We start from the raw sequence: 461,373 nt of genomic DNA, 5'->3' as shown, positions 1-461,373 counted from the left end.
GCCGTGGATCAAGAAGACCGGATTGCCCTGTTCCTCGACTACGAGAACCTCGCCCTGGGGGCCCGCGAGCACCTCGGCGGCATGGCGTTCGACCTGCGTCCCATCGCCGACGCCCTCGCCGAGCGCGGTCGGGTGGTGGTGCGGCGGGCGTACGCCGACTGGTCGTACTTCGACGAGGACCGCCGGATGCTCACCCGCTCCCACGTCGAGCTCATCGAGATGCCCCAGCGGATGGGCGCCTCCCGCAAGAACGCCGCCGACATCAAGATGGCCGTCGACGCCGTCGAGCTGGCCTTCGAACGCGCGTACGTCTCGACGTTCGTGATCTGCACCGGTGACAGCGACTTCACCCCGCTGGTGCACAAGCTGCGCGAGCTGAACAAGCGGGTCATCGGCGTGGGCGTGGAGAAGTCCACCTCGGCGCTGCTGCCGCCCGCGTGCGACGAGTTCCTCTACTACGACCGCCTCGAGGGCGTCGACGTCCCGCCGGCCCGGGCCAAGCGCAACCGCCCGGCGCGGCTGCCCAGCCCGGAGCCGCAGCCGGTGGAGCAGGAGCCCGAGCCCCAGCCGGTGGTCGAGGAGCCCGCGCGCGACGTCGACACCCTCGCCGTCCTGGTGGCCCAGACGGTGGCCGGCCTCCAGGGCAGCTCCGGCGGCGAGGTGACCGCCTCGACGCTGAAGCGCACCCTGCTGCGCAAGGACCCGACCTTCAGCGAGTCCGACTACGGGTTCCGCACCTTCGGCGAGCTGCTGCGGCACCTCGCCGCGCACACGGTGATCGAGCTGGCGGAGGGCCCGGCCAAGGGCGACCCGGAGGTGTCCCTGCCCGAGCACGGCGACCGGGAGGTGGCGTTCGCGCTGGTGCGCTCCGTGGTGCAGGACCTGGCCGGCGACGACGGCGAGGTGGCCCTGTCCGGGCTGAAGAACCAGCTCCGCCGGGTCCGGCCCGACTTCAGCGAGAAGAAGCTCGGCTACCGCGGCTTCCTCCAGTTCTGCAAGGCGGCCGCCACCAGCGGCGCGGTCCGGCTGGAGTGGAGCGCGGACGCGGACGACTACCTCCTCACCACGCCGACCACCTGACCGCGCCGCGCGGAAATGGGCCCGCATGCGGCGGAGTCGGTCGGTAGCGTGGGCGGGTGCCGCCGCAGATTCCCCACCCTGACCCTGGTGTCCCGGACACGAGAGGACCGCTGAGGTACATCTGGTGGCTGGTCCGCTGCCAGCCCTGGCGGGTGCTGCGCGGCAGCCTGTTCGGCACGGCCTGGATGATCGGGCTGTCGGTCCGGCCGTACCTGATCTCCCGGGCTGTCGACGACGGGCTGCGCGCCGGCGACGACGCCGCCCTGCTGCTCTGGGTCGCGGCGATCGTCCTCGCGGGCGTGCTCCTGGCATGGCTCGGCATCATGCGGCACCGCACGATGACCTTCGTCCGGGAGGACGCGACGGCCCGCTCGGCGGCGGTCCTGCTGCGCCAGCTCGCCCGGATCGGCGCGGTGCTGCCGCGCCGGCTCGCCGCCGGGGAGGTGGCCACCGTCGGCGGCTCCGACATCAGCCACACCTCGCAGGTGCTGACGCTGACCGGGCCGGGAGTGGGCGCGATCGTGGCGTACGCGGTCATTGCCGTCGTGCTGTGGTCGGTGTCCCCGCTGCTCGCGGTGTGCGTGTTGCTGGGCGTGCCGGCGATCGCGCTCGTCGTCGGGCCGCTGCTGCGCCGCCTCGAACGGGCCGAGTCGGTCTACCGGCAGCAGCAGGGCGAGCTCACCACCCAGGCCGGCGACATCGTGGCCGGGCTTCGGGTCCTCGCCGGGGTCGGCGGCCGGGGCCTGTTCGCCCGCCGGTACGCCACCGGGTCCCGGCGCCTGCTGGCCGAGGGCTACCGGGTCGGGGCCGTCAACAGCTGGATCGACGCGCTGACGGTCGCCATCCCGGGGCTGTTCCTCGCGGCCGTGGTGTGGCTCGCCGCCCGGATGGCGGTGACCGGCGACATCACCATCGGGCAGCTGGTCGCCGTCTACGGCTACGTGGCGACCCTCATCGTGCCGGTCTGGTTCCTGCTGGAGGGCAGCTACCAGCTGATCCGGGGCCGGGTCACCGCCGGCCGGATCGCCGCCCTGCTCAACCTGCTCCCCGACGACGCTGGCGGCCCGCGCCAGTCGGCCGAGCCACGCCGGGCTGCTGAAGCGTGGCGGCCCGCCGAGCCGGCCGCCCGTCCCGTGGGTGGCCCGCCGGCCGCCGTGCCCGCCGCCCGCCCGCCCGGGATCCCGGCCGCCCCGGCCCGGCCCGGCGACCTGCACGACCCGGCCACCGGGCTGACCGTCCCGGCCGGCCGGCTGGTTGGCGTCGCCGCCGCCGACCCCGGCGAGGCCGACGCGCTCGCCGACCGGCTCGGCCGGTACGTCCCCGGCGACGTCACCTGGGGCGGCGTGCCGCTGGCCGCCATCCCGCTCGACGACGTGCGGGCCCGGATCCTGGTCGCCGACCACGACTCCTACCTCTTCGCCGGCACACTGCGCGACATCCTGCGGTCCGGGCGGGTCGGCGACCAGGCCGGCAGGGTCGGCGACTGGGCCGCGAGGGCCGGGGAGCGGGCCGGGAAGGTCGGCGATCGGGCCCGGCGGGTCGGTGGCGACGGCCGGGGCGACGAACACCCGGCCCATGCCGACGACGACGCGCGGCTGACGGCGGGCCTGCGGGCAGCGTCGGCCGAGGAGGTCGTCGACGCGCTGCCGGACGGCCTCGACACCCCGCTCGGCACCCGCGCCCGCACGCTCTCCGGCGGCCAGCGGCAACGGGTCCGGCTGGCCCGGGCGCTGCTCGCCGAGCCGGAGGTGCTGATCCTGATCGACCCGACGTCCGCCGTGGACGCGCACACCGAGGCGCGGATCGCCGAGCGGCTGCGGGCGGCGCGGGCCGGCCGGACCACGATCCTGCTCACCACGTCGCCGCTGCTGCTCGGCCACGCGGACACCGTCGCCCACCTGCGCGCCGGCCGGATCGTCGCCACCGGCATCCACGCCGAGCTGCTCGGCCGCGACCGTGGCTACCGGGCGCTGGTGGCCCGGGACGGCGACGACGGCGACGACGCCGACCTCGACCCGTCCGCCGGGGTCGAGGGGGTGCTGCGGTGAGCGGGCTGCCGGTGGCGGACCGGGCCGCCGTACGCCGGGCCACGGTGGACCTCGTCGGCCGGGACCGGCGGGCGGTCGCCGTCGTGCTGGCGCTGCACGTCGCCGCCACGGTCGCCGGGCTCGCCGCGCCGTGGCTGCTCGGCCGCATCGTCGACCAGGTCGGCGCGGGCACCGGCGTGGCCACCGTGGACCGGCTGGCGCTGGCGATCGTCGGCTGCGTGCTGGCGCAGGCGCTGATCTCCCGGTACGCCCAGTACGCCAGCCACCGGTTCGGGGAGCGGGCCGTCGCGCGGCTGCGTGAGGAGTTCGTCCGACGGACCCTCGCCCTGCCCGTCTCCGTCGTCGAGCGGGTCGGCTCAGGGGACCTGGCGACCCGCAGCTCGGTCGACGTGTCGACCGTCGGGACCACCGTCCGCGACGTCGTGCCCACCATGGTCATCGCGTCGGCGCAGCTGGCGCTGCTGTTCGGGGCGATCCTCCTGCTGCACCCGCTGCTCGGCCTGGTTGCGCTGGCCGGGCTGCCGTCGATCTGGGCGGTGACCCGCTGGTACCTGCGCCGGGCCAGCCCCGCCTACCTCGCCGAGGGCGCCGCCACGGCCGAGCTGACCGAGACGCTGACCACCACCGCCGAGGGCGCCCGCACCGTGGAGGCGCTGCGGCTGGCCGACGAGCGGATCGGGCACGGCACCGACCGCATCGCCCGGCTCTGGGGCGCCCGGCGGGCGACCCTCGCGCTGCGGACGGTGTTCTTCACGGTGGTGGAGGCCAGCTACCCGCTGCCGGTCGCCGCGGTGCTGCTCGCCGGCGGGTACCTGCTGTCCCGGGGAGCGGTGTCGCTGGGGGAGGTGGTCGCCGCCGCGCTCTACCTGCAACAGGCCATCGACCCGCTGGACCGGATCCTGATGTGGACCGAGCAGGCGCAGCGCGGCATCGCGTCGTTCGCCCGGGTGCTCGGCGTCGGCCAGGTGCCGCCGGAGCCACCCGGCACGGTCACCGTGCCGCCGGGGCAGCGGCTCGTCGCGCGCGGGGTGCGCTTCTCGTACGCCGACGGCCGCGACGTCCTGCACGGCATCGACCTGGAGGTACGCCCCGGCGAGCGGCTGGCCGTCGTCGGCCCGTCGGGGGCGGGGAAGTCCACCCTGGCCCGGCTGTTCGCCGGCATCGACGCCCCCCGCGAGGGCGAGGTGAGCATCGGCGGCTGCCGGGTCACCGACCTGGACCCGGCCGAGCGGCGTCGCCGGATCGCCCTGGTCACCCAGGAACACCACGTCTTCATCGGCTCGGTCCGCGACAACCTCGCGTTCGCCGCGCCCGACGCCTCCGACGAGCGGATGCGCTCCGCGCTGGTCGCTGTGGGCGCCGACTGGTACGCCGACCTGCCCGACGGCCTCGACACCCCGCTCGGCGACGGCGCCCGGCAACTCGGCGCGGCCGAGGCCCAGCAGCTCGCGCTGGCCCGGCTGGTGCTCGCCGACCCGCACACGCTGATCCTCGACGAGGCGACCGCCGCGATGGACCCGACCACCGCCCGTCGGACCGAGCGGGCCCTGGCGGCGGTGCTCGCAGGGCGGACCGTCATCGCGATCGCGCACCGGCTCAACACCGCGCACGACGCGGACCGGGTCGCCGTGCTGGAGGACGGCCGGATCACGGAGCTGGGCAGCCACGACGAGCTGGTCCGCGCCGACGGGACGTACGCCGCCCTCTGGCGCTCCTGGCACCACTGACCGTCTGGCGGCGGCCCTGCCGGGGGGCGTCTTTATCGGTTTCGTCAAGCGGCGATGGGCGGGGCGGAACCGGTCGTCGGGCGCCACGCCGCCGTTCCCATCCCGACGCCCCGGGGTGGCGTCAATGCTGGTGCCGCGACGCCGCATCACCACCTCGCGCCGAACGCCGCCCCGCCCCTGTCGCGCCGTGCGGTACCGCCTCCGAATCTTGGACAGTTTCCGTCGACAGTGGACGATAACTGTCCAAGATTCGCGATTCATCGGACGCGGTTGCCCTGGGCGCGTTTGCGGTCGTCGTAGCGCGGCTGATGGAGCGGCGAACGCGGCGAGGAAGAACGCCCATTTGAGGTGTTTGCTGCCGCCGCGAGCGGGTGTTCGCCGCAGATGCTGCTGCCGGTCGGCGGGTGACCGGGGCAGCGGCTGTGAGCCTTCGAGTCGGCAGTCCGAAAGGCCGCCGAGTGGGGCGGCGCGCTGACGGAGCTGACGGCCGACTGGCTCGCCGGGCGTGCCGGGGCGCTACCAACGGCGGGCGGTCGAGGTCGTCCTACCCGATGGAATGGAGATCTTGCGGTGCGATGGCGCGGGTGGACGGGGTGTCCTGGCTAGGCTTCCCGGTCCTGAAGGTCCGGTCGGTGGTCCCTGATCTACCGCTCCACGTCCTCGGCGAGCCAGATCCGTCCGACCGACAGGTTGGCCGCCGGGTCGGGGAAGGTCTTCGAGTTGGTGATCTGGTAGGCGCGCGGCCGGGAGACGCCGAGCATCTCCTGTACTTCCTGGCTCGCCACCAGCCGAAGCTTCCCCACGCGGCCATGGTAAGAGCAAACGTCCTACGGGTTCTGCCCCGAGGTGTCGGCCACGAAGACGCCGATGCCCATGCGGCCGACCAGCTCGCCAAGCTCGATCATGGAGTCCAGGGCGCGTCGGATAGTCATGTGGCTTGTGTCGTACTCCTCGGCCAGGAGTCGCGCGGAGGGAAGTTTGCTCCCTGGCGGGTAGATGCCGGCCTTGATCTTCGCGCGCAGGTCATCTCTGATCTGTCGCCAGAGCGGCTGGGCGTACGGCATGAGGTCAGCAAAGCAGCCGCTTTGATGAACATGTAAAGCATCCCCATCCTATCTTTACAGGATTTATAGGTTTGCTAGGCTCTGTGTCGGCCAGCGAGGGAATGGCATGGATAGGTGGTGGAAGTGGGTCCTGCGGCCGGGGAGGGTCACGGTGGGCCTGATCGGGCAGGTGGTGCCGGACGGGGGGACGTGCCGGGGCGCTACCGGCGGGAGACGGTCGAAGGCGTCGTACCCGATGAGGTGGAGACCTCGCGCTGCGACCGCGCGATCGTCTACGAGTGGCCCGAGCGGCGGCGGGCGGCCCCCGGGCCGAACCAGCGCGCGGAGCGGTACCGGGCAGAGCCGTCCGACCAACGGTATTGGGGGCGCTCTGATGGCTGAGGACCTGGGGTCGACCGTGCCGCGCCGGCAGCCCGGGCGGATGTTGCGGGACCTGCGCACCGAGGCGTGCATGACGCTGGACGCCGTGGGCGAGGCGTTGCAGTGCAGCCGGCAGAAGGTGTGGCGGATCGAGAGCGGCATCGGCGCGGCGCGCGCCGTCGACGTGCGGGCCATGTGCGAGCTGTACCGCGCGAGGCCCGAGCTGACCGGCGCGCTGACCGGCCTGGCGGGGGAGACGAGAGAGAGGGCTGGTGGCACGCGTACGGCGGCGCGGTCCCCGACTGGTTCGACCTGTACGGCGGCCTGGAGTCCGCCGCGTGCCGGCTCCGCGAGCACCACGACGCGCTGGTCCCCGCGCTGTTGCAGACCCGGGCGTACGCGTCGGCCGCCGGCCCGCACCGCCCCGGGACGGCCGCCGACGAGCGGGAGCGCCTGATCGAGGTACGACTGCGGCGGCAGGCCCTGCTCCGGCGGCGGCCGCCCCGGTTCGAGGCGGTGCTCTCCGAGGCGGCGCTGCTGCGCGTGGTCGGCGGCGCGGAGACGATGGCGGAGCAGCTCGGGCACCTGGCGGAGGTGGGCCGGCTGCCACACGTCTCGATCCGGGTGGTGCCGCTCGCCGCCGGGCTGCGCGCCGGGGACGTGGCGGGGTCGTTCGTGTTGCTCGACTTCCCGCTCGGCATGCGCGCCGAACCCGAACCGTCGGTCGTCTACCGCGAGTCGTTGACCGGCGCGCTGTACCTCGACCGGCCGGGGGAGCTGGCCGCGTACGAGAAGGTCTGGGCCGGCCTTGACGCGCTCGCCCTGGACGAGGAGGAGTCCCGACGGCTGATCGCCAAGGTCATGGAGGAGGTCCACCACGGCTGAGCTGGCCGGTGGGCGGCACCAGCCCGGTTCGGTCCCCTCCTGCGGCGCTGGAGCAGATCGGCCGGGCTGGTGCGATCGCACGGGTCGGTGGTCATCGTCTCCAGAACAGGAGGTGCGTGACTCCGCTGGGGCTCGGCACCGACTCGAGGTGGAAGCGGTCGAGAAGATCGGTGTGGCTCTCCCACAGTCGCTCGCCTCGACCGTGGTCGACGGGCGCCACGACGATGTGCATCGTGTCGACCAGGTCGGCCTCGATGAACTCGCGGATCGTGGCAACCCCACCACCGAGGCGTACGTCCCGCCCACCGGCAGCCTCCTTCGCGCGCGCCAGCGCCTCGGCCGGGGACGCATCGAGGAAATGGAAGGTGGTGTCGGCCAGGGTGAACGACGGGCGTTCGTGATGGGTGAGCACAAAGACCGGCGTGTGGAACGGCGGGTTGTCCCCCCACCAGCCCTGCCATTCGTGGTTCTCCCAGGGGCCGCGCTGCGGGCCGAACTTGTTGCGGCCCATGATCTCCGCCCCGAAGTTGTGGTCGTAGGCGCGGGCCAGGTAGTCGTCCAGGCCGCGAGTGCCGCCGGGTTCGGTGCGGTACATGAAGCTGGCGGTAGGGGTACGCCAGGAGAACAGGGAACCGGGGTCGACGTGGCCGAAGGGCCGCTCCAGGCTCTGCCCCTCCCCGGTGCCGAACCCGTCACGCGACACGGTGAAGCTCTGCACCTTCAACAGCTGCGGCATGTCTTCTCCTCGGGACCTGACGAGCAACTTCCGATTGCAACTTGCAACCGGTTGCACCATACTACGCTGGTGGCATGTCGCAACCAGTAGGGGTCGGTCGCCTGCCCGTGCCCGAGGGAAAATCGGGGTGCCCCATCAACCTGACCGTCGAGCTGCTGGGCGACCGATGGAGCCTGGTTGTGCTGCGGGACGTCATGTTCGGCGGCCATCGGCACTTCCGTGAGCTGCTCACGAACTCGATCGAAGGCATCGCGTCGAACATCCTCGCCAGCCGCCTGTCGAAGCTCGTGGACGCGGGCCTGCTCAGCCGGCACGGTGACCCGAGCCACCGACAGAAGATCGACTACCGGCTCACCGAGGCGGCGATCGAACTCGTCCCGCTCATGGCCCATCTCGGCGCCTGGGGCTCCCGATGGCTCCCGACATCACCCGAGCTGTCGATCCGCGCCCAGCTTCTCGCCGACGGCGGCCCTGAGATGTGGGAGAGGTTCATGGACGAGCTCCGCGCCACGCACCTCGAAGGCCGTCCGCACCCCGCCGACGGCGTCCTCGCCGAACTCACCCTGGCCTACGAACGCGCCGCTTCCACAAACTAGAGAAGTACGGCTGCGGGACGTCCGCACGCGAAGTTCCGCCGGCGTCCTGTGCGGAAGGGCGAACTGGGTGGGCGAGCGGGTGTTCCGCGCACTCACCGCCGACGAATGGGGGCCCACCTGCTGCCGGTCGACGCGGACTCATAGCGTCTGCTCGACCTCGCGGGTCTCCTTCGCCCACCAGGTAGCCGTGTGGGTCCAGACCGAGCGTCTTGCGGCGCTTCGAGGCCCAGTAGGCGGCGTTCGCCTCTGCGTCTGAGTCCGCCATCGACCCTAGCCGAAGCAGCAGCCCGGGCTGCCACGTCAAGATGGCCTTGACGGCTCGTACGGCGGGCTGCCTTCTGCTCGGCTAGCCGGGTCGATGGCAGACAGGATGGCCGACCGCCACCACCGACGAAGCTGGCTGCTGCAGACGGGTTCCGGCCATCCTCAAGCCGGAGCGCCCCGGTCCCTTTGCTCTGCTGCCGTCACCGCAACACCGGCACCGCGCATCCGCTTCAGGTCGCGGGCCAGCACGGGCGGACGGCAGGAAGCATCGGTCACGCTCCGTGAGCGTTGCGCGGGGGGTAGCAGAGCAAAGGGGGCCGAACAGGTATCACCCGCTGGTCGGCGACGACGGTTGCTGCCTCGCCTCCCGCCCTCGCTGAAGGGGCTCACAGGTGGGGGAAGGAACGAGCGCAGCGGGAGTCGCTCGGCCTGTAGGGCACATATCGGTGTGCAGCAGCATTCGCCGCCTGTCCCACCATCCGGGCCGACCGCCTTGGCCTGGGCCTTGCCCAGTAGACCAGGTCGTCATCGGCGCGTTGTGCGCCACCGGGGTGGGCTGCCTGATCCTGGCCGGGGCTGCGGCCGGTGCGATGGCGTCCGGTGCCGGGTTCATGGTTGACGTTTCCCGGGGCGACCAGGAGTTCTCCTGGAGCGGCCTGGCCGGCACGATGATCGAAGGTGGCCTGGACGGCGCACTGTCGGCGGGACTCAGCCGCCTCGGCGGCGGCCTCCGCGCAGCGGCCGGTGGGGCGAAGGCCGCTGCCGCCGCCGGGAGCCGGCTGCCGAAACTGGGCGGGCGCGCGGCGGGCGGTGACGGGGCGAGGGCCAGCGGCGGGGGATCGAAGGCCACCGGCGGTGGCGGGTCCAGGGCCGCTTCCGCGGGTGGATCGTCCGGTGGCTCCGGCTACCAGGGGCGGAACCGCCAGGATGACGGCTCGTCGGGCTGCACGACGCCGCACAGCTTCGATCCGTCGACCCGGGTGCTGCTGGCCGATGGCAGCAGCAAGCCGATCGAGGATCTGAAGCACGGTGACGAGGTCGCCGCGACCGACCCCGAGACCGGCCGCAGCGCGGCGAAGCCCGTCACCCAGCTACACGTCAACCAGGACCGCGACCTCACCGACCTCACCGTCCGGGACGCCAAAACCGGCAAGACGACGGTGTTGAAAACGACCCAACACCACCCGTTCTGGGACGCCACCGACGGCAGGTGGGTTGACGCCGCCAAGCTCGCGGTCGGTCACCGACTGCTGGTCCACGACGACGAGCGGCTGGAGGGCGACAGCACCGGCGCCGGTATGGGTGGCGGCGGTCCCGGACACGATCTCACCGTCGTCGAGGTACGCAACTACACCGACGACAAGCGGATGCACGACCTCACCGTCGCCGACATCCACACGTACTATGTGATCGCCGGTGAGACTCCGGTCCTCGTCCACAACTGTGGCGGAAGCGGCCCCGCGCCGGGTGTAATTGAGGTAAGTGGCAACGTGAAGTCGGTTAAAGCGTTCCAGAATTACAGTCCGAGCGGCCGAGGTGGAATCGAATACGTTTTCGATCCGGTAAATAACCGACTCCTTGTCGGTGCGCCTAAGTCTTACCTGGGTATCAAGGGTAGTCCGCATGAGCAGTTGGCTCGCGCAGGTGGCTTAGATGAGGGTACGGTATTGGGCGATATATTTAGGAGAAATGCTAATGGGCGAATTGATTTCGACGAGAGCAGCGGGCATTATGGTGAGCGATGGACCAGTGAAACGAGGCAACAGTTTAAGGGCTTCCTGGATAGCTTTAACATCGATCATGCATATACACCTTGGCCTGGATGATTGATGTGTGGCAACCTCTGGTGAGGCGTAGCGAGGACAGCTGGGTGGGAGCATCGGCGCTGCCTGGAGTCTGGGTAGGTACCAAGGATGAGGTAAGAGCCAATGCCGTTAAGGTAAGGCGTTTGGGCAGGCCAGGGTGGGTGTGGGTGGGCCGTCGTGGCGGATGATGCGGTCTGTGGGTCGTTTGACGCGGTAGGAGTTGTGGCGGGCGCGTTTGATCGTTCGTGGGCAGGTGCGGTGTCGACGCGGGGGTAGCCGGTGGCGCAGGATCTCGGTGTGGGCCTCGGTGATGGCGTTGATCAGGCGCTCAGGGGGAAATGGCCGCCTGGTCGGTGACCTGGCGGCGGACGAGGCGCAGGCCGCGTATGAACGAGAGCCGGTCGGGGTCGTAGCCGGCCTCGTCGGCGGCGTCGACCAGCAGGGCCCGGATCGCGTAGTGCGCCAACAGCAGCCCCCACATCTGTTGTTCGACCAGGTCAGGGGTCTTCGAGCGGACAACCTCACCACGGCCACGCAGGTCGCTCTTGATCTCGTTGAACGCGGACTCCTGCTCCCACCGTTCGTGATAGGCGGTGGCGAGGTCCACTCCGGACACCTCGTGTGGGTCGTGGATGGTGGTGATCACGGTGATCAGTTCGCCGTCGGGATGACGGTCGGGCACGGTGTAGTCCACGACCCGCACGAGGCGGGCGGTATCGGCGGGAACCTCACCACCGTCGGTCACCGTCCGGGCCAGCCGGCGGCGCCGCTCGGCGGCGAGCCCGGGTCGGTAGATCAACGCCAGGTAGGAACCGTCGGGTAGCCACCGCACCAGTCCGAGTGACACCGACGCCCCGACCCGCCAGGCCAGGTCCGCGCCGGTGGCGGCGAACCGGTCGAACAACTCGAAGGAGTAGAAGCCGCTGTCAGCCAGGAGCAGCATCCCCGGCTCCACCACCGGCGTCAGGTCAGCGGCCTGGGTGCGTTCCCCAGTCGAACACGCCCCGATCACCGCCCCAATGACCGCCCGGCTGCCGCACTCGACGACCGCGGTGACCTGCACCTTCGGATACGCCGACGCTGCCGGCCCGGATCCCATCCGGCCGAATCGTTCCACGTTCGCCGACGTGTCGGCCACATCGAAGCTGGTCCCGTCGATGGCCATCAGGCGACGTCGGGCCAACCACGCGCCTTTGGTGCCCGAGCCCGCCACCGGCACCGCCGCCCGATCGAACAGCTCCCTCACCGGCGCCACACCGAGACGTCGCCGGGCCTGACTGATCGCCGAGCCGGTCGGGACCTCCCAGTCATCCGACCACGAACCCATCGCGCGCAGGCCACCGACCAGCCGACGCATCACCTCCTCGGCAGACTCCTGGGCGTACAGGCCCATCGCGATCACGTACCGGATCATCACGTGCGCCGGCAGTCGACGGCTACGCTTCTCCCGACACCCGGTCCGGTTGATCACTTCCTCGATCAGATCGCGGTGGAACCGCGCCGAGAGCACCCCCAACCCGATGTGGTCGGTCAACCGGCCCGAGGGCTGCACCAGTGGCATCACGACCGGCAACCGTACGGCCCCGATCAGCCTCCGTCAGCACACCACGCTGACCAGCACCACTGCCTTATCTGAACGGCATTGAGGTAAGAGCTCAAGTGGATCTTGATAATCCGATCTTTCTTTGGCCACTCCTTGAACGACCCTATGCAGACGTGAATGTGGAGCTGTCACGGTCATGGAGTCAGTTCATGGTGCCCGACATAACGGTATGCCGAGTAGTCGAATCTGTCGTTAGCTCTGCATTGCAGAGCGGCAGATCGTATTGGGTCGATCTCGGCTTAGAGTGGGTAGAAGTAATGATTGATGATCAGAATAGGGGCATGGTGGTGAGTTTGCTGACCGAGATAATGGAAGGTGACTTGCCGCAAGCAACGCGCCATCGCGCCGGGCGCCTGGTTAAGGCGATAGCGCACGGAGGGCATGGATTAGGAGCTTGATCCGGCCCTGCTCGACAGCCTAATGCGGGAGGAGTCGAGCAATTGCGCAAGGTGTTGGCGCGGTGACTTCGTGTACTGGTCGTCGTGGTTGTGGGCGTGAGTTGCTGTCACGGTTGCTGCCAGAGACCCGGAGCGCATGTACATATATGGATAGAACCCAATGTGGATGGCGTCTACGGGATGCGCATGGGTGACAAGGATGCCACGGGCAATCGGTGTGGGCTGACGGCCACTGCTCGTTGGCACGGCGCGTAGCGGAACTTGTCAACGCCGCCCCAACCCTGGCTCAGGCACACATTTTGTGAGTTGTGCTTGCGGGTAGTTCGGGTTGGGTGCCGGAGTGGAGATCATCGTGGCGTTGCTGCCGCATCTGGTTGGTCTGCGGTTGGAAGCGGTGGTGGTCCGGGCCGTCGGAGTCAGGATCGACGCGGCGACGCGGACGGTGCGGACGGTGCGGGCGGCGTGTGGAGTCTGTGGCGTCTGGTCGACCACTGTGCATGGTCGCTATACGCGGCGGTTGGCCGACGTCAGGTTGGGTGGCCATGAGGTGCTGGTCGCGTTAACGGTCCGCAGGTTCACCTGCGTCAACGTCGAGTGCCGGCGGCGGACTTTCGCCGAACAGGTGCCCGGGCTGACCCGACGGTATGCCCGTCACACGGTTCTGGCGGCGGGTGACCTGGAAGCGGTCGCCGTGGCGTTGGGCGGTCGACCGGGTAGCCGGTTGGCGCATCGGCTGGCGGTGTCGGTGTCTCGGACGACGTTGATCCGGATGATCCGGCGGATGCCCGACCCGCCAGTGGTGACGCCGACGGTGCTGGGTGTGGACGACTTCGCCCGTCGCCGTGGGCACCGATACGCCACCGTGCTGCTCGACATGCACACCCGCCGGCCGATCGACGTCCTGCCCGACCGCACCGCCGACACCCTCGCCGGATGGCTGCGGGAGCACCCCGGCGTTCAGATCGTCTGCCGGGATCGCGGGGGCAGCTACGCCGAGGGCGCCCGCAAAGGGGCACCTGACGCGATCCAGGTCGCCGACCGGTGGCACCTGCTGAAGAACCTCAGCGACGCGGTCGAGAAGGTCGTCCGTGGGCACCGCCGGTGCCTACGAGAGCACACCAATCCCACACCTGCCCTTGCCGCGCCCGTCCTGACCGAGCCGGTCAGGACGGGACGCCGCGCAGCGAACACTCGCCAACGTCACGCGGCCGTGCACGCCCTGCGGGCCGAAGGGCTGTCGATCAGCGCGACCGCCCGCCGGCTCGACGTGAACGTCAGGACCGCCCGTAAGTACGCCCGCGCCGCCACCGCCGAGACGTTGATCGGCCCGAACGCCAGCAGCCGCCCCAGCGTCCTCGCCCCGTTCCACCCCTACCTACGCCAACGCCTCGCCGACGGCATCCACCAGAGCGCCACCCTGTTCGCCGAGATCCTGGCCAGCGGCTACCAGGGCAGCCTGCGCGTGCTGCGGGACTGGCTCACCACCGCCCGTACCCGGCCGACGCGGGTGGTCGTCCAGGTGCCTTCCGCCCGGCGGATCACCGCCTGGATCATGCGGCCAGGACACAAACTCACCGACGACGACCGCGTCAACCTCGCCGACGCCCGCAGCCGCTGCCCTGACCTGGACACCGTCGCCGACCTCGCCCGCGGGTTCACCGCACTGGTGCGCCACCATGGCACCGGACAACACCTCGACGCCTGGATCGAACGCGCCCGGCACGCCGGACACCCCGAACTCCGCGGCTTCGCCACCGGCTTGATCAACGACCGCGACGCCGTCGCCGCCGGCCTCACCCAACCCTGGAGCTCAGGCCCCGTCGAAGGCCACATCAACCGCATCAAAACGATCAAACGACAGATGTACGGCCGCGCGAACCTCGACCTCCTCCACAAACGAGTCCTCGCCACCCCATGAACCACCACCAAGATCAATCACAGAATGTGTGCCAGAGCCATTTTTCAGGCGGAACCGACACCAGGGCAACGCCGGTACTCGTCCACAACTGTGGAGATGGCGCCGCACTTGGTCCAGTCACGAAGAGCAGGGATCTTCGCCCTGCGGATTCTGATCCAGAAGCGCCACTCTTTCAAGAGAGCAGCAATGCGGCTGGTGGGAGAGTTTTTACCTCACGCAAAGCCATCACGCAGGAAGACTTCGTCAGCATCGTGAACGACGGCCTTGAGCGTGGAGATGTATTCATATCCTCACTGGTACGCATGGTGGCGCGAATGGTAACATGATTGCGGAACCCCGCTTTCGTGAGGAGGACTCTGTCCGATTTGGGCGCTCTCATAATGTCGCAATTCACAATGTCCCGTCCATGTCGCCGGGGGAGATCAGCGCAGTTCTGCAAAGCCTCGGGACTATTATCGGCGCATTCTGCCATAGTGCGGTATGCCTCAATCCCTACAGGTAAAACGATGGGAGATATGATGAACCCCGAGCAAGGAGAGCCGAAGCGCGAGTACATCGGCTTTGTTCGGATCGCTGGCCAACCAGAAATTCAATTTCGGCTGATGGCTTCGTCGTTGAGCGAAGCTCAAGAAATCGTCATTGAGCAGTATGGCGTGGGCCACGAATTCTCGATATGGAACGAAGAAGACGCCAGGCGCCCTCGTTAGGCCCATCTCGACAGCAGCTGAGCCTCGATCCACCGATGAAGGTGGGATCGGTTGGATCCCGGATATGTAAGGTGCCCTCCGAACTGCAAGGATAGGAGTTGCCACACTTCTATTACTCGGTTCGAGAGGGCGCCTTGCAGGTGAGATTACGCTATGACGCGCCGGTGACGGCCGTGACGTTCGATGATCCGAATTTGGTGACGTGTGCCGGTCTCGCGCCGGTGGTGCGCCTGGCTCGCAGGTCGGCCTGTAACCATGCGGTCGAGGCTCGGGTAAGCCTGCTGACGGGCAAGGGCGCGAACTCGGCTGACAAGGTCGCCACGGTCGTGGCCGGGATGCTCGCCGGCGCGGATAGCATCGATGAACTCGGCATCGCCCAGCACGACGGCATGCGACCACTTTTCACCGGCGTGTACGCGCCCTCGACGCTCGGCTCATTCCTGTGCACCTTCACGCACGGACACGTGCGGCAGTTCCAGGCCGCAGCCCGCAGCCCGCGACACCCTGATCGGCCTGGCCGCCCGGACGCCGCTGGTGGCCGGCGCCGACACACTGTGCTTTGTAGACATTGACTCCATGCTGCGCCGGATCAACGGCAAGCAGAAGCAAGGCATCGGGTTCGGCCACGCCAAGGTCGGCGGCTACAACGTCTGGCTGCGCGGCTGCAACCCCTCGTGGCAACCCTGTCCACACCGCTGACCGTTTCCGTCGTCGCCACCACCCGGCTGCGTTCGGGCAACACCGGTTCCGCGCGCGGCGCTGGGACGATGATCTGATCACCGTAAGGCCGTACGACACCGAGGGCGACCCGTTGCAGGTCTCGGTGATGGTGAGCACGCCCTGCGAGAAGGCCATGGTCGCGCACCGCGAGCTCCAGGTCGACCCGCTGGCGTGAGCCCCATGGCCTTGATCCAAGGAATCATCCCATCAATCAGGAGACTGGCGATGATGGGAGCGCGTGGTTTGGTGGGCCCGACGAGCTGGCCGAGATCCTCGACAAGCCGTTCGCCGACTGGCGGTGTTCCTCCACCCGTCGCAGCGGCGCGTCGGCCGCCACGAGCGGAACGCCCAGCCCGTTCCTGAACTGCGCGCCCGAATCCCGCTGACGGACGAACTGGCCGCCCTCAACGAGACGCTCCGCCGGCCCGGTCCCTCCCAAGGGGAAGGTGGCTTGTGCCGTCCGGTTACCGTCGGCAGTGAGGTCGGCACCCGCGCGGAGGGCGGCGCGGGTGGTAGTTCACTCGATCGCTAAGGTAGGGACGTGTCTCTATGGATGGCCGCGATGTGGGGAATGGTCGGCAGCGCAGTGGCCGAGGCACTGAACCTCTACGGCATGATGCGCCCGACGACCGAGTCCGAGGGCCGGTGGCAGTGGCCGTGGCGGGACCCGCGGGACCGGCCGATCGTCGTCTTCGCCGTCGTGCTGCGGGCGGTGGCCGGCACCGGCCTGGCCGCCGCGGCCGGTGCCGGTGGCCTGGCGGAGACCGCGTTCGCCAGCTTCACCTTCGGGGTGGCCGCGCCGTTGGTGATCGCCAAGATGTTCGACCAGATCCGGACGGTGGAGCCGCCGGCCGACCCGCCCGCCGCCGGATCGGACGGTGAGCACGATGACGGCGCGTGACAACCTGTGGAGCCGCCTGGTCGCCGGGCTGGCCGCCCGGCCGGCCGTCACCGCCACGACCACCCCGGTGCCCCGGCGTACCAGGTTGGCCGCCGCGCTGGCGGCCCGGCCGGTGACCGCCCCGCGTCGCGCGCCGGTGGCCGGGCCGGCCGATCAACACGCCGGCGATGGCAAGCTGACGGAGCGGGTGAAGGAGATCCTGGCCGCCGTCCTCGGCGTCACCGCCGACCAGCTCCGGGTCGACGCCGACGGCGACGTGGGCATCCGCGCCGGCTCCGCCATGATCTTCGTACGCGCCCAGGACGACCCGCCCCTGGTGGACGTCTTCTCGCCGCTGCTCACCGGCGTCGAGCCGACGGAGACGCTGTACCAGCGGCTGTTCGACCTGACCAACGGGCTGGTCGTCGGCCGGATCTACTGCACCGGCGGCACGGTCTGGGCGTCGATCCCCGTCTTCGGGCAGGACTTCGTCCCCACCCACCTGCTGCTGGCCGTACGCGCCATGATCGCGCTGGCCGATGACCTGGACGACCGGCTGCGCCACGAGTTCGGCGGCAGCCGGTTCTTCGGGTCGGAGGCCGTCGGGCTGACCCCCGTGCCCGACCCCACCGGCTACCTGCGTGACCTCGCCGACTCCGGTGCCGCCGGGGCGTGGGGTGCGGGCAGCGTCCTGGTTGACCTGCTGGCCGACCGGGGGCACACCGACGAGCTGCGGCTGCGCGCCGACCACGGCGACTGGCACGCCGCGGCCCGCCTGGCGGCTCTTCTGGCCGAGCGGGGGCAGGCCGACGAGGCCGAGCGGTACTGGCGGGTCGCAGCCGACCACGGTGACATGCGGGCGTACGACGAACTGGCCGCGCTGTTGGCCGCCGCTGGTCGCCCGGACGAGGCGATCGACCTGCTCCGCAGGTCCGTCGACCAGGGCAGTCGGCGTTCCCTGCCGTTGCTGGTCACGCTGCTGACCGAGCACGGCCGGCTCGACGAGGGCATCGACCTGCTGCGCCGGTGGGCGGCCCGCAGTGCCCCCGACAGCGCCCCCGAGGACTGACGCCCCCCTTCGACGAGCCTGTCACGATCCCGACCGTGTTGGCCTCGGGCTGCCGGAGAGCCGTTAGCGAGGCAGCCCCGCTCACGGCCCGAAGTGTAGGTGAGCGGCCCACAGTGAGGGCGTGTCGGGGAAGTCGTCCCGCAGGGCGCGAACGACCTCGTGCAGGACGCGTGCGGCGTCGCCGACGGTGACGGTTGCGGTGTGCTGGTCGTGGAGGCCGCGGTAGAAGCGGCTGGCGATGACGGCGGCGAACTCGTCGTCGACCGCCCAGAGTGTGCCGATGACGTGGGGAAAGCCCGCGAGTTGGAACGCGCTCGCAAGGTGGATGGCCTCGTCGAGGAAGCGCTCGACTTTGTTCAGTGCGGTTTCGCACGCCGACAGGTAGGCCAACTGGGCGTGGTCGAGGGCGACCGGGGCCAGGTGCGCCACCGTCAACGGCGCCTCGGCGTGGTCGTACAACAGGAGCGTGCTGGCTGCGGGCTCGGTCGGGTGGTGCGTCCCGTGGCAGGCGAAGTGCGCGATCGCGCTGGACGGTAGTTCGTCGAGGACCCGGCGTGCGGTGGGGAGGGCGGATCCGGGCACGGCGTCCGCCGGGTCGGGTGGCGTGCTCAGGACGAGGGGGTCGGGGAGTAGGGAGGCGACGACGTCGACTTCTACGCGGACATGCGGGAGTTGTCCGCCACCGTGCAGGCCGGGTGTGGTGGGCATGGCGACGACGAGCGAGCGTTGGGGCGGGCGAGCTGTGGCGGGGGAACGGCGGGCGTGCCGCAGAGCGCCGACGGTGGACGTGTACGAGGACATCACGCGGTCCATGACGGCCCGGCGCGTCGGCGTCGCCGGGTCAGCGTGGTGACCGGCTGCGTGGAGGGGCAGTAGGGCGAGTTGGCCGCAGGGAATCCACCAGATGCGCGGCCACCGGAGGGCGTTCTCCGACGGGGTGCGGCGCAACCCCAAGTGGTCGAGCACTGGCCCGGTCACGCTGTCCCACAGCCATTCGAGGACGGCACGCAGATCAGCTTGGCCATCTATTTTGGATTCGAATGGCCGCAGGTCGCGGGTGCTGGGGCTTCTGGTGGCTCTCCGGAGAGCACGGTGGAAGGCGTTGACCCGTTCTGCGAGCACTTCCGTGGTCAATCCGGGCAGCTCCACGCACTCGATTCGGTCGTCGGTGACGATCAAGGCGTTACCGTGGTCGGCAGTGACGGTGAAGGCCACGAGTGGCCCGTGTGCGGCCTCCGCCAGCAACTCGCCGGCGTCCGGGGGCAGGCCGAAGCTCGCGAACCCGTCCACCTCGCGGATGCGGCGGATGGCCTCGGCCAGCTCCTCGGCCAACCGAATCCGGTCGGCTGCGTCGTTTGCGCGGGCCGAGTCGGGGCGGCCCGCAACCTCAGACATGATCACGAACCGTTCGGAGATTGACTTGGTGCGGCCCGCCACCGGGTCTGTGTGTACCCGCTGGGCGGTGTGCTGGTTGAGGCGATCCGTCAGCTCGGCGAACCGCGTCGCCAGGTCCGGTCGGATGGCGCGCAGATCGGTGAGGTCGCCGCGGGTCTCCAGGCTCTGACTGAGCAGTACTGCACGCCCGGCCTCCAGAAGGGTCATCGCTCGCACGGCACGGTGGGACGCGGGCGTAGCCGGGCTCGCCAATGCCGCTGCGGCGGCCCGGTTGGCCAAGCCTGCGACGGCGGCGAGCCGGGCTTGCTGGTCGGGGCGGGGAAGGCGGCGAGGAACCAACTCAGGAAGCGACCGGACCGCAGCCTCCAGCAGATCGGCCGCATCAGCGGGGTCGTTGTTCTGCTCGGCGACGATCGCGGCGATCCGGGCGGCTTTGATCCGCTCAATCGGTGGTGCGGAAAGCACCCGGGTAGCCTCGGCAGACGCCTTCGCGGCGTCGTCGAGGTCTTCCTGGTGACCGTAGTGGCGGTAGCGTCGCCACAACGCGAGACCCAGGTTGGCCAGCCACCTGGTGCGGTCAGGATGGTCGACTGGGGCGGTGGCCACTGCCTCCCGGAGGACTGCCGTGGCCTCGTCCAGGTCGGGTGCGGCCCCGGTGTGCTCGAACCGGCTCGCCAGTGCGCTGCCGAGCCTGTCCAGTCGTCCTACCCGCTCGGGGTGGTTGATCGGGGTCGCGGCCACGGCTTGGTGGAAGATGTCCACCACTTCGTGCAGCGCGTCGGGTCGGTTGTCCTTTTTCGCCTGGGCGTGCAACGACGTGCCAAAAATTGAGAGGCGCGATGCCCGGTCAGGATGGCCTTCCGGAGTGGCTGCCATGGCCTCGCGGTGAATCCCCACGGCCAGATCGATGTCCTCCGGGTCTTGGAGGAAGTCGAACCGCGCCGACAGGCAGGAGCCGAAGTTCCACAGCGTGTTGGCGTAACAGGGGTGGCCGAGGCCGGTGGCCGCGACGCCCTGGGCAGCGGCGGCCACGGACTCATCGAGGTCGTCCACCGAACCGGTCGAGCGAAACCGGGTGAGCAATGCTGCGCACAGGTTCAGGAAGTACACCGCCTGATCGGGGTTGTCGAGGGAGGCTGTGGCCGTGGCTCGGCGGGAAAGCTCCACCGCCGTGTCCAAGTCGGTCATCCGCCCTGCCCGGTTGAACCGCGCGAGCAAGGCTGCGCCGTGGCTCGACAGGTACGCGCCTAACTCGGTGGCCTCGCTCGCCTGGCCCACGGCCTCGCCGAGCGCCTCGACGGCCGCGTCCAGATCGCCTGCGGCCCCGGTGTGCGCATACCGGGTGCGCAAACTGATGCCCAAGTTCTGTAGATGCGCCGCCCGGTCAGGATGACCAGGGGAGACCGCGTTCAGCGCCGAGAAGCCGACGTCCACAGCCCGGTCCAGATCCGCGATGTCCCCGGTATTCTGGTAACGGTCGCGTGACATCGTGTTGAGGTTCTGGAGAGCGATCGTCCGCACAGGTCCGCCCCGCTCCGCAGCCGCGATTGCTGACTCTGTTGCGTGAATTGCTTCATCCAAGTCGGAGCCCAGCGCGGACAGACCGAACCTGGTGTGTAACGCCCGCCCCAGATTCAGCCAGCACGTTGCTCGACCGGCTTGGTCAGCACTCGTGGCACCCAAGGCGACGCGGTGCGCCTCCACCGCCACGGCCAACTCGTCCGGCACTCCAGTCCGGTCGAACCTGGCCTGCATCGCCGCGCCGAAGCTCGCCACAGCGTTCGCCCAGCCGGAGCCGCTCTGGGGCGTGGAACACAGAATCCGGTCCCAGAGGTCGATGTACGAAGGCAGGCTGTCGGCGTCAGCCCGTACTGTGCCACCAATAGCTGCCCGGATCGCACGTTGCGCCAGTTGCGGCAGGAGCGTTCCGGTGTCGTCGACGGCATCCGCAGGGAGACCCACCGACCGCAGTGCCTCAGCGTCGAGCATCGCCACGTGGCCTCGCTCCCCAGTGATCCGACGCAGCAGACTCGTCACCTCATCCAGTGATTCCTCACGACCACGCATCACACCTCCCGGTCGGCCTGCTCACCACCACCTGACGGACTGCCCGCGACCCCGCGAACCGCTCAGCTGATGACACTGGGCAACGGGGTGATCTCGCCCAGTTTTGGCTCGCTGTTGGTCGAAACGAGCGGCGGCGTTGGCCGCACCGGGCCGCTTGGAAGAACATCCGCTCTTGCCGCTGATACGTAGCCTGCCCTGGCGGCGTGCCACGTAGGCGACGAGCTCCAGCCGCGTGCAAGTTGACCAATGAACTCAGCGAGATCCACGGCGGGAAGTGGTGAGCGTGACGTTCCGTGACCGGCGGAGCGGCGTCGACTCGGGACCGCATCCGTATCTGCCGATGCCCCGATGCCCGTAAGGGGTCTGGCATGGCACCATCGCCTCGTGCGGCGATATCCGGGCGGGCCACCGATCTCCGTGCTGGCGGGCGCCAACGTGGTGCTCGTGGGCCTGTTCTCGGCGAGGGACAAAGAGTTCGGCCTGACGCTCGATCTGCTGGCGAATTCGGTGGAGGCGCATGGTGGACGGGTGGTGAGCCAGCACGTCCAGCGGCGGGGTGTCTCGGACGGCGGTGCGGCCAGGATGACTGAGCCGTTTTCGCGGCGGACACTGCTCAGCCCTGGCAAGGCGCGCGAGGTCGCACAAGCGTGCCTGGCCGCGAAGGTCGCTGTTGCCGTCTTCGTGAACCCGCTGACGAACCACCAACGGGCTGTGCTCGGCGACTTGTTCGGGTGCATCGTGATCAGCGGTGAGGACCTATTCGCACCCGTCCGGTGAGTGCCCACACATGCCGCCGAACGCACGTCACGCAAAGGTCAGAGTCGGTCGATCACGATGATGCTCGGTCTTGCCGATGGCGGTGTGGTTGTGCTCGGAGCGAGTCCCGAGGTTGGGACGGCGGCACGGACCGGCTCAGCCGGCCGTACGATGCCGAAGGCGTCGCCGCAGCGTGTGACCGGGGTTCCTCTTCGCCTTTCCTGCTGGACCGCCGGTGGCTAGTGTGGGACGGAGAGTGAGCCACGAGGAGCTGAGACATGCCCGGTCGTCCGAGCGCGCGTTGACGTCTTAGGCCGTGATCGGCCTGTCATCGCGTGCTGCCCTTGAATCGCGCGGCACAGCGAGCCTTCCCCACCTGCACCGTCAGTACGCTTGTCGTACGGCGGTCGGTGCGCCTTGTTCGCGGCAATCCAAGGGGTCTCTGTGCCGTCCGGCTACTCCGCCGTCTCCGATTCCGATTCCGCTCGATCCGTTACGCCGAGCCTGTGGCGCAACTCCGACTTCCGCAGCCTCTGGTTAGGACAGACGGCCTCACAGCTGGGCGAACATGCGAGCCTGGTGATCCTGCCGCTGATCGCCGTCCTGACGCTCAACGTCGGCGCGGACCAACTGGGCGTCCTGCGCGCGGTGGGGCAGACACCGCAGCTGCTGCTCGCGCTGTTCGTAGGCGTGTGGGTGGACAGGTGGCGGACCCGCACCGTCATGGTCCTGGCGGATCTCGGCCGAGCCCTGGCGCTGGGCGGAGCCGCCGTGGCCGCCCTCGTGGGCGGCCTCGGCCTGCCAGCGCTGCTGGCCACCGCCTTCACCATCGGGGCCCTGTCGGTGTTCTTCGACGTCGCCTACCAAGCCTCTCTCGTACGCCTGGTGAAACGCGATCAGCTGCTGCGGGGCAACAGCGCGATCGAGGGAAGCCGGTCTGCGGCCCAGATCGGCGGTCCCGCCCTCGGCGGGACGATGACGGCCCTGCTGTCGGCGCCGATCGCCGCCGCGTCCAGCGCCCTGTTCTTCGTGGTGTCGTTCCTGGGCATCTCGCGCATCCGTCACCGCGAGTCGATCCCGGAGCACCCGGGTGGACCCCAGCGGATCTGGCGGCAGATCCACGAGGGCGTCCGCTTCGTCGTCCGCGACACCTCGCTACGTACCGTGTGCCTCGCCTCGGCCGCGTTCCAGGTGTCCTTCGCGGCCACGATGACCGCCTACCTGCTCTTCTTGCCAAGGGAACTGCACCTGTCCGGCACCGCCATCGGACTGACGCTCGCCGCGACGGGGCCGGGCGCGCTCGTGGGCTCCCTGCTCGCCGCCCGCCTCCCGGGCCGCCTCGGTTACGGAACCGTACTCGTCGCGGCGGCGGCCATCGGTGACGGCGTGATGCTGTGCGTGCCCGCGCTGCACGGCACCTCCGTGGCCACCATTTCCGCACTGATCGCGATCAACCTCGTGTTCGGAGCCTTCGGCCAACTGGTCAACGTCGCTGTCATGGCCGTCCGGCAGGCGGTCACCCCGGACACGATGCAAGGCCGCGTCACCGCGACGATCACCTTCGCCGGCATGGGCCTGACGCCACTCGGCTCGCTGCTCGGCGGCCTCCTCGCGGAACACTGGGGGGTACGCCCGGCTCTGCTGGTCACGGCAGCCGGCATGATGCTGTCACCCGTGCTGATGGCTCTGTCCCCGCTCGCCCGCCTGGGTCCGGTGCTTCCATCACCAGATACTCATGATCACATGCACTGATCTGCGGCCGACCGGGCGTCACGGCGACCCGGGTGGGGAAGACCCGAGTCTGTCGGGTATGAGTGCGTAGCCGGCGCACGCGGGACAGCGCATGCGGGCTGCGGCATGCCGCGCCGTACGCCGGGATCAGCCGCCGGGGCAGCCACGGCCGCCGCTGATCGGGATGCACTGGGTGACGTGGGGTGCTGGCTCCCGGTCGGCCGGCGTCCAGCCGATCAACGGCCCCGTGGCCGCGCTTCCCACGATCGCGACAGCAAAATAGATCAGCACCATACCCGCCAGTGACCAGACGAAGTGGCGCCTCCAGTACCGATCGCGGACGAGTCGGGCGAGCAGCACCCCAGCCACCGGGAGTGCCAGGTTGAGCACCAGTGCCGCGGTCAAGATGGTGCCCGTGGTCGCGCCGAACGCCTGTGCCGCCGCGTGGGTCGCCACGTGGGGCGACGAAGTACGTCGAACCAACCCGACGATGAGCAGGAACGGCACGCCGTAGAGCCAGGCGAGGAGCAGTACGCCGAGCCCGATGCGCTTCATCGGACACCCTGCCAGACCGCACCGACCACAACCGCAACAACAACACTGCCCAGCGCCGACAGGGTGCCGGCGAGGATCGAGGAGGGGACTCGGCGCGCGAGCAGGCCGGTGACCACCAGCGTGATGAACAGCAGACCCACGAGGATCGGCGCGCCGAGGATCATCGCCAGGCCGATCTCCTCTTGCGGTGTCAGGCAGCTGAACGCCGCCGAGCAGTCCCTGTTCGGTGCAGCCGGCATCCCTGACCGTCCGACGAAAACCGCGGCGATCACGGTGGCGTACCAGCCAAGCGCGACGAGAAGGCTCAGCCCGAACGACGCTCGGTGCGGCGCATCCACATCATCCATGTCCACGAACCTGCCACGGCTTCGAGACCTGGCCCATCCGTCTTCGTACTCATTCCCGAATGGGTACCGACCGTCAAGGCAGGTCCGGCGGCGTCATCAGCCTGGTGTGGATGCGACGTCCGAGGTGGCCGTCCCTGGCCGCCGGACGGGTAGGGTCGTTGTCATGCCGGCATCGCGGTCCGGGTTTCGGCTGCGGTCTTGATGAGCTGTGCCGCTTCGCCGGGGCGAGAAACCATCGGGACGTGGCTGGCAGGGACTTCGCTGGTGGTCGCGCCCATGCGGCTGGCGAACATGCGCTGCGCGTCCGGCGGGATCGCCTGGTCCTGGGTGGCTATCAGGTACCAGGACGGTAGCGATCCCCACGCCGGGACGCCCATCGCTTCCGAGAAGGTTGAGCCGGCAATTGGCTGCTGTACGGCATGCATCACCTTGGCCCGGACCGGGTCGACGTCGGCCGCGAAGTGCTGGACGAAGTCGTCCTGCGGCTGCCACATGAAGCCATGCTTGTCGGTGAACAGGTGCTCCAGCGCCGGCGGTGTGGGTCCCTGCGACAGCAGAGCGCTGAGCGATTCCCCTTGGTCCAGCCCGAAGGCCGCGATGTACACCAGCCCGACCACGTTCGGGGCGTCGGTGCCGAGGGCGGTCATGATCTGGCCGCCGTAGGAGTGTCCGGCCACGATCGTCGGGCCGTCCTGCAAGGTCAGGACCTGACGTAGCCGGGCGACATCATCGGCCGTCGAGGTCAGGGGAACTGTGGGGCCGTCACGTGGTATCCGTCGGCCTGTAGGCGCTCGATCACGCCGCTCCAGCAGGACCCGTCGGCCCATGCGCCGTGGACGAGGACGATGCTCGGTCGGCCGTGTCCGCCGCCATGACCGGTGCAGTCACGTTGCGAGTACCAGATCGGCCTGGGTGTAAACGTCTCGGTCCGGCCGGTCGAGCACCGAAGTGCCATGCCGGATGCCCAGCCGAGCGTCGTGCTCAGCTCGGCAACGCTCAGCCGCCCAGCCAGATCGAGGCCCGCTTGATGTACGCGAGCTGTGCGGCGAAGGCGACCAGTGCGACCGCCACACCGATCGCGATCGCGAACGTGGCGGACCCGCCGGCCAATCCGGTCAGCAGGGTCGCGCCCAGGCCGATCAGCAGTGCGTTCACGGCGCCCACCATGGCCGCCGTGGTCAGCAGCAGTTGCCAGCGAGATGCGGCGCTGCCAACCGCCGCCGCGATCGTCCGAGTGTCGCCCCCGCCGGTCACCGCGTCGGCGAAGAAGTCGTGCTCGCCGGCGAACCGGCGGTGGTAGTAGGCGCGGATGTGCTGGATGCGCTTGAGATTCAGCGAGTTCTCCACCATGTTCTGCACCAACCGGGCGAAGGTGAGCAGCCCGGTGATCACCAGGGTCGGCAGCACCGCGCCGAGGTACGGCTTGATCAGTTGTTCGCTGCTGGAGACGAAGCCCAGCCCGATCAGCGCGGCGGACAGCAGTGACAGGAACACAGTCGCCCGCCCGACGGACTCGGTGATCGTGGCGCCGCGCGAGGTCTGGAGCACGAAGTGCTCGGTGGTCAGGGCGGTGAGCAGCCCCTGCTCGCGCGCGTCCTGGTCCATGCCACCGCCCCCTCCTGTGCTGGCCGCCCCTCACATCCTTGAAGACGAGAAGTCGGCATTGCGGGACATCCCGGAAATTGGGCTGCGGGCGTCGGCGCGGGAGGGTGGGACACGTCGCGGCCGTTCGTTGATCACGTCGGGGGCGTCTCTGGCGACGGCCCGGACAGCAGACCCAACTCCGTGGCTGCCGGGCCCAGATCGTGATCTGGGTGGCCGACAGGGCCGCCCCGACGACCCAGGCGGCCACCTACCACCCGGAATCCAGCAGCGGGACCGCCGCGGCGAGGCTCACGACGGGCACGGCCGGGAAGAGCAGCAGGTAGGACAGCCGGCCCCGGGCTCCGGGCGGCGGTGCCAGGTCCACACCCCCGGACGTCCTGCGGCAGCGGCAGCCGGGTGTCCGCCGCTTCCCGCAGCACCGGCCCGTAGAGCGCAGGGCCGGCGACAGCCGCCACAGCGCCGGCCCGGTCCACTCCCGCAGCAGCCCTCCGGAAGATCAGGATCGGTCGCGTCCCGGGACGGTCGCGCCGAGGGCTCGGGACGGCACGCCCACACGGGAACCGCCAGGGCGGGCCGGTCGGCAGCGCTCGGGACCGGACCGTCCCGGACGGCGGCCGTGGCGGGCGGTCGTGGACGGCAGTCGTGAGCCGGGCGGCGGCGACCGTGCCGGCCGGCGGCCACGGCGGCTGGCGGCCACGGCGGCCGGGGCGGCCGGGGCCGGCGCCCGGCGGGGATCCTGACGGGCCCCCGGCCGGTCAGCGGGGGGCGAGCGTGCGCGCGACGCGTACCCGCGCGCCGCGCCGGGGGACCAGGATGATGTTGCGCATCGCCGCCGGCTCGTCGGCCGCGCGGTCGGGGCGCAGCTCGACGTGCCGCAGCACCGTCCGGAGGATCACCTCCATCTCGGTCTGGGCGAACGTCGCCCCGAGGCAGCGGTGGGCGCCGCCGCCGAACGGGAGGTACGCGCGCACCGGCGGGTCGGGCTCCAGCCAGCGTTCGGGCCGGAACTCGGTGGCGTCGGCGCCCCAGACCCGGCGGTCGGTGTGGATCGCGGAGAGCGACGGCCACACGAACGTCCCGGCCGGGAGGCGGTACCCGCCCAGCTCGACCGGCCCGGTGGTCCGTCGGCCGAGGTTGTAGCTCACCGGCCGCAACCGCAGCGTCTCCTTGACCACCGCGGTCCGGTACGGATCGCGGGGATCGTCCAGCCCGGCCCGGACCCGGGCGAGCGCCTCCGGGTGGCGCAGCAGCCGCTCGAACATCCACGCCGACGCCACGGCCGTCGTCTCGTAGCCGCCGGTGAGCAGGGTGACCAGCTCCACCCGTACGAGTTCGTCGTCGGGGCTGCCGTCGAGCAGCATGGACAGCACGTCGGGACGCCCCTGCCGACCGGGGTCCCGGCGGCACCGGTCGATCTCGGCGTACAGCAGGTCGTCCGCGTGGTCGAGGCCCTCGACGGTCCGGCGCCACGGCCCGATCCTGGCCAGCCCCGGCCACACCCACATCAGCAGGTCACGCGTCCTGATGTCGACGACCCGGCGCAGGGCGGCGGCGAGCCGGGCCGCCCGGTCCGGCTCCTCGACGCCCATGACGAGCCGGACGATCACCCGCAGCGTCAGCTCCCGCATCCGCTCCACCAGGGGGAAGGTGGGCCCGACGGGCCAGGACGCGACCTCCTCGCGGGTCATCACCTCCATGGTGGACACCAGCGCGGCGACCCGTTCCCCGTGGAACGCCGGCGTCATCCGCCTGCGCTCGGAGCGGTGCGCCGCCCCGTCCAGGGCGAGCACGGTCCGTCTGCCGAGGAGCGGCTCGAACATGGCGTTGTTCTCGCCCACGGGGAACCCGTCGGGCCCGCCGAGGGCGACCGTGCGCACGTCCTCGGGCCCGCACGCGACCACGATCCGCCCGATGGGCGCGACGCGCAGCGTGAAGAGGTCGCCGAACCGTTCCCGCATGGCGGGGAAGTACGTGTTCCGGCCGCCCCAGACCCGCAGCGACTGGAGCGCGGCCGGCGTCCGGGGTCCCGGCGGCAGCGCCTCACCGGGGCCGGGCGTCGGGTGGCGTATCTCGGGACGCCAGGCGCGCAGCCGTTCCCGGGCGGGCGTACGCGGGTGCGTCACGGCGAAGTCGCTCATCGGGTCACTTCCAGCCGGGGAAGTAGGGGTCGACGCGGAACGCGGGGACGGGCTGCGCGTTGTCCGGGTCGAGGGCGTTGCGGACGTGCAGCCAGGCCCGCTCGTTGTAGATGATGCTGGCGTGCTCGGAGAAGTCCTCCGGGCAGCCGTCCTGGAGCAGGATGTTCGTCACGTTGTCGCCCTTGAGGAACGCCTTGGTGTACGGCGTGACGATCTGGTCGTGTTCGGTCATGATCACCGTGTACTTCGGACCGGGGCGGGTGTCACCGCGGCCGTAGATCCGTTCGATCATCTCCGAGTCGACGGCGCCCTGGTCGCACAGCGGGAACAGCTTGCGGGCCATCAGGTGGTACGAGCGGGGGGCGACGTTGCGGAACACGTACGTGAGGGTGCTGAAGGACACGCCGTGGTTCGACGGGGCGATGGACACCGCCTTGTCGACGTTCGGGTAGCCGTCGAGGACGTTCAGGTAGTACTGCATGAGCAGCCCCCCGCCCCCGGAGTGGCCCACGAGGTCGATCTTCGGCACGCCGGTGAGCTTCTTGATCCGCTCGACCTCGGCCGCCAACTGCTCGGCGCTGCGAGTGAGGTCGTCGTTGCCCTGGAACGGCACGTCGAACCGGCCCGCCCACCGCGGCTTGCCCCAGTTCATCGTGAACACGCAGTACCCGTGGTTGCGCAGGAACGGCGCGCCCGCCTGGAAGTTGAACGACTGGTTCGACATGAACGCGTGCAGCAGCAGGACCGGGCGCGGGTGCTCCTCGGTGGGCCGGACGGACGGGTCGTTGGCGCCCGGCGGCGGCCGGTTCGGCGTCCACCACGCCCGCACCCCCGCCCGCATGTCCCACGGCACGGGCAGCGGGCCGGCCTCCGTGGCCCGGGTCGACGTCACCGTCTCCTTCGTCTCCATATCGATCATGGTCTGCGCCTCCTTCTCGAACAGGTGTGTGCGGCCGGCGGTCGCCGGTCAGGTCGGGAGTTCGAACCGCATCGGGGCGATGTTCTGGCGGCGCACCACGGCCGCCGGGGCGTGCCGGACGGCCAGGTTCCGCAGGCCCGCGACGACCGGGTGGCCGATCTGCTCCACCCGGCTCAGCCGCCGCGACGCCGACACGAGCCACCGGGTGCGGTCCCGCCGCGCCTCCTCGTACCGGCGTAGCCCGGCGGCGGGGTCGTCCGCCGCCGCGAGGTGGTGGGCCAGGGCGTAGCCGTCCTCGATCGCCGAGCTGGCGCCCTGGCTCAGGCTCGTCAGCATCGGGTGGGCGGCGTCCCCGACCAGGGTGACCGGCCCGTCCCCCCACGATTCCAGGAACGGCCGGTCCTGGGCGGGCACGGCGACGACGTCCGCCGCCGGGGTCAGGGAGACCACCTGGCGCACCTCGTCCGCCCAGCCCGCGAAGTGGCGCAGGACGTCCTGCCGGGGGTCCGTCCGCAGGCGTGCGCCGTCCGGCGGGAGGTTCTTCGTCCCCCACCAGTACGCGTGCCCGCCCCCGACGTCGATCAGCCCGAACCGCTGGCCGTTGCCCCAGTAGTGGACGGCGCCGCCGGCCGGTAGCCGGGGATGGGCGAACGCCACCGTGGCGATCCAGCAGACGTAGCCGTGCTCGGTGACCGGCTCCGGGCCCGCCGCCTGCGCCCGGACGACGGACCGGATGCCGTCCGCGCCGACCAGCACGTCACCGGCGTGGGTGCGGCCGTCGGCGTCGGTGACGACGACACCGGCGCCGACGCGGTCGTACCGGGCGACCTCGACGCCGTGGTGGACCGGGGTGCCGGCCAGCGCGTCGCGCAGCAGCGCGGCCAGGTCGCTGCGGCGCACGTTGACGACCGGCGCGCCCAGCTCCTCCGTGATCGACCGGATCGGCAGCTCCCGCAGCGGCCGGCCCCGCGCGGTACGCAGCTCGAACCGCTCGCAGACCCGTCCCACTCCGGCTGCCGGCAGGTCGACGCCAAGGGCCCGCAGCACCTTCGTGGCGTTGCTGGCGATGCCCAGCCCTCCGCCCGAGGTGCGCGGGCCGGGCGCGGCCTCGAACAGCTCGACCTCGATGCCGCGCCGGCGCAGGGCGATGGCGGTCGTCAGGCCGCCCACTCCCGCGCCGACCACGAGGGCCCTCATCGCCCCGCCTCCCGGTGCCGACGTCCGCCTGGACCGCCTGGACCGCCTGAGCCGGCCGCCGCGCCCGCCAGGCCACCCGCGCCGACCGTGTCGCCCGCTTTGGCGGTGCCGCCCGCGCCGGTCGTGTCGCCCGCGTCAGCCGCGGCGGCCGACGCGAGCTGGCGCCGGATCGCCGCGTCCAGCACCCGGTCCGGCAACAGCCGCGCCGCCATCGAGGCGACCCACGCGTCCGGCCCGACCCGGTAGCGGGTGCGGGGCCGCCGCGCCGTCATCGCGTGGCCGACGGCGTGGCCGACGGCCTCGGGCCGCGTCCTGCTCTCCCGGGCCCGCCGCTCGTTCATGGCGACGAAGCCGCGGAAACCGCGCCGGTACGGGTCGGCCGCCTCGGCGGGCGCCGCGTCGAGCAGGCGGTGCGCCGACGCGGCCACCTTGGTCCAGATCGGCGTCATGATCGCGCCAGGTTCGACGATCGAGACGCTGACCGACAGCGGCGCGAGTTCCCGGCGCAGCGCGTCCGACATGCCCTCCTTGGCGAACTGCGAGGCGGCGTACGCGCCGAGGAACGGCGCGGCGACCCGCCCGATGCCCGAGCTGACGTTGACGATCCGGCCCGCCGGTGTCCCCGGCGGGGTGCCGGGCGGGCGGACCCGCAGCAGCGGGAGGAACGCCTGGGTGACCGTCACCGTGCCGATGAGGTTCACCTCCAGCTCGGCCCGCAGCTCGTCGGGCGGCACGCACTCCAGCGGCGCCGACACGCAGATCCCGGCGTTGTTCACCAGCCCGCGCAGGCCCGCGTCGCCGGTCTGCTCCCGCACCCGGGCGCAGGCCTCTCGCACGGAGTCGGCCGACGTGACGTCGAGCGGCAGCGGGCGCACCCCGGGGTGCCCCCGGGCGATCCGTGCCGCGGCTTCCGTGGACCGCACTCCGGCGTACACGGTGAATCCCGCGCGGGCCAGGACCAGGGCCGTCGCCTCGCCCAGCCCCGACGACGCCCCGGTGACGAGCACCGCGCCTGTCCTGTCCGTCATGATCGACCTCCCGTTCCGGTGGGCAGCGGCGCCCCTTCGCGTCGCAGGCTCGACAGCAGGGCGCGCACCGCTTCGTCCGCGATCCGCCCGGCCCGTTCGCCGGTGACCGCGCCGTCGATGTAGGTGAAGTTCCAGTGCAGCGCCGCGTGGCTGGTGTTCACCGTCGCGACCAGGTAGCCGCTGACCGAGACGCCGGCCACGAACTGGGCGCCGGAGAGTTCCCACGACCCGACCCGGGCGGGGAAGTCGAAGCGCCCGACGTTCGACAGGCACACGTTGCCGGGCCCGGCCCGGTCCACCAGGGCGACCGCCCGGGCGCTCGCGCCGACCGAGCGCGGCGACATCAGGCGCAGCAGGGAGACCAGCGCCAGGTGGTGGTGCAGCCGACGGCGGCGGCGCAGGTCCCGGAAGGCGGCGCGAGCCACCGTCCACAGGTCCGCCGCCGGGCCCACCCGCAGGTACGACGGCACGGTGGCGACATACGCGCCCGCGTCCCGCCGGTCGACCGGCGGGACCAGTTCGGCGCGGAAGTCCACGGGGGACCCGACGCACACCCGCCGGGGCCGCCGGTGCGGCTCCGTCCCGGCCACTGCGGTCGCCAGCGCCGCCGCCAGCGCGCCGTGCACGGTGACCCGCTCCCGGCGGCAGCGGTCCACCAGCGCGGCGAGCTGGCCGGCGTCGAGTTCGCGGCGGACCAGCCGCGTCCGGCGCGCGGTCGGCGCCACCGGGACGGCCGGCGCGAGCCGCCACGGCCGGGCCACTACGGCGGCGACCCGGTCGGCGAGCACCGCCGCGACGAGGTGCGCCGCGCGGGGCACCCCGTTGAGCCGCCCCGGCAGCAGCGCCTCGGCCGGGGGCACCGGGGCCCGGGGCGTCGCCTCCCCGGCCGGTGCGCCGGGCGTCGCCTCCCCGGCCGCCAGCTCCACGAGCCGGCGCAGCAGCTCCAGCGCGGTGGTCCCGTCGGCGACGACGTGGGACACGGTCAGGATCAGGTCGTGGCGTTCGTCGGCGGTCCCCGGGGCACCCCGCGCCACGTCGACGATCCGGGCCAGCGGCCCCACCCGCCAGTCGAGCGGGGTGGCCAGCTCGACCTCGTCGACCTCCCGCGCCCAGCGGTCGGCGTCGGGCCCGTCGGCGCGTACCGCCCGGACCGGGAGCCCGGCGGCGCGCGCCGCGACGAAGCGGGGCCGGCCCCCGTCCGGCTCGGCGGCGACGGCGACCCGCAGCAGCGGGTGCTCCCGGGCCAGCCGGGCGGCGGCCCGCCGCAGGTCCTCCGCCCGGTACGCCCCGGCGACGCGCACCCGGGCGACGACGTTGAGCGGGGAGAGCTGGTCGCAGATCCAGTACCAGCGTTCCATGGGGCTCAGCGGCCGGCGGACCTCGCCGGTCCGGCCGTGGTCGGCGGCCGTCATCAGGCCACCTCCCGCTCGTCGCCCGACCGGCTCTCGGCGCGGGCCAGGGCCGCGTCGAGTTCGGCGGCCACGGCCGCCACGTGCGGGGCGGCCATCATCGTCAGGTGGTTGCCGGGGACCGGCACGGTCTCCACGGCACGCCCGGCCCGGCGCTGCCAGCCGTCGCCGGAGCCGTCGAACACGCCGCCGAAGGCCCGGTGCGCGGCGGCCAGGCCGGCGGGCAGTTCCTCGCCCGCCCGCAGCACGACCAGTGGGTGGCGCACCCTCGGCATGCGGTGGCCGACCGTCGCGCGGTAGTTGGCCCGGAAGACCCCGTACAGCCTGCGCAGCAGCTGCGGCGCGGCGTCCTCGGGGAGGATCCCCAGCTCGACGCTGCGGCGGAAGACCGCGTCGAACAGCCGCCCGGGGTCCTCGTCGGACGGGTCGAACCCGTCCGCCAACTCGGTGCGGCCGGTCGCGTACCAGAGCAGCTCCCGGAAGAACGCGACGATCAGCTCCCGGTCGTCGGCCAGCGGCCGGGGCCCGTCACCGAGCGCCACGGTGTCGAGCAGGGTGACCGAGGCGACCTGCGCCTCGTCGAGCCGCCGGGCGATCTCCACCGCGACGTAGCCGCCGAAGGACCAGCCGGCGATGTGGAACGGCCCCTCCGGGTGGACCCGGCGGATCGCCTCGACGTACGACGCGGCCAGCGCCTCCATCGACGCCAGGGGCTCGGTGCCGGGCTCCGCGCCGGCGGCCTGGAGGCCGTACACCGGCCGGTCCCCGGCGAGGTGCCCGACCAGCTCCCGGTAGCACAGGACGTTGCCGCCGATCGGGTGCGCCAGGAACAGCGGGGTGCGGTCACCCGACTCCCGCAGGGGCACCACCGGGTCGAACGCGCGGTGGGTGGCGCCGGACCGGACGACCGCCGCGAGCTCCCGCGCCGTGGGCGCCGCGAGGAACGTCCGCAGCGGCAGGTCCACCCCCCACCGCCGGGCGACGGTCAGGGCGGCCCGGGTGGCGCCGATCGATGTGCCGCCGGCGTCGAAGAAGCTCGCGTCGACCGCCAGGTCGTCGGTCCCGGCGAACTCCGCCAGGAGGTCGGCGAGCGCCCGCTCCAACTCGTCGCCGGCCCGGGCGCGGGTGGCGGGCCCGCGCGCCCCCAGGGCGCGCAGCGCGGCGTCGTCGCGCTTCCCGCTCGGGGTCAGCGGCAACGCGTCGATCCACCGGTACCGCCCCGGCACCAGGTGCGGCGGAAGCACCCGGCTCAGCCCGGCGCGTACCGTGTCGATGTCGATCCGGTCCGGGTCGCCGACCAGGAACGCCTCCAGCACCGCGTCCGACCCGCCCAGGTCGCGCGGCACGACGGCCACCTGCTCGACCCCCGGCTGCTCGGCGGCGAGCCGGAGCACGGCCAGCTCGACCTCCGCGCACTCGACCCGGTGGCCGCGCACCTTGACCTGCCCGTCGGCCCGGCCGAGGCAGACGACCTCGCCGGTGGGCAGGGCGACGCCGAAGTCGCCGGTGCGGTAGCGGACCGCGCCGTGCGGCGCGGCGACGAACCGCTCGGCGGTGAGCGCCGGCCGGTTCTCGTACCCCAGCGCGACGCAGGGACCCTCGACGTGGATCTCGCCCCGCACGCCCGGCGGCACCGGCCGCAGCCGCTCGTCGAGCAACGACACCCGGGCCCCCGGGACCGGGGTGCCGACCGGGGGCAGCGGCGGGTGGTCGGCGGCGTCGGCCGGCAACTGGTACGCCAGCACGACGTGCGTCTCGGTCGGGCCGTACTGGTTCTCCAGCACCAGGCCGGGAAGCGCGGCGCACAGGGCGCGGATCTCCGGGGTGATGCGCAGCTGCTCGCCGGAGGAGACGATCGCCCGCAGCGACGCCGGGTACGTCCCCGTCGCGGCGGCCACCTCGGCGAGGGCCTGGAGCGCGACGTACGGCAGGAACATCCGGTGCACCCCGCCGTCGGCGGCGGCCCGCAGCACGGCGGCCATGTCCCGGTGCGTGTCCTCGTCGATCAGGTGCAGGGTGCCGCCGCCGCACAGCGTGGAGAAGATCTCCTGGAAGGACACGTCGAAGCTGAGCGGCGCGAACTGCAGGGTGGTCCGGTCCGCCCCGCCGGTGGCGCGGTCGTTCTGCCACCCGACGAGGTTCGTCAGCGCGCGGTGCGGCATCGCCACGCCCTTGGGCTCGCCCGTCGACCCGGAGGTGAACAGCACGTAGGCCACGTCCTCGGGGTGCAGCCGGGGCAGCGGGGCCGGCCCGTCGCCTTCCGGCCCGTCGCCGTCGTGTCCGGCGGCGCCTTCCGGCCCGTCGCCGTCGTGTCCGGCGAGGAGGGTGTCCGGCTCGACCACGTCGGTCACCTCGGCGAGCGCCGCGCCGAGGTCCGCGTCCGCGACGGTGGCCCAGGGCGTGGCGATCCCGATCATCGCCTGGACGTGCGCCTCCGGGTAGCTCGGGTCGAGCGGGACCACGGCCGCCCCGGCGCGCATCGCCCCCAGCACCACGGCCACGAGGCCGGCCGAGCGCCGCATCCGGACCGCCACCCGGGCCCCGTGGGGCATCCCGGCGGCGAGGAGCCGCTGCGCCACCGTGTCCGCGGCGTCGGACAGCCGCCGGTAGCCCCACCGCTGCCCGCTGTCGACGACGGCCGTGGCCGTGGGACGCCGCGCGGCCACCCGGGCGACCTGGTCGGTGACGTCGTCGCGGCGGGCCGCCCACGGGTCGACTCCGCCCTCGGGGTCCCGGACGATCTCGCCGAGCGCCCCGATCACGAGCCGCCCGAACTCCGCGCGCTGGTCGCCGGTGAGTCCGTCGGCGCCCGTGCCGATCCGCAGCGAGACGGTGCCGTCGCGGGGGTCGACCAGCGCGGTGGTCAGCAGCGCGAAGTCGGTCTCCTCGCGCACCGCCACGTCCACCAGCTCGACCCCGCCGCCGCCCAGCACGTCGCCGAGCTGGTGGTAGTCGACGAAGTTGAAGGCGGTCTCGAAGGCGGGGCCGTCCCGGTCGGCGGCGAGCGCGCTGACCGGGAAGCGCCGGTGCGGGAAGCTCTCCCGTTCCCAGCGGACCACCCGGTCGACGGCGTCGCCCCAGGTCCGCTGCCGCCCGTCCAGGCGCACCGGGACCGTGTTGAGGAACAACCCCGCGCACCGCTCGGCGCCGGCGCGGTCCGGCCGGGCGTGAGTCACGCAGCCCGTGACCACGTCGTCCGACCCGGACATCGCCCGCAGCGCCAGGCAGTGCGCGGCCAGCAGGACGGACTTGAGCGGCACACCGCGGCGGCGGGCGAACCGCTTCAGGCAGCGGTTCAGCCACTTGGGCAGCGCCACGGTCAGCGTCCGGTCCCCGTCCTGCTCGGGCGCGACGTGCGGGCGTACCGACGGGATCGTGGTGGGCCGGGAGCCCGCCAGCGCCCGCGCCCAGAACTCCCCGGTCGTCCCGTCGTGCCGCGACCGGCGTTCGGCGCGGACGTGCTCGGCGAGCAGGAGCGTCGCGTCCGGCTGCGGCGCGACCGGCGGCCGGTCGCCCCCGACCCGCGCCAGATAGTCCCGCAGCAGCTCGCCGACCAGGGTGGCCACGCTCCACCCGTCGAGAATCGCGTGGTGGAAGTGGAACACCAGGTCGACGCCGTCGGGCCGGACGAACACCCGCGCCCCGTGCAGGGCCGCCGGCCGTCCCGGCCCGCCGTCGAGCAGGGGGTACGCGACGCGGTGCATCCGCTCGACGTACGCGTCGACGGCTGCGGCACCGGCGTCGCCCGCGTCATCTGCGTCGCCCGCGTCGACGATCTCCAGCGGGTCCGGCACGTCCCGGAGGACGACCTGCAGCGGCACGGACCGGCCGGTGAGGTCGAAGTTCGCGCGCAGCGCGGGCTGCCGGCGCACCAGCTCCCGGTACGCGTGGCGGAACTCGTCGGCGTGCCACGGCATCCGCAGCCGGTACCGGAACACGTCCTTGTACAACGGCGAGTCCGCGCGGTGCAGGCTGTGGAACAGCATCCCCAGCTGCAACTGGGTCGCCGGGAACGCGTCCTCGACGCCCGCCTCCTCGACGCCCGGCCGGTCGATCAGCGGCACGAGCGCGAACGGGGCGCCGACGGCGTCCTCCGCAGCCGGGGCCGGCCCGTGGGCCACCTGCGCGGCGAGGCCCGCGACGGTCGGGTCGGCGTGGAACCGTTCCACGTCGAAGGCCAGGCCGCGCCGTTCGGCCTCGGTGCGCATCCGCAGCACCAGGATCGAGTCGCCGCCCACGGTGAAGAAGTCGTCGTGGATGCCGAAGGCGTCCGACCCGAGCACGTCGCGCCAGACCTCGGCGAGCTCGCGCTCGACGGCGTCGCGGGGCCGGTCCGAGCCGTGCTCCCGGTGCCCGGACGCGGCCAGCGTGCGCCGGTCCACCTTGCCGCTGCGGGTCAGCGGGAGCCGGTCCAGCAGGACGAGGTCCGCGGGGACCAGGTATCCGGGGACCCGTTCGGCGAGCTGTCCGACGATCGACCGGACCAGCGACGGCCGGTCGCCCGCAGCCCGGTCCTCCCCGCCCGCCACGACGTACGCCACGAGGCGCTTCCCGGCGTCGGTGTCCTCGTCGAGGACGACCGCCTCGGCCACGTCCGGGCACCGGGTCAGCGCGTTCTCGGCCTCGCCGAGGGTCACCCGGTTGCCGCGGATCTTCACCTGGTCGTCCAGCCGGCCGAGGTATTCGACGGTGCCGTCGGCCAGCCAGCGCGCGAGGTCGCCGGTGCGGTACCGGCGTCCCTCCGGGATCGACTCGTCGACCACGAACACCTCGCCGGTGCGGGCCGGCTGCCCGAGGTAGCCGCGGCCGACGCCGACCCCGGCGACGTTCAGCTCGCCCGGCACGCCGATCGGGCAGCGCCGGCCCGCGCCGTCGAGCACCATGAGCGCGACGTTGTCGATCGGCCTGCCGATGGGCACCCGCGCCAGCGGGCCCGACGGCGGCACGTCGAAGGACGAGACGTCGACCGTGGCCTCGGTCGGCCCGTACAGGTTGACCAGCCGCACGTCGCCGTGGCCCGCCTCGGCGAACGCCGCGCGGAAGCGTTCCGCGAGGGCGGGCGTCAGTGCCTCCCCGCTGCAGAAGACCCGCCGCAGCGTGCGGACCTGCCCGGCCGCGCCCGGGTCGTGCGTCAGGTGGTCGAGGAACGGGCCGAGCATCGACGGGACGAAGTGCACGACGGTGACGCCGTGGCGGGCGATCAGGGCGGCGAGTTCGCGGGGATCCCGCTCCGCGCCCGCCGGGGCCACCGCGACCCGGGCCCCGGCCCGCGCCCACCACAGCAGCTCCCAGACCGACACGTCGAACGTGGTGGGGGTCTTGTGCAGGACGACGTCGTCGTGCCGCAGCGGGTACCGGCGTTGCATCCAGGCCAGCCGGTTGACGACCGAACGGTGCTCGATCATCACGCCCTTGGGCGCGCCGGTCGACCCCGACGTGTAGACGACGTACGCCAGGTCGGTGGGCCGCACGGCGCCGCCGGCCGGCGGCGCGACGTCCGCGATCCCGTCGCCGTCGCCGTCGCCGTCGCCGTGACCGTCGCCGTGACCGTCGCCGTCGCCGTGACCGCCGCCGTCGCCGCCATCGCCGCCGGTTCCGGCGGGGGTCGGCACGGGCGCCGGGCGGATGCCGAGCTCGTCCAGCAGGTCGGCGTACCGGCCGTCGGTGACGGCGGTCCGGGCCCCGCAGTCGGACAGCACGGCCCGCAACCGCTCCCGGGGATGCTCCGGGTCGACCGGCACGTACGCGCCACCGGCGGCGTGCACGGCGTGCACGGCGACCAGGAACTCGACGGAACGCGGCAGGAGCACCGGCACGCACTCCTGCGGGCGCAGGCCGCCGTCGCGCAGGCGCGCGGCGAGCCGGGCGACCTGCCCACGGAACTGACCCCAGGTCAGCGCGACCGCCCGGCCCCCGGCGTCGGCGCCGACTACGACGGGCTGGTCCGGCCGCGGGTCGGTCCGCGCCGCCACCAGCCGGTCCACGGTGGCCGACTCGTCCAGGTCGGCCCGGTGCGGGCGCTCGAAGCCGGCGATGCGCGCGGTCTCCTCGGGGTCGAGCAGCGCCAGCGTCCCCAGTGGCGCGTCGGGCGACCGCAGGCCCTCGTCGAGCAGGCGGACGAGGTGTCCCGTCGCGGCCCCGACGGAGAAGTCGTCGTCGAACACGTCGTCGGCGTAGAACACGTCCACGTCCAGGGAGCCGTCGCTCTCGTGCTCGCGGACCACGACGTTCACGGCGTCGAGGGAGTACCCGGACGCGAGCACCGTCGACTCGACGTCCGCGTCGCCGTCGCCGTCGCCGTCCGTGGCCGGGACGGTGATGTAGGAGTACGTGACGTCGAACAGGTCCCGGACCTGCCGGCCCTCCCCGCGTACGGCGGCGCGCAGGTCGCCCAGCGCGAACCGCTGGCACGCGGTGAGGTCCCAGACGCCGGAACGCACCTCGTCGGCCAGGTCGAGCAGCGTGCGCCCCTCGTCGACGTCGACGTGCAGCGGCAGGATGTTCGTGACGTCGGACATGGTCGCCAGCTCGGCCGGGGTCCGCCGGTTCAGCAGCGGAACCCCCAGGACGATGTCGCCGTCGCGGTGCACCCGACGCAGGTACGCGGCGAGCGCGGCGGCGGTCACCGAGAAGACGGACCGGCCCGTCGCCCGGACCCGGTCGGCGACCCGCGCGTCGACGTGCACGGAGCGCTGCCTCCGGCGGTGGGTGCGCACGGTCGCGGCTCGGGCGAACAGGGCCGGATCCAGGTCGCCGACCGCCGCGACGAGCGCGTCCCGGTCCGCCCGCCACTGCGGGGAGTCCCGGTACTCCCGGTCCGCGTCGGCCACGTCGAGACAGCTGGGGGCCGGGTCGGGGGCATCCGCGTCCCCGGTGGACCGGTGGTGCGCGACGATCTCCCTGATCGCCAGGTTGATGCCCCACGCGTCGGCGACGACGTGGTGGAACCGGCAGTACACGATCAGCGAGTCGGCGTCGTCGATCAGGATCGTCGTCCGCACGAGCGGGCCGTCCAGCGCGACGACGCTGTCGGTGGCCCGGCGGATCCACCGCTGGCACGCCCCGCGCGGGTCGGCTTCGGCGCGGAACGACACGACCTCGACGTCCGGGTAGTCCGGCAGCACCCGCTGCGTCCACTCCTCGCCGTCGCGCTCCAGCCGCAGCCGCATCGCGTCGTGCCGCAGCGCGGTGCGCCGGATGGCCTCCCGCAGCCGGTCGACGTCGGTTGCGCCGCGCAGCCGCAGGTAGCCGCTGGGCTGGGACAGCGGCAGGTCGGGATAGGTCAGCGCGGTGGTGACCACGTCCTGCTGGTAGCGGCTCAGCGGCGCGCTCCGACCGGCCGGGTTCGGGTCGGTGGCGGTGGCGTCCGGCGTCGGAGCCGGGACCGGGGGCGCGGTCGGCTCCGCAGCCGGGGGCACAGGGTCCCCGGCGGCGGGCGTCACCAGGGCGGACAAGTGCTCCGCCAGCGCCGCCGGGGTCCGGTGCTCGAAGACGGCCGTGGTGGAGATCGACAGGCCGGTGGCCCTCTTGAGGCGGTTGCGGAAGTCCACGGCGCCGAGGGAGTCGAAGCCGATGGTCTTGAACCCCGCGTCGGGGTCGACGGCCTCCGGCGTGTCGTGCCCCAGCACCGTCGCGGCCACGCTCCGGACGAGCCCGAGCAGGGCCCCCCGGCGTTCGTCGGCCCCCATCCGGCCCAGGTCGACGCCCGCCGGTGCCTCCGCCGCCGGGCGTGCGGCGTTCGCGGCCCGCAGGCCGGGCCGGGCGAAGCCGCTGAGGATCGCGGGCAGCTCACCCGCGCCCCGCGCCCGCCCGGTCGGCAGGTCGAGTCGGGCCGGGACCAGCACCGTCCGGCCGCTGCGCAGCGCGGCGTCGAACAGCGCCAGGCCCTCCCGGGTGGACAGTGCCGAGAAGCCGGTACGCCGCAGCCGGGCGTGGTCCCGGTCGTCGAGGTGGCCGGTCATCCCGCTCTCCTTCTCCCACAGCCCCCAGGCCAGGGAGGTCGCCGGCAGGCCCCGCTGGCGGCGGTGCTCGGCCAGCGCGTCGAGGAAGGTGTTTGCTGCGGCGTAGTTCGCCTGGCCGGCCGTGCCCAGGATCCCGGCGGCGGACGAGAACAGCACGAACGCGGACAGCTCCAGGCGCTCGGTGGCGCGGTGCAGGTTCCAGGCCGCGTCGAGTTTCGGCCGTAGGACGCGGTCGACCTGGTCGGTCGACATCGTGCTGAACAGCGCGTCGTCGAGCACGCCGGCGGCGTGCACGACCGCGGTCAGTGGATGCCGGTGCGGCACTTGCGCCAGCACGTCGTCGAGGGCGTCCCGGTCGGCGACGTCGCACGCGACGGTCCGCACGTCGGCGCCCAGCGCCCGCAGCTCCTCGCCCAGTTCCCGGGCGTCGGCGGTGTCGGGGCCGCTGCGGCTGAGCAGGAGCAGCCGGGTCACGCCGTGCGCGGTGACCAGGTGCCGGGCGAGCAGCCCGCCGAGCACCCCCGTGCCGCCGGTGACGAGCACCGTGCCCGCCGGGTCCAGCGGCCTCGGCAGGGTGAGCGCGAGCTTGCCGATGTGCCGGGCCTGGCCGAGGACCGCCAGCGCGTCGGGCGCCTGCCGGACGTCGCGCACCGAGACGGGAAGCGGGCGCAGCTCGTCCCGGTCGAACATCGCGCCGAGTTCCGACAGCATGGCCCCGGTCTCCTCCGGCCCCACCCGGGTGAGGTCGAAGTGCTGGTACCGCACCCCGGGGTGCGCCCGCGCGACCTGCTCCGGGTCGCGGACGTCGGTCTTGCCCAGCTCGATGAAGTGCCCTCCGCGAGGCAGCAGGTCGAGGGCGGCGTCGACGAACTCGCCGGCGAGGGAGTCGAGGACGACGTCGACTCCCTCGCCGGCCGTCGCGGCGCGGAACTTGTCGGCGAAGTCGCAGGTGCGGGAGCTGGCCAGGTGCGCCTCGTCGAAGCCCAGGTCGCGCAGCGTGCCCCACTTGGTGGGGCTGGCGGTGGCGAAGACCTCCGCGCCCGCGTGTCGGGCGAGCTGGACGGCCGCCAGGCCCACCCCGCCGGTCGCGGCGTGCACCAGCACCCGCTGTCCGGGGGCCACCCCGGCCAGCCGGCGCAGCGCGCAGTGCGCGGTGAGGAAGACGGCCGGGGTGGACGCGGCCCGCGCGAAGGACCACCCGGCGGGGAAGCGGGTGAGGAAACCGTGGTGCCGGACGACCCGGGGGCCGATCCCCATGAAGGTGCCCATCACCCGGTCGCCCGGGCGCAGCGCCCCGACGTCGTCGGCGACCTCCAGCACGACGCCGGCCCCCTCGTTGCCGAGGTCGACGTCCGGGTCCGGGTACATCCCGTACGCGATCATCACGTCGCGGAAGTTCAGCCCCACCGCGCGGACGCCGATCCGGACCTCGCCGGGGCCCAGCGGCCGGTCGGCGTCGGGCCAGGGCACCAGCGACATGTTGCCCGCGTCGAGGGTCCCCTCGCCCAGGGTGCGCAGCTGCCAGCTTGGCTCCGGCAGCCGGTCGAGGCCGCCGACGGCCGACCCGGCCGCCCGGGCCAGGCGTGGCACCCGGGCCTCGCCCCGGCGGAACGCGAGCTGCGGCTCGCCGCTGGCCAGGGCCGTGGAGACCAGGTCGGGCCAGCCCGACCACTCGTCCACGTCGACCAGGACGATCCGCCCGGGGTGTTCGGTCTGCGCGCTGCGCAGCAGGCCCCAGACCGGCGCGTGCGCCAGGTCCGCGACGTCCTCTCCGGCGCCGGTGGAGACGGCCCGCCGGGTGAGGACCACCAAGGGGGAGCCGTCGGACCGGGGTTCGGCCAGCCACCGCTGCGCGGCGTGCAGGACCTCGCCGAGGGCCTGCCGGGCCCGCGCCGGCAGGTCGGCCCTCGCCGGGCCGCCGTCGTCCTGCGGGGCGTCGGGGCAGCGCAGCACCGCCGCGCCGAGCGGTCCCGACGCGGGTACGGCGGGCCACCGCACCCAATCCCGGTGCCCGCCCGTCGGGGTCGGCACGGCGACCGGGGTCCAGTCGAGGCCGAACAGCGTGTCGTGGGTGCCGGTGTCGGCGGCGGCGAGCCGCTCCCGGCTGATCGGCCGCAGCGCCAGCGACCCGACCTCGCACACCGGCTGCCCGGCCGGGTCGGTCAGCGCCAGCGCGTACGTGTCGGTGCCGGTCGTCGTCACGCGGACCCGCAGGGTGGTGGCGCCGACCGCGTGCAGCCGGACGTTCGCCCAGGCGAAGGGCAGCCGCACCTGGTCGGGGGTGACCTCCCGGCCGGGGTCGACGTACTCCAGCGCGTGCAGGGCGGCGTCGAGCAGGGCCGGGTGCAGGGCGAACCCGTCCGAGGCGACGCCGTCGGGCAGGGCCACCTCGGCGTACAGCTCGCTGCCGCGACGCCAGACGGCCCGCAGCCCCCGGAAGGCGGGCCCGTACCGGTAGCCGCGCCGGGCCAGCCGGTCGTAGCCGTCGGACACGTCGACCGGCTCGGCCCCCGGCGGCGGCCAGGCCCCCGCGTCGGCGTCGGCCCCGGCGGGAGCGGGGGACGTCCCGAGGGTGCCCTCGGCGTGCCTCGTCCACGCCGGTCGGGGGTCGGCCAGCGGCGCGGACGACTCGGCGCGGGAGTAGACCCGCACCTCGCGCTCGTCGGCGGACCCGTCGGAGACGACCACCTGGAGGCGGACGGCGCCCCGCTCGGGGACGACCAGCGGCTCGCACAGCACGAGGTCCGTGACGACGGGGTGGCCGACCTGCTGGCCGACGAACGCGGCCAGCTCGGCCATCGCGGCACCGGGCAGCAGGACGATCCCGTCGACGGCGTGGTCGGCCAGCCAGGGGTGGGTGGCCAGGGAGAGTCGGCCGGTGAACTGCGCCCCCTCGCGCTCGGGGTGGTCGTGGGCCGCCGTGAGCAGCGGATGGGTCATCCCGTCCGGGCCGTGCCCGCCGGCCCCGGCCGCGCCGCCCGCGCCCGGCGGCATCCAGAACCGCCGGCGCTGGAAGGCGTACGTGGGCAGGTCGACCGGGCGCGGCCGGTGCGCGTCGAGGTGGGCGGTCAGGTCCATCGCCCGGCCCGCGACGTGCACCTCGGCGACCGAGGTGAGCAGGCGGCGCAGGCCGCCCTCGTCGCGGCGCAGGCTCCCGACGACCACCGTCGGGTCGTCCGGGGCGGCGTCGTGCAGCGACTCCTCGACGCCGACCGTCAGCACCGGGTGCGGGCTGACCTCGACGAAGACCCGGTGTCCCCGGTCGTGGGCCGCGCGCACCGCGGGCGCGAAGCTCACCGTGCGGCGCAGGTTGCGGTACCAGTACCCCGCGTCCAGCCCGGTGCCGTCGACGGGACCGCCGGTGACGGTGGAGACGAACTCGACCTCGGCCGCGGTGGGCTCGACCCCGGCGAGCGTGGCCAGCAGCTCCTCCTCCAGCGGCTCGACGTGGGCGGAGTGCGACGCGTAGTCGACGGCGACCCGGCGCGCCCGGACGTCGTCGGCGGCGCAGCCGCGCAGGAACTCGTCGATCGCGGCGGCGTCGCCGGACACGACGGTCGACAGGGGACCGTTGATCGCGGCGATCTCCAGGCGACCGGCCCACCGGTCCAGCCGGCGGGCGACCGCCTCGGCACCGAGCGCCACGGACGCCATCCCGCCGGTGCCGGCGAGGGCCACGATCGCCCTGCTGCGCAGGGTGACGATCCGCGCCGCGTCCCGCAGCGAGAGGGCGCCCGCGACGTGGGCCGCCGCGATCTCGCCCTGGGAGTGGCCGATCACCGCGGCGGGCCGGACGCCGAACGCCTGCCAGCAGCGGGCGAGGGAGACCATGACGGCGAACAGGGCGGGCTGCACGACGTCGACCCGGTCCAGGCCCGGCGCGTCGGGCCCGCCGCGCAGCACGTCGCGCAGCGACCAGTCGACGAACTCGGCGAAGGCGCGGTCGCAGTCGTCGATCCCGGCGGCGAAGACGGGGCTGGTGTCGAGCAGGTCGGCGGCCATGCCCACCCACTGCGAACCCTGCCCGGGGAAGACGAAGACCACCCCGCCGGTCACGCCGGCCCGCCCGGTGACGGCGTCGGTGGTGGGGCGGTCCTCGGCGAGCGCGGCCAGCCCCTCGACGGCCTCGGCGTGGTCGCCCGCCAGCAGCACCGCGCGGTGGTCCAGGTGGGCGCGGCCGGCGGTCAGGGTGTGGGCGACGTCGGCGAGGCGGAGCGTTGGCCGCCCGGCGAGGTGCGCGCGCAGCCGGTCGGCCTGCGCCCGCAGCGCCGGCTCCGTCCGGGCCGACAGCACCAGCGGCACCACGTCCGGCCCGGACCCGGCCCCCGCGTCGGCGGCGTCCCCGCCGGCCGGGTCCCCCGGCGGGGCCTGTTCCACGATGACGTGGGCGTTGGTGCCGCTGATCCCGAACGACGACACGGCCGCGCGGCGCGGCCGGTCGGCCTCCCGGCGGGCCGGCCACGGGACGGTTCCGGACACCACCCGGACGGTTCCGGGGGACCAGTCGACGGCGTCGGTCACCCGCGACAGGTGCAGGGTCCCCGGCACCTCGGCCCGGCGGATCGCCTCGATCATCTTGATGACGCCGGCGACGCCGGCCGCCGCCTGCGGGTGGCCGATGTTCGACTTGATCGAGCCGACCAGCAGCGGGTCGTCGGCGGACCGGGCGGCGCCGTACGTCGCCAGGAGCGCCCGTGCCTCCACCGGGTCGCCGACCTTCGTGCCCGTGCCGTGGGCCTCGACGAGGTCCACGTCGGCCGGTGACAGGCCGGCGTCGGCCAGCGCGTCGCGGATCACCCGCCGCTGCCCGGCCTCGCTCGGCGCCGACAGGCCGTCGGACGCGCCGTCCTGGCCGATCGCGGTGCCGCGCAGCACCGCCAGCACGGGGTGACCCCGGCGGCGGGCCTCCGAGAGCCGTTCCAGGACGAGGACGCCGGCCCCCTCCGAGACGCCGAAGCCGTCGGCGTCGGCGGAGAACGGCTTGCTGACCCCGTCCGGGGCCAGGGCGCCGAGCCGCGCGAACCCGACGAAGATGCTGGGCGCGCAGACCACGTTGGCCCCGCCCGCGAGCGCCAGCCCGCACTCCCCGGCGCGCAGCGCCCGGACGGCCAGGTGCACGGCCGTGAGCGAGGACGAGCAGGCGGTGTCGACGGTGACCGCCGGTCCCTCCAGCCCGAGCGCGTACGCGACCCGCCCCGACGCCACGCTCGGGGTCGTCCCCGTCGTCAGGTGGCCGGCGTGCTCGGCGTCGCCCTCGAACACCCGGGGGCCGTACTCCTGGGCGACGACGCCGAACCAGACGCCGGCCGGGGTGCCCGCGAGGGCGGTCGGGTCGATCCCGGCGCGTTCGAGCGCCTCCCAGGACAGCTCCAGCAGGAGCCGTTGCTGGGGGTCCATGGCCAGCGCCTCGCGGGGGCTGATGCCGAAGAACGACGGGTCGAAGTCGCCGACGCCGTCGATGAACGACCCCCCGCGCACGTACGTCGACCCGGGGGTGCCCGGGTCGGGGTCGGTGAGCGCCGACAGGTCCCACCCGCGGTCGGCGGGGAACTCCGGCACGGCGGCGTTGCCGCCGCGCGCCACGAAGGCCCACAGCTCGTCGGGGGAGGAGAGGGTGCCCGGGTAGCGGCAGCCGACGCCGACGACGGCGATCGGGTCCGCCGACGGCAGCCATCCGTTCCGGTCCGGGGTGCTCGGTGACCTGGTGTCTCGACGCTGGTCGGCACGGTCCGAACGACCGTGAGCCGACGTCCCACTGGCTCGTTCCATGCCGGGGAACGTACGGACGCGGAGTAAGGGTGCGGTTATGCGGCGGGGCCGGATGCCGCCGCCCGCAGGCCCTCGCCGTGCGCGGCACCCCTCGCCCCGCCTCCTCCGCGCGCCGGTTCGCCGCCGGTGGGGCACGTAACCGCCGGCCCGTAGCCTGCGGGCCGACACGTCACAGGCGGAGGTCAGCTCAATGACTACCAGGACGGAACCGGATCGCGCCGCCAGCTCCCCGCCCGCCGAGGCGGGTGCCGCGCACTGGCTCGACGCGCTGCTCGACCGAATGCCCCGACGCCCGGGCGAACTCGCGGCGCCCCCGCCCGGGAGCGGCCTCGGGCCGGTCCACGGCGACCGGGGGCTGCCGGTGGTGGGGATGGGCGTGCACATGGTCCGGCACGGGCCCGCCTTCCAGCTCCAGCTCCTGCGCCGGCACGGGCCGGTGTCCTGGTGGCAGGTGTTCGGTCGCAGGGTCGTCGCGGTCTGCGGCCCCGAGGCCGTGCAGGAGGTCCTCGCCAACCGGGACAAGGCGTTCGTCACCGGCTGGCCGGACGTGGTGGGACCCTGGTTCGACGGCGGCCTGCTGGCCATGGACGGGCCCGGGCACCTCGCGGACCGCCGGCTGTTGCAGGCCGCGTACGGCGAGCCCGCGCTTGAGGGCTACCTGCGGCGGATGGTCGAGGACGTCACGGCCGGCCTGGCGGACTGGCCCACCGGGCGGCCGGTGCGGGTCGTCGGCGCGATCCGGGAACTGTCCGGGCAGATGACGACGCGGGCGTTGCTCGGCGTGCCGTACGACGCGGGGGGCCGGCAGGTCATGCGCGACGTCGAGGCGTGCATCCGCGCCGAGAGCGCCCTGCTGCGGCTCGCCCTGCCCGGCACCGCCTGGCACCGGGCGGGGCGGGCGCGTCGCCGGCTCGCGGCGCGTCTCGCCAGGGCGGTGCCGCAGGCCAGGGTACGCGCGGACGACGACTTCCTGTCCGTGGTCGGCCGGCTGGTCGGCCCGGACGGCGGCCGGCTCACCCTCCCGCAGGTCGTCGACCACATGATCTTCACGCTCATCGCGTCGCACGACACCACCACGGCCGCCACCGTCGCGGCGGTCTACTTCCTCGGCAAGCACCCCGGGTGGCAGCGGCGGGCGAGGGCCGAGTCGAACGCCCGTGGCGACGCGCCCCTCGACGTGGCCGGCCTGCACCGGCTCGAGACGCTGGAGCTGGTGGTCAAGGAGAGCATCCGCCTGGTGTCGCCGTCGCCGATCCTCATGCGCCGCGCGGTCCGGGACACCGACATCCTCGGACACCACGTCCCCGCCGGTCAGCTCGTCTCGGTGTGCACCGGGGTCAACCAGCTCCTGCCCGAGCTCTGGCCGGACCCGCACCGGTTCGACCCGGAACGCTTCGCCGAGGCGCGCGGCGAGGACCGCGTGCACCGCCTGGCGTGGGCACCGTTCGGCGCGGGGCAGCACAAGTGCATCGGGATGCACTTCGGCATGCTGAAGGTGAAGGCGACGCTCGACGCGCTGCTGCGCCGTTTCGAGTGGTCGTTCCCCGCCTCCTACACGGCGCGGTGGCGGTTCACGTCCCTGCCCGCGCCGGCCGACGGGCTGCCCGTCGTCCTCCGCCCGGCACCGGGCCGGCCGGGCGTCTCCTGACCGGTGGCCGCAGCCGTCCCCGGCCACGGCCTGGCGGACGGGGTGGCGGTGGGCGCCGGAGTCCTCGACGCCCACCGCTGCCGCGCGGACGGTCAGGCGACGGTGCAGGCCGCCCCGTTCAGGGTGAACGAGGTCGGCTTTCCGGTGTTGCCGGTGTGGGTCGCCTGGAAGCCGATGTCGACCGAGGCGTTCGGCGCGATGGCGCCGTTGTAGGAGACGTTACGGGCGGTCACCGCCCCGCTGCTGGGGGAGTAGGACGCGTTCCAGCCGTTGGTGATGGCCTGCCCGCCCGGCAGGGTGAACGCCAGGGCCCAGCCGTTGACCGCGGTGCTGCCGGTGTTGGTGATGGTGACGGCGGCGGTCAGGCCGCTGTTCCAGGCGTTGACCGCGTACCCGATCCGGCAGGCGCCGCCGGGCGGCGGGGTGGTGGGCGGCGGCGTGGTGGGTGGCGGCGTGGTGGGTGGGGCGGTGGTCGGCGGCGGCGTGGTGGGCGGGATGGTGCTGTCGAGGCCGAAGAAGCGGATGGCCTGGGCGGCGTCCACGGGCAGGTTGTGCGGCACGCCGCTCATGCTGATCGCCTCGACCGGCGCGGTGGGGCCGCTGCCGCCGTACCGGGTGCGGGTGTGGCCCGACTGCGGGGTGTCGGTGTACGTCGGGGTCTGGCTCAGCCCGTGCACGTTGGTCCACTGCTTGACCTCCTCCCCGAAGTTGGGGTAGCGCAGGACCTCGTCGTTCGTGCCGTGCCAGAGCTGCATCCGGGGCCGCTTGCCGGTGTACCCGGGGTAGGCGTTGCGGACCAGGTCGCCCCACGCCTGCGGCGTCCTGGTGATCTGCCCGTTGGCGCACTCGCTGTTCCACTCCGAGCCGTTCGTGGTGGCGAAGCAGCCGAACGGAACGCCGGCGAACGCCGCGCCGGCGGCGAACACGTCGGGGTAGAGGCCGAGCAGGACGTTGGTCATCATCGCCCCGGAGGAGACGCCGGTGGCGAAGATCCGGTTCGGGTCGACGGGGTAGCGCTGCCGGACGTAGTCGATCATCGACTTGATGCCCACCGGGTCGCTGCCGCCGTCGCGGCGCAGCGCCTGCGGCGAGGCGACGTCGAAGCACTGGCTGCTCCGGGTCACCGACGGGTAGACCACGATGTAGCCGTACCGGTCGGCCAGGGCGGCGAACTGGGTGCCGGAGTACATGGCCGGGCCGGTGCCGGTGCAGTAGTGCACTGCGACCACCAGCGCCGGTCGGGGCGCGACGTTGTCCGGAACGTACAGGTACATGCGCAGGTTGCTCGGGTTGGTGCCGAAGCCGGTGACCTCGGTCAGCGCCGCGGCCGACGCGGGGGTGGGGACGGTCAGCGCCGCCAGCGCGGTCACCGCGGCGGCCGCCAGGGCGGCGCACAGCAGTCTGATCTTCGCTCTCATGGACGGGTTCCTCCGGAGGACGCGAATGGGGCGGGGTTGCCGATCGAGGCTGCCCGGCGCCCGATCATGTCCGGCTCAGGAACATCCATCAGTATGGATAGCCCACGCCTGGCTGGCAACCTGCGGAGTGGTGCCGGCGGCCAACCGACGGGCGGAACGGCCGCCTCCCTCGGCGAGTTCTCGGGCCCGGCGGGATAACGTTGCGTTCTGGTGTGCCGGGAAGTCTGGTCGGCGATGGATGACGCGACCCCTGCCGACGAGGAGACCTCACGTGACCGACGCCCCCCGGCGCCGTGCCAGCCTGTTCGCCCGACGCTCGTGGGGTGAGACCAGCCGCATCTCGGCCATCCTCCGCAAGGAGACCGTCGGCGGCGCGTTCCTGCTCGCCGGGGCCCTGCTGGCCCTGATCTGGTCGAATTCGCCCTGGTCCGACGGGTACCGGGCGCTGCGGGACCTCCGGTTCGGCCCGGCGGCGCTGCACCTGGACCTCAGCCTCGCCACCTGGGCCGCCGACGGCCTGCTGGCGATCTTCTTCTTCGTCGCCGGGCTGGAGCTCAAGCGCGAGTTCGTCGCCGGTGACCTGCGCGACCCGCGCCGAGCCGCGGTGCCGGTGGCCGCCGCCGCGGGCGGGGTGCTCGTGCCGGCGGTCCTCTACTCCCTGATCGCCGACGGCGACGCGGCGAAGGGCTGGGCGATCCCGACCGCGACCGACATCGCCTTCGCGCTGGCCGTGCTCGCCGTGGTCGGGCGGTTCCTGCCCGCGGCGCTGCGCACGTTCCTGCTCACCCTCGCAGTGGTCGACGACCTGCTGGCCATCGTCATCATCGCCGTGTTCTACACCTCCGACCTGGCCGTCGGGCCACTGCTGGGCGCGCTGGTCCCTCTGGCGGTCTTCGCCCTGTTGGTGCGACGCCGGGTGCGCTCCTGGTGGCTGCTGCTGCCGTTGGCGGCGGCGACCTGGGTGCTGGTGCACGAGTCCGGGGTGCACGCCACCGTCGCCGGTGTGCTGCTGGCCTTCACCGTGCCGGTGCTCCGCAGCCAGGCCGCCGGCGGCCCGGACGCCGGCCCGGGGCTGGCCGAGCACTTCGAGCACCGGTTCCGTCCGCTCTCCGCCGGCGTCGCGGTGCCGGTCTTCGCGTTCCTGTCCGCCGGTGTCACGGTCGGCGGCCTCGCCGGGCTGGCCACCGCCCTGACCGACCGGGCGGCGATCGGCGTCGTGGTCGGCCTGGTGCTCGGCAAGCCGGTCGGCATCATGCTGGCCACCTGGCTGGTGTCCCGGTTCACCAGGGCCGACCTCGACGAGGGGCTGAACTGGCTCGACGTCCTCGGCCTGGCGCTGCTGGGCGGGATCGGGTTCACCGTCTCGCTGCTGATCGGGGAGTTGGCCTTCGGGTTGGGCAGCGAGCGCGACGGCCACGTCAAGGTGGCGGTGCTCACCGGTTCCCTGGTCGCCGCGATCCTGGCCACGGTGATCCTGCGGGGCCGCAGCCGGCTGTACCGGCGGGTGTACGAGGCCGAGAACGTCGACCTCGACCGCGACGGGGTGCCCGACGTCTACCAGCCGGAACCCGGGCGGCCCGACGGCCGCTGAACCGGCCCGGATCCACGCCCACCCGGCCCGGGATCCGTACCCGCCCAGCCCGGATCCGCGCCCCACCGCCCAGGGGCGGCGGCCCGGGTTCACCGCCCGGTGGTGCGGGCGGGCCGGGGGCGGTCCAGCAGGGCCTCGCGCTGGGTGTCGAAGACCGGGAAGACGCCGTCCAGCCGCATCGTGTGCAGCACGGTGCGGACGAACCGGGACGGGGCGGCGAGGCACAGCACGACGCCCCGGTTCCTGGCCTGCTGGTGCGCCCGCACCAGCAGGCCGAGCCCGGTCGGGTCGATCTGCTCCACGCCGTGCAGGTCCACCACGGCCCGTCCGTCGAACTCGACCGTGTCGTCGAGCGCGGCCCGCAGGGCACCCTCGTCCCGGCCCGTGACCTGGTCGCAGTCGTCGACGTGGTCCAGACCGAGGGCCGGGCCGCTCTCCGGGCCGGCGATGCTGCACGGCGGGCAGTGGTGCGGGCCGACGGCGAAGGGTGAGCCGCTCCAGCCGTGCTCGGACACCAGCGTCCAGACGACCTCGGCGTCGGGCAGCACGCAGGCACGACCGGTGGTGGTGTCGCCGCAGTCGTCGCAGATCAGCGTCATCAGGTGATCGTCCGGTACGACGGTCATCCCGGATTCCTCTCGTTGTCCGCTGCCGCGGTCGGGCCCCGGAGGACGCCGGCCGGGCATCGGGGTGACACCGACCGACCGGCCTGGACCCGTCGGTCACCGCCCGGCGTGGGCACGGGGCCGCCGTGGCCTCCGGGTAACCGCAACCCTGCTACGTGGTTTTGGAGGGGAACTCCCAGTCGTATGACAGTTGTGTGACAAACCGCAGGCTGCCGGGATCGGCGGGGTCGCGGCGGTGGGACGCCGTCGCCCCCTGGTTTCGTCGCCTCAGGTTTCGCATCCGGGCCGGGGCGGGCATGGTGGTGGGAAGCCGTCGAAAGTGGACGGGACGGACCGCGGCGCTCCGACGGCCGCGGGGCCCGCCCCGCCCACCAGGGGAGGGGGACCGGTCCATGACCAGATCCAGGCTGGCCGGCGCGGTGCTCGCGCTCGCGCTCACCGCGGCAGCCGGGTGCAGCTCCGGCGAGAGCGTCGACGTCGGCGGTGCCGGTGACACGGGCGGCGGGGGCGCCGGGGGGACGCTCGCCGCGGCCATCGGCGGGGAACCGGACCAGCTCGACCCGCACCGGACCTCGGCCTACTACAGCTTCCAGGTGCTGGAGAACGTGTACGACACCCTGGTCGAGCCGGGCGCGGACCTGCGCATGGGCCCGTCGCTGGCGACGAGGTGGACCACCAGCGGCGACCAGCTCACCTGGACCTTCACCCTCCGCGAGGGGGTCAGGTTCTCCGACGGATCGCCGCTGACCTCGGAGGACGTCGCCTACTCGTACAACCGGATCATCTCCGAGAAGCTGAACCAGGCGTACAAGTTCGAGACCGTGAAGTCGGTGACCGCGCCGGCCCCGACCACCGTGGTCGTCACGCTCACCAAGCCCACCCCGAACCTGCTGGCCAACCTCGGCGGGTTCAAGGGCGTCGCGATCGTCGAGAAGTCCAACGTCGAGTCCGGGGCGGTCAAGACCAGGCCGGTCGGCAGCGGGCCGTTCGCGGTGGCCGGCTACACCTCCGGCGACAACATCAAGCTGGTCCGCAACGACGCCTACTGGGGCGGCCGGCCCAAGCTCGACGGGGTCACCTTCACCTTCGTCAAGGACCCCACCGTGGCCCTGCAGAACCTGCGCGGCGGCGAGGTCCAGTGGACCGACAACCTCCCGCCCCAGCAGGTCGCCGCGCTGAAGGGGAACGGCGGCGGCGTCACCGTCGAGTCGAGGCCCTCCACCGACTACTGGTACCTGGCGCTCAACCAGGGCCGCAAGCCGTACGACGACGTGAACGTGCGCCGGGCGATCGCCTTCGCCCTGGACCGCGAGGCGATCACCAAGGCGACCAAGTTCGGTCTGGCGAAGCCGAACCAGACCGCCATCCCCGAGGGCAGTTCCTGGTACTACGAGTACGCGCCGTACCGGCACGACCCGGCCCAGGCCCGGCAGCTGCTCGGCCAGGCCGGCGTGCGTGGGCTGACCATGGACCTGATGGTGACCAGCGAGTACCCGGAGACGGTCGCCGCCGCCCAGGTGATCGCCGCCCAGCTCAAGGACGTCGGGATCACCGTCAAGATCCGCACCCTCGACTTCGCCCAGTGGCTCGACGAGCAGGGCAGGAGCAACTTCGACGCGTTCATGCTGGGCTGGCTCGGCAACATCGACCCGGACGAGTTCTACTACGCCCAGCACCGCACCGGCGCGACGTTCAACTTCCACAAGTACAGCAACCCGGCCGTCGACAAGCTCCTCGACGCCGGCCGGACCGAGACCGACCCGGCGGCCCGCAAGCGGACGTACGACCAGGCCGCGAAGCAGATCGTCGACGACGCCAGCTACCTCTACCTGTACAACCCCGAGGTGGTGCAGGGCTGGTCGAAGCAGGTGACCGGGTACCAGGTCCGCTCCGACCGGGCCGTCCGGTTCCGCGACGTCGGCCTCGACCGGTGAGCTGACGGGAGCCTCGCGTGACACGCTTCGTCCTCCGCCGGCTGCTCCAGTCGGTCGTCGTCCTGCTGGGGGTGACGCTCGTCGTCTTCCTCCTGCTCCAACTGGTGCCGGGCGACCCCGTCCGGGTCGCCCTCGGCACCCGCTTCGACCAGCAGACCTACGACGCGCTGCGGGAGCGGTCCGGCCTCGACCGGCCGCTCGTCGCGCAGTACGCCAGCTACGTCGGCCACGCGCTGACCGGCGACCTCGGGGTCAGCTTCCGCAGCGGCCAGCCCGTCACCACCATCGTGTTGGAGCGGCTGCCGGCCACGCTGTCCCTGGCGGTGACCGCCGTGCTGCTCGCCCTGCTGGTCGCCTTCCCGCTGGGCGTGCTCTCCGCCGTGCGCAGCGGCTCGGCCCTCGACCACGCCGCCCGCGTGTTCAGCCAGTTCGGGGTGTCGGTGCCCGACTTCTGGATGGGGATCATGGGCATCCTGCTCTTCGCCGGGGTGCTCGGCTGGCTGCCGCCGTCGGGGTACGTGGCGCTGACCGAGGACCCGGCGGGGTGGGCGTCCCACGTGCTCCTCCCGGCTGCGGCGGTCGGGCTGGTCACCGCCTCGATCCTCACCCGGTTCATCCGCTCCTCGGTGCTGGAGGTGCTCTCCGAGGACTACGTGCGCACCGCCGAGGCCAAGGGGCTGCGCTCCCGGATCGTGGTGGTCCGGCATGTGCTGCGCAACGCGCTGATCCCCGTGGTCACCGTGGTGGCGGTGCAGCTTGCCAGCCTGATCGGCGGGGTGATCGTGATCGAGGTGCTGTTCGCCTGGCCGGGCGTCGGCCGGCTCACCTACGACGCCGTCCAGGCCCGCGACTATCCGGTGCTCCAGGGCGCGGTGCTCTTCGTGGCCGCCCTGTTCCTGCTGATGAACCTGCTGGTGGACGTCCTCTACGCCCGCCTCGACCCGCGGATCGGCGTCCGGTGAGCGGCCACCCGGGCGGCCCGCTGCGCCGGGCGCTGTCCGCGCTGCGCCACGACCCGCCGGCCGTCGCCGGCACGGCGGTGCTGCTCCTGCTGGTTGTGGTCGGGGTGGCCGGCCGGTGGCTGGCGCCGGCCGGGGTCAACGACGTCGACGTCGACGGGATGCTGCGCCCGCCCAGCCTCGACCACCCGTTCGGCACCGACGAACTCGGCCGGGACGTGCTCAGCCGGGTGCTCGTCGCCGCCCGGGTGTCGCTGGAGGTGGGCCTGGTCAGCGTGGGCATCGCGCTGCTGGTCGGGGTCACCGTCGGGCTGCTGGCCGGCTGGTACCGGGGCTGGGTGGACAACGTCCTGATGCGCGGCATGGACGTGCTGTTCGCGTTCCCGGTGCTGCTGCTCGCCGTCGCGATCGTCGCCGTGCTGGGGCCGGGCCTGCTCACCGCGATGGTCGCGATCGGGGTGGTCTACACCCCGATCTTCGCCCGGGTCACCCGGGCGGGCGTGCTCTCGGTGCGGGAGCAGGTCTTCGTCCGGGCGGCGGTGTCGATCGGGGCGTCCGACGCCCGGATCATCCGCCGCCACGTGCTGCCCAACATCGCGGCCCCGCTGATCGTGCAGACGTCGCTGTCCCTGGCCTTCGCCATCCTGTCCGAGGCGGCCCTGTCCTTCCTGGGCCTCGGCGTGCAGCCGCCCGCCCCGGCGTGGGGCCGGATGCTCTACGACGGGCGCGGGTTCGTCACCGAGGCGTGGTGGCTCGGCGTCTTCCCCGGCGCCGCCATCTTCCTCACCGTGCTCGCCTTCAACCTGGTCGGCGACGCGCTGCGGGACGTGTTGGACCCGCGTCAGCTCACCGTCGGCGAGGCGAGGAGGAGCAGGGCATGAGGGAACGGACCGACCGACCGACCCGCCCCGGCCACGACGGCGCGACGGACCGCCACGAGCCCGCCGGCCGTGACGCCGACGAGCCGGTGCTGGCCATCGAGGACCTGACGGTGACGATCGGCACCCGCCGGGGCCCGGCCCGGGCGGTCGCCGGCGTCGACTGGTCGGTGCGGGCCGGTCAGACCCTCGCCCTGGTCGGCGAGTCCGGCAGCGGCAAGAGCCTGACCGTGCTCGCCGCGACCGGCCTCGCTCCCCGCACGGCCCGGGTCACCGGCCGGGTCCGGCTGCTCGGCGAGGAGCTGACAACGCTGCCCGAGCCGCGCCGCCGTCGGCTGCGCGGCCGGCACGTCGGCTTCGTCTTCCAGGACCCGATGACCTCGCTCAACCCGGTGCTGACCGTGGGCCGGCAGGTGGCCGAGGCGTGCGAGGAGCACCTGGGCATGACCCGCCGCCAGGCCCGGGAACGGGCGGTGGAACTGCTCGACCTGGTCGGCATCCCGTCGCCGCGGCAGCGCGTGGACGCGTACCCGCACCAGTTCTCCGGCGGGATGCGCCAGCGGGTCGTCATCGCCATGGCGCTGTCCTGCGAGCCGGACCTGCTGATCGCCGACGAGCCGACCACCGCGCTCGACGTCACCACCCAGGCGCAAATCGTCGAGCTGATCGCCGACCTGCGCCGCCGGCTCGGCACCGCCGTCGTCTGGATCACCCATGACCTGGGGGTGGTCGCCGGGGTCGCCGACACCGTCGCCGTCATGTACGGGGGGCGGATCGTCGAGCAGGGGCCGGTCGACGCCGTGTTCGACGCGCCGTCGCACCCGTACACCCGGGCGCTGCTGGCGGCCAGGCCCGGCCCTGGCCTCCGGGACGGGGACCTGCCGGCGATCCAGGGGTCGCCGCCGAGCCCGCTGGACCTGCCCGCCGGCTGCGCCTTCTGGCCCCGCTGCCCGGTGCGGGGCGACGCCCGCTGCGAACACGAGCTGCCGCCCCTGGTCCCGGTCGCCCCCGGTCACCAGGTGCGCACCTTCTACCCGCTCTCGGAGGACGCATGACCGCCGACCCCGCCGCCCCGGCCGCCGCCCTGGGGGAGACCGTCGCCGCCCCGGGGGAGATCGTCGCCGAGCTGGACAATCTGAGGGTGTGGTTTCCCGCGCCCGGCGGCGCCGCCGTCCGGGCCGTCGACGGGGTGTCGCTGGGCATCCGGCGGGGCGAGACGCTCGGGCTGGTCGGCGAGTCGGGCAGCGGCAAGTCGACCACCGGCCTGGCGCTGCTGCGTCTGGTCGACGCGACTGCCGGGATGGTCCGGGTCGGTGGCCGGGACGTGACATGGTGGTCCCGCCGCCAGTTGCGCGGCCTGCGCCGTCGGGTGGCCATGGTGTTCCAGGACCCGCAGGCGTCGCTGGATCCCCGCCGAACGATCGGCGCGAGCATCGCCGAGCCCCTGGTGGTGCACCGGCTCGTCGACTCCGCGGACGCCCGCCGTCGGCGGGTCGCGGAGCTGCTGGAGATGGTCGGCCTGCGCGCCGACCTCGCCGACCGGCACCCCCACGAGCTCTCCGGCGGCCAGCGCCAGCGGGTCGGCATCGCCCGGGCGCTGGCCGGGGAACCCGACCTGATCGTCCTCGACGAGCCGATCGCCTCGCTCGACCTGAGCATGCAGGCGCAGATCATGAACCTGCTGCGCGGGCTCCAGCGCGACCTCGGGTTGACCTACTTGTTCATCGCGCACGACCTGGCCGCCGTCGAGCACATGAGCGACCGGGTCGCCGTGATGTACCTGGGCCGGATCGTGGAGACCGGCACGCCCGAGCAGCTGTACGGCCAGCCGGCCCACCCGTACACCGCCGCGCTGCTGTCGGCCATCCCCGTGGCTGACCCGAAGGTGGAGCGGAACCGCCGGAGGATCATTCTCAGCGGTGACATCCCCAGCCCGGTCGACCCGCCGAGCGGCTGCCGGTTCCGGACCCGGTGCCCGCAGGCCCGTCCCGACTGCGCAGAGGTCGACCCCGTGCTGGTCGAGATCGCCGCCGGCCAATGGGCCGCCTGCCGGTACGCGGGGGAGGCCGTCCGCGCGATGCGGGCCGGGACGGCGGAGGGAACCGGCCGCTGACGCCTGCACGTCGGCCCTAGGCATTGATAAGTGGAACAGTATGGATGTATATCTGTTCTGCACCGTCGCCACGATCCGGCGGTCGGACCATGCAGAGGAGCCCGCGTGCACACTCCCACCCTCCGCCGCGCCGCGCTTGCGGCCGGCCTCGCGGCGGCCGTCCTGGCCGCCGCGGTGGCCACCCCCGCGTACGCCCGCCCCGAGCACCGGGGCCCCGCGCCCGCCGCCGCCCCGGCCGGCACCGTCCTCTCGGTCACCGACGGGCTGGCCCGCCGGCTCGCCGGGGCGCTCGCCGACCCGGCGGCGACCCGGGCGGTCCTCGCGGCCACCGCCGACGGCCCGGCCGACCTGCTCGCCGTCCCGCTCGCCGCGCCGGGCCTGTCCGGCGAGGCGCGGGCCGCGAACCGGCGGGTGCTCGCCGCCAAGGGGTTGCCGGCAACGGCCGGGTCGCTGCTGCGGCTGCGCTGGGCCACCCCGGACATGCGCGCCGCGGCGACCCGGGGCGCGGTTCCGCTGGTGGCGGCGACCCCCACCGATGACGCCCTGACCAGCGTCACCGCCTACGACCGGGGCGCCCGGCAGGTGCGGCTGGACGCCGCCCGGGTTCCCACCCGTCCGGTGCTGCTCGTGGAGGTCGACACCGGCCGGGCGCTGTCCGCCGGCCTGGAGCTGATGCGCGGGGAGCTGGCCCGCCGGGGCGTCACCGACACCGCCGCGGCCCGGGCGGCGACCACCGCGCGGACCACGGCGGCGTCCGGCTACTGGGCCACCAAGGTCGACGCGGTACGGCTCGACGACGACCACGAGCCCTGGCTCAAGGGCGACGCCGAGATCTACAGCCTCGTGGCCGGGTTCGGGCTCGACGGCAAGCCCACGGTCGACCTGGTCCAGATGCCCTACCTCGACCACGACGGCACGACCTACCACCCGAACCAGCTCCTGGTGCACTTCTCGGCCTACAAGTACAACCTGGCCGACGTGGTGATGATGGAGGACGACGGCGACACCAACTACAAGGCCCTGGTCCAGGCCATCGTCGGCGCGCTGCTGGTGATCGTGGACGGTGGGGTGTACCAGCCACTGGTGAGCGCCATCCTCGACGCCATCCCGACCTCCTGGTACACCGACGACCCGGACTACGTGGACTCCTGGTACACCCTGTCCACCGCCAGCAGCGGCCGGCTGAACGGCGCGGCCGGCAACGGCTGGTTCGACGTCTCCCCGTACTTCGTGCAGCCGCTCTGACCACTCACCCCGTGGGGCCGCCGAGCAGCGGTGGGCGGCCCCACCGGGTGCGGGTGGCGGGCTCAGCGGGCGCGCGTGCTGTGCCGGACGATCAGCGGGGTGGCCAGCTCGATGCGGTGGCTGCCCAGTTCCTCGCCGTCCATCAGGTTGAGCAGCATCCGGGCGGCCATCCCCGCCATCTCGGTCAGCGGCTGGCGGACGGTGGTCAGCGGCGGCACCGCCCACCGCGCGGCGTCCAGGTCGTCGAAGCCGACGACGCTCATGTCGTCGGGCACCCGCAGCCCGCGTTCGTAGAGGGCCTCGTATGCCCCCCAGGCCATCTCGTCGGAGCAGGTGAAGATCGCGGTGGGCGGCCGGGTCAGGTCGAGCAGGGCGTTCGTCTCCCGGTAGCCCGACGGGGAGGTGAAGTCCCCGGCGCGGACGTACCCGGCGGCGATCCGCCGCCCGGCGGCGTCCATGGCGGCGCGGTACCCGTCGACCCGGGCCCGGCTGCACGGCACGGCGGCCGGCCCGCCGATCACGGCGATCCGCTGGTGCCCGAGGCCGAGCAGGTGCTCGGTGGCGGCCCGTCCGCCCGCCCAGTTCGTGGCGCCGACGGAGGGGATGTCCGCCTCGGGCTGCCCGGCCGGGTCGATGATCACCACCGGGATGCCCAGCTCGTCGAGCTGCCCGCGCTGGCCGGTCGAGATGTCGGACAGCACGAGGAGCACGCCGTCGCAGCGCCGGGCGGCGAGCTGCTCGGTCCACCGACGGTCGGGGCGGCTGCGGTGCCGGCCGTGCACCGCGGAGACGACCACGCCGAACCCGGCGCGGTAGGCGAACTCCTCCACCCCGTCGATGATCTGCATCGCCCACGGGCTGCCCAGGTCCCGCAGCACCAGGTCGATCAGCCCGGCCCGGGCCGCCGGCCGGTTGGTCCCGCGCGCGGTGTAGCCACGCTCGTCGAGCAGCGTCTGCACTCGCCGGCGGGTGCCGGGCGCGACGTCGGGGCGGCCGTTGAGCACCTTCGAGACGGTGGGGATCGACACGTTGGCGGCGTGCGCGATCTCCGCCAGCGTCGCCCGCCGCTGCTCCATGTCGTCTCCTCACGAGGTCGGCCCGGCCGCAGCATATCCCGAAACTTTCGACGGCCGGCCACGCCGGACCCGCTGCCGTTTTAGTTGTCGCGGCCGTCTCCACCACGGTCCGGCGGTCGAAACATCTCCGAAACCTCTGGTGGCCCGGGTTGCCCACGGACCCGAGGGACAGCCGCTTTGACGACGATGTACGCGAGCGCCAGCACTGTCGTGAGCGGGTGAGCGGAGGATGTCATGAGCGTTTCCCCAGGGCCGGGGGACCGGTACGTCGTCGGTGTCGACTACGGCACGCTGTCGGGTCGGGCGCTGGTGGTGCGCGTCGGCGACGGCGCCGAGCTGGGTACGGCGGTGCACGAGTACCGGCACGGCGTGATGGACTCGGCGCTCGCCGTCGACGGGCGGGCGCTGCCGGCGGACTGGGCCCTGCAGGACCCGCAGGACTACCGCGACGTGCTGCGGCACGCCGTCCCGGCCGCCCTGGCCGCCGGCGGCGTCGACCCGCGTCGCGTCGTCGGCGTCGGCATCGACTTCACGGCCTGCACGGTGCTGCCCACCCTCGCCGACGGCACCCCGCTGTGCGAACTGCCCGAGCTGCGCACCCGCCCGCACGCCTGGGTGAAGCTGTGGAAGCACCACGCCGCCCAGCCCCAGGCGGACCGGATCAACGCCCTGGCCCACGCCCGTGGCGAGCCGTGGATCGGCCGCTACGGCGGCAGGGTCTCCGCCGAGTGGCAGTTCGCCAAGGGCCTGCAACTGCTGGAGGAGGACCCGGAGGTCTACCACCGGGCCGAGCGGTGGATCGAGGCCGCCGACTGGATCGTCTGGCAGCTCTGCGGCGTCGAGACCCGCAACGTGTGCGGCGCCGGCTACAAGGGCCTCCACCAGGACGGCCGGTACCCGTCCCGGGACTACCTGGCCGCCCTGCACCCCGGCTTCGCCGACTTCGTCGCCAAGATCGACGGTCCGCTCGCCCCGCTGGGCGCCCGGGCTGGCGGGCTGACCGCGCGGGCAGCGGCGTGGACCGGCCTGCCCGTGGGCGTCGCCGTGGCGGTCGGCAACGTCGACGCCCACGTCACCGCCGCTGCCGCGCGGGCCCTCGACCCGGGCCGGCTGGTCGTCATCATGGGCACCTCCACTTGCCACATCGTCAACGCCACCGCCCTGGCCGAGGTGGCCGGCATGTGCGGCGTCGTGGACGGCGGGATCAGCGCCGGCTCCTGGGGCTACGAGGCCGGCCAGAGCGCCGTCGGCGACATCTTCGGTTGGTACGTCGCGCACGCCGCCCCCGCCGGCTACGCCTCGCACGAGGCGCTGACCGCTGCCGCCGCCGCCCAGCCCGTCGGAGGCCACGGCCTGGTGGCGCTGGACTGGTGGAACGGCAACCGCTCCCCGTTGGTCAACCACGACCTCAGCGGGGTGATCGTCGGGCTCACCCTCGCCACCCGTCCGCCGGACGTCTACCGAGCCCTGCTGGAGTCCACCGCGTACGGCACCCGCATGATCATCGAGGCGTACGCCGAGGCGGGCGTGCCGGTCGACGAGCTGATCGTGGCCGGGGGGCTCACCGCCAACGCCCTGTTGATGCAGATCTACGCCGACGTCACGAAGCGACCGCTGGGCATCATCGGCTCCGCGCAGGGCCCGGCGCTGGGCTCGGCGATCCACGCGGCGGTCGCCGCGGGCGCGTACCCCGACGTGCCGGCCGCCTCGGCGGCGATGGGCCGGGTCGACCGCGACGTGTACCGGCCCGACCCGGAGCGGGCCCGCGCCTACGACGCGCTGTACGCCGAGTACCGGCGGCTGCACGACCACTTCGGCCGGGGCGGCGACGACGTGCTGTTGCGCCTGCGCGCCATCCGCAACGCCGCCCGGCGGGCGGCCGGCCACGCCCCGGCCGGGTAGGTCGCGGTCCTCTCGGGGCGATGGCATGAACGATGCCGCGCGCCGAGGCGGCGCGCCCCACCGCTCGGATCGCGCGGCCGACGCTCCCGGCCGGGGCGCTGCGACGAGTCGACCCTGCCCGAACCTGTCCGGGAAATCGCCGGACAGGAACGGCCTCCGCGATGCTGGATCGACCTGGTCACCGTCCGATTACCACAACAGGTGAGGAGCTGTAGTGATCGAAGCAAGCGGAAAGACCCAGTCGGAAAGCCTGCCCGGCAGGTCACGCGATCGCCGGGGGACCCTGCGTGTCGCGCTGGAGTCGCTGCTCGGTGTGTTCCTGGCCAGCAGCCTGCTGCTGCTCGGCGCCGGAGCAGCCCAGGCCGGTGCCGGCACGCCACAGGATCGGGGGAGTGCGACACCGGGAACCCAGGCGATCGACTACTACGAGTTCCGGGCGCAGCACAGTGACAAGTGCCTGGACGTGGCGAACGCCAGCATCGCCCACGGCACGCCGGTCGTGCAGGGCAACTGCTGGGGCGGGACGAACCAGCACTGGCGGTGGATCGCGGTCGGGAACGGCTACTACGAGATCCGGGCGCAGCACAGTGACAAGTGCCTGGACGTGGCGAACGCCAGCACCGCCCACGGCACGCCGGTCGTGCAGGGCAACTGCTGGGGCGGGACGAACCAGCACTGGCGTTTCGTCCTGCTCTCCAACGGCTTCTACGAGATCCGGGCACGGCACAGTGACAAGTGCCTGGACGTGGCGAACGCCAGCACCGCCCACGCCGCCCGGGTCGTGCAGGGCGACTGTTGGGGTGGGACCAACCAGCACTGGCGGCTGGTGTACGCCGGAACCTGGGGCTGATCCCGACGGTGCTCCTGTAGTGGGTCAGGCTCCGCGCTCGTGGCGGGCCTGACCCCGTCGGTGGCGGTCATCGTTCGACGCGGCTCGCGTACGCCCGCCCCGGCGCGCGGCGTCGCCGGTCGGTGCCCTCGGTAGGGTGGGGCCATGCTCGACGTACCCTGGCCGACGTCGACCGAGGATCGACCGGGGCGCCGGGCCGGGCCGCCAGGGCTGGCCGGGTGGTGCCTACGGGTCGTCCGGTCGAGGCTCTTCGAGGTCGCCATCGTCGTGCTCATCATGGCCAACGGGGTGGTGCTCGGCGTCGAGACGTACCGCGACCTGGGGCCGGCGCGGCCGGTGCTGCTCTGGCTGGAGTGGGCCTTCCGGGCCGCCTTCGTGGCCGAGATCGCCGTCCGGGTGCTGGCCTACGGTCGCCGGCCGCAGGACTTCTTCCGGCACGGGTGGAACGTCTTCGACTTCGTCGTGACAGCCGCGATCTTCCTGCCCGGCCTGCACGGCGACTCCGCGCTGCTGCGCGTCGTGCGGGTCGCCCGGATACTGCGGTTGGTGCGGTTCTCGCCCGGGCTGCGCACCATCGTCGCGGCGCTGTGGCGTAGCCTGCCCGGCGTCGCGGGCTTCCTCGCGCTGGCCGGGGTGACCCTCTACGTGTACGGGATGGCCGGCTGGCTCATCTTCGGCGAGGCCCAGCCGGAGCAGTACGGCGACATCGGACGGTCGCTGCTGACCCTGTTCGTGCTGCTGTCCCTGGAGACGCTGCCGGACCTCGTCGAGCAGGGCTTGGCACTGTCCCCGTGGACCCTGGTCTACTACGTCAGCTACGTCATCATCACCGTGAACCTGCTGCTCAACATCCTGATCGCGGTCATCGTCAACTCGATGGAGGAGGCCCGCCGGCTGGAGATGACCGAGCGGCTCGGGCCCGGCTACGACGAGGACGGCGACGGCGTGCCCGACGAGGTGGACCGGATCGCGCTCACCCAGCGGCTGGACGACCTGCGGGCCGTCATCGGCGAGCTGGAGCGGGAGCTGCGCATCGACCGGGACGACCGGCCACCCCGACCGCGCCGTGACCCGGGGTGACCCGGCCACCGCAATCGGGGGCCGCTGCCCGGGCGGATAGGGTGCGGGCTGGACGACGACCGACGGAGGATGACGTGGCGCGTACGACGACGGTGGACGTGCCGGTGGGTGACGGGGTCGCCGACGCGATCCTGGCCCGACCGGACGGTGACGGCCCGTTTCCGGCCGTGCTGTTCTTCATGGACGCGTTCGGCCTGCGGCCCCGGCTGGTCGAGATGGCCGAGCGGATCGCCTCCCGGGGGCATGTCGTGCTGGTGCCCAACCTGTTCCACGGGGCCGGCCGGGCCCCGCTGTTCGACCTCTCCCGCCTGGACGATCCGGAGGAGCGCGCCCGGGCCTTCGCGCGGATCATGCCGCTCGTCGCCGAGCTGACCCCGGCGGTGGTGGCCGGGGACACGGCGGCGTACCTGGACTTCCTGGCCGCTCGGGACGACGTCGCGCCCGGCCCGGTGGCCGTCACCGGGTACTGCATGGGCGGCACGAATGCCCTGCGCGCCATCGAGGCGCATCCCGACCGGATCGCCGCGATGGCCAGCTTCCACGCGAGCTGGGTCGTCACCGACACGCCGGACAGCCCTCACCTGGGCGTCGGCTCCGTGACCGGCGAGCTCTACTTCGCCCACGCCGACCAGGACCGGTCCATGACGCCCGAGCAGATCGCGACGCTGGAGGCGGCGCTCGACGCGGCCGGGGTCCGGCACCGCTCCGAGCTGTACGCCGGCGCCGCCCACGGCTTCACCATGGCCGACACCGCCGCCTACGACGAGCGGGCCGCCGAGCGGCACTGGGTCGCCCTGTTCGACCTGCTGGACCGCACCTTCCGCGGCTGAGCGGAGCCGGGGTTCACCCGGTGCGGATCACTGCTGGATGGGCTTGCCGTCGTTGCCGCAGACGTAGCCGTCGACGACGCACTGCCGCACCCGGTCGGCGAGGGCCTGCTCGTCCCAGGCATTGAAGAAGTCGCCGTGGAAGGTGTAGCCGGGGGCTGTGGTGACGTTGGCCCCGTCGCGGGTGCCGCCCAGAGTGAGCCCGGTCCCGCGCACGTCGTAGGTGATGAGGAACTCCAGCCGGGGCACGGGCACCGGGTGGCTGGTCGGGCAGGTCCCGCCGACGCCGCCCAGGCCGAACGCCATGTGGCTCTTGTGGTCGGCGCTGTCCAGGTTCCTCCCGTCCCAGCAGGTCGGGAAGTCGAGGTACGTCTCCAGCCTGGAGCCGGCCGGGCAGACCGGGAAGTCGCGGCTGGCCTGGGGGATGCCGACGCAGTTCCACCGGGCCGCCGGGTTCTGGTCGGGGCCGGCCGCGAGGGGGTTGCCCACCACGATCCGCAGGCCCTGGGGGTACGGCTGGACGTTCGCCCGGTCGGTGATCCCCTGGTAGTAGATCCGGACGCTCTGCGGCGTGACCGCCGTGCCGTTCTGGTAGAGCGTCGGCACCCAGTACGCGGACCTGTCGGCCACCGGGTCGCAGGTCGTCGCACCGGCCCTCAGTGAGGTGAGGGTGGAGAACGCGTTCGTCGTCGTGTTGCCGAAGAACTCGTGCATGTGCGAGGCGCCCGGCTGGCCCGGCCGGACGATCGGGTCGTCGTTGGCGCGTCCCTTGCTCGGGCAGTCGGCCCGGAATTCCGAGCCGCGCACCGGGGCGAGCTGGAGCTCCAGGGCTGCCCGCTCCTGCTCCGGGCTGAGCACGTACGCGTGGTTGGCGTGGCCGCCGGGCGCCGCCTGCGCGTCGACGGCGTCGTGGCCGGCCAGCACCCCGCCGGCGACCAGGGCCAGCAGGGCGACGGCCAGCGCCCCGGCCCGGCGCGGGAGCGGGTGTCCGGTCGGATCGGCGCCGCCGCGCCCTCGGGTGAACCGCATGCTTCCTCCTCGCCCGGCGCACCGAGCACCGGCCCGGGACCGCCGGGCGATCAACGGGACGAATGGGGGGTGAGAGCGCTCTCACTTTCCAGGAGAACCGAAGGGAGCGGCGATTGTCAATATGAGTGGGGGTGGGTCCGCTCCACCCTGGACGCCGTCCGGCCGACCGGTCCCGCCCCGACGGTCGGCCCCGACCGTCCCCGTCGGTCCTCAGGGGTGCCCGATGGGGGTGGTCGGGGCCGTAGCTCCGCGGGCCGGTCGCCGAGCTGGCCCAGTGACGCGCACCCCCGTCCACGGTGTCCGGCCCGAACCGGGCCGGACACCGCGGGGCGGGTCAGCGGGACTGGAGCGCCCGGACGTTGTCGCCGAACGTCCAGCCCTTCGACCCGTCCCAGTTCAGCGACCAGGTCATCAGGCCCTTGAGGCCGCCCCGGTAGGTGTTCCACGCCTGAGCCACCGCCGCCGGCGCGAGGTGACCACCGCCGGCGCCGGGCTGGGCGGGCAGGCCGGGAACCTGCTTGTCGTACGGGACCCGGATGGTGGTGCCCTGCACGACCAGGCCGGTGTTGAGGCAGTCGGTCTGGACCGTGAAGCCCTGCACGGTGCCGGCGGGGTACGAGTCGCCGTGGCAGCCGTACATGCTGCCGTTGTAGTACTGCATGTTCAGCCACCACAGCCGGCCGTTGTCGGCGTACTTCTTGACGATCGGCAGGTACGCCCCCCAGATCGAGCCGTAGGTGACGCTGCCGCCGGTGACGTACGCGGTCTCCGGCGCCATGGTGAGGCCGAACCCGGCGGGCATCTGGGCGAGCACGCCGTCGATGATGCGGATCAGGTTCGCCTGCGACGCCGAGAGTTGGTTGATGTTGCCGCTGCCGGTCAGGCCGGTCTCGATGTCGATGTCGATGCCGTCGAAGTTGTACCGCTTGAGGATCGGCACGACGGTGGCGACGAACCGGTCGGCGACGGCCGCCGAGCCGAGGTCGATGCCGGCCGCCGCGCCGCCGATGGACAGCAGGACGGTCAGGCCGGCGGCCTTGGCCCGGCACATGTCCGCCGGGGTGGGCACCTTCACGGTGACGTCCATGCCGTCCTCCCACAGCGCGGTGCCGTCGGAGCGGATCACCGGGAACGCTGCGTTGACCACGTTGTACCCGTGGGTGGTGATCCGGGAGTCGGTGATCGGGATCCAGCCCAGCGGCGGGTGGACGCCGTTGGCCGCGCCGTCCCAGTTCTCCCAGTAGCCCTGGAGCACCTTGCCGGCGGGCCTCGGCTTGACCGCGCAGGTCTCGGTGCCCGGCGGGGGTGTCGTGGTCGGCGTCGGCGTGGGCGACGCGGTCGGCGACGCGGTGGGGGAGGGCGACGAGGTCGCGGTGGGCGTGGGGGTGGGGGTGCCGTCGCAGGCCCCGAGGTCCTTCCACAGCGAGGGTGCGGCGGCGGGGTTCCAGCCCGCCCCGGCCGGCGGGGTGTGCGTCACGAGGGCCTGGTAGAGCCGGCCGGCGTAGCTGACCCGGGTGCCCGCCGGATAGCTGGTGCCCTCGGCCCACCCGGGGGCGGAGCAGGCCACGGCGGCGGCCGTCGCCGGGCCGGTGGCCCCCGCGGCGAGACCGCCCGTAGCGGTGAGGGCCCCGGTGGCGACGACCAGCGCCGTACCCGCCAGCAGGGCGGTTGCCCCGCGTCGTAGTTTCATGACATCTCCTCCCGTCGATGGCCGGGAGCGTATCAGTAAAGATTCTTAAATATAAGAAGGCATTGCTATCGATCTATATCGATGAATACGCTGACCCGGTCCCCGCTCACCCCGTCACCCAGTGGAGCGTGACCCATGCGTCTGTCCAAGGTGTCCCGGATCCTCGCCACCCTCGCCGCCGCCGCCATGGCGACGCTCGGCCTCACCGCCGTGCAGGCCGCGCCGGCATCCGCCGCCGTCAGCAACGTCTGCTACAACACCAGTCAGGCCGGCCCCTTCGCCAGCTACGCCAACCAGGCCGCCACGATCTGGAACAACTACACCAACAACATCAACATGGCCCAGTGCGGCTCGAACCTGGTGATCTCCTACACCTACGGCGGCGGCTCGTACGCCCAGCGCACGAGCCTCGGCAACGGTCGCGTGGTCATCGACTACTACCAGGCCCAGCAGTACTCTCCGCTGCGGATCATGACCCACGAGATCGGGCACATCCTCGGCCTGCCGGACAACTACAACGGCAACTGCGCCCTCCTGATGTCCGGTGGCAGCGCCGGCACCTCCTGCACCAACCCGTACCCGAGCTCCGCCGAGGCCGCCAGGGTCGACACGCTCTTCGGCTTCGCCCCCCTGAGCGCGACCGGCGCCGAGGTCTTCACCGGCAGCTGGCCGGCCCCGGCAACGACCCCCGCCCAGCACTAACCCCACCCCCCACCCCGGCCGGGGTCGGCGCTCCCGCCGACCCCGGCCGCCCCGCACCCCCACCCCCCCTTGCGCGGCGATCAACCGGCCGCCCCGCGCCCCTCACCCCCCCTTGCGCGGTGATCAAGAGGTTTGCGTCGGATTCGGGCGCAAACCTGACGCAAACCTCTTGATCACCGCTTTGGAGGGCGGGCGGAGGGCGGATGGCCTGGGTGGGGTGGGTGGTTAGCGGTCCTTGCTGTCGGTGGGGGCCATTACGCGCAGCGCGTTGGCGGCCAGGCCGATTCGGATCGGGGTGTGGCCGCACAGTTCGCCGTCGACCTCGACGCGCGCCGGCCGGTCGGTCTCCAGCCACAGCTCGCCCACGGCGAGGAACGTGGTCTCGGCCAGCGTGCGGCGGTGACCCGTCGCCGCGTTGTGGGCCGTGTCCCGCAGCAGCCCGCGCCGGGTCGGCCCGCCTACCGGGTACGCCACCAGCAGCCGGTCGTCGGCGTCGGTGTCCGACGTGATCGGCCGGCCCGCGTGGAAGCCGCCGTTGGCCACGTAGAGCTGGTGGGTGTGGAACTCGTGGGTCGTGCCCTCGGCGCGGACGGTGGCCCGCAGCGCCCGGTGCCGGGCCAGCAGCGCCAGCGCGGTGGCCGGGTACGCCAACCGCCCGGTGACCCGCTTGAGCGCTGGCGGCGTACGCAGCATGATGTCGGCCGACAGCCCCACCCCGACGTGGTTGGCGAACGGCACGTCCCCGGCCAGCCCCAGGTCGACGTCGATCACCTTGCCCTCGGCCAGGACGGCCACGGCGGCGTCAAGGTCGAGCGGTAGGCCGAGGGTGCGGGCGAAGTTGTTGGTGGTGCCCAGCGGCAGCAGGCCCAGCGCGACGTCGCGGTGGGCGAGCAGGCGGGCGGCGGCGCTCTGCGTGCCGTCGCCCCCGCCCGCGATGAGCAGGTCCGGCCCGAGGGCGAGGGCGTCGGCCAGGCTGCGCTCCAGCTCACCGGGCCGGTCGGCCGGGTAGCAGCCGAGCAGGCCGAAGCCGGCCTCCGCCAACCGGGACCGGGCGTGCTCGTAGAGCCGGCGGCCCCGCCGCGAGCGGGCGTTGACCACCAGCGCCGCCCGCCGCTCGTGCCGGATGGCCGCGCCCAGCTCCTGCTTCGTCCGCATGGGTGCCGACCCTATCTCCGCCCGGCCCCGGGACCCCGCCCGGAACGCCGCCCGGAACGCCCAGGACCCCGCCCGGAACGCCCGGGATCCTGCCGGATCGGCGGGCGGGCCGGCCGACGACCGGTGAAGGCCCGGCGAACACTCGCGGGACGGGGCAGCGGGAAAGCACTGAAGGAGGTAGATACATGAGCCATGACGAACACCATCGACCGTCGTACCCTGCTGCGGATGGCCGGCGCGTCCGCCGGCACGGCCGTGCTCGCCGGTGCCGCGCTGTCCGCCCCGGCTCCCGCCGGTGCGGCCGGCGGGGCGTTCCGGCATGGGGTGGCCTCCGGTGACCCGCTGCCCGACGGCATTCTGCTGTGGACCCGGCTGACCCCGACCGACGCGGCTCAGCCCGGCTCCGGCGTCGGCCCCGAGGCCGTGGTGACCTGGCAGGTCGCCGCCGACCCCAACTTCTCGACGGTGACGGCGCAGGGCACGCTGACCACGGGACCGGCCCGCGACCACACCGTGAAGGTGGCGGTCACCGGCCTGGCCCCCGCCACCACCTGGTGGTACCGGTTCGGGTACGCGGGCGCGTGGTCGGCGACCGGGCGGACGATGACCGCGCCGCCGGCCAACGCCGACATCGACCGGCTCCGCCTCGGGGTGGTCTCCTGCGCGAACTGGGAGGCGGGCTACTTCTCGGCCTACCGGAGGCTGGCCGACCGGGGTGACCTCAACCTCGTCGTGCACCTCGGCGACTACCTCTACGAGTACGGCACCGGCGAGTTCGACGCCGGCGGAACGGTGGTGCGCCCCGTGCTCCCGGCCCACGAGGCGCTCACCCTCGCCGACTACCGGATCCGGCACGCGCTGTACAAGACCGACCCGGACCTGCAGGCCCTGCACGCCTCGGTGCCCTGGGTGATCACCTGGGACGACCACGAGGTGGCCAACGACCAGTGGTCCGGCGGCGCGGGCAACCACACCCCGGGCACCGAGGGCGACTACGCCGACCGGGTGGCCGCCGCCCGGAAGGCGTACGCGGAGTGGATGCCGGTGCGCACCGGCGCCGACGGGGCCATCTACCGTCGGCTGCGCTTCGGGAAGCTCGTCGAGCTGTCCATGCTGGACCTGCGGTCGTACCGGTCGCAGCAGGCGTCGGGCACGGCCGTCGACGATCCGGCGAGGACGATCACCGGGGACGCCCAGATGTCCTGGCTCAAGAGCGGCCTGGCCGCCTCGACGGCCCGGTGGAAGCTCGTCGGCAACCCGGTGATGATCTCCCGGCTCGACGTCGGCACGCTCCCCGCCTGGCTGCTCGGCCCGCTCGCCAAGCTGCTCGGCATCCCCGAGAACGGCGCGGCGCTCAGCGTCGACCAGTGGGACGGCTACAACGCCGACCGTAACGAGCTGGTCGACCACCTGCGCGCCAACAGCACCCGCGACGTGGTCTTCCTGACCGGCGACATCCACACCTCCTGGGCCAACGAGGTGACCACGCGGGCCACCGGCGGGTCCGCCCCGATCGCCGCCGAGTTCGTCGTTCCGTCGGTGACCAGCGACAACGTCAACGACTTCCTCGGCCTGCCGGAGGGCAACGCGCTGAGCGGCCTCGGGGGCTCGCTGCTGCGGGCGGCCAACAAGCACGTGCGCTGGACGGACCTGGACGGCCACGGCTACGGCGTGCTGGAGGTGACCCAGCAGCGGTGACGGATGGACTGGTACCACCTGGTCGACCGGACCCGGCCGGGCAGCGCCAGCCGCTGGGCGGCCGGCTGGTCCGTCGCGGCCGGCTCGTCGAAGCTGAGCAAGGAGACCGCGCCCCAGGCGTGACCCCGTCGCGGGGCGGGCGGACGCGATCCGCCCGCCCCGCATCCCGCAGTCGATCCCCGGCACCCTGCCCCGCACGTCGGCGGGGTGCCGGGGATCGGCGCGTCAGCGCCGGCCCAAGGCGCGGCGGAGGTTGCCGCCGTGGACGTCGGCCGCCTCGGCCGCGGAGAGGCCGTCCAGCCCGACCGGGTGCAGCGTCTGCGCGAACGACACGTGGTCCAGGCTGGGGGAGAAGTCCGAGCCCCAGTAGAGCCGCGCCGGGCCGAAGCGGTCCAGCAGCAGGTCGACGAACGGCCGGGCGGCGGCGTGCGGGTACGCGTCGGCGGGGTCGCTGACGGCGTACAGGCCGGAGACCTTGACCCCGACGTGGGGCAGCCGGGCCAGGTCGGTGAGCGGGGCGAGCCGGCCCGCGACCGCCTCCGGGGTCGGGACCGCCGCGTGCCGGCCGGGCAGGCCGAGGTGGCTGAAGAGCACCGCGCACCCGTCGAGGGCGGCCAACGCCCGACCGAGCCGGCCGGCGGCCTCCGGGGTGGCGTTGAGGCTGACCACCGCCGCCGCGTCGTTGAGCGACCCGCCCGCGGTCGCGGCCCAGTCGGCGAACGCGTCGGCCGAGGCCGGGTCCGGCAGGTACGCGGCGACGCCCGCGAACCCCGCCGACCGGAGCCGGTCCAGGCCGCGCCGGTCCGTGCCGGTGGCCGGCAGGTACGCCAGGGGCGCGATCCAGTCGTGCTCGGCCGCGAGCCGCGCGAGGTGGCTGTTGTTGCCGGCGAACTCCGGTGCGCCCTCGTAGCCGACCACGAGCGCCCGGTCGATGTCGTGTTCGCGGCGCAATGTCTGGTAGACGGCGAATTCGTCGCCCCCGGCCGGGGACCGTCCGTAGCGGCCGGGGTAACCGTCGGCGAACAGGTGCAGGTGTGCGTCGGCGCGTGGCATGGCCGGACCCTAACCGATTCCGGCAGCCCCATTGACGTGGGAGGACCCCTCCTTTAGGTTCTTGTCTCAATTAGGTCCGGATTATCGGCCGCAGGCGAGGAGTGGACCGCGTGGTGCAGGCGCACGAGGACGTTGACGATCTGGTACGGCTGCGTCGGCAGCTTCACCAGCACCCGGAGCTGCGCTTCATGGAACGGCAGACCGCAGCGGTTCTTGCCGACCGGCTCGCCCCGATCGCCCGGGTCCGCTCCGGAGTCGCCGGCACCGGCCTCGTAGCCGAGATCGAAGGACGTGCGTCGGGCCCCTCGGTTCTGCTTCGGGCCGATATGGACGCCTATCCGGTCCAGGACGCCAAGGAGGTGGCCTGGGCGTCGGGCAACGCCGGGGTCTGCCACGCCTGCGGACACGACGTACACATGACCGTCGTGCACGGCGTCGCGGCCCGGCTCGCGGCCGACCCGCCCGCCCGGGGCTCGGTGACCGTGCTGTTCCAGCCGGCCGAGGAGATCCCGTTCGGCGAGGACTCCGGTGCCGCCGCGGTGCTCGCCGACGACGCCCTGCGCGGCCGGCGCTTCGACGCCGTCCTCGGCCTGCACTGCTGGCCCGACCTGCCGGTCGGGGCGGTCGGCGTGGACCGGGTGACCGCGATGGCGGCCAAGGACGCCTTCCGGGTCGAGGTGCTCGGCCGGGCCGCGCACGCCGCGACCCCGGCGCTGGGCCGCGACGCCATCCTCGGGCTGGCCGGCATCATCACCCTGCTGCACGCCGGAGTGGCCCGCTCCCGCAACCCACACGAGCTGGTCGCCTTCAACATCGGCACGATCGTCGGCGGGGCCAGCCAGAGCCAGGTCGCCGAGCGGGCGGAGGCGACCGGCACGCTGCGAACCCACGACGAGGCCACCCGCGCCCGGCTCAAGCAGGTCATCGAGCGCATCGCCCGGCAGCAGGCCGCCGCGCTCGACCTCGGCCTGCGGTTCACCTGGGCCAACGAGATGCCCCCGGTGCGCAACGCCGCCTCGCTGGTGGCGCTCGCGCACGCCGAGCTGCCCGGCCTGGTCGAGGTCGCCGACCTGACCGCGCCCCCGCTGACCACCGACGACTTCGCCCTGCTCGGCGCGCTCGGTCCCAGCCTGTACGTCAAGCTCGGGGTCACCGGCGAGCGCGGCGGCGCGCCGCTGCACTCCGGCGCGTTCGACGTGGACGAACGGTGCATCGGGGTGGGGGTGACCGCCCTGGAGCGCCTCACCCGGGCCGTCCTCGCCGGCCGGCTCGCCGAGGCCGGAGCTGACGAGCCCGGCGGAGCCGCCGGAGCTGACGAGCCCGCAGGAGCCGCCGGAGCCGGTGGGGCCGCCCGAGGCGACCGCGCCGCCGCCGAGGCGGTCCGGGCATGAGCCGCCCGTCGGTCGCCGTGGTCGGCGCGGGGGCGTTCGGCGTCCGGCACCTGGCCGCGTACCGGTCGCTCGGCGTGCCGGTGCGGGCGCTGGTCGAGCCGGACGCCGCGACCCGGCAGCGGGTCGCCGTCGAGTACGGGGTGCCGCAGACGTACGCCTCCGTGGCGGACCTGCTCGCCGCCGCCCCGCCCGACGCGGCGTCGGTGTGCGTGCCCGGCCCGGCGCACCGCCCGGTGGCCGTGGACCTGCTCACCGCCGGGGTGCCCGTGCTGGTGGAGAAGCCGCTGGCCGCTACCGTCACCGACGCCGCCGCCATCGTGGCCGCCGCCGAGCGCACCGGTGTGCTCTGCCAGCCGGGGCACATCCTGCGGTACAGCGCCCCGCACCGGGCCCTGCACGACGCGGTCCGCGCCGGCCGGCTCGGCGACGTGCTCGCCGTCTCGTCCCGCCGCGACCGGCCCCGGACGCTGAGCCGGCTCTTCCCGCGCGAACACCCCGCGCTGCTCACCGCCGTGCACGACATCGACCTGGCCCTCTGGTACGCCGGAGCGCCCGTGGTCGAGGTCCGAGCGGCGGCCCGGACCCGACCCGGATCGGCCAACCCGGTCCTGGTGTGGGCGGAGCTGCGGCACGCCAACGACGTCGTGTCGTCGATCCGCAACAGCTACCTGCTCCCCGAACACACCCCGAACCACACCTCGGACCTGGTCGAGGTGTACGGCACCGACGGGGTCGCGCACGTCGACCTCGGCCACCCCACCCTGCTCGTCCAGGGCGAGCCGACCGAGGCGCCCGACTGGCTTCTCTCCCCGGTCGACGGCGGCGGAGCACTCGCCGCCGAGCTGCGGCACTTCCTCGGCCAGGTCGACGGCACCGAACCGACGGCGGTCGTCCCGCTCGTCGACGGCCTGCACGTCGTGCGGGTCGCCGAGGCCGTGGTCGACAGCGCCACCGCCGGCGGCGCGGTCCGCCGGATCCCCCCGAGCCCCCACTTGTGACAGGAGCTACCCGATGTTTCGACGGAGATTGGCCGGCGCCCTCGCCGCCGGCATGGCCGCCGCCGCGCTGCTGACCGGATGCGGCGGCGACGACGCCGCCGGCGGCCCGGTCACCCTCAAGGTGCTGACCTGGGAGCCGGGTGGCACCGAGTACTGGAAGCAGGTCAAGACCAGCTTCGAGGCCGGCCACCCGGACATCAAGCTGGAGATGCAGTCCGTACCGTTCGACAAGTACCCCGAGGTGCAGGGCCCGTACATCACCTCGCAGTCCGGGCCGGACGTGATGGCCAACAACGCCGGGCTGGAGCTGTTCGACCGGCGCGGCGCGTACGTGCCGTTGGGTGACAAGGCCGCCGAGATCACCAAGGACCTGGTCACCTACAGCGGCGCCTGCGAGGGCTTCGACACCGCCAAGCCCTGCTACGGCGTGCCCTTCTCCTACCAGGGCAACGTCCTCTACTACAACAAGGCCGTCCTGACCGCCGCCGGGCTCGACCCGGAGAAGCCGCCGGTGACCTGGGACGAGTTCGGCGCGGCCTGCGACGCGGTGAAGAAGGCCGGCAAGACCTGCCTGGCCCTCGGGCTGTCCGGCACCTTCCCGGCGTACTGGGACTTCCCGGAGATCGCCCGCAACTACCTCAACGAGGACGACATCCGCGCCCTGCTCGCCGGCAAGCTGTCCTGGAAGGACCCCAAGCTCGTCGCCGTGCTGGAGAAGCTCGCCGAGATCACCACCAAGGGCTGGGCCAACAAGAACGCCCCGTCGATCACCATGCTCCCCGACGGCGCCGACATCTTCCAGCGCGGCGACGCCGCGTTCGCCGGCACCATCATCTCCGACGCGGTGAACTGGGAGGCGTTCGGCAAGGCCCTCGGCGACGACAAGCTCGGCGTCACCCGGTGGCCGGCGGTCGACCCGTCCGCGCCGCTGGCGCAGAAGTTCTCCGGCATCGAGGGCGCCGTCTACGGCGTGACCCAGTGGAGCGAGAAGAAGCAGGCCGGCCTGGAGTTCATCAGCTGGCTGGCCGGCAAGGAGAACGGCGAGCTGTGGGTCAAGCACGGTAAGGGCCAGCCGCTGAACAAGAACGTCGACAAGGCGCTGCTGCCCTCGTCGCCGGCCTTCCAGAAGATCCAGGAAATGGTCGCCCAGCCGACCCTGCACGCCGGGGTGATGCTCTCCGGCCCCGAGGCCGACGCCCTGGCCCGCGGCTGGCAGCAGGTCACCCTCGGCCAGCTCACCGTCGACAAGTGGGCCGACCAGATGCAGCAGGCACTGGAGCGCAGCCCCACGAAGAAGCAGACCAAGTAGCACCCCGGGCGGGGCGACGCCGTGTCGCCCCGCCCGGCCAGCCACGGGGGAGGAACCCTGATGACGATCTCCACCGCGCCGGTGTCGGAGCCGGTGGCCGCCGACACCCCGCCCGCGCCGGCCCGCCGCCCGCCACGACCCGGGCGGGCCCGGGAGTGGTGGCTGGCCGCCGCGCTGGTGCTGCCCGCACTGGTCCTGGTCGTGCTGTTCAAGCTGGTGCCCCTCGTGCGGGGCGTGCTCACCAGCCTCGAGTCGTCCAGCGGTTTCGGCGGCAGCGAGTTCGCCGGGGCGGACAACTACACCCGGATGCTCGACGACTCGATGGTCCTCACCAGCTTCCGCAACGCCCTGCTGGTGGTGGCCACCCTGCCGGTGTGGATCGTGCTTCCGCTGGTGCTGGCGCTGCTGATCCACCAGCGCTCGCCGGGCTGGAAGTTCTTCCGGGCCGTCTACTTCGTGCCGTACACCATCGCGCCCATCGTCGTCGGCATCATGTTCCGGCAGATCCTCTCCCCCGACGGGCCGCTGAACGCCCTGCTGCGCGGAGTCGGCCTGGAGCCGCTGGCGATCGAGTGGCTCAACGGTCGGTACAGCGCGCTGTTCTCGCTGGTGGCGGTCGCCCTGTGGAGCTTCTTCGGGCTCGGCGTGATGACCTACCTCGCGGGCCTGGCCACCGTCCCCGAGGAGATGCTGGAGGCGGCGTACCTCGACGGCGCCGGGTTCTTCCGGCGGCTGTGGTCGGTGGTCGTGCCGATGCTGCGCCCGACCGTGGCGTACTGGAGCGTGGTCTGCGCCTCCGGCGTGCTGATCTGGCTGTTCCCGCTGATCTACGCGCTGACCCAGGGCGGGCCGGGCGACGCCACCATGCTCCCCGAGTACCTGGTCTTCCTCACCACCTTCCAGTTCCTGGACCGCGGCTACGGCTCGGCCATCGGCATCGCCCTGTTCGTCTTCGTCGCCGTGCTGTCGATCTTCAGCGTGCGGCACATGTTCACAGAGGGGACCCGCAAGCCGCGATGAACCCGCGCCACTCCGCCCGGATCGGGCGCTACCTGTTGACCTTCGCGCTGGTCGTCGTCGCCGTCGCGGCGATCTACCCGCTGCTGTTCACCGTGGTCAGCTCCCTGAAGACGCAGTCCGGCTTCGCCCACGACCCGCTGGGCCTGCCGGCCGGGATCACCCTGGACAACTACCTCGAGGCGTTCCGCCGGATGAACATGCCCCGGCTGCTGCTCAACTCGCTGATCACCACGCTCGGCGGGTTGGTGCTGTCGGTGCTCGCCGCGCTGCTGGTCGCGTACGCGGTGACGAAGATGCGCTTCCGCGGCGGGAAGATCGTCTTCCTGCTGATCATCGTGACGCTGACCATCCCCAGCCAGGCGATCATCTACCCGCTCTACCAGACGGTGCTGGACCTGGGCATGTCCGGCCAGTACCAGGGCCTGATCCTGGCGTACGCCGCGTTCGGGCTGCCGCTGGGCACGTACCAGCTTGCCGGGTACTTCCAGCAGGTGCCCGACGAGCTGATCGAGGCGGCCCGGGTCGACGGCGCGGGACACCTGACCATCCTGTTCCGGCTGCTCGCCCCGATCGCCGCCCCGGCCCTGGCGGCGCTGGCCATCTTCAACTTCGTGTGGATGTGGAACGACCTGCTGCTGCCCCTGGTCATCATGGGCGGCTCGGACAGCAAGACGCTGATGGTCGGCGTCTCCATGCTCAGCGGCCAGTACGACGTGTCGGTGCCGCTGGTCAGCGCCGGGCTGATCGTCGCCCTGCTGCCGGTGCTGATCATCTACCTGGTCTTCCAGCGGCAGCTCGTCTCCGGCGCGCTCGCCGGCTCCGGCAAGTGACAGGGGCGGGCCGGTGACCGGGGTGGCCGGGCCGGGGGAGCAGGTGTGCCACCTGTACCGGCTGCGCCCCGGCGCGGAGGCCGAGTACGAGCGCCGGCACGCCTGGGTGTGGCCGGAGCTGACCGCGCTGCTCGACGAGGCGGGGATCTACGACTATCACATCTACCGGCGGGGCCTGCTGCTGATCTGCGTGCTGCGCACCCGGTGGGGCCACGCCCACGCCCGCGCGGTCACCGGCTCCTCCGACGTGCAGGCCCGGTGGACGGCGTCGCTGGCCGAGCTGTTCGCCGAGATCACCGACGCCGACGGCGAGCCACTGTGGGCGTACCCCGTGTTCCACCACCCGGGGCACCCGCCGCCGTGACGGGCGCGACCGCGATGCGACGGCCCGGCGGGAAGATCCCCGCCGGGCCGTCGCGGTGCCCGCCGTCAGACCGCGTACGCGACCGAACCGTCGGCGCGCAGCGGGATCCGGGTCAACGGCCGGCCGGTCAGGTCCAGCGGGGTCTCGTCGGTCAGGTCGAGCGTCACGCCCAGCCCCGGGTCCTGCGGCACCGGCAGGAACCCGCCCTCGCGGCGGACGCAGGCGCGGGCCGGCCCGTCGGCGAGCTGGTCGTCGATCGGGGAGTACTCCTGGGTGACGAAGTTCGGGATGACCGTGTCGAGCTGCACCGAGGCCATGGTCAGCAGCGGGCCGAGGCAGTTGTGGCTGACCACGGCCGCGTGGTACGCCTCGGCGAGCGCGGCGATCTTCCGGCCGTGGCTGAGCCCGCCGGCAAGCCCGACGTCGGGCCGGACGTACTGGGCGCCGCCCTGGGCGAGCAGTTCCTTGAACTCCCAGATGGTGTGCAGCCGTTCCCCGTTGGCCATCGGCACGCCGAGCGCCCGGCGGGCCACCTCGGCCTGGCTGCTCACGCTGTCGATCTGGATCGGGTCCTCGACCAGCAGCGGGTGGTGCCGGGCCAGCGCCGGCACGACGGTTGTGGCCTGCAACGGGGTGAGCTTGCGGTGCAGCTCGATGAGCAGGTCGACGTCCGGGCCGACGGTGTCGCGCACCGCCGCCGTGGTGGCCTCGGTCTCGGCGACGAGGCGGGCCAGCGACACGTCGGCGTAGTCGGCCGGCAGCGGGTCGAACTTCACGGCGGTGAAGCCGTCGGCGACGGCTGCGGCGGCCTGGCCTGCGAGGGCCTCCGAGCCCGTGCCGCCCAGCAGCAGGTGCAGCCGGATCCGGTCGCGGACCCGGCCGCCGAGCAGCTGCCACACCGGCACGCCGAGCCGCTTGCCCAGCAGGTCCCACAGGGCCAGGTCGACGGCGGAGACAGCGGCGGTGAGCACCGAGCCGCGGAACGGCCCCATCCGGTAGAGGTGGTGCCAGTGGTGCTCGATCCGGTTGGGGTCCGCCCCGAGCAGGTACGGCCGGAACGTCTCCACCACGGCGTGCACCGCCGTCGGGTATCCCCAGCAGGCGGACTGGCCGACCCCGGTCAGCCCGTCCGACGTGCGTAGCTGGACGAAGTGCGCGTCGCCGCGCACCACGGACTCCACCTCGGCGATCTCCATGCCCGCTCCCCAAATTAGAGACCAATAACGGCCACAAACTTGCTTGTGCACTCTTCCATAGCCTTGGACTGCTGGTCTAGGCTCCTCAACCAACGAGCCGGAATAAGGCTCAATTATCTCAGGGGGTGTGATGGGGCTGCCCGACGACTATCGGCTGATGGCCCGGATCCGCCGGTTCGAGGAGCGGCTGGCCGCCCTCAAGGACGCCGGCGAGATCCCGGGCTCGATCCACCTGTGCAACGGCCAGGAGGCCGTCCCGGTCGGCGCCTGCCGGGCGCTGCGCGACGGGGACCACGTCACCGCGACCTACCGGGGACACGGCTGGGCGATCGCCCGGGGCGTCGACCTCACCGGCCTGTTCGCCGAGATGATGGGCCGCGACTCCGCGCTCTGCGGCGGGCGGGCCGCGTCGCCGTACCTGTCGGACCCGGGGCGCTGGTTCGTCGGCGAGAACTCCATCGTGGGCGCCGGCGTGCCGATCGCGACCGGCGCGGCGCTCAGCGCCCAGCGCACCGGCAGCGGGGCCGTGTCGGTGGTCAGCATCGGCGACGGCGCGATGAACCAGGGCAACGTGCACGAGGCGCTCAACCTCGCCGCCGTGCTCGACCTGCCGCTGGTGCTGGTGGTGGAGAACAACGTCTACTCCGAGATGTCCCGGATCGAGGACATGGTGCGGGTCCGGCAGCTCGCCGAGCGGGCCGCCGGCTACGGCCTGCCCGGCCGGGTCGTCGACGGCAACGACCCCGACGCCGTCGCCGAGGCGATGGCCGAGGCCGTGGACCGGGCCCGGGAAGGCTCCGGGCCGTCCATCGTGGAGGCGATGACCGAGCGCCTCGTCGGCCACTACAGCGGCGACGTGCAGCACTACCGCCCGGCCGGCGAGATCGCCGCCGCCCGGGAACGCGAGCCGCTGGCCCGCATCCGCCGGGCCGCCGACGCCGACCTGGCCGCCCGGCTCGACGCCGTCGACGCCGAGGTGGCCGACGAGATCGAGGCCGCCGTCACCGCCGCCCGCGCCGTGCCGTACCCGGACCCGGCGACCGCCAAGGAGCACGTCTATGTCTGAGTCGCTGCGCTACATCCAGGCCGTCAACGCGGCACTCACCTGGGCCCTGGACAGCCGGACCGACACCGTCTACTTCGGCGAGGACGTCGCGTTGCCCGGCGGGCCGTTCGGCGCCACCAAGGGGCTGCACAAGCGGTTCGGCTCCGACCGGATCTTCGACACCCCGATCTCCGAGACCGGCTTTCTCGGCATGGCCCTCGGCGCGGCCATGACCGGGCTGCGGCCGATCGCCGAGATCATGTACGCCGACTTCTCGTTCGTGGCGATGGACCAGATCGTCAACCAGATCGCCAACATCCACTACTCCAGCGCGGGCCGGTGGAAGGCGCCGCTGGTGATCCGGATGCAGCAGGGCTACTCGCCCGGGGCGTGCGCCCAGCACTCGCACTCGCCGGAGGCGTACTTCGCGCACACCCCCGGGCTGCGGGTGGCGCTGCCGGCCACCCCGGACGACGCGTACCAGATGCTGCGCACCGCGGTCGTCAGCGACGACCCGGTGGTGGTCGCCGAGGCCCGGATGCTCTACCCGACCCGGGGCCCGGTGCGCACCGACGCCCCGGTCGAGGAGATCGGCGGGGCCCGGGTGGTCCGGCCCGGCGCCGACGTCACCGTCGTCGCCTGGTCCCGGATGGTGTCGGCGGCCCTGGACGCCGCCGGGACACTCGCCGAGGAGGGCGTCGACGTCGAGGTGGTCGACCTGCGCTGGCTCAACCCGCTGGACTTCGACACGGTCGCCGCGTCGGTGGCCCGCACCGGCCGGTTGGTCGTCGCCCACGAGGCCAACCTGACCGGCGGCTTCGGCGCGGAGATCGCCGCCCGGGCCGCCGCCGAGTGCTTCGCCGACCTGCGCGCACCGGTCGCCCGGGTGGCCGCCCCGGACGTGCCGATGCCCGCCGCGCCCACCCTCCAGGCCGTCGTGGTGCCCGAGGCGTCCACCGTGGCCGACGCGGTGCGCCGGACGGTCCGCGCGTGAGCGGCGGCGCCCCGTCAACCGGTCCGGGCGGTGGCGGCACCCCGCCGCCCGGACCGGGCGTGGGCGGCGGACCCGCGTCGGCCGGCCCGTCTGTCGGCCTGCTGGCCGGGCGGCGGGTGGTCGTCGTCGGCGGGGCGTCCGGCATCGGCCGGGCCACCGTGCTGGCCGCAGCCGCGGCCGGCGCGGCTGTCGCCGTGCTGGACGCCGACGCCGCCGGCGCGGCCGAGGCCGCCGCCGAGGCCCGGTCCGCCGGGGCGGGCGCCTGCGCCCGGGGCGTCGACGTCACCGTCGAGGCCGAGGTCGCCGGGGCGCTCGACGCCGTCGCCGCCGAACTGGGCGGCGTCGACGCCGTGCTGCACGTCGCCGGGATCATGGGTGGACAGGGCCTGGACGTGCGGGACGTGCCGGTCGAGCTGTGGGCGCGGGTCATCGCCGTCAACCTCACCGGCCCGTTCCTGGTCGCCAAGCACGCCGCCCGGCACCTGAGCCCCGGCGACGGGGTGCTCGTGCTGGTCGGCTCGAAGGCGGGCGTCCAGACCGGCTCCGGCTCGGTACCCTACGGCGCGAGTAAGGGAGGGTTGCACGGTCTGGCGCTCACGCTGGCCCGACAGCTCGGTCCACAGGGGATCCGCGTGCACGCGCTCTGCCCGGGAGACATCGACACGCCGCTGATGCGGAAGTCGCTGGACGAGGCGCGGGTCAACGGCACCGACGGCGGGCGGGTCGCCGCCATCGAGGCCGCGCTGGGCCGCCCCGAGGACGTCGCCTCGGTGCTGGTGCTGCTGGCGTCGCCGGTCAGCGCCGGCCTCGTCGGCACGGTCTGCACGGGCTGAGCACCCCACCCTCTAGGCCAGCGGGACACACGTGGAGGCAGCATCGTGATCGGGATCATCGGCCCGGAGGACTCGATCCGGCTCGTGCAGGAGGTGGCGGCCGGGGAGGGCCGCGCGGAGGCGGTGACCACACGCGTGTACACCCGCCCCGAGCAGGCCCCCGACCTGGCCCGCGAGCTGGACGAGGTGTGCCAGGTGCTGCTGTTCACCGGGCGCATCCCGTACGCGTTCGCCACGGCGGCCGGGGAACTGCGGGCGGAGATCGACTACGTCCCGCACGCCGGCATCGACCTGTACCGGACGCTGTCGCGGATGCTGCTGGCCACCGGCGGGAAGCTGCCCCGGGTCAGCGTGGACACCATAGAGGCGGAGACCGTTCGCGAGACGTACCACGACATCGAGGTCGCCCCGCCCACGGAGATCCTGCCGATCGCCGACTCCTCCGGGCTGCTCTTCTCCGGACTCGACGAGATCACCGCGTACCACCGGGAGCGGTACGCCTCCGGCGCGGTCGAGGCGTGCCTGACCTGCCTCGGCGCGGTGCACCGGGACCTCGCCGACAGCGGGGTCCCGGTGTGGCGCGTCGAGCACACCCGGGCCTCGGTGCGCGACGCGCTGCACCGGGCCTGGCTCGCCGCCGAGATACGCCAGTCCCGGGCCACCCAGATCGCCGTGATGATGGTCGACCTGGGTGTGTCGACGACCCGGGCGCAGGACCCGTATCAGGCGGAACGGCAGCGGCTGCGGGTGCGCGAGGCGCTGCTGGAGCACGCCGAGCGGATGCGCGGCCGGCTGGCCACCGTGGACGACCGGACGTTGCTGATCACCACCACCCGGGGCACCGTGGAGAGCGCCATCGCCCGGCACCGGGACGGGCACGCCTCCCTGCTCGCCCTGCGCGGGGTCGACGTCGAGCACGCCGTCGGCTTCGGCGCCGGCACCACCATCGCCGCCGCCGAGGACAACGCCCGCAAGGCCCTCGCGCTGGGCCGGCACGGCGGCGACACCCACGTGGTGTTCCCCGACGGCGAGGTCTACTCCAGCCGGGAGACCGCCGTCAGGCCCCGGCTGCGGGAGACCGCCCCGGGCGTGCTGCGGGTCTCCGAGCAGCTCGGGATCGGGCCGCTGTCCACCCGGCGGCTGCTGGAGGCCCTGCACCAGATGGACCCCGACGAGGTCACCGCCCGGGGGCTGGCCGACGCGTACGGGGTGGAGGCGCGCTCGGCCCGTCGGCTGCTCAAGGCGTTGCGCGCGGCCGGCTTCGCCGAGGAGGTCGGGGTGCACGTCAGCACCGGAGCGGGCCGCCCGCAGACCGTCTACCGGGTCGCCATGCGGCGACTGCTCGGCGCCATCGGGGCCGAGGCGTCCCCGCCGGCTCCCGGGGCGGCCGAGCCGAGCCGGCCGGGACCGTGAGGGCAGGGATCGCGTGAGGTTCGAACCGACCTACCTGGTCACCGCCACCTTCGCCGCCGACGTCGTCGTCCGGCGCGAACCCCACCGGGCCGCGCATCTGGCGCACGTGCGCGCCCTGCTCGCCGACGGCACCGCCCTGATCGCCGGGGCGCGCGCCGACCTGAGCGCCTCCGTGCTGGTGCTGCGGGCCGCCGACGCGCCCGCCGCCCGCACCCTCGTCGAACAGGATCCCTACTGGCGGCACGGCGTGTGGACCGCGATCGACGTGGTCGACTACCTCGCCGCCACCGCCCACACCATCGGGAGGACATGATGTCGTCGTACCGCCAGGTCTCCGGCGTGCGGGTGCTCGGGGCCGAGCACGCGCCCTTCGCCGCCGGGCTGCTGCGCGAGGCGTGGGGCGAGGGAGGCCCGGACGCCGTGCCGGTCCGCCTCGCCGTCGACCCGGCGCTGCCCGAGGGCGGCCACCGGACCGACGTGCCCGAGCGGGGCGAGATCCGACTCGTCGGCGACCCGTTCGCCGGCCTGGTGTACGCCGCGCGGGCCCTGGTGGCGTCGGCCACCCCGGCCGGCCTGCCCGTCGGCGCGTCCGCCGCCGCCCCCGGGCTGCCGCTGCGCAACCTGTGGACCTGGGACCACTCCACCAACTGGGACACCCGGCAGCTCGGCCAGCAGGAGATCGGCGCGCTGAACCCGTACGCGAAGTCCGCCGACGCGTTCGGTGCCGACTACCGCCGGCTGGTCGACTTCTGCAGCCGGGAACGGATCGGCGGAATCGTCGTGTACGGGCTGCTGCGCGACGCCCACGGCGGCGTCGAGGCGGCCCGCGAGCTGTGCGAGTACGCCAACGCCCGGGGCGTGCGGATCATCGCCGGGGTCGGGATCAACGCCTACGGCGGCATCTACTTCGACGGCCGGCACCGGTACAACCTGGCCACCTGGCTGCGCCGGCGCCCCGACCTCGCCGCCGAGCTGCCGAAGAAGGTCGGCTTCGACATCGACGAGTTCGGTGACCTGCACTTCCCGGCCAGCGAGTACATGATGGCCGCCTGCCCGTCCCAGCCGGACAACCTGGCCTGGCACCGCGACGCCATCGACTGGCTGCTGGACACCCTGCCCGTCGGTGGGATCAACTTCGAGACCGGCGACTACGGAAGCTGCGCCTGCGCCCGGTGCGCCGCCCGCGCCGGCGGCGAGCGGACCTCCTGGTCGTACGAGGCGATGCGGTCGGTCTACCCGACCCTGCTGGAGACCGCCCGGCGCGACGGCCCGGCCGGGGTGCCGCTGCGCCACCTCGTCGAGGTGTACTGGGACAACATCTTCGACCTGGACGCGCAGCAGCCCCTCGCCGACCTGCCCGACGACGTGGCTTACCAGTACTGCGTCAACCGTGGGTTCTGGTACGACCAGCGGGACCGGCTGACCGTCGAGCACGTCGGCCGCCTGCCGCACACCACCAACGTGCTGCGCACCCACGCCGGGTCGCAGTGGAACCGGCAGCGCCACTCCTGGGTCCCCGAGATGTACGCCGACATGGCCACCCGGTCCGGGGCCGCCGGGATGCGCGGGCTGACCATCTTCGCCGAGCCGTCCGCGTACCACCCGACCAACGAGATCAGCTACCTGGCGTACGCCAGGTTCTCCTGGGACCCGGAACTGCCATGGACGGACTTCTGGCGCGAGGAGGTGGCCCCCCGGTTCGGCGGCTCGGCCGAGGCCGAGGCGTTCCGCGACGGCGCGGCCCTGCTCGACGACCCGTCCGCCGCCGGCGCGGCCCTCACCGCCGTGCGCGGCGACGCCCTCGCCATGGTCGCCGCGACCGCCGGGGAGACGCAGCGCCGCTGGCTGTGGCTGGCCGAGCGGGCCGCCCGGTACGCCCACTGCGCCGGCTGACCCGGGACCGGCCCGGGGCGTGACGGTTGCCGCGCGGGACTATGACAGTCGTGTGAAGAATCCGCTGGCCGGGGCGTCGGCGGTTTGGCCGCCCGGCCTCCGGGGGCACCGTGGAGGACGCAGGCGACAACCCCTCGAAAGGAACGGCCCACCGTGGAAGTAACCGGGTTCATCACCGCCATCGTCATCGGCCTTGTCATCGGCGCGCTGGGCCGGCTGGTCGTACCGGGCAAGCAGACCATCCCGATCTGGCTCACCCTGCTGATCGGTGTGGTCGCCGCGATCCTCGGCACCCTCGTGGCCGGGGCGTTCGGGGTGGACGACACCGCCGGAATCGACTGGATCGAGCTGCTGATCCAGGTCATCTTCGCCGCGATCGGCGTGTCGCTCGCAGCCGGCGCCTACGGCCGCCGCCGACACTGACCCGCCGCGCTCGCCGGCCGATCCGCCGCCGGCCCTGATCCGCCGCCGGCCCTGATCCGCCTCCGGCCCTGATCCGCTCCCGCCGCCGGGACCGGTCCGCCGTCAGCGCCGGCCCGCCCTTGACGGAGATCCCCCCGGCGGCGATCCGCTATCGGCGCTCGCCCTACGGTCGCCGGCCCGCCCTGGTTCGGGCGGGCCGGCGACCGGCGTCAGGGCGTGGCCGGGTGGCCCGCCAGGGCGTCCGGTTCCCCGTCGGTACGCCGGTCCGGCCGGCGCGCGGCGCCGGGCCCACCGGCCGCCGCCCACGCCGTGGTGAGCAGCAGCAGCGCCGTGATGTAGGTGCTCATCACGAGCAGGCCGTGGCCGGGCAGGGTGGTGCCGGCCGCGTCCACGCCGATCAGCAGGTCGGAGACGAGGAAGAACGCCCCGCCGACCGCCGCGCGGGCCGACACGCCGGCCGCCGCGGCGGCCATCAGGCACAGGGCGAGGCTGTAGCCGAGCACGGGCAGCCGCAGCTCCCCGAGCGGCCCCCACAGGACGACATTCGCCGCCGCCCACAGCACGAGGTAGACGGCCACCACCGGCACGGGGGGCCGCCGGTGCCGGGTGAACGCCACGATCAGGCTGACCTGGGTGCCGAGGAAGCAGCCCATCCCGGCCAGGAACGCGGGCTCGCCGTCCAGCAGCAGCGCCACGTCGCCGGCGGTGGCGAAGACCAACCCGAGCGCGACCAGGTCGAAGCGCCGCCCGGACCGCAGCAGCCAGAGCAGCAGCAGCGGGGCGAGCAGCGGCTTGGCCAGCCACTGGAGCACGGTGCTGTCGAGCGCGACGCCGACCAGCTCGACGGCGGCGACGACGCCGAACGGCGCGAGCCGCCTCATCGGGCGGGCTGCCAGCCGGGACGGCCGAACACGTGGCCCAGCCGGTGTCGCCAGGACGCGGCGGCGCGTACGTCGGCCCAGATCGACCCGTACTCGTGGACGGCCACCCGCAGCGGGTTGTAGGTGCCGATGTTCTTGGTCAGCCCGTACCGGGCGGGGGCGCGCTCCGGCTCGAAGGTGCCGAACAGCCGGTCCCAGACGATGAGGATCCCGCCGTAGTTGCGGTCCAGGTACTCGGCGTTGACGCCGTGGTGGACCCGGTGGTGCGACGGCGTGTTGAAGAGCCACTCGATCGGCCGGGGCAGCACCCGGACCCGCTCGGTGTGCAGGAAGAACTGGTACAACAGGCTGACCGACTGCTGGAGGAAGATCATCCACGGCGGGACGCCGAGCAGGGCCAGCGGCAGCCAGAACGGCAACGAGGTCATCGGCGTCCAGCTCTGCCGCAGCGCGGTGGACAGGTTGTAGAACGTGCTGGAGTGGTGCACGACGTGACCGGCCCAGAACAGCCGTACCTCGTGGTGGGTTCGGTGGAACCAGTAGTAGGCCAGGTCGTCGGCGAAGAACAGCAGCACCCAGGTCCAGACGCTGGTGGGGGAGAGCTGGACCGGCGCGACCGTCCACAGCGTGACGTAGAGGCCGACGGTGAGCAGCTTCCACGGCAGGCCGATCACCTGGCTGCCGGCGCCCATGGTGAGGCTGGTGGTGGTGTCGCGCAGCTCGTAGCCGCGTTCGTCGTCGTCCGGCGCGAACCGGTAGGACAGCGCCTCCACGACGATGAGCAGGAGGAACGCGGGTACGGCGTAGAGCACGGCGGGGATCATGCTCGGCATTCCCTTCCGGGTGGGGTGGTGGGGGTGAGGGCGGCGGTGAGCAGGGCCCGGGCCTGATCGGCGGCGGCGGTGCCCCGCCCGGCGGCCACCGCCTCGGCGAGCCGGCGGTGCCCGGCCACGTCGAGCAGCTCGGCGGCCCGCCGCTCGGGTGGCACGCGGCCGACGGCGAGCGCGCCGGCCACCAGGCTGTTGAACCCCAGCAGGTACGCCGTGTTACCCGAGCCGCGCACCACGTGCCGCCACAGGTCGATGTTGGCCTCGGCCATCCGGGGCAGGTCGGGGGCGAGCCCGGCGTACTCCTGCGCGGCGCGGGTGACGGTCTCGCGCGTCGCCGCATCGGCCCGTTCGGCGCAGAGCCGGGCCGCGTCGATGCCGATGCAGGCCCGCATCTCCAGCATGTCCCGCACCAGCGTGTCGACGGGCAGGACGTCACCGGAGCGGACCAGGTACAGCGCGAGGTCGAGCCCGGCGTGCACCCGCCAGTCCAGCACCCGGGTCGCGCCACCCTGGCTGACCCGGACCAGGCCGAGCTGTTGCAGCCGGCGCAGCGCCTCCCGGACGGCGTGCCGGTTCACCGCGAAGGCGGCGGCCAGCTCCCGCTCGCCGGGCAGCGTGTCGCCGGGCCGGTACGCGCCGCTGACCACCGCGTCGCGCAACTGCCCGAAGACGTGATCGGACACAGACCCCCGAGGCACAGGCACAAACATCACGCCGAGCAGTGTGTCCCCCATCACCTCAACCCGTCAACTGGTTGTACCAGCCCCACCCCACCCCCCACCCCGCCCCTCCCCCGCGCGCCCCGTCCCGCCCCCCCGCCCGCGTTGATCAAGAGGTTTGTGTCACGTCAGGCCCCGGTCTTGACGCAAACTTCTTGATCAACGCGGGCGGGCGGAGCGGGCGGGGGTGGCGGGGGTGGGGGTTGGGTGGGCGGGGTTGGGGTGGGTGGGGAGAGGGCCTGGTCTACTCGGGTCAGTACCGAGGGGTCTTCTCCGTCGATGCCGCGTAGCAGGTCGATGGCGGTGGCGCGGATCTGTCCGACGATCATCACCACCGGTAGTGGGGGGTCGGAGCTGAGTAGTCGGGCGGCGTGGCGGACCGCCTCCAGCGCCGCCGCGTCCGCCTGCTCGGCGTGCCGGGCCGCCTCCTGCCGGCCGGCGAGGTCGGTGGCCAGCGCCGCCCCGGCGGCCCGTACCGCCTCGGCCAGCGCGCGGATCGCGGCGCCCACCTCGGGCGGGGTGGCCTCGTGCAGCCGGGCCAGCGTGACCCCGGCGCGGGCCAGCACCCGGATGTTGCGGGCCGCGTAGTCGAGCTGCCGGGCGGTGGCCTCGACGTCCCCGACCCGGCCCAGGTGCCGGCGGCGGCGCACGCCGAGCCGCAGCGTCTCGCCGCAGGCCTGCACGGCCGTCCGCAGCCGCTCCACGCAGCCGTCGACCTGGCGGGCCCGCTCCAGCGCCGCCCGGGCCGCCGCCTCGTCGCACCGCTCCAGCGCCTCGTCGATGCGGGTGAGCACCTCGGCGAGGTCGGCGAACGTCCGGCGCGCCTCGGCGGCCAGCGGCGCGAGCGGGTTGCGGCCCACGGTGAGCTGGCTGGCGGCGAGTGCCACCGCGCCGCCGACCAGCGCGTCGACGAAGCGGAACGGCACCAGGTCGCCCTTCGGCGCGGCCACCGCGACCAGGTACAACGCGGAGATCGCCGCCTGGACGACGAGGGTTCTGCTCGCCCCGATCGTCACCATGAGACCGATGGTCAGCACCAGGACCGCCAGCAGCGTGCCGCTGCCCGGGCCGAGGGCCTGCACCACCAGCTCGGCGACCAGCACCCCCGCCGCGACGCCGAGGACGATCTCGATCGTCTGCCGGATCCGCCGCCCGCGCGCCTCGCCGAGGACGACCAGGGCCGCGGTCGGCGCGAAGAACGGGTCCGGGTGGCCGATGAGCCGGGAGGCCACGAACCACGCCACCGTCGCCGCGAGGGCCGCCTCGACCACGTCCACCCAGTCCCGCCGTAACCGGCCCACCGCCGCCCGGGCCCAGTCCCACGCCCGGTCCCACGGCCGGGTCGCCGCAGTCCGTACCCGGTCCCGTGACCGGTCCATCACGCCTCGTGTCCAGTTCCGCACTCCGCGCCTCCCGCTGCCCGCCGCCACGGCGGACCGGGGCACGGCTCGCCGTCACCCCGGCCAGCCGGTTCCGGTAGCGCAGTACCCAGCAGAAGGACGCGCAACGCTCGAAGTGGTCACCCGCCCCGCCCCGCCCAGCCAGCGATTCATGATCGTTTGACGAAGAGTGAGACGACACGCCGGCCGTAGTCTCCGGAATCAGCAGACGATCATGCGAGCGAAGCCCGCTCGGTGAGCCGCATCCCGACCCGCCGCGCCATCTCGTCGATGTGCTCCGGCCAGCAGTACCGCATGGCGAACGGCGGTCAGGTGGTCGGCCAGGGCGGTCAGTCCGCGGCGTCGCGGCCGAGGCGTTTCATCTCGAGCTGCGACTGCGATTCCTGCGTCAGGGTGCTGTATCGGGCGTACCCGATGCGGATGTCCGCCTTACGCGGCCCGTCAGCTTGTTCTATACGCCAGTGCCGACTACTCCCTACAGCACATGATGACCGCAGACACCGGGAGCTGAGCGCTGGTCCTTGCGGTGGTTGCAGCGGTCGATACCCGTCGGTGTCGAGTTTGGCGAGTTCGCCGTCGATGTCGACGGAGTGGGTGCCGTAGAGGTTGCCGTTGGCCGTGGTGACTGGGCCAGATGTGCGCCTGACAGCCGGTCGTTGACGTGGGCCACCGTGCGGGCCGGGACCAGCGGGGCGTCGCGGCCGGTTCCCCGCCGGCCGTCGCCCCCGTCCGTGCGCTGCTCGTGGTAGTCCTGCTCGACGTTGACCGACCAGACGTCGTGGGTCGTGCCGTGGGCGATGTTCTCCGCGGTGAGCATCGCGGTCAGCATGGAGTGGTCCTGGTTGTTGTAGCGGTGCATCCCGTTGCGCCCGACCGGGTGCAGGTTCGGCGTCTCGCGGCCCAGCCAGCCCCGGATCACGTCGATGTTGTGTTGGTAGCGCTCGTCGTACACCGGGTACGCCTTGGGCATCCGGACGACGTGGCCCGACTCGACGACGCCGGGCGCGACCAGGCCGAGCTGCTCCAGTTCGGCGGTGGCCAGCCGGACCAGGTCCTCGTCGGTGCGCCGCCACATGTCGTCGCCCTCGAAGACGAAGTACTCCAGGCCCAGGCAGGTCCGGCCGTCCTTGACCAGGTACGGCGACCAGGAGCCGAAGTTCTGGATCCGCCCCACCCGCACGGTCGGGTCGTGCACGTAGATCCAGTTGTCCGGGAACGAGAACTCCTCCGGCACCACCAGCGCCACCGTCAGGAAGTCCCGGTAGCGCAGGTCGGCGGCGCAGGCGAGCACCTCCGCCGGTGCCGGCGGGTCCAGCGCCGCCACCAGCTCGGAGATCGGCATCGAGGAGATGACGTGCGCGGCCTTCTCCCGTCGTTCGCCGTCCGGCCCCGCGACGGTCACGCCGGTCACCCGCCGGGTGTTTGGATCGCGGTGTACCGCCCGTACCCAGGTGCCGGTGCTGACCGTCGCGCCGCGGGCCCGGACCTGCTCGGTGCACCGCTCCCACATCATCCCCGGCCCGAACTTCGGATACTGGAACTCCTCGATCAGGCTGGTCACGTCCTTGCGGTTGCGCCGGGGCAGCAGCGCGGCCCACACCGCGCGGGACAGCGAGAGGTTCTTGATCCGCTGCGCCGCCCAGTCGGCCTGCAACTGGTCCGCCGGCATCCCCCAGACCTTCTCCGTGTACGTCTTGAAGAAGATCGAGTACAGCCGCCAGCCGAAGCGCGCCGACACCCAGCCCTCGAAGTGCGACTGGTCCTTCGGCGGGCGCAGTCGGGCCCGGCCGTACGACCCGACGCAGCGCACCGCCTCCCGCAGGCCGAGGTTGCGCAGCGCGTTGCGCGCGTTGAGCGGGTAGTCGTAGAGCGCGCCCCGGTAGAAGATTCGGCTCATCCGGGGGCGGAGTAGGAAGTCCTCGTCGGGCAGGATCTCGTGCCAGAACGCCTCGACCCGGGACACCTTCGTGAAGAACCGGTGCCCGCCGATGTCGAAGCGCCACCCGTCGCGTTCCACCGTGCGGCTGATGCCGCCGACCACGTCGTCGGCCTCGTACACCCGCACCGGCTCGCCGTGCCGGAGCAGCTCGTACGCCGCGGTCAGCCCGGCCGGGCCCGCGCCGATGACCACCGTGCCGGGTTCCGCGCCCATGCCCGTTCCGCCCCCCGTTGTTGCCGGATGAGGCAGCGCCCTTACCCGGTCCGCCGCCGAATTCACCTGCCGGCCGGGTGTGAGCCGGCCGGGAGCGGGGATCCCCGGCCGGTCGCGGACGAGCCGGGGGACCACCAGATGAGCGAGGGGCGCGAAGACGCCGACGACCGGCCGACCGGCGTACGGGACTGGCCGGGTCGGGTCATGCGGGGGGCGGCCCGCCTCGCCGCCAGGGTCCCCGCGCCGTGGGGGTTCGTGCTGGCCGTCTTCGTCGGCTCCAAGCTCGTGCTGTCGCTGGTCGCCGTGACCGCGCTGACCGCCTGGGACGGGGTCCCCGGGGCACCCCCGGTGGACGAGGCGACGATGCGCGCCCAGCAGGACGCCATCTCGCCACACCGGTGGCTCTCCCTCTGGTTCGCCTGGGACTCCCTGCTCTACGACCACCTGGCCCGGCTGCCGCTCACCGGCGGGTGGAGCGAGTTCGGGTTCCCGCTGCTCTACCCGTTCCTGGCCCGGTCGGTCGCCGCGCTGCTGGGCGGGAACACCGCGTGGGCGCTGCTGCTGGTCGCCAACGTCGCGTTCCTGTTCCAGCTCTACTACGCCCACCGGCTCGGCGAGCGGCTCTGCGGCGACGACGCGGCGGCCCGGCGCTTCGTCCGGTACCTGCTGCTCCTGCCCGCCGCGTTCCTGTTCCAGGCGGCGCTGACCGAGTCGCTCTTCCTCTGCCTCGCCCTCGCCGCCTTCTGGTACGCCGAGCGGCGGCGGTGGCTGCTCGTCGGCGTCGTCGGCTTCTTCCTCGCGCTGAGCCGGTCGGTCGGCTTCCTCGTCGTCGTCCCGCTCGCCCTGGTCCTGCTGCGCCAGCACGCGTACCGGCTGGACCCGCGCACGCTCGGCCGGTACCTGCGGCTCGGCTGGCCGCTGCTGCTCCTGCCGGCCGGGTGGCTCGCCTTCATGGCGTTCGCCGGCTGGCAGTCGGGGGACTGGTTCGCCTACCAGCACGCCCAGGAGCGGGGCTGGGGGATCAGGGTGCAGAACCCGCTCTGGGTGGCGTACCACGGCCTGACCGGCGGCTCGGCCGCCGACGCCGCGCGGGTCTGGCTGGCCCTGGCCGTCGTGGTGGTGGTGGTCGCCGGGTTTCGCCGCGCCGAGCTGCCCTACCTGGTCTACACCCTCATCGTGGTGCTGGTGCCGCTGTCGATGGGGCCGCCGGTGTACAAGAGCCTGCTGCGCTACCTGCTCGCCGCGTTCCCGGTCGCCCTGGTCCTCGCCCGGTGGGCCCGCCGCGCCACCGTCGACACCTGGCTCACCGCCGCCCTGGCCCTGTTCCAGGGCGCCCTGTTCGTGGTCTGGCTGACCTACTGGACCCACTTCATCATCTGACGCCGCCGCGCGGGTGTGACCGACGCCCCCGCCCGGCACAGGTTTAGCGGACCCCGGGTCGGTGAACGTTCAGGGACAGCGACGACGAGAGGGGTCCCGCGTGTCCGGCACAACGCACCACCGGTCCAGTCACGACGCAACCGCACCGAGCGACGTGACGGACCCGCTGCTGTGGCGCCTGGCGTACGACGTCGCCGAGGCCCATCAACCAGACGAGACCGACCGCTGCCGCAACCTGCTCTGCGCGGGCCAGCAGGCCCCGTGCGAGGCGCTGCGCAACGCGGAGCGCGCCATGGAACTGGCCCGGGGGGCCGGGGCCGTCGAATCCCGGTGGCCCGCATCCCGCGCCCAGTCCGCCGCACCGGCCCCGCCCCAGCGGCGGTCCAGCGCCGATCGGGAGGCCGCCTGACGGCCCCGGGGACCCGAACCTGAGCCCGCCGGGGGTGCGGCGCGGGCAGCGCGGCGGGGTGCGGCCGGGTTAGCATCCGTCGGCCGCGACACCGGCGGCGTGAATCACGACGGGGGCAACGACGGATGTTCCGACGGGTGGCCGTACTGGCCGCACTCACCCTCACCGCGACGGTCGGCTGCGCCGACAAGGCGACGCCCACGGTGGCGCCCTCGTCGTCGGCCGGCCCGACCGCGTCGCCGGTCGCGGCCGGCCCGCTCTGGTACGACGATGTCACCCCGGCGGCGGCCGGCACCACGGTCGGCCCCAAGGGCAGCGCCTGCCCGCTGTCGATGACCTTCTCGGTGCCACCGGAGTGGAAGGTGAAGGCGGTCAAGGCCGGGACGGACTACCGGGCCGGCCCCGCCCTGCTGCTCTGCGAGATCGACGCGAAGCCGGCCGGGCACATCGGTTTCCTCCGGGTCTGGCAGATCGAGGGAGCCACCCCGCTGGACCCGCAGGTCACGGTGGACAAGTTCCTCGCCGAGTACAGCAGCAAGGCCGAGGGCCCGCAGTATCGCCGGACCAAGGCCGGGCCGCTGGACTCGTACGAGGCGACCTGGACCGAGGACGGCAGCCGCAAGCGGGCGATCGTGGTCTCCACCCTGTACGGCCAGCTCATGCTCAGCCTCGGAGGCATGGACGACGAGGAGTTCGAGGCGATGCTCCCGGCGTACCAGCTGGCCAAGTCGAGCACGAACCTGCCGAAGTAACCGGCTGTGCGTCCGGCCCGCCCCGTCGCGGCGCCAGCGGCTGGACGTACTGGTCAGCCACGACGAAGCGGTTCCTGGCCGACGGCGGGGTGGGTCGCTGGCTGCGGCTGGCCGATGGCCGGCTCCGGGAGGTCGCTGGCACCGGCGGCGGCTGACCGCCGCCGCGCCTCCGGCCCGTGCTGCCGCACGACTCGGGTTGGCGGGCCGGCATCGCGCTCGTCCACCAGGGACAGGTAGTCGGCGAGCCGCGCGGCGGCGGCGAGCATGGCTCGTCCCCGCTGGGCGAGCCGCTGCCGCCAGCCTTCCAGCGACCCGGCCAGCGGCTCGGGGCCGTCGGCGGCGCGGACCTGGCGCAGGACCGTGGCGATGTGGCCGAGCCGGTGACCGCCGCGCCTGAGCAGGTGGGCCAGGTCGGCGTCGCGGACGTCGTCGGCCCGGTACAGCCGGTGGCCGGTGCCGGGGTCACGGCGCGGCACGAGGACGCCGGCTTGCTCCCACTTGCGCAGGGTCGCCGACGTCACCCCGATCCGGTGGGCGAGGTCGCCGATCGCCAGCGGACGGTCGGGCCGGCTCGTGGCCGGCGGCTTCGTCAGGACGCCGACGGCCGCCTCGACGGCGTCGAGCGTCTCGCGGTCGCGGAGCAGCTGGGTGTGGCTGCGGTCGATCACCCGCAGGGCGGTGTCCACGTCGCCGGTGTTGACGGCGCGCATGATCTCGCCGCTCGTCGCGTAGCCGTGTGCCGCGACGAGGGCGAGGTAGGCGCGGAGCGCGTTGGCGTGGATGGTCGAGTAGACGCGGTAGCCGCTCGGCGTGCGTCGGGCCGGGGGCAGCATGCCGTCGCGCTCGTAGTTGCGGACCGCCTGGGTGGAGAGGCCGTGCTCGCGGGCGAGGTCTGCGGGCCGGTACGACAGCCCCTGCACTGTCGTTTGAGACTTCAACGCCGGCCCCCCGCGTCGCTTCGCGTCAAACCTTCACAGGTGCGTGCAAGGATACGGTGAAGGCCATGACTTCTGTACCCGGGTCCCTGCCCGCAGCCAGCCGGTCGTTCGACGCCGCAGGCAGCCCCGAACACGCCCGCATCCGGGAAGCCGGCTGAAGGGCATCTCACTGTTCGGTCGGCGCGAGTTCTACCCGCCGGAGCAGTTGCGCGTTGAGCGCCACGACGATCGTTGACGCCGACATCAGGACGGCGGCGATGGCGGGGTTCAGAGCGATGCCGGCCCAGGCCAGCACTCCGGCGGCGAGCGGGAGTGCGATGACGTTGTAGCCGGCGGCCCAGGCCAGGTTCTGGATCATCTTTCGGTACGAGGCGCGGGACAAGCGGATGATCCCGGTGACGCCGCGGGGGTCGGAGGAGGCGAGGACGACCCCGGCCGACTCGATGGCGACGTCGGTGCCGGCGCCGATGGCGATGCCGACGTCGGCGCGGGCCAGGGCGGGCGCGTCGTTCACCCCGTCGCCGACCATCGCCACGGTCAGCCCGCGGCGTTGCAGGTCGGTGACGGTGTCGTCCTTGTCCGCCGGCAGGACCTCGGCGAACACCTCGTCGACGCCGGGCCGGAACCCGAGGTCGGCGGCGACAGCCTCGGCGACCGGCCGGGCGTCGCCTGTGATCATCATCAGTTTCTTGACGCCCAGCCGCCGGAGCTGGTCGATCGCCTGCCGAGCCTCCGGGCGTACCTCGTCCTCAAGGGCGAGGGCGCCTACGATCTTCGCGGTCGCGTCGAGTCGGGCGAGGTAGAGCACTGCGGCTCCCCGGTCCGACCACTTACTGGACGCGTGGGTGATGTCGTCGGGGACGTCGGCGCCGAGCTCACGCAGGAGCGCGGGGCCGCCCACGGCGTACTGAGCGCCGTTGACGGTGGCGCGTACCCCTCGGCCGGTCAGCGACTCGAAGCCGGTCGCCCGTAGCGGTTGCCCGGGTCGGGCGGCGGCGGCCACGATCGCGCGGGCGAGCGGGTGCTCGCTGTCCGCCTCGACCGCCCCGGCCAGCCGGAGCACCTCGTCCTCGCTGCCGCCGGCGGTCGCGGCGACTGCGGTGACGGCATGTTCGCCCTTGGTCAGGGTGCCGGTCTTGTCGAACAGCACCGCGTCGACGGTGCGCATCCGTTCCAGCGCGAGCCGGTCCTTGATCAGGATGCCGGACTTCGCGGCCACCGCGGTGGACAGGGCGATGACGAGGGGGATGGCCAGGCCGAGGGCGTGGGGGCAGGCGATGACCAGGACCGTCACGGTACGGATCACCGCCTCGTTGACGTCGCCGAGCGCGGACCACACGACGAACGTGAGGATGGCGGCGCCGGTGGCGATGTAGACCAGCCAGGCGGCGAACCGGTCGGCGAGCAGTTGCGCCCGCCCCTGGGACTGTTGCGCCTCGGCGACGAGGCGTTGGATGCCGGCCAGGGCGGTGTTCTCGCCGATCGCGTCGACGCGTACCCGGATCGCGGAGTCGGTGGCGATCGTGCCCGCGACCGCCCGGTCGCCGGCACCTCGCGGCACCGGCCGCGACTCGCCGGTGATCATCGATTCGTCGAGTTCGGCCCTGCCGTCCACAATCTGCCCGTCGGCCGGCACTCGGGCGCCGGGGCGGACGAGCACCACGTCGCCGACGCGCAGCTGATCCACGGGAAGCGGCTGGACGCCGTCTTCGGTGACGCGTTCGGCGTCGTCGGGAAGCAGCGCGGCCAGCGCGGCGAGCGCGCCCCGGGCCTGGCCGATGGCCTTCATCTCCTGCCAGTGCCCGAGCAGCATGATGGTGACCAGCGCGGCTAGCTCCCACCAGAAGTCGAGGTCGAACGCTCCGGCGGTGGTGGCCAGCGACGCGACGTAGGCGACGGTGATCGCCATCGAGACCAGCAGCATCATCCCGGGCGCGTGGTCGCGCAGCTCGCGGACCGCGCCGACCAGGAACGGCCAGCCGCCGTAGAAGAACACGACCGTGCCGAGCACCGGCCCGACCCATGACATGCCGGGGAAGTCGAGCGAGTACCCGAACCAGTCCATCACCATGTGGCTCGTGACCACGATCGGCACCGTCAGCGCGAAAGTCAGCCAGAACTTGCGGCGAAACACCTCGGGGTCGTGCCCGGCGTGCTTGTCGTGCCCCTGATGCTCGCCGTGGCCGGAGCGCGGGTGGTGCCCATCGTGACCACTACGCCCGCTCGCCGGCTGGCCCGAACCGTCAGGCGTCCTGCCAGCCGCCGGACCGGCTGCCGGGCCGCCGACGGGCCCAGTCGTCGGACCGCTCCCACCGTTCGGAACCGGATCATCGCCCGCAACGTCGTGGCGCATCTCATCGCCTCCTTATCCTGGTGGCCAGCGTACCTCATACCCCCGGGGGGTATGAGTGCGGGGCGTGGAGCGAACTTTCCCCCTCTGGGTCTGGTTCTCCGGACTCGGAGGCGTACCCCGCTTGGTCCGGGCAATGCCATCGACCGCGAAAGGCTGGCCATCACGGGGTGGCGGCGGCACCCGTCAGTACCTGACCGTGCCCACGATGGCCCCGACGCTCCGGCACCGCATCGCCCATTGCCTCATATACCCCGGGAGGGTATCTTGCTAATGGTGTGCCTCGATCTGTCCGAGGTGTGTCTGTGACGTCAGAGGCTGTCTGCGGTGCCGCCGGAACGACCATCGCTTGCCCAGTTGTGATTCGGGCCCCGCAGCAGTCAGTTGCCGCGAAGCGGGGAGGCGGAAATGGTTCAGGTCGAAGGGTTCGCCGAGGACGGGTACGACGCGGTGCGCCAGGTCTTCCAACAGCTACTGGACGACGGTCGGGAGACCGGGGCGGGAGTGTCGGTCTGGCGCGACGGCCGGGAGGTCGTCCGGCTCAGCGGCGGCTGGGCCGACCCCGAACGGCGGCGCCCCTGGCGCGCCGACACCCTGGTGCAGCCGTACTCACTGTCCAAGACCTTCGCCACGCTCGCCGCACTGATCGCCGTCCGCGACGGCGCGCTGTCCCTGGACGAGCCGATCGCCACCTACTGGAAGGAATACGGCACCAGAGGCAAGGAACGGACCACGCTACGTCAGGTGCTCACCCACCAGGCGGGTCAACCCCGATTCCCGGCCGAGGCCGCCGCACTCGACCTGCTGGATGACACCGCGCTCCGGGCGAGCCTGGCCGAGGCGGCACCGGAGTACGTACCCGGCACATCGCTGGGAGAGCACGCGCTCACCTACGGCCACCTCATCGACGGCATCCTGCGCGCCGCCACCGACACCACACTGCAAGAGGTGTACAACGGCGTCGTGCGCCCCGCACTCGGGCTGGACGCGTGGTTCGGCGTACCGGACGGCGCCCTGGACCGCGTCGCCGACCTGGAGTACGCAAGTCCAGATTGGCCACATCAACTCCACGCAGCTCCGTGGCTGCGGATACCCGCAGGCGTGCTCGACACCGCGCAGGCAAACTCCAGGATCTGGCGTCAGTCGGTCTTCGCGGCGGTCAACCTGCACACCACCGCCACCGCCATGGCCGGTTTCTTCGCCCACCTCACCAGCGACGACGGACCCCTGCACCAGCTACTCGGCCCCCACCTGCACGCGGAGCTGCTGAGATCCCAGGTCACCGGACACGACGAGGTCTTCGGCACCAGACTCACCTGGACACTCGGATTCGTCCGCGACCGTGGCAAGATCGCGAAAGGTGGCATCGGAGGCTCCGCCGCCTGGTGGTCACTCACCCACCGCCACGCCTGCGCGTACCTCACCCGCAGACTGGACGACCACTCGCGCGCCGCAGCCATCGCCGCGGCCCTCGACGACGACCTGACCGTAGTCGGGGAGGACTGACAACGCCAAACTCTTTGAGCGTTGGAGTCGGTGCCAGCGGCTCTGTGGATCTAACGGTGGTTGGCCTGACCTGCCGGGCGTTGTGCCTGGTGAGGAGGGTGCCGTGATGACCGCGATGCTGAACGACGTGATCGCGAGGAAAGGTCAGGGCCGACCAGTCGGCTGAGGCGAGGGCCGACGCCGAACTGGTGCGGCTGGCCAAGGACCAGGGCCTGTCGCTGACCGGCCCTGATGGGCTGCTCAAGCACGGGGGTCGACGAGGCCGTGGCGGCCCCACCGGCCACCGGGGCCCGCCGGTCAGGGCGCGGACGTCCGGCGGCGGTAGAGGAACAGCACGCCCTGCCCTGAACGGGCGAAACCAGCAGGTTGACCGTTTTGCGCCGCAGTCGCTGCCGGGATGGATAATGTCAACCCGCGCTCGATTCTCCCGGCCGACCGTCTTCGGGCAGTTCGAGGTGACGGTCTACAACAAGGACGGCAGTTTCCTTTTCGCCATCACCCGGGGCGACCTTCCGGCCGACGACCTTCTGGTGCGCGTGCAGTCGCCGTGCCTGTTCGGTGAGTCGTTCGGCGTGAACTCCTGCGACTGCGGCGCCCAGTTGACCGAGGCGCTACGGATCGGCGCGCAGCAGCCCAACTTCCTCCTGGTCTACCTGTCCAACCAGGAGGGGCGCGGCCTGGGCCTGTTCCAGAAGGTCAAACTCATCGAGGTCGAGGCCAACCAAAACGTCGGCATGATGGAGGCGTTCGACATTCTCGGCCTCCCGCTGGACATCCGCGAGTACCGGTCGGCGAGCGAGATGATCCGGGATCTCAACGGCGACCGTGCGATCCGCCTGATGACCAACAACCCGAAGAAGGTCGACGGCCTCACGGCCGGCGGGATCAACATCTCCGAGCGCGTGCCGTTGCTGGTCGACCCGCCCAACGAGGCGTGCCGCGCCTATCTGAGGGCGAAGAAGGAGAACCTCGGGCACATCCTGCCGCACCTGGACTGACTGCGGTCGGTCGCGCGGAGCCGGACGGGGGTCCGGCGCGGGCGGTCCTCACGCGACCCCGACGGCCGTGGCCAGGTGCGCCACGTCGGCCGGGACCGGCCCGCCGCGTATCAGGGCGGCGATCAGCGTACGGGCCACCGGCCGTAACCGGACCTCGGCCGGCGCGGTCCGGTCGGCCTCGACCAGCGCGCGCCCGGCCGTGAGCGGGTCGCCGACCTGGAGGTACGCGCGGGCGGCGTCGAGCAGGTACGCCGCTCGGTGCTCGGCCGGCAACCCTCGCCAGTCGCCCGAGCCGACGACCTTCTCGTGCCGGGCGACCGCCTCGCCGCCGTCGCCGAGGTCGACGGCGGTCGCCACCCGGGCCAACTCCACGGCTGTGGGCCCGAAGCCCGTCCAGTGCAGGTCGGGGCCGTCGTCGCCCACCCGCTCGGCGATCCCGGCGGCCTGGTCGACCAGCTCCCGTACGCCCGGGGCGTCGCCGCACGCGGCGGCGGCCAGGGCTGCCTGGACCAGCAGCGTCCCGCACAACGCCAGGTGCTCCGGCGGGCCGTCGTGCGGCACCGAGGGGGCGATGCTGCGCGCGGCGGCGATCGTGGCCGCCATGGCCAGCCGGGCGCGGTCGACGGCGCGCAACGCCGGCCCCAGCGGCACGGTGGCCGCCGCCACCAGCAGCGCGTCGCCCGTGGCCACGGACATGGCCCGGTCGGCGGCCAGCCAGCCGAGGTCGCCCTCGCCGAGCTTCACCAGCACCGACGACGTGATCCCGTACGCCCGCACCAGCAGCTCCGCCGCGTCGTCCCCGCCGCCGCAGGCGTGGACGCGTTGGGCGTCGCCGAGTAGGTCCGGCAGCATCCGCAGCAGCTGCGGATAGTCGGCGTGCTGGTACGTCAGCCAGGCGTACCCGACCTGCCGGCCCAGCTCGCCGGCCGGCGGTGCCACCCGGCCGCCCGGCCCGGCCAGGACGGTGTCGTAACGCGCGAGGGCGGCCCGCACCCCGTCCACGCCGCCCACGCCGTCCACGGCGGTACCGGCCGCCGGTGGCCGGGTGTCCCGGCCGAGCAGCGTCACCGGGTCGACGCGGAGCGCGGCGGCGAGGTCCCGGATGACGGTGAACCTGTCGAGGGCGCGGACACCCCGCTCGACCTTGTCCACCCAGCTCTTCGACTTGCCGAGCCGGTCGGCCAGCATCTGCTGGGTCATCCGCCGCCGGACCCGCAACCGCGCGACCCGGCGGCCTATCGGCAGGTCAGCGCTGGCCACGACGCCACCGCCGATCGGGTACCGCCCTGGTGGTGTCGTCCACCGGAACCCGGTCCGCCTCGGCCTGCTCCAGCAGGCGTTGCCTCGCCGCCTCCTGCTCGGCGGCCTCGGCCTGCTCGCTCCGGCTATGCCCCGGGCCGCTATCCGTGCCGTCCATATCTCCCTGCCTTCTGGTTGGGTAGGTAGCGTTGTTGCCGGTCTTGATCTTTCGGGTCGGCCGGGTGTTCCTGGACCGCCCACATCTCCAACGGTCTGCCGCACCATCCGACGATGCGTTCGGTTATCTCGGCGGTGCTCATGCCGGTGATTTCCTTGTGGGCGTCCGGCAGGTACGCGGTCATGTAGCGGACGAGCGTCCGGATGTTGCACTGGCAGAGGTCTTTGAGTTGGCGCTTGCGGGTGAGGCAGGGCCAGGGGTCGCCGCAGACGAGGCAGTTCCAGTCCGGCCTCGACGGGCCGTGGATCGCCGGGTAGTCAGTCATCGCCCGAGTCGTCTCCCGGCTGACGGTGGCAGCCCTGCCGGCGGCTTGAGTAGGGCGGCCACATGGGCGGGCGCCTGTACTCGCCGCGTGGTCGCTGGGCCCACGGCTCGCGGGGACGCCGGCGCTCCGTTCGCAGCTCCGTCACGGCGTCCCGGTGGTAGCGCGCCTCGTCCCGAGCGGTGACGACCTCCTGGTACAGGGCGTCCAGGTCGGCCTCGACCCGACGCAGGAACCTGCCGACTGCCTCCGGGTCGAGGCCACGCCGACCGAGCTTGGTCATCGGGAAGTCTTGCCACCGGATCTCGGCCGGCGTCAGCAGGTTCCGCCGAGACTGGTAGACCGCGCCGCCCTCGCCGGCCGCCTCGTGGGTCCGGTGGTCACCGGTGGAGAGTCGTTCCCCTGTGGCCCGTTCGGGCAGTTCTGCCCCTGGTTCCATGTGCCTCCGTCCTGCACTGTCGACGCCTTGGCGCTCGTGCGGGCACTGCGGTTGCTGGTAGTGGATGTGCTGTGTCGATCCCCGCGTCAGACGCCAGCCAGGGCGGGGGTGTCTCGCCAAATCTAAGTCACTGTGTGACCTAGGTCAATCACTGGGCGGAGTCTGCCGGCGAGTCGTGATCTAATCGCCGGGCCAGCCAGGGAGAGACTGCATGCCCATACCAATGTCGTCGCGGCAGATCGCAGACGACCTGACCGTCCGCATCACTGCTCGGGAGTACAAGCCCGGCACCAAGCTGCCGTCGCTACGGGAGCTGTCCGACCTGTACTCAGTCAGCGTGTCGACCATCCAACGCGCCTTGGAGCTGACCCGTGAGCGAGGGCTCACCGTGGGTCGCGCCGGCAGCGGGGTGTACGTCGTGGATGAGCCTCCAGCGTAGGAGGCCACGCAGTCGACTCCGAAGGTTGCCAGGATCTGTGAGGCGTACGGGCATCGCGTCCAGAAGTCGGTGTTCGAGGTGGTCTGCCGCGAGACCGACAAGGTGCGCTTCGTCGCCGCGCTCCAGGAGGTCATCGACCCAACCCAGGACAGCATCAGGATCTATCGGCTGCCGGCTCACGCGCTTGACGACATCGAACATCTCGGCAAGCCGCGGCCGGTTGACCCACGGGGAGCGTTGGTGATCTAGGAACCCCAAGTGAACGCGGATACATGAGGGGGTTCCGAGCTGAAGAATGTGGACTAGATGAGCAAATTGGACTTCGGGTGGGTCGAGAAGGCATCAATAGATTGCTATTTTCGCTGCTCGGGAGCCGCTGCGCCCGGCCCTCGTGCCGGGCGAGGATCGCAACCCGGTCGGCGGCCGCGTACAGCGCCGCATCCGGCTGCTGCGCCCGGCCCTCGTGCCGGGCGAGGATCGCAACGCGGTGAGGGGTGACGGCGGGGGTCCGGTAGTGGCGCTGCGCCCGGCCCTCGTGCCGGGCGAGGATCGCAACCCTGATAGGTGCCGATCAACTCGGCGATCAGGAGGGGCTGCGCCCGGCCCTCGTGCCGGGCGAGGATCGCAACAACAGCTCGCCACGGCCATCATCACCAGCCGCGCGTCGCTGCGCCCGGCCCTCGTGCCGGGCGAGGATCGCAACTTCGGGCGGGGCGTCAGGGGCGTCTACCAGTACGAAGCTGCGCCCGGCCCTCGTGCCGGGCGAGGATCGCAACGCCACCTGACGAGGCGGCCGAACAGCTCGACCTACTCGCTGCGCCCGGCCCTCGTGCCGGGCGAGGATCGCAACCCCGCCGACCGCGTCCCGCTCGTTCGCCTCGCCCAGGCTGCGCCCGGCCCTCGTGCCGGGCGAGGATCGCAACGCCAACCAGTCCGGAGGCTCCGGCAAGACCACCACGGGCTGCGCCCGGCCCTCGTGCCGGGCGAGGATCGCAACTACCCGACGCTGCCCGGGCCGCGAGCGCAGGGTTTCAGTGCTGCGCCCGGCCCTCGTGCCGGGCGAGGATCGCAACCTGTACCGCACCATCTCTCGACTGTAGGAGCACCCGCTGCGCCCGGCCCTCGTGCCGGGCGAGGATCGCAACGTCAGCGGGGTGACGAGCACGTCGCCGACATCGTGGCTGCGCCCGGCCCTCGTGCCGGGCGAGGATCGCAACTCGGCCCGCTGCATCTGCACCCTGGCCGAGTCGAATGCTGCGCCCGGCCCTCGTGCCGGGCGAGGATCGCAACTTGTAGTAGTGGGCCTCGTCGATCTCCAGGTAGTCGAGCTGCGCCCGGCCCTCGTGCCGGGCGAGGATCGCAACCAAGAGCATGCCGCCGCGTCACCCCCCGCCGCGACGGAGCTGCGCCCGGCCCTCGTGCCGGGCGAGGATCGCAACCGCATGGTTCGAGACCTGGCGCCGCGCCCCGCAGGCTGGCTGCGCCCGGCCCTCGTGCCGGGCGAGGATCGCAACCTCTGGCTCGCCGACCAGGGCTACTCCGCCTCCTACGCTGCGCCCGGCCCTCGTGCCGGGCGAGGATCGCAACGACGAGATCGACGTTGAGGTGTTCGACGAGGCGCAGATCGCTGCGCCCGGCCCTCGTGCCGGGCGAGGATCGCAACTCGGGGGGGACGAGAAGATCACGGGGCCGGTGCCATGCTGCGCCCGGCCCTCGTGCCGGGCGAGGATCGCAACTGTCCGGCGTACGACAGTGCGACCGCCGCCCCGACCAGCTGCGCCCGGCCCTCGTGCCGGGCGAGGATCGCAACGTCGTGCCCTACGCATCGAAGTTCATCCGAGAGCAGGCCGCTGCGCCCGGCCCTCGTGCCGGGCGAGGATCGCAACGAGGAGAACGACGACCGCGCCGACCGGTACTTCCGGGGGCTGCGCCCGGCCCTCGTGCCGGGCGAGGAACGCAACCTCGCGTGCGGCGTACCATGCCTTGACGTCGGCGGGACGCTGCGCCCGGCCCTCGTGCCGGGCGAGGATCGCAACCGGGATGCCGTTGTACCGGGTGTAAAGCACGTACGGCTGCGCCCGGCCCTCGTGCCGGGCGAGGATCGCAACGGGAAGTCGGGGGCGTGGGGTGAGCTGGGACAGGTCGGCTGCGCCCGGCCCTCGTGCCGGGCGAGGATCGCAACCCATTCTTGCGATTTGTGCGAGCTGCCGTCGCCACGCTGCGCCCGGCCCTCGTGCCGGGCGAGGATCGCAACCAGGTCAGGCCGGGGCCGGCGAGGAACACGAGCCGCCAGCTGCGCCCGGCCCTCGTGCCGGGCGAGGATCGCAACACGCGTTGCGTCCACAGCCAGCAGCCGTTGGGGCTGGCTGCGCCTGGCCCTCGTGCCGGGCGAGGATCGCAACGTGCGCTGGCAGTTGGTGTCCACCACCCTGAGCCACGCTGCGCCCGGCCCTCGTGCCGGGCGAGGATCGCAACAACTAGGGGTGAGGGGGCCGCGCCGCTCCAGCAGCTCGCTGCGCCCGGCCCTCGTGCCGGGCGAGGATCGCAACCGGGCTGGCAAAGTCGGACGGTTGCATGGGTCAGTGCTGCGCCCGGCCCTCGTGCCGGGCGAGGATCGCAACCAGGCCACGAAGGACACCAGGGGGCCGGTGAAGTCGTGCTGCGCCCGGCCCTCGTGCCGGGCGAGGATCGCAACCCCACGGCGACGACGGTGTCCGTTGGATCCTCCAACAGGCTGCGCCCGGCCCTCGTGCCGGGCGAGGATCGCAACGCGTCGGGGAACCGGTTGACGCCGGCCCGGCTCAACGCTGCGCCCGGCCCTCGTGCCGGGCGAGGATCGCAACAAGGTCCCGAGGAACACCTGATGACGGCGGAGCACGCTGCGCCCGGCCCTCGTGCCGGGCGAGGATCGCAAACTTCAAGCAGTGGGGCGAGTTCGCGCCGATGGACCCGCTGCGCCCGGCCCTCGTGCCGGGCGAGGATCGCAACCAGGTCTCCTCGGTCCACTCGATCGTGGTGGTCATGCTGCGCCCGGCCCTCGTGCCGGGCGAGGATCGCAACGCTGTCGGCCAGGGCCAGGGCGAGGGTGCTCGTCCGGCTGCGCCCGGCCTTCGTGCCGGGCGAGGATCGCAACAGGCACCAGTACGTGCCGAAGATCCCGGTGCCGGCGGCGCTGCGCCCGGCCCTCGTGCCGGGCGAGGATCGCAACTCCGGGCCCCGGGCGCGGGCCCGCAAACACGCATCGCTGCGCCCGGCCCTCGTGCTGGGCGAGGATCGCAACGCGTTCCGCACGTGGGCGGAGGTCCAGGAGTACGTGCTGCGCCCGGCCCTCGTGCCGGGCGAGGATCGCAACACGTCCCACTCCCTCCCGTAGCGCCCGCGCCCGCCAACGCTGCGCCCGGCCCTCGTGCCGGGCGAGGATCGCAACCGAGGGCAGCATGCGGCGGGCCGTCGTCGAGTCGATCGCTGCGCCCGGCCCTCGTGCCGGGCGAGGATCGCAACCGCTGGAACCAGTGGGTGGCGACGCGGGTGGTCGTGCGCTGCGCCCGGCCCTCGTGCCGGGCGAGGATCGCAACTGCGGTGCGGCCGATGCTCGCACAACCCGCGCATGCTGCGCCCGGCCCTCGTGCCGGGCGAGGATCGCAACCCGATCCGCTCGTGGCAGGCGAAGCGGTGGAGCATCGACGCTGCGCCCGGCCCTCGTGCCGGGCGAGGATCGCGACAGCACCACTTGAATAGACGTCGGGTCGGTAGTGTCGGTGCTGCGCCCGGCCCACGTGCCGGGCGAGGATCGCAACACCGCCTCGTCCCGCCTGCCTCCATGGTCAGGCGTGGCCACGGCCGAGGTCGTCACGGTCATGGTGCCTCCCCGTTCTTCGTCTGGGTGTGCTGAGCCGCCGTAGCTGGCACCATCTCTCCGGTGGGCAGCACCGCTGCCGACGTACGCTCCTCTTCTCGCCGCCTTCGAGGGCGGTAGGTCGCGCCGACTGCGAAAGCCAGGCAGATCGCGGCGGCCACGACAAGCGTCGAGCGGTCACCGAGCTGAACGGCGGCGGAGCCGAGGGGAATCGCCAGCACGATAGGGCCGAACATCGCGGTGTTCGCGGTCCCGGCTACTCGGCCGAGTACCGCTGTCGGCGTGTGCGTCTGCACCGCCGTCACTGCGGCGACCAGGGCCCAGGGCAGGCCGATGCCAGCGAGCACCGAGGCAGCCACCGTGCCGGGCCACCAGGGTAGGCAGCGCACCAGGCAGTTGACGGCGAACAGCGTCGTGCCGGCGACGCCCACGGTGACCGGACCCCATCGGGCGATGAGCCGGCCCACGATGAGACCGCCGATGATGGAACCGGCGCCCTGCGCGCTGAACAGCACTCCGAGGAACGTCGTCGGTAGGCCCAGCGTCCCGGTGACCATCGCGTAGTTGGCGGCGGTCGTGAAGCCGGACATGGCGATGGACACGGCGGCGAGCGCGACAGTGACGCGTGTGGCCCGCTGCGCGAGCAGGACGGCGAGGCCCGCGCGCAGGCCGCGTTGCCGCTCGGTTGGCAGGTCGGGTGGCGTCTGCTTCAGTCGAACGGCCGCGTACAGGATGGCGACCAGGACCGGCATCGCCGCGCTGAGCAGGACGACCGCGTGACCCCCACGCCACGCGTAGAGGCCCGCGCCGGCCAAGGGCGCCACGAGCTTCATGCCCTCCTGGGCGCTGGAACGCCAGCCGTTGACGTCTCCGAGTTCCGCAGGCGACAGCGCGGAGGGCAGCAGCGCCGTCTCGCCCGCGTCGATCAGTACGTAGCTGACGCCGTACGCGCAGGAAACCAGGAAGATGAGCCACGTCTGACCTGGTCCGCGAACCGTGAGGAGACTGAGTAGAGCAGCGGCCAGAGTGAGGTTGACCGCCATGACCAGCGTTCGCCTCGACGTTCGGTCGAGCAGGCCTCCCAGCCACGGGCCGGCGAGGACCGGGGCGTACACGCAGAGCCCGGCGAGGGCGGCGAGGCCAGTGGAACCGGTGAGGTCCAGGATCCAGATCCCGGCCACCAGCGACATGGCGCTGCTGCCGAAGCCGGACAGCAGCGAGATCGCCACGAACAGGCCGGCGTTCCGGCGCATGAGCCCTCCAAGGTGAGTCGAGACGACTCAGATCCTTGATGTTGAGCGGGGTCCAGGCAATATTTTCCCGGCCTGTCAAGGTTTCGTTGACAGGAGATCGTCGAATCGTGCCGCGACGGCCTGCACCGGCCCCGGCAGCCGTTCGCGTCCTGCTTCTGTCAGGTCGAGCGCGAGAAGCGATGCCAACGCGTACAGCGAGCCCGGATCGGCGTCGAGTGCCGCCTCCGCGGTCTTCCGCACGAGAGCCGCACGCCCGAACCGCGTATCCCACCGCCGGTCCGCGTCGATCCACCGCTGGAGATCGAGGACCGCACCCCGTATCGCCGCGATCCGCGTCGAATACCCGAGATCCCGTTCCTGTCGCCGCGACCGTCGTACGGCCGCCAGGCGTTGCCGGCGTTGCTCCGCGGCCTGCCGGCTGCCGAGGCCGAGCGCGGCGGCGATCTGGGCCCATGTCGCACCCGCGTGGCGCGCGCGGTCGATCAGCTCCAGCTCGCGCTCGTCCAGCCGCGCCCGGTCGATCGCGACGCCGGCCAGCTCAGTCACCTCGGGGGTCATCTGTCAACGTTACATTGACAACGGGTCCTGCCATGTACGCCATCGACGGACGACCCCCAGGGGCAGCGCCACGGCACCCGTGGCGGCCCGGAATCCGTTACCGCTCTTCGTCCTCGTCACCCCAGGGCAGCTGTTGCCAGAGTTCGGGGTGGCGGGTGAGCGTGATGAGCCGCCGTTCCAGTTGTCGGAACTCGGGGCCGAGCCCGGCCGCGCCCCACAGCGGCGCGCTGCTCATGCCGTCGGCTGCGGCGGTCACCACGGTCAGCACGTCGATGGGGAGACCGTCGGCACGCAGCTCGGCAATGAGCTGCTCGGTGTCGGCGCTGACCAGTTCGGCGACTGCGGGGATGGTCATCAGCTGGGTGACCAGGGCAACTGTCCTGCGGGTGGTGACCTGGTCCTCGGCGGGGGCGAGCCCGGCACGGACGTACGCCCGAGTGAGTCGGCCGGGCTCGTGGTCCGCCGGGTCGAGCCGGCTTTCGATCTCGGCTCTGAACGCGGCCAGCAGGTCCCGGGCAAGCTCCAGGATCAGCTCGTCCTTGCTGGCGAAGTGGTAGATCAGGCCGCCCTTGGAGACGCCCGCGTGGCGGGCGATGTCGTCGAGGGTGGCGTTGACGCCGCGCGTGCGGATGGCCTCACCGGCGGCGTCGAGGAGCGCCCGGCGGGTGTCCCCGGGTGACCGGCCGGCGGTTCGTCCCATGTGCGGTGGCCTCCTCGGTGGTGGCGGGGGGACAGGTTATCGGGAGCCGCGCGGTGAGGGGATCAGCCACCATGCGAGGGCAGCCGCGGCGAGGGTGAGCCCGGCGGCGACCAGCGACGTGGTCTGCATGGCGGTGAGGAACGCGTCCCGTGCGGCCTGGGCGGGTGCGCTGCCCGGTTCGAGTACGGCGAGGGCGGACCCGAGGGAGTCCTCGGCGCGGGCCCGCACCGTCTCCGGGAGCGTCTCGGGCAGGACGAGCTTCGAGCGGTAGACGGCCGTGACCAGTGAGCCGAGCACGGCGATGCCGAGCACGACGCCGAGTTCGTTGGCGGTCTCGGTCACCGCTGACACGGAGCCCGCCTTGCGGGGCGGCGCGGCGGACAGGATCGCGTCGCCGGCCAGGGTCATCGACAGGCCGACGCCGAGACCGACGGGGGCGAGGCAGAGCGCGAGCCACACGTACGATGCCTGGCCCGCCGCGGGCGCGACGAGCGCCAGCCCCGCGGCGGCGACCGCGAGGGCGACGGCGATCGCGCGCCCCCGGCCGAGGCGGGTGACGGCGACGCCGACCAGGGCCACCACGACGACCGACGCGATGGTGGCGGGCAGCTCGGCGACACCCGCCTGCAGCGGGGAGAAGCCGCGGGCGAACTGCAGGTACTGGGAGAAGAAGAAGAGCAGGCCGACCAGCCCGAAGATCGAGACGACGTTGGCGGCCACCGCGCCGGAGAAGGCGGGACTGCGGAACAGGTCGACGTCGAGCATCGGATTGGGCAGGCGGCGCTGCCGGCGCACGAAGAGCGTGCCGGCGATCAGGCCGATCACGACGCCGGCCACGATGATCGGGCTGATGCCGGAGGACACCAGGTGGGTGATGGCGTAGACGATCGGTACGACGGTGAGCATCGACAGCACGGCGGAGAGGCCGTCGAAGCGGCCCGGGTTCGGGTCCTTGGACTCGGGCAGCAGCAGGACACCGGAGACCACCACGACGACCATGACCGGCAGGTTGATCAGGAAGACCGAGCCCCACCAGAAGTGTTCGAGCAGAAAGCCGCCGATCATCGGCCCGGCGGCGGAACCGGCGCCGAAGGCGGCCGACCAGACGGCGACCGCCCGGGTGCGCTCCGCGTCGTCCGGAAAGATGTTGCGGATCAGCGAGAGTGTCGACGGCATCAGCGTCGCGCCGGCGACGCCGAGCAGCAGCCGGGCCACGATCAGCGACTCCGCGCTGGTGGCGAACGCCGCGAGCAGCGATGCCAACCCGAACAGGGCCGAGCCGGCCAGCAGGATGCGCTTGCGGCCGAGCCGGTCGGCGAGGTTGCCCATCAGGGCGAGCAGGCCGGCGAGGGCGAGGGAGTAGACGTCGCCGATCCAGATGATCTGCTCGGCGGTCGGCGAGAGGCTCTCGGTCAGCGACGGCACCGCGAGGGCAAGGACCGTGCCGTCGATCGCGAGCAGCAGTACGGCGGCAGCGAGCACGCCGAGCGCGGCCCACCGACGCAACGGCGACAGGGCGGAGGCTGGCGCGGAGGTCGTGGTCACCCGGAAACTATACTGACTGGTCGGTAATGTTTCCAAGCTGCGGGGCGGCGTCGGTACCGCAGACAGAGCAGCATCTTCTGATCATGCCTTGGCCCCTGCCCACACCGGCGGCGAACCGGTCACCAGCAGGAATGATCCTTGCTGCCTTCGCCCTGGCCGGGTGTGCTGACTTCGTCGAGCGGGACGCCGAGTGCGGCCCAGGGACGTCAGCCCTCCGCTGTCGCGGCGCGTGACCGCCACTCGTGGGCCAGGATGGCGAAGACGAGCCGGTCGGCCCACTCCCCCCGGAACAGGTAGCTCTCGACGTGGCGTGCCTCCTGGCGCATGCCGAGCCGGGCCATCAGGCGGGCGGACGCCTCGTTGCGGCCGTGACATCGGGCGTAGATCCGGTGCAGCCCGAACTCGTCGAACCCCCAGTCCAGGAGCGCGGTCACGGCTTCCGTGGCCAGCCCGCGTCCCCACTGGTCGGGGTGGATGACGTACCCGATTTCGGCCGTGCGGTCGAGCCGGCTGCGCCAGACCAGCTCCACGGTCCCGATCACCCTGGCGTCGGTGGCCACGGCCAGGGTCAGGCAGTCGCCCTCCGCGCGCAGCGCGTCCTCGCCCGCCATGGCGAGCACCGACGCCCGTGACTGCTCGCGGGTGCGTGGCTCCGCGCCGAGCATCCAGCGGGCGACGTCGGGTCGGCGCTGGTAGGCGTACACGTCGTCGAGGTCGTCTAGCGTGACCGGGCGCAAGGTGAGCCGCGCAGTGCGAATCGGGTACGTCGGCCGGAACATCACGCGATCGTAGGGGAGCCGGGCCCGGATGGCAGGGTCATTGCGTTGTCGCGGGTGCGGTCCCTGGTCGGCCCGGGGACCGTGGCCGGGGCGGAGCTGTGGGCGGGGCGGTCGATGTCGTGGGGCGGTGCCTTTGGAGCTGAGTCGTTTACGTCATCACCGCCGGTCGGACCACCGCCGTCGTGTCACCCACCGCCGTCGCGTTACGCACCGCCGTCCCGTTACGCACCGCCCCGTCGGGTCGTCGCTTGCGGTCGCCGAGCGCGCCGAGCGCGGCTGATGTCGTATCCGACTCAGCTCCATAGGCGCCGAGAGGCACACCCGCCATGGAGCGGCGCCCACGCCAGGAACCCCCAGACCTCCTGACCGAAGCGCCCCCGCCCGACTGCGCAAATCGCCCTGGGCCGGATGACCTCTCGATTCCAGTGATCGCGCTGGGCGGGCGTGGGCGGTGGGCAGCCGTCCATTTCGGGGTCAGGGTTCCTCGGGGAAGCAGCAATACCCGCCGGGTCGTCGTACTAACCGCGTGAGCTGTATACGCAAGGCCAGATCTCAAGAGTCGGCCGCATGTGCCACAACCCAGCCAGGGGCGGGCCCGTGTAGACGACGAAAGACCCCGCCTCTATGGTGGACCGATGGCGTCGGTCAAGCAGATCCAAGTCACCTTCGACTGCGCAGAGCCTGAGCGCGTCGCTCGTTTCTGGTGCGAGGTGTTGGGGTACGTCGTGCCGCCGCCACCGGAGGGGTTTGCTACCTGGGACGACTTCGATCGCGCGCTGCCGCCTGAGCGACAGGGTTCAGCGTTCGTGTGCACTGATCCCTCAGGGGTGGGCCCGCGACTGTTCTTCCAGCGCGTTCCGGAAGGCAAGGTCGTCAAGAATCGGCTGCATCTTGACGTGCGGGTCGGCACCGGGCTCGTTGGTGAAGAGCGCCTGGTCGCACTTGAGGCCGAATGCGCACGACTGGTCGCGCTCGGCGCGGCACGCGTGCGACTACTGCGTGCCGATGGCTACAACGAGTCGTGCCTCGTGATGCAGGACATCGAGGGCAACGAGTTCTGTCTCGACTGAGTGGCCGCGAACGGGAACCACCCCTCGGCGTCCACGAGCACGAATCTGGCGGCGATCGGCGCGAACATCCGCTCGTGCCGCGTGGGCGCGACCCGTACCTGTCAGTTGGACAGTCGCCCGGACACGGGCTCCAGCCGGTCATGGCCCCGGCTGAGCGTGAAGCGTAGTGGCCCGCCGCCCCCATCAACCTGCCAGCCTGCGGCGAGCGCCGCCTGGATCAGTTCCGCGACCAACTGCGGCGTGACCGGGGCCAGGGCGAAGACCTCGGCCACCCGGTCCGGCGGCGCGGTGATGATCGGTCCATAGTTGAGCCACGGGTCGTCGAAGGCCACCTGGACCTCCAACTGCGTGCCTCGTCTGGTCGCGATGTGCCGGACCATGACTGCGACGTGACCGGCGTCGACGTGCCGGACCACCCATTGGTAGTCGACGCCGTCGACGCGAATCATCCGCTTGCGAACCCTGGCCATGGTGCGAGGGTAAGGCCGGCGGGCTCGTTGACGTGGGGTCGGCAGGGTTGACTACGGTTGCTTCCGAGCATCGCTCCGGCGAGACCCCCATCCGAGGCGAGAGTGGGAACAGGACGTTGACCGAGCAGCAAATCCCCGCACCGCGCACCGGTAGCCACGACGCCGTCCTCCGCATCGTCGCCGACGTGCTGAAGGTGCCGCACGTCGCGGCGGCCGACAGCTTCTACGACTTCGGCGGCACGTCCCTGCAGGCCATGCGGATCTGCGCCCGCATCGGCAAGGAACTGGGCGTACGCGTCAGCCCGGAGGTCCTGTTCGACAGCGACACCCTGGCCGACGTCATCTCGGCGACCGAGGCCTGAGCACCGAGCCCGATCTCGCGCGCCGCCCCATTCCTGCCGGACGTTCGGGAGTCAACTCCGTGCCGCACCCCCTACCCGCAGCCCCACGGCTCATCCACGAAGCGGTGACCCACCAGTCGCACCTGCGTCCCTCCGCCATCGCGCTCGCCCACCGCGACGAGCGCGTCGACTACAGGACCCTCGACGCCGCCGCCGATGCCTACGCCGGTGCCCTGTGGACGGCGGGAGTCCGGCCCGGGACCGTCGTTCCGGTGCTCCTGCCCCGGGCACCCCAACTGGTGGCCGTCCTGTTGGCCGTCCTCAAGTGCGGTGCGGCGTACGCGGCCCTGGACCGCCGCTGGCCGGGGGAGCGAATCGACCAGGTCACCAGGCTGGTAGGGGCGTCCGTCATGGTGACCGACGCCGAGGCGCGCGGGGACGTGCCCTGTTGGACCGTGCCGAGCGAGTCGCTGGCACAGGCGGCGTCGCGCCGCGACGAACCCCCGTCGGTGTACGTCGACAGCTCCGCTGCCGCCACCGTCTTCTTCACCTCGGGCAGCACCGGCGTACCCAAGGGCGTCCTCTCCCCGCACCACGCGACCACCCGGCTTTTCCCCGGGCGCGGCTTCGCGGACTTCGGGCCCGGCCGGGTGGTGCTGCAGGCCGCCCCGGTCTCCTGGGACGCCTTCAGCCTGGAGCTGTGGGGCCCGCTGACCAGCGGTGGCACCTGCGCCATCGTCGATGCGGACTATCTCCTCCCCGACGACCTCGCCGACCTGGTCGCCGCGACCGGGCTGGACACCGCCTGGCTGACCTCCTCGCTGTTCAACTTCCTCGTCGACGAGGACGACCCGGATCGCCCCTGCCTCGCCGGCCTGCGCCAGGTCATCACCGGCGGCGAGCGGCTCTCACCCACCCATGTGGAGCGATTCCTGACCCGGTACCCGGACTGCGCCCTGATCAACGGCTACGGGCCGGCGGAGAGCTGCGTCTTCGCCACCACCCACCGGGTCAGCGCGGCGGACTGCGACGACCCGGGCGGCATCCCCCTCGGCGTCCCGGTGCCGGAGACCACCGTGCACATCCTGGACGGCGACCGGGTCGCCGCCCAGGGGGCGGTGGGTGAGATCTGCCTCGCCGGTGCGGGGCTGGCCCTCGGCTACGTCGGTGATGCCGATGCCACGGCCGCCGCCTTCACCCTCGTCCCGCTCGACGGGGCGCCCGTGCGCGTGTACCGGACGGGGGACCTGGGCTTCCTGGACTCCGCCGGGGTGCTGCACTTCCGTGGCCGGACCGACCTCCAGGTCAAGATCGCCGGGCACCGGATCGAGCCGGGCGAGATCGAGAGCGTCGCACGCCGGATACCCGGGATCCGGGAGGCCGCCGTGGTCCCCGTCCCGGCTTCGGGCGGCGGGTACGACCGGCTGGCCATGTTCTACACGGCGGACGATCCCACCGCGCCGACCCCCGCTGCCGTTCGCCGCACGCTGGCGGCCACGCTGCCCGGCTACCTGGTGCCGCACAGCGTGCACCGCCGCGCCGCCCTGCCGACCACCACCACCGGCAAGCTCGACCGCAGCGCCCTGCTCGCCTCCCTGTGACCTCATCCGGTTTCCGAGCCAGAAAGCCGCCCCTCCCCATGACGCTCCCCGCCGATGCCCCCGCCCGCGGCTACCCGATGTCGTTCGAGCAGGAGTCGATCTGGCTGAACGACCAGTTCCAGGAGGGGGCCTCCCGGTACGTCGAGTCGTGGGCGTACCGGCTGCGCGGAGCCCGGGTCGACCCGGCGGCCGTCCGGCGGGCGCTCACCGGGATCGTTGCCCGGCACGAGGCGCTGCGCAGCCGCCTGGCCCTGGTCGAGGGGGAGGCGTGGCAGACGGTGCTGCCGCCGGCCCCGGTCGAGCTGGACGTCCGCCGGGTGAGCCCGGACGAGCTGCCCGCCGCCCAGCTGGCGGCGGCCACCCGGCCGGTGGCCCTGGACCGGCCGCCCCTGCTGCGGGCGACGCTGCTGCAACTGGCCGAGGACGACGCAGTCCTGGTGGTGGCGATTCACCACGCGGTGATCGACGGCTGGTGCTTCAGCCTGTTGGACGCCGAGTTCAGCGCCCTCTACCGGGCCACGCTGGACGGCACGGAACCCGGGTTGCCCGCCCTTCCCCTACAGTTCGGCCCGTACGCGCACCAGCGCCGCCGGGCGGACCCAGCCGATCGCACGGAGTCCGTGAAGTACTGGCGGGAGATGTTGCGCGGGGCCCCGCAGGAGTCTTCCTTCCCCACGGACCGGCCCCGGCCCGCGACCCTCGGCGCACGCGGTGACCGGGTCGAGTTCACCCTGGACGCCGCGCTCGGCGCCGGCATCCGCCTGCTCGCCCGCAGGGCCAGGACCACGCCGTTCGCGGTCCTCACCGCAGCGCTGACCGCGCTGATCTCCCGACTGTCCGGGTCCGACGACGTGGTGATCGGCACCCCCGTCTCCCGCCGGGACGACGAGATCCTCGAACCGATGATCGCCTGCCTGACCGACGTCATGCCGCTGCGCCAGCGGGTGCCGGCCGACGTGTCCTTCGCCGAGCTGACAGCCCGGACGAAGGCGCAGGTGTGGGGTGCGGTCGGGCACCGGGACGTGCCCTATTCGCACCTGGTCCGCGAGCTGGAGGTGGAGCGCTCGCCGAGCCGCTTTCCGCTCTTCCAGGTGGTCATCGGGCTCGACGACGCCCCGCCCCCGGCCCTGGACCTGCCGGGCGTGACCGCCGAACGGCTGTACCTCCACTCGGGCACAGCCAAGTACGACATCTTCCTGCACCTGGTGCCCGCGCGGGGCGGATTCGACGGCTTCCTGGAGTTCTCCACCGACCTCTTCGACCGCGGCACCGCCCGGCGCCTGGTGGAGCGGCTGCGAACCCTGCTGACCGAGGCCGTCGCCCATCCCGACCTGCCCCTCCGCGAACTGGACATCCTGCCGGCCGCCGAACGTCGGCTGATCCTCGAAAGCTGGGCACCGGGGCCCGCCGCCCCGGCCGGGCAGCCCCTCGCGCACGAGGCCTTCGCCGCCCAGGCCCTCCGTACGCCCGACGCCCCGGCGGTCGTACACGGGGACCGGGTCCTGTCCTACGCGGAGCTGGACCGGGCGGCGGACGCGGTGGCGGCGCACCTGGTCGCGCGGGGCGCGGCCGGGCGTCCCGTGGGCGTCTGCCTGCGGCGCTCTCCGGAGCTGGCCGTCGCGGTCCTGGGGGTGCTCAAGGCCGGCGGCGCCTGCCTGCCCATCGACCCCGGGTACCCCGCCGACCGGATCGCCTACATGGCGGTCGACAGCGGAATCCGGGTCGCCCTGGTCCATCAGGACCTGGCCGGGCTCCTCCCCGAGACCACCGAGACGATCGCCCTGGACGACCTGCCGGCCGCACCCGAAGCGGACCTGCCCGTGGCGGCACCCGCCGACCTCGCTTACCTGATCTTCACGTCCGGCTCCACCGGCCGCCCCAAGTGCGTGGCCATGCCGCACCGGGCCCTGGCCAACCTGCTGGCCTGGCAGGGAACCCGCTCCCTCGCCGGGCCCGGCATCCGGACGCTCCAGTTCGCCGCGCTCAGCTTCGACGTGGCCTTCCAGGAGTTCTTCAGCACCTGGGCCGGCGGGGGCACCCTGGTCATGGTCGACGACGAGACGAGGCGCGACCCCGCCCGCCTCCTCGACCTGCTCGCGGCCGAGCGCGTCGAGCGGTTGTTCCTGCCGTTCGTCGCACTCCAGCAGCTCGCCGAGTACGCGTGCGCCACCCACCGCTCGGCGGCCACGCTCCGGGAGGTCGTCACCGCGGGGGAGCAGCTGCATGCCACGCCCGCCCTGCGGGAGTTCTTCCGGCGGTGGGCGCCCGGCGCGGTGTTGGAGAACCAGTACGGCCCGTCCGAGACGCATGTGGTCACCGCCGAACGCCTGGCCGACGACCCCGACATCTGGCCCGACCTGCCGCCCATCGGCCGCCCCGTGGACGGCACCCGGGTGGTGCTGCTGGACCGGCGGCAACAGCTTTGCCCGATCGGCGCGGTGGGGGAGATCTGCGTCGGCGGCCGGGCCCTGGCCGTCGGCTACCTGGGGCGTCCGGAGCTGACCGCGCAGAGGTTCATCGCGGACCCCTTCCAGCCGGGCGCTCTGCTCTACCGCACCGGCGACCTGGCCCGGTACCTGCCGGACGGGCGGATCCAGTGCCTGGGTCGCCTGGACAACCAGGTCAAGATCCGTGGACACCGGGTGGAGACCGGCGAGGTCGCCGCCGCCGTTCAGGCCGTGCCCGGGGTGGCCCACGCCGCTGTGCTGGCCCAGGACGCCGTCTCCGGGGGCAAGCGCCTGGTCGCGTACTACCAGCCGGCAGCCGGGGCCGTCCTGCCACCGGACGTGCTGCGCCGTACGGTGGCAGCGCGGCTGCCGGAGTACCTGGTGCCGTCGGTCTGCGTGCCGCTGGAGACGTTCCCCCGCACGTCGAGCGGCAAGCTGGACCTGGCCGCGCTGCCGCCGCCGGACGAGCTGGACGTGGAGCCGGCGGACTCGTTCGTGGCGCCGGGAACCCCCACCGAGAAGAGCATCGCCGGGATCTGGCAGGACGTGCTGGGTACGGTCCGGATCGGTGCCCACGACGACTTCTTCGCCCTGGGCGGCCACTCGCTGCTGGCCACCCGCCTGATGCTGCGGCTCCGGCAGGAGCTGGGGGCGGAGATCCCGCTCGGGGCCCTGGCGGCGGCGCCGACCGTCGCCGGCCTCGCCGCGCTGGTCGACCGCGATCAGCGGCCCGGAAGGGAGGACGTCGGGAGGGGCGATGTCGGGCAGGGCCTCGACCTGGCCGCCGAGGTCGAGTTGCCGGTCGACATCGTCGCGGCCGGCGAGACGATCCGGGTGGCGCACGATCCCGCTCACGTGCTGCTCACCGGGGCCACCGGGTTCCTCGGCGCGTTCACCGTACGGTCCCTGCTGGAACGTACCCGTGCCGTGGTGCACTGCCTGGTGCGCGGAGCGGACCGGGACCAGGCCGCGGCGCGGTTGCGCCGGGTCATGGAGGGCTACGGCCTCTGGGACGGACACGCCGAGCGGCGGGTCGTCACCGTCCTCGGTGACCTGGCGCGGCCCCGCCTGGGGCTTCCCGACGACGCCTTCGACGAGTTGGCCCGCCGGGTGGACGCGGTGTACCACGTGGGCGCTGCCGTGAACCTCTTCGCCCCGTACGAGCAGCTCAGGGCCAGCACGGTGGACGGCACCGCCGAGATTCTGCGGCTGGCGGCCCGGCACCGCAGCGTGCCGGTGCACCACGTCTCCACCGTCGGCGTGTACGCGGGGCACGCGGACCACCCGATCGGACCGGAGCACCCCACCGGGCCGGTGGCGGCCCTGGAGCACGGCTACACCCGGAGCAAGTGGGTGGCCGAGGGGCTGATCGAAGCCGCGCGCGCCCGGTCCCTGCCTGTCACCGTCTACCGGCCCACCCGGATCGCCGGGCACAGCCGCACCGGCGCCTGCCAGCGGGGCGACTACCTGTGGCTGCTGCTCAAGGGCTGCGTCCAGGCCCAGGCCGCGCCCGCCGGGGTGGACGCCGCCTTCGATCTGGTGCCCGTGGACTACGTCAGCGACGCCATCGTCACCCTGTCCCGGCAGCCTGCGGCGGCCGGCCGCGCCTTCCACCTGGCCGCCGGGCGGCTGCTGCGGCTGGACACCGCGCTGGGCTGGCTGCGGTCCAGGGGCTATGCGCTGCCCGAGGTCGATCCGCAGGAGTGGCTGGGCCGGATCGGCGCCGACCCGGGCAACGCGGCGTTCCCGCTGCTGGGCACGCTGGCCGCCGAGCTGACCGGAGCCGGCTCGGAGGGCGGCCTGGTCTTCGACCCCAGCGCCACCGACGCCGCCCTGGCCGGCTCCGGCGTGTCCCGCCCCGAGGTGGACGAGGCGCTGTTCGGTGCCTGCGTCGGGTACTTCACCCGGACAGGGTGGCTCCCGGAGACAGTCGAGCGCTGATGCGGGCCGGGGAGCGATTGCGGATGCGCGTCTTGGTGGCTCACCCGGCGGCGTCAGCCGGATCGGAGCCCGCGACCCGGCCCCCGGTCAGGACGGTGCGACCCGATCCCTCGGTCAGGACAGCCGGCGGCGGAGCCACCAGAAGCTGACGATCGCCAGCGCGGCGGCGAGGGCCACGAAGACGGCGGTCTCGGCCAGCTGCAGCGTCCAGTACTGGCTGTCCGGGTGGTAGACGACGTCCTGGCGCAGGCCGAGCGTGCCGACCCAGTCGGCGCACGAACCGTGCGGCGCGTCGGGGCTGCACCGGGCCGGGTCGGACGGCCCGGTGAAGACCTGGCCGCTCGGGGTGATCGGGCGGTTGGTGATCGTCCAGGCGTTGGTCACGTCGTTCGGCTCGATCACCATATTGCGGCTCCGGTCGATCATCAGCTCGTCCAGGTTGTCCATGTCCAGTGGCGGCGTCTCGTGCCGGGCCGGCGCCAGGTGGGTACGCAGCCACAGCGGCATCGCGGCCACCGCGGCGGTGTAGACCGCCAGCGTGCCGGCCATCGCCGGGACTGTGCGGCGGATCAGCATCCCGACGGTGACGCCGAGGGTGAAGGCGAACAGCGCGTACCCGACCGGCACGATGCCGCGGGCGCCGAACACCAGCGGCGTGATCCGGTCCGCCGCAGCGCTGTCGACCCGGCTCGCCCAGGCGGTGACCGCCCAGCTCAGCAGGCCGGTCGTGGCGGCGGTGGCGGCACCGACCAGGCCGAGCTTGGTGGCGAGCCAGCGGGACCGGGTGATCGACTGGTTCCAGGCCAGTCGGTGGGTGCCGGCCTCGATCTCGCGGGCGACCAGCGGCGCGCCCCAGAAGATGCCGATCAGCGGTGGTGCGGCGTACATGATCGCCAGCGTGACGTAGTAGATCGTGCCGCCGGCGCTGTTGTCGAACCGGGTGAGGAAGGCCTCGATGGCGTTGCCGCAGTCGCCCTGGCAGGCGGCTACGCCCGCGTACAGGTCGGTGATGGTGTTGGCGCTGACCAGCAGCACGGCGGCGAGAACGGCCAGAGCGACCGCGGCGACAGCAGCCGGGGTGCGGAACTGGCGCCAGGTGAACCAGATCATCGGGAGATCTCCAACTCGGGCCGGTGCGCCTCGACGGAGCGCGACAGATAGGCCAGGACCACGTCTTCGAGGGTGAGCTGTTCGACGGTCAGCGAGGTGTCCTCGATCGGCACGACACTGCGCACGATGAACGTGGACTGCCGTTCGGTGAAGCTGTGCTCGATCATCTCGGCGCCGGCGGGCAGGTCCGCGGCGTTCCGGCGGGCGCCGGTCAGCCGGTAGTGGCTGCCCATCAGCTCCTCGATGTCGCCGGCGACGCGGACCCGGGACGCGGTCAGCACGATCAGGTAGTCGCAGACCCGCTCCAGGTCGGACACCAGGTGAGAGGAGAGGATCACGCTGCTGCCGTGCTCGGCGGCGTGTGCCATCAGGCCGCGCAGGAACTCTCGCCGGGCGATCGGGTCGAGGCTGGCCACCGGCTCGTCCAGGATCAGCAGCTCGGGACGCTTCGCTACGGCCATGGTCAGCGCCAACTGGGCGCGCTGGCCACCGGAGAGTCGGCCCGCCTTCTGCGCCGGGTCCAGGCCGAGCTGGGCGATTCGCTCATCCGCCAGCGCCTGGTCCCACCGCGGGTTGGTGCGGGCGCCGAAGCGCAGGTGGTCGGCGATGGAGAGGCCGGCGTAGGTGGGCGCGTCCTGCGCCACGAAGCCGACCTTCGCCAGTTGGCCCGGTCCGTCGCCGGGGCGGCCGCCCAGCACGGTGATCCGTCCGGCGGTGGGCGTGAGCATGCCCACCGTGAGTTGGAGCAGGGTGGTCTTGCCGGCGCCGTTCGGGCCGACCAGCCCGACGACCCGGCCGGGCGGCACGTCGACGGTGCAGTCGGCCAACGCCACGCGGCGCCCGTAGCGCTTGGTCAGGCCGTCGGCCTGCAACACCGGGTCGGTCATGCGGACTCCTGAAACTGGGAGCGGAAGGTGGTTGCGAACAACGCCTCGATGCTCTCCGCGTCGAGCCCGGCCGCCTGCGCCCGGCGCAGCCAGGCCCGCAGTTCCTCGCGCAGCGGCTCGACCGCGGCGGCCTCGTCGTTGAGCGTGCGGGCCACGAAGGTGCCGACACCGGGGCGGGCGGTTACCAGGCCCTCGTACTCAAGCTCCCGGTAGGCCTTGAGCACCGTATTCGGGTTGATCGCGACGGAGGCGACCACGTCCTTGATCGTCGGGAGTCGGTCACCCTCGCGCAGCAGTCCGAGGCGCAGGGCGTGGCGCACCTGCCGGATCAGCTGCATGTAGGGCGCGACGCCGGAGCGACCGTCCAGATGAAACTCGATCATGTCTCCCGCATTCCTCTAGTCTCGTAGGACTATAGAACGCGGCGGGCGGGCGGCGTCAAGGCTCGCGCTGCTGGGTTCCAGCTGGGAGTCGCGCCGGAGGGCGCAGGGTTCGGGGATCGGAGCAGCTCACGCGGGTTGAACGCCATTCAGCGCCGATTGGGAGCGCCCCGCTGCTCCCAATTTGCTCCCAATGCCCCCGCCCGGCGGCGGCCAGTCGAGAGCGCTGTCATGGCACCCCTCTGTGTCAAGAGGCGGCGAGGAATGGTGTTCTAGGCTGGGGTTCGGCGGGTCCGGGAAGTGACTGTTCCGAAGTGTCGACCTTGGGGATTGGGTCGGCCGCGCTGGATTGAAGAGTCGCCCCCAGGTGTCCTCCCGGACCCGTCCACACCGATGTGGCATCTTTGATCATCTGCTTGTAGACGACGTCGGACAGGCGTCGTTTCAGGCAGCGTATGGCTTCCATCGGGGTCTTGCCCGCGGCGAGTTTGCGCCGGTAGTACGCACGACCTTCGGTGTCGTGCCGCATCTGGACGATGGCCATGATGTGCAGGACCCGGTTGATGCGCCGGTTCCCGGCGCGGGACAGTCGGTGACGTTTCTGGTCGCCGGACGAGGCGTCCAGAGGTGCGGTGCCGTTCCAGGAGGCGAAGTGGCCACGGGTCGCGAACCGGCTGACGTCACCGACGTCGCCGATGAGTCGGGCCGCGCCGGACGGGCCGATGCCGTTGAGGTCCTGCAGACCACTGCCGGTGGCGGCGACGAGTTCGGTGAGCTCCTTGTTCGCGGCCTTGATCTTCTTGTCGACCTGGGCCAGCTCGGTGATGAGTTCCGACGTGAGCCGCCGGCGGGTGGACCCGACCAGGTCACGGGGTCGGACCGTGTTGAGTAGTGCCCGGGCTTGCGGGGCGGACAGGAACGTCTTCGCCCCGCCGGGCACCAGTTCCAAGAGCAACTTGTGAATCCGGTTGAGTAGGTCCGTGCGGGCATGACCAAGACCATCGCGACGGTCGACCAGCAGCCGCAGCGCAATCGTCACGTCGTCGACGGCCACCTCCCGCAGGCCCTTGGCCCGTAAAGCCGCGACGGCCACGCTGTGGGCGTCGACCGGGTCGGTCTTGCGACCCTGACCGGTATCGAAGACCCGAGCCCGCGCGGACAGCTTCGCCGGAACGTCGATCACAGTCTCGCCATCAGCCACGAGGCGTTGAGCGATGTGCCGGCCGATACCGTTGCAGCCCTCGACCGCCCAGACACGGTCCTTGTTCTGTCGGCCGAACTTGAGCATCGCCTGGTAGCCGTCACGGTCGGTGGCGAATCGACCTTGGGCAAGGATCTGCTCACGGTCGTTGATGATCTCGATAGTCGCGGACCGCTTGTGCGGATCCATGCCGATGATGACGCGTCCCACGCTCGTCCTCCTCGATCAAACCGGGCTGAAACCGGCGAGGAGGGCAGCGCTACTTCGAGCTGGGCAGACCCCTCTTGAGCCTCTCCGCGCCACGGTGACCGGCAGGACGCATGCCATGAGTGAGCCACACCAACTCGCGGTGGGCAGCCGATGAGAGAGCTACCCCGCCGGTCACCTCGACCAAGCCTGGCCGGGCTGCGGTCGTAGCACCAGTACATAAGTAGCCGATGAGCGGATGGTCTGACGGATGATCGTTGGTGCGTTGATTGGTGACGGCGGCCAGTCCAAGGGTGCCTACGGTTACGTGGTGCGGAACGCAGCCTAGATCGCAGGCGCGCGCTGCACCCTACCGTTGCCCGTACCCGATAACATGCATGTCTGTGGATGAACTTTCGATTGAGCAGCGGGCGGCAAAGCTCCTTGAGGGTGATGACGTTGACAAAGATGATCTACGCTTCTTCTTGTCGCGCCTCTTGCAGATTCAGGAAGACCAGGGGCGAGACGCCAGCCGAGCAGTATTACGTGGGGCCGGCCTCGGAGCTCTATTCATCGTCCTAACGCACAGCAAGCTCCTGGAAGCCGAACTGCTGGGAATGAAAATCCATGACATCTCACCCCTGAGGCTCATTATCCCAGTCGCCATGATGCTGATGGTTCTTCGCGCCGTCACCGTCCTGCGACTCTCCATCTTCTATCGCCGCATCTTCCACGAGGTGGTCGGTAAGCACCTACCGAGCTGGCAGGCCTCCGGGCTGATACCTCTGCTCAGCCCATGGAGAGGCCCGATGTCGACTCATGCCAGCCCAATACGTCTCGATGTGAATGAGCATCCTGGAGTTGACCGCTTACATCAGGCGATGAGAATGGTCGACGCTTGGGCAGGCACCGCCGCTCTCGCGGGCTTTCAAATATACATATTCGTCATCCTGTTCAAAGATCCGAGAATTTCGACCATCACGGCCGCCGCTTCTCTGGGCATATCGTTGACTCTGATGTTATTTGTCGCCGCCTACCTGTGGTTCGCCAGACTGAGCAGGCACCCTTCTGTGCCAAATGGTGGCGGGGGAGTGTAGTGCTTCAGCCTGGTTGGCTGCGGGCCCGGGAAGTGACTTGCCCGAAGCCTCCAGCATCAGGTTTCGGCCGGCCGAGCTGAAGCCAGAGTCACCCCACATGCCCTCCCGGGCTCGTCGCGAACCGTATCCAGCCGGAATCGCCCCACATTCACCGCCGGGCACGCGAACTGACGACGCGGTGGTCGGAGACATCAGCCAGCCTGACAAGGCGTTGGTATTCGCACATCTTCGCCCGGGGGCGTGGAGCGGCGCCGCGGGCGACGACCGGTGACTGCTCAGCGGCGTACCGCCGCCGGACGCCGGGCGGCGGGGACGACCAGCGGCCCGCCCGTCTCTGGGTCGTCGATGACCCGGCAGGGCAGCCCGAACACCCGCTCCACCAGCTCGGCGGTGACAATCTCCCGGGGCGCCCCGGCGGCCACCACGGCACCGTCGCGCATCGCGATGAGGTGACTGGCGTACCGGGCGGCCTGGTTGAGGTCGTGCAGCACCGCGACCAGCGTGCGCCCCTGCTCCTCGTGCAGGGTCGCGCACAGGTCGAGCACCTCGACCTGGTGGGCGATGTCGAGGAACGTGGTCGGCTCGTCGAGCAGCAGCAGCTCGGTCTGCTGGGCCAGGGCCATGGCGATCCACACCCGCTGCCGCTGCCCGCCGGACAGCTCGTCGACCAGCCGGTCGGCGAGGTCGGCCACGCCGGTGGCGGCCATCGACTCGTCGACCACCCGCTCGTCGTCGCGGGACCACTGCCGCAGCAGCCCCTGGTGCGGGTACCGGCCCCGGGCCACCAGCTCGGCGACCGTGATGCCGTCGGGGGCGGTGGACGACTGCGGCAGCAGCCCGAGGGTGCGGGCGACCTTGCGGGCCGGTTGGGCGTGGATGTCCCGTCCGTCGAGCAGCACCGTGCCGGCGGCCGGCCGGAGCATCCGGGCCAGGGCGCGCAGCAGGGTGGACTTGCCGCAGGCGTTCGGCCCGATGACGACGGTGAACGACCGGTCGGGGACGGCGACGCTGAGCCCTTCGGTGATGGTCCGCTTGTCGTACGCGAGGGTCAGGCCGTCGCCGCTGAGCCGTGGGGTGCCGGGCTGCATCAGGGGTGCTCCAGTCTCCAGGTCGCCGGTCACAGCCGGCCCGCCTTGCGTTCGGTGGCCAGCAGCCACACCAGGTAGCCGCCGCCGAGCGCGCCGGTGACCACGCCGACGGGGAGCTGGTGCCCGGTGAAGGCGCGCTGGGCGACCAGGTCGGCGGCGACCAGCATCGCCGCGCCGAGCGCCATGGCGGCGGCCAGGTTCGGCCCGGGTGCGCGGGTCAGCCGGCGGGTCAGGTGCGGCGCGGTGAGCGCGACGAAGTTGACCGGCCCGGCCGCGGAGGCGGCGACGGAGACCAGCAGCACCGCCGCGACCAGCAGCACCGTGCGCAGACCCCGCACCGGCACGCCGAGCGCGGCGGAGGTGTCGTCGCCCAGCTCGGTCATCCGCAGCGCCGGCCCGCAGCCGAACAGCACCACCGGGACCAGCACCGCCAGGGTGACGGCGAGCGGGACGGCCTGCGCCCAGCCGCGCCCGTCGAGGCTGCCGGTGAGCCAGAGCACGGCGCGGGCGGCGTCCATGAGCTGCGCGCGGGTCAGCAGCCAGCCGTTGACGCCGGTGAGGATCGCGGCGACGCCGATGCCGGCGAGGATCAGCCGGTGGCCGTGCGCGCCGCGCGCCCAGGCCACCGCCCACAGCAGCAGGCCGGTGGCCAGGCCGCCGACCACGGCCGCGCCGGCCAGGGCGAGGGTGCTGCCGCCGACCACCACCACGACGAGTGCGCCGGTGGCCGCGCCCTGGGTGACGCCGAGGATGTCGGGGCTGCCGAGCGGGTTGCGCACGAGGGCCTGCAACACCGCGCCGCCCAGCGCCAGCGCGGCCCCGACCAGCATGGCGGTGACCAGCCGGGGCAGCCGCAGCTCGCCGATGATGAAGTCCTCGGCCGGGGTGCCGCCCCCGGTGAGGGTGCGCAGCACGTCGGCGGGGCTCATCGGGTAGTCGCCGCCGCCGACCGACAGCACGCCCAGGGCCAGCGCGGCCAGCGCGCAGCCGAGGCCGACGAGCAGGGCCCGGGCCCGGAACCGCACCGACCAGTGACGTACCCGCACGACGGTCATGACCGCACCGCCCGGGTCCGGGTGACCAGGTGCAGGAAGAGCGGGCCGCCGAGCACGGCGGTCATGATGCCCACCTGGATCTCGCCGGGGCGGCCGAGCACCCGGCCGGCCACGTCGGCGCCGAGCAGCAGCACCGGGGCCAGCAGCGCGCAGGCCGGCAGCAGCCAGCGCAGGTCCGGCCCGGTCAGGGCGCGGACCAGGTGCGGCACGAGCAGCCCGACGAAGACGAGTGGCCCGCAGGCGGCCGTCGCGGCGCCGCAGAGCAGGGTCACCGCCACGACGACGGCCGCCCGGATCACGGCGGGCCGGGCGCCCAGGGCCCGCGCCTGGTCGTCGCCGAGCGCGAGGGCGTTGAGCGGCCGGGCCGTCGCGAGGGCGATCACCAGGCCGACCGCCGCGAACGGCAGCACCCGGACCACGGTCGCCAGGTCGGCGCTGGCCAGCGAGCCGACGGTCCAGAACCGCATCTTCTCCAGCGAGGCCGAGTCGAGCAGCATCACCGCGCTGACGTACGAGTAGAGGGCCGCGTTGAGCGCCGCCCCCGCGAGGGCCAGCCGGGCCGGGGTGGCGCCCCGGCCGCCGCCGACGGCGTACACGAGGGCGGTGACGGCCGCCGCGCCGGCCAGGGCGAACCAGACGTACCCGTCGACGCCGGTGACGCCGAGGAACGCGGCGGCGGTGGCCACGGCCGCCGACGCGCCGGCATTGATGCCGAGCAGCCCGGGGTCGGCGAGGGGGTTGCGGGTGACCGCCTGCATGACCGCGCCGGCCACCCCGAGCGCCGCGCCGGCGAGCAGGCCGAGCAGGGTGCGCGGCAGCCGCATCTGCCGCACCACGACGTGCGCGGGGGAGTCGGAGTCCCACAGCCCCTGCCAGGCCTCGGCGAGGGTGAGCTGCTTCGCGCCGACCGCGAGGCTGACCGCGGCCACGGCCGCCAGCAGCAGGAACGCGACCAGCAGCCCGGTCAGGCGGGCCGCCGGCCGGCCGCGGCGGGGCGGCGGGGGTGGGAGCGTCGCCGGCGGAGCGGGGGCGGTCGGCGACGAGTCGATGACGGACAGTGCAAGCTCCTGTGTGGGCGGGGATCGACCGGCGACGCTATTGACAAGCACTTAGGTTAGGGTAACTTAACCTCGCACTTGGTCATCAGGCCACCCCGGAGTGAAAGAAGCTGTCATGTCCGTACCAGTGTCCCGCCCGCGTCTGACCCGCCGCGGCCTGCTCTCCGCCGGCGGCGCCCTCGCCCTCGGCGCGCTGCTCGGCGGCTGCGGCGGCAAGGACGACGAAGCCTCCTCGCCGGCCGCCGGCAGCGGCCCCTGGTCGTTCACCGACGACCGGCCCGAGAAGGTCACCCGGGACGCCACCCCGAAGCGCGTCGTCGCCTTCACCGGCGTCGCCGCCGCCCTCGTCGACTTCGGACTCGACGCGCAGCTCGTCGGGGTCTTCGGCGAGACCACCCGCGCCGACGGGTCGAAGGAGCCGCAGGCCGGCGACCTCGACGTGGCCAAGGTGGCCGTGCTCGGCAACGTCTGGGGCGAGTTCAGCATCGAGAAGTACGCCGCGCTCAACCCCGACCTGCTGGTCACCCACATGTACGACCCGGGCGCCTTCTGGTACGTCCCCGACGAGAGCCGCGACAAGATCCTCGGCCTGGCCCCCACCGTCGCGATCAAGACCGCCCGGGTGCCGATGAACCGCCCGATCGAGCGGTACGCCGAGCTGGCCGCGTCCCTCGGCGCCGACCTGAAGGCGAAGAAGGTCACCGACGCCAAGGCCCGGTTCGAGGCCGCCGCCGAGTCCGTCCGGCAGGCGGTCAAGGCCAACCCCGGCATCAAGGTGCTCGCGGCGTCCGGCAGCCCCGACCTGTTCTACGCCTCCAACCCGAAGGTCAGCACCGACCTGATGTACTTCGCCGAGCTGGGCGTCGACATCGTGGTGCCGACCAAGCTGGAGCAGGGCGACTACTTCGAGGCCCTGAGCTGGGAGAACGCCGGAAAGTTCCCGGCCGACCTGATCCTGCTGGACAACCGCGCCACCGCCATGCAGCCGGCCGACATGGCCAAGAAGCCCACCTGGGCCCAGCTCCCGGCGGTCAAGGCCAACCAGATCACCCCGTGGGACGCCGTGCCGCGCTTCTCGTACGCCGGCGCGGCCCCGCTGCTGGAGAACCTCGCCAAGGCGATCGCCTCCGCCAAGAAGGTGAGCTGAGTTGGCCCGCGCCACCCTCGACCCGGTCGCCACCCGGTTCCGGTTCTACGAGGCACAGGTCGTGCGCGCCCACCCCCTCGGCCCGACCATGACCCGGATCACCCTCGGCGGCCCGCAGCTCACCGCCTTCGCCGGTGGCGGGCGCGACCAGAGCGTCAACCTCTTCCTGCCCCACCCCGGCCAGAGCGCCCCCGTGGTGCCGGTCGACGCCGGTGACGACTGGTACGGGCGGTGGCGGGCCCTCGACCCGGCCGTCCGTGCGGTGATGCGCTCGTACACCGTCCGCGCCCAGCGCCCCGAGGCCGGCGAGGTGGACATCGACTTCGTCGGCCATGGCGACACCGGCCCCGCCTCCCGGTGGGCCGGCCGGGCCCGCCCCGGCGACCAGGTGCTGCTGCTCGGCCCGACCGGCGCGGACAACCGCGCCGTCTGCTTCCGGCCGCCCGCCGACGCCGACTGGATACTGCTCGCCGCCGACGAGACCGCGCTGCCGGCCGTCGGCGCCATCCTGGAGTGGCTGCCCGCCGGGGCCCGCGCCCGCGCCTGGATCGAGGTCCCGCACGTCGCCGACATCCAGGACCTGCCCGCCCCGCCCGGGGTCGAGGTGACCTGGCTGGTCCGGGGCACCACCCCGCCCGGCTCCGGCCTGCTGCGCGACGCCGTCCGCGCGGCCCGGCTGCCCGGTGTCGTCCCGTACGCGTGGCTCGCCGGGGAGTCCGCCACGGTCCGTGGCCTGCGCCGCCACCTCGTGCAGGAACGCGACACCGACCGCCGCCGGGTGACCTTCTCCGGCTACTGGCGGCGCGGCGCGTCCGAGGACGCCCTGCGCGGCGAGGCCCTCGCCGCCGCGGCGGCCTGACCGTGGTGCCGAGTGCCCCGCCCGCCGGGGTCACCGGCCGCCCGACCGTGGCCCCGGGCGCCCCGCCCGCCGGGATCGCCGGCCGCCCCCGCAGCACCGCCGGCCCCGAGTCCCACCGACCGTCGAGGAACCGCATGAGCATCCCGGGTCGTCCCGCTCCGGACGCGCCGCCCGCCCCCGGCACTCCGGCGGGCCCCCGCGCCCACCTGTTGACCAACGGCACCGCCGAGCAGTACCGGCGGGTGCTGGCCGAGGGGATCGACCGGGTCAGCGCCCGGATCGCCCGCACCGATCGCCCGTTCACCGGCGTCACCCCCGCCGCGCTCGCGCCGACCGTCGCCGCCGTCGACCTGGACCGCCCGCTCGCCGACCCGGCCGCCGCCCTCGACGAGCTGGAGGACGTGTACCTGCGCGACGCGGTCTACTTTCACCACCCCCGCTACCTGGCCCACCTCAACTGCCCGGTGGTGATCCCCGCGCTGCTCGGCGAGGCCGTGCTCACCGCCGTGAACTCCTCCCTGGACACCTGGGACCAGAGCGCCGGCGGCACCCTCATCGAGCGCCGCCTGATCGACTGGACGGCCCAGCGGATCGGCCTCGGCCCCGCCGCCGACGGCGTGTTCACCAGCGGCGGCACCCAGTCCAACCTCCAGGCCCTGCTGCTGGCCCGGGAGGAGGCGTGCGCCCGCAGCGCGACACCCCGCCGTGAGCTGCTACCCCGGCTGCGGGTGATCGCCTCCGGCGCCGGCCACTTCAGCGTGCAGAAGGCGGCCACCCTGCTCGGCCTCGACGCCGACGCCGTGATCGCCCTGCCCACCGACGCCGACCGCCGGATGTGCCCCGACGCCCTGCGCGCGGAGCTGGCCCGCTGCCACGCCGACGGGCTCACCGTGATGGCGGTCGTCGCCACCGCCGGCACCACCGACTTCGGCTCCATCGACCCCCTCGACGCCATCGCCGACCGGTGCGCCGCCGCCGGGGTCCGGCTGCACGTCGACGCCGCGTACGGCTGCGGGCTGCTGGTCTCGCCCACCCGGCGGCACCTGCTCGCCGGCATCGAACGCGCCGACTCGGTGACCGTCGACTACCACAAGTCCTTCTTCCAGCCGGTCTCCTCCAGCGCCCTGCTGGTCCGCGACGGCGAGGCGCTGCGGCACGCCACCTACCACGCCGACTACCTCAACCCGGCCCCCCGGGCGACGGGGGAGCAACTGCCCAACCAGGTCGACAAGAGCCTCCAGACCACCCGCCGGTTCGACGCGCTGAAGCTCTGGCTCACCCTGCGGATGATGGGCCCCGACGCGGTCGGCTCGCTCTTCGACGAGGTGATCGACCGGGCCGACGGGGCGTGGCGGCTGCTCGCCGGCGACCCCCGCTTCGAGGTGGTCACCCGGTCCGCGTTGAGCACCGTGGTGTTCCGCTACCTGCCCACCGGGCCGGCGGACGCGCTGGCCGACGACGCCAACCGGTACGCCCGCCGGGCCCTCGCCGCCTCCGGCGCGGCCGTCGTCGCCGGCACCAAGGTCGACGGCCGGCAGTACCTGAAGTTCACCCTGCTCAACCCCGAGACCACGCTGGACGACGTGGCGCACGTCGTCGACCTCATCGCCGGATACGCCGGCCGGTACGTGCACGAGCGGGCCACCGCCGGCATCCCCTGCCCGGTCGGCTGACCGCGAACGTGCCCACCCCCCGCCCCCGCGCAGAAAGCGAACCCATGTCCACCCACGACGTCATCGCCGTCGGGCTCGGCCCGTACAACCTGGGCCTGGCCTGCCTCGCCGAGCCGCTGACCGACCTGGACTGCCTGTTCCTGGAGGCCCGGGACTCCTTCGACTGGCATCCCGGGATGCTGCTGGAGGCCGTCCGGTTGCAGACCCCGTTCCTGGCCGACCTGGTCACCCTCGCCGACCCCACCTCGCCGTACTCCTTCCTCAACTGGCTCAAGGAGTCCGGGCGGCTGTACCAGTTCTACATCCGCGAGCGGTTCCACCCGCTGCGCAGCGAGTACAACGCGTACTGCCGGTGGGCGGCGGCGAAGCTGGCCGGGGTGCGCTTCGGCCACCGGGTCACCGCCGTCACCCACGACGAGGCCGACGACCTGTTCACCGTGCACGTGACCGTCACCGCCAGCGGGGAGACCGTCACCCACCGGGCCCGGCACCTGGTGCTCGGCACCGGCACCCCGCCGCACGTCCCGGCCGCCTGCGCCGGGCTCGACGGCGACGTGGTGCACTCCTCGGTGTACCTGGAGAACCGGGCCGCCCTGCGGGAGAAGAACAGCGTCACCGTGGTCGGCTCCGGGCAGAGCGCCGCCGAGATCTACCACGACCTGCTCGGCGACATCGACACGTACGGCTACCGGCTGAACTGGGTCACCCGCTCGCCCCGGTTCTTCCCCCTGGAATACACCAAGCTCACCCTGGAGATGACCTCCCCCGATTACGTCGACTACTTCCACGCCCTGCCCGAGCCCACCCGCTACCGGCTGGAGGCCGAGCAGAAAGGGCTGTTCAAGGGCATCGACGCCGACCTGATCAACGAGATCTACGACCTGCTCTACGCCAAGAGCGTGCACGGGCCGGTGGACACCCGGCTGCTCACCAACACCGAGGTGACCCGCGCCCGACACGACCCGGCCGCCGGCGAGTACACCCTCGGGCTGCGTAACGTCGAGCAGGAGGGGGAGTTCTCCCTGGCCACCGGGGGCCTGGTGCTGGCCACCGGGTACCGCTACGCGGTGCCGGACTTCCTCGACCCGGTGCGCCACCTGCTGCGCTTCGACACCCACGGCCGGTTCGACGTGGGCCGCGACTACAGCGTCGACCACGCCGGCCGGGTGTTCCTCCAGAACGCCGGCACCCACACCCACAGCGTCACCTCGCCCGACCTGGGCATGGGCCCGTACCGCAACGCCGTGATCATCCGTGAGCTGCTCGGCCGCGAGCACTACCCGGTCGAGCGGCGGATCGCGTTCCAGGAGTTCGGCGTGCCGGCGGGGGTGGAGGCGTGACCGAGGTCGTGCACACCCGCACCGACCCCCGGTTGGGCGACTTCGCCCTGCGTACCCTCGACCCGGTCGCCGACGCCGCGCTGCTGCACTCCTGGGTGACCCACCCGAAGGCCGCGTTCTGGCTGATGGCCGACGCCGACGTGGCCGGGGTCGCCGCCGAGTACGCGCGCATCGCCGCCGAGGAGCACCACGACGCGTTCATCGGGCTGTGGCGGGGCGAGCCGGCCTTCCTCGTCGAGCGGTACGACCCGGCGCGGGTCGAGCTGGCCGGCCGCTACCCGGCCCGCCCCGGCGACGTCGGCATGCACTTCCTCTGCGCGCCCGCCGACGCCCCGGTCTCCGGCTTCACCCGGGCCGTCATCACCACCGTCATGGACTGGCTGTTCGCCGACCCGGCGCACCGCCGGGTGGTGGTCGAGCCGGACGTGCGCAACACCGCCGTGCACGCGCTGAACGCCGCCGTCGGCTTCGTCCCCGCCGGAACCCTTGCCCTGCCCGCCAAGCCGGCCCTGCTCAGCTTCTGCACCCGCGCCCAGTTCACCGCCGCCACCGGCCCCGCCCCGACCAGCAGCGAAGGACCGACCACCGTGGACCCCCAGGACTCCGTCGCCCACCTCACCCCCGACACCTGGGCGCGGGCCAACCGGCTGCTGGTCCGCAAGGCGCTCGCCGAGTTCTCCCACGAGCGGCTGCTCACCCCCGAGCCCGTCGGCCCCGCCGCCCCCGGTGAGCCGGGGGAGTACGAGGTGACCAGTGACGACGGCACGGTGACCTACCGGTTCGCCGCCCGTCGGCTCGCCCTCGACCACTGGCAGATCGACGCCGACAGCATCACCCGTCGCCGCGACGGCGCGGAGCTGCCGCTGGACGCCCTCGACCTGTGCGTGGAGCTGCGCGGTGCCCTCGGCCTCACCGACCGGGTACTGCCCGTGTACCTGGAGGAGATCACCTCCACCCTGGCCGGGTGGGCGTACAAGCTGGACCGGCCGGAGATCGGTGCCGCCGAGCTGGCCCGCGCCGACTTCCAGACCATCGAGACCCGGATGACCGAGGGCCACCCGGGCTTCGTCGCCAACAACGGCCGGATCGGCTTCGGCATCGACGAGTACCACCGGTACGCCCCCGAGGTCGGGCGGCCGGTGCGGCTGCTCTGGCTGGCCGCGCACCGCGACCACACCACCTTCACCTGCTCCACCGACACCGATGCCGACGCCCTGCTGCGCGACGAGCTGGGCGAGGACACGCTGGCCGGCTTCGCCGCCACGCTGACCGGGCTCGGCCTCGACCCGACCGACTACCTGTTCATCCCCGTGCACCCGTGGCAGTGGTGGAACCGGATCGCCGTCACGTTCGCCGCCGACGTGGCCGAGCGCCGCCTCGTCCTGGTCGGCCCCGGCCCGGACGAGTACCTTCCCCAACAGTCCGTGCGCACCTTCTTCAACGTCACCCACCCCGAACGGCACTACGTCAAGACCGCGCTGTCCGTGCTGAACATGGGCTTCATCCGGGGGCTGTCGGCGGCGTACATGGAGGCCACCCCGGCCATCAACGACTGGCTCGCCGACCTGATCGACCGCGACGAGGTGCTCCGGGCCACCGGGCTGACGATCATCCGGGAGCGGGCCGCGATCGGGTACCGCAACCGCCGGTTCGAGGCGGCCACCGACCGGTACTCCCCGTACCGGAAGATGCTGGCGGCGCTGTGGCGGGAGAGCCCCGTCCCCGGCCTGGAGCCGGGGCGGCGGCTGGCCACCATGGCGTCGCTGCTGCACGTCGACTCGGCCGGCGGGTCGTTCGCCGCCGCGCTGGTCGCCGAGTCGGGCCTGCCGGCGGGGGCCTGGCTGCGCCGGTACCTCGACGCGTACCTCGTCCCGCTGCTGCACTCCCTCTACGCGTACGACCTGGCGTTCATGCCGCACGGCGAGAACGTCATCCTGGTGCTGCGCGACGGGGCGGTGCAGCGGGCGATCTTCAAGGACATCGCCGAGGAGATCGTGGTGATGGACCCGGACGCCGACCTGCCCGAAGCGGTCCGGCGGATCAGGGCCGACATCCCCGACGACGAGAAGCTGCTGTCGATCTTCACCGACGTGTTCTCCTGCTTCCTGCGCCACCTCAACGTGGTGTTCACCGACGCGGGGCTGCTCACCGAGGAGGAGTTCTGGCGGGCGGTCGCGGACTGCGCGTGCGACTACGCCGACCGCGTCCCGCACCTGGCCGACCGGCTGCGCCGCTACGACCTGTTCGCCCCGGAGTTCACGCACTCCTGCCTCAACCGGCTCCAGCTGCGCAACAACGAGCAGATGGTGGACCTGTCCGACCCGTCGGCGGCGCTCCAGTTCGCCGGCACCCTGGCCAACCCCATGGCCCCGTACGCCCGCCGTCCCTGACCCCCCGTCCCCGCCCGTGCGCCCGCCCCCGGCGCTCGCTCTCCCGCTCTTTCACGGAAAGAGTGGCTATCCCGGCCGGAATGACCACTCTTTCCGTGAAAGAGCGCGCGGGTGCGGGGTGCGGGGTGCGGGGTGGGGGGTGGGGGCGGGTCAGGGGTGGCGGGGGTATGGGTGGCGGGTGAGGGTGGCGTGCACCATGTTCGTGAGCGTGACGATGTCGAAGACCGGCAGCCCCAGCCGGGCCTGGATCGCGTGCGCGTACGGCACCAGATCGGTGCACTCGATGACCAGCGCGCCGAGGTCCGGGTGGGCCTCGGCGAGCCGGTCGACCCGGTCGAGCACCTCCCGTTCGAGCCGGTCCGTGTCGAGGTCGTCGCGGCGGCCCTCCATCATCACCTCGCGGAACTCCGGCTGGTCGGCCATGCCGGTGACCCGCACCGGCACCGACTCGGCGCCGATCGCGGCGAGGTGGCGCGGGGTCAGCGCGGCCTCGTCGGCGACCAGCAGCCCGACCGGCCGCCCGACCATCCGGTACACCATCGGGAGCTGGACCAGGCTGGACGCCCAGATCGACACCGAGAGGGCGGCGGCCAGTTCGGCCTGGAAGAGCACCAGGAAGCCGCACGCGCCGGTGATCCCGGCGGCCCCGGCGGCCTGCAGTTCCTTCGCCGCCGCGACCACCGGCTCCAGCAGGGTCGGGTCGGCCTCCCGGACCAGCCGCTGCGGCGTCGCCCCCTCGATCACCCGGTAGATCACCGGGAAGTCGAAGGTGGTCGGGTTGCGGATGTGCCCGGGGACCTTCTCGAACGAGGTGTTCAGGCAGAGGATCCCGATCGGCGCGGCGGTCATCGCGTACTCCCAGGGGTCGGGCGGCGGCGCCGCCAGCGGTCCACGGCGAAGGGTGACAGGTCCAGCTCCGGGCGGACGCCGCCGACGAGCTGGGCGATCAGCCGCCCGCCGGCCGGCGCCAGGCCCATCCCGATGTGGCCGTGCCCGGCGGCGACACAGACGTTGCGGTACGCCCCGGCGCGGCCGAGCAGCGGCAGGCTGTCCGGGGTGCAGGGGCGCAACCCGCTCCACACCTGCACCCGCCGGTCGGTGTCCAGCCCCGGCAGGTACGACCGGACGGTGCGCACGATGCCGTCGACCCGGCGAGGTGAGACGGAGGTGTCCATCCCGGTCAGCTCCAGGGTGCCGGCGAGGCGCAGCCGGTCACCGAGCGGCATGACGGCGACCTTGCCCTCGCTGAGCAGGATCGGCAGCCGGGGCGGAGTCTCCGGGGCGGCGACGGTCACCGCGTAGCCCTTCGCCGGCTGGAGCATCAGGTCGAGGCCGAGCTTGCGGGCACAGGCCACGGACCAGATCCCGGCGGCGATGACCACCTCGGCCGGGCGCAGGTCCCCCCGGCTGGTACGCACGGCCCGGACCCGGTCGCCGGCCACCTCGAAGTCGAGGACCTCGGTGCGGGTGCGGATGTCCACGCCCATCTTCCGCAGCATCCGGGCGAACTCGACGAGGAACGCCGGGATGCGCAGCGCGGCGCCCTCGGCGTTGAGCAGCGCGCCGGCCACGTCGAACTCGACGTCCGGTTCGAGGCGGGCCAGCTCGCCGGGTTCGAGCACCCGCAGCGGCACCCCCCGGGCGACGGCCGCCGGCACCGAGCGGCGGGCCTGGTCGAAGCCCTCCGGGGTCTTGCAGGCCAGCAGCATGCCCTGGGCGGTGAGGGTGTCGGCGAGCGGGCCCGCCGCGCACACCTCGTGCAGGATGGCCAGGCTGCGCTGCTTGAGCGACAGCAGGATGTCGAAGGCGGCCCGGGCGTCGGTCTCGGTGCAGAGCCGGCGGAAGTGCCAGAGCCAGGCGAGCAGGGCCGGGTCCCAGCGGGGCCGGATGTGGAACGGGCTCTCCGGGTTCAGCAGGTAGCGCAGCCCCTTGGCCGGCACGCCGGGCTCCGCGAGCGGCGCGGAGCCCTGGGTGCCGACGAAGCCGGTGTTGCCAGAGGAGCAGGCCGCCGGGTCGCCGACCTCACCCCGGTCGACGACGGTGACCCGGTGACCGTCCCGGGCCAGGAACCAGGCGCAGAAGAGGCCGACGATGCCCGCGCCGACGACCACCACGTCGGGGTCGTCGCCGGGCGGGCGTGGCGCGGGCGTCGTCGACATCGCCGGGCCCTACACGCTCACGATGTAGAAGCAGGTGGGCAGGTTGAGCACCACCCGCTCGTAGATTTCGGCGGTCAGCGCCACCCCCGGCTCGGCGAACGTGCCGGGCGGCGGCTCGGCGAAGGAGATCATCGAGCGGCCCGCGTCGAGGAGCAGCGCCCCGTGGCCGAAGTCGCCGACGATCGCGGTGCCCGGGTCGACCAGCCGGGTCCGGACGATGAAGACCCCGTTCTCCTCGATGTCGCGCATCAGGGTGCCGGAGCCGAGCAGCCGGTAGTAGTCCGCCGGGTTGATGATCAGCCCGTCTGCGGTGCTGCCGTTCTGCTCCACCTCGTTGCAGGCGGAGAGGATGGTGGAACCGAATGGGCCCGGGTCGGTGATCCGGGAGATGTCCGGCATGGTCAGCAGCCCGCCCTCGCCGCGCAGGATGGTGACGTTCTCGGCGGTGCACAGCCGCACGACGAGGCGGTAGTTGATGAACTCCGCGAAGCTCGTCGGGTCGTCCCACAGCCCGTCCGGCACCTGCGCCCACGCCTTCGTGGTGTACAGCGGCGGGATGGGGGAGAGGTGGAAGTGGTTGGCCGCCTCCCGGCGCAGGTCGGCGCCGTCGACCGCCGGGTCGCCCGCGCGGGCCGGGCTCTCGTGCCAGTAGAAGTCCTGCGGATCCCGGGACAGGTCCACCACCTTCAGCACGTTCCGCGACGGGTAACGCGGCTTACGCCGGGAGCTGGTCAGCGAGTCGGTGATGGTGACGTCGTAGTCGACGCGGGTGTCGAAGCCCCCCTTGGCGAAGGCGTCGGCGAACACCTGCCCCGGCGACAGCTGCGTTTTGCGGTCCGCCACGACCTCGGCGATCGTCCGCTTGATGACGTCGGTTCGTTGCATGGGGGTTCACACCTTCGGGTCGGGTCGGTACCGCGCGGCGGGGGTGTCGCACGGGTCAGGTCACTGGGCGGTGGGGGGTGCCGCAGGCCGTCGGTCACCGGGCGGCGGCGGGCTTGCGAGCGACGAACATCCCCCAACCGAACTCGCCCCGGTCGATCGCCGCCTGGATCTCCTTGCAGGACACGGCGAAGCCGAGGATCCACTCCCGGGCGGCCGGGTCGTCGGTGTTGGCGGCCCGCTCCCGGGCGGTCTCGCCGAGCACCCGGTACGTCTGCCGGATGTGCTCATCGAGGTTGCGGGCGACCAGCACCTCGAAGCCGGCGTCGGTGAGCGCCTCGGCGTACCCGTCGAGGGAGTAGCCGCCGCTCCACCGCACCCGGTCGTAGACGTGCCGGCGGGCGGCCTCGCCGATCTCAGTGGTGGGCTGGAGGAAATCGGTGATCGCGAGGATCCCGCCGGGGGCGAGCACCCGGTGCATCTCGGCGTGGCTGCGCGACTTCTCCGGCACCAGGAAGAGCGCGTCCTGGCTGACCACGTGACTGAAGCTGCCCGGCTCGTACGGCAGGGCGGTGGCCGAGCCGTGCCGGAAGGTGATCCCCGGCGCCGGCCGCTCGGCGAGCTTGGCCTGGGCGAACCGGACCCGCTCGATGCTCAGGTCCAGGCCCTCACCCCGGCAGCCGGTCTGCCCGGCCAGCCGCAGCAGGAAGTTGCCGCAGCCGCAACCCACGTCCAGCACCGTCGAGCCGGCGTCGATGCCCGCCTCGGTGGCGAGCAGGTCCGAGGTCCGGTCGGCGGCGCCGTGGTAGTCCGTGTCGGCGTCGTCGGCGAAGTAGCCGGTGTGCAGGACGCCCTCGCTGTCCCAGAAGCTGAGGTACGTCTGGGTGGTCTCGTCGAAGAACTCGGAGACGTCCCGCTCGGTGAAGGTGGGGCTGGTCGTGGACATCACGCACTCCTTCGTGCTGTGCCGCCGGCCGGCGTCGCCGCCACCGGTCCGGGGAAGGGTCAGGCGTAGGTGTCCTTGCGGACGCCGGTCATGTGTGGCAGCTCCGGGCCGGTGACGCTGGCGCCGCCGTCGAGCAGGTGCACGCCCGCGGTGACGAAGGAGGCCCGCTCGCTGGCCAGGAAAGCGGCCATGGCGGCGATCTCCTCGGGGCGGCCCAGCCGGCCCAGCGCGCTGTGGTGCCCCATGGTCGCGAGCCGTTCCTCGACGTCGCCGTCGCCGGCCAGCCGCGCGGCGGCCCGTTCCATCGGTGGGGTGCGCACGCTGCCGGGGGCGAGGACGTTGACGGTGATCCCGTCGCCGGCCACCTCGACGGCGAGGCCCTGGGCGAAGCGGACCAGGGCGGCCCGGGTCACCCCGGAGAGCACCAGCGGGCTGATCGGCACGCTCGCGGTCTCCGAGGCGACGAAGAGCAGCCGCCCCCAGCCGGCGGCGCGCAGGTGCGGCAGCGCCGCGAGGGCCAGCCCGACCGCCGGGAACAGCACCTTGTCGACGGCGGCCCGGTAGTCGTCCACGTCGAACAGCGCCGCCGTGCCGATGGGCGGGCTGCCGCCGCTGACCAGCAGGACGTGCGCCCCGCCGAGGTCGGCGGCCACCCCGTCCACCCAGCGGCGGGCCGCGTCGGTGTCGGTGACGTCCACGCTGGTGGCGCTGACCCGGCCGGCGGCGACCCCGGTCAGCTCCCGCTCGGCGGCGGCGAGCCGGTCTGGGTCGCGGCCGCAGATCGCCACGTGCGCGCCTTCGGCGGCGAACTCCTTCGCGCAGGCCAGCCCGATCCCGCTGGACCCGCCCGCGACGAGGACCACTCGTCCCTTCAGCCCCAGATCCACGCTTCCTACCTCTCTGATCCGTTGGTTGGTGACAGCCGGTTCGCCCCGGCCGGCTCCGACCGGTAGCCGTACCGGGCGAACAGCGGCTGGGCCAGGGCCGTCGCGGCCAGCCGGTCCGCCCGGGACAGGGTGCTCCGCCAGGAGTCGTCGCGGTCCCGGATGACGGTGACCCCGGTGCGGAACCGGTCCGGGTTGCCGGTCACCGTGTGGTTCGTGTGCAGCTCGACGGTCCGTCCGCGCACCGGGTTGCCGGCCGGGTCGGCCCCGCAGAGCCGCAGCAGCGCGTCGACGGTGCCGGCCGGGTCGGCGGTGAACGACTCGTAGCGCAGCAGCGTCGACCGCTCGGGAAAGCGCCGGGTGATCGCCGCCGAGGCCAGGTTGAACCCGTGCCAGTACGCGGTGCTGCGCGCCGCCGACATCGCGTAGACGTACTGCTTCGGCTCCCGCCAGGAGTGCGCCACCGCGCGCGGGTCGCGGACCAGGTGCACGTAGTACGGGGTGATCCCCGCGACGTACGGCAGCAGCGCGGCCTCGCCGGGGATCTTCGTGGTGTCCACGATGGTGTGCGCTCCGGTGCGCTCGGCGGCGGCCCGGTAGACCTCGCCCATCAGGTCGGCGTGCGCGCGGATCTCGTCGTCGTACAGGCCCCGGCGCAGCACCCGCCAGGTGTGCCGGGTGCGTACCCGGGACCGCTGGCGGCCGATCACCGCGGCGGCGTGCGCGTCCGGCGACATCCCCGCCGGGCGGCCGACCGGCAGCACCCGCGACCAGATGTCGCAGGCGGTCAGCGGGACGCCGCAGCCGCACAGGTCGTTGACGCCCCGGCCGGTGGAGTTCCCCCACAGGAAGTGCAGCTCGCCGACGTGGAAGAAGCCGGGCACCTCGTTGAGCACGTTGCCGATGATGGTGCTGCCGTTGCGGCACCAGCCGGTGACGCACAGGACGGTGAGGTCGCTCATGCCGCGCGGGCCTCCGTCTCTCGTCCTGCGGGTCGGGTGGCGCCGGGACCGGCCGCCGGGCGGCCGATCCACGCCGCCAGCACCGCCGCCGCGACGGCGCAGGCCGCGCCGACGCCGAACACGGCGGGGTAGTCGAGGGTCGCCGCGACCAGGCCGGTCACCGGCCCCCACACGGCCAGCCCCAGGTCCCAGAACGAGGTGTACGCCCCGATCGCCGCCCCCTGCCGGGCCGGTTCGGCCCGGTTCATCACCATCAGCGCCAGCGACGGGTGCAGCAGGGAGAACCCGACGCCGGTGACCACGCCGCCGGCCACGGCGACGGGCAGGTTCGGGGCCATCGCGATGATCACCAGGCCGACCGCCTCGCCGGCCGCCGACCAGGCCGCCACCCGGCGCGGGCCGAGCTTGTCCGGCAGGTGGCCGATGACCAGGCGGGTGAGCGCGTACACGGCGCTGAAGCAGCTCAGCACCACCACGCCGGAGCCGATCCCGCGCGCGTCCAGGTGCAGCACGATGAACGCGGCCAGGCCGGCGTACCCGGCGGCGCCGAGGGCGAGCGCGGTGCCGGGCAACAGCGCCGGGCGCAGCAGCAGCCCGCCGCCGCCCTTCGCCGGTGCGGCGGCGGGGTCCCGGGGCTGGACCGGGACCATGGCCACCAGCGCGGCGGCCAGCAGGGGAGCGGCGGCGGCGAGCGCCCAGACCGCCGTGAAGGAGATTTGTTGCAGGGTGGCGCCGAGGAAGGTGCCGGCGGAGATGCCGCCCCACATGCTCATCCCGTACAGGCCGATGAGTTGGCCGCGGCGGTGGTGCGGGGCCAGCGCCACCGTCCACACCGCCCCGGCGGTGAACAGGGCGGCCTCGCCGGCGCCGAGCAGCAGCCGCACCGCCACCAGCACCGGCACGGTGAGCGGCAGGAAGTAGAGCAACCCGCCGCCGGCCACCACGAGGGCGCCGGTGAGCATCACGGTGCGGTGGCCGTACCGGTCGGCCAGCGCACCGGCGACCGGCCGGACCAGCAGCGCGGTCACCGCGGTCACCGTGACGACCAGCCCGACCACCAGGTCCCCGGCGTCGTGCCGGTCGCGCAGGAACCCGGGCAGCACCGGGAGCACCGCGGTGAGGCCGAGGTAGCCGGCGAAGAGCCCGCCGAAGATGCCCACCAGGGCCGGGCGCGGCACGGCGCGGGTCGGGGCGGCCGTCATCGGCGCACCGGCTCCGCCGGCCCGGCCGACGCGGGTCCGGCGGCCACGGGGTGCTCGGCGGGCGCGGGGTGCTCGGCGGGCACGGCGGCGGCCACCTTGCGGACCGCCCGCACCAGGTCGTCGCAGTCGTCGAGGGTCAGGCTGGACGACAGTGGCACGTCCACCGCCTCCCGCAGGTACCCGGCGGTGTGCGGGAGCATCGCCCGGATCTCGTCGAGGTCGTCGGTGTCGTACACGAACCGCCAGTTCCAGAACGCGCGGACGTTGAGGTCGTCGTCGGCGCCGATGTTGCGCGCGTCGACGCCCTCCCGGCACAGCGCGCGGGCGAACCAGCCGGCGTCGCCGCCGGGCACCCGGAACACGAACGCCTCACCGAGGTACGCCCCGGGGGCGACCGGCCGGCGGATCGCGATGCCCGGCAGGTCGGCCAGCGCGGCGGCGACGTACCCGTAGTTGCGGTGGAACAGCCGCAGCCGCTCCGGCAGCCGGGCCATCTCGGCGCGCAGCAGCGCGGCCCGGATCTCGTCCATCCGTAGGCTCAGCAGGGGCAGGTCCAGGCCGGTCAACGGCGCCTCGCCGTCGGGAAAGTGCCGCCGCAACCGCCCCTCGTACGCCCCGGACAGCGCCACCGCGCGGGCGTACAGTTCCCGGTCGTCGGTGACCAGGAAACCGCCCTCGCCGCTGTTGAGCGCCTTGTCGGACTGGGTGCTGAACGCCCCGGCGGCCCCGAACGTGCCGAGCTTGCGGCCGTTGAGCTCGGCGCCCAGCGCCGGCACCGCGTCCTCGATCAGCGGCACCCCCATCTCGGTGGCGAACCGGGCCAGCGCCTCGGCGTCGGCGGCGAAGCCGCGCATGTGCACCACGAGGATCGCGCCGATCCGGGGGTCCCAGCGGCGCCGCAGGTCGTCGATGTCCATCCGCAGATCCTGGTCCACCTCGACCAGGAAAGGCCGGCACCCGGCCATGACGATGGCGCTCGGCGTGGCGACGAAGGTGAACCCGGGGCAGGCGACCAGCGAGCCCGGGGGCACCCGCGCGGCCATGAGGGCCAGGGCCAGGGCGGCGGTGCCGCTGGACACCGCGAGGGCGTGCCGGGTGCCGAAGAAGCGGCACAGTTCGTCCTCGAACCGGCCGCACTCCGTCTCGTGCTGCGGCCGGTGGTCGTAGCGGAAGTAGAGGTGGCTGCGGACGGCCCGGCAGGCCGCCTCCTCGTCCTCGGGATGGACGAAGACGGCGCCCTTGTCGTACGTGGGCCAGGGGGTGTGGCGGACCGGCGCGCCGCCGTGCAGGGCGAGGCGGTCCTCCGGTCGGTCGTGGCGCGTCGCCGGCAGTGGCCGGGGCTGCGCGGGAGCTTCGTCGTTCCCCTTCACCGGCGGACTCCTCGCTCGTTGCTGGGGGTGTTCCGATGGTGGATTTCCTGGCTGGACGCCGACGGCGGCCGGCGCTTCTGCGGATGCCACGAATAAACCCACTGACGTGGGAAAACGTCGCCTATCCGGAATCGCGATAATCGCCGTCCAGTGACAGCAATGATTGTCGTGGGGGTGGGGCGCGTCAACCCGTGCATTCTGCAATCTGCTTGCCCGGTGCGGCGGTGGGCGACCCGTCGTGACCGCCGGTTGCCGCCCTGCGGGGATCTGCTGACCTGGACGGCACCCCTGGGCTGGGTCGATGCGCATCGGGTCGCCTGCGGCTGCGGGGCGGATTGTCACCCTCCGTGCGTCCCTCCCGGCGAGGTCGGATTGCCGATTCCCTCGGGCCCCGATAACTACGAATTCCCTATCGGAAAAGCAGGCTTTTGGTCGCCGTCGACTTGCGAGCGCGCGCAAATCGGTCAACAGCCGTCAATTGCATTTTGTCCGAGCGGAACCGGAGATATGCGCTGCCGCCGCGGAATGGATTGCGCCTGGCCTCGCCGTATGCGGCCCGACCCGAGTCGGCCTCCGCGGCCCGGGGCGGCGACGGGATCCTCCGTGGCCCGGCGTCCCGCCCCGCGCGGGGGCGGCAACGGGGCGCGGCACCGGTCGCCCGGGTTGTTTTTCGGCCGAGGTATTTACTGTTAAGAATGTTTACTTTATGTTCACAGCATCCCCCAGGCGGGCGCGTTCCCCCAGCTCGGCGGTGTGCCGACGCCCGCCTCGATCCGAAGGAGCATCCACATGCGTCGAACAGTCATCCTTCCGCTCGCGTCGGCGGGCGCCGTCGTCGCCTCGCTGGCCGTCGCGGTGCCCGCCCAGGCACACGGGTACATCTCCGGCCCGCCGAGCCGGCAGGCGCTCTGCGCCCAGAACCGGGTGCCCGACTGCGGTCAGATCAAGTACGAGCCGCAGAGCGTCGAGGGCCCGAAAGGGCTGCGCAGTTGCCACGCCGGGATCAGCCAGTTCGCCGTCCTCAACGACGACGCCCGGGGCTGGCCGGCCACCTCGGTCGGCAGCTCGGTGACCTTCACCTGGACCAACACCGCCCGGCACGCCACCAGCAACTGGGAGTACTGGATCGGCGGCACCCGGGTCGGCCTGGTCAACGGGGGCGGGCAGCAGCCGGGCGCCACCGTCTCGCACACCGTCAACCTGGGCGGGTTCTCGGGGCGGCAGAAGCTGCTCGCCATCTGGAACATCTCCGACACCGCCAACGCCTTCTACTCGTGCGTGGACCTCCAGATCGGCGGGGGCGGCGGCAACCCGACGCCCACCCCCACCCCCAGCACGACCCCGTCGCCGACGCGGACCCCCACGCCGGCCCCGACCACCCCGGCCCCTTCCGGCACCTGGGCCGCCGGGCAGGCGTACCAGGTGGGTGACCAGGTCACCTACGGCGGCTCGACGTACCGGTGCCTGCAGCCGCACACCGCCCTGCCCGGCTGGGAGCCGCCGAACGTGCCGGCGCTCTGGGCCCGGCTCTGACCCGCCCCGGGTGTGGCCCGGTCCCGGGCCACACCCGCCCAGCACGGAAGGCCACGGCACATGAGACCCGACGCAGTCCACGGCGTGCGCCGCCGCCTCGCGGCACTCCCGCTCGCCGCACTCCTCGCGGTCACCGGCTGCGCGTCCCCCGCACCTGCCCCGCCCTCCGGCGGGACCGGCGCGCCGCCGTCCGCCGGGTCGGTCCGGCCCGACCCGGCGGACGTGCCGTTCCTGACGGCGATGGTGGCCCACCACGACCGGACCCGGGTGATCGCCGCCGCGGCGGCGGGCCGGGTGACCGACGCCGAGCTGCGCACCCTGGTCGCCGCCGTCGACGCGACCGAGGCCGACGAACTGGCCACCATGCGGCGGTGGCTGGCCGCCGCGACCCCGCCCGGCGACGACGACGGGCACGCCGGCCACCACGCGCACCCCGGCGGGTCGCCGACCGCCGACGCGGATCTCGCCCGGTTGCGCTCCGCGCCCGCCGACCGGTTCGACGTTGTGCTCGTCGACGTGCTCACCGCCCACCAGCGCCGGGCCGCCGCGCTGGCCCGCGCGCACCGGCCGGTGGCGGTCGGCGCCGAGGTACGCGACCTCGCCGACCGCATCGAACGATCCCGCACCGCCCAGATCCAGCTGATGTCCCGGCTGCCCGCGACCCGGGCCGGCTGAGCGGGCGCCGGCCGGAAGATCCACCACGGGAGTCCCGGGCGGGTGCGGGCCGTGTACGGTCCGGCCATGATCAGCGGTGGGGGTGACGGTGGTGGCTCGGGAGCCGGCGCGTCCCGTGCGGGTACCGGGGTGACGCTGTTGGCGGAGACGATCGCCGCCGGGCAGGTGACGGCGCTGCGTCACGCCGTCGTCGCCGCGGCCGGCGCGGCCGGACTGGCCGGCGCGGCCCTGGAGGACTTCGTGCTGGCGGTGCACGAGCTGGTCGCCAACGTCATCCGGCACGGCGGGGGCAGCGGCGAACTGCGGCTGCGCCGCGACGGCGACCTGTTGACGTGCGAGATCACCGACGACGGCCCCGGCCTCGGCGACGTACGGGTCGCGCTCCCCGCACCGGACCAGGTCGGCCAGCGCGGCCTGTGGCTCGCCCAGCAGCTCACCGACGGCCTGGAGATCCGCGTCGACGGCCGGGGCACGACCGCTCGGGTCAGCGCCCGGCTGGTCACCCTGCGGGCGGTGACCCCACCCCCGCCCCGGGCCTGCCCGGGCTGACCCGGGGGAGGGCCACTCCTCGCCGATCGCGCGCGGTCACGTGCATACTGGCCCGGTTTGCTGTCGTCGTCGCCGGGCCGTCCACCCGGCGGTCGGTTCCGGGGGGTTGCGATGGTCGAGCGGTCGGCGGTGCGGCGTAGTGGTACGGCTCCCGGTCCGGCCGGATCGGTGACCGACCCGGGCCTGCGGCAGTTGCTGGCGGGCCTGACCGCGGTGCGCGACGGCGACTTCGGCACCCGGCTGCCGGAGGACGGCGACGGCCTGCTCGGCGAGATCGCCACCGTGTTCAACGGCATGGTCGACCAGCTCTCGCTGTTCACCTCCGAGGTGACCCGGGTGGCCCGCGAGGTGGGCACCGAGGGCCAGCTCGGCGGCCAGGCCGAGGTGCCCGGGGTGTCGGGCACCTGGAAGGACCTCACCGACTCGGTGAACGCCATGGCTGGGAACCTGACCGACCAGGTGCGCGACATCGCCGAGGTGGCCACGGCGGTGGCCCGGGGGGACCTGTCGCAGAAGATCACCGTGGATGTCCGGGGCGAGATCCTGGAGCTGAAGGTCACCATCAACACGATGGTGGACCAGCTCTCGTCGTTCGCCGACGAGGTGACCCGGGTGGCCCGGGAGGTCGGCAGCGAGGGCCGGCTCGGCGGCCAGGCCGAGGTGCCGGGGGTGGCCGGCACCTGGCGCGACCTGACCGACTCGGTGAACTTCATGGCCGGCAACCTGACCAGCCAGGTGCGAAACATCGCCCAGGTCACCACGGCGGTGGCCCGGGGCGACCTGTCCCAGAAGATCACCGTGGACGCCCGGGGCGAGATCCTCGAACTCAAGAGCACCATCAACACGATGGTGGACCAGCTCTCGTCGTTCGCCGACGAGGTGACCCGGGTGGCCCGGGAGGTCGGCACCGACGGCCGGCTCGGCGGCCAGGCCCAGGTCAGCGGCGTCGCCGGGACGTGGCGGGACCTGACGGACTCGGTGAACTCGATGGCGGTCAACCTCACCGACCAGGTGCGCAGCATCGCCCAGGTGGCCACGGCGGTGGCCCGGGGGGACCTGTCGCAGAAGATCACCGTCACCGCGCACGGCGAGATCCTGGAGCTGAAGAACACCATCAACACGATGGTGGACCAGCTCTCGTCGTTCGCCGACGAGGTGACCCGGGTGGCCCGGGAGGTCGGCACGGAGGGGCGGCTCGGCGGTCAGGCCGACGTCAAGGGCGTCTCGGGCACCTGGAAGGACCTCACCGAGTCGGTGAACGTCATGGCCGACAACCTCACCGCCCAGGTCCGCAGCATCGCCGAGGTCACCACGGCCGTGGCCAAGGGCGACCTGACCCAGAAGATCCGGGTCGACGCCCGGGGCGAGATCCTGGCCCTCAAGGAGACCATCAACACGATGGTCGACCAGCTCTCCGCGTTCGCCGACGAGGTGACCCGGGTGGCCCGGGAGGTGGGGACGGAGGGGCGGCTCGGCGGTCAGGCCCGGGTGTCCAACGTCGGCGGCACCTGGAAGGACCTCACCGACAACGTCAACGAGATGGCGAACAACCTCACCAACCAGGTGCGCTCGATCGCGCTGGTCGCCACGGCGGTGGCCCAGGGCGACCTGAGCCGCAAGATCACGGTGGAGGCGAAGGGCGAGGTCGCCGTGCTCGCCCAGACCATCAACACCATGGTCGACACCCTCGGCGCGTTCGCCGACGAGGTGACCCGGGTGGCCCGGGAGGTCGGCACGGAGGGGCGGCTCGGCGGTCAGGCCCGGGTGCCCAACGTGGCCGGCACCTGGAAGGACCTCACCGACAACGTCAACTCGATGGCGAACAACCTCACCGGCCAGGTCCGCAACATCGCCCAGGTGACCACCGCCGTAGCCCAGGGCGACCTGACCCGGAAGATCGACGTCGACGCCCGCGGTGAGATCCTGGAGCTGAAGACGACCATCAACACGATGGTGGACCAGCTCTCGTCGTTCGCCGCCGAGGTGACCCGGGTGGCCCGGGAGGTGGGCAGCGAGGGGCGGCTCGGCGGGCAGGCCGAGGTGGAGGGCGTCTCCGGCACCTGGAAGCGGCTCACCGAGAACGTCAACGAGCTGGCCGGCAACCTCACCCGGCAGGTCCGGGCCATCGCCGAGGTGACCAGCGCGGTGGCCACCGGCGACCTGACCCGCTCGATCACCGTGGACGCCTCCGGCGAGGTGGCCGAGCTGAAGGACAACATCAACTCCATGGTGGAGTCGCTGCGCGAGACCACCCGGATGAACCAGGAGCAGGACTGGCTGAAGACCAACCTCGCCCGGATCTCCGGCCTGATGCAGGGCCACCGGGACCTGGAGGTGGTCGCCGGGCTGGTGATGGACGAGCTGGCCCCGCTGGTCTCCGCGCAGCTCGGCACCTTCCTTCTGGTGGAGGAGACCGGGGACGCCCGCACCCTGCGGGTGGTCGGCGGCTACGGCCACCGGGCCTCCGGCCGCCGGTACACCCTCGGCGAGTCCCTCGTCGGGCAGGCCGCGGTGAGCAAGCGGGCGATCGTGGTGGACGCCGTCCCCGCCGGCTACGTCACCGTCTCCTCCAGCCTCGGCGCCGCCGTACCGCTGCACCTGGTGGTGCTCCCGATCCTGTTCGAGGACCAGGTGCTCGGCGTCATCGAGCTGGCCAGTATGAGCCGGTTCACCGAGGCGCACCGGGACTTCCTCGACCAGCTCATGGAGACCATCGGCGTCAACGTCAACACCATCGTCGCCAACGCCCGCACCGACGTGCTGCTCACCGAGTCGCAACGCCTCGCCGCCGAGCTTCGGGCCCGCTCGGAGGAACTCCAGGCCCGCTCGGAGGAACTCCAGCGCTCCAACGCCGACCTGGAGGACAAGGCGGCGCTGCTGGCCCGGCAGAACCACGACATCGAGACCAAGAACTCCGAGATCGAGCAGGCCCGCCAGGAGCTGGAGGCCCGCGCCCAGCAGCTCGCGCTGGCCTCGAAGTACAAGTCGGAGTTCCTCGCCAACATGAGCCACGAGCTGCGTACCCCGCTGAACTCGCTGCTCATCCTGGCCCAACTGCTGGCCCAGAACCCGAACCGCAACCTGACCGCCAAGCAGGTCGAGTACGCCACCGTCATCCACTCCGCCGGCACCGACCTGCTCCAACTGATCAACGACATCCTCGACCTGTCCAAGGTGGAGGCCGGCAAGATGGACATCAACCCGGAGACGTTCGAGCTGGGCGTGCTGCGCGACTACGTCGACGCCACGTTCCGCCCGCTGACCACGCCGCGCGGCCTGGCACTGGAGATCAGCACCGCGCCGGACGTGCCGCAGCGGCTGCACACCGACGAGCAGCGGCTGCGGCAGGTGCTGCGCAACCTCGTCTCCAACGCCGTCAAGTTCACCGAGCAGGGCCGGGTGGAACTGCGCATCGAGCGGGCCCGCCCGGAAGAGCTGCCCGAGCGGTTCGCGCCGGGGGAGACGGTGCTGGCGTTCCGGGTCGTCGACACCGGCATCGGCATCGCCGAGCAGCACCTCACCGCGATCTTCGACGCGTTCCAGCAGGCCGACGGCACCACCAGCCGCCGGTACGGCGGAACCGGGCTGGGCCTGTCGATCAGCCGGGAGATCGCCCACCTGCTGGGCGGCCGGATCACCGCGAGCAGTGTTCTCGGGCGGGGCAGCACGTTCACCCTCTACCTGCCGGCCACCGTGCCCGGTTCGGCCGTACCCGCCGGCCTCCCGACGTCCCTCGCCGCCCTCGCCGGCCAGGTCGCGCGTGACCTCGCCGCCGTGCCCGGCCCGTTCTGGCCGCCGACCGGGCTGCCCCCGGCGGACGAGCGGCGCGTCCTCGTCCTCGAACACCACGACAAAGGGCTGCTGACCATGCTGGTCCACGGCGTCGCGGCCGGGCTGACCGACGGCCTCCCGCCGGTCGAGGTGGCCACCGTCCTGGACGCCCCCGCGGCGCTTCAGGCCGTGGCCCGTCGCCGGCACCGCTGCCTCGTGGTCCACCTGGACCTGCCGGACGACAGCGGCACCGTACTGCTCAGGGCGCTGCACGACGACGCCGTGAACGGCGGCGTGCCGGTGCTGGCGTACCACGCGCGGCCGCTGGCACCCGGGCAGGAGGCCCTGATCCGGGCGACTGCCGGGGACCGTCCCCTGGAGATCGTCGCCAGCCTGGACGACCTGCGCGAGCGGATCGCCCTGCACCTGTCGGTGGACGTGCCCGAGCGGGTGGTGCCGCTGGGCCGGCCGGCCCAGGAGGCCGACGCGCCCTGGGGCGGCGTCGCCGGGCTGGCCGGGCGCAAGGTCCTGGTGGTCGACGACGACGCCCGCAACGTCTTCGCCCTGACCAACATCCTGGAGCTGCACGGGCTCGACGTGGTGTACGCCGAGAACGGCCGAAAGGGCATCGAGACCCTGATGCGCCACGACGACATCGACCTGGTGCTGATGGACGTGATGATGCCGGAGATGGACGGGTACGCCGCCACCGCCGCCATCCGGGCGATGCCGCGCTACGCCGACCTGCCGATCATCGCCGTGACCGCCAAGGCGATGCACGGTGACCGGGAGAAGAGCATCACCTCCGGGGCCAGCGACTACGTCACCAAGCCGGTGGACGCCGAGGACCTGCTGCACTGCATCCACCGCTGGCTCGACACCTGATCCGCAGATCCGACCTCTGACCGCCGACCCGACCCCGTCCGCACGTCGACCCGCGGCCCGGCCGGGTCGGCGGCGTTCCGCCGGCCGCAGGGGCCCAACCGGCGTACCTCAAGGTGGCCCGGTTCGCCGCGCCGCGCGCTCACCTTCCGGCCGGGTGAGCGTCCGGTTCGCCCGGCAGGACCGAGCCGGCAGGGGGATGCGTGGGGGTGACGGCGTCGTTACGATGTGTCGACGTCTTCGAGGAGGGGGGCTGTCCGCGTGCGCTGTCCCGCTGTCCGCGCCGCGCCGGCCGTGGTGACCGCGTCGGCGCGCCGTGCCGGCGCCTCCTCGGTCGCGGGGGCGGCCCGGCTCGTACGGCGGATCGCGCTGCTGCTGGCCGCGACGGGTGCCGGGATCGTCGCGGCCGTGCTGCTCGCCGGCCCCGCCGCCGCGCACGACAGCAGCCGGCCTCCGGCAGCCGTGGGCCCCGGCGGATCGCCCCGCTCGGCCGGCCCGCTGGCCGGTGTCCTCGACGGCATCCTGCCCACCGGCGCCGACCACGCCCGGCCCGCCGGTCCCCACCATGGCAACCCCGCCCGGGGCCACCCTGGTCGGAGCGACCCCGACCGGTCCCACCCCGACGGTGGTCGGCCCGGCGCCTCCCGTCCGGGCTTCCGCCCGGCCGACCGACCAACTGCCCCCGACGCGCCGTCGGCCGCTGCCGGCGCGCGGGGCCCGTCGGCCGGGAACGGGCGACCGCTTCCGGTGGCGCCCGGTGACCCGGCGCCACCCGGTCCGGTCGGCGGCGTGGCGGCGCTCGTCGGTAGCCTCACGACCGCCCTGGCCGACACGGTCACCGACACGGTTCCCGGGGCGGCGCAGCAGGTCCTGCCCCCGGTCCTGGGGCTGGTCGACGAGCTGCTCCCGCCGGTGCTGCCGCTGGTCGACGAGCTGCTCACCCCGGTGCTGCCGCTGCTGCCGGGCCTGCCGGCCGACCCGGCGGGGCCGCCCGGTCCCGCGACCCCGCCGGCCGGCCCCGCGCCGTCCCCCGGCGGGCCGTTCGAGCCCCAGGCTCCGGCGTCCGCAGTCCCCGCTGCCGTTCCGCCCGCGCCGGCCCCGCCGTCGCCCGACCGGGTCGGCGGCATGTCCTCCGGGCCGGCCGTGGCGTCCCCGACCGGGTGGACGGTCGGTCCCGCCGTCCCCGGCCCGGCCCGGGCCACCTCGGGGCACGTCGGGACGGTGGCCGAGGCGCCGCCGCCGGGCGGGCCCGGCCGGTCGGCGCCGCCCGGCGAGCGCGCCGACGACGCCCGTGCCACCTCCGGGCCCGTGCCCGCCTCGACCGACGACGCCCGCTGGCCGTCGTACGCCGGTGGCCGGGAGCGCACCACGCGCTTGTCGGTTCCGGTCGACGACCGCGCCCCGGCAGTGACCGTCCGCCCCGGCTGAGCCCGCGGCCCGGCCCGTCCCGCGGTCGCCGGCCCCGTGCCGTGCCGACCGCCCGACGTGGCCCGCCGTGGCCCGCGAGCACCCGTCTTGGCACCGCTCCGGGCCGACGTTGTCCGTTCCCGCGCGCACCGCACCCGTCCCGGCGTCGAGCCGGTGGTCCGGGCGGCGCGACGCGTACCCGAGATCGGAGATACGTGGTGATCCACGTCGTCGTGGCCGAGGACATGGGACTGCTGCGCAGCGCGCTGTGCGCCGCGCTGTCGAACGAGGAGGACATCGAGGTCGTCGCCGATGCCGCCGGCATCGGTGAATTGTGGGGGGTGCTGCGCCGGGAGCACCCCGAGGTGTTGGTGCTGGAGCTGAAGCCGGAGGTGCCCGAGTCGGCGTCGGTGGTGGCGAAGGTGGTCGCCGAGTCCCCGGGGACGGCCGTGCTGGCGATGAGCCACCGATGGAGCCCGCCGCTGGTCGAGGCGGCGCTGGCGGCCGGCGCGCGCGGCCTGGTCAGCAAGGACGCCGGGCTGTCGGAGCTGGTGCGCGCGGTCCGGACGACCGCCGCCGGTGAGCGGGTCATCGACCCGGCCGCCGCGGCGGCCGTGCTGAGCCCGCCGGCCAACCCGCTGACCCGCCGGGAGCTGGAGGTGCTGCGGGTGGCGGCCGAGGGCCTGCCGCTGAAGGAGATCGCCCGTCGGCTCTTCCTGGCCCACGGAACGGTGCGCAACCACCTGTCGGTCATCCTGCGCAAAACCGGTGCCCGCAACCGGATGGAGGCCGTCCGACTGGCACAGCGGGACGGCTGGCTGTAACCGGCGCGGGCGGGCCCGGCGCGGTGCGTGCGCGGGTCCGCCCGCTCACCGAGCGGATCCGGCAGTTACGTGTTTGAATGTTGACTGTCCGTGATCAATGGAGCTGCTCGGGAGAGGTCCACCGTGATCCGTACCCTGCTCGCCCTGGACGGTGCCCTGGTCCGGGGCGCGTTGTCGCTCGTCCTCGCCGCCGAGGAGGACATCCACGTGGTGGCGGAGGTGGGCCGCGGTGACGCGGTCGGCCAGGCGGTCCGCGTCGGCCGGCCGGACGTCGCGGTGGTGGACTTCGAGCTGATCGCCGGCGACGCGGCGGCGCACCGGTGCCCCCTGCTGGTGCTCGCCGACCCCCGCCGCGCCCGGGGCCTGTACAGCGTGTTCTTCCCGGGCCGGACGGTCGGCATCCTCGCCAGCGACGTGGCCCCGCACCGGGTGGTGGACGGGATCCGGCGGCTCGCCCGGCGCGAGTCGGTGGTGGACGCCGAGCTGGTGCTGGCGGCGCTCGGCGCGGACAGCCCGCTGACCGAAAGGGAGACCGAGGTGCTGCGGCTGACCGCAGCCGGCGCCCCGGTCGCCGAGGTGGCCGGTTCGCTGCGGCTCTCGCACGGGACCGTCCGCAACCACCTCGGGCGGATCGCCCGCAAGACCGGGGCCCGGACCCGGGTCGAGGCGGTCCGGGTGGCCCGTGATTCCGGCTGGATCTGACGCGAGACCGCCCCGGGGGCCGCCGTGCAGGCGCGGCGGCTCACGAGTCGGCGGCGGGGCGGGTGCGGCGGCGGGCGGGTCAGCCCCGCTGGGCCGGTGCCGGTGCCGGTGCGGGCGTGGGCCGGTCGTCCCAGTGCCCGACGAGCTCCCGGTAGGTCGCCGACCGGGCGAGCAGTTCCTCGTGCGTGCCGGCCACCGGCCGCTCGCCGTCGACCACGAGCACCCGGCGGGCCCGGACGGCGGAGCTGATCCGGTGCGCGATCACCACCAGGGTGCCGGGCCGGCGGGCGAACGCGTCCTCCACCGTCGCCTCGGCCGCCGGGTCCAGGTGACAGGTCGCCTCGTCGAGGATCACCAGAGGGGCGGGGGACAGGTACGCCCGCACCGCGGCGACGAGTTGCCGTTCGCCGGCGGAGAGCGCGCTTGGCGTCACTGCCCCGTCCAGCCCTCCGAGTCGGGCGGCCAGCGCCCCCGCCCCGAGGGCGTCGACGGCGTCCGTCATGGTGCCGTCGTCGGCCTCCGGGCGCAGGTAGCGCAGGTTGTCGGCGAGCGAGCCGGTGAAGACGTACGCCTCCTGTGGCACCAGCACCCGCAGCCGGGCCAGCGCGGCCGGCGGGGCGCCGGCCACCGGGACCCCGCCCAGGAGCACCGTGCCGGCCTGCGGGGCGAGCAGCCCGGACAGCAGCGCGGCCAGGGTGGACTTGCCCGCCCCGCTCGCCCCGACCACGGCGAGGTGCTCCCCGGCGGGCAGGCTCAGGGTGACGTCCGCCAGCACCGGCCGCGCCGCCGCCCCGTAGCGGAGCGTCAGCCCGTGCACCCGGACGGCCGGTTCGGTGTCGCCCGGCCCGGCCGGCGGGCCCGGTGCGCGGTCGTCCGGCCAGCCGGCCGGCGCGGCCCCCGGCGACGGGGTGTCGTGCTGGGGGGCGGGCTCGTCCGTGGGGTCCGGGCAGGTCCGCAGGATGCGGTCCAGGGTGACCACGTAGCGCAGGCCGCCCCCACCGAGGCCCTGCACCAGGGCGTGCAAAGCGGGCTGGAGGCCGGTGGAGACGTAGATCAGCGCACCGAGCACCGCACCGGCGGTCAGGCCCCGGTCCACCAGCCGGGGCGCGGCCAGCAGCAGCACCGCCAGCGGCAGCCAGCCGCCCACGCCGAGGCTGAGGCTGCGCACGGCGGACATCCGGCTCAGGACGCGCTCGGCGGCGGCCTGGTCCGCCACCCGCCGGCCCACGTCGGCGACGACCCGCCCGGCAGCCCCGCACGCCTGCACGTCCCGGTGCCCGGACAGCGCGGATGCGCCGGCCCGGCCCAGCTCCTCGCCGGCGCGGACGTACCGGCGCTGCTGCCCGGCCATCGCCGGCAGCGCACCGAGGAACACGGCCAGCCCGGCGACCAGGGGCGCGGCCACCAGCGCCGCGACCACCGGATCCAGGGCGACCAGCCCCAGCAGGGCCGCCCCGGCGGCGAACAGGAAGCCCCGGGTCACCATCAGCAGGCCGGCGAAGGTGTCCCGGACCAGCTCCACCTGGTGGGTCAGCCGGGCCGCCGCGGCGCTGTCCGCGCGTCCGCCGGCCCGGGTGGCGTCCCGCAGGGCCGCCCGGACCACCCGGGCGGCGAGGTCGTCCCGGAACGGCTCGACCACCGCGCCGAGGCTCCGGTACGTCCGTCCGGTCGCCACCGCGCCGACGAGCACCGCCCCGGCGAGCAGCCCCAGCCAGCCCAGGCCCACGCCCGGCTGGCCGGCCAGGAAGCCCTCGTCGACCGCCCGGGCGACCAGCGCGCCGGAGAGCAGCGCCGGCAGCGCCTCGACGACCGACCAGCCGGCGAGCCGTGCCACGACCGGCCGGCGGGCCCGCAGCGCGGCCCAGGTCACCTGCCGCACCCCGGTCCGGGTCGCGCCCGGGTCGCCCCGGCGGCCGATCCGGCGTCCCCGGCGGCTGATGCCGAGTCCCCAGCAGCTCGTGTCGAGTCCCCGGCGGCTCGTGCCGAGTCCCCAGCGATTCATGCCGAGTCTCCGGCGGCTCATCCGCCGTGCCCGTCGGCGCGGAAGACCGCCCGGTAGGCCGGGTCCGCCCAGAGCCGCCGGTGCGGGGCGAGGGCGCGCAGCCGGCCGCCGTCGAGCCAGGCGACCAGGTCGGCCGCCGCCGCCGTGGCGACCCGGTGGGTGACCACCAGCCGGGTCCGCTCGCCCGGCTGGCCCGCCACCGCCCGGGCGATCCGGTGCTCGGTGACGGTGTCCAGGCTGGACGTGGCGTCGTCGAGGATCAGCAGCCGGTCGGCCACGGCGAAGGCCCGGGCCAGCCCGAGCCGCTGGGCCTCGCCGCCGGACAGCGGCGTATCGGCCAGCGGGGTGCGGAAGCCCGCCGGCAGCCGGTCGACGACGTCGGCGACCGCCGCGGCCTCGGCGGCCCGCCGTACGGCGGGGGTGGCCGGGGAGCCGTCGGCCGGTGGCGCGGCCCCGTCCGGGGGCAGGGCCAGCCCGATCGCGTCGTGCACGGTCGCGCCGACCAGCGCCGGCCGGTCGAAGGCGTACCCGACGGCCCGGCGCAGGGCGTCCGGGCGCAGCCGGGGCAGCGGCACCCCGTCCAGGCGCACCTCGCCGGCGTCCGGGTCGTGCAGCCGTCCGGCGACGGCGGCGAGGGTGGACTTGCCGGCACCGGACGGTCCGACCACGGCCACCGTGGCCCCGGCGGGGACGGTCAGGTCGACGCCGTCGAGGACGGGCCGGCCGTCGTCGGCGTACACGCTCACCGAACTCAGCCGCAGCGCCCCACGGCCCGGCGGCAGCGGCCGGTCGCCGTCGGCGGGCACCGGGTACGCCAGCAGTTCGGCGACCCGGGCGGCTCCGGAGCGGCTGCGCACCAGGCGGTTCAGGGTGGCCAGCACCGCGCCCAGCCCGGCGCCGGTGGCCGCGTAGCGGACCGCCGAGACGAGCTGGCCGGGGGTGAGCCAGCCGGCGGCCAGCGCGTACCCGCCGACGGCGACCACGCTCAGTTGCAGCAGCGGCGCCACGGCGGCGGTGCGGGCGCTGGCCCGGGCCAGCAGCTCCCAGCCGCGCCGGCCGTACCCGCGAAGCTCCGGCAGCGCGGCGAGAATCCGCTCCTCCTCCCGGCTGCAGGTCGCGGCGGCGGCGATGGTCCGGGCGCCGGCCAGGGACTCCAGGAGCCGGCCGGCGATCGAGTTCAGAGCCTTCTGGTAGCCGGCCGTGGCCGCCGAGGCGTCGGTGACGAACGCGCGCATCAGGCCGGCCAGCAGCACGAGCCCGGCGAGCAGGGTGGCCCCGAGCACCGGCTCGATCAGGGTGAGCGCGACAACGCTGCCGAGCGGGGGCAGCATCGCGATCGCGCCGAGCACGACAGCGGTGCCGGCCTGGCCGGCGTCGGCGGCCTGCCCGACCAGCCGGCCGACCAGGTCCCCGACCGGGTGCCGGTGGGCGGTGCGCACGTCGAGGGCGAACAGGTGCCGCAGCAGGCGCTCCCGGATCCGGGCGGTGGCGCGGGCGGCGCCGTACCCGCTGGCCAGGTCGCCGAGGGTGTCGGTGGCGACCAGGACGACGACCAGGGCGCAGGCGGCGGCCGGCCACCACCGGGTGCCGCCGGTCAGCGCCGCGTCGACGGCGAGGCCGAGCACCGCCGGCAGCAGCAGCTCGGCGACGGCGCCGGTCAGCGTGACCGCGGCCAGTGCGGCCGTCCACCCCCCGGCGTCGCGGACCACCCGGCGCAACAGCCCGTCGCCCGTACGCATCGGTTCCCCCTCGAACGGCGGGCGGCCCCGGGTGGACTCGTTAGGTCCACCCGGGGCGCCGCGGATCGACCCGGTCAGTTGCAGGTGGTGATGGAGAGCGAGCTGTCGCCGCAGAGCAGCAGGCTCGCGCTGGAGCCGCCGCCGGTGCGGTCGGCCGGGGCCATCTCGAGGCCCTGGAGGTCCAGGAGCGCCATGTCGATTCACCTCCTTCCGTGGTGCGGTCGGTGTGGTCAGTTGCAGGTGGTGATGGAGAGCGAGCTGTCGCCGCAGAGCAGCAGGCTCGCGCTGGAGCCGCCGCCGGTGCGGTCGGCCGGGGCCATCTCGAGGCCCTGGAGGTCCAGGAGCGCCATGTCGAATCACCTCCTTCCGTGGTGCGTGCGGTCAGGGTCGCCCTCGCCGGTGCGAGGGAGTCTCGGCGCGCCGGCCAGCGGCGCGAGGAAGGGCAGGGTCACCGGCTCGTCGTGCCGCGCGGCGGCCAGCGCGAGCAGCACCCCGGCGGAGCCGGTGCCCAGGTCCATGGACAGCCGCAGGAGCTGCTCGCCGGGGAAGGCGGTGCCGCCGCCGTACGGCAGGGCGTGCCAGGCGAGCCGGCGCAACTGCGCGTCCAGTTCGCGGCGCTGCCGTGGGTCGTCGGTCAGGGTGGCCAGGTACGCGATGATCCCGGCCCGCCCGGCGAAGAGGCCGGACTGGGCGTAGAACGGGGACCGGGCTGCCCGGCGTACTCCGGCGCTCGCCTCGGCGAACCGCTCGTCGGCGCGGTGGCGCAGGTACTGGTCCAGCACCAGCCCGATGCCGACGCTGCCCTGCCCCAGGTACGGCATGGTCCGCCAGCCCTCGTTGACCTCCAGCGCGCCGTTCGGGCGCACCGCACACCGGCGCAGGTCCTGGCGCAGCGCGGTGGCCGCGTGGTCCAGCAGGGCTGGGTCGCCGGTCAGCTCGTGCAGCCGTAGCAGCAGCAGCGCCGGCCCGGTACGACCGCGCAGCAGGCCCGCGTACGGGTTGCGCCCGCCGCTGATGTCCGGGCCGGGGTCGTCGGCGAGCCGTTCGACGACGACCGCCGTCACCTTGTCGGCGGCGTCGCGCAGCCCGGTCTCCCCGGTGCGCCCGGCCAGCTCGGCGAGGTTCAGGGCGATCCCGGACAGGCCGCTGGCCAGGCTCAGGTCCAGCTCGGCCCAGGGTTGGCGCAGGCAGATGTCGAGCACGTCGAGGGCGTCGGACCGGCGGTCCAGGTGCTCCAGCGCGTACGCCACCCCGTGCAGGCCGTCGTAGAAGCCCAGCCGGGTGCCGGACGCGGGGGCGGTGGCCCGCCGCACCAGCCAGTCCTCGTGCTCGGGTCGGCGGCCCGCGCCGCTGACGGCCAGGGCGTGCAGCACCCCGGCGGCGCCGTGGGCGAGGTTGAGCCCGCCGGTGTGGAACTGCGCGATGTCGCCGGGGAAGAGCCGGTCGTCGCGGTCGGGGGTGGCGCTGGCGAGGATGGCGGTGGCGATCCGCCGTCGTACGTCGGGCCAGTCGCCGTCGAGGTCGTACCGGTGCGGGTCGGCGGCGGGCGAGCCGGCGGCTTCGGCTTTGATCCCGGCGGCCCCGGCTTCGGTCCCGGAGGCCTCTGGGCCGGGCGCGGCGGTCCCGGTGATCTCGGCGACCGCCTCGGCCAGCCACGGTCGGGGGACCGGGAAGCTCTCGGCGATCACCTCGGCCAGGTGCGCGGCCTTGTCCGGGGCGATCCGGACGAGCTGGGTCAGCGGGAGGAACAGCGCCAGGCGCAGGCAGGCCAGGGCGTACCGGTCGACCGCCGGGCCGGTCCGGTCGCCGGGGGCGGCGAACCCCTGGTTGCGCAGCCCTGGCCGGCGGTGCCCCTCGATCGGGGCGGCGACCTCGAAGTCGACCAGCGCCACCCGGTCGTCGGGGCGGACCATGATGTTGAACAGGTGCAGGTCGCCGTAGACCAGGCCGCGCTCGTGGATCGCGGCGACGATCGCCTCGACCTGCGTCAGGACGTCCCGCGCCCAGTCGGCGTACGCCGCCCGGTCGGCCTCGGTGGCGTCGGCGTCGATCAGCGGGTACCGGTCGACGACGACCTTGTTCAGCGCCCGGCCCTCGATGAACTCCAGGGCCAGGAAGCGGTGCTCGCCGAGGGTGAACTCGTCGTGCACGGCGGGCACCTGGGGCAGGTCGGCGAGCCGGCGCAGGGCAGCGGCCTCCCGTTCCAGCCGGGCCACCGCGTCGACGCCGTCGGCGTCCAGGCCGGCGTGCGGGCGGGCCTCCTTGAGCACCACCTCGGTGTCGGTGCGCAGGTCCCGGCCCACGTACAGGCCCCCGCCGTTGGAGAAGTGGATGACCTTCTCGATCCGGTACGGCACCTCGGTGGTGCTGGTGGCGCCTCGGGCGGCCAGGTGCGGGGCGAGGAAGTCCGGCAGGGTGACCCAGTCCGGCAGGTGGAACACCGGGTCGCGGCGGTCGGGCACCAGCGTGCCGGCGCCGTCGGCGATCGCGGGGACCACCTGCCCGTCCGGGGAGAGACAGTAGCGGCGGGCGAAGCCGCCGTAGCGCACGTGCACCGGGCCGGCGCCGTAGCGCAGGTCGCTGAGGATGTACGGCCCGGCCTCCCCGGTGAGCAGCGCGTCGAGCTCCTTGCAGGCCAGCTCCAGCTCGGCGGTGTCCCGGGGGTAGATGGTGACGAACTTGCCGCTGGCCGAGCGGGACGCGTACTTGGAGTTGCGCAGCAGCAGGGTGCGCGGGCCGCGCAGGAACTTGAACGACAGGCCGCGCGGCACGCAGTACGCCCACACGGCGTCGAGCACCCGCTCGGCGTTGGCCAGGGTGGCCGACACGTGGATCTTCCAGCCCTGCTGCGGCAGCGAGCCGCCCTCCGGGGCGTGGATCAGCCAGTCGTCGAGCGGCTCGCGGCGCCAGCCCGCCGGCACGTCCCGCTCGGCGGCGGCGAAGGCCGGCTGCGCGACCGCGCTGCCGAGCGAGTCGTAGAAGAGCCGGTCAGCGGCGCAGTAGTTGTCGTAGCGCTCGTCCACCGTGGCCCCCTCCGCGATCCCGGCCGGTTCCGTTCTCCGGCGATGCACCGAGTCTCGTGGGAGGGACCCACCCGACCCCAGTGCACTAAGTCACGAAGTCGAATGCGTGTTACACGGGTCGGGGTGACAAAAGTCAGCGCGGAGCCGTGTTACCTGCGCGAACGGGCCGGGAACGGGACGAGCCGGCCGACGCCACGGGGGCGTCGGCCGGCTCGGCGCGGTCGGTACGGGTCAGCCGGCGGCGTGCCGCTGCGCCCGGTACCGGGCGATCAGGGCGCGGGTGGACGAGTCCAGCCCGGACAGGTCGGCCTCGTCCCCGGTGAGCAGCGGCGCGAGCTGGTTGGCCATCACCTTGCCCAGCTCCACGCCCCACTGGTCGAACGGGTTGATGTCCCAGATCGCGCCCTCGGTGAACACGATGTGCTCGTACAGCGCGATGAGCTGGCCGAGCACCGCCGGGGTCAGCTCGGCGGCGGTGATCGAGGTGGTCGGGTGGTTGCCCGGCATCACCTTGTGCGGCACCAGCTCGGCCGGGGTGCCCTCCGCCTCGACCTGCTCCCGGGTCCGGCCGAAGGCCAGCGCGGCGGTCTGCGCGAAGAAGTTCGACATGAACAGGTCGTGCATGTCGTCCAGGTCGTGCCGGGGGCGGCTGAACCCGATGAAGTCCGCCGGCACCAGCCGGGTGCCCTGGTGGATGAGCTGGTAGAAGGCGTGCTGGCCGTTGGTGCCCGGCTCGCCCCAGAAGATCTCCCCGGTGTCGTACGACACCGCGGTGCCGTCCAGGGTCACCGACTTGCCGTTGCTCTCCATGGTGAGCTGCTGCAGGTACGCCGGGAACCGGTTCAGGTACTGCGAGTACGGCAGCACCGCGTGGGTCTGCGCGCCGAGGAAGTTCGTGTACCACACGTTGAGCAGCCCGAGCAGCGCCGGCACGTTGCGTTCCACCGGCGTCGTCCGGAAGTGCTCGTCGACGGCGTGGTACCCGCCCAGCAGCTCGCGGAAGCGCTCCGGCCCGACCGCCAGCATCACCGACAGCCCGACGGCCGAGGGCAGCGAGTACCGGCCGCCCACCCAGTCCCAGAAGCCGAACATGTTCTCCGGGTCGATGCCGAAGTCCCGCACCCGGTCGGCGTTGGTGCTCACCGCGACGAAGTGCCGGGCCACGGCCGAGTCGTCGCCGCCGAGGCCGGCCAGCAGCCAGTCGCGCGCCTGCCGGGCGTTGGCCAGGGTCTCCTGGGTGGAGAACGTCTTCGACACCACCACGAACAGGGTGCTCGCCGGGTCCAGGTCGGCGGTGGCCTCGGCGATGTCGGTGGGGTCGATGTTGGAGACGAACCGGCAGGAGATCCCGGCGTCCCGGTACCCCTTCAGCGCCTCGTACGCCATGACCGGCCCGAGGTCGGAGCCGCCGATGCCGATGTTGACCACCGTGCGGATCCGCCCGCCGGTGTGCCCGACCCACTGCCCGGAGCGGACCCGGTCGGCGAACGCGGCCATCCGGTCCAGCACCTCGTGCACGTCGGCCACCACGTCCCGGCCGTCCACGCTCAGCGAGGCGTCCCGGGGCCGGCGCAGCGCGGTGTGCAGGACCGCCCGGTCCTCCGTGGCGTTGATGCGCGCGCCGGAGAACATCGCGGCGATCCGGTCGGTCAGCCTGGCCCGCCGCGCCAGGGCGGCGAGCAGGGTGAGCGTCTCGTCGGTGACGAGGTTCTTGCTCCAGTCGACGTGCAGGTCCGCCACCTCACCGGCGAGGCGTTCACCCCGGTCCGGGTCGGCGGCGAACAGGTCGCGCAGGTGCGCGTCCCGGGCCTTCTCCGCGTGCGCCGCCAGCGCCCGCCACTCGTCGGTGGTGGTGATCTCCTCGGCCATTTCCCGGCTCTCCTCCCGCACCCGCTCAACCGTTGTGCGGCCGTCACCGTACTGTGCGTGCCGGCCCGCCCGGGCCAGATTGCCACCAGCCGGGACGTGTCGCACCCCGGGCCGGCTCAGGCCACCCGGGCGATGCCCCCGGCGGGCGGGGTCGGCACCGCGCCTGGGTGCAGGGTGTGCAGGTCCGCGCCGGCACGCCGATCCTGCCCCGGGGGGGCGGCGTTTCCTGTCGTACCCCTGAGGCAAGATCTTTCTCAGGACGGGCGCCCCGGTGGCCCCGGTTCCGGCGGGTCGTCGCGCCCGTCCCCCCTTTTGTCGTGCGCCGGCCCGTCGTCGGCGCGGAGTCGGTGTGCCTGCGGGCGTACCGGGTGCGGAGGTCGCAGGTGCTGGAGACGGAGCACGTCCCGTGGGAGCGGCGCGGCCTCGCGCCGGTGCTGCCCGCGGTGCGTCCCCGCAAGCTGGCGAAGGTTCCCTTCGTCGAGCTGGCGGACGGCCGGTTGCAGGGGGTGGTGTCCAGCGGTTCCGACATCGAGCGGGTCTACGTCTCCTCGATCTCGGCCGGCAGCCACGGGTTCAACTGCTCCACCAACAACAACCGGCCCTGCGGCGGCCTGCGCGGCGCGCCCTGCAAGCACCTGTACGCGCTCCTTGACGAGGCCGTCCTCCAGTACGGCGTCGAGCGCGTCGGCCGGTACCTGCGCATCGACGTCACCGGCGGGGTGCAGACCGGAGCCGACCTGGCCCGCCGGCTCGACGGCCACCACGAGCCGACCCCGGCGGCGGTGGTGTTCAGCCGGTTCCTGCGCCACCTGGCCTACCTGGAACTCCCCGCGGCCGACGGCCCGCTGCCCGAGCTGCAGTGGTTCCCGGCGACCGGGGCGGGTCGCTGATGCGCGGGGCCCAGCTCGCCGCGCTGCGTGACGCCGCGCCGGCCGGTCTCGCCCCGGCCCTGGACCTGGTCGCCGGCCTCGACGACGCGCTCGTCGCCGGCCTGGCCCGGGTGGGCGAGGCACAGGCCGCCGCGCTCGGTGACCTCGCCGCCGCCCTGTCCGCCACCCCGCTCGGCGACCGGGTCGCCGAGGCGGTCGCCAAGCTCACCGCCGGGTCGCTGGCCGACGAGCACCTGGCCGCCCTGGCCGGGGCGCGCACCGCCCTGCTCGGCGCGGCGCACGACGCCCTGCTCGCCGGGGCCGACGCCGCCCTCGGCCGGGACCGCGCCGCGCAGCCGACCCCGCCCGCCGGCCCGCTGCCCGCCGAGGCGGTGGCCCCGCTGTCCGCCGCCCGGTCCTGGCTGACCGAGCTGGCCATCACCGGCTGGCGCGGCGTCGACCATGACCTGGTCGCGGCCGGCAGCCGGCCGGTCGAGGCGACCCTCGCCGTCCCGGCGCTGCGTCGGCTGGGCGTCCTCCTCGACGGCCTGGCCGCCGAGCTGCGCGCGTCCTGCCCGGTCGCCACGATGCCCGCGGTGCCGGCCCGCCGCTGGGCCGACCTGTGGGCCCGCGCCGTGCTGCTCGCCCAGGAGGCCGCCGGCGTCCCCGACCCGTCCGCCGCCGGCGTCGAGACCGTCTCCGGGCGGCTGCTGGTGCTCGGCGTCGACGTGCACGAGCACGCCACCGCCGTCCAGGTGCAGGCACACGCCGTCCTCGAACCGGCCGACGGCGGCCCGGCCCGCCTCGTGCGCACCGGCGTCGCCGCCGCCAAGGTCGACACCATCGTCGGGCCGGCGCTGTGGCGGCTGCTCACCGACCACCCGGTCCTGCTGGGCGCGCTCGCCGAGCACCGCAGTCTGGAGGTGACCGACCTTCCGCTGTCCGGCGGCGACCTGTGGTGGCGCGACGGGCAGGCCCGCCCCGGCGAGCCGGCCGACCCGTTCGCCACCGCCCGGGTGCTGCTGCCCACCGCGGTCGCCGCGCCGGTCCCGCCGCTTCGCCGGCACCCGGTCGCCGTCGCCGAGCCGGTGCTGCTGGAGGGGTACGCCGTCGACACCGGCGAGGACGGCGGCCTCCGGTTCACCGTCGACGGGGAACGCGTCGCGGTGGACGTCGACCGGCTGCCGGCCTGCGGCCCGCTCACCCCGGCCCTGGTCGCCGCCTCGACGGCCTGCCTGGGGCTGCTGCGCTGGGACGGCCGGTGGACGGTTCAGCCGCTCGCCGTGCAGGCCACGGTCAAGCGGGCCACCGTCGCCGTGCACACCGGCGACTGGGCGCAGGGCCCCACCGACCCGAAAGTCGCCAAGGCCGAGGCGAAGGCCGGCGACTCCGTCGCCGTGCTGCGGGAACGCGCCGGACGGCTGCTGCGCCGATGAGCGCGATCCCCGAGGCGCCCGGAGGAGGCGCGCAGGTGAACCCCGACGCCAACCGTCGGCAGGTGCTCTACTGGCGGCTGCTGGCCCAGCTCTTCGATCCCGCCGAGGAGCAGCCGTCCCTGGAGGCGGCGAGCGTGGCCGTAGTCGACGACCTCGGCCTGCCGGCCGCGCTGCTGGACCCGTCGGTGTCCGTCGACACCGTGGTCCAGCGCTTCCCCGACCTCGCCGCCGAGCTGGACGGCCTGCTCACCCCCGCCACCGCGACCCAACCGCCGACGGGCGGGCCGGGCACGGTGCCGTCGTCGGCGGGTTCGACTCCCGCGTCCCCGGCGGCCGGGGACGCGGGGCAGGCCGAGGTGCGGCGGGCGGCGCTGGTGTCCAAGCTGCTGCTCAACGTCTTCGCCACCGGCGGGAGCAGCGTCAGCGCCAGCCAGCTCGCCCGGTGGCAGTCCGACGCCGGCTGGTTCGAGCGGGCGCTCGGCTGCGAGCCGGGTGAGCTGCGCCGGCAGGCCGGGGCCGGCGGCGGGCTGGGCGGCGTGCTGGCCGGCCTGGAGGGCGACCTGGTGCGCCGGATGCACCTGCGCGAGGTGCTCGCCGACCCGAAGCTGGCCGCGAAGCTCACCCCGAGCATGTCGCTGATCGAGCAGCTGCTGCGGGACAAGTCCAACCTGTCCGGGGTGGCGCTGGCCAACGCCAAGGCGCTGATCCGCCGGTACGTCGACGAGGTCGCCGAGGTGCTGCGCACCCAGGTCGAGCAGACCAGCGTCGGCACGATCGACCGGTCGGTGCCGCCGAAGCGGGTGTTCCGCAACCTGGACCTGGACCGCACGATCTGGAAGAACCTCACCAACTGGAGCCCGGAGGACCAGCGCCTCTACGTCGACAAGCTCTACTACCGGCAGACCGCCCGGCGCACCACCCCGGCCCGGCTGATCGTGGTGGTCGACCAGTCCGGCTCGATGGTCGACTCGATGGTCAACTGCACCATCCTGGCGTCCATCTTCGCCGGGCTGCCCAAGGTGGACGTGCACCTCATCGCGTACGACACCCGGGCGCTGGACCTGACCCCGTGGGTGCACGACCCGTTCGAGGTGCTGCTGCGCACCAAGCTCGGCGGCGGCAACGACGGGCCGGTGGCGATGGCCATGGCCCGTCCCAAGATCGTAGAGCCCCGCAACACCGTGCTGGTCTGGATCTCGGACTTCTACGAGTTCGACCGCTCGCAGCCGCTGTTCGACGGCATCGAGGCGGTGCACCGCTCCGGGGTCAAGTTCATCCCGGTCGGCTCGGTCAACAGCTCCGGCAGCCAGATCGTCAACCCCTGGTTCCGCCAGCGCCTCAAGGACCTGGGCACCCCGGTCATCTCCGGGCACATCCGCAAACTCGTCTTCGAGCTCAAGAACTTCCTCACCTAGGAGACCCCTGACATGTCCGAGATGTTGCGCGCCCCCGTCGAGGTCAAGTTCGCCGAGGAGCTGGCCTGGCTGGAGTCGGTCGACACCGACCCGAAGCCGTTCTCCTGGCGGCTGAGCCCCCGCATGGTGCGGCTGTTCGTGCTCGGCTCCGAGCGGGCCGACGGGCTCGACCGGGAGGTCGCCCAGAAGTGGTTCGGCGACCGCAGCTTCGTCGAGCGGGCCATCGTCACCCTCGCCTCCGACCGGGGCCTGCTGCTGATCGGCGACCCGGGCACCGGCAAGAGCTGGCTGGCCGAGCTGCTCGCCGCCGCGATCTGCGGCAACTCCACCCTCGTCGTGCAGGGCACCGCCGGCACCACCGAGGACCACATCAAGTACTCGTGGAACGTCTCCATGGTGATCGCCAAGGGGCAGTCCCGGGATTCGATGATCCCCTCGCCGATCATGACCGCGATGGAACAGGGGGTGATCGGCCGGTTCGAGGAGCTGACCCGCTCCACCAGCGACGTGCAGGACGCGCTGATCTCCATCCTGTCCGAGAAGTACGTCTCCATCCCCGAGCTGGACGACGACAACATCGTCTTCGCCAAGCCCGGCTTCTCCATCATCGCGACCGCCAACAGCCGGGACCGGGGCGTCAACGACCTGTCCTCGGCGCTGAAGCGGCGGTTCAACTTCGTCCGCATCCCCGTGGTGACCAACAAGCGCAGCGAGGCGGAGATCGTCCGGTTCCGCACCGAGGAGCTGCTGCGCCGGCACAACATCGAGTTGGACGTCCCGCCCACCCTGCTGGACATCCTGCTGCAGAGCTTCGCCGACCTGCGGGCCGCCGCCGCCTCGGCCACCAGCGACGACGAGAAGCTGGAGTCGGCGCTGTCCACCGCCGAGCAGATCGGCGTGCTGGAGGACGCGATCCTGCACAGCCAGTTCTTCGGCGACCGCACCCTGAGCGCCGAGACCCTCGCCAGCTCGCTGGTCGGCTCGCTGGCCCGACGCAGCCCGGAGGACCTGGCCATCTTCAACAAGTACCTGCACGGCGTCGTGGAGCCCCGGGCCAAGAAGGACGGCGGCTCCTGGGAGGGCTTCCTCGACGGTGGCCGCCAGGCGATCGCCAACCTGTCGTGACCGGCCCGACGACCGCGCCGCCCGGCGCGACCCCAGCACCGCCCCCCGGCGCGATCGCACCGGCCGGATCGTCGGCCGACGCCACCGGGCCCGCCGGGGGCCGGTCCCCGGTCGCCGCCGCCGCAGCGTCCGGCGCGTTCCGGGGGCTGCGCGGCCAGCTCACCGACGCCGCCGAGGCGTTCGCCGACAGCCCGGGGGCGTTCGCCGACATCCTCACCGGGATGATCGACGACGTCGACCGGGCGCTCGGCGAGCGGCTGGAGATCTTCCCGGTCTGCCACCACTCGCCGGCCTCCGCGCTGGCCATGGTGCGCCGGCTGCGCGCGAAGCGGCCGAAGGTCATCTACCTGGAGCTGTGCGAGGACCTGCAACCCCTGCTGGGGGAGCTGCGCAACTGCCGGCTGCCGGTGGCGGTGCAGGCGTTCGCCTCGAAGCTCGACGGGTTCCCCGTCGACTGGGCACCGCTGAGCGTCGTCGCCCCGATCACCGAGGCGTCGGCGGAGTACCAGGCCATCGCGTACGCGCTGGAGACCCCCGGCGTGGAGCTGGTGCTGGTGGACCGCTCGGTCGACCACGTGTTCCAGTGGTCGCCGCGGCACCCTGTCGAGGGTGAGGGCGAGGCGGGCGGCCCCGCCGACGGGACGCCGCCGGAGGCGACGGCGACCCACGAGGAGGAGGCGGCGCTGCACGGCGACGCCGTCGGCGTGGAGATCGGCGACCTGCGGCCCCGCTTCGCCGAGCTGGAGGCGTACCTGCTGCACCACGGCAAGGTGCGGCACTGGTCGGAGTGGTGGGACCAGTACGTCGAGCAGCCCCTGGTCGGCGCGGACCACGAGACGTACCGCCAGGTGATGGTGCTGATCGGCAGCCTGTTCCGGCGGCTGCGCCCGGCCGACGCCGAGCGGCTCGACCGCGACGAGGAGCGCGAGCGCTACATGTGGACCCGGATGCGGGAGCACCTCGCCGCCTCCGGTGCCGACCCGGCCGACTGCCTGTACGTCTGCGGCGCGTTCCACGCCGCCAGCCCCGTCGCGCAGTTCGGCACCGGCCCCGACGCGGCCCCGTACGAGATCAGCCCGCGCACCGCCACCCGCTGGCTGTACGGGCTGATCCCGTCCAGCCACTCGGCGATCGAGGCGCAGTTCGGGCTGGCACCCGGCTCGGTGTCCATCGCCGCCGCCACCTGGGCAAAGGCGGTGTCCCGCTCGGGCGCGGCGCCGTTCCGGCTCGCCGGCCAGCTGGGCGGAAAACCGGCGAAGGGACGCTCCCGCAAGGCAGCCACCCCGGTCGCGGTGGCCGACGAGCCGGTGACCGACCGGCTGTCGGGCTTCCTGGCCCGCCCGCCGGCCCTCGACGACCTCGACGAGGCGGAGCTGCGCGGCTGGTGCGTGGACATCGTCCGGCTGGCCCGGCGCAACGGGTACCTGGCCAGCACCGCCGACGCGATCGCCGTGTTCGAGACGTCGATCCTGCTCGCCGGGCTGCGCAACCGGGCCCGCCCCACCCCGTACGACTTCGCCGACGCGGCGGTGACCTGCATCGAGAAGGACGTGGTGCCGGGCCGGCGGGACGTCCGCCGGCTCTGCGAGATCCTGCTCGGCGGCGACCGGATCGGCCAGGTCGGCTACGACGCGTTGCCGCCGTTGGCCCGCGACGTGCTCGACCGGCTTGCCCCGCTCGGGCTCGACCTGGACAAGCGCACCATCCAGCGGGCCCTGCTGGACCTCGCCGGCCAGCCGGCCGTGGTGCCCTGCTCCGACCTGCTGTGGCGGCTGCGCCACCTGCTGCCCCGCGACGCGGTCCGCCCCATCATGGGCGAGCGGCGGCTGGGGGAGCGCTCGGTGCAGGAGAGCTGGGATCTGGCGCTCGGCCGGCACCAGCGCGGGCTGATCGAGCTGGGCTACGAGGGCGTCACCGTCGAGCAGGTCCTCGAGCAGCGGCTGCGCCGCCGGGCGTGGGGGCCGCAGGCCACCGCGGCGGTCGCGCTGGAGGCGGTCGAGGACGCGATCATGCTGCTCGATGGCCGCCGGCTCGTCAACGAGCTGGGCGCCCGCGCGGTGGAGCTGCTCGCCGCCGAGCGGACCGTCGACGAGGCCCCGGAGGTGCTGCGCCGCATCCGCCGGCTGCTGGCCCACTACCGGGCCACCGAGCCGGACCTGCCGGCCTGGTGCGCGGCCTTCGTCACCACCGGGTACGCCCACTACTGCACCCTGCTGCCCACCGCGTTCGTCGACGCGGAGGCGGGGGTCCGACAGGTGGCCGCCATGCTGGGCTTCCTGTTCAGCATGGAGAGCCTCGCGCTGGCGCTCGGCTGCGACCGGGCCCAGCTCGAACTGGCCGTGCGGCAGTCCCGGCCGGAGGCGCCGGCCCGGGTGGCGCTGCACTGGGCAGCCCAGCACCAGCTCGGCCTGCTGCCGCTGGCCGAGCTGCGGGCCCGCGCCGTGGAGCTGCTGGCCAACCCGCTGGTGGTGCCGGCGTTCCCGCAGTACCTCAGCGGGTTCGTGCAGGCCCTGGAGCCGGTGCCCGGCCTTGCGCCGTTCGTGGTCGAGCTGATGTCCACGGCGTTCGCCCGGCTGCCCGACCCGGTGCTGCTGCCCTGGCTGCCGACCCTGATCACCACCCTGCGCGACCAGGCGGGCGAGCTGGTGCCGACGTTGGTCCGCGAGGCCGGCCGGACGTTCCCCGCCGCGCTGCCCGCCCTGGACGCCTGGATGCCGCCGTGGGCGGCCCGACCGGTGGCATCGCCCGCCGCCGCGCCGGCGTCCGCCCCGGCCGGGCCGGTGGTCGACCTGCTCATCGGCCACCCGGCGGCCTGCGACGCCGTGGCCGACCTGCTCGGCTGCCAAGGCGAGTGGCGGGTCGGCGATCCGGCGGCCGGGCCCGGGACGGCGGTCGATCCGGAGGTGGTGGCTCTGCTCGCCGCGCATCCGGCCACCACGGCCGAGGTCGAGGCACTGCTCGCCCCGGCCCGCTGACCCGGCCCGGCAGGCCATGCGGCGAGGCCATGCCCGGCAGATCGCGGCCGGGCTGGGCCTCGCCGGCTGCCCGGTCGGGTTGGCCGACCTTCCAAGGCCACCCCGGTCGGGCAGCCGACCTTCCCCAAGGCCACCCCCGGCCGGGCGCGGGTCCGGGTGATCGACCCCGGGTCACAGACATGGGTGGTCAGGGGCGGCGGCCCAGGTGGTGACGCAGCGCGAGGTGCAGGGCGAGCCGGGCGTCCGGGTCGTCGAGCTGCGCGCCGTACCGCTCGCGCAGCCGGCGCAGCCGGTACCGGACGGTCTGCGGGTGGGTGTGCAGGAGCCGGGCGGTCTCGACCACCTGGCCCTGGGTGTCCAGCCAGGCGGCGAGCGTGTCGGCGAGGGCCCGCCGGGCGGCCGGCCCGAGCGGGGCCAGCGGCGCCAGCGCCCGCGCGACGAGCCGGTCGGTCAGCCCCGGCTCCCAGGCGGTGAGCAGGGTGAGCAGGTGCGCGTCGCAGTCCAGCACGCCGTCGGCGGGCAGCACGCCGTCCCGTTGCAGGCGCAGCGCCCGCCGGGACAGCCGGTACGACGTGCGGGCCTGCCGCAGCGGAACGGTCGGGCCGAGGGCCGCCCGCCGGCCGGTCAGCGCCCGGCGCAGGTGGGCGAGGCGGCCCGGGGCGCCCGGGTCGGGCAGCACGATCCGGACCACGTCATCGATGACCGTGGCCACCGCGCCGCCGCCGAGCGCGCGGGCGAGGTGCTCGTCGTCGGTGCCGTCGACGCTGACCACGGCGACGGTGCCGGGCAGCGGCCACCGGGCGGCCTCGGCGGCGGCGTGCAGCGCGGCGTCGCCGGGCGGGTCCGGCTGGACGAGCAGGGTGATCAGCCGGCGGCGGACCACGATCCAGTCGTGGGCGGCGTCCCGCTGCTCGTCGAGGTAGCCCTCGGCGGCGGCCCCGGCGAGGGTGTCGGTGTAGCCGAACAGGGCGGCGGCGATGAGGTACAGCTCGTCGGCGGCGAGCCGGTCCGGCCGCTCGGGCGCGACCAGGAACGCCCAGAGGGCCCGGGCGCCGACGGTGAGCACCGAGCGCAGCGCGTCGACGCGGTGCCCCTCCTGGTACTCGGTGCGGCCGAGGTCGTGGAAGACCCGCCGGGTGTCGGCGAGGGGCCGGCCGGGGTCGGCGACGGCCGCCACGAACGCGTCGACGGCGGTCTCCACGCCCAGGGCGAGGCCCCGGCCCTGCCCGCCGGTCAGCGAGCGGCCCTGGGCCCGCATGGTGGCCCGGACGCTGTCGAGGGTCTCCTCGTGCAGCAGCGGCCGGACCGCCCGCAGGTGCTCGCCGACGTGCCGGGGGAGCCCGGCGAGGCGGGGCTCCAGCTCTTCCAGGGTGTCCGCCACGGTTGCCTGCCTTCCCGATCCGCGGCGCGCACAGCCGCAATCCTTGTCACCAGGATGACAAATGCCGGGGCCGATCCTGCGCCGGCGTACCACCGATTTTGGCACCATGGTTCGTAGGGTTCCGGCATGGACGCGGATGTGATCGTTGTCGGGGCCGGACTGGCGGGCCTGGTCGCCGCCACCGAGGCGGCCGACGCCGGCCGGACGGTGCTGCTGCTGGACCAGGAGCCGGAGCAGAACCTCGGCGGGCAGGCGTGGTGGTCGTTCGGCGGGCTGTTCCTGGTCGACTCGCCCGAGCAGCGGCGGATGGGCGTCCGCGACTGCGTGGAGCTGGCCTGGCAGGACTGGCTGGGCAGCGCCGCGTTCGACCGGGCGGAGGACCACTGGCCGCGCCGGTGGGCCGAGGCGTACGTGCACTTCGCGGCGGGGGAGAAGCGGGCCTGGCTGCGGTCGATGGGCCACCGGATCTTCCCGGTCGTCGGCTGGGCCGAGCGGGGCGGCGGCGCAGCCGACGGGCATGGCAACTCGGTGCCCCGGTTCCACGTCACCTGGGGCACCGGCCCCGGGGTGGTCGAGCCGTTCGCCCGCCGGCTGCGCGCCGCGGTGGACGCCGGCCGGGTGTGGCTGTGCTTCCGGCACCGCGTCGACGGACTGGTCACCACCGGCGGCGCGGTCACCGGGGTGCGCGGGGCGGTGCTGGAGCCCAGCGACGCCCCGCGCGGCGCGCCCAGCTCCCGGGTCGAGGCCGGCGAGTTCGAGTACGCGGCGCAGGCCGTCGTCGTCACCTCGGGCGGCATCGGCGGCGACCACGACCTGGTCCGGGCGGCCTGGCCGGCCCGGCTCGGCAGTCCGCCGAAGCGGATGGTCTCCGGCGTCCCGGCGTACGTCGACGGGCGGATGATCGGCATCACCGAGGCCGCCGGCGGGCAGGTGATCAATCCCGACCGGATGTGGCACTACGTCGAGGGGCTGCGCAACTGGGACCCGATCTGGCCGCAGCACGGGATCCGGATCCTGCCGGGGCCGTCCTCGCTGTGGCTGGACGCCACCGGCCGGCGCCTGCCGGCGCCGCTGTTCCCCGGCTTCGACACCCTCGCCACGCTGCGCCACCTGCGCGCCACCGGCCACGACCACAGCTGGTTCCTGCTCACCAAGAAGATCATCGCCAAGGAGTTCGCGCTCTCCGGCTCGGAGCAGAACCCGGACCTGACCAACCGCAGCATCCGGCAGGTGGTCGACCGGGCCCGCGCGGGCACCCCCGCGCCGGTGGCGGCGTTCCTGGAGCACGGCGAGGACTTCGTCGTCGCCGACACCCTGGAGGCCCTGGTCGCCGGCATGAACGACCTCGTCGCCCCGGACGGCGGCCCCGCCCTGGACGTCGCGCAGGTGCGCCGGACCGTCGAGGCCCGGGACCGGGCGATCGCCAACCCGTTCGGCAAGGACGCCCAGATCACCGCGGTCCGGGGCGCGCGGGCGTACCGGGGCGACCGGCTGATCCGGGTGGCCCCGCCGCACCGGCTGCTGGACCCGGCGGCCGGCCCGCTGATCGCCGTCCGGCTCAACATCCTCACCCGCAAGACCCTCGGCGGCCTGCACACCGACCTGGACGGCCGGGTGCTGCGGGCCGACGGGCAGCCGCTGCCAGGCGTGTACGCGGCCGGCGAGGCGGCCGGCTTCGGCGGCGGGGGCATGCACGGCTACAACTCTCTGGAGGGCACCTTCCTCGGCGGCTGCCTCTTCTCCGGCCGGGCCGCCGGACGCGCCGCCGCCGCCGCGACCGCCTGACCGCCCCGAGCCGCGCGACCCGCCGTCGGCGGGCAGCTCCGACGCCGCGCCGCGATCGGGGAATCGGTGCGGAGTATGACCGTAATGGATATTGACCAGGGGATAGACACATGTCAGTGTTTGCTTCCCTGGAACGAACGTCGCGGCGCCCCTCCGGACGCCGCCGGACCCCGCCGCCACCCCCGCGCGCGGGGTCCGGTCACGCCCAGGTGCACGAACCCCCGACCTGCACCGAGGAGCATCATGAGACGCACCACGTTGACCGCGGGCATCGCGCTCGCCGCCGCCGTCGCGCTGACGGCGTCGACGGCGACGCTGCCAGCCGCCGCCGCCCCCGCCGCCCCCGCCCCGGCGCTCGCCGCGCTGGCCGCCCCGGACATCTCCGTGACCAACGTCCAGGCCCACCTGACCCAGCTCCAGAGCATCGCCACCAGCAACAGCGGCCACCGCCGGGCCGGCTCGGCCGGCTACACCGCCTCGGTCAGCTACGTCAAGAGCAAGCTCCAGGCCGCCGGCTACACCGTCACCGAGCAGAACTGCACGAGCTGCACGTACCCGGGCAACAACGTCATCGCCGAGTGGCCCGGCACCGCGCCGGCCGACCAGGTGGTCATGTTCGGCTCCCACCTCGACGGCGTCTCCGCCGGCCCCGGCATGAACGACAACGGCTCCGGCTCCTCGATCCTGCTGGAGAACGCCCTCGTGCTGGCCCAGCAGAACCCGACCATGACCAAGCGGGTCCGGTTCGCCTGGTGGAACGGCGAGGAGCAGGGCCTGCAGGGCTCGAAGTTCTACGTCAACTCGCTCAGCGCCACCCAGAAGGGCTACATCAAGGGGTACTACAACTTCGACATGGTCGCCTCCACCAACGGCGGCTACTTCATCAACCGGGTGACCTCCACCACCGCCGCGCCGCTCAAGGCGTACTGGGACTCGCTGGGCTTGGCGCCGGAGGAGAACGTCGAGGGCCAGGGCCGCTCCGACGACTACTCGTTCCAACAGGCCGGCATCCCCACCTCCGGTTACGCGATGGGGGCCAGCGCCCGAAAGACCAGCGCGCAGGCCACCAAGTGGGGCGGCACGGCCAACGCCTCGTACGACCCCTGCTACCACGCGTCCTGCGACACCACCAGCAACGTCAACGCCACCGGGCTCAACCGCAGCGCCGACGGCATCGCGTACGCGATCTGGGACCAGGCGGTCGGCGGCGGCACCCCGACCAACGACTTCTCCGTCGCGGTCAGCCCGACCTCCGGCAGCGTCGCCCAGGGCGCCTCCACCACCGCCACGGTCTCCACCGCCACCACCTCCGGCAGCGCCCAGACCGTCGCCCTGTCCGCCTCCGGCGCGCCCAGCGGGGTGACCGTGTCGTTCAGCCCGTCGTCGGTCACCTCCGGCGGCTCGTCCACGATGACCGTCGCGGCCTCCTCGACGGCGGCCACCGGCACGTACACCATCACGGTCACCGGCACCGGGTCGGCGACCCGCACCGCCACCTACAGCATCACGGTGACCGGCACCGGCGGCTGCGCCGGCGGCCAGGTGGTCGGCAACTCCAGCTTCGAGAGCGGGGCCACCGTCTGGACCGCGTCCTCCGGCGTGATCACCAACTCCACCAGCCAGGCCGCCCGCACCGGCTCCTACAAGGCGTGGCTCAACGGGAGCGGCACCACCAACACGGAGACGCTGTCCCAGTCGCTGACCGTCCCGGCCGGCTGCGCCACGTACACGCTGTCGTTCTGGCTGCACATCGACACCGCCGAGACCACCACCTCCACGGCGTACGACAAGCTCACCGTCCAGGTCGGCAGCACCACGCTGGCGACGTACTCGAACCTCAACAAGGCCACCGGCTACGTACAGCGCACCTTCAACGCCGCCGCGTACGCCGGGCAGACCGTCACCCTGAAGTTCACCGGCGTCGAGGACTTCTCGCTGCAGACCAGCTTCGTCGTCGACGACGTCACCCTGACCGCCAGCTGACCGGAGCGGACGGGGCCCCGCCAGCGCTCGCGCCACGGCTGGGTTCCCGTCCCACCGGCTGACCTAGCCCTTCGCCGGCCGTCGCGGCGGCCCCGCCGCGACGGCCGGCCGTCGTTTCCGCAGGGAGGGCCGGACCCTACCCCTGGCGGCCCGCCGGGGTGGGGCCCGGCGGCCGACGTGGCACGCCCCCGGGTGGTCCGCCGCCCGCTCAGGATGCCTCGGCGGCCCGTTCAGGCGTCGGCGGTGCCGGATTCGACTGCGCCGGAACGGCCTGCGCCGGGCTGGTCCCGCCCGGGGTGGCCTCGCCCGGGAGCAGCCGCTCGGCGAGCGCGATCGCCAGCGACACGAAGGTCAGCACCGCGCCGACCAGGAACGTGCCCCGGGTGTCCACCGCGGACAGCGCGACGCCGCCGATCAGCGCGCCGCCCGCGATGCCCACGTTGAACGCCGCCGAGTTCGCCGCGAAGCCCAGCTCGGTCCGCCCCGGAGCGACCTGGAGGATGCGCGCCTGGGTGGCCATGAACACCGGAGCCGCGGAGGCGCCGAGCAGGGCTAGCAGGCCGATCACGGCGGCCTTGACGTCGGCGAACAGGTACAGCCCGGTCAGCGCGACCGCCTGCAACCCCACCGTCAGCACGAGTGAACCGTGCGGGAACCGGTCGAGAAGCTGGCCGATCCCGCTCACCCCGGCGATGCCGGCCAGACCGAAGACGAACAGCATCACGCTCACCCTCTCCGAGGCGACGCCGGTCACGGTGGTGAGGAACCGCTCCACATAGGTGAACCCGGCGAACATGCCGGTCACCGAGACGGCGGTGGTGGCCAGGACGATGACGAAGCGGCCGGTGTGCGGGGCGGAGCCGTACGCGCCGTGGCTGTCCTCCGGCCGGGTCGTCGGCAGCAGCACCGCGATCACCACCAGCGCGACCACCCCCAGGGCGGTCAGCGTCAGGAACGGCGCACGCCAACCGCCCTGCTGACCCAACCAGGTGCCGGCCGGCACGCCGAGCACGGTGGCCAGCGAGCCGCCCACCGACATCACCGCGATCACCCGACCCCGCACGGCGGGGGAGAACAGCCCCACCGCAACCGGGGCCAGCACCGCCCAGAACAGCGCCTGGGCCAGCGCCGTGGCCACCCGGGCGGTGAGCAGGACCCAGTACGCGTCGGCCAGCACCGACACCAGGGTCGCCACCACCATGACGGCCAGCACGCCGCTGAGCACGTACCGCCGGGGCCACCCGCGGCTCACGTGCGCGAACGGCAGCGAGATCACGGCCACGGTGAGGCCGTACCAGGTGACGAGGTAGCCGACCGAGGACAGCGACACGTCGAGGTCGTCGGAGATCAGCGAGAGCAGGCCGATCGGCAGGTTTTCGGTGGTGTTGAAGGTGAACGCGGACAGCGCTAGGGCCAGCAGCACGATCACGCGCCGCCAGGTGCTGGAGGACATTCGTCAGCCGTTCCTTCCAGGGCGCCCGGGCGCCCTGAGCCGGGGGTCGGTCATTGGTCGGGGTGCGGTTCGTCCGGGTCGGACGCCGCGTCGGGACGCCGGATGCCGTGCAGGATCCGGCGTGCCACGGTGCTCAGCGCGGCCAGGCCACCTCCTCGCCAGAATGCGCGTCCGACGCGGCGAACGGGAGGCGATTACGGTCCGGCGTCGGAGAAATGCGGTGCGACACGTGTACGACACGCCGATGACGGGGGGACACCGTAGCATCGCGGACCGTAGGCTCCCCGTGGCTGTCGACCGTAGCGGGCGGTCGGCGCCAGCTCTCCGGGAGGGGCCGTGGAGAAAGCCGTCCGCCAACGCCGAGCGCCCGACCAGACCCCGCCCATCGACCCCGTCGCCCCGGTTGATCCAGTCGCCCCGGCCGAGGGCTCGTCGGCCGACGGCGTCGAGGCGTCGGCCCTGCCCGAGCTGGAGGACCGGGCGTGGATGCACCACGCGAACGATTTCGCCCACACCAGCTTCTGGGCGGTGGCCCGTCGGTTGCCCCGGCTGGTCCGCGAGGCGATCGCCCTGGCCTGGGCGACCAGTCGCCGGGACACCGCCGCGTCCATCGGGCTGAACGTCGCCGCCGGGGCGATGACCACCCTCGGCCTGCTGGCCACGACCGGCGTGCTGCGCGAACTGTTCGCGGCCGGCCCCACGCCGGACCGGATCCGGGGGGCCCTGCCGGCCCTGGCGCTGACCGCCGCCGCCGTGCTGGCCAAGGGCGGGCTCACCATCGCCGCCGGTTGGGCGCAGGCCCGGCTCACCCCGCAGATCAACTATCAGGTCGAGCTGCGACTGTTCGAGGCCACCACGGCCGTCGACCTGGCCGCGTTCGACGACGCCGGGTTCGCCGAGGAGATGGACCGGGCCCGGGAGCGCGGGGTGACCGAGGCGGCCTGGATCGTCGACCACACCGTCAACCTGATCACCGGCGTGGTCGGGGTGCTGGCCACCGCGGCGGCGGTCACCGTGATCCAGCCGCTGCTGCTGCCCTGCCTGCTGCTCGCCGCGGTGCCCGAGGCGGCGACCGCGGTGAAGATCGCCCGGAGGCAGTACCTGGAGATGCTGGCCAGGATCAACCGGCGCCGTCGAATGTCGATGCTGGCCAACCTGATGGCCAACCGGCACACCGCCGCCGAGGTCCGGGCGTACCAGATGCGGGACTTCCTGCTCGGCGAGTACCGGCGGATGATGGCCACCGAGACGCGCGCCCACCTGCGCCTGGTCCGCACCCAGACCCGGACCCGGGTGCTCGGCACGTCCGCCGCCGGCCTGGCCACCTTCGGCGTGTACGCCGTCCTCGCCGGCCTGCTCCTGACCGGCATGGTGGCGCTCGCCGCCGCCGCGACCGCGCTGATCGCTCTCCAGTCCGCGCGCTCCAACCTCGGAATCGCGGTTTTCGCCACCAACGCGCTCTACGAGGACGCCCTCTACTACCAGGACTACCGGGACTTCCTGGACCGGGCCCTCAGCCGGATCGGCCCCAGCGGCGACCAGCCGATCGACGGCTTCGACGCCATCGAGCTGGACGGGGTCAGCCTGCGCTACCCGGATACCGACAGCCCGGCCGTCGACGAGGTGAGCCTGACCGTCCACCGGGGACAGGTGGTCGCCCTGGTAGGCGAGAACGGCTCGGGAAAGTCCACCCTGGCCAAGCTCATCGCCGGCCTGTACCGGCCCACCGGCGGGGTGATCCGCTGGGACAACGTGGACACCGCCGAGCTCGACCCCCGCCAGACCGGCGCGCACGTCGCGGTACTCACCCAGGACTGGTGGAAGTTCCCGTTCACCGCCGGCCAGAACATCCGCGTCGGCCGGCACAACCGGGCCGCCGGGGGGCCGAGTGTGCAGGACGCCGCCCGGGCCGCCGCCGCCCACGACATGATCACGGACCTGCCGTTCGGGTACGACACCCTGCTGGACCGCGAGTTCAAGGACGGCCACGACCTCTCCGGCGGCCAGTGGCAGCGCCTCGTCGCCGCCCGTGGCCTGTACCGGGACGCCCCGCTGCTGATCTGTGACGAGCCGTCGGCGGCGCTGGACGCCCGGGCCGAGCACTCCCTCTTCCAGCACCTGCGCCGCCGTCCCGACCGGGCGGTCGTGCTGATCACCCACCGGCTGGCCAACGTCCGGCACGCCGACCAGATCTTCGTGATGGAGCGCGGCAGGCTGGTCCAGCGCGGCACGCACGACGAGCTGATCGCCGCCGACGGGCTCTACCGTGAGCTGTTCGACCTCCAGGCCAGCGGCTACCTCGGCACCGCCGCCGAGGACGCGCCGACGCCCCGCTGACCGGCGCTGCCGGCGCGTCGAGGGCGCCACTGTGTTCAACCTCCTGCTCGCGCTCGGGCTCGCCGTGTTGCTGTTCCGGGGCGTGTCGGTGTGACGTGTCGTCGGCGGGGACCGGCTGCCGGTCCCCGCCGACGACAGGATCAGCAGACCGTGACCGGGTGCCGGACGACGCCGTCGAAGAGGTACCCGAGGTCGTTGTGCCGGGCCCGTTCCGGCTGGCCGGCCCCGGTGGCGTCGGTGGCCCGCGCCCGCAGTGTCGCCGGCCCCGGCTTCGCTGGCAGCCAGCGCACCGTCCACCGCTGCCACGGCCCGCCCGCGTCCTCGGCGACCAGGTCGGCCGGTCGCCAGCCGTCGTCGCCGGTGTGCACCTGCACCGATCGGATCGGGCCCCCGCCCGACCAGGACCGGCCGCGCAGCAGTACCTCCGCGCCGGCCGGGACCCGGGCGTCCCAGGGCAGCTCGAAGGCGCTCTTCACCGACTGGGGGCCCAGTTCCCCGCCGCCGTCCGGGTGGCCGGGGCCGAACATGCGGTAGAGCTGGGTGTTCCACGGCGAGAACAGCGGGGTGGCCGACACCTCCACCGGGCCGACCCACTTGACCGAGGAGATGCCGATCCAGCCCGGCACCACCACCCGCACCGGGAAGCCGTGGTCCGGCGTCAGCGGCTCGCCGTTCATCTCGTACGCCAGCAGCACGTCGTCGAGGGCCTTGCCGATCGGCAGCGGCCGGCGGACCCGGCCCAGGTTCACCCCGCCGGTGACGTACTCCGGGTCCAGCCCTTCCGGCATCACGTCGACCGCCGCGCCCGTCAGCCCGGCCCGACGCAGGACGGTGGACAGCCGCACGCCCCGCCAGTGCGCCACCCCGACACCGCCCAGGCCCCACGCGACCCCGGGGGAGGGCCCGTCCTGCTGCCCGGCGAAGAACCGGCGGCCGTTGCCGGCGCACTCGACCAGCGCGGTGACCCGCTCGGCGGGCAGCCGGCGCAGGTCGTCGTAGCCGAACTCGACCGGCCGGTCCCGGGTCGGTGTGCCGCGCAGGCCGTCGCCGAACAGGCTCAGCCGCCACGTGTCGGGGTCGATCAGCGGGGTGGCCGTGTGGTTGCGGACGAAGAACCGGTCGGTGGGCACGACGTACCCCTGCCCGGCCATCGCCTCCCAGCGCATCTCGGCGTTGGTGTCGTGCCGGGTGAACAGCCGGTCCGGCAGCGGCTTGACCATGCCCGGCCCGGTGGCGTCCCGCCCGGTGGCGTCCCGCCCGGGGTCGGCGCCGACCGGGTCGGCCGTCACCGCGACCGGCTCGCGTTCGCCCGCGGCGGCGGCCAGGGCGGTCATCGCCGTGCCCAGCTCCAGCAGGCGGGGGCGGGGCACGCCCGCGCCCCGGGCCCGCCCGGCCAGCCACTGCCGGGCCCGTCGGGCGTCGTGGTCGGCTTCGTCGTACGACAGGGGGTGCGGCATCGGGGGTCCCTCCGGCTCGGCGGCACGAACTCCGATTCAATCAGTAGGAGTTTTCGCCGGGGCAGCGCCGCGCGGCGGGAGCCGCCGGCCCTTCGGCCGAGCCGACCGGCGCCGCTCAGGTCGCCGCGGCCACGACGGTGATCACCCCCGCGACCACCAGCACCCAGGCCCAGAGCCGGTCCACGTTGAACCAGGCCCGCCGCAGCACCCCGACGCCGAGCACCTCGTACACCGCCACGGCGGCGGCCAGCGCCACGCCGAACATCGCCACCGTGTGCACCCCGGCGGCGGCCAGCCCGGGCAGCGCGCCGGACGGGGTCGCCGACAACTGCCCGGCGTGCCCGGCATGCCCGCCGTGCCCGCCGGCCGCGACCGGCTCGGCGAGCAGCACCGGCAGCAGCATCAGCCCGGCGCCGTGCGCCGACGACATCAGGAACGACCACCCGGCGAGCTGCGCGTTGGACGGCCGCATCCCGGCCCAGCGGAAGTGCCGCCGCGACAGCAGCTGCCACAGCCCGAACCCGACCAGCAGCACCCCGCCGACGACCGCCACGGTGGTGCTCGCCACGACCGACCTGGTGGCGCTGACCAGCGCGGCCACCAGACCCACCGAGGCGAGGTGGCCCAGCGCGATGGGCAGCAGCGACGTCACCAGCATCCGCCGGCTGCGCTCCTGGAGGCCCCGGCCCACCGCGAACAGCCAGCCCATGGCCGGGTTCAGGCCGTGGAACGCGCCGAGCCCGGCCAGCGCCAGCCAGGTCGTCCCGGTCACGGGAAGCAGTACGAGTCGGAGGACGCGTCGCCGCCCTGCAACCGGGTCTGGTGCACCCGCAGCCCCCGGAACTCCTCCCCGCGCGGGAAGAACCGCGGGTCCGGGGTGAGCCCGCCGGCGTCGGGGTCGACGTCGAGCTTGGCCAGCCAGGCGCCCACCCCGTCCGGGTAGAACTGGTCGTCCCACGAGCCGTAGAGGGAGTTGGACACGTACACCCGGCGGCCGTCGCGGCTGATCTCCACCATCTGCGGGCCGCCGGCGAGGGGCTCGTCGGGGAAACCCGGGTGGGGGGTGCGCCGCACGATGCCGCCGAGGCGCACCGACCCGGTCTGCACGGGGTGGAACGGGTCGCTGACGTCGTACTGGCGCAGCTCCCCGGTGCCCCAGCAGGAGACGTAGAGGTGCCTGTCGTCCACCGACAGGTCGATGTCGGTGACCAGCGGGGGGACCGCTCCGAACGGCTTGAGCAGGCCCGGCAGGTCGGCCGGGTCGGCCGGCTCGGCCGGGATGTCGATCACCTTGGTCACCGCCCAGGCGTCGCCGTCGCGGTGCCACAGCCAGACCGAGGCGGACAGGTCCTCGACGCTGATCACCACGCCGACGAACCCGTACGTCTTCGTCGGGTCGTGCGCGGGGCGCAGCTCCAGCGGCATCTGGTACGCGTCGCCGAGGTCGACCCGCTGCACGTGCCGGCGCTTCGCCAGGTCCCAGAAGTGGATGGCGTGCCCGTACTTCCGGCCGAGCAGCAGCTCGCCGACGATGCCGTCCTCGATCATCGACGGGGTGCCCCACTCGCTGGTCACCAGCACGTCGTGGTTGAGGTGCCACCAGAAGTCGTACGCGAGGAACTGCGGCCCCCGGTCGGCCTCCCACGCCCGGCGGACGTCGAGGCTGGTGTGGTCGAGGATCGCGATGCCGCCGGGGCCCTCGGCGCCGTCGGCGCCGCCGAGGGCGGACAGGTAGATCCCGTCGGGGCCGCAGTGCACGGTGTGCGGCCGGGAGTAGCCGGCCCGCTCCGCCAGCTCCTCCGGGCCGATCACCTTCACCAGCTTCGGGGCGCGCGGGTCGGGCCGGGTGTCGTAGACGTGCACCCGCGACGAGCGCAGCCCGGGCACGATCAGGTAGCGCCGCTCGACGTGCGGGTGCGGCGCGGTCGGGCAGAGCGCGCTGCTGCACGCGTTCCACCCGAAGTGGTGCACCTCGTCGCCGGTGTGCGGCAGGTCGGTCCAGCCCACCACCCGCCCGTACGTGGGGGAGGCGGGGTCGGTGTCGAGGACCGCGATGGCGTCGGGACGGGTCGCCGAGCGGTCGAAGGCGGCCACGTAGGCCAGCTTCTCGGCGGGGGCCTGGGCGGCGTCGCGGGGTGAGGGATAGAAGGACGGGTCGGGTGTCCAGCGGCTCATGGCTGCTCCTCCGGGGTCGGCGTGCCGGACCGGTCGCATCGACTCATGTCAGCGAGCGGGAACAGCCTACTGATCCGAAGGAGTGCTGTGGTTGGCTCTTTGTGCCGACTTCAGTGCCCAGGGTTGCCGGCGGGCGGCGGGTCAGGCGCCCCGGTGGGCGGCGAGGAAGTCGGCGAGCACCCGGGTGTGGGTGGAGAAGGCCAGCTCGGCCGGCTCGGTGAGCACCAGCCACTCGGTCGCCTCTTCGGTCGGCGCGGACGGCGGGAGCTGCCCGGCGGCCTGCTCGGGCAGCGTCCCGAAGACCATCATGGTGCCGCCCGCCGGGGCGCTGTGCACCGCGAACAGCTCCGCGTCCCCGGCCGCCGCGACCAGCCCGGTCTCCTCCCGCAGCTCCCGGACCAGGGCGTCGCGCCACTCCTCGCCGTACTCGATGAAGCCGCCGGGGAGGGCGAGCAGGCCACGCGCGGGCTCGATGTCCCGGCGCACCACGACCACGCCCAGGCCGGCGTCGGTGCGGACCGGCAGCACCGCGACCGCGACCGGCAGCGGGTTACGCCAGACGGTGTGCCCGCAGGCCGCGCAGTCCCGGGGCCAGCCGTCCCCCGCCGGGTAGGCGACGCCGCAGTAGGAGCAGTGGGAGTACGGTGCGCCGGTCATGCCGCTGCACGTTACCGCCCCGGCCGCCGGCAGGCGATGCGGGACCGTGCCGTCGGCGGCACCAGGACGGCAACCCTCCTGGTGCCGCCGATGTCGACGCCGACGTCGGTGTGGGCCGGGGAGGCCATCCCTTCAGACCGGTGTGCGCCAGGCCCTCGACGAACTGCTTCTGCGCGATCACGAACACCGCCAGCACCGGCAGGGCGGTCATCGACGCCGCCGCGAGCTGGACGTTCCACATCGGCCCGCCGTACGCGTCGACGAACTGGGTCAGCGCCTGCGGCAGGGTGAACTTCTCCGGCGAGGAGAGGAACACGATCGGTTCGAGGTAGAGGTTCCAGCTGTGCAGGAAGGTGAAGATGGCCACCGCGCCCAGCGCGGGGCGGGACAGCGGCAGGGCGGCCACTCGACCGGGTGCAGCCGGTAGCTGCCGTTGGTGACGTGCGTGGTGCCGATGTTCTTGCCGGCCGGCAGCAGGTTCTCCACCCGCTGCGGGATCAGTGCGCCGAGCGGGATCTCGAACGGGCAGGACCCGACATCGATGTAGTTGTCGCCGCCGGTCGACGGGTGCAGGTCGATCCGGTACATGCCCACGCCGATCGAGTCGGGGTAGCTGACCGCGCCGTGCGCGCCGCGCACCGCCAGCGACAGGTCCTGCTCGACGACCGTGTACTCGGCCCGGATGCGCCGCGACTCCCAGATGTACGGGGCCTGGGCCAGGCCGTCGGCGCTGCCGGTGACGTCGCCGCGCAGCCGCAGCCCGGGGAAGCCGGTGCCCCCGTCGGGCCGGGGCGCCTCGGTCTGCATCCAGTACAACACCGAGTACGACAGCTCCCGCGCCTGCGACAGGTGCCACGACGCGTTCGGCACGTCGATGACCGGGCTCTCGAAGTAGTCGATCATCGGCCAGTTGACGAGCGTGATGTCGCTGGCGTACGCCCCGTCGACGAAGTTGCGCCGGGCGGCGATGCGCCGGAACGTCCACAGGTTGCCGTCGCCGGGGTTGAGCCGCTGGTCGGCATTGACCGCCAGGGGGTCGTCGTCCGGGTTCGGGGTGAAGCTGCGCTCGACGATCTCCAGCGTCCGGGGGTGCGGGGAGCGCCAGGACAGCAGCCGGTCGCCCCAGAAGTCCGGCTTGTAGTCCCGCCAGAAGTCGTACCTGGCCGGGCGGTCGATGGTGTGGTCGCCGTCGAGGTGGTCCAGGGCGAAGCAGACCGACACGGCCTGCATGTTCATCGGCTGGGCCTCGGTCGGCGCGCTGGGCTCGCCGGTGGACTCCCGCGACTCGAACCCGGTGACGTACTCGACGCCGGCCAGCGGCAGCAGCTCGCCGGTCTCGGTGGCGTCCAGCACGTACGGGGCGGTCAGCTCGACCAGCTCGTCGGGGCGGTCGCGGTGCCCGACGGTCACCCCGGTCACCCGGTCGCCGTCGGAGGCCGCCGAGACCGGCCGGTACGGCTGGAGCACGGTCAGCCGCCCGGACCCCCGGTACGGCGCCAGCATCTCCTCCAGCACCGCCACCGCGACCCGGGGCTCGTGGCACAGCCGGCTGACCCAGCCGGCCCCCGGGTTGAGGTCGGTCCAGCCCCGGGACCGCTCGGTGAGCGGGTAGTGCCGCCGGTAGTAGTCCCGGATCCCGGTGCGCAGCGCCCGGTAGCTGGCGGTGACGCCGAACTGCTCGACCCAGGAGTGCTCGTCCGGGGGGACCGCCTGGCTGGTGAGCCTTTAGCGCCCGGAGGCGCTCCAGTTGGCGTCGGGCTGTTGGATCGGGCCCGCTACCGGCTCGTGCCTGTCTTTCATGGGCACCCGAGCCGATAGCGGGCCGCACGCTTACGCAGGGATGGAAGTGCCGAACTCCGCTTCGATGACCTTGAAGAGGAGGTCCCAGGTCTTCCATTCGGTGTTGGTGTGGAAGGCGATGGTGTGCTCGCCGTCGGGGGTGCCTACCGTGCAGATGAAGAATCCCCAGAGGCTGCCACCCACGCCGCGCAGCGTCCGGCCGCCCGTGGCCTCCTTGTCGAACTCGAACAGGCCGAGGCCGTATCGGGCGTGCGGCATCCAGTAACTCCCCTCGGTGGAGACCGTGGTCCACATCTCGCGGTGCTGGGCCGGCGGCAGCAGGCTGCCGCTCGCCATCGCGTTGATGAACCGGATCATGTCGCCGATGGTGGAGACGACGTTACCGGCTGACCAGGCCGATGAGGTGTTGAACTCGGTGACGTCGAGGGGCTCGAGACCGGGTTCCTCGATCATCGATTCCCAGTTCTCCGGGGTGACCGTCGCCGGGTCGGTGCCGTCTTTGTAGAACAGGTTGGAGTACGCGCGCGGGTGCGGATCGGGGTATCCGATGTCCTGGGTGGGGCGCACGTAGGTGTTGGTCAGGCCGAGTGGCTGGATGACCCTGCGGTCGACCTCCTCGGCATAGCTGTTGCCGGTGACCTTCTCGATGATCGCCCCGGCGAGGTAGAAGCCGCCGTTGGCGTACTCGAAGCGATCGCCGGGCTCGCCGACCGGCGGCTGGGAGACCGCCAGCCTGAGCAGGTCTTCGGTGGTGAATTCGTCGAAGCGATGCTTGACGAACCCGGAACGGGTGGCGTAGCGGTGGCCCAGCTCCGGTGCCAGGCCGGTGGAGAACAGGCCACTGGTGTTGCTGAGCAGGTGCCTGATGGTGATCTTGTTGCCGTCGTAGCCGTTGACGTTCAACACGCCCGGTAGCCACTTCTCCACCGTGTCGTCGAGGCTGAGCCTGCCCTCGGCCTCGAGGGTCAGCATCACGGCGGCGGTGAAGGCCTTGCCACTGCTGCCGGTGTGCACGTGCTCCCCCGGCTGACGCCGGGTACCGGTCTGGATGTTGGCTACTCCGGCGGTTGCGAACCAGCTTCCGTTCGCATCCCGGACCTCGGCCACGATGCCGGGTACGCCCGCCTCGGCCACGGCCCAGTCGAGCACCCGCTGCAGCTTCTCGCGCCCCGCGTTGTCTGCATTGCCTGTCATATCCATGCCTTTCGGAGGGAACCGTCGCGTGTCCGTTGACGGAAGGTCACGCGTTTCCGTACGCCCACAACGATGTCCACGGGCGCTGACAGGCCTCTTATAACGCTCTTACAGACGGCACGGAGCCACTATCAGGGACTGTCACGTGCTGGCCGCGCAGTGGCCCGTGTCCCATCGGCGCCCGGCCCTCATAGCCTTGTGGGCATGCGGATTGAAATGCTGGGGCCGGTCCGGGTCTACGCCGACGACGGCGCGCCGATCGACGTCGGCGGCGCCAGGGTTCGCGCGCTGCTGGCCCGGCTGGCACTGGCCACGGGGGAGGTGGTATCGCTCGAATCGCTCGTTGACGGTCTGTGGGGGGAACACCCGCCCGGGGGCACCATCAACGCGTTGCATGCGCTGGTGCATCGACTGCGCAGGGCTCTGGGCGGGGCCGGGGTCGTGGAGACGGCGGCCGGCGGGTACCGCCTGCACGTACACGCCGAGGACGTCGACGCCCACCGGTTCGAGGAGCTGGCGAAGCGGGGCGACCACGAACTCGCCGCAGGCGCCACGCAGCGGGCGGCCTCGCTGCTGGGCGAGGCGCTGGCGCTGTGGCGGGGAGAAGCGCTGGCCGACGTGCTCGATGCCCCCTTCGCCGGTACGGCTGGCGCGCGCCTGGAGGAGCTGCGCGTCGCGGCCACCGAAGACCGGTTCGAGGCGGAGCTGCAACTGGGCCGCCACGACGAGATCCTGGCCGATATGGCGGCGCTGGCCGCTGGCCACCCGTTGCGCGAACGGCTGGCCGGATTGCGGATGCGAGCCCTGTCCGCGGCCGGCCGCCAGTCCGACGCGCTGGTCCTGTTCGAGGAGGTCCGCGGCACGCTCGCCGAGGAGCTGGGCATCGATCCCTCAGCGGAACTGCGAAAGACGCACCTCGCTGTGTTGCGGGGGAAGCTCGACATCCCCGAGCCCCGGCAGGCATCGCCGGAAGCGGCGCCCGGACGTCTGCCGGCCCAGCTGACCAACTTCGTCGGTCGGGCGGACGAGCTGAGGTTGCTGGCTGGGTTGCTGGAGAGCTCTCGGCTGGTCACCGTCGTGGGGCCCGGGGGTGTGGGGAAGACCCGGCTGGCCGTGAAGGCGGTGAGCCGGCACCGCGCCCATCGCCGCGGCCGGGTCTGGCTCGTTCCCCTGGCCGGGGTGAGCACACCGGACGGGCTGCCCGAGGCGGTTCTGGGCACGCTCAACACCGCCGACGGCCGGCCTTCCAGTACACCCCTGGAGCGAGTGGTCAATCTGCTCGCCGGCGGCGAAGGCGTACTGGTGCTGGACAACTGCGAACAGATCTCCGGACCGGCGGCGGAGTTCGCCCTGCACCTGCTCGAGCGCCGGCCGGACCTGACCATCCTGGCCACGAGCCGGGAGCCGCTTGAGGTCATGGGTGAGGCGCTGTGCCGGCTGGGTCCGCTCGACCTCCCCCCGGCACACGCGGATCCCGTCCGCGCCTCCGGATCGGCCGCGGTACGGCTGTTCCTCGATCGGGCGGCAGCCGTACGGCCCGGCTTCGTACTGGACGTGACGACGACAGCCCCAGTCGTGGATATCGTGCGTCGGCTCGACGGACTGCCGCTCGCCCTGGAGCTGGCCGCGGCGCGGCTGCGGACCATGAGCGCTGACCAGGTCGCCCGGCGATTAGATGACCGTTTCCGGCTGCTCAGCACCGGCAACCGGGCCGCCCAGCCCCGGCAGCAGACGCTGCATGCGGTCATCGAGTGGAGCTGGGATCTCCTCACCGATCAAGAACGGACGCTGGCCCGCCGGATGTCGATATTTCCCGCGAGAACGGGTATCGCCGCGGTCGAGGCCGTCTGTTCGGATGAGACGCTCCCTACAGGCGAGGTCCTTTACGTGCTCGAGTCCCTGGTCGACAAGTCCATGATAGAGCCGGTCGGCGACGGGTACCGAATGCTGGAAACAATCCGAACCCACACGGCGGACAAACTCCGACTCGCGGGGGAAGACAAAACCGTTCTGCACAGGCTCATCCGGCACTTCGCCGACCTGGCCGAGGAACACGAGCCGCTGCTGCGCTCGGACAAGCAGGTGGAGTCGCTGCGGCTGTTCGAGGCCGAGTACGACAACCTGATGTTCGCTCTGCAAACGGCCATCGACGGCGGTGACGCCGAGGCGGCGGCCCGGACCCTCGGCCCGCTGTACTGGTACTGGGTCATGCTTCGCTACGACAGTCGGGCCGACGCCTACGTGGCCAGAGTTCTCGAGTTCGGCGATGCGCTACCCGCGGACGCCCGGGCCGCGTTCACCGCGATCCACCTGGTGGCCAGCGAGAGAGGGCCGATCACAGACCCCGAGCGGCTGCGCGCGCTCATCGAAGACTGCGCGCGCACGGGCGCGCGGCGACGTTATCCGATGCTGCTGACGATGTCACTGTTGATGGCGGCGATACTCGGGCTCGATGAGCTGGTCGATCGAGAGATCGCCCAGGTGCGGAGCAGCTCGGACCACTGGGCGATCGCCTGCACCTTCGTGGTCGAAGCCATGCGATATCGCGAACGGGTCGACCGGGAGGGCTACGCGACCGCGATGGCAGCGGCGTTGCACACGTTCGAGGAGGTGGGCGACCGATGGTGGACAGCGAAGATGCTGATCGGCAAGGCGCAGATCCACGCCACCGGCGGTGACCATGACGAGGCGATCGCCGCCTACGAGCGCAGCATCGCGATCGCCACCGACCTCGGCTCGCAGGACGAGGTCTCCACCCGGCTCGGCCTCGCCACCGAACGCATGCGCGGCGGCGACCTGACCGGCGCCCGGCACGACATCGACACCGCCGAACGAGCGGCCTGGGACCGCGGTCACCCCATGCTAGAGATCGAGGTCCTCGGCAACCTGGCCGAGCTGTACCGCCGCTCCGGCGACGTCGAACGGGCCGATCATGAACTCGACCGGATGGAGACGCTCGCCTGCGAGCTGCTCGTTCCGGCCGAGACGGTGCAGAACGTGCTGGTCCCCGCCAGGATGGCGAACCTCCTCACCGCCGGGGACGCCGCACGCGCACGCGAGCTGCTGCTCCGCACCGTCCAAGCGGCGCAGGCGCGCATGGACACCTCATCAGCCGCCCAGCTCCTGGCCTGGCTGCTCCTTCTGGAAGGCGATCCGGCCGGCGCGGCCGGCGCGCTCGGCCTGAGCCAGGCCATCCGGGGCACCTTCGACCACGGCGACGTCGAACTACGCTCGCTCGTGGAGGCTCTCGTGGACCGGCTCGGCCGTACCGAATACGACAGGGCCTACCGCCGAGGCGCCGACATGACACGGCAAGAGGCCATCGACCGGCTGACGAATTCGCGTTCATGAGGCCGCAATTAAGATCACTAACAGTGGCGGCCGCACATTTGTCGTGACGGTGCAGAAGACCGGCATCCCCAGAACGATCGCCGAGGTCTACGAGGTCAGGCGGTAAAAGGTTGGCAAGGCCGAGGTTCCCGACCTCATGTTGTCCGGGGACATCTGCAGGGTGGCCGGCCTGCACGCCGAGCGTGCGCGGCACCCGGCGGACGGCCCATGACGGCATCACCCCTACACCCAGCAAGCCGCCGGCACACCCTCGTCGAACTGGCTGAGGCGATCGATGTCGCGTTTGGGCGGTGGGATCTGGCACATTCGCGGATGTTCGTGCTGCCCGGCGGCGTCGAGGTCAGTTGGGTGGCGTCGCCGGCCGGCGCGGCGTTGCCCGGCACGAGCGACGGACCGACCGCCCAGTTGGACACCATGACGCTCGACACGTCGTTCGCGTACGTGCTCGGCCTCGGCGAGGGCTGGACCCACACGTGCACGGGGAGCCTCGCCCCGCCGGGGACCACCCGTCTGGGGCCGTCGCAGCCGCCTCGACCGTATCGAGGTTGGGGGAGCCCGCCTGACCAATACGGCCGGCACCACCTCGACGACGACGTCGACATCCCGGTGCCGCGTAACTCGTCCGCCCTGCTAACGGATCTAGCCGCGATCCGCGCGCATCCCTCCGTCATGCGGTCACCGAACGTAGTTAGATCAGGCCGCCGTCCTGGTGGACGACGGCAATCCTCGATGCGGCCGACGTCGAGCCGTTAGCCTGTGGATCGCTGCCGGGAGTTTGGCGGGCAGGTGCGCGTGGTGGGCGCGGCCGTGTCCGACGATCGTCAGGGGAAACCGGGGTTGGCCTCGGAGCCAGCGAGGTAGCTGAATCATGGGCTACTGCTCGGCCAGGTCTGGGCGCCATTGGAGGATGTCGCCGTCGAGGTCCCCGCCCCGGATGTCGTTGAGCGCGGCCATGTAGCCGATCTCGGTTGCGTTGACGAGCATTCGCAGTACCTCGATGGGGGCGTCCTGGTAGCCATATGCCGACCACACGTGAGCCAGCTCTCCTACAACCCGATCAACGAGTTCATCTTCCCCAGCGTCATCCGGGCCGCCGACTACTTCGCCGACCCGCTGGGCGAGTACTACCTGTACTACGCCCCGCACGAGCGGCCCGGCGGCATCTCCCTGGCCTACTCCGACTCGATCGACGGCCCGTGGACCGAGTACGCGGCCAATCCGCTGATCGGCAACACCTGGCTGCCGCACTACCCGACGGTCAGCCACATCGCGTTGCCCGGTCCGACCGGCCCGGTGTCCCGGCGCATCCGCTGGGCGGTGTCGAACGACGCCCGCACCTGGACCGTCCAACCGGAGCCCATGGTGACCCCGCAGGGCATCGAGGGGCCGAACGCCTCCGGGCCGTTCTTCCTGCGCTGGCAGGGCCCCAACCTGGTCATCTTCCACGCCGCCGACGGCAACATGCACGCCGTCGACGTCGGCGAGAACCTCGACCGGGAGGCGCACCTCGGGGTCGTGCACGACTCCCTGGCCGAGGCCCCCGACCTCGGCCGCTCGGCCGCGCCGACGTTCTACTTCGACGGGCGCACCGCGCACATGTACCACGAGGCCGGCGGCCGGGTCACCGCGACGATCGGGCACGCCGTGGCCGCCCTGCCCGCGCCGGTGCCCACCCGGGAGCTGGACTGCGCGGTGGACCGGCCCGTGCTCTGGCCGCCGAACCACAAGCTGGTCGATGTCGCCGTGACCGTCGACCTCCCCGACGGGGTGCTCGGCCCGCGCGCCTTCGCCCTGACCGAGGTGACCGGCGGCGACGCCACCGACGTCGCCGGGTTCGTCACGGGCACCCCGGACACCGCCGGCCGGCTGCGCGCTGAGCGCGCCGGCAACGGCGGGGACCGGGTCTACACCCTGCGGTACGCCGGCCACGACGAGATCGGCCGCCCGGTGGGCTGCACCGTCACCGTCACCGTCCCGCACGACCAGCGCCGGGCCTGACCGCCGGCGCTCCTGCGGTGCGACCGGCCCGACCCGGTGCGACCGGTGAGATCGGGGCGACCGGTCGATCCGAGGGCTCGCCGGCCCGGCCCTCGTGCGGGGCTGGGCCGGCCGATCGGGATCGGGCACCGGCCGCCCCGGGTCCGGCGTTGGCTGCCTGGGATCAGGCGCTGGCCGTCCGGGAACAGGTGCTGGCCGTCCCGGATCAGGTGCGCAGGGCCGCCCGGGCGTCCATCAGGGCGAAGCCGAGCAGGTTGTCGCCCCGCCAGCGGGCCGGGTTCTCGACGGCGGGGTCGTCCGCAGCCAGGCCGATGCCCCACACCCGGTCCATCGGGCTCGCCTCGACCAGCACCCGGTTGCCGGTGGCCAGCAGGAACGCGTGCAGGTCGGCGTGCTGGGTGAACTTGGCGACGCTGCCGGCGACCACGACGTCATACCGATGGGCCGCCCAGACGGCCTCGTCGAAGCCGCGGACCTGGCGGCCGAGGGCCTTGGCCCGCTGCGGGTGCCCGGCAGCGAGGACCTGCTCCGCCACCGCCTCGTCGCCGAAGAGGACGGCCTTGCGCCACATCATCCAGTGTTCGGCGGTGTGGAAGACCCGACCGTCCACGGTGAACGGCGCGGGCCACCACTGGCTCAGGCAGCCCGGCCCGACGGAGCCGTCTTGCCGGGGCCGGTGGCCCCAGAAGTGCAGGTACTTCACCGGCTTACCGGCGCGGTGCAGGGCCACCAGGTCGGCGACGGATCGAGGCGACATGGCCGACAGTCTGCCCTCCGCCCCCGACACCGCGCCGCCGAATTCCCGCGTGGACTCTCAGCCAACCGGGTCCGCTCCCGGCCGGCGTCGTCGTCGCCCCCGGCGCGCAGGTACGTGACCAGCCCGAGCAGCCCCATGTCACAGCCGATCCCGACCGCGCCCGGCCCGAACCGGGCCCAGATCACGTCGTCGACGTGCGCGACATGCTCCAGCGTGAACCGGGTCCGGTCGTCGGGCTCCGGCGTCAGTCGCACCTCGATCCAGCTGACCTGCCCGCCGAACTCCCAGGTGGCGGAGAAGCTCTTCGGCGGGTCGCAACGTTGTACCTCGCCGCCCGCGTTGCCCTCGAACTGGTGCCGGCCGTGCAGCCGCAGCTCACCGCTGACCGGCAGAAACCAGCGGACGATCCGGGCGGGGTCGGTGCTTCTGCGTGACGCCGTCAAAGTCGACGTGGCCGTCCACCCGGCCGCGCTGTTCGCGGCGCCGGAACTGTAGGCGCCGCCGCCTGTCGCAGGGCGATTGCGAAGTCGAGCGGGGGCGCTTTGACCAGGGGGTCTGGGGTTCCTGGCGTGGGTGTCGCTCCACGGCGGGTGTGCCTCCCGGTGCCTATGGAGCTGAGTCGGATACGACATCAGCCATGCTCGGCGCGCTCAGCGACCGTGAGCGACGACCCGGCGGGGCGGTGGGTGACGCGACGGCGGTGGCCCGACCGGCGGTGATGACGTAAGCGACTCAGCTCTATAGGCACCGCCCCACGGCATCGACCGCCTCGCCCCCAGCTCCGCCCCGGCCACGGTCCCCGAGCCGGCCAGGGACCGCACCCGCGACAACGCAATGACCCTGCCGCCTGTCGCGTCGGACCACTTGACGGTCGTGCTCGACGTCTGGCAGCCCAGAGTGGCGTAGGCGTGAGCAGGGGTCTGAGGGGCGGCTGCAACAGCGACCGCCACACTGCCGCCGCAGACATAACCAATAGCCACCAGTCGATGTCTACGCCGTCGAGGTTGTACTGGTTGACAAGTTGACCACGTTGTTGACGAACGCGGTGCGGCCGGTGCCGTTCGCGGCGAGCGCCTTGACGGCGGAGTCGTTGCCGCCGCTTCAGCCGCCGACGGCGATCAGAACCTTGACGTTGTCGGCGTGCCCGAGTGACGCCAGTGACTGCAACTTCGCGGTGTTCTCCACCGGTTGCAGGCTGCCGTCGGGATTGGGCAGCGCGAACCCGTAGTTGACGTGGGCAGCTCGCCGTACTGGACGCTGCCGGCCACGGGGGCAGACAGTCGACGCTCTTGCAGCCCGTTGGGCAGCACCACCGCCGACGAAGTCAATGGATGCCTGCGGCGGGTGGTCGCCGCGCCCGATCCACCGCGCCGGCCCGGCGGCATCCGGATCGTCGCCGGGGGAGCGGCGACCGGTGGGATCCCGTCGCCGCCCCGCCGGTGCCGGGCGCGGCTACGGGGTGACGGCGATGTTGGTCAGGCCGCCGACCGCGTTCGTGACCGTGTTCGAGGCGTGCACGACGTTCGGGTTCGCCGGGCACTTCGACGTCGAGGAGACGTATACGGCGTACCGGCCGACGCCGCCGAGGTCGGAGGTGTTGCCGCGCCAGACGTTGCCGCAGCCGTACCCGGTGAGGAGGTTGTGGGTCTCGTAGCCGTTGGCGAACGTGCCCGGCGCGCGGAATGTGCCGGTGTTGCCCTCGACGAGGTAGCCGTTGCCCTTGGCGTCGATCCACGAGTCGCCGGAGTTGGTGCCGGAGATGCCCTGGCCGTCGAAGGTGTTGCCACGGATCACGCCGCCCTCGGTGCCCTCCTTGATGTCCACGTGTTCGGCCGTCACGCGGGGGCCGATCCGGTTGTTCAGCACCTGCACCCGGTCGGAGCGGTCCATCCCGCCGGAGTTGCCGTGGCAGCCGAAGTTGGACTGGGCCGAGCCGAGGTAGACCCCCTCGCCGTAGCCGGGCTGCGCCAGGCCCGTGTCGGTGATCACCGAGTTGCGGATGATCCCGTCCGCGGAGGAGCGGCGGAAGTGCACCGCCTCGTCCTCGGTGTGGTGCACGTACACCCCGTCGATGGTCACGTGGTGGGAGTTGTCCAGCACGATGCCCTTCTTCGACTCGGCAACGGTGAAGCCGGTCAGGTTCCAGTGCGGGGCGTCGAAGAGCCAGAGCCCGTACCCGGAGTCCCAGCCGGCGGTCGGGGCCGGGCAGCCCGGCGCCGTGCCGGTGGGCCCGTCGTTGACCAACACCGCCCCGCGCGGGCCGGTGAGGGTGATCCGGGACGCGGCGGTCCCGGCCCTCGTGGTCACGAAGGAGCCCCGGTACGTGCCGGCGGCGAGCTGGATCGTCTGTCCCGGCGCCGCCGCGGCGAGGGCGGCCTGGAGTTGGGCGGCGGTGGAGACGTTCACCGTCGTGCCGGGCGGCGCGGTCGTGGGCGGCGGCGTGGTGGGTGGCGGAGTGGTGGGCACCGGCGTCGTCGGTGCCGCCGTCGTGGTCGGCGCGGGGCCGCCACCGGCGCACGGGTCGCCGTTGACCGTGCAGTTGGTGGGGTTGCCCGCGCCGCTGACGTTGAAGCCGAAGCTCTCGCTGCCGCCGGGGGCGATGGTGCCGTTGTAGCCGGCGTTGGTGAACCGGTAGTGCTGGCCGTTCTGGGTGCGCACGGAACTCCAGGAGTTGCTGACGCTGGTCCCGGTGGGCAGGTCGAACTCGACGGTCCAGGTGGTCACGGCGGTGGCGCCGCCATTGGTGAGGACGTAGTCGGCGCCGTAGCCGCCGGGCCAGGTCGAGGTCTTGACGAGGCTGGCCGTCAGGCCCCCGGCGGCCCAGGCGAACGGGGCGACGCTGACCGCGAGGGCGGCGGCGAGGCCGGCGGCGCCGGCGGCCAACCATCGATGAGAGGTCTTCACTGGCATGGCCCTTCGTTGATGCGTGCGGTTGGCGGGCTGCCCGGAGGCTGACGCCGAGCCGGCCCATAATATCGATACACGTGGTTATACTCGGTCATGCGTCGAGTCCTCGCCTGCCTGGTCGCCATACTCGTGGCCAGCCCCGTCGTCATCACCGCGCAGGCGGCCTCCGCGGCGACCACGCCCGCGGCGCTCGTCATCGGCGCAGACTTCCCCGACCCGGACGTGATCAAGGTCGGCGGCACCTATCACGCCTACTCGACCAACAACGGCTTCGGCAACGTCCCGGTCGCCACGGCCGCCTCGCTGGCCGGGCCGTGGACGCGGCGGCCGGACGCGCTGCCCACCCTCGGCGCCTGGGCCGACGGCGGCCTCACCTGGGCCCCCGACGTGTCCCCGCGCGCCGACGGTCGGTACCTGCTCTACTACACCGCCCGCAGCCGGGCGGTCGGCCGGCAGTGCATCGGCGCGGCCCTGGCCAGCTCGCCGCTGGGCCCGTTCGCCCCCGTCGGCACCGGGCCGCTGGTGTGCAACGGCGGCGAGGGCGGCGACATCGACGCTTCCAGCTTCGTCGACGGCACGGGACTGCGGTACCTGCTCTACAAGGACGACGGCAACGCCGTCGGCCAGCCGACGAGCCTCTGGCTCCAGCGGGTCGCCGCCGACGGCGTGACGCTCCAGGGCACCCGGGTGGAGCTGCTGCGCAACGACCGCTCGGAGGAGGCCGGCGTCATCGAGGCGCCGGTGCTGACCAGGGTCGGGGCGCGTTACGTGCTGTTCTACTCCCTCGGCGGGTACGGCGGGGACGGCTACCAGACCAGCTACGCGACCTCTACCTCGCTGACCGGGCCGTACACCAAGGCGTACCGGTCGCTGCTGACGACGGCCAGCGTGGACGGCGCCGTGCGGGGCCCCGGCGGCGCGGACGTCGTCCGCGAGGCCGGCGGCGACCACCTCGTCCTCCACGGCTGGATCAACAACTACACCGCCCGGGGGATGTACGTGGCCGCGCTCGGCTGGGCGGGGGAGTACCCCGTGGTCCGGGGCAGCCGGGTGCGGTACGAGGCGGAGCGCGGGACGCTCAACCACTGCGCCGTGCGGAACACCGCGAGCGCCTCGCAGGGCCAGGTGGTGGCCTACCTCGACTACGCCGACAGCTGGGTCGACATCACCGTCTTCGCCCCCCGGGCCGGCAACTACACGGCCCACCTCGCCTACGCCGCCGGGTACGGCGACGCCTCCCACACGCTGACCGTGAACGGCGGCGCCGCGCAGGTCGTCAGCTACCCCAACTCGGGGTGGGAGAACTGGCGGCAGGTGCGGGCCGACGTCACCCTGAACGCCGGCTTCAACACCCTGCGGCTCACCCACCGCGACGGCTGGGCGGAGCTGGACTTCGTCGAGGTCGCGTAGGCCCGACGAGCGATCCCGCGCGAGGGCATCGCGCCGGCACGCTGCCCGGCACGCCGCCCGGCACTTCGGTCGGCGGCAGAGGCCCGTGGGCGGGCGTGCGGCGGCGAGGCTCGGGCGGGGCGTGCCCCTCGCCTGCGTCATCAGGCCCGGCCACGCCCGTGACCGCCGTCACGGCGCGGCCGGGCCGCGTGAAAACGGCGTCAAGAAACGGCCCGTCGCCGTCATGGTCGCGTGAAGGACCCTGTCCGGACGGCACCGGAGGCGTTGTGATTGCCCGGCGCGACCGGAAGTCGGTCGCGGCAACCGAGTCGGGTAAGAGGAGTCAGCCGTGTCTGACGTGGTGTTCGTGCTGGTGACGGTGGCGCTGTTCGTGGCGCTCACCCTCGTGGTGAGGGGCGTGGAGAAGCTGTGAGCGCCGTCAACGCCGTCGGCCTGGTGCTGGCGATCGGCCTGGGTGTGTTCCTGGTGGTCGCCCTGCTGTTCCCGGAGCGCTTCTGATGACCACGACAACAGCCGGTGTGCTGTTCATTCTCTCGCTCGTGGTGGCGCTGGTCGCCGTCCACAAGCCGTTCGGCGACTACCTGTACCGGGTGGTCGCGGGCACCCGGCAGTCCCGCGTCGAGCGGGGCGTCTACCGACTGGTCGGGGTCGACCCGTCCGCCGGGCAGACCTGGGGCGTGTACGCCCGCGCGGTGCTGGCGTTCTCCGCCGTATCGATCCTGTTCCTGTACGCGTTCCAGCGCCTGCAGAACCACCTGTGGCTGTCCCTCGGCTTCGACCCGGTCGTGCCACACGGGGCGTGGAACACGGCGGTGTCGTTCGTGACCAACACGAACTGGCAGTGGTATTCCGGCGAGTCGACCATGGGCCACCTGGTGCAGATGGCCGGGCTCGCGGTGCAGAACTTCGTCTCCGCCGCCGTCGGGATCGCCGTCGCGGTCGCCCTGGTCCGCGGGTTCGCCCGCAGCCGTACGGGCGAGCTGGGCAACTTCTGGGTCGACCTGACCCGGATCACGCTGCGGGTTCTGCTGCCGGTTGCGGTGCTCGGGGCGTTCGCCCTGATGCTCGGGGGCGTGGTGCAGAACCTGTCCGGCGGCACCGACGTGACAACCCTCACCGGTGGGGTCCAGACGATCACGGGAGGGCCGGTCGCCGGTCAGGAGGTGATCAAGGAACTGGGTACGAACGGCGGGGGCTTCTACAACGCCAACAGCGCCCACCCGTTCGAGAACCCGACCGCGTGGACGAATTGGCTGGAGATCTTCCTGATCCTGCTGATCCCGTTCAGCCTGCCCCGGCTGTTCGGCCGGATGGTCGGCCAGAACCGGCAGGGGTACGCCGTGGCCGCCGTGATGGCGATCCTGGCCGTGGCGAGCGTCGCCCTGACCAACGTCTTCGAGCTGACCGGGCACGGCACGGTGCCGCAGGCGGTCGGCGCGGCGTTGGAGGGCAAGGAGGTGCGGTTCGACGTGTCGAACTCGGCGACCTTCGCCGCCGCGACGACGCTGACCTCCACCGGGGCGGTGAACTCGTTCCACGACTCGTACACCGCGTTCGGCGGGATGATGCCGCTGGTCAACATGATGCTCGGCGAGGTGGCGCCGGGCGGCGTGGGTGCCGGTCTCTACGGTCTGTTGATCCTCGCGGTGATCACGGTGTTCGTGGCCGGTCTGATGGTCGGTCGTACCCCGGAGTACGTGGGTAAGAAGATCGGCTCACGGGAGATCAAGTTCGCGTCGCTGTACTTCCTGGTCACGCCGGCGCTGGTGCTGACCGGCACGGCGGCGGCCTTCGCCACCGGCAACGCCGCGACCGCGCTGAACAGCGGCCCGCACGGCCTGTCCGAGGTGATCTACGCGTTCACCTCGGCGAGCAACAACAACGGATCCGCGTTCGCCGGCATCACGGTGAACACCCAGTGGTGGAACACCGCCCTGGGGCTGTGCATGCTGCTCGGCCGGTTCCTACCGATCATCTTCGTCCTCGCCCTGGCCGGCTCGTTGGCCCGCCAGGCGCCCACCCCGGCCTCCGAGGGCACCCTGCCGACCCACCGACCCCTGTTCGTCGGGATGGTCGTGGGCGTCACGGTGATCCTCGTGGCCCTGACCTTCCTGCCCGCGCTCGCGCTCGGCCCCTTGGCCGAAGGGCTGTGACCATCATGAGGAACGACGACATGACCCTTTCCCCGCAGGCGCCGCACGGTGGGGCCGACCCGGCCACCCCCGGCACGCCCGCCACCCGGGGCGACCGGGTCGGCGGTGGCCTGCTCGACCCGAGGCAGTTGTTGACGTCCCTGCCGGACGCGCTGCGCAAGCTCGACCCGCGCACCCTGTGGCACAACCCGGTGATGCTGATCGTCGAGATCGGCGCGGCCTTCACCACGGTCCTGGCCGTGGTCGACCCGTCGGTCTTCGCCTGGGCGATCACCGTCTGGCTCTGGCTGACGGTGCTGTTCGCCAACCTGGCTGAGGCGGTCGCCGAGGGCCGGGGCAAGGCTCAGGCCGCCACGCTGCGCCGGGCCAAGCAGGACACCGTCGCCACCCGACTGGTCGGCTGGACCCCGGGCGCCCGCGCCAACGCCTACCACGACGAGGCGGTGCCCGCGCCCGAGCTGCGCCAGGGCGACGTCGTGCTGGTCCACGCGGGCGGGATCATCCCCGGCGACGGCGACGTCGTCGAGGGCATCGCCAGCGTCGACGAGTCGGCCATCACCGGCGAGTCAGCCCCCGTCATCCGGGAGTCCGGCGGTGACCGCAGTGCGGTCACCGGCGGCACCCGGGTGCTCTCCGACCGGATCGTCGTGCGGATCACCCAGAAGCCGGGGCAGAGCTTCATCGACCGGATGATCGCCCTGGTCGAGGGGGCGAATCGGCAGAAGACGCCGAACGAGATCGCGCTGAACATCCTGCTCGCCGCGCTCACGATCATCTTCCTGCTGGCCGTGGTCACCCTCCAACCCCTCGCGATCTTTTCCAAGGCGTACCAGGCGGCCGCGCCGGACACCGGCGCGATCACCGACGCGGGGGTCAGCGGCGTGGTGCTGGTGTCCCTGCTGGTCTGCCTCATCCCCACCACCATCGGGGCGTTGCTGTCGGCGATCGGCATCGCGGGCATGGACCGCCTCGTCCAGCGCAACGTCCTGGCGATGAGCGGCCGGGCGGTCGAGGCCGCCGGTGACGTGAACACCCTGCTGCTGGACAAGACCGGCACCATCACCCTGGGCAACCGGCAGGCCGCCGAGTTCCTGCCGGTCGAGGGGGTCACCGCCGCCGAACTGGCCGACGCGGCGCAGTTGGCCAGCCTCGCCGACGAGACCCCCGAGGGCCGGTCCGTGGTGGTCCTGGCCAAGAACGGGTTCGGGCTGCGCGAACGGGAGCCGGGCCTGATCCCGCACGCCACGTTCGTGCCGTTCACCGCCCAGACCCGGATGAGCGGCGTCGACCTCGGTGCCGAGGTTGTGGACGACGGCGTCCGCCGCATCCGTAAGGGGGCCGCTACCGCCGTGATGAAGTGGGTGCGTGAGAACGGCGGCCACCCGACCGAGGAGGTGGGCCAGGTCGTCGACGGGATCAGCGGCACCGGCGGTACCCCGCTGGTGGTGGCCGAGCACGTCGACGGTGAGCCGGCGCGGGCTCTCGGCGTGATCCACCTCAAGGACGTCGTGAAGGCCGGCATGCGGGAACGGTTCGACGAGATGCGCCGGATGGGCATCCGCACCGTGATGATCACCGGCGACAACCCGCGGACCGCGAAGGCGATCGCCGACGAGGCCGGGGTGGACGACTTCCTCGCCGAGGCCACCCCGGAGGACAAGCTCGCCCTGATCAAGCGCGAGCAGGAGGGCGGCCGGCTGGTCGCGATGACCGGGGACGGCACCAACGACGCCCCGGCACTCGCCCAGGCCGACGTCGGGGTGGCCATGAACACCGGCACCTCGGCGGCGAAGGAGGCCGGCAACATGGTCGACCTCGACTCCGACCCGACCAAGCTCATCGAGATCGTCGAGATCGGCAAGCAACTGCTCATCACCCGGGGTGCCCTGACGACCTTCTCGATCGCCAACGACATCGCGAAGTACTTCGCGATCATCCCGGCCATGTTCGCCGGCATCTACCCCAGCCTGGACACGCTGAACGTCATGCGGCTGGCCAGCCCGGAGTCGGCGATCCTCTCGGCGGTCATCTTCAACGCCCTGGTGATCATCGCGCTGATCCCGCTGGCCCTGCGCGGCGTCCGGTACCGACCGGCGGCGGCGGCCAAGCTGCTCAGCCGCAACCTGCTGGTCTACGGCCTCGGCGGCATCATCGTGCCGTTCGTCGGCATCAAACTCATCGACCTGCTCATCCAGTTCATCCCGGGGATCTCGTGATGCGTCTACCCACCTGGCTCGCCCAACACCTCGCCGCCCTACGCGCCCTGCTCGTCTTCACCGTCCTGCTCGGCCTGGCGTACCCGTTGGCCCTGGTCGCCGCCGGACACCTGCCCGGCCTCGACGCCAAGGCGGACGGCTCGCTCGTCGCCGTCGGCGGCCGGACGGTCGGCAGCGCGCTGATCGGCCAGTCCTTCACCGACGCCGACGGCAACCCCGTCCCGCGCTACTTCCAGTCCCGCCCCTCGGCGGCCGGCGACGGCTACGACCCCACCTCCACCGCCGCCTCCAACCTCGGCCCGGAAAGCGTCGTCGACACCCTCGCCACCGACCCGGCCGAGTCGACCGAAAGCCTGCTCACCCAGGTCTGCGCCCGCAGCCTGACGGTCGGCCGACTCGACGGCGTCGACGGGCGGCGGCCGTACTGCACCACCGACGGCGTCGGCGCCGTCCTGGGCGTGTTCCACCGCGACGGGCTGACCGGACCGGTCACCCGGGTGGTGAGCGTCAACCAGGCCGCCCCCGCCACCCCGTTCGTCGCCACCTACCAGGGAGTGCCGGTCGAGCTGGCCCAGCCCGGCACGGACTACGTCGCCGAGGGCGCAGTGGTCACCCCGGTCCGCGGCGACGCCCCCGCCGAACCGGCCGTGCCCGCCGACGCGGTCACCGCCAGCGGCAGCGGCCTCGACCCACACATCAGCCCCGCGTACGCCGAGATCCAGGTCGCCCGCGTAGCGCGGGAGCGCGGCGCGGACCCGGCCGCGGTCCGGCGGCTGGTGGCCGAGCACACCAACGGCCGGGCGCTCGGCTTCCTGGGCGCCCCCGGCGTTAACGTGCTGGAACTGAACCTCGCCCTCGACCAGCGGTTCGCCGCTCGTTGAACCCCTCGCCGGGCGGGCCACGACAGGCCCGCCCGGCGGTCACCGCCACGAACACGGCCGCGCCGCCGGACGGCCCGCCCACCGGAAGGACCTGCCCGTGCCCAGAGGGGAACTGCGCATCTACCTCGGGGCCGCGCCCGGCGTCGGCAAGACGTACGCGATGCTCCAGGAGGCCCGGCGGCGGACCGAACGCGGCACCGACGTGGTGATCGGGCTGGTCGAGACCCACGGCCGCCCGCACACCGCCGCCATGGTCGACGACCTGGAACAGGTGCCCAGACGCACCCTCGCGCACCGGGGCGTCGAGTTCACCGAGCTGGACCTCGACGCGCTCCTGGCCCGCCGGCCCGAGATCGCGGTCGTCGACGAGCTGGCCCACACCAACGTGCCCGGCTCCCGCAACGACAAGCGCTGGCAGGACGTGCAGGAGCTGCTGGACGCCGGCATCTCCGTGCTGTCCACGGTCAACGTCCAGCACCTCGAATCGATCAACGACGTCGTCGCCCAGATCACCGGCACCACCCAGCGCGAGACCGTCCCCGACGAGATCGTCCGCGCCGCCGAGCAGGTCGAACTGGTCGACATGACCCCGGAGGCGCTGCGCCGCCGGATGGCCCACGGCAACATCTACCGCCCCGACAAGATCGACGCCGCGCTCGGCAACTACTTCCGGGTCGGCAACCTCACCGCGCTGCGCGAGCTGGCCCTGCTCTGGCTGGCCGACAAGGTCGACGACCAGCTCGACGCCTACCGCGCCCAGCAGGGCATCTCCGACACCTGGGAGGCCCGCGAACGCGTCGTCGTCGCGTTGACCGGCGGGCCGGAGGGCGACACGCTGATCCGCCGGGCGGCCCGGGTGGCCGCCCGGGGCCGGGGCGCCGACCTGCTCGCCGTGCACGTCACCCGCAGCGACGGCCTGGCCGGCGCTGACCCCGCCCGGCTGGCCCGCCAGCGGGTGCTGGTGGAGAGCCTCGGCGGCACGTACCACCAGGTGCTCGGCGCGGACGTGCCGGCCGCGCTGCTCGACTTCGCCCGCGGCGTCAACGCCACCCAGCTCGTCCTCGGCGCCAGCCGCCGGGGCCGGTTCGCGCAGCTGTTCAGCCGGGGAGTCGGGGTCACCACCACGGCCCTGTCCGGGCCGATCGACGTACACCTGGTCACCCACCCGCAGGCGGGACGGGGCCGGCGGAGCGCCGGGTTGCCGGCCGCGCTGTCCCGGCGGCGCCGGCTGCTCGGCTTCGCCCTCGCCGGGTTCGGCATGCCGGCGCTCACCGTGGCGCTGCGCACGCTGCCCGACCTCACCCTGACCAACGACATCCTGCTGTTCCTCGCCGGTGTCGTCGGGGTGGCGCTGGTCGGCGGCCTGTGGCCGGCGCTGGTCGCCGCCCTCGGCGGGTCGCTGCTGCTGAACTGGTTCTTCACCCCGCCGTTCCGCACGCTGACCATCGCCGAGGCGGACAACCTGCTCGCGTTGGGCGTCTTCGTCGGCGTCGCCCTCGCGGTGAGCTGGGTCGTCGACGTGGCCGCCCGGCGTACCCGGGAGGCGGCGCGGGCCTCCGCCGACGCGCAGACCCTCGCCACCGTCGCGGGCGGCGTGCTGCGCGGCGAGCGCCCACTGCAGGCGCTGCTGGACCGGCTGCGGGAGACGTTCGCGCTGCGCGCCGTCAGCGTCCTGGAACTGGCCCCGGACGCGCGGGGACGCCCCGGCCGGGCCCACGAGCAGGACGCCTGGCGGCTGGTGGCCGCCGTCGGGGAGTCCCCGGCGACCAGCCCCGACGCCGGGGAGACGGCGGTACCGGTGGACGACCGGCTCACCGTCGTGCTGTCCGGCCGGCGGCTGGAGGCCGCCGACCGGCGGGTCGTCGAGGCGTTCGCCGCCCAGGCCGCCGTGGCGCTGCGCCAGGAACGCCTCGCCGAGGAGGCGGCGACCGCCCGGCCGCTGGCCGAGGCCGACCGGATGCGCACCGCGCTGCTCGCCGCCGTCAGCCACGACCTGCGTACGCCGCTCGCCTCGGCGAAGGCCGCGGTGAGCAGCCTGCGCAGCCACGATGTCGAGTTTGACGCCGACGATCGGGAGGAGCTGCTGGCCACCGCCGACGAGTCCCTGGACCGGCTGGGCCGCCTGGTGGCGAACCTGCTGGACATGAGCCGGTTGCAGGCCGGCGCGCTCGGGGTGACCGCCGTCGCGATCGGGTTGGAGGACGTGGTGCCGAGGGCCCTGGACGAGCTGGGTCCGGACGCCGCCGACGTCGCCACCGACATCCCCGCCGACCTGCCCGCCGCGCTGGCGGACCCGGGCCTGCTGGAACGCGTGCTGGTCAACATCGTCGCCAACGCCCTGCGGCACAGCCCGCCCGGCCGACCGCCCACCGTCACCGCCAGCGCCCACGCCGGGCAGGTGGAGCTGCGGGTCATCGACACCGGCCCGGGCATCCCCGAGGACCAGTGGGAACACGTCTTCCTGCCCTTCCAGCGGCTCGGCGACCGGGACAACCAGACCGGCGTCGGCCTCGGCCTCGCCCTGTCCCGCGGCCTCGCCGAGGCGATGGGTGGCAGCATCACCCCCGAGACCACCCCCGGCGGAGGGCTGACCATGGTGCTCCGCCTGCCCGCCGCCGCCCCGACCGGCACCGAAGGGCCGCAGGAATGAGCCGTATCCTCGTCGTCGACGACGAACCGCAGATCCTGCGGGCCCTGCGCATCAACCTGCGTGCCCGCGGCTACGACGTGGAGGTCGCCGACACCGGCACCGGCGCGCTGCGGGCCGCCGCCGCCCACCCGCCGGACCTGGTGGTCCTCGACCTGGGCCTACCCGACCTCGACGGCGTCGAGGTGATCCGGGGCCTGCGCGGCTGGACGACGGTGCCGATCATCGTGCTGTCCGGCCGGGCGGGCAGCGAGGACAAGGTCGCCGCCCTTGACGCCGGTGCCGACGACTACGTCACCAAGCCGTTCGGCATCGACGAGCTGCTCGCCCGCATCCGCGCGGTCACCCGACGCCTCGCCGCCCCGGCGGCCGACGGCGCGACGGCGGCCCCCCGGGTGGGCCGGCACACCGTCGACCTCGTCGACCACACGGTGACCAGCGACGACGGCGCGGAGGTCCGGCTCACCCCCACCCAGTGGGCCGTGCTCGACAGGCTGCTGCGCCATCCCGGCAAGCTCATCAGCCAGCGCCAACTGCTGCACGAGGTGTGGGGGCCGGAGTACCAGAACGAGACCAACTACCTGCGCCAGTACATGGCCCAACTGCGGCGCAAGCTGGAGGACGACCCGGCCCGCCCGCGACACCTCATCACCGAGCCGGGGATGGGCTACCGCTACCGCCCCTGACCGGTCCGTCCGGTGTCGCCCCTGACCGGTCCGTCCGGTGTCGTCGCGACTCAGCCGCCGCAGTAGAGCAGCCGGTTGGGCGATCCGGCCCCCGGGGCGCCGACGACGCCGGTGGTGGCGGTGCCGGTGAGGTGGGCGGCCACCTGGGCGGGGGTCCAGGTGGGGTGGTCCTGGAGGACCATGGCCGCGCACCCGGCGGTGTGCGCGGCGGCCATCGGCCCGCCGCTGATCGTGTTGGTGGCGGTGTCGCTGGTGTGCCAGGTCGAGGTGATGCCCTGGCCGGGGGCGAACAGGTCCAGGCAGGAGCCGTAGTTGGCGGAGCTCATCCGGGCGTCGGTCGGGGTGGTGCCCGCGACGGTGAGCGCCGCAGGCACCCGCGACGGGGAGTAGTTGCAGGCGCTGGTGGCGGAGCTGCCCGAGGTGACGGTGTAGGTGACGCCGGAGTTGATGGAGGCGGTGACCGCGCTGTCGAGCGCGGTGCTGGCGTTGCCGCCCAGGCCCATGGTGGCCACGGCGGGTTTCACCGCGTTCGCGGTGACCCAGTCGACCCCCGCGATGACCTGTGCGTAGGTGCCGCTGCCGGCGCAGTTGAGCACCCGTACCGGGACCAGGTGGACGTCCTTGGCGACCCCGTGCTGCTGGCCCCCGATTGTGCCGGCGAGGTGGGTGCCGTGGCCGTTGCAGTCGTCGGCGGGCAGGGCGCCGTCGACGGCGTCGTACCCGCCGCCGGCGGAGCCGGTGAAGTCGACGTGGGTGGCGCGGATGCCGGTGTCGAGGACGTACGCGTGCACGCCGGGCGCGGTGTTCGGGTAGGCGTACCGCTGGTCCAGCGGCAGCAGGCGCTGGTCGATGCGGTCGAGGCCCCACGACGGCGGGTTGAGCTGGACGCCGGCGGCCACTGACACCACGTGGTTCTGCTCGACGTACGCCACGGCCGGGTCGGCGGCCAACCGCCGGGCGGCCCGCTCCGACAGCCGGGCCTCGAACCCGCGCAGCGCGGCGCGGTAGACCTGGCCGACGGAGCCGCCGTACCGGGCAGCGAGCCTCGTGGCCGAGTCGGCGTCGGCGGCCCGCCCGCCGGCGTCGGCGAGCACCACCACGTAGCTGCCCTCGACGGCGGTGGCACCGCCCGCGCGCAGGATCTCACCGCCGGCCGGGGCCGCGCCGGCCGGCACGCTGGTCATGGCGGCGGCCAGCACCGGGGCGGCCAGGACAGCGAGGGCGGCCGACCTGCGGCGGCGGTTGCGTGGCGACGTCATCTCCGGCCCTCCCGTGACCTGGGTGTCTCCGTGGGCCAGGTGCTGCCGGGGAGACGGCGCGAACGGACTGGGCCGAGCCTACCTGCCATTCAGGAGGATGAATGTATATCGGCTGCCTCATACCGTGGCCTTATGCCTCGCCGCCGGGCGGCCGGCGCCCGCAGGGCCCTTGGACCGCCCGGCCCCGCGTCAGGGCACCCCCGCCCCGGCCCGCGCCGGGTCGCTGCGCTCCCACGGAACCGGTCGCTGGAACCCGGACCCGAGCAGCCGGCTGTGGTTCCACCAGTCGTCGTCCGCCGCGTCGAGTTGGTCGAGCACCAGCCGGGCCGGCGGGAACGGCCGTCCCGGGCGCAACTGCGCCAGGTCGATCAGGCGCTCCCGGTCCACCACGGGGTCGCCGGGGACGTCGAGGCTGGCCAGGCCGGCGTGCAGGTGCCCGTAGTAGTCCCGCTCGTCGATGAGGACCGCGATCTCGTACGGGTCGATGGTGACGAACCGGCCCGGCATGCCCGCCACGCCCTCACGCAGCAGCGCGGCGTGCTCGTGCAGCGGCCCCTCGTCGGCGAAGAGCCGGGCCAGCGTGGGCAGCGCGGCGTCGAGTTGGTCGAGGGCCCGCCGCGTGGGCGCGATCGGCGCGGTGACCCGCACCTCGTCATCGTCATCGTCGGGCGGGAACGTCGCGGTCGCCAGGTCGTCGGGCCGGAACATGGCCAGCCACAGCAGCGGCACGGCGTACACGTCCTCGGCGAGCACCTGGTTCGCGATGTCTGGCACGTCGGCCCAGGCGGGGCAGATGCCGTCGTGGTCGGTGACGAAGAGGTACGAACGGTTGGCCACGCCGGGAACATAGCCGCCCCCACTGACACTCCACCCCCGACCTGGGAGCGGACGGCGGCGAACTCCGCGCGGTCCGGCCCCGGTGTCGCAGGCCGCGTTCCCCTGCGGGGTCCGCCTCGCCGATGCCCAGTCGCAGCACGCGGCCACCCGGGCCACGTCGAGCACCCCCGGGCCGTCTCGACCAGCGCCACCACCTGGAACGTCCGCCCGGCCAGGCCGAGCAGCCGCTCCGTGGCGTGCGATGTGCCGGTGGCCGCCACGTCAGTGCCTGGTGCGGGACATGCGGCGCGGGGGTCTGCCGAGCAGCACGTCGAGGCGCGCGCCCAACTGGTCCGGGTCGTGCAGGGGCCGGGTGAAGGCCAGCCGGACGTCACGAGGGCCGTCGGTGACCGTGGCCCCCTCCGTCGGAGCGGGGGCCTGCACCCGCATGACGACGCCGGTGCGGTCGATCCGCAGCAGGTGGACGCGCCCGGCCCCCTGTCGCAGGGAAGCGGGGACGAGCAGCGTGAGCTGCGCCAGGGTGCGGGCGTCGGTTCCGAGGCGGCGCACCAGCTCCGCCTCGGCGGAGGCGAGCGGGTCGGGCCGGGCGCTCGCGAACGCCTGCGGGTCGACCAGGGTGGTCCCGCCGGCGTCGACGAGTTCGGCGGTGGCGAGGTGGAGTGCCGCGACGACATCGGGCCGCCGGCCCCGCAGACCCTCGACGGTCAGCCAGCCGGTGAGCGTCGCCCGGCCACGCACCCGGTCGGGCATCGGGATCGGGGCGACGTCCACCACGTCGACGACGGCGGGAATGTCCTCCTCGCATGCCAGCTGACGGGCCGCGCCGGATTCGGTCGGCAGCTCGATGCGTACCTGCCCGTCCGGGCCCACGCTGTGCCGGCCCGTGAGGTCGGCCCGGTGCGTCGAGGTCAGCAGCGTCACGGAGCCGGTGGCCACGAGCAGGGTACGCAGCCGTTCGGCCGGTGTGCCGACGGCCACCGCGACGCCGGTCGGGGGGGTCTTGCCCGGCATGTGTACCTCCTATTAGGTTAGCCTAACCTTACCTGAGAGGCAGATGATGAATCAGTCCCGCCCCAAGGCCAAGCGGTCCCGCCGTCTCGGCATCGCACTGACGCCCAAGTGCGTGCGATACCTCGAGCGCCGCCCGTTCCCGCCCGGTGATCACGGCAGGGCCCGGACCAAGGACACCGACTACAAGGTCCGCCTGGTGGAGAAGCAGCGCCTCAAGGCGCAGTACGACCTGCGGGAGCGCCAACTGCGGACGGCGTTCGACCGCGCTGTCCGCAGGCCGGGCAAGACCGGTGAGGAACTCGTGGCCGACCTGGAGACCCGGCTCGACGCACTCGTCCTGCGCGCGGGGTTCGCCCGCACCATCTACCAGGCGCGACAGGTCGTCACCCATCAGCACGTGATCGTCAACGGCCGCCGGGTGGACCGCCCGTCGGCGCGGCTGCGCCCCGGTGACGAGATCGCGGTGGCCGCACGCAGCCGCGCCAAGACGCCGTTCGTCGTCGCCGCCCAGGGGGCGCACGCACCACAGCGGCCCGCGCCGTATCTGGACGTCGACCTGGCCGGCCTCACCGCGCGGCTCACCCGGCTGCCCGCGCGGGCCGAAGTGCCGGTGATCTGCGACGAACAGCTCGTCGTCGAGTACTACTCCCGCTGACGGGCCGACGCCCTCAGTGACGGCGCGGCCACGGGCGCGACGGCGGACGGTGGGGGCCGTCGCGCCGACGGGGCCGCCCCTTCCGCCACTGTCCCTGTCCCTGAGCCGGGACCCGGCCCGGTGCCGACCGGCCCGACGTGGCGCGGTCCGGCGGAACTGTCGGAGCGATCTTGTACCGTCCCGGCCCGTGAGCACCCAACAGACGTACCGGTACCTGGGATCCTCGACGCTGCGCCGCGACGGTCTCGCGTTGCAGACCAGCGGCGGCCCGGCGCCGAACCCCCGGTTCTTCACCGGGTTCCTCACCACGCCCCAGCAGGCAGCCGTCGGGCTGCTCGCCGTCGCCGAGGTGGCCCGCACCCGCTACTACCGGCCGGTCAGCCCGGCGAGCCTCGACCCGGTCGTCACCGGCAGCCGGGACCGGCTCCGGTTCGAGTCGTTCTCCGGCTGCTGCGGGGTCTACGCCCGTCTCGACGCCCTGCCGGCCGGGCTCGACGGCGACGTGGTGGAGCACGGCACCACCAACGTCGACGTCAACAACCCGCTGCGCGAGGCGCTCGCCCGGGTCGGCGGCCTCGACCCGCTGCACCTGTCGGTCGGCCCCGACGACCTGACCGTGTCCACCATGGACGGCGCCGTCGTCGAGAAGAAGGTGCCGCTGCCGGTGCGCTGGCTGCGCGGCTTCGCGGAGGTGCAGGTGCTGGCCGCGGCGTTCGAGCCGCGGGCGGAGATCCCGGCCACCGAGGCTGCGGCCTTCCTGCGCCGGCTGCCGACGTCGACCGACCGGTCGGTGCTCTGGGCGGTGCCTGCGGGGCGGTCGCTGCGGCTGACGTCCCGGCCGGTCCCCGGCGCGGTCTGCCTCGCCGGCGCGGGTCGGCTGGCCGCCCTGCGCGGCATGCTTCGCTTCGCCCGCACCCTGCGCGTCTACGGGCCGACCGTCGCGCCCGGCTCGGCGGCGCTGCCCAGCACCTGGGAGCTCGACACCGGGGCCCTGCGCCTGTCGCTGACCCTCTCGCCCGAGCCCTACCGCGGGTTCTCCGGCGAGGGCGCCGCGCTGACCGCGCTGGCCGGCGACGACGTCGTCGACGACGCCGAGCTGGTCTCGGCACTGCTGTCCTGGGACCCGACTGTCGACGTCGACGCCCTGGCCACCTCCGCCGGCATCGACGCGGCCCGGGTGCGGGGCGCCCTCGCCCAGCTCGGCACCGCCGGGCGGGTCGGCTACGACGTCTCCGAGGCGGCCTACTTCCACCGCGTCATGCCCTACGACGCGGGCCGGGCCGAGCGGGACAACCCGCGCCTGGTGGGCGCGCGGGCGCTGCTCGACGCCGGCGCCGTCGCCTCGGACGGGGCGGGCGCCACCGTACGCAGCGGCGACGAGGTCTACCGGGTCCGCCGGCTGCCCGACGGCGACTTCACCTGTACCTGCCCCTGGTGGGCCAAGCACCGCGGCCAGCGCGGGCCGTGCAAACACGCGCTGGCCACCCGGATGGCCACGGCCACCGTGCGGGAGCGGGTGTGAAGACCACGGTCCGGCGCCGGTGGGAACTGGCGGCCGGCGGCACCAGCGACCTGTTCGACCTCGTCAACGCCGGGTCGGCCGACCTGATCGTCGACGCCCTGGCCGGGCTGCCCGAGGACCGCCGCCGCGCCGTCGGCGCCGCCCTGACCGACTGGTTCAAGGGGCAGCGGTCCACCTTCTGGGGCGCGCGCAAGGGCACCGCCCTGGCCGTCGTCGCGGTCGGCTGCCTGCCCACCGCCGCCCAGGCCGGCGCGATCCTCGTCCGCCGTTCCGTCGCCGCCGACGGCGAGCGGGCGGCGACGCTCGTCCGCGCGGTCGCCGCCGACCGCGGCGTCACCTGGCTGCCCGACCTCGCCCGGCGGATGGCCGACAAGCTGCACCGCGACACCTGGGTCGAGCACTGGCGGTTCGTCGCCGCGCTGCTGCCCACCGACGCCGAGCCGCCGGCTGGGGACCGGTTCGTCGAGCTGTGGGTGCAGTCCCTGTCGAGCCCCGACCGGCGGCGGCGCGGCGACCCGGCGCCGCTGATCGACCGGCTCCGCGTAGACCCGCTCCTGCCGGCGCTGCTGCCCCGGCTGTTCGAGGTCGACGGACTCGGCACGCCGATGATGTTCGACGAGATCGTCACCGACTGGCAGGACCGCCGCCCGCACGCGCTCCTGACCGCGCTGGCGCAGCTCGCCGCCGAGGGCCTCGTCGACCGCGCCACCCTGCTCGACGGCGCGGTCGGCCGGCTGCTGCGCGGCGACCGACCGGCCGCGCTGCGCGCCTTCACCACCCTGGTCGGCCAGCTCCAACCCACCACAAACGAGGTCGCCGCCCGCCGCACCGACTACCTGCGACTGCTCGCCGACGCCCCGGCCCCCGCCGCGACCATGGCCCAGAAGGCGCTGCGCGAGGTGCCCGACCTGGAACTGGAGGCGGTCCTCGACACGTCCCGTGAGGTGCTGACCCGACCGGACAAGGCGCTGGTCCGTGGCCAGCTCACCTGGCTCGACCGGCTCGCCCGCCGGCACCGGGACCGGGCCGTGGAGATCGCCGAGGTGATCGCCGGCGCGGCCGAGCACCCCGCCGTCGACCTGCGCGAGCGCGCCACCGCGCTGGCCACCCGGCACGGCCTCGCCCCGAGCGCCGGCGGGGGCCCGGCGGTCACCGGGCCGCGCGGCGACGACCTGCCGCCCCCGGGGCCGTCCGCACCCGCCCCGGCCCCGATCACCGACGTCGACGAGCTCGCCGAGGAGGTCGCCGCGCTGCTCGGCGCCGCGCAGCACGGCGAGCCGCTCGACCGGATCCTCGACGGGCTGGTCCGCCTCACCGTGACCGACGGCGCGCGGGTGCGCGCCGCGCTCGACCCGGTACTCGCCCGTCGGCACTGGTCCTGGGCCAGCGAGCACAGCTGGGACCCGTGCTGCCTGTGCGGCCTCGTCGGCGACGTGCTGGAATCCGCCGGCGAGCCCCGCCCGACGGCCCCGCAGCGCGGCAGATGGGGCGCGCTGCTCGCCGCCGTGCGGCGCACCGACCGGTCGCCCGCGCAACCGGAACTGGTCGCCACCGACCCCCGGGTCCCGGCGCCGCACGCCCTGCTGCGGGCCCGGCTCGCCGAGATCGGCCACCACCTCGGCGAGCCGGGCCACCCCGGCCTGCTCGCGACCCCCACCTCGGCCAACGGCGCGCTCGACCCGCTGGCGCTGCTGGAACGGCTCACGGCGCTCGGAGACCGGGAGCCGTGGCACTGGGACCTCACCCAGGCACTGCTGCGCCTGCCGACCGGCGCCGACGAGGCGCTGGCCGACAAGGCCGGGGCGCTGCGTACCCCGGCCGGCGACCGGCTCGCCGACTGGCTGCGCTCCGGTGGGCTGCCGGCCCCGGTCATGCGGGTCGTCACTCTTGCCCGCCGGGCTCGAAGAATGAGCCACGACTACGGGTACGAACAGCTGCCGGCCTGCCGCGTCGCGGTCGAGCTGCGCCCACCGGACGGCTACGACGACCGGTACGGCCTGCTGACCGCCGACCCGCAGCCGGTGGAGACGGCGTACCTCGGCTGGACGCGGCTCTGGCCGTCGGTCCTGCCCCACCACCTGGGCGTGGTCGCGGCGTACGTCCTGCCGGAGGTCGCCGGCGCCGCCGACCTGGACCGGCCCGACGGCGCAATGGCGCTGCCGTCGCTCGTCGAGTGCGGCGGCCCTGGCGGTGCCGCCGTCGACCTCGCGCTCGCCTACGGCCTCGGCGCCCGCCAGGGCACCGACCGGATCGCCACGCTGGACGCCCTGCTCGGCCTGGCCGGCGCCGGTCGCCTCGACGCCGCCGGGGTCGGCGGGCAGCTCGGCGCGCTGGTCGCCGCGCGGGTGGTGAAGCCGACCCGCGCGGTCGAGCCGCTGCGCGACGCGGCTGCGGCCGGGGCGCCGCTGAGCGTGTGGCGGCTGCTGGCTGCCGCGCTGCCGCCGCTGCTCACCGCCCGCACGCAGCCCCGGGGCCTGCCCGACCTGCTGACCCTGGCGGCGGAGACGGCCGCGAGCACCGGGGTCCGGATCGAGGTGGCGGGGCTGGCCGAGGTGGCCGGCCGGGGCGGGACGTCCCGGGTGGTGACCGAGGCACGCCGCCTGCACCGGGTGGTCACCGCCGCCTGACGAGGCGGTCGGTACCGTCGAAGCGGGCGGGCTCGGGCGGCCGGGCAGCGGCGGCCGGTGGGCCGGTGAGGCCAGGGCGAGGAGGAACGGTGGACGATCCGGTGCCCGTCGTCATCGTGGGCGCCGGGCCGACCGGGGTGGTGGCGGCCCGGCTGCTCGCCGTCCACGGTGTCCGGTCCGTCGTGCTGGACCGGTGGCCGGCCGCCTACCCCCGGCCGCGCGCGGTCCACCTCGACGACGAGGTGTGCCGGATCCTGCACCGGGCGGGGGTGCACGAGCAGTTCGCCGCGGTCTCCCGGCCGGCCGAGGGGCTGCGGCTGCTGGGTCCCGACCACCGCGTCCTGGCGCAGTTCAGCCGGGGGACGGCGGACGGGGTCCACGGCCATCCCCAGGCGAACATGTTCGACCAGCCGACGCTGGAGGCCATCCTGCGCCGCGCCGTCGACCAGGACCCCCTGGTCACCCTGCGCGGCGGCGTCGAGGTCACCGCCGTGTCCGCCGACGGCGACGGGATGGCGACCGTCGCAGTCACCGACCGGGGATCGGGGGAGCGGCAGACGCTGCGCGCACGGTACGTGCTCGGCTGCGACGGCGCCAACAGCGCAGTCCGAGCCCAGATCGGGTCGAGGATGCGCGACCTCGGCTTCGCGCAGCGCTGGCTCGTGGTCGACGTCGACACCGACGCCGCGATCGACGCGTGGGAGGGCGTGCACCAGGTGTGCGACCCCCGCCGGGCCGCGACCTACATGCGCGTCGGGGCGCGACGCTACCGCTGGGAGTTCCGCCTCCTGCCCGGCGAGACGGCAGCGGCCATGTCCGCTCCGCAGGCACTGCACGAGCTGGTCCGGCCCTGGACGAGGGACCTGCCGTTCGAGGCGCTCGTGGTGGTCCGCTGCGCGGAGTACACCTTCCGCGCCCAGATCGCCGACCGGTGGCGCGCCGGGCCCGTGTTCCTCCTCGGCGACGCCGCACACCTCACCCCGCCGTTCATCGGCCAGGGGCTGGGCGCCGGCCTCCGGGACGCCGGCAACCTCACCTGGAAGCTTGCCGCCGTGCTGGCCGGCGGCCTGCCCGCCGCCGCGCTGGACAGCTACGAGACCGAGCGGCGGCCCCACGTCACCGCGCTGATCCGGCTCGCCGTGGGCGTCGGCCGGGCCATGACCCAGGGTGGTGAGGTCGGCGACCTGCTGCGCCGGCTCGTCGCGCCCCGGCTGGTCCACGTCCCGGGCCTGCGGGCCAGGGTTCTCGACAGCACGACCCCGCCCCTGCGACGCTCGGCCCTGCTCCGGAGGCGTTGGTCGCCGTGGAGCCGCAACGGCCGGCTCTGCCCGAACCTGGTCCTGTGCGACGGCCGCCGCCTCGACGACGTGCTCGGGTCCTCCTTCGCGGTGCTCACCGTCGGGCCGTTGCGACCGCAGGTGGCCGCCGAGGCGCGACGGCGGCGGGTGGTGCTCGTGCCCGTGGAGCCGGCCTCGGACCTCGGGCGGTGGCTGCGCCGAGGTGGGGCCCGCGCGGCGCTCGTACGGCCCGACCGGACGGTGATGCGGACGGGCGGCGACGTGGCGGCCCTGCTCAGGGTCGCACCGGCCCTGTCGTCGGTCGCGCCCCCGACAGCGCCGCCCCCTCGTCCCGACCCGGACGGGAGCCGACGCGGCACCCCTGGGTGACGGACTCCGCGCATCGGGTGGGCCAGTACCGGGCGGTCAACTGGTAACAGTCTTGACAGAAATCGTTCACATCGACAAACTCCGTTGAGAGCGCTCTCTCGGCCGCTCGCAGCCCTCGCGTCGCCCCACCGCGACCGCCCGCCGTACGTCCTCGGGAGGACCTCCATGACGCGACAGTTCCGCGCGTTCGGCACCGTCACCGCAGCTCTCCTGCTCGTCGTCGCGTCCCCGCTGGCGGCCCGCGCCGGCGACGTCCCGGATACCGTCCCGGATGCCCCTGCCCCGGCGGCCACCACGACGGCCGCTGGCGGCCTCGCGCCGGAGTTGGTCACGGCGATGCGCCGCGACCTCGGGCTGACCGCCGAGCAGATCGGTGCCCGGCTGCGCGTCGAGGCCGCCGCGCCGCCGGTCGAGAAGCGGCTGCGCGCCCGGCTCGGCGCGGCGTTCGCCGGAGCCTGGATCCCGGCGGGCGGGCAGCGGCTGACCGTGGCGGTCACCGATCCGGCGCTCACCGCCGCCGTCCGCGCCGAGGGCGCGGACGCCACCGTCGTCGCCCGCAGCGAGCGCGACCTCGGCACCGTCAAGCGGGCCCTCGACCGGCGCGCCGACCGGGCGGATCCGCGGCGGATCCGCGCCTGGCGCGTCGACGTCGCCGGAAACACCGTCGTGCTGACGGCGGCGCCGGGCGCCGCTGCCGAGGCGACCGCGTTCGCGCGGGCCAGCGGCGTCGCCGCCGACTCCGTCCGGGTCGTCGAGTCCGCCGACACGCCCCGCCCGCTGTACGACATCCGCGGTGGCGACCAGTACGTCATCAACGGCAACACGCTGTGCTCGGTCGGCTTCGCGGTCGCCGGCGGCTTCGTCACGGCCGGCCACTGCGGCGGGACCGGCAGCCCGACGCTCGGCTTCAACAACGTCGCGCAGGGCACGTTCGCCGGCTCGTCCTTCCCCGGCAATGACTACGGCTGGGTGCGCACCAACGGCAACTGGACCCCGCAGCCATGGGTGAACAACTACTCCGGCGGCAACGTCACGGTGGCCGGCTCGCAGGACGCGGCGATCGGCAGCTCCGTCTGCCGTTCGGGACGCACCACCGGCTGGCGCTGCGGCACCATCCTCGGCCGCAACGAGACCGTGAACTACGCCCAGGGCGCGGTGTCCGGCCTGACCCGCAGCAACGCCTGCGCCGAGGGCGGCGACTCCGGCGGGGCGTGGATCAGCGGCAACCAGGCGCAGGGGGTCACCTCCGGCGGCTCCGGCAACTGCTCCACCGGTGGCACCACCTTCTTCCAGCCGGTCAACGAGATCCTCGGCGCGTACGGGTTGTCACTGGTCACGGCCGGCGGCGGGGGCGGGGACCGGCTGATCAGCAACTGGAACAACAAGTGCATCGACGTGCCGAACTCGAACTTCTCCGACGGGGTGCCCCTGCAGATGTGGAACTGCAACGGCACCGGAGCCCAGGCGTGGACCCTCACCGGCGGTTCCCTGCGCACCCAGAACAACAAGTGCATGGACGTGGCCTGGGGGTCCACCGCCAACGGCGCGGTGATCCAGATCGCCAACTGCAGCGGCAATCCCGCCCAGCAGTTCGTCCTGTCCGCCGCCGGTGACCTGGTCAACCCGCAGGCCAACAAGTGCGTCGACATCACCGGATGGAACGGTGGCGACGGCGCCCGGCTCCAGCTGTGGGACTGCGCCGGCACCGCCAACCAGAAGTGGCGGCGGGGCTGACCGTGCTCCCTCGCCGGCCGTACGACCGCCCGGACCGTCCCCCAAGGAGGCTCCCGTGACCAGATCCCGCTCCGCGCCCCGCGCGCTCGCCCGCGCCGCCGTCGCCCTCGCCGTCGCCGCGGCGTCGCTCGTCCTGCCAGGCCCCACCGCGCCCGCCCAGGCGGCGATCGGCGGCATGACCTGGCAGGACGAGTTCAACGCCCCCGCCGGCGCGGCCGTCGACCAGAGCAAGTGGCGGTTCGACATCGGCGGCGGCGGCTGGGGCAACAACGAGAGGCAGTACTACACGAACAGCACCAGCAACGCGGTGCACGACGGCCAGGGCAACCTGGTCATCACCGCCCGCCGGGAGAACCCGGCCAACTACCAGTGCCACTACGGCCGGTGCGAGTACACCTCGGCCCGGCTGCTGACCGCCGCGACGTTCACCCAGGCGTACGGTCGGTTCGAGGCCCGGATCAAGATCCCCCGGGGTCAGGGCATCTGGCCGGCGTTCTGGATGCTCGGCAACGACATGGGCAGCGTGGGCTGGCCGAACGCCGGCGAGATCGACATCATGGAGAACATCGGCCGGGAGCCGAACACCGTGTACGGCACCATCCACGGGCCCGGCTACTCCGGCGGCGGGGGCATCACCGGCAGCCGCACCGTCGGCGCGCCGCTGGCCGACGGCTTCCACACCTACCGGGTGGACTGGGAGCCCAACTCGATCGTCTGGTATCTCGACGGCGTCGAGTTCCACCGCGTCGACCCGAGCCGGCTGGGCGGCAACCGGTGGGTCTTCGACCACCCGTTCTTCATGATCCTGAACGTGGCCGTCGGCGGCAACTGGCCGGGCTACCCGGACGGCACCACCCAGTTCCCGCAGCAGATGCTGGTCGACTACGTCCGGGTCAACGGCTACACCGACGGCGGCAACCCGCCCGGCACCACGCGGCTGCGGGGCGCACAGAGCGGGCGGTGCATCGACATCCCGAGCGCCAACCCGGTCGACGGCGCCAAGCTGCAGATCTGGGACTGCAACACCACCGCCGCGCAGGCGTGGACCTTCGCCGGCGACGGCACGGTGCGGGCGATGGGCAAGTGCATGGACCCCGCCTGGGCCGGCACCGCCAACGGCACCGAGGTCAACCTCGTCACCTGCAACGGCAACCCGGCCCAGCGGTTCACCCTGAACGCCTCCGGTGACCTGGTGAACCTCAGCGCCAACCGGTGCGTCGACGTGCGCGACCAGAATCCGGCCAACGGGGGCAAGCTCCAGCTCTGGGACTGCGCCGGCAGCGCCAACCAGAGGTGGTCGCGGTACTGACCAGCGAACGGGGGCGCCGACGAACCATCCCGTCGGCGCGCGACGAAGGGGGCCCGGCCCAGGGCGGAAGCCGCTGCGCCGGGTCCGGCCAGAGCGCTGGTAGCTGATCTACCCGAACCTCGCGTGCTGCGGCAGCCCCGCGATCGTGGTGACCAGGTGTCCCCAGATCCGGACGCCCGCTCAGCCGGCGCTGAGTCGGGCCTGCTCCGGCCGTCGCGCCGTGGGCCCACCGACGGCCGGGCGCACCCGGGACAGCAGGCCCGGCGGGGCGGCCCCGGCCGGGCGGGCCGGGTCGGCCAGAGTACGCAGTCGCGGCGGCCGGCCCCGCTCCGCAGCGGCCCCCGGACCCCACGCCGGTTCGGCGGCCGTCAGGTCCGGGGCGGCCGGCACGAGCGTGCCGCGGGCTGCCGCCCGCTCGGCGGCGACGCGCAGGGCCAGCGGGCGAGCCCCGCAGCGACGGACAAGGTCGTACGCGGCATCGGGCTCCGCGTCGACCCGGTCGCCGAGCAGTCCGCGCAACAGTTCGACGGCCGCCTCGGTGCTCAGCGGCCCCAGCTCCAGCCGCCGGGCGCCGTGCCGGACGACCAGCTCGGCCAGGTTCTCCCGGCTGGTCACCAGGACCAGGCAGCCCGGTGACCCGGGAAGCAGGGGACGGACCTGCTCGACGGAGGACGCGTTGTCGAGCAGCACCAGCGTCCGGCGGCCGGACATCCGGGTCCGGTAGCAGGCGGCCAGCGCGGCCGGCGTGCCGGGCAGCTCGGCGCCGGCGACGCCGAGGGCGTTGAGGAAGGCGGCGAGCACCTCCATCGACGACGGCGGCTGACCCGAGCCGTCGCCCCGCAGGTCCACGTAGAGCTGGCCGTCGGGGAAAGACCCGGCCACCCGGTGCGCCCAGTGCACGGCCAGCGCGGTCTTGCCGATCCCGGCCGCCCCGGTGAGCAGCACGGTCATCATCGCTGTCTGGTTCGTCGCCTCGGCGAGCAGCGCGTCCAGCGTGCCGCGGAGCAGGCCGCGCCCGGTGAACGGCAGGACATCGGGGGGCAACTCCCGGGGCACGGGGACGGTCGCCGTCGGTGCCCACGCCCGGTCGTACGGCGTCGGGTCCACCGGCCCGACATCGTCGAGGGCCTGGCAGCGGTGGGCCCGGCACCACAGGTCGGCGAACTCGTCGACGTCGCCGCCGAGCACCCGGACGATCTCGCGCACCACCTCCCATCTGGCGAGGCGCGGGCGGACGAAGGCGGCGTGAACGGAGGTGGGGTTGATCCCCGCGGGCCATCCCTCGGCGCGGGTGAGCCGCTGCAACCGGCGCATGCTCGGTTGGCCGGCCGCGACGTGCAGGTCGTGCAGCCGTTCGTAGAAATCGGCCACGGGACCCGCTGGTACGAACGGACGGGTGAGCCGACCCATCGGTGTTCTCCCCACGTGTTCGACGCTGTTTCGGAAGCGGATACCAGTTTCTATCACTCTCGGCGTCGACGCCATTGCCCTGAGTCATGACGCTGACACACTGTCAGCGACAGAATTAACGCCTCGATCCGCTTCCGTTCACGCTTCTCGGCTGGCCATGCTGTCGCCAGCGCTTAGACAAGCGCCAATGCCCTCACTAGAAGGAGAACGAATGCACTTTCCGGACATCCGGCGCGCGACCCGGGTCGCCGCGACCGTGACGCTCGCCGCGGGAATGGCCCTGGTCGGCGCCGGCACCGCGCAGGCGGCCCCGGCCCCCGACGCCACCGCCGGAGCGTCGGTCAGCACGGCGCTGGCGACCACCTCCGCCAACGCCCGTAGTGGACTGACGACCGCCGAGCAGGCCAGCAACTACTGGACCCCCGAGCGGATGCGCACCGCGATCTCGGCGGACACGCTGGTCAAGAAGGCTCCTGCCAGCTCCGGTGAGAGCCTGCGCCCGACCGGCGCGGCCCAGTCCACGCCGCCCGCCGCCCCGACCGTGAAGGCCGCCGCCAGCCGCGTCCCCGCCGGCGGCTCCATGGCCGCCAACGTCGCCGCCTCCGCCACGGTCGGCAAGGTCTTCTTCTACAACCCGGCCAACGGATTGAACTACGTCTGCTCGGCGGGCACCGTGAACAGCGGCTCCAAGCTGCTCGTCATGAGCGCCGGGCACTGCGTGCACGGCGGTAGCGGCGGCCAGTGGATGCAGAACTGGGTATTCGTCCCGCTGTACAACTACGGTGCCGAGCCGTATGGCCGCTGGTCGGCTAAGTATCTGACGACCTTCAATGTGTGGATCAACGACAGCAACCTCGACCGTGACGTCTCCTACATCACGGTGTGGCCGAACGGCTCCGGCCAGCGGCCCGTCGACGTGCTCGGCGGAAACGGCCTCTCGGTCAATTACAGCTACGACCAGGCCGTGACCATTCTCGCCTACCCGGCGGCGCCCCCGTACGACGGCGGCTGGCAGCAGTACTGCCAGGGCACGACCTACCGGCCCGGCATCTGGCCGTTCCAGGAGAACAAGATCGCCCTCGGCTGCGGCTTCACAGGTGGCTCCAGCGGCTCGGTCTGGCTACGGCTGTACAACGACGCGTACGGCTACGTCAACGGCATCATGAGCACGTTGGACGGCAACGGGGTGAACCGGAGCTCGTACTTCGACACCGCGATCATGGACGTCTACAACTCGGTGGCGAACCGCACCTGAGTCACCCGGCAGGGTGAAACGCCGACCCCGACCGTGATCCGTGGGATCCGGTCGGGGTCCGCGCGCGTCCCACCGAGGTGGTGCTCCGGTCGCCGCCCGGCGACCGGAACGGTCGAAGCGCCGGAGCCGGCGGAGGGGAGCGGACCATGAGGAACGGGTGGGTGGTGGCCGTGGGGGCGGCGGTCGCGGTCGTGCTGGTCGCCGTCGTGGTGGCCGGGGTGGTGACTGCCCGCCGGCCCGGGCCGGCCGGCCAGCCCCAGGCGCCCACGTCCACCGGCGACGTCGGAACGGCCAGCACGCGCCTGCCGACCCCGGACGACTCCTACTGGGACCAGGACCGGATGGGCAGCGCCCTGCCGGCGCCGATGCCGACCGACTGAGACCACCCCGCCCCCACCGTGCTCCGGCTAGCCGATCCGGTACTGGTCGCCGTAGACGGCGAAGACCAGCGGCGTGTTCAGGTCGAAGTTGCCGTTGTTGAGGAACACCCGCTGGGCGGTGTCGACCCGGGACGTGTCGGAGTGGGCCGCCTCCTTCTTCATCTCGACGACCCGCTCGTCGAGGAAGGCGTTGAGCCAGGTCCGCTCGTCGCCGCCCTGGGCCGGCGGCTTCGCCCGGGCGAGGGCGCGGCTGTGGATCGCCCGCATGCCCTCGTAGCCGTGCATCACCGCCGCGTCGTAGTAGGCGAACTGGCCGAGCGCCCGGACCCCGTCGGCCTTGCCGTCGCGTACCGACGGGTTGAAGTAGACCCGGTCCCGCTCGGCCTCCTGGGCGGCCTGGAACACGCCGTCGGCGGCGGCGGTGCGCCAGTCGCGGGGGAAGTTCGGGTCGAGGCCCGCGTGCGAGTCGGTGCCGTTGACGCTGCGCAGGGCCGGCAGGTACGGGGCCAGCACGTTGCCCGGCTTGGTGACCGTGTACGCCTCGACCAGCTCCAGCATGTCGCCCGTGCCGGAGCAGAAGCCGATGATGCCGGCGGTGTAGCCCCGCCCGTCGTCGATGTCCTCGATGTAGGAGAACTGGGCCCGCCAGTTCAGCGACGAGTTCTCCGCGGCGGAGACGAGCTGCATGGCCACGTCCTTCTTCGCCGGGTTGTCGAGGTTGACGCCGCCGGGCGCGGACGGGCTGGGGGTGGCGCCCCCGCCGGGCAGGGTCCACCGCTGGTTCGCGCTGCCGGCGCAGGTCCAGATCTGCAACCGGGTGCCGTCGGCCGTGTTCCGGTCCGTGACGTCCAGGCACTTGCCCGAGCCGGCGTTGACCAGGGCGCCGTTGGACGCGCTCCACCGCTGGGCGCCGGTGCCGTTGCAGTCGTACAGCTGGATCTTGGCGCCGTCGGCGGTCGACGCGGCGGTGACGTCCAGGCACTTGCCGAGCGCGCGGATCGAGCCGTCGGCGTTGCCGACGGTCCAGGCCTGGGCGGCGGTGTTGTTGCAGGCGTAGAGCTGGACGGCGGTGCCGTTGGCGGAGCTGGCGGCGGCGACGTCGACGCACTTGCCGCCCAGGCCGGTGATCGGCCCGGCGGTCGCGGCGCTGGCCGACGGCAGGCCGTAGCCGACCGCCGCGGCGGGGACCAGCAGGGCCGCGGCGAGGTAGGCGGCTGTCCTCTTGGCAGGCATGGCACTCCTAGGTTGGGGGTGCCGCCGGCGGCCGGCGGCATGGTCGGGGCCAGCCCCCGTGGGCCCCGATTGTCGGGTGTGGTCGTGGGCGGCCCGGGCCTTTTCGCCGCAGGTGTCGTCGTTCGGGTACGCGCCGGGGCGCGGCCGGTCCCGGTTCAGGGACCCGGCGGCGGGGCCTGCGGCGAGAGGGTGGGAATGCGGCACGGGACCGGGCCTCCTTCGGGGATTGTCGAGGGCCCGTGACAATTAGGAAACTCTATTAACAAATAGCAGTGCGTCGATGCGCTGTCAATCGTCGTGCCCGCCCCGGCGCCGCTGCGCTCTCTGCGACGGCGGGACCCGCGCGACGCTCGTGCACCCCCACCGCCGGTCATGCCCACGGCCGCCGGCCAACGGCCCACCGTTGCCGGCCAACGGCCCACGGTTGCCGGTACGATCCGCTGTCGGCACGAAGGAAGCGGGGGACATGACCGGGAGCCGGACGGCGCTGGCGGGTGCGCGGGCGCGGAAGACGCGGGTGGGCGCGTTGGTCGCCGGCCTGCTGCTGGCGGGTGGCTGTTCGCAGGCGGCCGGCGAGGTCACGCCGAAGGCGTCGCCGTCCACGGTGGTCGCGATGCGGCTGGACGCGCCGGAGCGGCTGCTGGACACCTGGCCCGAGTCGACGAGCCGGATCTCGCACGACCAGGCCCAGCAGGTGATGGCCCACTTCAAGACCCTCCTCGACGGCGAACCGACCAGCGCCGTCGGCAGTGCCTACGCCCCGCTGGACGAGCGGCACACGATCCTGGTCGGCGGGGTGTCCGGGGTGGTGCCGGACCCCGTGCGGACCGTGGACGGCGTCTTCGCGGGGTTGCCCCGGCTCACCGACGTCAAGCCCGTGCCGCCGGGCCAGCTGGGCGGTGAGACCCGCTGCGGCCGGGCTCGCAGCGACGGCGTCGACGTCGTCGTGTGCGTCTGGGTGGACCGGCACACCATCGGGATGGTCAGCTTCCTCGGGCTGCCTCCGAAGGAGGACACCACCGACCTGTTCCTGCGTGTACGCGCCCAACTGGAGCACCCCGCCGCCTGACCGGGGGCCGCGCCCCGGGGCCCGCTCCGATCCGTCGGCACTCCGGGCCGGCCGTCCGGACGCGGTCCGTCACGCCGTCCGGGCGCCGTTCGTCACGCCGTCCGGTAGTGGCCGGTGAGCCGGCCGAGCTTCATCGCCAGGTGCAGGCACAGCCGCTCGTTGCCGTCCTTCAGGTCGGTTCCGGCGAGCTGTTCGACCCGTTGCAGCCGGTAGTAGAGGGTGGTCCGGTGCAGCCGGAGCTTCTCGGCGGTCGCGTGCGCGTTGCCCGCCAGGTCGAGGTAGGCCTCCAGGGTCTCCAGCAGCACCTGGTGGGCGTCGTCGCGTAGCAGCCGCTCGAGCCCGGGATGCACGCCTGCGACGTCGAGGTGCTGGCTGTCCAGCTGGGACAGGACCCGGTAGATTCCCAGGCTGGACCAGGAGACCACCCGGCCCAGCGCGGGCAGCTGCGTCCCGACCCGGGCCGCCTGCGCGGCCTCCTGATAGGACTCGACCGCGTTGGCCAGCCCGGTGCGGGGCTCGCCGATCCCGGTCACGGTCCGGTCCACCGAGGCCAGGCCCCGGGTCGCGGTGCCCAGCGCCTCGTCCAGGTGGCCGGCGGAGACCTCCGGCGAGGGGCGGCCGGCGATCCGGTCGCCGCAGACCAGCAGCACCCCGTGGTCGTGCCAGACCAGGTGCAGCGTCTCCCGCACCCCGATCCACCGGCGGGTGGTCACCAGGGCCTGTTCCAGGGCGATCCGGGCCACCTCGTCGGGCTGCCGCCCGCCGGCCGGCACGAGCTGGGCGACGAGCGCGACGGTCGTCCCGTCGCCGGCCACCGTGCCCTCCTCCAGCAGCGCCCGCGCCGCGTGCTCGCGTGCCTCCCGGCTCTCCACCAGCAGCGTGCGGGTGGCCTCGGTCTCCCGCTGTGAGGCCAGCTCACCGAGCAGGTTTTCCCGGTACAGGGCCAGCGACAGGTCGGTGAAGGCGCCGGTCGCGGTGGCGATGTCGGCGTCGGTCATCGAGCCGTCCGCGTCGATGAACCAGACGAATCCGAGCAGCAGGTCGTCGTGCCGGATCGGCACGCAGACCCTCGGCAGCAGGTCCAGCTCGGCGCATGCGGGGGTGCGAACCGGCTCACGCGCAGTGAGCACGCCCATGCCCCGGAACCAGGCGATCACCTCCGGCGTCGTCTGCCGGCGCAGGATCGACATCCGGCGGACGTTGTCCATCGGGCCGTCGTGCTCGCTGTAGGCGACCACCCGCTGCCGCCGGTCCTCGATGAGGGCGGGCCGCCCCACCCGGGCGGCGACGGCGTCGACGATTCGCTGGAGCTCTCCGTGCATGGATCTCCCCTGGTTGCGCCACGCGACAGGGGTCGCGCGACCGCCAGTCCTTACCCTCCGGTGCGGGCGGGTCCCCGCGCAAGGTCCACTGTCGAAGTCGCGACAAAAGGACGGGCGGCAACGCGGCTGTTCCGGCATCTGTCCGAAGACCGGCGGCGAGGGACGTTTCTAAGGTTCCGGTACGGACCGCGCCGGCGCCGGCACGCGCAGCGCGGGTGGGGTGACGGGCGGTGCCGGCGCGGAGAAGGGATGCCCGAGTGATAGCTGGTATGCCCTGGCGGGGCGTGCTGGTGGACATCACCACGCCGTTCCGCGACGACCTGTCGGTCGACTTGGACCAACTCCAGGAGCACGTCCGCTGGCTCGCCGCCCAGGGGTGCCACGGGGTCGCGCCGTGCGCGTCGGTGGGGGAGTACCGGTCCCTCTCCGACGACGAGCGGGCCGCCGTGGTGCGGGCGACGGTGCAGGCCGCGCCGCCCGGCTGCGCGGTGGTGCCCGGGGTCGGCGGCTACGGCAGCCGGCAGGCCCGGCGCTGGGCGGAGCAGGCCGCCGAGGCCGGTGCCCACGGTGTGCTGGCGCCGCCACCCGACGGGCCCGCCGCCCGCGACGCCGACGTGGTCGCCCACTACCGGGAGGTGGCGGCGGTCGGCCTGCCGGTGGTCGCCCACAACGAACCGTACGACACCCGGGTGGACCTCACGCCGGACCTGCTGGCGACCGTCGCCGAGATCGACGGGATCGTCGCGGTCAAGGAGGTCACCGGCGATGTGCGCAGGCTGCACCGCCTGCGGGACCTGTGCCCACACGTCGACGTGCTGGTCGGCGCCGACGACGTGTTGTTGGAACTGGTGCTGTGCGGCGCCACGGGATGGGTCGCCACCCTGTCCAACGCGCTGCCCCGCGAGGCCGTGCGGCTGTACGAGCTGTGCGTCGCCCGCGACCTGGGCCGGGCGCTGCCGCTCTACGCCGAGCTGCACCCGCTCCTCGGCTGGGCCTCCCGGCCCGAGTCCGTGCAGGCCGTGAAGCTCGCCATGGAGTGCGCCGGGCGGTTCGGGGGGCGGTGCCGCCCACCGCGCGGGCCCCTGCCCGGGCCCGCCACCGAGCGGGTACGCCGGGACGTGCTGCGGGCCCTCGCGGCGACCGCCGAACCGGCTTCCTGGGGCCCCGTTGGCTGATCCGCCGGTGGGCCCCGGTCCTTCAGGTGTCGGAAGCCACCGCCCCACCTGCCGACATCTGCACGGTGACCGGCCCCGGCCCGCCCTCCTAGATTCGCTGCGCGGCCTGCTGACAGGTGTTCCGCGATCCCCCCACCGGGATGCCCGGCGCCGCGTTTCCTCCCGACGAGAGGTGGTTCCGTGCACCGTGCTACCCCCAACCGAACGCGGCTGAGGCGTTCCCTGCTGGCCGCGGCCGTGGTGACCACGCTCGTGGCGACCGGGGCGGCGCAGGCCGCCGCGGCCCCGGCCAACCCGGCCGGCGGCACCGCGCCGTTCCAGGTCCTCGACCCGCAGGCCTGGCAGAACCCGGACACGATGACCTGGAACGACTACAAGGCCGTGCCCGGCAAGAACTGGGCCGACCCGAGCGTGTCGGGCTCGGTCCGCAACTTCAAGATCGCCCTGGTGGCGCTCGACTATCCCGACCAGACGTTCGCGGTCTCCCAGCGGGCCCGCTCGACGGTCTTCGGCAACCCCCAGTCCGTCGCGACCAACATCCCCCGGGCGGACGTGCCGAAGTTCTACCAGGACTTCCTGAACACCCCGAACACCCTGAACAAGGGCCACACCCTGCACGAGTACTGGATGCAGGACTCCAACGGCCGCTACGGCGTCGACCTCGCCGGGTTCGGGCCGTACCAGATGCCGGCGAAGTCCCACCAGTACGGGCTGGACAACAGCTTCAACCCGGGCGCCTGCCCGAGCGGGGACGTGTGCGGCAAGAACATCCGCACCGACGGCCTGGGCGCCTGGCGGGCGGCCGTCGGCGAGGAGGTCGCCAACCAGTACGAGCTGGTGTTCATCCTCAGCGCCGGCCAGGACGAGTCGTCGACCTGGCAGGAGTTCGGGCAGATGATCTTCCAGAACAAGGAGGACGTGCCGGACGCCTGGGGCCCGCCGGACCCCGACCTGCCGAACTGGGCGAAGACCCGCTACGTGGACTGGACCTCGTGGAAGGCTGCGGCGACGCTGTGGCCGAACGCCGGCGGCGGCTCCTCGACGCAGGGGGAGAGCTCCGGCATGGGCGTCTACGCCCACGAGCTGACCCACCTGCTGGGTATCGGCGACAACTACAACAACCCGTACGGAGAGCCGCTGCGCAGGGCGTACACCGGCATCTGGAGCATGATGTCGCGCGGGTCGTTCAACGGCCCGGGCGGCCCGCACACCCGCTGGCAGATCCCGCCGACCAACGGCGGCTCGATGGGTTCGCTGCACACCGTGCGGGACAAGATCAAGATCGGCCTGCTCGGCGAGGAGCACGTGCTGCGGCTGTCCCGGGAGTCGCTCGCCTCCTCGGGCCTGGTGGTCGCGCAGGTCACCGCCCGCGCGGTCGACGCCGGCCCGAAGGGCCTGACCGGCGTGAACATCGCGCTGAACAAGGACCTGTCGCCGACGTGCGGCGTCAGCACCGACCCGCTGTGCGACGGCGGCAACTTCAACAACTACACCGTCGAGGTCGTCGACCGGATGGGCGCGGACTCCTTCACCCCGGACAGCGGCGTGCTGCTGAGCAAGACGAAGAACGCCGACAGCGCGCCGTTCCAGTGGGTGGTGGACGCCAACCCGCAGGACATCGACATGATCGACTTCTACCGGCCGGACGGCACCCCGCAGAAGATCACCATGGGTGACTACCGGCAGCTCTCCGACGCGCTGTTCCACGCCGGCGCGGACACCGGCAGCCAGTACGAGTACGTCGACGAGGCCAACCGGCTGCACTTCTACATCATCGACCTCAAGCGGGACTCGGCCGGCTCGCTGTCCTACACCGTGGCGGTGCGCTCGCTGGACGGCACCGGCGGGCCGAGCAGCCACGGCGTGACGCTGGGCAAGGGCGAGATGACCAGCGGCGGCAAGCCGACCAACCGGGGGGTGACCTGCTCCTTCGAGCTGACCAACACCGGTGTGTACTCGGCCGGCGGGCAGCAGCACCCGGAGAACGTCAGCGCGTACCTGAAGTCGGACGTCTACCGCCTGTCGGCGGAGGTGGCCGGCAAGGGCTGGCGGACCTGGCTGCCCACCCAGCTCGCCACCGCGCAGTTCGGCAAGTCCACCACGGTCAGGGTGTCGGTGGGCGCCACCGCCGCCGCCGCGGACACCGGCTTCGTGAAGCTCACCGCGACCTCGGAGAGCGACCCGACGAAGACGGTGACCAAGCAGTGCCGGGTCGAGAAGTCCTGACCGGCACCCGAGGCTGACCCCGTTGTTCCGGGGCCGCGGCGACGGCCAGCCGCCGCCGCGGCCCCGGAAGGCGGGCGAGAGGAGGACGACGTGCGGAGAGGCACCATGACGCTACTGCCCCTGCTGCTGGCCGGCGCGACCGGCTGCGGCACCGCCGGCGCCACGCAGGAGGCGGTCTCCCCGACGACGGTCCGGGTCCTGGTCCGCGACATCAACATCCGGGCCGAGGGCGTGGACTGCGCCGGCACCGGCCCGTACCTGCACTTCCACAACCGGGCACCGTTCCGCGTGCTCGACCCGGACGGTACGGCGCTGGCCACCGGGCGACTGCCCGCAGGCACCGCGGTGGCCGCCTTCACCGAGGACCTGGGGGTCGAGCGCGTACCCACCTACTGCGAGTTCGCCGTCCCCGTGCGGGTGCCGCAGCGGGCCTCCTACCGGCTGGAGGTGGACGGCCGGGCGGCGCTCGACCTGACGCCGGACAGCAGCGAGGGCCCGGCGCTGGTGGCGGTGGTCCCGTCATGAGGCGGGCGCTCCTGCCGCTCCTGCTGGCGGTGGCGCTGCTGGGCGGGTGCAGCACGCCCCCGCCCGAGCCCTCCGCGCCGGCACCCGCCGGCGGAGCGGCGACGCTGCCCGGGCCGGTCCCCGCCGACCTGGTGCTGCGCCCGGCGCCCGGGTCCGCCCCGGCCGCCCCGGCGTTCACCGGCGCGCTGACCGACGGCACCCCGCTCGCCGCCGCCGACCTGTGGGCGCAGCGTCCCGTCGTGCTCACCTTCTTCAGCTCCTGGTGCACCACCTGCGCCGGCCGCCAGGCCGCCCTCAGCGAGCTCGCCCGCAGCTACCGGGACCGGGTGGTCTTCGTCGGGGTGGCCGGCGCGGACCAGGCCGACGAGGTCCAGGACTACCTGCGCGCCCACCGGGTGGAGTATCCGGTCGTCCTGGACGACCAGCAGACGATCTGGCGCTCGTACGCGGTGCGGGAGCCACCGGCCGTCGTGGTGGTGGCCAAGGGCGGCGCGCTGCTGCGCGGCTGGCCGGGGGGCCTGGACGCACCGGCGCTCGATCAGCGGCTCCGGGAGCTGGTGCTGGCCGGCCAGCCGTAGTCAGCCCGTCGGCGAACCCGACTTCCACCATGCCAACCGGAGCAGGACACCGGCCCGGGGCCGCCGCCCCGGGTCGGTCGCTCGCCCTCGCCCCGCTCAGCTACCGGAACACGTCCGAGCTGACCATCGACCGGGTGCAGTTCGGCGGTTCCACCGCCTGACCTGCACCGCAGTCGTCAGGGGACGGACACGCTCCGTCCCCCCGGCGGCGCACCGGGTACGCGGATGGCCGGACGTGCTGCTCGGGCTGGCTGTCCGGCCCCTGTCCGCCGGTCCACCGATGATCTAGCGTCCCGTGCGTCTGGTGCCTGTTCACCACCTCGGGCGCAGCGAACCTAGGGGGGACAGTGCCGTTTCGTGAGGACGCCGTCGAGGCGACCAACCAGTTCCGCCTCGACCGGTCGGGGCCGGCCGCGACCCGGCCGCCGGGCTGGCGCCCCCTGCGGGTGGCGATGATCGGGCAGAAGGGCGTGCCCGCCACCTACGGGGGGATCGAGCGGCACGTGGAGGAGATGGCCAGTCGGCTCGCCGCGTTCGGCCACGAGGTGACCGTCTACTGTCGGGACAGCTACGGCGACGTGTCCGCCGAGCAGTACCGCGGCATCCGGCTGCGTCGGGCCCGCACCGTCGCCAGCAAGCACCTCGACGCGATCGTGCACTCGACCACCTCGACCTTGGCGGCTCTGGCCGAACGGCCCGACATCGTGCACTACCACGGGCTCGGCCCGATCCTGACCGCCCCGCTGGCCCGCTACGCCTCCCGGTCGAAGGTGGTGCTCACCGTGCACGGGCTGGACAACCAGCGGGACAAGTGGGGCCGGGCGGCGCGCGCCGTGCTCGGCACCGCGTACCGGCTCAGCGCGTACGTCCCGGACGCCAGGGTGACGGTGTCGCGCGGCCTGTCGACGCACTACGCGACCCGGTTCGGGCGGCCCGCCCGGTACATCCCCAACGGGGTGACAGCCCCGCGGCACCTGCCGCCCCGCCAACTCGACGGCTTCGGCCTGCGCCCCGGCGGGTACCTGCTGCTGGTCGGCCGGCTCGTGCCGGAGAAGGCGGCGGACCTGCTCGTCCGGGCGTTCCGGCGGCTGCCCACCGACCTGCGGCTGGTCGTCGTCGGCGGCTCCTCCTTCACCGACGACTTCGTCGCCCGGATCCGCCGCGAGGCCGGCGACGACCCGCGCATCGTGTTCACCGGCTTCGTCTACGGCGAGCAGCTCGCCGAGCTGTACTCGCACGCGGCGGCCTTCGTCCAACCCTCCCGGCTGGAGGGGCTGCCGCTGACGCTGCTGGAGGCCGCCTCGTACGGGCTGCCGGTGGTGGCCAGCGACATCGAACCGCACGTCGAGGTGCTGGAACGCGACGCCCCCGGCCGGCGGCTGTTCCGCGACGGCGACGGCGACGACCTGCTGCGGGCGTTGGCCACCGTGACCGCCGACGTGCCCGCGGAGCGGGCCGGCGCCACGCTGCTGCGCGACCGGGTGCTCGCCGAGTACAACTGGGACACGGCGGCCCGCGACCTGGAGCGGCTGTACTTCGAGTTGGCCGTCCGGTCGTCCCGCCCGCGCCGCCGCCCCGAGCCCCGGCGCCGCTGAACCGCCGGCCCGCCTCGGAGCAGCATGATGAGCGGGTCGGCGGCCGTCGCGCAGCCAGGAGGCCAGCCACCCGGCCCCGGGGCAGCGCGTCGCGGCCGGCGCGTCGGTAAGTGCGTCGCGGCCGGCGCTGTCTTCCAGAACGCGCTGTGGTCAGCACGCTTTGGTCAGCGCCCTGTGGCCGGCGCGGCGACGCCGCTCAGCGTCAGGGTGCCCGGTGGCTGACTGTCGGAGCTGGGCGATACGGTCCCACCATGGCAGCCAGGATCGATCTGACGCTCGACTGCGCGGACGCCCAGCTCCTCGCCGCGTTCTGGAAGACGGCGCTGGGCTACGTCGACGAGCCACCGCCCGCCCCCTTCGCGACCCGCGCGGAGTGGCTCGCGCAGTTCGACCTGCCGGAGGACGACTCCGCGGACGACGGCGCGTGGCTCTGCGACCCCGACGGCGTCGGCCCCCGCCTCTCGATCCTGCGGGTCCCCGAGCCCAGGGCGGCGAAGAACCGGCTCCACATCGACGTCCGGGTGCCGGGACACGGCGGTCCCGACGAGCGGTGGGCACGGATCAGGGCGGAGTCCGAGCGCCTGGCGAGGGCGGGCGGGAGCGTGCTGGCGGAGTTCGACGGCCACCACGTGGTGATGGCCGACCCGGAGGGCAACGAGTTCTGCGTCGCCGCAGCCGCAGCCGCGGCCTGATCGGCCACGCAGCTCCACCACCGCGCGGGGGACCGCGCGTCCCAGGTCGTATCTTCCTTACGCCGCGCACCGGCGGCGGATCGATCGGAGAATCCGATGGGCGTTCTGTACGACTACTTCCGGGCGGCCGACGACGAGGCGGTCGCCGCGTTGATGGCCGCCACGAACGGCGGCCCGCTGGTGGGGCCGGCAGCCCCTCCCGGGGTGGACGTCGTGGAGGCCAAGGGCGTCGACCCCTCGGTGGTGCTCGGCCAGGCCGTGTCGCTCGCCCTCGGCGTCGCATGGGACGCCGACCTCGTCGACGACCGGCTCATCTGGCCCGACGCCGGCGCTGCGGGGGCGGAGCACGACGGGCCCTGGGTGGTCAGGCTCGGCGACCGCGTCCGTGACGTGCTCGCCGCGGTTGCGGAGGACCGGCTGCCGGCCCTCGCCGACCGCTGGTCGCGGATCGAGGAGCTGTCCTGGGGCGAGCCGGCCGGGATGCTGCCCGTGCTCCGGCAACTCGTCGGGCTGGCCCGCCGGGCGCAGGCAGGTGGGCAGCGCCTCTACTGCTGGATGTCGCTGTGACCGCGCGAAGCTCGGTGCTCTGACCACGGACGTCGGCTGGTGGGAGTCGGCCACCTGCGCTCCCGTCGGGGCTCCTTCGTCCGTGGCCAGAGCAATCAGAGCAATCGGCGGTCGCCCTCCGCGAGCCCCTTGATGTTCTGCAGCCCCGCGTCCATATTGGTCCGTAGCTGGCCGAGCCGGAAGGCCACCAGGTCCTCCTCGCTCTCGGGCACCATGTCGATGAACAGGTTGATCCCGGAACGACCGGGGCCGATCCGGGCCGTCTGCCGCAACCGGGTGCCGGTCGTCTCGGGCTCGATCTCGAAGCACCAGGTGGCAGCCGGCTCGGAGTGGTCGCCATCGGGCCCGGCGAATCTGCCGTCCACGTCCAGGACGATCCACCCGAACCGGCGCTGCTCCTCCAGCTCCACCACCCGGCAGACGGTGCGCCACTCGCCGATCTGCTCGTGGCGGTTGTAGCCGACGAAGCTCGCCCCCAGCTTCGGGCTGTCCGCGCCGTCCATCCACTCCACCCGCTGCAGCTCGGGACTCAGCCGAGCCGGCAGGTGGATGTCGGTCACGAGCTCCCAGACCCGCGGCGGGGCCGCCTCGACGTAGAGGTCACATGCCACGCTCGGGCCGTCGGTGTATCGCACGTTGCCGCCTTCGGTGTCGGGTTGGGTCGCCCCGGTCGACCCGTCGTGGACGGACAGGGAGCCGGGTGCCGCCACAGGGGTGCCGACCGCGTGGCTCGCGGGGTCGGGGCGCCGGGCGGACGCCGAACTCATCGACGTACGTGACCAGCTTTCCCAGGTTTATAGAGGGTTCCAGGGTGTCCCGTCAATCCTCGTCGCCCCGATCCGGCGACGGGCCGGGGCACCCCAATGGCGGGCGGGGACGTCGGCCCAGCACACGTGGACGAAGATCGGGTCCGACGGTCGATCCGCCGGGCGGCGTGGGCGCGTGTCGTCGGTCGCCGACACACGCCCACCCGGTGGATCACGAGGCCGCCACTCCCCGTGAGGGGATCATGGGCCGTGTCGCCGCCGGGGGCCGGACGTTACGCCGTCGCGGCTGACGCAACGGCCCATGTTCCCGGGGTGGCTGGCACCGTTAGATTAGGCCGTTCTCCCGGTCCCTCGGCTGTGACCGGCAATGACACCCCTGGAAACGAGTGGTCGGCGAGCGAGTGGACGGACAGCGACACGGCACGGTGCGTGACGCCGGCCCGCCCGACGGGGCCCGGCGTCGGCCGGCCGGCGACCCGACCGGGCGCCTGTTGACCGGTGGCGCCGCGCTGCTGTGCGCCGTGGTGGCGGTCGTCGCCGGCCTGGCGATGACCCATGGAGACCGGGTGGGCGTGGTGCTGCCCCTCGCGGTGGTCGTCGGGCTGGCGGTCGGGGTGCTCGCGCTGACCCGCTTCGCGGCGTACGTGCTGCTGATGCTCGCCGTGCGCTCCTGCGTCGACCTGTTCAAGCTCAGCGGCCCGACCGCCGGCCGCGCCGACGCAGGCGCGGCCACCCGGGCGCTGGACCCGTCGACGATCCTGGCCGTGTTGTTCCTGCTCGCCGCCGGTCTGTGGCTGGCCGCGCAACTACGCGAGAGGGGCCGGCTGCGCGGCTCCCTGCTCGGCGTGGCGCTGCTGCTGGTCGGCGCGACCTCGCTGGTCAGCGCGCTGGGCGCCGCGCAGCCCGTGCCCAGCGCACTGGAGGCGCTGCGCATCGGCACCGTGGTGGTGATGTTCGTCGTCCTGGAGCAGTTGATGCCGGACCTGCCGGCGATCCGGCGGTTCCTGCTCGCGGCGTACGCCTCCCTGGCGCTGGCGCTCGGCTACACCGCCGTGCTGGCCCTGCTCGGGGACCCGCCGGCCGAGGTCAAGGGCGACTTCACCCGGATCAGCGGGCCGTTCAGCCAGTCGACCACGTTCGGCCGGTACCTGATGTTCATGGTGATCTTCGGGTTCGGCGTCCACCGGTACCTGGCCCGCCGGCTGCGGGTCGCCCTCGGCGTGCTGCTCGCGGCGTCGCTGGTGTTCCTGCTGCTCACCAACACCCGCAGTGCCATCCTCGGCGCGGCCCTGGGCCTGGTCGTGGTCGCGCTGCTGCATCGCAGCCGGCGCCTGCTGGTGGCGCTGTGCCTGGTCGCGGTGGCCGGTGCGGCCCTGTTGCCGACGGTCGCGCAGCGCTTCGGGCAGCTCGCCGACAGCACCGCCGTCGGCGGTGGCCCGACCGGCAACACCCTCGCCTGGCGGGTCGACTACTGGTCGGAGATCGTCTCCCTGGCCAACCGCAACCCGGTGACCGGCATCGGGCCCAACATGACCAAGTTCGAGGCCGACGAGGCGAAGAAGCCGCACAACGACTTCCTGCGCGCGTACGTCGAGACCGGTCTGCTCGGCCTGCTCGCCTACCTGGCGATGATGGTCCTCTGCCTGCACGCCGGGTGGGCGGCGCTGCGTCGGGCCCCGCCGGGCACGCTGGGCCGGGGGATCGCGGTCGGTTTCCTCGGCTGCGCGGTCGCCTTCGTCGCGGTCAGCGCGGCCTCCAACGTGATCTCGAACGTGGTCACGCTGTGGTACTTCGCGGCGTTCGCCGCCGCGGCCAACGCGATCGCCCGGGGCGTGCCCGCGGGCACGGACCGGGTCGTGGCACCCGCCGCGCCGACGGCGGTCAGGCGGGGCATCGGATGAGCTACCGGACAGTGGGGAGCGCAAGGGTGGAGATCGTCGACTATCTGCGGGTCGCGCGGCGTCGGCTCTGGGTCCTGGTCGGAGTCCCGGTGGTCGCCACGGCGGTGGCCGCGCTGGTCGTCCTGCTCGGCCCCCAGCGCTACACGGCCACCTCGTACGTCGCGGCGCCGGCCCTGGTCGGCGGCAGCGCGGCCCAGCAGTACACCGGCACGCAGGCGGCCAACCAGTTCGCGGCGGCCTTCGCCGCTGCCGTGACCTCCCCGCAGGTGGTCGACCAGGTGTCGGCCGACACCGGCGTCGCGGCGGGGGACCTGCGCGACGGGCTGACGGTCGAGCAGGTCGGGGCGAGCAGCCAGCTCACCCTGGCCTACACGGCGACCCGCCGGTCCACGGTGGTCCCGGTGCTCACGGCGACCGGGAAGCGCGCCCTGTCCTTCCTGTTCACCAGCCAGGTCAACATCGCCACCGGCGAGGTGGGGGCGGCCACCGACGAGCTGACCGCCGCCACCCGGGCGATCAACGACTGGGAGAAGACGAACAAGGTCAGCCAGCCGGACAAGCTCTACCAGGCGACCCTGCAGGAGATCGCCAGCATGCGGCAGCAGCAGTTGCAGATGCAGGCCGTCGGCAACGGCCGGGGCGCCGACGCCGCCGCCGGGGCGATCGCCGCCGGGCAGAAGCGGCTGGACGGGCTCGGCCCGAAGCTGCCCGACTACCAGGCGCTGCTCGCGCAGCGGGACGGTGCCAGCACCGCGTTGTCCTCCGCCCGGCAGGGCCTCCAGCAGGCCCGGGCCCAGGCCCAGGCCGCCGACCCCGCCCAGGTCACCAGCCTCGGCGAGGTCCAGCCGGTCTCCCGGGGTCGGGCGCTGGCCGGTCTCGTGCTGCCGGTGGCCGGTGCCGGCCTGCTGCTGGCCGTGCTGCTGGTGGCAGCCCTGGAGCAGGTCACCCGCAGCCGCGCGGCCGCGGCCGGCCGGGCCACGACGGCGCAACGGGCCGCGGGGACGGGACCGGCCGCGGTGAACGGGCGGGCGGACGCGGTCGGGCCGGCTGACGCGAACGGGCGGGCCGGCGCGGTGAACGGGCGGGCGGACGCGAACGGGCGGGCCGCCGTGCCCGCGCCGTGGGACGTCAGCCCCGAACCCGAGCCGCGGCACCGGTAGGCGGGCGGCGTGGCGGCCGAACCGGACCGGCACAGGGAGCCGGCCTCCCCACGGGGCGGCCGGCGGCCGGCGACGTCCGCCCCACAGCCCGGTCCCGCCCCACAGCCCGGTCCCGCCCCACAGCCCGGTCCCGCCCCACAGCCCGGTCCCGCCCCACAGCCCGGTCCCGCCCCGCGCGGCGAGGCGGAGCCGCAGGGCGACCGGCACGTCCGGGGGATGGCCCGGGGCGGCGGCCTCAACCTGCTCGGTGCCCTGCTCAGCCAGGCCGCGGTCTTCCTGATCATGCTGCTGCTGGCCCGGGTGCTGGGCATCCGCGAGGTCGGCCGGTACGCCCAGTGCTACGCCGTGCTGTCCCTGGCCGGGCTGCTCTCGCTGTCCGGCTTCCGGGCCGGGCTGACCCGGTTCGTGGCGGTCCACCTGGCGGACTCCGACGCGCCCGCGCTGCGCGGCACGGTCCGGCTGGGGCTGGCCATCTCCGCCGCCTCGTCGGTCGTCCTCGCCGCCGCGCTGGCGCTCGCCGCCCCGTGGCTCGCCGCCCGGCTGCACGATCCCGGGCTGGTCACCGGCCTGCGGCTGGTGGCGCTGACCCTGCCCGCCTCGACGATCTGCGAGGCCGCCCTCGCGGCGACCCGGGGCTGGCGGACCCAGCGCCCGTTCACCTTCATCGGCCAGCTCTACGAGCCGGGCACCCGGCTGCTGCTGACCGGGCTCGCCCTGGCCACCGGCGCGGGCCTGACCGGGGCGTACTGGGCGCTGGTCGGCGCCGGCTGGTCCGCCGCGTTGCTCGCCCTGGTCGCGCTGGTCCGGCTGGTCCGCCGGGTGCCGCCGGCCCGCCCGGTGTACCGCCCCCGGCAGCTCTTCGGCTTCTCCACCGTGAGCTGGGTGTCCTCGTTGTCCTCGACCGGGCTGATCTGGGTCGACACCCTGCTGCTCGGCTTCTTCGCCAACCCGGAGATCGGCGTCTACAACGTGGCCACCCGGCTGGTCACCGTCGCGATCTTCGTGCTCGCGCCGATCAACGCCGCGTTCGGTCCGTACATCGCGCACCTGCACCACCGGGGGGAGCTGGCCGACGTCCGCCGGGTGTACGCGGTGGCCACGGGCTGGGTGGTCCGGCTGTCCATGCCCGCCTTCGTCGCGTTGCTGGTCCTCCCCGGCGACCTGCTGCGGGTCTTCGGCGGAGAGGTCGCCGCCGGTGCGGCGGTGACCGTGGTCCTGGCCCTGGGGCAGCTCGTCAACGCGGCGACCGGCCCGTGCGGCACGGTGCTGAACATGTCCGGCCGGGTGGCGGTCAACATGGCCGACAACCTGGCCGCCCTGGTGCTCAACATGCTGCTCAACCTCTGGCTCATCCCGGCGTACGGCATCGTCGGCGCGGCGCTGGCGTGGAGCGTGTCGCTGATCGTGGTCAACGTCGCGCGGGTGCTCCAGGTCCGCGCGCTGGTGGGCGCACTGCCGTTCACCGTGGGCATGGTCAAGGGGATCTCCGCCGGCGCGGCGGCGCTGCTCGCCGGGCTGCTGGTGCGTTGGCTGGTGCCGGGCTGGCCGTGGCGGCTCGGTGTCGGCCTGCCGGCGATCGTGGCGGTCTACCTGGGGGTCGTGCTGGCGTTGGGGCTCGGCCGGGAGGACCTCATGGTGCTGCGGGCCCTGGTGCGCCGGCGCGGTCGCGGCGCCCCCACCCCGCCCCCGCCCGGCGCACGAGACGACGGCGGCGCACAAACCGACGGCGGCGCACCAGCTGACGGCGGCGCACCGACCGCCGCCGGCACCGTGGTGGCCCGGTGAGCGCCGGGCCCCGCCGGGCCGCGGTGGACCGGCTGCGCCGGGCGGTACGCGGCACGCGGGCCTGGGCCCGTGCGGCCCGGCCCGGCCCGGTCGGCGCGCTGCCCGACTTCCTCGTCATCGGCGGGCAGCGCTGCGGCACCACGTCGCTGCACCACTACCTCGCCGGGCATCCCGACGTGCGGGCTGCCACCGGCAAGGAGCTGCAGTTCTTCAGCCTGCACGCCGGGCGCGGGCAGCGCTGGTACCGGGCCCACTTCCCGCCGGCCGCCCCCGGCCGGCAGAGCTTCGAGGCCAGCCCCTACTACCTGTTCCACCCCGCCGTGCCGGCGCGGGTGGCCGCGCTGCTGCCCGAGGCCCGGTTCGTGGCGCTGCTGCGCGACCCCGTCGAGCGGGCCTACTCGCACTACCTGCACACCCGCTCGCTCGGCGGCGAGCCGCTGGCCTTCGCCGACGCGCTCGCCGCCGAGCCGGCACGACTGGCGGCGGCGCTGCGCCGGGGGCCGGACACCCCGGCGGCCCACCGGGCCCTGCGCAACCACTCGTACGCCGCCCGGGGCCGCTACGCCGAGCAGCTCGACCGCTGGTTCGCCCACGTGCCCCGGGAACGGCTGCACGTGGTGCGCAGCGAGGACCTGTACGCCGACCCGGCGGCGACGTACGCCGGCATCCTGCGGTTCCTCGGGCTGGCGCCGTTCACGCCGGACGCCTTCGCCCGGCACACCCGGCGGGCCGAGCGGGGCCCCTCCCAGCTCACCGACGAGCTGAGGGCCAACCTGACGGCCCAGTTCGCCCCGCACAACGCCCGCCTCGCCGACCTGCTCGGCTGGCCGCGCACCTGGTGACGCCGGCCCGCCGCCCCGGGGTGGGACGGGCCGGCCGGCGGGGGCTGGTCAGCGGAGCGGGCAAGGGCTGTCAGCGGGCGGGGGCGAGGATCGCGGCGGGGTCGCCGGTGGACCGGATCAGCACCGGCTCCGCCCCGATGGTGACCGGCCCGGCCGCCCGTCGCGGCTCGGCGCCGACCGGGCCGCTGTCCAGGCCCGGCCCGGCCGGCAACGACACGCTCCCGCCCGAGGCCGACCAGACCACCAGCGTGGTCTGCTCGCCGCGCCGGAACGCCACCCCGGCCAGCCCTTTCGCGGTCACCGGCTCGGCCGTCGCGTCCTCGGCCGCGAGCGCCAGCCCGGCCAGCTTCACCCCGGCCGGCCGCACGGTGCCGTCCGGGTCGAGCAGGCCGTAGCGCACCTCGCTGCCCTGCCGGTTGTCCGGGTTGTACGCCAGCGGCAGCCAGAGCACCTGCTCGACGCCGCCGGCCACGAGCTGGACGACCGCCTTGACCATCTCGTCGGCCCGGCTGGCCGCGTCGCCGTCGCTGTCGCGCCAGAACTGGCCGACCTCCCACGCCTGGACCGGCACCCCGGCCGGGGTCTGCTCCCGCAGGTAGTCCAGCAGCGCCGGCACCCCGGCGAAGTGTTCGTAGAAGTGCAACTGCCGCACGTCGACGATCCGCTCGTCGAGCAGTTCCTCGGTGACCGCGAGGAAGGCCAGGTTCCGGGTGTTCTGCTCGGTGGCCAGGGCGGTCCGCAGCTGCTCCGGCCCGTCCACGGCCGGGATCTGCCGGCCCCGGGTGCCGACCCGGCGCGGGAAGTACGCCCGGTACGCGGCGACCGCCTCGTCCGGCCGTCCGGCCCGCACCAGCCGGTCGGCGACGCCTATCCCGTACGCCACGCTGCTGATCCCGGAGTCGACCACCCTCGCCTTCGGGTCGGCCGACCGGACCGCCTCCGTGGCGGAGGTGACCAGCCTGCGGTAGTCCGCCGGGCTGCCGGCCCAGTACTGCGGCGCGTTGACCTCGTTCTCGATCGCGTACTCCCGCACCCCGTAGGGCGCGTAGCGGCGCACCACGTCCCGGACGAAGCCCTGGTAGGCGGCCAGGTCCCGGGGCATCGCCGACTCGGTCTTGTTCGCCTGCCCCCGGGTGTGCCGGGCGGTGCCGCCGGTGGCCCAGCAGACCCCGGTGCGGATCTTCAGGTGCAGGGTGATGCCGAGGCCCTGGCTCTCGCGGGCGATCCGGTCCACCGCCGAGAAGTCCGGGATGCCCTGGGTCTTCTCGATGTCGCACCAGCTCAGCTCGTGGTACGTCGCCGAGCCGGAGAGCTGCTTCAGGTACGGGACGAACGACTCGTGGCGCGACCAGTCCCAGTGCGCGCCGAACGGGGTCCGCACCCCGGGGGCCGCCGACGGCGCCGGCCCGGCCGACGGCCCGGTCGCCGACGTCGACGGGGTCGGCCGGGGCGTGGGGGAGGCGGGGCCGTCCGAGCAGGCCGCCCCGGCGGCCAGGGCGAGCGCCAGCGCGCCGGCCAGCAGCGGGACCCGCCGTGCGGGGCGGCGCGTCACCGGTATCCCAGCTCGCGCAGCGTCGCGCCGGAGAAGACGCGGACCAGCACCCGCAGGAACGGGTCCAGCTCCCGCCGGTACGTGCCGACCCGCGAGCCGTAGATGGCGGCGTCGGTGCGTGCGGCGGCCCGCCGGTGGTCCGCCTCGGCGGTGTACTTGCCCGCCACGTCGTGCTGCTTGCCGCTGTAGTCGAGCACTCCGGCCTCCCAGGGTTCGCCGAGGAACTCGAACAGCGTCCGCATGGCCTTCTCCGGGTCGCCGACGGTGTCCTCGTAGCGCAGTTCGTGGTACCGGCCGGCGGGCAGCCGGCTGCCCGCCGCGCGGGCGACGCGGATGTAGCGGGGCCACTTGACCACGCACTTGACCGCCGACCAGTAGCCGAACCGCTTGCGGTGGGAGACGACCACGTCCCGGCCGTCCCGGATGACGTGCACGAACTGCGCGTCCGGGAAGACCTCGGCGAGGAAGCCGATCGACAGCGCGTACAAGGGCGTCTTGTCCGCCCAGCGGGTCTTGCCGCGGGACCGGGCGTAGTCGGCGTGGATGCCGCCGAAGAAGTCGGCGATGCGGCCCAGCCAGTACTCCCGGGGGAACCCGAAGCGGGCCAGCCGTTCCCAGTCCCGGCCGACGATGCGCTGCATGTCGGCCAGGAAGCGGGTCTCCGGGCCGCAGGACACCCGGGAGTGCGAGTCGAGCACCAGGCGCAGCATCGTCGTCCCGGACCGCTGGCAGCCGACCAGGAAGATCGGCCCCCGGGGCCCGGCCGCCGCCTCTGCTGCCTCTGCTGCCTCTGCCGCCTCCGGGTCGGGCCGGCGCGCGTCGGCGGCCGGCGGCGTCGAGGTGCCGGCCAAGGGGGCGACCGAGGGCGCCGGCTGCTCGGCGGCCGGCGGGACCGGCGGGGCGTCCGGGTCAGCCACGGCCCACCGCCGGGTCCAGGCCGGCCCGTGCGTCCAGCCGCCCGGCCAGCTCGGAGCACAGCGCGCGCACCCGGCCGTCGAGTTCCAGCCGGGGCTGACGGGGGGCGCGCGGTCCGATGTGGCCGTGCAGCGCCGGGTCGTACGGCAGGTCGAGGAACGCGCACAGCCGCCGCGTGTACGCGGCCGGGGCGGCCACCAGCGCGTCGTACGAGCAGAGCAGCGTGTCGTCGCGGTCGGCCAGGCCGAGGGTGAAGAACAGCGAGTTGCGCACGTACCAGAACAGGGCGGCGGCGGTGTGCGGGGTCATCCGGTCGTAGTCGAAGCCGGCGATCAGCTCGCGGGCCGGCCCGTCCAGGCGTTGCCCCTGCCACCGGTCGCCGATCGTGCCGTCGGCGATCGCCCGCAGCGCCCGCAGGTTGGCGTCGCCGAACTTCGCCACCTCGGAGCGGGCCCGGTCGTCGACGTCCCGGTACGCCCACAGCGCCCGGCCGGGCCGCAGGCCGGCCAGGCCGAGCAGCTCGTCCACCCGGTGCGTGTCGCACAGCGGCTTGACCAGCACGTGCCGGTGCCGGCTGCGCCGCACGACGTCGGCGAGCACCGCGTCGGAGCGCAGCCGGAAGCGGTGGAACACCCGCCGGTCGTTCTCGTTGCGTACCTCGAACGACGGCGCAACGTCCAGCCCTCGGGCCAGCATGTTGGTGCCGGAGCGTTGCAGGCCGACCAGGTACACCGGCACCGCCCGGCCGGGCGGCTGCGGGTGGGCCCGTCGCCAGCGCCACTTCGCCAGCGCGGTGCCGGCCCGCTGGACCGGGTCGAGCCGGTCCTCCTCGACGAGCCGCCGCACCCCCTCGGTGCGCGCCCAGCGCAGGTGCCGCACCACCCGCCGGGCGGTGTACGCCCACGCCGAGGGTTCGTCCTGCTGGGCCACCGGGTGTCCTCCTCGGGCCTGACGGTCTGGGCGGGGGACACGCTACCGGCAGATCATCGTGGCTGGCCACGTGGCCGTGCGGCCAGCGCCTCATGGGCCGTGTGGTCAGTTGGGGATCATGATCTGGACTCATCCGCCCGGTTTGCATACCGTGGGCCCCCTGGTCACCGCTGCTGCCCGGTGCCCGTCCTTCCTTACCCCTGAGCGGCCACTCAGCAGGCCACCCCTGGAGCAGGCCGATGCGTGTCCTCCACGTCAACAAGTTCCTCTACCGCCGCGGCGGCGCCGAGGGCTACCTCCTCGACGTCGCCACACTGCAGCGGGGCGCGGGCGACGAGGTCGCGTACTTCGGCATGGCGCACCCCGACAACGACGCCCCGCTGCCGTACTCGCGGCACTTCCCGCCGCTGGTGGAGCTCGACCCGGCACCCTCGGGGATCGGCCCGCGCGCGACGGCGGCGGCCCGGATGATCTGGTCCCCGGCCAGCCGGCGCGGCCTGGCCCGGGTGATCGACGACTTCCGGCCCGACGTGGTCCACCTGCACAACATCTACCACCAGCTCTCGCCGTCGGTGCTGGCCGCGGCGCGGGCCGCGCGGGTGCCCTGCGTGATGACGCTGCACGACTACAAGCTGGCCTGTCCCAGCTACCAGATGCTGGACCGGGGCGCGGTGTGTGACGCCTGCGTCACCGGCGGCCCGCTGCGGGCCGCCCGGCGCCGGTGCAAGGACGGCTCGCTGCCGGCCAGCGGCCTGCTGGCCGTGGAGTCCTGGCTGCACCGCTCCACCCAGGCGTACGGGCCGGTGCAGGCGTTCGTCAGTCCCAGCCGGTTCCTGGCGGGGGTGATGCGCCGGGCCGGTGTCTTCCCGGACCGGATGCACGTGGTGCCGCACTTCGTCGACGTCGCCGCTACGCCCGTGAAGCCGGCCCCGGGCGGGCCGGTGGTCTTCGCCGGCCGGCTGTCTGCCGAGAAGGGCGTCGACGTGCTGGTCGAGGCGCTCGCCCTGCTGCCGCCCGAGGTGTCGCTCGACGTGGCCGGCGACGGGCCGGCCCGCGCCGGGCTGGCCGAGCTGGCGCGGCGGCGGGCGCCCGGCCGGGTCCGGTTCCACGGGCGGCTGGACAAGGCCCGGCTGCACGCGCTGGTCCGGTCCGCGGCGGTGGCGGCCGTGCCGTCGCGGTGGAACGAGAACCAGCCGATGGCCGTGCTGGAGGCGTTCGCCTGCGGCGTGCCCGTGGTCGCCACCGACCTGGGCGGGCTGCCTGAGCTGGTCACCCCCGGCGTGGACGGCGAGGTGGTCGCCGCTGACGATCCCGCCGCGCTGGCCGCCGCGCTGGGCGGCGTCCTCGCCGACCCGGCGCGGGCGCACCGGATGGGCCTGGCCGGGCGGGCCCGGGTGGAGCGGGACTTCTCGCCGCAGGCGCACCTGGCCCGGCTGGGCGAGGTCTACGCGACGGCAGCGCGGGCGCTGCGGGAGCCGGCGTGACCCGCCCGGTGCGGGTGCTCTACCTGGCCGGCAGCGGGCGCAGCGGCAGCACCCTGGTCACCACCGTCCTCGGCCAGTACGCCGGGTTCTTCGCGGCCGGCGAGCTGCGCTACCTGTGGCAGCGCGGTGAGGTGGAGAACCGGCCCTGCGGCTGCGGCCTGCCGTTCCGGGACTGTCCGGTGTGGCGCGCGGTGCGCCGGGACGTGCCGGTCGACCGGGCCGGCGGGATCGCCGCCCGGCTGCGCGGTCGGCTGCGCCTGCGCGGGGTGCCCGCGCTGCTGCGCCGCCACCGGCGCGGCCGGCGTGCGGTGCCAGCCCACCCCGACGACGCGGCGCTGGCCGGCCTGTACGCCGCCGTGGCCCGGCACGCCGGGGCGCGGGTGGTGGTCGACTCGTCGAAGCTGCCGCCGTACGGGGCCCTGGTCGGCGCGCTGCCCGGCGTCGAGCTGCGGGTGCTGCACCTGGTCCGCGACCCGAGGGCCACGGCCTTCTCCTGGCGGCGCCGCCGGGGCCTCGACGGCGAGGCCGACCAGCGGCTGATGAGCCGGCCTCCGGTGTGGAAGGCGGCCCTGCTGTGGCTGGTCTGGAACACGCTGACGGCCCGGCTGTGGGCCGGCGACCCGGGCCGCTACCTGCGGGTGCGGTACGAGGACCTGACGGCCGACCCGGAGGCGACGCTGGGCCGGATCGCCGCGTTCGCCGACGCCGGCCCGTCCACCGGGACCGACGCCGGCCCGTCCGCCAGGGCCCACGCCGGCCCGTCCGCCGCAGCCGACGCCGGCCCGTTCACCGGTCCCGCGACGGTGCGGCTGGCGCCCACCCACTCGGTGGCCGGCAACCCGTCGCGGCACCGAACCGGCCCGGTGCCGATCGCCGCCGACGTCGAGTGGCGGCGCGGGCTGTCCCGGTGGTCGTACGCCGTGGTGACCGCGCTGACCGCGCCGGGGCTGCGCCGCTTCGGCTACCCGTGGCGCCGGGGCGGCCCGGTGGCACCCCGGCACGAGGAGGACTGAGGGATGTTGGCTGTGGTGGTGGGCACCGGTCGGTGCGGTTCGACCCTCGTGCAGGAGTTGCTGTCCCGGCATCCCGGCGTGGGGTTCGTCTCCGGCGTCGACGACAAGCTGTCCCGGCTCAACCTCACCGGCCGGTTCAACGGGCCGCTGTACCGGCGGTCGGCGCCCCGCCCGACCGGCATGACGTCGCTGCGGCACAGCCGCCGGCTGCTGGAACGCGGCCGGCTGCGGGTCGCCCCGTCGGAGGCGTACCAGCTGCTGGACCGGCACGTGCTGGCCGGCTTCTCCCGCCCGTGCCGGGACCTGACCGCCGACGACCTCACCCCGCACGTGGCGCGGCGGCTGCGCGCCTTCTTCGACGCCCGGATCGGCCGGCAGCGCTGCCCGCTGCTGGTGCACCACGTCACCGGCTGGCCGCGCACCGGGTTCCTCCGGGCGGCCTACCCCGAGCTGCGGGTGGTCAACGTGGTCCGCGACGGCCGGGCCGTCACCAACTCCTGGCTCCAGATGGGCTGGTGGGACGGCTGGCGTGGCCCCGACAACTGGTACCTCGGGCCGCTGCCGGACGACCTGCGCCGGGAGTGGGAGGAGTCCGCCCGGTCCTTCCCGGTGCTCGCCGCGCTCGGCTGGAAGATGCTGATGGCGGCGTTCGTCGACGCCCGGGCCGCGCACCCGCCCGGGCAGTGGCTGGACGTCCGCTACGAGGACCTGCTCGCCGACCCCCGCGCCGAGGTGGCCCGGATGCTCGACTTCCTCGGGCTGGACTGGACGCCGGCGTTCGAGCGGGGCTTCGGGCGGTACGAGTTCCCCGCCGGACGCCGGGTGGCGTACCACGACGAGCTGGGCCCCGAACAGCTCGCGGCCGTCGAGCGGGCCCTGGCCGAGCCGCTGCGGCAGTGGGGCTACCGGGACTGACCGCCTCCCCCGGCGAGGGGCCCACCCGTCGGACCACGCCCGGCGAAGTTCCTACACGTGCAGGTGGTGGCGCCGGTCGCCGGCTCGTAGCGTACGCAGCCTCGGACCTCAAGGAGACTGCATGGCTACAGTGGGAACGCGCTTGCGCACAGGCGTGGCCGTACTGTCTGCGGCGGTGCTCGCCGCCCTCGGCGCGGCGCCGCAGGCGCTGGCGGCGGACGGCCCGCCGTCGATCGTCGTCCAGGACGGCGTCACCCAGCCGGTGTTCGGCTACGCCGACGCCATCCGGGAACGCCTCTTCATCGACTCCACCTTCGACAGCGACAACGACGGCCTGCGCGACATCATCGCGTTCGACCTGATGCGGCCGGCGGCCACCGCGAACGGCCTCAAGGCGCCCGTGGTGATGGACGCCAGCCCCTACTACTCGACGGTCTGCCGGGGCAACGAGTCCGAGTGCAAGGCCGACCTCGACGGCGACGGGCTGCTGGACAAGTGGCCGCTGTTCTACGACAACTACTTCGTGCCGCGCGGCTACGCGGTCATCCTGCTGGACATGGTCGGCACCAACAACTCCACCGGCTGCCCGACCACCAACGCCAACCAGGACAACCTGAGCGCCAAGCAGGCCATCAACTGGCTCAACGGCCGGGCCACCGCCCGCAACGCCGCCGGTGAGATCGTCAAGGCGGACTGGCACAACGGCAGGACGGGGATGATCGGCAAGTCGTACGACGGCTCGCTGGCCATGTCCACGGCGGTGACCGGCGTGAAGGGCCTGACCACGGTCGTGCCCATCAGCGGCCCGACCGAGTACTACGACTACGTGCGCAGCAACGGCGTCGTCACCCGGGGCAACAGCTACGTGGCGTCGCTGGCCAACACGGTCACCAACCCGGAGCGCCGGGAGTACTGCAAGCCGGTGCGCGACGCGATGGCCGCCGTCGACGGCGACGAGCACGGCGACTACACCGCCTTCTGGAACGAGCGCAGCTACGTCAAGAAGGTCCCCAACGTCACCGCCAGCGTGCTGCTCTACCACGGCCTCAACGACGACAACGTCCGGCCGGACCACTTCAGCAAGTTCTGGTACGCCCTGGCGGAGAACAACGTGCCGCGCAAGCTGTGGCTGTCCCAGGAGGGTCACGTCGACCCGTTCGACTCGCGCCGCGCGGTGTGGGTGTCGACGCTGCACCGGTGGTTCGACTTCTGGCTCCAGGGCGTCGCCAACGGCATCATGGACGAGCCGCGGGTGGACCTGGAGCGGTCCGCCGACGTGTGGGAGACCCACGCCGACTGGCCGATCCCCGGCAAGGCCGACACCGAGGTGTTCCTCCAGCCCGGCACCACCGGCGCGGGCGGTCTCGGGCTGGTGCCGACCGCGAAGCCGGCGACCGGGGCGTTCCAGGACAGCCGCACGCAGAGCCAGAACACCATGATCCTCAACCCGGACGTGGTGCAGCCCAACCGGCTGGCCTTCCTCTCCGAGCCGCTCACCGCGCCGCTGCACATCTCCGGCACCCCGACCGTGCAGCTGCGGGCCTCCGCCGACCAGACCGACACCAACCTCGGGGCGATCCTGGTCGACTACGGCACCGACGAGCGGGTCGCGCACCGGGCCTCCGGCGAGGGAATCATCACCCTGACCACGGAGGACTGCTGGGGCGAGAGCAGCCCGACGGACGACGGCTGCTACAAGCAGACGACGAAGCGGGTGGCCACGGCCGACTACGAGCTGGTGACCAAGGGCGTCATGGACGCCCAGAACCGGCAGTCGATCCGCGTCGCCGTGCCGCTGGTGCAGGGGGAGTCGTACAACTTCAGCTTCCCGCTGCTGCCGGAGGACTACGTCTTCAAGCCCGGCCACCGGATCGGCGTGATCATCGTGGCCAGCTACCCGCAGTACTCCAGCCAGGCGGACACCACCGCCGCGAACCTGCGGGTCGCGCTGAAGAGCAGCAAGGTCGTCCTGCCCGTGGTCGGCGGCACCGCCGCCGCGCACGCCGCCGGCCTCTGACCGGCTAACCGGTGGGCCGCCCGGCCCGCCACCGGGGCGGCCCGGCGATCGACCCTCCGCGGAGGACCGTCGATCGCCGGGCCGCCCCGCTTCGTCGGCGCAGATGGTTACGCTTGCCGAAGAAGCCGCCGAGGGGAGGGCACACGTCGCCGACCGCCACCGTGCTCGTGGTCTTCGGCCGCGGCGTGCTGCGTGCCGGGGACACCTGGGCGCTGACCCCGGCCAGCATCGCCCGCGTGCAGGCCGCGGTGGACTACGTCGCCGCGAACGAGGCGTCCTTCGCCCGCGCCGTCGGGCAGGGCCGGACGCCCCGGATCGTGTTCAGCGGAGGCTGGGCGGAGGCCGCCGAGGGGGCGCAGCGCCCGCCGCAGGGGTGGCGGGAGGGCGACCTGATGCTGCGCCGGGCACTCGCCGCCGGCCTCGACCGGCACGCGGAGCTGCGCGCCGAGACGCGGTCGCGCAGCACGCTGGAGAACCTCCTGCGCACCGTCGAGGACGGGCTGCTCGACGGCCATGCCTTCGGCCCGGGGCAGCCGCTGGGCATCGTCTCGCACACCTGGCACCTGCCCCGGATCAGGTATCTGGCCCGCCGGGCCCTCGGGCTGCGCGGCGGGGCGCTGCTCGACGTCCACGCCTCCGGCGGGGAGGCGCTGCCGAGGTGGTGGCGCGAGCCGGCCGCCCGGATCGCGTCCCGGCTGTGGTTCCTCGGGGCCCGCGACGCGGCGGGCCTGTTACGCCGGGAACGCCGGCTGGTGGCGTCGATGCGCGGCGTCGACCGGCTGGCGCGCCGCCGCCGGGACGGGACGGGCGGAGACCGCGCCGTGGTCCCGCCACACCCCGGTCCGGGTTCTTCCGGCGCGGGCACGGCCGGCCCCGGCCCCGGTCCGGCCGCCGGGCCGGCGAGACCGCTGCGGCGGAGCATGTGACGGACGGCCGCTGACGGGGTACAGGCTCCCGAGCCACCGGATCGACCTCGATGAGGACGACGGTCGCGGCGAGGTCGAGGAGGTCACGTGGACAGGATGGACGGTCCTTCGGGCGGACGAGCCGGGTGCGGCGCCGCCGCGGGCGTACCCGGGCGTGGCGTGGGCGGGCGGCGGTGATCGTCCTCGCCCCGGTGTACGAGCCGGGTCCCCGCCTGCCCGAGTTCGTCGCCGAGCTGCGCGACGCCGCTCCCGACGTCCACGTCGTCGTGGTGGACGACGGCAGCGGACCGGCGTCCGCCCGGGTCCTCGACGCGGCGCGTGACCTCGGCTGCACCGTTCTGCGGCACGGGACGAACCGGGGCAAGGGCGTGGCCCTGAGGACGGGGTTCCGGCACGTCGCGCGCGCGTGTCCGGGCCACGACGTGGTGTGCGCCGACGCCGACGGCCAGCACGGCGTCGCCGACGTCCTGCGCGTGGCCGGGCGCGTCGAGGAGACCGGCGTGATGGTGCTGGGCGTACGGCGGTTCGACGGCGAGGTGCCGGTGCGCAGCAGGGCCGGCAACGGCCTCACCCGGCTGCTGTTCCGCGCCGCGACCGGACGCCCCGTGCGGGACACCCAGACCGGGCTGCGGGCGTACCCGCACGGCCTGCTCGACTGGTTGCTCACGGTCCCCGGCGAGCGATTCGAGTACGAGATGAACGTCCTGCTGTATGCCGTCCGGGCCGGCAAGCCCATCGAGCAGACCACGATCGCCACCAGGTACGTGGCCGACAACGCCTCGTCGCACTTCGGGTCGTTCACCGACTCCGTGCGGATCTACCTGCCCCTGCTGCGGTTCGCCGCCTCGGCCCTGCTGGCCCCGACCGGGCTCTCCCGCCGGCCCCGCCGCTGACGGTCCGAGGCGGTCGTGGACGCGCCGCTGGCCGGGCCCCCCGTGGTCGGGGCCCGGCCAGTTGGCTGTTCGGGTGGGTCAGCTGGCGCGGTTAGGCGTCGGGCACGTCGAGCTGACTCAGCCGGGCGGCGGGGTGGGAGGTCACCTGTTCGAGTAGGCGTCCCAGGCCGCCCACGAGGCGTTCGACGGTTTCCCGGTGGAACAGGTCGACGCGGTACTCCACGGAGCCGGGCACCCCCTGCGGTTGGCCGTCCGCGTCGCGCCGTTCCGCGAACCGGTACGACAGATCGAACGCCGCGGTGTGGTTGCCGATCGGCTCCGCCTCCACGCCGAGCCCGGGTAGGGCGACGCCGGCTGGGATCGTGGGCTGGGTTCCCGTCCTGACCTGGGCCATCGGGTGCCGGCCGGGCGGGTGCACCGGGTCGAGCTGCTCGACCAGCCGTTCGAAGGGCAGATCCTGGTGCTGGTATGCGGCCAGGTCCGTGGTCCGTACCCGGACCAGCAGTTCCGCGAAGGTCGGGTCCCCGGCGGTGTCGACCCGAGTGACCAGCGTGTTGACGAAGCGTCCGACGAGCCGTTCCAGGTCGGCCTCGGCCCGACCGGGCACCGTGACCGCGAACGGCAGATCGGTGCCCGCCCCGAACCGGGTCAGCAGTGCGGCCACCGCTGCCTTGAGCACCATGCTGACGGTCGTGCCGCTGGCCCCGGCCAGTCCGGCGAGCCGGACATGCAGGTCGGCGTCGATGTCGACCGGGACCAGGTCGACGGGTGACCGAGAGTCGGCCGGCCGGGCCCGGTCGAACGGCAGCTCCAGTGCGTGCGGTATGCCGTCCAGGTATCCCTTCCAGAAGGTCAACTGCCGCGCCGCGACGCTGCCCGGGTTGTCGGCGTCGCCCAGCAGATCCCGCTGCCACAGGACGTGGTCGGCGTACTCCACGGGCAACGGCTGCCAGTGCGGCGCGCGGCCGGCGAGCCGGGCACCGTACGCCTCGGTCAGGTCGCGCAGCAGCGGATGCCATGACCACTCGTCGGCGGCGATGTGGTGCAGGACGAGCACGAGCGCCGAGCGGTCCTCGTCCACGAGGAACAGCCTGGCCCGTACGGCGGGGTCCCGCTGGAGGTCGAAGGGCTCCTGGGCGACGGTCGTGACGGAGTCGGCCAGCTTCTCCGCGCTCACGTGTTCGACGACCAGGGGCGGCTGGACCGAGGTGGCGTCGACGATCCGCGCGACAGGCGCCCCCTGGTGCTGCGGGAACAGGGTACGGAGTACGGCGTGCCGGCGTACGACATCGGTGAGCGCGGCGTCGAGCGCCGCCACGTCGACCCGACCGCTCAGGTGGAGAACGTACGCCCCGTGATCGGCTGGGGAGGTGCCGGGCGTCCGATGGCGGAACCAGAGATGTCGCTGCGCGTGCGACAGGGGCACCACGTCGCCGTCGGTACGTCGGGTCAGTGGCGGACGACCGGTCGCGGCGGTGATCTTCGCGGTGATCGCGGCGACGGTGGGCGACTCGAACAGCTCCTGGATGCTCACCTTCAGCCCGAGGACCGCTCTGATCCGCGTGACCAGGCGGACAGCGGTGAGCGAGTGTCCCCCCAGTACGAAGAAGTTGTCGTCCGGGTCCACCACGGGACGGCCGAGCACCTGGGCAAAGAGCTGACAGAGCAGTTCCTCCACCAACGACCGTGGCGCGCGACCGGTGGCGGCGGCGAGGGTCGGCTCCGGCAGGGCCGCCCGGTCGAGCTTTCCGTTGCCGGTGTGGGGCAGCGCGTCCAGCAGTACGAATGCCGCCGGCACCATGTAGCCGGGCAGGACCAGCGAGAGATCGTCGCGGAGCCGGCGCTGGTCCGGCGCGGTCCCGTCGTTGGGCACGACGTATCCGACCAGGCCCTCGTCCCCGGTCGGCAGGGTACGGACGGCCACCGCGCCGGCGCGTACCGCCGGATGCCGGACCAGCGCCGCCTCGACCTCGCCGAGCTCGATCCGGAACCCGCGGATCTTGACCTGGTCGTCGGCCCGGCCCAGGTACTCGATGTCGCCGTCCGGGCGGAGCCGGGCGAGGTCACCTGAACGGTAGCCGCGGGTTGCCCGCCCGTCGGCGTCGGTCAGCTCGACGAACCGTTGCCGGGTCAGCTCGGGCTGCGCGTGGTACCCGAGTCCGACACCCGGACCGATGACGACGATCTCGCCCACCTCGCCTGGTGGCACCGGACGGAGCTGGTCGTCGGCCAGCAGGAACGAGGAGTTGGGCAGCGGTACCCCGATGAGGCTCGCCCCCTGGTGCAGGTCGGTCTCGCGGACCCGGCGGTAGGAGGCGTGGACGGTCGTCTCGGTGATGCCGTACATGTTGATCAGCTCGACCGCCTCGTCGCCGTACTTGGCGACCCACGGCGCCAGGCCGGAGAAGCGCAGCGCCTCGCCGCCGAACACGACCCGACGCACCGACAACCTGTCGTCGTGCCGTTGCTCCTCGGCGACCAACTGGTTGAAGGCGGTCGGCGTCTGGCTGAGCACCGTCACTCCCCGGTCCCGCAGCAGCCGCCGGAACGCGGCCGGGTCCTGGACGGCGGGCTCCGGTACGACGACCACGGAACCGCCGTAGAGCAGCGCCCCCCACATCTCCCAGACAGCGAAGTCGAACGCGAAGGAGTGGAACATCGACCACACGTCGTGAGCGTCGAACGCGAAGAGGGAGTCCGTCGAGTCGAACAGGTGGAGGACGTTGCCGTGGGATATCCGTACGCCCTTGGGCTGGCCGGTCGTGCCCGAAGTGAAGATCATGTACGCGCAGGCGGAGGAGTCCACCGACGGCGGTGAGTAGCGCAGGTCCCCTGGCCGGTCGTGGTCCAGCCGGATCACCGCGATGTCCGGCGGCAGGTTGCCCACCAGGTCGCTCGTCGTGATGACCAGGGAGGGCTCGGCCACGGCGAGGATGCGTTCCAGCCGGGCCCGGGGGTTCGCCGGATCGAGCGGAATGTACGAGCAGCCCGCCTTGATCACCGCGATCGCCGCCAGGACCAGGTCGGCGGTACGGGGCAGGAAGACGCCGACGTGGGCTCCAGGGTCGACGGCCCGGGCCTGAAGTTGCGCGGCCACCGCCTCGGCGGCCTGGTCCAGCTCGGCGTACGTGAGCACTCGCCCGTCCGCGATGACGGCTGTCCGGTCGGGATGACGACGCACGGAGTGGGCGAAGCCGGCCAGCAGGGTCTCGGCCCAGCCGCCGACACCACGGCGCGATTCGGTTGGGGGCATGCTCATCCTTCACTCGCGGTGACGCAAGCACGGCGCTGACGGTGAACCCGGCCAGTTCGGCGGTGCCTGCTCGGCAGTGCCGATGCGGCACGGCCCAGGCGCGCACCAGAGAACAGAGGCCCGGCGGATTCTCAGATCATCTCGTTGATGCAGCGGCCTGTCTTCAACCGATGGTGGAGGACGTGCGCCCAGCCTCCACCATCGGTGGAGGTCCGTGGCCGGGAGGCGGCGACCGGCTCCCGCCTTCCACGCCGATTCCACAGTGGTTCCACAGCCGAGTGCTTCACTGGGCCCAGATCATTGATGAAGGAGAGTGTGCCGCATGGCGCTGGAGCCAATAACGCGTGGGCTGTGGCGGTACCGCGGCGTTGCCGGCGAGCCCAGCCGCCCTGCCACCCGTACCGTGGTGGTGGCGCCGTACGGCGGCGGCAGCGCCTACTCCGTACACGAGTTGCTGCGGCACGTGGCACCCACCGCCCACGAGACGCTCGTCCTCCAGTACCCGGGACGGGGGCCACGCATCGGTGAGCAGCCCACGGCCAGCCTGCACGATCTCGCCGACCAGCTGGCGCAGGACATCGACCAGCACACCGTCGGCAACCTGGTGCTCCTCGGGCACAGCCTGGGCGGGCTGCTCTGCTTCGAGCTGGCACACCGGCTCATCCGCTCCGGCCGCCACGTCGAACTCGTGGTGATCTCGTCGGCCCAGCCGACGGCGTTCAAGACACTGTGCGCCGACGAGATCGAGTCACGCGGCGTCGAACAGTGGGTCGCCGTCCTCCGGGAGGAGAACGCCGTCACCGAGGAGATCCTCGACGACCCGGAGATGCTGCGCCTCGCGATCCAGGCGATCCGCTCCGACACGCTGCTGGTCGCGCGGCACGTCGAGTCGCCGCAGCCCCTGCCCTGCCCGATGTTGATCGTCGGAGGCGACGCCGACCCCGACATCACTCCCGAGCACCTGCGTGGCTGGGAGGACCTGACCCTCGGGCCGGCCACCACCACCCTGCTGCCCGGTGACCACTTCTACTACCGCGACCGGGCAGCGGAGCTCGGCGATCTCATCCGCCAGCAGCTACCCCTGCTGTGCGGGACCGGCTCGGCACCGATGTGCCCGACGCAGGGCGAGCGAGGATGACACGTGAAGCGTAACCGCTGGCTGCTGCGCGACCCGTCCGACGAGTCCGTCGGCCGCATCTTCTGCTTCCCGTACTCCGGCATGGGCGCGTCGATGTTCAACCGGTGGCCCCGCTGGATCGACGGGATCGAGGTCTGCCTCGTGCAACTACCCGGTCGGGAGAACCGCGTCCGTGAGCCCCACTACCGCAGCTACGCGCAGTTGGCGGACGTACTGGCCGAACAACTCCTACCGCTGCTCGACCGACCGTTCGCCTTCTTCGGTCACTGCGCCGGCGCGTTGCCGGCGTACGAGACGGCACGCCGCCTGCCCGTCGACCGGCTGCCGCGCCCGGCCAGCCTCGTGGTCTCGGCCCAGGTCGCGCCGCACCACTGTCCGCACGATCGGTTCCTGGCCCTCACCGACGAGGAACTCCTCGACGAGCTGGCCGACCTCGCGGTGCGGCGCGGCGGGCAACCGGATCCCGCGATGCTGGCACTGGGCATGGCGGTACTGCGCGAGGACCTGGAGGCCAACCGCTACTACCGGCTCGACGAGCCGGCGCCGGTCCCGATGAACATCTCGGTGCTGCACTGGGCCGACGACCCCGAGGTGACCGAGGCCGAACTGCGGGGCTGGGAGCACTACAGCGACGACGTGCGGTTCGACGTCCTCGCGGGGGGCCACTACGAGTTCCTGAACGCACCCGAGACGCTGCTCGCCCTGCTGTCGGCGCAACTACAGGAGCGTGCCCCGCAATGATCGACGAGCTGTTCCGGCAGATCGCCTCACGGCACTCCGCCCTGACGGCGGTACGGGCCTGGGACGGCGAGTTGACCTACCACGAGCTGCACCGGCGCGTCGACCGGCTCGCTCACCGGTTGCAGCAGGCGGGCACGGCACCGGGGGCGGTGGTCGGAGTGCACCTGCCACGTTCCGCCGCGGCCGTGGTCGGCCTGCTGGCGATTCTCCGGTCCGGCGCCGCGTACGTCGCGCTCGACGACCGCTACCCGCCGGAGCGCCGCGATGCCATCCTGCGGGACGCGGCCGTCGACCTGGTCCTCACCACACCCTCCGGACTGCCGGACCTGCCGACCGGCTGCCGGGCCCTGACGGTGCCGGACGCCCTGGACGACGGGCCGGCAGCCCCGTCCGTGGTCCGGGCCGGCCCGGACCACCTCGCCTACCTCGCCTACACCTCGGGCTCCACCGGCAGGCCCAAGGGGGTGTGCGTACCGCATCGGGCCGTCGTCCGCCTGGTGGTGGAGAACGGCTTCCTGCCGGTCCGCGACGACGACGTCTTCGTCCAGTACGCGCCCCTGGCGTTCGACGCGTCCACGCTGGAGGTGTGGGGCCCGCTGCTCAACGGGGCCTGCCTCGTCATCCCGCCGCCGGGCGATCTCTCGCCGGAGGAGATCTGCGCCTACGTCGCCGCACAGCGCGCCACGGTGCTGTGGCTCACCGCCGGCCTGTTCCACCGGGCGGTCGAGGCCGGCCTCGACAACCTGCGCGGACTGCGGCACCTGCTGGCCGGCGGGGACGTCCTCTCCGTACCGCACGTGAACCGCGCCGTGGCGGCGCTGCCCGACACCGTACTGATCAACGGGTACGGGCCGACGGAGAACACCACCTTCAGCACCTGCCACCGGATGACTTCCGTGGTCACCGGCAGCACCGTCCCGATCGGCCAGCCGATCCACGGCAGCACGGCGTACGTCCTGGACGATCGGCTCGGGCCGGTGGACGACGGTCAGGTCGGCGAACTGTACGTCGGCGGGACGGGCATCGCCCACGGATACCTCGGTGACCCCGTCCTCACCGCGACCCGCTTCGTCGCCGACCCCTTCGCCGCCACCCCCGGCTCGCGCATGTATCGCACCGGCGACCTCGTCCGGCGGACCGGTGAGCAGCTCGAGTTCGTCGGTCGGCGGGACCGGCAGGTCAAGATCCGGGGCTTCCGGGTCGAGCCGGCGGAGGCGGAGGCCGTGGCGGTCGGGGCGCCGGGCGTGACCGGCGTCGCGGTCGTGGTGCAGGACGACGCGCGTGGGAGCAGGCGCCTCGCGGCCTTCTTCACGGGGACCGCATCCGTGCTGGAGCTCCGCAGACGGCTGACCGAGGTGCTGCCGTCGTACGCCGTCCCCGCCCGGGTGACCAGGCTGGACGTGTTGCCGCTGACCGCGAACGGCAAGGTCGACCGGACGGAGCTGGCTGGCCGGGAGTCCCACAGCCGGCCCGAGGTCAGCGCCGACCACCGGAAACCGGCTACGGAGCTGGAGCTGGGCATCACGCAGTTGTGGGAGGACCTCATGGGTCTCGACGGCATCGGTGCCGACGACGACTTCTTCGAACTCGGCGGCCACTCGCTCCTCGGGGTGCAGATCCTCGCGGAACTCCGGCAGGCACACGGCGTCGAGGTGTCCCCGCTGTCGTTCTATCTGGACCCGACACCGGCCGGACTGGCCCGCACCGTGCAGGCCGCCCACCAGATGCTGGAGATCCGGTGAGGATCTCCAGCGGCGTCCAACCCCTGACGACGCCGGTGGCGGACGTCGACCTGTTCGCCCCCGGCTTCTACGCCACGGGTGACCCGCACCCGGTGTGGGCCGAGATGCGGGCCCGGCATCCGCTGCACCGGCAGGAACTGCCGGACGGGCGGATCTTCCTGTCGGTCACCAGGTACCGGGACGCCTGCCGGGTGCTCAGCGACCACCGCGAGTTCACCTCGGAGCAGGGCAGCCTCCTGCAACAGTTGGGCCACGGAGACCGGGCGGCCGGACTGATGTTGGTGTCGACCGACCCACCCCGGCACACCGAGCTGCGCACCCCGCTCAACCGCGTGCTGAGCGCCAGGGCGGTGCGCGACCTCGAACCGGACGTCGTCCGGGCGGTCCGCCGGATCCTGCTGCCCGTGCTCGACCGTACGGAATGGGATCTCGCCGAGTGCGTCGCCCAGCTGCCGATGGCGGTCGCCGGGATGCTCATGGGAATTCCCGAACCGGACTGGGCCGAGCTGACTCGGTGGACCGCGATGGCCGCCGCGCCAGAGGACCCCGGGCTGTGTGTGCGTCATCCGGCCGCCACCCTGGCCATCGCCCACCACGGCCTGTTCGACTACTTCGCCAGGCAGTTGCGCGACGACGGGTGCCAGCGACGGGACGACCTGATCGGGCACCTGGCCCGCATGCTGGCCGGTGGTCGGCGGCTGACCACCGAAGAGGTCATCTACAACTGCTACAGCCTGCTGCTCGGCGCGAACGCCACCACCCCGCACGCCGTCACCGGCACCGTCCTCGCGCTGATCGAGCACCCGGCGCAGTCCGTCGCCGCACCGGAGGCACTGACCGGCCTGGTGGAGGAGGGCCTGCGGTGGACCTCGCCGGCCAACAGCTTCCTGCGCCACGCCCGGCAGGACGTGGAACTCAGCGGCGGCCTGGTCCGCCAGGGCGAGGCGGTCGCGGTCTGGGTCGGGTCGGCCAACCGGGACGGGGACGTCTTCACCGATCCCTACCGGTTCGACATCACCCGCCCCGACAATCGGCACATCGCCTTCGGATTCGGCCCGCACTACTGCCTGGGCGCACCGCTGGCGCGGATGACGCTGGCCATCTTCTTCGCCGAGTTGTTCCGGGCGTTCGAACGGATCGAGCTCAACGGCCCGGTGGAGCACCTGGCATCGAACTTCATCGCCGGCATCACCCACCTGCCCGTGCTGACCCGGCGGCGCACGGCATCCCCGAGGGAGTACGCCGAATGAGCGACACGACGCAGGCCATGGTGGAGATCTGGCGGAGGCACCTCGGTGACCAGCCGATCGGCCCGGATGACGACTTCTACGCCCTCGGCGGGGACTCGCTGATCGCCCTACGGGTCGTCGCGGACGCCAACGCGCTGGGCATTCCGGTCGAGCTGCGCGACCTGCTGTACTTTCCGACCGTCAGTGAGTTGGTGGCGGCGGTGGCCGGCCGCGACGGACCTGCCGACGGGGTGGGGGACTACCAGCCGTTCGGTCTCCTGGACCCCTACGACCGGGCGCTGATGCCGGCGGAGGTACGCGACGCCTGGCCCGCCTCGGCCCTGCAGGTGGGGCTCATCTACCTGAGCGAGGCGTCGGGCGACCCCCGTCTCTACCAGGACCTCATCGGTGTCGAGGTGACCGGGCCGTTCGACGAGGGGTTGTTCACGGGTGCGCTCGACGAGCTGTGCGGCCGGCACCAGGCCCTGCGCTCCTCCTTCGACCTGGGCGGTTTCAGCGTCCCCGCGCAACTGCTGTGGTCCTCGGTGGACCCGCCGCTGACCATCGAGTACGCCACCACGGCCGAACCGGTCGCCCGCTGGCGTGAGACGCAGCTGTCCCAGGCCATCGACTGGGGCCGCCCACCGGTCCTCCGTTGCCACGTGGTGGCACTCGAGGGCTGCTTCCACGTCACCCTCACACTCCACCACGCCATCCTCGACGGCTGGAGCTACGCGCGGCTCTGCTACGAGCTTCTCGCGCTGTACGATGCGAAGCTCACCGGCCGGCCGGCGGACCTGCCGTTGCCACCGGCCTCCGGTCAACGGGAGTTCCTCCGGCTGGAACGGGAGGCCATCGACAACCGGGAGGCCGCCGACTTCTGGCACGCCGAGGCGGACGTGCCCGGGCTGCTGCTCGACCGTGGGCGGTTCGGCGGCGCGGCCGACCCACGGGAGATGCTCACCTTCGAGGTCGGGGAGACCCTGCTGGAGGGCCTCAGAGCGGCGGCCGGCACCATCGGCGTCCCCCTGAAGAGTCTGGTTCTCGGCTGTCACGTCCGGGCCCTGAGCACCTGGACCGGTCGGGACCGTGACGTGGTGACCGGGTTGACGGTCAACGGGCGGCCGGAGACCGCAGGCGCGGACCTCCTCGTCGGACTGTTCCTCAACACCGTTCCCATCCGGGTGCCGGTGGTGCCCGAGGACCAGGTGGAACTGTGTCGCAGCGCCCTCGCCGCCGAGCAGCGGGGGATGCGTCACCGCCGGTATCCGCTGGCCGTGATCGAGCAACGACTGGGCCGGCCACCGTTCGACACGGCGTTCAACTTCACCCACTTCCACGTGTACGACCAGCTGGAGCAGTTGACCGCGATCAGGCCCGGCGCGTGGTGGGCCTTCGACAAGGCCAGCTTCCCGCTCATGGTCGACTTCATGATCAACTCGCGTGACCTGGGCACCGCCGTCGCGGTGGCCTACGATCCCGACCTGTTCGACAAGGCGCAGGTGACGACGTACCTGGAGTTGTACCGTAGCGCGCTGTACGCGGCGGCGGGGATGCCCGACTGATGGCCGGCCCGCTGGTTGTCGTGTACGACCGCGGCGCCGCGTCGGCCGCGGAGATCGCCGTCGGACTGGGGGCGCTCGGCCCGGTGGCGTTCCTGGTCAACCCGAGCGGGTACACCGACCGGACCGGGGAGGTGCTGCGCCGGCTGGGGGACGTCGTACCGTTGACCGGCGACCGCGAGGCGGATCTGGCGGCGGTGCGCCGGCTCACCCCGGCGGCGGTCCTGACCTTCTCCGAGCCGATGCTGCCGGTCACCGCGTGGCTGGCCGACGCGCTCGGCCTGCCGTTCCACCCGATCGCCACGACCGGGCTGCTGACCAGCAAGGTGCGGCAACGTGAGCGACTGCGCCTGCGCGGCGTCGACGACGTACGCAGCCGCCCGATCTCCTCGATTGACGAGTGGGCCGCCGCCCGGGACTACGTCGGCCTGCCCGCCGTGGTCAAGCCCGTCTACGGCCAGGGCAGCCGGAACACGTACGTGATCCCTGACGACGCGGTGGCGCACCGGGTGCTCGCCCCGCTCCTGCCGGCCGGCCGGGTGTCCACCGTGGTGGTCGAAGAGCTCCTCGTGGGCCGGTCGGGCGGACCGTACGGTGACTACGTGTCGGTGGAGAGCTACCACGGGCCGCAGGGGCTGCGGCATCTCGCCGTCACCGGGAAACTCCCGCTGGTGCCGCCCTTCCGGGAGACGGGGCAGTTCTGGCCGGCGGCGGTGACCGACGTCGAGCGAAAGGAGATCCTCGATCTCGCCACGCGTGCCCTCACCGCGTTCGACCTGGGCCCCGGTCTGACCCACACCGAGATCAAGCTGACCGAGCGCGGGCCACGGATCATCGAGGTGAACGGTCGCCTGGGCGGCCACATCGCCGCCCTGGCCCGGCACTGTGCCGGCTTCGACGTGGTCCGTCTCGCCGGGCAGCTGGCACTCGGCCAACCGGTGACCGTGCCCCCGATCGACCAGCCGGACCGGGTTCACTTCCAGTACCACACGTTGGCTCCGGTCGAGCCCTGTGAACTCCTCTCGATCACCGGCGCGGCCGACGTCCGCCAGGTCGACGGCATCGACGGCTTCCGGGCGTACGCACGGGTGGGCGACGTGCTCGACGCCGACGTGATGACCCGGCATCTCGACCTGCTCTGGGGGCGCTGTGACCGGCCTGCCGACCTGGCCGCGCTCATCGGTGCGGCGCAGCGTCGGATCTGTTACGAGTTCCGGTTCCGCGACGGCATCCGGCGACTGAGCGCAGCCGACCTGCATCGGGAGGTGTCGACATGACGGTGGTCCAGGATGCGACGCGCCAGTTCCGGTCGCGATCGAGGTCCGACGGTGGCGGGACCCGCACCAGGACGCGCACCCGGGTCCTGGTCGCGGACCACGATCCGCTCTGGCGTCACCTGCTGCACGACGTGCTGAACGGCGACAGCCAGCTCGACGTCGTGGCGGAGGTGGACAGCCGCCGACCGTTGGCGGACTGGCCGCTGCGACGCGTCGACGTGGCCGTCCTCGGAGCCAGCCACGGGGAACCGATGGTCGGTGCGATCCGACAGCTGACCGCCCGGCGGATCAGGGTCGTTCTCCTGTGCCTGGACTGGTCCCGGCGCAGTCTCGACGCCGCGGTGTCGGCCGGCGCCGCCGGCTGCCTGGTGAAGGAGACCGATCTCAGCGGCGTGGCCGGCAGCGTGCAGGCGGTTGCCGGCAGGAACCGGGTGTTCTCCACGGCCCTGCTGAACTTCTACGTCGACCCGGCCGGGGCGAACCGGCGGTCCCAGGACGCGGTGCGGAAACTGACCGCCCGGGAACGCGAGGTGCTCTGCCGCCTCGGCGAGGGACTCACCACCGCCGAGGCGGCGGAACTCTGTGGGGTCTCGAGCGCCACCGTCAAGAGCCACGTCTCGCACGCCCTGGCCAAGCTCGGCGCCCGTAACCGCCTGGAGGCGGTCCTCATGGTGCGTGACGCTCTGGGCGCCCCGGCGCCGGCGGCGTACTGGGCCCCGGATGCCGCCGCGGGCTGACCGCGTGGGGCCGGCCGTGACCGTGGGTGGGTCGGCCGGCCCGCCGGCAGGTCGGCGTGTCCGGTGGGAAGCTGGGCTGAGCGGACCTGTCACCGGGTGGACGTGAACTCCGTTTCGATGTTCGGGGCCAGTTGCCGGAGGAGCCTCGCCGCACCGTCGCTGAGCATCCGGTACGACGCCGAGAGGGTGCCGGCCACGTCGACCGTGGGCAGGGCGTCGAGTGGGGTCTCGGGCACCCGCAGTTCGGCGGCCAACTGCTCCAGCCGCAGCCCCGGAAAGTTGGCCGCCTGTGCGGCGGTCACCGCGAGGGTCAGTGGGTTGCCGTCGCAGTAGTCGACGAGCTCGGTCACCGCCGCCGGCTCGGCGGCGGTCCGATCGACGCCCAGTCGCCGTTCGAGCAGCTCCCGCGCCTCGGCATCGGACAGCGGGCCGAGGGGGAGCGACAGCGCGGCCCCGGTCGCCACCAGGCTCGTGAGGCTGCTCCGACTGGTCACGATGACGGGGCAACCCGCCGCCGCGGGCAGCAACGGCCGGACCTGGTGGGCGTCCGCGACGTTGTCGAACACGATCAGCAGCCGACGGTCGACGAGCAGGCTGCGGTACAGCGCCAACTGGCCGTCCACACTGACGGGCAGGCGTTCCGGCGGCACCCCGAGGGCCAGCAGCACGGTCCGGATGACCTCCGGAACGGACAGCGGTGGGCAGACGGCGTCGAAACCGCGCAGGTCGACGTAGAGTTGCCCACCCGGCAGGTGGTCGGCCAGCCGATGCGCCAGGTGGACGGCGAAGGTGCTCTTGCCGATACCCGCCGGACCGCTGAGGACGAGCGTCTTCGGGCGCCCGCCCGTGCCGCCCAACAGTCGGGTGCCGGTCTCCAGCTCCGCGGTGCGGCCGACGAAGATCGACGGTGCCGGTGGCAGAAGCCGCGGCACCGACGGGCGCGCCCTGACGGAAACCGTACGTCGCAGGATCCTCCGCTGGAGGTCATGAAGGTCGGGTGCGTCGAGGCCACGGCACGCCAACAGGGTCAGCCCCTCCCGGCAGACCTCAGCCGCCTCGTCCACCCGCTGGTCGGCATAGAGCGCCAGCGCCAGCAGGCGCCGCACCTTCTCGTTGTACGGGTCGACGGCGATCATGCCGGCGAGTTCGACCGTGGCCTCCAGGTAACTGCCGATCTCGACCAGCGCCTCGGCGCGGATCTGCATCGCGGAACGGCGCAGCGCGTCCAGACGGTTGATCTCGGCCGTGGCGCCCCACCAGTGGGCGATGTCCGCGAAGGCGGTGCCCCGCCACAGCGCCAGCCCGTCCCGGAGCAGCTTCGCCGCCTGCCGCGCCTCGGCGGTACCGCCGGTCCGCAGCAGCCGGCTGCCCTCCACCACCGCGCTCTCGAAGACCTGTGCGTCGATGCTGTCCCGCGCCAGCTCCAGCAGGTAGCCCCGGCTGGCCGGCGTGCCCACGGTCCGCACCGTGGCCACCGGGCCGTCCTGGCCGGGCGGGAGTCCGAACTTCTGGCGCAGGTGTGAGACGTGGCTGCGGAGAGTCGTCTCGGCTGCCGCGGAGGCGGACTTTCCCCACAGCAGGTCGACGAGCTGGCCCGCGTCGGCCGGTCGGCCGGCGTGGAGTACCAGTGCAGAGAGGAGACCGGAGACCTTCGGCCCGAGTTGCACGGTGTGATCGAGGTGCTCGAGGCGCAACGGCCCGAGGACGGAGATCCTCGTCGTTGCCGACCCGGACTGGCGGGCGGGTGTGGGCCTTTCCTGACTGAGGTCCGTGTTCATGGAGACATCAGGATCCAACGACGGGTCGCGTGCGTCGCCTCGTCGGACGAGCAGGCGCAGACGAGCGAACAGACCATTTCCGCCCTCACAATCGGTGGCTGTGCGGCTCTGGTTTCCCCTGCGGGTCACATCCGGAGCGGCCAGTGGGTACGGCGGTGGAGCAGGACTGCGACTCAGGGGTCAGGCGGTGGTACGGGTTACCCGCGCCGGCAGGTCGACGCGGCTGGCCGTGTCGACGGTACGGGTGGTGTACCGGTGGATGTCGATCTCCGGCCCGGCGCCGAAGACGTGGCTGGTCAGGCGCGGGGTGCTGGCGGCGGCGTGGGAGTCGCCGTCGGCGTAACCCAGCATGACCACGGGTGTGGTCAGTGCCTCGACCGACAGCAGCAGGTCGGCGCAGTCGCCCGCCGGGGCCCGGCCGATGGGCTTGGCGGGTACCGGTTCGAAGCCGAGACGGGTCTTGAACAGGAACAGGCCGGGCTTGGCGACGTGTCCGTAGAGGTTGGGGTCGTTGCCCATGGTCACCTCGGGATAGCCGCGCCTGAGGGTCTCCCCGAAGGCGTGCAGGTAGATCACCCGGGCGAGGCTGTGTTCCCGCCAGCGGGCCTCGACGGCGGAGAAGAGCAGCCACACCGAATTGTCCTGCGGGAACTCCCGGCACAGGCAGCCGCCGACCAGTTCACCCTTCTCGTAGGCGAAGACGCCGAAGGTCGTCGGATTGTCGATCATGCCGGCGCGCATCGAGCCGGCGAACGAGAAGCCGAAGGCCATGCCGTCGACCCGGCTCTCGTACAGGGTGAGGAACGGGTCGAGTTGGTCGGCGCTGAGCGTCTGGTGCACCTCGATGTGCACGTCGGCGCTGGCCGCCCGGTCGATGGCCCGGCGGAGGTCCTGGCGGGCCTTGCGGGCGAGCCGGGCGGCGTAGTCGTCGACCGAGCGTGGGGTGGGCGCCCGCCAGCTCAGCCAGATCGGCTTGCGGATGAACCCGGCACGGGCGAGGTCCGCCCAGGTGTCGCGGGGCGGTTCGGGAACCCTGATGAGGGCGACCGGGGGTAGGTCGCCGGCGCGGTGTGCGGCGAGTGCCTCGTGCGCGTCCGCTTCGGCGATGGGAAGCCCGTAGTCGTCTCGAACGTGCATGTCGTAGGCGCCTTCCGCAGTGCTGACCGGTCGCGTGTGGATCGTGGAGGGGGGACTGTCGGGGGTTGCCGGCACCTCGCCGGGCCGGGCGACGCGCGCCGTGCCGGGCGGCACGGCCGGGGACGACGGGAACGGTAGCGACCGGGCGGCCGGGATGGTGTTCACGTCCGGACCGGGTCGGTGATGTTCGCCGTGGTGGGCGGTGGTTCGTCCAGGCGGCGCCACCGGGCGGGGCGTAGCACCAGGGTGAGCGCCACCATCAGGTACAGCAGTCCGCTCAGGGTGATCGCGGCGGTCAACCCGAGGGCGGACGCGGCCCAGCCGCCGAGCACGCCGCCGATCGGGATGCTGGCCCAGGAGAACGCGGTGGCCAGACCGAACATCCGGGCCTGCAACGGTGGCGGGGTGCGTTCCAGGATGGTCGCGGCGATGATCGGGTTGACGGAGGACAGCGCCATGCCGCAGACGAAGGTGATGGCGATCACCACCAGCAGGTCGTGGCTGAACGCCATGACCAGGAAGCGCGGGGCCCCGCCGACGAGCAGCCCGATCGTGAAGGTGACGTAGCGGGGCAGCCGGGTGGCGGCGAGGGAGAAGCCGATGTTGCCGACGATCGCGCCGAGGGCGAGCGCCCCGCTGACCGCGCCGAGCGCGGCCGGGTTGTCGAGCACCTGGTCGACCCAGAGCGGGATGTAGACGGCGACGCTGGCCTGGTTGAACAGGTTGATGATGAACATCACCGCGAAGATCCCGACGGCGACCTGGTCCTGTCGCAGGTGGCGCAGCCCGATGCCCAGCGCCTTCAGGTACGGTTCCCGCTCCGTCGCGGCGGCGTGGGTGGGCCGTCCGATGGACGCGGGGATCAGCGCCGTAACGACGGCGGCGGCCACGGCGAAGGTTGCCGCGTCGATGAGGATGGCCTGGGTGATGCCGAGCCAGGCGATGATCACACCGGCGACCGGTGCGCCGACGAGGATGCTCATCCGGTGCAGGCCGTCGTCGATGGCACTGACCCGCGCCATCGAGGCACCCGCCGCGGCGATGGTGGCGTGCGCCATCGCCCGTTTGGCGTTGTCGCCGAGACCCCGGAGGACACCGATGACGGCGACCAGGCCGAGCAGCGTGGCGAACCCGAGCTGGTAGGTGACGGCCAGCAGCACCATACCGGCGGCACTGGCCAGGTCGGCCGTGATGGAGACCCGACGGGCACCGAGTCGGTCCACCAGCGGTGGGCCCAGCGCGCTGGTCAGCACGTAGGGCAGCATCTCGGCCGCGACGACCAGGCCCATCCGGGTGGGGCTGCCGGTGCTGACCAGGACCAGCCAGGGCAGCGTCACCGTGGACACCCGGGTGCCGGTGTCGGAGATCGTGCCGGCGGTGAGCAGCCCGACGAGGGCGGCCCGGGGCCGGGTGGACACCGTCACTCCGGTGAACCGACTGCCGCGCCGGTACGGGCGAGATAGCGGTCACGCAGTGTGCGTTTGTCGACCTTCCCGTAGCCGATCATGGGCAACGCGTCGACGAACTCCACGTCGCGCGGGGTCCAGTTGGTGTCGAGGCGCTCGGTGACGAGGTCGCGGAGCTGCTCGGGGGTGACGGTGGCACCCGGTACGGGCACGACGAAGGCGTACGCGGTCTCACCATAGGCGTCGTCGGGTACGGCGACGACGGCCGCGTCGTGGACGTCGGGGTGGGCGGTCAGGACGTTCTCGATCGGTCCCGGGTAGACGTTGACGGCGCCGGGACCGGTGACGATGAGCTCCTGGTCGCGTCCCACCAGGTAGAGGTAGCCGTCCTGGTCGAGGTGTCCGGTGTCTCCGGTGCGCAGCCAGCCGTCGACCAGTGTCCCGGCGGTCAGCTCCGGCTGTCCCCAGTACCCGGCCATCACCAGCGAACCGGTGATCCACACCTGACCGTGGTGCCCGGGCGGCAACTCCCGTCCGGCCTCGTCCCGGATGGCGATGCGCACGTCACCGTAGGCGCGTCCGCAGGAGCGCAGCAGGTGGGGCCGGCTCGGGTCGTGCTCGTCGCCGTTGAGTTCGGTGATCAGGGGCGCCTCGCTCATCCCGTACGCGACGCGCACGATGGGCCCGAAGCGTTCGAGTGCCTGGGTCAGCCGGGCGGGGGCGACGGTCGAGCCGCCCAGGGTGATCATCTCCAGGCTGCTCAGGTCGGTCCGGCCGAGCAGCGGGCAGTCCAGCAGCTCGTACAGGCGGGGTGAGGCGGCGTTCGTGCTGGTGATGCGCTCCTGCTCGATGAGCGTGAAGAACTGCCTGGCGTCGAAGGAGTCGCACATCACCTGCGTCCCGCCGGCGAACAGCATGCCCATGACGCCCAGTTGCGAGCTGACGTGCCAGAAGACGCCGTAGTAGAGGTGGCGGGTCGGGCGGCCCTCGCCCGCCCACCTGGTGGCGAGTTCCAGGATCGTCTGGAACAGCACGTTGCGGTGGTGGACCAGCTTGGGGCGTCCGGTCGTACCGCTGGTCTGGAACACCGACGTGGGTTCGCCCGTGGTGGCGGCCGGGTCCAGCGCCCGCCGGGGTGCCTGCCACAGGTCGGTGCCCAGGGCGGCGGGGCCGAGGCTGAACACGGCCGGGGTGGCCGACCGTCGGGCCAGTTCGACGCCGGCCTCGGCGTGGGTGCGGGGGTCGTACACCAGCGCGTCCGGGCGGGCCTGGCCGAGGAAGTCCAACTGGTGTTCCAGGGGCGCGTGGGCCACCCAGACGGACCGGCAGCCCAGCAGGTGCAGAGCGAAGTGCAACATGACCACGTCCGGGTGGTTGTTGGCGACCACCGCCACCGCCCGGCCCGCGACCATTCCCTGCCCGTGCAGGGCCTCGGCCAGGTGCAGGACGCCGTACCGCAGGTCGGCGTAGGTCAGCCGGCGGCCCTGGTGCACGATCGCCTCCGCCGGACCGTACTTCTCGAACAGCGCCAACGCCTGCGGGACGTAGTTGGCGGGTACAGCGGTTGGGGTGTCCACGGGGCGATCTCCTCGGGCCGGAAGCTCGGTGTGTGGGTCAGGACGACTCTGAGCCGTGCCGGATCGCCCGCGCGACCTGCTCCCGGCGCAGCCTGTCGACCTCGTCGGCGACGTTCTCGTCCTCGGCCATCAACCGGTCGAGGTTGGTGTCCTGGTAGTTGAGCACTCCCATGTCGGCGAAGGCCCGCTGCAGTTTCGGGCCGAACAGGCCGATGTCCTTGAGCGTGGGCACGATCCGGGAGAACAGCTTGGACCGGAAGTACTGGTAGTGCTCGGAGTCGCGCATGAAGGCCATGCACTCGGCGGCGTCCAGGTCGAGCGCGGTCCAGACCTCCTCGCCGACGAAGCGTTGCTGGAGCATGTGGCAGGCCTCGATGCAGAAATCCTCACGTTCGTCGCGCTCGGCCTGGGTCAGCTCGGGGTAGTAGTCGCGCAGGGCCAGCCGACCGAAGGCCACGTGACGCGCCTCGTCCTGCATGACGTAGGCGTTGAGCGCCTGGGCGAGTGGTTCCTTGGAGTAGTCGCGGATCTGCCCGAACGCGGCCAGGGCGAGACCCTCGATGAGGACCTGCATGCCCAGGTAGGTCATGTCCCAGCGGGAGTCGGAGATGATGTCGTTGAGCAGGTCCTTGAAGTGCGGATTGATGGGGTAGGCGAAGCCGATCTTCTCCCGTAGGTAGCGGGAGTACGCCTCGACGTGGCGGGCCTCGTCGACGACCTGGGTCGCGGCGTAGAACTTGGAGTCGATGTCCGGTACGGTCTGCACGATCTTGGCGGAGCAGATGAGGGCGCCCTGTTCACCGTGGAGGAACTGGGAGAACTGCCACGAGTTCATGTGTAGCCGGACGTTGGCCTTTTCTCTGCGGTTCAGTGATTGCCAGGTGCGTGACCCGTAGATGGCCACCGATTCTTCCGGTATGCCCATCGGGTCGTCATGATCGATTTCGATGGTCCAGTCGAGTCGCTCCGCCGCGTTCCACTGCCGCTGTTTGCCCTTTTCATAGAGGGTGAGAAGTTTGTCCCGGCTCTCGTCGTAGTCCCAGTCGAATACGGTGGTGTTCCCTGCCTTGATGTGCCAGCCCGTCTGGTCGACAGGGAGGGCGTATAGCCGGCTGCTCAATGATGCCTCCGCCTCATAAATGGCTAACGTCTATCATGGACTTGTGGTTGTTTGTCGGGCACTGGGGAGTTCCCTAGGATCAGGGGTATCCGTAGGTCCGGGTCTGCTGCGTGGTGCGGCTTTTGTGTCGAGAGTCAGCTCACAAACGCCAATCTGCGCATGCTAATGTCTTATTAGCGGATGGCCGCGTATCACAGAAGACGGGAGTCGATCTAGAATGGCCGGTCCCGGGGTTCGGTGGAAACCAGACGGTGGCAGCGGGCCTGCGTCGGGACAGTGGTGCTGATGCCCCCGTTCGTGGGCCGTGACACCGAGCTGGCAGTCCTGCGGAGCGGCCTGGAGGCGACAGGCCGTGCCGGCGTCCGGGTCGTGGCGGTGACTGGCGATCCCGGCATCGGGAAGACCCGGTTGCTCAGCGAGTTCGGTGAGCTCGCCCGCCGCCGGGGAGCCCGGGTGGTGTCCAGTTCGGCCACCCGGGGCCAGCGGTCACAACCGTTGGCCCCGCTGGTCGACTGCGACCGCTGCGCGAATCGGAAGACCGACCCGGGTGAGGCGCCGACGGGGGCCACCGCCTCCATCCAACTGGTGCGCGATCTCGTCAACCGGACGGGCGACGCGGACGCCAACAGCCTGGTCGTCCTCGTCGACGACATGCACTGGGCCGACGAGACGACCATCGCACTGCTGACCCAGCTCGTGCGTACCCCGTCGCCGGTGCCGCTGCTGGTCGTGCTGGCGTACCGGCCCCGCCAGGCCCCGGTGCGCCTGCACACCGCGCTGGTCGGCGCACCGGGTGACGAATGGGTGCGGGAGGTCCCGCTCGGGCCGATCAGCGAGCAGGACGCGCAGACCCTGCTCGGTCCACAGAGCAGCGTGCCGTGGCAGTGGGCCGTCTACCGACACAGTGACGGCAACCCGTTGCACCTGCACGCGCTGGCCGCCGCCGCCACCGGGCTGTGCAGCACCGCCTCGGTGGTCGTCGGCGAGCTGCCCGTCACGCTGCGGATGAGGCTGGTCGGGGAGCTGGAGGCCGCCTCCCCGCTGAGCCGCATCGTCCTCGACGCGGCGGCGGTGGCGGGAGAGGTGTTCGAGCCGGCGCTGGTCGCGCAGATCGGCCAGTGCCGCGACGCCGAGGTGCACCGCGCGTTGGACGAACTGGCCGAACTGGACGTTGTCCGCCCGGTCGCCGGTGGCCGGCTGATCAGCTTCCGGCATGCCGTGCTGTGGCGGGCGGTCTACGACGCGGTCAGCCCGGGCTGGCAGTTGGTCGCACACGACCGGGCGGCGGCCGCGCTGCGCCGGCGCGGCGCCCCGCCCGAGGCGCTGGCCCCGCACGTCGCCCGCACCGCCCGCCCCGGCGATCTGACCGCGGTGTCGATACTGCACCGGGCCGCCATGGCGGTGCAGCACCACGCTCCGGTCACCGCGGCGCACTGGCTCCGGGTGGCCCTGCGGCTGCTGCCGCATCGACCCGACCACGACCAGCGGCGCGTGGTGCTGCTGGTCCGCCTCGCTCAGCTGGCCGCCGTCGTCGGTGAGCTGCTGGCGAGCCGCGACGCGCTGCATGAGGCGCTCAGGATGCTGCAACGTCGCCCGACGACCCGTCGCGCGTATGCGGTGGCCCTCTGCGTCATGGTGGAGCTGTCGCTGTCCCGACGTGCCGAGGCGGGCGCGTTGGCCCGGGCGGAGCTGGCCGCGTTGCCCGCCGCCCAGAGCATCGGACGGGCCATGCTCAGCTTCGAACTCGCCTGTCTGGAGTTGGCCGCAGGCCGCGCCGACGCCGCCCGCGAACTGGCCGCCGTGGCGTACACGGCGGCCCAGCGCCATCGGGCCCGCTCGGCGGAGGCCACCACGCTCGCCCTGCTGGCGGTGGCGGACACCGCCGCGCTGGACATGCCGGCCGCGCGTCGCCACCTGGATCAGGCGGTCGACCTGCTCGACGCGATGCTCGACGGCGAGTTCGTCCGCAGCCTGCGGGCCGCCGCATGGGTCATCGAGGCGGAGGTACTGCACGAGCGCTTCGACGACGCGCTACGCCACCTGGACCGGGCGGTCTCCGGCGCCCAGCACAGCGGGCAGCTGCTGCTGCTGGCCCGGCTCTACGCGGCCCTGGTGGTGACGTTGCAGGTCAAAGGCAGGCTGCCGCAGGCACAGGAGTGTGCGCAGCGGGCGGCGGAGGTGGCCACCGCGGTCGGCGGGGCGCGGGAGATCGCCGTGGCCCGCATCCTGCAGGCATGGATGGACAGCCAGGTACGGGCGACGGCGGGGACCGACCCGGAGGTGGATGCCCTGCCGGTGCTGCCCGACGGACCGTACTCGCTGTTGGTCCGGCGGTTGCTGGTGGAGATCGGGCTGGCCGGTGGGAACGTGGCCGGGTACCTGACCCGCACACAGCTCGGTGACAGCCCCGGCCCGCCCGCTTCCGACCTGTGCTCGCAGGCCGGTTGGTGTGAGGCGATGACGCGGGCGGAACTCGCCGCCGGTCGGACCGAACTCGCGGCGCACTGGGCCGACCGCGCCGACGCAGTCGCCGCCGTGCTCGACCTGCCGGGCCACACCGGTCTGGCCCTGCTCGCCAGGGCGCAGGTGCTGGCCGCCGACGACCCGGCACGGGCGGTGACCGCCGCGCAGGTGGCGGCGCGGGAACTGGCCTCCGCCGGCATGGTGGTGGACGCCGCCCGGGCCCGGATGGTCGCCGTCGGACCGCTGGCCGCACTCGGCCTGGTCGACGACAGCTACCGGGAGATCAAGGCGGTGCAGGCCGCGTTCGAGGGGTGGGGCGCGCACCGGCTGGCTCGGCAGGCCGTGTTGGAGCGGCGTCGCCTCGCGGCGCGTTCGTCGCGCCGTACGGGGCCGGACGACCGCGAGGAGGCGGCCGGCCTGAACCTGCTCACGCGTCGGGAACGGCAGGTCGCCGTGCTGGTCAGCCAGGGCCTGACGAACCGGCGCGTGGCGCAGGAGCTGTTCGTGACCGAGAAGACGGTGGAGATGCACCTGGCGAACATCTTCGCCAAGCTCGGCGTGTCCTCCCGAGCGGTGGTTGCCCGCCTCATCGGGGCCACCGGGCAGCCGGTCGGCGCGGCGGTGCCGGCCGGGGAGGCGGCAGCGACCTGAGGGTGGCCCGGGCCGTCGGGGCACCCGTGGCCGGCGGGGCACCCGTGGCCGGCGGCCTTCCGCCGAGGCCCCGGGTCACCCCGGGCCGTCACAGCGGACGTGGCCCCGCCGCGCCGTGGCGGCGTCCCCGGCGTGGTTGGCATCCCCGGCGCCAGGGGCGGCCGGTCACAGCGGGATGTTGCCGTGCTTCTTGGCCGGACCGATGACCCGCTTGTCGACCAGGGCGCGCAGTGCGCGGACGACCGTGGGTCGGGTCTCCGACGGCAGGATCAGGTCGTCGACGCAGCCGTGCTCGGCGGCCCGGTAGGGCGTGAGCAACTGGTCCTCGTACTCGTGGACGAGGACCTGGCGCAACAGCGCGGGGTCGTCGGCCTGGGCGAGGGTACGGTGGTGCAGCAGGGCGACCCCGCCCGCCGCGCCCATCACGCCGATCTGCGCGGTCGGCCAGGCGAAGCACAGGTCGGCGCCCAGCTCCCTGGATCCCATGACCGCGTACCCGCCACCGAAGGCCCGCCGTACCACGATGGTGATCTTCGGTACCGTCGCCTCGATGTAGGCGAACGCGAGTTTCGCACCCCTGCGGATGATGCCCTGGTGCTCCTGGGCGGTACCGGGCAGGTAACCGGGCACGTCGACGAGGGTGAGCACGGGGATGTTGAACGAGTCGCAGAAGCGGACGAACCGCGCGGCCTTCTCCGCTGCGTCGATGTCGATGGCACCGGCCAGGTGCAGCGGCTGGTTGGCAACCACCCCCACCGGGACACCGTCGACGCGGGCGAAGCCGCAGATGATGTTGGGGGCGAAGTCGGGGTGCACCGGCAGCAGGTCGCCGTCGTCGACGATCCGCCTGACCACCTCGTGCATGTCGAACGGGGTGCTGGCCCGATCGGGTACGAGCGTGTCGAGTTCCCGGTCGGCGTCGGTGGGTTCCAGCAGGGACGCCGGTGGCCAGACCGGGGCCGGGTCGAGGTTGTTGGCCGGCAGGTAGGACAACAGGTCCCGGACGTAGTCGATGGCCTCGGCCTCGCTCGCGGCGGCGTAGTGGGCGTTCCCGCTCCGGGTGGCGTGCACCCTGGCGCCGCCCAGGGCCTCCATGCCCACCCGTTCCCCGGTCACCGCCCGGATGACGTCCGGGCCGGTGACGAACATGTGCGAGGTGTTCTCCACCATGACCACGAAGTCGGTGAACGCCGGGGTGTAGACGGCACCGCCCGCGCAGACCCCCATGATGAGGGAGATCTGCGGGATCACCCCGGAGGCGGTCACCATCCGACGGGCCACCTCGCCGTACGCGGCCAGGGCCAGCACCCCCTCCTCCACCCGGGCGCCGCTGGAGTCGTTGATGCCGACCACCGGGCAACCGACGCGTAGGGCGTGGTCAAGGATCTTGCAGACCTTGGCGCCGAAGACCGCCCCCGCGCTACCACCCCGGTGGGTCGCGTCGTGCGCGTAGACACACACCTGGCGGCCGTCGACCGTGCCGAAACCGGTGATGACGCCGTCACCGGGCGGCTGCGGCCCGGCGTACCCCTCGACGTCCCGGCGGGCCAGCCGGTCGGTCTCCACGAACGAGTCGGGGTCGAGCAGCGCCAGGATCCGCTCCCGGGCGGTCATCCGGCCCCGGGCGGCCAGCCGGCGGGCGGCCCGCGGGGAGGCGGGCTGTTCCGCCTCGGCGCGTCGGCGGCGCAGCTCGGCCACCTTCTCGGCGGTGGTCGGGGCGCGCAGGCCGGCGACGGCGCCGTCCGGCCGGCCGTTGGCCCGGCCCGCCCCCACATCGGCGGTCATCGGCGGGTGTCCGCGCGGCGCCGGGTCACTTGCGGGTGTCCTTGACGATCTCGCCGTCGCGGACGACGAGGACGACCCGGTCCGGGTCCTCGAACAGGTGCGGCTCCCTGAGCGGATCGAAGTCCACCGCGACGAGATCGGCCAGCTTGCCCACCTCGACCGACCCGACCTGGTCGGCGACCCGCATGATGCGGGCGTTGACCGAGGTGGCAGAGACGATCGCCGCCATGGGCCCCAGGACGCGGGCCTTGAGCGCGAGCTCCAGCCCGCGGTGGTTCTGGTCCGGTCCGATCAGGTCGGAGCCGGATCCGACCAGCACGCCGGCCTCGCGGGCCAGCAGCATGGCGTCGATCATGCGCTGTGCGGTGTCGCCGACCCGGTCCCGGAAGCCGGGAGCGAGTCCCTGCCGCGCGGAGTCGGTACGCATCGTCTCGGCGATGGCCAGGGTGGGCACCAGGTGCACCCCGTGGGCACCCATCATCGCGGCGGTGGCCTCGTCGATGCCGGTACCGTGTTCGACGCAGCCCACGCCCGCCTGGACGGCGTTGCGGATACCGGCGCCGTTGTGGGCGTGCACGGTGACGTAGGTGTTGCGGGCGCGGGCCTCGGCGACGGCGACCGCGATCTCCTCGACGGTGTACTGGGTGTCCTCCAACGAGTCGGACACCGAGATGACCCCGCCGGTGACGGCCATCTTCAGGAACGACGCGCCCTGACGGAAGCACTCGCGGGCGGCTCGGCGGACCTCCTCGACGCCGTCGGCGTTGGGGGTCATCCCGGTCAGGCCGCGTACCGACAGGGGCGACGGGCCCGCCGGGGCCAGCGGCGAACCCAGCCGGCCGTGACCGCCGGTCTGGGACAGCGCGACGGCGGCGGCCCAGATCCGGGGGCCGGGTACCAGCCCTCGTCGCACCGTACGCAGCACCCCGAGGTCGAGGCCACCACAGTCACGGATCGTGGTGAACCCGGCGTCCACGGTCTCGCGCAGGTTGCGGAAGATGTCGGCGGCCCGTTCGGCCACCGACAGCTCCCCGTTGAGCACCGCGCGGACGTCGCTGGAGTAGCCCACGTGGGTGTGCGCGTCGATCAGCCCCGGCAGCAGGGTCAGCCCGCCCAGGTCGACCAGGTCGGCGCCGTCGGCCTGAACCCGGGTCCCCACCTGCGTGATCCGGTCGGCTTCGATCCGTACGGCCCGGTTGGTCAACGGTTCGTCGCCGAGCCCGTCGATGAGCGTGGCACCGGTCAACAGCATGGTCATGGCACCAGGTCCTTCTGGGTGGTGTCGGGGGAAACGGCCGGCGTCGTGCCGGGACGGTCCGGACCGGCGTCCGGCGGCGCGGGCAGGACCCCGCCCCGGGCGAGGAAACCCAGCATCCGCGCGAACAACGCGGCGTCCAGCTCCGGTGGACGGGCCAGGTCGGCCGGCAGTTCCGACCAGACGTTGTCGCAGCGCATCCGGGGCATGTCCCGGTCCGGGGTGTCGCCGAGCATCGCCATCAGCGGGGCGAGGTTGTTCGACGTCTCGTCGGCCTCGATCTGTTCGGTGAGCTGGTGGTGCCAGCGCTGCCAGTCGACGCTCGGCACCCGGTAGCCGCAGGTCCGCAGGTGGGTGAACATGTCGTTCCAGTCCAGCGGGTCGGGGTTGACGGTGTGGAAGGTGCCGCCGAGGGTCTCCGGTCGCAGGGACAGGGCGACCACGGTGCGCGCGACGTAGTCGACGCTGGCGGCGGCGAAGGCGTACCGGCGGGCGGGGGCCAGACCGAGGTCGAGGCAGCCCTGGATGACCTTGGTGACGTAGTCCTCCCGGTTGGTCGCGCCGGTGCGGCTGTCCCCGAGCACGGCACCGGCCCGGTAGACCGACACGGGTACGCCACGTTCCCGGGCGATGCCGACGAGACCCTCGGCGACCCACTTGCTCTGGCTGTAGGCGGTGTCGTGGCCCACCGGCGGCGGCAGCGGGTCGTCCTCGTGGATCTGCCCGACGCCGGCGGCGACGGCTCCGGCGAGCACGGCCAGGGTGGAGATGTGGTGCACCGGCGTGGGCCGACCCCGGGTGGACAGCCGCAGGACCTCCTCGGTGCCGCGCACGTTCGTGGCCTTGAGGGACCGGTAGGGGCGCACGAAGTTGACCCAGGCACCACAGTGGTAGATCGCGTCGACCTCGTCGGCGAGGGCGTCGAAGTCGGCCGGCGTCAGGCCGAGTCGGGGTCTGGCCAGGTCGGCGGGGACGACGCGCAGCCGGTGCGCGGGTGGCATCGGCAGACCGTAGGAGGTCAGGGCGGCGTGCAGGCGTTCGGTGCCCTCCTCGGGGTTGGCGGCCCGGACCAGGCAGACGATCTCGGCGCTGGTCTGCCGGGCCAGTTCGGCGCAGAGGAACGCGCCGACGAACCCGGTGGCACCGGTGAGCAGCACCACCCGAGGGGGCCCGGTGCGGGCCGACGCGCCCGCGTCGGGGGCGACCGCCGGGTCGAGGACGACCTCGGCGGTGAGGTCGGGGCCGCTGCCGTGCACCTCGATCAGCGGTCGCCCGGACACGGCGGCCTCGATCCGGGCGGCCAGGCCGGCGACGGTGGGGCTGGCCAGGACGTCGCGGGCGGTGAGCTGGGGCGCGCCGAGACGGCGCAGCTCCCGGGCGGCCTGCGTGATCATCAGGGAGTGGGCGCCGCAGTCGAACAGGTCGTCGGTGACGCTGACGCGGTCCACGCCGAGCAGGTCGCACCACACCCGCGCGACCTGGCGTTCCCGTTCGTCACGGGGGCCGAGGTAGCCGTCGTCCGGTGCGTCGTCCGGATCGACGCCGCCGGAGGTCGAAGCGACGGAGGTGTCGGAGGTGTCGGCCGGTCCGGTGTCGGCACCGACGGCGGTCGCCCCCGGCTCCACCCAGTACCGGCGGCGCTGGAACGGGTAGCCGGGCAGGCTGACCCGTCGGGCCGGCCGCGCGGCGTGCAGCGCCGGCCAGTCCACGCTCACCCCGGCCTGCCAGAGCCGGCCCACTGCGGCCATCAGGTGCGCGGTGTCCGGCAGCCGGTCGCGGGGGTGGCCCAGCGAGGCGACCGCGGTCGGGGTGGGGGCGAGCCGCTGTCCGGGTACCAGCGCGGTCAGCGCCCGCCCGGGCCCGACCTCCAGCAGCACCCGGTCGGGCGTGGTCAGGACGGTCCGCAGCGCGTCGGCGAAGCGTACGGGTTGACGCAGGTGACGGGCCCAGTAGTGCGGGTCGGTGGCGTCCTCGGCGCGGATCCAGGTGCCGGTGACACAGGAGACGAACGGGGTGTGCGGTGGACGCAGGTCGCACTCCTTCACCCGGGCGGTGAACTCGTCGAGCATCGGTTCGACCAGCCAGGAATGGCTCGCCGCCGGCACGTTGAGCCGCCCGCAGTCCACCCCCCGGCCGGCCAGCAGCCGGTCGAGGGCGGCGACGTCGTCGTCCGGGCCGGCCACCACGGTCAGCTCCGGTGCGTTCACCGCCGAGATCGACAGCCTCTCGTCGAGCAGCTCCGCGACCTGTGCCTCGGGCAGCGGTACGGCGAGCATCCGGCCCGGGGCCATCCGGGCGAACAACTCACCGCGGGCGTAGGTGACGGCGAGCGCGTCGCCGAGGGTGAACACCCCGGACAGGCAGGCGGCGACGTACTCGCCGAGACTGTGGCCGAGCAGGGCGACCGGCTCCACGCCCCAGGACATCCACAGCTTCGCCAGCGCGTACTCCACGGCGAACAGCGCGGGGACCACGCCGGGCCCCTCGGCGCGGCCGAGCGCGCGTCCCCGTCTCGACCCGCCACCGCCGCCCGGGAACAGCAGCGCGGTGAGGTCGACGTCGAGCCGGTCGCGGAGCAGGGCCGCACAGCGGTCGATCTCCTCGCGGAACACCGGCTGACTGCGGTAGAGGTCGGCACCCATGTCCCGGTGCTGGTTGCCGCCGCCGGGGAACATGAACACCGCCCGGTGGACGGTGTCCGGGGCGGTGCGGGTGACCAGCCGGTGCGGGTACTCCCCCCGCAGCACGGCCACCAGGTCGGTCAGGTCGGCGCAGGCGGCGAACCGGCGTACCGGGAAGCCGCGCCGCCCGTCCTGGAGGGTGAAGGCGACGTCGGCCAGGTCGAGGTCCGGGTGGTCCTCCAGATGGTCGGCCAGCCGCCGGGTGGCGGCGTCGACGGCGGTGCGGCTGCGCGCGGACAGCGGTACCAGGTGCCAGCCGGTCGCGGGTGCCGCCGTGCCGGCCGGGTCGGGGATGGGCGGTGGCTGTTCCAGGACCACGTGGGCGTTGGTGCCGCCGACCCCGAAGGCGCTCACCCCGGCGCGGCGTGGTCCGGCACCGGCCGACCACTCGGTGACGCGGGTCGGCACGTAGAAGGGCGATGTGTCCAGGTCGAGGTCGGGGTTGGGGGAGCGGAAGTTCCGCATGGGCGGGATCCGCCCGTGCTGTACGGCCAGGGCGGCGCGCATCAGGCCGGCGGCTCCGCCGGCGGCGTCGAGGTGGCCGATGTTGGCCTTGACGGAGCCGAGGGCGCAGAAGCCGCGCCGGGCGGTGCCGACGCGGAACGCCTGGGTGAGCGCGGCGACCTCGATCGGGTCGCCCACCTGGGTGGCAGTGCCGTGGGCCTCCAGGTAGCCGATGCTGCCCGGCGAGATCGCCGCCAGGGCGTGCGCGGCGGTGACGACGCGGGCCTGTCCGTCAACGCTGGGTGCGGTGAAACCGGCCTTGACCGCGCCGTCGTTGTTGACCGCGCTGGCCCGGATCACCGCGTAGATGTGGTCCCGGTCGGCCAGGGCGTCGGAGAGCCGGCGCAGCACCAGGGCCACGGCGCCGTTGCCCGGTACGGTCCCCTCGGCGTCGGCGTCGAAGGGCCGGCACTGCCCGTCGGGGCTGAACACCCCGCCGTAGGCGTGCGAGTAGCCGGCCTTCAACGGCAGGTTGATCGCCACCCCGCCGGCGAGCGCCAGATCCGACTCGTAGGTCAGCAGGGACTGGCAGGCCAGGTGGGTGGCGACCAGGGAGGTCGAGCAGGCGGTCTGCACGGTGTACGCGGGGCCGTCCAGGTCGAGGAGGTACGCCACCCGGGTGGCCAGGAAGTCCTTGTCGTTGAAGATGCGGGCCAGGGGTGCCATCGCCGAACGTTGGAAGCGGGGGTTGGTGGCGAGGTTGGCCATCAGGTACTTGTTCATGAACATGCCGGCGAACACGCCGACGGCGCCGTCGGTGCGGTCCGGGGTGTGGCCGCTGTCCTCCAGGGCCGCCCAGGCGGTCTCGCAGAAGACCCGCTGCTGCGGGTCCATCGTCTCGGCCTCGGCGGCGTTGTAGCCGAAGAACTCCGCGTCGAAGTGGTCGGCGTCGTCGATCACCGCGCCCGCCGGAACGTACTCGGGGTCGGCGAGCAGGTGCGGGTCCACGCCGGCGGCGCGAAGTTCGTCGGGGGTGAAGTGGGTGATCGAGTCGATGCCGTCGAGCATGTTGGCCCAGAAGCCGGCGACGGTGTCGGCACCGGGTACCCGGCAGGCCATGCCGATGATCGCGATCGGTTCGACCCCGCCGTCCGGGGCGGTTCCGGTGCTGTCCAGGTGTGCGGTCACGGTCGGTCAGCTCCTTCGCGCCCGGCGCGAGACGGCGGCGGACAGGGCGGCGGCGCGTCGCCCGGCGGCCTGCTGGGTCCCGGCCAGCGCGTCGGGGCGGTCGCCGGTGGTGGCGCGGGCGGCCGCGAGCGCGCGCACCGACGGGTAGCGGAACAGGTCCACCAGGGACAACCCGGTCACGTCGCGGGCCAACAGCCGGGCCCTGGCCTGGACCGCCAGCAGCGAGTTGCCGCCGAGGTGGAAGAAGTTGTCGTCGAGACCGACCCGGTCGCGGCCGAGCAGTTGAGCCCACACCTCGGCGATGGTCTGCTCGACGTCGGTCTGCGGAGCCAGGTAGCGGTCGGGCCCGGCGGCGTGCGGGTCGGGCAGCCGGTTGCGGTCGATCTTGCCGTTCGGGGTCAGCGGCAGCTCGTCGAGGACGGTGACGGTGGCCGGCACCATGTAGTCCGGCAGTGCGCGGGCCAGCGCGGCCCGGAGGGCCGCCGGGTCGGGTGCCGGGTTGCCGGCGTGGGCCGGCTGGCAGTAGGCGGCCAGGCTGCGGTGGGCACCGTCGCCGCGTACGACGACCACGGCGGCCCGGACGTCCGGCTGGGCGGACAGCACACTCTCGATCTCGCCGAGTTCGATGCGATGGCCGTGGATCTTCACCTGGTGGTCCAGCCGACCGAGGAACTCCAGCGTGCCGTCGGGGCGCCAACGGGCCAGGTCGCCGGTGCGGTACAGGCGGGAACCGTCGGCGGCGAACGGGTCGGGAACGAAGCGTTCCGCGGTCAGCGCGGGGCGGCCGTGGTAGCCACGGGTAACGCCCGGACCACCGAGCAGCAGCTCACCGGGCACGTTGACCGGAGTGGGCCGCAGGTCCGCGTCGACGACGTAGGCGCGTACGTCGGCCAGGGGGCGGCCGAGCGGCACGGTCGAGGCGACCGGCCGGTCACCGGTGACCCGCTGGGTGCTCGCCCACACGGTCGCCTCGGTCGGGCCGTACATGTTGTGCACGCCGCCACTGACCAGGCCGGCGAGGTCGGTGCCGAGCGCGGCGGGCAGCGCCTCCCCACCGACGAGCAGGCGGCGCAGGTCGCGCAGCGCCGCGCGGGTGTCGGCATCCTCGGCCAGCACACCGGCCAGCGACGGGGTGCACTGCAGGTGGGTGACGCGGTGGCGGCGCAGTTGCGCGGCGACGGGCTCGTCGGCCAGCGCCACCCGACGGCGGTCCTCGCTGATGTCCCGGGCGGCCCGCAGGTGCGGCAGGGCGGCCAGGACGTGGTCGTGGTCGACCCCGAAGTCGATCAGGCAGGCGACCTCGTCCACCTCGATCGCCTTGAGCCGGTCCACCAGGTCCCCGGCGGCCTCGGGGGTGCCCAGCAGGGCGGCGGTGTCGAAGAACCGGTCGAAGGCCTGCTCGACCAGGGCGTCGAGTTCCTCCTCGGGCAGGGCGCGGAAGTCGCTGCTGCTGCCGGACACCGCGCCGAGACCGGAGAGCAGGTCGAAGGAGCTCTTCAGGTATCCGCACAGCGGCGCGCGGACCAGCTCGCGCACCTGCTCGGTGTCGGTGCCGAGGAAGGTGTGCAGCATCAGGGTGACGTGGCCGGAGCCGGCGTGGCCGGCCTCGCGCCAGGCCCTGCGGTAGATGGTGATCTTCTCGCCGAGTTGTTCGACCGAGTGGCCGAGCAGGTGCGTGAGCAGCCCGGCGCCGATCTCGCCGGCCATCCGGAAGGTGTCGGGGCTGCGCGCGCTGGTGACCCAGACGGGCAGTTCGGGCTGCACCGGTGGCGGGTACACGCGCACGCTGACGTGGTCGCCACCGGGACGCGGACGGCTGACCGTCCCGCCCCGCCAGAGCCGGCGTACCTCGTCGATGCCCCCCAGCATCAGGTTCTTCCGGTCGGCGTACCGGTCCGGAGCGAGGACGAAGTCGTTCGGTTGCCATCCGGAGGCGACCGATATGCCGACCCGCCCGCCGGAGAGGTTGTCCACCACGGCCCACTCCTCGGCGACCCGGAGCGGGTCGTGCAGCGGTACGACGACACTGCCGGCCCGGATCCGCACCCGTTCGGTGATGGTGGCGATGGCGGCGGCGGTGACCGACGGGTTCGGGTAGAGCCCGCCGAAGTCGTGGAAGTGTCGTTCCGGGGTCCACACGGCGTGGAACCCGTGCCGGTCGGCGAAGCGGGCGCCCTCGACGAGCAGCCGGTACCGGTTGTCGGCGGCGCCGCCCCGGTCACCGCCGAAGTAGAAGAGGCTGAAGTCCATCGGCCGGGCCTGCACCTCGGCGGGCACCGGGGCGCCGGTGGCGGTCGCGGCGCCGGAGGTGGGTTCGTCACCCCGGACGACGACCTCGAAGCCGCGGGTGAGGGTCCACAGCAGCTCCAGCACGGAGATGTCGAAGGAGGCGCTGGTAACCGCCAGCCAGGTCGGCCCGACCGGGTCCCGGCCGCCGTCGGCGTCCGGACCGAACTCGCGGTCCATCCCCGCGAAGAAGGTACCCACGTTGCGGTGGGTCACCAGCACACCCTTGGGACGCCCGGTGGAGCCGGAGGTGTAGATGACATAGGCCAGGTCGTCGGCGCGCGCCGGCCCGGCCGCCCCGGTCGGTGCCGGGTCGGGGGGTGGGGTGCCGGGGGCGACGGTGGTGACCGGCGGGCCGCCCAGCCGGCCGGCGAGGTGGTCGGTGGTGACCACCACCCGGGTGCCGGAGTCGGCGACCATGAAGGTGAGCCGGTCGGCCGGCAGGGCGGCATCCAGCGGCAGGTACGCTCCGCCGGCCTTGAGGATGGCCAGCAGGGTCACCACCAGGTCGGTGCCGCGGTGCAGCAGGACACCGACCGGCACGTCCGCGCCGACGCCGTGGCCGCGCAACGTGGCGGCGAAGCGTTCGGCGCGTTCGTCGAGTTCGCGGTAGGTCAGCCCGGGCTGGTCGCCGGGGCCGGCGTCCCGCACGGCGACCCGGTCGGGGGTGCGCCGGGTCTGCGCGGCGATGAGGTCGTGGACGAGCACGTCGGTGCGGCGTTCGACGCCGGTGGCATTCCACTCGGTGAGCAGCCGGTGGCGCTCGTCCGGGGTCAGGACGTCGAGCTGGCCGACCGGGACGTCCGGACGGGCCAGGGCCGCGGCGAGGACCTGACGGAAGCGGGCGGCCATCCGTTCGGCGCTGTCGGGATCGAACAGGTCGGTGCTGTACTCCAGGCGGCCGGTCAGGTCCGGCCCGCGCCGGGTGAGGGACAGGGTGAGGTCGAACTTCGCGGTGGCGGTGTCACCGGGGACCGGGGTGACCGTGCAGCCGGGCAGGGCCAGCCCCGCCGCGTCGGTGTCGTGGTAGCTGAACAGCACCTGGAACAGCGGGTTGTGGGCCAGGTCCCGGCTCGGGTGCAACTCCTCGACGAGCTTCTCGAACGGCAGGTCCTGGTGAGCCAGGGCGTCGCGGGTCTCGTCGCGGGTCCGCTCGACGAGCTGCCGGAAGGTCGGGGCACCGGTCAGGTCGATGCGCTGGACCAGGGTGTTGGCGAAGAAGCCGACCAGTGGCTGGATCTCGGCGCGTTGCCGGCCGGCCACCGGCGAGCCGACGACGACCTGCGCCGTACCGGTGTGGGACTGCACGACGATGGCGAAGGCGGCCAGCAGCACCGCGAACGGGGTCGCGGCGGCCTCCCGGGCCAGGGCGGTCACCGTTCCGGTGACATCGGGGTCGAGACGCAGGTCCAGGTGCGCGCCGCGGTAGGTCTGCGTGGGCGGGCGGGGCCGGTCGGTGGGCAGGCTGGCCAGCAGCGGTACGTCGACGAGCCGGTCCCGCCAGTGGTCGACGAGCCGGTCGAGGGTGGCGCCGGTCAGGTGACCGCTCTGCCATTCGGCGAAGTCGGCGTACTGGACGGGCAGGTCGGGTAGCTGCCGTCCGGTGTAGGTATCGGTCAGTTCCCGCTCGATGATGGAAAGCGACCAACCGTCGCAGACGATGTGGTGGACGGTGAGGCACAGCCAGTGGTCATCCGGGCCCAGCCGCAACAGGGCGGCCCGCAGCACCGGCCCATTGACCAGGTCGAACCGGGTCCGCGCCTCGGCCCCGGCCAGCGCCGCGGCCTCGGCGGCGTCGGCCACGTCGAGCACGGCCAGGGGGGTCTCCGCCGGTGGCAGCACGACCTGACGCGGCTGGCCGTCCACCGCCCGGAACACGGTACGCAGCACCTCGTGCCGCCGTACCACCGTGGTCAGGGCCTGTCGCAGGGCGTCGACGTCGAGTGGGCCACGGATGCGGTAGCCCAGCGGGATGTTGTAGACGGGGTTGTCGGGGGTGAGCTGGTCGAGGAACCACAGCCGTTGCTGCGGGTAGGACAGCGGGTGGCTGCGCTGGGCCAGCCGTCGGGCCAGGTGTTGGGCCAGCAGGGCCCGCCGCGCGTCGGTGCCGGTGTCACTCATCGGTCCGCCTCGTTGTCCGCGAAGTCGTGCAGCAACTGGTCGACCTGCTCGGGGGTGAGTTGGTCGACGTGCAGCAACAGGTCCTCCATCCGGTGCCAGTCACCGGCTGCGATGGCACCCGGGCCGGCCGCGTCGCCGTCCGGCGTCCGGGTGTCGAGGGCGGCGACCAGCTCGGCGACGGTGGGGGTCCGCAGGAAACGGGCCAGTGCCACGTCGGTGCCGAACGTCTCGTTCACCCGGGCCACCAGCCGCATGGCGAGCAGGGAGTGCCCACCGAGGGCGAAGAAGTCGTCGTCGAGACCGACCTGGTCGAGCCCGATCAGGTCGGCGCAGATCGCGGCGACGGCCCGCTCGGTGTCGGTCCGTGGTGGCCGGAAGGCCACCCGCAGGCTGATGCGTTCGGCCTCGGCGGCCGGCAGGGCCGCCCGGTCGAGTTTGCCGTGCTCCGTGAGGGGGAGAGCGGCCAGGGACACGTACGCCGCGGGCACCAGGTAGGGCGGCAGCCGCTCGGCGAGCCAGGCCCGCAGGTCCGGGGCGCTCGGCTCGGCCCGGCCGGCCGCGGGAACGACGTAGGCGACCAGGCGTCGACCGGCCCGACTGTCGACGACGACCGCCGTGCCGGCCACCGCCGGGTGGTCGAGCAGGGTGTTCTCCACCTCGCCCGGCTCGATGCGGAAGCCGGAGATCTTGACCTGGCTGTCGACCCGACCGAGGAACTCCAGCACCCCTCCGGCGCGCCAGCGCACCACGTCACCGGTGTCGTAGAGGCGGGAGCCGTCGGCGCCGAACGGATCGGGGACGAACCGCTGCGCGGTCAGCGCGGGCCGGCCGGCATAGCCCCGGGCCAGGCCGGGACCACCGAGGTAGAGCTGACCGGGTACGCCCTCGGGCACCGGGCGCAGCTCGTCGTCGAGCACGTACGCGGTGGTGTTGGCGATGGGTCGGCCGATGGGCACGGAGGTGGCCTCGTCGGGCAGGTCGGTGATGTGGTGCACCACGGCGAAGGTGGTGGTCTCGGTGGGGCCGTAGCCGTTGAGCAGCCGGGCCGGGGCGTGCGGGCCGCGCAGCAGTTGACGGATGCGGACCGGGTTCAGCGCGTCCCCGCCGACGAGCAGGTTGGTCATGGTGGCGAAGCTGTCCGGCCGGTGCGCCATGACCTCGTTGAACAGGGCCGAGGTGAGGAACATGCTGGTGATGGCACCCCGACGCAGCTCGTCGCCCAGGTGACCCGGGCTCAGGATGGTGTCGCGGGGGATGACGCAGACGGTGCCGCCGTGCAGCAGGGCACCCCACACCTCGAAGGTGATCGCGTCGAAGGACGCGTCGGCGACCTGGGCGATGCGTTCGTGCGGGCCGAACCGGACGAAGTCGGTGCCGCAGACCAGGCGCAGGATCGCGCGGTGTGTGACGGCCACCCCCTTGGGTCGGCCGGTGGAACCGGAGGTGTAGAGCACGTAGGCGGCGCCGTCCGGGCCGGCGGGGGAGTCCGGGACGGCGTCGAGCTGATCATCCGGCCCGGCCAGCGGGTCGTCGCCGGTGACCACGTCCACGCCGTCGGTGGGCAGCACACCGGCCAGGTCGGCCCGGGTGACCACCACGCGGGCCCCGGAGTCCGCCAGCAGCCAGCGCAGCCGTTGCGCCGGGTAGCCGGGGTCGAGCGGGACGTAGGCGCCGCCGGCCTTGAGGACGGCCAGGAACGCGGTGATCAGGTCGCTGCCGCGTTCGAACAGGACACCGACCGGGGTGTCGGCGCGGACGCCCCGGCGGCGTAGCAGCCGGGCCAGCCGGTCGGCGCGGGCGTCGAGGTCGGCGTAGCTGAGGGTCTGCCCGGCGGACTCGACGGCGGGGGCGTGCGGTCGCCGGGCCACCTGTTCGGCGAACAGGTCGGGCACGGTGCGGTCCGCCGGGAAGGCGGCGGCGGTGCGGTTGTACGTGTGGACGATCCCGTCCTGCTCCTCCGCCCCGAGCAGCGGCAACCGGCCGACCGGCTGGTCGGGGTCGGTCATGGCCGCGTCGAGCAGCCGGATGTAGTGCCCGGTCATCCGCCGCATCGTCGACGCGTCGAACAGGGCGGTGGCGTACTCCCAGATCAGGGTGATCGGCGCGGTGTCGTCGCGGTGGCCGTGCCCGGCGTGCTGTTCCGCGCGGGGCAGGACCACGATGTTCAGGTCGGTCTTGGCGGTGCTGTTGTGTCGTTCCAGGACGGTGCCGGTCAGCCCGCCGAAGCTCAGCCGCGGCATGGGGGAGTCGTGGAAGCTGAACATGGCCTGGAACAGCGGGTTGCGGGATGGGTCGCGCACCGGGTCGAGGGCCTCCACCAGCCGGTCCAGCGGCACGTCGGCCCACTCGTAGGCACGCGCGGCGCGGGTGTGCACCCGGCGGACCAGATCGGTGAAGCCGGGACGGCCGGACAGGTCGACGCGCAGCGGCAGGGTGTTGACGACCATCCCGATCATGCGTTCGGTCTCGGCGAGCCGCCGGTTCGCCACGCCACTGCCGATGATCATGTCGTCCTGGCGGGCGTAGCGGCTCAGCAGGGCGGCGAAGCCGGCGAGCATGGTGGCGTAGAGGGTGACCCCGTGCCGGCGGCTGTACGCGCGCAGCCGCTCGCACAACTCGCCGGCCAGGTCGATCCGCAGCGCCGCGCCGGTGAAGCTCTGGGTCAGCGGGCGAGCCCGGTCCAGGGGCAGCGCCAGCTCGTGCGGTGCGCCGGCCAGTTCCCGGGTCCAGTGCGACAGGTGCCGGTCGAGCGTCTCACCCCGCATCCACCCGCGCTGCCAGAGCGTGAAGTCCCGGTAGCGGCAGGCCACCGGCGGCAGGTCCGGCTCCCGCCCGGCGGCGTAGCTGCCGTAGAGGGCGGTGAGCTCGTCGATGAGGACGGCGAAGGACCAGCCGTCGTGGACCAGGTGGTGTTCGACGTGGACCAGAGTGTGGTCGTCATCGGCGTACCGGATCAGCGCCCACCGGGCCAGCGGTGGGCTGGCCAGGTCGAATGGTTCGCGCAGATATTCGGCCACGGTCTGCTCGGCCCGCTGGCCGCGTTCCGGCTCGTCGTACGCGGACAGGTCGACCAGCGGGAGATCGATGGGGCGGTGGGCCGCGGTGCGTTGCTCGGGACCGTCCGGACCGGCGACGAAACCGGTACGGAAGATGTCGTGGCGGCGGATGATCTCGTTGAGCGCGGCCCGTAGTGCCGCCCGGTCGAGCAGCCCGCGCAGCCGGATGGTGGCCTGGGCGTGGTACGCCCGGTTACCGGGGTCGAGCTGGTCGAGGAACCAGATCCGTTCCTGGGGCAGGGACAGCGGCACGACCGCGTCGGGGTCGGCCGGGCGCAGCGGCGGTGGGCTGGGTGCCCGCTCGGTGTCGTCGGCGTCGTCGAGCGCGGCGGCCATGGCAGCCACGGTGGGGGATCGGTAGATGACCCCGACCGGCAGCTCACCACCGAGCTCGGCGCGGACCCGCGCGGCGAGCCGGCCGGCCATCAGCGAGTTGGCGCCGAGGGCGAAGATGTCGTCGTGCACGCCGAGGCGCTGGTCGGCCGGCACGGGGTCCGTGGCGCTGGTGTGGCCGAGCAGGTCGGCGACGAACCCGGCGAGGAGCTGCTCGGTGCCGGTGCGTGGGACGGTGACGGTGTCGGTGAGGCCGGCGCTGGCCCGGTCGGGTTCGGGCAGGGCGGACCGGTCGATCTTGCCGCTGACGGTCAGCGGCAGCGCGTCGAGGGTGACCACCACGTCCGGCACCAGGTAGGCGGGCAGCCGTTCGGCGAGGTAGGCGCGCAGCCCGGTCGGGTCGTGGTCGCTGGCGGCGTACCCGACCAGGCGGGTGCCGTCGCCGGAGCCCCGGGCGACCACGATCGCGTCGGTGACGGCGGGATGCCCGGCCAGCACGGCCGTCACCTCGTCCGGCTCGACCCGGTGCCCCCGTAGCTTGATCTGGTGGTCGATGCGGCCGACGTACTCGAGGGTGCCGTCGGGGTGGCGGCGCACCTGGTCGCCGCTGCGGTACCGACGTACGCCGGGCGGACCGGCCGGGTCGGGGACGAACCGCTCGGCGGTCAGCGCGGGCCGGGCATGGTAGCCCTGGGCGACGCCGGCTCCGCCGATGACCAGCTCACCGACCTCTCCGTCGGGTACCGGACGGCCGTCGGGGTCGACCACGGCGACGTGAACGCCGGTGACCGGTACGCCGATGGACGGACGCCGGCCGTCGGCGTACACCTGCGCCACGGTGGCCCAGACGGTGGCCTCGGTGGGGCCGTAGGCGTTGTACATGCGCCGGCCGGGAGCCCAGCGCCGCACCAGCGGCGCGGCGAGCGCCTCACCGGCGCAGATCAGCACGGCCAGGTCGGGCAGGGCCTCGTCGGGCAGGACGGCCAGCACCGACGGGGGCAGCGTGAGGTGACTGATCCGCCGCGTCCGCAGGGTGGCGACCAGGTCCGGTCCGGGGGCGATGGCGGCCCGGTCCGCCAGGACCAGGGTGGCGCCCGTGGCCAGCGCCATGGTGGTCTCGAACACCGAGGCGTCGAAGCTGGACGGGGCGAACTGGAGGACCCGGTCGCCGGGGCCCACCCCGAACGCGTCGGCCTGGGCTCGGACCAGGTTGGCCAGGCCACCATGGCTGAGCAGGACTCCCTTGGGACGTCCGGTGGACCCCGAGGTGTAGATCGAGTAGGCGAGGTGCCGACCGGTCGACGGCTGCGGCAGCGGATCGGGTGCCGGCCCGGAGTCCGCCACCGCCTCGGCCGGGTCGACGCGGCGTACCCGCCCGGCGGGCAGCCGATCCATCGTGGACGTCTCGGCGACGACCAGCTCCACGCCGGAGTCGGTGAGCATGTAGGACAGCCGCTCGGCGGGGTAGGACGGGTCGAGCGGCACCCAGGCACCGCCGGCCAGCAGGACGCCGAGCACCGCGACGACGGATTCGATCGACCGGTCCAGGGCGATCCCGACCGGTACGTCGGGCCCGACGCCGTGGCGGCGCAGGTGGCGTGCCATGCCGTGGGCGTGCGCGACCAGTTCGGCGTAGCTCAGCGACCGGTCGGCGGACTCCACCGCGACCGCGTCGGGGGTACGGGCGGCGTGTGTGAGGACCGCCTCGTGGAACAGCACGGAATCGCCGGGCATCGACGTACCTATCCTCATGCCGGTGGGGTGAACGTCCAGTGGGCGGTGCCGTCCTGCCGTAGGACCAACCGCGAGGTGCCGCCGAAGACGAACGCCTGGTTCCGCTGCGGTGCCTCGTGCAGGTCCGTGGTGATGTCGAGAACCCCCTCGGGGGCGGTGGCCGAGCCGACGAGGGTGATGTCGACGCCCGGGCCGGTGATCCGGTACGTCGGGCCGGCGTCGGAGGCGGCATCACCGGTGGGCCCGGATGGGGCGGGCGTGACCCGGTAGCCCATCGCGGTGAGCGCGTCGGCCATCCGGGCGGCCCGCTGCGGGCGGGCCCGCAGGGTGACCGCGGTGATGTCGCGCAGCCACCGCCGGTCGTGGGTCCCGGCGCCGAAGGCCGCGTCGAGGTAGCCGCTGCGCAGCAGTTCCCCGTCGGGTCCCCGGCGGGCGGACACCGAGTCGAAATACTCTCCGGTGACCTCGTTGAGGAACATCAGCAGCGGGCTGTCCTCGCCGAGGTCGACCCGCAGCATGTGGTACCAGGGCCTGGGCTCGCCGGTGTCGGCGCTGCCGCGGTGCACCAGTTCGTAGCGACCGCCGGGGCCGGTGTCCAGCACCTCCCGGGCCCGCTGCACAGAGCCGGGGTGTTCGAAGGAGAAAACCAGCCCACCGGTGAGACGGTGCGATCCGGGAAGCGCGCCGTCGAACAACTCCAGCAGGGTGTTCTCGCCGGCCACCCCGAGTGCCGAGTACTGCCCGGCAACCGAGCTGGTGACGTTTTTCGGTTTCACCCGGGCGAATTGTTCACGCAGCATGTCGCAGGCGGATATCTCTTGGAAGGTGGCCCCGTCGAGCAATACCACAACGTGGTCCAGTAGTGGGGCGGGAATAGCGTGCGCATGGCCCTGCGCGAATGGCACGTCGATTTCCTCTCGTCGTTCTATGGACGCTCCACCACGGGATTCAGGCGTGATCAGCCTAATTTCGCCGCTGGGCCTTCGAGTACTGGGGGAAACCCCACCGGGCAGAACCTAGGGGGCGCGGTGCGGGTGTCGCGGTGTTAACTGGCTACTGGCTAGAACTCAAAGAGATGCAAGGGATTCAATATGAATCTACCTATTCGGCGGGTACCGTGACGACCCGGTCGGCAGTGCTCGCCGGGGTGGGTGGCTGGGTGCCGCCGCGCGTGGTCACCAACGCGGACCTCTCCGCCGGACTGGACACCTCGGACGAGTGGATCCGGTCCCGCACCGGCATCGCGCAACGCCACCTCGTCGACCCCGGCATGTCCACGGCGGACCTGGCAGTCGAGGCCGCCCGGCGGGCCCTGGCCTCCGCCGGGACGCCCGGCGTCGACGCCGTCGTGGTCGCCACCATGACGCCGGACCGGTCCTGCCCGGCCACCGCACCCGAGGTCGCCTCCCGGCTGGGGCTGACCGGGGTGGCCGCCTACGACCTGGGTGCGGTCTGCAGCGGGTTCGTCTACTCCCTGGCCACCGCGGCCGGCCTGATCGCCACCGAACTCGCCGACCAGGTCCTGGTCATCGGCGCCGATGCGCTCTCCAGCGTGACCAACCCGGCCGACCGCACCACCGCCGTGGTCCTGGCCGACGGGGCGGGGGCGTTCGTGCTGCGCGCGGGCGGACCCGACGAGCCCGGCGCACTCGGCCCCTTCGACCTCGGCAGCGACGGAGGCGGCAGCGACCTGATCCAGGTGGCCGCCGGTGGAGCCCGCCAGCGACTGTCCGGTCGGCCCACCGACCCGGCCGACTTCTACTTCACCATGGACGGACGCGAGGTGTTCCGCAACGCGGTCACCCGGATGGCCGCCTCGTCCCGCACCGTCGTGCGGCGCGTCGGCTGGCAGCTCGACGAGGTCGACCGGGTGGTCAGCCACCAGGCCAACAGCCGCATCCTCAGCGCCCTCGCCGACGAACTCGATCTGGACCGGAAGCGAATCGTGTCCAACATCGACCGGGTCGGCAACACCGGTGCCGCCTCCATCCCGCTGGCCATCGCCGACGCCGACGCCACCGGTGTGGTCACCGCTGGCGATCGAGTCCTACTCACCGCCTTCGGCGGGGGCCTGACCTGGGGATCGACGGTACTCGTCTGGCCCCGGTTGCGGCCCGCCGAGCGGCCGGAAGACCCACCGAAACCCGCCGTCGCGACGGACCCGGCCGGCGCCGGGACGGAACCCGCCCCGGCGCCGCACCAACCGACGTCCGAGCCGCCGGTCGCCGGCCCGGCGACGCGGTGACCCACGGACCACGGACCACGAGGAGCGTGTGACATGACCGACGTCTACCAGCAGATGGTGGAGATCCTCACCACCCGCTTCGAGACGGAGCCCGACGAGATAGGTCCGGACGTGACCTTCGAGGAACTGGACCTGGACTCGCTGTTCATGGTGGAACTGGCCCTGGTCCTGCAGAAGGAGTTCAACATCAGGATCGCTGACGAGGACGCCACGCCGCGTACCACCATCGGCGGGCTCGCCAGCGTCATCGAAGCCTCGTTGGCCCGCGCGGCGTGACCGGGATGGAGACCGCCGTCACCGGCCTGGGACTGGTCACCCCGGGCGGGATCGGCGTGGCGCGGACCTGGCAGACGGTCTGCGCCGGGGTCTCCACGGCGACCCACGACCCCCACCTGGCCGGCATACCCGTCGACCTCTCCTGCCGGGTGCCGGACTTCGACCCGCGCGCCGCACTCGGCCGCCGCCACTGGCAGTACGACCCGATCGCGCAGTTCGCGTTGGTGGCGGCCCGGGAGGCGGTGGCCGACGCCGGCCTGGACCCCGCGACCTGGGACGGCGCCCGGGTTGGCGTGGTGATCGGCTGCGGCATGTGGGGGGTGTCCACCACGACCGCCCAGCATGGCGTCCTCGCCGCCGAGGGGCCGCACGGGGTCTCCGCGCTGACGCTGCCGATGATGCTGTCCAACATGGCCGCCGGCCACGTCGGCATGGACCTGCGCGCGGGCGGTCCCAACCTGGTCACCGCCACGGCCTGCGCCTCCGGCAGCACCGCCATCGGCCTGGCCCATGACCTGCTGCGCAGCCGGACCTGCGACGTGGTGGTGGCCGGAGGCACCGAGGCCGGCATCACCCCGCTCGTCGTCGCCGGGTTCGCGCAGATGGGGGCACTGTCGCGGCGCGCCGACCCGACCGCGTCCCGGCCGTTCGACGTCGGCCGGGACGGCTTCGTTCTCGGTGAGGGGTGCGGCCTGCTGGTCCTGGAACGCGCCGAGGACGCCGCCGCCCGGGGTGCCCGGGTCCGGGCCCGGCTGCTCGGCTTCGGCGCCAGCGCCGACGCGTACCACCCCACCACCCCCGATCCAGAGGGCCGTGGTGTCGAGCGGGCCGTGCGGGCCGCGCTGACCGGAGCCGGTCTCGTACCGGCCGACGTGGACCACGTCAACGCGCACGCCACCGGCACGCCCGCCGGTGACCTGGCCGAGGCGCGGGTACTCCACCGCCTGCTCGGCCCGTCGCCGGTGGTGACCGCGAGCAAGGGGTCGCTCGGCCACGCCCTGGGTGCCGCCGGTGGGATCGAGGCGGCCCTGACCGTGCTGGCGGTGCAGCACGGTCTCGTCCCGCCGACCGCGAACCTCGACGAACAGGACAGCGCCGTCGACCTGGACGTGGTCACCAAGGCAGCCCGAGAGCAGCGCATCGAGGTCGCCCTCAGCAACTCGTTCGGCTTCGGTGGCCAGAACGCCGTCCTGGTGCTGGCCGCCGCCTGACACCACACGTCGCCCGGCGGGCACCTCGCCGGGCGGAAAGGGGCAACACACGTGACAGCGACACCTGCCGGCGCCGACGTCGTCGTCGTCGGTGCCGGATCCGCTGGCTGCGCTCTGGCCCGCCGGCTGGTCGAGCGCGGACTGCGCGTGGTCGTACTCGAGGCCGGCGGCGAGGACACCAACCCCGACATCGGTACGCCCGGACGGCTGGCCCACCTCTGGTTCGCCGAGGAGGACTGGGCATATCACACCGTGGCGCAGCCACACGCCGGGCGCCGGCGACTGCACTGGCCGCGCGGACGGGTTCTCGGCGGCTCCAGCGCGCTCAACGGCATGATCTGGGCACGGGGTGCCGCCGCCGACTACGACCACTGGGCGTACCTCGGTAACGACGGCTGGTCGTGGGCGGATGTCCTACCGGTGCACCGGCGCATGGAGGATTTCGATGCCGTGTCCCCGCTGCGTGGCACGGGAGGACCGATCCACGTCATGTCCCAGTACCGCCCGGATGCGATCTTCGAGTCCTGCATCAAGGCGGCGCAGGAGATCGGGGTCGGGATCAACCCCGACTACAACTCCGGCGAACTGGACGGGGTGTCGCAGACCCAGCTGACCATCCGGGACGGCCAACGGCAGAGCGCCGCCGTCGGTTACCTGCGTCCCATCCTCGACCATCCGGGGCTCACCGTCGTCACCCGTGCGCACGCCCGCCGGCTGCTGTTCACCCATGACCGCTGCACCGGGGTCGAGTGGACGCGCGACGGGCTCACCCACACCACCCACGCCGACGTGGAGGTGATCGTCTCCGCCGGCACCATCGAATCCCCCCGGCTGCTGATGCTCTCCGGCATCGGTGACGCCGCCGAACTGCGCCGGCACGACATCGACGTCCGGGTGCACCTGCCCGGGGTGGGCCGCAACCTGCACGACCACCTGCTCAGCCCGGTCATCTTCAGTACCGCCCGCCAGGTCGGACGTTCTCCCGACCTGTCGCCGATGCAGAGTCACCTGTTCTGGCGTACCCGGTCCGGCCTGCCGGTACCCGACGTGCAGGCGCTGCACTTCCCGGTCCCGATGTACCAGCCGGGGATGTCCGGCCCATCCGACGGGTTCACCCTCCAGGCCGGCCTGGTGCGCCCGGTGAGCAGGGGACGGATCAGCCTCGTCGGCGGCGACCCGCATGCCGGGCTCGACATCGACCCCGCGGCGCTGGCCTGCGCGCAGGACGTCGACGCGCTCGTCGAGGCGGTGATCCTGTGCCGGGAGATGGGTGCCGGTTCAGCCCTGGCCGGCGAGTGGGGTGCGCGGGAGGTCTATCCGGGCTCGACGGTGCGTACCCCCGACGACCTGCGCGCCTACGTACGCGCCACCGCCGGTACCTTCCACCACCAGGTCGGCACCTGCAAGATGGGTGCCGACGACCAGGCGGTGGTCGACGCCCGGCTGCGGGTGCACGGTGTGCGGGGACTACGCGTCGCCGACGCGTCGATCATGCCGGCGGTGACCACCGCCAACACCCATGCCCCGGCGGTCCTCATCGGCGAACTGGCGGCCGACTTCGTCACCGCCGGCCACCACGCCCGGCAGGAGCAGTCGTGACCCCGGCGACGATGACCGACCAGGTGTGCCGGCTGTTCATCGACGGCGACTGGCTCGAGACGGCACCGGGCGGGTACGGCACCTCGCTGGACCCAGCGACCGGGCAACCGCTGGCCCGCTACGCCCAGGCCGGCCCGGCGGACGTCGACGCGGCGGTGGCCGCAGCCCGCGCCGCGCTCACCGCCCCCGCCTGGGCCCTGATGACGGCCGCCGCGCGGGCCCGGCTGCTGTGGCGGGTCGCCGACCTGATCGACGAGCATGCGGACACCCTCGCCGAACTGGAGACCCGCGACCAGGGCCAGCCGCTGCGCGCCGCCCGTGGCTGCGTGGCCGCCGCGGCCGAGCACCTGCGCTACTTCGCCGGCTGGTGCACCAGGATCGAGGGCAGCACGGTGCCGGTGTCCTACCCGGACACGCTGCACTACACCCGCCGGGAACCGGTGGGCGTGTGTGCCCTGATCGTGCCGTGGAACTTCCCGCTGCTGATCGCGGTCTGGAAACTCGCCCCGGCCCTCGCCTGCGGCAACGCCGTCGTGCTCAAGCCGGCCGAACAGACTCCGCTCACCGCCGCGTACCTGGTGGAGCTGTGCCGGCAGGCCGGCGTACCGGCCGGCGTGGTCAACCTCGTCACGGGCGGGCCGGACACCGGCCGCGACCTGGTCGCCCACCCCGGGGTGGACAAGGTGTCGTTCACCGGCTCCACCGCTGTCGGCCGGGAGATCGGGCGGGTCTGCGGCGAGCAGCTCAAGCGGGTGACGCTGGAACTCGGCGGCAAGGCGCCGGTGATCATCGCCGGGGACGCTGACCTCGACGCCGCCGCCGCCGGCTGCCTCAGCGGCGGGCTGGTCAACAGCGGCCAGTCCTGCACCGCCTACACCCGGCTGTACGTGCAGCGAACGCGGGCCGACGAGTTCGCCGAGAAGCTCGCCACCATGGCCGGGAAGGTGCGGGTCGGTCCCGGCCTGGCCCCCGACAGTCAGCTCGGTCCGCTCATCTCCGCCCAGCAGTTGCGGCGGGTGGACGACCTCGTGCGCACCGGTACGGCCGAGGGCGCCCATCTGGTCACCGGGGGAGGGCGGATCACCGCCGGCCCCCTCGCTGCGGGCTTCTTCTACCAGCCGACCGTGTTCAGCGGGGTAGCTGACGAGATGACCATCGCCCGGACGGAGATCTTCGGTCCGGTGCTGTGCGTCCTGCCGTACGACGACCCGGCGGAACTCGTCGATCGGGCCAACGACAGCGACTACGGGCTGTCCGCAGCGGTGTGGACCCGGGACCTGACCACCGCTCACCGGCTCGCCGGGGCGATCCGGGCCGGGGCGGTCTTCGTCAACATGCCGCCACAGCCGGATCCGGCCGGGCCGTGGGGCGGCGTCAAGGCCAGCGGGGTGGGCCGCGAGATGGGCGCCGCCGCGATCGAGGCCTACACCGAGATCAAGGGGGTGTGGCTGCACACACCCGCCGCTGACCACCCCTGACCGGGCCACCCGGCGGGTGCCGAGCGGAGCCGGGTGGCGGCTCGAGACCAACCGGACCACCAACGTGCCCCTGCCCCCGCCGGAACACCGGCTGTGGGCCGTTGCCGGTGTACGGGAGAACCATTCGTACGAGCGGCGGGTAGCAGACCCGACCGTCCAGCACCCAGCACCGGGGAGGAACGCCATGACCGAGCCCGTCGACGACTCTCCGCCGGTTCGCGCCGATCCGGAGACCCTGCGGGCGGTGCTGCGCCACCAGGCCAGCACCGTCACCGTGGTCACCGCTCCCGGCGCCTCGGCGGTCGGCTTCACCGCCACGTCGTTCACCTCGGTGTCACTGCGGCCGCCGATCGTCCTGTTCTGCCTGGATCTCAGTTCGTCGAGTTGGCCCACCGTCTCCCGGGCCCGGCACGTTGGCGTGCACCTGCTCACCCGTCAGCAACAGGAACTTGCCCAGAGGTTCGCCACCAGCGGGATCGACCGGTTCGCGGCGCCGACCCGCTGGCGGCACGGGCCCGAGGGGGTGCCGATCCTCGACGACACCCTGGCCTGGCTGCTGTGCCGGGTGATCGACCGGGTGGTCGCGGGTGACCATGCTGTCGTGCTCGCCGAGCCGGAGCTGCTGCGGCACAGTGAGGTCGATTCGCCGCTGCTCTACCACCGGGGCCGGTACGCGGACCTGGCCAAGCGACCCGAGCCGGTCGCCGGGCGAGCGGCTTGAGCCGCCGACGTGGGTGTTTCAGCGCTGGCTCCGGGCGGAACCGATCCTCGCGCCTGCCGGGCGTCCGAGGACCAGCGTGCCGTGACCGTACCGGAGCCGCCGGCGGTCACCCGAAATCGCCGACAGCGAAGTCGACACCCGGAGCATCGTCGACCTTGATTTACCGTAATGGATGTAATTTGTTACTTCGCCTCTGCGTGGGGCGATCAATCGGATATTGTGATGGCCCTCGATGGGGCAACGCATCGGCTGGTTGGTCGTTATAATCCTCATGTCTAATCTGTGGGCACCGCCGCACCTGGAGAGCAGCGATGGAAGAATCTGAGGAACTGCGCCGATACCACGTCGTGGTCAACGACGAGGAACAGTATTCGATCTGGTCGGAAGGATCGGAGATTCCGGCTGGGTGGCGGGCGGTGGGCGTCACCGGCGACCGGGCTACCTGCCTGGCGCACATCGAAGAGGTCTGGACCGACCTACGCCCGCGCAGCCTACGGGAGCATTTGGAAACGCAGGGCTGATCCCGACACCACCGCACCATTGCCACCTGCCGGAAACCGGTGTGCCCCGCCTTTGGGTCCGCCTCGCCAAGATGGGTGATCGGCAGCCCGGGGATTTCGCCGCGACCGCTCAACCTCCCTTTTGGTAGGGCATTGTCGGGTCCGGTGGCATTGGTCGCGGCCCGGCCCTGGCCCGGTCGTGAACGGCACCATCGGGGCGCGCGAGACCGTGTGCGCCAGCGACCTGTTCGTGCGCACCGAGCGCGCTGGCCGCGGCCCGGGCGGCCGGACTGCGGGTGGCGCCCGTGCCCGAACGGGGCGTGTGCGGGCACCCTCTACCGGGGCCAGACGTTCCTGGTGGAGGGGCCGCGCAGCGGCGGCTGCGTCCACGGCTTCCGCCTACGGCCACGTCAACCGGCGGGCTGTCGCGGACCAGGTGGCGTCGCCGCCGCGCTTTGGAGCTGATGTCGTGAACGGGTCGCTGTCCCGCTCTGATGATGCAGACGACTCAGCTCCATAGGCGGCGGGTAGGCAGTCGGGGCTGCTGCCCCTGGGACCACGGCCCACCCGTGGAGCAACCCCGTTCCCCTCGGTGGCCGGTCGGCCCGGCAGCCGTGGGTCCCGGCGGCCGGAGCCCACGGCGGCCGGCGGGCGGTGACCACCGCCCGCCGGCCTCACCTCACCAGGACGCCGGTGGCGGCGGCGGTACGACCGGCGGGCGGTCGTCGCAGGTGATGGTGTTCGGCAGCAGCCACGGGGCGAGCCAGCCGCCGTCGTTGCCGCCGAGGTCACTGAGGGCGAACTCGGAGCCGGCTGGGGTGAAGTGGAACGACCCGCAGTTGTTGACCCCGACCGCGCCGACGTTGCGGGCGTCCACGTTGCGGAACGAGGCGGAGCCGGCCGAGCGGGCGCTGACCACCGACGTGCCCGTCCCGTCGACCCGGATGTCGCGGAACTGGACGTTCCTGATCGAGTAGAGGTCCTTCACCGGCCAGTCGCTGACCAGCATGACGGCGTTGTACGTGCTGTCGAGGTAGTGGTCGCCGACCACCTCGACGGTCGCGTCGATGTCCCGGTCGAGGGCGTAGAACCAGATGGCCCCGAGTCCGATCTTCCAGTTCAGCTCGTACGTGCCGGCGCGGGCGGTGGTGTTGCCGGTGATCAGTAGCCGCCCGGTGAACGCCTCCGCGCCGAAGCGGGACCCGACGTGGATGGCGCTGCCCTCCCGCACCGGGTCGGCGACCAGGTTGTTCGACACGGTGTTGTCGGTGCCGCCGTACAGGGCGATGCCGTTGGCGAGCACCGGCGACTGCACGGTGTTGTGGTCGAACCTGTTGCGGGCGTTGCCGACCTTCTCCGACCACATCGCGAGCCCGTCGTCGCCGGAGTTGCGGACGAAGGTGTGCGCGACCAGCGAGTCGGTGACGCCGGTGTGGAAGTTCAGCCCGTCGGCGATCTGGTCGACGATGACCGTGTTCGTGACCCGCACGTCGCTCATCGGCCCGTCGAACCAGATGCCCACCTTCGTGTGCCGCAGGTGCAGCCCGTCGATGGTGGAGTCGCTCATCGCGCCGCCGATCGCGTTGACCTGGTCGGTGTCGATCCGCTCGCGTACGTCGCCCTCGATGGCGAAGCCGGAGAGGTGCACGTTGCGGCTGCCGCCGTCGGCGGCGTCGCGGCCGTAGAAGCCGACGCCGGTGTGCACCGAGCCGTTCGGGGCAGGCGTCGGCAACGCGACCTCGTGCCCCTTGACGATCGTGTACCAGCTGCCGGCGCCCTCGATCGTCACGTCGTCGACGATGATGTGCCGGTTCACCTGGTAGGTGCCCGGCGGCAGGTAGACCGGCAGGTCCGCCCGCCGGGCGAAGGCGATGGCCCGGTCCAGGGCGGCGGCCGAGTCGCGCCGGCCGGTCGGGTCGGCGCCGAAGGCCAGCACGTTCGCGGCGGCGAGCCGGACCCGTGGCGGGCCGACCAGCTCGGAGTCGAGCAGGTCGATCACGGTCCAGGCGGCATTGCTGCCGGCGGGGACGGTGAGCCGGATCCGGTCGCCCGCCCGGTAGGCGCGGCCGAGCAGCAGGCGTTGCTCGTCGTAGAAGTGGCTGGGGCGGAACGGGGTGGGGATGCTCGGGTACGGGGTGGTGGCCGACGGCACGCACCCGCACTCGGTGATCCACCAGTCCGGGTGCAGCAGCCCGGCGGCCGGGTCGTTGGAGAACGGGTACTGGTTGTAGAGCCACGCGTACTGGGAGGTGAGGGTCATCGTCCGGATCCGCCGCTGGTTCACCGCGACGTCCAGCGGCGCGGTGATGCCTCCGCCGCCCGGCGCGTCCGGGATGCTGTAGCGCACGGTGATCGCGTTGGCCGCGCTCGGCAGGGTGAACTCGACGTACCGGCCGGGGGTCAGCCGGACCGCCCGGCGGCCGGAGGCCTCCGCCGGCAGGGTGTAGGCGGTGCGGTCGGGGCCGATGACCTCGCCGTCCGTGGCGGCGTTCTCCGCCTCCTGCTCGGCGAAGCCGACATCGGCCCCGCGCCCGGAGACCAGCCCTGGGTCGAGGCCGGCCCGGGTCACCACGGGCCCGCCGCCGGTGGCCGGGTCGGCGGCGGCCGGGCCGGGCGCCCCGGCCAGGACGCCGAGGGCGGTCGCGAGCGCGACGGCGGAGGCGACGACCGCCGGGGAACGGCGCCGCGGTGGTCGCCGCGACGACCACCGCGACGCCGGGATGATGCTCCGGGACATGGGTGACTCTTCTCCTTGGGGTGGTGGGAGCCGGCCGCGCGGCGGCCGGCGGTGTGCTGCGGCGGGCGTGGGGGACGCCGCGCCGCCACTAGCCGGCGTACACCTCCAGCTGGGACAGCTGCGCCGCCGGCCAGCCGGTGTTGCCGGTGAAGCGGATCCGCACGTGCCGGGCGGGCGTGGCCGGCACGGTGAGCGTCACCTGGTTGCCGGTGGCCGGGTCGAAGACCCGCCCGGCCGACACGACGAGGGTCGTCCACCCGGCGCCGTCCGGGCTCGCCTCGACCGACAGCGTCTGGGTACGCCGCTGCCAGGCGGCGGCCGGCGGAAGCCGCAGCACGATCCGGCCGACGCCGACGGTCGCGCCGAGGTCGACGCCCACCCACTGCGGGAACGCGTCGGCGGCGCTCTCCCAGTAGCTGTCGGGGTTGCCGTCGACGACGTTCGCGCAGCCGTAGGCCTGGGCGTGGCCGCTCTCCGTGGCCGGCCTGCCCCGGGCGAGGTCGGCGCCCGGGGTGGGGGTGTCGGGCGTCGCGTACACCGCGACCTGGGCGAGCTGGGCCGCCGGCCAGGCCGTGTTGCCCGTGACCGTGACCCGGACGTGCCGGGCGGCGGTCGCGGGCACGGCGAGGGTCGCGGTGTTGCCGGTGGCCGGGTCGAACCGGACCCCGGACGGCCCGGCGAGCGTCGTGAAGGTCACGCCGTCGGTGCTGCCCTGCACGCTCAGCGTCTGGGTGCGCGCCTCCCAGCCGGCCGGCACGGCGAGCACGATCCGGGCCACCTGGTGGGCCGCGCCGAGGTCGACCTGCCACCACTGGGGGAAGGCGCCGTTGGTGGACTCCCAGTAGCTTCCCCGGTCGGCGTCGACGGCGTTGCCGGCGGCGAACCCGCCGTTCTGGCTGCTCGCCGACGTCGGCCGGCCCGCGGCGAGGTCCCCGCCGGGCTGGGGGCCGCCGCCGAGCACGGGCGGCGTCGGCCGTACGGCGGTGAGGGCGAGTTGGCCCTTGAACATCCGGCCGCCGTCGGCGGTGATCCGCAGGTAGTAGTCGGCGGAGCAGGCGGTGCCGTCCTCGTCCAGCGCCCGGATGCCCGCCCCCGCCGGGGTGGTCGCCTGCGTCTCGCTGGTCTTGGCGATCTGGTTGCCCTCGTTGAACTCGTCGAACATGGACACGTAGAGGCCCTGGGCGCCGAGCCGGGTCATGTTGTAGAGGTGCCGCCAGTAGAAGTCGCCGTGGCGGCGGTGCCCGGACGACAGGTCGCCCGGCAGCACGCAGGGCTGGTAGTCGATGCCGTGCGTGATGCAGTCGGCCTGGTCGGGAACGTTGACGTTGGTGTGGAACCAGTCGAGCCCGTCCAGGGTGCCGGTGCGGCCGACCATCCACGGCGAGATCATGTGGAACGCGTGGTAGACCTCGGAGAAGCCCGGCCGGGAGTCGTTGATGCCCTGCCGCCAATAGGTCGGCACGCCGCCGATGACGTAGCAGCCCTGGGCCCTGAACCAGTTGACCACGTCGAGGCAGGCGGCGGGCGCGAAGGGGCGGCCGTCGTCGTTGAAGCCGAAGCCCCAGATGCAGACCACGGGCCGGCCGTTCTGCCGGGCGTACGCCGGGGAGGCGGTGTGCGCGGACATCCGGTTGGTCCAGTCGTCCTTGATCTGGGTCTGCATCGACGTCCAGCCGGTGACGTCGTACATGATGTAGAACTTGCGGCCGAAGCGCTCGGCCGCGCCGCGGACCTTGACCGTCATGGCGTCGCGCGTGGGCCCCTCGTCGCCGACCGGGTTGAACCGTTGCAGGGCGGCGGTGTCGCAGCCGTACTCCTGCATCCAGCGGAAGTGGGTGTCGACCGTCTGCTGGTCGTAGGAGGAGAAGAGCTGCGCCGGCTGGCCGTTGCCCAGGGCCGGGTACGCGGTGGAGTAGCCGCGGGCGTACTCCCGCATGTCCGGCCAGGAGACGATGGTGGTGTTGGCCGGGGCCGGCGGCTGGAACCGGTCGCGGCTCCAGTGCCACCAGCCGCCGATCGGCGCCCCGTCGCCGGGGCAGCTGAACCAGCCCTGGTAGCCGACCGAGATCTTGCCGACGACGTCGCCGGGCGGGCTGGCCGCGAGGGCCGTGCCGCGAAGGGCTGACACCAGGTCGGTCGGGGAGGCTGCGGCGAGGGCGGATCCCGCTGCGAGGGATCCGATCAGCCTCCGACGGGACACCGCCATGGCCCTGCTCCTTCCGTTCGTTTCGAAGATGCATCGATGGCCATCGTGTCAGCAGCGGATTGCTGCGTGCAAGAGTCGAACGTGTCAGAGAAACGTTTCGACTGAGCAATGAAAGAAACCGGCGGATCCGGTCCACCGTGGTGGGGTCGCCCCGCTGCCGCCCGACGGGCCGTACGGCGCGGCGGCGAGTCGTCCGGGCCGGCGGGCGGCCCCGGTCGACAATGCGGCGGTGACGACATGGCACGCGGAGCAGAGCCGGCCGGGCGGCACGCCACAGGCCCCCGTGGCGGCGCACCGGCCCGGGCCGGCCGCCCCGGTACCGCAGCCGGCGCTCGACTACTACCTCGTCCACCCCGACGGCCCGGGCGGGAGCGTCGCCGCGCCGGAAGGGCTCGTCGTCGAGGAGTTCGTGCTCGGCGAGGACTGGGCGGCGGTGCGCCTCGACTCCGCCGCGTGGACGCCGGCGGACGGCCACTGGTGGGACTGCGCGGCCTTCAGCCGGAGCATCCGGGTCGACGCCCACCTGCGCCGCCGGGTGGTCGGGGTGCCACGGCACGAGGCGGCGACCGCCTACCGCCTGCTCGGCGGCGGCGAACTGCCCGGCGAGGAGGCGTTGCGCGGCCACTTCCACGACGGGCAGCCGCTGTCCACGGCGGCCCCGCTGCGGCTCAACCCCCACCCGGCCGGCGCCGGGATGCGCGACAGCCGCGTCTACCGGGTCCTGTTCGCCGCCGACCTGCGCCCGGACGGGCTGGCGAACCTGCGCGGCGGCTGGCGGATGGCGAGCACGGGTGACCCCGCCGACCCGGAGGCGAGGGTCATCGGGGTCGCCTCCCGCCGGGTCGGGGCCGACTCCTTCACCTGGCACCTGCGCCGGATCGGCGCCGGCGGCCCCTGGTGCCTCGACCTGAGCGCCGACCTCGCCGGCGGTGCCGACCCGCTCGGTCCGCTGCTGCGCGAGCTGACCGCGGCGCTGCGGATGCAGGGACTCATCCCCGTCACGATCGAACGCTTCTCCTGACCCCGGCCCGGCGGTGCCGGTCGCGCCAATAGGCCGGTTCCAACCTCCGGCATCCGGCCGCCGTAGAACCATGGTGGGGCGGGCGCCCCGGGACCCCTCGACCCGGACGGCCGCACGCCGACGGTAAGGGGCGACGAGGGGACGACGTGGACGGGCTCGTGCTGATCGTGGTGCTGGCGGCCACCGTGCTGCTCGGCACCACCCTCGGCGGGCGCTACCGCGTCGCACCGCCCGTCCTGCTCATCGGCATGGGCGTGCTGCTGGCGCTCGTCCCGCCACTGTCCGACGTGGTGCTCGAACCGGACGTGGTGCTGCTGCTGTTCCTGCCGGCGATCCTCTACCGGGAGAGCCTCACCGTCAGCCTGCGGGAGTTGCGCGCCAACCTGCTGGTCATCGTCCTGCTCGCCGTGGCGCTGGTGGCGGTCACCATGGTCGCGGTGGCGGTGGTCGCCCAGGCGGTCGGGGTGGCCGGCCCGGCGGCCTGGGTGCTCGGCGCCGTGCTCGCCCCGACCGACGCCGCCGCCGTCGCCGGCCTGGCCAAGCGGCTGCCCCGCCGGTTCCTCAACATCCTGCGCGCGGAGAGCCTGATCAACGACGGCACCGCGCTGGTCCTCTTCGCCGTCGCGGTCGGCCTGATCACCGGCGGCGCCCCGCCGGGGCCGCTCCCGCTCCTGGAGCGGGTCGCCGGATCGTTCCTCGGCGGCGTCGCGGCCGGGCTGGCGGTCGGGGGCCTGGTCGTCCTGGTACGCCGCCGCCTCGACGACCCGCTCCGGGAGGGCACGCTCAGCGTGCTCACCCCGTTCGTCGCGTTCCTGATCGCCGAGGAGCTGCACTCCAGTGGCGTGCTCGCCGTGGTGGTCGCGGGCCTGGTGCTCGCCTACGCCGGGCCCCGGGTGATCCGCGCGCCCTCCCGGGTGATGGCCCTTGCCTTCTGGGACCTCAGCACCTTCCTGATCAACGGCGGACTGTTCGTGCTGCTCGGGATGCAGATCCCCCGCGCGCTGCGCGGGGTCACCAGTACGTCCCTGGCGCGGGCGCTGGTCATCGCGGTGGTGGTCGCCGCCACGGTGCTGGCGACCCGGATGGCCTGGCTGCACCTGTCGGCGTACCTGCTGGAGCTGATCGACCGCCGCAGGTCGCAGCGGGCCCTGCGGGTCGGGTGGCGGATCCGCACGGCCGCCGGCTGGGCCGGCTTCCGGGGCGCGGTGTCCCTGGCCGCGGCGCTCGCGGTGCCACTGTCCACCCCGGCCGGGCATCCGGTCCACGAACGCGATCTGATCATCTTCTGCACGGCGGTGGTGATCGTGCTGATCATGCTGGTCCAGGGCACCACCCTCCCGCTCGTGGTCCGGTGGGCGGGCCTCATCGGGGACCAGCAACGGGTCGACGAGGTGCGCCGGGCCCGGTTGCGGGCCGCGGAGGTCGGGCTGGCGGCGCTGCCGGAGGTGGCGGGTGGGCTGGGCGCGGCGCCGGAGGCCGTCGACCGGGTGCGCCTCGACTACCAGGCCCACCTCGACGGGATCCGGGCCGCCGACGTGGGGGAGGAGTCCGAGCGGGCCCGTGACCTCGAGCGCCGGCTGCGGCTGGCGGTCCTGGAACGCAAGCGCCGCGAGATCACCCGGCTGCGCGACGCGAACGAGATCGACGACACGGTGCTGCGGGAACTCCAGGCCGTGCTCGACATCGAGGAGATCCGGCTGCTGGGCCCGGCCGCCCCCGAGTGACGACCCGACCCGAACCTCCGCCGACCGCCGCCCCACCGGCTACGGGCAGCACCGGGGTCGCGGTGCCGGCCGTCCTCACACCGTCGCGCCGGCGCCACCGGCGGACGCGACGCGCAGCGGCTGCGGGACTGCCCACCACTGCTCGGGCCGGTCGACGACGACGGCGGTGGTCGGGGCCTCGCACACCCGGGCGAGGCGCAGCAGGAACGCGGCGATCCCTGCGGCACCCTGCATCCACGCCGTCCCGGGTGGGAGCAGGGGCGGATCCCGCCGGTGCTCCACGAACCGCCACCGGGCGCCGGCGTCGTCGCGGACCGCCCGCTCGACCAGCGCGTCGCCCATGGTCCGGGCGGACCGCAGCAGCAGCTCCGCCCCGGCCCGATCGGGGCAGCCCTGGGCGGCATCGAGCAGCATGTCGCCGACCCCCGCGGTGCCGCAGCAGCGGCCGTCGTTGTCCCAGAAACCCGGGCGGAGCCGGCGCGGAAGCCCGGCGGCGAGCACCGAACGCAGACAGCGTTCCCGCAGCTCACCGACCGTGAACCCGGCGACCTGTTCGACCCCGGCGAAGGCTAGCGCGGCGAACAGGTACGACGTCCCCGTCGGCCCGTGGCACCAGCCGTACGTCACCGGCTCCACCTCCCGCCGGGAGGCGGGGATCGTGTGTGGCACGACGAAACCGTCGTCGTCCAGGCAGCCCACGGCGACCAGGTGCCGGGCACCCGCGCGGGCGGCGTCGAGGAAGTCGTCCCGGCCCAGCGCGTGCCCGGCGACCGCCAGCGCCGTGGCCACCCCCGCCGTGCCGTGCGAGTAGTTCGGCGTGCTCGACGAGTGCCCCGGCCGCAGGCGCCAGTCCAGCCCGGCGGCGGTCGGCTCGGCCACCCGCAACAGCGCCTCCCCGCCGGTCGACATGATCGCGGCGGCGGCCTCGCCACCCGCCCAGGCGGCGGCCAGCACCACGCCGGCCGTACCCATGATCAGGTCGGTGAGTGGCCCCCGATGGTCCGGCCCGACGTCCAGGGTGGTGTTCCACCCCGCCGGGGTGCGCAGTTCGGCGAGCCGACGCAGCGCGATCCCCTCCCGTCCGGGGGCGAGCAATCGCAGCGCGAACACGTCCCCGGCCAGCCCGTCGCACAGGGACGGCTCGGCGCGCACCGCCGCCCCGGCCGACAGCCGGGTCACGATCCCCGCCCCGAGTGACCGCTCGGCGTCCGTCAGCGCCCGGTGCCGCTCGACCTCGGCCAGGACCGGGGCCAGCCCGGCGATCCCGGCGTACAGCGAATCGCGGTCCCCGGCCGGCCCCTCCGGTGGCCCGTCGTCGGCGACCGACTCCGGCAGCCACGGACCGTCGTCCTCGCGGACCTGGCCGAGCACCCACGCCCACCCGGCCTCGCCCAGTTCGCGGTACCCGACTACGTCTGTCATCCGGCTACCGTATCGACGGGCGCGGCACGCCCTGACGGTGGCCGCGCCGGGGTGCGCATCCTGGACCGGCTGACCGCGCGGGGAGAGCCATCCCCCGGTGATGCCCGCCACGGCTGACGCACCACACACCCCGCCAGCAGCAGGGGGCAGGCCCGTCCCACCCCCACCCCCGACTCGTGAAAGGGTCCGACGGGTGAACACCGCCCCGAGGACCGCCGACGACGCGTGGCGCCGCCCCGGCCCCACCCCCGAGCAGCAACGACACGACCTGTACATCGGGCTGGCCGTCGCGCTCGTCGCGCTGCTCAACCTCACCCTGACCAGCAGCGCGGGCGTGTTCATGTTCGGCGACCCGCCGTCGTGGCCCGAGCGGCTGCTCTGGTCGGTCGCGGTCACCCTCCCCCTGGCCTGGCGACGCCGCCGGCCCGAGGCGGTCGCCGTGGCCGTCGCGATCGCGTTCATCGCAGGGCAGGTCCGCTCCGCCCCCGAGGCCCAGCTCTCCTCCGGCGCCCTGTTCGCCGCGATCTACACCCTCGGGGCGTGGGGACCCGACCGGCGCCGCTCGCGCGCGATCCGGATCGCCGTCATCGCCGCCATGTTCGCCTGGATCGCCCTGGCGTACGCGGTCGGCTTCTCCAACCTGCCGCCCGGTGCGTTCGCCGACGCCGCCGGCCCGGTGCCACCCGTGCTCGCCGCCATCGTCAACGGCGTGCTGCTCAACGTCCTCATCTTCGGCTTCGCGTACTTCTTCGGCGAGACCGCGTGGACCGCCGCCCGCCGCGAACACCAGCTCGCGGCCCAGGCCGAGCAGCTGCGCCGCTCCCGGGCCGAGGCCCACGAACGCGCCATCCTCACCGAGCGGGTCCGCATCGCCCGCGAGCTGCACGACTCCGTGGCCCACCACGTCTCCGTCATGGGCGTGCAGGCCGCCGCGGCGCGGCGCGTCCTGGACCGCGACGCCGCCAAGGCCCGCACCGCCCTGGGCGCGATCGAGCAGAGCGCCCGCAGCGCCGTCGACGAGCTGCGCCGGATGCTCGGCCTGCTGCGCCAACCCGGCGGCGCGGAACCGGACGAACGGCCCGCGACGACCGGCGTCGACCGGATCCCCGAGCTGCTGGACGGCGCCCGCGCCGCCGGCCTGCGCACCCACGTCGGCGTCTACGGCGACCCCGTCCCGCTGCCCGGCCCCGTCTCGCACACCGCGTACCGGGTCGTGCAGGAGGCCGTCACCAACACCGTCAAACACGCCGGGGCGAGCATGATCGACGTACGGGTCCGCTACCTCGCCAGCCAACTGGAGGTCGACGTCAGCGACGACGGCCGGGCCACCGCCCCGCCCAACCCCGCCGGCATGGGACTGGTCGGCATGCGCGAACGGATCGCCGCCCACGACGGCGAACTGGAGACCGGCCCCCGCACCGGCAGCGGCTTCCGCGTCCGGGCGCGCCTACCGCTGACCAGGCCGACCGTGGGTAGGGCGGCGTGAGCGCCATCCGGGTCCTGCTCGCCGACGACCAGCGCCTCGTCCGCACCGGCTTCCGGGTCATCCTCGAGGTGGAGGACGACATCGAGGTGGTCGGCGAGGCCGCCGACGGAGCGCGGGCCGCCGAACTGGCCGCCACGCTGCGCCCCGACGTCGTCCTGATGGACGTGGAGATGCCGGGCGTGGACGGCCTGGAGGGCACCCGCCGGATCACCGCCGTCCCCGGGGCGCCGGCCGTGCTCATCCTCACCACCTTCGACCGGGACGACTACCTCTTCGCCGCCCTCCAGGCCGGAGCCAGCGGGTTCCTGCTCAAGAACGGCACCCCCGAGGATCTCGTCGACGCCGTACGCATTCTGCACCGCGGCGACGCCCTGCTCGCCCCGGAGATCACCCGACGGGTCATCGCCACCTTCGCCGCCCCGGCCGGCCGCGCGCCCCGGATCGACCCGACCCTGCTCAACGGGCTGACCCCACGCGAGCGCGAGGTGCTGGAGCTACTGGGCCGCGGCGTCACCAACGCCGAGATCGCCGCCGCGCTGTACCTCGGCGAGGCCACGGTGAAGACCCACGTGAGCCGGGTGCTGGCCAAGCTCGGGCTGCGCGACCGCACGCAGGCGGTGGTCTTCGCGTACGAGCACGGGGTGGTACGCCCCGGCGGGTGAGCCGGTCCACCCCGCGGCGGACGCCGGGGTCCGCCTCCGGCCGGACGGCAGGAGACCCCGACGGCGGCTAGCGTCCAACGCGTGATCAATTTGCTCCGCGTCGAGGGGGTCAGTCGCAGCTTCGGCGACCGGCGGGTCCTCACCGACGTCTCCTTCGACGTCCCGGCCGGCCGGATGACCGGCTTCGTCGGCGCCAACGGCGCCGGCAAGACCACCACCATGCGGATCATCCTCGGCGTGCTCGCGGCCGACTCCGGCACCGTCACCTGGCGCGGCGCCCCACTGACCCCGCAGTCCCGCCGCCGCTTCGGCTACCTGCCCGAGGAGCGCGGCCTGTACCCGAAGATGAGCGCCCGCGACCAGCTCGTCTACCTCGGCCGGCTGCACGGCCTGACCGCCGAGCGGGCCCGCGCCAATACCACGGACCTGATCGACCGGGTCGGGCTCGGCGAACGGGCCGGCGACCTGGTGGAGACGCTGTCTCTGGGCAACCAGCAGCGCGCCCAGATCGCCGCCGCCCTGGTCCACGACCCCGACGTGCTGGTGCTCGACGAGCCGTTCTCCGGGCTCGACCCGGCGGCCGTCGACACCCTCGTGACCGTGCTGCGCGAGCGGGCCGCCGCGGGCGTGCCGGTGCTGTTCTCCAGTCACCAGCTCGACGTGGTGGAGCGGCTCTGCGACGACCTGGTGGTCATCGCCGGTGGCGCCGTCCGCGCCGCCGGCCCGCGCGACGAGCTGCGCGCCGCGCACACCCGGCCCCGCTACGAGCTGGTGGCGGACGACGACCTCGGGTGGCTGCGGGACCAGCCCGGAATCACCCTGGTCGACCTCGACGGCGCCCGCGCCGTGTTCGACCTCGCGCCCGGCCACGACGACCAGCGCGTCCTGCACGCCGCGCTGGACCGCGGCCCGGTGCGCGCCTTCCGCCCCGTCGCCCCCTCCCTCGCCGAGATCTTCCGGGAGCTGACCCAGTGACCACCTTCGCCGCCGTCAGCCTGGGCGCCGCCCGCGAGATCCGCGTCAAGCTGCGCGACAAGACCTTCCTGATCAGTACGCTGTTCTTCCTGCTCTTCGCCGCCGGCTCGGCCATCCTCCCGGCCCTGCTCGCCGGCACGCCCACGTCGGTGGCGGTGTCCACGCCGGCTGACGCCGACGCGATGCGCCAGGCCGGCCTGGACGTCCGCCCGGTCGCCGACGACGCAGCCGCCGAGCGGCTGGTCCGCGACGGCGACGTCGACGCGGCGGTGGTCGCCGGCCCGCAGGTCCTCGCCCTCGACGAGCGCCCCGCCGACGTGCTCCGCGCGCTGAGCACCGAGCCGCCGGTGCGGCTGCTGGACCCCGACACCGTGGACCCGGTGGCCGCGTTCCTCGTCCCGCTGGCCTTCGCCATGACGTTCTTCTTCACCTCCCAGCTCTTCGGGGTGCAGATCGCGCAGAGCGTGACTGAGGAGAAGCAGACCCGGATCGTGGAGATCCTCGTGGCCGCCGTGCCGGTCCGGGCGCTGCTCGCCGGCAAGGTGATCGCTGGCGGCGTGCTGGCCCTGGGGCAGATCGCGCTGATCGTCGCAGTGGCGGTCGCCGGCATGCGGATCGCCGACGGTGGGGGCGGGATCCTGCCGCTGCTCGGCCCGGCGCTGGGCTGGTTCGTGCCGTTCTTCGTGATCGGCTTCGTCATGCTCGCCGCGCTGTGGGCCGTCGCCGGCGCGCTGGCCAGCCGGCAGGAGGACATCGCGGGGGTGTCGATGCCGGTCCAGCTCGTGGTGATGCTGCCGTTCTTCGCGGTGATGTTCCTCAACGACAACCCGCTGGCCATGCGGATCCTGTCCTACGTCCCGTTCTCCGCGCCGACGGCGATGCCGCTGCGGCTGTTCACCGGCGACGCCGCCGGCTGGGAGCCGGTGCTGTCGCTGCTGGTGCTGCTGGCCACCACCGCAGCCTGTCTGGCCGGAGGTGCCCGGCTGTACGAGGGCGCCCTGCTGCGGACCAACGGGCGGGTGACGCTGCGTCGGGCATGGCGTGACCGCGAGTCGATCGGCTGAGCGAGGTTCCTGCCGATCGTCGGCCCCCTCCCGAGTACGGGAGGGGGCCGATTTGGCGGGGCTGAGGGGAGGGGGTAATGTTCGGCGCCGGCAGGGAAACGGACGCCAAGTGGGAGACCACGGCGGGCGGCCTGCCGAACTCCAGGAAGTGTCCGACGAAAGTCGGTCACTGAATGGTGCCCGTCAATTGGGTGGAAGCGGGTCGGATCGGGTTACACCGGTTTGACACAGCGGAAATCGGCGGGTAACGTATTAAAAGTGCCCGGCGCGAGAGCGGCGGGTGCGGGTACGGATTGAATGCCCCGGACGGGGCCCTCCTGGTGGGGGTGCTCGGATGGTGTGTGGTTGTTCTTTGAGAACTCAACAGGGTGCTTGATAAGCCAGTGCCAATTATGATTTATACCCCGTACTGGTCGGACTTTAGGGTTTCGGCTGGTTGGGATTCCTTTGGCAACACTTTTTGTTGTCGGGACAGTTTTTCAACAAGTTTTTGTTGGAGAGTTTGATCCTGGCTCAGGACGAACGCTGGCGGCGTGCTTAACACATGCAAGTCGAGCGGAAAGGCCCTTCGGGGTACTCGAGCGGCGAACGGGTGAGTAACACGTGAGCAACCTGCCCTAGGCTTTGGGATAACCCTCGGAAACGGGGGCTAATACCGAATATGACTGCTGGCCGCATGGCTGGTGGTGTAAAGTTTTTCGGCCTGGGATGGGCTCGCGGCCTATCAGCTTGTTGGTGGGGTAATGGCCTACCAAGGCGACGACGGGTAGCCGGCCTGAGAGGGCGACCGGCCACACTGGGACTGAGACACGGCCCAGACTCCTACGGGAGGCAGCAGTGGGGAATATTGCACAATGGGCGGAAGCCTGATGCAGCGACGCCGCGTGAGGGATGACGGCCTTCGGGTTGTAAACCTCTTTCAGCAGGGACGAAGCGAAAGTGACGGTACCTGCAGAAGAAGCACCGGCCAACTACGTGCCAGCAGCCGCGGTAAGACGTAGGGTGCGAGCGTTGTCCGGAATTATTGGGCGTAAAGAGCTCGTAGGCGGCTTGTCGCGTCGACTGTGAAAACCCGCAGCTCAACTGCGGGCCTGCAGTCGATACGGGCAGGCTAGAGTTCGGTAGGGGAGACTGGAATTCCTGGTGTAGCGGTGAAATGCGCAGATATCAGGAGGAACACCGATGGCGAAGGCAGGTCTCTGGGCCGATACTGACGCTGAGGAGCGAAAGCGTGGGGAGCGAACAGGATTAGATACCCTGGTAGTCCACGCTGTAAACGTTGGGCGCTAGGTGTGGGGGACCTCTCCGGTTTCCTGTGCCGCAGCTAACGCATTAAGCGCCCCGCCTGGGGAGTACGGCCGCAAGGCTAAAACTCAAAGGAATTGACGGGGGCCCGCACAAGCGGCGGAGCATGCGGATTAATTCGATGCAACGCGAAGAACCTTACCTGGGTTTGACATGGCCGCAAAACTCGCAGAGATGTGAGGTCCTTCGGGGGCGGTCACAGGTGGTGCATGGCTGTCGTCAGCTCGTGTCGTGAGATGTTGGGTTAAGTCCCGCAACGAGCGCAACCCTCGTTCGATGTTGCCAGCGCGTTATGGCGGGGACTCATCGAAGACTGCCGGGGTCAACTCGGAGGAAGGTGGGGATGACGTCAAGTCATCATGCCCCTTATGTCCAGGGCTTCACGCATGCTACAATGGCCGGTACAATGGGCTGCGATACCGTAAGGTGGAGCGAATCCCAAAAAGCCGGTCTCAGTTCGGATCGGGGTCTGCAACTCGACCCCGTGAAGTCGGAGTCGCTAGTAATCGCAGATCAGCAACGCTGCGGTGAATACGTTCCCGGGCCTTGTACACACCGCCCGTCACGTCACGAAAGTCGGCAACACCCGAAGCCGGTGGCCCAACCCCTTGTGGGAGGGAGCCGTCGAAGGTGGGGCTGGCGATTGGGACGAAGTCGTAACAAGGTAGCCGTACCGGAAGGTGCGGCTGGATCACCTCCTTTCTAAGGAGCACCATCCGTCGAAAGGCGGTATGGAGCCCGCGACCTGCGTATGTCGGGTTGGGGTGCTCAGATGGCGGAGACACTGGTGAGTTTTGCCCTGGCAACGGCCGGGGGACCTAGTACAGCTGCCCTTTTGGGGTGGTGGGAATGGTTCCTTCTGGTGCGGCTGGGGGAGGGCGGAGAGCACCCTGTTGGGTCCTGAAGGAACAACCGTTGTGGTTGTTTTCTTCGGAGCCATTGCCTCGCCTGTGGGTGGGGGTTGGTTGCCAGGCATGGCCTGGTCTCGCATACCGTCGGCGGTTGTCGGGTTTGGTGTGGGGCTGTGGGTTGTGGGTTGGTCGTTTGTTGAGAATTGCACAGTGGACGCGAGCATCTTTGTGGTCAAGTTGTCAAGGGCGAACGGTGGATGCCTTGGCACCAGGAGCCGATGAAGGACGTGGGAGGCCGCGATAGGCCTGGGGGAGCTGTCAACCAAGCTGTGATCCCAGGGTGTCCGAATGGGGAAACCTGGCATCAGTCATGTGATGTCACCCGCACCTGAATACATAGGGTGTGTGGAGGGAACGCGGGGAAGTGAAACATCTCAGTACCCGTAGGAAGAGAAAACAAGAGTGATTCCGTGAGTAGTGGCGAGCGAAAGCGGATCTAGGCTAAACCGGCTGCGTGTGATACCTGTCAGGGGTTGCGTGGTTGGGGTTGTGGGACCTTGCTGAATGAGCTGACACTTGTTCGAGAAGTTATAAAACCAGTTGCTAGCCGAACAGTCTGGAATGGCTGACCGTAGGCGGTGAGAGTCCGGTAGGTGAAAGTGGCTGGTCTTCTGTGGGTGTTCCCGAGTAGCGGCGGACCCCTGTAATCTGCCGTGAATCTGCCAGGACCACCTGGTAAGCCTAAATACTTCCTGGTGACCGATAGCGGACAAGTACCGTGAGGGAATGGTGAAAAGTACCCCGGGAGGGGAGTGAAATAGTACCTGAAACCGTTCGCCTACAATCCGTCGGAGCCTTGCGGGGTGACGGCGTGCCTTTTGAAGAATGAGCCTGCGAGTTAGTGGCATGTGGCGAGGTTAACCCGTGTGGGGGAGCCGTAGCGAAAGCGAGTCTGAATAGGGCGATTCAGTCGCGTGTCCTAGACCCGAAGCGGAGTGATCTAGCCATGGGCAGGCTGAAGCGCGGGTAAGACCGCGTGGAGGGCCGAACCCACCAACGTTGAAAAGTTGGGGGATGACCTGTGGTTAGGGGTGAAAGGCCAATCAAACTCCGTGATAGCTGGTTCTCCCCGAAATGCATTTAGGTGCAGCGTCGCGTGTTTCTTGCCGGAGGTAGAGCACTGGATGGTCTAGGGGGCCCACAAGCTTACCGAAATCAGCCAAACTCCGAATGCCGGTAAGTGAGAGCGCGGCAGTGAGACTGCGGGGGATAAGCTTCGTAGTCGAGAGGGAAACAGCCCAGATCACCAGCTAAGGCCCCTAAGCGTGTGCTAAGTGGAAAAGGATGTGGGGTCGCATAGACAACCAGGAGGTTGGCTTAGAAGCAGCCACCCTTTAAAGAGTGCGTAATAGCTCACTGGTCAAGTGGTTCCGCGCCGACAATGTAGCGGGGCTCAAGCACACCGCCGAAGCTGTGGCATTCATATTTTATCCTCGCTTGGACTTGATTCCTTGTGCAGGTGTGTGGATGGGTAGGGGAGCGTCGTGCCGGGGGTGAAGCAGCGGGGTGACCCAGTTGTGGACGCGGCACGAGTGAGAATGCAGGCATGAGTAGCGAAAGAAGGGTGAGAAACCCTTCCGCCGGATGACCAAGGGTTCCAGGGCCAGGCTAATCCGCCCTGGGTGAGTCGGGACCTAAGGCGAGGCCGAGAGGCGTAGTCGATGGACAACGGGTTGATATTCCCGTACCCGCGAAAGAACGCCCATGATGAACCTTGTTGTGCTAACCATGTGATCTTGGGGCGGTCTTCGGACTTAACTGGGTGAGTGTGGGAACCTGGCGGGTAGTAGTCAAGCGATGGGGTGACGCAGGAAGGTAGCTGAGCCCGGCCGGTGGTTGTGCCGGGGTAAGCGTGTAGGCCGTACCGTAGGCAAATCCGCGGTGCATTAAGGCTGAGACGTGATGCCGAGCCGATTCAGGTGAAGTCAGTGATCCTATGCTGCCGAGAAAAGCCTCTAGCGAGTTCTTAGCGGCCCGTACCCCAAACCGACACAGGTGGTCAGGTAGAGAATACCGAGGCGATCGGGCGAACTGTGGTTAAGGAACTCGGCAAATTGCCCCCGTAACTTAGGGAGAAGGGGGGCCGGAGACGTGAAGCCCCTTGCGGGTGGAGCGTTGTATGGCCGCAGAGAGCAGGGGGAAGCGACTGTTTACTAAAAACACAGGTCCATGCGAAGAAGTAATTCGATGTATATGGACTGACGCCTGCCCGGTGCTGGAACGTTAAGGGGACCTGTTAGCTCTTCGGGGCGAAGCGGAGAACTTAAGCGCCAGTAAACGGCGGTGGTAACTATAACCATCCTAAGGTAGCGAAATTCCTTGTCGGGTAAGTTCCGACCTGCACGAATGGCGTAACGACTTCCCCACTGTCTCAACCACAGGCCCGGCGAAATTGCATTACGAGTAAAGATGCTCGTTACGCGCGGCAGGACGGAAAGACCCCGGGACCTTTACTATAGCTTGACATTGGTATCCGAATTAGCTTGTGTAGGATAGGTGGGAGCCGGTGAAGTCCATACGCCAGTATGGGTGGAGGCAATCTTGAAATACCACTCTGGTTGATTTGGGTTTCTAACTTCGGGCCGTTATCCGGTTCAGGGACAGTGTCTGGTGGGTAGTTTAACTGGGGCGGTTGCCTCCTAAAAGGTAACGGAGGCGCCCAAAGGTTCCCTCAGCCTGGTTGGCAATCAGGTGTTGAGTGCAAGTACACAAGGGAGCTTGACTGTGAGACTGACAGGTCGAGCAGGGACGAAAGTCGGGACTAGTGATCCGGCACTTGCGAGTGGAAGCGGTGTCGCTCAACGGATAAAAGGTACCCCGGGGATAACAGGCTGATCTTCCCCAAGAGTCCATATCGACGGGATGGTTTGGCACCTCGATGTCGGCTCGTCGCATCCTGGGGCTGTAGCAGGTCCCAAGGGTTGGGCTGTTCGCCCATTAAAGCGGTACGCGAGCTGGGTTTAGAACGTCGTGAGACAGTTCGGTCCCTATCCGCCGTGCGCGTAGGATACTTGAGAAGGGCTGTCCCTAGTACGAGAGGACCGGGACGGACGAACCTCTGGTGTGCCAGTTGTCCCGCCAGGGGCACGGCTGGTTAGCTACGTTCGGAAGGGATAACCGCTGAAAGCATCTAAGCGGGAAGCCTGCTTCAAGATGAGGTATCCCACCCACTTTTGTGGGGTAAGGCCCCCAGCTAGACTACTGGGTTGATAGGCCGGAAATGTAAGCTCGGTAACGGGTTGAGTTGACCGGTACTAATAGGCCGAGGACTTGACTACTAAGCTGCTACGCGTCCACTGTGCAACTCTCGACAAATGAACAACAGACCAGTTGCTGGTGTTGTTTGATATGTCGATAGAGTTACGGCGGTCATGGCGGAGGGGAAACGCCCGGTTACATTCCGAACCCGGAAGCTAAGCCCTCCAGCGCCGATGGTACTGCACTCGGGAGGGTGTGGGAGAGTAGGACACCGCCGGACACCTTTCAAAAAGGGCCACCCCCATAGGGGGTGGCCCTTTTTGTGTCTACGGCCGAGCGGGCGGGGCCGGATCAGCCGGCACGACGGAGGCGACCGAGCATTCCGTTGAGGTCCTGGACGAAAAGCTCGTGGCGGAAGTAGTGCCCGCCGGGAACCTCGCGCCACTCGTGCGGGATCCCCGCCTGACCGAGAGCCGCCCGGAACTCGCGCTGGCCGGCCAGCTCCTGGGTCTCGTTCACCGGGTCAGGGGAGGTGCCGGCGGCAAGGAAGATCCGCTTGTTGTGGTAGCTCCCGATGCGCTGCACCGGGTTGTCGGCGTTGGCCCGCGCCGTCGGTGTTGCAGGTGAAGGTGACGATGTCGTCTTTGCCGTCGCCGTTGATGTCACCGACGCGGGGTTGTTCGTTGCCGACGGCGAAGAGGTCGTGCGCGGGATCGGGTCATGTGTCGCCTAGGCGGGCGGGCTCCTGGACGGTGCCACTGGCGGAGGTGGAGCCAACGCGTTCGATTGCGGTCAATACCCCAGGTCACGGCCGAGCGTGGCACGACACTCCGTCGGCCAGTATTCGCGCAGGTGGGAGGCAATATCCAGGACTCCACCTGCCCGAAAGTTTCTTCCTTGACTGCGTCGTCAAGTGGCCGTAAGTTTCATCCACATATCGATATGCGCCTTAATTTTTGTCCGCCGCCCGCCCTCGCCTCCGGGACTGCGGCCCCGCCGCCACCCGGACCACCACTCCCCGCTTCCCGGAGGGCCGTCATGGACACTCCCACCCGAACGTCCACCGTCTTCCCCCTCGCGGCCCGGCTCACCGCCGCCGTCGCCGTCACGCTGGCGGTGACCGCCCCGGTCACACCCGCGGTCACCTGCGACCGCGACAACCCCGGCTACACCGCCGGTCAGGTCGCGCAGTGCGTCCAACGCTCCGGCTTCCCCGACCGCTACGACCAGTCACAGGCCAAGGCCCGTTCACTGCTCGCCGAAGCGCCCCCCTCTGAACCCACCCCCCTCTGAACCCACCCTCGTCTGAGTCGCCTCGCCGTCGTTTCCCGGGGAGGCACCGAGCGCGCCCGGCCGGACCGGCCGGGCGGGAAGGACCTGACATGGCACTCGACCGTCGTGCATTCCTCGGCAGGGTCGCCGCGGTCGCCACGGCCTCGGCCGTCGCGCCGGCCCTGGCTCTCCCCGGCCCGGCCCAGGCCGCCACCTGGAAGAAACGCCTCACCGGCGCCGACCTGGACACCAACAGCCGGTGGCAGGTCGCCGGCACGGACTTGGGCATCCCGTACGTGCTGGAGAACGGCTCGATCGGGTACCTCTTCGGCGACACCTTCAACACCCCGTGGCCCGAGGGTCCGCCGCTGCCCAACGACTGGCGGTCCCCGGTGATGCTGCGCTCCAACGTCCACCCCGGTGCGCCCGGGGGGATCGTCTTCGACAGCGCCGCGCGGGTGGCCGGCAACGGCCGGGCCCCCGAGATCATGCACAACGGTCACCACGGGATCGGGATCGACGGCCTGTGGGAGGTCAGTGTCATCCCCAACGACGGGATCAGCTTCCCCGAGACCGGCCGCCAACTGATCTCCTACATGAGCATCGAGAACTGGGACTCCGTCGGTCCCGCCGGCCCGCACTGGCGTTCGCGCTACGCCGGCCTGGCCTATTCCGACAACGGCAACGACTTCGTCCGGACGCCGCTGAAGTGGTGGAACAACGGCAACAACACCGACCCGTTCCAGATGTGGACGATGCAGCGCGACGGGGACTGGGTCTACGTCTTCTCCGTCCGCGCGGGTCGCCAGGACGGCCCGATGATGCTGCGCCGGGTCCGCTGGGACCGGCTGTTCTACCCCGAGTCGTACGAGGGCTGGGGCTGGAACGGCAGCAACTGGGGCTGGGGCAGGCCCTGCACCCCGATCCTCACCGGCCGGTTCGGCGAGCCGTCGGTACGCAGGCTGCACGACGGGACCTGGGTCATGTCCTACGTCAACTGCGTGACCGGCTGCATCGTCACCCGCACAGCCGGCGGGCCGGACCAGGTGTGGACCGCCGAGAAGATCCAGGTGTTCCCGTGGCAGGAGCCCGCGCTGTACGGCGGCTTCATCCACCCCTGGTCCGGCAGGAACGCCAACGAACTTCACCTGATGGTCTCGAAGTGGACCAGGGGGCTCGACAACCGCAGCACCGCCTACCACGTCAGCCAGTTCGTCGGATCCCTCTGAACCACCCGAGGCCGCTGGGCGGCGACGGGGTGCCGTCGTCCGCCCGGCGTCACTCGACACGGGACCGAATCGCGGTGGTCGGTCAGGAGGCGCCTTCCGGCGCGGCGAGGGACCGCAGCGCCGGCCGGAGGCGGATCTGCTCGACCGCACGGTCGTAACCGGCGAGCATCAGGAACGAGTCGTCGCCGGCGCCGACCTGGCACATCGACCGGATCCAACCCGTCGAGCCGGTCAGCAGGCCCAGCAGCGACCCGGTGCCCAACGAGCCCCGGCGCGTCCCGCTCGCCGGATCCCACAGGGTGACGCCGATGCCGTCCCCGGCCGCGGCGAGGAGCACCTCGCCGTCCAGCTCCACCGTGCAGAGCGCATAGCGGGGGGCCTCGTCGTCGAAGGAGCCGAGGCGCTCGCCGCCGTCGGGGTCCCACAGGACCACGGTGCCGTCGCCGGCCGCCGAGGCGAGCCGGGTCACGCCGTCGACGGTGACCGCGCAGACGGCGTTGACGCCGCCCTGCTGGGCGCCCAGGTGGCGGACCAGTCGCCCGTCGGCCGGGTCCCACAACCGGACGGTGCCGTCGGAGTACCCGGCGGCGAGCAGGGTCCGACCGTCCACCGGCACGGTGCACAGCGCCCGGACGACGACCCACCGTGCCTGCCGGCCGATGACCCGCACCTGGCGGCCTGTCTCCGGTTCCCAGATCCGGATCCGGCGGTCGTCCCCGCCGGAGGCGAGCAGGACGGTGTCGCCGACCGGCACGGCGCACAGGGCGTTCACCGGGCCCAGGTGCCCGGCGAGGGCGTGCACCGGCTGGCCGGTCTCGGGGTCCCACAGGTGCACGGCGTCGCCGTAGCCGGCGGAGGCGAGCAGCACCCGTCGCGGTGTCTCGATCGCGCAGGCGGCCCGCACCAGGCCGGGGGTGAGGCGGTCGAGGAGCCGGCGGAGCCTGTCGGGGGTCGGGTCCGGCAGCAGGCCCGACAGGTCGGCGAGCACGCCGCCGGAGCCCATCGTCCGCAGGTGCTCGCCGGCGCCCGGGTCGCCGATCCCGACAAGGTGCCCGATGCCGCCGTACGCGGCCCGCTCGCGGCCGCCCACGGTCACCGGCGTCACGCAGGCGTGCCACGGCCTGGTCCACGCCAGGGTCGTGCCCGCGACGAGGGTGCCTCCCGCGACGAGGCCGCCCAGCAGCGCGCCGGGCCACCGGTGCGCCGACTGCACGCCCGGCACCACCTCGACGGCGGCGAGGTACCAGGCTGCCGGCACCACGAACCGCGCCGCGAGCCGGGCCACGCCGAGGACGTCCGGCGGGAACGGCTCCGCCCGCAGTGCGCGATCACCGCCGCGCAGCAGCGAGAACAGCACCGCCAGCGTCACCAGGATCCCCCCGACGACCGCCGCCGGGCCGGGCTCGTCGGTGAACGCGGCCAGCAGGACGAACGCGACGGCGGTCGAGAGGAACCCGCGGATCCACGGCGCCGTCCGGGAGAAGGCGACCCGGGACAGGCCCAGGGTCAGGGCCGAGCCGAGCGCCGTCACCACCGCTACCGCCGCCAGCGGCCAGAATCCGTCGACCCGCAGGGCGTCCGGTTGTGACCATCGCACCGCGATCAGCACCAGCAGCGTCGCGGCGACCGGCAGGATGAGTCGCACCATCAGATGACCTCACAGTCCGCGTCCCCGGCCCGGCCAGGGATCGATGAGCTTTGAGCGAATGCCGGTCCGATTGTGCCGAACGGCCGCCACCGTGCGGCGGCGGGCCGGTCACCCTACGCGAAGCGGGACGGGTCTCCCGCACCGACGCGGACGACCTCGGGTTCGCCGTCGGAGAAGTCGACCACCGTGGTCGGCTCGGTGCCGCAGTCACCGGAGTCGACGACCGCGTCGACGACGTGGTCGAGGCGTTCCTTGATCTCCCAGCCCTGGGTCATCGGTTCGGCGTCTCCGGGCAGCAGCAGCGTGCTCGACAGCAGCGGCTCGCCCAGTTCGGTGAGCAGCGCCTGGACGACGGAGTGCTCGGGGATGCGGACGCCGACGGTCTTCTTCTTCGGGTGCAGCAGCCGGCGGGGCACCTCCTTCGTGGCGGGCAGGATGAAGGTGTAGCTGCCGGGGGTGGCCGCCTTCACGGCGCGGAACACGGCGTTGCCGAGGTGGACGAACTGGCCGAGCTGCGCGAAGTCCCGGCACACCAGGGTGAAGTGGTGGCCGCTGTCGAGGTGGCGGATCTCCCTGATCCGGTCCATGCCCTCCTTGTTGCCCAGCCGGCAGCCCAGGGCGAAGCACGAGTCGGTCGGGTAGGCGATCAACCCGTCCCCCCGGACGAGGTCGACCACCTGGCGGATCGTCCGGGGCTGCGGGTTGTCGGGGTGCACGTCGTAGTACTTCGCCATGGCGGAAGCTTAGGCCGACGCCTGGCTGTGTCGTCTTCCTGACAGTGTCCGATCCCCTTGCAGGTAGACCTCCATCGTTGTTCCATGGTGCTTCGACCGCCCCGCGCCGGTGGGTACGACGGCGTGCTGCGCCGCCCCCCGATGCCCGGCCCCGTGCTGGCCACCGTGCTCGTCTTCGCGCTCCTGACACTGCTGTTCGCGCTGGCGACGGTGCACCGGCTGCTGGCCGAGGACGGCTCCCTGGGCGCCGCCGTGTTCTTCGCCGCCATGGCCGTCACCTGCGCCTTCGTGGCGTTCAGCCTGTCCGGTCGCCGCCCCTGGGCGGCCTACCCGGCGTACGTGTCGTCCGGGCTGTTCGCCGTGGCCTCGCTCGGGATGTTCGGTGCGATCACCATCGTCGGGGTCGGCCTGCTGGCCTGGGTGCTGTGGGCCCTGAACTCCCGGTCCGCCCGGGAGTGGCTCAGCGGCCGTCACCGGCTGCGCTGAGCTGAGCAGCGCCGCCCGCGTCGTCCGGGCGGGCCGCCTCGACGACCGCCACCAGGTCGTCGAGGGTGTCCAGCCGGTGGCCGGGCTCGGTCAGCTCGACCTCCACGCCGTACTCCAGCTCGATCGCGTCGACCAGGCGCAGCAGGCCGAGGGAGTCGACGCCGAGGGCGACCAGCGACCCGCCGCCGAGCACGTCGGCGGCCGGCACGTCACCCCCGGTGGCCTCGCTGACCAGTGCGGCGACCCGCGTGCGAAGCTCGGTGGCACCCATCAGAGTTCCTTTCCGGACTGTCGGACGATCTCGGCGATCTCCGCGATCGTAGGGGTGTCGAAGAAGGCGTCGAGCGGCACCTCGACGCCGAGCCGCTGCTGGATCCGGCCGCTGATCCGGGTGATGGTCAGAGAGTGCCCGCCCAGGTCGAACAGGTCCTCGTGCACGCCGATGTCGGGGATCTTCAGCACGTCCTGCCAGATCTCGCGCAGCGTCTCCACCACCGGGTCGCCGGCCTCCCCGGGCGGGGCGGGGGCCGCCGCGACCGGGTCGGCCCGGGGCGCCGGGGCGGGCAGCGCCCCCCGGTCGACCTTGCCGTTGGGGCTCAGCGGGAGCCGGTCCAGCAGCACCCAGTCGGTGGGCAGCACGGCCGTCGGCAGGCTCAGCGCCAGGTGCCGGCGCAGGTCCGCCGGGTCCGCGACCGCGCCGGCCCGGGCCACCACGTACGCCACCAGGCGGGCCTCGCCGTCGCTGTCGGCGCGCAGCGCCGTGGTGGCCTGCGCCACCGCCGGGTGCTCCAGCAGCCGGGCGTCGACCTCACCCAGCTCGATCCGGTGCCCCCGGATCTTGACCTGGTCGTCGGCCCGGCCGAGGAAGTCGATCCGGCCGTCCGGCAGCCACCGGCACCGGTCGCCGGTGCGGTAGAGCCCCCCGCCGCCGAACGGGTCCGGCACGAACCGCTCGGCGGTCAGGTCGTCGCGCCCGAGGTAGCCGTCGGCCAGCCCGGCGCCGGCCAGGTACAGCTCGCCGGGCACCCCGACCGGCACCGGCCGCAGCGCCTTGTCCAGCAGGTACGCCCGCACGTTCGGCAGCGGGCGGCCGATGGTCACCTCGGCCGGGTCGGCGGGGACGTCGGCGGTGGTGGCGTAGATCGTCGCCTCGGTCGGGCCGTACCCGTTGACCAGCCGGGTGGTGCGGGCCCGCAGCTCCCGGGCCAGGGTGACCGGCAGGGCCTCCCCGCCGGCGAGGGCGACCAGCGGGCCCGCCGCGTCCAGGCCCGCCTCCAGCAGCACCCGCCACCCGGACGGGGTGGCCTGGACGTGGGTCACCCCGGCGTCGCGGGCCAGCCGCAGCACCCCGGCGCCGTCCAGCGCGCTCACCGCCGAGGCGACGACCACCCGGCCGCCGGTGACCAGCGGCAGGAACACCTCCACCGCGGAGATGTCGAACGACGGCGAGGTCAGGTGCAGCCAGCGGTGCCCGGGCCGGCTGTCCAGCAGGTCCCGCATTCCCAGCAGCAGGTTGGCCAGCGCGCCGTGGCGCACCGCGACGCCCTTCGGCCGGCCGGTGGAACCGGAGGTGTACAGCACGTACGCCAGGTCTGCGGCGGTCGGCGCGTCGGTGTCCCGGGTCGGGACCGGGCCCGCGAGGTCCCGCGCCGGGTCCGGGCCGGCGAGCAGGTCCACTCCGTCCAGGGCGAGCTCGGGCCGGGCGTCCTGTGTTCCGCCGGAGGCGGTCACCACCAGCGCCGGGTCGGCGTCGGCGAGCACCAGGTCCCGCCGGGCCGGCGGGTGGCCGGGGTCGACCGGCAGGTACGCGGCCCGCCGGCGCAGCACCGCCAGCATCGTCACCACCGTCCGCCAGGACCGGTCCAGCGCGACCGCGACCAGCGACCCGGCACCGACGCCGCGCTCGCGCAGCAGCACCGCGAGCCGGGCGCTGGCGGTGTCGAGCCGGGCGTAGCTGAGCGTGACGTCGCCGTCGACGACGGCCACCGCGTCCGGGTCCGCGGCGACCCGGGCCGCGAACAGCTCGGGCACGGTGTCGCCGGGGTACGCCCGCGCGGTGTCGTTCCAGCCCTCGGTGACCCGGTGCAGCTCGTCGGCGGGCAGCACCGGCAGGTCGCCGACCTGCCGCCCGGGGTCGGCGACCACGGCGGCGAGCAGGGTGCGCAGGTGGGCGCCGATCCGGGTGACCGCGTCGGTGTCGATGGCGGCGGGGCTGTGCTGGAGGCTCACCGTGATCCCGGTCGGGCCGTCCACGATCTGCACGTGCAGCGCGTTGCGGGCCGCGCCGCCGAACAGCGTCCAGTCCACGCCGGTGGCCACCCCGGGGAAGGCCGGCTCGGCGCCGCGCCGCCGGTAGCCGACCGAGACCCCGGTCAACGCGGGCGCGGGGCGCAGCCCCGACACGGCGTGGGCGAGGGGCACCGCGCGGAACCGGTACAGCTCGCGCAGCCGGGCCCGCACGGCGCGGGCGTGGTCGGCGAACGTGCCGGCGGCCGGGTCGGCGGCGACGGGCAGCTCGTTGACGAACAACCCGACCCGGTCGGCCTGCGCGGGCGTGCGGGTGGACAGCGTGACGCCGACCGGGACGCCCCGGTTGCCGTACCGGGCCAGCAGGGCGTGCACCGCGGCGAGCAGCAGCTCGAACCGGGTCACCCCGAGCGCCCCGGCGGCCCGGCCCACGCCGTCGGCCAGGCCGGCGGGCAGGTCGACGTCCACGGCGGCGCCCGGTTCCGCGCCCGTGGGCAGCCGGCGCAGGCCGGGCAGCACCACGTCGCCCGGGCCGGACCAGTGCCGCTCCCAGTACGCGCGGGCCGCCGGCAGGTCGACCGCGACGCGTTCCCGCTCGGCGGACGCGTCCCCGGCGTACCCGTCGAAGTTGGGCGCGGCCCGCGCCGGGAGGTCGGCGAGCGCGGCGGCGTACGCGTCGGCCAGGTCCCGGGCCAACACGTCCTTGGACATCCCGTCGAACCCCAGGTGGTGGACGGTGACCAGCAGCAGGTGCCGGCCGTCGGCGGCGGTGAGCAGCGTGAACCGGGACAGCGGGCCGACCCGCAGGTCGTGGGGGCGGGCCAGCTCCTGCGCGACCCGGGCGTCGGTCCACTCGCCGAAGGCGACCGCCGGCCGCACGTCGGCCGGCGCGAGCCCGGGGGTGCCGTCGGCCTCGGTGACCACCCGGGTGCCGAGGACCGGGTGCCGGTCGGTCACCGCCGCGCACGCCTCGACGAGGGCCCGGCGGTCCAGGTCGGCGGCGAACCGGACGCCGAGCGCCATGTGGTACGCCGTGCCGGCGACCCCGGCCTGCTCGGTGAACCAGACGGCGTGCTGCGCGTATGTCGCCTCGGCGGTGCCCACATGCTCTCCCATGAATCGCGGTCCGTGCTGGTGGTCAGTTGTCGAACAGGCCGGTGAGCTGCCGCTTGAGCACCTTGCCGCCCTCGTTGCGGGGCAGCCCGTCGAGCAGCAGCAACCGGGCGGGAAGCTGGTGGCCGGCGAGCCGGTCGGCGAGGAAGCCGCGCAGCGCCGGCAGGGTCAGCCCGTCGGCGGCGGCCTGCGGCCGGGGCACCACGGCGGCGGCGACCGCCGACCCGAGCACCGGGTGCGGCACGCCGACCACGGCGGCCTCGGCGACCAGGGGGTGCTCGTGCAGCGCCGCCTCCACCTCGAGGGAGGAGATCTTGAACGCACCGGACTTGATGACGTCCTGGTGCCGGTCGGTGAGGTAGAGGAAGCCGTCGGCGTCGATCCGCCCGACGTCGCCCATCCGCACCCACCCGTCGCGGAAGGTGGCCCGGTTGGCGGCCTCGTCGCGGTAGTAGGCGCGGGGGTACGGGGCCCGCAGCCACACGTCGCCGGTCGTCCCGGGCGGCAGGGGGGCGCCGTCGGCGTCGGCGACGCGCAGCTGCCCGCCGACCGGCCGGCCCACCGCGTCCCGACGCCCCGGGTCGTAGATCATCGTGGTCTGGGCCGGTGCCGCCTCGGTGGAGGTGTAGTAGTTGACGATCGTGGCCTGCGGGAACGCCTCGGCGAGCCGGGCCGCCACCGCAGGCGGCAGCGCCGCCGCGGTCGACCCGATCAGGTGTACGCCGGCCAGGTCGCGGCCCCGCAGCGCCCCCGAGTCGAGCAGCTCGATCGCCATCGACGGGACGACGAACAGCGTCCCCGTGCCCGGAGTCTCGACCAGCCGGGCGAACCGGACCGGGGTGAACGCGGGCAGGGTGAGCGCGCCGGCCTTCGCGGTCAGCGCGTTGAACAGCATGGTCTGCCCGGCGTTGGTGCCGATGGCGAACGCGTGCAGGAACCGCTGCGAGTGGGCCAGCGCCAGCCGGCGCGGGTTCGTCGACGCGCCGACGGTCAGGTTGGCGTGGCTGGCCCCGACGCCCTTCGGGCGGCCGGTGGTGCCGGAGGTGTAGAGGATCTGCGCGAGGTCGCCGGGGCGTACCGTCGGCAGGTCGGCGTCGGTCCCGGGCCCGGCGGCCAGGTCGCCGGCCCGCCACACCGGCAGCCCGGCGGGGGCGTGCGGGGCGGCGGTGTCGTCGCCGTGCACGACGGCGGTGGCCGCGCAGTGGGTCAGCGCGTGGCCGAGCTGCCCGGCGGCGAGCCGGTCGGACAGCGGCACCGCGACCCCGCCGGCCCGCAGCACCCCGCAGTACGCCACGGCGAACCGGGTCCAGTCGCGGGCGCCGAACACCAGCCCGACCCGGTCGCCGGGGCGCAGCCCTCGCCGGCACAGCGCGGCGGCGACGGCGGTCGCGCCGTCGGACCACTGGGCGAAGGTCAGCGCGGCCACCCCGGCCACCTCGACTGCGACCCGGTCCGGGTGCAGGGCGGTGCGCCACGCCAGCAGCTCGGGCACCGTCCGGGCGGCCGGTGGGCCGCTCGTCGTCGCGGTCACCGCCGTCCACCCCCGGTCCCGGCGACCTCGGCCCGGCGCTCCCGGGCGCCGCCGGTGACGGCGGCGCGGGCCCCCGGCTCCCCGACGCCGACGCCGACGGCAGCGGTGGCCCGGGCCTGGCGTTCCTCGATGCCGACGAGGTCGTCCGGCGGCGCGTCGGGCACCTCGTCGTCGAACCGGGACAGCACCGGCGTGGCCAGCGCGACCAGCGCGGTCAGCGCGATGCACACCCCGAACACGACGTACAGCAGGCCGTGGCCCCGGCCGGGGCCGACGCCGATCACCGCGCCGACCGTGCCGGCCAGCGCGCCGCCGGGCAGCAGCAGCGGCTCGGTCACCTTCGCGGCGAGCGGGGCGATGAGCCCCCAGCCGAGGGGCATGGTCGACCAGGCGATCATCTGGTTGAGCGCGAACACCCGGCCGTGGAAGCGCGGCGGGACCTTGGTCTGGATGATCGTGTTGTAGACGCCGTTGACGACGCCCAGCGACAGGTACATGCCGAACGCGCCCGCGCCCACCAGCAGCGGGTCCGGCCGCAGCCCCGTCAGCACGGCGGCCACCGCGATGCCCAGGGTGCCCAGCAGCACCGCCCGCATCCGGCGGCGGCTCGGGCCGCCCCACACCAGCATCACCAGGCCGCCCACGGCCGCGCCGGCGCCGCCGGTCAGCGCGATCCGCGCCACCTGGTCCAGGTCGGCGAAGCCGAGCACCAGCGGGGAGAGCAGGTACAGCGCCGGGAACAGGAACAGGTTCAGGGCGGCGAAGAAGGTCAGCATGGCGCGGAACTCCCGGCGGCGCAGCGCGTAGCGCAGCCCGGCGGCCATCTCCTCGCCGAGGCCCTCCCGGCGTTGCAGGGCCAGGGTTCGGGGGAACCTGATGAGCCCCAGCACCCCGATCGCGAACACGTACGACGCCACGTCGATGAGCAGGATGCCGCGCAGTCCGACCGCGTCCAACAGGGCCACCGCGACCAGCGGGACGGTGAACTGGGTCAGGCCCATCGCGGTCTGGGTGACCCCGTTGGCGTGGCCGAGGAAGCGTTTGGGCACCAGCTGCGGCACCGCCGAGACGAACGCGAGGCGTTGGAAGGCCAGCGCCACCGACAGCCAGGCCACCAACGGGTAGAAGTGCCACACCTGTGCCCGGTCGGCCAGCACCAGGGCGGCCAGCACCGCGTTCGCGCCTCCGGCGGCGACGCCCGCCGTCAGCAGCACCCGCCGCCGGCTGGTGCGGTCGATCAGCGCCCCGGCCAGCGGGGCGACCAGCAGGCCGGGCAGCAGGCCGAGCACCGCGAACAGGGCGAACCGGGCCAGCGACCCGGTCTCCAGGTAGATCCACAGGGGGATCGCGAAGTTGGTCAGCGCGGTGCCCATGCCGGAGACGACCTGCCCGGCCGCGACCAGCCCGAAGCGGCGCATGCTCGGCTCCGGCGCCGTCGCCGGGCCGGCGGCCGGGGCGTCCGGCGTGCCGGGTGGCCCGGCCGGCTGGCGGGAGACGGCGACCAGTTGCCACGCGGGCTCCGGCCCGTCGGCCGGGTCGGCGGTCTCGGTCCGTCCGGCGGGCGGCGGGGGCGGGACGGGCGAGTCGACCTGCCGGTGCACGGTCGTGACGATCTCGGCCAGCTCGCCGGCCCGGTACTTCAGGAAGTAGTGCCCGCCCTCGTCGATCACCGCGAGCGCGGTGCGGTCGGTGAGGAAGTGCCACTCCCGGAACCGCTCGCTGTGGTAGTCGGTGCCGCGGTCGCGCTCGCCGACCACCGAGACCACCGGCGCCCGCAGCGGGGTCACCCGCTGACGCATCAGCTCGGTGAAGTACTCCTCAGAGACCTGGGCGTCGTGGCGCATCGCCCGGATCAGGAACGCCACCTCGTCCGGGTCGAGGGAGCCGACGGACGTGCCCTGCGCCTGCAACCAGGTCCGGTAGATCCGGTCGCTGCGCACCCGTTCGGCCAGGCGTAGCCGCAGCAGCGGCCCGAGCAGCCCGCCGGCCGGCCGGCCGAACGGGAACACCGCGCCGAGGTACACCGCCTCCAGTTCCCGGCCGGCGGCCTCCAGCAGCCGGGCCACCTCCACGGCGAGGGCCCCGCCGGGGCCGCAGTGCCCATACAGGACCAGCGGGCCCTCCACCCGGGACAGGACCTCGGCGGCGACGTCGGCGGCGACCTCCTCGATCGGCGCCGGGTCGTCGGACAGCCCGATGTCGTGGCCCGGCATCGCCACCGACAGCAGCCGGTACCCGGCCGGCAGCGCGTCGGCCAGCGGCTGGTAGACCACGGCACTGCCGCCGCCGTACGGGATGCAGACCAGCGTGGCGACCCGCTCGGCGGCGCCCACCGGCGGGGTCAGCTCGTGCAGCAGCCCACCCGGCCCGGCCCCGCCGCCGGTGGCCAGGGCGGCCAGCTCCCGGACCGTGCGGTGCCGGAACAGGTCCATCACGCTGACCGTGGCCGTGCCGCCGCCGTCCACGGTCGGCAGCTCCCGGCGCAGCCGGGCCACCACCTGGGTGGCCAGCAGCGAGTGCCCGCCGAGGTCGAAGAAGTCGTCGGTGGCGCCCACCTCGGCCACCCCGAGCACCGCCTGCCAGATCCCGGCGATCAGCGTCTCCACCGCACCGACCGGCGGCACCCGCTCCCCGGCCGGGACCTCGTCGGTCGGCTCCGGCAGGGCCCGCCGGTCGACCTTGCCGTGCTCCTGCAACGGCAGCCGGTCCAGCACCACCCAGCGGCCGGGCACCATGTGCTCGGGCAGCCGGCCGGCCAGGACCCGGCGCAGCCCGGCCACATCCGGCGGCGGCGCCCCGGGCGTCGGCTCCACGTACGCCACCAGCCGGTCGTCGTGCAGCAGCACCGCCGCCTGGTGCACCCCCGGGCAGTCCCGCAGCGCGGCCTCGACCTCGCCCAGTTCCACCCGGTAGCCACGGATCTTCACCTGGTGATCGCGGCGGCCGAGGAACACCAACTGCCCGTCGGCGCGCCACCGGCCCAGGTCCCCGGTGCGGTAGAGGCGCGCGCCCGGCGGGCCGTACGGGTCGGGCACGAACCGCTCGGCGGTCAGGCCGGGCCGGTTGAGGTAGCCGCGGGCGAGGCGGTCCCCGCCCAGGTACAGCTCGCCGGGCACCCCGACGGGCACCGGCCGCATCTGCTCGTCGAGCAGGTACACCCGGGCGTGCGGCAGCGGCCGGCCCGTCGGCACCGGGCCGGTGGCGGGCCCGTCGGCGCTCACCTCGTACGTGGCGACGCCCACGGTGGCCTCGGTGGGGCCGTAGTGGTTGAACACCCGGGCCCCACCAGCGGCGGCGGCCAGCGGCACGATCCGCTCCAGGTCGGACGCCTCCCCGCCGAGGATCAGCGCGCGGGCGGGCAGCAGGTCGCCCGGGCCGGTGTCGGCGGCCAGCGCGGCGAGGTGCGACGGGGTGATCTTCAGGTAGTCGATCCGGTGGGCGCGCAACTGCTCGGCCAGCTCCGCCCCGGTGCACCGGCGCTGGACCAGGTGCACGGTCCCGCCGGTGGCCAGCGCCAGGTAGAAGACGGTGACGGCGAAGTCGAACGACATGGACTGCATCAGGGCGTACCGGGCGGCCGAGACGACGGCGAACCGGTCGGCCACCCCGTCGAGGTAGCGCAGCACCTGCCGGTGCGCCACCGCCACCCCCTTCGGGGTGCCGGTGGAGCCGGAGGTGTAGATGACGTACGCCAGGTTCCCGCCGGTCGCGCCGGTGGGCGGCGGCGTGTCGGGCCCGGCGGTGACCTCGGCGGCCACGGCGCCCAGGCAGGTTGCCTCGACCCCTTCAGGCAGCCGGTCGCGCAGCTCCGCGCTGGTGAGCACCACCGCCGGCCGGGCGTCGGCGAGCATCAGGCCGAGCCGGGCCGGCGGCTGCTCCGGGTCCAGCGGCAGGTACGCCCCGCCGGCCCGCAGCACGCCGAGCAGCGTCACGGCCAGCTCGACCGACTGCTCCAGCAGCACCCCGACCAGCGCGTCCGGGCCGACGCCGCGCCCGCGCAGCCAGTGCGCCAGCCGGTTGGCCCGCCGGTCCAGCTCCCGGTAGGTCACCGCGTCCGCGCCGCACACCACGGCGGGGGCGTCGGGGGTCGCGGCGACGTGCGGGGCGATCAGATCGGCGAGGGTGGCCGCCGCCCCGGTGACCCCCGGGCCGCCGGCCCCGGCCCCATCGGCCCCGGCCCAATCGGCCCCGGGCTCGGCGCGGCCGGCCTCGTCCTGGTCGGGTCGCGCCAGCGCCAGCACCCGGTCCCGCTCGGCGGGACCGAGCAGGTCCAGGTCGACCACCGGCAGGTCCGGCTGCGCGACCGCCGCGCGCAGCAGCGTGTCGAGGCTCGCGGTCAGCCTGGCGATCGTGTCCGCGTCGAACAGGTCGGTGTTGTAGACGACCATCCCGCGCAGCCCGTCGGCGGTCTCGCTGACGTACAGCGACAGGTCGAAGCGGGCGGCGGCGGCGTCCGCGCCCAGGCTCTCGGTGCTCAGCCCCGCCGGCCACCGGCCGCCGGTGCGGGCGTAGTTCTGCAGGGTGAAGAGCACCTGGAACACCGGCGCCCGGCTGACGTCCCGGGGCACGTTCAGCTCCCGGACCAGCCGCTCGAACGGGATCTCCTGGTGGGCCAGGCCCTTCACCACGGTGCCGCGGGTGCGTCGCAGCAGCGCCGCGAAGCTGGGCTCCGAGCCGGGGGAGTCGGCGCCCGCGCCCACCGGGGAGAGATCGGCCCGCAGCGCGAGGGTGTTGACGAACAGGCCGATCAGGTTCTCCAGCTCCGGCACCACCCGGCCGGCGACGGGGGAGCCGATCGCGAAGTCCCGCTGGCCGCTGTGCCGGAACAGCACGGCCTGCAGGCCGGTGAGCAGGGTCATGTAGAGGGTGGCCCGGTGCGCCCGGCTCAGCCGGCGTAGCCCGTCGGTCAGGTCGGCGTCGACGGTGAACCGGTGGGTGCCGCCGGCGTACGACTGCACGGCCGGTCGGGGCCGGTCGGTGGGCAGCTCCAGCGGCGGCACCCCGGCCAGCGCTCCGGCCCAGTAGGCGAACCCGTCCCCGGTCGCCGGCCCGTCGAGGCGGATCCGCTGCCAGGCGGCGTAGTCGACGTACCCCGTCGTCGGGGCCACCGGCGCCGGCCCGCCGTCGCGCAGCGCGGCGTAGCCGGCCGCCACCTCGCCCAGCAGCAGGTCCAGCGACCAGCCGTCGCTGACGATGTGGTGCATGACCAGGTGCAGGACGTGGTCGTCCGCGCCCAGGCGGACCACCGTCGCCCGCAGCAGGGGAGCGGCGCCGAGGTCGAGCGGGGTCCGCACGGACGCGGCCACCAGCTCGCGGGCCTCCGCCAGCGATCCCGCGTCGGTGACGGTGACCGGCACCTCCACCTCGGGCAGCACCTCCACCACGGGCTCGCCGTCGGCGTTCTCGGTGAAGCGCATGCGCAGGCTGTCGTGCCGGGTGGCGACGCCGTCCAGGGCGGCGCGCAGCAGCTCGACCTCCAGGGGCCCGCGCAGCCGGGTCGTCGACCAGACGAGGTACGCGGCGGTGCCGGGTGTCAGCTGCTCGGTGAACCAGATCCGTTCCTGGCCGAATGACAGCGACGGTCCCGCCGCGATGTCGGGCGACGTCGCGGGGGGCGGGAGGAGGGTGGCCCGCGTCGGTAGGTCGAGATTCGTCACGCGGATGCCTTCACGCCGGTGTCGGACAGGAGCCCGTAGTCTGCATGTTGCGAACGGAGCATCGCGTCGTCTGATCGGTCCACGGTGGAGAATCCGATCGACCGACCCCGGGCGGCACTGCCCGTCGTACGGTCGGGAATGCGATTCGCCGATGCCGTGGTGCCCGCCGAGTGGGCTGACGAGACCCTGGTTCACGCGCCCTTTCACGGTGCCGGCGCCGGCACGGCGCCGCTGACCTGGGCCCAGCAGGTGACCTGGCGGGCGAACGCCCGCCACGGCTCCAACCACCGCTTCCTCAACCTGCGCCGCACGGTGCCGGTCTCCGCCCGGGCCGGCGCCGACACCGAGCGCGCCACCCGGGCGCTCGGCGCGCTGGTCGGCCGGCACGGGTCGCTGCGCACCCGGGTGCGCGCGGTCGACGGCGAGCACCGCCAGGAGACCGCCGCGACCGGGCACCTGCCGCTGCTGGTGCTCGCCGGCACCGGTGACGGCGCGCGGGACGCCCGGGACGCCGCGGACCGCCTCAGCGGCGTCGCGTTCGACCACGCGCGGGAGTGGCCGGTGCGGGTCGCCCTGGTCACCGTGGACGGCCGGGTGCGGCAGGTCGTGCTGGTCTTCAGCCATTCGACCGTCGACGCCCACGCCGCAGAGGTGGTGCTACGGGACCTGCGGCTGCTCCTGCTGCGCGGGCGGATCGACACCCCGCCCGGCCCCCAGTCGGTGGACGTGGCTCGTCTCCAGCACGGCGTCGAGGGGCGCCGCTCCGAGCGGGCCGTGGCGTACTGGCTGCGGGAGTTCGCGCGGCTGCCCGCCGAGCCGTTGCCGCCGGGCGGCCCGGGGCTCACCCCCCGGCTGCGCCGGGGAGTGCTGGTCTCCTCGGCCGTCGACCTGGCGGCCCGGGCGATCGCCGCCCGGCACCGGGTCAGCACCTCGGCGGTGCTGCTCGCCGGCGTGACGGCGCTGGCCGCCGCCCGGTCCGGGCGGGACCGCTGCGGCCTGTTCCCGATGGCGCACAACCGGTTCCCCGCCAGGTACGCGGACGCGGTGGCAAACCTCGGGCAGATCGGGTTCGGCGTCCTGGACGTGGCGGACCGCCCCGCGTTCCCGCTGCTGCTGTCCCGCGTCTGGCAGGCGTCGCTGAACGGCCTGCGGAACGCCTTCTACGACCCCTCCGCGCTGCGCCGGGGATTCGCCGATGCCGACCGCGACTACGCGACCGCGTTCCTGCCGCACTACTATTTCAACGACGTCCGGCTGCCCGTCGGCGCCGCGGCTGCCGCGCCGGAGGTGACCCGACGCGACCTGCGGGCCGCCATGGCGCGCACCGGCTTCTCCTGGGCCAGGGGGCTGGACCGGGCGTCCTGGCACCTGCTGACCCATGTGGTCGACGAGCCGGGCGGGGTGGGGGTGACCCTCACCGTCGACACCCGTCATGTCGCGGTCGACACGGTCGAACCGTTCCTGCGCGAGCTGGAGGAACTGCTGGTGGAAGCGGCATTCGCCGAGGTCTCCTGGCCGTCGGCCGCCCCGTCGGCCGCCCCGGTTGCGGTGGCGACGCCGCCCGTGGTGCTCCCCGCCGAAGCCGGCGAGGCGGTGGCGTACGCCCGGTTCGCGGGCGGCCGGGTCGGGATCGGCCCGCTCACCTGGGGCCAACGGGCGATGTGGCGGGCCGTCGAGGAGTTCGAGTCCCCGAGCCACAGCGTGCTGAACCTGCGCCGCGTCCTGGCCGTCTCCCGGCGGGCAGACGTCGACGTGGCGCGGGCCGTGCGGGCCGTCGCGGCCCTGGTGGACCGGCACGAGTCGCTGCGCACCCGGGTGTGCTCCGTCGACGGCGAGCTGTACCAGTCCGCCGCCCCGGCGGGCCGGCTGCCCGTCCTGGTGCACCCGGTCCCGCACGCCGCGGCCGACCCCGACGGCCGGACCGCCGCGGCGGCCCTGGCCGACCGGCTGGGCGCCCCCCGCTTCGACCACGCCTCCGAGTGGCCGATGCGGGCCGCGCTGGTCACCGTGGACGACCGGGTACGACAGGTCGTGCTGGTGTTCAGCCACTCCACCGTGGACTTCCACGCCACCGAGACCGTGCTGCGGGACCTGCGGCTGCTCGTGCTGCGCGGTTCGCTGCCCACCCCGCCCGGCCCGCAGTCCCTCGACGTCGCCGAGCGGGAGCGGGACGGGGAACGGCGTCGCGGCGACCGGGCGGTGGCGTACTGGACGCGGCAGTTCCCCGGCCTCACGGTGGGCCTGTTCGACCAGGTCGGCCCCGGGCTCAACCCCCGGTACCGCCGGGGCTCGCTGGTTTCCGAGGCAGTGCGTCACGCGGCCCGGCTCGTCGCCACCCGGCACGGCGTCAGCAACGCCACCGTCCTGCTCGCGGCGACCGCCGCCGTGCTCACCGCCGACAACGGCGGGGACGTCTGCGGCGTGTTCACCATGGCGAACAACCGGTTCCAGCCCGAGTACGACGTCGCGATCAGCAAGCTCAACCAGATCGGGCTCTGCCGGCTCGACCTGGCCGACCGGCCCGGCTTCGCCGAGTTGCTCTCCCGTGCCCGCAGGGCGTCGCTGGACGCGTACCGGCACGCCTACTACGACCCGGCCGAGCTGGAACGCGCGTTCGCCGAGCGAGGGGTCGACTACCGCACCGCCCTGGCCCCGTTCTGCTACCTCAACGACATCCGGCTGCCGCACGCCACCGACCCCGAACCGGCCGGCCCGGACGAGGTGGCCCTTCGGGCGGCGGCGGGCCGCAGCACGTTCCGTTGGCTGGAGGAGCTGGACCGGTTCGCCTGGCGCTGCCGCCTCCAGGTCATCGACGCCCCCGGAGCCGTCGAGCTGGCGATCACCGTGGACACCCGCTACCTGCCGCCGGAGCGGGCCGAGCGGTTCCTACGGGCCGTCGAGGCCCTGCTGGTCGAGGCCGCCTTCCACGACGCGCCCTGGCCGGGGTCGCCGTCGCCGGCCCCCGCCTTCCGCCGGTAGGGCTGACGGGCGGCGCAGACGTGCCGCCGGGATGCCCGCGCGCCCGGGCCGTCAGCCCGGGCGGCCGAGCTGTCGCCTTCATGGGGTGATTGATCCGGCCTGGCGTCATCTGTCAAAGGCCGGTGCCCGCGATGGTATCTCCGCTCGCCGAGCCGGCTCCTGAAGCCATGACCACACCGACGCGGGGCCGGAGAACCCCCGGGCCGGTCACCTCCGTCGATGGGAGACAGTTGTCATGGCATTTCTGGGTAGCCGTGCCCGCCGCGCGGCGCTGGCCCTGCTAGCCGGCACGGCCCTGGCCGGCCTGCTGGCCACCACCGCCACCGCCGCTCCGCCGGTCGCGAAGCCGGACCGGATCATGGCCCCCACCGACGTCTGGATGCGGGACGTCGCCACGGACGTCGGCCTCCAGCCGCACTCGGGCAGCCCGATCTGGGCCAGTCCCGACGTCAAGATCTGCCCGACGGCGGTGGAATGCGCGACCAGCGTGAACGCGATCGTCGGCATGACCAACTACATCTTCGTGAAGCTGCGCAACCCCGGGCCGTACGGCTCGGGCACCGACAGCGGGGCGCTGCGGTTCTACCGTACGACCCCGGGCGGCAGCCTGGCCTGGCCGATGGGCTGGATGCCGGTCGCGGCGGTGAGCGTCGTCGTCGCACCGGGCGTCACGACGGTGAGCGTTCCGTGGGGCGGCGTCCCCGGCCCCGGTCACTTCTCCCTGCTGGCCGTGTGGGAGTCCCCGAACGACCCGTTGCCGTTCCTGACCGCCGACATCCTGACCAACGTCCGGAACAACAACAACATCGCCTGGCGCGACCTCAACTCGATCAACCCGCTCGCGGGCGGGACCCCGTGACCCGGCCTGGCGTCATCTGGACAACCGTCACCCCGGCGTCGGTATCTCCGGGTGGGCGGCCCGCTCCTGAAGGCATGACCACGCCGGCGCGGGACCCGGGCCGGCTACCTCCGTCGATGGGAGACAGTAGTCATGGCATTTCTGGGTAGCCGTGCCCGCCGCGCGGCGCTGGCCCTGCTAGCCGGCACGGCCCTGGCCAGCCTGCTGGCCACCACCGCCACCGCCGCTCCGCCGGCCGCGAAGCCGGACCGGATCATGGCCCCCACCGACATCTATATGCGGGACCTCGCCACGGACGTCGGCCTCGAGCCGCACATGACCAACCCGATCTGGTCCAGCCCGGACATCAGGGTCTGCCCGGCGGCGCTGTCGTGCGCGACCAGCCAGTTCCCGGTCGTCGGCATGACGAACTACATCTTCGTCACGCTGCGAAATCCTGGCCCGTACGGCACGGGCATCGACAGTGGGGCGCTGCGGATCTACCGCACGTCACCGGGCGGTGGAATGGTCTGGCCGACGGACCTGACCTGGGTCGCGACGGTGTCCGTCGTCGTGCCGCCGGGCGCCACGACCGTGGTCGTCCCGTGGGGCGCCGTGCCCGGCCCCGGCCACTTCTCGCTGGTGGCCGTGTGGGACTCCCCGCGCGACCCGTTGCTGCCGCTCACCTCGGACCTGCAGGTCAACGTCCGGTACAGCAACAACATCGCCTGGCGGGACCTCATGTCGGTCTAGCCCTCGCGGGCGGGCGCGGATCCGGACGGTTCGTCGTCGCCGCCCCGCTGATGGCCGCCGTGGCCGCCCGGTAGCCGCACGGCGGGGTCCCGGACCGTCCGGTCCGCGTGACCCCGCCGTACGCCTGTCAGCACGACGGTCATCGTCAGGTGCCGCCGGGCGGAACCCGGCGTCATTCGGCGCCGGCAGGGGGTGCCGGCTCGATGTGGAAGACCTGGCCGCCTTGGCCCACACAGCGTCCCATCACCGCCTCGGTCCCCTCCGAGGTGCCGGAGTCCCTGATGCCCACGCAGCCGTAGCCGGGGACGCGGAGGACGTAGGTGTTGCTGTCGTACGAACCCGACGGCTCGATCCGGAAGCGGCTGCCGCGTACGCAGTCGTCCCAGGGCTCCAGGAGCCCGGCGCCGGGCCCCGCGGTCAGAACCCGCAGGCAGCCCGGACCGTAGTCGGGATGGTCCCACCTGATGCGGTAGGTCTCGTCGCCGGCCGGCTGGAGCACGGTCGTCTGCGGCCACACCTCGTCGCACGACCGCTGCACCGCCACCAGCGGGGTGTACCGGAGGTCCAGGACACGGCCGTCCGCCAGGCACAGGTCGGGCGCGGTGACGGGGCGGATGCGGATCTCCCCGAGGAGGTTCGTGGGCAGCGGCAGGGACTGCCGGACGGTCGCGCCGGTCGACTCCCGGCCCGCTGTCGCCGCCGGGCCGGTCGGCGTGCCTCGGGCCGATGTCGTCGTCGGCGCTGCGCCGACGCCGACGGCCAGCAGGCTCGCCAGGATTGGTGCGACCAGCGCCGGACGGAACCGGCGTCCCGCCGGCCGCCACCGGGTCGCCGGTGTGCGACGGCGGGTGTCACCGTCGGAGCGGCCATTCGTGGTCGCGGCCGGGCCGCCCGGGGCCGGGTCGGGCCGGCCACCGTCGGGTGGTGCGGGCGGACCGGGTGGCGGGTTTCCGGGCGCCACGGGTTGATCCGGTTGCTCCCCGGCCGCGTCGAGCCGGTCCCGGGCGCGCAGCCACTGCTGCAGGTGTTCCTCCGCCCCGCAGGCCCGTACCAGCGCCTCGAGCAACTCGGCCCGTGGCGGGGAGTGCCCGCGCAGGGCGGCGGCGGTGGTGCTCCGGGGCAGGACGTCGCCGCGTGCTGCCGCCCGCCGTTCCAGCTCCCGGTAAGTGTGGCCGGACCGGTCCTTGAGCTCCCGCAGCAACGCGAGGAACTCGACCGTCGTGCCTGCCTGGTCCGGCCGAAGGTCCGCTCCGGCTGTCGTCACGGCCCAAGGGTATAGATCACCAACGATTCAATATGGTCGGTGATCTGACAGATGCCAGCTGCTGGTGGCCCCGGTGTCCGGTCACGTCCCGGCTCGCGTCACCCCCCCGGGGCGGTTCTGGCCGCCCGACAGTACCGCGCCGAGGACGCGTTCCGTCGGGAAGAGGCCCAGCTGCCGCGAGTCCACACTGGCCGCGCGATTGTCGCCGAGAAGCACCATCCGGTCCCGGGGCACGCTGCGCCCCCCGGGCCCGTCCGGCGGTGCCGGCAGGCCCCCCGGCATCGGATCCCCGGCCACCGCGGCGACCCTCTTGATCATCCAGATCCGGTTGGCGATCGCCGCCGCCGAGGCGCCTCGGGGCAGCGGTGGCAGACGCCAGCCGTGCGCGGGCCGTTCGACCACCACCACCTGTCCCACGGTGGGTGTCCCGGCCCGGCGGACCAGGACCCGGTCGCCGTCGTCGTAGGCGGGAAGCATGCTCGTGCCGCGCACCGTGACGGCGACGAAGTGCCGCCGCAGCGCGACCGAACCGGCCCGGACCAGCGCGACCGCGAACAGGCCGCCGGGGAGGGCCGCCCACGGCTTGTCCAGCGCCCCGAGCGCGACGACGGCGCCGAGCCCGCCGGCGGCGAGTCCGGGCGCCGCCCGCCTCCACCTGATCCGGCGTCGGATCCGGCGGGCGTCTGCGGCGGTGGGCGGCCCGGGCCGGAGCAGGTGGGTCTGCCCGCCGGTCATGCCTCCTCACTTCCCGTGGCCGCCGCCTGATAGCCGGCGGCCTGGAGGGTGAACAGCCGGGCGTACTCCCCGCCGGTCGCCATCAGCGTGACGTGGTCCGCCTGCTCCACCACCCGTCCGTCGCGGAGCACGACGATCACGTCGGCGTCCCGCACCGCACCGAGCCGGTGTGAGATGAGCAGACTGGTCCGCCGTCTACGATGCCGGCGCAGCGAGGTGTGGATCTCGTGCTCGGCCTCGGCGTCGAGCCCGGACGACGGCTCGTCGAGGACCATCAGGTCACGCTGGTCGCGCAGGAACGCCCGGGCCAGGGCGAGGCGTTGCCACTGGCCGCCGGAGAGGACGGTCCCGGTCGTCTGGTCCTCCCTGTCCCGCTCCGAGAAGAAGATCCGGGACAGCATGGTGTCGTACCCCTGCGGCAGGGCCGCGATCTCGTCGTGGATGCCGGCGCGCTCGGCGGCGATCCGCACCCGGTCGTGCTGTTCGCGCAACGCCAGGTCGCCCAGGCCGATGTTGTCCGTGGCGGTCAGGTCGTAGCGCATGTAGTCCTGGAACACCGCGCCGATGCGCTGCCTCAGGTGCGTCACGTCGAACTCCCGCAGGTCCACACCATCCCAGAGGACCGCGCCGCGGGTCGGGTCGTAGAAGCGGCACAGCAGCTTGACCAGGGTGGACTTGCCGGCGCCGTTGAGCCCTACCAGCGCGACCGACCGGCCCGCCGGGATCCACAGGTCGACGCCCCGCAGCACCCATGGGTGCTCCTCCGAGTAGCGGAACCACACGTCGCGCAGCTCGATGCCGTGACGAAGCGGCGGCAGCGGACGCGGCGGCGCGGCGGTGACCAGGTCGTTCCCGGCCCCGGTCACCGCCGTGTAGTGCTCGAAGACGAGCAGCGCCTGGTGCGCCCGCGCCACCTCGCCCGCCAGGGCGGTGAGCGCGCCCTGCACCCCGGCCACGCCGGCGACGAGGACGGTCAGGTCGCCGACCGACAGCCTGCCCGCGCGCGCGGCGGCCACCGCCCACAGCAGGCCACCGCCGGCCACCAGCGCCGCGAGCAGGCCGAGGCCGGACTGGATCCAGCTCTCGCGCCGGTCGACGGCCCGCTTCGCGGCGTTGGCCTCACGCCGCTCGGCGATCATCCGGCCGCGGAGGTACCCGCCCGTGCCGAACAGCCGGATCTCCTTGGCCGCCTCGGCACTGGACAACAGGTCGCTGTAGAAGAACTCGCGCCGTTCGATGCCGCCCACGTTCCAGAACATGCGGGCCCGTCGACGCGACAGCGCGATCTCGGCCACCAGGACCGGTACGCCGGCTCCCAGCACGACGAGCGTCAGCAGCGGGCTGAGGACGTACAGGGAGCCGAGGAAGCCGACCACCGTGATCGCGCTGCGGACGCCACCGAGCACGCCGTCGACGATCTGGCCGGGTGTCCCTCCGGCGGCCTGCTGGGCCAGGCGGAGCCGGTCGAGAAACCCGGGGTCCTCGAAGCGTCCCAGCCCCGCGAAGTCGTCCACCGCCGCGAAGAGCCGGTCCTGGGCCACCAGCCCGACCGCCCGGTCCAACTCCGCCCGCAGGTACGTGGTCAGTTGCGGCGTCACCGTGGCGAGCGCGCCGGCCCCGGCGAGCCCGAGCGCGAGCCAGCCGAGCCCACCGAGCGGGCCGCCCCCGACCAGCCCGTCCAGGATGAGCTTCGTCAGCCACGCGGCGAGGACCGGCAGCGCCCCGCCGGCCAGCATCACCACCACGTACACCGTCAGGGTTCCGGGGGCGGTCCGGGCCGCCAGCGCCCAGGCGGGACGGATGCCCCGCGCGGCCCTGGTCGGCCCGGTCGTCGCCCGGTCGGTCCGCCCGCTCATACCAGGGCGGCTGGCTGGTCTAGGGCGAAGTGGTCGTCGGTGACGACGAGCCGGCCGTCGTCGTCCGGCGCTACCGCGAGCACGGTGGGGAACGCCCGCGTCTTGAACGCGAGGCTCATCGGGCCGTCCGGGTTCTCGAGCACCACCCGGACGACCGGGGAGAGCCGGCTGACGAAGTCTTCGGCCTGTTCGGCGTCCCCGACCACCACTGCCAGCGCCCGCCGGTCACCACCGGTCCGGTTCCGCGCGTAGTCGATGAAGGTCGGCAGCTTCTCCTTGCACGGTTGGCAGGTCGGTGAGAAGAAGCCGACGACCGTCTCGCCGGTCAGCGATTCCCGGTCGAGCGGCCGGTCGTCCACGGTGACGGTGCTGAACTCACCGACCGCTTCGCCGGCGACCAGGGACGCCGGGCCTCCGCCGAGGTTGGCGAGCAGTTCAGTGTGCTCGCGGAGTCGCTTGATGATGCCCATGCTGAGCAGCAGGTTCACGGTGGCGATCAGCCCGACGAGGGTGAGGGCCGCGACCAGTACCGGCATTCTTCGTACCCCTTCTGTGCGGTTGCGGCCCGCGGTGGCGGTCGGGGGCCGGGGACATCGGGTGGAGCAGTTCGGCAATGTCGTCCCCGGCCGCCACCAGGATTCCCAGGACCGTGCCGGCGACGGCGGCCAGTGCGGCTCCGCCGAGGTGCGTCGGCGTCGGTTCCAGCGTGGCCGGCACGGCGGCTGCCGCGAGGGCGGCGAGGACGGCGTTGCGGACCACGTGGGGGAGACCGAGGGTGACGGTGGAAGCGCCGAAGCAGCGGCAGGCGGTCCGGGTGCCCCGCCGCAGCGAGACCGCGATGCCCGCGCTGAACACCAGGAGCAGCGCCGCCGCCACCAGCAGGCCGGCCATGCCGGTCACGGGCAGCGGAACAGCCAGCAGCGTCCAGGCGGCGAACTCGACCGCGACCACGGTGCCGGCGAGGGGTCGTACGGTGCGGGTGGGTGCCAGCCCCAGGTCGCGGATCGACGCGGCGAAGGTCTCGAACGCCCCGCGGCCGGCGACCTTGCTCAACGAGGAGACCAGGAAGACCGTGCCGAGCAGGAACCGGATCCCGATCGTCAGGTACTGCACGGAACCTCCTGGATCGTGGGGCTGGTGGGCGTCGGACGGCCGGGCCCGGAGGCGTATCGGTGCCCGGGTGGGCCGTGCCGGCGGATCGCAGAGCCCGCCGGCACGGCCCGTGCGATCAGCAGAAGCAGCTGTAGGAGCCGCCGTTGTTGCACGTCGAGCACGGGGCGTTGTAGGAGCAGTGGCCGCCGTAGGCCTTGTTGCACTGCCAGCAGGCGGGCCAGGACTTGCAGGCCGCCGTCGTCGCCGCAGCCGCCTCGACCCGGGGGACGAAGAGGCCGAGGAGCCTGCCGCCCAGCGCTTCGATCTGTCGGTACATGTTCACCTCCATGGTGATTTCGGGCTGTAGAGCCCAGGTGCCGGTTATGTGGATTACCTTCATGCAGGACGGCATCGATCGTCTTGGAAAAACCCGACCGGCTGCCGATGGCCGCCGAGGGCGGCGTACGCGGTCAGGGCCGGCCGAACCCCGGGTCGGCGCCGCGTTCGAGGAGGTACCGCGAAATGCTGCGGTCGGTCATCCGTGAGAACTCACGGGTGAGGTGCGGCTGGTCGTAGTAGCCGCACACCGCGGCGACCTCGGCCGCGGGGCTGCCCCCGACCAGCAGCCGGAGCGCCCGCTGGAACCGCACGACCCGCCCCGCCGTCTTCGGCGGCAGCCCGATCTGCTGGCGGAAGCCGCGCTCCAGGTTCCGGGCGCTGCAGTGGGTCGAGGCGGCCAGGCCGGAGACGGACGCCGTGCCGCCGCTGCCGGCGAGAAGCTGCCAGGCGCGAAGCACGTACGGGTAGCACCGGGGCCCCCGATCCAGCCAGCGGCCGAGGGCCTGGTCGAGCCCGTGGAGGCGCCGGCGCCAGTCGGGCGCCGTGGTGATCGCGTCGGTGAGGACGACCGTCGGCACGCCGGGCAGGTCGGCCAGGTCGGTGGCGACGTCCGCCAACTCGTGCATCGGCACGCCGAGAAGTGTGAACGCCGCCCACGGCTCGAGGGCGATCTCCAGGGTGTACGGCCGGTTCCCGCGTATCCGTTGCCGGGGCCGGGTGTGCAGGCCGTAGACGGTGTAGGCGAACGAGTCCGGATCGGCCCCGGCCCCGAGCCCGGCCGGGTCGAACTCGGCGACGAGGGTCACGGCGTCGGTGGGAACCGCGAGGTAGTCCTTCGGGCGGTCGGGATGGCGGCCGAAGCGCCGGTATCCCCGGATGCCCGGCGGCCGGCCGTCGACATCTGATCCTTCCACCGATCGGTGTGCCGGGCGCGGCTGGTGTGCCGTGACCATCGAATCCCCCGATTCGTCTGCGGCAGAGTGCCGCAACGTTGGCGCCCGGCTCTGGGCCGGGCGGGCCGTGTGGCACGGCTGCCTCCACCCTGTAGAGGCGGTCGGGAGACTGACAAGGCACTCGTCGTCCAGGACACCTGCCCCGGTTGTCCTGGCTGCTCAGGGCCGCTGTCCGGGACCGTCCGGGACAGCGTTGGCCCGCCGCTTCGGGTGGCGGCGGGCCCGGCCACGCGTCCCCGGGCGGCGGCGGACCGGCGTTGTCCCGGACAGCGTTTGTCCCGGGCAGCGTTTGTCCCGGGCGGCGGTGCACGGCCGCGCGTCGCCGGGCGGCGGTGCACGGCCGCGCGTTCCCGGGCGGCGGGGCGCGGGCGGCGGGCACGCGCCGCCCGCGATGTCGGATCCGAGGGAAGGGCGCCGCCAGGGGCGGGTGCCTGCCGGCCTGCCGGCCTCAGCCCAGGCTGACCCAGTCGGTGGCCACCGCGTACCCGTCGGCGCGGGCGGCGAGCCGGACCGGGCCGGCCGGGGGAGCGCCCAGCGAGAAGAAGCCCACCTCGTCGACCGGCGACTCGTCGTACTGGCCGGTGGCCGTGCGGGCGGTGACCCTACCGCCTCGGGCCGGGGAGAGCTGGCCGACGATGCCGGCGTCGCTCACCTCGATCTCCAGCACCACGGCGCCACTGCGGAAGGACAGGGTCCGCGCCGCGCTGCCCGAGCGGGTGAGCCCGGCGGGCTCGGCGTCGCACGCCGAGTCGAACATCAGCTCGGCGACCGCCAACTCGGCGTCCAATGTCCGCCAAGCGAACGCCGCCCGCGCGGCGGTCAGGAACTCCTCTGGGACGGGCCCGGCGTCCCACAGCGCCGCGCCCAGCTCCACGGTCAGGGCATCGTCATCGGCCGGCGGCCACGGCGCCATCGCGGTCACCCCCGTTCTTGTTGGGGCCGCGGCGGGCCCCGAGGAACGGGGCGAGCGCCGGGCAGTTACGCAGCTTGTGCAGACAACGACCCTGGGTGGGGCCGATGCTACCGACCGGCATCCCGAGTCGCTCGCCGATCTCCCGGTAACTGACCGGGGGGTCGGCCGTGAGCAGGGCCAGCAGCTCCTGGCAGCGGGGCGGGAGCTGGGCGAAGCCCTCCCGCAGCGCCTGCCCGCGTTCGGCCCGCAGCAGTTCCTCGTCCGGCGCCGGCGCGTCCACCGGCGGCCCGTGCCGGGCGTCGAGCGCGTCGTCGTACGGGTCGACCGGCTGGCTGCGCCGGCCGAGGCGGGACAGCCGGTAGCACTCCCGTCGGGCGGTGGTGGCCAGCCAGGCGGCCAGCGCCTGCGGGTCCCGCACCTGGTGCAGCCGCTCCACCAGGCGCAGCCAGACGGTCTGGTTGACGTCGGCGGCGTCGGCGCGGCTCATCCCGTGTGCCCGGATCACCGACACCACCAGCGGGGTGTAGCGGCGTACCAGCTCTGTCCAGGCCGCCTCGTCCCCACCGGCGGCGGCGGCGACCAGGCCGGTGGCGGTCGGGTCGCTCACCGGCGTGCCCCTTCGCCGTCCGGGCCGGATCTCACGAGACCAGCACCCCGTAGTCGGGGTGCCAGCGGGGGTTCGCGAGCAGCGCGATCCGGGCCGCGTCGGCGGTCAGGCCCCCGGCGACCATCATGGCCGCCAGCCGGCCGGAGACGTACGCCGTGGCGAACGAGGTGCCGGACCACCCGGCGAAGCCGTGGAACACCCGGGTCGGCCGCCCCGGCAGCGGCAGTTGGCCCTCGACGTACGTGCTGTCGTGCTCGCCGACCGCGCAGGCGTCGACCCACGGCCCGAAACCGCTGTACGCCGCCGGCACGATGCCGGTGCCGGCCCAGCTCACCGCGGCCACGCCGAGCACCCGACCCAGGGCGGCCGGCCAGGCCGGGCGGCTGGTGCCGGCGTTGCCGGCGGCGGCCACCACGGCGGTCTGCGCCGGCAGCGCGGCCACGGCGTTGACCAGGGGCAGCGGGGGCAGGTCGTCCTGGGTGAAGCCGCCCAGGGACAGGTTCACGATGGAGACCTGCGGCCCGAGGCGGGACATGGCGGCCACCAGCATCGCCTCGTCGCCGACGCCGGTGGGGTTCAGCGCCTGCTCCGGGTCGACGCGGACCCCGGGCGCGGCCTGCCGGACCACCCCGGCGACGAAGGTGCCGTGGCCGCCCTGCGCGGCCAGCACGGTCCCGGAGACGTAGAGAGCGTCCTCGTCGTCCGACTCCGGGAGATAGCTGCCGCCGAGCCACTGGGGGTGGTACGCGCCGGCCTGCTGCCAGATCCCGGTGTCGCAGACGCCGACGGTCACCCCGGCGCCCTCGCCGAGCCGGGCCGGGTCCGGCGGGGCCAGCGCGGCCACTGCCCGGGGCGGGCCGCCCGGGTTGCCCATGATGTTGCCCAGGCCCAGCAGCACGTGGTGCGGCTGGACCGCCGGGACCGGCTGGCCCGGCCACTGCTGGGGGTTGCGCAGCGCCGACACCACCGTGGGAATGTCGGTCTCCTTGGCGAACACCAGCCGGGTGACCCCGGCGAAGCCGGCGCCGACGGTCACCTGGTGCCCGCGCGAGCGCAGCCAGGTGGTGACCCGTTGGGCGTCGGCATTGGCCGCGAGCAACTGCCGGGGACGGTAGAGGAACTCCCGGCCCGCGACGGTGTGCCGGCGGACGTTCGGGTCGGCGGCCAGCGCGTCGGAGAAGGCGCGCTGGTACGCGTCGTCGTCGCCGGTGTCGCCGGCGGCGGCGGCCGGTCGCAGCGAGCTGCCCAGGGGTGCCGCCGCAACGAGCGCGCCGAGTGCCAGCAGCCGCCGACGGGACAGCCGGTCGGCCGGCGGCGGCGTGCGGGGGAGGTCAGACGGCACCGGTCCTCCAGGCGGTTGCGGGCGGCGCGATCGACGGTGTCCCCGGTGCGGGCGCCACAGCGCTTACCGGGCGTGGTCGATTCTTCCAAACCATTGTTGAATGTCAATGACGTGAATCGTCACCCCGATCCATGGAATTCCCACTCACCGCGTCCGCATTGACGCTGATCGGTTCATCGGGAACGCTGTCCGACATGGCGGACAGCGCCGATCCCGGTGCCGGAGCGGCCCAGGCCGCGCTCGACGCGGTGCAGCGCTACCCCCGCGAGGCGATCACCCTCGCGCAGCGGGTGCTCGCCGCCGGCCGCGCCGTCACCGGCGACGAGCGCTCCACCGCCGAGCGGGCCGTCGGCCTGGCCCTGCGGGAGCTCAACGACCTGCCCGGCGCGCTGCGTCACCTGCGCCGGGCGGTGCGGGCCGCCGCGACGCCCCGCACCCGCGCGCTGGCCCGGATGAGCCTCGGTTACGTGCTGGCCAACGCCGGCCGCACCGGCGCGGCCCTGCGCGCGGTGACCGCCGCCCTGCTGCCGCTCACCGGGGCCGACGCGGGGCGCGCCCGGATGCAGCGCGGCGTGGTGCTGCACTACCGGGGCCGCTACGACGAGGCGGTGCGCGACTACTCCCTCGCCGTCGAGATCGCCCAGCGCGAGGGTGACCCGCTGCTGGAGGCCCGGGCCCGCAACAACCGCGGCCTGCTCAACGCCCACCGGGGCGCCGGCCGGGGCCGTGACGACGACCTCGCCCGGTCGGCGGCGATCTTCCAGCGACTCGGGCTGGAACTCGCCGCCGCCGACGCCCGGTGGAACCTGGGCATCGCGGCGGGCCAGCGCGGCGACACCGTGGGCGCGCTGCGCTGCTTCGCCGAGGTCGAGCAGGAGTACCGCAGGCTGTCGGTGCCCCGGCCGGCGCTGCTGCTGGACCGGTTCGAGCTGCTGCTGTCGGTGCCGCTGCTCGACGAGGCGGTCGAGGTGGCCGGGGCGGCCGTGCGGGAGTTGGGCCGCCGGGGGATGGCCTCCGACCTGGCCGAGGCGCTGCTGGCCCAGGCTCGCGCCGCGCTGCTGACCGGGGACCTGGACACCGCCACCGACGCCGCAGCCCGGGCGCTGGTCCGATTCCGCCGCCAGGGCCGCCGCACCTGGGCCGCCTTCGCCCGGCACGTCGAGCTGCGCGCCGAGTTCCGCCGCGGCACCCGCTCGGCGGCGCTGCTCACCGCGCTGGTGCGTACCGCCGACCAGCTCGACGCCACCGGCTGGCCCGGCCCTGCGCTGACCACCCGGATCGACGCCGGCCGGCTGGCCGCCGCGCTCGGCCGCACGGAGAAGGCGGCGACCCTGCTGGGCCGGGCGGCGCGGGCCCGTCGGCGGGGCACCGCGCCGGGCCGGGCCCAGGGGTGGTACGCCCTGGCGCTGGCGTGCCGGCTCACCGGGGACGACCGCTCCGCCGCCCAGGCGCTGCGGCGCGGACTGGCCGTGCTGGACAGCCACCGGGCCTCGCTCGGCGCTACCGAGCTGCGGGCGCACAGCGGGGCGTACGGGCAGCAGTTGGCCGCCGAGGGACTGGACCTCGCGGTCCGGTCCGGCACTGCCGGCCGGGTCCTGGCCTGGGCGGAGCGGTGGCGGGCCAACGCCCTGCGCACCCGGCCGGCGCTGCCGCCCGAGGATCCGGACCTGGTCGCGGCGCTCAGCGAGCTTCGCCTGGTCAGCAGCCTGTTGGAGGACACCCTGCTCGCGGGCCGGCCGACGCACGCGCTGCGGGGCCGGCAGGCCCGGCTCGAACAGCGCATCAGGGACCTGGCCCGGCGCGCGCCCGGCGGTGGTGACGTGGCGGCCCCGCCGGGCGTCGCGGCGCTCGCCGCCCGGCTCGGCCCGCGCGTGCTGGTGGAGCTGGTGGCGCACGGAAACCGCCTGCGGGCGGTTTTGGTCCGCGACGGCCGGGCCAGCCTGCACGACCTCGGTCCGCTCGCCGAGGCGGTGGAGCAGGCCCGGCGGCACCGCTTCGGCCTGCGCCGGCTGGTCACCACCGGCGACACCGCAGCCGCCCGGGCCGGGGTCGGACACGCTGCGGCGGCGCTGGACCGGCAGCTGTTCGACCCGCTGCGCCGGCGGCTGGGCGACCGACCCCTGGTGGTCGTGCCGACTGCGGCGCTGCACGCGGTCCCGTGGTCCGGCCTGCCGACCTGCGCCGGCCGGCCGGTGACGGTGGCCCCGTCGGCCACGGTCTGGCTGCGCGCGGACGGCCGGGCGGCGCCCGACGGCGCGCCGGTGCTGGCAGCGGGCCCGCGCCTGCCGGCCGCGCGGACCGAGGTCGAGCTGCTCGCCCGCGAGCTGCCCGGCTCCCGGCTGCTCGCCGGGGCGGACGCCACCGCCGACGCGTTGACCGCCGCGCTGGACGGCGCCGGGCTGGCCCACATCGCCGCGCACGGCACCTTCCGGGCCGACAACCCGCTCTTCTCCGGCCTGGAGTTGGCCGACGGGCCGCTGCTCGCGTACGAGCTGGAACGGCTGCCCCGCCCGCCGGGCTGCGTGGTGCTCTCCGCGTGCGACTCGGGGCTGTCCGGGGTGCGCCCCGGCGACGAGGTGCTGGGCTTCACCGCCGTGCTGCTGGCGCTGGGCACCCGGTGCCTGGTGGCGACCGTGTTGCCGGTGCCGGCCGACCTCACCACCGCACTCATGCTGGACCTGCACCGGCGGATGCGCGCCGGCGTCGGTCCGGCGCGGGCCCTCGCCGACGCCCAGGCCGCGTTCGTGGCCACCGGCGACGGCTCCGCCGCGGCCACAGCCGCCGCCTTCGTCTGCTTCGGCGCCGGGTGAGCGGTGCCTGCGGTGCCCGGCCTGGCCCCGACGGCTCGGATTGGCTCGGGCGGCTCGGTCGCGCCGCCCGCCGGGGCCTCCGCCCGGCGCGTGGATAGCACCGTCGTATGACCCGGAGAGGATGATCAGAAATCCATATTCATCAATAGAATTTCCGTCATCCCGAACACGGTGCGTCCATCGGCGCGCCGGTCCCTCGATGCGGAGGAACATATGGTTCGCTGGCGCACCCTCACTGGCCTGTTGGCCGCCGCGCTGGTCGCGGTGACCGCGGGCAGCCTCACCCTCACCGCACCCGCCGCCGCCGCGCCGCCCGACGGCACGATGACCCCGAACGTCGTCGGTGGCACCCGGGCCACCCAGGGCGAGTTCCCGTTCATGGTGCGACTCTCGATGGGCTGCGGCGGGGCGCTCTACAGCCCCCGGCTGGTCCTCACCGCCGCCCACTGCGTGGGCGCCACCGGCGCCAACACCAGCATCACGGCCACCCTCGGCGCGGTCGACCTCCAGTCGAGCAGCCGGATCACCGTCCGGTCGAACTACGTCTACCGCGCCCCGGGCTACAACGGTTCCGGCAAGGACTGGGCGCTGATCCGGCTGGCCACCCCGGTCACCACCCTGGCCACCCTGCCGATCGCCACCAGCGGCGCGTACGACAGCGGCACCTTCACCATCGCCGGCTGGGGCGCGGCGCGGGAGGGTGGCGCGCAGCAGCGCTACCTGCTCAAGGCCACGGTGCCGTTCGTCAGCGACTCGGTCTGCAACTCGAACTACGGCGGCGACATCATCCCGGCCGAGGAGATCTGCGCCGGCTACGCCAGCGGCGGCACCGACACCTGCCAGGGTGACTCGGGTGGCCCGATGTTCCGCCGCGACGCCAGCAACGCCTGGATCCAGGTCGGCATCGTCAGCTGGGGCAACGGCTGCGCCCGCCCCAACTACCCGGGCGTCTACACCCAGGTGAGCTACTTCGCCTCCGCGATCGCCGCGGGCGCCGCGAGCCTCGGCGGCTGACCGGACGACAGCACGGTGCGGCCCGGCCGGTCCACCGGCCGGGCCGCACCCGTGCGCCGGGCCTATTGGACGGCCGGCGGCGTCCAGTCGCTCGGCAGGTGCCCGATCCGGACCCGCTGCGGGTGGTCGCCGACAGGCACGCTGGCCACCTTCTGGCCGGTGGCGAAGCTGATCGCGGTGACCCGATCCGCGCCCGACTCGGAGATGACGCAGTCGCGGCCGTCCCCGCTCACCGTCGACCAGTACGGCTTGCTCGCGGTGACCAGCGGGCCGGGGGCGAGGGTGGCCCGGTCGACGACGGTGGCGTAGTCGTCCATCGTGCCGGCGACGCAGAGTTTCGCGCCGCCGGGGCTGATCGACATGCCGTGGTGCCGGGAGTCGTTGACCCAGGTGGTGCGGTCCTCGCTGGTGTTCGGGTTCTTCGGCAGGGTGGCGACCCGGGTGATCTTGTCGGTGGCCACGTCGTACTCGACGAAGCCGTTGAAGAACGACACCTGGAAGTAGAGCTTGCGCTCGTCGGGGGTGAAGACCGCGGGCCGGACGGCGTCGGAGAGGTCGCTGCGGCCGAAGGCGTCCAGCCGGGGCCGCATGTCGATCTCCTTCACCGTCTGCAAGGTGCCGGCGTCGGCGATCGTGATGTGCCGGTCGCCCTTGGTCCAGTCCTGCGACGGGTCGTCGAGGGAGGTGTTCACCTCGCCGATGGACATGTTCCAGATGTGCCGGCCGCCGCCGGTGAAGAGGTTCTCGTGCGGCTTGTCGCCGGTGTCGAACGAGCCGACCTGCTGGCCGGTGTTGATGTCGAGGACGTGCACCTTGTTCGAGGTGGAGGCGGAGACCGCGACCCGGGTGCCGTCCGGCGAGACCGCCATGTGGTCGGAGCGGAACCCGGACACCGGGAACCGCCACCGCACCGCCCCGGTGCTCAGGTCGATCGAGACGACGTCGGCGAAGCTGGGCCGGGACGCCACCAGCGCGGTCCCGTCCGGGGCGGTGTACATGTCGTCGACGAGTTGGTCGTGCCCCTCGCCGGGCCCCTGCTGGATGCCCAGGTAGAACGCGAGTCTGATGGGGTTCAGGTAGATCTCCCAGAGCCGCTGCTGCTTGTCCGGGATGACGTTGATCCGGCCGAGGCGGGCGTAGTCGCCGCGCGGGCGGATGACGTCCACGGTGCCCTCCCAGTTGTTGCCGACGAACATCACCTCCGCCAGCCCGGCGGCGGCTGGAGCGGCGACGGCGGGGGTGGCGACGGCGGGGGTGGACGCGGCGGCGACGGCGAGGGCGAGGGCGGTGGCGAGGGCGCCGTACCGGCGGGGACGGTGGGCGCGCGGGGGCGCGGACGGTGCTGCGGTCATGGACTGCTCCTGGACGGTGGGTGGCCGTGGTGTGGGGCTCCGCGGCGCGGAGCGCGGTGTTACCTTGCGGTAACAGAAGGAAACCAACCGAAGCCGGACTCCCGGTAGGCGACGGGGGCCAAAACCCGGTCGGGTCGTTGTGGACGGGCCACAGCAGCCGCGGCCGAGGGGAGCGGGCCGATGGTGTTGACGGAGCGGGCCGGGCCCCTCGGCGCGTTGCTGCGCGAGCTGGCCGCGGACCGGCAGATCGTGGACGAGATGGTCGAGGCCGCCCGGGTGCACTCACCGGAGGTGGCGCGGCTGCCGCCGGCGGAGAACCGTCGGCACGTGGCGGCCCTGCTGGCCGCCGGGCTGGCCTCCTTCCAGCGCCTGGCGGAGCCCGGCGAGCGGGACTTCGCGGCGGCTCGGCGGCTCGGCGCCGACCGGGCCGCGCAGGGCGTCTCCGTCGCCGGCCTGCTGCGCGGGGTGCAGGCGGGCCGGCAGAAGGTGGTGGAGATCGCGCTCGACCGCGGCCGGGCCGCCGGGATACCCGACACCGCGCTGCTGGAGGCCCTGCTGGAGCTCGGCCGGTACACCGGCGCCCTGGAGCGTGCCCTGGTCGACGGCCACCACGCGGCGGAGCTGGAACTGCTCCGCACCCGGCGGGACTCCCGCAACCGGCTGCTGCGGCGGCTGCTGCTCGACGAGGCGGCCGACGGCCGGCCGGACGAGCTGGCCGCGTTCGGGCTGCGTTCCGACGGCCGGTACCACTGCGTGGTCACCGACCTGACCGACCCGGCCCGGATCCCGGCGGTGCGGCGGCAGTTCTGCGGGGGCGGGGGAGTCTTCGGCACGGTCGACGACCGACTCGCCGGCCTGGCCCCGCGGCTGCCGCCCGCCGACCTGGCCGACGCGGCCATGCTCGTGGTGGCCGCCCCGGCCCGACCGCTGGCCGAGGCCCCGGCCGTGCACCGGCTGTGCGTGGCCGCCCTGCGCGTGGCCGCCCGGGCCGGGCTGCGCGGCCTGCACGGGGTGGTCGACCTGGCCGGCGAGACCGCGCTGGCTGCCCAGCCGGAGCTGGCCGGGCTGGTCAGCGCGGAGCTGCTCGGCGCCCTCGACCCGGCCGACGACTTCCACCGGCAGCTCGCCTCGACCGCGCTGGTCTACCTGGACCACGGGCAACGGCTGGACCTGACGGCCGCCGCCCTGCACCTGCACCCGAACACCGTCCGCTACCGGCTGCGCCGGTTGCAGGAGCTCACCGGGCTGCCGCCGACCCTCGCGGAGCCGGGCGGGCGGTGGCCGGTGCCGCAGACCGTGCGGTGGTGGTGGGCGCTGCGGACCTGGCTGGGGCAGGAGTGAGGCGTACCGCCGGTCCGGGCCGTACGCCTCACCCACCCCCCTGCGGTGGCCTCAGGCGATCCGGGTGAGCCGGACCGCGTCGGCGATGACCAGTCCGGCGGCGGAGGTCCACCGGCTGACCCCGACGCGGTTGGCGTCCCCGGCCGGCAGGGCGAACGTGCCGAGGGAACGCCACTGTCCGCCGGTGGCGCGCTGGTCGACGTTGACGGTCCGGTTGCCGGCGGTGGTGGCCACGATGTACGGCGTGGCGCTGTTGTAGCCCGCGTTCGCCGGCCACCAGGCGTCGATCCGGTAGCTCCCGGTCGCCGGGACGTTTACCCGGTACCAGGCGACGTCGCTGGACTGCACCGGATCGGCGTAGCGGTAGTCGGCGCCGTACCGCTGCCCCGAGTACGACGAGACGCCCCAGTTGGCGCTGGCGGTGAACCGCCCGGCGGTGGTGTTGTCCACGATCGTGCTCCACGCGCTCCCGCCGGACATCCGGGCGGCGACGTCGGCGCGCATCACGTCGAGGTCGATGAACGACGGGTCGATCTTGCCGGAGGTGCTGGTCTCGCGGTGGCCCCGGGCGTGGCTGGCGTCCCGGCCCAGGCGGGTGAGCACCGCGGCGGTGGCGGCGACGCACGCGCTGTACTGGGCGCTGGTCATCTCCTGGTTGACGCCGTTGTAGTCGATCTCCCAGCCGATCATCAGGGTGTTGCCGTCGCCGGCCGGGATCGGGCCGCTGCCGCGGCTGGCGCCGGCGTGGTTGCACCGGCCGGCGGAGATCAGGTGGAACACGCCGTTGTAGTCGACCAGGGCCTGGCAGAGCGGGCCGGCCAGGTCGGAGCGGCCGTTGATGCAGATGTTCAGCGCCGGGTGCGGGTTGGTGGCGCTGGAGGTGGACGCGGTGTGGTGCCACAGCACCCCGATCGGGGCGAAGTCGCCCGGTCGCGCCCGATTGCGCCAGTCGCCCTCCTCGACGACCTGCACGCCCGCGGCCCGCAGCACGTCGGCGAGCCAGAGGACTGTGGCCATCAGGACGACTTGAGCAGGTCGGCCAGGCACTCGGCCTGCCCGGCGGCGCGGGCCGGGGCGGGCCGGGCGGTGGCGGTGACGGTGAACGCGGCGGCCAGCAGGGCCGGCAGGCCGAGCAGGCGGCGACGCCGCAGGGTGGCGGAGGGGGAGGTGGCCACGGCACTCCTCGGTGAAGGACGGGGGGACCCGTCGATCGACGATCACGATGACGGGCACGCTATACCGTCACGAGAGTCGATGTCGACACCCTTCGACCCCTGAGATCATCATGAAACTTTCTGCCCGATCCGGCTCGACGACCACTCGCTGCCGGGTCGGGTCGCGGAAGAGGAACCGCGCCGGTGACCTGGTGTGTCACGGTTTCCTCGGCTCCTGCTCGGGGGTGAGCTGCTCCCAGTCGGTGACCACCGGGATCAGCTCGCCGGCGGCCCACAGTGGCAGCTGGTCGTCGAAGTGCGGGTCGTCGGGGCTGCCGGAGGTGCCGAACGGCACCACCCACCGGCTGTCCGCCCGATCGGTCAGGTCCCAGACGTAGCGGGCGACCGGGCCCCGCCAGCAGGCGTCGGAGAGCCCGGGGACGCTGCTCGTGGCCAGTACGCAGTCGGCGTCGCCGGAGAGCGCCACGCGCTCGCGCATCTCCTCCACCGCGACGTCGACCTCCATGGCCACCGACAGGTGCACCGGGTGCAGGACGTGCCGCCGCCCCCAGGCGCCGGGCGGGTCGCCGTGCGCCACCTCCTCGAGCGCGGCGGCGGCCACGGGCCCCACGTCGACGCCGAGGCGGTCCAGCCCCGCCACCACGGCGTCGAGGGCGTGGCCGATGCGGCCCAGGGGGTTGGTCCACGCCGCGAACAGCTCGTCGTACGCGCCCTCAGCGCGCAGCGGGCGCAGCCGTGGGTGCTCGTGCAGCCCTCGGGCCAGCGCCGCCCGCCAGGCGGCGAACGCGCCGGCGTCGGTGCTGTCGGCGCGCATCCGCCCGTCCCAGGCGGCCAGCCGGTCGCGCAGTGCCCGGGCCGGCGCGCTGAGGGCGTCGGCGTCGAGGCGGTCGAGCGCGCCGCGCAGGACGGCGGCGTCCAGCCGGTCGTCGGTGTGCACGGTGGACGGCTCGGCCCCGGCCGCCAGCAGCGTACGGATGCGCCGGGCGCGGTGCGGCGGGGCGAAGTCGACGCCGAGCGCCGCCACGTCGGGCCGGCGGTCGTTGGCGCAGACCGCAGGCCCGGTCACCGCGGTCCGGGGCATCGGGGCGTACTCGCCGGTCCAGTGGTAGCGCGGCTCCCAGCCGGGCACCGGCTCCCGCCGGCACCGCTCGTCGCGGACCGGGACGAGGCCGGTGACGAGCTGGGCGACCGCCCCCGACCGGTCGGCGACGAGCACGCTGTTGACCGGCTCGACCCAGCGGCGCAGCGCCGTGGCGACGTCGTCGACGGTCCGCGACCGCAGCAGCGGCAGCAGCGCGTCGAAGCCGAGGCGCTGCTCGACCCGGGCGGGGGTGCGCAGGCTGATCGCCTCGCCGGTGTGCCGGTCCTCGTCGACGACGGGGCCCCGGGGCGTCTCGATCACCTCGACCTGCACCGGGTCGCCCCCGCGTACCCGGATGTGCTCGACGTGGCGGCGGGCCGGCCCCCAGCCGTCGGCCTCGCGCACCAGGACCCGGTCGCCGTCGCGGCGCAACCGTTCCCGGTAGAGGTCCTGGTAGTCGGCCATCGCGTTGGTCACCGCCCAGGCCACCTCGCCGGCGTGGCCGAAGTGCGGCAGGCCGGGGACGCCGGGGAAGGCGAACCCGAGCACGTCGAACTCAGGGCAGGCCAGCCGCACCTGGTGGTAGATGCCGGGAAGTTCGAGGATCCGGTGTGGATCGCCGGCGATGACCGGGCCCCGCCCGGTGGCCGGGTCGGCGGGCATGGCCCAGGCGTTGCTGCCTGAACCGGCCGGCGGCTCGGCACTGAACAGCCCGGCCGCTGCCGGCCCGAGGGTGGCGGCGACGTGCGCGTGCCACAGCTTGTTCGGGAAGGTCGAGAACAGCACGTGCTGCACCAGGAAGACCCCGAGCGGGGACCACGGCCGCCACCGGCCGGGGGCGCAGCCGGCCGCCGCGAACTCCGGGGCCCCGGCGGCCCCCTCGGTGAGCCCGTCGTTGACCCCCTGGGCGTACGCGGCGACCCAGCGCCGGGTGGTGGGGTCGAGCCGGACGAAGCAGCGCCGGGCGGTGTCGTCGAGGCGGGCCCGGCGGGCGAACCGGTCCCAGCCCACCTCTGCGGGCCCGACGTGCTGGGCGAGCCGGCCCTCGGAGCGCCACCGCTCCACCTCGATCTGCCACGCCCGGTCGAGCGCCGCCGCCCGGCCCTGGAGGCGGGCCAGTTCGTCCACCGTGTCCGCCCACAGGTGCGCCACGCCCCAGGCGTCGCGACGGATGCCGGCCGTCCGGGCGTGCGGCGCGCACGACGCCGCAGGCTCCCACAACAGTTTCAACTAGGTTACCCTCCCCTAACTTAGGCCGACCTTACTGGAGGGGTGCGTGAAACGGAACCGGGAAGCTCTGGTAGTACGCGCGATGGGCGGACGGACCTTCCGGCTGCCCGACCCGGCCCCGCGCCACCCCTACCCGGTCGGCGACGCCGCGTCCCTGCCTGCGGTGAACAGCCTGCCGGACGCCGCCGCGGACAATCCGGAGCGGCCGGTGAGGTCACCCCTCGGCACACTCGCCGCCCGCCACGTCCCGGTGCTCGCCGCGAGTTGAGCGGTCCGACCGCTTCCCTTCCGCCCAGGAGCGCCATGAGCCTGCCCGAACCCGCCGTCCGGACGCTGCCCGTCCCCGCCCGCCCGTTGCCCACCCGGTGGCTGATCCTCGCCGTGCTCTGCCTCGCCCAGGTCACCGTGGTGCTCGACAACACCGTGTTGACCGTGGCGGTGCCCGTGCTCACCGCCGAACTGGGCGCCAGCACCGCCGACGTGCAGTGGACCATCAACGCGTACGCGCTGGTGCAGTCCGGACTGCTGCTCACCGCGGGTAGCGCCGTCGACCGGTACGGCCGGCGCCGGCTGCTGCTGGCCGGCCTCGTCCTGTTCGGCGCCGGCTCGGCGGCCGCGGCGCTCGCCCAGTCCACCGGGCAGCTCATCGCGGCCCGGGCCGGCATGGGCGTCGGCGGCGCTCTGCTCGTCACCGCCACCCTCGCCGTGGCGATGCAGGTCTTCGACGCCGCCGAGCGGCCCCGGGCGATCGGCATCTGGGCGGCGGCCAGCGCGCTGGGCTTCGCGGCCGGGCCGCCCGTCGGCGGGCTCATCCTCGCCCGCTTCCCGTGGGAGGCGATCTTCCTGGTCAACGTCCCGATCGTGGCGGTCTGCCTGGTGGCCGCCGGGCTCCTGGTGCCGGAGTCCCGCAGCCCGTCCGGCGGTCGCCTCGACCTCGGCGGGGTGGTGCTGTCCACGGCCGGCCTCACCGCCGTGGTGTACGCGATCATCGCCGGCCCCGACCGGGGCTGGGGCTCCGCACCGGTGCTCGGCACGGCCGCTGGGGGAGTGCTGTTGCTCGCCGCGTTCGTGTGGTGGGAACGGCGGATCGCCCACCCCATGCTGGACATGGGCTTCTTCCGGGACCGCCGCTTCGTCGGCGCGGTCTCCGGGGTCGTCCTGATCACCTTCGGCGCCACCGGCGCGCTGTTCCTGCTGACCCAGCACCTCCAGTTCGTGCGCGGGTACCCGGCCTGGGAGGCCGGTCTGCGGATGGTGCCGTTCGCGCTGTCCATCGTCGTGCTCAACCTCGCCGGCATCGCCGCCCGGCTGATCCACCGGCTCGGCACGGCCGGGGCCATCGCCGTCGGCATGACCCTGCTCTCCGGCGGCCTGCTGTTCGTCACCCACGCCCCGGGGGACGGCTACGGCGTGCTGCTGGCCGGCCTGCTCACCATGGGCACCGGCTGCGCCCTGGCCAACCCGGCGATCGTGGAGGCGGTGATGAGCGCGATCCCGCCGGAGAAGGCCGGCGCGGGCGCCGGCGTGGACGGCACGATGACGGAGGTCGGCAGCAGCCTCGGCGTCGCCGTCCTGGGCGCCGTGCTGAACGCCCGGTTCGCGGCGCTGCTGCCCGCCGCGCTGGCCGGCGCCGGGTCCTTCCCGGCGGCGCTGGCCGCCGCCCGGACCGACGCGGACCGGGCCGAGGTCGCAGACGCCTTCCGCGCCGCGTCGGAGTCCGGGCAGACGGTGGGCGCGGGCGCCGTCCTGGCCGGCGGCCTGCTCGCCGCCTGGTTGCTGCGCCGCGCCCAGCGGGCCGGCTGAGGCGCCCCGACCCCGCGCCGGTCTCCCGGACACCGGTCGCCGCAACGGGCCTGAAAATTTCTGGAAGGTCTTGCGGACGAAGTTACGGCGGTCCGCGGGGCGCGTCAAGGCCGCCCAGTGCCTTCCGGTCACTGCCCAGCCCCCCTGTCGACCAGCGAAGACGCTCGTCGATCGCCGCGCCGGCAGGGCCCGGGGCGGCGAGCGCCTCCGGCCGGCGTGGCGCTCGTGTGGCGGCGATGTTGCCGACGGGTTTCAAAAATCTTGCCGCAAGGTCTTGCAATTGCTTTCAGAAATCCCGCATCGTCTTGCTACCCGGACGGCAGTCCACTCTCGCCAGTACCTCTTCGACCCCCGGAAGAAGGTCCTCCCCGCCATGGAATCCGTGAGTCCACACCCGCGTGGCCGCGTCGGTCGCCTGCTGCTCGCCGCTGCGGTCGTCGCGGCCGGCGCGACGCCGGTCATCGTCGCCGCTACCACCACCGCCACCCCCGCCCGCGCCGCCGCCGCCCTCAACGACAGCGAGGTGACGGCGAACCTGTGGGAGTGGAACTGGACGTCCGTCTCCGCCGCCTGCACCAACCACCTCGGCCCCGCCGGATACGGCGCGGTCCAGGTCGCCCCGCCGCAGGAGTCGGTCAGCCTGCCCAACAGCATCGACGGCGTGCACCCCTGGTACGAGGTGTACCAGCCGGTGTCGTACAAGCTGGAGAGCCGCTTCGGCACCCGGGCGCAGTTCGCCGCCATGGTCACCGCCTGCCACGACGCCGGCGTGCGGGTGTACGTCGACGCGGTCGTCAACCACATGGCCGGCGCGAACAACCCCGAGGAGATCGTCGGCTACGCCGGCACGGACTTCTCCGGCCCCGGCTACAGCTTCCCGGCCGTGCCCTACGGCAACGGGGACTTCCACCGGCCGGGCGACAACTGCCCGACCAGCGGCGGGATCAACGACTGGAACAACGAGGCCCAGGTGACCAGCTGCGAGCTGCTGGCCCTGACGGACCTGTACACCGAGAAGGACAGCGTCCGCACGAAGGTCGCCGGCTTCCTCAACGACATGCTCGGCCTCGGCGTCGACGGGTTCCGGGTCGACGCGGTCAAGCACATCAAGAAGGACGACTTCGCGGCGATCATCGGCAAGCTCCGCAACACCGTGGCCGAGAACAAGCGCCCGTACATCGCGCAGGAGATCTTCGACGGCGCCGGCAACGACGCGCTCAAGGCGCGGGCGTTCATCGGCAACGGCGACGTGCTCGACTTCGCGTACGCCAAGGGCCTCAGGTCCGCCTTCCAGGGCTCGATCTCCACCCTCGCCAACCTCCCGAGCTGGAACCTCGACGCCCCGAGTGCCAACGTCTTCGCCATGGTCACCAACCACGACCTGGAGCGCGACGGGGTCGTGCTGTCCTACAAGAACGGCACCGACTACACCCTGGCCAACTACTTCGCCCTGGCCTACCCGCACGGCAAGCCCTCGGTCTACGACAGCTTCTCCTGGAACGGCCGCAACCAGTCCCCGCCGGCCAATGGCAGCGGCTACGTCACCGACACCGCCTGTGGCGCCGCCTGGAACTGCCTGACCCAGTCCACCGGCGTCAAGGGCATGGTCGGCTGGGCCAACGCCGCCCGGTCGGTCAAGAGCGTGTCGGACTTCACCACCGTCAACAGCAACGTCATCGGCTTCCACCGGGGCGACCGCGCCTGGTTCGGCGTCAACGACTCCGGCAGCGCCTCCACCGCCACGTTCACCACCGGCCTCGCCGACGGCCAGTACTGCGACGTCGTCTCCGGCCCCGCCACCGGGTCCGGCTGCGCCGGCGGCACGGTGACCGTCTCCGGCGGCCGGGCCACCGTGACCATCCCCGCCAACAACGCGGTCGCGATCCACGTCAACGCCCGGCCCGGCGGCGCCACCCCGTCGCCCACCGCGTCGCCCACGGTCACCCCGACGGTCATCCCCACCGACAAGGTCACCACGACCTTCACCGTCGCCGCGAACCCGGCCGCCGACCAGGAGGTCTACGTCGTCGGCAGCATCCCCGCCCTCGGCTCCTGGGCCCCGGCCAGCGCTGTCAAGCTGACCGCCCAGGGCAACAACACGTACCAGGCGGTAATCGACCTGCCGCAGTCCACGGGGGTGGAGTACAAGTTCATCAAGAAGACCGCGGCCGGCTCCGTCACCTGGGAGAACGGCGCCAACCGCTCCTTCACCACCCCGGAGGGCGGCACCTACACGGTGAACGAGACCTTCCGCGGCGACACCGACACCGGTGGGCAGATCGCCGCCTCGTTCCACGCCACCGTCACCACCTCCTACGGCCAGAACGTCTACGTCGTCGGCAACATCGCTGCCCTCGGCGGCTGGAACCCGTCCAACGCCGTGGCGCTCTCCTCGGCCGACTACCCGGTCTGGCGGGCCACGCTGAACCTGCCCCCGAACACGGCGGTGGAGTACAAGTACATCAAGAAGAATCCAAACGGCTCCGTCACCTGGGAGAACGGCGGTAACCGCACCTTCACCACCCCGGCCAGCGGCACCCGGACCAGCACCGACACCTGGCGGTAGGCGACCTACCGCCCCCTGCGACGCGGGGTGGCCGGCTCCCCGGAGCCGGCCACCCCGTCGGTGGTCGCGGGCCGGCCGGGACCGTCCGACGCGGCCACGAGGAGGGCTGCCGAAGACCCTGACGCTGATCGTGCCGAAGCCACGCACGACGGCCGGCGGCGGCAGCAACTCCTCGCCTCCGCGACGCGGGAGGGCTTCCCGGGCGGGCGGTGGACCGTGGCGCGCGCCGGACGGTCTAGGCTAGCGTGTCCTGACTTTCCGTCACGGTGCCGCGCCGTGGGTGGTGACGGCGGCCGGTGCCGTCAGCATGGCGGGCCGCCGGCCGGACGGCGGCCCGCGCCGGCGCCGGCCCCATCGAGGAGAGACATGACGACTGCCCCGACCTCCTACTCGCGGCGCATCGAGGGATTCGGCGAGGTGCTCATCCGGCCCGTGCGGCCGGCCGAGGACATCGCTGTGCTCCACGACTGGGTCACCCGGGAACGTTCGCGGTTCTGGGGCATGCTCGACGCCAGCCGCGAGCGGGTGCTGGAGATCTACGAGTACCTGGACTCGCTCGCCACGCACCACGCCTACCTGATCCACCGGGACGGCCGGCCGGTGGCGCTGTTCCAGACGTACGAGCCGGCGGCCGACCCGGTGGGGGAGTGCTACGACGTCCAGCCCGGCGACTTCGGCATCCACCTGATGATCGGGCCGCCGGACGGCGGCACCGAGCCGGGCTTCACCGCCGTCCTGCTCGACGCCTTCCTCGCCTTCGTGCTGGCCGACCCGGGCCGGTTGCGCATCGTGGTGGAGCCCGACGCGCGCAACGACAAGGCGATCGCCCGGCTGACCCGCGCAGGCTTCGTGCCGGGGCCGCAGATCGACCTGCCGGAGAAGCGGGCCCAACTGCTCTTCCTGGGCCGGGCCGCCGCGCTCGGGTGACCCGCCGGCGGGTGCCGTCCGGCCTGGTCAGGGCGGTGGCCGTCGCCCGTAGGTGGGAAGGCCGCACCACCCTGACACCCGACTGCGACGTTAGGTTAGCCTAACCTCGTGTCGAATGATCACGTCCAGCCGCAGCCGGAGCAGGGTGTCATGACCGCGACCCTGCCCATCACGCCGTGGCGCCTGTTCGCCGTCGAGGTCCGCGCCGTACGCCGGCTCAGCCCTTCGTTCCTCCGCGTCACCTTCACCGGCCCCGACCTCGACCGGTTCGCGGACAACGGCTACGACCAGCGGATCAAACTGGCGCTGCCGCTGCCCGGGGAGCGCGGGGTCCAGCTCCCCGTCGGCGCCGACTGGCACGCGAGGTGGCGGGCCCTGCCCGAGGAGCGGCGCTGCCCGGTGCGCACCTACACCGTCCGGGCGGCCCGGCCGCACCTGGCCGAGGTCGACATCGACCTCGTCATGCACGGTGAGGGCGGTCCGGCCAGCCGGTGGGCCCACCGGGTCCGGCCCGGGGACGAGGCCGCCCTGCTCGGCCCCGATGCCGGCTACCCCGGCGAGCACGGCGGGATCGAGTTCCGGCCACCGTCGACGGACCACCTGCTGCTGGCCGGCGACGAGACGGCCGTGCCCGCGATCTGCGCCATCCTGGAACGGCTCCCACTCGGTGCCCGGGGCCGGGTGCTGCTGGAGGTGCCGGAGCGGGCCGACGCGCTGTCCGTCCCGGCCCCGCCCGGCGTCGACGTCGCCTGGCTGCCCCGTGACGGGGGGCCGCACGGCAGCCGCCTGGTCCCCGCCGTCGCCGCGGCGACGGCGAGCATGCTGTCCGGCCGGGCACCGGCCATGGCGGGCCTGCCGTCCGGGCGGACGTCGATCGCCGACGTGGACGTCGACTGGGACATCCTCTGGGAGGTGCCGCCCTCGGCGGCGCCGGTGCAGGGGCCGCTGTACGCCTGGCTGGCGGGCGAGGCCGGTGTGATCCGTACGCTGCGCCGGCACCTGGTCGCCGAGCGGGGGATCGACCGGCGGGCGGTGGCGTTCATGGGCTACTGGCGGCTGGGCCGGGCCGACCCGACCTGACTGACCTGACCCGCGCAGACCGGGGCGGGCTGGGACCGGCCACCGGAACCGCCGCTCCGCCCGCCCCGATCTAGCTCTCCCTCTCGTGCGACAGCGTCTCGCGCAGTCCGCGCCGCTGTGAGCGGCTGACCAGGAACCCGGTGGCCAACGCCTCGCCGGTGGTGGCGGCCCGTCCGAACATGACCGGCGTCGCCACCAGCAGTGCGAGGCGTGCCGCGCCTCGGGCCGGGACGGCCCGGCGGGCAACCTGGTTGGGTTCCGCGGCGGGGCGGCCTATGGTGGCCCCATGCCATCGGCCGTCCCGCTCGCCCGCGTCACCGTCACCGCTGTGACGGCGTCGCCGTCTGCCGCCGGCCGGCGGGGCACCGGGGCGGCCACCCGCCCGGCGGGCGCGCCGTCGCCCGGCGCCGCCCCCATCCACGGGCGGCCGAGCCCGATCCCCAGCGGGCGTGGCCCCCCGCCGGGATCATCCGACGGTACGGCCACCAGGGCGAAGCTTCCGGCTTCGGCCCTTTTCTTTTACCTTTTTCCGGGAGGACGCAACATGAGCACCGACATCCAGGACGCCAGCGGACGGCAGTGGCTTGCCGACCTGCGCGCGACACTGACCGACGATCACGCGACGCAGACGGTCCGGCTGACCGAGTTGACCGCCGACACCGGCGACCCGGGTGAGGCGCACACCCGCGCCGCACTGATCGCGGCGACCCGGATGAGCCTGGGGCGGATCGCCGACGCCCTGCGCCGCATCGAGGACGGCCGCTATGGCGCCTGCGAGAGGTGCGGGGCGCAGATCCCGCCGGAGCGGCTGGAGGTCGTCCCGCACGCCCGATTCTGCGTGCCCTGCCAGCAGAAGCACCACGGCTGACGGCGATCCGCCGGTGGCCGTCGCCGAGTCAGTCGTCGGCGACGGCCACCGGCTCGCCGGCCACGCACCGCAGCTTCAGCTCGTGCTCGCCGCCCGACCCGACGAAGGTGACCTCGACGTCGTCGTCCGGACCCTGGTCGGCGTCGCCGACCCGGTAGCCCTGCGCGGGCGCCCAGGACACCAGCCGTACCCCGCCAGGGGCGCACTCGGCCACCGCGCTGCCGCCGGCGGTCGCGAAGGCCCGGCGCGCGCCGGCCCCCGGCGACGCGGTCGCCGACGGCCCGCCCGGCCCGGTGGACGGGCTGCCGCCCGGGGCCGCCGTGCTCGCCTGCGGGGAGGCCAGCGCCCGTTCGACGTCCCGCTGGCTGTGCACCCCGCCAGGGGTGCCGGTGATGCTCTCCCCGACCAGCCGGATCGCGGCAACCCCGACCAGGGTGGCGAGCACGGCGGTGGCCAGCCACCCGGCGAAGGCGAGGGCACGACGACGGCGCATCCCCCGACTATCCCCGATCGAAGGTTGGCGGGAGCGCCGGATGACGCTAAGGGAGGGTTAAGGAACCGGCCGGCGGCGGTCCCGGCGGCTAGCCTGCATCCTGTGCCCCGCCTGCTGCTCATCGAGGACGACCTGACCATCCGGACGCCGCTGGCGCGGGCGCTGCGGGACCGGGGTCACGCCGTGGCCGCCGCGTCCACCGCGATGGCGGGGCTGCGCGATGCCCTCGACGACCGGCCGGACCTCGTCGTACTGGACCTGGGCCTGCCCGACCTCGACGGGCGGGACCTGCTGCGGATGCTGCGGGCGGTCAGCGCGGTGCCGGTCATCGTGGCGACCGCCCGCGACGACGAGACCGAGATCGTCCGGGTCCTCGACGCCGGCGCCGACGACTACGTGGTGAAACCGTTCACCGCCGCCCAACTGGACGCGCGGGTCCGCGCGGTGCTGCGGCGCGGCGCGGCCTCGGCGGCAAAGGACCCGACGCTGGCGGTGGGCGGCCTGCGGGTCGACCCGCGCTCACGGCAGGTGACCCTCGACGGCACGCCGGTCGAGCTGACCCCGCGCGAGTTCGACCTGCTGCACCACCTCGCCGCCCGGCCCGGCGAGGTGGTCACCAAGCGGGAACTGCTCACCGAGGTCTGGCAGATCCCGTACGGGGGCGCGGACAAGACCGTCGACGTGCACCTGTCGTGGCTGCGCCGCAAGCTGGGCGAGAGCGCCCAGCAGCCCCGCTACCTGCATACGGTGCGGGGGGTGGGGGTCCGGCTGGAGTCCCCGGGCGGTGCCGGGTGAGGGCGCGGCTGGCGTTGCTGGCCGCCGCGGTCAGCGTGCTCACCCTCGTGGCCTTCCTCGTCCCGCTGGCGCTGCTGGTGCGGGACGTGGCCGAGGACCGGGCCACGGTCCGGGCGACCGCGGACGCGCAGAGCCTGGTGCCGGTGGTGGGCACGGCCGACGCCGCGACCATCCGGCTGACCGCCGAGCAGCTGGCCGCGGAGTCGGGCCGACCGGTCAGCGTGTTCCTGCCCGGCGACACGGTGCTGGGCACGCCCGTTCCGCGTACCCCGGCGGTGGCCCTGGCCGAACGGGGGCGCAGCCTCACCGCGGAGTCGGACGAGGGACGCGAGGTGGTCATCGCCGTGCAGGGCCGGCCGGACGGCACGGGCGTGATCCGGACGGTGGTGCCGCGCGCCGAGCTGACCGCCGGGGTGACCCGGGCGTGGTTGGTGCTGGCCCTGCTCGGGGTGCTGCTGGTGCTGCTCGGGCTGCTGGTCGCCGACCGGCTGGCCCGCACCCTGGTCCGGCCGATCGCCGAGCTGTCCGCGGTGTCGCACCGGCTGGCCAACGCCGAGCTGGACGCCCGGGTGACGCCCGCGGGCCCGGCCGAACTGCGCGAGGTGGCCGGCGCGCTCAACCACCTGGCGGGCCGGATCCAGGTCCTGCTCGCCCAGGAGCGTGAGCAGGTGGCCGACCTTTCCCATCGGCTGCGCACCCCGCTGACGGCGCTGCGGCTGGAGGCCGAGTCGCTGCGCGAGCCGCAGGACGCGGCGCGGATCGCCACTGCGGTGGACGGGTTGGAGCGGGCCGTGACCGGCCTGATCCGCCAGGCCCGCCGTGACCGGTCGCGGGCCGCCACCGGCGACGCGGCGGCGGTGGTCGCCGACCGGGTGGCGTTCTGGTCGGTGCTGGCCGAGGACACCGGGCGGGAGGTCCGCTGCGACCTGGATCCCGGGCCGCTGCCGGTCGGGGTGCCCGCCGACGAGCTGGCCGCGGCCCTGGACGCGCTGCTCGGCAACGTGTTCGCACACACCCCGGACGGCACTGCGTTCACTGTCCGTCTCGCCCGCGACGCCGACGGGGTGGTCCTCACCGTGTCCGACGAGGGCCCCGGCATGCCGGCCGCCACGGTACGCCGGGGAGCCAGCCCGGCCGGGTCCACGGGGTTGGGCCTGGACATCGCCCGCCGCGCGGCGGAGGCCGGCGGTGGCCGGCTGGAGCTGCGCACCGCCCCGGGCGGCGGGGCCGAGGTGCGCCTGCGGCTGGCCCCGCCGGCGACCTTAACTGGGCCTTAGCGTTCGTGCAGCGCGCCGCTATCCCGCCACGGCCGATCCTCGACGCAGCAACCGAGGAAAGGTGTACCGAGATGAAGCGCAACTCCCTGATCATGGCGTCCGTCGGCGGCGCGGCGATGCTGGCGGTGGCCGGGGTCGCCCTCGGCGTCACCGCCGCCGACGACCGCGCCGCACCGACCGCCCTGGTCGCCGCCACCGTGGCCCCGGCGGCGACCGGCAGCCCGGACGACGCCCCCACCTCGGCGCCGGCGCCCGGCGCGCCCGCCACCGGCTCGCCCGCCGGCACGGCGACGCCGCCCCCCACCGGCTCGCCCGCCGGCGGGAGCGTCGACGAGCGGCGGGCCGGCGAGATCGCGCTGGCGCGCGCCGGGGGCGGCCGGATCGTCGAGGTCGAGGCCGAGGACGAGGACGGCCGTCAGGTGTGGAGCGTCGAGATCGTCAACGGGCAGACCGAGCACGAGGTCGACGTCGACCGCAACGACGGCGCGGTGGTCAAGGCCGAGCAGGAGCCGGTCGACGACGACGATGACCGTGACGACGATGACCGTGATGATGACGACGACGACGACGATGACGACGGCAGCGACGACTGAGCGACGCCGGCCGGACGCGGGCGGGCCACTCCCATGCGGGAGTGGCCCGCCCGTCCCCGTCGCCGGACCCGCCGTCGCCCGCCCGACGGCGTGCCCGGCAACGGCCCGGCGCGGTGCCGGGAACTTTTCCGTCCCCGCGACCGACAAACAGTGGTGCGCCGCACCGGGGCGGCGCGCGGAGATCGGCCTCCTGTAGCTGGTGGGAGGCGTCAGCCGCCGGAGCCGGGCCGGGAGACAGACCACGTGAACGCAACAGCGCCGCGCGCCGTACGGGTCCGCGTGAGCACCGCCGAAGCGCGCCGCCGGGCGGGCGCGGCCACCCGCGTCGGGGCGGGCGGCCGGCCGTGGTGACCGCGGAGGCCGACGACGAGCAGGTGACCCGCTGGGCACGCCTCGCCGGGCAGGGCGACCAGCAGGCTGCCGCGGCGTTCGTCCGGGCCCTGCAGCGCCCGGTGTGGCGGTTCCTGGCCCACCTCGCCGGGCCGGGGGAGGCCGACGACCTGACCCAGGAGACGTTCCTGCGGGCGCTGCGTAGCCTGCCCGGCTTCGCCGGCCGCTCCTCGGCCCGCACCTGGCTGTTCACCATCGCCCGCCGGGTCGCCGTCGACCACGTCCGGGCGGCGGTGACCCGACCGCGTACCGCGACCCTGCCGGACTGGCGCACGGCGGCGGAGGGCGCGGGCGCGGTCGAGCCCGCGGCTGACGACGGGGTAGCCCTGCACCGGCTGATCGCCGCGCTGGCCCCGGAACGCCGGGTGGCGTTCGTGGCAACGCAGGTGGCCGGCCTGTCCTACGCGGAGGCCGCCCAGGTGTGCGGCTGCCCGATCGGCACGATCCGCTCCCGGGTGGCGCGGGCGCGCGAGGACCTCGTGGCCGCCTGGCACGCCGACGCCCACCCGGCACGCCCGACCAGCGCCGGCTGAGCCCCCAGGCGGGTGGCCCGGAGATCGCTGACGCCCACCCGACCGGCGCCGGCTGAGCCCCGGGACCGCCGAGGGCCCCGCCCGTCGAGGGTCGGCCTTCAGGCGGCCCGGCGGTCGTTGGCCTGTGCGGCGTACGGCTGCGGTGGCACCAGGCGCAGCGGGGCCGGCTGCTCGGACTGGTCCGGCTCGACCCGCCAGCGGGAGCCCCGCGACCGTCCCTGCCTCGGCGACGGCCCACCCGGGCGCAGCGGGGGCCGCGACAGCAGCACGGTGAGCACCCAGCCGACCACCAGGAAACCGTGACTGACCAGCCGGGATGCGGCCACCTGGCCGGTCATCAGGTCGTTCACCGACAGCAGCACCAGCGTCGCGACGAAGGCGCTGAGCATCGGCAGCACCCCGGCGGGCGGGAACCGCCGCGCCGCGACGAACAGGAACCCGGCTCCGACGGCGACGTTCCACGCCGCCGACTCGTGCCACAGGTGCTGGCCGGCGGCGTGCGCGTGCGCGACGACCGCGCCCCGCCCGATCTGCGCCAGCCCGAGCACCAGTTGCACGGCGCCCACCAGGCCCAGCGCGGCCCGCAGCCCGGCCACCAGCCGGCCCTGCCAGGCGGGCGTCCACCGCCGGGGGGAAGCCCCGGCCGGGACGGCGGCGAGGACCGCGTCGGCCAGGTCGGGCACGGGCGACACCACCCGGGTACGCGCCCGCCGAGTCACCGCCGCCGCCGTGTCGAACCAGGCCCGGCAGTCACCGCACGTGTCCAGGTGCCCGTCGGCCGCGGCCCCCTCGGCCGGGGTCTCCTCCCCGTCCAGTTGGGCCGACAGGATCTCCCGCCACTGCTCACACCGCATGTACCGATAGTCGCTCGCCGGCGGCGTGTGGTTCCCGACGACGAACCGGGCGCTGCTGGTCAAGTGCCACGCAGGTGCTGCCTCCCGGCGGAACGGTCGTCATCTGCCAGCTGCTGCTCAACGACCAGCGCACCCCCGACCCCGGCCGGTAGCCGGAACGCGACCCGCCCCGGCCGGCTCACGGCGCGTCCGGCGGCTTGTACGCGGTGACCAGTTCCCAGCCGCCGGGCAGCACCCGCACCCGGGTGAAGCCGACCTCCTCGAGCAGGCCGGTGTAGAACTCCACCTCCCGCAGCCGGCTGACGCAGCTGTCGACGCCGATGAGGAAGTAGCTCCAGAAGAACTGCATCGCCAGCCGGTCCGGGGTGCGGAACTCCTCGCAGATCAGCAGGAGCCCGCCCGGAGCGAGGGCGGCGTACGCCTTCTCGACCAGTGTGCGGGCCACGTCGTTCGGCCAGTCGTGCAGCACCCGCACGAACGCCAGCGCGTCGTAGCCGCCGGGCAGTGGCTCGGCGAGGAAGTCGCCGCCGACGAACCCCAGCCGGTCCGGGTGCCCGGAGCGGGTCCGCGTCAGCTCCACCAGTGGCGCCACCGCCGGCAGGTTGTACACGTCGGCCCGCAGCCCCGGGGCGTCGTCGAGCACCCGCGCGGCGAGCGTGCCGTCGCCGCCGCCGACGTCGAGCAGGCGGCGCCGGTCCGGCCACAACCGGTCGGCGTGCCGGTGGACCGTCTCGAGCACCGGGCCGAGGCCGACGGCCATGCTGCGCTCGAAGGCGGCGGTCTGCTCGTCGTCGCGCGGCGGCCACGCGAAGTCGTCGTCGGTCATGCCGGCGTCTCCGCGCAGGCTCTCCGCGAGCCGGCCGTGCAGCCGCCGCCACGGGTACCGGTCCCGGTCCCGCTCGATCGCGTCCGGCCCGGCGACCGCCGCCACGGCGTCGCGCAGCCCGGGTACGGCCCGGTAGCGGGCCGCGGTGATGTCGTCGCCGGGCTCGTCCCGCTCGACGAACCCGAGGCTCTCCAGGCAGTCCAGGAACTTGTACAGCCGCAGCGGGCGCACCCCGAACTTCTCGGCGAGCTCACCGAGGACGGCCGGACCCGGCTCCAGCACGTCGAGCAGGCCCATGGTGAGCGCTGTCTCCAGCACGTCCATGGCCTTGGTGCCGTTGGCGAGCAGGCTCATCAGTGCCCGCGGCGACAGCGTGACGGTCATCGGCCCAGCTCCTCTTCCAGTGCGTCCATGAACGCGTCGACCTCGTCGAGGGTGTTGTAGACGTGCGGGCCGACCCGCAGGTAACCCCGCCAGCTGCAGATCACGTCCCGCGCGGCCAGCCGCCGCTTGACGGCCTCACCGTCTGCGACGTCCAGGCACACGACGCCGCCGCGCCGGTGCGGCTCGGTCGGGCTGACCACCGTGATGCCGGCGGCCCCGGCGCGGGCCAGGATCCGGGACGTGCACGCCAGGGAGTGCTCCCGGATCGCGGCGATGCCCACGCCGGCCAGCAGGTCCAGGCCGACCTGGGAGACCAGCGAGGTGAGCGGGAACGGGGTCCCGCCGGCGAACCGCTGGGCGCCGGCCGCCCAGCCGGTCGACGGCCGGAAGGTCAGCGCTCGGTCGCCGGCCTGCCAACCGGTCGCCGCCGGTTCCAGGGTCGGCATCAGGTCCGGGCGGACGTACAGGAAGCCCGTGCCGACCCCGCACAGCCACTTGTGCGCGCCGCCGAGGACGACGTCGACGCCGAGGGCCGTCACGTCCAGCGGCATGACCCCGACGCTCTGGAAGGCGTCCACCACCACCAGGGCGCCCACGTCGTGGGCGCGCGCGACCAGTCGGGGCAGGTCGACGGTGGCCCCGGAGGAAAAACTGGCGTGCGGCACGCACACCAGCAGCGTCCGCTCGTCGACGCGCCGGACGAGTGCCTCCTCGTCGAAGTCGGGGCCGCCGGTGCCGACCACGTCGAGCCGGGCGCCGTAGCGGCGGAACGCGTTCCACACGAACGGCACGGCCGGGAACTCCAGGTCGGTGATGACGACCCGGTCGCGAGGCGGGCGGTAGTCGAAGCAGGACGCGACCCGGCCGAGCAGGGTGCTCAGGTTCGCGTCGGTGACCACGCTGCCCGGCGGGGCGCCGATGAACGCGGCCAGCCCGTCGGCGTACCGGTCGAGGCCCTCGTGCCAGCCCTGCCACACGTCGTCGCGCCAGGTGCGCAACGTGTCCCAGTAGCCGGTGAGCACGCCCTGCGCCGCCCGTGGCACCGCGCCGGTCGAGTTGTTGTTCAGGTACAGGCAGGTCTCCAGCAGGGGGAACTCGGCGCGCAGCGCCGCGTGGGCGGCGGCGTCGAGACACCGCGGCCCGCCGGTCGCGGATTCCAGCTCGGGTGCGCTCACTCGGGACAGCCTCCACTCGATTCGGACGGGGCGGCCGGGTCGGGGTCGGCTGCGACGGCGGTGAAGACCGGGATCGCGCGGACCTCGGCCAGGTAGGGGGTCCCCTCGGTGTAGCCGGTTCCGGGTCGTTCGCCGAGCATCCGGACCGCCAGCCGATGATGGGTGCGGCGCCAGTTCAGCACCGTCGCGGCGAACTCGCGCATCCGCAGCTCCACCAGGGCGCGGTCCGCCCCGGCCAGCCGGCCGTCGCGGACGGCCGCCCGCAGCGCCGCGTCGACCGTCGGCCCTCCGGCGCGCACCCGGTCGCGCAACTCGGGCACCGACCGGTAGGCGGCCGAGTCCAGCCGGGACCCCTCGGGGGTACGGCACAGCGACTCCATCAGCTTGTAGGAGCGGGACTGGATCGCGCTGGCCCCCTCGGTGTACGCCCGGAACGTCCGGAACGCCTCCGGCTGCATGCTCGCCAGCAGCGAGAACAGGGGTGCGGCCGAGGCGAGCTGGCCCTGGGCGTATGCCAACCGTTCCGCCGCCGGGACGGCCCGGCCCGCGTCGAGCGCGCCGATCGTCGCGCGCAGCTCGTCGGCGAGCCCGGCGAAGACGCACTCGTAGGCCTGGAGCACCCGGATGAACAGGTACTCGTCGTGCGACAGGTACACCGGCAGCATGCTCAGCCGCAGCGCCCGCTCCTCGGCGGGGCTACGGTCGGCGGCGGCGAGGGCGTGCAGCGCCGCGGCGGCCCCCGCCGGCTGGGGATCGTCGAGGGTCAGGCCCAGCCGGGACAGCGCGGGGGAGACGGCCCGGACGCCCAGCCGGTGACGCTTGGCCACCAGCGCCGGCCCGGGCCGCTGCTCGGGGAGCAGGTCGGTGGTGCCGGCGGCGGCGGACAGCTCGAACGCCAGCGCGTCGGCGACCAGTCGCACGAGGAGCCGGTCGCGGCCCTGGCGGGCGGCGGCCAGCTCCGCCACCGGCCCGCCGTCGCCGTCGTCGTCGTCGCCGCAGGGCAGCCCGAGCAGGCCCAACGCGAGGTAGCTGCGGTAGTCGTACCGGCCGTCCCACTTGTCGAGCGCGACGTCGAGGAAGTCGCGCAGCAGCCGGACGGGGCCGTAGTCCGCCGGCCCGGCGTCGGTCGCCCGGTTGGCGACGTGCGCCCTCGTCTCGTCGAGGAGGGCGAGCAACTCCTTTCCGACGAAGTGTTTGCCGGTCCGGTGGAACTCCGCCGTCACCGGGAGGTAGGGAAAACTGTCGGGATCGGCCCCACCGGACAGCCAGCTCGTCAGCTCGCGCACGAACCGCACCTCGACATTACAATTATGTAAAACACGGACGGTGACGTTCCGGCGAATTTCGGGCCGGCGGGATTATTCAGGGCAGTTCCGGGTGGAGAATGTCCTCGGCCGGCGTGGCGGGGGCGACGCGCGCCTGCCACAGTTCCGGGAAGAACCGGTGGTCGATCAGCCTGGCGAGCATGTTGGCCGGGCTGCCCTCGGTGCCGGCGACGCCGTGGCCGCCGACCCGGATCGCGGCCTGGTAGTGCCGCACCCGCCAGAACGCGACCCGCTCGTCCCACTCCACCATGGCCTCGGCCAGCCGGTGCGCAGGGTCCGTCGGGTCCGCCCGGAGCAGCGTCGACAGGTCGGTCCCCCGCCGCGCGAGGTGGTCGGTGAAGGCCCGGCCGAGCTTCCGGCTCCCGGCCTGCACCCCGCGCCAGCCGGGCGACTCGGCGCCGGATCCGGTGCCGAGCGCCGGTTGCATCGCTTGGAAGACCGTCGGGGGCAGGTATCGGAACATCTCCAGCTGGTCGGTGATCAGCCGCACCCCGAGCGTCGCCCGGGCCAGCAGCGGCTCGGCCGCCGCCGGCTCGTCGGCGGCCACCCGGGCGCTGGCCTCGGCCAGCTCGGCCCCCGCCAGCTTCAGCCACAGCTCGGTGGACTGGTGCACCACCTGGAAGAGCAGCTCGTCGCGGTGGATCATCTGCTCCGGGTGGCGCTGGAGCTCCAGCAGCGTGTCCGTGCGCATGTAGCGCGCGTAGTCGGTGGCGCCGTCGCCCGGCAGCACGGGTGAGTGGTCCCGCTTCACGGAATAGTTTCCCTTCGATCGTCGTCGGTGACCCCGCACCCGACCCTGACGGATCAGCGGCAGCCATTATTAAACGACTAAGGGCAATGTGTCACGCCCTGGTAGCAGACTGTCTCGCGGCACCAATGGGTCCGTCTCCGCTGTTTTCATGGCAATTCCCGTGCCATTTAGCACAGCAACCCACCGCAGTCAATCCCTGGCGGGCCGGCCGGTGGGACCGGCGCCGAAGGGCCGGGGCGGGTTTCGGGCAGGCAGGAAGATGATCGGGGCGCCCGACCGGCGGTACGGTGCTCGCCGTGACCGCTGCCGACCGCACCGCCCCCGGCCCGGACCCCGACGGCCCCGTCGCTGTGCTCGCCAACCCGACGGCCGGCCGCGGCCGGCACCGGGGACTGCTGCCCGGCGTGCTGGAGCGGCTGGCCCGGGCTGGCCGGCCGGTGCGCCTGCTGGAGGCGCACACGGCCGCCCAGGCGGAACGGGCGTGCCACGCGGCGCTGGCCGACGGGATCGCCGCGCTGGTGACGGTGGGCGGGGACGGGACCGTGCACCGGGGACTGCAGGCGGTCGCCGCGACGGCCGTGCCGTTCGGGGTGGTGCCGGCCGGCACCGGCAACGACTTCGCCGCCGACACCGGCTTCCCCACCGACCCGCTCGCCGCCGCGGAGGCGATCGCCGAGGCCCTGCGGGCCGGCCGGACCGGCCCGGTCGACCTGGCCCGGATGACCCGGGCGGACGGCCCGCCCCGCTGGTACGGGGCGGTGCTCGCCGCCGGGTTCGACGCGATCGTCAACGAGCGGGCCAACCGGATGCGCCACCCGCGCGGCCCCCGCCGGTACGACCTGGCGATTCTGGTCGAGCTGGCCCGGCTACGCCCCCGCCGGTACACGCTGCGCCTCGACGGCGAGCCGCTGCAGGTCGACGCGGTGCTGGTCGCGGTCGGCAACTGTGCCAGCTACGGCGGCGGGATGCGGATCTGCCCGGACGCGGACCCGACCGACGGGCTGCTCGACGTGGTGGTCGGCGGCCGGTTCGACCGACGCACCCTGATCCGGGTGAAGCCGCGCATCTACCGGGGCACCCACGTCCAGCATCCGCTGGTGAGCAGCCACCGGGCCCGGACGGTGGAACTGGCCGCCGAGGGCATCACCACCTACGCCGACGGGGAGCGGGCCCTCGACCTGCCGGTGACCGTCACCGCAGTGCCGGGCGCGGTCCGGCTGCTGCGGTGACCAGGGGTGAGCCGGTGGCCCCGCCGACCGGACACCCCGCGCCGTCACCGGGCCCCGGGCGGGGTCAGCGCGGCAGGGCCAGGCCGAGCACCGATCCCAGCCCGTTGGGCCGGCCCGGTTCGGCCTCGGGCAGCACCAGCGCCGCGCAGCCGGCCCGCACCGCCCCGGCGTCGGCCGCGGTGTCGCCCACCATCAGCGCCCGTTCCGGGTCCACCCCGAGCATCCCGCAGGCCCGCCAGAAGATCCCCGGGTCCGGCTTGCAGCGCCCCACCTCGTACGACAGGGCGTACGCGTCGATCAGCCCGTCGAGGCCCCAGGCGGCGAAGAACGGCCGGATGTCGAAGCCGATGTTGCTGACCACCGCGACCTTCACCCCGGCCTTCCGCAGCGCCGCCAGGGTCGGCGCGGCGTCCGGGTACGGCACCCAGCCCTCGGGCACCAGCACCCGGTCGTAGAGCGCGTCGGCCAGCCCGTCGATCCCGGCGTCCACGGTCGCCGCCAGGCCCGTGTACGCGCCCCGGTGGGCGTGCGGGTAGAGATCCCGGTCGGCCCACAGCTCGGCCAGCGCCGGCGGCACCCGGGCCGGCAGCGGCCCGCCCGCCCGGCCCGCCGTGAGCAGCCGGTCGGCAAGGCCGGTGGCCCGGGCCCGCTCCAGGGTCGCCCCGCAGGCCGCCGCGGCGGCCAGCACCCAGTCGTGCGGCTTCTCCACCTGGGCGAGGGTGCCGTGGAAGTCGAACAGCACCGCCTCCACGGGCCGGCGGGACGCCTGGGCGCTGGCGGCGGCGTCGATGCCGTGCGGCGGGGTCGGGCGGGGCGGTTCGGCATGGTCCGGCACGCCGTGCACCCTACCGACCGCCCTGGACGCCAGTGTCGGACGGCCTTGACAGGTGGTCCCGCGAAGCACGCATTAATCTTGACGACATGTCGAGCCCCGCCGAGCGGTACGCCGCGGCCAGCCGCCGGACCGCGCAGGCCTCACAGTTCCCGGCGTTGGACGAGTTCGCCCTTGACCTGGGGTTCGATCTCGACGACTTCCAACGGGAGTCGTGCCAGGCTTTGGAACGGGGCAGCGGGGTGCTGGTCTGCGCCCCCACCGGTGCCGGCAAGACGGTGGTCGGCGAGTTCGCCGTACACCTGGCCCTGCGTGGCACCCCCGCCCAGCCGGCGGGCGCCGACGGCGCCGACGCGGCGCCCACCCGGCGCAAGTGCTTCTACACCACCCCGATCAAGGCGCTGTCCAACCAGAAGTACCACGACCTGGTGGACCGCTACGGGGCCGAGCAGGTCGGCCTGCTCACCGGCGACAACGCCATCAACGGGGACGCTCCGGTGGTGGTGATGACCACCGAGGTGCTGCGCAACATGCTCTACGCCGGCTCGGCCACCCTCCAGGGCCTGGCCTACGTGGTCATGGACGAGGTGCACTACCTCGCCGACCGGTTCCGCGGCGGCGTGTGGGAGGAGGTGATCATCCACCTGCCGGCCTCGGTCACCCTGGTCTCGCTGTCCGCGACGGTCTCCAACGCCGAGGAGTTCGCCGACTGGCTGGTCACCGTGCGCGGCGAGACGACGGTGGTGGTCAGCGAGCACCGGCCGGTGCCGCTGTGGCAGCACATGCTGGTCGGCAAGCGGATGTTCGACCTGTTCCACGACGCCGACGCCGCCCGCAAGCACGACGTGCACCCGGAGCTGCTGCGCTACACCCGCGACACGATGCGCCGGCTGGAACTCGGCGAGGGGCGTAGCGCCGGCCCCGGCGCCGGGCGGCGCGGCCCCCGCTGGCGCGGCCCGCTGCGCCCCGACATCGTCGACCGGCTCGACCGGGAGGGGCTGCTCCCGGCGATCCTGTTCATCTTCAGCCGCGCCGGCTGCGCCGCCGCCGTGCAGCAGTGCCTCGCCGCCGGCCTACGGCTGACCTCGGCGGAGGAACGCACCGAGATCCGCCGGGTCGTCGAGAGCCGGGTCACCGCCATTCCCGGGGAGGACCTGACGGTCCTGGGCTACTGGGAGTGGCTTGACGGCCTGGAGCGCGGGCTGGCCTCCCACCACGCCGGCATGCTCCCGGTGTTCAAGGAGATCGTCGAGGAGCTGTTCGTCCGGGGCCTGGTCAAGGCGGTCTTCGCCACCGAGACGCTCGCCCTGGGCATCAACATGCCGGCCCGCTGCGTCGTGCTGGAGCGCCTGGTCAAGTACAACGGCGAGGCGCACGTCGACCTGACGCCGGGGGAGTACACCCAGCTCACCGGCCGTGCCGGCCGCCGAGGCATCGACGTGGAGGGGCACGCCGTCGTCGTCTGGTCCCCGGAGACCGACCCTCGGCACGTCGCCGGCCTGGCCTCCACCCGCACCTACCCGCTGCGCTCCAGCTTCCGCCCGTCGTACAACATGGCCGTCAACCTCGTCGGCACCGTCGGCGCGGAGCCGGCCCGGGTGCTGCTGGAGTCCTCGTTCGCGCAGTTCCAGGCGGACCGGTCGGTGGTCGGCCTGGCCCGCCAGGTGCAGCGCAACACCGAGACCATCGACGCGTACGGCGTGGAGGCCGGCTGCCACCACGGCGACTTCGACGAGTACTTCGCCCTGCGGGTGGCCATCGCCGACCGGGAACGCGCCGTCGCCCGGCAGGGCCAGCACCAGCGCAAGGCCGCGGCGGTGGAGTCGCTGGAGCGGCTGCGGGTCGGCGACGTGATCCGGGTGCCGTCCGGGCGGCGCGCCGGCCTCGCGGTGGTGCTCGACCCGGCCACCGGCGGGTTCGGCGAGCCCCGCCCGCTGGTGCTCACCCAGGACCGCTGGGCCGGCCGGGTCGGCCCCGGCGACTTCACCACCCCGGCCGAGGTGCTCGCCCGCATCCGGGTGCCCAAGCACTTCAACCACCGTTCCCCGGGGGCCCGCCGGGACCTCGCCGCCGAGGTCAGCGGCACCGGGCTGGACCGGCACGCCGGTCGCCGCGGCGGCCGGACCCGGCAGGGCGCCGGCGAGGACCACGCGATCAGCCAGCTCCGCTCCGAGCTGCGCCGGCACCCCTGCCACGCCTGCCCGGACCGGGAGGAGCACGCCCGCTGGGCCGAGCGCAGTCGCCGGCTGGAGCGCGACACCGAGGAGCTGCGCCAGCGGGTCGCCGGTCGCACCGGCTCGCTGGCCCGGACGTTCGACCGGATCGTCGCGCTGCTCACCGCGCGCGGCTACCTGTCCGCCGACGGCACCGTCACCGACGCCGGTCGGATGCTCGGCCGGATCTGGACCGAGGCCGACCTGTTGGTCGCCGAGTGCCTGCGCCGGGGCGTCTGGGACGGCCTGTCGCCGTCGGAGCTGGCCGCCGCGGTGTCGGTGGTGGTCTTCGAGGCCCGCCGGGACGTCGACGAGCGGGCGTCGCTGCCGCGCGGGCCGGTCGCCGAGGCCGTCGAGGAGACACTGAAGCTGTGGGGGGAGATCGAGGCCGACGAGGCCACCCGGGGCCTCACGGTCACCCGCGAGCCGGACCTCGGCTTCGCCTGGCCGGTCTACCGGTGGGCGCGGGGCGAGGCGCTGGCGAAGGTGCTGGCCAGCGGTCACGAGCTCGACGGGGAGATGCCGGCCGGCGACTTCGTCCGGTGGGCCCGGCAGGTGGTCGACCTGCTCGGCCAGCTCGCCGACTCCGGCGGGGCGTCCACCGAGCTGCGGGCCACCGCGAGGCAGGCCATCGCCGCCGTGAACCGGGGCGTCCTCGCCTACCACGCCACCGCCTGATCATCACCGGTGCGGCCGGCGGGGCCCGTGGTCCGGCCGGCCGTCGGGGTCAGCCCTGGGCGGCCAGGGCGTCGACGAGCCGCCGGCAGGAGCCGGCGAGGTTCCACCGCTCGGCCAGCTCCAGCAGCCGGTCGGGGGCCACCGGCGACTGCGGCAGCGCGGTCGGCAGCTCCGGCAGCGGCACGTCCAGCGCCACCCGCACCACCTTCGGCGCGACGGTCAGGTAGTCGCGGGAGGCGTCGAGCTTGGCCCGCAGGCCGGGGGCGAAGCCGGAGTCGGGGGCGTCGAGGGCGGTGAGGATGCCGTCGAGGTCGCCGTACCGGTCGATCAGCCGGGCGGCGGTCTTCTCCCCGACGCCCGGCACCCCGGGCAGCCCGTCGCTAGGGTCGCCGCGCAGGGCCGCGAAGTCGGCGTACCGGTCGGCGGGCACCCCGTAGCGGGCCCGCACCGCCGTGTCGTCGCAGTCCTCCAGCTTCGCCACGCCCCGCCCGATGTAGAGCAGCCGCACCCCGCGGGCGTCGTCGATGAGCTGGAACAGGTCCCGGTCGCCGGAGACCACCTCCACCGGCGCCTCCTGGGTGACCGACAGGGTGCCCAGCACGTCGTCGGCCTCGTACCCGGCGGCGCCGACGACGGTGATGCCGACCGCTGCCAGCACGTCCAGGATCATCGGCACCTGCGGGGTGAGGGTGTCCGGCACCACCTCGCCGCCCTCCGGGGCCAGCCGGTGCGCCTTGTACGACGGCAGCAGCGCCACCCGCCACTCCGGCCGCCAGTCGTGGTCCATCGCGCAGACCATCCGGTCGGGGCGGCGGGTGCGGATCAGTGTGGCGAGCATGTCGAGGAAGCCACGCACCGCGTTGACCGGGGTGCCGTCCTCGGCCTTCGCCACGGACTCGGGGATGCCGAAGTAGGCCCGGAAGTAGAGGCTGGGAGCGTCGATCAGCATGATCGGGGGTCGGTGTGCCACGCCGGACAGCGTGGCACAACCGTCCGACGATCCGGGTACGGCGCGGCGGTCAGCGCGGCTCGTCGTGCCGGTAGAGGGTCTCCCGGCGGGCCAGGCGCTGCACCGCGTAGCTCGCCACCAGCAGGACGAGCGCCACGATGGCCTCCAGCCACGCGACGGCCCCGTCGGCGATGGTCAGGCCCACGGCCAGCAGCACCAGCCCGGCGATGGCGAGTATGCCGGCCCAGAGCAGCCGACGTCGCCGCTGCCCACGTTCGCGCTCGCTCGCAGCCACCCGCGTCGCCCGCCCTCCGTGCGTCAGCCTCCGCCGAACCCCGGTCGGCGCAGAACCAGGCTATCGACACCGTGGCCCGGCCCGGGTGGCTTCGCGGGGTGCCGGGGCAGCCAGCCCGAGCGCTACCCCGGGCGGCGTGCCGGGCGCCCGGCCCCGACCCGCCGCGGGACGCGAGCGGCGTTCGTCGACGCCGGGCCGGCGGATCGGCGACCGCCGACTGCGGTCACCGCTGCCCAGGGCCGGCGTCGAGGCGCCGCTCCAGGTTCTCCAGGCGTGCGACGATCGGCTGGAGCTGCTGGTGCACCGCCGCGGCCAGCGCCCGCGTCGGGTCGGCGGCCGCGGCACCGGGGGCCTGGGCGCGCAGGTGCATGTAGCCGGCCAGGGCGGCGACCACGGACCGCCGCACCAGCCGGGGCTCGGCGCCCAGCGCCCGCAGCACCTGCCCGGCGGTGCCGTCGGGCTCGGTGACCAGGCCCAGGAGCAGGTGTTCGCAGCCCACGTAGTTGTGCCCTAGGGCGATCGCCTCGGTCGTGGTCAGTTCGAGCGCTCCGGCGGCGGGGGTGCTGGGGTGCAGCGAGCCCTCGCCCGTCGGGCCCGGCTCGGCGGCCGGGTGCCGGTCCAGGTCGCGCTGGACGTGCGCGGGGTCGATCTCCATCGCCCGCAGCACGTGCAGCGCAAGGTTCTGTCCCTCGGCGAGCATGCCGGCCAGCAGGTCGCCGGTGCCCACCGACGTCGCGCCGGCGGCGCGGGCCCGGTCGATCGCCAGCGTGACGACGGTGCGGGCGCGCGCGGTGAACCGGGGCAGCCGCTCGCCCAGGTCGTCGGCCCCCAGGTCGCCCAGGGCGGTCTGCCGGATGGCGGTGACCTGGCGGACCGCCTGCTCCAGCGCGCGCTGGCAGACCGCCGACACGGGCACGCCGCTGTCCCGGACCGCGTCGGCCAGCTCGTCGGGCAGGTACACGTTGATCTTCGGCACGTCCGCCTCCAATGGGGTTAGCAACGGGTTATGTTATAGGTATACCCCTAGCGGGGTTAGCTAGGCCAGTGATTGTCTCCCCTAAGACAATCAGACGCGGTCCCGGCGGCCGGCCGACACGTCCGGTTGGCGCCCGCGCGCCCCCGTACCCGCTGCCTGTCCGCTCAGGACGGACGACTCGCCGCCCGGGCTGCTTCGGCACCGCACCGGCTCCCGGGAGCGACCAAACGACCGTTAAGCTGGCCGGGTGAGAACCGACGAGTTGTACCCGGCCGACCGGCTGGCCGCCGCGCGGCGTGCCACCACCGCCGCCGGCCTCGACGCGCTGCTGCTCACCCCCGGCTCGGACCTGCGCTACCTCACCGGCTACGACGCCCACGCCGGGGAGCGGCTGACCTGCCTCGTGCTGCCCGCCCGGGGCGAGCCCACGCTGATCGTGCCCACCCTGGAACGCCCCGCCGCCGAGGCGTCCCCCGCCCCGGCCACCGGCGTGCGGATCGTCGACCATCCCGACGGCACCGACCCGTACCCTCTGGTGGCCGCCGCCCTCGACGGGCCGGTCGCGGCCGTCGGCCTGGCCGACCGGATGTGGGCCGAACAGGTCCTCGCCCTGCGTGCTTTGCTGCCCGCAGCCACCCAGCGCCTCGCCGGCGACGTGCTGCGCGAGCTGCGCATCCGCAAGTCCCCGGCCGAGGTGGCCGCCCTCACCGAGGCCGGCGCCGCCATCGACGCCGTGCACCTGCGGATGGGGGAGTGGCTGCGCCCCGGCCGCACCGAGGCCGAGGTCGGCACCGACATCGCCGCCGCGATCCGCGCGGCCGGCCACGTTACCGTCGACTTCGTCATCGTCGCCGCCGGCCCCAACGGCGCCAGCCCGCACCACGGCACCTCCGACCGGCCGATCGGCGCCGGGGAGCCCGTCGTGGTGGACATCGGCGGCACCATGCCGTCGGGCTACCGCTCCGACTGCACCCGCACGTACGTCGCGGGTGGCCCGCCCCCGGCGGAGTTCACCGACTACTACTCGGTGCTGTACGCCGCCCAGGCCGCCGCCGTCGCCGCGGTCCGTCCCGGCGTCACCGCCGAGGCCGTCGACGCCGCCGCCCGTGACCTGATCACCGCCGCCGGGTACGGCCCGGCGTTCCTGCACCGCACCGGCCACGGCATCGGCCTGGACGGCCACGAGGACCCGTACGTGGTCGCCGGCAACCCCCGGCCGCTGGAACCCGGCATGGCGTTCTCCGTCGAGCCGGGCATCTACCTCGCGGGCCGACACGGCGCCCGCATCGAGGACATCGTCGTCTGCACGACGGACGGCGTGGCCCGGCTCAACACCACCCCCACGGAGCTCATCGCGCTATGACTGTCGACCGGATACTGCCTACCGACGAGGCCCACGACCTGCTCGACCTGGCCACCGAACTCGCCGACCGGGAACTCGCCCCCCGGGCCGCCGGATTCGAGCAGCGCGCCGAGTTCCCCCGCGAGCTGCTGCGCACCCTCGGCCGCGCGGGCCTGCTCGGCCTGCCGTACCCCGAGGCCCACGGCGGTGCCGCCCAGCCGTACGAGGTCTACCTCCAGGTGTTGGAGATCCTCGCCAGCCGGTGGCTCGCCGTCGCCGAGGCGGTCAGCGTGCACACCCTGTCCTGCTACCCGGTCGCCCAGTTCGGCACCGACGCCCAGCGCAAGCTGCTGCCCGACATGATCGGCGGCGAGCTGCTCGGCGCGTACTGCCTGTCGGAGCCCCAGGGCGGCTCGGACGCGGCGGCGCTGACCACCCGCGCCACCCGCGACGGCGACGCGTACGTGGTGACCGGCACCAAGGCGTGGATCACCCACGCCCGGGTCGCGGACTTCTACAACATCTTCTGCCGCACCGGCGGGCCCGGCCCGAAGGGCATCTCCTGCCTGCTCGCCGACCGCGACACCCCCGGCATCATCCCCCAGGCCGCCGAGCGGACCATGGGCCTGCACTCGTCCCCGGTGGCCCAGATCGCCTTCGACGACGCCCGCGTCCCGGCCGACCGGCTGATCGGCGGGGAGGGGGCCGGCTTCACCATCGCCATGTCCGCCCTGGACTCCGGCCGGCTCGGCATCGCCGCCTGCGCCGTGGGCCTGGCACAGGCAGCCCTCGACTACGCGCTCGGCTACGCCCGCGAGCGGCAGCAGTTCGGCCGGGCGATCGTCGACTTCCAGGGCCTCGGCTTCATCCTCGCCGACGCGGCCACCCAGATCTCCGCCGCCCGCGCCCTCACGCTGCACGCGGCCCGGCTGCGCGACGCCGGCCGGCCGTACTCGATCGAGGCGGCGAAGGCGAAGCTGTTCGCCAGCGACATGGCGATGCGGGTGACCACCGACGCGGTGCAGGTGCTCGGCGGCGCCGGCTACGTGGCCGACCACCCGGTCGAGCGGTACCTGCGCGAGGCCAAGGTGCTCCAGATCGTGGAGGGCACCAACCAGATCCAGCGGCTGGTCATCTCTCGCGACCTGGCCAGGGGCTAGCCTCCGGCTGCCGTCGCCCGGAGGGCTTCATTTGCGGTCATGCGGGGGATGCGTCGCCGCTGCCGGTCGCTGTGGCTCGTCGGACGCAGTCGCGCAGCAGAACGCGGCGCTGGTCGTGTACGTCATCGGGTTCCTGGCTGCTGGCCGCGTACACATTGCTGACCGGTGACCAGGCCATGGACATGGCGATGACCATGGCCATGATGTCGAACGGGTCACCCGCGCGCACCCGCCCGGCGTCCTGGGCCTCGGCGATGGCCGTGAGCTTGCGATCGTCGTAGTGCTGGTGGGTCTCGACGAGGTGCCCGGCAGGCCGGCGCTCCAGGCGGGTCCAGGTCGCCAGCCGGATGAGGTCGGGGCGGCGCAGGTATTCGTCGTAGAGGCGCACGGCCCAGTCCGCGAGGTCGTCGGCGTCGATGGGCACGACGTTGGTGATGCGCTCCAGCGAGGTGAGGAAGATCGCGTCGAAGAGCCGTTCCTTGTCACCGAAGTAGGCGTAGAGCTGCGCCTTGTTGGTGCGCGCTGCCGTCACGATGCGGTCGATGCGCGCCCCGGCGATGCCGTGCTGGGCGAACTCCTCGGTGGCGGCCTCCAGGATGCGCCGGTAGGTCGCGGCGCCTCGCGAGGTCTGGGGCTGTTCCGGCATGCCCCCACCCTAGCAAACAGAACAGTTCGTTTGCTTCGCGGCTGCGATCGTGCCTAAGCTACGACAGACCGGACAGTCTATTTGAGGATTCACCTATGCGAACAACCACCGGATGGCGGGCGACCGGCCCGATGACGCTGCGGCGCACGTCGCTGGAGCGCCGTGACCTGCGCCCGGACGACATCGCGGTGCAGGTCGACTACTGCGGCGTGTGCCACTCCGACCTGCACGCCCTGCACGACCACGGCCAGCACCCGAAAGCGCCCCTGGTGCCCGGTCACGAATTCACCGGCGTGGTGACCGGGACCGGTTCCGAGGTGACCGCCTTCTCGGTCGGCGATCCCGTCGCGGTGGGCAACATCGTTGACTCCTGCGGCGTGTGCGCCATGTGCGAGGTCGGACAGGAGAATTTCTGCCAGTCCTTCCCGACCCTGACCTACGGCGGCACCGACCGGCAGGACGGGTCGATCACCCTGGGCGGCTACTCCCGCGAGTACGTCGTGCGCGACACCTTCGCCTACCCGCTCCCCTCCAACCTCGACCCGGCCTCAGCCGCCCCGCTGATGTGCGCCGGCGTCACCGTCTGGGAACCCCTGCGCTCTCTCGGCGTGGGCCCCGGCAGCCGCGTCGCCGTGGCCGGGCTCGGCGGCCTCGGCCACCTCGCGGTCAAGATGGCCGTGGCGCTCGGCGCCACCACGACCGTCATCAGCCGCACCCGGGACAAGCGCGACGACGCCCGCCGGCTCGGCGCTCACGACCTCATCGATTCCACGGACACCCAGCAGACGGCTGCGGCACGCGACACCTTCGACGTCGTCATCGACACCATCTCGGCACCGCACGACCTTGCCCCGTATCTGAAGATGGTGGCGATGGACGGCACCCTCAGCCTCGTCGGGTACCTGGGCCCAGTCACCGTCGAGGCCATGGACCTGCTTGTCGGCCGCAAGAAGCTCAGTTCCGCGGGCAGCGGAGGCCGCCGCGCGACAGCCGAGATGCTCCGGTTCTGCGCCGACAACGGCATCGCCGCCGACATCGAAGTACTCCCGTCGTCGCAGGTGGACACGGCACTCGACCGCCTCCGGCGAAACGACGTCCGTTACCGCTTCGTGCTCGACATGTCAGACCTGGACTGAAGCGGCGGCTGACGCCGACAGCCCGCGGCCTGCCCAAGACGTCGACCGAGCAGGACGGCATCCCGGGGCCGATCTTCTACAAGCGGATGCAGAACTGGCTGCGGATCACGTTCGGCTACACCGGCCCGATCGACGGGCGATGGGACCGAACTCCTGGCGCGGCTTCGCCCGCTTCCTCAACCAGGACTGCTGGGACTGGCCCCCCACCGACGGGACCGACCCACCGACGGCCGGTCCGCAGGGGCACCGCCTAGCCTGGCCCGATGGACTTCGAACGGATCACCGTCGACCCCGACGTCATGGGCGGCGTGCCCTGCGTGCGCCAGTCCCGGGTGCCGGTCGCCACGGTCCTGGCCATGATGGCCGACGGGATGAGTGCCACGGACATCCTCACCGACCTGCCGTTCCTGGCCGAGGAGGACATGGCCGAGGTGCTGCACTACGCGGCGGACGCGGTGCGCGACCGGGCGGCCCCTCGTCGCGGGTGAGCGCGATTACGGGTAGGTTGCAGGCCGTGGAGGACATCGACCGGGCCATCGTCGCGGCGCTGACCGCCGACGGGCGGCTGTCGTACACGGTTCTGGCGGAGAAGGTCGGCTTGTCGGTGTCCGCGGTGCACCAGCGGGTCCGCCGGCTGGAGCAGCGCGGGGTGATCAAGGGGTACGCCGCCCGGGTGTCCTTCGAGGCGCTGGAGCTGCCGCTGACGGCGTTCGTGGCGATCCGGCCGTTCGACCCGTCGCAGCCCGACGACGCCCCGGAGCGGCTGGCCCACCTGCCGGAGATCGACTCCTGCTACTCGGTGGCGGGGGAGGACTTCTACCTGCTGCTGGTGCGGGTGGCGAGCCCGGCGGACCTGGAGCGGGTGCTCCAGGAGATCCGCACGGCCGCGAACGTCACCACCCGTACGACGGTCGTCCTGTCCACCCCGTACGAGAACCGGCCGCCGAAGATCAGTGGCGACCCGCCGCCGCGTCGGCCCCGGGCGGCGGGGGAGCCGACTGGTTCCACCGCTGGATGACCCGCCGCCCGTGCTCGTGGCCGAGCACGCTGACGGTGGCCGTGTCCAGCCGTAGCCGACCGCCGGCGGCCGGCGGCAGCCCGATCCACCGGGCGCCGAGCACCCGCAGGCTGTGCGCGTGGCCGACCAGGGCGACGTCCCCGGAGTCGAGCAGGGCGGCGACGCGGCCGAGCACCCGGTCCAGCCGCTCGCCGACCTCGGTGGGGGATTCCCCGCCCGGGCAGCCGTCGATCCAGATGTCCCAGCCCGGTCGGTCGGCCTGGATGTCGGCGGTGGTCCGGCCCTCGTACTCGCCGTAGTTCCACTCGGTCAGGTCCGGGTCGGTGGCGGTGACGGCCAGCCCGGCCAGCCGCGCGGTGCGCAGCGCCCTGGTGCGCGGGCTGGACAGTACCTGGGCGAACCGCCGGCCGCCGAGGAAGCCTTCCAGCGCGCGGGCCTGGCGCTCACCGTCGGGGGTGAGGCCCAGGTCGGTGTACGAGGTGTGCCGGCGGCTGGCGCTCCACTCGGTCTCGCCGTGCCGGACGAGCATGATCTCTCCCATCCACCCAGTCAACCAGGCCCGGCCGCCGTCACCCCGCTTCACCTAGCCTCCTAGGACGCCCAGCGGGGTGTGTGAACCCGCACCGGGGGAGTTTCCGACCCGCGCGGTCGGGCATCCCTGCTCACGGGGCCGCACGGCCCAGGAATCGCCGGAACAGAGGGAGTCCGAGATGAGCTTCACCGACAAGGCGAAGAACAAGGCCCAGGAGCTGACCGGCGCCGCCAAGGAGCGGATCGGCGAGGCCACCGACAACGAGCGGATGCGGGCCGAGGGCGCCACCGAGCAGAGCGACGCGCGGGCCCACCAGGCGGGCGAACATGCCAAGGACGCCGGCCGGGATGTGCGGGACGCGTTCACGAAGTGACCTGACCACGGCGGGCCCGGAGGGAACCCTCTCCGGGCCGGGGTTGAGGAAGATCGGCATAGAAGTTAGCGCCGAGGGTGATCGGGAGTCAGGCCCTGTACCTCGGCGTACGTCGGCGCCCTTCCTGTCACCGGACGGCCCGCCTGGATGTCGACCGCCGTGTCCACCGCGGCGCCGAGTGCCACCCGGAACAGCAGTGATCCCAGACTCACCCGGGCCACGCCCACCTCGCCGAGTTGGGCGACGGAGGGGCCGGTGGGTGAGTACAGAATGTTCAGCGGGATGTCGAGCCTCTTCACCAGGGAGGCGATTCCGGCCAGGTCAGACAGGCCCGGAACGAACACGCCATCCGCTCCAGCCTGCCGGTAGGCGTCGAGCCGGCGTGAGGTTTCCGCCTCACGGCCGCCCAGCCAGTACGTGTCGGTACGGGCGTTGACGAATAGGTCCGGTGCGGCGGCTTTCACCGCTTCGATCTTCGCTGCGTGTACGGCGGTAGGGGTGAGTGTGCCGTCATCCCGGCCGTCTTCCAGGTTGATGCCCGCCGCTCCGGCCGCCGCCAGGTCGCGGGCGAACTCCCCCACCTCTCCAGGGTCGTTACTGAACCCGCCCTCAGCGTCCACGGAGACCAGGTATGGTCCCTTGCCGAGCCGTTGGGCCAGGAGGAGGGTTTCGTCCCAGGTCGCCGCTGTACCGTCGGCCAGGCCGGCGGCTGCGGCCACGCCGAGGCTCGTCGTGCCGATCGCCGGGAAGCCTTGCGCAGCGAGGGCTACCGCCGAGGCGTGGTCCCAGGCGTTGGGGAGCAGTAGCGGCGTACCGGCGTGGTGCAGCGCCGCAAAGCTGATCATGATGGCCCTCCGTTGGAGGTGCGGTCGTCGGTGATCAGAGCATCAGGATCTCTGCTCAGTGCACCAGCAGCGATGGCCATGGCGTGGTCTCGCCCTGGACACACGCGCGGTGGGCTGCCGAAGGTCAGCGATGGTGGACCAGAGCGTTCAAGGTCGAAGGCTTCCGGGTCCGTGAATACCTCCGGATCGCGGTTGGCTGCGGCGACGGCCAGGATGACCAACTCCCCTTCGGCGATAGCTACCCCCGCGACGCGGGTATCGCGGACGGCCATCCGACACGTCGCACGTACCGGTGGATCGTGTCGTAGGGTCTCGACCAGCAGCGTCTCGATGTCATGGCCGGCCGGGCGGCCACCGGCCGCTCGCCTGGCATGGTCGATCAGGCTGCCGGTGGCGTCGCATGCCTGGACGAGCAGTCCGATCCGGTTGGCGGCGGCCTCTAGCGCGGGATCATCCCCGCAGTCCGTGGGAAGCATGAGGGTCAGCACCTTGGCGACCGCCTGGTCGGCGGCAGTGTCATGTGCGTCGCCGAAGTACGCCCCCGCCACGATGGTGATCGCCTCCACGACCGCGTCCGGCTCTGGAATCCCCAGGGCGTCGGCGAGGGCCCGGACCGAGGCCCGGCGAGCGTCATCGTCGGGATCGAGAGCGATGGCCTTTCGAAGCACGAGCGGGTCCAGGCGGGCGAGGTCGGCGTCCACCAGTGCCCGACGCCGCGCATGGGTCTCGCCCGAGCTGAACCGGGCCACGGTGGCACGTAGCCAGGCCACGCCGCCCACCGGACCGGATTCGGCGGGCGGCGGGCGGCGGGACAAGATGCGGGTCGGCGAGGGCGGCCCGCACGTCGGCGTAACGGGCGAACTCGTGCACGGAGCTGATCATGCCTCGACGGTAGACGCGATACAGTTCGGCCCTCGCCGAACTGTACCGAGGGGGAGGATGAGGACATGTCACTCGCCCAGACGGCCGCGCTGCTCGCCGACCAGACCCGGGCGGCGTTCTGTATGGTCTTGCTCGACGGCCGAGCCTGGACCGTGGGCGAGTTGGCCCGGCACGCCAGGGTCTCACCGTCGACCGCGAGCGAACACCTTACCCGCCTGATCGCCGGCGGCCTGCTGGCCGAGGACCGCCAGGGCCGACACCGCTATGTCCGGCTGGCCAACCCGACAGCGGCGGCCCTGATCGAGGACCTGGCGTCATACTCTCCGCTGACGCCGAGCCCCAAGAATCTGCGCGAATCGCTACAGATGGGCGCCGAAGCGCGAGCGCGGACCTGCTATGACCACCTGGCAGGAACCCTGGGCGTGGCCATTGCCGACGCTATGACGGACCGGGGTTTCCTCACCGATGACCGGGGGCTCGCCATCACCGAGCCGGGCCTGGCATGGCTCACCGATCTGGGCATCGACCTGGCCTCCCGTAAAGGATCCAGGCCCATGATTCGGCCCTGCCTGGACTGGACGGAACGGCGGATCCACCTGGCCGGTGCGGTTGGGGCGGCGCTGTGCGACTGGGCGTTCCGCCGGCACTTGATCGAGCGGATCGGGTCCGGCCGGGCGCTGCAGGTCACGCCGGACGGCCAGCGGACCTTCAGAGAATCCTTCGGAATCGACATGGCGCCGGCAAGGACGGGGCATGGCGATTGCCAAGGCCAAGGGCGAGCCCAAGTTGTCCACGCCGGGGCAGGTGCACCTGGTGAAGGCCCGGCCGTAGCTTCCAGCGAAAATCCAACGATTAGGCGTTGGTCTTGCTCGTGTGGTTGGTGCTGGCTGGTTTGATGCGGCCGATGCCGGGGAGGAATCGGCCGGCTCGGGCGGCGTAGTTGAGGTAGGTCGGCCAGCGGGTGGTGATGAGGTAGGGCTCTTCGACGGCGCGGACCTGGATCTGCACCGCGGTGAGCAGGCACGTCGCCGTCAGGATGCTGACGGCGGTGGGGACCATACCGGTCAGGCCGGTAGTGATGGCGAGCATGCCGGTGAAGATCGGGTTGCGGATGCGGGCGAACAGGCCGTTGGTGACCAGTGCCGTTTGCTCGCGGGTGTCGACGCCGATACGCCAGGAGGCGCTCTGTCCGTTGTGGATGTTGTGTTGCTCGTCCCACGAGCGTCCCCCGCGTTCCGTCCTGTCCGGTACGGTCCGGGCGAGTCCGGCTGGCTTCTGGCCTTGCGCCCGTTCGTTTGCCTACTTCTCAAGATGGCGGGATGAGGTCGGGTGCGGTCTGCGGGCGCGATGTACTGCTGCGGTTATCCGAGTGGTAGTCGGTTCGGTGCGGCGGGCCGTCAGATATCGGATGTGGTAGCGGGAGCCTTTGCTCTGGCGGGGCGGTTCCCATGGAGGGACGGATCTATTTCTCGGCTGCCGCCGAACGATCCGCGCGGTTGCGTCGTCTAGGGAGTGAAGAGGATCGAGCGGCGAGGAGGCGGTGGGTGCTCAATCCTGAGGAACTGGACCGGGTGCGCGGTGTGCTGTACCTGTCCGGGTTGCGGGGCGACGACATCGACGACGCGGCGCAGGAGGTCCAGCTTCGCGTCCTCGAACGGGCGCCGGCCGGCTTGCGTAACCGGGCGGCATGGGCGTGCGCTGTCGCCGCGAACCTGGCCCGGGACTGGCTGCGGCGCCGCGGCCGGTGGCAGGCTGCCGAGGACGTCCTCCGGCGAAAGCCCGTCCCGCTCACCAGCGATCCGGACCTCGCGCTGGCCAACGCCGTCGCCGTCGGGCTGCGTCGCCTCGATTCGGACCTGCGGGCAGTCCTCGTCCTGCGCTTCTATGCCGACCTGCCGGTCCGGGACATCGCGCAGATGCTCGATGTACTTGAGGGAACGGTGAAGTCCCGGCTGCACCGGGCGACCAGCGCGATGCGTGAGCTTCTGCCAAGGGAGACTGTGTTATGAACGACGACAGCGAACGTGCCCTGCGGGCCGGACTGGACGAGGAGGCGGACCAGGACGTGCCCTGCGTTGAGCGGGCTGACGCCGAACGGGACATCATGTCGATCCGGCGAGGGCTGGCCCTGCTGGCAGCCCAGACCGACCTGGTCCGGTCAACAGCCCAGCTGTCGGCTGGGGCCGACCCGGCAGTGGCGCGCGACGCCGGTGGACGGAAGCCGGGGAGCGCAAGCGTCGACACACTTTGGCGCTGGTGGCGGGGACCCCGACGGGTGCTCGTCACGGCCGGTTCGGGGATTGCCCTCGCCGCTGGGGTGGCCGGGTTCGTGGTTCTGGGGCCGCACACCGCACCGCGAAGCTCGGAGAGGGATGTTGTCGCCTATCCGCCATCCGTCGCCCCGACGACGGAAGACGATGTTCGGCAACCAACCGGAGACTTCGCCCGCCCGACCGCAGTATCCAGCGGGTCCGGATCCGACGCGCAGAAGCCGGGACCGCCGCTGACACTTCCGCAACGGGTGGCGCAGGCGGACCGCATCGTCGTCGGAACGGTCACCCGGGTGGACCGTGGTGTCCGCCAGGTCCAGGGCGGTGTGCCGTACATCCTCGCCAGCGTTCGCGTCGAAGAGACGCTCAAGGGGCCGGCGGGGGATGTCGTCGCCCTGGAATACGACTACACCGGCAAGCAGGATCCGGACAGCGTGCACACACCCTGGTCGGTCGGTGACCATGTGCTGCTGTTCCTGGTGTCTGACCTGGGCACGATCTTCGCTGACGTCCGCCCCACCCACCTGCAGGTGGCGGGCGGCGAGCGGGGCCGGTACCACCTCGACGGCGATCAACTCGTGCGTGCCGGCTTCACTCTCGACGACGTTCGGCGACTCGCCGGGTAGATCACCACAACCTGTGAGCCGTGCTGGTGGGCTACTGACGCGCGCGGCGGTTTCCGCCTGGCCGAAAGGGCCGGGCCGTGAAGCTGCACGCCGCGGGTGAGCACACCATCGCGGATCTGGTCGAGCTGTTCAGCGTGTCGCGGCCGACCGTGTACCGGACGCTGGACAAGGCTGCGGTCGCGGCCGCAGCGTAAACGTCGAGGGTTCCGGCAGCGCGTCTCATCCCGCACGACCCGCGTTCAAGATCACCCTGAACATTGATTTCTGTACCGATTTTCCTCAGCCGCGGGGCCCGCCGCCTGCACCTAGTGTCCTAGGATGCGGTAGCGGCCGCTACCCGCCTCACCCGACCCGAAAAACCGCCAGCCCCCGCTAATGCGGGGGCTGGCGGAGTGAGCTGAGGAGGCGAAGGTCAGTCGTTGTGGTGCTCGCGCCACCACTGCTGGCCGGAGGCGGGGAGCGTGTCGATCGGGTCGTAGTAGGCGTAGCGCTTGTTGAGCGCCTCCAGGTCGGCCGACTCGATGGAGGTGCGGTAGTTCTTCGTCCAGTACGAGATGCCGCGCTCGCGGTCGTACTCGGTGAGCATGTGCACCCAGCGCTTGCCGACGAACGGGACGTCGCAGACGATCCGCGGGGTGGCGTAGCCGGGCAGGTAGCCCATGATGTCGTGCTGGAGCTGCTGGGCGTGCCAGACGGGGACCCGCCAGTGCTCGGCGTTGGGGATCATGTCGCACATGTAGAAGTAGTACGGCAGGATTCCGGCCTCACCCTGGAGCGCGAAGCAGAGGTCGAGCAGGTCGGGGGTGGTGGCGTTGACGCCGCGCATGAGCACGCCCTGGTTGCGTACGTCCCGCACGCCGACGTCGAGGGCGGTCTGGGCTGCCTTCGCGACCAGCGGGGTGATCGACTGGGCGTGGTTGACGTGGGTGTGGATGGCCAGGTTGACGCCGCGGCGGGCGGCGGTGCGTGCGACCCGCTCCAGGCCCTCGACGACGTCGGGCTGGAGCCAGTGCTGGGGCAGGCCCATGAGGGCCTTGGTGGCGAGCCGGACGTCGCGGACGGTGTCCAGTTCGAGCAGCCGCATCAGGTACGACTCAAGGTTGCGCCACGGCACGTTGGCCACGTCGCCGCCGGAGACGACGACGTCACGGACGCCGGGGTGGGCCTTGAGGTAGGCGATGTGGGCGTCGTACCGGTCGACGGGCTTGAGGGTGAGCTTGAGTTTGTCGACGGTGGGGGTGGAGTTGCCGACGAGGTCCATCCGGGTGCAGTGCCCGCAGTACTGGGGGCAGGTGGAGAGCAGCTCGGCGAGGACCTTGGTGGGGTAGCGGTGGGTGAGGCCCTCGGCGACCCACATGTCGTGTTCGTGCAGGGAGTCGCGGCTGGCGTAGGGGTGGGAAGGCCAGTCGGTTCGCCGGTCGGAGGCCACGGGGATCATGTAGCGCCGGATCGGGTCGGCGAGGAACGCCTCGGTGGTCATCGGCGCGAACGGGACCATGGTGTTGATCATTTGTGGGGGCACCAGCATGGACATGGTGGCCAGGGCCTTCTGGTCGGCCTCGAGGTCGGTGTAGAAGGACTCGTCGACGGTGTCGCCGAGGACGGTGCGGAGCTGCTTGATGTTCTTGACGCAGTTGACGCGCTGCCACTGTGCGTTCTCCCACTGCTCGCGGGTGACGTGGCGCCAGCCGGGGAAGCGGGTCCAGTCGGGTTCGACCAGGGGGCTGCGGCGGTATTCGTACGGCTGCCCGGCGGTCGGTACGGCGACCGGGGCGTGACGGGGTTGAGGGATGGTCTCAACCGGTTGGGTCTGGGTCACGGCCCCTCCTCGGTGCGTGGTGCGGATGATCAGCAGGCCGTAGGCTACTGGAAAATATCCGGTGAAGAAATTAGTCTGCCGTAAGTTTTCCCGCGACGCGAGTCCTGGTCAGGGCTTCGGGCGGTTGGAAGGGGAGGTTGGCGTGACGTCACCGGTGGGTTTGCACCGCGTTGTCGAACCGGCGGGGGTGCTGCCGCAGGCGGCATGGCGGCTGGACGCCAGCCCGACGATCGCGCCGAACGAGGTGCGTATCAGGGTGGAGCGGCTGAACCTGGACGCGGCGAGCTTCCGGCAGTTGTGGGAGAAGCACGGCGGGGACGGGGAGAAGGTCCGCGCCGAGGTTCTGGAGATCGTTTCCACTCGGGGCAAGATGCAGAACCCGGTGACCGGGTCGGGTGGGATGCTCATCGGCACCGTCGACGAGGCGGGGCGGCGCTCCCCGCTGGGGCTGAGGGCGGGCGACCGGGTGGCGACGCTGGTGTCGCTGACGCTGACCCCACTGACGATCACCGACGGGTTGGCCCGCTGGGACGGCCGCAGCGAGCAGGTGCCGTGCGACGGGTACGCGATCCTGTTCGCCCGGTCGATCGCGGCGGTGCTGCCGGCGGACCTGCACCCGGAGTTGTCCCTCGCGGTGCTGGACGTGTGCGGGGCGCCGGCGCTGACCGCGCGGGTGGTCCACGAGCGTGTGCAGCGGCGGGAGTGGGAGCGCGATCCGAGGCCGGTGAGCGTGGCGGTGATCGGTGGAGCGGGCAAGAGCGGATCGCTGTCGTTGGCGGCGGCGCGTCAGGCGGGCGCGGGTCGTACGGTCGGGGTGGTGCCGGTGGCGGCGGAGCGGGACGCCCTGGTGGCGGCGGGCCTGGCCACGGAGGTGGCGTTGGCCGACGCGCGGGATCCGGTGGCGCTGTCGACGGCGGTGACGACGGCGCTGGGGGTGCCGGCGGACGTGACGGTGGTGTGCGTGGACGTGCCGGGTTGTGAGCACGGCGCGGTGTTGGCCACGGCGGACGGCGGGACGGTGATCTTCTTCTCGATGGCGACGAGTTTCGCGGCCGCCGCGTTGGGCGCGGAGGGGTTGGCTGCGGACGTGACGATGCTGGTGGGCAACGGGTACGTGCCGGGGCACGCGGAGCTGGCGTTGGGGTTGTTGCGGTCCGAGCCGGGGGTGCGTGGTCTCTTCGAGGCGCGGTTGGCGGCAGACTGAGAGCCATGACGAACCCCTCGACGACGCGCCCGGTGACGTTGTACCGCGGTGGTGTGCTGCATTGTCCGGCGGATCCGGGTGCCACGGCGTTGCTGGTGCGGGACGGGCGGATCGCCTGGTTGGGGGTCGACGCGGATGCGCCGGCGGCGGACCGGGTGGTGGATCTGGGCGGGGCGTTGGTGACGCCGGCGTTCGTGGACGCGCACGTGCATGCCACGGACACGGGGTTGGCGTTGTCGGGGCTGGACCTGTCGGGGGTGCGGTCGGTGGGTGGGCTGTTGGACGCTGTGGCCGGGTTCGCGGTGGGTCTGCCGGCGGATGCGGTGGTGCTGGGGCACGGCTGGGACGAGTCGGGTTGGGTGGAGAGGGCGCTGCCTGGTGCGGCCGGGTTGGGGCGGGCTGCCGGGGGGCGGCGGGTGTATCTGTCGCAGGCGTCGATCCATTCGGCGTTGGTGTCGGAGGCGATGTTGGTGGCGTGTCCGGAGGCGGCCGGGGCGGCGGGGTTCGACGCGTCGGGGTGGTTGCGGCGTGACGCGCATCATGTGGTGCGGGCGGCGGCGTTGGCGTCGGTGAGTCGGGAGCAGCGGGTCGCGGCGCAGCGGGTGGCGTTGGCGCATGCGGCGTCGTTGGGGATCGCGGCGGTGCACGAGTGTGGTGGGCCGGAGATTTCCGGTGAGGAGGATTTCACGGGGTTGTTGGTGTTGTCGGGTGCCGGGGTGCCGGAGGTGTACGGGTACTGGGGTGAGTTGGGTGGTGCGGCGCGGGCGCGGGAGTTGGGTGCGGTGGGTGCGGGTGGGGATCTGTTCGCGGACGGGGCGTTGGGGTCGCGGACGGCGCATGTGTCGGGGGCGTACCTGGATGGTGAGCCGGGGGCGTGTGGGCACGGGTATGTGAGCGCGGGGCAGGTGCGTGATCATTTGTTGGACTGTGCGGCGCATGGGATGCAGGGCGGGTTCCACGCGATCGGGGATGCGGCGATCTCGACGGTGTTGGGGGGGTTCGCGGGGGCGGCGGAGAAGTTGGGTGTGGATCGGGTGCGGGCGGCGCGGCACCGGGTGGAGCACGCGGAGATCATGAGTAGGCGGTTGATCGCGGGGTTTGTGGAGTTCGGGGTTGTGGCGAGTGTGCAGCCGGCGTTCGACCGGTTGTGGGGTGGGGCGGGTCGGATGTATGAGTCGCGGTTGGGGTTGGGTCGGTCGTTGGAGTCGAATCCGGTGGGTGCGATGCATTCGGTCGGGGTGGCGTTGGCGTTCGGGTCGGATTCGCCGGTGACGCCGTTGGATCCGTGGGGGTCGGTGCGGGCGGCGGTGGCGCATCACAATCCGGTGCAGCGGATGAGTGTGCGGGCGGCGTTCGCGGCGCACACCCGGGGTGGGTGGCGGGCGGTGCACCGTGATGGTGAGGGTGTGTTGGCGTTGGGGGCGGCGGCGACGTTCGCGGTGTGGGCGACGCCGGCGGGGGTGGATCGGGGTCTGCCGGTGTTGCAGGCGTCGGATCCGGAGGCGCGGGGTGCGGAGGATGTGACGCCGTTGCCGGTGTGTCGGCGCACGGTGCTGCGTGGCGAGGTGATCTATGAGGAAGGGTCTGCGTGAGCGAGCGTAGCGAGCGAACCATTGATGGGGTGCGGGCGCGTGTCGCGTCGTCGCCGAGCGTATTGGGGGGCGGTGTGGTGGGGAAGCTTGGCCTGGATCCGGTGCTGGTGGCGCGGGCGCGGGAGTTGGCGCGTCGTGCGGGGCAGCCGGTGGTGGATATGGCGCGTAGCCATACGACGGTGTCGGTGGAGCGGGCGGTGCTGCGGTTGGCGGGGGTGACCGGTGCGGATCCGGATGGTATTCCGTGGGTGAATCGTCTGGTGGATGCGGTTGTCGCTGATGTGGGGTTGGGGCATGGGGTGGCGTTGCCGGTGTTCGACGCTCTGGTTCGGGAGCAGAGCACCGATGTGACGTTGTTGGCGCAGAAGGCGGCGGCGGGGTCGGTGCGGTTCGCGCTGCCGGCGGGTAGGTCGGCCACGGCTGCGCGGCGGGCCGCGCGGAAGACGGTGGCGGCGGGGGTGCGGCAGATCGACCGGCGGCGGGTGGAGCGGGATCGGTTGGTGAAGCGGTACGGGGATCCGGCGCAGCGGCCGTGGATCTATTTGATTGTGGCGACGGGTGACATTTACGAGGACATTCCGCAGGCGCAGGCGGCGGCGCGGGCGGGTGCGGATGTGATCGCGGTGATCCGGTCGACGGGGCAGTCGTTGTTGGATTATGTGCCGGAGGGTGCGACGCGGGAGGGGTTCGCGGGGACGTATGCGACGCAGGAGAATTTCCGGTTGATGCGGGCGGCCCTGGACGAGTCGTCGCGGGAGTTGGGTCGGTATGTGCGGTTGACGAATTACGCGTCGGGGTTGTGTATGCCGGAGATGGCGACCCTGGCGGGGTTGGAGCGTCTGGACATGATGCTCAACGATTCGATGTACGGGATTCTGTTCCGTGACATCAATCCGGTGCGGACGTTTGTGGACCAGCGGTTCTCGCGGCAGGTGCATGCGCGGGCGGGGATCATCATCAATACGGGTGAGGACAACTATCTGACCACTGCGGATGCGGTGGACGAGGCGCACACGGTGACGGTGTCGCAGTTGTTGAACGAGTATTTCGCGCATGAGGCGGGGTTGGCGGACTGGCAGTTGGGGTTGGGGCACGCGTTCGAGATCAACCCGGATGTGCCGGAGTCGTTCCGGTTGGAGTTGGCGCATGCGTTGTTGGCGCGGGAGTTGTTCCCGGATGCGCCGTTGAAGTGGATGCCGCCGACGAAGCACATGACGGGGGACGTGTTCCGGGGGAATCTGCTCGACGGGTTCTTCAACTTGGTGGGCGCGATGACGGGGCAGGGGATTCTGCTGGTGGGGATGATGACGGAGGCGGTGGTGACGCCGTGGCTGTCGGATCGGGACATCGCGTTGCAGAACGTGCGGTATGTGTTGGGTGCGGCGGGTGGGTTGCACGAGGATTTCGTTCCGGCGCCGGGCGGGTTCATCCAGCAGCGGGCGAATCGGGTGTTGGGCGAGGCGTTGGATCTGTTGGACCGTATCGGTGAGCAGTCGTTGTTGACGGCGATCGCCGAGGGCACATTTGGGATCATGAAGCGGCCGGCGGACCGGGGTAAGGGTCTGTCGGGGGTGGCGGCGCACGAGGGTGACTACTACAACCCGGCGACGGAGATCCTGGAGCAGGCGGCATGACGGAGAAGCAGGTCGTCCGGCCGTACGGGGACACCACCGGTGACGGGATGGTGCAGGTGTCGTTCACGTTGCCGGTGCCGCATGACAAGCGGGCCGAGGGCGCGGCGGTGCAGTTGGCGAACAGGATGGGCATCGACCCGGCGATGCTGGTGCACGCGAAGCCGATGAGTGACGGGTTCACGTTCTTCGTGGTGTATGGGCGGGTTAACCACCTGGTGGATCTGGCGGCGGTGCGGGTGGTGGAGCGGGACTTTCCGTTGCTGTCGGCCAAGGAGGTCAACGCGCTGGTGAAGCAGCGGTTGCGGCGGAAGTTGTCGGTGGTGGGGGCGTGTATCGGCACGGACGCGCACACGGTGGGCATCGACGCGATCCTGAACGTGAAGGGGATCGCAGGGGAGAAGGGCCTGGAGTACTACCGGGAGTTGAAGGTGTCGAACCTGGGTGCGCAGGTGAGCGTGCCGGAGTTGGTGGAGGCGGCGCGGGTGGAGCGGGCCGACGCGGTGCTGGTGTCGCAGGTGGTGACGCAGCGGGACGCGCATCTGCACAACACGCGGGAGATGTCGGCGGCGTTCCGGGAGGCGATGCCGGCGGGCCGGCGTCCGCTGTTGATCGTGGGTGGGCCGCGGTTCGACGAGTCGATGACGGGCGAGTTGGGCGTTGATCGGATTTTCGGGCGGGGGACCACGCCGGGTGAGGTGGCTTCCTACCTGGTGCACGCGTTGGTGACGAGCAAGAAGGCGAAGGCATGAGTGATTCTCGGGTCGGTCTGACGGTGGCGCACCGGCGGTATGTGCCGTATTCGCATGCGCACTACGCGGGGAGCCTGGTGGACGGGGCGTACGCGTTGGGGTTGTTCGGTGACGTGGCGACGGAGGTGTGTATCCGTACCGACGGTGATGAGGGGTTGTTCGCGTCGTATTCGGATGTGCAGTTCCGGGCGCCGATGCGGGCGGGGGATGTGCTGGAGGTGACGGCGACGGTGACCCGGGTGGGGACGCGTAGCCGCACGATCGATTTCGAGGCGCGGGTGGTGTGTCGGGGGCGTCCGGATCGGTCGGAGTCGGCGGCGGAGGTTCTGGATCCGCCGGTGGTGGCGGTCACGGCGACCGGCACGGTGGTCGTGCCGGCGTCGGTGTGAGGGTCGCGGTCTGCGCCGACGTCGGGTCGACGTACACGAAGGCCGCCGTGGTGGACCTGGACTCCGGTCGGTTGGTGGGGGCGGGGTCGGCGCCGACGACGGTGGGCAGTGATGTGCTGCGGGGTCTGGATGCGGCGGTGGCGTCGGCGTCGGTGGGCGTCGCGGTGGGTGACGCGCCGTGGTATGTGTGTTCGTCGGCCGGTGGTGGGTTGCGGCTGGCGGTGGTCGGCTACGAGCCGCTGGTGACGGCGCAGGCGGGTCGGCGGGTGGGGTTGTCGGCGGGGGCGAACGTGGTGCATGTGGCCGCCGGCCGGTTGGGCGCTGCGGGGTTGGCGGCGTTGCGGGCGGCCCGCCCGGACGTGGTGCTGTTGGTCGGGGGCACCGACGGCGGTGACGCGGAGGTGTTGACGCACAACGCGACCCGTCTGGCGCGGGCGCGGTGGCGGGTGCCGGTGGTGTTGGCCGGCAATGTTGACGTGCGTGACGGGTTGGGTGCGCTGCTGGTGGCCGCCGGGGTGCCGGTGACGGTGGCGGACAATGTGCTGCCGCGGATCGGGGTGCTGGCGCCGGCGTCGGCGCGGGCGGCGATCCGGGAGGTGTTCCTGCGGCACGTCATCGGTGGGAAGGGGTTGTCGCGGGGGCCGCGGTTCTCCCGGTTGGTGCGGGCGGCCACCCCGGACGCGGTGTTGACGGGGGTGGAGGTCCTCGCCGACGCGGTCGGTGGTGATCTGGTGGTGGTGGACGTGGGTGGGGCGACCACGGACGTGTATTCGGTGTTGACGCCGGACGAGCGGGCCGATGGTCCGGGTCGGGAGGTGGCGGGGACGTTGTGGCGGGCCCGCACGGTGGAAGGGGATCTGGGGGTGCGGTGGAGCGCCCCTGGGGTGGTGCGGGCGGCGGTGGAGGAGCGGCTGGTCGGCGGCGGCGAGGAGGCCGGGTTGGCGGCGGCGGCGCAGGTGCGGGCGGCGGATCCGGGGTTCCTGCCGGGGGGTGACGCGGATCGGGAGGTGGATGCGCGGTTCGCGGCGTTGGCGGCGACGGTGGCGGTGCGGCGGCATGCGCGGGGTGGGGCGACGGGGGAGCGTGGGGGGCGGGATCTGCGGGACGTACGGCTGCTGGTGGGGTCGGGGGGTGTGCTGCGTCACGTCACGCCGGTCGTGTCGGCGGTGGTGTTGGGGGCGGTGTTGGGTGATCACGCGGGTGGGTGGCCGGTGCCGCGGGACGCTCGGTCGGTGGTGGACGTCGACTATGTGCTGGCCGCGGGTGGGCTGCTGGCGGGGGACCATCCGGTGGCGGCGGGGGCGTTGCTGCGCCGGCACCTCGGGGCGGATTGAGACACGCCGACGCGACACGCCGTGGTGAACGGCACGACAGGCCGGTGGTGGGTTGACAGGGCCTGGGGTGCGGCACGTACCGTCTTTGAGTCCTACTACGGGAAGCGGCTGTTGTTCGCTTCGTCCCTTCGTCCGCTGGCCGAGTGACCTTCGGGTCGCGGCGGCCAGGTCCAGCGGGCGGGGGTCGGCGGGGCGGCGCGAACCGGCCGCGGTTACCGGTGTACGGGCAGGGTGAGGTGCACGGCCAGTAGACAACGGCCAGGCGGGGGCAGCCAGTCTTCCGTCGGGTCGGTCCGAAGGTCGGCGTGCCTGATCCTCGCCCCACCGGCCGGGAAGGGCCTGGGAGCATCGGGGCGCGGCAGCTGCCGCGCCCCGATTTTCGTTTCCGCCCCGGGCGCGGCGGTGCCGCGTTGGGCGCGGCGGTGGGGCGGGTAGCCTTCGGCGGTGTGATCGCAGGTGAGGTGCCGGTGACGGTCGTCGCGCAGAGCCCGTCGGGTCCCGCGGCCGGGGTGCAGGCCGGTCCCGGGGGGCCGTTGCCGCTGCGGGTGGCGCTGCCGTTGGCGGTGGCCGCCGGGTTGGCGATGCTGGTGGCGTTCCCCCCGTACGGGTGGTGGCCGGCCGCGCCGGTGGGGGTGGCGCTCCTGGGTGCGGCGGTGCACCGGCGTCGGGTCCGTGCCGGGGTGGGGTTGGGTTTCGTGGCGGGTGTGGCGTTGTTCGGCCCGCTGCTGTCGTGGACGAACCTGCACACGGGTCAGCTGCCGTGGTTGTTGTTGTCGCTGTTGCAGGCCGGGTATGTGGGGTTGCTGGGTGGGGCTGCGGCGTACGCGTCGCCGTTGGTGGACCGGTGGCGGTGGTCGTGGCCGGCGCTGACCGGGGTGCTGTGGGTGGGGCAGGAGGCGCTGCGGTCGCGGGCCCCGTTCGGCGGGTTCCCGTGGGGCCGGTTGGCGTTCAGCCAGGACGAGTCCCCGGCGCTGCGGCTGGCGGCGGTGGGTGGGGCGCCGCTGGTGACGTTCGCCGTCGCTCTGGCCGGTGGCCTGCTGGTGGCGGCGCTGTGGCGGCCCTGGCGGGGCGGTGTGGCGCGGTCACGGTGGGCGGCGGGGGTGCTGGCGGTGGGCGCGGTCGGGGTGCTCGCGGTGGGGCTTCTGGTGCCGGTGGGGGTCGCCGGGGGCGGCGGCGCGGTGACCGTGGCGGTGGTGCAGGGCAATGTGCCCCGCCTGGGCCTGGACTTCAACGCGCAGCGGCAGGCGGTGTTGAACAACCACGTGCAGGCCACCCTCGACCTGGCGGCGCAGGTCGCGGCGGGGCAGCGACCGCAGCCGGACCTGGTGGTGTGGCCGGAGAACGCCAGCGACGTCGACCCGCTGCGCAGCCCGGCGGCGGGGCAGCGGATCAGTGAGGCCGCCGACGCGGTGCGGGCGCCGATCCTGGTGGGGGCGGTGCTGGTGGGCCCCGGTGAGGGGCAGAGCCGCAACGCGGGGATCCTGTGGCGGCCGGGCAGCGGCCCGGACCTGGAGCAGATGTACACGAAGCGGCATCCGGTGCCGTTCGCCGAGTACGTGCCGTTGCGGGATGTGGCGCGGATGGTCAGCAAGGAGGTCGACCGGGTCCGCAGCGACATGGTGCCCGGTGACCGCGCCGGGGTGGTCGACGTCGGTCCGGTGGTCCTGGGTGACGTGATCTGCTTCGAGGTGGCCTACGACGGGCTGGTCCGCGACACCGTCACCGGTGGGGCGCAGCTGCTGGTGGTGCAGACCAACAACGCCACGTTCGACGTCGCGGAGGCCCGCCAGCAGTTGGCGATGGTGCGGCTGCGGGCGGTGGAGCACGGCCGCGCGTCGTTGATGGCGTCCACGGTCGGGGTGTCCGGGTTCGTCACCCCGGATGGGCGGGTATCCGACGCCACCGGGTTCAACACCCGCGCCGTGGTGCTGCGCCAGCTGCGCCTCGGTGACGGGCGCACCCTGGCCACCCGGGTCGGGGTGTGGCCGGAGGCGGCGCTGACCGCCGTGGCGGTGGCCGCCCTGGCCGGTGCGGTGTGGCGGCGCCGACGGTCGGCCGTCGCCCGATAGCGGACACGTCGGCGTCGCGTCGGCGGGGGCGGAGGAACGGTGAGCGGAGCGGTGGGTGTGCGGCCGCAGGTGCGGCGGCCGGGGTTGGGACGGGTGTTGGTGGTCATCCCCACCTACAACGAGGCCGACAACGTGTCCCCGATCGTGGCGCGGGTCCGCGCCGCGGCTCCGGACGTGGACGTGCTGATCGCCGACGACAACAGCCCTGACGGTACGGGGGCGGTCGCCGACGCGATCGCCGCCACCGACGCTCGGGTGCGGGTGCTGCACCGGCCGGGTAAGCAGGGCCTCGGCGCCGCCTACCTGGCGGGGTTCGGGTGGGCCCGGGAGCGCGGCTACGACGCGGTGGTGGAGATGGACGCCGACGGCTCCCACGCCCCGGAGGACCTGCCGCGGCTGTTGGCCGCCGCCGGGGACGCCGACGTGGTGATCGGTTCCCGCTGGTGCCGGGGCGCGAAGGTGGTGGACTGGCCGCTGCGGCGGCTGCTGCTGTCGCGCTGCGGGAACCTGTACGCGCGGGTGGCGTTGGGGATGCCGGTGGCTGACGCGACCGGCGGGTACCGGGTGTACCGGTTGGCGGCGTTGGACGCGGTGGACCTGGGGTCGGTGTGCTCGCAGGGCTACTCGTTCCAGGTGGAGTTGTCGCGGTTGGCGCATCGGGCGGGGGCTCGGATCGTGGAGGTGCCGATCACGTTCGCCGAGCGGGAGCGGGGGGCGAGCAAGATGAGCCCGCTGATCGTCGCGGAGGCGTTGTGGCGGATCAGCGTGTGGGCGGTGCAGGACCGGCGGGTGGCGTGGCGGCGTGGGGTGCGCGGCACCCGCGCCGGTCAGGCGCGGTGGCCGTGATCGGCGGCGTGTCATGCTTGAACGGCGGGATGTCGGAACGGCCGATGGGGTGAGATGCGCCGAGGACTGAAATTCGTGCCGGTGGTGGCGCTGCTGGCGGTGCTGGCGGAACTGGCGGTGTTCGTCGGTGTCGGCCGGCTGGTCGGGTTCGGGTCGGCGGTGCTGCTGGTGTTCGCGGCGTCGCTGTTGGGGCTGGTGCTGCTGCGGCGTGAGGGCATGCGGGCGTGGCGGGGTTTCCGGGCGGCGGCGCAGGCGGGGCAGCCGCCGGGCCCGCAGGTCACCGACGGGTTGGTGGGGCTGTTGGGAGCGTTGCTGCTGGCGGTGCCGGGCCTGGTCAGTGCCGTGGTGGGGGCGTTGCTGCTGGTGCCGCCGGTGCGGCGGCTGACCCGGGCCGGGGTGCGGCGGGCCGCGGAGCGGCGGGTGTCGTCGATGGTCGCCGGTGACCTGTTCGGGCCGCGGGTGGTGCGGGTGCGCCGTGGCGCCGCCCAGCCCACCTCGTCCGACCAGTCGCCTGCCGGCCCGGCCGAGCCGACGGTGGTCGACGGTGGTCGGGCCATCGAGGGGGAGATCGTCGAACCCGGTCGTTGACGCAAGGTGTCGACGCTTCCCGCGTGGGATTCGACACCTTGGGCGGGACATGCGCGAACGCCCCCGGGAGTGACCTCCCGGGGGCGTTCGCGTTGTTCGGGCTGGTGCTCAGGCGCGGCCGCGGCGGGTGCGGACCTCCTGCAGCCGTTCGGCGAGGATGTCCTCCAGCTCGGCGATGGAGCGGCGCTCCAGCAGCATGTCCCAGTGGGTGCGCGGCGGCTTGGCCTTCTTCTGCTCCGGCTCGTTGCCGTCGACCAGCCGGGCGACGCTGCCGTCGAACTTGCATTCCCAGGTGGTGGGGACCTCCGCGTCGACGGCGAACGGCACCTCGAACTGGTGGCCCTTGGCGCACAGGTACTCGCGGGTCTGACGCGGCGCGAGCTCCGTGTTGCGGTCGGATTCGTAGCTGACCGCGCCCAGACGGCTTCCGCGCAGCATACGCTCGCCCATGATCGACTTCCCCTCGCTCGTGGTGCTGGTCTTCTCGTGTAACGGTCTGTGCCGGCCGGGCCATTCCCCGCCCGCCCTGGCGGGCCGGGACCCACCCGCCCCGTGGGGCGCGGCACGGCCGTCGCCCTGCAAGGGTAGCCGGACAGGACATCCGCCCGGCGGGGTCGCCCCGGCCGGGTCGAGTCGGTGGGAGTGTTTCGGCGGTTTACGGGGATGTTACCGAACCCCAGCCGTGCGGAGGTGTCGATGTCCAGTGACGCGCCGGTCGCCCGCCGGCCGCCCGCCGGCCGGACCTTCTTCGGCCACCCCCGCGCCCTGGTCACCCTGTTCCTCACCGAGATGTGGGAGCGGTTCAGCTTCTACGGCATGCGGGCGATCCTGGTGCTGTACCTGACCGCGGCGGTCGCCGACGACGGCGGCGGCCTGCGCCAGTCCACCGCCGTCGCCGTGTACGGCGCGTACAACGCGATGGTGTACCTGATGGCCCTGCCCGGCGGGTGGGTCGCCGACCGGCTTCTCGGCGCCCGCCGCAGCGTGCTGTGGGGTGGCGTGATCATCGCCTGCGGCCACTACGTGATGGCGGTCCCGGTGGGTTGGAGCGTCTTCGCCGGCATGGCGCTGATCGTCGTCGGCACCGGGCTGCTCAAACCCAACATCTCCACCATGGTCGGCGACCTGTACGACCGGGACTCCCCGCGCCGCGACGCCGGGTTCTCCCTGTTCTACATGGGCATCAACCTGGGCGGCTTCGTCGCCCCGCTGGTCACCGGCTTCCTCGGCGAGCGGATCAACTGGCACCTCGGGTTCGCCGTCGCCGCCGTCGGCATGACCTTCGGGGTGATCCAGTACGTGATCGGCGGGCGGCACCTCGGCGACGCCGGCGCGCGCCCCGCCGACCCGCTGCTCGGCGCCGACCGCCGCCGCGCGCTGACCCGCTTCGGGGTGGCCGCCGGCGGGTTGGCGGTGCTGCTGGCGGCCCTGGCCGCCGCCGGGCTGTTCACCGTCGACACCATGGTCAACCTGCTCACCGCCACCACCGTGCTGGTCACCGTCGGATACTTCACGCGGATCCTCACCGACCGGGAACTCAGCGGCACCGAACGCAGCCGGATGAAGGCGTACGTGTGGCTGTTCGTGTTCGCCGCCTCGTTCTGGCTCATCTACGACCAGGCCGGGTCGGTGCTGAACATCTTCGCCGCCGACCGCACCGACCGGGACGTGTTCGGGTTCACCTTCCCCGCGTCCTGGCTCCAGTCGGTCAACCCGATTCTGATCATCATCGGGGCGCCGCTGTTCGCGTGGCTGTGGCTGCGGCTGGGCCACCGGGTCTCCACCCCGGTGAAGTTCTCCGTCGGCCTGGTGCTCAACGGCCTGTCGTTCGTGCTGATGGCCGCCGCCGCGCAGGCCGCCGTCGGCGGTGACCTGGTCTCCCCGTGGTGGCTGGTGGCGGTCTTCGCCATCCAGGTCGCCGGGGAGTTGTCGCTGAGCCCGGTCGGCCTGTCCGCCACCACGAAACTCGCCCCGGTGAAGTACGCCAGCCAGATGATGGGCCTGTGGTTCCTGTCCACCGCCGTCGGTGATGCCATCGGCGGCCAGGTGGCCCGGCTCGCCGAGGCGTGGCCGGAGCCGACGTACTTCCTCATCTTCGGGGCGGCGTCGGTGCTGCTCGGCCTCGGCGCGGTGATGTTCGCCCGGCAGATCCGCCGGCTGATGGCCGGCATCCACTGAGGCCCGCCGGGGGCGGCGCGGGCTCCCGGCACGCCCCGGCAGGCCCGGGTCAGGGGCACGTCAGCGCGGTGCGGCGCCCAGCCGGGCCAGCGCGGCGGCCAGGTCGCTGACCTGGTCGACGAGCTGCGCCGAGCGCCGCTGCGCGGCGTCCCGGTCGGCGTCGGCCGCGCCGAGGCGGGCCTCCAGCTCACCGACGCGACCCTGCACGGCAGCCGTCGCCTCCCGGGCCGCGGCCAACTGGGCGGCGACGGCGTCGCGGGCGGCGTCGGCCTCGGCGAGCCGCGCCGACAGCGCCGCCGCCTCCTCCCTGGCGGCCTGCGCCGCAGCCTGTCCGGCCTCGGCGTCCCGCCGCGCGTCCTGCGCCTCGCCGCGCAGCCGGTCGGCGTGCTCGCGGGCCTGTGTGGCCTCGGCGCGGGCGGCGTCTGCCCGCTCGGCTGCCCGGCGGCCTTCCGCGCGGGCCCGCTCGGCGTCGGCGTCGGCCTGCCCGGCCCGCCGCCGTGCCTCGTCCGCCGCGTCGGCGGCGCGGCGCGCGTCGGCGGCGGCGGTGTCCCGCTCGGCGGTCAGGTCGGCGGCCCGCCGCCGTTCGTCGTCGCGTTCACCGGTGACCGTACGCAGCTCGTGCCGGGCGGCGTCGCGGTCCCGTTCGGCCTGTACCCGCAGCGCCTGCGCCGCCCCGTTGTCGCGGCGCGCGGAGTCCCGGGCCGCCTCGGCGGCGTCGGCCCGCTCCCGGCCACGGGCCGCGTCGGCTTCGGCCCGCTCGGTCCGTTCCCGGGCGGCGGCGGCCTCGGCGGCGGCCGTGCGGGCCTCCTGACGGGCCCGGACGGTGCCCGCCGCCGCGTCCTCGGCGTCGCGGCGGGCCTCGTCGCGTTCGGTGTGTGCCTGGGCCAGCTCGGCGGCGGTCTCGGCGCGTAGCTGCGCCAGTTGCCGCTCCACCCCGGCCGGGGACAGCTCGGCGTGCAGCGCCTCGGTGAGGGTCTCCACCACCTGGTCGAGCCGGTCCACGGCCTCCCAGGTGCGGGCGACCTGTCCGGGCAGGCCCGGGGCGTTGCGGTGCCGCATCCGGTTGTTGCGTGAGGCCCGCTGGCAGGCGCCGTCGTTGTCCCGGCAGTAGCGGAACGGGCGGCCCGCGCCGGCCCGTTGCGGCACGTCCCGGCCGCAGTGCGCGCAGGGACGGGTCTCGGTGGGGGAGGGCTGGGCGTCCATCGAGGCGGAAGTCTAGCCACGCCGCCCGCCCGGCCACACGTCGCGCACCGCCGTCCCCGAGCCGCACCCCGCACCGGGCGGGCGGGTCAGCCGGCGGCGCGGGCCGCGCCGTCGAGGGTGTAGCGGCGCTGCGCCAGCACCGCGGCGAGCATCAGCGCGGCCGGCAGCAGCCCGAAACCGTACCGGATCGCGGTCAGCGCCGCGCCGGGCTGGGCCACGGCCTGCCCGCCGGCCGAGGCGACGAACCCGCCGGCGGCCAGGCACAGCGCGTACGCGTAGGGGCCCAGTGCCGCGCCGGTGGCCTCGGTGGCCGTCCACACCCCGGTGTAGGTGCCCGCGCCGGTGGCGCCCGCGGCGCGGATGACGTCGGGCACCATCGCGAACGGCAGCAACTGCATCCCGGCGAACGACACCCCGAGCACCGCCACCGCCGCGACCAGCGCCGGCAGGCCCGCCGGTCGGCCCACGGCGAGCACCAGCGACCCGGCGGCGAACGCGCCCTGCGCGGCCAGCAGCGCCCGCTGCTTGCCGACCCGCCGGGCCACCGCCAGCCAGCCGGGGGTGACCAGCAGCGCCGGGGCGACGAACGCCGCGACCAGCACGGTGGTCAGCGCGGGGCGGCCCAGCTCGTACTCGGCGTAGTAGGGCACCCCGGCGAGCACCAGGTGCGTGGTGGTCGACATCGCCAGGTACGCGGCGACCAGCCAACGGAACTGCTTGTCGCGCAGCGCCGCGACCAGCGCCCGCCACCCGCCCGGGGCGTGGCCGTCGCCCAAGGTCCCGGCCGCCCGGCGCAGCCGGCCGATGCCCGCCACCCCGACCAGCATCGCCGCGAGGGTGCCTACGCCCAGCAGCAGCCCCATCCGCTGGTAGCCGGCGCGCGTCGCGGTGTCCCCGCCGGTCAGCAGCGGCGCCAGCAGGCCGGCGACCAGGATCCCGGCGGTGAGCACCACCATCCGGAACGCCATCAGCCGGGTCCGCTCGTGGTAGCCGATCCGCAGGTCCGCCGGGGTGGCCAGGTAGGGCACCTGGTAGGCGGCGAAGAGCAGGTTCCCGGCGACGAAGCACACCGCCACCCAGCCCGCCGCCGACGCGCCGGTGAGCCCGCCGGGGACGGCGAACAGCGCGGCGAACGCCACCGGCAGCAGGCAGCCGACCAGCAGCAGGGGCCGCCGGTCGCCGCGGCGGGCCTGCTGCACGTCGCAGCGGTGCCCCACCCACGGGTGCAGCAGCACGTCGGCGACCTTCGGCGCCAGCAGCGTCAGGCCGGCCAGCCACGGCGGCACGGCGAGGACGTCGGTGAGGAAGTACAGCAGCAGCAACCCGGGTACGGTGACCCAGACGCCCATGCCGAGTGAGCCGGTGGCGAAGCCGAGCAGAGGCCCGCGCGGCAGGCGGGTGCCCGGCGTACGGTCGCGGGTGTCGAGCCCGGTCATAGGTCTGGTCCCTCCGGCACGCCGCCCCCAATCCAACGGTTGCTGGATTGTAGGGGGACAATGGCGGCCGTGACCATGCCCCGACGACGACCGGGTCGGCCCCGGCGTTCCGAGACCCGCGACACCCGCGAGGTGGTGCTCACCGCGGCCACCGCACTGTTCGCCGCCCGCGGTGTCGACGCCGTCGGGTTGCGGGAGGTCGCCGCAGCCGCGGGCGTCGACGTGGCCACGGTCTCCCACCACACGGGTACGAAGGCGCAGCTCTACGACGCGTGCTTCGCCCGGGTGTTCGCCGCCGAGCGGGCGGTGCTGGAGGCCGGGGCGGCGCGTGCCCGCGAAGCCCTCGGCGCCGGGCCGCAGCAGGCGTTGCGTGCCCTGCACGACCTGCTCGACGAGTTCGTCGACTTCCTGGAGGACCGGCCGGAGACGACCGCGCTGTGGCTGCGCCGTTGGCTGGAGCCGGACCGGCACGCCGAGCTGGACCAGCGCTACGCCACTCCCCTGTACGACTTGGTGGAGGAGTTGCTGGCCGCCGCAGCGGCCGGCGGGGCGCTGGTCGAGCCGACCCCGCACGTCACGGTGCGCAGCCTGGTGTGGGCGGTGCACGCGCACGTGGTGGCGCTGGCCACCCCCGGGGGGTCACCGGCGCGGGAGCGGCGGGAGTTCCGGGCGTTCCTGAGTCGCCTGCTCGACGCCCTGTACGGCCCGCCGGCTTGACGACCGGGCCCCGACCCGCGCATTATCCGGCGGGCGTTGGATTAACTGTCGAGGGGGACCGCATGGGGGCACCGCCACGGGTCGCGGTCGTCGGCGCCGGCGCCGCCGGCCTGGCCACCCTCAAGGCCCTCGCCGACGCCGGCATCACCGCCGTGGCCTACGAGTCCGCCGACACCGTCGGCGGCCTGTGGGTGTACGGGGCCCCCGACTCGCCCGCCTACCGCACCCTGCACCTGAACACCAGCAGGACCCGCACCCAGTTCGCCGACCACCCCATGCCGGCGGACTGGCCCGACTACCCCGACCACACCCGCGTCGCCGGCTACCTGCACGACTACGCGCGACGCTTCGGGCTGCTCGACGCCGTCGCGCTGCGGCACACCGTCACCCACGTCGCCCCCGGCGCCGACGGCCGCTGGACGGTACGGGCCACCGGCCCGGACGGCCCCGTCGAGGTCGACGTGGAGGCGGTCGTCGTCGCCAACGGCCACAACCGGGTGCCCCGCCCACCCGCGCCCGGCTATCCGGGCGACTGCGCCGCCGAACAGCTGCACAGCCACGACTACCGGGGCCCCGAGCAGCTCACCGGCCGGCGGGTCCTGGTCGTCGGCGGCGGCAACTCCGCGATGGACATCGCCGTGGACGCCTCCCACGCCGCCCGGCGCACCCTGCTGTCCCTGCGCCGCGGGGTGTGGGTGGTGCCCAAGTACCTGCTCGGCCGCCCGTCGGACACCCTCAACGGGGCCCTCGCGCGCCGGCTGCCCTGGCGGCTGCGCCAGCGGATCAGCCAGGCCATGCTCGCCGCCACCGTCGGCCCGCCGCCCCGCTACGGCCTGCCCGCCCCCACCCACGGCTTCCTCCAGGACCACCCCACCCTCTCCGACGCGCTGCTGTCCCGGCTCACCCACGGCGCCGTCGAGGCCCGCCCCGGCATCGCCGCGTTCCACGGCGACCGGGTCGAGTTCACCGACGGCCGTATCGACGAGGTCGACCTCGTCGTGTGGTGCACCGGCTACCGCGTCGCCGTGGACTTCCTCGACCCGGCGCTGCTCGGCGCCGGCCCCGACACCCTCCCGCTGTACCGGCACGTGTTCCACCTCGACGCCCCCGGCCTGGCGTTCGTCGGGCTCATGCAGTCCACCGGAGCGGCGTTTCCCCTGGTCGAGGCACAGGCCCGGCTCGTCGCCGCGCACCTGGCCGGCCGGTACGCCCTGCCCGACCCGGAGCGCCAGCGCGCCGCCTGCCGGGCCGAGCTGCGCGCCGCCACCGCCCGGTGGGGGCAGCGGCGACCGGCGATGCGGGTCGACTTCGACGCGTACCTGGCCGACCTGCGCCGGGAACTGGCCGCCGGCACCCGCCGCGCCCAGGCGACGCGGTGAGCGCCCTGACCGGCCGCCGGGTCGTCGTCACCGGCGCCCGGGGCACCTTCGGGCGCCACCTGTGCGCGGCCCTGACCGCAGCCGGCGCCCGCGTCGTCGGCCTCGACCTGTACCCCGGCACCACCGCCGGAGTGCCGGTGCTCGGCGTCGACCTGACCGACCCGGACGCCACGCCCACGGCCGTGCGCGCCGCCGTCGCCCGGCTCGGCGGCCTCGACCTGCTGGTCAACAACGCCGGCGTCGGCGGACCCGCCCCGGCCGAACTGGCGCCCGACGACACCGTGCGACAGCAGATCGAGGTGAATCTGCTCGCCGCGTGGCGCACCACCGCCGCCGCGCTGCCCGCCCTCGTCGACGCCCGCGGCCGGGTGATCTTCGTGGCGAGCCGGATGGCGGTCCTGCCGCTGCCCCTCGCCGCCGCATACGGGGTCAGCAAGCGCGCCCTCGTCGCGTACGCCGACGCGCTGCGGCTGGAGGTCGGCACCCACGTCGGGGTCAGCGTCGTCTACCCCAGCATGGTCACCTCACCCATCCATGACAGCACCGCCCGCGCCGGGCTCTCCCTCGACGGGGTGTCCCGGCGGGAACCCGTCGAGGGCGTCGTCGCCGCGATCCTGCGCACCGCCACCGCCCGTCGGGCTCCCCGCGACGTGGCCACCACCGCCCGGGGACGCCTGGAGATGGCCCTGGCCCGGCACGCGCCCGCGCTCGCCGACCGCCTGGTACGGCGCACCGTCGCCGTCCGGGTCGCCGCCGGTGGTTTCGACGGCGCGCCGCTGGCCGAGGGCCTCGTCCGCCGCCACCGCGACGCCGCCGGCTGACCGGCGCGGTGCGATCCGGGTCAGACGCCGGCCGGGCTCGACGTCGTCGTCGAGCCCGTGCGCCAGCAACGCCGCGGGCGGCCCGACGGGGCAGCACCCGACCCTTGGGTGGGCCACACTACGGGGATGCCGGTCCTGCTGCGGGCCCCCGCGACCGCCCACCGTCCCGAGTTGCTGCTCCGCCCGTGGTGCGACGCGGACATCGCCGAGCTGATCGAGGTCTACCGCGACCCGGAGCTGCGCCGCTGGGTGCGCCGCCCCGTCGACGACGTCAACGGGGCCCGGCGGTGGGTGACCCGCAGCCGGCAGGGCTGGGCCGCCGGCAGCCGGTTCAGCTTCGCGGTGCTGGAGCCGCGACCCGCCGCCGCGGACCGGCTCGTCGCCACGGTGGTGCTCAAGGAGGTCCTGCCCGGCCGCGAACACGCCGAGGTGGGCTATTGGACGGCAGCCTGGGCGCGTGGGCGTGGCGTCGCGCCTCGGGCGGTGGAAGCGGTCACCGGCTGGGCGTTCACCCGGTTCGCCGCGACCGGGCTGGCCCGGCTGGAACTGCTGCACCAGGTCGACAACCTGGCCTCGTGCCGGGTGGCGGAAAAGACCGGCTACCTGTTCCAGGAGGTGCTGCCGGCCCGCGCGCCGTTTCCCCGCGACGGGCACCGGCACGTCCGCGGGGCACCGCCGGCCCCGCGCCGCGCCCAGGCCTGAACCGCCGCAGGCCGCCCGCAGCACCGAGGCGAGCAACGGGACACCGTGTGACCTTCCCGAAACCGAAACCCCGCAGGAGGCAGCCGGTCGACCCGAGCCGATCGACGCCACCAGCAGCATGACCTGCCGGCCATCGCCCAGGCCAACCCGGGAATGACCGGCGGCGACGCGACGCTGCCCCAGACGGCAGAGGTTACGGCGGGCACGGGAGGCGGCGACGGTGACCGACAGGTGGGAAGCGGCGGCCGAGGCGCAGATCCGCACCGCGCAGGAGCGCGGGGAGTTCGACAACCTGCCCGGCATGGGCAAGCCGCTCCCGGGAAGAAACACCCCCTACGACGAATCGTGGTGGATCAAGAGCTTCCTGGAGCGCGAGGCGCTGCCCACCGACCTGCTGCTGCCCACCCCGCTGCAACTGCGCCGCCGGATCGAGCGGATCCCCGACGAGGTGCGGGACCTGCCCACCGAGCAGGCCGTGCGGGCACACGTGGGCGACCTCAACGCGCAGGTCCTCGCCTGGCTGCGCAATCCGACCGGGCCGCGGGTCGTCGTCCGGCCCGCCAACGCCGACGAGGTGGTCCGACAGTGGCGTGCCGCCCGGGACCGGTCCCGGGCGGAAACCGGCCCCGCACCGCAGACGCCGCGAAGCCGTCGAGGCTGGTGGCGGACCTGGGGCCGCCGCACCGGACCGGGGTGACGCCCGCTCCCGGTCCGGGCGGACGGTCAGCCCAGGACGTCCTCGACGAGGTCGGCGGCTCGCGCGGTGCCGCCCTCGGCTCGCGCGTCGGCACGGAGCAGCGCCAGGCGGCGGCTGACCTCCGCGTCGGCGACAAGTTCACTCAGGGCGGTCCGCAGCGCCTCGGCGGTGGCGTCCGAGGTGTCGATGCGACGGGCCACGCCCAGCTCGACGAGCCGGTCGGCGTTGCTGAACTGTTCGGCGGCCTGCGGAACGGCGATCATCGGAACACCGGTGAACAGCCCTTCACTGCTGCCGCCCATTCCCGCATGGGTGACAAACGCGTCGGCCTGTTCCAACACCGCCAACTGAGGCACCCAGGAGCGGACCTCGACGTTGGGCGGGATGTCGCCGAGCTCCCGAGGGTCGGTGTGCCTGCCGATCTGGAGCACGACGTGCCACCCGGGCAGGTTGCCGTAGGCGGCCAGGCACTGGCGGTAGAACTCCGGTTGGCGTGTGTACGCCGAGCCCAGGGAGATCAGGAGCACATTCTCGGCGTCGGCGGGACGGGTCCAGGCGTCCTTGCCCCCACTCGCGCCGAGACAGCGGCCGACGAACGTCACCACATCGGTGTCGACCTGGTCGGCGTGCGGCTGCATCGCCCGGGGGATCAGGGCCAGGGCCCGCGCGGGGCGGCCGGAGAAGGCGTCCACGTCCGTGGTGGACGCCCCGCACTCTGCGAGCCACCGCGCGAACCTCGCCCGGTACGCGTCGGCGCCCGGCAGTTGCCACAGGTGCGCCGTGACGTCCTGCTCGTAGCTCTTCCAGGCTACGAAGGTCGGGGACAGCTGCATGACGGGACGATTCTGCGTCTCGGCGAGGGCGCGTGCGGCGTAGGCGCCGATGTCGTAGAGGTAGAGGTCCGCACGGTCGCTGTCGTAGGCGGCGCGCAACTGCGGGAGGGCCTGGACGGCGTCGTCGAGGAAGAGGTCCATCGCGGCGATGGGGTCGTCTGGCCAGTCGTTGTCGGCCACGGGCAGCGTGGAGGTGCAGGGGACGAGTTCGGCGCCCGTGGCGGCGATCAGGTCGGCCACCGCCGGGTCGTTGGCGTAGGTCACCCGGTGACCGCGGGCCACCAGCTCGCGGATGACCTCGAGGCTTGGCAGGACGTGACTGACGGCGGGGATGCCGATCATCGCGATGTGGGAACGGCGACGGGACATGGAAGATCACCCATTTCAGGTCTACGGCGAAAGAGACATGGCAGGCCGGTACGCCAACGACCCATGAGAGGAAGGACCTGTCATGGGTAGGCGCACGGGTGTGCGGGACGGAGGCGGGGCGCCGCCCCGTCCGTGTCAGCCGTAGATCTGATGAAAGTGCATGCCTGGACTCTATCCCGGGGCGGCGGCCTCGAGTTCGGCGATGCTGCCCGACATGATCGTGCGCACGTGCTCGGTGATGTGCTCCGCAGGCCAGTCCCACCAGGCCACCGCCAGCAGCCGGGCGACGTCCTGGTCGGTGTGGCGGGTGCGGATGAGACGGGCCGGGTTTCCGCCGACGATCCCGTAGTCGGGCACGTCCGCGGTGACCACGGCGCCGGAGCCGACGATCGCGCCGTGCCCGATCCGTACGCCAGGCATCACCATCGCGTCGTAGCCGAGCCAGACGTCGTTGCCGACGACGGTGTCGCCACGATTCGGCAGGCCGGCGAGCAGGTCGAAGTGTTCGGACCACGAGCCGCCCATGGTGGGGAAGGGGAAGGTCGACGGGCCGTCCATGCGGTGGTTGGCGCCGTTCATGATGAACCGCACTCCCGCGCCCAGTGCGCAGAACCTGCCGATGACGAGCTTCTCCGGCCCGTAGTGGTAGAGCACGTTGCGCGTCTCGAACGCGGTCGGGTCGTCCGGGTCGTCGTAGTAGGAGTACTCCCCGACCTCGATCAACGGGGACTTCACCAGCGGTCTGAGCAGCACCACCCGTGGCTGGTCAGGCATCGGATGGAGCACTGTCGGGTCGGCGGGCACAGCCATAGCGGTTCCTTCCGGGTTGCCTGTCACTTTCCGGTCCCATGATCACGGTACTGCGCCGAAGCCGCCGTTCCCGGCGGGTCAGGGCAGCGCGGCCAGGGAGGCGGTCCCCGGCTCGGCACACAGGCCGAACCGGGGACCTGAGGGGACGTCAGCGCAGCGCCGGCTGCGGGACGGGCGGGCGCTCGTCCTCGCGGGAGGCTGCTCTGGCGGGTCGCATGAGGATGACCACGAGCAGGCTGGCGAGGATGCCGACGGCTCCGGCTACGGCGAGGGTCGCTTGGACGCCGGTTACCGCTGCCGCGTGTGCTGCGATGTCGAGGAACTGTCGCCCGCTTGACGGGGCGGCATGCAGCAGGCCGGGTGTCTGCCCGCCGGCGATGGCGTGTGCGACATGTGCCGCGTCCGGGATGCCGCCTCCGGACAGGCTGCTCTGCGCGCGGGCGGCGAAGACGCTGCCCAGTGCGGCGATGCCGAAGGCGAAGCCGAGTTGGCGGGTGGTGTTGACCGCGCCGGCGGCCATGCCGCCGCGTCCGGCGGGCACGAGGGACATGGAGACCGACCCGAGGATCGGCGTTGCCAGGCCGACGCCGACGCCGATCACGGCGAGACCCGGCACCAGCGCCGGCCAGCTGGCCGGACCGTGCACGAGCGCAGCGGTGAGCAGGCTGCCGAGGCCGATGAACAGCAGCCCTGCGCCGATCACCAGATCTGGTCGCCGGCCGTGCAGCACCCGTCCCAGTACCGCCGAGACACCGAACGCCGTGATTGACATCGGCAGGCCGGTGAGCCCCGCACCGAGCGGGCTCAGCCCCAGCACTGACTGCAGCCAGATCGAGGTGTAGGTGAACGTCGCGAAGGCTGCGAACGTCAGCAGGAATCCGGCGAGCAGCACTCCGACAAACGAGCGGTTACGCAGCAGCGCGAGGTCGAACATGGCGTGTCGCGAGCGCGCCTCGAACGCGACGAACACGGCCAGCAGCACCGCCGCCAGCACGATCAGCCACCAGACTCCAGCGTTGGACCAGCCGTCCTCGTTCGCGCGAATGAGCGCGTACGTCGCGCAGGCTGCCGCGGCGGTGAAGCTGACCATGCCACCGACGTCCACCCTGCCGCGGGCGGGCGCGTGGGCGTCGGCGAGCACCGTCACGCACAGCGCGATGGCGATGGCGCTGACCGGCAGGTTGACGAAGAAGATCCAGCGCCACGACGCGCCCTCGGTGAGCAGTCCGCCGAGGATCGGGCCCACCGCGGCCGAGGCGCCCGATACCGCACCCCAGATGCCGTAGGCGCTACCGCGGTCGCGGCCGGCGTAGGCGCTGTTGAGCAGGGCGAACGTGGTCGCGAACATGGCCGCGGCGCCGATGCCCTGCACCGTGCGCGCGGCGATCAACACCCCCGGGTTGGGTGCGAGACCGCACATCAGTGACGAGATCGCGAAGATCACGAGTCCGGCGATGTAGGCGCGGCGGTGCCCGACGCGGTCGGCGATCGAGCCCGCGCCGAGCACCAGAGCGGCCAGCGCGAGGGCGTAGGCGTCGATGACCCATTGCAGTGCCCCGAAGGACGCGCCCAGGTCGCCGACCATGTCGGGCAGGGCGACGTTCACGATCGTGACGTCGATCAGCAGCATGAAGGTGCCCAGGCAGACCGTCATCAGCGGCAGCCACTTGCGCATGTTGATACCTATGTTCCTTGCGGTGGAGGCGGGTGGTTCAGCGGGTGGGCGGGACGAACTCGGGCTGGTCGAGCATGCGTAGCCAGCTTCCGTCGGGCTGGCGCCGGACGACCTGCGCGCGGGCGCCGGCCCCGTCCTTCGCCACGGTCGAGGTGAGGGCGATGTCGCCGCTGATCAGTGTCGGCAGCGGTGGTTCCGGCTCGAAGCGGGGACGGTTGGCCAGCACCTTCTCCCACAGCGCGCGGATCGCCTCTCGGCCCACCGTCTGGCCGCCGGGCGGGTACGCCATCACCGCGTCCTCTTCGTACAGCGCGGCGACTCCGGCCGCGTCACCGGCGTTGGATCGTTCGACGAACAAGCGGGAGATGTCTTCGGGCCGTAGCGCCTTCTCGTGTTCCGGCATGGCTTCCTCCTGGTGTGGGCTTCAGTGCGTCCCAGCGTGGTCGCCCACGGTTCAGAAGTCCAACAGCTAGATCTGCTGGGAGCTAGAATGTTCAGTCATGGAGCTGAGGCAGTTGGAGTACTTCGTCGCGGTCGCCGAGGAGCGGAACTTCACCCGGGCGGCCGAGCGGGTGCATATCAGCCAGTCCGGGGTCAGCGCACAGATCCGCCAACTGGAACGTGAACTCGGTGCCGACCTGTTCGACCGGTCGGCGCGCACCGCCACCCTCACCGTGGCGGGGAAGGCCGCGCTCGAACACGCCCGCACCGCGCTCGCCGCCGCCGGTGCGGTCAGCCAGGCGGTGGGCGAGGTGACCGACCTGATCCGTGGCCGGCTCACCGTCGGGATGGTCGTCGGCTGCACCGTCACGCCGCTGTTCGATGCCCTCGCCGCGTTCCACCGGGCGCATCCCGGCGTGGAGATCTCGCTGCTGGAGGACAACTCCGACCGGCTCGTCGAGGGGGTGCGCGCCGGCACCCTCGACCTGGCCCTGATCGGGGCCGCAGCCACCACCCCCGACGGGCTGGCCGCACTGACGATCATCAGCGAACGGCTCGTCGCGGCGGTCCCCGCCGAGCACCCCTTGGCGCAACAGCGGCAGGTCACCCTGCGCGACCTGGGCGCCTACCCGATCGTGTGCATGCCAACCGGCACCGGCCTGCGTACGGTCTTCGACCAGGCCTGCGCGACCCAGCGCCTCCAACCCATGATCACGCTCCAGGCCGGCGCTGCGGATGCCATTGCCGACCTGGCGATCCGCGGGCTCGCCGTCGCCATCCTCAGCGACTCGATGGCCAAGCGCTACCGCGAGCGGCTCACCGCCCTCACCATCGACGACGTCGAGACACCCGCCCTGCTCGCCCTGGTCTGGAAGGCCGCGCACAGCCCCGCGCTGCGTGAGCTCCTCGTGCACAGCCGGCAAGCATTCGCCAAGCCCGACCCTGCTTCGCGCCGGGAAGACTCCCAGCGTTGATCTGCGGGGCGACCTTGCCGACTGCTGGGCGAATGGCCGGGGCGCGGGGGGCCGCGACTGTCTCGATGATCATGATGGCAACCCCATGCAGCCATTGGTCCATTGCTAAGGTCCAGTATTTGTGTCGATTGACTGGGTCGCTTTCGGGGTTGACCTGCACCTGGAGCTCGATCCGGCGTCCGGTCGTCGCGCGGGACTTGAGCGGGCGTTGCGCGAGGCCATCCGGGCCGGGCGGCTGGCGCCGTATACCCGACTGCCGTCCACCCGCTCGCTCGCTCTGGAGCTCGATCTGGCTCGCGGCACCGTCAGCGCCGCGTACGACCAGTTGATCGCCGAGGGCTACCTGAGTGCCCGGACCGGATCGGGCACCGTCGTCGCCGATCTGGCGGAGTGCCGGGCGCACGCCGTGCAGCCGACGACTGAGGTGTCGGCGCCGCGGTACGACCTTCGGCCCGGCAGCCCCGACGTTTCCACCTTTCCCACGGCAGCCTGGCTGCGTGCCACCCGGCGGGCGCTGGCTGTCGCCCCGGTGGCTGCCTACGACTACGGTGACCCGCGCGGCCGGGTCGAGCTGCGTACCGCGCTGGCGGACTATCTGGGGCGCGCCCGTGGCGTCAGGGCCATCCCGGACCAGATCGTGATCACCTCCGGGTACGTGCAGGCCCTCGCCCTGCTCGCCGGCGTGCTCGACGGCGCGGTGCTCGCGATGGAGGACCCCGGCCTGAGCTTTCACCGCGACGTGGTCCGGCACGCCCGCGCCGGGGTCGTCGCGCTGCCGGTCGACGAACGGGGTGCCCGCACCGACCTGCTGTCCACATCCGGGTTCACGGCGGCGCGGGCGGTCGTGGTGACCCCGGCACACCAGTACCCCACCGGAGTGACCCTGCACCCGCATCGCCGACATGCCGCCACCGAATGGGCCAGGTCGGGCGACGGCCTGATCATCGAGGATGACTACGACGGCGAGTTCCGCTACGACCGCCAGCCCGTCGGCGCGCTCCAGGGGATGGCGCCGGACCACGTCGCCTACGTGGGCACCGCCGCCAAAACCCTCGGGCCTGCCTTGCGGCTGGCCTGGATGGTGCTGCCCGAGCGCCTTGTCGAACCGGTGATACACGCCAAGCGGCACACCGACCTGCACACCGAGGTGATCGGTCAACTCGCCCTCGCCGATCTGATCGCCAGCCACGCATATGACCGGCACATCCGCGCCTGCCGGCTCCGCTACCGGCACCGACGTGACCTCCTCGTCAGCCGACTCGGACGCCGCTTCGCCCTGCACGGGATCGCCGCCGGCCTGCACGCGATGGTCAGCCTGCCCGCCACCGGCCCCGGCGAGCAGCAGATCCTCGCCCGCGCGGCGGCACGGGGCCTGGCGCTGGGCGACCTGGGACGCCACTGGCACACTCCCGGCGACCACCCACCCGGTCTCATCATCGGCTACAGCACCCCCAACGAGGGCAGCTACCCAGCCGCGCTCGAAACCCTGGCCCGAGTCCTCCACAGCGGCCCGTCCGGCTAATTGGCTCAATATTCCTGGGCGAAATCGGCCCTCCTGCCTGACCCAACTGCTTCGTATGGTCAGGGCATGAAGATCGTTGACCTGTGGGTTGACCCACGCTGCCCGTGGGCCTGGATCGCCTCGCGCTGGCTACTTGAGGCCGAGCGGGTCCGCGGTATGCGGGTCCGGTTCCGCGTGATGAGCCTGTCGGTGCTCAACGAGGGCCGAGAAGGCCTCGACGCCTGGTACGCGGAGTGGCTCCGACCCGGCATGGGCCCCGTGCGGGTACTGACCGCCGCCGAACAGGCGTACGGCCGCGAAATCCTGCGGGACCTGTACACCGCGCTCGGGACCCGAATCCACCTGGACTCCGCACCCATCGGGCGGGAACTGTACGTCGACGCCCTCACCGAACTTGGCCTCAGTGTCGAACTCGCCGACGCGGCCGAGAGCACCGAGTACGACGAGGCGCTACGCGCCAGCCACGACGCGGGCATGGCCCCGATGGGCGACGCCCCCGGCACGCCGTCGATCCACGTCGACGGGCAGGTCTTCTTCGGGCCCGTCGTCAGCCCTGTTCCACGTGGCGAGGCCGCCGGGCGGTTGTGGGACGGGGTGCTGCTCGTCGCCGGGACCCCCGGGTTCTACGAGCTGAAGCGATCCCGAGACGGCCGGCCAGACGTACATTCGTGACCAGAGCCCTACCCGGACTCTCGCGGATCAACGGTCTGCTTCCCACCCAGATCGGCTTGGGAGAAGGTACCCACATGAACCTTCCCAACCAAGATGGCCAGCACCAGCTCGCGGGCCGTTCCGCTGGTCAGGTCAAGTCGAGAACGGACAGTCGGGGATGACGCAGACGGTTGGGGCGCCCGTCCGGGCCGCGACCGACGCGATGCTCGACGCGCTCGGGCCGCACACCGGGCAGGACTGGACCGTCCCGGCGGGCACGCTGGACTGGAGCTGCTGGCCCACGACCTGCTCGCGTACGCCGGGCAGGTCGCCGGCCGGCCCTCGGGCGGCTACCTGCCGTTCGACCTGACAGTTTCCCCCGCCGCGACTCCCACCGAGGTCCTGACCGTCGCCGCGACCTGCGGCGGCCTGCTCGCCACGGCGCTCGACGCCGCCGACCCAGGCCTGCGGGCCTGGCACTTCGGCCCCTGCGACCCGGCCGGGTTCGCCGCCATGGGCGTCGCCGAGACCCTGCTGCACACCCACGACGTCGCCCGGGGCCTCGGGGTGGCCTGGCAGCTTCCCGACCGGCTCGCCGCCGTCGCGCTGGACCGGCTGTTCCCCGAGGCCCCGCCGGGTCCGCCGGCGCAGGTGCTGCTGTGGATGGCCGGCCGTGCGGAGTTCGACGGCCGGCCCCGCCGCACCTCGTGGACGTGGCGGGCCGCGCTGCCCTGACCCACCGAGGCTGGACGGCGGGACCACCGAGGTGGACGCCGTGGTCGGGGGAGTGGGGGCGGCGCGGTAGCCCCGCCGCCCCCTGGTCGGTGTCAGCGCGGTGACGGCAGGCCGGTGTCCACGGTGGACATCAGGGTGCCGGCGGTGGTGTCGCCGGACATCTCCCAGATCATGCCGCCGAGCAGGTTCTGCTGCTTGGCCCAAGTGGTCTTCTGGCCGATCGACCACGGGTCGTCGAAGGTCCACCACTGCCCGCCGTTGCCGGTGAAGCAGTACGACGAGACCGACTGGGTGTCGTGGTAGACGGTACAGCCGGGCACCATCGCGAGCAGGTTGGCGTACCCGCGGGTGCCCGCCTCCTCGGCGAACTGGCCGGGCGCCGCCCCGGTGGCGGTCTGCCACTCCCCGTTGGCCGAGCCGCCGCCCGGCAGGGTCCCGGCGTTGACCCCCTGCCAGCCCCGGCCGTAGAAGGCGAAGCCGACGGTGAGCTGGCGCGGGTTGACCCCGGCGTCGGTGTACGTGCGCACGGCGCGTTCGACGCTGAACTCGAACGGGTACGGGTCCTGCGCGTCGCGGTACAGGTTGCCCTGGTGTCCGGTGCGGTTCGGCTCCCACGAGTTGTCGCTGCCGGCGCCGTGGAAGTCGTACCCCTGCACGTTGGCGAAGTCGAGGTAGTCGAAGACGCTCGGCGTGCCGTCGGCGCGGCTGATGTCCCACCCTGCGTCGATCTTCGCCGGATCGGCCGGGGTGAACGCGGTCAGCAGGTGCCGCTTGCCGGTGGTTGCGCCGAGTTCGTCCATCTGCCGGCGAAACTCGGCGAGCAGCGCCGTGTTGTTGGCCTTGTCCTGCGGCCCCCAGTGGTTGCCGGGGTGCCCTTCGGCGCCGGGCCACTCCCAGTCGAGATCGATGCCGTCGAAGATGCCGGCCGCGGTGCCCGGCCCGCCGGCGTTGCCGGCCACCGGCAGGTTGCCCCGCAGGTAGATGTCCAGGCACGAGCGGACCAGTTTCTCCCGGCTCGCGGGGGTCGCCGCGGCATCGGAGAAGAACTTGGAGTACGTCCAGCCTCCGAGCGAGATCAGGATCTTCAGGTGCGGGTACTTGGCCTTGAGCTTCTTGAGCTGGTTGAAGTTGCCGCGCAGCTTCTCCCAGCCGGTGTCGGCCACGCCGTCCACCGACTGCGCCGCGCTGAACGGTCGGCCGTAGTCGGCGTCGGCGTCGCCCGCGCCGGTGCCTTGGTCGGGGTCCTGCGGATTCTGGGTGGTACCGCGGGTGACGCCTTGCAGGCAGGTCAGGTTCACCGAGTCGAGGTTGGCGAAGGCGTAGTTGATGTGGGTCAACTTCGCTGCGGCACCGGACGTGTCGAGGTTCTTCACGAAGTACTGCCGGCCATAGATTCCCCATTGGACGAAGTAGCCGACCTTGGCGTACCGGCCGGCGCCCATCACGTCGTCGGTGGTGGCGGTGACCGGCGCGCTGGCGGGCGAAACGTTGTCGTAGGTGTCGCGGGCGCGGACGGTGAAGGTGTACGTGGTCAGGGGGGTGAGTCCGCCGACGGTGATGCTGGTGCCCGTGCCGTTGACCGTGGCGGCGAGCTGGGCGCCGCGGTAGACGTCGTACCCGGCGATGCCGCTGGCGTCGTTGACGGCGTTCCACGCGAGCGTGACGCTGGTGGCGGTCACGGCGGTGCTGCGCAGGCCACCGGGTGCCGGCGGGGCGACGGTGTCGTCGGCCGGGTTGAGCGTGGTGGCCGACACGGCGGCGCTCGCCGGCGAGACGTTGCCGCGGGTGTCCTTGGCCGCGACGGCGAAGGTGTACGGGGTGTTCGGCGTCAGCCCGCCGACGGTCGCCGCAGTGCCGGTGACCGACGCGATAACGGTCCCGCCGCGCAGCACGTCGTACCCCGCGATCGGGAAGTCGGTGGCGGTGGCAGCGGTCCAGGTCAGCGACAGGGTCTTGGTGGTCCGCCCGCTGACCTTGAGGCCGGTCGGCGTGCCCGGTGCCCGGTCGGGGCTGCCGTCGCACTTGTTCCCGTTGACCCGGCAGTTCGTCGGCGCGGCGGCCGTCCCGGTCGCGATGAACCAGAAACTGTACGGCTCGGTGCTGCCACCGGCCGTGACGGTGCCGTTGTAGTGCGCGTTGACGACCGTGACGTGGTCGCCGACCCGGGTGACGGTGCCGTGGTAGGCGTTGCCCATGGTCACCCCGGCCGGCAGGTCGAACTCGAGGCTCCACCCGGAGATCGCGGTCGTCGTCGGGTTGCTGATGACGTACTTGTCCATCCGCCACGAGCCGTTGTCGGCCGAGGAGAAGTTGGCGGTGAGACCGGCGGCGGCATGGGCTGCGGTCGACGGCGCGACGATGGCGCAGACCACGGCCAGCAGGACTGTGACGGCCAGCGGCAGGCGGGGGGATCTTCGCGGACCGGTACGACCGCCCATGGCGTCCTCCTTTTAGGAAAGTTTCCTAAGAGTTAAATCGGCGGCGATCGATAAGTCAAGGTGGTCACCGCGGAGCGCGAATCGCCCCCTGGGGTGCGAGGCCCGGGGAGGTGACGTGACGATGGCTGCGTCCGGCGCACTCGAAGTCGTTGATCCTTACGCACTGCCCCGTCCCACAGGTAGTTCGCCACGTTTCCGTCGCCGGCGCCAAGAACAGGCGAGGTCTGCATTGCGACCAGGCCGTCCAGGCAGCTCTGCTGGAGCCAGCGGGCGGGCCGCCTCGAACGCCGGGATGACAGCGAGCTCGGGCTGCGGGCGCGGTTGCGTCGTGTAGTGCTGCCGCACCCCGGGCCGGAAGTCCAGCTGGACTTCCGGCCCGGGGTGGCAACTCGGCCAAGCATCGGCTGAGGGACCGCGTTCTGCAGAAGGCGATCAGAACACCATCGTGAGCAGGTCGGCGAACAGCTCCTGTTCGTCGACCTCGAGCCCGCGGTTCGTGAACCACGTGGCCATGTTGTGGCAGTCGCGCATCAGGAAGTCCATGCCCTTCGGGTTGCCGACGATGTCGACGACCTGGGGCAGGTCGATCATCACGATCCGCTCGGCCTGCGCGAGGACGTTGTACGGCGAGAGGTCGCCGTGCGCGAGCCCCGCGCGGGCCAGTTCACGCATGCCGTTGCGGAGCTGCTCGAAGTACACACCGAGCAGCTCCTTCGACGGCCGGACCTGGGCGAGCCGGGGCGCGGCACCGCCCTCGCCATCGTCGATGAACTCCATCAGCAGCTCGGTGCCGTCCACCTGCACGGGATACGGCACCGGGACGCCGGCCTTCCACAACCGGTTGAGGGCGGCCCATTCGGCGTACGCCCACTGATCGGCCGCGACACTGCGGCCGTGAGAGGTCTTCTTCGCCATCGCCCGGCTGTCGCGGCTGTTGCGGGTACGGCGGCCTTCGACGTACGACGTACTGCGGTGGAAGGACCGATGTTCCTCGGTGCGGTACCGTTTCGCGGCCAGCAGCGAGGACCTCGCCGGGTTGTCGCCGATGGCTTCGACGGCCCGTTCGAGCAGGAAGACGTCGGCTTCCTTGCCGGTTTTGAGGATGCCGAGCTCAGTATCGATCGCAGCCTGTTCCGTGACGACCCACGAGGGGCGTGGTTCCGGGCCGCGAGAGCCGCGCTCGACGTCCAGCCAGGTGGACCACCGCTGATCCGGGCCCAGCTTCTCGTCGACCGAATGGAACTTGAAGACGAAGGCGTCGGCCGGATCCGGTTGGGGCTCGTCGCCGGTGAAATCGGACCCGCGGGAGTCGAGGTCGGAGTAGGTATCAGAGAGTTCGTACTCGGAAGACAACGGGTGTGCTCCTGAACAAAGAGGTGGGACTGATGCGGACATGCCGCAGCACAGTGATGCCCATCTGTCAGCCCTCCTTAGCCCAGGCAGCGTTCGCCGCCGCTCGATCAACCCAGCATGCCCGCCCGTGCCGGACCCCGCAACGTATTTACCGGAACTGGGACCGCGCGGTCGGGCTCAGCGGAGCTCCGGGGTTGAGGAAGATCCGTACAGGAATTAACGCTAAGGATGATCTTGCGGGGCGGGGTAGCGGGTTCATCGCCCGGTGGGTGACCAGTCGGCAGACGTCGGGTGCGCGGGCGTTGTGGGAGTTCGTGATGGCCCGGGTACCGGGCCAGTACCGGCCGGGAAAGCCGTGCGAGCACATCCTGGCCAGTTGGCGGCACCCGGGCAACTGGCCACTGGCGCGCGGCGGTACGCGGGTAGGTCCGCTCAGCTGCGTCGAGGCGGCGTGATGTCGAGTAGTTCGGTGACCTCGGCGACGGCGGACGCGCCGGGCTTGACGTAGCGCATGGCGGTGCGGGGGTTACGCCACCGACCCTTGGCCATGATCAGTTGTAGGCCGGCGTTGGCTTCGCCGAGGTGGGTGGCGCCAGAGTGCCGTAGCTGGTGTAGGTCCCAGCCGGGCAGGCCCGGCCCGGGTGAGGTGTAGTGGTCCAGGAGTACCCGGGCGCGGTCGTAGCCCAACCTGGCCCGTCCGGTGGCCGGGCACAGGTCCCTTGCCGCCGGGCGGCGGGCCGGGCCGGGGCGGCGTTCGGACAGGAACACCGGCCCGGCCGTCCGACCGCGTAGCAGCCGGGGCAGCAGGTGGGCGGTGCCGGAGGCCCAGTACACGTATTCGACCGCCCCGCCCTTGGACACCACCTTGGCGCGGCGGGCCTCCAGTTCCAGGTCAGCGATGTCGAGGGCGAGGATCTCGCCAGCGCGGGCGCAGGTCTCGTACAGCATCCGCCACAGCGTCTTCTCCCGCAGTGGCACGTCACGGCGGGTCAGCAGCCGCTCGACGGCGGCCCGGTCCAACGCCCGGGTCGCGTCCGGACTCTCCGGCTGCCGCTCAACGGCGTCCGGCAGTCCCGGGGCCGGATAGCCGTTACGGGCCGCCCACACCAGGAAGGAGGCGACCGCCGCCCGGTTGCGGTTCCAGGTCGCCGGCTTCGCCTGCCCCCACAGCATGGCCATGGCGTCGGCGATGTCCTGCCCGGTGGTGGCGGCGAGTTCCCGTCCGGGGTCGAGGTGCCCGGCGAGCCGGTCGAGGACCCCGGTGTAGGCGCGGCGGGTGTTCGGGTTGCGGCACCGGGCCGAGCCGAGGAACCGGTCGACCGCGACCCGGATCGTCACACCGTTCTTCACGACCCGGACTCCCGCCGGACCGGCCCGGCGATGTACCGGATAACGTGCGCGAGTCGCGCAGCCGGGCCGAGGTGCCCACAGCAGTCCACGAGGATCACGTCACCACGCATGTACCGGATAATAGGCTGTTATCACGTACACAGCTCTAGCCCTCCCAGCCCATTTCGCGCAGCGTGAGAATGGCGCTGAACCAGCACTCGTTGTTCAGGTCGCGAGCCGGCGTGAACTCGTCGCTGGGTTCTCGGGACAGCTTGGCCAGGGTGAGCGCGGGACAGCCTTCCTCGTGGCCCCCGTAGTCGCACGTCGTGCGCAGGGACTGCGCGCCGGGTCCTTTGAGTAGGACATCGATCGGATACAGGCTGAACGGGATGCCGCCGTGGTTGACGACCGTGGTGCCGCGAACCCCGTCCGTGATCCAATCCAGTTCGACGTTCCAGATGACCTCGTTCGCCCCCGCTTCCGCCTGCACCCAGAACTGCTCGGGGTCGGTGGGGCTCACGGTGAAGGGGAAATCAACCCCCTGCGCTGTCAGTTGTGGATTGTCGGAGTCGAGGTCGACGTCGAAACGCCGAGGGTTCAGCCCTGCCCCGATCCCCTTGATCCAGCACGCCCGCCGAGGCGGTCGGCGGGAGAGTACGACGGCCCGCGCCCGCTGGAGGATCACGGCGCGCGGCGCCCTGGCCTCCACAGTGATAACGAAGATCGCTCCGCTCGGAGTCATCTTCGCCGGAGGATTGCCCTCCACCACGATGGTGCCGCTGGACGACCCGGGCAGCACCTCGACCGTCGTGAGGATCGGGCGCTGCGTTCGCGGATCGAAGACATTGTTAGGGGCCGGCGGCGGGACGGTGGGGATGGCGGCTGTCGCTGACTGGTTGTCGTTGCGTGTGCTGACGTCCTCGCCGGCGAAGACGATCCGCACACCGTGAATCTCCTCCAGCGCTGCGCGCAGCGCCGAGATCGAATCCAACAAGCGCTCGTCGGCCACGTCGAGTTCGAACAAGGCCCTACGGTGCGTCCTGAGCAGGTTTACGCGCTGGCGTGCGAGCAGCAGGTCCGCGGCGGGAAGGATCTTGGGCTTCACCACGCACTGAGGCGTCTGGTACCTGCCCTTGGTCTCCGCCAGCCGACGGATCAGGTCATCGGCGAGAGGGGAGCGACTGGCGGCCAGTTCGCCCAGGATCTGAAGCAGACTGGCCACGTGCCCGGCCAGGAAGCCCGCTGCCTCGCCGAGCGCGTCCTTATCGAGGCTGCGCAGCGACGACTGGCCCGATGCAGTCCCCCGCCCTGCGGCCGCCGCCTGGTTATCGCGGGTCTGCTTCGCCTCGGCCAGCAGGTCGAGCCACCCTCGCACGTCCCGGGGCGCCCCGCGCAGATCCGCGTCGTCCCCGGCGAGTCGCAGGCACAGCTGCACCACCTGCAGCAGCGACCGGGTGTCATTGGGCAGATGCGCGCCCTTCTTCCAGTCGTAGAGCGTGTTGCGCGACAGCGCGCCGTTCAGCGCCCGCACCACGCTGTCGGGATTGGCCCCGGCCACCTCCAGCAACGCGGTGAACGCCGCCCCGAAATCCGCCGGCCCTCGCATCCTCTGCTTCGCTCCGCTTCCGCCGTGCCCTCATGGCGCTCCGCGTGTCCGAACCCTTCGGACCCGCCTTACGTGCAGCGGCCGACGTCTTGATCTGGCCGAAGACGCGGCCGGCGGTCCGACCTTGTCCTAACCGGGTGCCGGACCGGCGCCCGCCTCTTGCAACCTACCGCCATGACGCGAACTCGCACCCGCCCTGGCGCCGGTCGGCTGTACGGTCCAGCCGCAGCAGCAGGGCACGTCGGCGTGTGGCTGCTCTGGCCCCACCCGGCGATCCTGATCACTGTCCTGGACGTCGGTCTGGCCGTGGCCGCCCTGACCGTCATCGCAACCGCGCTCTACGCTCCCGACCACATCAGCGACCGCGCGTTCCAGTTGCTGCCCTGGACTACCAAGCCAGCGGCTCACCCGCTGGCGGGGTGGCGCGCAGCAGGTCGGCCTGCTGGTCGGCCTGCCGCGGGTGAGCTGGATGGTGACGCCGAACTCGTCGCACTCGGCCACCGCCGCCCAGTAGGCCAGCCAGGCGCCGAGCCGCCAGTCGCCGGCTAGGTCGCGGAGCCGGTCGCGGGCGGCCTCGGCGCAGGCCCGCATCAGCCGTCCTGGGCGTCCGGGTCGCGCAGCGGGCGGATTCGCTGCTCGGCCGACGGGGCGGGGAAGGTGTAGCGGCCCAGCATGTTGATATGCGCGTACCCCAGTGGCGACAACCGGGCGGCGTCCTCGTCGCGCACCGGGTAGCCCTGCCCACGCAATACGTTGACGGCCAAGTCGATGTAGCGCGTGTTCCAGAGCACCACGGCGTTGAGCACGAGGCCGAGCGCGCCGAGCTGGTCCTCCTGGCCGGCCCGGTAGGGCTGCATGATGTCGCCGCGGTGCCCGTGCAGGATCTTGCGGGCCAGGGAGTGGCGGGACTCGCCGATGTTCAGCTGCCGGGTCACGGTGCGCCGATAGGTCTCGTCGACCGGGTCGACCATCGCGAGCAGGTGCAGGGTCTTCGGGATGCGTCCGTACTCGGCCAGGGCCTGCCCGAGCGGGGTCGGGTACCCGTCGCGGGTCAGCATCCGCAGCAGGTCGTAGGCGCGGACCTGGTTGGTGATCAGGGAGCCGGCGACTCGCAGCATGTCCGGCCAGTGGGTGACAATCCGGTCTAGGTTGACCTTGTTGCGGGCGATCGCGTTCAGCGGCCCGTAGTCCCCGGCCGGCTGCCCGGGCACGTCGGCGCGCCAGAACCCGGTACCGCCCAGGTCGGCGATGCGTGGGGAGAACCGGTACCCGAGCAGCCGGAACAGGCCGAACACGATGTCGGAGTAGGAGGCGGTGTCGGTGGCCACCATTTCCGGCTTGGGGCCGGCGTCGAGGTTGAGCAGGGTGTCGAGGATGTAGAGGCTGTCGCGAACGGTGCCGGTGACGATGATCGCGCCGAGGCCGGCGAACCGGTCGTTGACCGCGTTGAGCCAGGTGATGCCGCGCTTGTAGCCGAAGAACTTCGGGCTGGGGCCGGCCTGGATGGTCTGCACGGGTACCCGGAAGCGCAGCCCATCGACGGAGGCGACCAGGCCGCCGCCCCACAGGTCGGTGATACCGATGCGCGCCTGGTACTCGACCAGCCGGACGTTCGCGGCTGCGTGCGTGTCGGCGCGCACGTAGTTCTGGTCCACGTGCGAGAGCCGGTCCCGGGACAGGGCTGGGTCGCCGGGGCGGGTGACCGGGACCAGGCCGACGTTGCAGGCACCAGCGACCAGCAGCGCCGCCACGGTGACCGGTAGCAGATCCATGCTGGTGTTCAGGCCGCCGACGTGAGTGTAGGCATCCAGCATCCCGGTCCACGAGTGCACGTCCATCAGCAGCTCGGGCAGGTCGACGATCGGCAGCATCGCCGCGATCCGCTTACGCAGATCCACCAACGACGGCGGGTCGCCCAGCTTCTCCAGCCGCTGCACCGACAGCCGCATCCGCCCCGCCTCGCCCGGCACCACCCGCACGCTGGCGTCCGGGCCGGCTTCCTCAATGCGCTGCGCGAGTTGCCGCCAGGCTGTGTCCATCGCGGTCGCGCACTCCACCAGGTGCTGCTCGACCGGGGCGGTCAGGCCGAGGCCGGCCAGCACGTCCTCGCGTACCGCGGCCCAGTCCGGGCCGTCCAGCAGCCTCGCCCGGGGATCGGCCCACCGCAGCGACGGCTCGGCGAAGATGTCCCGGCGGCGCAGCGCCGCGTGTAGTTGGGTGAGTAGGCACATCACGTACGCGTCCCGGTCGGCCGCCCCGTCCAGCGCCGGGTTGCCCAGCACCGCGCGGCGCCACATCGGCGGGACCAGGCCCATGTCCAGGTCCGCCGCGGCCAACGGCTTACGGCTGACCTGGCGGCGTAGCAACGTCGGTATGCCGCCGCGGATCTCGGTCAGCAGCGCCACCCCGGCCGGCGCGGCGTGCAGCGGCAGCGTCTCGGCCAACAACCTAACGAACGGGCGGACCACGCCGTACCGCGCCGCGATGGCCTGCCGGTTGTCCGCCTCCCACGAGTCCTCGTCGGGCACCAGCTCCGCCACGGTGGCCACCGCGCCGACGACCTGCTCTCGCGGCCCGGCCCCGCGCTCGACCGCAGCCCACACCTGCGCGAGGTCGACCGGGCCGGACGCGGCGTCCAGCAACTCCAGCACCGTTCGGGTCACCGCGACCAGCGTCGCGGACGCCTTCTCCAGCCGGGGCATGGCCGCCAGCCGCGCCTTGTCGGTGGCCCGCCTCGCCGGACTGATCAGCCGGGTGGCCATCAGCGAGTCGAACAGGTCCAGCGCGTCATCGACCGCAGCGGCCTCCAAATGCCGGACGGTCGCCAGCAGCGTGGCCGTCTTACGCGGCTCGGCCAGATCCTTCAGCAGCGGCGCCTTGCCAGCCATGCCGTAGCGGGCCAGGACGGCGATCCGGTTGGCCGGCACCGTCTGGACCTGCGCCGCGCCGGCACCAACGCCCAGCACCTCGTCGACCCGGCCCAGGGCCTGGCTCATCGCCAGCCCGGAGTCCCGCCGCGGGCCCTTGCGCAGCCGCTCCAGCTCGGAGAACCGCCTCCCCTTGGGCACTTCCAGCAGGTTCCGCAGCCGCAGCGGCAGCTCCACGTCGGCGCCGGCAGCCGCCTCGGCCAGGGTACGGTACATGCGCTGGTCGGTCTCCTCCCGCACCGTAGCCACCAGCCGCGCCAGCACACTGACCCCGGGCAGCAGCACCCGCTCCCGGCGCAGCCACGCCTTGGCCTGCTCGAACAGCGCCACCGCACCCTCGGCGTGGATCCAGGCCCGAGCGGACATGAACTCCACCAACGGCTCGTGCACCCCCGGGTCGGCGAAGTCGCGGTACCCGTACGCGGCGCGAATCTCCCACGAGTGTTCGTACGCCGTCGGCCGCCGCTCGGTGTACCGCTTGACCACCGACGGATCCGCGATGCCCAGCTGGCTGGCGACATACTCCACCGCCGACCACGGCACCTCCAGCGGGTCCTCCGTTAGGAAGTGACCCAAATACCGCACCGTCCCGATCTGGAGCCCGAACCCGAGCCGGTTGTGCTCCCCGCGCTTGTTCGCGATCAGATCCAGCGCGGTGCCGTCGAGCAGGAAGAAGCCTTCCAGCTCGGACCGGGTGAGGTCGCCAACGAACCGTTCGTATGCGGCGGCCTGATCATCAGACAGGAACTCGACGGGCACAGCCGGACACCGTACGGGCAGTCACCTCGCGTCCGCTGCCCCGCCCGCAAGATCATCCTTAGCGTTAATTCCTGTACGGATCTTCCTCAACCCCGAGCTCCTGCATCGGCTTCGCGGATCGGCAGACCAACTCCGGCTTTGCTGACAGGCACTCGATCCGGTCCATTGGACCCGCCGTCACCAACCGACGAGCAGAGCACTACACCGAGGGCGTACGGTCCGACCTCGACTCCACCCGGATCTACACCCTGCCCACGACGACGACCTCGACGCCGCCGTCAACCGCCTCACCGTGGACGGCCGACCGGGCCCTTACGTGGCTAGTCGTTCTCCAGCGCGGCCGTGAGACGGGCGGCGACAGCGGCCACGGCGGCTCGCAGTTCGGGGCCCTTCTCAACGGTAAAGCCGAACGGGACGGCGGTCAGCCACTCCTGGGCGTACATCTGGGTGTTGGTCGTGCTGCCGGTGAGCACGCAGCGGCTGCCGTCGGGCTCCAGGCGGCCCATCGTCGGCCGGATCCAGGGCGCCACCCGCTCGTAGGGCTCATGGAACACGACGCGGGTCGGGTACTTCCAGCCGGAGCCCAGGTTTTCCTCCAACGCGGCGACCGGATCGAGGCCGTCGGGCGGCGTGAAGCGCTGCGGCAGCTGCCGCACGGCCCGGATCCGGTCGATGCGGTACGTGCGGATCGCGTCCGCCCGGTGCGAGTGGCACAGCAGATACCAGCGGCCGAAGCGCACCACCACCGCCCATGGATCGGCCTCGGCCTCCCAGCCGTTGCCGCTCTCGGTCGCGTACGTGACGATCACGCGACAGCGGTCGGCTACGGCCGCGACCAGCGCGCTCGTGATGGCGGGATCGGCGCGGACGGATCGGCGGTCGGGAGCGGCCGCCGCGTACGCCCGCAGCGCCGCCGCCTGCCGTCCGACGGCCTCAGGTAGCGCCCGGATGAGCTTGCTGAGCGCGGCACCGACCAGGTTGTCGGCGTCGATCGCGGCCGGCTGCCCGTCGAGTACGGCCATGACCAGCCCGAGGGCCTGCTCCTCGGTGAAGACGACGGCTGGCAGCCGAGTGCCGCGGCCGAGGCGATAACCCCCGTACGGCCCGCGGATGGACTCGACCGGGATGCCGGCCTCGCGGAGGATCCCGACGTAGCGGCGCGCGGCGCGCTCGGTCACGCCGAGGGTCGAGGCGAGCTGGTCGGCGGTCGTGCCGGGGCGAGCCTGCAGGATCTCGAGCGTGCGCAGGGCCCGGGCGGTGGGGCTCGATGCATTCTCCACCGCCCGGACAGTACCGGAAGGGGAACGTCCGGAATCGGCTCTAGGTTGGTGGCATGACTGACGAACAGATTGTGCTTCTCGGTGGCCTGTGGCTCGACGCATCGGCATGGGACGGCGTCGTCTCCGAACTGGAGAAGCAGGGCCGCCGCGCCGTGGCGGTGACCCTGCCCGGCCAGGGCGACGGGAACACGTCAGCGACGCTGAACGATCAGGTCCGTACGGTGCTCGCGGCCGTCGACGCAGCCCCCGGCGGTTCGGTGGTCGTGGGTCACTCGGGCGCCTGCACCCTGGCCTGGCTGGTCGCCGACGCGCGGCCCTCGCTGGTCAGCAAAGTCGTGATGATCGGCGGATTCCCGCAGGCCGACGGCGACTTCTACGCGAACTTCTTCCCGATCGAGAACGGCGTGATGCCTTTCCCCGGCTGGGAGCCCTTCGAGGGCGCAGACGCGGCCGACCTCGACGACCAGGTGAGACAGAGGTTCTCAGACGCCGCCATCCCGGTGCCCGAGGCCGTGGCCAAGGGAATCGTCCGGCTGACCGACGAGCGGCGGTACGACGTACCCGTCGTGATGGTCTGCCCCGAGTACACACCGACCCAGGCCCGTGAGTGGCTCGACGCGGGCGAGCTGCCCGAGCTCGCCAAAGCCAAGCACGTCGAGCTGGTCGACATCGACTCCGGGCACTGGCCGATGCTGACCAGGCCGGCCGAGCTGGCCCGCATCCTGACAGACGTCTAGTCGGCCTGCCGACAACGGCCGGCAACGCCACCCCGAGCAGCGGAAACGCCTCGCCGATCAACGCGAACTCGCCGCCCGGCCAGCAGAGTAAGCCGCCCACGCGAACTACAGGCGGCGACAGGGCAAGAAGATGGGACGCGAGGCGGCTACCCGCCCTCGGCCGCTCTGTACCTACCCGCAGCAACTTGCCGGTCCACACGCCAGGCGGCGCTGGTCACGTCGGCGGGTAGGGGTCCTCGTTCAGCAACCGGGCCAGGTGTGCGGCGTTCGCCGCAAGCGTCCTCGTGGCCTTGCCGGTGATATCGGGCTTCGGGCCGGCCAGGTCATAGTCCAAGGTGTTCATCGCGTCGCCCACCCAGTACGTCGACGCCGCGGCCGGAATCGTGAAACCCCCGACTCGCTGTACACATATCAGCTTCAGCCGACCAGCGAACTCACAGCCCTCGAGCCGTTCGTCACGCCACGCCACCAACGCCAAGATCAAATGTTTGGCGGGTTGGGTCAGTTACCCAAGCGGGGGGACCAACGGGCGGTCCGCGCTCGACCACGGCGTGACCGTACGGGCGGCCAGGGCTGCACCCCGCGCGTCAGCGCCGCGCCCGCAGTTCACCGCCAGCTCCTCGACGGCACCCAGGGCACCCCGGCGATCCCGGCACAGCGCAGGGGCCCGCCGCGAGTGGTCCTCATGGGCCGAGCCCAGGACGCTGACGCCCTGCGCCGTCCTCGGCAAATTATCGAATTATCTATAATGATAATTCTGCAATAGGGCATGGGCAAAACGGGCAAAAGCCTGATGCATCATAATGACAGTTATGTGCGGGGCGGGGTGGGCCGTGTGCTCGGGGTCGGGTGTCCCTGTCCTGTCCCAGCGAAGCGTCGTCGGCAAGGCCGGGCGATGGGTTCGAGGTGGCCTATGTCGGGTCCGATGGCGTACGCCAGCGCGGGCCGTTGACGTTGCGCTGGAGTGTTCCGTTCGAGCGTGCGGGGGCGGTACGCCGGTTCACGTCTCGGCAAGGCCAGCGCAGCTTCTCCGGGCTGTGGTACTTCGCTTCCAGCGGCGATCATGTCGGGTACGAGTCGTGGCTAGAGCGTGACCGACTGATGGCGTTGGACGCCGATCCGGACGTCGTCGCGGTGGCCTCGCAGCCGTTCTGGTTGTGCTGGGACGGCCCGGGCGAGCGTCCGCTGCGGCACGCGCCGGACTTCTTCGTCCGGCGGCGTGACGGCACAGCGGTGGTAGTCGATGTCCGTGCCGACGACCGGATCCGCCCCAACGATGCGGTGAAGTTTGCCGCCACGGCGCGGGCCTGCGGGGCGGTGGGCTGGGGTTACGAGCGGGTAGGCGCGTTGGATTCGGTGCTCGCGGCGAATCTGCGCTGGTTGTCGGGCCACCGGCACCAGCGGTATCACCAGCCTGACCGGGCTGATCGGCTGCGGCAGGTATTCGCGCGGCCGACCGTGCTGATGGAGGGCGTGACCGTGGTCGCTGATCCGCTGGGAGTGCTGCCGGTGTTGTTCCACTTGTTGTGGCGGCGGGAGTTGCAGGCCGATCTGCGGTCGGAGCCGCTGAGCGAGAATTCGCTTGTGCGGGTGGCTGGAGGTTTCCGATGACGGTGTCGCGGCCGCCGGTGCTGCGCATCGGCGACGAGGTTCGGCTGGGCGGGCAGGTGCACGTGGTGGACGGCCTGGCCGAGGGACAGGTCCGGCTGCTCGACGTCGCCGGCGCAGCGGTGTGACACGCCCTGTGTGGAACCCGGTTGCGTGGCGACCCGTGGATTTGAGTAGTGTTTGCGTCATGTCGAGCCCTGAGGCATCCAAGGTGGGGGCTTTCGGTCACGCCGTCAGCCCCCTGAACCGCTGAGTTCTTAGTCCGCTTCCCAGCAGCCTTCGCTGCGTGGGGTATTTGCGCGCACCCTTGGGGCGCTGGCCGCGGTGACGAGACGTCTCCTTCTCGTTCTCTCTCACCTCGGAGCTCTTGATGCCTCTGCCGCTCTACCTGCTTGCCGTGGCGGTCTTCGCCATGGGCACTTCGGAGTTCATGCTCGCCGGCCTGGTGCCGGACATCGCCACAAGCCTCGACGTGTCGGTCGGGGCCGCCGGGCTTCTGATCTCGGCGTTCGCTGTCGGGATGATCGTCGGCGCGCCGCTGATGGCGGCGCTTGCGCGCCGGTGGCCTGCCCGGGCCAGTCTGCTGGGCTTCGTGCTGGTTTTCGCCGTGGCCCACGTCGTGGGCGCCCTCACGGCGAGTTTCGCGATTCTGCTTGTCACCCGGATGATCGCCGCCCTGGCCAACGCGGGCTTTCTGGCCGTGGCACTGAGCACGGCGGCCACGCTCGTCGCGCCTGATCAGAAAGGGCGCGCACTGGCGGTGCTGCTCTCGGGTACGACGGTGGCCACCATCGCTGGAGTTCCCGGCGGTGCGGTGCTCGGCACGCTGCTTAGCTGGCGTTCAACCTTCTGGGCGATCGCACTGCTCTGCCTTCCCGCTGCCTTCGGCGTCGTGAAGGGCATCCCGGCCCGTGTCGGAAAGACCCCTCAGGGCACTCCGGCTGGCTCGTCTCTTCGAGACGAGATCGCCCAGCTCGCAATGCCCAGACTGGTCCTGGTCATGCTGCTCGGTGCCCTAGTCAACGCTGCCACCTTCGCCACGTTCACCTTCCTGGCACCGATCGTGACTGACACCGCCGGCCTGGGCGAGCTGTGGGTCTCGGTCGTACTGGTGCTCTTCGGTGTCGGGTCCTTCGTCGGCGTCACCCTCGCGGGACGCCTCTCCGATCAGCATCCCGGCATCGTGATCGCAGTCGGTGGCCCGTTGCTATTGCTCGGCTGGGTCGCGTTGGCGGCCCTGGCTGCCCAGCCCGCGGCGCTTCTGCTCCTCGTGTTCGTGCAGGGCACGCTCTCCTTCGCGTTGGGCAGCACCCTGATCGCCCGGGTGCTCTATGAGGCAGCAGGCGCCCCCACCATGGGAGGGTCGTATGCGACCGCGGCGCTCAACATCGGCGCTGCTGGCGGCCCCGTCGTTGCGGCAGCGACCCTCGGGGCCAATGCTGGCGACCTCGGCCCGGTGTGGGTCAGCGGCCTCCTGGTCGCGGTCGCACTGCTCATCGCCCTGCCGCTCCGGCGGTTAATCGCACCCCGCCTCGGGCAGGCGATCCGGTGACCCACGCGAACGCTCCGTTGAGTATCGAGGGGCGGCGGCGACTCATCGAGCGCCGCCGAACCCGCCCAATCGCTCATGTCGCCGACGAAATGGGGATCTCGCGGGCCTGTGCCAGCAAGTGGGTCAATCGCTGGCGTCGTCCCGGTGAGGTCGGACTCCAGGACCAGCCCTCGACCCCGCATTCCAGCCCGAACGCACGCCACAGGTCATCGAACGGATCGAGACCTGGCGACGAGAGAAGAAGTGGCCCGCCCAGCGGATCACCGATGAACTACTCGCCATCGGCGTCAACATCCATCACCGCACGGTCACCAGACAACCGGCTCGATCGGAACGCAGCTCCCATTTGCGCATCGCAACTTGCCTCAACTCCAATGGCAGATTCAGCCGCCCAGCTCTGCCATTGGAGTTGAGGCACCCCAGCCCAGGAGTATGATCATGCCTCAGCTCGTCTTGGCAGACGACAGAAGCTGAGATGGCCCACTGAGGTTGGCGCTGTTGGACGGCTATCTGCGACCCGGCCCACTGAACCTGATCAGGAGCTGTCGTCCGCGCCGGTAGGGTGATCGCGTGGAACAAGATGAACGGTTCCGTCACTCCTCGTCGTTCGGCGCAGCGGCGACCGCGTACGCCGAGCACCGTCCGGACTATGCGCAGGCTGCGGTGCGCTGGGCGCTCAAGCCCGCGCCCGGCTTGCGGGTGCTCGATCTCGGCGCTGGAACCGGCAAGCTCACCGCCACGCTGGTTGCGGTGGGCGCCGACGTCACCGCGGTCGAACCTGACCCGGCGATGCTGGCCGAGCTGCGCCGCGCGCTGCCGGAAGTTCGTGCACTGCCGGGTAGCGCCGAGGCGATACCGCTGCCGGACGCGTCCGTCGATGCCGTGCTGGCCGGCAACGCCATGCACTGGTTCGACATGGCCGTCGGGGGACCCGAGATCGCCAGGGTCCTCGCGCCCGGCGGCATCCTGGCCGGCCTGTGGAACGTCATGGACGATCGGGCCGACTGGGTTGCCGGGCTGGCGCGGGTCAGCGGTAGCGCGGCCATTGGCCCTCGTGACACGCCTACCAGCTGGCGCGCCGAGACGGCAGACATGCACCTTCCGAAGACTGGCGTGGCCGCCCGGTTTGGCTCACCGGAGCAGGCTGAGTTCCCGCACGGGCAACGCCGCACCGCCGATTCTCTCGTTGCGACACTTGCCACGAGAGCGGGGATGCTGGTCATGCCGGAACCGGAAAAAGAGGCCACGCTCGGCCGGATCCGCGCTTTCCTTGCGAGCAGAGCGGAGACTGTGGACGGCGAGTTCACCCTCCCGATGCTGACCTGCGTGCTGCGCGTCCGGCGGCTGTGAAAGGCACCCGCAGCGAAACTGCTTGACCAGTTGGCCGAGGCGATCGAGTCCGTCACGACCCTGCACCCGCTGCGGACTGGTGAGGGATGTGGGTGGGTCTTCGCGTGGTGGCCAGTCTTCGATTCCGTGTCGGGTGGTCGTCCGACGGATCCGGTTGAGTTCGAGGTCGGTTTTGTCGATGGGGGCGCGGGAGAGGTGCGTCGGCGGCTGGTCGATGTGGCGGCTGTCCCCGTTCGAGGGTGTGCCGGCTTTGCCTCGTACCGGGGGCAGCGCAACTACCCGGGCCTGCACTGGCCGGCCTGCATCGGTGCTCATATCGGCTTCGAGTCGTGGTTGGAACGCGACGAGGCGGTGGCGTTGGACTTCGACATCGCCAAGACCCTGCACGTGCTCTGGCCACGGTCGACCCGATCGACAACGGCTACCGGCGCACCGTGCACCGCCACCGCCTAGCCCGCAATATCTTCCAGAGACAGCGCGGAGAGCTGCGCCACTCCTACCGCGAGGACCAGAACCCCCCCGGGGCGTGTGGGTCAGTGACGATCAGCAGGAACCGCCCCAGCTGGTTCGTCTGAGACCCATCACGCCAGGAGGGCGCGCCAGCGGTCGGCCGACTCCATCTCGTCCAGGCTGACCCGCTCCAGGAATGCCCCTGCCCTGGCCAGCCGCTGCCCCACAGGGCTGTCGGGCCCGGACGTCTCCGCTGCGGCCATCGCGGCCTGTGCCGCCTCGAGCGTCTGCCGCGCGCTGATCACGACTGAGTGGTACCAGGCCTCGTCGTCGACCACGTAGACGTCGCGACGCCGCTGCGGATCGCGCTCGCGCCTGACATACCCCTGCTGGACCAGGTAGTTCACGGCCACGGAGACGGAAGCAGGGCTGACCCGTAGCCTGCGGGTCAGCCCTGCCGCGGTGCGTCTGCCGTCCTCGGACAGCAACAGCTCGACGTGCACGCGCGCTGTCATCCTCGGCAGCCCCGTCCGGACCGCCAGCTCGATGATTTCCTCTCCCGCCGTGCCACCCGGTGATCCGGCCGCGCGCGGGGGTGCCGGTGTGCCACGCCGCGCCCGCTGGGCCGTCACCCGGTGTGCCTGCTGGGGCTGGTAGCCGCCGGGGCCGCCGTTGCGTCCGACCTCCCGGCTGATCGTCGAGGTCGGCCGGTCGAGCCGTCTCGCGATCTCGGCATAGGAGAGCCCGCCGGCGAGTCCGGCCGCGATGCGCTGGCGGTCCTGCTGGGTCAACCGTCCTCCTGGCATGCCGCCAGTATTGCCTTCGCCGTCATTCATTGCAACGCGTCATTGCATTCGAGTCCAGCGTCATTGCATCAATTTTCCGCCACGCACCTGGGAGAATGCCTTTCGACCGATTGACATTCACTCTGAATGCAACGTAGCTTTCGAGCATTGCCAAACACGTACTATCGCGAGATGAGGAATGGTCATGGGTGAATCCCTGCACGCCGTCACGGCGATGCCGACGGCACGTCAGCCCGGCTGCCCCTTCGACCCGCCGGCAGAGCTGGTCGATGCCCGCCGGCACGGCCCCATCAGCCGCTACACCTTCCCCGGCGGAAAACCCGGCTGGCTGATCACCGGATACGACCTGGTCAGGTCGGTCCTGGCCGACTCGCGGTTCAGCTCACGCAAGGAGCTCATGCTCCACCCGACCATCGACTACGGAGACATCGAGATCCCCCCGGCGCCGCCCGGCGAGTTCCTCCTCATGGACGAGCCCCAGCACAGCCGCTATCGAAAACCGCTGATGGGCAAGTTCACCGTACGGCGGATGCGACTGCTCACCGAACGCGTCGCGCAGATCACCGCTGACCACCTGGATGCCATGGAGAAGGCAGGGCCACCGGCGGACCTGGTGACCGCGTTCGCCAAGCCCATCCCCGCCATCATGATCTGTGAGCTGCTGGGGGTGCCGTACCAGGACCGGGAGTCCTTCCAGGAGCAGGTCGACTCGTTCATGAACGGGGAGACAAGCGACGAGGACCTGATGGCGGCCTACCACGCGACCCAGGACTATCTGGCGGAACTGGTGGCTGCCAAACGCGCGAACCCCACCGACGACGTGCTCAGCGACCTCACCGACAGCGATCTGACCGATGAGGAGCTGAAGGGGATCGCCCTGATCCTGCTGGCGGCCGGGCTCGACACCACCGCGAACCTGCTGGCCCTTGGCACCTTCGCGCTGCTGCGCAACCCGGAGCAGCTGGCCGTGCTGCGCGCCGATCCCGCGCTCGCCGACCGGGCCGTGGAGGAGCTGCTGCGGTACCTCAGTGTCGCCAAGACGTTCATGAGGACGGCGCTGGAGGATGTCGAGGTGGGCGGCCAGACCATCAAGGCCGGCTCGCCGGTGATCCTGTCGTACAACACCGCCAACCGCGACCCCGAGCGCTTCGCCGATCCCCACGTGCTCGACCTCCGCAGGCAGGACGGCGGGCACCTGGCCTTCGGCCACGGCATCCACCAGTGCCTGGGTCAGCAGCTGGCCCGCGTCGAGATGCGGGTCGCGTTCCCCGCGCTGGTCAGCCGCTTCCCCACGCTCCGCTTGGCCGTACCGCCTGAAGGGGTTTCCCTGCGCCCGGAGACCGCGGACATCTACGGGGTGAAGAGCCTCCCCGTCACCTGGGATGCGTAACCAATGAGGATTACTGTGGACGCCGAGCGCTGCGTCGGCTCCGGGATGTGCGTGTTGACGGTCGGCGAGGTGTTCGACCAGCGTCAGGACGACGGCAAGGCGTTCGTACTGCGACCCGAGCCGCCCGCTGAAACGTGGGACTCGGTTCGCGAGGCCGTCGACCTGTGCCCTGCCGCGGCGATCGTCCTGTCGACCGACCGCCGACTCTAGGGTGAGTTAAGGGAGCTTTCACCGGACCGTGCCGGCCTCGGCTGGAGATAGGTCCCGCCCTTCCGAGCCACCACCGCGCGCTCAGCTGACGGCAGCGCCGAACCACTTGGGCAACTGGCTGAGTAGATCCTGCTGATCTTGACCGACCCACGCCACGTGGCCGTCCGGCCGCAGCAGCGCCGCGGTCACGTCCAGTTCCTCGCTGACGTCGACGACGTGGTCGACGCGATCCGCCCAGCCCGCCACCGAGAGCCGACCGGTCTGGTCGAGCAGCAGTCCGCGGCCGCCGTGCATCAGCTCGTAGAGGCGGCCCCGCTTCAGCCTCACGTCCCGCATCCGCCGGCCGAGCAGTTCGTGGCCCTCGCCGAAGTCGTAGCGGACCCCGATCGCGATGATCTTCTCGATCAGGTACCGGTTCACGTCCTCGAAGTCCATCAGTTCCGCCAGCAGCCGGCGCACTGACCGGGGACCCGGCTCAAGGGACAGCAGCTCCATCTGCGCGCGGGTGTTGTCCAACACCTCGGCGGCGACCGGGTGCCGTTCGGTGTGGTAGCTGTCCAGCAGCCCCTCCGGTGCCCAGCCGTTGACCTCGGCGGCCAGTTTCCAGCCGAGGTTGAACGCGTCCTGGATGCCGAGGTTGAGCCCCTGCCCGCCGGTCGGCGGGTGGATGTGGGCCGCGTCGCCGGCCAGCAGCACCCGGCCGGTCCGGTAGCGCTCGGCCAGCCGGGTGGCGTCGCCGAAGCGGGACAGCCAGCGTGGTGAGTGCACGCCGAAGTCGGTGTCGGCGAACACCCGCAGCTGTCGCTTGAACTCCTCGAGGGTCGGCGGGATTGAGCGGTCCTCGGCCACCCCCTCGGCGGGCACGACGACGCGGTACACCCCGTCCCCGAAGGGCCCGACGCCGAACCGCTTCTGGGTCTTGCGAACCTCGGCCACCACGGCGGCCACCGTCTCCGGCGGAGCGGTCACCTCCATCTCGCCCAGCAGCGTGTCGACCCTGGTGGGCTCGCCGGGGAAGCCGACGCCGAGCAGCTTGCGCACCGTGCTGCGGCCGCCGTCGCAGCCGACGAGGTAGCGCGAGCGCAGCTGCGTGCCGTCGGCCAGCTCGGCGGTCACCCCGTGGTCGTCCTGGCTCAGCCCGACCAGTTCGCAGTCGCGCCGGATCTCGACGCCGACTTCGGTGGCGTGCTCGGCCAGCAGGCGGTCGGTGGTGGTCTGCGGGATGCCGAGGACGTACGGATGCGCGGTGTCCAACCTGCCCGGCGACGGCTTGGTGATGCCGGCGAAGAAACCGCCGACCGGGTACTGCTGGCCGAGCGCGAGGAACCGCTCCAGCAGACCGCGCTGGTCCATCACCTCGATGCTGCGCGCGTGCAGGCCGAGCGCGCGGACATACCTGGTCGGCTCCGTCTCCTTCTCCAGCACGAGCGTGTGCACGCCGTGCAGCCGTAACTCGCCGGCCAGCATCAAGCCGGTCGGTCCGCCGCCGGCGACGATCACGTCAATCATGGGAACCCCGTTCAGCAGGTTGCATTTCGGCCAGCTGTCCCGCGCAGTTCGTCGGCGGGCACCCCCGGGCCTCCGCGTCGAGTGCCCGCAACCGCGCCGCGAGTCCCACCGGCGGTTCGACTTCCCGCGAGACCCGCACGTCGACGACAGCGCACGTATTTCGCGGAGCACTGATTTCCGCAGGTTCTGGCTTCGGCTGGAGATTCTGCGGCACGACCCGGGTCTTGCCGCAAGGCCCCCAGTGCGCTATATGTTGAGAGTGGCAAGGAGCGGTTGACCTCCTTGCCTTTACCTTTGTCGTCCGCAGTGAACGGACAAGCGCCTCCCGAAGCGTTGACGCGCCGCGTACGGCGATGCTGCGGTCAGCTGAACACACCTGCTGCTCATCCGGCACCCGCCCCTGGGCCTCGATATCCAGGTCGGCGCCGGTGGGTGAACCAGAAGACGTCCTGCGGTCCTGATCGGCTACCGGTTGTCGGGGGCGTCGCGCCGCTCGTGCCGCGCGGCCTGCCTCGGCGTCGGCGGTCGGGGCCGGTCGTCGTGCACCCCGACCATGTCGGCGAAACGCGGGTCGACGGCGAGCAGCGGGCGCGCCCCGAACAGCGCCATCGCCGTCAGCAGTTCGTCGGTGCCGCGTTCGCTCCACGCCGGACGCCGCTGCGGGTCCAGGTCGGCGTGCGTACGCCGGGCCTGGCGCAGCAGCCGGCGGGCGGCGGCTCCGATCTCCGGCACCTCGCACAGCCACCACCCGCCGAGCAGGGTCACCCCGCAGCCCAGTAGCAGACCGACGACGGAGGCGGGGCCACCGGCGTCGCGGGACTGCGCGGCGCTCTCCACCAGCCGCAGGATCCCGACGGCGGCGACGGCGAACAGCGGCACCGCGCCGAGGGCGATGCGCCGGCGCTGCCACCGGGTCAGCAGCCACCCGTCGCGCAGCAGGCCGGCGACCAGCCGGCGCAGCGCCCGGTTGACCCCGGGGTCGGCGAGGACGGCCGCCCAGGTCTGCGGCCGCCGCACCGCGGTGTGCACCGCCCGGACCAGGGGCGCCGACCGGGCCGGGAACGGGGCGACGGCGACCATGGTGGCCAGTTCCGCCGGCCGGACGGCTTCCGCGCGGCGCAGCGAGGCTGCGGCGACCTGGCAGGCCAGCGCCGCCCGGTCGGTCAGGTACGCCAGCTCCATCAGCCCCGGCTCGTCGCCCCGGGTGCGCCGGCCGATCAGCCAGCGTACCGCCAGCGCGACGGCGAGCGCGGCGACGACCGCCACCGCGTAGTCCAACAGGAAGTGCGGACCGTCGACACCCCAGAGCACGTGATCAAGTATGGGGGTGGAGCCGTTGGCGGGGTGCCCCGCCTTCCCGCCGGGGCTGGTCGTACCGTCGAAACTCATCCGTCCCGTGTCATCTCCCGGTCGGCGACTGCGCGGAAGCCGTGCGGCGGGCGGCCGGTGAGGCGCTGGACGACGTCGGTGGTGCGGTCCTCGGCCCCCTCGGCGATGGCACGGTCCATGCCCGCCAGCATCGCGGCGAACTCCGGCGGCATCTGCGCCGTGAGGTGATCTCGGGGCCGGGGCGGGAAACCGGCCGGGCGCGCCTCACCGCCGATCCGACCGAGGGCTGAGAGTCTTTCTCGCATGTCGCGTCCCGAGTTTCCGGTGCCCTCGCGTGGTGCGGCCCGTCCGGCCCTGCGCGGGGCCGGGCCGGGTGACTTCACCGAGGCGTGGCTGCGTAACCGGCGGCTGTCCGAGCACACCCGCGACGCGTACCGGCGGGACGTGGCCGGCTGGTTGGCCTGGTGCGCCGTGCGCGAGCTGGACCCGCTGCGGGCGAACTTTCTCGACGTCAACACCTACGGCCGGGAGTTGGAGAGCGCCCCGGCGGCGCGCACCGGCCGGCCGCTGACGCCGGCCACGGTGGCCCGCAAACTGTCGGCCCTGTCCAGCTGGTACGACTTCCTGGTCAAGCTGCGCGCCGTCGAGGCGAACCCGGTCTCCGGCGCCGACCGGCCCCGCGTCGACCGGGACCACTCGGCGACGGTGGGTCTCACCCCCGAGGAGGTGGACGCGCTGCTGGCCGCCGCAGAGGCCGAGGCCGGCCCTACCGCGGCGCGTAACCGGGCCACCGTGGCGCTGCTGGCCGACCTGGGGCTGCGGGTGGGGGAGCTGGTCTCGCTGGACCTGGCCGACCTGGGCGCGGAGCGGGGACACCGCAGCGTCCGGTTCGTCGGCAAGGGCGGCAAGCCGCGCCGGCGGGCGCTGACCCCGTCGACCACGTACGCGGTCGACGCCTATCTGGCCGAGCGGGCGGCGGAGGCCCGGGTGACGGTGCCCGAGTTGACCGGGCCGCTGCTGGTGACCGCGACCGGTGGCCGGCTGGACCGGCACTCGGTGTTCCGCCTGATCCGCCGGTTGGCCCGGACGGCCGGCATCCCGGCGTGGGCGAAGCTGTCCCCGCACTCGCTGCGGCACGCGTTCGCCACCACCGCCCGCGCCGAGGGGGTGCCGCTGGAGGACGTGCAGGACGCCATGGGACACGCCGACCCGCGCACCACCCGCCGCTACGACCGGGACCGGCACAACCTCGACCGCGACCCGGCGTACGTGATCTGGGCGGCGCGGGCCCGGCGCCGGGGCTGAAACCCGCTGCGGAGTGGTTTTCGCTCCGCGACGGTGCCTTGCCAGCATGCCCCGCCGTCTGACCTCAAGCTGGTGGTTCCCCCGCGTGCTCGGCGCTCAGCCCTCGCCGGGGCGGCCCAGCGCCGCATCGAGGTCGGCGAGGTGGCCGGCCACGGGGCCGAGGGTGAGCACCCCGCTGCCCGCGCCCGCCAGCTCACCGGCGGCGGGCAGCAACTCGGCGTGGACGCGTCGCATGGTGGCCCGGTCGCCCAGGGCCAGCGCCGCGCGGCCGGCGAGGCAGAGCCTGGCCTCCCACAGCAGGTCGTGGGGCGAGTCGGGCAGGGCCCGCAGCGCGGCGGCAGCTTCGTCGCGGTGGCCGGCGGACAGCAGGAGCAGGGGGCGCACCCAGGGCTCGTACGGGCCCCAGTCCCAGTCGTCCCACCCGTGGTCCGGCGGCACGGGCGACAGGTCCGCGACGCCCGTGCCGGAATGCCGCGCCAGGCGCAGCGACAGCAGAGCCAGGGGAAGCATGCCCCGCTCCATGCCGGGCATGCCGCTGCCGGCGAGGCGAGCGTGCGCGACCCGGTACGCGGCCTCCGCGTCGGCCAGCCGCCCGGCTATTGCCAGCCGCAGGGCGGCGTACCAGCGGGTGAAGACGCCGACCAGCGGCAGGTCGTACCGGTCGGCGAGGTGTTCGGCGGCGCGGGCGTCGACGTCGGCGGCGTCGAGGTCGGCGAGCGCGCAGTGGGCCTGCAGCAGGACGAGGTGGCCGAGGACCTCGAAGGTCACCAGGTCGTGCCGGGCGGCTACGTCGACCAACTCGGCGCCGATGCGGGCCCGCTGCGGGGCCCGCCCGGGCCGGTCGAAGGCGTGCATGAAGCGGGCGTTGAGGGCGAACGCCAGCAGGGCCGGGTTGTCCGCCGCCCGGGCGATCGCCTCCGCTTCGCCGGCCGCCCGACGGCCCCGGTCCGTGGTGGTGCCGCGTAGCTCCAGGGCGAGGGTGCTCAGCAGCCTGCTGCGCTGCGTGTCGCCGCCGGGGACGGTCAGCGCCCGTTCGGCGGTCCCGACGATGCGGCGGGACAGCGGCTCGTCGTCGTTGCGGGTCCAGACGGCGGGCACCTCGAACGCGGTCAGCACGGCCACGGTCAGGTCGGAGTCGTCGATCCGCCGTGCCGTGTCGATCGCCTCGGCCCGGTGCCGGCGGGCCTGCTCCAGGTGGCCGGTCACGGCAAGGGTGCGGCCCAGCCCGAGCAGCGCGGTGAGCCGCTCCCGGGTGTCCCCGTGGCCGGCCCGGTCGTGGGCGGCGACGGCCTGCTGCCACAGGCGGGCCGCCTCGTGCGGGTGGCAGCGGCGTTCGGCCTGTTCCGCCGCGGTGCGGGCGTACCGGGCGGCACGGCCGGCGGCGGCGGGTCCAGGGGCGAGGGCGAGGTGGTGGGCGAGCGTGGCGGCGTCGTGCGGGCGCAGCCGTTCGACCGCGTCGCCGGCGGCGGCGTGCCAGCGGGCCCGGCGCAGCGCCGACAGGTCGCCGTACAGGGTGTCGCGCACCAGGATGTGGGTGAACCGTAGCCGCCGGTGCGGGCCGTGCTCGATGAGGAAGCCTGCCTGCACGGCGCGGTCCAGGGCGTCGAGGGTGACCGCGTCGTCGCCGGTGAGCGCGGTCAGCACGTCCGGGTCGATCTCGCGGCCGAGCACCGCCGCCCGCCGCAGCACGGACTGCGCCGGGTCGGGGAGCTGCGCCAGGCGGTGCCGGATGACGTCGCGCACCCCGGTCGGGACGGTGTCCAGCGCGGCGTCGCCCTCCTCGGCGAGCAGCCGGGCCAGTTCCCGGACGAAGAACGGGTTGCCGCCGGTGCGCCGGTGGATCAGCCGCGCGGTGGCGGCGTCGAGGTCCCGCCGCGCGACGGCGCGGGCGAGTTCACCGGTCGCCGGCTCGGGCAGGCCGCCCAGGTAGACCCGCAGCGGTTCGAGGCGGGCACAGCGGGCCAGCGCCGCGGTCAGCTCGGGGCTGATCTCGGTGGCGCGGAACGTGCCGACGACCAGCACCGGGCCAGTGACCGGCTGCGGAGGGGTGAGCAGCGCGGTCAGCAGGTCCAGGGTGTCGCCGTCGGCGCGGTGCAGGTCGTCGAGGACCAGCAGCACCGGGCCCCGGCGGGCCGCCGCCGTGACCAGCGCCGTTACGGCGCGGTGCAGGCGGAACCGGGCCACGGCGGGGTCCTCCGCCCCGCCGGCCGTGTCCCCACCACCGACCGCACCGGCCAGCTTGCCGCCGTCGGCCGCACCGGCGATGTCCCCACCCGCGCCGGGCCCCGTCCGGCTGTCGGGTGCGCCGAAGGTGTCCCAGTCGTCCGGCTCGGGAGCGATGCCGGGCGAGGCCGCCGCGAGGCCGTCCGGGCTGGCCCGGGTCAGCGCGTCGGTGATCTGCGTCCACGGCCAGGCCACCGGGGCCCCGTCGTACTCGGGGCTGCGGCCCCACGCCACCGTCCAGCCATCCCCGGTCAGCCGCCGGGTCAGGGCACCCACCAGCGCCGTCTTGCCCGCACCCGGATCACCGGAGACCAGGGCCATCGCCGGCCGGCCGCGCCGGGCGACGTCCCCGGCCGCAGCCAGCAGCCGGGCCTGCTCCTCGCCGCGCCCGACGAACGACGTGCCCGCCTCCGGCGGCGGGGCGGGGCGCACGACGACGGGCGCGCGCGGGAGGTCCGGGGGGCCGGCCGGGCTCAGGTGCGGGGCCTGGGCGAGCACGTCGGCCTCCATCTGCCGCAGGCCGGGGCCGGGGTCGACGCCGAGTTCGGCCGCCAGCGTCGCCCGGGCGCGGCGTAGTGCGGCGAGGGCGTCGCCCTGGCGGCCCGCCCGATACAGGGCCAGCGCGAACAGCCGCCAGGCGTCCTCGCGTAGCGGGTGGCCGTCGGCGTGAGCCCGCAGGTCGGTGGCTGCCTCAGCGGCCCGGCCGAGCGCCAGCAGCGCCTCGGCCCGCCGCTGCACGGCCAGCAGCTGCAGCTCGTCCAGCCGGTCAATCTCCGCCCGGGCCCACCCGTCGGTAGCGTGTTCGGCGTACGCGGGGCCGCGCCACAGGGCCAGCGCGTCCCGCAGGCACGCAAGGGCCCGGTCGGCCTGACCGGCCGCCAGCAGCCGCCCCGCCTCGTCGACCGCCGCCTCGAACCGCCACGCGTCGACCGCGTCCGGCTCGGGGTGCAGCGCGTAGCCGGGCGCTGCGGTCACCAGCAGCCGGGCCGGCTGGCGGGGCGGCCGGTCGGGCTCCAGAGCGCGGCGCAGGTCCGCGACGAACGTGCGGATCGCCGCCACCGGGGCGTGCGGGGGTGTCGCCCAAAGGTCGTCGGCGAGCCGGTCGACCGGCACGACCCGACCCCGGGCGACCAGCAGCCGGGCCAGCACCGCGCGGTGGCGGGGGCCCCTGAGCGCGACCGGACCGAGGTGGTTGCCGGCGACCACCGGGCCGAGCACCCCGAAGGTCACCGCCGGTGCCGTGGTCCGCCCGTTCATCATCCCCACTGTAGGCAGGCCACGGGCCGTGACGTCGGCCGGTTCGGCGTGCTCATCCGATGCTGATCGGCCGCTGATCGGCACCGGGCAGGCTCGGTAACGCACACCATCGGTGCCGGGCACGGCCCGCGTACCGGTTCCCCGTCACCCGTACTGGAAGGCTCACCCGTGGAACCAAGGATCAGTGGATTCGACTACCAGCGCGTCACCGTCGCCGACGGAGTAGCCCTGCACACGGCCGTCGGCGGCTCCGGCAGCCCGGTCGTGCTGCTGCACGGCTTCCCGCAGACGCACCTCATGTGGCGGCACGTCGCCGCGGACCTCGCCGCCGACCACACGGTCATCTGCCCGGACCTGCGCGGCTACGGCGACAGCGACAAGCCCGCCGATGTCGACGGCGCCCGCTACGCCAAGCGGACCATGGCCGCCGACGTGGTGGCCCTGGCCCGGGCGCTCGGCCACGAGCGGTTCGCCCTGGCCGGGCACGACCGGGGCGCCCTGGTCGCGGTCCGCGCGGGCCTGGACCACCCCCGCGCGGTCACCCACCTGGCCGCACTGGACGTGCTGCCGACCCTGGACATGTGGGACGTGCTGCACGGCGTCGACGCCGCCGTCGCGTTCCACCTGTACCTGATGGCGCAGCCGCCGGGCCTGCCGGAGCGGCTGATCGGCGCCGCACCGGACGCGTTCTTCGGTCACTTCCTCGACGCCTGGGGCGGCGACCCGCAGGCCCAGCCGGCCGACGTGCGGGCCGCGTACCTGCGGGCATCCCGGGAGGCGGTCACCTCGATCGTCGCCGACTACCGGGCGTCGGCCGGCGTCGACGTCACCGACGACGCGGCCGACCGGGCGGCCGGCAACCGGCTGGCCATGCCGGTTGCCGTGCTCCAGCAGGACTGGGGCGCAGCCCTCGGCTACGACGCGGCCGGCCTGTGGGGGGCGTGGGCGGCTGACCTGGAGCACCGCACCGTGACATCTGGGCACTTCATGGCCGAGGAGGCGCCCGCCGAGGTGGTCGCGGCGCTTCGGGCGCTGCTGGCCCGCTAGCCCGACAGCGTTCAGCAGAGCAGGTCGAGGTGCTGGTGGGCGTCGCCGGAGATGTCCTCGTGGCGCAGCCGCCGCCGGGCCCACAGCCGGGCGGCCACCTCGGCCTGTTCGTCGCCCCACGCGGCGTGCTCGACGAGCAGGGCGCAGGTCAGCGCCGCCGCGAGGCGCAACGCCAGCCCGCGAGCCCCGGCGACCACGTCGGCGGCCCGCAGGTCGGCGGTGACGTCGGCGAGGGCGGTGGTCAGCTCGCCGGTGACCGTGGCGAGGGTGTCGGCCAGGGCGGGGGAGAGCGGCCGGGCCAGGTCCACGGCGGCGGCCAGCCGGCGCAGCAGGGGCGCGCCGGCGTCCTCGCGGGTGACGGCGCGCAGCACGTCCAGGGCGAGCACGTTGGTGGTGCCCTCCCAGATCGGCAGGACCTGCGCGTCGCGCAGCAGCCGGGGCACGCCGGTGTCCTCGACGTACCCGGCGCCGCCGAAGCACTCCACGTACTCGCTGGCGGAGCTGACCGCGAGGCGGCCGGTGGCGAGCTTGGCCAGCGGGGCAACCACCCGCAGCTCGGCGGCGGCGTCCGGGTCGGCGCCCACCTCCACCCGGCCGAGCAGCGCGAACGCGTGCCCGGCCAGGGCGAACGCGCCGGCGGCGTCCACGGCCAGGGCGCCGAGGGTGGCCCGGTGCAGCGGGTTGTCGGCCAGCCGCCCGCCCGCGGCGGTGCGGGCGTCGGCGTACGCGCGGGCGTAGGCCAGGCCGCGGCGCATCCCGCCGGCCGCGGCGGAGGCGTTGTGCACCCGGGTCACCACCACCAGGGTCATCGCCCGGACCAGGCCGGGCACCGCCGGGTCGCCCAGCGGCAGCGCGTACGCGTCGGTCAGCCCGATCTCGGCCGTGGGCAGCGCCCAGGTGCCCAGCTTGTCCTTGAGCCGGTGCACGGTCACCCCGGGCGCCGGAGCGTCGGCGGCGGCGGTGGCGGTGGCGCCGGCCAGCGGCGAGTCGGCGGCGTAGCGGGGCACCAGGAACGGGGCGAGGACCCGGCTGCCCCGGCCGGCGCCCTCGGGCCGGGCGAGGGCCACCGCGATCGGGGCGTCGGCGGCGGAACAGAACCACTTCTCCCCGGTCAGCCGCCACGACCCGTCGGCGGCGGGCCGCCCGGTGGTGCTGGAGCGGGACAGGTCGGAGCCGCCCTGCGACTCGGTCATCCACTGCCCGCTGACGATCGCCGTGTCCGGGTCGGTGGAGACCAGCCGGGGCAGCCACGCGTCGCGGACGCCCGCGTCGACCTCGGGGAGGCTGAGCAGCGCCGCCGCGCCGTCGGCCATCGCCACCGGGCAGGAGAAGGTGGCCGACTCCGGCCCGTACAGGTGCAGCAGGGCGTGCTGGACGACGCGGGTGGCGGCCCCCCACGTGCCGCGCGCCGACTCCAGGTAGGGCAGGGCGACCACGGCGTGCCGGGCGGCGGCGGCGCGTTGGGCCTGCCAGCCGGCGGAGGTGTCGACGCGGTCGACGCGGGCGCCCCACGGGTCGTAGCGGACCAGGGTCGGCGGGTGGGCCTCGGCGTCGGCGTGCGCGGCACGCAGCGGCCCGGTCACGTCGGCGGCCAGGTCGGTCAGCCGGCCCTGCGCGGCGGCGTGCCCGTCCGGGCCGAGCTGCCGTCGCAGCCAGGACCGCAGCAGGCGGTCCCCGGTGTACGGGTCCTCGGGGGTGGGCACCGGCTGCACGTAACGGGTCATCGTCTCGCCTCCGGGGGCGCTCGCGTCGGGGTGTGCGCCGACGGTAGACGATGCGCGCCCGGGAGGCGACCGGGGCGAGTTGCTGCGGGCCGGCGGGCCGGCCGCCTACGGTCGGAGGTGATGGGCGGTGAGCGGTCGTGGAGCCGGCCGGCCCGGCGGCGCCGGCCGGCGCGCGTCGGGCTGCTGGCCGCCGGCGCGGGCCTGGGGTTCTGCCTGGTCGGGGTAGCCGGTCTGGGTGCGTGGAACGTGCAGGTGGTGACCGGGTCCAGCGGCCCGGTGCGGGAGACCGCCGACGGGTTCCTACGGGAGGTGTCCGCCGGCGACGCCGACCGGGCGTACGGGCGGTTGTGCGCCGACGCGCGCAGCCGGTGGAGCGCGGCGGGCTTCGCCGCGTGGCTGCGGACCCCGCCGCAGGTCACCGGCTACGAGATCACCGATGTGGCGGTGGCCACCCGCGGTGGCCGGCCCCGGGGCACGGTGGCGGTGCGGCTGACCCGCGACGGTGGCGGCAGCGAACAGCGGGAGCTGCCGGTGGTGCGGGAGGCCGACGGCTGGCGGGTGTGCGGGGACCCGTACTGACCCGTCGGAGGGCTGTTTTACCGGCCGCCGAGGTCCCCGGCGCGGTAGTGCCGCCGGCACAGCACCTGGTAGCGCACCTGCGCGGTGTCCACGGTGTCGCCGATGACGACCTGTTCGCCCTCGCGGACCACCCGGCCGCCGACGACACGGGCGTTGAGCAGCCCTTCCCGGCCGCACCAGCACAGCACTTCCACCTGGATGCGGGCGACGGAGTCGGCCAGCTCGAACAGCCGCCGGGCGGCGGGGAACAGGCAGGACCGGAAGTCGGTGGCCAGGCCGAAGGCGTACACGTCGACGTCGTAGTTGTCGACCAGCTCGGCCATCTGCTCGATGTGTTCGAGGTCGTAGAACGACGCCTCGTCGCAGATGAGGTAGTCCACCCGGACCCCCTCGGCCCAGGCGTCGCGGACCAGGTCGCGCAGGTCGAAACCGTCGGTGACCTCGATCGCGGAGTGGGCCAGGCCGATGCGGGTGGTGACCTGCGGGCCCAGCGACCGGTCGATGCGGGTGGTGACCAGGCCACGGCGGCCCTGCCGGGCGTGGTTGTAGTTCATCTGCAACGCCATCGTGGACTTGCCGCAGTCCATCGGCCCCCAGAAGAACTTCAGCGCGGCGGCGTGTAGCGGCCGGCCGTTGACGCCCCGGGCTGCGGCGCAGCCCGCGCGGGTGTCGTCCGGGCCGGGGAGGGGCCGGGCCAGGCAGATCGGGGCGGCGTCGTCGGTCACGTCGGGGCAGCCTAGCCCATCGACGACGGACGATCAGCCCGGTGTGTGGGCCCCCGAGCTCGGGGGCCCACACCGGGCCGGCGCCCTACAGCACCCGCGGCGGGGTGTTGCCGGCGGCGACGATGGCGCGGCGGATCGGCACGGCGGCCAACAGCGCGAACCCGACCACGAAGAAGATCAGCAGGGAGACCAGGCCCACCCGGTAGGAGGAGGTCAGCTGGAACACCAGCCCGAACGCGAGGGGCCCGAGCCAGCTGGTGCCCTTGTCGCTGATCTCGTAGAAGCCGTAGTACTCGCCCTCCTTGCCGGCGGGGATGAGCTGGCTGAACAGCGACCGGCTCAGCGCCTGGCTGCCGCCGAGGACCAGGCCGATCGCCCCGCCGAGGATCATGAACGGCAGTGGGGCCTTCTCGGGCAGCCGGAACGCGGCGATGATCACACCGGTCCACAGCACGAGGCTGAGCAGCACCGTCTTCCACGCGCCGATCCGCCGCGCGAGGGCGCCGAGGCCGAGAGCGCCGCCGAAGGCGAGGAACTGCACCAGCAGGATCGTCACGATCAGGGTGCCCTGTTCCAGGTGCAGCTCCTCGGTGCCGTACTGGCTGGCCAGGGTGATCACGGTCTGGATGCCGTCGTTGTAGACCAGGAACGCCAGCAGGAAGTACAGGGTCAGCGGGTACGCCCTGATCTCCCGCAGGGTGCGGCCGAGCTGCCGGAACCCGTCACTGAGCACGTTGCCGCCGCCGCGCAACGCCGCGGCGGTGGGGTGTTCACGCAGCCAGCGCAGCGGCACCAGGGTGAACACCGCCCACCACACGCCGGCGGACACGATCGACCAGCGGGCCAGGTCCAGGGTGCGCTGCGGGTTGCCGTCCTCGCTGAGCATCGAGACCGCGACCAGGTTCAGCGCCAGGAGCACCCCGCCACCGAGGTAGCCGATGGCCCAGCCGCGGCTGGAGATGCCGTCGCGTTCGTCGGGACCACCGAGCTGCGGCAGGAACGAGTTGTAGACGACCACGGCGGCGCCGAAGGAGATGTTCGCGACGATGAACAGCGCCCCGCCGAGCAGGTACCGCTCGCCGGTGACGAGGGCCATCGCGATGGTCGCCCCGGCGCCGGTGAACGCCGCCGCGCCGAGCAGCCGCTTCTTGTGCGCCGACCGGTCGGCGACCGCGCCGATCACGGGCAGCACGAACACCGTCAGCAACACCGACAGGGAGATCAGGTACGGGTAGTACGAGCCGGCGGCAACCCGGATGCCCAGCGGGTGCACGTAGCCGTCGCAGCTGTCCGCGCCGAGCTCGCAGCCGGCGGCCAGCTCGGTGACGGTGGTCAGGAACGGGCCGAGGAACACGGTGATGACGGTGGTCTGGAAGGCCGAGTTGGCCCAGTCGTAGAGGTACCAGCCGCGCCGCTCGCGGGGAGTGCTCGCCGGCGGTGGGGGGTTGTCCACCGTCGCGGTGACGGTCTCGGCCATGGGGGGTCCTCCGCCGGTTCTCAGGCGGCCCAGTGGCCGCGGCTGCGGTAGACGTCGCGCAGCACGCCGACGTGATCGGTCATGATGCCATCCACCCCAAGATCAAGTAACCCGTGCATCTCGGCAGGTTCATCGATCGTCCAGACATGCACATGCAGTCCGAGCCGGTGGGCGTAGGCGATCAACCGGCGGTCCACGACCGGGATCCGGCCGTACCGGGGCGGGACCTGGGCGGCGACCACCGACGGGGGCAGCCGCAGCGGCCGGCCGTGCAGGGACGCCACCCGCAACCGGGCCACCCCGCGCATGCCGAGGCCGGTGGCGATCCGCCCGCCGGTCAACGCCCGCAGCCGGGCCAGCCGGGCGTCGCTGAACGAGGCCAGCAGCACCCGGCCGCCGGCACCGGCCCGCCCGAGCGCGGCGACGGTCGCCTCGACGCCCCCGTCGGCCTTGACGTCGATGTTGAACCTCACGTCCGGCCAGGCGGCGAGGACGTCGTCGAGGCGGGGCACCACCGCGGCGCCGCCGACACGCACCGAGGCCAGGTCGGCCCAGCGCAGGTCGGCGATGCGCCCCGGCTCGCCGGTGACCCGGCGCAGGGTGGCGTCGTGGAAGACCACGGCGACCCCGTCGGCGGTGGCGTGCACGTCGGTCTCGACGTACCGGTAGCCCAGGTCGACGGCGCGGGCGAACGCGGCGGCGGTGTTCTCGTCGCCGTCGGCCGCGCCACCGCGGTGGGCGAACGCCAGCGGCGCGGGCGCGTCGAGGTAGCCGGAGCGGGGCTGCACGGTGGGCAGTATGCCCTGCGGCGGTGGCCGGCGGGTGCCTGGTCGGGAATGACCCACCGCCGGGCCCGGACGCCGGTCAGGTCCGCCGCCCGGCCGGCGAAGGAGATCATCATGCCCACCGTCAACAGCGAAGTGACCCGGCCATCTCCCGCACCCGGGCCCTCGCCCAGTTCGCTGGCGGGCACGGCGCCGCCGGCAGGGGGTGCCCCCACTACGCGGCCGGCTGGCCGGGCGGGGTGCTGCGCAGGCGCATGAAGTAGGAGACGGTGGCGACGCCGACGGTCTTGAGCACGGAGACGCCGACGACCGTCCAGTAGTCCCGGGTGAACGCGCCGTCCCAGCCGGACACCGCGTCGAAGACGACGGGCAGGGCGGCGATGGCGACGTCGGTGAGCAGGCCCTGCACGAACGTGCGGGCGGCCCGGTTCACGGCGTCGGCCTTCGCCGACAACGGCGCGGACGCGGGCGCGGGGGTGCTGGTCATAGTCTCTCCTCAAGGGGTGGAAGCGCAGGGAGAAGCCCGCCCCCGATCAGATCGGGGCGGGCTGGCTGGCGCGCCGTTCGTGACAGAAACTCGACTCTGGTCACCGGTGCCGGCCGTTGACCCCGGGCGGGTAGGGCGACCCGCCAGCCGACGCGCACCACTCGGGGCCGATGGACAGCGGGGGCGTTGCCGGCGATTCGGGGGTGGCACTAAGTTGGACATCGTGACTGCCGGGTCGGCCATGGGCCACAAGCGGACAGGGCACCCGGCCGGGGCGTGAGGGCCGGGCGGGCCCGCGGCCCGCCGTGCGTGAGTGACGCCCATCGCCACCCGCCCCGCGCGGGCGGCTCATCCTCTCGCTTCCCGCAACCCTCTGCAGCGCACTCGACGTGGCCCCGCGGGGCCAATCGACCCTGCGCGCTTCTTCCCGTCACCGTCGCCCGCCACGCGCGGGGCGACCACCCGGTCTGGAGAACGGACACCGCATGCCCAACGACTTCAACCAGCAGATCATCGACGAGTTCCGCGCCAACGGCGGCCGGGTCGGGGGGTGGTTCGAGGGCGCCCGGCTGCTGCTGTTGACCACCGTCGGGGCGCGCACCGGCACCCCGCACACCACCCCGGTGGGCCGGGTGACCGGCGAGGACGGCCGGGTCCTGGTCATCGCCTCCGCCGGGGGAGCACCGCAGGACCCGCAGTGGTTCCGCAACCTGACGGCCGATCCGCTGGTCACCGTCGAGGAAGGGACGTCGACCTGGCGGGCCCGGGCGGTCGTGCTGGCTGGCGACGAGCGGGACCGGGCCTTCGCCCGCGCGGCGCAGGCCGACCAGGGCTGGGCCGACTACCAGGCCCGGGCGGGCCGGGTGATCCCGGTGGTGGCGTTGGAACCGGTCGCCTGACCCGTCTGACCCGGTCGCGTCGAGCGCCGACGCGACCGGGTCAGGGCCGAGGGCCGCGCCGGTGGGAGCGGCTGGTGTCGCGGGGACGTCCCGGGTCGACGTACCGGGGCCGGTCGGGTTCGTCGGGGCGCAGCGGGACCAGGCCGTCGGTGATCGCGTCGATGATCCGGTCGGTGGCCCGGACGGCCGCGCCCGGGGCCGCGGGGTCGATGCCGGTCAGGTCCACGGGCGCCCCGAAGTGCACCCTGAGCACCGGCCGGCGGCGCACCGCCCGGGCGACGGCGCGCAGCATGCCCTTCGGGGCCCGGTAGGGCAGCACCTCGTGGGAGCCCCACTGCGCGACGGGCACCACGGGGGCGCCGCAGGCGAAGGCGATCCGGGCGGTCCCGGTCTTGCCGCGTTCCGGCCACAGGCCGGGGTCCAGGCCGATGCGGCCCTCCGGGTAGACCAGGATCACCGACCCTTCGACCACGGCCCTGGCCGCGTCGTCGAGGGCCCGGTGCACGGCGGCGGTGCCCCGGTCCACGCGCAGGTGCCCGGCGTGGCGCATGGCGGCGCCGACGAGCGGGGCGCGGAACAGGCCGCCGGTGGCCATGATCCGGGGGGCGACGCCGCGGGCGCGGCAGGCGGCGGCGAGGACCAGTGGGTCGAACGGGCTGAGGTGGTTGGCGGCCAGGATCAGCGGGCCGCGGCGCAGCCGGTCTGGCACGTCGCCGGTGACCTCGAGGCGGGCCAGGGCACCGACGAGGACGCGGGCGAACAGTTGGGCGCCGCGCCAGAACAGGGGCGGCCGCCAGAGGTCGGTCGGGGTGTCCATCAGCGCTCGATGGTCGCACGTCGCCGCCACGACCGTGGGCCCCCCGCCCGGGTCGCGGTGGGCCGGGCGGCAGTGGTGATCAAGGTCATTGGTCCCGGGCCTGCTCGGGACCTCCGACCCTGACGACTTCCCTACGACGTCCAGTAGTATCTACTACGTCTCGTAGTATGAAAGGCTGGGGGTTCTCAGGTGGACGCGTTGGACGTCGCCCGCTGGCAGTTCGGTGTCACCACCGTCTACCACTTCCTGTTCGTGCCGCTGACCATCGGCCTGTCCGTGCTCGTCGCCATCCTGCAAACCCTGTGGCACCGCACCGGCAACGAACGCTACCTAAAGCTCACCAAGTTCTACGGCAAACTCTTCCTGATCAACTTCGCGATGGGCGTCGTCACCGGCATCGTGCAGGAATTCCAGTTCGGCATGAACTGGAGCGACTACTCCCGCTTCGTCGGCGACATCTTCGGCGCCCCCCTGGCCATCGAGGCCCTCGTCGCCTTCTTCCTCGAATCCACCTTCATCGGCCTGTGGATCTTCGGCTGGGACCGCCTGCCCAAGCGCCTGCACCTGGCCGCCATCTGGGCCGCCGCCATCGGCACCAACCTCAGCGCCTACTTCATCCTCGCCGCGAACTCGTTCATGCAGAACCCCGTCGGCTACCGGATCAACCCCGACACCGGCCGCGCCGAGATGACCGACTTCCTCGCCATGCTCACCAACAAGGTCGCCCTGGTCACCTTCCCGCACACCCTCGCCGGCTCCTTCCTCGTCGCCGGGTCCCTCGTCGTCGCCGTCGGCCTGTACCACGTCATCCGCAACCGCGACAGCGTCGACACCCCCGCCTACCGCTTCGCCACCAAGTTCGGCGCCTGGGTCGTCCTGGCCTCCTCGGCGCTCGTCCTGATCACCGGCGACATCCAAGGCAAAATCATGACCGAGGTGCAGCCGATGAAGATGGCCGCCGCCGAGGGCCTCTACACCACCGAGAGCCCCGCCTCGTTCTCCGTGCTCACCATCGGCAGCCTCGACGGCAGCCGCGAGGTCTTCGCCCTCAAAATCCCCTACCTGCTGTCCTACCTCGGCACCGGCGACCCCAACGGCACCGTCCACGGCATCGACGACCTACAGGCCCAGTACGCCAGCCAGTACGGCGCCGGCAGCTACACCCCGATCATCCCCGTCACCTACTGGAGCTTCCGCTTCATGATCGCCTTCGGGCTCGCCGCCGCCGCGATCGCCCTGCTCGTCCTCTGGACACAGCGCAAGGGCCGCACCCCCACCAGCCGCTGGCTGCTACGCGCCGGCCTCGCCATGCCCATGCTGCCCCTGCTCGCCAACTCCTTCGGCTGGATCTTCACCGAAATGGGCCGCCAACCCTGGATCGTCTTCGGCGAGATGCTCACCCGCGACGGCGTATCCCGCAGCGTCTCCCTCACCGAAGTCCTCACCTCCTTCACCGCCTTCACCCTCATCTACGCCACCCTCGCCGTCATCGAAGTCAAACTCCTGCTCCGCTACGCCCGCGCCGGCGTACCCGACCTCACCGACCACCCCGACCCCACCGACGACAGCGACGACGCCGAGCGCCCGCTCGCCTTCGCCTACTGACCCGGAGCCCACCGTGGAACTGACAACCGTCTGGTTTCTCCTCGTAGCCGTGCTGTTCACCGGCTACTTCATCCTCGAAGGCTTCGACTTCGGCGTCGGCATGCTGCTACCCGTCCTCGGCCGCAACGACCGCGAACGCCGCGTCCTGATCAACACCATCGGCCCCGTCTGGGACGGCAACGAGGTCTGGCTCATCACCGCCGGCGGCGCCATGTTCGCCGCCTTCCCCGAGTGGTACGCCACCCTCTTCTCCGGCTTCTACCTACCCCTGCTACTCATCCTGCTCGCCCTCATCGCCCGCGGCGTCGCCTTCGAATACCGCCACAAACGCCCCGAAGCCTCCTGGAAACGCCGCTGGGACACCGCCATCTTCATCGGCTCCCTCCTCCCGGCGATCCTCTGGGGCGTCGCCTTCGCCAACATCCTGCGCGGCGTCCCCCTGGCCGCCGACCACGAATACGTCGGCGGCCTGCTCAACCTGCTCAACCCGTACGCCCTGCTCGGCGGCGCCACCACCGCCGCCCTGTTCCTCACCCACGGGGCCGTGTTCATCGCCCTCAAAACCGTCGGCGACATCCGCGACCGCGCCCGCACCCTCGCCGTACGCCTCGGCATCGGCACCGCCGTACTCGCCGTGGCATTCCTCACCTGGACCCTCACCATCCGCTCCAACACCGCCGCCATCGTCCTCGCCACCGGCGCCGCACTCGCCCTACTCGCCGGCACCGCCGCAGCCCACACCCGCCGCGAAGGCTGGGCCTTCACCGGCACCGCCGTGGCCATCGCCCTGGCCGTGGCCACCCTGTTCACCGCCCTGTTCCCGAACGTGATGCCCTCCACCCTCGACCCCGCCGGCACACTCACCGCCACCAACGCCGCCTCCACCCCCTACACCCTGAAAATCATGACCTGGGTGGCGGTCGTGTTCACCCCCATCGTCCTGGCCTACCAGGGCTGGACGTACTGGGTGTTCCGCAAGCGCATCGGCGTCGCCCACATCCCGAACCACTGATCCACCCCGACAAAACAACAGGGGCCGGCGCGACAACCCGCGCCGGCCCCGCAACACACCCCGACCCACCCGAAAACCCAGGCAGACACACCACACCCGCCGCTACCGTCACCCGATGCCCACCATCGACGTCCGGGAACTCACCCCCGACGACCTCCCCGCCGCCTGGACCCTCGGCCGCCACGCCTTCGGATCCGACCCCACCCAACCACCACCACCCACCACCACATCCGGCCTGACCCGCTACGGCGCCTTCGACCCCACCGGCCAACTCCTCGGCAAAGCCGTCGACCTGCACCACGACCAGTGGTGGAACGACCGCCCCGTCACCGCCGCCGACGTAGCCGGCGTCGCCGTAGCCCCCGCGGCCCGCGGCCGAGGCGTCGCCCGCGCCCTACTCACCGGCCTCCTCCGCGGCGCCCACGACCGCGGCGCCGCCGTCAGCGCCCTGTTCCCCACCACCACCGCCCCCTACCGCGCCTGCGGCTGGGAAGTCGCCGGCGCCCTACGCACCATCGACCTGCCCACCGCCGCACTGCCCCGACACCTGCCCGCACCCCACCTCACCGTCCGCGACGGCGGCCCCGCCGACCTGCCCGCCGTCACCGACCTGTACGAAACCGTCACCCGCCATCGCCGCGGCCTGCTCACCCGCCGCGGCCCCCTGTACGACCACCCCACCGACACCCTGCCCACCGACGGCCTCACCCTCGTCGAACACGACGGCCACCTCGTCGGCTACGCCACCTGGGACCGCGGCCGAGGCTACGGCCCCGACGCCGTCCTCACCGTCGACAACGCCCTCGCCACCACCGCCGACGCCGCCCGCGAACTCATCCGCACCCTCGCCACCTGGGCCAGCGTCACCCCCACCCTGCGACTCAACCTCCTCGACGGCGACGCCATCACCGCCCACCTACCCGTCGAAGCCACCCGCGAACACCACCGCGACACCTGGATGCACCGACCCGTCGACATCACCCGCGCCGTCACCCAACGCGGCTGGCCCACCCACGCCCACGGCACTGTCACCTTCACCCTCCACGACCACCTCGCCGACTGGAACACCGGCACCTGGCGCCTCGACGTCGCCGACGGCACCGCCGAACTGCACCGCACCACCACCGACACCCCACTGCACCTGACCGTCCGAGGCTTCGCCCAGCTCTACACCGGCACCACCGACGCCGAAACCCTCCGACACACCGGCCAACTGCACACCCCCGCCCAAACCGACCCCCGCCCCCTCGACCTGCTCGCCGCCGCCGGCCCCGCCCACCTGCACGACTACTTCTGAACCCCAACACGCCCCCGCCCCCCGCCGCACACGGCGACGGGGGGCGGGGGACAGGCACACCGGACGCGATCAACCCGCCTCGCGCAACTCCGCCAACCGCGCCTCGATCTCCGCCAACTCCGCCCGCAGCCTCCCCGCCTGCTGCTCCGCCTCCGCCCGCTCCGCGCCCATAATCTGCTCCACCGCCTCCTGCACCCCCGGAACATCCACCAACGCCACCATCCGCAACGCCTCCGCCGGCTTCACCACATACGGCTTCGCCAACGACTTCGCACCCTGCTGCGCCGCCACCGTCCACTCACCGTCCGCGTACGCCAACGTCACCGTCAACCCCGCCGGACCCTTCGCCTTCACCGCCTTCACCGCCCGCCGCGCCGGCTTCGCCTCCACCTGCTGCTGCTCCACCTTCGGCTCCTCCCGCCGCGCCACCGGCACCCGCGGCGTGTCCAGCACGAACTCCGGCTCCGCCGCAGGCGGCTCCGGCTCAGGCTCCGGCTCCGCCTTCACCTCCACCACCCGACGCCCCGCACCCCGCGGCGCCACCGCCACATCGGCAGGGGAGAACGGCAACTCGTCCCGACCGAACCGCACCACCACGAACTCGTCGGACACCGACGGATCGGTCAACTCCACCACCTGGCCCACCTGACCGGCGATCTGACCCGCCGACGACGTGAACACCACCTTCGGCTTCCGTCCGGCCGCCAACGCCTCCCGGATGCTCTGCACCTCGTCAGTAGACAAACCCTGGCCCGCGGCAACCATCACAACCCTCTTCCGTACACCTGTTTGATTCCTGCCTTGATACCAGCCCGCTGCGACACCCCGAAGATCAGCCCCCCAACGCCCGCAACGCCCGATCCGCATGCTCGTTCATCCCCAACTCGCTGTGCACCACCTCCACCACCCGCCGGTCCGACCCGATCACAAACGTCATCCGCCGCATACCCAACGGCCCCAACGGCACCCGCCGCAACACCCCCAACCGCCGCGCCACCACACCGTCCACATCCGACAACAACGGATAGTCGAACCCGTGCAACCGGGAGAACTCCGCCTGCTTCTCCACCGCGTCCCGACTGATCCCCACCCGCTGCGCGCCCACCGCCGCGAACTCCGCCGCCAGATCCCGGAAATGACAGCTCTCCGCCGTGCACCCCCGCGTCATCGCCGCCGGATAGAAGAACAACACCACCGGCCCCACCGCCAGGAACTCCGACAACCGCCGCAGCGTGCCCGTCTCGTCCGGCAACTCGAAATCCTCGACCAGGTCACCAACCCGCACACCCGACACCCGCGCACCTCCACTAGTCGACGCCGGCAGCGTAAGCGATCACCGACGTAACCCGTGCTCGCCACCGAAACCACCCCCCACCGGTACCGTCACCACCAGCACCCGGGGGAGGAGCACCCACTGAATCCCGTCACCATCATCACCGGCGGCAGCCGCGGCATCGGCGCCGCCACCGCCCGCCGCCTCGCCACCCACGGCCACCACATCGCCATCGGCTACCGCCGCGACCACCACGCCGCCGACACCGTCGTCAACGACATCCGAGCCACCGGCCGCCACGCCATCGCCGTCCCCGCCGACACCACCGACCCCGACGCCATCACCCGCCTCTTCGACGCCGCCACCGACCTCGGCCCCCTCACCGGCCTCGTCAACAACGCCGGCGTCACCAGCCCCATCGGCCCCTTCACCCAACTACGCGCCGACGACCTACGCCACGTCGTCGACGTCAACCTCATCGGGTACGTCCTCTGCGCCCAACAAGCCGCCCGCCGCCTCACCCACGGCGGCGCCATCGTCAACGTCTCCTCCGCCGCCGCCACCCTCGGCAGCCCGGGGGAGTACATCCACTACGCCGCCGTCAAAGCCGCCACCGACACCCTCACCATCGGCCTGGCCAAGGAACTCGCCCCCCACGGCATCCGCGTCAACGGCGTCGCCCCCGGCATCGTCCGCACCGACCTGCACGCCCTCTCCGGCGCACCCGACCGCGCCGACACCGCCGCCGACCGCATCCCACTCGGCCGCGCCGGCGAACCCGACGAAATCGCCGCCGCCATCGCCTGGCTCCTCAGCCCCGACGCCAGCTACACCACCGGCACCGTCCTACGCGTCTCCGGCGGCCTCTGACCACAACGCCCCACACGACCGGACCAACCGGGAGTACGCGCGGCGGAACTCCCGTCGTGCGTCACGAAACAGGTGACCAGACCGATCAGGAATCGAGAAGCACCGGTCACCTAGGTCACCTAGAGTGACCGCCATGAACGCCGAAAGCGGCCCTGCCCAACAGCTGGAGACACGATGAGCATGGCCACGAGGACCGACACCCAGTCGCCCGCGCCGCACGCTGCCGACAGCCACGACCTGATCCGCGTACAGGGCGCACGCGTGAACAACCTCAAAGACATCAGCATCGAGATCCCGAAACGCCGACTGACGGTGTTCACCGGCGTCTCCGGCTCCGGCAAGAGCTCGCTGGTGTTCGGCACGATCGCCGCGGAGTCACAGCGGATGATCAACGAAACCTACAGCGCCTTCGTACAAGGCTTCATGCCGACGCTGACACGGCCCGAGGTCGACGTACTCGACGGCCTGACAACCGCGATCATCGTCGACCAGCAGCGGATGGGTGCCGACGCCCGCTCCACGGTCGGCACCGCCACCGACGCCAACGCGATGCTGCGTATCGTCTTCAGCCGACTCGGACAGCCACACATCGGCTCGCCCAACGCGTTCTCCTTCAACGTCCCCTCGGTCCGGGCGAGCGGCGCGATCACGATCGAACGCGGTGCCGGCAAAACCGTGAAGCAGACCTTCACCCGCACCGGCGGCATGTGCCCACGCTGCGAAGGCCGGGGCACAGTCTCCGATATCGACCTCACCCAACTCTTCGACGACTCCAAGTCCATCGCCGAAGGCGCGATCACCATCCCCGGCTGGAAGACGGACAGCTGGTGGACAGTCCGGATCTACGCCGAGTCAGGCTTCCTCGACCCGAACAAGCCGATCCGCAAGTACACCAAGAAAGAGCTGCACGACTTCCTCCACCACGAGCCGACCAAGGTGAAGGTCGAGGGAATCAACCTCACCTACGAAGGGCTGATCCCCAAGATTCAGAAGTCGTTCCTCTCCAAGGACCGGGAGGCGCTGCAGCCACACATCCGAGCGTTCGTCGACCGAGCGGTCACCTTCACCACCTGCCCCGAGTGCGACGGCACCCGACTCAGCGAGGCGGCCCGGTCCGCACGCATCGGCGGAATCAACATCGCCGACGCCTCCGCGATGCAGATCAACGACCTGGCCGAATGGATCCACGGCCTCGACGAGCCGTCGGTGGCGCCGCTGCTCGCCACACTGCGACGGACCCTCGACTCGTTCGTGGAGATCGG

Annotated in this window: 353 protein-coding genes, 3 rRNA genes, 9 pseudogenes and 1 CRISPR repeat array (1 of these 366 running past the window's edge); of the genes and pseudogenes, 202 read left to right on the top strand and 163 right to left on the bottom strand. The window is 73.0% G+C overall.

Annotated features, from left to right (window positions below):
- Positions 1 to 3 precede the first annotated feature (3 nt).
- From OG617_RS32815 to OG617_RS32805, 3 genes are read left to right on the top strand one after another with little or no spacing between them, the layout of a single operon-like run.
- Positions 4 to 1,080 carry an NYN domain-containing protein gene (locus OG617_RS32815; RefSeq protein WP_396683271.1) on the top strand — a complete coding sequence of 359 codons (1,077 nt, stop codon included), beginning with the start codon at positions 4 to 6 and terminating at the stop codon, positions 1,078 to 1,080.
- A gap of 56 nt (positions 1,081 to 1,136) precedes the next feature.
- Positions 1,137 to 3,128, top strand: a complete 1,992-nt coding sequence (locus tag OG617_RS32810; RefSeq protein WP_405096844.1) for an ABC transporter ATP-binding protein — start codon at positions 1,137 to 1,139, stop codon at positions 3,126 to 3,128.
- Positions 3,125 to 4,855 carry an ABC transporter ATP-binding protein gene (locus OG617_RS32805; protein WP_405096842.1) on the top strand — a complete coding sequence of 577 codons (1,731 nt, stop codon included), beginning with the start codon at positions 3,125 to 3,127 and terminating at the stop codon, positions 4,853 to 4,855. Before OG617_RS32810 ends, OG617_RS32805 begins: the two co-directional genes overlap by 4 nt.
- Positions 4,856 to 5,499: 644 nt before the next feature.
- On the opposite strand, the gene OG617_RS32800 is transcribed toward OG617_RS32805, so the two are convergent.
- The gene (locus tag OG617_RS32800; RefSeq protein WP_405096840.1) at positions 5,500 to 5,658 is read right to left on the bottom strand and encodes a DNA-binding protein; all 159 of its coding nucleotides are present in this window, start codon (positions 5,656 to 5,658) and stop codon (positions 5,500 to 5,502) included.
- Between the two features lie 24 nt (positions 5,659 to 5,682).
- The gene (locus tag OG617_RS32795) at positions 5,683 to 5,919 is read right to left on the bottom strand and encodes a GntR family transcriptional regulator (RefSeq protein WP_161684132.1); all 237 of its coding nucleotides are present in this window, start codon (positions 5,917 to 5,919) and stop codon (positions 5,683 to 5,685) included.
- Between the two features lie 106 nt (positions 5,920 to 6,025).
- On the opposite strand from OG617_RS32795, the pseudogene OG617_RS32790 reads away from it, so the two are divergent.
- Positions 6,026 to 6,457 (top strand): annotated as a pseudogene (locus OG617_RS32790) (helix-turn-helix domain-containing protein); the annotation flags it as partial.
- Positions 6,458 to 6,474: 17 nt separating this feature from the next.
- Positions 6,475 to 7,164, top strand: coding sequence for a DUF5753 domain-containing protein (locus OG617_RS32785; protein ID WP_405104039.1), 690 nt, complete (start codon positions 6,475 to 6,477; stop codon positions 7,162 to 7,164).
- Positions 7,165 to 7,255: 91 nt separating this feature from the next.
- On the opposite strand, the gene OG617_RS32780 is transcribed toward OG617_RS32785, so the two are convergent.
- Complete coding sequence (locus OG617_RS32780; RefSeq protein WP_405096838.1) at positions 7,256 to 7,900, bottom strand: dihydrofolate reductase family protein; 645 nt, start codon at positions 7,898 to 7,900, stop codon at positions 7,256 to 7,258.
- Between the two features lie 74 nt (positions 7,901 to 7,974).
- Between OG617_RS32780 and OG617_RS32775 the strand changes: the two genes are divergently transcribed.
- Together OG617_RS32775 and OG617_RS32770 are read left to right on the top strand one after the other, a co-directional pair.
- A complete protein-coding gene (locus OG617_RS32775; protein ID WP_405096836.1) occupies positions 7,975 to 8,496 on the top strand; it encodes a winged helix-turn-helix transcriptional regulator in 522 nt (173 codons plus the stop codon).
- 815 nt (positions 8,497 to 9,311) lie between these two features.
- A complete protein-coding gene (locus OG617_RS32770; protein ID WP_405096834.1) occupies positions 9,312 to 10,586 on the top strand; it encodes a polymorphic toxin-type HINT domain-containing protein in 1,275 nt (424 codons plus the stop codon).
- A gap of 307 nt (positions 10,587 to 10,893) precedes the next feature.
- Here OG617_RS32770 and OG617_RS32765 read toward each other — a convergent pair whose 3' ends face one another.
- Positions 10,894 to 12,126, bottom strand: a complete 1,233-nt coding sequence (locus OG617_RS32765; RefSeq protein WP_405104038.1) for an IS4 family transposase — start codon at positions 12,124 to 12,126, stop codon at positions 10,894 to 10,896.
- A gap of 780 nt (positions 12,127 to 12,906) precedes the next feature.
- Here OG617_RS32765 and OG617_RS32760 point away from each other — a divergent pair.
- The 6 genes from OG617_RS32760 (at position 12,907) to OG617_RS32735 (ending at position 17,860) form a co-directional block, all read left to right on the top strand.
- Positions 12,907 to 14,484: an ISL3 family transposase gene (locus OG617_RS32760; protein ID WP_405096832.1), complete on the top strand. Its 1,578-nt coding sequence runs from the start codon at positions 12,907 to 12,909 to the stop codon at positions 14,482 to 14,484.
- A 518-nt stretch (positions 14,485 to 15,002) separates the two neighbouring features.
- A complete protein-coding gene (locus OG617_RS32755) occupies positions 15,003 to 15,191 on the top strand; it encodes a hypothetical protein (RefSeq protein ID WP_405096830.1) in 189 nt (62 codons plus the stop codon).
- 98 nt (positions 15,192 to 15,289) lie between these two features.
- Positions 15,290 to 15,763, top strand: a complete 474-nt coding sequence (locus OG617_RS32750; protein ID WP_405096828.1) for a hypothetical protein — start codon at positions 15,290 to 15,292, stop codon at positions 15,761 to 15,763.
- 4 nt (positions 15,764 to 15,767) lie between these two features.
- Positions 15,768 to 15,890: a hypothetical protein gene (locus OG617_RS32745; protein WP_405096826.1), complete on the top strand. Its 123-nt coding sequence runs from the start codon at positions 15,768 to 15,770 to the stop codon at positions 15,888 to 15,890.
- Between the two features lie 562 nt (positions 15,891 to 16,452).
- The gene (locus OG617_RS32740; protein WP_405096824.1) at positions 16,453 to 16,812 is read left to right on the top strand and encodes a hypothetical protein; all 360 of its coding nucleotides are present in this window, start codon (positions 16,453 to 16,455) and stop codon (positions 16,810 to 16,812) included.
- Complete coding sequence (locus OG617_RS32735; protein WP_405096822.1) at positions 16,799 to 17,860, top strand: T3SS (YopN, CesT) and YbjN peptide-binding chaperone 1; 1,062 nt, start codon at positions 16,799 to 16,801, stop codon at positions 17,858 to 17,860. The genes OG617_RS32740 and OG617_RS32735 overlap by 14 nt, the downstream gene beginning before the upstream one ends.
- Positions 17,861 to 17,941: 81 nt before the next feature.
- Here the strand turns inward: OG617_RS32735 and OG617_RS32730 are convergent, their stop codons facing one another.
- Positions 17,942 to 21,244 carry a CHAT domain-containing protein gene (locus OG617_RS32730; protein ID WP_405104037.1) on the bottom strand — a complete coding sequence of 1,101 codons (3,303 nt, stop codon included), beginning with the start codon at positions 21,242 to 21,244 and terminating at the stop codon, positions 17,942 to 17,944.
- Positions 21,245 to 21,706: 462 nt separating this feature from the next.
- On the opposite strand from OG617_RS32730, the gene OG617_RS32725 reads away from it, so the two are divergent.
- Together OG617_RS32725 and OG617_RS32720 are read left to right on the top strand one after the other, a co-directional pair.
- A complete protein-coding gene (locus tag OG617_RS32725; protein ID WP_405096820.1) occupies positions 21,707 to 22,099 on the top strand; it encodes a hypothetical protein in 393 nt (130 codons plus the stop codon).
- A 423-nt stretch (positions 22,100 to 22,522) separates the two neighbouring features.
- Complete coding sequence (locus tag OG617_RS32720) at positions 22,523 to 23,830, top strand: MFS transporter (protein ID WP_405096818.1); 1,308 nt, start codon at positions 22,523 to 22,525, stop codon at positions 23,828 to 23,830.
- Positions 23,831 to 23,956: 126 nt separating this feature from the next.
- Here OG617_RS32720 and OG617_RS32715 read toward each other — a convergent pair whose 3' ends face one another.
- From OG617_RS32715 to OG617_RS32670, 10 genes are all read right to left on the bottom strand, one after another.
- A complete protein-coding gene (locus tag OG617_RS32715; protein ID WP_405096816.1) occupies positions 23,957 to 24,364 on the bottom strand; it encodes a hypothetical protein in 408 nt (135 codons plus the stop codon).
- Entirely contained in the window at positions 24,361 to 24,711 is a 351-nt protein-coding gene (locus OG617_RS32710) for a hypothetical protein (protein ID WP_405096814.1), read from the bottom strand. The genes OG617_RS32715 and OG617_RS32710 overlap by 4 nt, the downstream gene beginning before the upstream one ends.
- A 161-nt stretch (positions 24,712 to 24,872) precedes the next feature.
- The gene (locus OG617_RS32705; protein ID WP_405096812.1) at positions 24,873 to 25,538 is read right to left on the bottom strand and encodes an alpha/beta hydrolase; all 666 of its coding nucleotides are present in this window, start codon (positions 25,536 to 25,538) and stop codon (positions 24,873 to 24,875) included.
- A gap of 169 nt (positions 25,539 to 25,707) precedes the next feature.
- Positions 25,708 to 26,316, bottom strand: a complete 609-nt coding sequence (locus OG617_RS32700) for a hypothetical protein (protein ID WP_405096810.1) — start codon at positions 26,314 to 26,316, stop codon at positions 25,708 to 25,710.
- A gap of 755 nt (positions 26,317 to 27,071) precedes the next feature.
- Positions 27,072 to 28,454, bottom strand: a complete 1,383-nt coding sequence (locus OG617_RS32695) for a cytochrome P450 (protein WP_405096808.1) — start codon at positions 28,452 to 28,454, stop codon at positions 27,072 to 27,074.
- Between the two features lie 4 nt (positions 28,455 to 28,458).
- The gene (locus OG617_RS32690) at positions 28,459 to 29,373 is read right to left on the bottom strand and encodes an esterase/lipase family protein (protein ID WP_405096806.1); all 915 of its coding nucleotides are present in this window, start codon (positions 29,371 to 29,373) and stop codon (positions 28,459 to 28,461) included.
- A gap of 48 nt (positions 29,374 to 29,421) precedes the next feature.
- Positions 29,422 to 30,570, bottom strand: coding sequence for an FAD-dependent monooxygenase (locus OG617_RS32685; RefSeq protein WP_405096804.1), 1,149 nt, complete (start codon positions 30,568 to 30,570; stop codon positions 29,422 to 29,424).
- Positions 30,567 to 31,598 (bottom strand): SDR family oxidoreductase, encoded by a 1,032-nt coding sequence (locus tag OG617_RS32680; protein ID WP_405096802.1) that lies wholly within the window; start codon positions 31,596 to 31,598, stop codon positions 30,567 to 30,569. Before OG617_RS32680 ends, OG617_RS32685 begins: the two co-directional genes overlap by 4 nt.
- Positions 31,595 to 33,010, bottom strand: coding sequence for a phthiocerol/phthiodiolone dimycocerosyl transferase family protein (locus OG617_RS32675; RefSeq protein ID WP_405096800.1), 1,416 nt, complete (start codon positions 33,008 to 33,010; stop codon positions 31,595 to 31,597). Before OG617_RS32675 ends, OG617_RS32680 begins: the two co-directional genes overlap by 4 nt.
- Entirely contained in the window at positions 33,010 to 46,737 is a 13,728-nt protein-coding gene (locus tag OG617_RS32670; RefSeq protein WP_405096798.1) for an amino acid adenylation domain-containing protein, read from the bottom strand. The genes OG617_RS32675 and OG617_RS32670 overlap by 1 nt, the downstream gene beginning before the upstream one ends.
- Positions 46,738 to 46,927: 190 nt before the next feature.
- On the opposite strand from OG617_RS32670, the gene OG617_RS32665 reads away from it, so the two are divergent.
- Positions 46,928 to 48,385: a cytochrome P450 gene (locus tag OG617_RS32665; protein ID WP_405096796.1), complete on the top strand. Its 1,458-nt coding sequence runs from the start codon at positions 46,928 to 46,930 to the stop codon at positions 48,383 to 48,385.
- 92 nt (positions 48,386 to 48,477) lie between these two features.
- On the opposite strand, the gene OG617_RS32660 is transcribed toward OG617_RS32665, so the two are convergent.
- Positions 48,478 to 49,803: a PHB depolymerase family esterase gene (locus tag OG617_RS32660; protein WP_405096794.1), complete on the bottom strand. Its 1,326-nt coding sequence runs from the start codon at positions 49,801 to 49,803 to the stop codon at positions 48,478 to 48,480.
- Between the two features lie 238 nt (positions 49,804 to 50,041).
- Here OG617_RS32660 and nhaA point away from each other — a divergent pair, with 238 nt between their 5' ends.
- Complete coding sequence (gene nhaA, locus OG617_RS32655; RefSeq protein WP_405096792.1) at positions 50,042 to 51,394, top strand: Na+/H+ antiporter NhaA; 1,353 nt, start codon at positions 50,042 to 50,044, stop codon at positions 51,392 to 51,394.
- A gap of 89 nt (positions 51,395 to 51,483) precedes the next feature.
- Here the strand turns inward: nhaA and OG617_RS32650 are convergent, their stop codons facing one another.
- Positions 51,484 to 52,020 (bottom strand): STAS domain-containing protein, encoded by a 537-nt coding sequence (locus OG617_RS32650; protein WP_405096790.1) that lies wholly within the window; start codon positions 52,018 to 52,020, stop codon positions 51,484 to 51,486.
- A gap of 392 nt (positions 52,021 to 52,412) precedes the next feature.
- On the opposite strand from OG617_RS32650, the gene OG617_RS32645 reads away from it, so the two are divergent.
- The 6 genes from OG617_RS32645 to OG617_RS32620 all read left to right on the top strand — a co-directional run bounded on the left by OG617_RS32645 (position 52,413) and on the right by OG617_RS32620 (position 59,149).
- Complete coding sequence (locus OG617_RS32645; protein ID WP_405096788.1) at positions 52,413 to 53,954, top strand: ABC transporter substrate-binding protein; 1,542 nt, start codon at positions 52,413 to 52,415, stop codon at positions 53,952 to 53,954.
- A gap of 17 nt (positions 53,955 to 53,971) precedes the next feature.
- Complete coding sequence (locus OG617_RS32640; RefSeq protein WP_396684998.1) at positions 53,972 to 54,916, top strand: ABC transporter permease; 945 nt, start codon at positions 53,972 to 53,974, stop codon at positions 54,914 to 54,916.
- Positions 54,913 to 55,794 (top strand): ABC transporter permease, encoded by an 882-nt coding sequence (locus OG617_RS32635; protein ID WP_405096786.1) that lies wholly within the window; start codon positions 54,913 to 54,915, stop codon positions 55,792 to 55,794. Before OG617_RS32640 ends, OG617_RS32635 begins: the two co-directional genes overlap by 4 nt.
- Entirely contained in the window at positions 55,791 to 56,846 is a 1,056-nt protein-coding gene (locus OG617_RS32630) for an ABC transporter ATP-binding protein (RefSeq protein ID WP_405096784.1), read from the top strand. Before OG617_RS32635 ends, OG617_RS32630 begins: the two co-directional genes overlap by 4 nt.
- Positions 56,843 to 57,904 (top strand): ABC transporter ATP-binding protein, encoded by a 1,062-nt coding sequence (locus OG617_RS32625; RefSeq protein ID WP_405096782.1) that lies wholly within the window; start codon positions 56,843 to 56,845, stop codon positions 57,902 to 57,904. The genes OG617_RS32630 and OG617_RS32625 overlap by 4 nt, the downstream gene beginning before the upstream one ends.
- Before the next feature lie 105 nt (positions 57,905 to 58,009).
- Entirely contained in the window at positions 58,010 to 59,149 is a 1,140-nt protein-coding gene (locus tag OG617_RS32620) for a DUF3103 family protein (RefSeq protein WP_405096780.1), read from the top strand.
- A gap of 62 nt (positions 59,150 to 59,211) precedes the next feature.
- Here the strand turns inward: OG617_RS32620 and OG617_RS32615 are convergent, their stop codons facing one another.
- Entirely contained in the window at positions 59,212 to 60,225 is a 1,014-nt protein-coding gene (locus OG617_RS32615) for a LacI family DNA-binding transcriptional regulator (RefSeq protein ID WP_405096778.1), read from the bottom strand.
- A 234-nt stretch (positions 60,226 to 60,459) separates the two neighbouring features.
- On the opposite strand from OG617_RS32615, the gene araB reads away from it, so the two are divergent.
- From araB to OG617_RS32595, 4 genes are all read left to right on the top strand, one after another.
- Complete coding sequence (gene araB, locus OG617_RS32610; RefSeq protein WP_405096776.1) at positions 60,460 to 62,127, top strand: ribulokinase; 1,668 nt, start codon at positions 60,460 to 60,462, stop codon at positions 62,125 to 62,127.
- A 214-nt stretch (positions 62,128 to 62,341) separates the two neighbouring features.
- Positions 62,342 to 62,977 (top strand): RICIN domain-containing protein, encoded by a 636-nt coding sequence (locus OG617_RS32605; protein WP_405096774.1) that lies wholly within the window; start codon positions 62,342 to 62,344, stop codon positions 62,975 to 62,977.
- 144 nt (positions 62,978 to 63,121) lie between these two features.
- Positions 63,122 to 64,057 (top strand): ion transporter, encoded by a 936-nt coding sequence (locus OG617_RS32600; protein WP_405096772.1) that lies wholly within the window; start codon positions 63,122 to 63,124, stop codon positions 64,055 to 64,057.
- 74 nt (positions 64,058 to 64,131) lie between these two features.
- Positions 64,132 to 64,887 carry a dienelactone hydrolase family protein gene (locus OG617_RS32595; protein WP_405096770.1) on the top strand — a complete coding sequence of 252 codons (756 nt, stop codon included), beginning with the start codon at positions 64,132 to 64,134 and terminating at the stop codon, positions 64,885 to 64,887.
- Between the two features lie 27 nt (positions 64,888 to 64,914).
- Here OG617_RS32595 and OG617_RS32590 read toward each other — a convergent pair whose 3' ends face one another.
- Both OG617_RS32590 and OG617_RS32585 read right to left on the bottom strand, forming a co-directional pair.
- Complete coding sequence (locus OG617_RS32590; protein WP_405096768.1) at positions 64,915 to 65,913, bottom strand: DUF1996 domain-containing protein; 999 nt, start codon at positions 65,911 to 65,913, stop codon at positions 64,915 to 64,917.
- A 334-nt stretch (positions 65,914 to 66,247) separates the two neighbouring features.
- The gene (locus tag OG617_RS32585) at positions 66,248 to 67,603 is read right to left on the bottom strand and encodes a carbohydrate-binding protein (protein ID WP_405096766.1); all 1,356 of its coding nucleotides are present in this window, start codon (positions 67,601 to 67,603) and stop codon (positions 66,248 to 66,250) included.
- Between the two features lie 135 nt (positions 67,604 to 67,738).
- On the opposite strand from OG617_RS32585, the gene OG617_RS32580 reads away from it, so the two are divergent.
- Positions 67,739 to 68,305 carry a snapalysin family zinc-dependent metalloprotease gene (locus OG617_RS32580; RefSeq protein ID WP_405096764.1) on the top strand — a complete coding sequence of 189 codons (567 nt, stop codon included), beginning with the start codon at positions 67,739 to 67,741 and terminating at the stop codon, positions 68,303 to 68,305.
- A 225-nt stretch (positions 68,306 to 68,530) separates the two neighbouring features.
- Here the strand turns inward: OG617_RS32580 and OG617_RS32575 are convergent, their stop codons facing one another.
- Positions 68,531 to 69,460, bottom strand: a complete 930-nt coding sequence (locus OG617_RS32575; protein ID WP_405096762.1) for a diacylglycerol/lipid kinase family protein — start codon at positions 69,458 to 69,460, stop codon at positions 68,531 to 68,533.
- Positions 69,461 to 69,652: 192 nt separating this feature from the next.
- Here OG617_RS32575 and OG617_RS32570 point away from each other — a divergent pair.
- Positions 69,653 to 71,281, top strand: a pseudogene (locus OG617_RS32570) (alkaline phosphatase D family protein).
- A 102-nt stretch (positions 71,282 to 71,383) separates the two neighbouring features.
- Here the strand turns inward: OG617_RS32570 and OG617_RS32565 are convergent.
- A complete protein-coding gene (locus OG617_RS32565) occupies positions 71,384 to 72,211 on the bottom strand; it encodes an amidohydrolase family protein (RefSeq protein ID WP_405096760.1) in 828 nt (275 codons plus the stop codon).
- A 110-nt stretch (positions 72,212 to 72,321) separates the two neighbouring features.
- Here OG617_RS32565 and OG617_RS32560 point away from each other — a divergent pair, with 110 nt between their 5' ends.
- The 6 genes from OG617_RS32560 to OG617_RS32535 are packed head-to-tail and all read left to right on the top strand — an operon-like array spanning position 72,322 to position 78,123.
- The gene (locus OG617_RS32560; protein WP_405096758.1) at positions 72,322 to 73,602 is read left to right on the top strand and encodes a M20 family metallopeptidase; all 1,281 of its coding nucleotides are present in this window, start codon (positions 72,322 to 72,324) and stop codon (positions 73,600 to 73,602) included.
- Positions 73,599 to 74,600 (top strand): Gfo/Idh/MocA family protein, encoded by a 1,002-nt coding sequence (locus OG617_RS32555; RefSeq protein ID WP_405096756.1) that lies wholly within the window; start codon positions 73,599 to 73,601, stop codon positions 74,598 to 74,600. Before OG617_RS32560 ends, OG617_RS32555 begins: the two co-directional genes overlap by 4 nt.
- Before the next feature lie 13 nt (positions 74,601 to 74,613).
- Positions 74,614 to 75,909: an ABC transporter substrate-binding protein gene (locus tag OG617_RS32550; RefSeq protein WP_396684962.1), complete on the top strand. Its 1,296-nt coding sequence runs from the start codon at positions 74,614 to 74,616 to the stop codon at positions 75,907 to 75,909.
- A gap of 60 nt (positions 75,910 to 75,969) precedes the next feature.
- Positions 75,970 to 76,929, top strand: a complete 960-nt coding sequence (locus OG617_RS32545) for a carbohydrate ABC transporter permease (RefSeq protein WP_405096753.1) — start codon at positions 75,970 to 75,972, stop codon at positions 76,927 to 76,929.
- A complete protein-coding gene (locus tag OG617_RS32540) occupies positions 76,926 to 77,759 on the top strand; it encodes a carbohydrate ABC transporter permease (protein WP_405096751.1) in 834 nt (277 codons plus the stop codon). The genes OG617_RS32545 and OG617_RS32540 overlap by 4 nt, the downstream gene beginning before the upstream one ends.
- 13 nt (positions 77,760 to 77,772) lie before the next feature.
- Positions 77,773 to 78,123: an L-rhamnose mutarotase gene (locus tag OG617_RS32535; protein ID WP_405096749.1), complete on the top strand. Its 351-nt coding sequence runs from the start codon at positions 77,773 to 77,775 to the stop codon at positions 78,121 to 78,123.
- A 65-nt stretch (positions 78,124 to 78,188) separates the two neighbouring features.
- On the opposite strand, the gene OG617_RS32530 is transcribed toward OG617_RS32535, so the two are convergent.
- The gene (locus tag OG617_RS32530; RefSeq protein WP_405096747.1) at positions 78,189 to 79,319 is read right to left on the bottom strand and encodes a mandelate racemase/muconate lactonizing enzyme family protein; all 1,131 of its coding nucleotides are present in this window, start codon (positions 79,317 to 79,319) and stop codon (positions 78,189 to 78,191) included.
- A 130-nt stretch (positions 79,320 to 79,449) separates the two neighbouring features.
- On the opposite strand from OG617_RS32530, the gene OG617_RS32525 reads away from it, so the two are divergent.
- The 7 genes from OG617_RS32525 to OG617_RS32495 all read left to right on the top strand — a co-directional run bounded on the left by OG617_RS32525 (position 79,450) and on the right by OG617_RS32495 (position 85,920).
- Positions 79,450 to 80,385, top strand: a complete 936-nt coding sequence (locus OG617_RS32525) for a thiamine pyrophosphate-dependent dehydrogenase E1 component subunit alpha (protein WP_396684952.1) — start codon at positions 79,450 to 79,452, stop codon at positions 80,383 to 80,385.
- A complete protein-coding gene (locus OG617_RS32520) occupies positions 80,378 to 81,358 on the top strand; it encodes an alpha-ketoacid dehydrogenase subunit beta (RefSeq protein ID WP_405096745.1) in 981 nt (326 codons plus the stop codon). Before OG617_RS32525 ends, OG617_RS32520 begins: the two co-directional genes overlap by 8 nt.
- A 59-nt stretch (positions 81,359 to 81,417) precedes the next feature.
- Positions 81,418 to 82,191: an SDR family NAD(P)-dependent oxidoreductase gene (locus OG617_RS32515; protein ID WP_405096743.1), complete on the top strand. Its 774-nt coding sequence runs from the start codon at positions 81,418 to 81,420 to the stop codon at positions 82,189 to 82,191.
- A gap of 45 nt (positions 82,192 to 82,236) precedes the next feature.
- On the top strand, positions 82,237 to 83,604 hold the full coding sequence (locus OG617_RS32510) for a hypothetical protein (RefSeq protein WP_405096741.1): 1,368 nt from the start codon (positions 82,237 to 82,239) through the stop codon (positions 83,602 to 83,604).
- Between the two features lie 13 nt (positions 83,605 to 83,617).
- Entirely contained in the window at positions 83,618 to 83,917 is a 300-nt protein-coding gene (locus OG617_RS32505) for a YciI family protein (protein ID WP_405096739.1), read from the top strand.
- Positions 83,917 to 85,497 (top strand): hypothetical protein, encoded by a 1,581-nt coding sequence (locus OG617_RS32500; protein ID WP_405096737.1) that lies wholly within the window; start codon positions 83,917 to 83,919, stop codon positions 85,495 to 85,497. Before OG617_RS32505 ends, OG617_RS32500 begins: the two co-directional genes overlap by 1 nt.
- Before the next feature lie 153 nt (positions 85,498 to 85,650).
- Complete coding sequence (locus OG617_RS32495; RefSeq protein WP_396684941.1) at positions 85,651 to 85,920, top strand: GlsB/YeaQ/YmgE family stress response membrane protein; 270 nt, start codon at positions 85,651 to 85,653, stop codon at positions 85,918 to 85,920.
- Positions 85,921 to 86,129: 209 nt separating this feature from the next.
- Here OG617_RS32495 and OG617_RS32490 read toward each other — a convergent pair whose 3' ends face one another.
- From OG617_RS32490 to OG617_RS32470, 5 genes are all read right to left on the bottom strand, one after another.
- On the bottom strand, positions 86,130 to 86,801 hold the full coding sequence (locus tag OG617_RS32490) for a lysoplasmalogenase family protein (RefSeq protein ID WP_405096734.1): 672 nt from the start codon (positions 86,799 to 86,801) through the stop codon (positions 86,130 to 86,132).
- Positions 86,798 to 87,625: a sterol desaturase family protein gene (locus tag OG617_RS32485; RefSeq protein ID WP_405096732.1), complete on the bottom strand. Its 828-nt coding sequence runs from the start codon at positions 87,623 to 87,625 to the stop codon at positions 86,798 to 86,800. The genes OG617_RS32490 and OG617_RS32485 overlap by 4 nt, the downstream gene beginning before the upstream one ends.
- Positions 87,622 to 88,314 (bottom strand): FadR/GntR family transcriptional regulator, encoded by a 693-nt coding sequence (locus OG617_RS32480; RefSeq protein WP_405096730.1) that lies wholly within the window; start codon positions 88,312 to 88,314, stop codon positions 87,622 to 87,624. The genes OG617_RS32485 and OG617_RS32480 overlap by 4 nt, the downstream gene beginning before the upstream one ends.
- Before the next feature lie 164 nt (positions 88,315 to 88,478).
- Positions 88,479 to 89,729: an FUSC family protein gene (locus OG617_RS32475; protein ID WP_405096728.1), complete on the bottom strand. Its 1,251-nt coding sequence runs from the start codon at positions 89,727 to 89,729 to the stop codon at positions 88,479 to 88,481.
- Between the two features lie 496 nt (positions 89,730 to 90,225).
- On the bottom strand, positions 90,226 to 91,902 hold the full coding sequence (locus tag OG617_RS32470; RefSeq protein ID WP_405096726.1) for an NAD(P)/FAD-dependent oxidoreductase: 1,677 nt from the start codon (positions 91,900 to 91,902) through the stop codon (positions 90,226 to 90,228).
- A gap of 138 nt (positions 91,903 to 92,040) precedes the next feature.
- On the opposite strand from OG617_RS32470, the gene OG617_RS32465 reads away from it, so the two are divergent.
- The 3 genes from OG617_RS32465 to OG617_RS32455 all read left to right on the top strand — a co-directional run bounded on the left by OG617_RS32465 (position 92,041) and on the right by OG617_RS32455 (position 94,443).
- Positions 92,041 to 93,282, top strand: a complete 1,242-nt coding sequence (locus OG617_RS32465) for a hypothetical protein (RefSeq protein ID WP_405096724.1) — start codon at positions 92,041 to 92,043, stop codon at positions 93,280 to 93,282.
- 154 nt (positions 93,283 to 93,436) lie between these two features.
- Positions 93,437 to 93,691: a hypothetical protein gene (locus tag OG617_RS32460; protein WP_405096722.1), complete on the top strand. Its 255-nt coding sequence runs from the start codon at positions 93,437 to 93,439 to the stop codon at positions 93,689 to 93,691.
- A gap of 125 nt (positions 93,692 to 93,816) precedes the next feature.
- Positions 93,817 to 94,443 (top strand): lipoprotein, encoded by a 627-nt coding sequence (locus OG617_RS32455; protein ID WP_405096720.1) that lies wholly within the window; start codon positions 93,817 to 93,819, stop codon positions 94,441 to 94,443.
- Between the two features lie 53 nt (positions 94,444 to 94,496).
- Here OG617_RS32455 and OG617_RS32450 read toward each other — a convergent pair whose 3' ends face one another.
- Positions 94,497 to 95,354, bottom strand: coding sequence for a MerR family transcriptional regulator (locus OG617_RS32450; RefSeq protein WP_405104036.1), 858 nt, complete (start codon positions 95,352 to 95,354; stop codon positions 94,497 to 94,499).
- A gap of 193 nt (positions 95,355 to 95,547) precedes the next feature.
- A complete protein-coding gene (locus OG617_RS32445) occupies positions 95,548 to 97,515 on the bottom strand; it encodes a copper-translocating P-type ATPase (protein ID WP_405096718.1) in 1,968 nt (655 codons plus the stop codon).
- 624 nt (positions 97,516 to 98,139) lie between these two features.
- On the opposite strand from OG617_RS32445, the gene OG617_RS32440 reads away from it, so the two are divergent.
- The gene (locus tag OG617_RS32440) at positions 98,140 to 99,237 is read left to right on the top strand and encodes a serine hydrolase domain-containing protein (protein ID WP_405096716.1); all 1,098 of its coding nucleotides are present in this window, start codon (positions 98,140 to 98,142) and stop codon (positions 99,235 to 99,237) included.
- Between the two features lie 404 nt (positions 99,238 to 99,641).
- A complete protein-coding gene (locus OG617_RS32435) occupies positions 99,642 to 100,235 on the top strand; it encodes a hypothetical protein (RefSeq protein ID WP_405104035.1) in 594 nt (197 codons plus the stop codon).
- A gap of 48 nt (positions 100,236 to 100,283) precedes the next feature.
- Here OG617_RS32435 and OG617_RS32430 read toward each other — a convergent pair whose 3' ends face one another.
- The 4 genes and pseudogenes from OG617_RS32430 to OG617_RS32415 all read right to left on the bottom strand — a co-directional run.
- On the bottom strand, positions 100,284 to 101,495 hold the full coding sequence (locus tag OG617_RS32430) for a helix-turn-helix domain-containing protein (protein WP_405096714.1): 1,212 nt from the start codon (positions 101,493 to 101,495) through the stop codon (positions 100,284 to 100,286).
- On the bottom strand, positions 101,482 to 101,652 hold the full coding sequence (locus OG617_RS32425; RefSeq protein ID WP_405096712.1) for a hypothetical protein: 171 nt from the start codon (positions 101,650 to 101,652) through the stop codon (positions 101,482 to 101,484). The genes OG617_RS32430 and OG617_RS32425 overlap by 14 nt, the downstream gene beginning before the upstream one ends.
- Positions 101,636 to 101,977, bottom strand: coding sequence for a hypothetical protein (locus OG617_RS32420; RefSeq protein WP_405096710.1), 342 nt, complete (start codon positions 101,975 to 101,977; stop codon positions 101,636 to 101,638). Before OG617_RS32420 ends, OG617_RS32425 begins: the two co-directional genes overlap by 17 nt.
- A 192-nt stretch (positions 101,978 to 102,169) precedes the next feature.
- Positions 102,170 to 102,413, bottom strand: a pseudogene (locus tag OG617_RS32415) (DivIVA domain-containing protein); the annotation flags it as partial.
- 211 nt (positions 102,414 to 102,624) lie between these two features.
- Between OG617_RS32415 and OG617_RS32410 the strand changes: the two are divergent.
- Positions 102,625 to 102,852 carry a GntR family transcriptional regulator gene (locus tag OG617_RS32410; protein ID WP_405096708.1) on the top strand — a complete coding sequence of 76 codons (228 nt, stop codon included), beginning with the start codon at positions 102,625 to 102,627 and terminating at the stop codon, positions 102,850 to 102,852.
- A 21-nt stretch (positions 102,853 to 102,873) separates the two neighbouring features.
- Positions 102,874 to 103,101 (top strand): annotated as a pseudogene (gene cas2 / locus OG617_RS32405) (CRISPR-associated endonuclease Cas2); the annotation flags it as partial.
- Between the two features lie 126 nt (positions 103,102 to 103,227).
- Positions 103,228 to 106,649: direct repeats of the CRISPR family, unit length 37 nt; unit sequence GCTGCGCCCGGCCCTCGTGCCGGGCGAGGATCGCAAC.
- A gap of 58 nt (positions 106,650 to 106,707) precedes the next feature.
- Here cas2 and OG617_RS32400 read toward each other — a convergent pair.
- The 5 genes from OG617_RS32400 to OG617_RS32380 form a co-directional block, all read right to left on the bottom strand.
- Positions 106,708 to 107,961 carry an MFS transporter gene (locus tag OG617_RS32400; protein ID WP_405096706.1) on the bottom strand — a complete coding sequence of 418 codons (1,254 nt, stop codon included), beginning with the start codon at positions 107,959 to 107,961 and terminating at the stop codon, positions 106,708 to 106,710.
- Positions 107,962 to 108,036: 75 nt separating this feature from the next.
- A complete protein-coding gene (locus tag OG617_RS32395) occupies positions 108,037 to 108,519 on the bottom strand; it encodes a hypothetical protein (RefSeq protein ID WP_405096704.1) in 483 nt (160 codons plus the stop codon).
- 97 nt (positions 108,520 to 108,616) lie between these two features.
- The gene (locus OG617_RS32390; RefSeq protein WP_405096702.1) at positions 108,617 to 109,219 is read right to left on the bottom strand and encodes a TetR/AcrR family transcriptional regulator; all 603 of its coding nucleotides are present in this window, start codon (positions 109,217 to 109,219) and stop codon (positions 108,617 to 108,619) included.
- A gap of 36 nt (positions 109,220 to 109,255) precedes the next feature.
- Complete coding sequence (locus OG617_RS32385; RefSeq protein WP_405096700.1) at positions 109,256 to 110,764, bottom strand: MFS transporter; 1,509 nt, start codon at positions 110,762 to 110,764, stop codon at positions 109,256 to 109,258.
- Positions 110,765 to 110,970: 206 nt separating this feature from the next.
- Positions 110,971 to 111,543 carry a GNAT family N-acetyltransferase gene (locus tag OG617_RS32380; protein ID WP_405096698.1) on the bottom strand — a complete coding sequence of 191 codons (573 nt, stop codon included), beginning with the start codon at positions 111,541 to 111,543 and terminating at the stop codon, positions 110,971 to 110,973.
- 635 nt (positions 111,544 to 112,178) lie between these two features.
- Between OG617_RS32380 and OG617_RS32375 the strand changes: the two genes are divergently transcribed.
- Positions 112,179 to 112,613: a VOC family protein gene (locus OG617_RS32375; protein ID WP_405096696.1), complete on the top strand. Its 435-nt coding sequence runs from the start codon at positions 112,179 to 112,181 to the stop codon at positions 112,611 to 112,613.
- 101 nt (positions 112,614 to 112,714) lie between these two features.
- Here OG617_RS32375 and OG617_RS32370 read toward each other — a convergent pair whose 3' ends face one another.
- Positions 112,715 to 113,083, bottom strand: a complete 369-nt coding sequence (locus OG617_RS32370) for a hypothetical protein (RefSeq protein ID WP_405096694.1) — start codon at positions 113,081 to 113,083, stop codon at positions 112,715 to 112,717.
- A gap of 116 nt (positions 113,084 to 113,199) precedes the next feature.
- On the opposite strand from OG617_RS32370, the gene OG617_RS32365 reads away from it, so the two are divergent.
- The 3 genes from OG617_RS32365 to OG617_RS32355 all read left to right on the top strand — a co-directional run bounded on the left by OG617_RS32365 (position 113,200) and on the right by OG617_RS32355 (position 119,413).
- Positions 113,200 to 113,445: an acyl carrier protein gene (locus OG617_RS32365; RefSeq protein ID WP_405096692.1), complete on the top strand. Its 246-nt coding sequence runs from the start codon at positions 113,200 to 113,202 to the stop codon at positions 113,443 to 113,445.
- Positions 113,446 to 113,549: 104 nt separating this feature from the next.
- Positions 113,550 to 115,025: an amino acid adenylation domain-containing protein gene (locus tag OG617_RS32360; protein ID WP_405096690.1), complete on the top strand. Its 1,476-nt coding sequence runs from the start codon at positions 113,550 to 113,552 to the stop codon at positions 115,023 to 115,025.
- Between the two features lie 38 nt (positions 115,026 to 115,063).
- The gene (locus tag OG617_RS32355) at positions 115,064 to 119,413 is read left to right on the top strand and encodes a non-ribosomal peptide synthetase (RefSeq protein WP_405096688.1); all 4,350 of its coding nucleotides are present in this window, start codon (positions 115,064 to 115,066) and stop codon (positions 119,411 to 119,413) included.
- Between the two features lie 114 nt (positions 119,414 to 119,527).
- Here OG617_RS32355 and OG617_RS32350 read toward each other — a convergent pair whose 3' ends face one another.
- The 4 genes from OG617_RS32350 to OG617_RS32335 form a co-directional block, all read right to left on the bottom strand.
- Positions 119,528 to 120,523, bottom strand: coding sequence for an ABC transporter permease subunit (locus OG617_RS32350; RefSeq protein ID WP_405096686.1), 996 nt, complete (start codon positions 120,521 to 120,523; stop codon positions 119,528 to 119,530).
- Complete coding sequence (locus tag OG617_RS32345) at positions 120,520 to 121,410, bottom strand: ABC transporter ATP-binding protein (protein WP_405096684.1); 891 nt, start codon at positions 121,408 to 121,410, stop codon at positions 120,520 to 120,522. The genes OG617_RS32350 and OG617_RS32345 overlap by 4 nt, the downstream gene beginning before the upstream one ends.
- A complete protein-coding gene (locus OG617_RS32340) occupies positions 121,407 to 121,793 on the bottom strand; it encodes a GntR family transcriptional regulator (protein WP_405096682.1) in 387 nt (128 codons plus the stop codon). Before OG617_RS32340 ends, OG617_RS32345 begins: the two co-directional genes overlap by 4 nt.
- A gap of 244 nt (positions 121,794 to 122,037) precedes the next feature.
- Entirely contained in the window at positions 122,038 to 123,201 is a 1,164-nt protein-coding gene (locus tag OG617_RS32335) for an IS110 family transposase (protein ID WP_405096680.1), read from the bottom strand.
- Positions 123,202 to 123,581: 380 nt separating this feature from the next.
- Between OG617_RS32335 and OG617_RS32330 the strand changes: the two genes are divergently transcribed.
- Positions 123,582 to 124,274, top strand: coding sequence for a hypothetical protein (locus tag OG617_RS32330; RefSeq protein WP_405096678.1), 693 nt, complete (start codon positions 123,582 to 123,584; stop codon positions 124,272 to 124,274).
- Between the two features lie 275 nt (positions 124,275 to 124,549).
- Here OG617_RS32330 and OG617_RS32325 read toward each other — a convergent pair whose 3' ends face one another.
- The 3 genes from OG617_RS32325 to OG617_RS32315 are packed head-to-tail and all read right to left on the bottom strand — an operon-like array spanning position 124,550 to position 127,526.
- Positions 124,550 to 125,362, bottom strand: coding sequence for an ABC transporter ATP-binding protein (locus OG617_RS32325; RefSeq protein WP_405104034.1), 813 nt, complete (start codon positions 125,360 to 125,362; stop codon positions 124,550 to 124,552).
- 29 nt (positions 125,363 to 125,391) lie between these two features.
- Complete coding sequence (locus OG617_RS32320; RefSeq protein WP_396680677.1) at positions 125,392 to 126,417, bottom strand: FecCD family ABC transporter permease; 1,026 nt, start codon at positions 126,415 to 126,417, stop codon at positions 125,392 to 125,394.
- Positions 126,414 to 127,526 (bottom strand): FecCD family ABC transporter permease, encoded by a 1,113-nt coding sequence (locus tag OG617_RS32315; protein ID WP_405096676.1) that lies wholly within the window; start codon positions 127,524 to 127,526, stop codon positions 126,414 to 126,416. Before OG617_RS32315 ends, OG617_RS32320 begins: the two co-directional genes overlap by 4 nt.
- 64 nt (positions 127,527 to 127,590) lie before the next feature.
- On the opposite strand from OG617_RS32315, the gene OG617_RS32310 reads away from it, so the two are divergent.
- The 5 genes from OG617_RS32310 (at position 127,591) to OG617_RS32290 (ending at position 134,884) form a co-directional block, all read left to right on the top strand.
- Positions 127,591 to 128,622, top strand: a complete 1,032-nt coding sequence (locus tag OG617_RS32310) for an ABC transporter substrate-binding protein (protein ID WP_405096674.1) — start codon at positions 127,591 to 127,593, stop codon at positions 128,620 to 128,622.
- A gap of 1 nt (position 128,623) precedes the next feature.
- The gene (locus OG617_RS32305) at positions 128,624 to 129,481 is read left to right on the top strand and encodes a siderophore-interacting protein (protein ID WP_405096672.1); all 858 of its coding nucleotides are present in this window, start codon (positions 128,624 to 128,626) and stop codon (positions 129,479 to 129,481) included.
- 134 nt (positions 129,482 to 129,615) lie between these two features.
- Complete coding sequence (locus tag OG617_RS32300; RefSeq protein ID WP_405096670.1) at positions 129,616 to 131,154, top strand: pyridoxal phosphate-dependent decarboxylase family protein; 1,539 nt, start codon at positions 129,616 to 129,618, stop codon at positions 131,152 to 131,154.
- A 44-nt stretch (positions 131,155 to 131,198) separates the two neighbouring features.
- Positions 131,199 to 132,494: a lysine N(6)-hydroxylase/L-ornithine N(5)-oxygenase family protein gene (locus OG617_RS32295; protein WP_405096668.1), complete on the top strand. Its 1,296-nt coding sequence runs from the start codon at positions 131,199 to 131,201 to the stop codon at positions 132,492 to 132,494.
- On the top strand, positions 132,491 to 134,884 hold the full coding sequence (locus OG617_RS32290; RefSeq protein ID WP_405096666.1) for a GNAT family N-acetyltransferase: 2,394 nt from the start codon (positions 132,491 to 132,493) through the stop codon (positions 134,882 to 134,884). The genes OG617_RS32295 and OG617_RS32290 overlap by 4 nt, the downstream gene beginning before the upstream one ends.
- A gap of 150 nt (positions 134,885 to 135,034) precedes the next feature.
- Here the strand turns inward: OG617_RS32290 and OG617_RS32285 are convergent, their stop codons facing one another.
- The 8 genes from OG617_RS32285 to OG617_RS32250 form a co-directional block, all read right to left on the bottom strand.
- Positions 135,035 to 135,733, bottom strand: a complete 699-nt coding sequence (locus OG617_RS32285) for an aspartate/glutamate racemase family protein (protein WP_405096664.1) — start codon at positions 135,731 to 135,733, stop codon at positions 135,035 to 135,037.
- Positions 135,730 to 137,043 (bottom strand): NAD(P)/FAD-dependent oxidoreductase, encoded by a 1,314-nt coding sequence (locus OG617_RS32280; RefSeq protein WP_405096662.1) that lies wholly within the window; start codon positions 137,041 to 137,043, stop codon positions 135,730 to 135,732. The genes OG617_RS32285 and OG617_RS32280 overlap by 4 nt, the downstream gene beginning before the upstream one ends.
- 9 nt (positions 137,044 to 137,052) lie before the next feature.
- Entirely contained in the window at positions 137,053 to 137,928 is an 876-nt protein-coding gene (locus OG617_RS32275; RefSeq protein ID WP_405096660.1) for a family 3 encapsulin nanocompartment shell protein, read from the bottom strand.
- A gap of 94 nt (positions 137,929 to 138,022) precedes the next feature.
- Positions 138,023 to 138,871 carry an SAM-dependent methyltransferase gene (locus OG617_RS32270; RefSeq protein WP_405096658.1) on the bottom strand — a complete coding sequence of 283 codons (849 nt, stop codon included), beginning with the start codon at positions 138,869 to 138,871 and terminating at the stop codon, positions 138,023 to 138,025.
- 59 nt (positions 138,872 to 138,930) lie between these two features.
- Complete coding sequence (locus tag OG617_RS32265) at positions 138,931 to 139,758, bottom strand: SDR family NAD(P)-dependent oxidoreductase (RefSeq protein WP_405096656.1); 828 nt, start codon at positions 139,756 to 139,758, stop codon at positions 138,931 to 138,933.
- Between the two features lie 5 nt (positions 139,759 to 139,763).
- Entirely contained in the window at positions 139,764 to 140,717 is a 954-nt protein-coding gene (locus tag OG617_RS32260; protein WP_405096654.1) for a sulfotransferase, read from the bottom strand.
- Complete coding sequence (locus tag OG617_RS32255) at positions 140,714 to 141,919, bottom strand: MFS transporter (RefSeq protein ID WP_405096653.1); 1,206 nt, start codon at positions 141,917 to 141,919, stop codon at positions 140,714 to 140,716. Before OG617_RS32255 ends, OG617_RS32260 begins: the two co-directional genes overlap by 4 nt.
- Positions 141,916 to 143,289, bottom strand: coding sequence for a DegT/DnrJ/EryC1/StrS family aminotransferase (locus OG617_RS32250; protein WP_405096652.1), 1,374 nt, complete (start codon positions 143,287 to 143,289; stop codon positions 141,916 to 141,918). The genes OG617_RS32255 and OG617_RS32250 overlap by 4 nt, the downstream gene beginning before the upstream one ends.
- A gap of 789 nt (positions 143,290 to 144,078) precedes the next feature.
- On the opposite strand from OG617_RS32250, the gene OG617_RS32245 reads away from it, so the two are divergent.
- The 7 genes from OG617_RS32245 (at position 144,079) to OG617_RS32215 (ending at position 153,632) form a co-directional block, all read left to right on the top strand.
- Positions 144,079 to 144,822 carry a lytic polysaccharide monooxygenase gene (locus tag OG617_RS32245; protein WP_405096651.1) on the top strand — a complete coding sequence of 248 codons (744 nt, stop codon included), beginning with the start codon at positions 144,079 to 144,081 and terminating at the stop codon, positions 144,820 to 144,822.
- A gap of 60 nt (positions 144,823 to 144,882) precedes the next feature.
- A complete protein-coding gene (locus tag OG617_RS32240) occupies positions 144,883 to 145,497 on the top strand; it encodes a DUF305 domain-containing protein (protein WP_405096650.1) in 615 nt (204 codons plus the stop codon).
- A 66-nt stretch (positions 145,498 to 145,563) separates the two neighbouring features.
- Positions 145,564 to 146,046, top strand: a complete 483-nt coding sequence (locus OG617_RS32235; RefSeq protein WP_405096649.1) for an ATP-binding protein — start codon at positions 145,564 to 145,566, stop codon at positions 146,044 to 146,046.
- Between the two features lie 111 nt (positions 146,047 to 146,157).
- A complete protein-coding gene (locus OG617_RS32230) occupies positions 146,158 to 150,702 on the top strand; it encodes a HAMP domain-containing protein (protein WP_405096648.1) in 4,545 nt (1,514 codons plus the stop codon).
- A gap of 258 nt (positions 150,703 to 150,960) precedes the next feature.
- On the top strand, positions 150,961 to 152,127 hold the full coding sequence (locus OG617_RS32225; protein ID WP_405096647.1) for a hypothetical protein: 1,167 nt from the start codon (positions 150,961 to 150,963) through the stop codon (positions 152,125 to 152,127).
- Positions 152,128 to 152,324: 197 nt separating this feature from the next.
- On the top strand, positions 152,325 to 152,930 hold the full coding sequence (locus OG617_RS32220) for a response regulator transcription factor (RefSeq protein WP_405096646.1): 606 nt from the start codon (positions 152,325 to 152,327) through the stop codon (positions 152,928 to 152,930).
- 123 nt (positions 152,931 to 153,053) lie between these two features.
- The gene (locus OG617_RS32215; protein ID WP_405096645.1) at positions 153,054 to 153,632 is read left to right on the top strand and encodes a response regulator transcription factor; all 579 of its coding nucleotides are present in this window, start codon (positions 153,054 to 153,056) and stop codon (positions 153,630 to 153,632) included.
- Positions 153,633 to 153,711: 79 nt separating this feature from the next.
- On the opposite strand, the gene OG617_RS32210 is transcribed toward OG617_RS32215, so the two are convergent.
- The 6 genes from OG617_RS32210 to pgi all read right to left on the bottom strand — a co-directional run bounded on the left by OG617_RS32210 (position 153,712) and on the right by pgi (position 162,265).
- Positions 153,712 to 155,634, bottom strand: a complete 1,923-nt coding sequence (locus OG617_RS32210; RefSeq protein WP_405096644.1) for an ATP-binding cassette domain-containing protein — start codon at positions 155,632 to 155,634, stop codon at positions 153,712 to 153,714.
- Between the two features lie 17 nt (positions 155,635 to 155,651).
- Positions 155,652 to 157,373, bottom strand: coding sequence for an ABC transporter ATP-binding protein (locus OG617_RS32205; RefSeq protein ID WP_405096643.1), 1,722 nt, complete (start codon positions 157,371 to 157,373; stop codon positions 155,652 to 155,654).
- A gap of 74 nt (positions 157,374 to 157,447) precedes the next feature.
- On the bottom strand, positions 157,448 to 157,567 hold the full coding sequence (locus OG617_RS32200) for a SapB/AmfS family lanthipeptide (protein ID WP_117669281.1): 120 nt from the start codon (positions 157,565 to 157,567) through the stop codon (positions 157,448 to 157,450).
- 36 nt (positions 157,568 to 157,603) lie between these two features.
- On the bottom strand, positions 157,604 to 157,723 hold the full coding sequence (locus OG617_RS32195; RefSeq protein ID WP_117669281.1) for a SapB/AmfS family lanthipeptide: 120 nt from the start codon (positions 157,721 to 157,723) through the stop codon (positions 157,604 to 157,606).
- Between the two features lie 6 nt (positions 157,724 to 157,729).
- Positions 157,730 to 160,444: a class III lanthionine synthetase LanKC gene (lanKC, locus tag OG617_RS32190; RefSeq protein WP_405096642.1), complete on the bottom strand. Its 2,715-nt coding sequence runs from the start codon at positions 160,442 to 160,444 to the stop codon at positions 157,730 to 157,732.
- A gap of 183 nt (positions 160,445 to 160,627) precedes the next feature.
- On the bottom strand, positions 160,628 to 162,265 hold the full coding sequence (gene pgi, locus OG617_RS32185; RefSeq protein WP_405104033.1) for a glucose-6-phosphate isomerase: 1,638 nt from the start codon (positions 162,263 to 162,265) through the stop codon (positions 160,628 to 160,630).
- A gap of 431 nt (positions 162,266 to 162,696) precedes the next feature.
- Here pgi and OG617_RS32180 point away from each other — a divergent pair, with 431 nt between their 5' ends.
- The 5 genes from OG617_RS32180 (at position 162,697) to OG617_RS32160 (ending at position 170,085) form a co-directional block, all read left to right on the top strand.
- Positions 162,697 to 163,155 (top strand): hypothetical protein, encoded by a 459-nt coding sequence (locus tag OG617_RS32180; RefSeq protein ID WP_405104032.1) that lies wholly within the window; start codon positions 162,697 to 162,699, stop codon positions 163,153 to 163,155.
- On the top strand, positions 163,155 to 164,570 hold the full coding sequence (locus tag OG617_RS32175; protein ID WP_405096641.1) for a hypothetical protein: 1,416 nt from the start codon (positions 163,155 to 163,157) through the stop codon (positions 164,568 to 164,570). Before OG617_RS32180 ends, OG617_RS32175 begins: the two co-directional genes overlap by 1 nt.
- Complete coding sequence (locus tag OG617_RS32170) at positions 164,567 to 165,985, top strand: VWA domain-containing protein (RefSeq protein WP_405096640.1); 1,419 nt, start codon at positions 164,567 to 164,569, stop codon at positions 165,983 to 165,985. Before OG617_RS32175 ends, OG617_RS32170 begins: the two co-directional genes overlap by 4 nt.
- A 12-nt stretch (positions 165,986 to 165,997) precedes the next feature.
- The gene (locus OG617_RS32165) at positions 165,998 to 167,110 is read left to right on the top strand and encodes an AAA family ATPase (RefSeq protein WP_405096639.1); all 1,113 of its coding nucleotides are present in this window, start codon (positions 165,998 to 166,000) and stop codon (positions 167,108 to 167,110) included.
- 146 nt (positions 167,111 to 167,256) lie between these two features.
- Entirely contained in the window at positions 167,257 to 170,085 is a 2,829-nt protein-coding gene (locus tag OG617_RS32160; protein ID WP_405104031.1) for a hypothetical protein, read from the top strand.
- 187 nt (positions 170,086 to 170,272) lie between these two features.
- On the opposite strand, the gene OG617_RS32155 is transcribed toward OG617_RS32160, so the two are convergent.
- Positions 170,273 to 171,466: a helix-turn-helix domain-containing protein gene (locus OG617_RS32155; protein WP_405096638.1), complete on the bottom strand. Its 1,194-nt coding sequence runs from the start codon at positions 171,464 to 171,466 to the stop codon at positions 170,273 to 170,275.
- Between the two features lie 126 nt (positions 171,467 to 171,592).
- Between OG617_RS32155 and OG617_RS32150 the strand changes: the two genes are divergently transcribed.
- The gene (locus tag OG617_RS32150; protein WP_405096637.1) at positions 171,593 to 173,251 is read left to right on the top strand and encodes an FAD-binding dehydrogenase; all 1,659 of its coding nucleotides are present in this window, start codon (positions 171,593 to 171,595) and stop codon (positions 173,249 to 173,251) included.
- Positions 173,252 to 173,494: 243 nt separating this feature from the next.
- Positions 173,495 to 175,234: a M28 family peptidase gene (locus OG617_RS32145; protein WP_405096636.1), complete on the top strand. Its 1,740-nt coding sequence runs from the start codon at positions 173,495 to 173,497 to the stop codon at positions 175,232 to 175,234.
- A gap of 208 nt (positions 175,235 to 175,442) precedes the next feature.
- Here OG617_RS32145 and OG617_RS32140 read toward each other — a convergent pair whose 3' ends face one another.
- The gene (locus tag OG617_RS32140; RefSeq protein WP_405096635.1) at positions 175,443 to 176,687 is read right to left on the bottom strand and encodes an MFS transporter; all 1,245 of its coding nucleotides are present in this window, start codon (positions 176,685 to 176,687) and stop codon (positions 175,443 to 175,445) included.
- Positions 176,688 to 177,023: 336 nt separating this feature from the next.
- Between OG617_RS32140 and OG617_RS32135 the strand changes: the two genes are divergently transcribed.
- On the top strand, positions 177,024 to 179,024 hold the full coding sequence (locus OG617_RS32135; protein ID WP_405096634.1) for an ABC transporter ATP-binding protein: 2,001 nt from the start codon (positions 177,024 to 177,026) through the stop codon (positions 179,022 to 179,024).
- A 140-nt stretch (positions 179,025 to 179,164) separates the two neighbouring features.
- Here OG617_RS32135 and OG617_RS32130 read toward each other — a convergent pair whose 3' ends face one another.
- The 7 genes and pseudogenes from OG617_RS32130 to OG617_RS32100 all read right to left on the bottom strand — a co-directional run bounded on the left by OG617_RS32130 (position 179,165) and on the right by OG617_RS32100 (position 186,307).
- Complete coding sequence (locus OG617_RS32130) at positions 179,165 to 180,481, bottom strand: sulfite oxidase (RefSeq protein ID WP_405096633.1); 1,317 nt, start codon at positions 180,479 to 180,481, stop codon at positions 179,165 to 179,167.
- A gap of 115 nt (positions 180,482 to 180,596) precedes the next feature.
- Positions 180,597 to 181,253, bottom strand: a complete 657-nt coding sequence (locus tag OG617_RS32125) for a hypothetical protein (protein WP_405096632.1) — start codon at positions 181,251 to 181,253, stop codon at positions 180,597 to 180,599.
- A complete protein-coding gene (locus OG617_RS32120; protein WP_405096631.1) occupies positions 181,250 to 182,656 on the bottom strand; it encodes a selenium-binding family protein in 1,407 nt (468 codons plus the stop codon). The genes OG617_RS32125 and OG617_RS32120 overlap by 4 nt, the downstream gene beginning before the upstream one ends.
- Before the next feature lie 141 nt (positions 182,657 to 182,797).
- Positions 182,798 to 183,313 (bottom strand): NUDIX domain-containing protein, encoded by a 516-nt coding sequence (locus tag OG617_RS32115; protein ID WP_405096630.1) that lies wholly within the window; start codon positions 183,311 to 183,313, stop codon positions 182,798 to 182,800.
- The gene (locus OG617_RS32110; RefSeq protein WP_405096629.1) at positions 183,207 to 183,680 is read right to left on the bottom strand and encodes a hypothetical protein; all 474 of its coding nucleotides are present in this window, start codon (positions 183,678 to 183,680) and stop codon (positions 183,207 to 183,209) included. Before OG617_RS32110 ends, OG617_RS32115 begins: the two co-directional genes overlap by 107 nt.
- Positions 183,584 to 184,975: pseudogene (locus OG617_RS32105) on the bottom strand (FAD-dependent oxidoreductase); the annotation flags it as partial. The pseudogene OG617_RS32105 and the gene OG617_RS32110, both read right to left, overlap by 97 nt.
- Positions 184,976 to 185,143: 168 nt before the next feature.
- A complete protein-coding gene (locus tag OG617_RS32100; RefSeq protein WP_405096628.1) occupies positions 185,144 to 186,307 on the bottom strand; it encodes a serine hydrolase domain-containing protein in 1,164 nt (387 codons plus the stop codon).
- Between the two features lie 204 nt (positions 186,308 to 186,511).
- Here OG617_RS32100 and OG617_RS32095 point away from each other — a divergent pair, with 204 nt between their 5' ends.
- Together OG617_RS32095 and OG617_RS32090 are read left to right on the top strand one after the other, a co-directional pair.
- A complete protein-coding gene (locus OG617_RS32095) occupies positions 186,512 to 189,658 on the top strand; it encodes a BTAD domain-containing putative transcriptional regulator (RefSeq protein WP_405096627.1) in 3,147 nt (1,048 codons plus the stop codon).
- Positions 189,659 to 190,690: 1,032 nt separating this feature from the next.
- Entirely contained in the window at positions 190,691 to 191,656 is a 966-nt protein-coding gene (locus OG617_RS32090) for a hypothetical protein (RefSeq protein WP_405096626.1), read from the top strand.
- A 205-nt stretch (positions 191,657 to 191,861) separates the two neighbouring features.
- On the opposite strand, the gene OG617_RS32085 is transcribed toward OG617_RS32090, so the two are convergent.
- From OG617_RS32085 to OG617_RS32075, 3 genes are all read right to left on the bottom strand, one after another.
- Positions 191,862 to 192,413: an NADAR family protein gene (locus tag OG617_RS32085; protein ID WP_405096625.1), complete on the bottom strand. Its 552-nt coding sequence runs from the start codon at positions 192,411 to 192,413 to the stop codon at positions 191,862 to 191,864.
- Complete coding sequence (locus OG617_RS32080; protein WP_405096624.1) at positions 192,356 to 192,856, bottom strand: SRPBCC domain-containing protein; 501 nt, start codon at positions 192,854 to 192,856, stop codon at positions 192,356 to 192,358. The genes OG617_RS32085 and OG617_RS32080 overlap by 58 nt, the downstream gene beginning before the upstream one ends.
- 1,009 nt (positions 192,857 to 193,865) lie before the next feature.
- Positions 193,866 to 195,323 carry a cellulose binding domain-containing protein gene (locus OG617_RS32075; protein ID WP_405096623.1) on the bottom strand — a complete coding sequence of 486 codons (1,458 nt, stop codon included), beginning with the start codon at positions 195,321 to 195,323 and terminating at the stop codon, positions 193,866 to 193,868.
- A 90-nt stretch (positions 195,324 to 195,413) separates the two neighbouring features.
- Between OG617_RS32075 and OG617_RS32070 the strand changes: the two genes are divergently transcribed.
- The 7 genes from OG617_RS32070 to OG617_RS32040 all read left to right on the top strand — a co-directional run bounded on the left by OG617_RS32070 (position 195,414) and on the right by OG617_RS32040 (position 205,313).
- A complete protein-coding gene (locus OG617_RS32070) occupies positions 195,414 to 196,730 on the top strand; it encodes a family 43 glycosylhydrolase (protein WP_405096622.1) in 1,317 nt (438 codons plus the stop codon).
- 408 nt (positions 196,731 to 197,138) lie between these two features.
- Positions 197,139 to 197,228: a K(+)-transporting ATPase subunit F gene (kdpF, locus tag OG617_RS32065; protein ID WP_036343797.1), complete on the top strand. Its 90-nt coding sequence runs from the start codon at positions 197,139 to 197,141 to the stop codon at positions 197,226 to 197,228.
- Positions 197,228 to 198,883 carry a potassium-transporting ATPase subunit KdpA gene (gene kdpA / locus OG617_RS32060; RefSeq protein ID WP_405096621.1) on the top strand — a complete coding sequence of 552 codons (1,656 nt, stop codon included), beginning with the start codon at positions 197,228 to 197,230 and terminating at the stop codon, positions 198,881 to 198,883. The genes kdpF and kdpA overlap by 1 nt, the downstream gene beginning before the upstream one ends.
- Positions 198,884 to 198,903: 20 nt before the next feature.
- Positions 198,904 to 201,099: a potassium-transporting ATPase subunit KdpB gene (kdpB, locus tag OG617_RS32055; RefSeq protein WP_405096620.1), complete on the top strand. Its 2,196-nt coding sequence runs from the start codon at positions 198,904 to 198,906 to the stop codon at positions 201,097 to 201,099.
- On the top strand, positions 201,099 to 201,980 hold the full coding sequence (locus tag OG617_RS32050; RefSeq protein WP_405096619.1) for a potassium-transporting ATPase subunit C: 882 nt from the start codon (positions 201,099 to 201,101) through the stop codon (positions 201,978 to 201,980). Before kdpB ends, OG617_RS32050 begins: the two co-directional genes overlap by 1 nt.
- A gap of 97 nt (positions 201,981 to 202,077) precedes the next feature.
- The gene (locus tag OG617_RS32045) at positions 202,078 to 204,630 is read left to right on the top strand and encodes a DUF4118 domain-containing protein (protein WP_405096618.1); all 2,553 of its coding nucleotides are present in this window, start codon (positions 202,078 to 202,080) and stop codon (positions 204,628 to 204,630) included.
- Positions 204,627 to 205,313, top strand: coding sequence for a response regulator (locus OG617_RS32040; protein ID WP_405096617.1), 687 nt, complete (start codon positions 204,627 to 204,629; stop codon positions 205,311 to 205,313). The genes OG617_RS32045 and OG617_RS32040 overlap by 4 nt, the downstream gene beginning before the upstream one ends.
- A gap of 50 nt (positions 205,314 to 205,363) precedes the next feature.
- Here OG617_RS32040 and OG617_RS32035 read toward each other — a convergent pair whose 3' ends face one another.
- The 3 genes from OG617_RS32035 to OG617_RS32025 all read right to left on the bottom strand — a co-directional run bounded on the left by OG617_RS32035 (position 205,364) and on the right by OG617_RS32025 (position 208,420).
- Positions 205,364 to 206,572: a S8 family serine peptidase gene (locus tag OG617_RS32035; RefSeq protein ID WP_405096616.1), complete on the bottom strand. Its 1,209-nt coding sequence runs from the start codon at positions 206,570 to 206,572 to the stop codon at positions 205,364 to 205,366.
- 189 nt (positions 206,573 to 206,761) lie between these two features.
- The gene (locus OG617_RS32030; protein WP_405096615.1) at positions 206,762 to 207,409 is read right to left on the bottom strand and encodes a hypothetical protein; all 648 of its coding nucleotides are present in this window, start codon (positions 207,407 to 207,409) and stop codon (positions 206,762 to 206,764) included.
- A gap of 261 nt (positions 207,410 to 207,670) precedes the next feature.
- Positions 207,671 to 208,420: a DUF2470 domain-containing protein gene (locus tag OG617_RS32025; protein WP_405096614.1), complete on the bottom strand. Its 750-nt coding sequence runs from the start codon at positions 208,418 to 208,420 to the stop codon at positions 207,671 to 207,673.
- 46 nt (positions 208,421 to 208,466) lie between these two features.
- Here OG617_RS32025 and rpsD point away from each other — a divergent pair, with 46 nt between their 5' ends.
- The 6 genes from rpsD (at position 208,467) to OG617_RS31995 (ending at position 217,934) form a co-directional block, all read left to right on the top strand.
- Positions 208,467 to 209,075 carry a 30S ribosomal protein S4 gene (rpsD, locus tag OG617_RS32020; RefSeq protein ID WP_405096613.1) on the top strand — a complete coding sequence of 203 codons (609 nt, stop codon included), beginning with the start codon at positions 208,467 to 208,469 and terminating at the stop codon, positions 209,073 to 209,075.
- A gap of 187 nt (positions 209,076 to 209,262) precedes the next feature.
- Positions 209,263 to 210,597: an SWIM zinc finger family protein gene (locus OG617_RS32015; protein ID WP_405096612.1), complete on the top strand. Its 1,335-nt coding sequence runs from the start codon at positions 209,263 to 209,265 to the stop codon at positions 210,595 to 210,597.
- Positions 210,594 to 213,224, top strand: coding sequence for a DUF6493 family protein (locus OG617_RS32010; RefSeq protein WP_405096611.1), 2,631 nt, complete (start codon positions 210,594 to 210,596; stop codon positions 213,222 to 213,224). The genes OG617_RS32015 and OG617_RS32010 overlap by 4 nt, the downstream gene beginning before the upstream one ends.
- A gap of 89 nt (positions 213,225 to 213,313) precedes the next feature.
- The gene (locus tag OG617_RS32005; RefSeq protein WP_405096610.1) at positions 213,314 to 214,891 is read left to right on the top strand and encodes a bifunctional 3-(3-hydroxy-phenyl)propionate/3-hydroxycinnamic acid hydroxylase; all 1,578 of its coding nucleotides are present in this window, start codon (positions 213,314 to 213,316) and stop codon (positions 214,889 to 214,891) included.
- A 165-nt stretch (positions 214,892 to 215,056) separates the two neighbouring features.
- Entirely contained in the window at positions 215,057 to 216,625 is a 1,569-nt protein-coding gene (locus OG617_RS32000; protein WP_405096609.1) for a ricin-type beta-trefoil lectin domain protein, read from the top strand.
- A gap of 55 nt (positions 216,626 to 216,680) precedes the next feature.
- Complete coding sequence (locus tag OG617_RS31995; RefSeq protein ID WP_405096608.1) at positions 216,681 to 217,934, top strand: family 16 glycosylhydrolase; 1,254 nt, start codon at positions 216,681 to 216,683, stop codon at positions 217,932 to 217,934.
- A gap of 180 nt (positions 217,935 to 218,114) precedes the next feature.
- Here the strand turns inward: OG617_RS31995 and OG617_RS31990 are convergent, their stop codons facing one another.
- The gene (locus OG617_RS31990; protein WP_405096607.1) at positions 218,115 to 219,305 is read right to left on the bottom strand and encodes an NB-ARC domain-containing protein; all 1,191 of its coding nucleotides are present in this window, start codon (positions 219,303 to 219,305) and stop codon (positions 218,115 to 218,117) included.
- 250 nt (positions 219,306 to 219,555) lie between these two features.
- Here OG617_RS31990 and OG617_RS31985 point away from each other — a divergent pair, with 250 nt between their 5' ends.
- Positions 219,556 to 220,599 (top strand): hypothetical protein, encoded by a 1,044-nt coding sequence (locus OG617_RS31985; protein WP_405096606.1) that lies wholly within the window; start codon positions 219,556 to 219,558, stop codon positions 220,597 to 220,599.
- Between the two features lie 146 nt (positions 220,600 to 220,745).
- A complete protein-coding gene (locus OG617_RS31980) occupies positions 220,746 to 220,979 on the top strand; it encodes a hypothetical protein (protein WP_405096605.1) in 234 nt (77 codons plus the stop codon).
- 27 nt (positions 220,980 to 221,006) lie between these two features.
- Here OG617_RS31980 and OG617_RS31975 read toward each other — a convergent pair whose 3' ends face one another.
- A complete protein-coding gene (locus OG617_RS31975; protein WP_405096604.1) occupies positions 221,007 to 222,212 on the bottom strand; it encodes a chitosanase in 1,206 nt (401 codons plus the stop codon).
- A 466-nt stretch (positions 222,213 to 222,678) separates the two neighbouring features.
- Here OG617_RS31975 and OG617_RS31970 point away from each other — a divergent pair, with 466 nt between their 5' ends.
- Positions 222,679 to 223,281 carry a hypothetical protein gene (locus OG617_RS31970; RefSeq protein WP_405096603.1) on the top strand — a complete coding sequence of 201 codons (603 nt, stop codon included), beginning with the start codon at positions 222,679 to 222,681 and terminating at the stop codon, positions 223,279 to 223,281.
- A 92-nt stretch (positions 223,282 to 223,373) separates the two neighbouring features.
- Here the strand turns inward: OG617_RS31970 and OG617_RS31965 are convergent, their stop codons facing one another.
- Complete coding sequence (locus OG617_RS31965) at positions 223,374 to 224,603, bottom strand: PucR family transcriptional regulator (protein WP_405096602.1); 1,230 nt, start codon at positions 224,601 to 224,603, stop codon at positions 223,374 to 223,376.
- A 257-nt stretch (positions 224,604 to 224,860) separates the two neighbouring features.
- On the opposite strand from OG617_RS31965, the gene OG617_RS31960 reads away from it, so the two are divergent.
- The 8 genes from OG617_RS31960 (at position 224,861) to OG617_RS31925 (ending at position 231,961) form a co-directional block, all read left to right on the top strand.
- On the top strand, positions 224,861 to 225,778 hold the full coding sequence (locus OG617_RS31960; protein WP_405096601.1) for a dihydrodipicolinate synthase family protein: 918 nt from the start codon (positions 224,861 to 224,863) through the stop codon (positions 225,776 to 225,778).
- A 180-nt stretch (positions 225,779 to 225,958) separates the two neighbouring features.
- Entirely contained in the window at positions 225,959 to 228,004 is a 2,046-nt protein-coding gene (locus OG617_RS31955) for a M6 family metalloprotease domain-containing protein (RefSeq protein ID WP_405096600.1), read from the top strand.
- Positions 228,005 to 228,109: 105 nt separating this feature from the next.
- A complete protein-coding gene (locus OG617_RS31950; protein WP_405096599.1) occupies positions 228,110 to 228,529 on the top strand; it encodes a hypothetical protein in 420 nt (139 codons plus the stop codon).
- Positions 228,526 to 229,107: a TlpA family protein disulfide reductase gene (locus tag OG617_RS31945; protein WP_405096598.1), complete on the top strand. Its 582-nt coding sequence runs from the start codon at positions 228,526 to 228,528 to the stop codon at positions 229,105 to 229,107. The genes OG617_RS31950 and OG617_RS31945 overlap by 4 nt, the downstream gene beginning before the upstream one ends.
- 29 nt (positions 229,108 to 229,136) lie before the next feature.
- Positions 229,137 to 229,268 (top strand): hypothetical protein, encoded by a 132-nt coding sequence (locus OG617_RS31940; protein WP_405096597.1) that lies wholly within the window; start codon positions 229,137 to 229,139, stop codon positions 229,266 to 229,268.
- A gap of 186 nt (positions 229,269 to 229,454) precedes the next feature.
- Positions 229,455 to 230,702, top strand: coding sequence for a glycosyltransferase family 4 protein (locus OG617_RS31935; protein ID WP_405096596.1), 1,248 nt, complete (start codon positions 229,455 to 229,457; stop codon positions 230,700 to 230,702).
- 251 nt (positions 230,703 to 230,953) lie between these two features.
- Complete coding sequence (locus tag OG617_RS31930; RefSeq protein ID WP_405096595.1) at positions 230,954 to 231,394, top strand: VOC family protein; 441 nt, start codon at positions 230,954 to 230,956, stop codon at positions 231,392 to 231,394.
- A gap of 96 nt (positions 231,395 to 231,490) precedes the next feature.
- Entirely contained in the window at positions 231,491 to 231,961 is a 471-nt protein-coding gene (locus tag OG617_RS31925; RefSeq protein WP_405096594.1) for a hypothetical protein, read from the top strand.
- Positions 231,962 to 232,056: 95 nt separating this feature from the next.
- Here OG617_RS31925 and OG617_RS31920 read toward each other — a convergent pair whose 3' ends face one another.
- Positions 232,057 to 232,728 carry an SRPBCC family protein gene (locus OG617_RS31920; RefSeq protein WP_405096593.1) on the bottom strand — a complete coding sequence of 224 codons (672 nt, stop codon included), beginning with the start codon at positions 232,726 to 232,728 and terminating at the stop codon, positions 232,057 to 232,059.
- Between the two features lie 401 nt (positions 232,729 to 233,129).
- Here OG617_RS31920 and OG617_RS31915 point away from each other — a divergent pair, with 401 nt between their 5' ends.
- The 4 genes from OG617_RS31915 to OG617_RS31900 all read left to right on the top strand — a co-directional run bounded on the left by OG617_RS31915 (position 233,130) and on the right by OG617_RS31900 (position 238,416).
- On the top strand, positions 233,130 to 234,629 hold the full coding sequence (locus OG617_RS31915) for an O-antigen ligase family protein (RefSeq protein WP_405096592.1): 1,500 nt from the start codon (positions 233,130 to 233,132) through the stop codon (positions 234,627 to 234,629).
- A gap of 26 nt (positions 234,630 to 234,655) precedes the next feature.
- Complete coding sequence (locus OG617_RS31910) at positions 234,656 to 235,789, top strand: Wzz/FepE/Etk N-terminal domain-containing protein (RefSeq protein WP_405096591.1); 1,134 nt, start codon at positions 234,656 to 234,658, stop codon at positions 235,787 to 235,789.
- A 216-nt stretch (positions 235,790 to 236,005) separates the two neighbouring features.
- On the top strand, positions 236,006 to 237,574 hold the full coding sequence (locus tag OG617_RS31905; RefSeq protein WP_405096590.1) for an oligosaccharide flippase family protein: 1,569 nt from the start codon (positions 236,006 to 236,008) through the stop codon (positions 237,572 to 237,574).
- Positions 237,571 to 238,416: a sulfotransferase family protein gene (locus OG617_RS31900; RefSeq protein WP_405096589.1), complete on the top strand. Its 846-nt coding sequence runs from the start codon at positions 237,571 to 237,573 to the stop codon at positions 238,414 to 238,416. The genes OG617_RS31905 and OG617_RS31900 overlap by 4 nt, the downstream gene beginning before the upstream one ends.
- A 70-nt stretch (positions 238,417 to 238,486) precedes the next feature.
- Here OG617_RS31900 and OG617_RS31895 read toward each other — a convergent pair whose 3' ends face one another.
- Genes OG617_RS31895 through OG617_RS31885 form a run of 3 tightly spaced genes read right to left on the bottom strand, consistent with a single transcriptional unit; the run spans position 238,487 to position 241,813 of the window.
- Positions 238,487 to 239,968 carry a hypothetical protein gene (locus OG617_RS31895; protein ID WP_405096588.1) on the bottom strand — a complete coding sequence of 494 codons (1,482 nt, stop codon included), beginning with the start codon at positions 239,966 to 239,968 and terminating at the stop codon, positions 238,487 to 238,489.
- A complete protein-coding gene (locus OG617_RS31890; protein ID WP_405096587.1) occupies positions 239,965 to 240,885 on the bottom strand; it encodes a sulfotransferase family protein in 921 nt (306 codons plus the stop codon). Before OG617_RS31890 ends, OG617_RS31895 begins: the two co-directional genes overlap by 4 nt.
- On the bottom strand, positions 240,878 to 241,813 hold the full coding sequence (locus OG617_RS31885) for a hypothetical protein (protein ID WP_405096586.1): 936 nt from the start codon (positions 241,811 to 241,813) through the stop codon (positions 240,878 to 240,880). Before OG617_RS31885 ends, OG617_RS31890 begins: the two co-directional genes overlap by 8 nt.
- Before the next feature lie 239 nt (positions 241,814 to 242,052).
- Between OG617_RS31885 and OG617_RS31880 the strand changes: the two genes are divergently transcribed.
- The 6 genes from OG617_RS31880 to OG617_RS31855 all read left to right on the top strand — a co-directional run bounded on the left by OG617_RS31880 (position 242,053) and on the right by OG617_RS31855 (position 249,061).
- Positions 242,053 to 243,297 (top strand): glycosyltransferase, encoded by a 1,245-nt coding sequence (locus OG617_RS31880; protein WP_396680830.1) that lies wholly within the window; start codon positions 242,053 to 242,055, stop codon positions 243,295 to 243,297.
- Positions 243,294 to 244,310, top strand: a complete 1,017-nt coding sequence (locus OG617_RS31875; protein WP_405096585.1) for a sulfotransferase family protein — start codon at positions 243,294 to 243,296, stop codon at positions 244,308 to 244,310. Before OG617_RS31880 ends, OG617_RS31875 begins: the two co-directional genes overlap by 4 nt.
- A gap of 3 nt (positions 244,311 to 244,313) precedes the next feature.
- Complete coding sequence (locus OG617_RS31870; RefSeq protein WP_405096584.1) at positions 244,314 to 245,225, top strand: sulfotransferase family protein; 912 nt, start codon at positions 244,314 to 244,316, stop codon at positions 245,223 to 245,225.
- 154 nt (positions 245,226 to 245,379) lie between these two features.
- Positions 245,380 to 247,242: a CocE/NonD family hydrolase gene (locus OG617_RS31865; RefSeq protein WP_405096583.1), complete on the top strand. Its 1,863-nt coding sequence runs from the start codon at positions 245,380 to 245,382 to the stop codon at positions 247,240 to 247,242.
- Positions 247,243 to 247,355: 113 nt separating this feature from the next.
- Complete coding sequence (locus OG617_RS31860; RefSeq protein WP_405096582.1) at positions 247,356 to 248,168, top strand: YdcF family protein; 813 nt, start codon at positions 247,356 to 247,358, stop codon at positions 248,166 to 248,168.
- A 125-nt stretch (positions 248,169 to 248,293) separates the two neighbouring features.
- Positions 248,294 to 249,061 carry a glycosyltransferase family 2 protein gene (locus tag OG617_RS31855; RefSeq protein WP_405096581.1) on the top strand — a complete coding sequence of 256 codons (768 nt, stop codon included), beginning with the start codon at positions 248,294 to 248,296 and terminating at the stop codon, positions 249,059 to 249,061.
- Positions 249,062 to 249,152: 91 nt separating this feature from the next.
- Here OG617_RS31855 and OG617_RS31850 read toward each other — a convergent pair whose 3' ends face one another.
- Complete coding sequence (locus OG617_RS31850; protein WP_405096580.1) at positions 249,153 to 252,314, bottom strand: amino acid adenylation domain-containing protein; 3,162 nt, start codon at positions 252,312 to 252,314, stop codon at positions 249,153 to 249,155.
- Positions 252,315 to 252,636: 322 nt separating this feature from the next.
- Here OG617_RS31850 and OG617_RS31845 point away from each other — a divergent pair, with 322 nt between their 5' ends.
- From OG617_RS31845 to OG617_RS31815, 7 genes are read left to right on the top strand one after another with little or no spacing between them, the layout of a single operon-like run.
- Complete coding sequence (locus OG617_RS31845; protein ID WP_405096579.1) at positions 252,637 to 253,452, top strand: thioesterase II family protein; 816 nt, start codon at positions 252,637 to 252,639, stop codon at positions 253,450 to 253,452.
- Positions 253,453 to 253,455: 3 nt separating this feature from the next.
- Positions 253,456 to 254,193: a thioesterase II family protein gene (locus OG617_RS31840; protein ID WP_405096578.1), complete on the top strand. Its 738-nt coding sequence runs from the start codon at positions 253,456 to 253,458 to the stop codon at positions 254,191 to 254,193.
- Positions 254,190 to 255,935, top strand: a complete 1,746-nt coding sequence (locus OG617_RS31835) for an amino acid adenylation domain-containing protein (RefSeq protein ID WP_405096577.1) — start codon at positions 254,190 to 254,192, stop codon at positions 255,933 to 255,935. Before OG617_RS31840 ends, OG617_RS31835 begins: the two co-directional genes overlap by 4 nt.
- Positions 255,932 to 257,185, top strand: coding sequence for a cytochrome P450 (locus OG617_RS31830; protein WP_405096576.1), 1,254 nt, complete (start codon positions 255,932 to 255,934; stop codon positions 257,183 to 257,185). Before OG617_RS31835 ends, OG617_RS31830 begins: the two co-directional genes overlap by 4 nt.
- The gene (locus tag OG617_RS31825) at positions 257,182 to 258,729 is read left to right on the top strand and encodes a condensation domain-containing protein (RefSeq protein ID WP_405096575.1); all 1,548 of its coding nucleotides are present in this window, start codon (positions 257,182 to 257,184) and stop codon (positions 258,727 to 258,729) included. The genes OG617_RS31830 and OG617_RS31825 overlap by 4 nt, the downstream gene beginning before the upstream one ends.
- The gene (locus OG617_RS31820; protein WP_405096574.1) at positions 258,729 to 260,003 is read left to right on the top strand and encodes an acetyl-CoA carboxylase biotin carboxylase subunit family protein; all 1,275 of its coding nucleotides are present in this window, start codon (positions 258,729 to 258,731) and stop codon (positions 260,001 to 260,003) included. The genes OG617_RS31825 and OG617_RS31820 overlap by 1 nt, the downstream gene beginning before the upstream one ends.
- Complete coding sequence (locus OG617_RS31815; RefSeq protein ID WP_405096573.1) at positions 260,000 to 260,740, top strand: LuxR C-terminal-related transcriptional regulator; 741 nt, start codon at positions 260,000 to 260,002, stop codon at positions 260,738 to 260,740. The genes OG617_RS31820 and OG617_RS31815 overlap by 4 nt, the downstream gene beginning before the upstream one ends.
- 89 nt (positions 260,741 to 260,829) lie before the next feature.
- Here the strand turns inward: OG617_RS31815 and OG617_RS31810 are convergent, their stop codons facing one another.
- The 5 genes from OG617_RS31810 to OG617_RS31790 form a co-directional block, all read right to left on the bottom strand.
- Entirely contained in the window at positions 260,830 to 262,518 is a 1,689-nt protein-coding gene (locus OG617_RS31810) for a BTAD domain-containing putative transcriptional regulator (RefSeq protein WP_405096572.1), read from the bottom strand.
- Between the two features lie 180 nt (positions 262,519 to 262,698).
- Positions 262,699 to 263,655: a GNAT family N-acetyltransferase gene (locus OG617_RS31805; RefSeq protein ID WP_405096571.1), complete on the bottom strand. Its 957-nt coding sequence runs from the start codon at positions 263,653 to 263,655 to the stop codon at positions 262,699 to 262,701.
- A 161-nt stretch (positions 263,656 to 263,816) separates the two neighbouring features.
- A complete protein-coding gene (locus OG617_RS31800; RefSeq protein ID WP_405096570.1) occupies positions 263,817 to 265,073 on the bottom strand; it encodes an MFS transporter in 1,257 nt (418 codons plus the stop codon).
- 2 nt (positions 265,074 to 265,075) lie between these two features.
- The gene (locus OG617_RS31795; protein ID WP_405096569.1) at positions 265,076 to 266,638 is read right to left on the bottom strand and encodes an AMP-binding protein; all 1,563 of its coding nucleotides are present in this window, start codon (positions 266,636 to 266,638) and stop codon (positions 265,076 to 265,078) included.
- A 37-nt stretch (positions 266,639 to 266,675) separates the two neighbouring features.
- Positions 266,676 to 267,758 carry a ferritin-like domain-containing protein gene (locus OG617_RS31790; protein ID WP_405096568.1) on the bottom strand — a complete coding sequence of 361 codons (1,083 nt, stop codon included), beginning with the start codon at positions 267,756 to 267,758 and terminating at the stop codon, positions 266,676 to 266,678.
- Between the two features lie 285 nt (positions 267,759 to 268,043).
- Between OG617_RS31790 and OG617_RS31785 the strand changes: the two genes are divergently transcribed.
- Positions 268,044 to 270,872, top strand: a complete 2,829-nt coding sequence (locus tag OG617_RS31785; protein ID WP_405096567.1) for an AAA family ATPase — start codon at positions 268,044 to 268,046, stop codon at positions 270,870 to 270,872.
- A 165-nt stretch (positions 270,873 to 271,037) separates the two neighbouring features.
- Here OG617_RS31785 and OG617_RS31780 read toward each other — a convergent pair whose 3' ends face one another.
- Genes OG617_RS31780 through OG617_RS31755 form a run of 6 tightly spaced genes read right to left on the bottom strand, consistent with a single transcriptional unit; the run spans position 271,038 to position 288,603 of the window.
- Positions 271,038 to 272,657 (bottom strand): acyl-CoA carboxylase subunit beta, encoded by a 1,620-nt coding sequence (locus OG617_RS31780; protein WP_405096566.1) that lies wholly within the window; start codon positions 272,655 to 272,657, stop codon positions 271,038 to 271,040.
- Positions 272,658 to 272,682: 25 nt separating this feature from the next.
- A complete protein-coding gene (locus tag OG617_RS31775; RefSeq protein ID WP_405096565.1) occupies positions 272,683 to 273,915 on the bottom strand; it encodes an amidohydrolase family protein in 1,233 nt (410 codons plus the stop codon).
- On the bottom strand, positions 273,912 to 278,225 hold the full coding sequence (locus tag OG617_RS31770) for a type I polyketide synthase (protein WP_405096564.1): 4,314 nt from the start codon (positions 278,223 to 278,225) through the stop codon (positions 273,912 to 273,914). The genes OG617_RS31775 and OG617_RS31770 overlap by 4 nt, the downstream gene beginning before the upstream one ends.
- A 6-nt stretch (positions 278,226 to 278,231) precedes the next feature.
- Complete coding sequence (locus OG617_RS31765) at positions 278,232 to 282,632, bottom strand: MupA/Atu3671 family FMN-dependent luciferase-like monooxygenase (protein WP_405096563.1); 4,401 nt, start codon at positions 282,630 to 282,632, stop codon at positions 278,232 to 278,234.
- Positions 282,629 to 287,755 carry an amino acid adenylation domain-containing protein gene (locus OG617_RS31760; protein WP_405096562.1) on the bottom strand — a complete coding sequence of 1,709 codons (5,127 nt, stop codon included), beginning with the start codon at positions 287,753 to 287,755 and terminating at the stop codon, positions 282,629 to 282,631. Before OG617_RS31760 ends, OG617_RS31765 begins: the two co-directional genes overlap by 4 nt.
- Before the next feature lie 14 nt (positions 287,756 to 287,769).
- Positions 287,770 to 288,603 carry a DUF5829 family protein gene (locus tag OG617_RS31755; RefSeq protein ID WP_405104030.1) on the bottom strand — a complete coding sequence of 278 codons (834 nt, stop codon included), beginning with the start codon at positions 288,601 to 288,603 and terminating at the stop codon, positions 287,770 to 287,772.
- Between the two features lie 227 nt (positions 288,604 to 288,830).
- On the opposite strand from OG617_RS31755, the gene OG617_RS31750 reads away from it, so the two are divergent.
- The 7 genes from OG617_RS31750 to OG617_RS31720 all read left to right on the top strand — a co-directional run bounded on the left by OG617_RS31750 (position 288,831) and on the right by OG617_RS31720 (position 295,806).
- Complete coding sequence (locus tag OG617_RS31750; RefSeq protein WP_405096561.1) at positions 288,831 to 290,000, top strand: beta-ketoacyl-ACP synthase III; 1,170 nt, start codon at positions 288,831 to 288,833, stop codon at positions 289,998 to 290,000.
- Between the two features lie 33 nt (positions 290,001 to 290,033).
- A complete protein-coding gene (locus OG617_RS31745; RefSeq protein ID WP_405096560.1) occupies positions 290,034 to 290,276 on the top strand; it encodes an acyl carrier protein in 243 nt (80 codons plus the stop codon).
- Positions 290,273 to 291,487, top strand: a complete 1,215-nt coding sequence (locus OG617_RS31740; RefSeq protein WP_405096559.1) for a beta-ketoacyl-[acyl-carrier-protein] synthase family protein — start codon at positions 290,273 to 290,275, stop codon at positions 291,485 to 291,487. Before OG617_RS31745 ends, OG617_RS31740 begins: the two co-directional genes overlap by 4 nt.
- Positions 291,488 to 291,538: 51 nt before the next feature.
- Positions 291,539 to 293,086: a GMC family oxidoreductase gene (locus OG617_RS31735; RefSeq protein WP_405096558.1), complete on the top strand. Its 1,548-nt coding sequence runs from the start codon at positions 291,539 to 291,541 to the stop codon at positions 293,084 to 293,086.
- A complete protein-coding gene (locus OG617_RS31730; RefSeq protein WP_405096557.1) occupies positions 293,083 to 294,564 on the top strand; it encodes an aldehyde dehydrogenase family protein in 1,482 nt (493 codons plus the stop codon). The genes OG617_RS31735 and OG617_RS31730 overlap by 4 nt, the downstream gene beginning before the upstream one ends.
- Positions 294,565 to 294,748: 184 nt before the next feature.
- Positions 294,749 to 295,285, top strand: coding sequence for a flavin reductase family protein (locus OG617_RS31725; RefSeq protein WP_405096556.1), 537 nt, complete (start codon positions 294,749 to 294,751; stop codon positions 295,283 to 295,285).
- Between the two features lie 311 nt (positions 295,286 to 295,596).
- Positions 295,597 to 295,806: an MbtH family protein gene (locus tag OG617_RS31720; RefSeq protein ID WP_405096555.1), complete on the top strand. Its 210-nt coding sequence runs from the start codon at positions 295,597 to 295,599 to the stop codon at positions 295,804 to 295,806.
- A gap of 658 nt (positions 295,807 to 296,464) precedes the next feature.
- Here OG617_RS31720 and OG617_RS31715 read toward each other — a convergent pair.
- Both OG617_RS31715 and OG617_RS31710 read right to left on the bottom strand, forming a co-directional pair.
- Entirely contained in the window at positions 296,465 to 298,522 is a 2,058-nt protein-coding gene (locus OG617_RS31715; protein WP_405096554.1) for a glycosyl hydrolase family 28-related protein, read from the bottom strand.
- A gap of 88 nt (positions 298,523 to 298,610) precedes the next feature.
- Complete coding sequence (locus tag OG617_RS31710) at positions 298,611 to 300,728, bottom strand: discoidin domain-containing protein (protein ID WP_405096553.1); 2,118 nt, start codon at positions 300,726 to 300,728, stop codon at positions 298,611 to 298,613.
- A 229-nt stretch (positions 300,729 to 300,957) separates the two neighbouring features.
- Here OG617_RS31710 and OG617_RS31705 point away from each other — a divergent pair, with 229 nt between their 5' ends.
- Together OG617_RS31705 and OG617_RS31700 are read left to right on the top strand one after the other, a co-directional pair.
- On the top strand, positions 300,958 to 301,749 hold the full coding sequence (locus OG617_RS31705) for a hypothetical protein (RefSeq protein WP_405096552.1): 792 nt from the start codon (positions 300,958 to 300,960) through the stop codon (positions 301,747 to 301,749).
- A gap of 146 nt (positions 301,750 to 301,895) precedes the next feature.
- Positions 301,896 to 303,473 carry a Na+/H+ antiporter gene (locus tag OG617_RS31700; RefSeq protein WP_405096551.1) on the top strand — a complete coding sequence of 526 codons (1,578 nt, stop codon included), beginning with the start codon at positions 301,896 to 301,898 and terminating at the stop codon, positions 303,471 to 303,473.
- 75 nt (positions 303,474 to 303,548) lie between these two features.
- Here OG617_RS31700 and OG617_RS31695 read toward each other — a convergent pair whose 3' ends face one another.
- On the bottom strand, positions 303,549 to 304,895 hold the full coding sequence (locus OG617_RS31695) for a lanthionine synthetase LanC family protein (RefSeq protein WP_405096550.1): 1,347 nt from the start codon (positions 304,893 to 304,895) through the stop codon (positions 303,549 to 303,551).
- A gap of 193 nt (positions 304,896 to 305,088) precedes the next feature.
- Here OG617_RS31695 and OG617_RS31690 point away from each other — a divergent pair, with 193 nt between their 5' ends.
- The 7 genes from OG617_RS31690 (at position 305,089) to rrf (ending at position 314,776) form a co-directional block, all read left to right on the top strand.
- Entirely contained in the window at positions 305,089 to 306,381 is a 1,293-nt protein-coding gene (locus OG617_RS31690) for a sensor histidine kinase (RefSeq protein ID WP_405096549.1), read from the top strand.
- Positions 306,378 to 307,043 carry a response regulator gene (locus OG617_RS31685; RefSeq protein WP_405096548.1) on the top strand — a complete coding sequence of 222 codons (666 nt, stop codon included), beginning with the start codon at positions 306,378 to 306,380 and terminating at the stop codon, positions 307,041 to 307,043. Before OG617_RS31690 ends, OG617_RS31685 begins: the two co-directional genes overlap by 4 nt.
- Before the next feature lie 81 nt (positions 307,044 to 307,124).
- Positions 307,125 to 308,018 carry an ABC transporter ATP-binding protein gene (locus OG617_RS31680; RefSeq protein ID WP_161691045.1) on the top strand — a complete coding sequence of 298 codons (894 nt, stop codon included), beginning with the start codon at positions 307,125 to 307,127 and terminating at the stop codon, positions 308,016 to 308,018.
- A complete protein-coding gene (locus OG617_RS31675) occupies positions 308,015 to 309,082 on the top strand; it encodes an ABC transporter permease (protein ID WP_405096547.1) in 1,068 nt (355 codons plus the stop codon). The genes OG617_RS31680 and OG617_RS31675 overlap by 4 nt, the downstream gene beginning before the upstream one ends.
- A 490-nt stretch (positions 309,083 to 309,572) precedes the next feature.
- A 16S ribosomal RNA gene (locus tag OG617_RS31670) occupies positions 309,573 to 311,089 on the top strand.
- Between the two features lie 379 nt (positions 311,090 to 311,468).
- Positions 311,469 to 314,576 (top strand): 23S ribosomal RNA (locus tag OG617_RS31665).
- A gap of 83 nt (positions 314,577 to 314,659) precedes the next feature.
- Positions 314,660 to 314,776 (top strand): 5S ribosomal RNA (rrf, locus tag OG617_RS31660).
- Together the 16S, 23S and 5S rRNA genes form the textbook arrangement of a ribosomal RNA operon.
- Positions 314,777 to 314,847: 71 nt before the next feature.
- Here rrf and OG617_RS31655 read toward each other — a convergent pair.
- Positions 314,848 to 315,105, bottom strand: a pseudogene (locus OG617_RS31655) (alpha/beta hydrolase-fold protein); the annotation flags it as partial.
- 429 nt (positions 315,106 to 315,534) lie between these two features.
- Here OG617_RS31655 and OG617_RS31650 point away from each other — a divergent pair.
- Both OG617_RS31650 and OG617_RS31645 read left to right on the top strand, forming a co-directional pair.
- A complete protein-coding gene (locus OG617_RS31650; protein WP_405096546.1) occupies positions 315,535 to 315,789 on the top strand; it encodes a hypothetical protein in 255 nt (84 codons plus the stop codon).
- An 89-nt stretch (positions 315,790 to 315,878) separates the two neighbouring features.
- Positions 315,879 to 316,997, top strand: a complete 1,119-nt coding sequence (locus OG617_RS31645) for a DUF4185 domain-containing protein (RefSeq protein WP_405096545.1) — start codon at positions 315,879 to 315,881, stop codon at positions 316,995 to 316,997.
- Between the two features lie 82 nt (positions 316,998 to 317,079).
- Here the strand turns inward: OG617_RS31645 and OG617_RS31640 are convergent, their stop codons facing one another.
- Complete coding sequence (locus tag OG617_RS31640) at positions 317,080 to 318,645, bottom strand: WD40 repeat domain-containing protein (RefSeq protein WP_405096544.1); 1,566 nt, start codon at positions 318,643 to 318,645, stop codon at positions 317,080 to 317,082.
- 113 nt (positions 318,646 to 318,758) lie between these two features.
- The gene (locus tag OG617_RS31635; RefSeq protein ID WP_387024229.1) at positions 318,759 to 319,379 is read right to left on the bottom strand and encodes an L-threonylcarbamoyladenylate synthase; all 621 of its coding nucleotides are present in this window, start codon (positions 319,377 to 319,379) and stop codon (positions 318,759 to 318,761) included.
- An 84-nt stretch (positions 319,380 to 319,463) separates the two neighbouring features.
- Between OG617_RS31635 and OG617_RS31630 the strand changes: the two genes are divergently transcribed.
- Positions 319,464 to 319,865, top strand: coding sequence for a hypothetical protein (locus tag OG617_RS31630; RefSeq protein WP_405096543.1), 402 nt, complete (start codon positions 319,464 to 319,466; stop codon positions 319,863 to 319,865).
- On the opposite strand, the gene OG617_RS31625 is transcribed toward OG617_RS31630, so the two are convergent.
- Genes OG617_RS31625 through OG617_RS31610 form a run of 4 tightly spaced genes read right to left on the bottom strand, consistent with a single transcriptional unit; the run spans position 319,840 to position 330,413 of the window.
- A complete protein-coding gene (locus tag OG617_RS31625; protein ID WP_405096542.1) occupies positions 319,840 to 320,136 on the bottom strand; it encodes an acyl carrier protein in 297 nt (98 codons plus the stop codon). The two genes, OG617_RS31630 and OG617_RS31625, sit on opposite strands and share 26 nt — an antisense overlap.
- Positions 320,136 to 323,228: a non-ribosomal peptide synthetase gene (locus tag OG617_RS31620; RefSeq protein WP_405096541.1), complete on the bottom strand. Its 3,093-nt coding sequence runs from the start codon at positions 323,226 to 323,228 to the stop codon at positions 320,136 to 320,138. The genes OG617_RS31625 and OG617_RS31620 overlap by 1 nt, the downstream gene beginning before the upstream one ends.
- Positions 323,229 to 323,250: 22 nt before the next feature.
- The gene (locus OG617_RS31615) at positions 323,251 to 324,756 is read right to left on the bottom strand and encodes a class I adenylate-forming enzyme family protein (protein ID WP_405096540.1); all 1,506 of its coding nucleotides are present in this window, start codon (positions 324,754 to 324,756) and stop codon (positions 323,251 to 323,253) included.
- Positions 324,753 to 330,413 (bottom strand): amino acid adenylation domain-containing protein, encoded by a 5,661-nt coding sequence (locus OG617_RS31610; protein ID WP_405096539.1) that lies wholly within the window; start codon positions 330,411 to 330,413, stop codon positions 324,753 to 324,755. The genes OG617_RS31615 and OG617_RS31610 overlap by 4 nt, the downstream gene beginning before the upstream one ends.
- Before the next feature lie 138 nt (positions 330,414 to 330,551).
- On the opposite strand from OG617_RS31610, the gene OG617_RS31605 reads away from it, so the two are divergent.
- The 3 genes from OG617_RS31605 (at position 330,552) to OG617_RS31595 (ending at position 334,983) form a co-directional block, all read left to right on the top strand.
- Positions 330,552 to 333,392 carry a condensation domain-containing protein gene (locus OG617_RS31605; protein ID WP_405096538.1) on the top strand — a complete coding sequence of 947 codons (2,841 nt, stop codon included), beginning with the start codon at positions 330,552 to 330,554 and terminating at the stop codon, positions 333,390 to 333,392.
- Positions 333,393 to 333,627: 235 nt separating this feature from the next.
- Positions 333,628 to 334,251, top strand: a complete 624-nt coding sequence (locus tag OG617_RS31600) for a hypothetical protein (protein ID WP_405096537.1) — start codon at positions 333,628 to 333,630, stop codon at positions 334,249 to 334,251.
- Between the two features lie 132 nt (positions 334,252 to 334,383).
- Positions 334,384 to 334,983, top strand: coding sequence for a hypothetical protein (locus OG617_RS31595; protein ID WP_405096536.1), 600 nt, complete (start codon positions 334,384 to 334,386; stop codon positions 334,981 to 334,983).
- Positions 334,984 to 335,155: 172 nt separating this feature from the next.
- On the opposite strand, the gene OG617_RS31590 is transcribed toward OG617_RS31595, so the two are convergent.
- From OG617_RS31590 to OG617_RS31545, 10 genes are all read right to left on the bottom strand, one after another.
- A complete protein-coding gene (locus OG617_RS31590; protein ID WP_405096535.1) occupies positions 335,156 to 336,247 on the bottom strand; it encodes an RICIN domain-containing protein in 1,092 nt (363 codons plus the stop codon).
- A gap of 81 nt (positions 336,248 to 336,328) precedes the next feature.
- Positions 336,329 to 336,982 (bottom strand): S26 family signal peptidase, encoded by a 654-nt coding sequence (locus OG617_RS31585; protein ID WP_405096534.1) that lies wholly within the window; start codon positions 336,980 to 336,982, stop codon positions 336,329 to 336,331.
- Entirely contained in the window at positions 336,979 to 338,838 is a 1,860-nt protein-coding gene (locus tag OG617_RS31580; protein WP_405096533.1) for an ABC transporter ATP-binding protein, read from the bottom strand. The genes OG617_RS31585 and OG617_RS31580 overlap by 4 nt, the downstream gene beginning before the upstream one ends.
- The gene (locus OG617_RS31575) at positions 338,835 to 339,374 is read right to left on the bottom strand and encodes a TlpA family protein disulfide reductase (RefSeq protein WP_396681493.1); all 540 of its coding nucleotides are present in this window, start codon (positions 339,372 to 339,374) and stop codon (positions 338,835 to 338,837) included. Before OG617_RS31575 ends, OG617_RS31580 begins: the two co-directional genes overlap by 4 nt.
- Positions 339,274 to 339,951, bottom strand: a complete 678-nt coding sequence (locus OG617_RS31570) for a MauE/DoxX family redox-associated membrane protein (protein ID WP_405096532.1) — start codon at positions 339,949 to 339,951, stop codon at positions 339,274 to 339,276. Before OG617_RS31570 ends, OG617_RS31575 begins: the two co-directional genes overlap by 101 nt.
- Positions 339,952 to 340,066: 115 nt before the next feature.
- Positions 340,067 to 340,267, bottom strand: coding sequence for a hypothetical protein (locus OG617_RS31565; RefSeq protein ID WP_405096531.1), 201 nt, complete (start codon positions 340,265 to 340,267; stop codon positions 340,067 to 340,069).
- Between the two features lie 133 nt (positions 340,268 to 340,400).
- A complete protein-coding gene (locus OG617_RS31560; RefSeq protein ID WP_405096530.1) occupies positions 340,401 to 341,183 on the bottom strand; it encodes a helix-turn-helix domain-containing protein in 783 nt (260 codons plus the stop codon).
- Between the two features lie 487 nt (positions 341,184 to 341,670).
- The gene (locus OG617_RS31555; protein WP_405096529.1) at positions 341,671 to 342,135 is read right to left on the bottom strand and encodes a hypothetical protein; all 465 of its coding nucleotides are present in this window, start codon (positions 342,133 to 342,135) and stop codon (positions 341,671 to 341,673) included.
- Positions 342,110 to 342,742, bottom strand: coding sequence for an RNA polymerase sigma factor (locus tag OG617_RS31550; RefSeq protein WP_405096528.1), 633 nt, complete (start codon positions 342,740 to 342,742; stop codon positions 342,110 to 342,112). The genes OG617_RS31555 and OG617_RS31550 overlap by 26 nt, the downstream gene beginning before the upstream one ends.
- A gap of 31 nt (positions 342,743 to 342,773) precedes the next feature.
- Positions 342,774 to 344,084: a S8/S53 family peptidase gene (locus OG617_RS31545; RefSeq protein ID WP_405096527.1), complete on the bottom strand. Its 1,311-nt coding sequence runs from the start codon at positions 344,082 to 344,084 to the stop codon at positions 342,774 to 342,776.
- A gap of 194 nt (positions 344,085 to 344,278) precedes the next feature.
- On the opposite strand from OG617_RS31545, the gene OG617_RS31540 reads away from it, so the two are divergent.
- Positions 344,279 to 346,894, top strand: coding sequence for a CHAT domain-containing protein (locus tag OG617_RS31540; RefSeq protein WP_405096526.1), 2,616 nt, complete (start codon positions 344,279 to 344,281; stop codon positions 346,892 to 346,894).
- 213 nt (positions 346,895 to 347,107) lie between these two features.
- Positions 347,108 to 347,908, top strand: coding sequence for a S1 family peptidase (locus tag OG617_RS31535; RefSeq protein ID WP_396674361.1), 801 nt, complete (start codon positions 347,108 to 347,110; stop codon positions 347,906 to 347,908).
- Between the two features lie 62 nt (positions 347,909 to 347,970).
- On the opposite strand, the gene OG617_RS31530 is transcribed toward OG617_RS31535, so the two are convergent.
- Positions 347,971 to 349,260, bottom strand: coding sequence for a YncE family protein (locus tag OG617_RS31530; RefSeq protein ID WP_405096525.1), 1,290 nt, complete (start codon positions 349,258 to 349,260; stop codon positions 347,971 to 347,973).
- A gap of 180 nt (positions 349,261 to 349,440) precedes the next feature.
- On the opposite strand from OG617_RS31530, the gene OG617_RS31525 reads away from it, so the two are divergent.
- Positions 349,441 to 350,601, top strand: coding sequence for a helix-turn-helix domain-containing protein (locus OG617_RS31525; RefSeq protein WP_405096524.1), 1,161 nt, complete (start codon positions 349,441 to 349,443; stop codon positions 350,599 to 350,601).
- 51 nt (positions 350,602 to 350,652) lie between these two features.
- Here the strand turns inward: OG617_RS31525 and OG617_RS31520 are convergent, their stop codons facing one another.
- From OG617_RS31520 to OG617_RS31510, 3 genes are all read right to left on the bottom strand, one after another.
- On the bottom strand, positions 350,653 to 351,618 hold the full coding sequence (locus OG617_RS31520; protein WP_405096523.1) for an N-acetylmuramoyl-L-alanine amidase: 966 nt from the start codon (positions 351,616 to 351,618) through the stop codon (positions 350,653 to 350,655).
- A complete protein-coding gene (locus OG617_RS31515; protein ID WP_405096522.1) occupies positions 351,618 to 351,776 on the bottom strand; it encodes a hypothetical protein in 159 nt (52 codons plus the stop codon). The genes OG617_RS31520 and OG617_RS31515 overlap by 1 nt, the downstream gene beginning before the upstream one ends.
- 196 nt (positions 351,777 to 351,972) lie before the next feature.
- Positions 351,973 to 354,078 carry a penicillin acylase family protein gene (locus OG617_RS31510; RefSeq protein ID WP_405104029.1) on the bottom strand — a complete coding sequence of 702 codons (2,106 nt, stop codon included), beginning with the start codon at positions 354,076 to 354,078 and terminating at the stop codon, positions 351,973 to 351,975.
- Positions 354,079 to 354,175: 97 nt separating this feature from the next.
- On the opposite strand from OG617_RS31510, the pseudogene OG617_RS31505 reads away from it, so the two are divergent.
- The 5 genes and pseudogenes from OG617_RS31505 to OG617_RS31485 all read left to right on the top strand — a co-directional run.
- Positions 354,176 to 354,286: pseudogene (locus OG617_RS31505) on the top strand (siderophore-interacting protein); the annotation flags it as partial.
- A 104-nt stretch (positions 354,287 to 354,390) separates the two neighbouring features.
- Positions 354,391 to 355,890 (top strand): MFS transporter, encoded by a 1,500-nt coding sequence (locus OG617_RS31500; protein WP_405096521.1) that lies wholly within the window; start codon positions 354,391 to 354,393, stop codon positions 355,888 to 355,890.
- 373 nt (positions 355,891 to 356,263) lie between these two features.
- Positions 356,264 to 358,456 carry a carbohydrate-binding module family 20 domain-containing protein gene (locus OG617_RS31495; protein WP_405096520.1) on the top strand — a complete coding sequence of 731 codons (2,193 nt, stop codon included), beginning with the start codon at positions 356,264 to 356,266 and terminating at the stop codon, positions 358,454 to 358,456.
- Positions 358,457 to 358,822: 366 nt separating this feature from the next.
- On the top strand, positions 358,823 to 359,383 hold the full coding sequence (locus OG617_RS31490; RefSeq protein WP_405096519.1) for a GNAT family N-acetyltransferase: 561 nt from the start codon (positions 358,823 to 358,825) through the stop codon (positions 359,381 to 359,383).
- Positions 359,384 to 359,533: 150 nt separating this feature from the next.
- On the top strand, positions 359,534 to 360,463 hold the full coding sequence (locus tag OG617_RS31485; protein ID WP_405104028.1) for a siderophore-interacting protein: 930 nt from the start codon (positions 359,534 to 359,536) through the stop codon (positions 360,461 to 360,463).
- 70 nt (positions 360,464 to 360,533) lie between these two features.
- Here OG617_RS31485 and OG617_RS31480 read toward each other — a convergent pair whose 3' ends face one another.
- Positions 360,534 to 360,659: a hypothetical protein gene (locus OG617_RS31480; RefSeq protein WP_405096518.1), complete on the bottom strand. Its 126-nt coding sequence runs from the start codon at positions 360,657 to 360,659 to the stop codon at positions 360,534 to 360,536.
- A gap of 348 nt (positions 360,660 to 361,007) precedes the next feature.
- On the opposite strand from OG617_RS31480, the gene OG617_RS31475 reads away from it, so the two are divergent.
- On the top strand, positions 361,008 to 361,331 hold the full coding sequence (locus OG617_RS31475; RefSeq protein WP_405096517.1) for a TraR/DksA family transcriptional regulator: 324 nt from the start codon (positions 361,008 to 361,010) through the stop codon (positions 361,329 to 361,331).
- Between the two features lie 28 nt (positions 361,332 to 361,359).
- Here the strand turns inward: OG617_RS31475 and OG617_RS31470 are convergent, their stop codons facing one another.
- The gene (locus tag OG617_RS31470) at positions 361,360 to 361,824 is read right to left on the bottom strand and encodes a septum formation initiator (protein WP_405096516.1); all 465 of its coding nucleotides are present in this window, start codon (positions 361,822 to 361,824) and stop codon (positions 361,360 to 361,362) included.
- 102 nt (positions 361,825 to 361,926) lie between these two features.
- On the opposite strand from OG617_RS31470, the gene OG617_RS31465 reads away from it, so the two are divergent.
- From OG617_RS31465 to OG617_RS31450, 4 genes are all read left to right on the top strand, one after another.
- Positions 361,927 to 362,619, top strand: a complete 693-nt coding sequence (locus tag OG617_RS31465; RefSeq protein WP_405096515.1) for a response regulator transcription factor — start codon at positions 361,927 to 361,929, stop codon at positions 362,617 to 362,619.
- Positions 362,616 to 363,896, top strand: a complete 1,281-nt coding sequence (locus OG617_RS31460; protein ID WP_405096514.1) for a sensor histidine kinase — start codon at positions 362,616 to 362,618, stop codon at positions 363,894 to 363,896. The genes OG617_RS31465 and OG617_RS31460 overlap by 4 nt, the downstream gene beginning before the upstream one ends.
- Before the next feature lie 71 nt (positions 363,897 to 363,967).
- Positions 363,968 to 364,489: a PepSY domain-containing protein gene (locus tag OG617_RS31455; protein ID WP_405096513.1), complete on the top strand. Its 522-nt coding sequence runs from the start codon at positions 363,968 to 363,970 to the stop codon at positions 364,487 to 364,489.
- Between the two features lie 347 nt (positions 364,490 to 364,836).
- Positions 364,837 to 365,412, top strand: coding sequence for a sigma-70 family RNA polymerase sigma factor (locus OG617_RS31450; RefSeq protein ID WP_405104027.1), 576 nt, complete (start codon positions 364,837 to 364,839; stop codon positions 365,410 to 365,412).
- A 98-nt stretch (positions 365,413 to 365,510) separates the two neighbouring features.
- Here OG617_RS31450 and OG617_RS31445 read toward each other — a convergent pair whose 3' ends face one another.
- The 5 genes from OG617_RS31445 to OG617_RS31425 form a co-directional block, all read right to left on the bottom strand.
- A complete protein-coding gene (locus tag OG617_RS31445; protein WP_405096512.1) occupies positions 365,511 to 366,266 on the bottom strand; it encodes a zf-HC2 domain-containing protein in 756 nt (251 codons plus the stop codon).
- Positions 366,267 to 366,444: 178 nt separating this feature from the next.
- On the bottom strand, positions 366,445 to 367,476 hold the full coding sequence (locus tag OG617_RS31440; protein WP_405096511.1) for a methyltransferase: 1,032 nt from the start codon (positions 367,474 to 367,476) through the stop codon (positions 366,445 to 366,447).
- Positions 367,473 to 368,651 (bottom strand): aminotransferase class V-fold PLP-dependent enzyme, encoded by a 1,179-nt coding sequence (locus OG617_RS31435; protein ID WP_405096510.1) that lies wholly within the window; start codon positions 368,649 to 368,651, stop codon positions 367,473 to 367,475. Before OG617_RS31435 ends, OG617_RS31440 begins: the two co-directional genes overlap by 4 nt.
- Positions 368,648 to 369,946 carry a hypothetical protein gene (locus OG617_RS31430; RefSeq protein WP_405096509.1) on the bottom strand — a complete coding sequence of 433 codons (1,299 nt, stop codon included), beginning with the start codon at positions 369,944 to 369,946 and terminating at the stop codon, positions 368,648 to 368,650. The genes OG617_RS31435 and OG617_RS31430 overlap by 4 nt, the downstream gene beginning before the upstream one ends.
- Positions 369,947 to 370,013: 67 nt before the next feature.
- A complete protein-coding gene (locus OG617_RS31425; protein ID WP_405096508.1) occupies positions 370,014 to 370,727 on the bottom strand; it encodes a tryptophan 2,3-dioxygenase family protein in 714 nt (237 codons plus the stop codon).
- Between the two features lie 296 nt (positions 370,728 to 371,023).
- Between OG617_RS31425 and OG617_RS31420 the strand changes: the two genes are divergently transcribed.
- A complete protein-coding gene (locus OG617_RS31420) occupies positions 371,024 to 371,956 on the top strand; it encodes a diacylglycerol kinase (protein ID WP_405096507.1) in 933 nt (310 codons plus the stop codon).
- 64 nt (positions 371,957 to 372,020) lie between these two features.
- Here OG617_RS31420 and OG617_RS31415 read toward each other — a convergent pair whose 3' ends face one another.
- A complete protein-coding gene (locus tag OG617_RS31415; RefSeq protein WP_405104026.1) occupies positions 372,021 to 372,707 on the bottom strand; it encodes an HAD family hydrolase in 687 nt (228 codons plus the stop codon).
- Positions 372,708 to 372,877: 170 nt separating this feature from the next.
- Between OG617_RS31415 and OG617_RS31410 the strand changes: the two genes are divergently transcribed.
- Positions 372,878 to 375,679 (top strand): DEAD/DEAH box helicase, encoded by a 2,802-nt coding sequence (locus OG617_RS31410; protein WP_405096506.1) that lies wholly within the window; start codon positions 372,878 to 372,880, stop codon positions 375,677 to 375,679.
- A gap of 49 nt (positions 375,680 to 375,728) precedes the next feature.
- Here OG617_RS31410 and OG617_RS31405 read toward each other — a convergent pair whose 3' ends face one another.
- From OG617_RS31405 to OG617_RS31395, 3 genes are all read right to left on the bottom strand, one after another.
- Positions 375,729 to 376,628 carry a 5'-3' exonuclease H3TH domain-containing protein gene (locus OG617_RS31405; protein ID WP_405104025.1) on the bottom strand — a complete coding sequence of 300 codons (900 nt, stop codon included), beginning with the start codon at positions 376,626 to 376,628 and terminating at the stop codon, positions 375,729 to 375,731.
- A gap of 70 nt (positions 376,629 to 376,698) precedes the next feature.
- On the bottom strand, positions 376,699 to 376,923 hold the full coding sequence (locus OG617_RS31400; RefSeq protein WP_405096505.1) for a hypothetical protein: 225 nt from the start codon (positions 376,921 to 376,923) through the stop codon (positions 376,699 to 376,701).
- Between the two features lie 223 nt (positions 376,924 to 377,146).
- On the bottom strand, positions 377,147 to 377,923 hold the full coding sequence (locus OG617_RS31395) for a Clp protease N-terminal domain-containing protein (RefSeq protein ID WP_405096504.1): 777 nt from the start codon (positions 377,921 to 377,923) through the stop codon (positions 377,147 to 377,149).
- Between the two features lie 223 nt (positions 377,924 to 378,146).
- Between OG617_RS31395 and OG617_RS31390 the strand changes: the two genes are divergently transcribed.
- Both OG617_RS31390 and OG617_RS31385 read left to right on the top strand, forming a co-directional pair.
- Positions 378,147 to 379,262, top strand: coding sequence for a M24 family metallopeptidase (locus tag OG617_RS31390; protein WP_405096503.1), 1,116 nt, complete (start codon positions 378,147 to 378,149; stop codon positions 379,260 to 379,262).
- The gene (locus OG617_RS31385) at positions 379,259 to 380,401 is read left to right on the top strand and encodes an acyl-CoA dehydrogenase family protein (protein WP_405096502.1); all 1,143 of its coding nucleotides are present in this window, start codon (positions 379,259 to 379,261) and stop codon (positions 380,399 to 380,401) included. Before OG617_RS31390 ends, OG617_RS31385 begins: the two co-directional genes overlap by 4 nt.
- Before the next feature lie 37 nt (positions 380,402 to 380,438).
- Here OG617_RS31385 and OG617_RS31380 read toward each other — a convergent pair whose 3' ends face one another.
- A complete protein-coding gene (locus OG617_RS31380) occupies positions 380,439 to 381,047 on the bottom strand; it encodes a TetR family transcriptional regulator (RefSeq protein ID WP_405096501.1) in 609 nt (202 codons plus the stop codon).
- Between the two features lie 95 nt (positions 381,048 to 381,142).
- On the opposite strand from OG617_RS31380, the gene OG617_RS31375 reads away from it, so the two are divergent.
- From OG617_RS31375 to OG617_RS31365, 3 genes are all read left to right on the top strand, one after another.
- Positions 381,143 to 382,183 (top strand): NAD(P)-dependent alcohol dehydrogenase, encoded by a 1,041-nt coding sequence (locus OG617_RS31375; RefSeq protein WP_405096500.1) that lies wholly within the window; start codon positions 381,143 to 381,145, stop codon positions 382,181 to 382,183.
- A 263-nt stretch (positions 382,184 to 382,446) separates the two neighbouring features.
- Positions 382,447 to 382,671 (top strand): DUF433 domain-containing protein, encoded by a 225-nt coding sequence (locus OG617_RS31370; RefSeq protein WP_405096499.1) that lies wholly within the window; start codon positions 382,447 to 382,449, stop codon positions 382,669 to 382,671.
- Between the two features lie 26 nt (positions 382,672 to 382,697).
- The gene (locus tag OG617_RS31365) at positions 382,698 to 383,201 is read left to right on the top strand and encodes an Lrp/AsnC family transcriptional regulator (RefSeq protein ID WP_405096498.1); all 504 of its coding nucleotides are present in this window, start codon (positions 382,698 to 382,700) and stop codon (positions 383,199 to 383,201) included.
- Here the strand turns inward: OG617_RS31365 and OG617_RS31360 are convergent.
- A complete protein-coding gene (locus OG617_RS31360) occupies positions 383,134 to 383,742 on the bottom strand; it encodes a histidine phosphatase family protein (protein ID WP_405096497.1) in 609 nt (202 codons plus the stop codon). The genes OG617_RS31365 and OG617_RS31360 overlap by 68 nt on opposite strands.
- A 169-nt stretch (positions 383,743 to 383,911) precedes the next feature.
- On the opposite strand from OG617_RS31360, the gene OG617_RS31355 reads away from it, so the two are divergent.
- Entirely contained in the window at positions 383,912 to 384,106 is a 195-nt protein-coding gene (locus OG617_RS31355; RefSeq protein WP_396681424.1) for a CsbD family protein, read from the top strand.
- Between the two features lie 65 nt (positions 384,107 to 384,171).
- On the opposite strand, the gene OG617_RS31350 is transcribed toward OG617_RS31355, so the two are convergent.
- Both OG617_RS31350 and OG617_RS31345 read right to left on the bottom strand, forming a co-directional pair.
- Positions 384,172 to 384,951, bottom strand: coding sequence for an isocitrate lyase/phosphoenolpyruvate mutase family protein (locus tag OG617_RS31350; protein WP_405096496.1), 780 nt, complete (start codon positions 384,949 to 384,951; stop codon positions 384,172 to 384,174).
- The gene (locus OG617_RS31345; protein ID WP_405096495.1) at positions 384,948 to 385,721 is read right to left on the bottom strand and encodes a cytochrome P450; all 774 of its coding nucleotides are present in this window, start codon (positions 385,719 to 385,721) and stop codon (positions 384,948 to 384,950) included. The genes OG617_RS31350 and OG617_RS31345 overlap by 4 nt, the downstream gene beginning before the upstream one ends.
- Positions 385,722 to 385,898: 177 nt before the next feature.
- Between OG617_RS31345 and OG617_RS31340 the strand changes: the two genes are divergently transcribed.
- Positions 385,899 to 386,729, top strand: coding sequence for an ArsR/SmtB family transcription factor (locus tag OG617_RS31340; RefSeq protein ID WP_405096494.1), 831 nt, complete (start codon positions 385,899 to 385,901; stop codon positions 386,727 to 386,729).
- Here OG617_RS31340 and OG617_RS31335 read toward each other — a convergent pair.
- Positions 386,686 to 387,003: a methyltransferase family protein gene (locus OG617_RS31335; RefSeq protein WP_405104024.1), complete on the bottom strand. Its 318-nt coding sequence runs from the start codon at positions 387,001 to 387,003 to the stop codon at positions 386,686 to 386,688. The genes OG617_RS31340 and OG617_RS31335 overlap by 44 nt on opposite strands.
- A 374-nt stretch (positions 387,004 to 387,377) precedes the next feature.
- Here OG617_RS31335 and OG617_RS31330 point away from each other — a divergent pair, with 374 nt between their 5' ends.
- The 3 genes and pseudogenes from OG617_RS31330 to OG617_RS31320 form a co-directional block, all read left to right on the top strand.
- Complete coding sequence (locus tag OG617_RS31330; RefSeq protein ID WP_405096493.1) at positions 387,378 to 387,842, top strand: RNA polymerase sigma factor; 465 nt, start codon at positions 387,378 to 387,380, stop codon at positions 387,840 to 387,842.
- 266 nt (positions 387,843 to 388,108) lie between these two features.
- Positions 388,109 to 388,729 (top strand): hypothetical protein, encoded by a 621-nt coding sequence (locus tag OG617_RS31325; RefSeq protein ID WP_405096492.1) that lies wholly within the window; start codon positions 388,109 to 388,111, stop codon positions 388,727 to 388,729.
- A gap of 74 nt (positions 388,730 to 388,803) precedes the next feature.
- Positions 388,804 to 388,923: pseudogene (locus tag OG617_RS31320) on the top strand (helix-turn-helix domain-containing protein); the annotation flags it as partial.
- Between the two features lie 218 nt (positions 388,924 to 389,141).
- Here OG617_RS31320 and OG617_RS31315 read toward each other — a convergent pair.
- Complete coding sequence (locus OG617_RS31315) at positions 389,142 to 390,548, bottom strand: KamA family radical SAM protein (RefSeq protein ID WP_405096491.1); 1,407 nt, start codon at positions 390,546 to 390,548, stop codon at positions 389,142 to 389,144.
- Between the two features lie 154 nt (positions 390,549 to 390,702).
- On the opposite strand from OG617_RS31315, the gene OG617_RS31310 reads away from it, so the two are divergent.
- The 9 genes from OG617_RS31310 to OG617_RS31270 all read left to right on the top strand — a co-directional run bounded on the left by OG617_RS31310 (position 390,703) and on the right by OG617_RS31270 (position 400,953).
- A complete protein-coding gene (locus tag OG617_RS31310; RefSeq protein WP_405104023.1) occupies positions 390,703 to 391,752 on the top strand; it encodes a zinc-binding alcohol dehydrogenase in 1,050 nt (349 codons plus the stop codon).
- 5 nt (positions 391,753 to 391,757) lie between these two features.
- Positions 391,758 to 393,344, top strand: a complete 1,587-nt coding sequence (locus tag OG617_RS31305) for an amidohydrolase (protein ID WP_405096490.1) — start codon at positions 391,758 to 391,760, stop codon at positions 393,342 to 393,344.
- Between the two features lie 74 nt (positions 393,345 to 393,418).
- A complete protein-coding gene (locus tag OG617_RS31300; RefSeq protein WP_405104022.1) occupies positions 393,419 to 394,978 on the top strand; it encodes a lysine 5,6-aminomutase subunit alpha in 1,560 nt (519 codons plus the stop codon).
- Positions 394,975 to 395,727, top strand: coding sequence for an OAM dimerization domain-containing protein (locus OG617_RS31295; protein ID WP_161692414.1), 753 nt, complete (start codon positions 394,975 to 394,977; stop codon positions 395,725 to 395,727). The genes OG617_RS31300 and OG617_RS31295 overlap by 4 nt, the downstream gene beginning before the upstream one ends.
- On the top strand, positions 395,724 to 396,116 hold the full coding sequence (locus OG617_RS31290) for a hotdog domain-containing protein (RefSeq protein ID WP_396681411.1): 393 nt from the start codon (positions 395,724 to 395,726) through the stop codon (positions 396,114 to 396,116). Before OG617_RS31295 ends, OG617_RS31290 begins: the two co-directional genes overlap by 4 nt.
- Entirely contained in the window at positions 396,113 to 397,450 is a 1,338-nt protein-coding gene (locus tag OG617_RS31285; RefSeq protein WP_405096489.1) for a glutamate mutase L, read from the top strand. Before OG617_RS31290 ends, OG617_RS31285 begins: the two co-directional genes overlap by 4 nt.
- Before the next feature lie 509 nt (positions 397,451 to 397,959).
- Entirely contained in the window at positions 397,960 to 399,519 is a 1,560-nt protein-coding gene (lnt, locus tag OG617_RS31280; RefSeq protein ID WP_405104021.1) for an apolipoprotein N-acyltransferase, read from the top strand.
- Positions 399,520 to 399,558: 39 nt separating this feature from the next.
- Positions 399,559 to 400,365 (top strand): polyprenol monophosphomannose synthase, encoded by an 807-nt coding sequence (locus OG617_RS31275; protein ID WP_405096488.1) that lies wholly within the window; start codon positions 399,559 to 399,561, stop codon positions 400,363 to 400,365.
- Between the two features lie 54 nt (positions 400,366 to 400,419).
- Positions 400,420 to 400,953, top strand: a complete 534-nt coding sequence (locus OG617_RS31270) for an FxsA family protein (protein ID WP_405096487.1) — start codon at positions 400,420 to 400,422, stop codon at positions 400,951 to 400,953.
- 108 nt (positions 400,954 to 401,061) lie between these two features.
- Here the strand turns inward: OG617_RS31270 and OG617_RS31265 are convergent, their stop codons facing one another.
- Positions 401,062 to 401,403, bottom strand: a complete 342-nt coding sequence (locus OG617_RS31265; RefSeq protein ID WP_007460094.1) for an RNA polymerase-binding protein RbpA — start codon at positions 401,401 to 401,403, stop codon at positions 401,062 to 401,064.
- Between the two features lie 246 nt (positions 401,404 to 401,649).
- On the opposite strand from OG617_RS31265, the gene OG617_RS31260 reads away from it, so the two are divergent.
- A complete protein-coding gene (locus tag OG617_RS31260) occupies positions 401,650 to 403,131 on the top strand; it encodes a peptide MFS transporter (RefSeq protein WP_405096486.1) in 1,482 nt (493 codons plus the stop codon).
- A 60-nt stretch (positions 403,132 to 403,191) separates the two neighbouring features.
- Here the strand turns inward: OG617_RS31260 and OG617_RS31255 are convergent, their stop codons facing one another.
- Complete coding sequence (locus tag OG617_RS31255) at positions 403,192 to 404,334, bottom strand: hypothetical protein (protein ID WP_405096485.1); 1,143 nt, start codon at positions 404,332 to 404,334, stop codon at positions 403,192 to 403,194.
- A gap of 86 nt (positions 404,335 to 404,420) precedes the next feature.
- Positions 404,421 to 405,770: an MFS transporter gene (locus OG617_RS31250; protein ID WP_405096484.1), complete on the bottom strand. Its 1,350-nt coding sequence runs from the start codon at positions 405,768 to 405,770 to the stop codon at positions 404,421 to 404,423.
- Between the two features lie 75 nt (positions 405,771 to 405,845).
- On the opposite strand from OG617_RS31250, the gene OG617_RS31245 reads away from it, so the two are divergent.
- The 5 genes from OG617_RS31245 to OG617_RS31225 all read left to right on the top strand — a co-directional run bounded on the left by OG617_RS31245 (position 405,846) and on the right by OG617_RS31225 (position 410,086).
- The gene (locus tag OG617_RS31245) at positions 405,846 to 406,487 is read left to right on the top strand and encodes a TetR family transcriptional regulator (RefSeq protein WP_405104020.1); all 642 of its coding nucleotides are present in this window, start codon (positions 405,846 to 405,848) and stop codon (positions 406,485 to 406,487) included.
- Positions 406,488 to 406,549: 62 nt separating this feature from the next.
- Positions 406,550 to 407,866 carry a flavin-containing monooxygenase gene (locus OG617_RS31240; RefSeq protein WP_405096483.1) on the top strand — a complete coding sequence of 439 codons (1,317 nt, stop codon included), beginning with the start codon at positions 406,550 to 406,552 and terminating at the stop codon, positions 407,864 to 407,866.
- Entirely contained in the window at positions 407,863 to 408,687 is an 825-nt protein-coding gene (locus OG617_RS31235) for an SDR family NAD(P)-dependent oxidoreductase (protein WP_405096482.1), read from the top strand. Before OG617_RS31240 ends, OG617_RS31235 begins: the two co-directional genes overlap by 4 nt.
- A gap of 126 nt (positions 408,688 to 408,813) precedes the next feature.
- Positions 408,814 to 409,389, top strand: a complete 576-nt coding sequence (locus tag OG617_RS31230) for a GNAT family N-acetyltransferase (protein WP_405096481.1) — start codon at positions 408,814 to 408,816, stop codon at positions 409,387 to 409,389.
- Positions 409,390 to 409,609: 220 nt separating this feature from the next.
- Positions 409,610 to 410,086 carry a DUF1992 domain-containing protein gene (locus OG617_RS31225; RefSeq protein ID WP_405096480.1) on the top strand — a complete coding sequence of 159 codons (477 nt, stop codon included), beginning with the start codon at positions 409,610 to 409,612 and terminating at the stop codon, positions 410,084 to 410,086.
- Between the two features lie 26 nt (positions 410,087 to 410,112).
- On the opposite strand, the gene OG617_RS31220 is transcribed toward OG617_RS31225, so the two are convergent.
- From OG617_RS31220 to OG617_RS31205, 4 genes are all read right to left on the bottom strand, one after another.
- Positions 410,113 to 411,288 carry a macrolide family glycosyltransferase gene (locus OG617_RS31220; RefSeq protein ID WP_405096479.1) on the bottom strand — a complete coding sequence of 392 codons (1,176 nt, stop codon included), beginning with the start codon at positions 411,286 to 411,288 and terminating at the stop codon, positions 410,113 to 410,115.
- A gap of 171 nt (positions 411,289 to 411,459) precedes the next feature.
- On the bottom strand, positions 411,460 to 412,098 hold the full coding sequence (locus OG617_RS31215; RefSeq protein ID WP_405096478.1) for a CatB-related O-acetyltransferase: 639 nt from the start codon (positions 412,096 to 412,098) through the stop codon (positions 411,460 to 411,462).
- Between the two features lie 148 nt (positions 412,099 to 412,246).
- Positions 412,247 to 413,773 carry an MFS transporter gene (locus OG617_RS31210; protein WP_405096477.1) on the bottom strand — a complete coding sequence of 509 codons (1,527 nt, stop codon included), beginning with the start codon at positions 413,771 to 413,773 and terminating at the stop codon, positions 412,247 to 412,249.
- Positions 413,774 to 413,810: 37 nt separating this feature from the next.
- Complete coding sequence (locus OG617_RS31205; RefSeq protein ID WP_405096476.1) at positions 413,811 to 414,176, bottom strand: YybH family protein; 366 nt, start codon at positions 414,174 to 414,176, stop codon at positions 413,811 to 413,813.
- A 97-nt stretch (positions 414,177 to 414,273) separates the two neighbouring features.
- Here OG617_RS31205 and OG617_RS31200 point away from each other — a divergent pair, with 97 nt between their 5' ends.
- From OG617_RS31200 to OG617_RS31185, 4 genes are all read left to right on the top strand, one after another.
- Complete coding sequence (locus OG617_RS31200; protein ID WP_405096475.1) at positions 414,274 to 415,188, top strand: LysR family transcriptional regulator; 915 nt, start codon at positions 414,274 to 414,276, stop codon at positions 415,186 to 415,188.
- A gap of 121 nt (positions 415,189 to 415,309) precedes the next feature.
- Positions 415,310 to 416,710 carry a PLP-dependent aminotransferase family protein gene (locus OG617_RS31195; protein ID WP_405096474.1) on the top strand — a complete coding sequence of 467 codons (1,401 nt, stop codon included), beginning with the start codon at positions 415,310 to 415,312 and terminating at the stop codon, positions 416,708 to 416,710.
- 66 nt (positions 416,711 to 416,776) lie between these two features.
- Positions 416,777 to 417,382 carry a disulfide bond formation protein DsbA gene (locus OG617_RS31190; RefSeq protein ID WP_405096473.1) on the top strand — a complete coding sequence of 202 codons (606 nt, stop codon included), beginning with the start codon at positions 416,777 to 416,779 and terminating at the stop codon, positions 417,380 to 417,382.
- Positions 417,383 to 417,475: 93 nt separating this feature from the next.
- Entirely contained in the window at positions 417,476 to 418,096 is a 621-nt protein-coding gene (locus OG617_RS31185) for a hypothetical protein (protein ID WP_405096472.1), read from the top strand.
- Positions 418,097 to 418,188: 92 nt separating this feature from the next.
- On the opposite strand, the gene OG617_RS31180 is transcribed toward OG617_RS31185, so the two are convergent.
- The 6 genes from OG617_RS31180 to OG617_RS31155 form a co-directional block, all read right to left on the bottom strand.
- Entirely contained in the window at positions 418,189 to 420,534 is a 2,346-nt protein-coding gene (locus OG617_RS31180) for a glycosyl hydrolase family 18 protein (RefSeq protein WP_405096471.1), read from the bottom strand.
- Positions 420,535 to 420,966: 432 nt separating this feature from the next.
- Entirely contained in the window at positions 420,967 to 421,887 is a 921-nt protein-coding gene (locus OG617_RS31175) for a serine protein kinase RIO (protein ID WP_405096470.1), read from the bottom strand.
- Between the two features lie 432 nt (positions 421,888 to 422,319).
- Positions 422,320 to 423,237, bottom strand: a complete 918-nt coding sequence (locus tag OG617_RS31170) for a tyrosine-type recombinase/integrase (RefSeq protein WP_405096469.1) — start codon at positions 423,235 to 423,237, stop codon at positions 422,320 to 422,322.
- Between the two features lie 145 nt (positions 423,238 to 423,382).
- Entirely contained in the window at positions 423,383 to 424,822 is a 1,440-nt protein-coding gene (locus OG617_RS31165; RefSeq protein WP_405096468.1) for a hypothetical protein, read from the bottom strand.
- A gap of 590 nt (positions 424,823 to 425,412) precedes the next feature.
- Positions 425,413 to 428,508 (bottom strand): Tn3 family transposase, encoded by a 3,096-nt coding sequence (locus OG617_RS31160; protein ID WP_405096467.1) that lies wholly within the window; start codon positions 428,506 to 428,508, stop codon positions 425,413 to 425,415.
- A 320-nt stretch (positions 428,509 to 428,828) separates the two neighbouring features.
- Positions 428,829 to 429,788 (bottom strand): helix-turn-helix transcriptional regulator, encoded by a 960-nt coding sequence (locus tag OG617_RS31155; RefSeq protein ID WP_405096466.1) that lies wholly within the window; start codon positions 429,786 to 429,788, stop codon positions 428,829 to 428,831.
- A gap of 53 nt (positions 429,789 to 429,841) precedes the next feature.
- On the opposite strand from OG617_RS31155, the gene OG617_RS31150 reads away from it, so the two are divergent.
- Positions 429,842 to 430,525, top strand: a complete 684-nt coding sequence (locus tag OG617_RS31150; RefSeq protein ID WP_405096465.1) for an alpha/beta fold hydrolase — start codon at positions 429,842 to 429,844, stop codon at positions 430,523 to 430,525.
- Between the two features lie 214 nt (positions 430,526 to 430,739).
- Here the strand turns inward: OG617_RS31150 and OG617_RS31145 are convergent, their stop codons facing one another.
- On the bottom strand, positions 430,740 to 431,003 hold the full coding sequence (locus OG617_RS31145; protein ID WP_405096464.1) for a hypothetical protein: 264 nt from the start codon (positions 431,001 to 431,003) through the stop codon (positions 430,740 to 430,742).
- Between the two features lie 428 nt (positions 431,004 to 431,431).
- On the opposite strand from OG617_RS31145, the gene OG617_RS31140 reads away from it, so the two are divergent.
- The 6 genes and pseudogenes from OG617_RS31140 (at position 431,432) to OG617_RS31115 (ending at position 435,488) form a co-directional block, all read left to right on the top strand.
- Positions 431,432 to 432,136 carry a TnsA-like heteromeric transposase endonuclease subunit gene (locus OG617_RS31140; RefSeq protein WP_405096463.1) on the top strand — a complete coding sequence of 235 codons (705 nt, stop codon included), beginning with the start codon at positions 431,432 to 431,434 and terminating at the stop codon, positions 432,134 to 432,136.
- Positions 432,133 to 432,261, top strand: coding sequence for a hypothetical protein (locus tag OG617_RS31135; RefSeq protein WP_405096462.1), 129 nt, complete (start codon positions 432,133 to 432,135; stop codon positions 432,259 to 432,261). The genes OG617_RS31140 and OG617_RS31135 overlap by 4 nt, the downstream gene beginning before the upstream one ends.
- 242 nt (positions 432,262 to 432,503) lie before the next feature.
- Positions 432,504 to 433,685 (top strand): Cmx/CmrA family chloramphenicol efflux MFS transporter, encoded by a 1,182-nt coding sequence (locus OG617_RS31130; protein WP_405096461.1) that lies wholly within the window; start codon positions 432,504 to 432,506, stop codon positions 433,683 to 433,685.
- A pseudogene (locus OG617_RS31125) lies at positions 433,682 to 434,010 on the top strand (helix-turn-helix domain-containing protein); the annotation flags it as partial. The gene OG617_RS31130 and the pseudogene OG617_RS31125, both read left to right, overlap by 4 nt.
- 245 nt (positions 434,011 to 434,255) lie before the next feature.
- Positions 434,256 to 435,035 carry a class I SAM-dependent methyltransferase gene (locus OG617_RS31120; protein WP_405096460.1) on the top strand — a complete coding sequence of 260 codons (780 nt, stop codon included), beginning with the start codon at positions 434,256 to 434,258 and terminating at the stop codon, positions 435,033 to 435,035.
- Between the two features lie 30 nt (positions 435,036 to 435,065).
- The gene (locus OG617_RS31115) at positions 435,066 to 435,488 is read left to right on the top strand and encodes a hypothetical protein (protein ID WP_405096459.1); all 423 of its coding nucleotides are present in this window, start codon (positions 435,066 to 435,068) and stop codon (positions 435,486 to 435,488) included.
- Positions 435,489 to 435,616: 128 nt separating this feature from the next.
- Here the strand turns inward: OG617_RS31115 and OG617_RS31110 are convergent, their stop codons facing one another.
- The gene (locus tag OG617_RS31110; protein WP_405096458.1) at positions 435,617 to 436,276 is read right to left on the bottom strand and encodes a helix-turn-helix domain-containing protein; all 660 of its coding nucleotides are present in this window, start codon (positions 436,274 to 436,276) and stop codon (positions 435,617 to 435,619) included.
- 199 nt (positions 436,277 to 436,475) lie between these two features.
- Here OG617_RS31110 and OG617_RS31105 point away from each other — a divergent pair, with 199 nt between their 5' ends.
- A complete protein-coding gene (locus tag OG617_RS31105) occupies positions 436,476 to 437,681 on the top strand; it encodes a cytochrome P450 (protein ID WP_405096457.1) in 1,206 nt (401 codons plus the stop codon).
- Positions 437,682 to 437,696: 15 nt separating this feature from the next.
- Complete coding sequence (locus tag OG617_RS31100) at positions 437,697 to 437,891, top strand: ferredoxin (protein ID WP_405096456.1); 195 nt, start codon at positions 437,697 to 437,699, stop codon at positions 437,889 to 437,891.
- 81 nt (positions 437,892 to 437,972) lie between these two features.
- Here the strand turns inward: OG617_RS31100 and rox are convergent, their stop codons facing one another.
- From rox to OG617_RS31085, 3 genes are all read right to left on the bottom strand, one after another.
- Positions 437,973 to 439,400 carry a rifampin monooxygenase gene (gene rox, locus OG617_RS31095; protein ID WP_405096455.1) on the bottom strand — a complete coding sequence of 476 codons (1,428 nt, stop codon included), beginning with the start codon at positions 439,398 to 439,400 and terminating at the stop codon, positions 437,973 to 437,975.
- Between the two features lie 465 nt (positions 439,401 to 439,865).
- A complete protein-coding gene (locus OG617_RS31090) occupies positions 439,866 to 440,789 on the bottom strand; it encodes a TIGR04222 domain-containing membrane protein (protein ID WP_405096454.1) in 924 nt (307 codons plus the stop codon).
- Positions 440,786 to 441,034 carry a hypothetical protein gene (locus tag OG617_RS31085; RefSeq protein ID WP_405096453.1) on the bottom strand — a complete coding sequence of 83 codons (249 nt, stop codon included), beginning with the start codon at positions 441,032 to 441,034 and terminating at the stop codon, positions 440,786 to 440,788. The genes OG617_RS31090 and OG617_RS31085 overlap by 4 nt, the downstream gene beginning before the upstream one ends.
- Between OG617_RS31085 and OG617_RS31080 the strand changes: the two genes are divergently transcribed.
- Positions 441,033 to 442,034, top strand: coding sequence for a tyrosine-type recombinase/integrase (locus tag OG617_RS31080; RefSeq protein ID WP_405096452.1), 1,002 nt, complete (start codon positions 441,033 to 441,035; stop codon positions 442,032 to 442,034). The genes OG617_RS31085 and OG617_RS31080 overlap by 2 nt on opposite strands.
- A gap of 96 nt (positions 442,035 to 442,130) precedes the next feature.
- On the opposite strand, the gene OG617_RS31075 is transcribed toward OG617_RS31080, so the two are convergent.
- On the bottom strand, positions 442,131 to 445,514 hold the full coding sequence (locus tag OG617_RS31075; RefSeq protein ID WP_405096451.1) for a BTAD domain-containing putative transcriptional regulator: 3,384 nt from the start codon (positions 445,512 to 445,514) through the stop codon (positions 442,131 to 442,133).
- 168 nt (positions 445,515 to 445,682) lie between these two features.
- Here OG617_RS31075 and OG617_RS31070 point away from each other — a divergent pair, with 168 nt between their 5' ends.
- Positions 445,683 to 446,561, top strand: coding sequence for an alpha/beta fold hydrolase (locus OG617_RS31070; protein WP_405096450.1), 879 nt, complete (start codon positions 445,683 to 445,685; stop codon positions 446,559 to 446,561).
- An 11-nt stretch (positions 446,562 to 446,572) separates the two neighbouring features.
- Here OG617_RS31070 and OG617_RS31065 read toward each other — a convergent pair whose 3' ends face one another.
- A complete protein-coding gene (locus OG617_RS31065; protein WP_405096449.1) occupies positions 446,573 to 448,285 on the bottom strand; it encodes an acyl-CoA dehydrogenase family protein in 1,713 nt (570 codons plus the stop codon).
- A gap of 120 nt (positions 448,286 to 448,405) precedes the next feature.
- On the opposite strand from OG617_RS31065, the gene OG617_RS31060 reads away from it, so the two are divergent.
- The gene (locus OG617_RS31060; protein ID WP_405096448.1) at positions 448,406 to 448,864 is read left to right on the top strand and encodes a hypothetical protein; all 459 of its coding nucleotides are present in this window, start codon (positions 448,406 to 448,408) and stop codon (positions 448,862 to 448,864) included.
- Positions 448,865 to 448,881: 17 nt separating this feature from the next.
- On the opposite strand, the gene OG617_RS31055 is transcribed toward OG617_RS31060, so the two are convergent.
- The 4 genes from OG617_RS31055 to OG617_RS31040 all read right to left on the bottom strand — a co-directional run bounded on the left by OG617_RS31055 (position 448,882) and on the right by OG617_RS31040 (position 452,338).
- On the bottom strand, positions 448,882 to 449,589 hold the full coding sequence (locus OG617_RS31055; RefSeq protein WP_396681340.1) for a thymidine kinase: 708 nt from the start codon (positions 449,587 to 449,589) through the stop codon (positions 448,882 to 448,884).
- Positions 449,590 to 449,674: 85 nt separating this feature from the next.
- Entirely contained in the window at positions 449,675 to 451,066 is a 1,392-nt protein-coding gene (locus OG617_RS31050; protein ID WP_405096447.1) for an MFS transporter, read from the bottom strand.
- Positions 451,067 to 451,086: 20 nt separating this feature from the next.
- Entirely contained in the window at positions 451,087 to 451,854 is a 768-nt protein-coding gene (locus tag OG617_RS31045) for a glycerophosphodiester phosphodiesterase (protein ID WP_405096446.1), read from the bottom strand.
- Positions 451,855 to 452,065: 211 nt separating this feature from the next.
- Positions 452,066 to 452,338, bottom strand: a complete 273-nt coding sequence (locus OG617_RS31040) for a hypothetical protein (protein WP_405096445.1) — start codon at positions 452,336 to 452,338, stop codon at positions 452,066 to 452,068.
- Positions 452,339 to 452,823: 485 nt separating this feature from the next.
- Here OG617_RS31040 and OG617_RS31035 point away from each other — a divergent pair, with 485 nt between their 5' ends.
- Positions 452,824 to 453,237, top strand: a complete 414-nt coding sequence (locus tag OG617_RS31035) for a nitroreductase/quinone reductase family protein (RefSeq protein ID WP_405096444.1) — start codon at positions 452,824 to 452,826, stop codon at positions 453,235 to 453,237.
- A gap of 40 nt (positions 453,238 to 453,277) precedes the next feature.
- On the opposite strand, the gene OG617_RS31030 is transcribed toward OG617_RS31035, so the two are convergent.
- Positions 453,278 to 454,054 carry a lysophospholipid acyltransferase family protein gene (locus tag OG617_RS31030; RefSeq protein WP_405096443.1) on the bottom strand — a complete coding sequence of 259 codons (777 nt, stop codon included), beginning with the start codon at positions 454,052 to 454,054 and terminating at the stop codon, positions 453,278 to 453,280.
- Positions 454,055 to 454,243: 189 nt separating this feature from the next.
- Between OG617_RS31030 and OG617_RS31025 the strand changes: the two genes are divergently transcribed.
- The 3 genes from OG617_RS31025 (at position 454,244) to OG617_RS31015 (ending at position 457,968) form a co-directional block, all read left to right on the top strand.
- The gene (locus OG617_RS31025; RefSeq protein WP_405096442.1) at positions 454,244 to 455,659 is read left to right on the top strand and encodes a cytochrome ubiquinol oxidase subunit I; all 1,416 of its coding nucleotides are present in this window, start codon (positions 454,244 to 454,246) and stop codon (positions 455,657 to 455,659) included.
- Between the two features lie 13 nt (positions 455,660 to 455,672).
- Complete coding sequence (cydB, locus tag OG617_RS31020; RefSeq protein ID WP_405096441.1) at positions 455,673 to 456,671, top strand: cytochrome d ubiquinol oxidase subunit II; 999 nt, start codon at positions 455,673 to 455,675, stop codon at positions 456,669 to 456,671.
- A gap of 124 nt (positions 456,672 to 456,795) precedes the next feature.
- On the top strand, positions 456,796 to 457,968 hold the full coding sequence (locus tag OG617_RS31015; RefSeq protein ID WP_405104019.1) for an enhanced intracellular survival protein Eis: 1,173 nt from the start codon (positions 456,796 to 456,798) through the stop codon (positions 457,966 to 457,968).
- Positions 457,969 to 458,037: 69 nt separating this feature from the next.
- On the opposite strand, the gene OG617_RS31010 is transcribed toward OG617_RS31015, so the two are convergent.
- Positions 458,038 to 458,733, bottom strand: coding sequence for a hypothetical protein (locus OG617_RS31010; RefSeq protein ID WP_405096440.1), 696 nt, complete (start codon positions 458,731 to 458,733; stop codon positions 458,038 to 458,040).
- 67 nt (positions 458,734 to 458,800) lie between these two features.
- Positions 458,801 to 459,262, bottom strand: a complete 462-nt coding sequence (locus OG617_RS31005) for a peroxiredoxin (RefSeq protein WP_405096439.1) — start codon at positions 459,260 to 459,262, stop codon at positions 458,801 to 458,803.
- A gap of 120 nt (positions 459,263 to 459,382) precedes the next feature.
- On the opposite strand from OG617_RS31005, the gene OG617_RS31000 reads away from it, so the two are divergent.
- Both OG617_RS31000 and OG617_RS30995 read left to right on the top strand, forming a co-directional pair.
- On the top strand, positions 459,383 to 460,111 hold the full coding sequence (locus tag OG617_RS31000) for an SDR family NAD(P)-dependent oxidoreductase (protein WP_405104018.1): 729 nt from the start codon (positions 459,383 to 459,385) through the stop codon (positions 460,109 to 460,111).
- 174 nt (positions 460,112 to 460,285) lie between these two features.
- Positions 460,286 to 461,373, top strand: the beginning of a protein-coding gene (locus OG617_RS30995; RefSeq protein ID WP_405096438.1) for an ATP-binding cassette domain-containing protein. The gene runs 1,303 nt beyond the window's last position; only the first 1,088 of its 2,391 coding nucleotides appear in the window; it begins with the start codon at positions 460,286 to 460,288; the stop codon falls past the right edge of the window.

This window comes from Micromonospora sp. NBC_01412, from assembly GCF_045040215.1.
Classification (GTDB): Bacteria; Actinomycetota; Actinomycetes; order Mycobacteriales; family Micromonosporaceae; genus Micromonospora; species Micromonospora rubida.
This window is presented reverse-complemented; position numbering and strand designations above follow the sequence as displayed.

Excerpts from the sequence above, each read along its gene's own strand:
- OG617_RS32795 (WP_161684132.1), bottom strand. The coding sequence starts at position 5,919 with ATGCCGTACGCCCAGCCGCTCTGGCGACAGATCAGAGATGACCTGCGC.
- OG617_RS32780 (WP_405096838.1), bottom strand. The coding sequence starts at position 7,900 with ATGCCGCAGCTGTTGAAGGTGCAGAGCTTCACCGTGTCGCGTGACGGG.
- OG617_RS32775 (WP_405096836.1), top strand. The coding sequence starts at position 7,975 with ATGTCGCAACCAGTAGGGGTCGGTCGCCTGCCCGTGCCCGAGGGAAAA.
- OG617_RS32765 (WP_405104038.1), bottom strand. The coding sequence starts at position 12,126 with ATGCCACTGGTGCAGCCCTCGGGCCGGTTGACCGACCACATCGGGTTG.
- OG617_RS32755 (WP_405096830.1), top strand. The coding sequence starts at position 15,003 with ATGAACCCCGAGCAAGGAGAGCCGAAGCGCGAGTACATCGGCTTTGTT.
- OG617_RS32745 (WP_405096826.1), top strand. The coding sequence starts at position 15,768 with ATGCTGCGCCGGATCAACGGCAAGCAGAAGCAAGGCATCGGGTTCGGC.
- OG617_RS32735 (WP_405096822.1), top strand. The coding sequence starts at position 16,799 with ATGACGGCGCGTGACAACCTGTGGAGCCGCCTGGTCGCCGGGCTGGCC.
- OG617_RS32730 (WP_405104037.1), bottom strand. The coding sequence starts at position 21,244 with ATGCTCGACGCTGAGGCACTGCGGTCGGTGGGTCTCCCTGCGGATGCC.
- OG617_RS32715 (WP_405096816.1), bottom strand. The coding sequence starts at position 24,364 with ATGAAGCGCATCGGGCTCGGCGTACTGCTCCTCGCCTGGCTCTACGGC.
- OG617_RS32710 (WP_405096814.1), bottom strand. The coding sequence starts at position 24,711 with ATGGATGATGTGGATGCGCCGCACCGAGCGTCGTTCGGGCTGAGCCTT.
- OG617_RS32705 (WP_405096812.1), bottom strand. The coding sequence starts at position 25,538 with ATGGGCCGACGGGTCCTGCTGGAGCGGCGTGATCGAGCGCCTACAGGC.
- OG617_RS32700 (WP_405096810.1), bottom strand. The coding sequence starts at position 26,316 with ATGGACCAGGACGCGCGCGAGCAGGGGCTGCTCACCGCCCTGACCACC.
- OG617_RS32695 (WP_405096808.1), bottom strand. The coding sequence starts at position 28,454 with ATGAGCGACTTCGCCGTGACGCACCCGCGTACGCCCGCCCGGGAACGG.
- OG617_RS32690 (WP_405096806.1), bottom strand. The coding sequence starts at position 29,373 with ATGATCGATATGGAGACGAAGGAGACGGTGACGTCGACCCGGGCCACG.
- OG617_RS32685 (WP_405096804.1), bottom strand. The coding sequence starts at position 30,570 with ATGAGGGCCCTCGTGGTCGGCGCGGGAGTGGGCGGCCTGACGACCGCC.
- OG617_RS32680 (WP_405096802.1), bottom strand. The coding sequence starts at position 31,598 with ATGACGGACAGGACAGGCGCGGTGCTCGTCACCGGGGCGTCGTCGGGG.
- OG617_RS32675 (WP_405096800.1), bottom strand. The coding sequence starts at position 33,010 with ATGACGGCCGCCGACCACGGCCGGACCGGCGAGGTCCGCCGGCCGCTG.
- OG617_RS32670 (WP_405096798.1), bottom strand. The coding sequence starts at position 46,737 with ATGGAACGAGCCAGTGGGACGTCGGCTCACGGTCGTTCGGACCGTGCC.
- OG617_RS32665 (WP_405096796.1), top strand. The coding sequence starts at position 46,928 with ATGACTACCAGGACGGAACCGGATCGCGCCGCCAGCTCCCCGCCCGCC.
- OG617_RS32660 (WP_405096794.1), bottom strand. The coding sequence starts at position 49,803 with ATGAGAGCGAAGATCAGACTGCTGTGCGCCGCCCTGGCGGCCGCCGCG.
- nhaA (WP_405096792.1), top strand. The coding sequence starts at position 50,042 with ATGACGCGACCCCTGCCGACGAGGAGACCTCACGTGACCGACGCCCCC.
- OG617_RS32650 (WP_405096790.1), bottom strand. The coding sequence starts at position 52,020 with ATGACCGTCGTACCGGACGATCACCTGATGACGCTGATCTGCGACGAC.
- OG617_RS32645 (WP_405096788.1), top strand. The coding sequence starts at position 52,413 with ATGACCAGATCCAGGCTGGCCGGCGCGGTGCTCGCGCTCGCGCTCACC.
- OG617_RS32630 (WP_405096784.1), top strand. The coding sequence starts at position 55,791 with ATGAGGGAACGGACCGACCGACCGACCCGCCCCGGCCACGACGGCGCG.
- OG617_RS32625 (WP_405096782.1), top strand. The coding sequence starts at position 56,843 with ATGACCGCCGACCCCGCCGCCCCGGCCGCCGCCCTGGGGGAGACCGTC.
- OG617_RS32615 (WP_405096778.1), bottom strand. The coding sequence starts at position 60,225 with ATGGAGCAGCGGCGGGCGACGCTGGCGGAGATCGCGCACGCCGCCAAC.
- araB (WP_405096776.1), top strand. The coding sequence starts at position 60,460 with ATGAGCGTTTCCCCAGGGCCGGGGGACCGGTACGTCGTCGGTGTCGAC.
- OG617_RS32600 (WP_405096772.1), top strand. The coding sequence starts at position 63,122 with ATGCTCGACGTACCCTGGCCGACGTCGACCGAGGATCGACCGGGGCGC.
- OG617_RS32590 (WP_405096768.1), bottom strand. The coding sequence starts at position 65,913 with ATGCGGTTCACCCGAGGGCGCGGCGGCGCCGATCCGACCGGACACCCG.
- OG617_RS32585 (WP_405096766.1), bottom strand. The coding sequence starts at position 67,603 with ATGAAACTACGACGCGGGGCAACCGCCCTGCTGGCGGGTACGGCGCTG.
- OG617_RS32580 (WP_405096764.1), top strand. The coding sequence starts at position 67,739 with ATGCGTCTGTCCAAGGTGTCCCGGATCCTCGCCACCCTCGCCGCCGCC.
- OG617_RS32575 (WP_405096762.1), bottom strand. The coding sequence starts at position 69,460 with ATGCGGACGAAGCAGGAGCTGGGCGCGGCCATCCGGCACGAGCGGCGG.
- OG617_RS32565 (WP_405096760.1), bottom strand. The coding sequence starts at position 72,211 with ATGCCACGCGCCGACGCACACCTGCACCTGTTCGCCGACGGTTACCCC.
- OG617_RS32555 (WP_405096756.1), top strand. The coding sequence starts at position 73,599 with ATGAGCCGCCCGTCGGTCGCCGTGGTCGGCGCGGGGGCGTTCGGCGTC.
- OG617_RS32550 (WP_396684962.1), top strand. The coding sequence starts at position 74,614 with ATGTTTCGACGGAGATTGGCCGGCGCCCTCGCCGCCGGCATGGCCGCC.
- OG617_RS32545 (WP_405096753.1), top strand. The coding sequence starts at position 75,970 with ATGACGATCTCCACCGCGCCGGTGTCGGAGCCGGTGGCCGCCGACACC.
- OG617_RS32540 (WP_405096751.1), top strand. The coding sequence starts at position 76,926 with ATGAACCCGCGCCACTCCGCCCGGATCGGGCGCTACCTGTTGACCTTC.
- OG617_RS32530 (WP_405096747.1), bottom strand. The coding sequence starts at position 79,319 with ATGGAGATCGCCGAGGTGGAGTCCGTGGTGCGCGGCGACGCGCACTTC.
- OG617_RS32525 (WP_396684952.1), top strand. The coding sequence starts at position 79,450 with ATGGGGCTGCCCGACGACTATCGGCTGATGGCCCGGATCCGCCGGTTC.
- OG617_RS32520 (WP_405096745.1), top strand. The coding sequence starts at position 80,378 with ATGTCTGAGTCGCTGCGCTACATCCAGGCCGTCAACGCGGCACTCACC.
- OG617_RS32500 (WP_405096737.1), top strand. The coding sequence starts at position 83,917 with ATGTCGTCGTACCGCCAGGTCTCCGGCGTGCGGGTGCTCGGGGCCGAG.
- OG617_RS32490 (WP_405096734.1), bottom strand. The coding sequence starts at position 86,801 with ATGAGGCGGCTCGCGCCGTTCGGCGTCGTCGCCGCCGTCGAGCTGGTC.
- OG617_RS32485 (WP_405096732.1), bottom strand. The coding sequence starts at position 87,625 with ATGATCCCCGCCGTGCTCTACGCCGTACCCGCGTTCCTCCTGCTCATC.
- OG617_RS32475 (WP_405096728.1), bottom strand. The coding sequence starts at position 89,729 with ATGGACCGGTCACGGGACCGGGTACGGACTGCGGCGACCCGGCCGTGG.
- OG617_RS32470 (WP_405096726.1), bottom strand. The coding sequence starts at position 91,902 with ATGGGCGCGGAACCCGGCACGGTGGTCATCGGCGCGGGCCCGGCCGGG.
- OG617_RS32465 (WP_405096724.1), top strand. The coding sequence starts at position 92,041 with ATGAGCGAGGGGCGCGAAGACGCCGACGACCGGCCGACCGGCGTACGG.
- OG617_RS32455 (WP_405096720.1), top strand. The coding sequence starts at position 93,817 with ATGTTCCGACGGGTGGCCGTACTGGCCGCACTCACCCTCACCGCGACG.
- OG617_RS32440 (WP_405096716.1), top strand. The coding sequence starts at position 98,140 with ATGGTTCAGGTCGAAGGGTTCGCCGAGGACGGGTACGACGCGGTGCGC.
- OG617_RS32435 (WP_405104035.1), top strand. The coding sequence starts at position 99,642 with ATGTCAACCCGCGCTCGATTCTCCCGGCCGACCGTCTTCGGGCAGTTC.
- OG617_RS32425 (WP_405096712.1), bottom strand. The coding sequence starts at position 101,652 with ATGGACGGCACGGATAGCGGCCCGGGGCATAGCCGGAGCGAGCAGGCC.
- OG617_RS32420 (WP_405096710.1), bottom strand. The coding sequence starts at position 101,977 with ATGACTGACTACCCGGCGATCCACGGCCCGTCGAGGCCGGACTGGAAC.
- OG617_RS32410 (WP_405096708.1), top strand. The coding sequence starts at position 102,625 with ATGCCCATACCAATGTCGTCGCGGCAGATCGCAGACGACCTGACCGTC.
- OG617_RS32400 (WP_405096706.1), bottom strand. The coding sequence starts at position 107,961 with ATGCGCCGGAACGCCGGCCTGTTCGTGGCGATCTCGCTGCTGTCCGGC.
- OG617_RS32395 (WP_405096704.1), bottom strand. The coding sequence starts at position 108,519 with ATGACCCCCGAGGTGACTGAGCTGGCCGGCGTCGCGATCGACCGGGCG.
- OG617_RS32390 (WP_405096702.1), bottom strand. The coding sequence starts at position 109,219 with ATGGGACGAACCGCCGGCCGGTCACCCGGGGACACCCGCCGGGCGCTC.
- OG617_RS32380 (WP_405096698.1), bottom strand. The coding sequence starts at position 111,543 with ATGTTCCGGCCGACGTACCCGATTCGCACTGCGCGGCTCACCTTGCGC.
- OG617_RS32375 (WP_405096696.1), top strand. The coding sequence starts at position 112,179 with ATGGCGTCGGTCAAGCAGATCCAAGTCACCTTCGACTGCGCAGAGCCT.
- OG617_RS32370 (WP_405096694.1), bottom strand. The coding sequence starts at position 113,083 with ATGGCCAGGGTTCGCAAGCGGATGATTCGCGTCGACGGCGTCGACTAC.
- OG617_RS32355 (WP_405096688.1), top strand. The coding sequence starts at position 115,064 with ATGACGCTCCCCGCCGATGCCCCCGCCCGCGGCTACCCGATGTCGTTC.
- OG617_RS32350 (WP_405096686.1), bottom strand. The coding sequence starts at position 120,523 with ATGATCTGGTTCACCTGGCGCCAGTTCCGCACCCCGGCTGCTGTCGCC.
- OG617_RS32345 (WP_405096684.1), bottom strand. The coding sequence starts at position 121,410 with ATGACCGACCCGGTGTTGCAGGCCGACGGCCTGACCAAGCGCTACGGG.
- OG617_RS32340 (WP_405096682.1), bottom strand. The coding sequence starts at position 121,793 with ATGATCGAGTTTCATCTGGACGGTCGCTCCGGCGTCGCGCCCTACATG.
- OG617_RS32325 (WP_405104034.1), bottom strand. The coding sequence starts at position 125,362 with ATGCAGCCCGGCACCCCACGGCTCAGCGGCGACGGCCTGACCCTCGCG.
- OG617_RS32320 (WP_396680677.1), bottom strand. The coding sequence starts at position 126,417 with ATGACCGTCGTGCGGGTACGTCACTGGTCGGTGCGGTTCCGGGCCCGG.
- OG617_RS32310 (WP_405096674.1), top strand. The coding sequence starts at position 127,591 with ATGTCCGTACCAGTGTCCCGCCCGCGTCTGACCCGCCGCGGCCTGCTC.
- OG617_RS32300 (WP_405096670.1), top strand. The coding sequence starts at position 129,616 with ATGAGCATCCCGGGTCGTCCCGCTCCGGACGCGCCGCCCGCCCCCGGC.
- OG617_RS32295 (WP_405096668.1), top strand. The coding sequence starts at position 131,199 with ATGTCCACCCACGACGTCATCGCCGTCGGGCTCGGCCCGTACAACCTG.
- OG617_RS32285 (WP_405096664.1), bottom strand. The coding sequence starts at position 135,733 with ATGACCGCCGCGCCGATCGGGATCCTCTGCCTGAACACCTCGTTCGAG.
- OG617_RS32280 (WP_405096662.1), bottom strand. The coding sequence starts at position 137,043 with ATGTCGACGACGCCCGCGCCACGCCCGCCCGGCGACGACCCCGACGTG.
- OG617_RS32275 (WP_405096660.1), bottom strand. The coding sequence starts at position 137,928 with ATGCAACGAACCGACGTCATCAAGCGGACGATCGCCGAGGTCGTGGCG.
- OG617_RS32270 (WP_405096658.1), bottom strand. The coding sequence starts at position 138,871 with ATGTCCACGACCAGCCCCACCTTCACCGAGCGGGACGTCTCCGAGTTC.
- OG617_RS32260 (WP_405096654.1), bottom strand. The coding sequence starts at position 140,717 with ATGAGCGACCTCACCGTCCTGTGCGTCACCGGCTGGTGCCGCAACGGC.
- OG617_RS32255 (WP_405096653.1), bottom strand. The coding sequence starts at position 141,919 with ATGACGGCCGCCCCGACCCGCGCCGTGCCGCGCCCGGCCCTGGTGGGC.
- OG617_RS32245 (WP_405096651.1), top strand. The coding sequence starts at position 144,079 with ATGCGTCGAACAGTCATCCTTCCGCTCGCGTCGGCGGGCGCCGTCGTC.
- OG617_RS32240 (WP_405096650.1), top strand. The coding sequence starts at position 144,883 with ATGAGACCCGACGCAGTCCACGGCGTGCGCCGCCGCCTCGCGGCACTC.
- OG617_RS32235 (WP_405096649.1), top strand. The coding sequence starts at position 145,564 with ATGATCAGCGGTGGGGGTGACGGTGGTGGCTCGGGAGCCGGCGCGTCC.
- OG617_RS32230 (WP_405096648.1), top strand. The coding sequence starts at position 146,158 with ATGGTCGAGCGGTCGGCGGTGCGGCGTAGTGGTACGGCTCCCGGTCCG.
- OG617_RS32210 (WP_405096644.1), bottom strand. The coding sequence starts at position 155,634 with ATGAATCGCTGGGGACTCGGCACGAGCCGCCGGGGACTCGACACGAGC.
- OG617_RS32205 (WP_405096643.1), bottom strand. The coding sequence starts at position 157,373 with ATGCGTACGGGCGACGGGCTGTTGCGCCGGGTGGTCCGCGACGCCGGG.
- OG617_RS32200 (WP_117669281.1), bottom strand. The coding sequence starts at position 157,567 with ATGGCGCTCCTGGACCTCCAGGGCCTCGAGATGGCCCCGGCCGACCGC.
- OG617_RS32195 (WP_117669281.1), bottom strand. The coding sequence starts at position 157,723 with ATGGCGCTCCTGGACCTCCAGGGCCTCGAGATGGCCCCGGCCGACCGC.
- pgi (WP_405104033.1), bottom strand. The coding sequence starts at position 162,265 with ATGGCCGAGGAGATCACCACCACCGACGAGTGGCGGGCGCTGGCGGCG.
- OG617_RS32175 (WP_405096641.1), top strand. The coding sequence starts at position 163,155 with ATGCGCGGGGCCCAGCTCGCCGCGCTGCGTGACGCCGCGCCGGCCGGT.
- OG617_RS32170 (WP_405096640.1), top strand. The coding sequence starts at position 164,567 with ATGAGCGCGATCCCCGAGGCGCCCGGAGGAGGCGCGCAGGTGAACCCC.
- OG617_RS32165 (WP_405096639.1), top strand. The coding sequence starts at position 165,998 with ATGTCCGAGATGTTGCGCGCCCCCGTCGAGGTCAAGTTCGCCGAGGAG.
- OG617_RS32150 (WP_405096637.1), top strand. The coding sequence starts at position 171,593 with ATGGACGCGGATGTGATCGTTGTCGGGGCCGGACTGGCGGGCCTGGTC.
- OG617_RS32145 (WP_405096636.1), top strand. The coding sequence starts at position 173,495 with ATGAGACGCACCACGTTGACCGCGGGCATCGCGCTCGCCGCCGCCGTC.
- OG617_RS32140 (WP_405096635.1), bottom strand. The coding sequence starts at position 176,687 with ATGTCCTCCAGCACCTGGCGGCGCGTGATCGTGCTGCTGGCCCTAGCG.
- OG617_RS32130 (WP_405096633.1), bottom strand. The coding sequence starts at position 180,481 with ATGCCGCACCCCCTGTCGTACGACGAAGCCGACCACGACGCCCGACGG.
- OG617_RS32120 (WP_405096631.1), bottom strand. The coding sequence starts at position 182,656 with ATGAGCCGCTGGACACCCGACCCGTCCTTCTATCCCTCACCCCGCGAC.
- OG617_RS32115 (WP_405096630.1), bottom strand. The coding sequence starts at position 183,313 with ATGACCGGCGCACCGTACTCCCACTGCTCCTACTGCGGCGTCGCCTAC.
- OG617_RS32100 (WP_405096628.1), bottom strand. The coding sequence starts at position 186,307 with ATGACAGGCAATGCAGACAACGCGGGGCGCGAGAAGCTGCAGCGGGTG.
- OG617_RS32095 (WP_405096627.1), top strand. The coding sequence starts at position 186,512 with ATGCGGATTGAAATGCTGGGGCCGGTCCGGGTCTACGCCGACGACGGC.
- OG617_RS32085 (WP_405096625.1), bottom strand. The coding sequence starts at position 192,413 with ATGTCGCCTCGATCCGTCGCCGACCTGGTGGCCCTGCACCGCGCCGGT.
- OG617_RS32075 (WP_405096623.1), bottom strand. The coding sequence starts at position 195,323 with ATGCCAGTGAAGACCTCTCATCGATGGTTGGCCGCCGGCGCCGCCGGC.
- OG617_RS32070 (WP_405096622.1), top strand. The coding sequence starts at position 195,414 with ATGCGTCGAGTCCTCGCCTGCCTGGTCGCCATACTCGTGGCCAGCCCC.
- kdpA (WP_405096621.1), top strand. The coding sequence starts at position 197,228 with ATGACCACGACAACAGCCGGTGTGCTGTTCATTCTCTCGCTCGTGGTG.
- kdpB (WP_405096620.1), top strand. The coding sequence starts at position 198,904 with ATGACCCTTTCCCCGCAGGCGCCGCACGGTGGGGCCGACCCGGCCACC.
- OG617_RS32050 (WP_405096619.1), top strand. The coding sequence starts at position 201,099 with ATGCGTCTACCCACCTGGCTCGCCCAACACCTCGCCGCCCTACGCGCC.
- OG617_RS32040 (WP_405096617.1), top strand. The coding sequence starts at position 204,627 with ATGAGCCGTATCCTCGTCGTCGACGACGAACCGCAGATCCTGCGGGCC.
- OG617_RS32035 (WP_405096616.1), bottom strand. The coding sequence starts at position 206,572 with ATGACGTCGCCACGCAACCGCCGCCGCAGGTCGGCCGCCCTCGCTGTC.
- OG617_RS32025 (WP_405096614.1), bottom strand. The coding sequence starts at position 208,420 with ATGCCGGGCAAGACCCCCCCGACCGGCGTCGCGGTGGCCGTCGGCACA.
- rpsD (WP_405096613.1), top strand. The coding sequence starts at position 208,467 with ATGAATCAGTCCCGCCCCAAGGCCAAGCGGTCCCGCCGTCTCGGCATC.
- OG617_RS32000 (WP_405096609.1), top strand. The coding sequence starts at position 215,057 with ATGACGCGACAGTTCCGCGCGTTCGGCACCGTCACCGCAGCTCTCCTG.
- OG617_RS31985 (WP_405096606.1), top strand. The coding sequence starts at position 219,556 with ATGCACTTTCCGGACATCCGGCGCGCGACCCGGGTCGCCGCGACCGTG.
- OG617_RS31980 (WP_405096605.1), top strand. The coding sequence starts at position 220,746 with ATGAGGAACGGGTGGGTGGTGGCCGTGGGGGCGGCGGTCGCGGTCGTG.
- OG617_RS31975 (WP_405096604.1), bottom strand. The coding sequence starts at position 222,212 with ATGCCTGCCAAGAGGACAGCCGCCTACCTCGCCGCGGCCCTGCTGGTC.
- OG617_RS31970 (WP_405096603.1), top strand. The coding sequence starts at position 222,679 with ATGACCGGGAGCCGGACGGCGCTGGCGGGTGCGCGGGCGCGGAAGACG.
- OG617_RS31965 (WP_405096602.1), bottom strand. The coding sequence starts at position 224,603 with ATGCACGGAGAGCTCCAGCGAATCGTCGACGCCGTCGCCGCCCGGGTG.
- OG617_RS31950 (WP_405096599.1), top strand. The coding sequence starts at position 228,110 with ATGACGCTACTGCCCCTGCTGCTGGCCGGCGCGACCGGCTGCGGCACC.
- OG617_RS31945 (WP_405096598.1), top strand. The coding sequence starts at position 228,526 with ATGAGGCGGGCGCTCCTGCCGCTCCTGCTGGCGGTGGCGCTGCTGGGC.
- OG617_RS31940 (WP_405096597.1), top strand. The coding sequence starts at position 229,137 with ATGCCAACCGGAGCAGGACACCGGCCCGGGGCCGCCGCCCCGGGTCGG.
- OG617_RS31930 (WP_405096595.1), top strand. The coding sequence starts at position 230,954 with ATGGCAGCCAGGATCGATCTGACGCTCGACTGCGCGGACGCCCAGCTC.
- OG617_RS31925 (WP_405096594.1), top strand. The coding sequence starts at position 231,491 with ATGGGCGTTCTGTACGACTACTTCCGGGCGGCCGACGACGAGGCGGTC.
- OG617_RS31920 (WP_405096593.1), bottom strand. The coding sequence starts at position 232,728 with ATGAGTTCGGCGTCCGCCCGGCGCCCCGACCCCGCGAGCCACGCGGTC.
- OG617_RS31905 (WP_405096590.1), top strand. The coding sequence starts at position 236,006 with ATGGCCCGGGGCGGCGGCCTCAACCTGCTCGGTGCCCTGCTCAGCCAG.
- OG617_RS31880 (WP_396680830.1), top strand. The coding sequence starts at position 242,053 with ATGCGTGTCCTCCACGTCAACAAGTTCCTCTACCGCCGCGGCGGCGCC.
- OG617_RS31870 (WP_405096584.1), top strand. The coding sequence starts at position 244,314 with ATGTTGGCTGTGGTGGTGGGCACCGGTCGGTGCGGTTCGACCCTCGTG.
- OG617_RS31850 (WP_405096580.1), bottom strand. The coding sequence starts at position 252,314 with ATGCCCCCAACCGAATCGCGCCGTGGTGTCGGCGGCTGGGCCGAGACC.
- OG617_RS31845 (WP_405096579.1), top strand. The coding sequence starts at position 252,637 with ATGGCGCTGGAGCCAATAACGCGTGGGCTGTGGCGGTACCGCGGCGTT.
- OG617_RS31835 (WP_405096577.1), top strand. The coding sequence starts at position 254,190 with ATGATCGACGAGCTGTTCCGGCAGATCGCCTCACGGCACTCCGCCCTG.
- OG617_RS31825 (WP_405096575.1), top strand. The coding sequence starts at position 257,182 with ATGAGCGACACGACGCAGGCCATGGTGGAGATCTGGCGGAGGCACCTC.
- OG617_RS31820 (WP_405096574.1), top strand. The coding sequence starts at position 258,729 with ATGGCCGGCCCGCTGGTTGTCGTGTACGACCGCGGCGCCGCGTCGGCC.
- OG617_RS31815 (WP_405096573.1), top strand. The coding sequence starts at position 260,000 with ATGACGGTGGTCCAGGATGCGACGCGCCAGTTCCGGTCGCGATCGAGG.
- OG617_RS31810 (WP_405096572.1), bottom strand. The coding sequence starts at position 262,518 with ATGAACACGGACCTCAGTCAGGAAAGGCCCACACCCGCCCGCCAGTCC.
- OG617_RS31805 (WP_405096571.1), bottom strand. The coding sequence starts at position 263,655 with ATGCACGTTCGAGACGACTACGGGCTTCCCATCGCCGAAGCGGACGCG.
- OG617_RS31785 (WP_405096567.1), top strand. The coding sequence starts at position 268,044 with ATGCCCCCGTTCGTGGGCCGTGACACCGAGCTGGCAGTCCTGCGGAGC.
- OG617_RS31780 (WP_405096566.1), bottom strand. The coding sequence starts at position 272,657 with ATGACCGCCGATGTGGGGGCGGGCCGGGCCAACGGCCGGCCGGACGGC.
- OG617_RS31775 (WP_405096565.1), bottom strand. The coding sequence starts at position 273,915 with ATGACCATGCTGTTGACCGGTGCCACGCTCATCGACGGGCTCGGCGAC.
- OG617_RS31765 (WP_405096563.1), bottom strand. The coding sequence starts at position 282,632 with ATGAGTGACACCGGCACCGACGCGCGGCGGGCCCTGCTGGCCCAACAC.
- OG617_RS31760 (WP_405096562.1), bottom strand. The coding sequence starts at position 287,755 with ATGCCCGGCGATTCCGTGCTGTTCCACGAGGCGGTCCTCACACACGCC.
- OG617_RS31750 (WP_405096561.1), top strand. The coding sequence starts at position 288,831 with ATGCAAGGGATTCAATATGAATCTACCTATTCGGCGGGTACCGTGACG.
- OG617_RS31745 (WP_405096560.1), top strand. The coding sequence starts at position 290,034 with ATGACCGACGTCTACCAGCAGATGGTGGAGATCCTCACCACCCGCTTC.
- OG617_RS31725 (WP_405096556.1), top strand. The coding sequence starts at position 294,749 with ATGACCGAGCCCGTCGACGACTCTCCGCCGGTTCGCGCCGATCCGGAG.
- OG617_RS31720 (WP_405096555.1), top strand. The coding sequence starts at position 295,597 with ATGGAAGAATCTGAGGAACTGCGCCGATACCACGTCGTGGTCAACGAC.
- OG617_RS31715 (WP_405096554.1), bottom strand. The coding sequence starts at position 298,522 with ATGTCCCGGAGCATCATCCCGGCGTCGCGGTGGTCGTCGCGGCGACCA.
- OG617_RS31710 (WP_405096553.1), bottom strand. The coding sequence starts at position 300,728 with ATGGCGGTGTCCCGTCGGAGGCTGATCGGATCCCTCGCAGCGGGATCC.
- OG617_RS31695 (WP_405096550.1), bottom strand. The coding sequence starts at position 304,895 with ATGACAGACGTAGTCGGGTACCGCGAACTGGGCGAGGCCGGGTGGGCG.
- OG617_RS31650 (WP_405096546.1), top strand. The coding sequence starts at position 315,535 with ATGGACACTCCCACCCGAACGTCCACCGTCTTCCCCCTCGCGGCCCGG.
- OG617_RS31645 (WP_405096545.1), top strand. The coding sequence starts at position 315,879 with ATGGCACTCGACCGTCGTGCATTCCTCGGCAGGGTCGCCGCGGTCGCC.
- OG617_RS31640 (WP_405096544.1), bottom strand. The coding sequence starts at position 318,645 with ATGGTGCGACTCATCCTGCCGGTCGCCGCGACGCTGCTGGTGCTGATC.
- OG617_RS31635 (WP_387024229.1), bottom strand. The coding sequence starts at position 319,379 with ATGGCGAAGTACTACGACGTGCACCCCGACAACCCGCAGCCCCGGACG.
- OG617_RS31630 (WP_405096543.1), top strand. The coding sequence starts at position 319,464 with ATGGTGCTTCGACCGCCCCGCGCCGGTGGGTACGACGGCGTGCTGCGC.
- OG617_RS31625 (WP_405096542.1), bottom strand. The coding sequence starts at position 320,136 with ATGGGTGCCACCGAGCTTCGCACGCGGGTCGCCGCACTGGTCAGCGAG.
- OG617_RS31620 (WP_405096541.1), bottom strand. The coding sequence starts at position 323,228 with ATGGGAGAGCATGTGGGCACCGCCGAGGCGACATACGCGCAGCACGCC.
- OG617_RS31605 (WP_405096538.1), top strand. The coding sequence starts at position 330,552 with ATGCGATTCGCCGATGCCGTGGTGCCCGCCGAGTGGGCTGACGAGACC.
- OG617_RS31600 (WP_405096537.1), top strand. The coding sequence starts at position 333,628 with ATGGCATTTCTGGGTAGCCGTGCCCGCCGCGCGGCGCTGGCCCTGCTA.
- OG617_RS31595 (WP_405096536.1), top strand. The coding sequence starts at position 334,384 with ATGGCATTTCTGGGTAGCCGTGCCCGCCGCGCGGCGCTGGCCCTGCTA.
- OG617_RS31585 (WP_405096534.1), bottom strand. The coding sequence starts at position 336,982 with ATGACCGGCGGGCAGACCCACCTGCTCCGGCCCGGGCCGCCCACCGCC.
- OG617_RS31580 (WP_405096533.1), bottom strand. The coding sequence starts at position 338,838 with ATGAGCGGGCGGACCGACCGGGCGACGACCGGGCCGACCAGGGCCGCG.
- OG617_RS31575 (WP_396681493.1), bottom strand. The coding sequence starts at position 339,374 with ATGCCGGTACTGGTCGCGGCCCTCACCCTCGTCGGGCTGATCGCCACC.
- OG617_RS31565 (WP_405096531.1), bottom strand. The coding sequence starts at position 340,267 with ATGTACCGACAGATCGAAGCGCTGGGCGGCAGGCTCCTCGGCCTCTTC.
- OG617_RS31555 (WP_405096529.1), bottom strand. The coding sequence starts at position 342,135 with ATGGCGCCGTGGCCGCCGGCCGATGACGATGCCCTGACCGTGGAGCTG.
- OG617_RS31540 (WP_405096526.1), top strand. The coding sequence starts at position 344,279 with ATGGCGGACAGCGCCGATCCCGGTGCCGGAGCGGCCCAGGCCGCGCTC.
- OG617_RS31535 (WP_396674361.1), top strand. The coding sequence starts at position 347,108 with ATGGTTCGCTGGCGCACCCTCACTGGCCTGTTGGCCGCCGCGCTGGTC.
- OG617_RS31530 (WP_405096525.1), bottom strand. The coding sequence starts at position 349,260 with ATGACCGCAGCACCGTCCGCGCCCCCGCGCGCCCACCGTCCCCGCCGG.
- OG617_RS31525 (WP_405096524.1), top strand. The coding sequence starts at position 349,441 with ATGGTGTTGACGGAGCGGGCCGGGCCCCTCGGCGCGTTGCTGCGCGAG.
- OG617_RS31520 (WP_405096523.1), bottom strand. The coding sequence starts at position 351,618 with ATGGCCACAGTCCTCTGGCTCGCCGACGTGCTGCGGGCCGCGGGCGTG.
- OG617_RS31500 (WP_405096521.1), top strand. The coding sequence starts at position 354,391 with ATGAGCCTGCCCGAACCCGCCGTCCGGACGCTGCCCGTCCCCGCCCGC.
- OG617_RS31495 (WP_405096520.1), top strand. The coding sequence starts at position 356,264 with ATGGAATCCGTGAGTCCACACCCGCGTGGCCGCGTCGGTCGCCTGCTG.
- OG617_RS31490 (WP_405096519.1), top strand. The coding sequence starts at position 358,823 with ATGACGACTGCCCCGACCTCCTACTCGCGGCGCATCGAGGGATTCGGC.
- OG617_RS31485 (WP_405104028.1), top strand. The coding sequence starts at position 359,534 with ATGACCGCGACCCTGCCCATCACGCCGTGGCGCCTGTTCGCCGTCGAG.
- OG617_RS31475 (WP_405096517.1), top strand. The coding sequence starts at position 361,008 with ATGAGCACCGACATCCAGGACGCCAGCGGACGGCAGTGGCTTGCCGAC.
- OG617_RS31470 (WP_405096516.1), bottom strand. The coding sequence starts at position 361,824 with ATGCGCCGTCGTCGTGCCCTCGCCTTCGCCGGGTGGCTGGCCACCGCC.
- OG617_RS31455 (WP_405096513.1), top strand. The coding sequence starts at position 363,968 with ATGAAGCGCAACTCCCTGATCATGGCGTCCGTCGGCGGCGCGGCGATG.
- OG617_RS31445 (WP_405096512.1), bottom strand. The coding sequence starts at position 366,266 with ATGCGGTGTGAGCAGTGGCGGGAGATCCTGTCGGCCCAACTGGACGGG.
- OG617_RS31440 (WP_405096511.1), bottom strand. The coding sequence starts at position 367,476 with ATGACCGTCACGCTGTCGCCGCGGGCACTGATGAGCCTGCTCGCCAAC.
- OG617_RS31410 (WP_405096506.1), top strand. The coding sequence starts at position 372,878 with ATGTCGAGCCCCGCCGAGCGGTACGCCGCGGCCAGCCGCCGGACCGCG.
- OG617_RS31405 (WP_405104025.1), bottom strand. The coding sequence starts at position 376,628 with ATGCTGATCGACGCTCCCAGCCTCTACTTCCGGGCCTACTTCGGCATC.
- OG617_RS31385 (WP_405096502.1), top strand. The coding sequence starts at position 379,259 with ATGACTGTCGACCGGATACTGCCTACCGACGAGGCCCACGACCTGCTC.
- OG617_RS31380 (WP_405096501.1), bottom strand. The coding sequence starts at position 381,047 with ATGCCGGAACAGCCCCAGACCTCGCGAGGCGCCGCGACCTACCGGCGC.
- OG617_RS31375 (WP_405096500.1), top strand. The coding sequence starts at position 381,143 with ATGCGAACAACCACCGGATGGCGGGCGACCGGCCCGATGACGCTGCGG.
- OG617_RS31370 (WP_405096499.1), top strand. The coding sequence starts at position 382,447 with ATGGACTTCGAACGGATCACCGTCGACCCCGACGTCATGGGCGGCGTG.
- OG617_RS31360 (WP_405096497.1), bottom strand. The coding sequence starts at position 383,742 with ATGGGAGAGATCATGCTCGTCCGGCACGGCGAGACCGAGTGGAGCGCC.
- OG617_RS31355 (WP_396681424.1), top strand. The coding sequence starts at position 383,912 with ATGAGCTTCACCGACAAGGCGAAGAACAAGGCCCAGGAGCTGACCGGC.
- OG617_RS31350 (WP_405096496.1), bottom strand. The coding sequence starts at position 384,951 with ATGATCAGCTTTGCGGCGCTGCACCACGCCGGTACGCCGCTACTGCTC.
- OG617_RS31340 (WP_405096494.1), top strand. The coding sequence starts at position 385,899 with ATGTCACTCGCCCAGACGGCCGCGCTGCTCGCCGACCAGACCCGGGCG.
- OG617_RS31305 (WP_405096490.1), top strand. The coding sequence starts at position 391,758 with ATGACGAACCCCTCGACGACGCGCCCGGTGACGTTGTACCGCGGTGGT.
- OG617_RS31295 (WP_161692414.1), top strand. The coding sequence starts at position 394,975 with ATGACGGAGAAGCAGGTCGTCCGGCCGTACGGGGACACCACCGGTGAC.
- OG617_RS31290 (WP_396681411.1), top strand. The coding sequence starts at position 395,724 with ATGAGTGATTCTCGGGTCGGTCTGACGGTGGCGCACCGGCGGTATGTG.
- OG617_RS31270 (WP_405096487.1), top strand. The coding sequence starts at position 400,420 with ATGCGCCGAGGACTGAAATTCGTGCCGGTGGTGGCGCTGCTGGCGGTG.
- OG617_RS31265 (WP_007460094.1), bottom strand. The coding sequence starts at position 401,403 with ATGGGCGAGCGTATGCTGCGCGGAAGCCGTCTGGGCGCGGTCAGCTAC.
- OG617_RS31260 (WP_405096486.1), top strand. The coding sequence starts at position 401,650 with ATGTCCAGTGACGCGCCGGTCGCCCGCCGGCCGCCCGCCGGCCGGACC.
- OG617_RS31255 (WP_405096485.1), bottom strand. The coding sequence starts at position 404,334 with ATGGACGCCCAGCCCTCCCCCACCGAGACCCGTCCCTGCGCGCACTGC.
- OG617_RS31250 (WP_405096484.1), bottom strand. The coding sequence starts at position 405,770 with ATGACCGGGCTCGACACCCGCGACCGTACGCCGGGCACCCGCCTGCCG.
- OG617_RS31245 (WP_405104020.1), top strand. The coding sequence starts at position 405,846 with ATGCCCCGACGACGACCGGGTCGGCCCCGGCGTTCCGAGACCCGCGAC.
- OG617_RS31240 (WP_405096483.1), top strand. The coding sequence starts at position 406,550 with ATGGGGGCACCGCCACGGGTCGCGGTCGTCGGCGCCGGCGCCGCCGGC.
- OG617_RS31230 (WP_405096481.1), top strand. The coding sequence starts at position 408,814 with ATGCCGGTCCTGCTGCGGGCCCCCGCGACCGCCCACCGTCCCGAGTTG.
- OG617_RS31220 (WP_405096479.1), bottom strand. The coding sequence starts at position 411,288 with ATGTCCCGTCGCCGTTCCCACATCGCGATGATCGGCATCCCCGCCGTC.
- OG617_RS31215 (WP_405096478.1), bottom strand. The coding sequence starts at position 412,098 with ATGGCTGTGCCCGCCGACCCGACAGTGCTCCATCCGATGCCTGACCAG.
- OG617_RS31210 (WP_405096477.1), bottom strand. The coding sequence starts at position 413,773 with ATGCGCAAGTGGCTGCCGCTGATGACGGTCTGCCTGGGCACCTTCATG.
- OG617_RS31205 (WP_405096476.1), bottom strand. The coding sequence starts at position 414,176 with ATGCCGGAACACGAGAAGGCGCTACGGCCCGAAGACATCTCCCGCTTG.
- OG617_RS31200 (WP_405096475.1), top strand. The coding sequence starts at position 414,274 with ATGGAGCTGAGGCAGTTGGAGTACTTCGTCGCGGTCGCCGAGGAGCGG.
- OG617_RS31190 (WP_405096473.1), top strand. The coding sequence starts at position 416,777 with ATGAAGATCGTTGACCTGTGGGTTGACCCACGCTGCCCGTGGGCCTGG.
- OG617_RS31185 (WP_405096472.1), top strand. The coding sequence starts at position 417,476 with ATGGCCAGCACCAGCTCGCGGGCCGTTCCGCTGGTCAGGTCAAGTCGA.
- OG617_RS31180 (WP_405096471.1), bottom strand. The coding sequence starts at position 420,534 with ATGGGCGGTCGTACCGGTCCGCGAAGATCCCCCCGCCTGCCGCTGGCC.
- OG617_RS31165 (WP_405096468.1), bottom strand. The coding sequence starts at position 424,822 with ATGCGAGGGCCGGCGGATTTCGGGGCGGCGTTCACCGCGTTGCTGGAG.
- OG617_RS31150 (WP_405096465.1), top strand. The coding sequence starts at position 429,842 with ATGACTGACGAACAGATTGTGCTTCTCGGTGGCCTGTGGCTCGACGCA.
- OG617_RS31135 (WP_405096462.1), top strand. The coding sequence starts at position 432,133 with ATGACGGTGTCGCGGCCGCCGGTGCTGCGCATCGGCGACGAGGTTCGG.
- OG617_RS31130 (WP_405096461.1), top strand. The coding sequence starts at position 432,504 with ATGCCTCTGCCGCTCTACCTGCTTGCCGTGGCGGTCTTCGCCATGGGC.
- OG617_RS31105 (WP_405096457.1), top strand. The coding sequence starts at position 436,476 with ATGGGTGAATCCCTGCACGCCGTCACGGCGATGCCGACGGCACGTCAG.
- rox (WP_405096455.1), bottom strand. The coding sequence starts at position 439,400 with ATGATTGACGTGATCGTCGCCGGCGGCGGACCGACCGGCTTGATGCTG.
- OG617_RS31090 (WP_405096454.1), bottom strand. The coding sequence starts at position 440,789 with ATGAGTTTCGACGGTACGACCAGCCCCGGCGGGAAGGCGGGGCACCCC.
- OG617_RS31080 (WP_405096452.1), top strand. The coding sequence starts at position 441,033 with ATGTCGCGTCCCGAGTTTCCGGTGCCCTCGCGTGGTGCGGCCCGTCCG.
- OG617_RS31085 (WP_405096453.1), bottom strand. The coding sequence starts at position 441,034 with ATGCGAGAAAGACTCTCAGCCCTCGGTCGGATCGGCGGTGAGGCGCGC.
- OG617_RS31075 (WP_405096451.1), bottom strand. The coding sequence starts at position 445,514 with ATGAACGGGCGGACCACGGCACCGGCGGTGACCTTCGGGGTGCTCGGC.
- OG617_RS31065 (WP_405096449.1), bottom strand. The coding sequence starts at position 448,285 with ATGACCCGTTACGTGCAGCCGGTGCCCACCCCCGAGGACCCGTACACC.
- OG617_RS31060 (WP_405096448.1), top strand. The coding sequence starts at position 448,406 with ATGGGCGGTGAGCGGTCGTGGAGCCGGCCGGCCCGGCGGCGCCGGCCG.
- OG617_RS31050 (WP_405096447.1), bottom strand. The coding sequence starts at position 451,066 with ATGGCCGAGACCGTCACCGCGACGGTGGACAACCCCCCACCGCCGGCG.
- OG617_RS31040 (WP_405096445.1), bottom strand. The coding sequence starts at position 452,338 with ATGACCAGCACCCCCGCGCCCGCGTCCGCGCCGTTGTCGGCGAAGGCC.
- OG617_RS31035 (WP_405096444.1), top strand. The coding sequence starts at position 452,824 with ATGCCCAACGACTTCAACCAGCAGATCATCGACGAGTTCCGCGCCAAC.
- OG617_RS31030 (WP_405096443.1), bottom strand. The coding sequence starts at position 454,054 with ATGGACACCCCGACCGACCTCTGGCGGCCGCCCCTGTTCTGGCGCGGC.
- OG617_RS31010 (WP_405096440.1), bottom strand. The coding sequence starts at position 458,733 with ATGGTTGCCGCGGGCCAGGGTTTGTCTACTGACGAGGTGCAGAGCATC.